Below are 449,098 nucleotides of genomic sequence, written 5' to 3'. Positions count from 1 at the left end.
TCGAGGACGTGGCCTCGGTCTCGGCCGGACCGAAGATGTTCCAGATCTACATGTTCAAGGATCGGGGCCTGACGCGGGAATTCGTCGAACGCTGCAAGCAGGCGGGCTACAACGCGCTGTGCCTGACCGTCGACACCACGCTGGCGGGCAATCGCGAGCGCGAGCTGAGAACCGGGCTCACCATGCCGCCGAAGCTCACCGCGGCGAGCCTGGCGAGCTTCCTCGTGCATCCGCACTGGCTGGGAAACTTCCTGCGCGATCCGGACTTCACGCTCGCCAATGTCGCCCATCGCGTCGACGCGCTCGAAGGCGGGGCGATGTCGCTGGTCGGTTACGTGAATTCGCAGTTCGATCGTTCGTTGACCTGGGATGACGCCGCCGAGCTCGTCGAGCTGTGGGACGGCCCGTTCGTCATCAAGGGGCTGCAGCACGCCGACGACGCCCGGCGCGCCGCCGAGATCGGGGCGAGCGCGGTGATGATCTCCAATCACGGCGGACGCCAGCTGGACTCGGCGCCCGCACCGGTCGAGTGCGTGGCCGACATGCGCGAGGCCGTCGGCGACCGGCTTGAGCTGATCGTCGACGGCGGCGTGCGGCGCGGCACGCATGCGCTCAAGGCGCTCGCGCTCGGCGCCGACGCGGTCTCTTTCGGGCGGCCCTATCTCTATGCGCTGGCCGCCGGCGGCGAGGACGGCGTGACGCGCATGCTGCACCTGTTCCGACAAGAGATCGAACGTTCGATCGCTTTAGCCGGATGCGCATCCGTCGAGCAGGCGAAACGCGACGGCCTGGCGGTCCGGCGCGTCGGCGCGTAGACGGGTATGCCGCACGATCGTTCGTCTAGTTGGCTTCAGCCCCGCGCCGCGTAGCCGGCCAGAACCTCGCACAGCCAGCGCCCGGCGGTGAGCGCGGTGATGTCGGCGACATCGATCCCCGGATCGAACTCGGTGAGATCGACCGCCTTCACGCGCGGATGCGCCGCCAGCCGGCGCGCCGCGGCGAAGAAGTCGTGGGCGGCCATGCCGCCGGGCCGGGCGCCGGGCGCGCCCGGGCACTGGGCGCGGTCGACGACGTCGATGTCGAAATCGACATAGATCACCTCGCAGCGCTCCCACAGCGTCTCGAGCGCCGCGTCGACCAGGCCGAGCACGCCGATCTCGCGGCAATCGCCCATCGTGCGCACGCAGATCCCGTGCGCCTTCGCCGTCTCGTGCATGCGCGCGGTGTTGGCGAAGGGCGCGAGCCCGATCTGGACGATATTGCGGCCGGGCAGGCCGTCCTCGATGAGCGCCTTGACCGGATTGCCGTTCAGGAGCCCGCAGTCGGTGTCGCGCAGGTCGAAATGGGCGTCGAGCGTGATCAGCCCGGTCCGCTCCAGCGGGCCGAGCGCGTGCACGCCGGGCCGGGTCACGGCGTTGTTGCCGCCGAGGATGACGGTGAGGCCGTGCTGACCGGCGAGCTTCGCCGCGGCGTCGCGCACCGGCGCGAACGCATCGGCGGGCGAGACCGCCTTGAGATCCACATCGCCGGCGTCGAACACGGCCAGATCGTCGATCCCGTGCTCGGTCTCGAGGTCATAGACGCTGAAGCGTCTCAGCACATCACGGATCGCCTTCGGCGCTAGATCGCAACGGCCCGGCGTCAGAGAGCGCTCGGAAAGCGGCGCGCCCAGCAGCGCCACCGGCGCGTCCTTCGATCGACCGAGCAGGTCGGCGATCGAGCGCCAGGACCGGCACTCCGACTCGGCGGCTTCGCGCATGGGAAATGCTCCGCAATTGGACGAGCGTGAAAATCTGCTATCAGTCCGGTCCCTTTCGAACAAGCGCGACGGAGTTCCTGGCCCGCATGTGGGACGCCCTCTGGACCGATCTCGACGCCGCCACGATGGCTCCAGACATCGACGCCGCCTATGGCGCGATCCCCGACGCCGCCATCGGGATCGCCGACGGCCGGATCGCCTGGATCGGCCCCCGCGCCGAGCTGCCCGGCGCGCCGGAGAGCCTGGCGCATGAGACCGTCTCGCTCGGCGGCGCCTGGGTCACCCCCGCCCTCGTCGACTGCCACACCCACCTCGTCTTCGGCGGCGACCGGATCGGCGAGTTCGAAAAGCGCCTCGAAGGCGCGAGCTATGAAGAAATCGCCAGGGCCGGCGGCGGCATCAAGTCGACCGTGGCGGCGACGCGCGCGGCGAGCCTGGACGAGCTCGTCGAAGCCGCCATTCCCCGCCTCGAAGCGCTCAAGCGCGGCGGCGTCGCCACCGTCGAGATCAAGTCGGGCTACGGCCTCGACGTCGACACCGAGATCAGGATGCTCGAGGCCGCCGGCCGCGCCGCCGAAGCCGTCGGACTTCGCCTGAGGCGGACCTATCTCGGCCTCCACGCCCTGCCCGAGGAATACGCCGACCGGCGCGAGGCCTATGTCGAGCTGATCTGCGAGAAGGGTCTGCCGCAGGCGCGCGCCGCAGGCCTCGTCGACGCCGTCGACGCCTTCTGTGAGACCATCGGCTTTACGATCGAGGAAGTGCGCCGGGTCTTCGAGACCGCCCGCCAGCTCGCCCTGCCGGTGCGGCTTCACGCCGAGCAGCTCTCCGACCAGGGCGGGGCGGCGATGGCGGCGGCCTTCAACGCGCTGTCGGCCGATCACCTCGAATATCTCGACGCCGCCGGCGTCGAGGCCATGGCCGAGGCGGGAACCGTCGCCGTGCTGCTGCCCGGCGCCTTCTACGCCCTCGGCGAGACGCGGCTTCCGCCGGTCGCGGCGCTGAGGGAGCGCGGCGTGAAGATGGCCGTCGCCACCGATCTCAACCCCGGCACCTCGCCGCTCGTCTCGCCGACGCTGGCGATGAACATGGCCTGCACGCTGTTCGGACTGACGCCGGAGGAGGCGCTGGCGGGCATGACCCGCAACGGCGCCGCCGCGCTGGGCCTGGAGGATGGGATCGGAACGATTGAGACCGGCAAGGCCGCCGACCTCGCCGTGTGGCGGATTTCGCAACCCGCCGAAATCGCCTACTGGATCGGCGCGGCCGGGCCCGAGCGCCTGGCGATCGCCGGCCGGCTTGAAAGGATGCATGCATGAACGAGCGCTTCGCCAACGCCCGCGTGGTCAAGCCGCGCACGGGCCCCGAGAAGAAAGCCAGGACCTGGGTCGCCGAAGCCGCGTGCCGAATGCTGATGAACAATCTGCATCCGGACGTCGCCGAGCGTCCCGAGGAGCTGGTCGTATACGGAGGGATCGGCCGGGCCGCGCGCGACTGGACCAGCTACGACGTCATCCAGGAGACGCTCGAGCGCCTCGAGCCTGACGAGACCCTGCTCGTCCAATCGGGCAAGCCGGTCGGCGTGTTCCGCACGCACGAAGACGCCCCGCGCGTGCTTATCGCCAACTCCAACCTGGTGCCGAAATGGGCGACCTGGGACCATTTCCACGAACTCGATCGCAAAGGACTCATGATGTACGGCCAGATGACGGCCGGCTCGTGGATCTATATCGGCTCGCAGGGCATCGTTCAGGGCACGTACGAAACCTTCGCCGAGGCCGGCCGCCAGCATTATGGCGGCGATCTCTCCGGGCGCTGGATCCTGACCGCAGGCCTGGGCGGGATGGGCGGCGCCCAGCCGCTCGCCGCGGTGATGGCCGGCGCCTGCTGCCTCGCGGTCGAGTGCGATCCCGAGCGCATCGCCTTCCGCGAACGCACCGGCTATGTCGACGAGAGCGTCGAGACGCTCGACGAAGCGCTTGAGCTGATCGAGCGCTGGACAAAGGCCGGCGAGGCGAAGTCCGTCGCGCTGCTGGGCAACGCCGCCGACATCGTTCCCGAGATCCTGAAACGCGGGGTTCGTCCCGACCTCGTCACCGACCAGACCTCGGCCCACGATCCCGTCAACGGCTATCTGCCGCAGGGCTGGAGCATCGCGCAGTGGCGCGAGGCCGCCGAGAAGGACCCCAAGGCCGTCGAGCGCGCCGCGCGCGCCTCGATGCGCGTCCATGTCGAGGCCATGGCCGGCTTCTCGAAGGCCGGCGTGCCGACGGTCGATTACGGCAACAATATCCGCCAGGTCGCCTATGACGAGGGCTTCGCCGACGCGTTCTGCTTCCCCGGCTTCGTGCCCGCCTATATCCGCCCGCTCTTCTGCCGCGGCGTCGGCCCATTCCGCTGGGCCGCCCTGTCCGGCGACCCCGAGGACATCGCGAAGACCGACGCCAAGGTGAAGGAGGTCCTGCCCGACGACGCGCGGCTGCATCGATGGCTCGATATGGCCGCCGAACGGATCTCGTTCCAGGGCCTGCCGGCGCGGATTTGCTGGGTGGGGCTCGGCGAGCGCGACAAGCTCGGCGTCGCCTTCAACGAGATGGTCGCCTCGGGCGAATTGAAGGCGCCGATCGTGATCGGCCGCGATCATCTCGATTCCGGCTCGGTCGCCAGCCCCAATCGCGAGACCGAGGGCATGAAGGACGGATCCGACGCCGTCTCCGACTGGCCGCTTCTGAACGCGCTGCTCAACACCGCCTCCGGCGCGAGCTGGGTCTCCTTCCACCATGGCGGCGGGGTCGGGATGGGCTATTCCCAGCACGCGGGCATGGTGATCGTCGCGGACGGCACGAAGGAGGCCGAGGCGCGCCTGAAGCGCGTGCTCTGGAACGATCCGGGCACGGGCGTGATGCGCCACGCCGACGCGGGCTATGAGGAGGCGGTAGACTGCGCGAAGGAGCGCGGCCTCGACCTGCCGATGATCGGGCGCGCGCCGTGACCGCCGCGATGCTGATCCCCGGCGAGACCGGGCTGGGCGCCATTCGCGCAATCTGGGCCGGCGCGCCGGTCGCGCTGGACGCATCGGCGCGCGACACGCTCGACGACGCCGCGGCGAGCGTCGAACGCATCATCGCGAGCGGGCGCACGGTCTACGGGGTCAACACCGGCTTCGGCCTCCTCGCCAACACGCGCATTCCCGGCGACAAGCTCGCCGAACTCCAGCGCAACCTCCTGCTCTCCCACGCCTGCGGCGTCGGCGAGGCGCTGCCCGCCCATGTCGTCCGGCTGATCATCGCGCTGAAGGCGCTCGGCCTGGCGCGCGGTCATTCCGGCGTGCGCCGGGAAGTCGTCGAGCTGATGCTTGCGCTGGTGGAGCGCGACTGCCTGCCGGTGATCCCGTCGCAGGGCTCGGTCGGCGCGTCGGGCGATCTCGCCCCGCTCGCCCATCTCGCCTGCGCGCTGATCGGCGAGGGCCGCGTGGCGTTCGAGGGCGAGACCCTGCCCGCCGCCGAGGGGCTGGAACGCGCCGGGCTCGCCCCGGTGACGCTGGGTCCCAAGGAAGGCCTGGCGCTGATCAACGGCACGCAGGTCTCGACCGCGATCGCGCTCGACGCGCTGTTCAAGGCCGAGCGGGTCTTCGACGCCGCCTTCGCCGCCGGCGCGCTCTCGGTCGAGGCGCTGATGGGTTCGCACGCCCCGTTCGACGCCCGCCTCCACGCGCTGCGCGGCCAGCCCGGCCAGATCCGGGTCGCCGAGCATCTGCGCGGCCTGCTCTCGGGCAGCGAGATCGCCGAGGCCCATCGCAATTGCGACCGGGTGCAGGACCCCTACTCCTTCCGCTGCCAGCCGCAGGTGATGGGCGCGGCGCTCGACCTGCTGGGCGACGCGGCCGAGCGGCTGCGCGTCGAGGCGAACGCCGTCTCGGACAATCCGATCGTGTTTCCGGATGCGGACGAAGCGATTTCGGGCGGCAATTTCCACGCCCAGCCCGTCGCTTTCGCCGCCGACATGATCACCATGGCGCTGTGCGAGGCCGGCTCGATCAGCGAGCGCCGCTTCGCCGTGCTGGTGGATCCGAAGATGAGCGGGCTGCCGGCCTTCCTCGTCGAGGAGGGCGGGCTCAATTCCGGCTTCATGATCGCCCAGGTCACCGCCGCCGCGCTGGTCGCGGAGAATCGCAGCCTCGCCTTCCCCGGCAGCGTCGATTCCGTGCCGACCTCGGCCAATCAGGAAGACCATGTCTCTATGGCGACCGGGACGGCGCGCAAGGCCGTTCGCGTGGCGGAGAACGCCGCGGCGATCATCGGCGCGGAGCTGCTCGCCGCCGCCCAGGGGATCGACCTGAGACGGCCGCTGAAGACGACGGCCGCGCTCGAGCGGGTCCACGCGCGCGTGAGGAAGATCGCCGCGAAGCTGGACGCCGACCGCTACATGGCCGACGAGCTGACGAGCGCGCAGGACGCCGTCCTCGCCGGCGCGATCGCGGACGCCGCGCCGGTCTGGACGGAGTGAGCGCCTACTCGGCCTGCTCGTCCGCGAGCGCCTTGGTCTTGGTGATGCCGAGCATGTCGAGCACGGCGCGCTCGTAGAAGGGCTCGTTCACCCCGCGGCGCATCTTGCCGAGGAAGTAGTTCTCGAAGCCGAGCTTGGCGAGATGAACCCAACGGCCCTCCGCGGCCCAGTTGACGTTGCGCGGCGGGATCTGCGGGATCGCCACGAAGGCCACGCCGCGATTGCCGAAATCGGCCAGGCACACCGCGTTCCAGGTCGCCTCGCTCTTGGGCTCCTCGCCGTCGATGATCGCGCGGATATTTTTCGCCGTGGCCCGGACCATGGATTCGATCATGAAGCCCGTCTTCGGCACGCCGACAGGCACCGGGTACTGGCCCACCGGCGGGATCGCCACGCACACGCCCACCGAGAAGATGTTGGGATGGGCTTCGTTGCGCTGCATCTTGTCGACGGTGACGAAACCCTTCGGATTGACCAGGCCCTCGACGTCGCGCACCGCCTCGACCCCGCGGAAGGCGGGCAGCATCATCGAGTAGGCGAAGGGCAACTCGTGGGTCTTCTTGACCGAGCCGTCGTCTGCGACCTCCTCGACGTGCATCACGCCGTCCTCGACCTTCTTCACGCGCGCGCTCGTGATCCACTTGATGTCGCGATCGCGCATCTCGCTTTCGAGCATCGACTTCGTGTCGCCGACGCCCTCGAGGCCGAGATGGCCGATATAGGGCTCCGAGGTGACGAAGGTCATCGGCACCTTGTCGCGGATTTTCCGCTTGCGGAGCTCGTGCTCCATGATGAAGGCGAACTCGTAGGCCGGCCCGAAGCAGGACGCGCCCTGCACCGCGCCGACGATGATCGGGCCGGGATTCTCGACGAATGTCTCCCAGTCCGCGCCGGCTTCGGCGGCGTGATCGACATGGCAGACGGACTGCGTGTACCCGCCGTGCGGGCCGAGCCCCTCGATCTCGTCGAAGGCGAGCTCCGGGCCGGTGGCGATGACCAGGAAATCATACTCGATCTTCCGGCCGTCCGTGAGTTCGACGGCGTTCTCCTCCGGATGCACCTTCTTCGCGGCGCAGTGGATGAAATCGATATTGCGCTTGGCGAGCATCGGCTCGAGCTCGACCTTGATCGCGTCGGGCTTGCGCCAGTTCACCGCGACCCACGGGTTGGAGGGGGTGAAGTGGAAGGTCGGGCTGTCGCTGATCACGGTGATCGTGTCTTCGCGACGCAGCTCGCGCCGGGCCTCGAGCGCCATCGGCACGCCTCCAAGTCCGGCTCCCAGTACGACGATATGCGCCATGGCGCTCTCCTTGTTTCAGTGTCGTAACCGTCGCCGCGACGCGGCTGCGGATCAGGCGATTCCTTCGGCCGCCGTGCAGAACTGCGCCCGTAGATGCCGAAGCATCCCGAGACAGCGCTCGTCGGCGAGTCGGTAGAAGACCTGGAGTCCTTCCCGGCGCCCGTCGACGAGCCCCTCCGCGCGCATGCGCGAGAGATGTTGAGACATCGCCGATTGAGAAAGATCGGCGACCTCGCAAAGTTCCGAGACCGTCGCCTCGCCGCTCGCCAGCCGGCACAGGATGAGCAGTCGTTTCTCGTTGGCGATCTGCTTGAGAAAGCGCGCGGCCTCTCCGGCCTGAGCCTGAAGCTCGGCGAGCTGCGGATCCTTGATCTGGCTCATTCGCAATTCCGTCCATTCATTAGTTGACACTAAAGTAGTGATCTCTAATTTAGTGGTCAATCATATTATGTCGTTCCGTGCGAACAGCCCGTCAGGCAAGGGAGAACCGACCATGAGCCGCGAGGACATCGAACCCCAGGACGTCGCCGCGCAGCTGAAATCCGGCGAGGCCATCCTCGTCGACGTGCGAGAGGCGCACGAATTCGGCGCCGAGCGGATCCACGGCGCTTTGCTGCATCCGCTGTCGACCTTCGATCCCGCGGCCCTGCCCGCGGACTCGAAGCGTCGGGTCATCCTCCATTGCGGCTCGGGCAAGCGCTCCGGCGACGCTTTGTCGCGGTGCGCAGAGGCCGGGGTCGAGGTGACCGCGCACATGGCGGGCGGCATCATGGCCTGGAAGCAGGCCGGCCTGCCCACGGTGACCGTCGATCCCTCGACCGGCCGCGTCATCGACCCCCAGCGAAAGTGATCGCCATGCTCGCCGCCGCCCTCGCCCTTCTCGCAGCGTCCGTCGCGCAACCCGCTGCGGCCGACGGCGAAACCTTCGACGTGGCCCGCACCCGCATCGCCGACGAGAAGGCGGTGTTCGCCACCGTCGAGAGCCTCGACGTCGTGCCGGCGCGCGCACGCCTGAGCGGCACGATCGGCGAGCTGCGCATCGACGAGGGCGACCGGGTCGAATCCGGCGAGGTCATCGCGGTGGTCGTCTCCGAGCAGATCTCGCCCCAGATCGCCTCGCTCAACTCTCGCGTCGCCGCGCTCGAGGCCCAGCTCGAGCAGGCCCGCGCCGATCTCGCGCGCGACCAGCGCCTGTTCGATCGCGGCATCGTCTCCGAAGCGCGCATCGAGACCGCGCGCACTCAGGTCCAGGTGCTCGAGAACCAGGTCGCCTCGGCGCGCGAGGAGCGCGCCGTCGTCGTCCAGCGCGCCCGCGAAGGCGACGTTCTGGCCCCGGCCAGCGGCGTCGTGCTGGAGGCGCCGCTGACCTCCGGCTCGGTGGTCCAGCCCGGCGAGGTGGTCGCCCGCGTCGCCTCCGAGCAGTACGTGCTCCGCCTGCGCCTGCCCGAACGCCACGCGCGCTTCATCGCCGAGGGCGACGAGATTCGCGTCGACGCCGCCGCGCTGGCGGGCGATGTCGGCGATCGCGGCGTCATCCGCCAAGTCTATCCCGAAATCCGGGACGGCCGGGTCATCGCCGACGCCCGCGTCGAGGGGCTCGGCGACTATTTCGTCGGCGAGCGCGTCCGCGTCTTCGTCGCCACCGACGAGCGCGACGCCATCCTCGTTCCCGAGCCCTTCCTGTCGACCCGCTACGGGCTCGACTACGCCCTGCTGAGCCAGGACGACGGGACGGTCCGCGAGGTGGTCGTCCAGCGCGGGCCGGCCCGGCGCGAGACCGATGACGGGACCCCGCTCATCGAAATCCTTTCGGGCCTCGAACCCGGCGACAGGCTGGTCGCGCCATGAAGCTCGGTTTCTCCGGCAATCTCGCGCGCGGCTTCATCAACAGCCCGCTGACGCCGCTGCTGCTGCTGGCCGCGCTCGGCCTCGGCCTGATCGCGCTCCTGACCATTCCGCGCGAGGAGGAGCCGCAGATCTCGGTGCCGATGGTCGACGTCATGGTGCGCGCCGACGGCCTGGCCGCGCCCGACGCCGTCGAGCTCGTCACCGAGCCGCTGGAAGCCATCGTCTCGGGCATCGCCGAAGTCGACCACGTCTATTCCCAGACCCAGGACGACCAGGTTCTGGTCTCGGCGCGCTTCGAGGTCGGCGTGCCCGAGGACATCGCCGTGCTGCGCGTCCACGAGGAGATCAGGGGCAATTTCGACCGAATCCCGATCGGCATCCCCGAGCCGCTGGTGGTCGCGCGCGGCATCAACGACGTGCCGATCGTCACGCTCACCCTGTCGCCCCGCGAGGGCGCGGGCGAGCGCTGGACCGACGCCGACCTGTTCACCGTCGCCGAGGAGCTGCGCGGCGCGCTGTCGAGCGTCGAGGCGACCGGGCTGACCTTCATCGTCGGCGGCCGCGACGAACAGGTCCGCATCGAGCCCGATCCCGAGCGGCTGGCCCAGTACGGCATCACGCTCCAGCAGCTCGCCGCCAAGATCGAATCCGCCAACCGCGCCTTCCCGACGGGAACCGTTTTCGAGGAGGGAGGGGTGCGCGTCGCCGAGGCCGGACGCACGCTGCGCGATCCCGCCCGCATCGGCCTGCTGGTGCTGACCGCCCGCGACGGCCGGCCCGTCTATGTCCGCGACGTCGCCGACGTCGTCATCAGCCCCGAACCTGCCGAGCACCGCGTCTGGACGCTGACGCGCCCCGGCGCCGCGCACGGGGAGGACTCTCACGGCGAGGACGCGCACGCCGAAGACGGCGAAACCGGCTGGAGCCGCGCGCCCGCCGTCACGCTGGCCATCGCCAAGCGCCCCGGCGCCAACGCCGTCGTCGTCGCCGAGGACATCGTCGAGACCGTCGAGGGCCTGCGCGGTCGGCTGATCCCCGACGACGTCGAGGTCGCGATCACGCGCAATTACGGCGAGACCGCCAGCGAGAAGGCCAACGAGCTCTTCTTCCACCTCGGCCTGGCGACGGTCTCCATCGTGATCCTGATCGCGCTCGCCGTGGGCTGGCGGGAGTCCATCGTCGTGCTTGTGGTCATCCCGACAACCATCCTGATCACGCTCTTCGCGTCGAACACGCTGGGCTACACGATCAACCGGGTCAGCCTGTTCGCGCTCATCTTCTCCATCGGCATCCTCGTCGATGACGCCATCGTGGTGATCGAGAACATCGCCCGGCACTGGGCGATGAAGGACGGCCGCCCGCGCGCGCAGGCCGCCATCGAGGGCGTTGCCGAGGTCGGCAACCCGACCATCGTGGCGACGCTCACCGTCGTCGCCGCGCTGCTGCCCATGCTGTTCGTGTCGGGCCTGATGGGCCCGTACATGGCGCCGATCCCGGTCAACGCCTCGGCGGCGATGATCTTCTCCTTCTTCGTGGCGATGGTGATCACGCCCTGGCTGATGCTGCGCATCGCGGGGCGTCCCGGCGTCGAACCCCACGCCGAGAGCGCTCACGGCGGCGGAGAGACCCGGCTCGGCGCCGCCTACCGCGCCGTCGCGTCGCGGGTCGTGATGAGCCGGAAGGTCGCCTGGAGCTTCCTGATCGTGGTGGGCGTGCTGACCGTGCTGGCCATGGCGGCGATCCCGCTCGGCCTGGTGACGGTCAAGCTCCTGCCCTTCGACAACAAGTCGGAGTTCCAGGTGATCGCGGATCTGCCCGAGGGCGCCTCGCTCGAGGAGACCGAGCGCGTCCTGTTCGAGGCCGCCGACATCCTGTCCGAGATCCCGGAGACGACCTCGATCCAGGTCCATGCCGGGACCGCCGCGCCGTTCAACTTCAACGGCCTGGTCCGGCGCTACTTCCTGCGCGAGGCGCCGGAGATGGGCGATCTGCAGGTCAATCTCACCCCGCGCCATCACCGCGACCGGCAGAGCCACGCCATCGCGCTGGAGGCCCGCGAGCGGCTGCGCGAGATCGAGCTGCCCGAGGGCGCGACGCTCAAGGTCGCCGAGGTGCCGCCCGGCCCGCCGGTGATCGCCACGCTGCTGGCCGAGATCTACGGCCCCGACGCCGAGACCCGGCGCGCGGTCGCCAGCGAGGTGCGCGCGATCTACGAGGAGATCGACTATGTCGTCGATGTCGACGACAGCTTCGGCCGGCCGCGGCCGCGCCTGCGCCTCGAGATCGACCAGGACAGCCTGGAATTCTTCCGCGTCGAGCAGCGCGACGTGTTCGACACGCTGCGCATCCTCATGGGCGGCATGCCGGTCGGGTACTCGCATCGCGGCGAGGGCCGCGATCCGCTCGCCGTCGTCATCGACCTGCCGCGCGCCGACCGCGCCTGGACGGAGCGGCTGCTGTCGACGCCGGTGCCGACCAACCTGCTGCCCGGCGATCGCGGCGTCGTCGAGCTCGGCGACGTGGTCACCGCCGAGCGCGTCGAGGGTTCGCCGCTCATCTTCCGCCGCGACGGGCGCTACGCCGACATGGTGATGGGCGAGCTCGCCGGCCGCTTCGAGGCGCCGATCTACGGCATGATGGAGGTCGCCCGGCTGATCGAGAGCGATCGCTGGCCCGACGACCTGCCGCGGCCGGAGATCCGCTATGTCGACCAGCCGCTGACCGACGCCGAGACGGCGCTGCTGTGGGACGGCGAGTGGGAGATCACCTACGTCACCTTCCGCGACATGGGCGCAGCATTCATGGTGGCGCTGGCGGGCATCTACGCCCTCGTCGTCGCGCAGTTCGGCAGCTTCCGCGCGCCGCTTGTGATCCTCACGCCGGTGCCGCTCACGCTGATCGGCATCGTCATCGGCCACTGGCTGTTCGGCGCGCCGTTCTCGGCGACCTCGATGATCGGCTTCATCGCGCTGGCGGGCATCATCGTCAGGAACTCGATCCTGCTGGTGGACTTCATCCGCCACGAGGCGCGCTCCGACGAGACGCTGCGCGAGACGGTCCTGCGCGCAGGCGCGATCCGCTTCAAGCCGATCCTTCTGACCGCGCTGGCGGCGATGATCGGCGCCTCGGTGATCCTGTTCGACCCGATCTTCCAGGGCCTGGCCATCTCGCTGCTGTTCGGGCTGGCCTCCTCCACCCTGCTGACCGTGCTCGTGATCCCGGCGATCTACGTGATCTTCAAGGATCCCGACGCGGCCTACGTCCCCTCCGTCGGCGGCGGTTCCGCCGGGGCTGATGAAAGGAGCCCGTCATGACTGTCGGAAAAGCCGTAACCCTGCTCGCCGGAACGATGGTGCTCGTCTCCGTCGTGCTGGCCTGGCTGTACAGCGACTGGTGGCTGCTTCTGGCCGCCTTCGTCGGCGCCAATCTCGTCCAGTCGAGCTTCACCGGCTTCTGTCCCGCCGCCTCGATCTTCAAGGCGCTGGGCGTGAAGGAAGGCGGCGCGTTCGGCTAGGCGTTCAGCCGGACGCCGACCGCTCCAGAGTCTCGCGCAGCTCGGCGAGGATGCGCTCGCGCGCCGCGTCGTCCGGGGCGGCGTCGAGCCGGGCGCGCAGATCCAGCGTGAGCGCGGCCAGCGCGTTGTGCCAGTCGAGCCGGTCGATCCCGTCCTCGGGCATCCGCCGGATCACCGCTTCGCGCGGCCGGAACGCGTTCTCGACGAGGTCGAACTCGTCGTCCAGATGCGGCGTGGCGATAGCGTCGCCGTCGAGACCAGCGGCGGCGAGGTCGCCCTTGAGCGCGTCGATCGCCGCGGCGTCGCCATGGGTGAGGAAGAGCTTGCGGCCGATCGGCGCGCGCGCCCGGATCCAGTCGACGAGTTCGGTTCCGTCGGCGTGGCCGGAATAGAGATCGATCGAGCGGATCCGCGCGCGCACGGCGACGGGTTCGCCGAAGATGCGCACAGATTTCGCGCCCTCCTCGAGCAGCCGTCCCAGCGTGCCCGGCGCCTGGAAACCGGTGAGCATGACCGTGGCGTTCTCCCGCCAGAGGCAACGCTTGAGGTGATGGCGGATGCGGCCTGCGTCGCACATGCCGCTGGCGGCGAGAATGATCGCGCCCGAGGCGAAGCGCGCGATCGCCTTGCTGTCGTCGACGGTCTCGGAGAAACGCAGATTGGGATGATCGAAGGCGGCCTCGGCGCGCGCGCCCGGCTCGAGCTCGTCGGCGTGTTCGGCGAACACCTCGGTGGCGCGGATCGCCAGCGGCGAATCCAGGAAGACCGGCACCGACGGGATTTCGCCGGCGTCCATCAGCGCGAACAGGTCGGCCAGCAGCTCCTGCGTGCGCTCGACCGCGAAAGACGGGATCAGGAGAAGCCCCTCGTCGGCGAGGGCTGCGCCGACCTCCTCGGCGAAGCGCGCCCGCCGGCCGGCCGGGTCGAGCGCCTCGCGCTCGCGCCCGCCATAGGTCGACTCGCACACCACGCAGTCGAGGCCCGCCGGTCCTTCGGGATCGGGATGGAAGAGCTTGTGCTCGGGCCCGACATCGCCGGAGAAGAGCATCGAGACCGGCTTGTCGCCGCCGGCGTCGATCGCGAGCTCGATCGAGGCCGAGCCGAGGATATGGCCGGCGTTCCAGAAGCGCGCGCGTACGCCCGGCGCCGGCTCGATCCACTGTTCGTAGTCGACCGGGCGAAACGACGACAGGGCGGCGACGCCGTCATCGCGGGTGTAGATCGGCTTGACCGTGGGATAACCGCGCCGCCGGTTGCGCTCATTGAGATACCGGACCTCCTGCTCCTGGATGTAGCCGCTGTCGGGCAGCATGTAGGACAGCAGGTCGCGCGTGCCCTCGGTGGCGTAGACCGGCCCGTCGAAGCCTTTCCGGATCAGCTTCGCGACCAGGCCCGAGTGATCAATATGGGCGTGGGTGAGCAGGACGAAGTCGATCTCGCGCGGGATGAAGGGGAAGTCGTCGTAATTCAGCTGCTTGAGCCGCTTCGGCCCGTGGAACATGCCGCAATCGACGAGGAAGGAGACGTCGTTCGCGCGCAGCCAGTAGCACGAGCCCGTCACGGTCCGCGCCGCGCCGCAGAACTTGATGAAGGCGCTCATCGGCGAATCTCCTCCTGAAGCGCGGCGGCCACCACCGGCGCTATCCCTGCGGCGTTGGTGAAATGCGCGATGGCATCCGTCGAGCGCAGGCGCGCGAGCCCGGCCGCGACGAGGGCGTCATGATCGGCGCGCGAGGACAGGCAGTGCGTTGCGGCGGCCTCGACGGTCGCCGCGCCGGCTTCAAGCGCCAGCCGCGCGCATTCGGCCAGCGTCGCGCCGCTGGAGACCAGATCGTCGACGATCACGACCTGGCGGCCCTCCGCGCGCTCGATCCCCGCGATCTCGATCGCCACGTCGCGATCGCCGCGGCGGACCTTGCGGCCGACGAGAAAGGGCGCGTCCAGCACCCCGGCGACGCGCGAGACCCAAGCCTCGGATTCGGCGTCCGGACCGACGAGAAGCAGGTTTCCCGTCCCGGGATCGGCGGCGATCATGTCGGCGAGCACGCCCGTCGCGGTCAGCGCGTCGGCCTCGGCGCCGGGGAAGACCTGGCCGATATCCGGCGTGCGGTGGAGGTGCGGATCGACCGTGACGATCCGCTCGAAACGCGCAGCGAGGAAGTCGCCGATCACGCGCTGGCTCACCGCCTCGCCGGGCGCGAAGGCCGTGTCCTGCCGCATGTAGCAGAGATAGGGCGCGACCAGGACGCGCCTCTTGGCGCCGCGATCGGCGAGCGCCGAGGCCGCCAGCATCAACTCGACGAGCTTGGCGTTCGGGTCGTCGAGCGAGCAGTAGACGAGCGCCGTCTCCCCGATCGCTGGAACGCGCACCCGGCTCTCGCCGTCGGGAAAGCGGTGGACCTCGATCTCGGCGCACGGCGCGCCCAGCGCGTCGGCGAGCCGGCGGGCGGGCGCGGCCTGGCCGGGCATGGCGAGGACGGTCGCCATCATGCCGAGCCCGGCGAGATGGCGTAGCCGGACTCCTCGTCGGCCATGTCGCAGGCGAAGCCGAAGCTCGACCGCACGCAGGAATGGATGCGGTAGAGCGGCTCGCCGGCCTTCACCGGGTCGCCGACCTTCTTGAGCAGGTCGAGCCCGGCGCCCTTGTCCATCGGCGCGCCGGCGAGCCGGGCGATGCGCGCGATCCGCCAGCAGTCGATCGCCGCGACGACGCCGTTCGCGGAAGCGGGCAGCTCGTGCACGAGTTCGCCGAGTGCATGGGTCGTCTCATTGCGGCCCTGCCGGTCGATGATCCGCTCCATCGCGGCGAGCGCCTCGCCGGAAGTGAGCAGCTCGCGGGCGCGGGCGTGTCCGGCGCCGCCGCGCAGGTCGGGATCGAGATCGAGCACGCGACCGGCCAGAAGCAGCGCGCGCTCGCGCAGGTCGGCCGGCGCGTCGGGCTCGTTTCGCAGCACCGCCATCACGTCGCGCGCCTCGAGCACTGGGCCGACGCCGCGCCCGACCGGCTGCGCCCCGTCGGTGATCACCACGTCGATCTCGAGCCCGGACTGTTCGCCGACATATTCGAGCATTTTTCTCAGCCGCACCGCCTCGCGGCGCGTGCGGACCTTCGCCGTCGGACCGACGGGAATGTCGACGACGAGATGGGTCGAGCCGGCCACGATCTTCTTCGACAGGATCGAGGCGACCATCTGCTCGGGCGGATCGACGCCGAGCGGGCGCTCGACCGAGATCAGCACGTCGTCGGCGGGCGACAGGTTCACGTGGCCGCCCCAGACGAGACAGCCCTTCTCGTGCTCGATGATCTCGCGGATCTCGCCGATCGAGAGATCGACGTCCGCCAGCACCTCCATCGTATCGGCCGTGCCCGACGGCGAGGTGATCGCCCGCGAGGACGTCTTGGGAATGTGCAGGCCGTGCGCGGCGACGATCGGCACGATGATCATCGAGGTGCGGTTGCCCGGCACGCCGCCGACGCAGTGCTTGTCGACGACCAGCTCCGAATCCCAGCTCAGCTGGTTGCCGACGCTGACCATGGCGCGCGTGACGTCGACCATCTCCTGGGTCGTCATGAAGCGCGCCGTCGCGACGAGATAGGCCGCCAACTCCATCGGCGAATAACGATAGGCGGCGATGTCGGAAATGATCGCCTTGAGCTCGCCCGCCGACAGGGTGTGGCCGGCGATCTTGCGGCGCACCGCATCGAGGCTTTCGGGCGGCTTGGCGTGCGCGATCGTGACCTCGGCGCCCTCCTCGAGCCCGAGCCGGCGGAAGGCCTGCTCGCCGAGACCCAGCTCGTCGGGCCCCACGAGCGACGAGTCGTCGGCGATGATCAGCTCTGCGAGGAGATGGTTGCCGCCGCCGGAGACCTCGATCTTCCTCAGCGCCTGGAACTCGGCGGCGCGATACTCGGTGCAGTCGCGCGCGAGCAGCGCGGTGTTCTCGGGATAGGTGTCGATCGCGACCCGCCTGAGCCGCAGCGTCGGCTTCGGGCCGCCGTCCTCGCCGGGCGCGAGTTCGGGACGCGGTGCGGACAGCTTCATGCGCCTCGGATCTCCTTCTCGGGCCTGCCTGACCCGACAGTATCGAAGCCGGCGCGTTCGCCAAGGCTCGATGCGCCCGCGCCGACCCGCGGCCGATCGTCCCGCCGGCGATCCTACGGAAGACATTGCGCCGCGCGCCGCGGCGGCCGATGCTCGGACCTTCATCCGCATGCGGACGCCGAAATGGATTTTCTCGAGATTGCGGAAAGACTGGCCGCGGCCGTCGCGATCGGCTTCCTGATCGGCGTCGAGCGCGGCTGGAAGCAGCGCGAACAGGCCGAGTCGACCCGCGTCGCGGGGCTGAGGACCTACACGCTCATCGGGCTGATGGGCGGCGCGGCGGGCCTGCTCGCCCAGGAGGTGGGCGAGTTCGCCTACGCCGCGCTGACGCTGGGCTTCGCCGGCGCCTGGACATACTACAAGGCGCGCGAGATCGACCAGGAGAACGACTACTCGATCACCGGCCTAGTGGCCGGACTGCTGGTCTATCTCCTCGGCACGCTGGCGATGGTCGGCGACATCCAGATCGCGACCGGAGCGGGCGTGCTGCTGGCGCTCGTGCTGGCCTTCAAGCGCGCCACGCATTCCTGGGTGCGCAAACTGAGCTGGGAGGAGCTCCGCTCGGCGCTGCTGATCCTCGCCGCGACGCTGATCGCGCTGCCGCTTCTGCCCGACCGTGCGCTCGATCCGTGGGGCGCGTTCAATCCGCGCCAGCTCTGGCTGCTGACCATCCTGCTCGCCGGCGCCTCCTTCGCCGGCTATGTCGCGCTGCGCCTGTTCGGCCCGCGCCGCGGCCTGTTCATCGGCGGGCTCGCCGCCGCGGCGGTGTCCTCGACGGCGATGACGCTCGACCTCGCCCGGCGCACGCGAGCCCGCGAGGCGCCGACCCGGCTGGCGACGGCGGTCGCCGCGGCCGGCAACGCGGTGATGATCGGCCGCGTCTTCATCTTTCTCGCGATCTTCGGCCAGCCGGCGCTGGTCATGGCCGGCCCGCCCCTGCTCGCCGCCGCTCTCCTGTCGGCGGGCCTGTCGGTGGCGTTCGCCTGGCGCGCCAAGCCCGAGACGCCGGACTCCACCTTCCAGAAGCTCGGCAACCCGCTCGACCTGCGCTTCGTCCTCCAGGTCGGCGCCGTGCTCGCCGCGATCATCGCGCTGGCGCGGCTCGCCCAGCACTTCTTCGGCGGGGCGGGACTGCTGGCGCTGGCGGCCACAGCGGGGCTCGTCGACGTCGACGCCGTCACGCTCGCGGTCGCCTCGATGGTGCGCGACGGCACGTCGGCCGAACTGGGCGCGGCGGCGGTGCTGCTCGCCGTGGGCGTCGACACCGTCTCCAAGGCGGGCCTGGCGCTGATCTTCGGCCGCGCGCGCTTCGCCGTGCCCTATGCGGTCGCCTCGGCCGCCGCGCTCGTCGCCGGGGCGGCCGCGCTCGGCGCGGTGATGCGTTTCGCCGGCTGAACGCCTGCGATTTCCACGCCCGGAACCACGCTGGCTCACACGGTGCGCGCCCAGAAGCGCGGCTCCAATCCACGTGAAGATGGAGCCTCCCCGTGAAAAAGACCGCCCTGCTCGCCTATGGCGGGATCGCCTACCTGCTGGCGATGGCCAACATCGCCTACATCGTCGGCTTCCTCGCCGATTTCGGCGTGCCGAAGACCGTCGCCGCCGGCCCGACGATCGATCTGCTCGGCCCCGACGCCGGCCTCGGCGCGACGATCGCGCTCGACGCCGCGCTGGTGCTGATCTTCGGCCTGCATCACTCGATCACCGCCCGGCGCTGGTTCAAGCGCTGGTGGACGCGCTTCGTCCCGGCCGAGATCGAGCGAGCGACCTATCTCTACATGACCGCCGTGATGACCGCGCTCCTGGTGCTGTTCTGGCGGCCCATCCCCGAGACGATCTGGCGGGTCGACGCCGTCTCCGCCCAGGCCGCGATCTACGCCGTCTACCTCTCGGTGTGGGCGATGATGTTCTCGGCCACCTTCCATTTCGGGCATTTCGGCTTCTTCGGCCTGGCCCAGGTCTGGAACCGCATCACCGACCGCGCGCCGGCCGAGCCGGCCTTCGCCGCGCGCTTCCTCTACGCGCTGGTGCGCCACCCGATCAGCCTGGGATGGATGACCGTTCCCTGGATCACGCCGCACATGACGACCGGTCAGCTCGTCTTTGCGCTGGCGAGCATGGCCTACGTGCTGGCCGCCACGCCGTTCGAGGAGGCCGATCTCATCGCCGAGCTGGGCGACGTCTATCGGCGCTATCGCAAGTCGGTGCCCGCCTTCCTCCCGGGCCGGCGCGCGCGCTGAACCATCGACGACGACTGACCGGAGACCGAAATGCTGAAGACCATCCTCGCCCCGACCGCCGCGGCCCTCGTCGCGGCGGGCGTCGCGGCGATCGCCATCGCCACGCAGATCCCCTCGGCCGACTCCGAGCGACCCGTGCGCACGGCATGCGCGAGCGGGGCGGAGCTGCAGACCGGCCTGTCGGCGCACCGCCTCGAGACCGGCGGGCGCGAACGCGCCTACCGGCTCTACGTGCCCCACGATCATGCCGGCGACGCCCCGATCCCGCTCGTGGTCGACCTGCAGGCCTCGGGCGTCTCGCCGGAGATCGAGTTCGCCATCAGCGGCCTCGAAGACGCCGCGGAGCGGAACGGGTTCGCCGTCCTGCTGCCCGAGGCCGTGACGCCGTTCCCGTCCGGAGGCCACACCTGGAACGTCCCGGCTTCGCCGGACGGGCCTGACGACGTCGCCTTCATCGCCGCGGCGATCGACGACGCCGCCGGGCGGGCGTGCGTCGACGAGACCCGCGTCTACGCCGTCGGCTTCTCCGGCGGCGGCCGGATGGCCTCCGAACTCGCCTGCCGGACGCCGGAGCGCTTCGCCGCCATCGGCGCGGTGGGCGGGCTCCGCCACCCGGGCGGGGCGCGCGCCTGCCGTCGCGCCGACCCGGCGGTGTCGATCATCGCCTTCCACAGCGTCGACGATCCGATCAATCCCTATCGCTATGAGGCCGGCGCGGCGCCGCCCTACTGGACGCACGGCGTCGACGAGGCGCTGTCGCGCTGGGCGGCGACCAACGGCTGCGCCGCGCGACCCGTCGTCGAACGCGCGTCGGCGCGGGCGGAGCGGATCGTCTACGACGACTGCCGCGGCGGCGGCCGCGTCGTGCTCCATCGCCTCTCGGGCAGCGGGCATGTCTGGCCCGGCAGCGGCTTCGCCTTCCCCGAGCGGCTGGGCGCGCCCGAGCCGGAGATCGCGGCCACGCCGATGATCGTCGACTTCCTCTCGCGCTACGAGCGGCGGCCGGAACGCTGAGCTCACGCCAGGCTCGCCGCGGCCAGCGGAAAGGGAATCGAATCGAAGGAAAGCAATGCGTCTGCGCGCGGCCTCGCCGGTGCGGAACAGGGCGCGGATCGCCTTGTTCCGCACCGGGTTAGTGCGAATCGCCCGACTGAGGCATATTGCCATAGTTACAGTCCGGACAGGTTTTGCTCAGAAGGGGCTGAATCGAGGGCGAAACGGGAGGGGCGCATGGCCGAAGCGGTCGCACCCAGGAAATCCGGCTTTGATGCGAGCGCGCTGGCGGTCACGGCAATCTGCCTGATCGGCGCGTTGTGGTCGCTCATCGCCGCAGCCAACGGCGCCGACGCCTCCATGCGCGCGCAGGCCTGGATCATCGGGGCGGGCTTCCTGCTCGGCCTGTTCGCCCTGCTGGGCGTCTACACCGAAGGCGGGGTCGAGACCGAACCCACCCAGTACAACGAGAACATCGTCAAGTACGGCGTGGTCGCCTCGATGTTCTGGGCGGTCGCGGGCCTGCTCGTCGGCGTGATCATCGCCGCCCAGCTGGCCTGGCCGGCGACGCTGTCCTGGGACGCGTTCCCGCAACTGAATTTCGGCCGGCTGCGGCCGGTCCACACCAGCGCGGTGATCTTCGCCTTCGGCGGCAACGTGCTCATCGCGACCAGCTTCTACGTCGTCCAGCGCACCTCGCGGACGCGGCTCGCCGGCGGGATCTGGCCGTGGTTCGTGTTCTGGGGCTACCAGCTCTTCATCGTGATCGCCGCGACCGGCTACCTGATGGGCATCACCCAGTCGCGCGAGTACGCCGAGCCGGAATGGTACGCCGACCTTTGGCTGACCATCGTCTGGGTGGCCTATCTGCTGATCTACCTGGCGACGCTGGCCAAGCGGAAGGAACCCCACATCTACGTGGCGAACTGGTTCTACCTGGCCTTCATCGTCACCATCGCCATGCTCCACGTCGTCAACAACCTGGCGATGCCCGCGAGCCTGATCGGATCGCGCAGCTTCTCCGCCTTCGCCGGGGTCCAGGACGCGCTGACGCAATGGTGGTACGGCCACAACGCGGTGGGCTTTTTCCTCACCGCCGGTTTCCTGGCGATCATGTACTACTTCATACCGAAGCGGGTGGAGCGGCCGGTCTATTCCTACCGGCTGTCGATCATCCACTTCTGGGCGCTGATCTTCATCTATATCTGGGCCGGCCCGCACCACCTGCACTACACCGCCCTGCCCGAATGGGCGCAGACGCTGGGCATGACCTTCTCGGTGATGCTGTGGATGCCGAGCTGGGGCGGCATGATCAACGGCCTGATGACGCTGTCGGGCGCCTGGGACAAGCTCAGGACCGACCCGGTCGTGCGCATGCTCGTGGTCTCGGTCGCCTTCTACGGCATGTCGACCTTCGAGGGTCCGGTGATGAGCGTGCGCGCGGTCAACTCGCTGTCGCACTACACCGACTGGACCATCGGACACGTCCATTCCGGCGCGCTCGGCTGGGTCGGCTTCATCTCCTTCGGCGCGCTCTACTGCCTCGTGCCCTGGCTGTGGAAGCGCAGGGGCATGTACTCGCGCGCGCTGATCGAGTGGCACTTCTGGATCGCGACGCTGGGCATCCTGCTCTACATCACCTCGATGTGGGTGTCGGGCATCATGCAGGGCCTGATGTGGCGCGCCTACAACTCGCTGGGCTTCCTCGAATACTCCTTCGTGGAGACGGTCGAGGCGATGCATCCCTCCTACGTCATCCGCGCGGTCGGCGGGATCATGTACCTCGCCGGCGCGCTGATCATGGCCTGGAACGTCTACAAGACGATCAAGGGAGACGTGCGCGAGACCGAGGACGTCGCCCAGACCCAGCCCCAATCCATCCAGCCGGCCGAGTGACGGGGGACGCGAATGGCTAAGAAACCCAATCCGATCTGGGCCTGGCACAAGAAGGTTCTCGAGAAGAACTCGATGCTGCTCACCGTCGGCATTCTCGGCGTGGTGTCGGTCGGCGGCCTGGTGGAGATCGCGCCGCTCTTCTATCTCGACACCACCATCGAGGAGGTCGAGGGCGTGCGGCCCTACTCGCCGCTCGCCGTGATGGGCCGGGACATCTATATCCGCGAGGGCTGCTATACCTGCCACTCGCAGATGGTCCGCCCGCTGCGCGACGAGGTCGAGCGCTACGGCCACTACTCGCTCGCCGCCGAGAGCATGTACGACCATCCCTTCCAGTGGGGCTCGAAACGCACCGGCCCGGACCTCGCCCGGGTGGGCGGCAAGTATTCCGACGAATGGCACCGCGACCACATGCGCGATCCGCGCTCGGTGGTGCCCGAATCCATCATGCCGCCCTACGCCTTCCTCGAGGAGACGCCGCTGGAGATCGAGACGGTCGAGGCGCGCATGACGGCGCTGCAGCGGCTGGGCGTGCCCTATACCGACGAGATGATCGAGAACGCCGAAAGCGACCTGCACACCCAGCTCGATCCGTTCTCGTCGAACTACGACGCGTTTCTCGAGCGCTATCCCGGCGCGCCGATCCGCGAATTCGACGGCAATCCGGAGATGGTCTCCGAGCTCGACGCGCTGATCGCCTACCTGCAGATCCTCGGCACGATGGTGGACTTCTCCACCTATGAGGCCGAGGCCGACGAGAACCTGAGATAGGCATGTACGAGGCGCTCGCCAGCTTCGCCCAGACCTGGGGGCTTCTGCTCTTCATCGCGCTGTTCGGCGCGGTGCTGGTCTACGCCCTGTGGCCGAAGAACCAGGCGAAGTTCGATCGCGCCGCGCGCATGCCGCTGGACGACGACAAGCCCGCTGCGGCGGAGGACGAGGCGCCCGACGCGCGCCCGGAGGATCGCAAGGATGGCTGACGAGCACGACAAGCCCGAGGTCGACGACGTCACCGGCGTCGGCACCACCGGCCACGAGTGGGACGGCATCAAGGAGCTGGACAACCCGCTGCCGCGCTGGTGGGTCTGGATCTTCTACGCCTCCATCGTCTGGTCGGTGATCTACATGATCTTCATGCCGGCCCTGCCCGCGCCGCCGGGCTTCCAGGGCCACACCGAGGGCCTGCGCAATCACTCCGAGCGCGCCAATGTCGCCGAGGCGATGGACCAGCTGCGGGCCAGCCGCGCGGACAATTTCGACGCGCTCCAGACCGCCGTCGCCGAGGGCGGCGTGGCCGCCGTCGAGTCCGATCCGGATCTGCTCAATTTCGCGCTCGCCGCCGGCCGGTCGGCCTTCGGCGACAATTGCGCGACCTGCCACGGCTCGGGCGCGCAGGGCTTCATCGGCTATCCGAACCTCAACGACGACGCCTGGCTGTGGGGCGGGACCTATGAGGCGATCCGTCACACGCTCGAAGTCGGCATCCGCTCGGAGCATCCCGACACGCGCTTTTCCCAGATGCCCGCCTACGGCCGGGACGGGCTTCTGACCCGCGAGGAGATCGACCAGGTCACCGCCCATGTCTTGACCCTGTCGGGCCGCGAGCCCACTTCCATCGCGGCGGCCGAGCAGGGCGCGGAGATCTTCGACGCGCAGTGCGCCGCCTGCCACATGGCCGACGGGACGGGCGACCGCACGCAGGGCGCGCCGAACCTGACCGACGACATCTGGCTCTATGGCGGCGAACCCGAGCAGATCAGCGACACGATCTGGCGCGGCCCCTACGGCGTGATGCCGTACTGGGAGGACCGGCTCGAGGAGCCGATCATCACCTCCCTGGCCGTCTATGTTTACCTGCTCGGCGGGGGCGAGGAGGACGAGTTCATCGAAGCCGCGCGGCGCGGCGTCGACGGCCCGGGGACGGCCGGCGGCCGCTGACCGCGCGGGGTCCGGCGGACACGCCGGACGCGGAGCGCAGACCATGAACCTGATCAACGCCCGGCCGAAGGCCGCCGAAGGCGTCGAACGATCCGACGCCGTCGCGGTCAACGACGCCGAACAGCGCGAGCTCTACAAGAAGCGCGAGCCGATCTATCCCAAGCTCGTGCACGGTCGATTCCGCGCCGCGAAGTGGGCCTTCATGGCCTTCGCGCTCGGCCTCTACTACCTGCTGCCCTTCGTGCGCTGGGACCGCGGGCCGGGCGCGCCCGACCAGGCCGTGCTCGTCGATTTCGCCGGCCGGCGCTTCTACTTCTTCTGGATCGAGATCTGGCCCCAGGAGGTCTACTACATCACCGGCCTGCTGATCGCCGCGGCGCTGGCGCTGTTCCTGGTGACCGCGCTGTTCGGCCGGGTCTGGTGCGGCTACGCCTGCCCGCAGACGGTCTGGACGGACCTGTTCATCGCGGTGGAGCGCTTCTTCGAGGGCGACCGCAACAAGCGCATCAAGCTCGACCGCGCGCCGTGGAGCTTCAACAAGGCCTGGCGCAAGGTCTCCAAGCACGCCGTCTGGCTCATCATCGCCGGGGCGACCGGCGGGGCGTGGATCCTGTATTTCCACGACGCCTTCGACACGCTTAACAACTTCTTCACCGGCGAGGCGGCGCTCACCTCCTACCTGTTCTTCGGCATCCTGACCTTCACCACCTACACGCTCGCGGGAACCATGCGCGAGCAGGTGTGCACCTATATGTGCCCGTGGCCGCGCATCCAGGCGGCGATGACCGACCGCGAGGCGCTCAACGTCACCTACAAGGTCGATCGCGGCGAGCCGCGCGGGCCCCACAAGAAGGGCGACAGCTGGGAGGGCCGCGGCGACTGCATCGACTGCAAGGCGTGCGTGGCGGCCTGCCCGATGGGCATCGACATCCGCAACGGCCCGCAGCTCGAATGCATCCATTGCGCGCTGTGCATCGACGCGTGCAACGACATCATGGACAAGGTCGGCCGGCCGAAATGGCTGATCGGCTATGACACCGACGACAATATCGACCGCCGCATGAAGGGCGAGCAGCCGCGCTATCGCTTCATCCGGACGCGGACCCTGGTTTACGCGGTCTCGCTCGTCGTGGTGCTCGCCATCATGCTCTACGCGCTGGCCACGCGGTCCGAGCTCGAGCTCAACGTCACCCGCGACCGCAACCCGAACTATGTCGAGCTGTCGGACGGCTCGGTGCGCAACGGCTACACGCTCAAGGTCCTCAACAAGGCCAACGCGCCGCGCAGTCTCGATCTCAGCGTGGAGGGCGATCCCGCCATCGAGATGCGGGTGCTGGGCGTCGAGGACGGCGACCGGCTGACGGTGCGGCGCGATCGGACGCAGGATTTCCGAATCTTCCTGTCCCTGCCGGCCGGCGCGGTCGACTCGCCGAGCGAACCGATCACCTTCATCGTCACCGATCCCGAAACCGGCGAGACCGCCCGGACGCGCTCGACCCTGCAGACCGGAGCGACGCGATGAGGTTCAAGGGGTTCAAGGGGCCGATCACGGGAAAGCACGTGCTCATCGGCATGATCGCCTTCTTCGCCGTCACCATCGCGGTGAACGCGACCTTCATCACGCTGGCGGTGCGCACCTTCAGCGGCGAGGAGGTGGAGCGTTCCTACGTGCAGGGGCTGGCCTTCAACCAGGTGCTCGAGGAACGCCGCGCCCAGGCCGCCCGCGGCTGGGAGGCCGCCGTCGACATCGACGCCGACCGCGTGATCGTCTCCGTCTCCGATCCCGAAGGCGGCCCGGTCGGCGGGCTCGAACTCGCCGGCGCGCTGCGCCATCCCGCCGACACCTCCCGCGACGTGATCCTCGACTTCGTCGAGCGCGAGACCGGCGTCTACATCGCCGAGCCCGGCGCCGTCCCGCCGGGCGCCTGGACGCTCGCCGCCGAGGGCGAAAACGGGCCGGCCTTTTCCTTGCGCCGGCGCATGTTCGTCGAAAACGCGGCGGAGTAGCCGCATGTTAGGCTGAGCCCCATGGCCGACGCCGTCATCGATCCCGTCTCCGACACCGATCCCGCCGCCTTCGTGCGCGAGCGCGACGGGACGAAATCGCTCGATCTCGCCGTCGAGGGCGCGCGCTGCGCGGGCTGCATCGCCAAGATCGAGGGCGGGCTCTCCGAGATGGAGGGCGTGAAGACCGCCCGGCTCAATCTCTCCACTGGCCGGCTGGCGGTGACGTTCGACGGGGCGGCCACGCGCGCAAACGCCATCGTCGCCCGGCTGAGGGCGCTCGGCTATCCCGCCCGGCCCTTCGCGCCCGAGCAGACCGAGGACGCGACCAGCCGCGAGGAGAAGCGGCTGTTGCGCGCGATGGCGGTAGCGGGCTTCGCCATGGCCAACGTCATGCTGCTGTCGATCGCGGTCTGGTCCGGCGAGGGCGAGATGGGCGCGACGACGAAGCAGTTCCTGCACTGGCTGCAGGGCCTGATCGCGCTGCCCGCGGCGGCCTACGCCGGCCGGCCCTTCTTCGAGAGCGCCTGGCGCGCGCTCAGATCCCGCCACGTCAACATGGACGTGCCGATCTCGCTGGCCGTGCTGCTGGCCTGCGGGCTGTCGGTCTACGAGACCGCGATCGGCGCCGGCGACACCTATTTCGACGCCGCGGTCATGCTGCTCTTCTTCCTCCTGATCGGGCGCTATCTGGATTCCCGCCTGCGCGCCCGGGCCGGCGCGTCGGCGCGCCGGCTGGCGGCGATGCAGGCCAGCGTCGCCTACCGCATGGCGCCCGACGGGACGGTGAGCGCGATCCCGGCTCGCGACGTCGAGCCCGGCGACCGGCTGGTCGTCGGCGCGGGGGACCGCATGCCCGTCGACGGCGAGGTGATCGAGGGGCGCGGCTCGGTCGACGCCGCGCTGGTCACCGGCGAGACCACGCCGCTGACGCTGGGGCCCGGCGACGCGGTCTATTCGGGCATGGTCAATCTCGACGCCGCGCTGACGATCCGGGCGACGGCGGCGCGCGAGGATTCCCTGCTCGCCGAGATCGCCCGCCTCGTCGAGGCCGGCGAGCAGAAACGCTCGAGCTATGTCCGGCTGGCCGACCACGCCGCGCGGCTCTACGTGCCGGTCGTTCACACGCTCGCCCTGGCCACGCTCGTAGGCTGGATCGTGCTGACCGGCGATGTGCGCACCGCCATCCTCAACGCCATTGCGGTGCTGATCATCACCTGTCCCTGCGCGCTCGGTCTCGCCGTGCCGGCCGTCCAGGTCGTCGCCTGCGGGCGGCTGTTCAGGGAGAACGTGCTGGTCAAGGCCGGCGACGCGCTCGAGCGACTGGCGACGTCTCGCTACGCGGTTTTCGACAAGACCGGCACGCTCACGCTGGGCAAGCCGCAGCTGGTCAACGCCGACGACCTGCCCGACGGCGCGCTGGAGATCGCGGCCAAGCTCGCGCGCACCTCGCGGCATCCGCTTTCGCGCGCCGTCGCCGACGCCGCCGGCATGGGCGACACCGCCGCCGACATCGCCGAGGTCTCCGGCGGCGGGATCGAGGGCCGCGTCGACGGACAGCGCGTGCGCTTCGGCTCGGCGGGCTGGCTCGATGTCGAGGCCGGAGACGGCGACGCCGCGCTCGAGGCCTGGCTGAAGATCGACGACGCCGCGCCGATCCGCTTCGTCTTCGCCGACCGGCTGCGCGCCGACGCGGCCGAAGCGATCGCCGGCGTGAAGGCGCGCGGGCTGGATTGCGAGCTGCTGTCGGGCGACCGCGAGGCGCCGGTGCGCGCCGCCGCCGAGACGATCGGGATCGATCGATGGACCGCGCATCTCAAGCCCGACGAGAAGATCGCGCGCATCCGCGATCTGGTGGAGGACGGCCTCGATCCGGTGATGATCGGCGACGGGCTCAACGACGCCCCGGCGCTGGCCGAGGCCCATGTCTCGATCTCGATGGGCTCGGCCGCCGAGATCTCGCGCTCGGCCGCCGACCTGGTCATCCAGGGCGACAAGCTTTCGGCCATCCCCGTCGCCATCGATGTGGCCCGCGCCTCGCGGCGGCGCGTGTTCGAGAATTTCGCGCTGGCCGCGGCCTATAACTGCATCGCCGTGCCGCTCGCGGTGTTCGGCTTCGTCACCCCGCTGGTCGCGGCGATCGCGATGTCGGGCTCGTCGCTGCTGGTCACCGGCAATGCGCTCAGGCTGGCGAAGCGATGACCGCGCTGCTCTGGCTCATCCCCGCCGCGCTCTTTCTCGGCGCGCTCGGCCTTGCCGCCTTCTTCTGGAGCGTGCGCTCGGGCCAGTACGAGGATCTCGACGGCGCGGCCGAACGCATCCTGCTCAACGACGAGGGCCCGATCGTCGACGAGGAGGATGAAGCGGGGAAGAAACGCGGCGGCTGAGCGGTCGGACGTGTCGAGTCACCCTCCCTCCCCTTGATGGGGGTGAGGCCGCAAAGATCGATCCGGGGGATCGATCGACCGGCCGAACGCGAGCGCAGCGAGCGGGGTGGGGTGATTGAAATCCCGGGCGCGCCGCAGGCGCGATCCGGGACCTCTTCGCGATTGACCGTCGGGAGGCCCCGGCTCTCCCTCCGGTCGGCCGGGGTTTCAGGAGGCGACGCCCCCCACCCGGCCGGACCTTCGGTCCGTCCACCCTCCCCACGAGGGGGAGGGAGGGAGTTTGCTCGGAACCTACGCCGCGTTGACGCTCGCCGCATGCTCCGGCTCGGGGGCGAAATCGCGATAGGCCCGCCAGCTCGCATGGGCGAGCCAGGGAAACGCCACGGCGATCCCGACCAGGAAGAGCGCGCCGCCGACGGCGACCATGAAGGCGATCAGCCAGGCCCAGGTGATCATCACGAAGGGCTGGGCGAGGACGGCCTTCACGCTGGCCACCACGGCGGTGACCGCGTCGACGTCCTGATCGGCGAGCATCGGGAAGGCCAGCGCCGAGACCATGAAGGCGGCGAAGGCGAGCACCGCGCCGATCGCCGTGCCGACGACGATGAGGGTGAGGCCCGCCGGGTCGGTGAGCGCGAAGCGCGAGAACTCGCCGAGCGGCATGTAGCTCTCGTGGGCGAAATAGGCGAACAGGAACTGGGCCAGCCGCGCCCAGGTCAGGAAGAAGACCAGCAACAGCACGCTCAGCAGCGCCAGCTGGCCGAGCCGGCTGGGCGGGATCGCCCAGAAGTCGAACAGGCGGGGCGCATGGCCGGCCTCGCGGACCTGGTTGATGCGGTAGACGCCGACGGCGAAGGCGGGCGCGACCAGCGCGAACCCGGCGACGAAGACCGGCGCGGCGGCGGCCTGGCCGCCCATCCACAAGGCCAGCGTGATCCCGATGCCGACCAGCGTGAAGACCGCGCCGTATCCGATCGAGATCGCCGGCGTCTTCATCATGTCGGCGAAGCCCGACTTCAGCCAGTCCCAGGGCGCGTCGCGCCGCACCTTCTTCAATCGCACCATGATGATCTCCCCGAGCGTTTTCGCCGTTATGGGAGAAAGGATGCGCGCGGTCGCGCGACCCGTCAAACGGGAGAATTACGGGGTTTCGGGGCTCGCCGCGCCGGCCCAGCGAGAGACCACGCCGGCGTCGATGTCGAACAGGTCGAGCACGCGCCCGGCGGTCTGGGTCACCATGTCGTCCAGGCTCTCCGGACGCTGGTAGAAAGCCGGCATCGGCGGGGCGATGATCGCGCCGAGCTTCGAGGCCTCGTACATCAATCGGCAGTGGCCTTCATGCAGCGGCGTCTCGCGCGGCATCAGCACCAGGCGCCGGCGGTCCTTGAGACAGACATCGGCGGCGCGGACGATCAGGTCGTCGGCGTAGGAGTTCACCACGCCCGACAGCGTCTTCATCGAGCAGGCGGCGACGATCATGCCGTCGGTGCGGAACGAGCCGCTCGAGACCGGCGCGGCGAGATCGCCGGGCTTGTAGGTTTCGTCGGCGAGCGCGCGGACCTGATCCACGCTCCAGTCGGTCTCGACGCGCAGATTGATCTGCGCCGTCCGGCTCATCACCAGATGGGTCTGGACGTCGCGCAGGTCCTTCAGGATCTCGAGCAGGCGCACGCCGTAAATCACGCCGCTGGCGCCGCCGATCGCGATGATGAGCTTTTTCACGCCGCCTCCTGGCCGGCCGGCGCGCCGCTTCGATCCCGCCGCCGTCGCGCGAGAGTATGGCGCGTGCAAGCCGCGGCTCAAGCCCGGTTGGGGCCGGATGACTTCGCCGACGCCCGCGGCTAGGCTCGCGCCGACACCCGCGGGAGACATCCATGACGCACGCCCTCAAGACGGCGGCGGCCGCCGCCGGCCTCGCCCTTCTCATGACCGCCGCGAGCCCGGCCCAGGAAGACGACGCCAGCTTCGCCGAGCGCATCGCGGAGACCGAGCACCGCCCCGGCCTGTTCGATCTCCATATCGACGCCGAGGACGGCGCGGTTCTGGCCGCCTTCGCGCCGGACGAGCAGGGCGTGCTCGGCCGTTACATCCACACCGCGCGGCTCACCGCCGGGCTCGGCTCCAACCCGGTCGGCCTCGACCGCGGCTACGGGATCGCCGCCGAACTCCTGCGCGTCGAGCGCGCCGGCGATCGCGTGCTGTTCATCCTGGAGAACACTGACTACGCCGCGCTCGGGGCCGGGCCCGACGAAGCGCTGGCGACCACGCAGTCCTTCGCCGAGTCCGTGATCTGGTCGGGCGAGATCGCCGCGACCGCCGAGGACGGCCGCGTGCTGGTCGATCTTGCGGGTTTCCTCGCGACCGACCGCATCGGCATGGCCGCGCGCCTGAAAGAGGCCGAGCAGGGCGATTTCTCCGTCGACGCCGAGCGCAGCGCGCCCGTGCTCGACCAGGCGCTGGCCTTTCCCGAGAATGTCGAGCTCGACGCGCGCGTCACGCTCACCAGTTCCGAGCCGGGCGAGGAGGTTCAGGCCACCGCCCCGGACCCCCGCGCGGTGACGCTCGTTCAGCACCATTCCTTCGTCGCGCTTCCCGATGCGGGCTATGCGCGCCGCCGGCTCGATCCGCGCTCGGGCGGCTTCGACATGCGCGTCTACAACACCGCCGCGCCGCTCGACGAGGCGGTGCGCACCGGCTTCGCCGTGCGCCACCGGCTGGAGCGGACCGATCCCGACGCCGAGACCAGCCCCGCGGTCGAACCCATCGTCTATTATGTCGATCGCGGCGCGCCGGAGCGCGTGCGCGCCGCCCTGATCGAGGGCGCGTCTTGGTGGGAGGACGCCTTCGCCGCGGCCGGCTACGAGGACGCCTTCCGCGTCGAGCTCCTGCCCGAGGGCGTCCATCCCCTCGACGTGCGCTACAACACGATCCAGTGGGTGCATCGCCAGACGCGGGGCTGGTCCTACGGCGCCAGCGTCGCCGATCCGCGCACCGGCGAGATCCTCAAGGGCTCGGTCATTCTCGGCAGCCAGCGCGTGCGCCAGGACCGCATGATCTTCGAGGGCCTGCTCGGGGCCGAGGCGACGGGCAGCGGCGCGGCGGACGATCCCGTCGAGCTGGCCCTGGCGCGCATCCGCCAGCTCGCCGCCCACGAGGTCGGCCACACGCTGGGGATCGCGCACAACTTCATCGCCAGCACCAACGACCGCTCATCCGTCATGGACTACCCGGCCCCGCTGGTGACGGTGGGCGAAGACGGCGAACTCGACGTCTCCGAGGCCTATGACGTCGGCATCGGCGAATGGGACGTCGCCGCGATCCGCTGGCTCTATTCCGACTTCGCCGAGGGCGTCGACGAGGCCGACGCGCTCGACGCGATCATCGCCGAAGCGCGCGCCGACGGGCTCGAATACATCTCCGACCGGCACGCCCGCGGGCTCGGCTCGGCCTATCCCGAAGCGAGCCTCTGGGACAACGGCGCCGACCCGGTCGCCCACCTCGCGGAGGTGATGGCCGTGCGCGCCCGCGCGCTGGAGACCTTCGGGGCGGGCAATCTCGCCGAAGGCCGGCCGCTGAGCGAGCTGAGGGCGGTCTTCGTGCCGATCTACCTGTATCACCGCTACCAGGCCGAGGCGGCGGCGAAAGCGATCGGCGGGCGGCGCTTCGCCTACCAGCTCAACACGGGCGATCCCGCGCCGATCACGACCATCCCCGCCGCCGAGCAGCGCCGCGCGCTCGACGCGCTCGTCGACACGATCCGCCCCGAGGCGCTGGACATCCCCGGGCCCGTCCTCGACCTGCTCCAGCCCGACGTGTTCGCCGACTACGAGGCGGCGGTGCGGCGCGAGCTGTTCGCCCAGAGCGGCTATCCCGGCTTCTCGCGCACCGACGCGGCCGGCGCGGCGGCGCGGATCACCCTGGCCGCGAGCCTGTCGGCCGAGCGCCTGGCGCGCGTCGCCGACCAGAGCGCGCGCGATCCCGATCAGCTCGACATCGCGACCGTGCTCGACGCCGTCGAGGAAGCCGCCTTCGACGCGCCGCGGCGCGAACCGGCCCATCTCGGCCTCATCCGCGAAACGGTCCAGACCGAGTACGCCGGCCAGCTGCTCCACCTCGTCGAGCACGCCCCGGCCCGCGTCGCCGCCCCGGCGAGGGCGCGGCTGGAAGCGATCGCCGAGGACGGCGGCGGGCTGTTCGACGGCCGCAGCGCCCACCGCGCCTGGCTGGCGTCGATGGTCGAGGCCGGCCTAGAGCGCCTCGATCGCGGCGAGAGCGTCTCGCCGCCGCGCAGCGCGATCCCGCCGGGCAGCCCGATCGGCTGGGACTTCGAGTAGGCCCAGGAGCGTGATCAGGTGAAGTGGGGACCGGTTCACCGGTTCGATCACGCGACCACTCAAAATCATGCTGAAGCCAGGGCGCTTGCTCGCGAAGCGATCCTGCTTCAGCCGTCAGGCGGCGCGGCGCAATCGGGCGCGGTCAGACGCGCGACCCAGTCGGGGTAGTCCGCGGGCGTCTCCTCGCTTTCGGCGGGATCGAAGACGGGGACGCCGAAGCCCGCGACGTCCTCGCCCGAGACGAAGGCGACGGAATAATCCCCGCACAGCGCGTCGATGCGATCCTTGGGCAGCGCCCGGATATCCATCGCGATCGGCCGGTTCCGGGCGAACGGATCGTTCCGCGGCAGGTCGTGTCCGTAGTAGATGGCGTGAGAGTCGACGACTACCACTTCGGCCTCCCGGCTCGCGACGAAATCGGCCGCCTGCGCCCAGGCCCCGGCGACGCGCTCGATCTGGAACGCGCGCATGGGCACGAGGATAAAGGCCGTGGCCGCCAACGCCGCCAGCACGACCGCTCGATAGCGCGCCGCCGCGCGTCCGGTTTCCTTGCTCAGGACTACCCAGCCCGCCGCGCCCAGCAGCGCGAAATTGCCGATCAGGCCGTGCAGATAGCGATAGCCCCAGCCATGGCCCTGGTCGGGCATGAGCAGCGGATAGGGCATGAGGCTCGTCCCGATCGAGGCGGCCAGCAGCACCATGACCGGCGACCACTCGGCCCGGCGCCGGAGCATGACCAGTAGCGGAACCAGCGCCAGGCTCTGCCAGGCGAAGAAGCGCGCGATATTGGCCGTCACCGTGCCGAGCTCGAACGGTCCGGGAAAGCGGATGAAGCCCGCCAGCCGCGACAGCAGCCGGCCGAGCGGATCGGCCGCGCCGGTCGCGGCGGCCTGGGCGGTTTCGCTGGCCGAGCGCATGGCGAAGTCGTCCCAGCCCAGGATGGCGAGATGGCCGGCGAGATAGACCGCGCCGTACCAGGCGATCAGGCCGGGGCGGAGCGGGCGCAGGAAGGTGAGCAGGAAGGGCAGCGCGAAGAAGGCGTGGAAATGGATCTGGTGCAGCGACGCCGTCGCGACCCCGACGAAGGGCGCCAGCCCGTGGCCGAGCCGCCCCCCGCGCAGGAACAGCCAGATCCAGGCCAGGTTGAAGCAGAGATGGGCGGACATGGCGTAGCTGGTCGTCGCCGCGGCCAGCGCCTGCTGCGAGGTCGCCACCAGCAGGGCGGCGACGATCGCCGCGTCGGGACGCTCCGGCCAGATCCGGCGGGCGACCGCCGCGGCCAGCAGCACGCTTCCCGCCGTCATGAACGCCGAGACGTAGAGCCCGAGCCCGACGAGATCGAACATGGCGAAAAGGCTCGCCATGCCCGGGCGGTAATCGCTCATGACCAGACCGGTTTCGGGATCGTAGCGGACGAAAACGTGGCACATCGCCCTGCCGTACTCGCGCCACTCGGGGGGAACCTCGCCGGCGAGCCGCCCCTCGGCGAAGATCGCGCCCTGGAAGCGCGTCATGTGCTCGTCCATCGAAAACGCGTAGCCGTGCTGGACGAGATGCGTCCCGATGACGGCCAGCACGATGACGGCGACGGCGAGGCGCCACGGCGCGAAGGCGTCGAGGCGGACCCGGTCGACGCGATCGACGAGCGCAGCCGGCGCGGCGCGCGCGAAGGCGGCGAGTCCCATGGCCAGGAGAATCACGACGGCGAAGCCGACGAGGTCGACGCGCGTGTAGACATAGCGCGACATGCCGAACGTCGCGCCAAAGACGACGAAGAGCGCGCCGAGCCCGAGCAGGCCGGCGAGACAATAGACCGCGGTCAGGGTCCGGCGTTCGGCGTTCATCGGGTCCCGTTGTAGACTGGAGGCGATGTCGGGCGCCGACGCTGCCGCGCGTCGCTTAACAATGGGTCAAGCACGACGCGGCAAGGTGCGTCTCGACATCGAGCGGCTCGCCGCTCCCGGATGAGGCCCGCAACGCCGATGAGCATGGCCGCCGAACTTTCCCCCGCCGCCCCCGTCGACGACGCCGACGCCCCCGCGCCGGACGTCTCCATCGTCATGCCCTGCCTCGACGAGGCGGCCACGCTGGGCTGGTGCATCGACCGAGCACGGCAGGCCCTCGACATCCTCGCCGAGCGCCACGGGCTCACAGGCGAGATCGTCATCGCCGACAACGGCAGCACCGACGGCAGCCAGCAGATCGCCGCCGACCGCGGCGCGCGCGTCGAGGCGATACCGACGCGCGGCTACGGCGCGGCGCTGCGCGGGGGCATGACCGCCGCGCGCGGGCGCTATCTCGTCATGGGCGACAGCGACTGCTCGTATGATTTCGTCGAGGCCGTGGAGATGGTCGAACGGCTGATGGACGGCGCCGATATCTGCATGGGCTCGCGCTTCCGCGGCGAGATCAAGCCCGGCGCCATGCCCTTCCTCAACCGCTATCTCGGCAACCCGGTGCTCAGCGGCGTCTTCCGCATCCTCTACCGCCTCCCGGTGAGCGACGCCCATTGCGGCCTGCGCGCGCTCACCAAGGAGACGTTCGAGCAGCTGCGGCTGGACTCCGACGGCATGGAGTTCGCCACCGAGATGGTGCTCAAGGCCTCGCTGCTGAAACGCCGCTACGCCGAGACGCCGATCACGCTGTCGCCCGACAAGCGCGGGCGCGCGCCGCATCTCCGGCCGTGGCGCGACGGATGGCGCCACCTGCGCTACATGCTGATGCTCACCCCGCTCTGGCTGTTCTTCGGTCCGTCGGCCCTGTTCGCCCTGATCGCGGGCGTCATCGGCGGCGCGCTGCTGATGCAGCCCGAGGGCACGATGGCCGAGATCGGCGGTCTCGCCTTCGGCGATCACTGGATGATCCTGGCCTCGGCCTTCCTGATCGTGGCCTTCCAGACGACGCTGTTCGGCTTCGCCTCGACGATCCACGGCGTGCGCGAGGGCTACCGGCGGATCACCGGCGAGACCCGGCTCATCCTGCGGCTGGCGCGGCTCGAGCATTTCCTCCTCGCCGCCGTCGTGCTGACGCTCGCCGGCGGAGCGCTGTTCGCCAACGTGGTGATCAACTGGGCGAGCCAGGGCTTCGGCGGACTGTCGGCGATCCGCGACGTCGCGGTGGCCTCGACGCTCGGCGTGATCGGGCTGCAGAGCTTCTTCGGCGGCTTCCTGCTCTCGATCATCGCCGGCAACAAGGCCCGGCCGATCGACCTGGCGAAAGACGCCGGCTGAACTCAGACGCGCGCGCGCCGCGTGCGAAGGAAGGCCAGCGCCGCGCCGAGGAAGACCAGGAACAACGCCGCCAGAGAGAGCACGCGCACAGCGAGCGCGAAGACGGTGGCGGTCTCGAAATCCCAGCCGCTCGCGGCCAGCACCGCCGTCCAGCCCCATTCGGCGACGCCGAGATTGCCGGGCGTGATGGCGGCGAACTGCGAGGCCTGGACAAGCGGGAAGCCGGCCGCCACGCCCGGCAGGCCCGACGCCGGCGCGATCATCAGCGCGACGGCGAGCGGCCGCAGCCCGATCGCGACATAGCGGATGAGCGACCAGCGATAGAGTCTGGCGACGATATCCTTTTCGAACAGGCCGGCCTCGTCGGCGCCGCGCAGCACCCGGCCGAACGCGCGTAGCGGGCTGAGCCGGCTCGCGGTCAGCCAGCGCTCAAGTCCGCCCCGCCAGAGCGGGTGAACCAGGAAGACGCCAAGCGCGATGCGGCCTGCGAACGCGCCGGCGGCCAGCGCCAGGCCGAGTGCGGCGAGCCCGCCGCCCGCGACCAGCACGATCAGGGCGGGAACCGCCAGCGCTACGATCAGCCCGGCGTCGAACAGCTGCTCGAACCCCGAGCCGGTCGCGCCGCGCCAGAAGTCCGTCTTCTGATGACGGCGCGTCGCGAAACCGCGGACCGCCGCCCCGGCGAGATAGGGCGTCATCGCCTGGCTGAAGACGCCCGTGAGCGCCGTGTAGAAGACGAAGTAGCCCAGCGCCGGCTCCGCGGCGCCCGATGGAACAAGCCGGCGCATCACCGCGCGCCATTTCACTGCGCCCGCCCAGGTCTGGACGGCCGTTCCGGCGACGACCAGCCCGAGCGGCCAGAGCGGCGCGTCGGCGAAGCCGCGCTTGAAATCGGCGATCGAGAGTCCGCTGAACGCGACGAGGCCCGCCAGCAGAGCGGCGGCCAGTCCCGCTGCGGCCAGGATGGGCCATGTGCGGCGAGTTATGCTGGCCCTCCTTCGTGACGACTCCACCATTCCCACAACGCGCAACAAAACCACTATTTAAATATCGACAGCAGTATGTTGGAGGCCCAACCGAAGGTATAATTATAGTCTATTTTGTATTGTCGCACACCTAAATTGCGACACATTAATCGTAAGTCTCGAGCGTATAACAAATTTAGATTTTTTTCCTGTGCAAAGAAATCATATCCCATCAATGTCAATATTTTTCTAAATGTTTTCATCGGAAGCCAATGAATCAAAGGTAACGACGTATGAACTTCTAGAGGGAAACCTCGATTGGGCGTAGTAAGAAAAACCGCTTTTCTCGCTACTCGAAATTGTTCAGATAACAGATCCTGCTGTTGCTGATTAGATCCCGCATGCTCAATAACTGCACTAGAGTGTACAATATCGAATGCATTATCCGTAAAGGGTAGGCTTCGACCATCCGCCTCCAAAAATTTAAGCCCAGGATATAAGTCCATTAAAAATGAAGCGTCCTGTAGGCCAATTGCAGTAATATTTTTCTTTACTGGATACCAAGCCTCAAGATAATTAGATGCAACATTATTTCGATCCGATGTAGCACCAATATCAAGAATAGATTCATTTTTATTAGGCTTACATGTGCTCAAAAATTTTTCATACATCTTCTTCCGTGCACGCTCGATGACCCTCGCCTGAAGGGGCAACTTGTCGACAACACTATATTGATCATTAGGCGAACGAAATGTCATATGACTCTTCCGCACAGCGTTAGAAGGCGCGAATCGCGGCAAGCGCACGCGGAAAGGGTACGGTGAAATTGCGGATGCTGATATGCCTTATGCGATTCGACGCATCAACGTGAGCGCCCGCAGATCGCATATATGAACAGGTTCCTATTTATACTCTCTCCACCGAATTCGGGATCCACTGCACTTATTCGCTTGCTGCAGACATCCGCGAACACGTCAATACTTAAAAGCCGAAAGGGAGAGGGTCAATTTGTACTAGGGGCTGCGCCATTTTTGCTTTATAATTCGTTAAATAGTAAAAAAATAATACCTTGGCGGTTCATCAAAATGTGTTGGATGGGATCATGGGATACTTCAAAAAATGTGCTTGTTGAAAAGACACCTGGCAACTTATTTCGTGTTGAAGAGCTTGAAGAGTGGTTTAGGCCAGCAAACTACATAATTTCTATTCGTGACCCTTATGCGTTCAGCGAAGGGCTAATTAGGCGGCATTATAAGCACAAATCCTATACGTGGGCCGCTCAATTCTGGATCAAATTTGCTAGATACCAGAAAGAAAATATCGAGCTTTTGGGTCGAAAAGCTGTTTCAACGCGATATGAAGATTTTACAGATCAGCCGGCAGAACTCGTTCGGGCGCTTCGCAAACAAATCGACATGCTTGACGATATAGACTACAGACGATCGATGAAGGTCCACTCCCTCGACGGCAGCGTCGAGCGCCCGCTCACCAATCTCAATGACAAGCAGATCGCGCGTCTTTCCCCGGAGCAGATCGCGGAGATCACGCGCGTGCTCTCGCGCGAGCCGGAGCTGCTCGACTATTTCGGGTACGAGCTGATGGATTGAGGCGGTGGTGCTGCGGCCTCGACAAATGGCGCACCCGATAGGATTCGAACCTATGACCTCCGCCTTCGGAGGGCGGCGCTCTATCCAGCTGAGCTACGGGTGCGTCGAGGCCCGTTCATACAGGCGCCCGGCGGCGGGTTCAATGCGCGCGTGCGTCCGCGGCGGCCGCGCCGGATCGCGCCCTAGTCCAGCTCGAGATCGTCGTCGGGATCGTCGCGCCGGCGCCGCCCGCTCACGCCCACGCCCATGGCGATGCCCGCGCCATGGCGCTCGGGCAGACCCTCGCCGTCGCGGCGGGGCGGGCTCAGGGCGCGGTAGACCAGCAGCGCGCCGAGGCCGGCGCCGATCAGAAGGCCGACGCGCAGCGCCCAGCCGCCCGCCGAGACCGGCTGGAGCTGCATGACGAGGAAGATCGCGAATCCGAAGACCGCGACGGCGAACACGGCGGCGAGCCCGCGCTGGAGAAATCCGAACATGGCGCCAGCCTAGCACGAAGACCGGCCCGGCGGGCAGGGCTCAGGCCCCGCCGGCGGCGTCGGCGCCCTCGGCCCCCGCGGGCGCGTTGTAGGTCAGCGCCAGGAAGACGTCCTCGAGATCGGGCTCCTCGGTGCGCAGATCGTCGATGCGGTTTCCGGTCTCGCGGAAGCGCTCGATCATGTCGGCCACCGAGGCCTCGCCGAAGCGATAGGTGATCGCCAGCGCGCCGTCGCGGATCTCGGCGTCGAGCCCGGCGAACTGTTCGGGCACCGCGGCGAGCGGCTCGACGGGCTCGATCACCAGCGTCTTGCGGTCGAGGCGTTTGAGGAGCTGCGGCTTGGGCTCGCAGGCCACGACCCGGCCCTCGTTGACGATGGCGATCTCGTCGCAGAGCTCCTGGGCCTCCTCGAGATAGTGCGTGGTGAGCACGATCGTGGTGCCGGCCTCGTTGAGCCGGACCACATACTCCCAGAGCTGGCGGCGCAGCTCGATATCGACGCCGGCGGTCGGCTCGTCGAGCACCAGCACAGGCGGGTTGTGGACGAGCGCCTTGGCGACCAGCAGGCGGCGCTTCATGCCGCCCGAGAGCTGGCGGACATAGGCGTCGGCCTTGTCGGACAACCCGACGGCCTCGAGGATCTCCGCGGTGCGCCGCTCGGCCTTCGGCACGCCGTAATAGCCCGCCATCAGCTCCAGCGTCTCGGCGGGCGTGAAGAAGACGTCCATGTTGAGCTCCTGGGGCACGACGCCGATGCAGGCCCGCGCCGCGCGCGGATTGCGGTCGATGTCGTGGCCCCAGATCACGGCCCGGCCGGCGGACTTGTTGGTCAGTCCGGCGAAGATGTTGATGAAGGTCGACTTGCCGGCCCCGTTGGGGCCCAGCAGGCCGAAGATCGAGCCGCGCTTGACCTTGAGGTCGACGCCCCTGAGCGCGTGCTTGGCCTCGCTCTTCTTGCCGCCGGGATAGACCTTCTCCAGGCCTTCGGCCTGAAGCGCGAACTCGGGCAGGGCGTGGTCGGGCATGGGCGCGTCCTCGCGGCGGAAAGGCCCCGCGCGGCTTCATTGACGAAGCCCGGCGGGGCGCCTAATGACGAGGGCGAACCTAGTCGCGCCCCGGGGCCGCGTCCATGCGGCCGGCTGCGGCGCGTCGCGCCTTCGATCCGGACCCGCGCCCCATGCCGAAACAGCCGACCGATCCCGCCCGCGAAGCCCGCGCCGCCGAGGCGACGAAGACCGGCTTCCCGCCGCCGGAGACGATCGTGACGAGCGATCACCGCGTGATGTGCGACGGCGGCGGCGGCCCGCTGGGCCATCCCCGCGTCTATTACGAGATCGGCGACGAGGGCTATGTCGAGTGCGGCTATTGCGACCGCCGCTTCGTGCTCAAGGGCGGCCCGGCGGATACGGGGGCGTAGGCGCGCTGAGCCCGCCTGCCTGGGTCGCTCTCCCCTCAGGGAGGGGAGAGGAGTCGCTCGCACCGGCGCCGCGTCCTTCGCTCCGCGGGACCCCGACGGCCTTCGGCCTCGGGGATGACGAAGGTAGGCGGACCGCCTTGCCTCGCCCCGTGAACCCCTCTTAACTCCGCGCCCGGAGCGAGCGGGGCGAAGACTGTGCGGGGCTGGACGTCGAAACGCATCGGGCTGGTCGCAGGACTTGCGCTCGCCGTCGGCCTGCAGCTCATACCGGTTCCCGAGGGGCTGACCCGCGAGGCCTGGCTGCTCGCCTCGCTTGCCCTGATGATGGCGAGCTGGTGGGCGACCGAGGCCATCCCGATCGCGGCGACCGCGCTGGTCCCGCTGGCGCTGTTTCCCTTCTTCGGCATCGCCGGCGCCGGCGCGGCCGCGAGCCCCTACGCCAGCCCCATCGTGATGCTGCTGCTCGGCGGCTTCATCATCGCGCTCGCCATCGAGCGCTGGAACCTGCACGCGCGCATCGCGCTCAACGTCGTGGCCGCCTTCGGCGCGCGGCCCGCCGGCATGATCCTCGGCTTCATGGTCGCCAGCGCGCTCCTGTCGATGTGGATCTCCAACACCGCGACGACGCTGATGATGATGCCGATCGCGCTGAAGGTCGCCCAGGAGGTCGAGAAGGAGGGCGTCAAGGCGGCGATGTTCGCCCCCGCGCTTGCGCTCGGCGTGGCCTATGCGGCCTCGGTCGGCGGGATCATGACGCCGGTGGGCACGCCCACCAACCTCATCGGCATGGGCTATCTGCAGAACGAGTTCGGCCGCACGATCTCGTTTCCCGAGTGGATGACGATCGGCATCCCGGCCGCGGTGATCATCATCCCGGCGATGTGGTTCATCCTCACCCGCCTCGTCTTTCCCGTCGAAGCCAAGGTCGAGAGCCAGGCCGGCCGCGCCGCCATCCTCGAAGAGCTGCGGGGACTGGGGCGGATGACCGCGCCGGAGGCGCGCGTGGCGGCGGCCTTCGCCGTCGTCGCGATCCTCTGGATGGGCCAGCAATATGTCTGGAACCCGCTGCTCGGCGCGGTCTCCGACGGGCTCGGCCTGCCGGTGACGCTGTCGGTCTCCAACATGCAGATCGCCATGGCCGGCGCGCTGGCGATGTTCCTCATTCCCGCCGGCGGGAAACAGGGCCAGGGCCGCGCGCTGATGGACTGGTCCGACACCGCGAACCTGCCCTGGTCGGTGGTGGTGCTGTTCGGCGGCGGGCTGTCGCTGGCCGCCGCGATCGAGGCGACGGGGCTGGCGGCCTGGGTCGGCTCGCATCTCGCCGGCGTCGCCGGCCTGCCGCTGCCGCTGGTGGTGCTGATCCTCGCGCTGATCGTGGTGTTCCTGACCGAGCTGACCTCCAACGTGGCGACCGTCTCGGCCTTCCTGCCGGTGCTGGGCGCGCTCGCCGTCGAGGCCGGCGTGCCGCCCGAGCAGCTGATCGTGCCCGTCGCGCTGTCGGCGAGCTGCGCCTTCATGCTGCCGGTCGCCACCGCGCCCAACGCCATCGTCTACGCCACCGGGGCGGCGAGCATGAGCCAGATGATCAAGGCCGGCTTCCGGCTCAACCTGATGGCCGCGCCGATCATCGCGCTGATCTCGAGCCTTATCGCGCCGATGGTGTTTCCGGGGTAGGGCTTCGTTCCGTCCGTCTCGGCCCTTGGACTTGATCCAAGGGTCCAGGCTGCAGAGCGCGGCCTTTGAATCTGGGTCCTTGGGTCAGGCCCAAGGACCGAGACGGCGAGAGTGCTGACCCACACCCCGCCCGATTGCCCGGGCGCGGCGGCGAGCCTAACTTGGCGGCCGCTTCCGCAAGCCCTTCGAAGGACCCCTCCATGGCCGTTGAGCGCCCCGTCGACGAACACTCCCACGTCTATCTGGTCGACGGCTCGGGCTACATCTTCCGCGCCTATCACGCCCTGCCGCCGCTGACGCGCTCCGACGGCACGCCGGTCGGCGCGGTGCAGGGCTTCTGCAACATGCTGTGGAAGCTCCTGGAGGACCTGAAGGGCGAGGACCAGCCGAGCCATCTCGCCGTCATCTTCGACTATTCGGCCGAGACGTTCAGGAACGAAATCTACGACCAGTACAAGGCCCACCGGCCCGAGCCGCCGGAAGACCTGGTGCCCCAGTTCGCGCTCATTCGCGACGCGGTGAAGGCCTTCCAGCTGCCCTGCATCGAGCTGGAGGGCTACGAGGCCGACGACATCATGGCGACCTACGCCCGCCACGCCGCCGAAAAGGGCGCGCGGGTGACGCTGGCCTCGTCCGACAAGGACCTGATGCAGCTCGTCAACGGCCAGGTCACGATGCTCGACCCGATGAAGAACAAGCGCATCGGACCCGACGAGGTCCGCGAGAAGTTCGGCGTCGGCCCGGAGCGCGTGATCGACGTCCAGGCGCTGGCCGGCGACAGCGTCGACAACGTGCCCGGCGTGCCGGGCATCGGGGTGAAGACCGCCGCCCAGCTGATCGAGGAGTACGGCGATCTGGATTCGCTGCTCGAGCGCGCCGGGGAGATCAAGCAGCCCAAGCGCCGCGAGAAGCTGACCGAGCACGCCGACGACGCCCGGGTTTCGCGCCAGCTCGTCACGCTCAAAACCGACGTCGAGGGCGTCGACGGGATCGAGGCGTTCGGCGCGGCCGATCCCGAACCGGGCCCGCTGCTCGACTTCCTCAAATCCATGGAGTTCCGCACGCTCACCCGCCGCGTCGAGGAGGGCCTCGGCGCCGGGCCGGCCGATACGACGGGCGACGCGACCGCGCCCGTCGACCGCTCGACATACGACACCGTCCAGACGATGGCCGCGCTCGAAGCCTGGATCGAAAAAGCGCGCGAAGCTCATATCGTCGCCGTCGACGTGGAGACCGACGCGCTGTCGGCGACGGCGGCCGGGCTGGTCGGCGTGTCGCTGGCCACAGCGCCGGGCGAGGCCTGCTATATCCCGCTCACCCATGTCGGCGGCGATCTCGCCGACGGCGGCCAGGCGCCCGAGCAGGTGGATTTCGACGCCGCGCTCGGCGCGCTCAAGCCGCTGCTCGAGGACCCCGCGATCCTCAAGGTCGGCCAGAACTTCAAGTACGACCTCGCCGTCTTCTCCCGCTACGGGATCGAGGTCGCGCCCTATGACGACACCATGCTCGTCTCCTACGTCCAGGAGGCGGGCCTGCACGGCCACGGCATGGACGAGTTGTCGGAAATGCATCTCGGCCATACGCCGATGACGTTCAAGGAAGTCTGCGGCTCGGGGAAGTCGCAGCGCTCCTTCGACAAGGTCGATCTGCCAACCGCGACGCAGTACGCCGCTGAGGACGCCGACGTCACGCTGCGCCTGTTCGAGCTTCTGAAGCCCGGCCTCGCCGGCAAGGGCCTGTCGACGGTCTACGAGACGCTGGAGCGCCCGCTGCCCGCCGTGCTGGCGAAGATGGAACGCGAAGGCGTCAAGGTCGACGTCGCCCAGCTTTCGCGGCTGTCCTCGGACTTCGCCCAGAAGATGGCCGAGGCCGAGGAGGCCGCCCACGACCAGGCCGGGCGCAGGTTCAATCTCGGCAGCCCCAAGCAGATCGGCGAGGTGCTGTTCGGCGAGATGGGCCTGCCCGGCGGCAAGAAGACGAAGGGCGGCGCCTGGTCGACCGATGTCTCGGTGCTCGAACAGCTCGCCGCCGAGGGCCATGAACTGCCGCAATCGCTGCTCACCTGGCGGCAGTTCTCGAAGCTCAAATCGACCTATTCCGACGCCCTGCGCGCCGCGATCAATCCCGACACCGGCCGGGTGCACACGAGCTTCTCGCTGGCGGCGACCACGACGGGCCGGCTGTCGAGTTCGGAGCCGAACCTGCAGAACATCCCGATCCGCACCGAGGAGGGCCGCAAGATCCGCGAGGCCTTCGTCGCCGAGGACGGAAACGTGCTGGTCGCGGCCGACTATTCCCAGATCGAGCTGAGGCTGCTCGCCCATATCGCCGGCGTCGATGCGCTGAAAGACGCTTTCAAGCGCGGCGAGGACATCCACGCCCTGACCGCCTCGGAGATGTTCGGCGTGGCGATGGAGGACATGGACCCCGCCACCCGGCGCAGCGCCAAGGCGATCAATTTCGGGATCATCTACGGCATCTCCGCGTTCGGGCTGGCGGCCAATCTCGGCATCCCGCGCGACGAGGCGAAGGCCTATATCGAGAGCTATTTCGAGAAATTTCCCGGCATCGCCGACTACATGGACGCGATGAAGGAGGAGGCGAAGTCAAAGGGCGCCGTCGAGACCCTCTTCGGCCGGCGCTGCCACGTGCCGGGGATTCGCGACAAGAACCCGAACACGCGCCAGTTCGCCGAACGCCAGGCGATCAACGCGCCGATCCAGGGCGCGGCCGCCGACATCATCCGCCGCGCCATGATCCGCATGGACGACGCGCTCGCCAGGGCGGGGCTGAAGGCGCGCATGCTCCTGCAGGTCCATGACGAGCTGGTCTTCGAATGCCCCGAGGACGAGGCCGACAGGCTCGTGCCGCTGGTTCAGGAGGTGATGGCGGGCGCGCCGGCGCCGGCCGCCGCGCTGTCGGTCCCGCTCGAAGTCGAGGCCAAGGCGGCGAAGACGTGGGGCCAGGCGCACTGAATTCGCCGCGTCATCCCGGAAGCCGAAGGCTGTCCGGGACCCACGACGCAGCACGTGCGCGACCACGCGATCTGTCAGGTTCGGCGGCGACCCGCTCACCCCACCCCGGCCCTCCCCTCGAGGGGAGGGAGAGACGACGCCGACTCCACAGGGGCGCGGGCCGCGCCTCCTCGCGCTGAGACAGGGCATCTGCGCCGGTCGCGCTTTCGCGGACATTCCGGATCGGAGGGCCCGACCTGACTCCCTCCCCCTCAGGGGGAGGGTCGGGGTGGGGGAAGCTACCCCTGCTCCTCGGGCATCCTCACGATCAGGCCGTCGAGCTCGTCGGAGACCTTGATCTGGCAGGACAGGCGCGAGGTCTCGCGGACGTCGGAGGCGAAGTCGAGCATCGACTCCTCCATCGCCGAGCGCTCGCCGGTCTTCTCGAACCAGTCGGGATCGACATAGACGTGGCAGGTCGCGCACGCGCAGGCGCCGCCGCAATCGGCGTCGATGCCGGGGATCATGTTGCGCACCGCGCCTTCCATGACGGTCACGCCGGCCTCCACGTCGACCACGTGTTCGGCACCGTCGAATTCGATGTACTTGATCTTCGCCATGAGCGTTCGGACTGTCCGGAAAGTTGCAGGTCGGCGCGCGGCGGCGCTTCGGGGTTCGGCCGCTATTTAGGACAGGAAGTCCTTCATCGCCACATCGAGATTCCGCAGCCGGTCGGGATCGGGCCGGATATCGCCAGCGATCATGCGCTGGGCGGACATGTATTCCGGCGCGGCGTTGACCGCCTCGCAGGCCAGCAGACGCCCGTCCTTCAGGTGAAACAGCGCGAACCGGCCCTCCTCGGGATCGCCGCGGCGGACGACCGTGTCGGCGCCCTCGATCAGGCCGGCGATCTGCAGCTTGATCTCGTATTGGTCCGACCAGAACCAGGGCACGGGATCGTAGGGGGCGTCGGCCCCGCAGATGGCGGCGGCGGCGGCCTTGGCCTGGTCGATCGCATTCTGCACCGATTCCAGTCGCAGCGTCCGGCCGTAGCGCTCAGAGGGAAAGCGCGCGACGTCGCCGACGGCGTAGATGCGCTCATCCTCGGTGCGGGCGTGATCGTCGACGACGATCCCGTCGGCGCACGGCAGGCCCGCCGCCTCCGCCAGCGCCGTGTCCGGCGCGAGCCCCGCGGCGACGAGCACGACGTCGGCCGCGATCGTCTCGCCGTCGGCCAGCGCGACGCCCGTCGCGCGCTTCCCGCCGAGGATCTCGGCCACCGGCGCGCCGACCCTGAGATCGACGCCGTAACCGCGATGGATCGCGCCGAACCAGCCGCCGAGCGTCGGGCTGGCGGTCCGCGCCATCGGTCGATCGGCGGCCTCGATCACGGTGACGTCGTGGCCCCGCTTTCGGCACGAGGCGGCGACCTCGAGGCCGATATAGCCCGCCCCGACGATCACGATCCGCCCCGCCGTCATCAGCGCGGCGGCCAGCGCGTCGGCGTCGGCGAGCGAGCGCAGCACGTGAACGCCGTGCAGGTCCCCGCCGGGAATCGGCAGCCGGCGCGCCGTCCCGCCCGTCGCCAGCACCAGATGGTCGTAGGCGACGCGCTCGCCGTCGGCGGTCACGACCTCGGAGGCGGCGCGATCGATCGCGGAGACGCGCAAGCCAGTGCGGATCGCGACGTCGGCGTTGTCGTACCAGGCCTCGGACTTCAGCCACATGCGCTCGCGCGGCGTCTCGCCGGAGAGGTAGCCCTTCGACAGCGGCGGGCGCTGATACGGCGCGACCGCCTCGCCCGCCAGCAGCGTGACCGGCCCCTCGTACTTGCGCTTGCGCAGCTCGGCGGCCGCCGAGACGCCCGCCTGACCGCCCCCGATGATGACGACTCCCGCCTGGTCGGCCATGCCGGCTCCTCGTGATCGTGTCGCGGAGAGCGGCCATGGCGCCGCCGGTCGGCGGAGAAGTCAAGGCGGCCTGCGCGCCGCCGTCGCCGCGCCTTGCCGGCGGCCGCGCGCGCCCTTAATCAGCGAAGGGATGGACCGGCTCGCCCTGACGCTTCCCGACGCCGCCGCGGCCGACGCCTTCGGACGGCGCCTTGCGACGCTGCTCGCCCCCGGCGACGCGGTGCTGCTCGCCGGCGATCTCGGCGCGGGCAAGACCACGATCGCGCGCGGCGTCATCGCCGGCTTCGCCGGCGTCGACGACGCGCCGAGCCCGACCTACACGCTCGTCCAGGCCTACGAGAACGCCGCCGGGACGAGCCTCGTCCACGCCGATCTCTACCGCGTCGAGGACCCCGGCGAGCTGGAGGAGCTGGGCCTCGACGAAGCGCTGGAGACCGGCGCGCTGCTGGTGGAATGGCCAGACCGGCTTGATGGCTGGCGCCCCGAGACCCGCCTCGAGATCGCGCTCGAAGAGACGCCGGACGGCGGACGGCGCGCCGATATCGCCGCATACGGAGGATGGGAGGACCGGCTTGGCCAGCTCGCCTGATCCCGACCGCGCCGCCGCGCGGTCCGCCTTCATAGCCGAGGCCGGCTGGGGCGAGGCCGAGATCGAGCCCTTCCCCGGCGACGCCTCGACGCGCGGCTATTTCCGCCTGCGCGACGGCGAGAAGACCGCCATCGTGATGGACGCGCCCGGCGGCGCGGAGGCGCCGGCCTGCCCGCCGAAGGCCGACCAGGCCGAGCGGCGCGAGCTCGGCTACAACGCCATGGCGCGGCTCGCCGGACCGAACCCCGCGGCCTTCGCCGGGCTGGCCGCGGCGCTCACCGAGCGCGGCTTCTCCGCCCCGCGCGTGCCCGCCGCCGACCTCGAGCAGGGCTTCCTGCTGCTGGAGGATCTCGGCGACGACCTGTTCGCCCGGCTGATTCCCGACCGCGCGCACGAGGGCGCGCTCTACGCCGCCGCCGTCGATGCGCTGGCGGCGATCCACCGGGCGAGCTTCGAGGCCGAGGTCTCGGCCTTCGGCGAGCCTTGGCGGGTGATGGACTACGACCCGCTGGCGATGACCGCCGAGGCCGAGCTCTTCCTCGACTGGTACGCGGCCAAGCGCGCCGGCGCGGAGGTCACCGACCAGGTGCGCGCCGACTTCGCCGGGCTCTGGGCCGAGGCCGCGCCGCTGCTTGACGCCCACCGGCCCGGCCTCGTGCTGCGCGACTACCACGCCGAGAACCTGATCTGGCTGCCCGACCGCGCCGCCGAGGCCCGCGTCGGCCTGCTCGACTTCCAGGACGCGCTGTTCGGCCATCCCGCCTACGATCTCGTCTCGCTGATCGAGGACGCCAGGCGCGACGTTTCACCGGATCTCGCCGAGCCGCTCAAGGCGCGGTTCTTCGAACGCGCCGGCCTCGCCGACCGGGACGCCTTCGACGCGGCCTACGCCCTGCTCGGCGCGCAGCGCAACGCCAAGATCCTGGGCATCTTCGTGCGCCTGGCCGAACGCGACGGCAAGCCGCGCTATCTCGACCTGCTGCCGCGCGTGGCGCGGCATTTCGCCGGCGACCTCGCCCATCCCGCGCTGGCGGATCTGCGCGCCTGGGTCGATCGCCACGCCGGGTTCGCGTTCGAGGAGGCCGGCCGATGACGGCGATCCGCACGGCCATGGCGATGGCGGCCGGGCTCGGCACGCGGATGCGTCCGCTCACGGACGATCGGCCCAAGGCGCTGGTCGAGCTGGCCGGCCGGCCGCTGATCGACTGGACCCTCGACCGCTTCGCCGCCGCCGGCGTCGAGACCGCCGTGGTCAATGTCCACCACTTCGCCGACCGGATGGAGGCGCACCTGGCCGATCGGCGCGCGCCGGCCGTCAAGATTTCCGACGAGCGCGCGCAGCTGATGGACACCGGCGGCGGGCTGGTCAAAGCCGCGCCGCTGCTGGGCGCCGATCCGGTCTTCGTGTCGAACACCGACGGCCAGTGGATCGACCAAGGCGCGCCCGAACTCGACCGGCTGGCGGCGGCGTTCGATGCCGAACGCATGGACTTCCTGCTCCTGCTGGCCCCGCTCGAACAGACGCTCGGATACCGCGGCGCCGGGGATTTCCGCCTCGCCGAGGACGGCCGCCTCGTCCGGCGGGGCGAACGCGCGAACGCGCCCTACGCCTACGCCGGCACGCAGGTCATGCACCCGCGCGTGCTGGCCGGGCGCGCCGCGGAGCCGTTCTCGACCAACCGGCTCTGGGACGCCGCGCTCGTCGAGGGCCGCGCCTTCGGTCTGGTCATGAACGCCTTCTGGATGCATGTCGGCGATCCGCAGGCGCGAAGCGAAGCCGAGAATCGACTACGCTCGAACCCGGAATGAGCGCCGACCCGATCTTCTCCGCGCCCGCCCCGCGGGTCTTCACCCTGCCCGCCTCCGTCAGCTTTCTCGATTCGCTGGCGGGCGAGCTGCGCGCGCGCTTTCCCGAGCCCGACGCGCTGGCCGACGTCACCATCCTCGCCCCGACGCGGCGCGCCGGCCGGGCGCTGGCGGAAGCCTTCACGCGGGCCGACGGGGGAGCCGGCGCAGCGCTCTTGCCGATGATCCGGCCGATCGGCGATGTCGACGCCGACGACCCGCCCTTCGAGCCCGGCGAGCTGGCCGACGCCGCGCCGCCGGCGATCTCCGCGGCGCGCCGGCGTTTCGAGCTGGCCAGCCTGATCCTCAAGAAGGAGCGCGCCGCCGAGCGCGCCATGGCGCCGGACGGGGCGCTGGCGCTCGCCGACGAGCTGGCCGCGCTGATCGACGACGCCGCGACCGAGGAGGTCGAGGACTTCGCCGCCATCGACGAGGCGATCCGCGCCGCCCTGCCCGCCCACATGCAGGAAGCCGCGATCTTCCTGGAGATCGTCACCGAGGCCTGGCCCGCGCGCCTAGCCGAGCTCGGCGCGGTCGATCCCGCGCGCCGCCGCTCGCTGCTCCTGCGCGCGCTGGCCGAACGCTGGCGCGAGCAGCCGCCCGACGGGCCGGTGATCGCGGCCGGCTCCACGGCCTCCATCCCGGCCGCCGCCGAACTGCTGCGCGTGGTGGCGAACCTGCCCCAGGGCGCGGTGGTGCTGCCGGGCTTCCAGCCGGACATGGACGAACGCGCCTGGGCGGCGATCGACGACACCCATCCCCAGCGCTCGATGAAGGCCTTCGTCGAATCACTCGATATCGACCGAACGGTCGTGCGCGTCTGGCCCGGCGGCGAGGAGGGCCGCGCGCCGCGCGCCCGCGGGCTGGTGCTCGCCGAGGCGCTGAGGCCCGCCGAAGCCACGTCCGACTGGCTCGGCCGGGTCGGCACGCTGAAGGAGGCCTGGGGCGCGGACGTGTTCGAGACCGCCCTCGACGGCCTGTCGGTCATCGAGGCGGGCTCGCCCGAGGAGGAGGGCCGCGCGATCGCGCTGGCGCTGCGCGAGACGCTGGAGACGCCCGATCGCGAGGCGATCCTGGTCACGCCCGACCGTGCGCTCGCCCGCCGCGTCGCGACCGAGATGCGCCGCTTCGGCGTCACGCTCGACGATTCCGCCGGCGAGGCGCTGTCGGACACCGCCGCGGGCGTCTTCCTGTTCCGCGTGCTCGACGCCGCGCTCGACGCCGGTTCGGCGCTGGCGCTCTCGGCGCTCGTCGCGTCGCCGCTGTTCGCGCTGGGCGGCGACCGGGCGAAGCGCCGCGCCGAGTTCGGCGCCATCGAGCGCCGCGCCCTGCGCGGGCGCAAGCCGGGACGCGATTACGACGCCGTCAGGCGGCGCATCGACGAGGCGACCCAGAACTCCCCCAAGCGCCGCGATCGCTGGCGCGGTCTGATCGACGCCGTCGAGGTCGCGCTTGCTCCGCTGCTCGCGCTTGAAGGCCCCCACCCGGCCGAGGATTGGGCGCGCGCGCTGGCCGCGGCCGGCGAGGCGCTGGCCGCCGACTCCGAGCGGTCCGGCGCGGAGCGCCTGTGGGCGGGCGACGCCGGCGAGGCCGCCGCCGGGCTGGTCCGCGAATTCATCGAGGAGGCCGGCGCGCTGCCGCCGATGACCGGCGAGGCCTTCGCCCGCGCCCTGCTGGAGACCGCGCGCGCCCGAAGGGTGCGGCCGCGCTACGGCGGCCATCCCCGCCTGCAGATACTGGGTCCGCTCGAGGCCCGCCTCGTCGGCGCCGACCGGGTGATCCTCGCCGGGCTCAATGAGGGCGTGTGGCCGGCCAAGGCGAAGATCGATCCCTTCATGTCGCGCGGCATGCGCGCCGCCGTCGGGCTGTCGGCGCCGGAGCGCCGCTTCGGCCTCGCCGCCCACGACTTCGCCCAGCTCGCCGCCGGCGGCGACGTCATCCTGTCGCGCTCGGTCAAGCAGGACAGCGCGCCGGCCGTCGCCTCGCGCTGGTTGTGGCGGCTGCAGACGCTGGCGCGCGGCGCACTCGGCGAGGACGCCGCCGAGGCCCGGCTGACGCCGGCGACGGACTATCTCGGCGCGGCGCGCCGGCTCGACGCCCCCGGGGCCCGCCGCCTGATCACGCGCGGTCCGCAGCCCTGTCCGCCCGTCGAGGCGCGTCCACGCCGACTGTCGGTGACGCGCATCGAGACCTGGGTGCGCGATCCCTACGCGATCTACGCCCGCTACGTGCTCGGCCTCGACGTCCTCGACCCGCTCGATCGTCCGCCGGGCCCCGCCGAGCGCGGTCAGGCCTATCACGCCGCCTTCGAGCGCTGGATCAAGGATCTGCCGGATACGGACGATCTTCCCCGGGACGCCCACGAGCGCCTGGCGATCCTCGGCCGCGACGCGTTGCTGGAAGCGGGATTCTCCCCGGACGATCTGGGGATCGAGCTGCCGCGCTTCGCCCGCGCGGCGGCCTTCCTGGCGGAATGGGAGGCGACGCGGCGGCGCATGGGCTGGCGGCCCGTGGCGATCGAGGCGACCGGCGAGCTGACGCTCGACGCGCCGGGCGGCGCGTTCACGCTGCGCGCCCGCGCCGACCGCATCGATATCCGCCCCGACGGCGCGCTCGACATCGTCGACTACAAGACGGGAACCGGCCTGCCGTCGGTGAAGGAAGTCGCCGCCGGCTTCGCCCCGCAGCTGCCGCTGGAAGCGGCGATGGCCGCGCGCGGCGCGTTTCCCGACTGCCCGCCGCACGAAGCCGCCGAGCTCATCTATCTCTCGCTCAGCGGCGGCAAGACGCCGGGCTTCGAGCGGCTCGTCTCGAAGGGCGCCGACGGCATGGCGCGCGCCGAGGCCGCCTTCGAGCGCCTCGCCGAGTGGATCGCGACATTCGACGATCCCGCGCGCAGCTATCCCAGCCAGCCGCGCGCCAAGTACACGAATACGTGGGGCGATTACGACCATCTCGCCCGGCGCAAGGAGTGGGCCTCCGCCCCCGGCGAAACCGGCGAGGGAGGCGGCGGATCATGACCCCCGGCCTGGACTCCGACATCGTCGCCGCGGCGAGCGCCGCCCAGCGCGAGGCCGCCGATCCGCGTTACTCGGTCTTCGTCGAGGCCAACGCCGGCTCGGGCAAGACGCGCGTCCTTGTCGACCGGGTGGCCCGCCTGCTGCTGCAGGGCGCCCGGCCCGACCGCATCCTGTGCGTGACCTTCACCAAGGCCGCCGCCGGCGAGATGCAGACCCGGCTCTTCCGCAAGCTCGGCGACTGGTCGACCCTGCCCGACGCCGCGCTCAAGGAGGAACTCGAACGCCTGAGCGGGGGCGAGCCCGGCGATCTGGGCGCCGCGCGCCGACTGTTCGCCCGCGCGCTGGAGACGCCCGGCGGGCTCAAGATCCAGACGCTGCACGCCTATTGCGAGAGCCTGCTCAGGCGCTTCCCGCTGGAGGCCGGCGTGCCGCCGGGCTTCGCCACCCAGGAGGAGCCCGGGAGCCAGCGCGCCCGGAGCGAAGCGCTTTCCGCGACGCTGGGACAGGCCGCGGGCGAACCCGACGGCCCGCTCGCCGACGCCGTCGCCGACCTGCTCGAGGGGGGCGGCCCGTCGGCCCCGGAGACGCTCGCGGGCTTCGTCGCGAGCAAGCGCCACGCCTTCCGGCGCGCGCTCGAGGCGGCCGGCTCGGTCGAGGCGCTGATGGACGCCGCGAGCGACGCGCTCGGCGTCGATCCCCAGATGGGCGAGGAGGAGGCCAAGGCCCGCGGCTGGGCCGAGGCCGGCGAGGGCAATCTGGAAGCCGCCTTGAGCGCCTTCGATTCGGGAACGTCGAAGCGCGACCAGGAAAGCGCGCTGAGGCTCGGCGCCGCGCTCGACTGCGGCGAGACCGACCCGGTGGCGGCCTTCGACGCCTATTGCGAACTCCTGCTGACGAAGCAGGGAGAGCTGAAGGCGCCGACGTCGATCTACACCCAGACGCTGGGAAAGACCTATTCGATCCTGGTGACGCTGTTCGGTCCCGAGGGCGACGAGCGCCACCGCATGCAGGCCGAGGCCCTGCCGCTGGTCCGCCAGGCGCGGGCCAACACGATGTCGCGCGCGGCGGTCCGTTTCGCCGCGGCTTTCCTCGACGCCTACGAGGCCCGGCTGGCGGCGCGGCGCGCGCTCGATTTCGCCGATCTCGTCGAGCACGCCCGAACCCTGCTCAGCGATTCCGAGGCGCGCGACTGGGCGCTCTACAAGCTCGACCAGGGGCTCGACCACGTCCTCGTCGACGAGGCCCAGGACACCGCGCCCGAGCAGTGGGCGGTGATCGCGGCGATCACCGAGGAGTTCTTCGCCGGCGAAGGCGCCGCTCATGACGGCGTGCTGAGGACCGTGTTCTGCGTCGGCGACGAAAAGCAGTCGATCTACTCCTTCCAGAACGCCGACCCGCGCCGCTTCATCGCCGAGCGCCTGCGCCTCGAGGCCCGCGCCGACGAGGCGGGTCTGGAGTTCCGCCGGCCGCCGCTCGACGTCTCCTTTCGCTCCAGCGCCGAGGTGCTCGAGGCGGTCGATCGCGCCTTCGCCGCCGAGCGCCATGCGATCGCCGCGCCGGAGCGCAAGGACGTCACGGGCGCGCTCGAGACCAAGTTCCTGATGTCGGACCCGGAGACGGCCGAAGCCCGCGACCCGCTCGCCTTCCATCGCTACGAGGGCCACCGCGCAGCGCGGAAGCACACGCCGGGCTGCGTCGAGATCTGGCCCGCCACGCCGAAGCCGGCCGCCGTCGAGGACGAGGATCTCGAACTCGCCCCGGTCGATGCGCCGCAGCCGGAGTCCGCGCGCAACCGGCTGGCCGAGGCCGTCGCCCAGGAGATCCACGATCTGCTGGCGCGCGGCGACCGCGTCTGGGAGGAGGCCAAGCCCGAATGGATCGCGCGGGCGGCGCGCCCCGGCGATATCGTCGTTCTGGTGCGCAAGCGCGGCGGCCTGTTCGAGGAGATCATCCGTCGACTGAAGCTGAAGGGCGTCCCCGTCGCCGGCGCCGACCGGATGACGCTCGCCGACCAGCTCGTCGTCGAGGACCTCGTCTCGCTGGCGAAGTTCGCTCTGCTGCCCGAGGACGACCTGTCGCTCGCCGAAGTCCTCAAGAGCCCCTTTTTCCATCCGGCCGGCGCCGAGCCGGCGATCGACGACGACGCGCTGTTCGATCTGACGCGCCGCCCCGAGACGCGGCTGTGGGACAAGCTCCGCGCCACGGACGATCCGCGCTTCGCGGAGGCCCGCGAGGCGCTCGACCGGGCCCGGGCGCGCGTCGACGCCGATGCGCCCTACGCCTTCTTCGCGAGCTTTCTCGAGGAGGCGTCCGCAACCGGCGAATCGCGGCTGGCCCGCCTCTACGCCCGGCTCGGCGAGGAGGCGCGCGACCCCGCCGAGGAGTTCCTCTCCCGGGCGCTCGCCCACGAGCGTGACGGCGCGCCCTCGCTGGCGCGCTTCATCGCCGCGATCGAGGGCGACGCCGCCCAGATCAAGCGCGAGATGGAGGCCGGCCGCGGCGAGGTGCGCGTCATGACGGTCCACGCCGCCAAGGGCCTCGAGGCGCCGATCGTCTTCCTGCCCGACACCACCCAGACGCCGAACGGGCGTTCGAACGGTCTCTACGCCCACGACGACGCCGGGCTGGTCTGGACGCCGGATCCGAAATCCCCGCCGCCGCTGGTGAAGTCGCTGCAGGAGGTCGAGGAGCTCGCCCAGGACGGCGAGTACCAGCGTCTGCTCTATGTCGCGCTGACGCGGGCGCGCGACCGGCTGGTCGTGTGCGGCCACGTCCATGGCCGGGGCGAGGGCAAGATCGACGCCGGCTGCTGGCTCGACCGCGTCCAGCGCGCCTGGCGCGGCGAGGACTGGCGCGCGGTGCGCACCGCGCTTCACGACGTCGCCGACGCGCAGGCCTGGGACGTCGAGCCGGCGCTGCGCTTCGGCGAGGATCCGCCCGCATTGAAGCCGGCCGAAGCCGCCGCCGAAACCGCTCCGCCGCTGCCCGCCTGGGCGAAAGCCGCCGCGCCGGAGGAGCCCCGCCGGACGCGCGCCGTCGCCCCGTCGCACCTGATCGCCGAGGAGGAGGGCGGTTTCGAGCCGGCGCCGCTCTCCCCGCTGGCGCCGGGCGGCGAGGCGCGTTTCCGCCGCGGCGCGCTCATTCACAAGCTCTTGCAGACCCTGCCCGACCTGCCCGAAGCGCGGCGCGCCGAATCCGCGACGCGCTATCTCGCCGCCCAGCCGGAGCTCAGCGACGCCCAGCGCGAAGAGATCCGCGACGAGACGCTCGCCGTGCTCGATCACCCGGAGTTCGCGCCGATCTTCGGGCCGGGCTCGCGCGCCGAGGTCGCGCTCGCCGGCGCCGCGCCGGACCTGCCCGACGGCGTCACCGTCAACGGCCAGATCGACCGGCTCGTGGTGACCGATCACGCGGTTCTGATCGTCGACTACAAGACCAATCGTCCGCCGCCGGAACGCGTCGAGGACGTGGCGCCGGCCTATCTCGGACAGATGGCCGCCTACCGCGCGCTGATGCGGGTTCTGCACCCCGACAAGCCGGTGCGCTGCGCGCTTCTGTGGACCGACGGGCCGCGGCTGATGGAGCTTCCGGAAGACCGCCTCGACGCCGCGCTGGCGGCAGCCCGCGCTTGACCCGGGCGGGCGCGCTCCCTAGGTGTGCCCCGATCCAACGCGCCGGCCCCCGGAGCCCCGGAGCGGCGAGAGCGCGGGCACACTCTGGGAGGTCTTTCATGGCGACCAAGGCTGTTTCCGACGAATCCTTCGAGACCGACGTCCTCAAGGCCGACGGTCCGGTCCTCGTGGACTTCTGGGCGGAATGGTGCGGTCCCTGCAAGCAGATCGCCCCGGCCCTCGACGAGATCGCCTCGGAAAAGAACGGCGCGCTCACGATCGCCAAGGTCAATATCGACGAGAACCCGATGACGCCGGGCAAGTACGGCGTGCGCGGCATCCCGACCCTGATGCTGTTCAATGGCGGCGAGCCGGTCTCGTTCAAGGTCGGCGCGATGTCGAAGGGCAAGATCCAGGAATGGCTCGACGAGACGCTCGTCAGCTGATCCTGTCTGAGAAATCCGAATTCGAAGCGGCGCGTCCCCCGGGGCGCGCCGTTTTCGTTCAGGCCTCCGCCATCTCCCGGGCGATGGCTTCCGCCGCCGCCTTCGGGTCGGCGGCGCCGGTGATCGGCCGGCCGACGACGAGATGGCTGGCGCCGGCCGCGAGCGCGTCGGCGGGCGTCGCCACGCGCTTCTGATCGCCCTTCTCGGCGCCGGCCGGTCGCACGCCGGGCGTGACGATGAGGAAGTCGTCGCCGACCCGCGCGCGGATCTCGGCGGCCTCGTGCGGCGAGGCGACGACGCCATCGACGCCGGCCGCCATCGCCTGGTCGACGCGGCGCATGACGAGATCGCGCGCGCCCATCGCATAGCCCATCTCGGCGAGCATGGCGTCGTCATAGGCCGTCAGAACGGTGACGCCGAGGATCTTCATGTCCGAGCCCGCCCGGCCCTCGACGGCGGCGCGCATCACCGGCGGCTCGGCGTGGACGGTGAGCAGGTCGGCGCCGGCGGTGGTGATCGAACGCGTCGCCTTTTCGACCGTGGCGGGGATGTCGTGGAGCTTGTAGTCGAGAAAGACCGACAGGCCGCGCGCCTTGAGATCGCGCGCCAGCTCGGTCCCGCCGACGGGCAGCAGCTGCAGGCCGATCTTGTAGAAGCCGCAGGCCTCGCCGAGCGTCTCCACCATCTGCCGGGCGGCGGACGCGTCGGGCAGGTCGAGCGCGGCGATCAGTCGGGGATCCGCCACCGGGTCAGCCCGCCGACGAGGCCCGGGAGGCCTGGTTCGCCATGCGCTTCTCCTGGCGGCGCATCGCCCAGCGCCCGACCGGATCGGGCAGGATGCGCGCCAGCCCGACGAGGAACTTGTACCAGGACCCGGGCACGCGGCAGACGACGCCGCGCTGAACGGCGTCATAGCCGGTCTTAGCAACCTCCTCGGCCGAGAGCATCCAGAAGGACGGCAGATTCGAGACTGTCGCCCGCGCGCCGTTGACGTCGTGGAACTCGGTGAGCGTGTAGCCCGGGCACAGCGCGCAGACATTGACGTTGCGGTCGCCGAGTTCGAGCTGCAGCGCCTCCGACATCTTGATCAGGAAGCTCTTCGCGCCGGGATAGAGCGTGCCGGAGAACCGCGTGTGCGCGTTCGCGCTGGGCAGCAGCGCCGACACCGAGGAGACGTTGATGATCCGCCCGAAACCGCGCTCGGCCATGCCCTGGGCGGCGAGATGCACCAGATGGGCGTAGTTGGTCACCATGAGCTGGATGAAGCGCGCCTGGGTCGCCCAGTCGGTCTCGACATAGGCGCCGGGCTGGCCGGCGCCGGCGTTGTTGACCAGGCCGTCGACCTGGCGGCCGGCGTCGGCGACGGCCTTCATGATCGTTTCCGGGGCGTCGGGCTCGGCGAGATCGGCGGCGATCACGAGGCTGTCAACGCCGAACTGGGCCTTCATCTCCTCGGCGATGTCCTTGAGCCGGTCCTCGCGCCGGGCGACGAGGGCGAGATCCCAGCCATGGGAGGCGAATTCACGCGCCAGCGCGGCGCCGATGCCCGAGGAGGCGCCGGTGACGAGACAGAGACGGCGGGCCATGAGGGGCTCCTTCTTCGCGGTTGCAGCGAAATTGGGCCCCGCCGCGCAGCTTGTCCAGCCGGGCGCGCCTATCCCAGTCCCGGATCGACGACGATCGGGGCGTAGACGTGCCAGGGGAAGGCCTCGACCAGCCGACGCGAGAACTCCACGCCGCGCTGCGGGTTGCCCTTCGGACCGAGGCGCGGGCTGTAGAGGGCGAAGCCCGCCACGCCGGGCACCACGATCATCAGCGCGCCGGACACGCCCGACTTCGCCGGCAGGCCGACGGTGAAGGCGTACTCGCCGGAGAAGTCGTACATGCCGCACGAGAGCATCAGCGAGAGCGTGTTCTTGACCGTCTCGCGCTGGAAGACCTGGCGCTCGGTGACCGGGCAGACCCCGCCATTGGCGAAGGTCGCCGCCACGGCGGCGAGCCGGCGCACGTCGGTCTCGATGGCGCAGCAGCGGAAATACAGATCGAGCGCCTCGTGGAGGTCGGCCTCGTCGGGGAAGCAGCCGTGCTCGCGCATGAAGTAGGCGAGCGCGAAATTTCGATCGGCATGGCCGAGCTCGCTCTCGTAGGTCGCCTGGTCGAAGCCGCAGGCGTCGCCGGCCGAGGCCGAGCGCCAGACGCGGCGGATGAAGTCGAAGCGGGCGTCGACGCTCGCGCCCGGCTTGATCAGGGCGGTGGTGATGATCGCCCCGGCGTTGATCATCGGATTGTGCGGTCGCCGGTGCTCGTCGAGCGTGATCTCGTTGAAGCTCTGCCCCGAGGGTTCGCGGCCGACATGGCGGTGAACCATGGTCGCGCCCAGCAGCTCCTGGGCGACGGCGTAATTGACCGGCTTCATCGCCGACTGCACGCAGAACGCCCGCCCGGCGTCGGCCTCGCGCAGGCCGAGCTCGAAGCGCTGGCCGTCGATCGTGCACGCCCCCATCGCATAGGCCTCGGGGTCGGCCTTGGCGAGCTCGGGGATATAGTCGGCGATGCGGCCCGACGTCTCCTCGGCCGAGTAGTAGAAGAGGTTGGCGATGCGCCGCCTGAACGCGCCGAAGTCCTCGCTGGCGAGCCGGCCGGTGAGCGCCCGGCGCACCAGGCTCGCCTCGTGTGCGGGGAGGATGTCGCAGAAGGCGTCCTCGTCGAGCGCCTCGCCGGCGCGGTCGCCGAAGCCTTCCCAGCTGCCGCTGAGCCGGGGGTCGTCAGGCTCGAGCCCGGCGGCCTCGAGCGCGGCGAGCACGCGCTCGCCGGTGACGGGCCCGTGGGCGGCGAGTTCGCGGAAGCCGGCCTCGGCGTGACCGCGGCACTCTTCGGCCTCGGCCTCCTCGGTCTCGAACTGGGCCGGGCGCGTGGAGAAGGCGCCGGAATGGGCGATGTCGTCTCGTTCGGCGCTCAAGGAGGAACTCCCTGCCGGCGGCTGCGCGGCCGAGCATCACGGCGCCTGAGCGTCCGTGCAAGCCGCTGCGGGCGCCGCGGATGCTTCCAACGCGCGGGGCCGCCGTCTAGATTGCGCGCCGCTTCCGTCCCGACCCGTGAGACCTACGCCCATGACCCGACCGGTGAAGAAGATCGTGCTCGCCTATTCCGGCGGCCTCGACACCTCCGTCATCCTGACCTGGCTGCGCGAGGCCTATGACGCCGAGGTGGTGACCTTCACCGCCGATCTCGGCCAGGGCGAGGAGCTCGAACCGGCCCGCAAGACAGCCGAGGCGGCCGGGGTGAAGGAGATCTATGTCGACGATCTGCGCGACGAATTCGTGCGCGATTACTGCTTCCCGATGGTTCGCGCCAACGCCGTCTACGAGGGCCAGTACCTGCTCGGCACGGCGATCGCGCGGCCGCTGATCGCCAAGCGCCTGGTCGAGATCGCCCACGAGACCGGCGCCGACGCCGTCGCCCACGGCGCCACGGGCAAGGGCAACGACCAGGTCCGCTTCGAGCTCGGCGTCGCCGCGCTCGATCCCGCGCTCGCCGTGATCGCGCCGTGGCGGGAATGGGATCTCAATTCGCGGGGCAAGCTGATCGCCTACGCCGAGGCCCACGGCATCGAGGTTCCCACGGACAAGCGCGGCGAGGCGCCGTTCTCGATCGACGCCAATCTCTGGCACACCTCCTCGGAGGGCAAGGTGCTCGAGGACCCCGCCGAGGAGGGCTTCGACGAGGTGTGCCTGCGCACGACGTCGCCCGAGGACGCGCCCGACGCGCCCGAATATGTCACGATCGGCTTCGAGCGCGGCGACGCGGTCAGCATCGACGGGACCCGCCTCGGTCCCGCCGCGCTCCTCGAGCGGCTCAACGATCTCGGCGCGAAGCACGGCGTCGGCCGGCTCGATCTCGTCGAGAACCGTTTCGTCGGCATGAAGTCGCGCGGCATCTACGAGACGCCCGGCGGGACGATCCTGATGACCGCCCATCGCGGGATCGAGAGCCTGACGCTGGATCGCGGCGCGATGCATCTCAAGGACGAGCTCGCGCCGAAATACGCCAAGCTCGTCTACGAGGGCTTCTGGTTCAGCCCCGAGCGCGAGATGCTCCAGGCCGCCGTCGACGCCTCCCAGCGCCATGTTTCCGGCGAAGTTCGCATGAAGCTCTACAAGGGATCGGCGGTCGTCGTCGGCCGGTCGAGCCCGAACTCGCTGTATTCGCTGGAGCATGTGACATTCGAGGAGGATGCGGTATACGACCAGAAGGACGCCGAGGGCTTCATCCGGCTCAACGCGCTGCGGCTGAAACTGCTGGCCGAGCGCAAGCGACGTCTGGGGGAGAACGACTAGATCGCCGTCGCATGCGCGCGGCGAGAGGGGATCCGATGAAATACGTCTGCCTGTTCCTCGCCGCGCTCAGCCTCGGCGCGACGGCCGCCGCGCAGGAGGCCGAGCCCGAATTCTCCCTGCTTGACCAGTCCCGGGCGCTGCGCGAACAGACCCGCGCCGCCGCCGGGGCCGAGGACTGGGAAGCCGCGCGGCGCACCAACGAGGCCGCGCTCGGCCTGCAGCCGGGCCATCCCGGCCTGCTGCGCAACGCGCTGATCATCGGCGGGCTGGCCGGCGACGCCGAGGCGCAGTTCCGCGCGCTCGAGCGCATGGCGATCGCCGGGCTGGCCTTCGACATCGCCGCGAATGTCGACGACGCCGAGGCGCTGCGCGCCGCCGACCCGACCCGCTACGACGCCGTCGCCGAACGTCTCGAGGCCAACGCCGCGCCCGTCGGCGAAGCGACCGTCTTCGCCGAGCCGGCGCTGCGGGACGCGCTGATCGAGTCGGTCGCGATCGATATCGAGACCGAGCGGCTCTATCTGGGCTCTGTCGCCGACCGCCGCATCTATCTCGTCGAACCGTTCTCGCCTGGCGAGGCCGAGGTGTTCGCCGGACCGGAGGACGGCGTGGCCTCCGTGTTCGGCCTGGCGCTCGACCGAGCCAATCGCCTGCTCTACGCCGCCGTGGGCGTCGTCCCGCAGACGCCGGTCGAGGACGGCGAGGCGCCGGGCACGGCGCTGCTGGCCTTCGACATGGAGACCGGCGAGCTCTATCGCCGCCACGAGATCGACGGCGCGGTGCGCATCGCCGACGTCGCGGTGCGCGACGGCGTGGTTTACGCCGCCGACGCAGAGGGCGGGCGCATCTACCGGCTGACCGGGCCGGCGGGCCGGCTCGATGTCTTCGCCGAGGATTCGCGCTTCGCCTCGCTGCAGGGGCTGGCCGCGGCGCGCGGCGCGGTCTGGGTGGTCGACTACGCGCTGGGCCTGTGGCGCATCGATCCGGTGTCGGGCGAGGCGACGCTGGCGGCGACGCCGTCGACCGCCTCAATGATCGGGCTCGACGGCCTGGCGACCAGCCTCGACGGCCGCATGTTCGTCGTCCGCAACGGCGCATCGCCGCACGGCGTTTTCGAGCTCGTGCTCGACGAGGCCGGCGGCGTGGCGGCGCTCGAGCCCGTGCTCACGGGCGAGCCGCGCTTCGGCGAGCCGACGACGCTGCGCATCGCCGACGACCGGGCTTTCGTCGTCGCCAACGCGCAATGGAACCTGTTCCCCGAGGACGGCTCCGAGCCCGACGGCGAGCGGACCGACCCGGTCATCCTGACGTTTCCGGTCGACGCCGCGGAGGACGCGGCGGAGTAGATCCTTCGCTTCGTCATCCCCGAAGCCGCAGGCTGTCGGGGACCCAGGCATCGTAGAGCGCGACGGGCTTCTCTGGGTTCCCGCCTTCGCGGGAATGACGACTCCACAGCGGAAACCTGAGCGGCGATGGCGGCCTAAGACGGGGCGTCGGGCTCCGCCGATCCCCCACCCCGGCCCTCCCCCGCAAGCGGGGGAGGGAGGCGGCGGCGCCGCGAATAACCGCGTCATCGTGCCGTGGCTCGACCTGGCTCCCTCCCCTCGAGGGGAGGGAAGGGGTGGGGTGTCCCGGCGTCAGCAGATAAGCAGCCGCGCTCGCAGGCTCGATCGAGATGCGCCGAAGCCCGAGCCGCCCGCCGCATTCGGTTAATTCCCGTTTACTTCCTGGGAACGTTCTTGGCCCAGCCTGCGGGGTCATGACCGCGTCCCGCCAGGCCAGCGACGACAGCCCGGACGCGCCGGCGAAGCCCGGCGTGTTCGCGCGCGCGCGCGCTGCCCTCGTCGGAACCGCCGCGACCGCCTTCGGCGCCTTCCTGCTGGTCGCCGCGCTGAGCCACGATCCGCTCGATCCCAGCCTGAATGTCGCCAGCGACGGGCCGGTCTCCAACCTCGCCGGACCGGCCGGCGCCGTCGCGGCCGACCTGATGCTGCAGACGCTGGGCTGGGGCGGGGCGGCGCTAGCGCTCGCGCTCGCCGCCTGGGGACTGATCCTGATCGTCGGCGGGCCGCGCGCCCGCCCCGGCGCGCTCGTCGCCTTCCGCGCGCTGTCGGCCGTCATCGGCGCCTTCGGCTTCGCCGCCGCCGTCTCGGCCCTGCCGATTCCCGCGGGCTGGCCCTTCGCCGCCGGGCTGGGCGGCGTGCTGGGCGATCGTCTGCTGTTCGCGCTCGCCGACCTCTGGGCGCTCGCCGGCCTGCCCGGTCCGACGCTGGCGGCCGGCGTCGTCGGCCTCGCGTTCGCCGTGACCGGCGCCTTCTTCTGCTTCGGCCTGACCATGCGCGATCTGTCGGCGGCCGCCGACGCGGCGGGACTGGCCTGGGCGACGCTGCGCGTCTGGGCGGATCGCATCGCGGGACGCATTCCGCATCCCTGGCGCGACGAGGCCGCCGCGCCGGAGCCGGTCATTCCCGACGGCCGCGCCGAGACCGCCCCGGCCTTCCTCAAGGGCGACAAGCCGCGCAAGGCGCCCGGTCCGCGCGAGAAGATCGCGCCCAAGGTGGCGGTCAAGAAGAAGGGAAAACCCAGGCCCTCCGACCGCGAGGCGCGCGAGGCCCAGGGCGCGCTACCCTTCGCGGAGACCCAGCAGGGCTTCGAGATGCCGCGCCTGGATCTGCTCGGCAAGGCGCCGGCGCGCACCGACGCGATCGACCCCGAGGCGGTCTCGCAGAACGCCGAGCTGCTCGAATCCGTGCTGTCGGACTTCGGCGTGAAGGGCGAGATCGTCCAGGTCCGGCCCGGACCGGTGGTCACGCTCTACGAATTCGAGCCCGCCCCCGGCGTGAAGACCAGCCGGGTGATCAATCTCGCCGACGACATCGCGCGGTCGATGGCGGCCGTGGCCTGCCGCGTCGCCGTCGTGCCCGGCCGCAACGCCATCGGCATCGAGCTGCCCAACCAGGACCGCGAGACGGTGTTCCTGCGCGCGCTGCTGTCCTCGACCGGCTTCGAGAAGGCCAAGGCCGAGCTGCCGCTCGCGCTCGGCGAGACGATCGGCGGCGAGCCCTTCTTCGCCGATCTCGCGCGCATGCCCCACCTGCTGATCGCGGGCACGACCGGCTCGGGCAAGTCGGTTGGCATCAACGCCATGATCCTGTCGCTGCTCTACCGGCTGCCGCCGGAGGAGTGCCGCATGATCATGATCGATCCCAAGATGCTCGAGCTGTCGGTTTATGACGGCATTCCCCACCTGCTGAGCCCGGTGGTGACCGACCCGAAGAAGGCCGTCGCGGCGCTGAAATGGACCGTGCGCGAGATGGAGTCGCGCTATCTCAGGATGTCCAAGGTCGGCGTGCGCAACATGACCGGCTTCAACGAGAAGGCCGCCAAGGCGCGCGCCGCCGGCGAGATGCTCGAGCGCACCGTCCAGACCGGCTTCGACAAGGAGACCGGCGAGCCGATCTACGAGACCGAGACCATCGAGCCCGACCCGATGCCCTACATCGTCGTCGTCATCGACGAGATGGCCGACCTGATGATGGTCGCGGGCAAGGAGATCGAGGGCGCCGTCCAGCGCCTGGCCCAGATGGCGCGCGCGGCCGGCATCCATCTCATCATGGCCACGCAGCGCCCCTCGGTCGACGTCATCACCGGCACGATCAAGGCGAACTTCCCCACCCGGATCTCGTATCAGGTCACGTCGAAGATCGACTCCCGGACCATCCTCGGCGAGCAGGGCGCCGAACAGCTGCTGGGCATGGGCGACCTGCTCTACATGGCCGGCGGCGGCCGCATCCGGCGCCTGCACGGCCCCTTCGTCACCGACCGCGAGGTCGAGGACGTGGCGCGCTATCTCAAGAAGCAGGCCGCGCCGGAATATCTCGACGCCGTCACCGAGGAGGTCGACGACGACGAGGCGAGCCCGTTCGCAATGGAATCGGGCGAGACGGGCGACGACCTGTTCGACCAGGCCGTCGCGGTGGTGGCCCGCGACCGCAAGGCGTCGACGAGCTACATCCAGCGCCGGCTGCAGATCGGCTATAACCGCGCGGCCACGCTCATCGAGCGCATGGAGGACGAGGGCATGATCGGCCCGGCCGACCACGCCGGGAAGCGCGAGATCTTCCTGCCCGAGCGCGAGGGGGCGTAAGGGCTTCCACCGCCCCCACCCCGGCCCTCCCCCGCAAGCGGGGGAGGGAGGCGGCAGGGCGTTTGATCGCATCCCCTTTCCAACGCGCGACGCAACTCCCTCCCCTCGAGGGGAGGGTTGGGGTGGGGTGACGCCCGGCGCGCGAGCACGCCGAGACGGCTGACGACGCCTTCGATCCGATCCCCTCATCCCCGGATCACGTCCGGGGCAGGCTCTGAGGAGGCCAGTTCCCTCGTGCTTCGAGACGCTCCCCCGGATCCCCCGCCTACGCGGGGGCAGGCAAGTCCGGGGTCGCCCTCAGCATGAGGGAACAGAGCGTCTCGAAGGACGGGGACCGGATCGTCGACGCGAACTGACCTCCCAGCCGCTCACGTCGACGCCGGAGGCCCCGGCTCTGCCTCCGGTCGGCCGGGGTTGCAGAGGATCGCGACCCTTCCCCTTCACCGCCGATCGGCGCATCCTGCCGCGGGCTCAATGATCAGGAGGACGTCATGAAGGCAGTCATCGCACTTGCGGGCGCCGCCGCGCTCGGCTTCGCCGCGCCCGCCGCCGCCCAGGACTTCGGCTTCGAGCAGGCCTGGAAGACGGGCGGCTTCGCCAATCCGGAATCCGTGCTCTACGTAGACGCGCTGGACGCGTTCCTGGTCTCCAACATCGCCGGCGGCGTGCCGCTCGAGGAGGACGGCGACGGCTTCATCTCGGTGCTCGGCCTCGACGGCGCGATCGAGACGCTGCGCTTCGCCGAGGGGCTCGACGCGCCCAAGGGCATGGCCGCGGCGAACGGAACGCTGTTCGTCTCCGATATCGACGAGCTCGTCGCGATCGATCTCGAGACGGGCGACGTCGTCGCCCGCCACGCCGTCGAGGGCGCGGAGTTCCTCAACGACGTCACCATCGGCCCCGACGGGACGGTGCTCGTCTCCGACATGGGCACGGGCCGCATCCACGCCCTCGTCGACGGCGAGATGACGCTGTGGTCCGACGACGCCCGGCTGGCGAGCGACGCCGGCTCGGTGAACGGGCTGCTGGCCGAGACCGACCGGCTGCTCGCCTATGTCGGCGACACGCTGTGGGCGATCGACTGGGAGACGCGAGATTTTTCGCAGGTCGCCGACGGGCTCGGCTCCGGCGACGGCATGGTCCCCGACGGCGAGGGCGGCTACGTGCTCACCAACTGGGCGGGCCGGATCTTCCATCTCGACGCCGACGGCGCGGTCCGCACGATCTCGGACACAAGGCTGATGGGCGTGAACTCGGCCGATCCGGGCTACGCGCCGCAGGCCGGCCTGTTCGCGATCCCGACCTTCTTCGACAATGCGGTGATGGCGTTCGGCCGGGCCGAGTAGCGCAACAAAAAACGCCCGCCGTTTCCGGCGGGCGTTTTCATGTCTCGCATCGAAGCGGCGTTCAGCCTTCCGGCGTCGCGCCCTTCTTGCCGCGCGGCTCGATGCCGCGGCCGGTCGTGCGCTCGGCGATGCGGGCCGACTTGCCGCGGCGCTCGCGCAGGTAATAAAGCTTGGCGCGGCGCACCTTGCCCTTGCGCTTGACCACGATCGACTCGATCAGCGGCGAATGCACCGGCCAGACGCGCTCGACGCCCTCGCCGAAGCTGATCTTGCGCACGGTGAAGTTCTCGTTGAGCCCGCCGCCCGAGCGCGCGATGCACACGCCCTCGAAGCGCTGGACGCGCTGGCGCTCGCCCTCGCGGATCCAGACATTCACCGCCAGCGTGTCGCCGGCCGAGAAGTCGGGGATTTCGCGCTCGCCGAGGACGCGGGCGGCTTCTTCCTGCTCGAGCTGCTCGATCATGTTCATCGGTCGTCTCCATGACGCCGCCGATATCTCGTCCAGAGATCAGGCCGGCGCTTCCTCGTCGTGTCTTCCGCCTGTTCGCGCCGCCAGCGCGCGACCCTGCCGTGGTCGCCCGAAAGCAGCACCTCGGGGATCTCCCTTCCCTCCCACGCCCGCGGACGGGTGTAGTGAGGGTATTCGAGGAGATCGCCCTCGAAACTCTCTTCCAGCGTCGACTCCGTCTTGCCGATCACGCCGGGCAGGAGCCGCACGCAGGCCTCGATGAGGTACTGCGCGGGGATCTCGCCCCCGGCGAGGACGGCGTCGCCGACGCTCACTTCCTCCATGCCGCGCGCCTCGACGACCCGCTGATCGAGCCCTTCGAAGCGGCTGCAGAACACAACGACGCCCGGTCCCGCCGCCAGCTCCCGAACCCGGGTCTGGGTCAGCGGCCGGCCGCGCGGCGTCATGTGGATCAACGCGCGTCCCCGGAGGTCCACGCTGTCGATCGCCGCCGCCGCCACGTCCGGGCGCAGCACCATTCCGGGGCCGCCGCCTGCCGGCGTGTCGTCGACGGAGGCGTGCTTATGACGGGAAAAAGACCGGATGTCCACCGTTTCGAGCGACCAGAGTCCGTTCGTCCGCGCCGTCTCGACCAGCGACACGCCGAGCGCGCCGGGGAAGGCGTCGGGGAACAGGGTGAGCACGGTCGCGGCGAAGGTCATGGCCGCGGCTTTAGCGACCGCCCGGTCCGTGCGCAAGCGCGCGCTCAGCAGGGCGGGTCCTGGACCTCTTCCAGACTTTCGCCGCCGCCGAGCTGGAACCTGAAACAGGCCTGCTCGCGCGTCTCATGCTCCGCCGGGCTGTAACGCCATCGCGAGAATGCGACTTCGACCGCGAGCCGGTAAAGCTCCCGGATATACTCACCCGCAGGCTCATCATCATGAGCCGAGGCGCATGAACCTTCGACCTCTGTCATACGGCCATCGGGAATCGCGCTTCCCGTAACTTCGCAGACCGCCGCAAAGCCGTTATCGGCGACCGCCAACGGAATTTGTGGCTCTTCCATATTCGTGGGCCATCGGCGGACTCGCCAGACGCCGTCTTCACGCTCGAGCCGCATCGTCCGCCGCAGGTCATCAGCCATCGCTTCAGGCTGGCGCACGTCCATGCTTTCGAGCGCGGCCTCAGCCGCATCCAATGCGGCCGGGTCGGGATCGGGCGGGCAAGCCAGGGCGGCGGAGTCGGGATCGGGCGGCGAGCCCTCATATTCGATTTCGCACCGAATGCTCTCGGTCTGCAGCGCCAGCGCGGCGATAAGCTCCAGCATGTCTCCTCCCCCGTGTTTCCCGCGACGCTAGCATCGGCGCACGCGACACGCGAGAGGGGCGCTACTCCACCACCTCCGGGGGATCGGCGACGATCTTGCCGGCCGCGAGATCGACGTGCGGAACGGCGGCCTTCGTAAACGGCAGGAACCAGCCCGGCGCGGGCGAGGCGTCGATCTCCAGCAGGTCGCCCGCGCCGTAATTCTGCACCGCCTTGACCCGGCCGAGCGGCCTTCCCTCGAGGTCCTCGACGGCGAGCCCGACGAGATCGGAATGATAGAACTCGTCAGGGTCGGGTTCGGGCAGCAGATCGCGGGGCACGTAGAGCAGCGTCCCCTTCATCGCCATGACGTCCTCGCGGGTGACCGGCTCTTCGAAGGCCGCCACCACGGTCTCGCCGCCCGAATGACGCGCGCGCACGGGCGTGAGGATCACCTTCCCGGTTTCATCGAGGAACGGCCCGTAGCCGCACAGCGCGTCCGGATCGCCGAAGGCGCGCAGCTTCGCCTCGCCCTTCACCCCGTGGGCGCCGGCGATCGCGCCGATGACGATGAGGTCGGGTTGGGTCATGGGAGAAGCCCTCGCCCTTCGAGACGCCCGATCCCCTCATCCTGAGGAGGCCGCGAAGCGGCCGTCTCGAAGGACGGGGATCGGGCCCTCAGGATGAGGGCTTCTTCGGTGCGCTTCGCAGCAGCCATCAATTATGGCCTTATACGGTCATGGAGGCGTGGGTCTATATTCTGCGTTGCGCCGACGGATCCTACTACACCGGCCTGGCCCGCGGCCCCGATCTCGCTCGCCGCATGGCCGAGCACGAGGCCGGCGAGGGCGCCGACTACACGCGCAGGCGGCTGCCGGTCGAGCTGGTCTTCAGCCAGCATTTCGCGCGCATCGAAGACGCCATCGAAGCCGAGCGCCGGATCAAGGGCTGGAGCCGGGCCAAGAAGGAAGCGCTGATCGCGGGGCGTTTCGATCTGCTGCCGGACCTGTCCGCCCGGGGCTTCAGGCCGGCCGCCGACGACGCGGACGGGGACGATTGACGATCCCAAATCCCGTCCTTCGAGACGCCCCGTTCCCCTCATCCTGAGGGCGCGCGAAGCGCGCGTCTCGAAGGGCGAGGGGAACGGGGCTCCTCAGGATGAGGGATTTGGGATTGGCAGGAAGCCTACGACTTCTCTTTCTCGCCCTCGGCCTCGTCGGCCTTGTCCTCGGAGGCGTCTTCAGCCTTGGCTTCCTCGGCCGGAGCTTCCTCAGCCTTCGCCTCTTCGGCGGGGGCCTCTTCAGCCTTGGCTTCCTCGGCCGGAGCCTCTTCCTCAGCCGGGGCGGCCTTGGCCTCTTCGGCGGCTTCCTTCTTGGCGCGCTCCTTCTCGGCGCGCTCCTCGGCGCGTTCCCTGGCCTTCTCGCCCGGCTCGGCCTTCTTCGGATTGTGGCCGTGCTTCCACTCGATCAGGCCGGCCGCGCCCAGGAAGCGGGCGACGCGCTCGGTGGGCCGGGCGCCCTTCTTCAGCCATTCGGCCGCCTTCTCGGCATCCAGCTTGACGCGCTCGTCATGGTCCTTCGGCAGCATCGGGTTGTAGGAGCCGATGCGCTCGATGAAGCGGCCGTCGCGGGGATCGCGGCTGTCGGCCACGACGATGCGGTAGAAGGGGCGCTTCTTGGCGCCGGCGCGGGCGAGGCGGATTTTCACAGACATGGGGGTCTTCCTTTCAGAGGTGATCAATCTATTGGATCGGTTCGTCGTTCGGGCTGTAGCCGGAACAGGGATTCTGCACGGGATAATCGACCGAGAGCCCGTCGCGGCCGTCGCCGGCCGCCAAGCCTTCAGGCTGAAAATCGATTATGGCCTGCACGCCTGATCGAGGCTCGACCGGTTGCGGTTGATCGCCAGTGAGCGCCAGCTGACCGTTATCACTGGTGACGATCTCTCGGATCGGGAATCCGCGGCGGGGCGCATAATTCCACGACTCGATCTCGCGAGCGCTCTCTCGTTCGAACGCCGCAATCGCACGCGCTTCGGCCCGCCGCGCCTCGACGACACTTAAACCTTGAGCCAGCAAATGCTCGGTCGTGCCAGGCAGAAGGCGGCAACGAACACAGATATTCTGCGTCTCGCCCGACTCATGCACGTCGTAAACAACGCTGCACACTCCGGCGATGCCGAGGTTCCCCGCCTCATCGGGATAAGCAATGGTAGACCTTGCATCTAAAGCGATCAGCGCGGCAATCGGGATCAAAAGGGCAAACACGCTCACTTCTTGCCTCCCTTCGGGAAGCCGGGCGGGAGGCCGTCGGGCCCCAGCGGACCGCCGAGACCCGGCGGTCCTCCGGAACCGCCGGCGCCCGGCAGGCCCGGCAGTCCTTTCGCGCCTTTCGGCGCCTGTCCCTGGAGAAGATCGGACGCGGCCTCGTCGAGGCCGGGCTGCGGCGCGCCGCCGCCCATGCCGGGCATGCCCGGCATGCCGGGGAAGCCGCCCTTGCCGCCCTTCTTGCCCATCTTCTTCATCATGTCCGCCATCTGGCGGTGCATCTTCAAAAGCTTGTTGACCTCGGGCACCTCGACGCCGGCGCCCTTGGCGATGCGGCGCTTGCGGCTGGCCTTGAGGATGTCGGGCTTGGCGCGCTCGGTCGGCGTCATCGACAGGATGATCGCCTCCTGGCGCTTGATCATCGTGTCGTCGAAGCCCGCCGAGGCCATCTGCGCCTTGGCCGCCTTGTTCATGCCCGGCAGGAAGCCCATGATTCCGCCGAGCCCGCCCATCTTCTGGATCTGCTTGAGCTGATCGCGAAGGTCGTTCAGGTCGAACTTGCCCTTCGCCATCTTTTTGGCGAGCTTCTCGGCCTTCTCCTGGTCGACGTCCTCGGCGGCCTTCTCCACCAGGGAGACGATGTCGCCGCGCCCGAGAATGCGGCCCGCCAGGCGCTTGGCGTCGAAGACGTCGAGCCCGTCGATCTTCTCGGATGTGCCGATGAACTTGATCGGCAGCCCGGTGACCCAGCGCATCGACAGCGCCGCGCCGCCGCGCCCGTCGCCGTCCATGCGCGTGAGCACCAGGCCGGTCAGCGCCAGGCGCTCGTGGAAGCGCCGCGCCGTCTCGACGGCGTCCTGGCCGGTGAGCGCGTCGGCGACCAGCATGGTCTCGCGCGGATTGGTCGCCCCCGCGATCGCGGCGGCCTCGGCCATCATCTCCTCGTCGATCGAGGTCCGGCCCGCCGTGTCGAGGATGACGACGTCATAGCCCTGCAGCCGGCCGGCGTTCATCGCGCGCTTCGCGATTTCGACGGCGGTCTGGCCCTTCACGATGGGCAGGCAGTCGACGCCGGCCTTTTCGGCCATCTGGGCGAGCTGCTCCATCGCGGCGGGCCGGCGCGTGTCGAGCGAGGCGACGAGCACCTTCTTCTTGTCGCGATCCTGGATCCGCTTGGCGAGCTTGGCCGTCGTGGTCGTCTTGCCCGAGCCCTGCAGGCCGGCCATCAGGATGGCGACCGGCGGCTCGCCCTCGAGATGGAGCCCCTCGGGCTCGCCCTCGCCGCCGAGCAGGCGAACGAGCTCGTCGTGGACGATCTTGACGACCTGCTGGCCGGGCGAGACCGAGCGGATGACCTCCTCGCCGACCGCCTGCTCCTTGACCCGCTTGACGAAATCCTTGACCGCGGGCAGCGCGACGTCGGCCTCGAGCAGGGCGACGCGGATCTCCCGCAGCGCGGCCTCGACGTCCTTTTCGGACAGCGCGCCGCGGCCGGTGATCCGGTCGAAGACTCCCGAAAGGCGTTCGCTCAGCGCGTCGAACATGTCCGTCCGTCCCTGCGGCTCACTCTCGTTTCGCTCCCCTCACCCTCCCGCTTCGCGGGTCCCTCCCTCTCCCCTCATGGAGGGGAGAGGGTCGGGGCGAGGGGTGGTCGACCCAACTCCGTCTTCCGCGCCCTCGTCCTTCGAGACGCCCCGGGGCCTGCGGCCCCTCGGCCCTCAGGATGAGGGCGCGGTTGTCTCGCCCGACCCCCTCATCCTGAGGCGCCCGCCGCCAGGCGGGCCTCGAAGGATGGGAGGCCGAACGCCAATCCCGAAACCCTCATGCTGAGGAGCGGGCGAAGCCCGCGTCTCGAAGCATCAGGGTTTCCCCAGCGCACGCGCGTATCGCCCCGCTGAGCGAGCCTTCGCCGAGCGGGGGACCTCGCCGGCCTCCGGGAGCGTCACCTTCGAGGTGGGCTCCGTGTGCCGGTAAGGCAAGCGGGTGAGCGCTTGCGCTGTAAGCGTGCGGATGTACGCGGGGTGTGGATAAGAGTCAATTCGGAGGCGATCCCCCGCCTTCCCCTCCGCGCCTGCATCGCCTACCTCTAGCGCCGACCCCGCCCGGACGCGAAAGGCCCGCCAGATGAAGATCGCCTTCCAGATGGACCCGATCGAGGCCGTCGACGTGAACGCGGACTCGACCTTCGACATCGCGCTCGAATGCTTTTCGCGCGGCCACGAGATCTGGATCTATCAGCCCGAGGCGCTGGTCTTCGACGACGGCGCGGTGCGCGCCGAGGCGCGCAAGGTCGAGCGGCTGGAGCGCAATCCCGGCGATCACGTGAGCCTGGCCGAGGCCGAAACGCTGAACCTGCGCGCGATGGACGTGATCTTCCTCAGGCAGGACCCGCCCTTCGACATGGCCTACATCACCTCGACGCACATCCTGGAGCATCTCCAGCCCGAGGTGCTGGTGGTCAACGATCCCGCCCATGTCCGCGACGCGCCGGAGAAGCTGTTCGTCACGCGCTTCGAGGGGCTGATGCCGCCGACGCTGATCACGCGCAGCGAGGCCGAGATCCGCGCCTTCTTCGACACCCATCGCCGCGACATCGTCGTCAAGCCGCTGTTCGGAAACGGCGGGGCGGGCGTGTTCCGCATCCGCGACAGCGCGGAGAATCTCGCCTCGCTGGTGGAGCTGTTCCAGCAGACGAGCCGCGAGCCGCTGATGGCGCAGGCCTTCGTCCCCGACGTCAGGAACGGCGACAAGCGGGTGATCCTGGTCGACGGCGAGCCGGTGGGCGCGATCAACCGCATCCCCGCCGAGGGCGAGGTGCGCGCCAACATGCATGTCGGCGGCCGCGCGGTGGAGAGCGATCTCACCAAGCGCGACCGCGAGATCTGCGCCATCATCGGCCCGGAGCTGAAACGCCGCGGGCTGGTCTTCGTCGGCATCGACGTGATCGGCGACTTCCTCACCGAGATCAACGTCACCTCGCCCACGGGCATCCAGGAGCTGAGGCGCTTTTCCGGGGTCGACGTCTCGGCCCTGCTCGCCGACTGGATCGAGGCGCTGCGGGCGTGAAACCCCGGCCGACCCCGGACTTGATCCGGGGGAGAGCCGGGGCCTCCATGCGACTGGCCTCTCGGAGGTCCCGGATCGCGCCTCCGGCGCGTCCGGGAATTCAGACCTACACCCCGACCCTCCCCTCGAGGGGAGGGAGACGCGCGCAGCGCCTCCTGCTTCGTCATCCCCGAGGCCGAAGGCCGTCGGGGAGCCAGAGAGCATGAATCGCCGACGTGAACGACCGGCTCTCCCTGGGTTCCCGCTTTCGCGGGAATGACGATAAGGAAGAGACTCCCGAGCGACCCGAACCGAAGGAGCGAGCCGAGTGATCAGCGAGGAGAATCTCCGCCTGCAATGGGCGCTCGCCTATCCGTTTCCGCGGCCGCGGAGCTCGTTCGTCTTCGTCGACGGCGAGACGGTGCTGCTCGAAGACACGCGCCCGGAGCGCGTCGGCGACTGGACCGCGCGCCATCGCGGGCGGGCGGTCAAGCTGCGCGACATCGTCGGCGCGGAGCGCGCGGGAGTGTTCGATCGCGGCGACTATCACGCGGTCGTCGCCGTCGGGTCGAACGCCGCGCCGGTGCAGCTCAGACGCAAATACGCCGACCATCTCGGCGACGTCGTCGTGCCGGTCGTGCGGATTACGGTTCCCGGCCACGTCATCGCCTGGGGCAAGCATGTCGCGCCCTACGGCTCGATCGGCGCGACCATCGCCGAGCACGCGGGCGCGTCGGTCGAGACCTTCGCCACGCTCCTGGGTCCGCACGAGTTCGAGCTGATGAACGGCACGGAGAATCTCGGCGAGACCTACGACCATCATCCCGTGACGGTCGAGGGCGCACCGGCGGCGGTCCGGCCCGACATGGTCGCCTACCGCTCGCTCGCCGGGCACATGCCGCTGCTCGTCGAGGGCTTTTCCCACGACAACTCGCCGCACCCCTATGGCGGGCAGTGGGAGGCCCAGCAGATGGCCGTCGAGATGCTCGGCCTCGACATCTCCGTCGACCGCTTCCTGCTGGAGAACGCGACCGATCCGGCCAAGGCCGCCGAGCGGGACGCCGCGCTGGCGCGGGCGTAGGAAACAGGGGTTGAAACCCCGGCCGAGCGGAGCGAGCGCCGGGGCCTCACGGCGATCATACGCCACCAGGTCCCGGATCGCGCCTCCGGCGCGTCCGGGATTTCAGTCATTAGATCTCACCCCGCCCGCCGCGCCTCGACCACGCGGCCCAGCCGCCAAGCCATCCAGACCGCCGCCCAGACATTTCCGAGAAACGGCAGGGGCAGGATGAAGGCGAGCGCGATGCGCTTGTCGGGCTCCATGAGCCAGATGATTACGGCGAGGAAGACGAAGCCGAGATAGAGATCGGCGAGCGTCACCGCGCCCCAGGGCTCGGAGACGAGCCATCCGACCGCCTCGGAGAGGCTCTGGCCTGCGGTCATGGCCGCCCAGACGATCATCGCGGCGAGCGCCAGCCCGCCTGCGGCGAAGAGAATGCGGAGAAGGGTCATGCGCGCGCTCCGGTTGGATCATCCGGTAATACGCGCGCGCCCCCCGTCGGGATCAGTCGCGGGGCGACGCCAGCGCCCTCCCTCCCCTTGATGGGGAGGGTCCCGAGGCGAAGCCGAGGGGGGGTGGGGTGACGGCCGAAGGGCGCTCTACGCTCGCCCCCCACCCGGCCCGGCCTGGGGCCGGGCCACCCTCCCCGCGGAGGGGGAGGGAGGGAGGAACGCCGCGTCAGAAAGAGCCTGCGCCGGCCTTGGTCCGGGGATGAGGGCCTTACGGCGGCGCGCGAAAATCCGGCCCGCGATCAGTCGCGGTCGGCCTCGGCCATCTCGGGCGGTTCCTCGGGCTCCTCGTAGGGCACGTCGGCCGGGGCGCGATAGCGCCGCTCGTCGAGCTGGCCTTCCCACTTGGCCACCGTGGTCGCCACGGTGGCGTCGCCGGTGACGTTCAGCGCCGTGCGCGCCATGTCCATGATCCGGTCGACCGGCAGGATGAAGCCCACGACGATGGCGATCTGCTCGGGCGGCACGCCGAAGGTCTCGAGCACGATCGCCAGCAGGAAGAGCGAGGCCGAGGGAATGCCCGCCGCGCCGATCGACACCACCGCGGCGGTGAAGGCGATCAGCACGTAATTGGCGAAGGTCAGGTCGTAGCCGAAGGCCTGGGCGGTGAACAGCGCGAGAATGCCGAGATAGAGCGAGGTGCCGTCCATGTTGATGGTCGAGCCCAGCGGCAGCACCGAACCGGCGACCGAGCGCTTGACGCCCAGGTTCTCGCTGGCGTTGGCGATCGTCACCGGCAGCGTCGCCGAAGACGAGGCCGTCGAATAGGCCACCGCGATGGCGTCGAGCATGCCGCGGACGAAATTCATCACCGGCAGGTTCAAGACGAAGCGGATGATGCCGCCATAGACCACGATCGCGTGGGTGAGCAGGCCGAGATAGACCGCGGCGATCAGGATCGCGATGGACGCCAGCGCCTCCACGCCCTGGCTCGCCACCGTGTAGGAGACCAGCGCGAACACGCCGAAGGGCGCGACCTCCATGACGATGTGGGTGACCTTGAGGATCACCTCGGAGCCGGCGGTGAAGAAGTCGCCGACCAGCTTGCCGCCGCGCCCGGCCATCAGCACGCCGATGCCCAGCAGGATGGAGAAGAAGATCACCGCCAGCACGTCGCCGTCGGCGAGCGCGGCGATGGGATTCTCCGGCACGATGGTGAGCAGGCGCTCGACCAGAGTCGGCGCCTCGCGCGAGACCGGCACGGCCTCGGCGCCGCCGAGATCGACGCCCACCCCCGGTTTGAACACGATGCCGAAGATGATGCCGATCGCGTTTGCGAAGATGGTGGTGATGAAATAGAGCGCGATCGTCTTCAGACCGATCGAGCCGAGCTTCTTGGGATCACCCAGCGCGACGACGCCGGCGGTGAGCGTGGCCAGGATCAGCGGCACGATCAGCATGCGGATGAGCCGGATGAAGAGATCGCCGATCGGGCGGAGATAGGCGTCCAGCCACGCCGTGGCGGCCTCCATGCCCATCGCCTGGGCCAGCACCGCGCCGAAGATGACGCCGAGGACGAGCGCGCCGAAGACGCGCTTCCACAGCGCCGTGCCGAACCACCACTTCATCAAAGAACCCTCCCCGCGGGCGTCTTGCTTCGGGCCGCGCAGCCTAAGCGGCGCCGGGCGCCAGTCAATCGGTCGCGAGCGCGTCCTCTGTCGCCTGCTCGCCGTTGTCGGCTTCGGCCGACAGGTCGTGGGCGGTCAGCGCGGCCAGCGTGAGGATGTCGACGACTCCGCCGCCGAGCCGGACGATCTGCACCGGCTTCTCCAGCCCCAGCAGCATCGGGCCGATGACGGTCGCCCCGCCGGCCGAGCGCATCAGCTTGGTCGAGATCGACGCCGAGTGGATCGCCGGCATGATCAGCACGTTGGCCGGCCCGGACAGCCGCGAGAACGGATAGATGCGGCGATGATCCGGGTCGAGCGCGACGTCGGCGTTCATCTCGCCCTCGTACTCGAAGTCCGCCCCGCGCGCGTCGAGCAGGCGCACCGCCTCCTGTATCCGGTCGGAGCGCTCGCCCTGCGGATTGCCGAAGGTCGAATACGACAGGAAGGCCACGCGCGGCTCGATGCCGAAGCGCCGCGCCCCGGCCGCCGTCTCGCAGGCCATGTCGGCGAGCGCCTCTGCGGGCGGGAACTCGGTGACGTTGGTGTCGGCGATGAACAGGCTGCGGCCGCGCGACAGCACCAGCGACATGCCGATCACGCGCTCCCCGGGCTTGGGATCGAGCGCGAGCTGGATGTCGCCCAGCGCCTGGGCGTAGTTGCGCGTGACGCCGGTGACCATGCCGTGGGCGTCGTTGTTGGCGACCATGCAGGCGGCGAAGACGTTGCGGTCATTGTTGACCAGGCGCTGCACGTCGCGGACGAGATAACCCCGCCGCTGCAGGCGCCGGTAGAGCCAGTCGGCGTACTCGGAATTCTTGTCCGACAGCCGGGCGTTGACGATCTTGATGGCGTCCTCGGGCACGCCGACCAGGCGCATGTTGGCCTTGGTGGTCTCCTCGCGGCCGATCAGGATCGCCTGGCCCAGCTCCTGGTTCTGGAAGGCGAAAGCCGCGCGGATGACGGCGGGCTCCTCGCCCTCGGCGAAGACGATGGTCTTGCGCGGTCCGGAGCGGACCTGGTCGTGGATCGACTGCAGGATCGCCGCGGTCGGATCGAGCCGCCGGGCGAGCGCGGCCTTGTACTCGTCCATGTCCGAGATCGGCTTGCGCGCCACGCCGCTCTCCATCGCCGCCTCGGCGACATAGGGCGGGACGTGGCTGATCAGCCGGGGATCGAACGGGGCGGGGATGATGTAGTCGCGCCCGAAGGTGGGCCGGGCGCCGTGATAGGCCGCGGCGACCTCGTCGGGCACGTCCTCGCGCGCCAGCGCGGCGAGCGCGCGCGCCGCGGCGATCTTCATCTCCTCGTTGATCGTGCGGGCGCGCACGTCGAGCGCGCCGCGGAAGATGTAGGGAAAGCCGAGGACATTGTTGACCTGGTTGGGATAGTCCGACCGCCCGGTCGCCATGATCGCGTCGGAGCGCGCCTCGCTGACTTCTTCCGGCGTGATCTCGGGATCGGGATTGGCCATGGCGAAGATGATCGGGTCGGCGGCCATGGACTTGACCATCGCCTTGGTCACCGCGCCCTTCACCGACAGGCCGATGAAGCAGTCCGCCCCGTCGAGCGCCTCGGCGAGCGAGCGCTTGTCGGTGTCGACGGCGTGGGCCGACTTCCACTGGTTCATGCCGTCTTCGCGGCCGGTGTAGATGACGCCGCGGCTGTCGCAGAGGATCGCGTTGTCGGGCTTCACGCCCATCGACTTGAGCAGCTCGAGCACCGCGATGCCCGCCGCCCCGGCGCCGTTCACCACAACGGTGAGATCCTCGATCTTCCGCTCGGTGAGTTCGCAGGCGTTGATGATGCCGGCAGCCGAGATGATCGCGGTGCCGTGCTGGTCGTCGTGGAAGACGGGGATGTCGAGCGCCTCGCGGAGCTTTTGCTCGATGAGGAAGCAGTCGGGGCCCTTGATATCCTCGAGATTGATCCCGCCGAACGTGTTCCCGAAGCGGCGCACGCACTCGACGAAGGCGTCGGCGTCCTCCTCCTCGACCTCGATGTCGATCCCGTCGACGTCGGCGAAGCGCTTGAACAGGACCGCCTTGCCTTCCATCACCGGCTTCGAGGCCGGCGCGCCGAGATCGCCGAGACCGAGGATGGCCGTGCCGTTGGAGATCACCGCGACCTGGTTGCCCTTGGAGGTGTAGTCGTAGGCGGCGTCGACGTCCTCGGCGATCGCCTTGACCGGCGCGGCCACGCCCGGCGAGTAGGCCAGCGAGAGGTCGCGCTGGGTCGCCATCGGCTTGGTGGCGCGCAGGGCGACCTTCCCCGGCGTGGGATAGCGGTGGAAGTTGAGCGCTTCCTCGTCGTCGATTCGGGACGTGCGGTCGCTCATTCTGGCCTCGCGGGGGACGGTCGGGGACGGAGCCTGCAGCCTAACCGCTTCGGTGCGCGCGGCAAATCGGGATGCTGCGGGTTTCTTGCGTCGGCGCGCGGGCGAGGCCAATGTCCGGCCGTCCCGCCGCAGGCCGCGCCCGATGACCGAAGCCGTCGCCCCCGCCGATATCGCGAACCGCGCCTTCCCGACGCCGGAGGGCGCGACGCCGATGATGGCGCAGTTTCTCGAGCTGCGCGCCGAGGCGCCGCTCGACGCGCTGCTCTTCTACCGGATGGGCGATTTCTACGAGCTGTTCTTCGACGACGCCGTGCGCGCCGCCGAGGCGCTCGACATCGCGCTCACCAAACGCGGCGAGCACCAGGGCGAACCGGTGCCGATGTGCGGCGTGCCCGTCCACAACGCCCAGAGCTATCTCTCCCGGCTGATCAAGGCGGGCTTCAAGGTCGCCGTCGGCGAGCAGATGGAGGACCCCGCCGAGGCCAAGAAGCGCGGCGGCTCGAAAGCCGTCGTGCGGCGCGCGGTCACGCGCATCGTCACGCCCGGCACGCTCACCGAGGACGACCTGCTCGACGCGCGCGCGGCCAATCGCATCGTGGCGCTCGCGCGCACCGCGTCCGGCGAAGCCGCGCTGGCCTGGGCCGACGTGTCGGCGGGCGATTTCGCGTCGATGGCGCTCGGCCCCGGCGCGCTCGAGGCGGAGCTCGCCGCGCTCAACCCCGCCGAGCTGCTGGTCCGCGACGAAGACGCCCGCGAGGCCGCGGAGCTGTGCCCGGCGAGCGCGATCACGCCGCGGGCGAAGGCGAAGTTCGACGCCGCTTCCGGCGAGCGCCGCCTGCTCGAGCGCTTCGAGGCGCATGCGCTCGACGCCTTCGGCGATTTCACCAAGGCCGAGATCGCCGCGCTGGGCTGCCTGCTCGACTATCTCGAGCTGTCCCAGGCCGGCGCGCCGGCCCGGCTGGCCCCGCCGCGCTCGACGCCGGCCGGCGCCTGCATGGTCATCGACCCCGCCGCCCGGGCGAGCCTCGAGATCGAGCGCACGATGAGCGGGGAGCGGAAAGGCTCGCTGCTCGACGCCGTCGACCGCACGCTCACCGCGCCGGGCGCGCGGCTCCTCGCCGACCGGCTGGCCCGGCCCTCGACCGATCTGGCCGAGATCGCCGCGCGCCTCGACGCGGCGGACTATCTGCTCGAGAACCGGGATATTCGCGAGACCGTCCGCGCGCGCCTGAAGGCCGCCGGCGATCCCGCCCGCGCGCTGTCGCGCCTCCTGCTCGATCGCGGCGGGCCGCGGGACCTGGCGGGACTGACGCGCGCACTCGCCGAGGGCGACGCGCTGGCCGAGGCCTTCAAGAGCCCGCCGCTCAATCCGCCGCCGGCCGCGATCGCCGACGCCCTCGACGCGCTGCGCCTGTCGAAGCGGGACGGCCTCGCCGATCTCGTGCGCGATGTCGGCGCGGCGCTGGTCGAGGAGCCGCCGGTCTTCACGCGCGACGGCGGCTTCGTCGCCGAAGGCTGGTCGGGCGATCTCGACGAGGCGCGCCGGCTGCGCGACGAGTCCCGCCGCGTCATCGCCGGCCTGCAAAAGACCTATGCCGAGCAGACCGGAGTCTCCGCCCTCAAGATCAAGCACAACCACGTGCTCGGCTATTACATCGAGGTCAGCGCGAAGAACGCCGACGCGCTGATGGGCGTCGAGCCGTTCATCCACCGCCAGACCATGGCGAACGCGGTGCGCTTCTCCACCGCCGAGCTAGGCGAGCTGGAGGCGAAAATCGCCTCGGCCGGCGAGCGCGCCCTGGCGATGGAGCTCGAAGTCTTCGCCGGGCTGCGCGCCCGCGTCGAAGAAGAGGCCGAGACGATCCGCGCGGCCGGCGAGGCGCTCGCCGCCCTCGACGTCGCCGCGGCTGCGGCGGCCTGGGCCGAGGAGACCGGCGCGAGCCGCCCCGTGGTCGACGACTCGCGCAATTTCGAGATCGAGGCCGGCCGCCACCCGGTCGTCGAGCGCGCGCTCGAACGCGCCGGCGACGGGCGCTTCACTCCGAACGACTGCGCGCTCGACGGCGCCGGCGAGGCCGCGCCGCGGCTCACCCTGGTCACCGGGCCGAACATGGCCGGCAAGTCGACCTTCCTCAGACAGAACGCGCTGATCGCGGTGATGGCCCAGGCCGGGCTGTTCGTCCCGGCGAAAGCCGCCCGCATCGGGCTGGTCGACCGGTTGTTCTCGCGCGTCGGCGCGGCCGACGATCTCGCCCGCGGGCGGTCGACCTTCATGGCCGAGATGATCGAGACCGCCGCCATCCTCAACCAGGCCGGCCCGCGCGCGCTGGTCATCCTCGACGAGATCGGCCGCGGCACGGCGACCTTCGACGGGCTGTCGATCGCCTGGGCCGCCGTCGAGCATCTCCACGAGGTCAATGCCTGCCGCGCCCTGTTCGCGACGCACTATCACGAGCTCACCCGGCTCGCCGACGAGCTCGACGCGGCTGGCAATGTCTCGCTGAGAGCGCGCGAGTGGAAGAGCGAGCTGATCTTTCTCCACGAGGTCGCGGCCGGACCGGCCGACCGCTCCTACGGCGTCGAGGTCGCCAAACGCGCCGGCCTGCCCGCCGCCGCCGTGGCGCGGGCGAGCGAGATCCTCGAGCGCCTCGAGGCCGACGACGCCCCGGCCGCCAAGCTCGCCGAGCTGCCGCTCTTCTCCGCCGCCCCGCCGCCCGCCGCGCCGAAACCCAGCGCCGTCGAGGACCGCCTCAAGACGGTCGACGCCGACGGCCTCAGCCCGCGCGAGGCGCTGGATCTGGTGTATGCGCTGAAGGGGCTGGTTGAAGACGACGGCTGAACATCGCCGCGCAATGGCTTACATAGGGCGTCATGAGACCCTCCTCGCTTCCCGCCGAGCTCGACGGCCTGCGCCTGCGCGCCGAACTGGCCGCCGCGACGCGGTCGGGCTGGGGCACGTCCTCGGGCCGCGAGGCGGGGCTGGCCAAGCTCAAGAAATTCATCGAACGCGGCCGCGCCCATGCGTCGAGCCGGCTCGCCGGCAAGACCGGCGGGCTCGAGGCCGCGCGCACGCTGTCGGCGGTGATGAACGCGGTGCTGCGCGCGCTCTACGATTCCATCGCCAGCGAGGTGTGCGAGGAAGGCGCGCGCACGCCCGGCCTCGCCCTGTGCGCGGTCGGCGGCTACGGCGCCGGCGAGCTGGGCCCGCAATCCGACATCGATCTCCTCTTCCTCGTCGACGCCGACGCGCCCGATTACGCCGCGACCATCGTCGAGCGCACGCTCTACGCGCTGTGGGACGTCGGCCTGGCCGTCGGCGGCGGCGCCATGCGCACCGTCGACGAGGCGATCGCGCTGGCCGAGGACGACCTGTCCGAGCGCACCGCCCTGCTCGATCTGCGCATCCTGTCCGGCGACGACCATCTCGCCGCCGAGCTGCGGGAGCGCTTCGAGGACCAGCTGCGCGAGGGCGACGCGGAGGCCTTCGTTCACGCCAAGCTGGCCGAGCGCGACGCGCGCATCGACCGGCAGGGCGACAGCCGCTACGCGGTCGAACCCAACATCAAGGACGGCAAGGGCGCGCTGCGCGACCTGCAGACGCTGCGCTGGCTCGCCCAGGTGCTCTACGGCGCCGACGCGCTCGAGCGCTGGGTCGCGCTGGGCCTGCTCTCGGTCACCGATGTCGAACGCTATCTGCGCGCGGCCGATTTCTACTGGACGGTCCGCTTCCACCTTCACCAGATCAACAAGCGCAAGGACGACCGGCTGACCTTCGATCTCCAGCCCGAGGTCGCCGAGCGCATGGGCTATGACGACGGCGAGGAGGTGCTCGCCGTGGAAGTCTTCATGCGCGACTATTTCCGCTGCGCCATCGATGTCGGCGCGCTGACCCGGCTGGTCTGCGCCAAGCTGGAGGCCGACGAGCTCAAGGCGCCGCCCGCTGGCATCGGCCGCTTCCTGCCCGCCGACGGCGTCCAGCTGGCCGACGAGGATCTCGCCGAGGCCGGCTTCGTGATCCGCTCGGGCCGGCTCGATTTCGCCGACGCGGCCAAGCTCGAGAACGATCCCGTCCTGATGCTGCGCCTGTTCGAGATCGCCGCGGCGCGCCATCTCGACCTGCATCCCGACGCCTTCGCCGCGGTCGGCCAGTCGCTCAGGCTCGTCGACGACGCCTTCCGCGCCGACGCGCGCGCGGCGCGGGCCTTCTTCGCGGTGCTGCTGGACGCCGACGATCCGCGCATAACCCTGCGGGCGATGACCGAGGCGGGCCTGCTCGGCGCCTATATCCCGGAATTCGGCGACATCGTCGCGCGCACCCAGTTTAACATGTATCACCGCTTCACGGTCGACGAGCACACGCTCAATGCGCTCGGCCTGCTGCGCGAGATCGAGCAGGGCCGGCTCGCCGCCGACCACCCGCTGTGCACGCGGCTCGCGCCGGAGATCGTCAATCGCCGCGCGCTGCATCTCGCCGTGCTGCTCCACGACACCGGCAAGGGTCAGGGCGATCAGTGCGTCGAGGGCGCGATACGCTGCCGCGAGGCGTGCGAGCGCTTGGGCGTGGAGGACGCCGAAACCGAGCTGGCCGCCTGGCTGGTCGAGCACCATCTCGAGATGAGCGACGTCGCCCAGCGCCGGGATCTCTCCGATCCGCGCACCGTGCTGGATTTCGCCGAGACGGTCGGCACGCTGGAACGCCTGCGCCTGCTCACCATCCTCACCGTGGTCGACATCCGCGCCGTCGGCCCGGGCGTGTGGAACGGCTGGAAGGCCCAGCTGCTGCGCGATCTCTACCAGGCCACCGCGGCCGTCCTGAAAGGCGGCAAGCGGCCCGAGGAGGAGGAGGCGCGCGCCCGGCTGAGCCGGCGGGCCGAACGCGCCCGCGACATGTTCCGCGCCCGGCTCGAACGGCTCGATCCGGCCTTCGCCGAGCGCTGGACCGAGGAGCTCGACGAGCCCTACTGGCTCGCCTTCTCCGAGAACGACCGGCTGCGCCACGCCGCCTTCGTGCGCGCCGCGGAACGGCGCGGCGACGCGGTCTCCGCCGGGGTGCGCGTCGACCGGCGGCGCTCGGCGACCGAGGTGCTCATCCTCGCGCCCGACCGCGACGGGCTCTTCGCCGACATCGCCGGGGCGCTCGCGCTCGCCGGCGCCAATGTCGTCGGCGCCCAGGTCACGACCAGCGCCGGGGGCCGGGCCTTCGACGTGTTCTACATCCAGGAGCCGGGCGGCAAGCCGTTCGGCTGGCACGACAGCTACGCCCGCGACCGGCTGAAGGCGCTGGTCGAGCGCGCCGCCGCCGACGGCCTCGGCGCCGACGACGTCATCCCGCAGCGGCCGATCCGCCGGCGCGAGGCCGCCTTCGCGGTGAAGCCCTATGTCACGCTCGACGCCGAGGCCGCCGACAGCGCGCTGGTGATCGAGGCCTCCGGCCGCGATCGCCCGCGCCTGCTCCACGACATGGCCCGCGCGCTCGCCGAGCTCGGCCTGTCGCTCGAAGCCGCGCGCATCGACGGCTATGGCGAGCGCGCCGTCGACGTCTTCTACGTCACCGAGGACGGCCGCAAGGTGACCGACCCGGACCGGCTGGAGGCGATCCGCACCCGGCTCATGCGCGAACTCGCCGAAGCCGAGGACGCCCTTGTGGGCCCCTCTGCAGAGGCCGGGCTCTCGCAAGCCGAAGCGAGCGCGGGGCGTTAGGGCGTGCGGCTTCTACGCTCCACCGCCGTGATCGGCGCATTGACGCTGGTCAGCCGCTTCTTCGGCCTGGCGCGCGACATGCTGCTGGCGAGCCGGCTCGGCGCGGGACCGCTGACCGACGCCTTCCTGGTCGCGCTGCAATTCCCCAACCTGTTCCGGCGCATCTTCGCCGAGGGCGCGTTCAACTCGGCCTTCGTGCCGCTCTACGCGCGCAGGCTCGAGGGCGAGGGACCGGACGCCGCCGGCGTGTTCGCCTCCGAGGTGCTCTCGGTGCTCACGACGATCGTTCTCACCCTGGTCGTCGTCGCGCAGATCGCGATGCCGTGGCTGATGTACGTGCTGGGGCCGGGCTTCATCGCCGATCCCGACCTGTTCGGCTTCGCCGTGCTGATGACGCAGATCACCATGCCCTACCTCTTGTGCATGTCGATCGCGGCGATGCTGTCGGGCGCGCTCAACTCCCACGAACGCTTCGTCGCCGCCGCCGCCGCGCCGGTCCTGCTCAACATCGTGCTGATCACGCTATTGCTGATCGATCCCGGCGACCGGGCCGACCTGGCGCTGGCGCTGAGCATCGGGGTGACGGCCTCCGGCGTGCTGCAGGCGGGCTTCCTGTTCCTCGCCGCCCGCCGCGCCGGGATCAAGCTGGGTTTCCGCCTGCCGCGCCCGACGCCGGGCGTGCGGCGCCTGCTGACGCTCGGCCTGCCCGGCGCGGCGGCGGCGGGCGTGACCCACATCAACCAGCTCGTTTCGGGCTCGATCGCCACGCTGCAGGAGGGCGCGCGGTCCTGGATCTATTTCGCCGAACGGCTCTACCAGCTGCCGCTCGGCGTGATCGGCATCGCCATGGGCGTCGCGCTGCTGCCCGCGCTGTCGAAACGCCTGCGCGCCGGCGACGACGCCGCCGCGGCGATGGGCCAGAACCGCGCGATCGAGATCTCGCTGGCGCTCACGCTTCCCGCGGCCGCGGCCCTGCTCGTCATTCCCGACCTGATCGTCGACGGCCTGTTCCGCTTCGGCGCCTTCGCCGGCGACGACGCACGCAACACCGCCATCGCGGTGGCCATCTACGGCGCGGGCCTTCCCGGCTTCGTGCTGATCAAGGTCTTCTCGCCGGGCTTCTTCGCGCGGGAGGACACGGTCACGCCGATGAAGTTCGCGGGCCTGTCGATGCTCGTGAACGTGGCGCTGGGCGTGGCGCTCTTCTTCGGCCCGATGCGGTTCGCGGGCCTGGCCGCGGCGACCTCGGCGGCGGGCTGGCTCAACGCCGGCCTGCTCGCGATCACGCTGGCGAGCCGGGGGCAGTTCGTCCCCGACGCGCGCCTGCGCCAGCGCCTGCCGCGGATCCTGGTCGCCTGCGCGGCGATGGCCGCCGCGGTCTGGATCGCGGCGCGCAACGCCGCGGCGGGCGAGGCGATCCTCGCCGGCTTCGTCCCGGGCGAGCTGGAGGCGACGCTCTACATGGCGCTGGTCGTGCTGGGCGGCGGGCTCGTCTACGGGCTGGCGGCGATGGCGACCGGCGCGCTGAGGATCGGCGAGCTGCGCGACACCTTGCGGCCGGCCGAGGGCGCAGCGCCGCCGCCGCCGGTGGAATAGGCGCAACGCGCTTGAGCGCGCGCCGCGGCGCGGCTATCACCGCGGCTCCTCTGTCCCGATCGCGATCCCGACCATGACCGACGCCCAACCCGTCTACACCGGCCCCGAGCGCATTCTCTCAGGCATGCAGCCCACCGGCGGGCTGCATCTGGGCAATTATCTCGGCGCGCTCAAATGGTGGGTGGAGCTGCAGAATTCCGGGGCGGAGTGCTTCTACTGCGTCGTCGACATGCACGCGATCACCGTCGCCGTCGATCCCGCGACCCTGCCCGACAACACGCGCCGCGCCGCGGCGGCCTATCTCGCCGCCGGGGTCGACCCGGAGCGCTCGGCGGTGTTCGCGCAATCGGCCGTCACCGCCCACGCCGAGCTCGCCTGGATCTTCCAGTGCGTCGCCCGGCTCGGCTGGCTCGAGCGCATGACCCAGTTCAAGGACAAGGCGGGCAAGGACGCCGAGCGCGCCAGCGTCGGCCTGTTCACCTATCCCGTGCTGCAGGCCGCCGACATCCTGATCTACAAGGCCACCCACGTGCCCGTCGGCGAAGACCAGAAGCAGCATCTCGAGCTCAGCCGCGACGTCGCGGCGCGCTTCAATCGCGACTTCGGACGCGGCGAGGCGGTGTTCCCGCTGCCCGAGCCGGTGATCCAGTCCGCCGGGGCGCGCATCATGTCGCTCAAGGACGGAACGGCGAAGATGTCGAAGTCCGATCCCAGCGACAATGCGCGGATCAATCTCGACGACGACGCCGACGCGATCGCGCGCAAGATCAGGAAGGCCAGGACCGATCCCGAGCCGCTGCCGGGCAGCGTCGAGGAACTGGAGACCCGGCCCGAAGCGAAGAATCTCGTGGCGATCTACGCCGCGCTGACGGGGACCTCCGCCCAGGCGGTGCTCGACGAGTTCGGCGGCGAGGGCTTCGGCGTGTTCAAGCCGAAGCTCGCCGACGCGGCCGTCGAGTTCGTCGCCCCGATCAGCGAGGAATACGCGCGGCTGAAGGCCGACCCGGCCGAGCTGGACCGCATTCTGGAAGCCGGCGCCGATCGCGCCCGCGAGGCCGCCGCGCCGGTGATCGCCGAGGCCCGCCGGCTCGTGGGCTACTGGAACGCGTGACGTTTCGTCCGCTTGCGCGGCCCGCGCGGCCGGGGTTGAAACCCCGCATTCGATCCGTCTGCTGGAGACGCCCATGCGCCTGACCGCCCTTCTTCCCGCCTTCGCGCTGCTCGCCGCCTGCGGCGCGCCCGACGCCGCAGAAGACGAGACCGCCGCCGGGACCGGGTCCGCAGCAGAGGCCGGCGCGGCCGAGGCCCGCATCCTGGAGATGGCCGCAGCGCGCATGATGCTCGCCGAGCACGACGCCAGCCATCTCGCGATCGGCCCGTGGGCGCGCACCCCGCCGGCCGGCCGCGACATGACGGCGGCCTATCTCGTGATCTACGCCGCCGCACCGGACCGGCTCGTCGCGGCGACCTCGCCCGAGGCCGACGCGATCGAGCTTCACGTCACCGGGATGGAAGACGGCGTGATGCGCATGCGCCCGGCCGAAGACGGGCTCGCCGTTCCCGCCGACGGCCCGCTGACGCTGGAGCCCGGCGGCGCGCACCTCATGGTGTTCGGCCTGGCCGACGACGCCGCCGAAGACGGCCGGCTCGCGCTCGAACTCGAGTTCGAGAGCGGCGCCGTGCTCGAGGTCGCCGCCCCCTTCGCGACCGAGCCGCCGGGGGAGTGAGCCCGGGCGCTCGTCGACCCGGGAGACCCGCCGGCCCGCCCCCTAGCGATTTGACCTCGCAAGGGAAATTCGCCGATATCGAGAGTTGATCGATCGATGCGGCGACGGGGCGATGAGCAAGGTCGTACTCTCCCAGAAGGCCGATAGCGGCTACGACGACGTCACCGGGGTCTGGTACCACTTTCCCCGGCAGTATCTCCGCGCGGCGGAAGCCGCCGCCGGCAAGCCGTGCCTATTCTACGAACCGCGCCGCGGGGCGGGCGGCGCATCGACCGGTCGGAGCGCCTACTGGGCCTCGGGACGCATCGCCTCCGTCCGCCAGGACCCGCGCGATCCCGACCTTTTCTACGCGAAGATCGAGGACTTCCTCACCTTCCCGAATCCGGTCCCGTTCCGGCGCGAGGACGGCGGTTTCTGGGAGACCAAGCTCGACCGCGGCGACGGCGCGGTCAGCCGCGGCGCCATGGGCGTCTCGATCCGCCGGATCCCCGACGCGGAGTTCGAACTCATCCTCGCGGCCGGCTACGCGCCGGTGATCGCCCAGGAGCGCGCGGAACTCGCCGCTCGACCCCCGGCCGCCGTCGCGGAAGAACAGCTGGACTTCAACCGCCCGATCGTCGAGCGCCTCACCAGTCGACGCTTCCGCGACCGCGCCTTCGCGATGCAGGTGCGCGAGGCCTACGACTCGCGCTGCGCCGTGACGGGACTGCAGATCATCAACGGCGGCGGGCGCGCCGAGATGGAGGCCGCCCACATCGTGCCGGTCGCCCGGGACGGCCCGGACTCGGTGCGCAACGGTCTGGCGCTGTCGCGCACGGTCCACTGGATGTTCGATCGCGGCCTGATCAGCATCGATGACGACTATCGCCTGCTGCGCGCCGACGGGCTCCTGCCCGAGGGCGTCGACCGCCTGTTCGACCGCAGCGGCTTCCTGTCCGTGCCGGAGGCGGAGACGGCGCGGCCGAACCCCGCCTTCCTGCAATGGCACCGCGAGCACTGCTTCAAGGGGTGAGGGCTTAGTCCGCGTCCATCTTGAGCGCGGCGATGAAGGCTTCCTGCGGGATCTCGACCTTGCCGAACTGGCGCATCTTCTTCTTGCCGGCCTTCTGCTTCTCCAGGAGCTTGCGCTTGCGGGTGACGTCGCCGCCATAGCACTTCGCGGTGACGTCCTTCCTGAGCGCGGCCAGCGTCTCGCGGGCGATGATGCGTCCGCCGATCGCGGCCTGGATCGGGATCTTGAACATGTGCCGCGGGATCAGCTCCTTCAGCCGTTCGCACATCGCCCGGCCGCGCATCTCCGCGCGCGAGCGGTGGACGATCATCGACAGCGCGTCGACGGGCTCGTCATTGACCAGGATGGACATCTTCACCAGGTCGCCCTCGCGGTATTCGAGGAACTGGTAGTCGAAGCTGGCGTAGCCCTTCGTCACCGATTTCAGCCGGTCGTAGAAGTCGAACACGACCTCGTTGAGCGGCAGCTCGTAGACCAGCATGGCGCGGCTGCCCGCATAGGTGAGCTCGCGCTGGACGCCGCGCCGGTCCTCGCACAGCTTCAGCGTTCCGCCGAGAAACTCGTCGGGGACCAGGATCGTCGCCTTGATCCACGGCTCGGCGATCGTCTCGACCTTGACCGGATCGGGCATGTCGGCGGGGTTGTGGAGCTCGATCTCCTCGCCGTCGGTCATCGTCATCCGGTAGACCACCGACGGCGCGGTGGTGATCAGGTCGACGTCGTACTCGCGCTCGAGCCGCTCGCGGATGACCTCCATGTGCAGCAGGCCGAGGAAGCCGCAGCGGAAGCCGAAGCCGAGCGCCGCCGAGGTCTCCATCTCGAAGCTGAAGCTGGCGTCGTTGAGGGCGAGCCGCTCGACGGCGTCGCGCAGGTCCTCGAAATCGGCCGCGTCGACAGGGAACAGCCCGCAGAACACCACCGGCACGGCCGGCTTGAAGCCCGGCAGCATCGCGTCGGTCGGGCGCTTCTCCTCGGTGATCGTGTCGCCGACGCGGGCGTCGCGGACCTGCTTGATCGACGCGTTGAGATAGCCGATCTCGCCGGGGCCGAGCGCGTCGACGGCCTCCTTGCCCGGCCGGAACACGCCGATGCCGTCGACATTGTAGGTCCCGCCCGTGCCCATCAGGCGGACCTTCATGCCCTTCTTCAGCGTGCCGTCGAAGATGCGCACCAGGCAGATGACGCCGAGATAGGTGTCGTACCAGCTGTCGACGAGCAGCGCCTTCAGCGGCGCGTCGGGATCGCCGGCCTTGGGCGAGGGCAGGCGCTCGACGATCGCCTCGAGCACGTCCTCGACGCCCTGTCCGGTCTTTGCCGAGATCTCCAGCGCGTCCGAGGCGTCGAGCCCGATCACGTCCTCGATCTGGGCCTTTACGCGTTCCGGCTCGGCGGCGGGCAGATCGATCTTGTTGAGCACGGGGACGATCTCGAGATCGACGTCGATGGCCTGGTAGACATTGGCCAGCGTCTGGGCCTCGACGCCCTGGGCGGCGTCGACGACCAGCAGCGCGCCGTCGCAGGCGTAGAGCGAGCGCGAGACCTCGTAGGCGAAGTCGACATGGCCGGGCGTGTCGATGAGGTTGAGCACGTAGTCATGGCCGTCCTTCGCGCGATAGTTCAGCCGCACGGTCTGGGCCTTGATCGTGATGCCGCGCTCGCGCTCCAGGTCCATGTTGTCGAGGACCTGCTCCTTCATCTCGCGCTCGGTCAGCCCGCCGGTGACCTGGATCAGCCGGTCGGCGAGCGTCGACTTTCCGTGGTCGATGTGCGCGACGATGGAGAAATTACGGATGCGGGCGGGATCGGTGCTCATGGCGGCGGGAGGTAGCACCGCGCGTGACCTGCGCCAAGCGTGCTATACCGGAAGCCGCAAGCCGACAGGGAGCACGCCATGCGCGCCATTGTCTCCGCCGCCCTCGCCGCCGCGTGCCTGGGCGCGGCCGCCGAGGCCCAGATCCAGATCCGCCAGCCGCAGGTCGTCGAGATCACCCCGGAGCTCATCCGTCCCGAGATCCGCGAACTCGAAGGCGACGCGCCCGCCGTCGTCTCGGCGCGCCGGCGCGCCCAGGCCGCCGATCTGCGCGAGGCCGGCGAAGCCTATCTCGAGGACCGGCCCGAGCTGGCCTGGCGGTATTTCCGCGCCGCCGCCGCGCACGAAGACCAGGCCGAGGCGATCGACCGCGCCGGCTCGCTCGAGGAGGCGCGGAGCATCATCGAGGCGAACACGGAGGCGAGCCTGCACATGGTCGATCTCCAGCAGGCGATGCAGGCCCAGGCGCGCCAGTACCAGATGATGTCCAACGTCATGAAGGCGCGCCACGAGGCGGCGATGGCGGTCATCCGCAATCTGCGGTGAGCCCGGCGGCCGCGTTAGCGATCGGTTAAGCGTTTCGCCGCAAGCCGGTCATAATCGCGGGGGAGAGTGCGCGCCGACCACCCCCTCTGACCGGAGACTCGCCATGACCGTCGATCTCAAGTCTTTCCTCGCCGTCCTCGCCGCGCCGCTGGCGCTGGCCGCCTGCGCGTCGCAGCCGAGCCAGGAGCCCGATTACGGCCAGCCGAGCGCCTACCAGGAAGACATCGACACCTATTCGCGCGACGAGATCGTCGAGGCGACCGCCGACTTCTTCGGCGTCACCGCCGAGGCTGCGGCCTCGGCGCTGGAGCGCGTCTTCGCCGACCAGGGCCGTCCCGTCGGATATATCGCCGGCGAGGAGGTCGCCGGCGCGGCGGGGGTCGGGTTGCGTTACGGCGAGGGCTATCTCTCGATGAAGGGCCGGGCGAACCGGGAGAAGGTCTACTGGACCGGGCCCTCGATCGGCTTCGACGCGGGCGGCAACGCCAGCCGCGTCTTCACGCTGGTCTATAACCTGCGCGACACTGACCGGCTCTATCAGCGCTTTCCGGGCGTCGACGGCTCGGCCTATTTCGTCGCCGGGCTGGGCGTGAACTACCAGCGCGCCGACAACATCACGCTGGCCCCGATCCGTTCGGGCGTGGGCCTGCGCGCCGGCGCCAATGTCGGCTACCTGTCCTACTCGCGCCGGCGCAGCTGGCTGCCCTTCTGAGCCGCGGACGGAAATCCTTGGCCCCAATTCGCTCAAGCCGTTAACCTTTGCGCAGCGTGAGGGTGCGCGCGACGGCGAAGCGAGGGGCGAGCCATGGCGGAAGCGGCGACGATACTGGCGGTGCTGGCGGCGCTCGCCCTGACGGCGGGACTGGTGCTGGCGCGCAAGCTGCCCTTCCAGATCATCGGCGCGATCCTGCGGGCGCTCACCTTCCCGATCCGCATCGTCTTCCGCGTCATCGGCCGCGGCGGCCGCGGGCAGGGCGCGCAGGCCGAGATCGGGCCGACGGCGTGGGCGGCGACGGCGCGCATATTCCGCGGCCGGACCGACACCGAGACCGCGCTGGGCGACGATTTCGAGCACGAACGCGCCCACATCACGCCGCGCGGCCTGCTGTTCCACTGGATGAGCGTGCGCGTCGGCTTCATGCGCATGCCCGAGGAGCTCGACGACGAACTCGCCGCCGAGTACGCGGGCCTGGCCGAGAAATTCCTCAACGCCCCGGTGCCGATGAGCGCCGATCCGCGCAGCCTGTTCGAGGACGTCGAGGGCGCGGTGATCGCGCAGCAATTCTTCGACAGCGACCGCGGCCTCCTCTTCCTGCTCAACGAGTCCCGGAAGATGATCAACGGCAATGTCCGCAAGCTCGCCGTCTGGTTCTCGGCCATCCTGTCGGCGGTGCTGATCGTCAACCTGCTCTACAATGACGGCTCGGTTTTCGATTTCCACGCCATGCTGGGCCTGTCGGCCGACAGCCGCTTCGGCGCGGAGGCGATCAATTCGCTCGGCTTCGGGCTTCTGACCTGCCTGGCCGGCGCGATCGCGATGTGGGCGCTCTACTTCACGGAGTACGCGCCCTTCCAGCGCAACAACACCCGCGAGATGGCGAACTATCTCACCCGCTACATGGCGCGGCTGAACGACCACTACCGCACGGCCGTGGGGCGGGCGAAGTCGGTCACCGTCGGCGAGGAGCGCGATTCCAAGCAGCTCTCGGCGGCCGCCCAGCTCTGGCACGCCAACATGATCTGGCTGGCGCTGAGGGTCTTCTTCGTCGAGACCTACGTGCGCAACGTCGTCTACCAGATCTCGCGGAACTCCAGCTATTACCTGATCTTCGTGCCCGCCTTCTTCATCCTGGCGCTTCTGGCTGCGGGCGCGGCGCTGTCGGCGGCCGGGCTGTGGGCGCCGTTCGCCGCGATCGCCGAGCTGGGCTGGGTGTTCGCCGCGCTGTTCGTGCTCGTCGGCGCGCTCTACGTGCTCTTCCTGTCCAACTCGATGGGCTGTCTCGACGAGATCGACCAGGGCGAGTGGATCTCCTTCCACACGCTCAGGCTCAACGCCATGGTCGGCGACGTCATCGGCAAGTACGCCGAGGATGTCGGCTACTGGAAGAACCGGGTGAGTGCGAGCGGGCTTTAGGCGGGCGTCGCCACACGCCCCGGCGTGTCCACCGCTCTCCCCCTCGAGGGGGCGCCGACGATGCGCGAGCAGGATCGAACTCGCAATCATGCGTCATGGCCGGACTTGTTCCGGCCATCCAGATTCCGAGAGAGCTGGATCGCCGGGACGAGCCCGGCGATGACAGCTCAAGGGGCGAAAAGGAGATAAGTTCAGCCTGCGGCGCGGCCCGGAAATTCAACGACGACCGCCCCCGCCCCGGCCCTCCCCCGCAAGCGGGGGAGAGAGAGCGTCCGCATCCGGACTTTCGAGCGACAGGACCACCAGCCACGGACCGACTCCCTCCCCTCGAGGGGAGGGTTGGGGTGGGGTGACGGCGCTGACTATCCGGCATCAGGGCCGGCGCCACGGTCAGCCGTCATGGCCGGACTTGTTCCGGCCATCCGGATCATCTTGCTGGATCGCCGGGACGAGCCCGGCGATGACGGGCCGAAGTCGGCGAAGAAGACAGCCACAATCGGCTTTAGGGCGGGGGTTTCATCGCGAAGCCCCTATCCCCTGAGCGTCGCGCCGACCTTCTCGGCGGCCTTGACGACCTTCGCGGAGACCGCCTCGATCTCGGCGTCGGTCAGCGTCGCCTCGCGCGGCTGCAGAACGACCTCGACGGCGAGCGAGACCTTGCCCTCGGGCACGCCCTCGCCGGCGTAGCGGTCGAACAGGCGCACCTCGGCGATGAGCGCCTTGTCGGCGCCGCGCACGGCGCGGACGAGATCGCCGGCGGGCAGATCGTCGGGGGCGAGGAAGGCGAAGTCGCGCGTGACCGGATTGAGCTCGGGCAGCTCCAGGGCGGGCCGCGACTTCAGGCCCTTGCGTTTCGCCGCCGGGATCCGCTCCAGAAACACCTCGAAGGCCACCACGCGGCCGTCGATGTCGAGCGTCTTGAGCACGCCGGGATGGATCTCGCCGAACTCGGCGAGCACGTTTTTCGGTCCCAGCCGCAGCACGCCCGAACGGCCCGGATGCCACCAGCCGCGCGCCTCCGGCGCGGCCTGCAGGTTGGCGACCGGCGCGCCGGCGGCCTCCAGGATGGCCAGCGCGTCGGCCTTGGCGTCGAAGGCGTCGGGGGCTTCGCCGCCGCGCCAGTCGCGGGTCGCGACGACCCGGCGCGCGCCGGCGACCACGGTCGCCTGGCCGTCGGGGCTGTCGTCGAAATAGATCGGGCCGGCTTCGAAGAAGCGGGCGTCCTCCATGCCCCTGTCGGCGCTGCGCTGCAGGCTGGTCAGCAGGTGGACGAGCGCGCTCGGGCGCATGACGTCGAGCTCGGAGGTCACGGGGTTGGCCACGTGCAGGCCGGCCTCCACGCCGCTGAAGAGATCCGCGTGATCGCGTCCGCAGAAGGACCAGGTGATCGCCTCGTCATAGCCGCGGATCGCCGCGGCGCGGCGGGCCGCGCGCACGCGGTTCTGCAGCTCGGTCGCCGGCGCCTCGAGCCGACCGGCCGGCCGCTGGAGCGACGCGACCGGCAGCCGGTCATAGCCCTCGATGCGGGCGATCTCCTCGATCAGGTCGGCGGGCTGGTCGCAATCGCGCCGCCAGGTCGGGACCGAGACCGTCCACGGCGTCTTCGCCGCATCGACGGAGAAGCCGAGGCTTTCGAGAATCTCGGTGATGCGCGCATCGGGAAGGTCCAGCCCCGTGATGCGGGCGACCTGGCGGGGATCGAAGGCGATCGGGGCCGGCGCGGCCGGGGCTTCGCCCGCCACGAACACCTCGGAGGCCTCGCCGCCGGCGTGCTCCATGATGATGCGGGTGGCGAGCTCCAGCCCGTCGACGACGAAGCCCGGATCGACGCCGCGCTCGAAGCGGTACTTGGCGTCGGACTCGATGCCCGTCTCGCGGCCGGTGGTCCGCGTGATCATCGGGTCGAACCAGGCGCTCTCGATGAAGACGTCGGTCGTCTCGCCGGTGCAGCCGGAATATTCCCCGCCCATCACGCCGCCGAGGCCGAGGCAGCGTTCGTCGTCGGCGATGACGCAGTGATGCTCGGCCGGGTCGTACGCCTTGCCGTCGAGCGCCTCGAAGCGATCGGCTTCGCCGCGGCCCTTCCGGGCGCGAATGGTCGAGCCGATCTTCGCGAGATCGTAGACGTGGAGGGGCCGCGCGCGGTCGTAGGAGAGAAGGTTGGTGACGTCGACGAGCAGGTTGATCGGCCTGAGCCCGATGGCCAGGAGACGCTTCTGCAGCCAGTCCGGCGACGGCCCGTTCTTCACCCCGCGGATGACGCGGCCGGCGAAGATCGGGCAGGCCTCGTCCCACTCCGTCTCGATCGTGACGGGACACGGATAGGTCCCCTTCACGGGTTCGACCGCGCCGGATTTCAGCGTCCCCGCGCCGGCCGCGGCGAGATCGCGCGCGATGCCGTAAACGCCGAGCCAGTCGGGGCGGTTCGGCGTGACCTCGAAATCGATGACGGGATCGTCGAGCCCCAGCGCCTCAGCCGCCGGCGTTCCGACCGCCCACTCGCCCTCGAGATCGGCGATGCCCTCGTGATCCTCGCCGGCCTCGATCTCCTTGGTCGAGCACAGCATGCCGAAGCTCTCGACGCCGCGGATCTTGCGCGGCTTCTTGTCCAGCGCGAAGTCGAGACCCGGGATGTACGTTCCCAGCGGCGCGTAGATCGCCGTCATGCCCGCGCGCGCGTTCGGCGCGCCGCACACGATCTGCTTGGTCCCGTCCTTCGTCTCGGCCGTGCAGACCCGCAGCCGGTCGGCGTCGGGATGCGGCTCGCAGGCGGTCACGTGCGCGACGGTGAACTCGGCGAGCTTGTCGGCGGGATTGTCGATGTCCTCGATCTCGAGGCCGGCCATCGTCATCGCCTCGGCGAGATCGGCGAGCGGCTTGCGGGTCTCGAGGTGATCGGCGAGCCAGGAAAGCGTGAATTTCATCGGTTCGGTCCCGGGGTCAGAGATCGCTCGCCGGCGCCGCGTCGCAACGCGCGGTCTCGACGGGCGGTTCGGGGCTCAGATCGCTGGTCCAGCACTGGCCGAGGCTGGAGCAGTAGCAGACCTCCGCCTCCCATCGGCCGGACACGGCGGCGAGAATGTCGACGGCGTCGCTCGAGCCCAGCTCGGCGGCCGCGGCGGCCGGGTCGTCATAGCGGAACAGGAAGGGGCGGACCTCGTCGCCGGCGGCGATGATCCGGCCCGTCAGGCTTTCCTGGGAGAAGTCCACATCCTCGCCCATGCGCGCACGCAGATCGGCGATGTCGCGCACGAGCTCGCCCTGCTCGTAGACGGTGAAGCGCTCGATCAGCGCCGGTCCGACGCCGGCGTTCTGCACGCGCAGGCCCATGGAGAGTTCATCGGGGCCGGACTCGACGAAGCCGTCGACCTGCAGCGCCGGCCAGACCGAGGCGCGGATCTCCTGGCGCATCACCCGGCCCTGGTCCCAGCTCACGAACAGCGCGGCGACGCCGACCACGATCGCGGTGATCGAACCGACGGTCTCGAAGCGCAGCCGCCAGCGAGGCGGTGAAGAGCGTTCCGTCATGATTGGCGCCTCCGATCATGACGCGCACCCCACCCCGACCCTCCCCTCGAGGGGAGGGAGAGCGGCCGAAGGCCGCGAAGGGTGGGGTGACCCTGATTGCAGGCGTCGGCGATCGTCATCAGCTCAGCCCCGTGGCGAGATTGGCCTGCAAGAGCGGGCTGAAGCCGTAATGAGCCAGCCAGCGCGGATCGGGCTCGAAGAAAGGCCTGAGATCCGGCATGCCGTATTTGAGCGAGGCCAGCCGGTCGACGCCCATGCCGAAGGCGAAGCCCTGGAATTCGTCGGGATCGAGGCCGCAGGCCCGGATGACGTTGGGATGGACCATCCCGCAGCCGAGAATCTCCATCCAGTCATCGCCCGAGCCGACCTTGATCGCGTCGCCGACGCGCTCGTAGCGCACGTCCATCTCAGCGCTCGGCTCGGTGAAGGGGAAGTGGTGCGGCCGGAAGCGCGCCTCAACCTCGTCGGTCTCGAAGAAGGCGGCGACGAAGTCCATCAGGCAGCCCTTGAGATGGCCCATATGGGTCTCGCGGTCGATGACCAGACCCTCGACCTGGTGGAACATCGGCGTGTGGGTCTGGTCCCAGTCGTTCCGGTAGACCCGGCCCGGCGCGATGATGCGGATCGGCGGCGAGCCGCCCAGCATGGTGCGGATCTGGACCGGCGAGGTGTGCGTGCGCAGCACCTTCGGCGCGCCCTGCTCGTCTCGCGCCTCCATGAAGAAGGTGTCCTGGGTGTCGCGCGCGGGATGGTTGGGCGGGAAGTTGAGCGCGGTGAAATTGTGGAAGTCGTCCTCGACGTCCGGGCCCTCGGCGACGGCGAAGCCCATGTCGGCGAAGATCACCGCGAGCTCCTCCATCACCTGGTTCACAGGATGGAGCCGGCCCTGGCGGCCGGGCGAGACCGGCAGCGAGACGTCGACGCGCTCGGTCGCCAGCGCGGCCTCGAGCGCGGCGGTCTCCAGGGCGGCCTTCTTCTCGGCGACGGCGGCGTTGAGCGCGTCCTTCACGCGGTTGAGCGCGGGGCCCATCACCTGGCGCTCCTCCGGGCTCATCTTGCCCAGCTCGCGCATCTTCAGGCTGAGCTCGCCCTTCTTGCCCAGCGCGGCGACGCGGACATCGTCGAGCGCGCGCAGGTCGGCGGCGGCTTCGATCTCGCCGCGCACGCGCTTTTCCAGCGCCTCGAGTTCGGATGCATCAGTCATGTCGTCTTCCCGCCGCGGTCCCGTCAGGCGGCTTGATAGCCGCGCGCGGCCCCGCGCTCAAACCTCGTTTCGATCGGACATGAAAACGCCCGCCGGCGATACCGCAGGCGGGCGCTTCGGTCGCGGAGGGCGCGCCCGGCGGACCGGGCGGCGTCCTCAAGCCTGCAGGGCGCTCTTGGCCTGGTCGGCCAGAGCCTTGAAGGCGTCGGGCTCGCGAACGGCGAGATCGGCGAGAACCTTGCGGTCCAGCTCGATCCCGGCTTTCGCCAGCCCGTTCATAAATCGCGAATAGGTGAGGTCGTTCAGGCGCGCGGCGGCGTTGATGCGCTGGATCCACAGGCTGCGGAAATTGCGCTTCTTCGCGCGGCGATCGCGATAGGCGTACTGGCCGGCCTTCTCGACGGCCTGGTTGGCGACGCGGAAGGTGTTCTTCCGGCGGCCGTAATAGCCCTTCGCGAGCTTGATGATCTTGCGGTGACGGGCGTGGGACGCGGGTCCCGAGGAAACGCGAGCCATGTCAGCTCTCCTTCAAACGGTCTTAAGCCGGACGCAGCCTCAGCGGCTGTAGGGCAGGTAATGCTGCTTGACGATCTTCGCGTCGGGAGCCGAAAGCGTGTCGGTTCCGCGCTTCTGGCGGATCTGCTTCGGCGTACGCTTGATCATGCCGTGGCGCTTGCCGGACTGGGCGGCGAGCACCTTGCCGGTGCCGGTGACCTTGAAGCGCTTCTTGGCGCCGCTCTTGGTCTTCATCTTCGACATTTCGCTCTCCTTTCGGGACGGCGGGCCGTCCGCATCGCGTTCACGGCCGCCCGGCATGTCGAAAGGGCCGGGTGGGCCGGGGTTTCGGAACGCGCGGTTATACGCGCCGCGCGCGTGAATGCAAGAGCGGCGCGCCGTCTCCGGCGCGCCGCCCTGCTTCGAGACTGCGCCGAAGCGCTACTCGCTCATGCCCAGCTCGGAGATGAGCAGGCTCGCCGAGGCGGTCCCACGGCTGAACTGCCCGACATAGATGTCGTAGATCCCGTCGGGCGCGTTCTCGATCTCGAGCCCGGCGCGCAGGCCCTCCGCGCCGTCGTCGTCGCAGACCCAGCTCCCGTCGGGGAGATTGATCGCGAGCGTCGTGTCGGCGCCGGACTCGGTGTAGACGAAGAGTGGTCCGCCCTCGCCGTCCCAGTCGAGTTCGACATTGGGCGCGGCGTCGCCATAGCCCGGGCAGTAGAGGCCCGCCTGCGAGATGGCGTCGCTGAGATCGACCTGGCCGCCGGCGGTCACCTCGACCTCGTACGGGTCGGGGGTGAACCCCGCCGCCAGCGCATGATCGCCTTCGCGGGCGGGCAGCGAGATGTCGACGACATCCTCGGCCCCGACGCCGTGATCGAGCGCGATCTCGGAGACGTAGAGCGTCGCCGGCGACGCGCCGCCGCCGCTATAGGTCCCGACATAGACGTCGTAGACGCCGCTGGCGTCCGGCGAGAAGGAGAGCCCCGGATTGAGGCCGTCCGCGCCGTCGTCGTCGCACACCCACGTCCCGTCAGGCAGGTTCACCGCAAGCGTCGTGTCGCGCTCGGAGCGAACATAGATGTGCAGCTCGGACGCGCCGTCATAGCGGATCTCCGCGGTCGGCGCCTCGGTGACATGACCGCGGCAGTAGTCCTCGCCGGGCACGGCGTCGTCGGCGTCGAGCGGGCCGCCGGCCTCGACCTCGATCTGGTAGGGGTCGGGCAGGAAGCCGCCCTCGATGTCGTGGTCGCCGAACAGGGCGGGCAGGCCGATATCGACCGGGCCGCCGCCCTCGCCCTCGGCGCCGTAGCCGAGTTCGGAGATGTGCAGCTGGCCGGGGAGCTCCTCCTCGCCGCGAAGATTGCCGAGATAGATGTCATAGACGCCCGACTGCGGATCGTCGAAGCGCAGGCCCGGGTTCAGCCCCTGCTGGTCGTCATTGCACCACCACGCGCCGTCCGGGGCGTTGACCAACAGGGTCCCGTCGCCGTCGGTCGTCGCCGAGATGAACAGCGGCATCTCGCCGGCCTCGAAGGTCAGCTCCGCGGTCGGCGCCCGGCTGACATAGCCGGTGCAGTAGCCTTCCGCGACGACCTGGCCGTCGGTGGCCTGGCCGGCCTGGATGGCTCCGCCGCCGCGCACGTCCATGGTGTGCGGGTCGGGGGTGAAGCCGCTGGCCAGCGCGACATCGCCGGAGACCGAAGCCGCCGTGACGTCGAGCGAATTGTCGACGCCGGCGAAGCCGATCTCGGAGACGTGCAGGGTCGCGGGACGCTCGCCGACATCGGAATAGGTCCCGGCCCAGACGACGTACTCGCCGCTCTCGGGCTCCTGGATGCGCACGCCCGGATTGAAGCCCGACGCGCTGTCATCGTCGCACAGATACTCGCCCGACGGCGTCATGACGACGAGCGTGCCGTCGGTCTCGCTCTCGGTCGAGAAGAAGAGCGGGAAGCCGTCGGCCTCGTAGCTCAGGCGCAGATCCGGCGCTTCGCCGGCCCAGCCGCGGCAGCTTCCGGGCTGGCTGGAGAGACTAACCTCGCCGCCGGAGGTCACCTCGACCGAACGCGGATCGTCGGCGAAGCCTGCCTCGAGGCTCATGGAGTGCGCCGCGACGGCCGCCGGGTCGAGCGAGCGGGCGAAATCGTTGGTGTCGAAGAAGCCCAGCTCGGAGACGTGAATCATCCCCGGCGGATAGCCGACCCCGGCGCTGTAGGTGCCCAGCCAGACGTCGTAGCGGCCGGAGGCGGGATCATCGATCCGCACGCCGGGATTGAACGCGCCCTCGCCGCCGTCGTCGTCGCAATGGACCGATCCGTCCGGCGCGACGACGGCCAGCGTCGTGTCGATGTCCGACGCCGCGGAGATATAGAGGTCGAAATCGCCGGCGTCGGCGTAGTTCACCGCGATCGTCGGGGCGTCGTTGATATAGCCGCGGCAGGACGAATCCAGCCGGTCGGCGCTGATCGCGCCGCCGCCGCGCACGCCTACCGATCGTGGATCGTCGGCGAAGCCCGACGAGACGTCGACGTTTCCGTGGGCCGGCTCCGCACCGGGCGTCTGGGCCTGGGCGCCGGCGACCGCCGCGCAGGCGATCAGGCCAGCACAGGCCAGCTGTGCTGTGATGGTTCGGGTCATGGGGTCTCCTCCCGGTCGCCTCGACCGGCGACTACTGGCTGTTGAGCTCGGAGATGTGAAGCTGTGCGTTCTCGAGGCTGGCGCCGCCATAGGTGCCGACCCAGATGTCGTACTGGCCCGACATGGGCGAATTCCAGCGCAGGGACGGGTTCAGCCCGTTGCCGCCGTCATCGTTGCAATACCAGCTTCCGTCCGGCCCGTTGACGACGAGCGTCGTGTCGGAGGACGAGGCCACCGAAATGATCAGCGGCAGCGAACCCGAGGTGTAGTGGAGGCGGTAGTCCGGCGCGTCGGCGATATAGCCGCGGCAGTTCGAGCCGACATTCGCCGCCGAGATCGAGCCGCCCGACTGCAGATTGACGGTGTGCGGATCCGGCGTGAACCCGGAGGTCAGGCTGACGGTCCCGTAGGACGGGTTGAGCGAATAGTCCTGAGCGGCCGCCGGGATGGCGAGCGCGGCCGTCGCGGCCGCGGCGATGAGCGTGGTGCGAAGCATGTCTGTCCCCTTGTTTCGACGGGGGCGCGTCCTGCCTGCCCCCGCACGCGTGATTACACCCTCCCAAGAAGGGCGAAATTGCGACGCCGCCGGACCGGCTCGTCCGACCGGCGTCGCGGTCCGGTCACTTCGGCGACCGGGTATGGCCCAGCGCGATCTCCGAGATCATCAGCGTGGTCGAGCGCTGGCTCGTCCCGTAGGTCCCCACGTAGATGTCGTAGACGCCCCGGGTCGATCCGGAGAAGGAGAGCCCGGCGTTGAGCCCGTCGCCCCCGTCGTCATTGCACGTCCAGCTGCCGTCGGGCCGGTTCACCGCCAGCACGGTGTCGCCGCCGCCGTGGGTGTAGATGTGCAGCCTGCCGCTTCCGTCATAGTTGAGCTCGAGCGTCGGCGCGCTGGTGACGTAGCCGCGGCATTCGGACGAGATCGCCGAGGAGGCCTGCAGCGGTCCGCCGGCGGTGACGTTGCGCTCGAACGGATCGGGCAGGAAGCCGGCGCGCAGCGTCACGTCGCCGTTAATCGCCGGCGCGCCGATATTGACCCCGCCGGCGTAGCCGCCCGAACCCTGGCCGCCGCGCGTGTTCTCGCCGATCTCTGAAATGAACAGCGTGGCGGGCGCGCCGGCGCCGGAGGAATAGGTCCCGACCCATATGTCGTAGCGGCCGGACGGCGGGTTCGACCAGTAGAGCAGCGGGTTGAGCGGCTCGTCGGCGCCGTCGTCGTCGCAATACCACTGCGCGTTCGGGCCGTTGACGATCAGCGTCGTGTCGCGATCGGAATCGACATTGATGTAGAGCGGCGCCGAGCCGGCGGTGTAGTGCAGGCTGTAATCCGGCGCGTTGGCGATATAGCCGCGGCAGTCCGGCATCCGGTCCTGAACGCGGATCGCGCCGCCGGCCGTCAGGTTGCGCACGTGCGGATCGGGCAGGAAGCCGGCCCTGAGCTCGACGGAGCCGAACGACGGCGACAGACTGTAGTCCTGCGCCGCTGCGTCGGCGGCGATCCCCGCCGCGGCCAGCGAAGCGAGGATGAGCGAAGATCGGATCATGTCGGCCCCCTGTCCCGGTCGCGCCCAGATGGGCCGGGCGCTTCGGGGAAGCCTACCGCGCTTCGGCGAGCCGCCACAATCCGAATAAGTAATCCCGCAAGCCCGGCGGGATCAGCGCGGCGCCATCACCATGATCATCTGGCGGCCTTCAAGCTTGGGCTCGAACTCGACCTTGGCGACGTCGGCGAAGTCCTCCTTCACCCGGTTCATCACCTCCATGCCGCGATCCTGGTGGGCCATCTCGCGGCCGCGGAAGCGCAGCGTGACCTTCACCTTGTCGCCCTCGGCGAAGAAGCGGCTCATCGCCTTCGTCTTCACCTGGTAGTCATGGACATCGATGTTCGGACGCATCTTGATCTCTTTGACGTCCTGGGTCTTCTGCTTCTTCTTCGCCTCGGCCTTGCGCTTCTGCTCCTGGTACTTGAGCTTGCCGTAGTCGAGAATCTTGCAAACGGGCGGATCGGCGTTCGGCGCCACCTCGACCAGGTCGAGCCCCGCCTCCTCGGCGGCCTCGAGCGCGGCCTCGATGGGCACCTCGCCCTGTTTCTCGCCTTCTTCGTCGATAAGCAGCACCCGCGGAACGCGGATGTCTTTGTTGACGCGCGGGCCCTCTTTCTTGGGCGGCGGCGCGGCGTGCGGACGTCGTGCTATGCGTCTTCTCCCTGACGACTGCGGACCGATGGTTCAGTGATGATCGCGTTCATGCATCAACGTCCGCGAAGCGGCGACGATCCAGCCGGACCGACGCGGACGAAGCGCCCAGCGAATATCCCGAGAAACGGCGGTGAATCAAGCCGGCTCACGCGGCCTCCGGAGTGCGCGCGAATCCGCCGGCGAATCGCATGGCCTGAATCGCCTCGCCGGCGCTGATCTGGGCGAGCGTGGGCGCGTGCATGATGACGGTGCTCGAGGGCCCGCGCGGCGCGGTGTAGTGCGGGGCCTCCATGCCGGGGTGGAACATCACGCCCGGCGCGCCGGCGGCGAACAGCAGGTGCAAAAGCCCGACATCCTCGCCGAAGGCGAAATTGGCCTTGCGGCCCAGCCCGGTCAGCTGGACGAGATTGGCGCGGCCCGTGAGATCGCGCGCGCCCGGCGTGACATGGGCGATGTAGCGGCCGAGCTCGCGCGTCGGCGGCCCGCCGACGACCACGGGCTCCATGCCTTCCTGGATCAGCGCGTGCGCCAGCGACGCCCAGCGCTCCTTGGGCCAGCGCAGCGCCGGGGCGACGTCGTCGCCCGCCGGCGCGAACAGCACGTACGGTCCCTGCAGCCCGAAATATTCTGGCTCCAGCGTGCGCGAGTGCTTGGCGACGAAATCGATCCAGTCGGCTTCCGGCACCGGCGCCTCGCCGAGTTCGTAATGCTCCGGTCCGAGGCCGGAATGGCCCAGCATGCCCGCGACCTGGTCCAGCGGGTGGCCGCCCAGCTGCGGATCGTACTCGGCGTCGATCCAGCGCCCGCGCGCGAAGCGCATCGCCGCCTTCACCTTCTCCGCGGCCGGCCCGGCGCCGAGATTGTAGATGAAGTCCACCCGCGAGGCGCGGGCGGCCTTGACGCGCTCGAACAGATTCTTGCCCGCCGTTTCGCGCAGGATCGGTTCGACGGCGTTGAAATAGGGGCAGTGCTTGAGCAGGCCGTGGAAGTCGGGACCGCACAGCAGGGTGATGCGCGCCGTGCGGTGATAGGCGCGGATCATCTTCGCCGCCGACAGCATGCGCACCGTGCTGGTGAGATCGCCGTCGTGCAGGACGAGCACCTGCGGTTTGGATGAGTTACGCCCGAGCATGACCTCAGTCTATGAGTTCGCGATAGACCCGCAAGGTAGACTCTTGCAGCGCGCTTTTCGAGAAGCGTTCCAGAACGCGTCGCCGACCCGCCCCTCCCATCGCCGCGCGCGCCTCCGGCGACAGGCCGAGCGCGGCGTCGATCGCCGCGCCCAGAGCGGCCGCGTCGCCCGGCGCGACGCGCCATCCGGTCTCGCCGGCGTCGACCACCTCGCGCGCGCCGCCGTGATCGGCGGCGATGACGATGCGCCCCATCGCCTGGGCCTCGGCGGCCGTCCGCCCGAAGGCTTCCGGCTCGAGCGAGGGCGTCAGCACGAGATCGGCCGCGGCGAAGGCGGCGGGCATGTCGGCGACATGGCCCGGCAGGCGCAGCGCGACGCCGCGCGCTCCAGCCAGGTTGCGCAATTCCTCGACATAACCGGCTCGACCCTGCGCGTCGCCGGCGCAGACCAGCACCACGCCGTCGCGGCCGGCCAGCGCCTCGATCGCCAGGGTCTGGCCCTTCCAGGCGGTCAGGCGCGCCGGCAGGAGAACGAGGATTTCCTCGTCGCCGACGCCCCAGTCGCGCCTGAGCGCGGCGGCGCGTCCCGGATCCAAGGCGTCGGGGTCGAAGCGCTCGAGATCGACGCCGCGGGGGATCACCGCGACGCGGTCCGCGGGGACGGCGTGCTCGGCGGCGACGTGGCCGGCGATGAACTCGGAATTGGCGATCACCCGGTCGCCGCGCGCCATCACGGAATTGTACCAGCGCTTCAGTCCCGAGCGCGCGTTGTAGGCGCCGTGATACGTCGTCACGAACGGCCGGCCCGCGCGCCGCGCCGCCCACATGGCGCTCCAGGCCGGGGCGCGCGAGCGCGCGTGGACGAGATCGACGCCCTCGCGCTCGATCAGCCGCGCAAGCCGCGCTGCATTGCGCCATATCGTCCAGGGATTCTTGGATTTCACGGGCAGGCGGATCAGCTCGCCGCCGAGCGCGGCGAGCTCGGCCTCCAGCCGCCCGCCTTCGCTGGCGACCAGGGCGCGGCCGCCCTCGGCGCTCACCGCCTCGGCGACCTCCAGCGTCGTGCGTTCGGCGCCGCCGGCCTCGAGCTCGGGAATGATCTGCAGGATGTTCAAGCCGCGGCGGGTCCTCCATGCGGGCTTGCGCGCGCGCCCGTCGCCGTCTGATAACGGCCGCGCCCGCCTGCGGCAAACGCCTTGTCCCGTGGAGCCCCCTCATGACCGACGCGCCCGCCTTCCTCGACCGCGGCGACGGAACCCGCCTCGCCTATCGGCGGCGGGCCGGCGCGGGGCCGGGCGTGGTCTGGCTCGGCGGCTTCCGCTCCGACATGAACGGGACCAAGGCGCGCGCCCTCGACGCCTGGGCGGCGGAGGCCGGGCGCGCCTTGCTGCGTTTCGACTACTTCGCCCACGGCGCCTCGGACGGCGACTGGCGCGACGCCACGATCGGACGCTGGCGGGCCGATGCGCTGGCCGCGATCGACGAACTGACCGAAGGCCCGCAGATCCTCGTCGGCTCGTCGATGGGCGCCTGGATCGCGCTGCTCGCCGCGCTGGCGCGCCCCGAACGGGTGAAGGCGCTCGTGCTGATCGCGCCGGCCGTGGATCTCACCGAGGCGCTGATTCGCGACCAGCTGCCCTTCCACGCCCGCCAGGCGCTCGAGACCGACGGCGAATGGACCGCCCACGGCGATGACGGCGACACCTTCCTCGTCACGCGCCGCCTGATCGACGAGGGGCGCGACTGGCTTCTGCTCGACGGCGCGATCGCCTTTGGCGGACCGGTCCGCATCCTCCAGGGCTGGCGCGATCGCGACGTGCCCTGGTCCCACGCCGTGCGCGTCTTCGAGGCGCTTCAGAGCGAGGACGTCGAGCTGGTGATGACGAAATCGGGCGATCACCGGCTGTCGACGGAAGCGGATTTGGCGCGCCTCACGGCGACGATCGAGGCGGTGAGCCGCTAAAAACCGCCGTTCACCCCTCCGCCTCCAGGCACGCCGCCAGCCCCTCCCGCCAGGTCGGATAGCGCAGACGCCAGCCCAGCGCGGCCTTGGCGCGCGCGTTCGAAACGCGCCGGCTCTCGGCGTAGAAGCTCGCGAGCATCGGGCTCAGCGTCCCGGGATCGAACGGCTCGATCGGCGGCGGCGCGACGTCCAGCAGGCGCGCGGCGCCCTCGACCACCTCGGCCTGCGCACAGGGGCGGTCGTCGGCCAGGTTGAACGGCCCGGCCGCGCCCAGCCGATCGAGCATCGCACGAACGAGCGCGTCGGCGATGTCGTCGACATGGATGCGCGAGAAGACGTGGCCCGGCTTGTCGATCCGCCGCGCCGTCCTGGCGCGGACGCGATCGAGCGCCGACCGGCCCGGCCCGTAGATGCCCGCAAGCCGGAAGATGCGGGCGCCGAGCCGCTCCCAGTCCTGTTCCGCTGCGCGTCGCCGGAGCGAGCGCGGCTGGCCCGGCGCGGGCCTTTCCCATTCGAAGGCCCAGCCGCCGCCGCGATCGCCGTAGACGCCGGTGGTGGAGAGATAGCCGACCCAGGCCCCCGACAGGTCGACGCCCGCAAGCGCCGGCGCGACGGGGTCTCCGGCCTCGCCCGGCGGGACGCTGGAGAGCACATGCGTGGCTTCAGCCGCCGCATTCGCAAGCGCCGCCGCTCCGTCGGAGTCCGATGGACCGGCGACGAGGGCGCGATGGCCGGCCGCCTCGATGGCCGCGGCGGTCTCGCCGGATCGCGTGGACGCCGTGACGGGGACGCCGCGCGCGGCCAGCGCGGCGGCTGTGGCCCGCGCGACATAGCCGTAACCGATGAGCAGGGCTGAGACAGGCTCGGTCATGGACGCGGCGCGTCTCCCACCCTAGGCTTTCCGTCGATTGGCGCGATGAGGGGAAAGTTTCATGGGTTCGCGCATGCGTCCAGCTGCGGCCGCGATCGCCGCGGCGCTGATGGTTTCCGCGCCGGTTTACGCCCAGATCGGCGGGCCGGATCAGTCCCGCCACCAGGCGTGCGTCGAGGCGATCGCCGATGACGCCGAATACGCCTACGAGGAAGCGCTCGCCTGGCGCAGCCAGGGCGGCGGCTGGCCGGCGCGCCACTGCGTCGCGCTCGCCCTGATCGCGCTCGAGGAAGTCGAGGAAGGAGCCGCGCGCCTGCAGGCCAACGCCGAAGGCGCCACCGGGGCGAGCGATCACACCCGCGCCATCATGCTGGGCCAGGCCGGCGAGGCCTGGCTGTCGGCCGGCCAGCCGGGCGAGGCGGCCGCGGCTTTTGAGCGCGGCCTGGATTTCGCGCCCGGGGATTACGGCCTGGCGCTGGGCGTCGCCGAAGCCCGCCTCGCCGGGGAAGACTGGGAGCGCGCCGAGATGGCCGCGGGCCGGGCGATCGCGATCGACTCCGGTCCGGCGGCGGCCTGGCGGGTGCGCGGCGAGGCGCGTCTCGCCATGGGCCGGCTCGACGACGCCGAGGCGGACATGCGGGCCGGCCGCGAGCGCGCGCCTGACGAAATCGACCTGCTGCTCCTGCGCGGCCGGATCAACGAGGCCCGCCGCGAAAGTTGAGGCGCCCGCTGGCAGCACTCGACCGGGGCGGCTGCTAAGATACAGAAATCATTCATAAAACGGGCGGCATCCTTTTGCCTGACCCGAATGGAGCGGTCAAGCTTCGTTCCGGGGGAAACGGAGGGATGCCTCATGGATCAGGATTTTCGCGCGCAATTGTACGGCGGCTCCCGGCTGACGACCGCCGAGGTGCTCTACTACCTGCCCGACCATCCGAGCCTTCTGCAGAGCTTCGTCTGGCAGACCTATGACGTCGCGCCCAAGTTCCCGCGTCTGCACGAGTTTCTCGATCACTGGCGGCGCGAGATCGAGGCGGTGATCCATTCGGTCCGGGTGGCCCATAGCGGCCTGGTGAAGCCTGCGGAATGGCGCAACGCCGACGTCCGGATGACGCTCGACTGACCGGCTTGCGGCGCTGGCGCTCGCACGCCCCCTTCCGCGCGGACCGGGTTAACGCCATAGTCTTCGCCATGAGGGAGCTGCGAAGGAGCCAGTCATGGTCCGCGTATTCACCAGCCTGATCACCGTCGGCGCGCTGGCGCTCGCCGCCTGCGGCGGGCCGACGCCCTATCAGCCGGCCGGCGATTCCAGCCGCTACGGCTATTCGGAACAGCGCATCGAGAGCGACCGCTACCTTGTCACCTTCTCGGGCAACTCGCTGACGGACCGCGAGACGGTCGAGACCTTCCTGCTCTATCGCGCCGCCGAGCTCACGCTGGAGCGGGGCTACGACCATTTCCGCGTCGTGCGCCGGACCACCGACGAGGAGCGGCGCTACACCGGGACCGGGCCCTATTACGGTCCTTACGTGTCGCGCTTCAGCGTCCACTACCGGTACTTCCATCCCCATTACGGGTGGTATGGCTGGCGCGACCCGTTCTGGGACGACGTCAATGTCCGCGAGACGACGCGCTACGAGGCCGTGACCGAGATCGTGATGGGAAGCGGCGAAACGCCCGACGATCCCGACGTCTTCGACGCCCGCGAAGTGGTCGAGAACCTCGGACCGCGCCTCGTGCGGCCCGACGACGGCGCCTGACAGCCCCTCCTAAAAAGCCCGCCGGCGCGCGCCGGCGGGCTTTTCGATTCCGCGCGGACGCCGGGCTAGAAATCCATCGCCAGGCCGACCGTGACCGCGCGCGGCGCACCCGGGCGCAGCCCCGCCGGCCGGCGGGCGACGGCGTAGGTCTCGTCGAACAGGTTGCGCACGTTGAGCCGCGCCTCGACGCGGTCGGTCACCGACGCCCACAGCGCCAGGTCGGCGACCCAGCGGCTGTCGACGCGCTCGTCGGCCGGGATCGCGCCCTGGCCGGACACGGTGCGCACGTCGTCGGTCCAGTTGGCGGAGATCTCGCCGCCGACGCGATCGAATTCTAGGCCCGCCGAGACGGTCAGCTGGTGCTCGGGGATGTAGGGCAGCGCGTCGCCGGCCTCGACCGTCCCCCACGGATCGTAGTCCGAGGCGAAGCCGGTCTGGAACTCCGCGTCGGTATAGGTGTAGGCGACGCGCACCGGCGCGGCGAAGCGCGCCCCGACGGTCGCGCCGAGATCGGCCTCGGCGGTCAGCTCGAGACCGGAGATCTCGACCTCGCCGCCGTCGAACTGGTCGCCGATCACGCAGCCGCCGCCCGTCGAGGCCGTGCAGCTGCCGAGAATGTTCGAATAATCGTTGTAGAAGGCCACCGCTTCGAGGCTCGCCGCCTCGCCGTCAAAGCGCGCGCCGAGTTCGTAATTGGTCGCCTCCTCGGGCTCGGCCGTGGTTGAGCCCGGCCCGGGCGGCGAAAAGCCGCGGTGGACGCCGCCGAACACCGTGACGCGCTCGTTGATCTCGTAGCGCGCGCCGAGGCCGGGAGCGAACCAGTCGACCGTGTTCTCCGTCACCGCCAGGCTCGCGCCGGTGCGGGCGGGGTCGCCGCCGCCGAAGTTCTCGCGCAGAAGATCGACGGTCTCGTAGCGCACGCCCGGGATGAGCGTGAACGCTCCCCAGGTGAGATCGGCCTGGGCGAAAGCGGCGAAAGCCTCCGCCGAATCGATCCGGTTGGACTCGGTGCCGGGCGTGTCCTCGCTGGTGAAGACGATCTCGCCGTCGACGGTCTGGAAGCGCTCGTACCACTGGAAGCGGTCCATCTCGTCTTCGTGCAGCCGGCCGCCGACGCGCCACTGCACCTCGGCGCCGGCGAAGCGCGCCGGGCCGGCGAGTTCGGCCTGAAAGCCCTGGGCGTAGTATTCGCGGTTATTGTGCTTGACCAGCAGCGCGCCGGGCGCGGACGTGAAGCCCGCCGGCGCGGTGAGCACGTCGAATTCGGCGGCGAAGGTCGCGGGATCGTCGAGGATCGCCGAGATGCCGACCGTTCCGCCCGGGCCGGCGCCGTCGAGATCCACCTTGTCGGACTTGAACCAGTCGCGCGCGAAATCCGTGCGGTAAGCCGCCGCGGTGAGCTCGAGCCCGTTGTCGAACGATCCGGCGTAGCGCAGCGAAATCTCGGAGTGATCGGCGTCCATCCGGTCGAACGCCGAGGCGGCGTAGCGCCGGAACGGATCGGCGGCGAAGTCCGCATCGGTGAGGCCGAGATAGGTCTCGTCGGAGATCTCGTCGGAAGCCTGGCCCTTCAGCTCGAAGGCGTGATCGGCGCCGCCCGCGCGGGTCTCGAAGCGAAGCCGGCCGACGAAGTCCGAGATCTCGAAACCCGTGCCGCGATCGGCGTAATTGTCGATCGTCTTGAAGCCGTCGGCGCGATCGTAGAAGCCCTCGATCAACCCGCCGATCCGCGAACCGCCGTCAAGATCGCGCATGCCGCCGGCCCAGGCGTGGATGCGGCCCCGCCCCTCCTCGCCCGCGCGCAGATCGAGCCGGCCGCCCGGCGCTTCAGGAATGCGCGTCGAGAGCAGGTTGATCGAGCCGCCCTGGGTGCGCGGGCCGTAGCGCACACCCGCCGCGCCCTTGATGATCTCGACGCCGGCGATGCGTCCGGCGTGGGGGAAGTAGTAGGCCGACGGCGCGGCGTAGGGCGCCGGCGCGATGAGCACGCCGTCCTCCATCAGCGTGATCTTGGCCGAGCGATCGAGGCCGGTCCCCCGCAGGCCGATATTCGGACGCAGGCCGTACCCGTCCTCCTCCTGGACGTTGACGCCGGGCACGGTGCGCAGGATGCGGTTGATGTCGGAATAGCCGTGGATCTCGAGGTCGGCGTCGGTGATCAGATCGGCCGAGCCGGGCAGGCTGTCGGGATCTCCGGTCAGCCCGATCACGGTGATGATCTCGGGGAAGTCCTCCGGCGCGGCGTCGGCGAAGGCGGGCGCCGACAGCGCGGCGAGCGCCGCGGAAGCGAGCAGGGCGGTCTTCATCAATGCAGTCCCTCTGACGACGGGCGAGGGACGCGCGAAGCAGGGGCGACGCGCACGCGGACGCGTCGACGGCCGGACGCCCCGGCGCAGCTCCCCCCTTTCCGCCGGACCGTCCCGAGCCCGGTGAAAATGAGAATGCTTCGCACTTACATGGCGCGATCGAACCTGTCCAGAGCAAATGAGAATGATTTTCACATTTGCTCGCCGCAGCGGTCTCCGAGGCGATTAAGGTGCGTCGGTCAGCCAGGCGCGCGCGCTGTCGACATCCTCGAACAGCCGCATCTCGTTCCAGTTTCCCGTCGTCACGACCTTGGCGACGACGCCGAGATCGCGCTGTTCGGGGCGGACGAGCAACGCGATCGTCAGGCCCTTCAACGGACGGAACACGCGGATAATGGACTCGGCGCTGTCGTCGAGATCGGGCGGATAATCCCCGGCCCTGAGGTCGAGCAGAACGCGGCGGGTATCGAACCTCTCCAAGAACGCGACGGTTTCGGTGCGCGCGGCGTGACCGCGCTCCACCGTCCGCCGCCCCGTCACGCGCGCGACGACGAAACCGCCCTCGCGGTCGAACTCGAGCCGAATCCCGCTGTCCAGCGAATCATCTGCTTCATCCACCATAATCAAGCCCCCGTGCATGGATTATGAGGATCTCTTACCGGGGCGCGATCAAGGTTCAAGCGCGACCCTCCGTCGCGGCTGCGCGCTATTTCGGAGGCATCCGCGCGCCGGCGTCGAGGCGCACGCACTCGGCGTTGATGTAGTCGTTGGACACCATGAACGCGACGAGATCGGCGTATTCCTCGGGCGTGCCGAAGCGCTGCGGGAACTGCAGGTGGCTGGCGAGGTTCTGCTTCACCTCGGGCGGCATCTGCTCGTAGATCGGCGTTTCGAAGAAGCCCGGCAGGATGGTGTTCACGCGCACGCCTTCGCGGGCGAGATCGCGCGCCATCGGCAGCGTCATCCCGTAGATGCCGCCCTTCGAAGCGGAATAGGCGACCTGGCCGATCTGGCCGTCCTGGGCGGCGACCGAGGCGGTGTTGATGATCACGCCGCGCCCGGCCTCGGTCGGCTCGAGTTCGAGCATGCCCGCCGCTGCGGTCGCCGCGCAGTTGAACGAGCCGATGAGATTGATGTTCACCACCAGCGCGAACTTGTCGAGCTGATGCATCTTGATCTCGCCGGACGACGAGCGCCGCGCGGTCTTTTCCGCCCAGCCGATGCCCGCGCAATTGACGAGAACGCGTTCCTGGCCGTGGGCGGCGCGGGCCTTGTCGAAGCCGGCCTGCACGCTCTCGGGATCGGCCACATTGACCTTGCAGAACACGCCGCCGATGTCGGCGGCGACGGCCTCGCCCTTCTCCTCGTTGAGGTCGAAGATCGCGACCTTGCAGCCTTCCTTCGCGAGGCGCCGGGCCGTGCCCTCGCCAAGTCCCGAAGCGCCCCCGGTGACGATCGCGGCGGTGTTCTCGAATTGCATCTCTGCTCGTCTCCCATCGATGTCGCTGCGCGGCGACGCCGCGCTGTCCCGACATAGCCGCTGACGGCTTGGGAGGAAAGCGGCCCGGTGGTAAGAGCGTCGCGATCACCCGCCGGAGACCCTGCATGTCCGACACTTCCCGCACCGCGCTCGTCCTGCATGGCGGCGCCGGCCTTCTCGCGCCCCGCGGCTACGACGCCGAGATCGCGCATCTGCGCAGCCTCGCCGAGGAGGGCCGCGAGCGTCTCGGCGACGGCGAGTCCGCGCTCGACATCGTCGTCGACCTGGTGCGGGCGATGGAGGCGAGCGGACTCTATGTCGCGGGCAAGGGAACCTCGCCGAACGCGGCGGGCCGCTACGAGCTCGACGCCGCGGTGATGGACGGACCCACCCGCAAGGCCGGCGCGGTGTCGGCGCTGGAGGGCTTCGTCTCTCCGGTCGAGGCGGCCCGCGCGGTGATGGAGCGCACGCCGCACGTCTTGCTGTCAGGCGGCGGCGCGGCGGCCTTCGCCGAGGAGGAGGGCCTCGCCCGCGTCGAGGACCCGGGCGGCTACTACACGCCCGCCGCCGTCGACGACGACCGCGCCATCGCCACCGGCACGGTGGGCTGCGTCGCGCTCGACCGGACGGGCGCGCTGGCGGCGGCGACCTCGACGGGCGGCGTGCTGAAGAAGCGCTGGGGCCGGGTCGGCGACACGCCGATCATCGGGGCGGGCACCTGGGCCGACGAACGCGTCGCGGTGTCATGCACCGGCCAGGGCGAGTTCTTCATGCGCGCGGCGGCCGCCGCCGACATTTCCGCGCGCGTGCGCTACGCCGGGGCGTCGCTCGACGAGGCCGTCCAGGGCGCGCTCGACGACGTCGCGACGCTCGGCGGCGACGGCGGGATCATCGCCGTCGACGCCGCGGGCGAAGTGTCGGCCCGCTACAATTCCATGGGCATGAAGCACGCCATCGTGCGTCCCGACGGGACGATCACCGCGGACGTTCGCTAGGACGCTCAGGCGGCGTCGGTCTTCACCGCGCCGGCGAGAATGGCCTGCAGGGCGTCGGCGTCCGGCGCGGCGCGCAGCGCCCGGCGGACATCGTCGCGGCGGAACAGGCGCGAGGCGCGCGCCAGCGCCTTGAGATGCTCGGCGCCGGCGTCTTCCGGCGCCAGAAGCAGGAAGATCAGGTCCGCCGGCCGGCCGTCGACGGCGTCGAAATCCACCGGCTGGCGCAGGCGGGCGAACACGCCGCAGGTGCGATCGACCAGCGGGGTGCGCGCATGCGGGATGGCGACGCCGTCGCCCACGCCCGTCGAGCCCAGGCGCTCGCGCTCGGTCACCGCCTCGAGGACGGGGCGCGCGGACACGCCGAGCCGGCGCCCGGCCAGCTCGGCGAGCGCGTGGAGCACCTGCTTGCGCCCGGTCGCCGGCATGTCGACGACCGCGCCCCCCTCGGGGATCAGATCTGAAAGGTCCATGACCGCCTTCGATACGGCTTGCTGGTCTATTCCGCCGCTTGACCGGCGCCGTCTTTAACCGCGCGGCCGGGATCAATCCACCCCACATTTCCATCCGGGCGGCGATAGACCAGGTTGAGCCCGCTGTTCGCGGCATTGCGGAACACCAGGAAGGGCGCGTCCGTCAGGTCCATCTCGTGGACGGCCATGCCGACGGTGAGCGTGCGCAGCTCGCCGACCGTCTCGGCGATGATGACCGGCTCCTCGCCGCCGGCCGCCCCGCCGTCATCGTCCTCGGCGTCGAGGTCCTCGCGACGCCCGCCGCGCAGCACCCGGATCGGCGTCTCCTCGGCGGGAAGCGTCGTCTTGTTGTCGGCGTGATGGTCCTTCAGCCGCCGCTTGTAGCGGCGCAGACGCTTTTCCAGATGACCGACCGCGTCCTCGGCGGCGAGATAGGCGTCGTCGCCGGATCCGGACGCCTGGATGAAGGCGCCGGACGGCAGATGCAGCGAACAGTCGACCTTGAACAGATGCGCTTCCCTGGACGCGACCACGAAGGCCTCGCCCGGTCGATTGAAGTACTTCGAAGTGCCTTCCTCGATCCGGTCCTCGATGCGCTCACGCAGCGCCGGCGAAACGTCGATGCCCTTGGAAACGAACTGAATTTGCAAGAGGGTTGCTCCATCTGCGGCGGCCGGTTCCCGCGGAGCGCGCCGGTTGCGGCGTCCGCGGCGCAGCGCGGCCTCACCTCCCTTTTCGGGACGACCCTTGAGGTCGGCTCTTACGGTATCGACCCGGCGCGCGCGGCGTCAATCGCGACCCGCCGTCGGGATGCATGGAGGCTTAACCGGCCCGCTTGAGCATGCGCCGGCGCTGCACCGAGGAAGGGATGTTCATCGCCTCGCGATATTTCGCCACGGTCCGCCGCGCGATATCGACGCCGTCGGCGAGCAGGCGCTCGACGATCTTGTCGTCGGACATGATGTCGTCGGCGGTCTCGGCGTCGATCATCGCCTTGATGCGATAGCGCACCGCCTCGGCGGAGAAGGCCTCGCCGCCGTCGGCGGCCGGGATCGCCGAGGTGAAGAAATATTTCAGCTCGAACAGGCCGCGCGGCGTCGAGACATACTTGTTCGACGTCACCCGGCTGACCGTCGATTCGTGCATCTCGACGGCCTCGGCGACGGTCTTGAGATTGAGCGGCCGCATCCAGGCCACGCCCTTGGCGAAGAAGGCGTCCTGCTGGCGGACGATCTCGGAGGCGACCTTGAGGATGGTGCGCGCGCGCTGGTCGAGGCTCTTCACCAGCCAGGAGGCGTTCTGGGCGCACTCGGTGATGAAGGCCTTCTCCTCGCTGGAGCGCGCCGCGCCGGAAATCTCCGCGGCGTAGCGGTTATTGACCAGCACCCGCGGCAGGGTCTCGGTGTTGAGCTCGATCGCCCAGCCGCCGTCGGGTCGCTGACGGACGAACACGTCGGGCTCGACGGCCCGCGCGCCGGGCTCTCCGAAGCCGAGACCGGGCTTGGGCGTCAGCGCGCGCACTTCGGCGATCATGTCGTCGAGATCCTCGCCGTCGACGCCGCAGGCGGCTTTCAGCCCGTCATAATCGTGCTTGGCCAGCAGCGGCAGATTGTCGACCAGCGCGGCCATCGCCGGATCCAGCCGGTCGCGCTCGGTCAGCTGCAGCGCCAGGCATTCCTGGAGATCGCGCGCCATCACCCCGGCGGGCTCGAATTCCTGCAGGCGCGCGAGCACCGCCTCGAGCTCGCCGCGCGCGCAGCCCAGCTTCTCGGCGGTGTCGTCGAGATCGGCGCGCAGATAGCCGTCGTCCTCGGCGAGGTCGATGAGATGGGCGCCGATGATGCGCTCGGCCGGGCTCAGGCTGAGATCGGCGAGCTGATCGTGGAGATGCTCGTAGAGCGTCTTCTCGCGGGCCGAGTTCGCCGCGGCGTCGTAGCTCTCGCCGTCGAACGATCCGCCGCCGCCCGCCTTCGACCAGTCCACCCCGCCGGACGCCGGGCCGGACGCCCCGCTCATGTCCGACGAGGAGTCGGAGTAGAGGGCCTCCTTGTCGGCGTCGAGCGCCGCCTCGGCGGCGGCCGGCGTGTCGAAGGACAGCTCGTCGGAACCGGTCGCCTCGACGCGGGCTTCGCGCGGCTCGTCGCCGCCGGCCTCCTCGCGCTCGTCGCGCTCGAGCAGCGGATTGCGCTCCAGCTCCGCCTCGACGAAGGCGGTGAGCTCCAGATTGTTGAGCTGCAGCAGCTTGATCGCCTGCTGCAGCTGGGGCGTCATGACGAGCCCCTGGCTCTGGCGCGTCTCGAGTTTCTGACCGAGTCCGGCCATCGCCCCTCCTAGTGGAATCGTTCGCCGAGATAGAAACGCCGCACGTTTTCGTCGGCGCGCACCGCGTCGGGCGCGCCCTCGAACAGAACCTCGCCGTCATGGATGATCGTCGCGCGGTCGGTGATCTCGAGCGTCTCGCGGACATTGTGGTCGGTGATCAGGATGCCGATGCCGCGCTCGCGCAGATAGACGATGAGATCGCGGATGTCGGAGATCGCCAGCGGGTCGATGCCCGCGAACGGCTCGTCGAGCAGCATGAAGCTCGGCTGGGTGGCCAGCGCGCGGGCGATCTCGGCCCGGCGGCGCTCCCCGCCCGACAGCGCCAGCGCCGGACTGTCGCGCAGGTGATCGATGTGCAGCTCGGCGAGGAGTTCGTCGACCAGCGCCTTGCGCGCCTTGCGGTCGGGCTCGACGATCTCGGCGACGGAGGTGACGTTCTGCTCGACCGTCAATCCGCGGAAGATGGACGCTTCCTGCGGCAGATAGCCGATTCCCAGCCGTGCGCGCTGGTACATCGGAAGCCGCGTGATGTCCTCTCCGTCGAGCATTATCCGTCCATAGTCGGCCGCGATCAGGCCCGTGATCATGTAGAAGCACGTGGTCTTGCCCGCCCCGTTCGGCCCGAGCAGTCCCGCGACTTCGCCGCGTTGCAGCGACAGCGAGACATTCTTGACCACCGCGCGCTTGCCGAAGGTCTTGCCGATCCCCTCGACTTCCAGTCCTGCGCCGGCGGGCTCGGGGTCGGCGGCGACCTCCGCGTGCTTCATCACCGTGTCGGTCATGATTAATCCTGCGCGCCTAAAGAATTGGTGAAATCGCGGGCCGGGACGGCTCAGCCCGCCGCGGGGTCGTCGAAGTCCCGGGGTCCGTCTCCGGGAACCTCCGGCAGGGGACAGTCGCGCGGCTCGGACCGCCCGGCGCCGGACTCGTCCTCGCCCGGCGCGCCCTCGTCGGGGAAGAAGACGCTGCGCACGCGCCCTCCCTCGACCTCGCCGCCGGCGCCCGACAGCGAGGAGAAGCCGGTGTTGAGATTGGCCACCAGCGCCTCGCCGGTGGACACGTTGCAGCCCTGGGTGAGGACGACCTCGCCGGTCAGCGTGATGATCTCGTCGGCGACCTCGTAGACGCCCCGGTCGCCGCGCGCGACCTCGGTCGGCGTGACGTAATAGACCTCGCCCTCGGCGACGAGGCGGCGGATGTCGCCGAAGCCGCCGCCCTCGCGGCGCTGGAAGAAGACCTCGATGCGCTCGGCGCGCAGGCGGACATCGCCGCGCGTCGCGTTGACGTCGCCGGAATAGACCGCGCGGCCTTCCCGGTCGAACACCTCGACCTCGTCGGCGCTGACGTCGAGCGGACCCTCGCCGGGCGGCTCGCCGAGGCCCTGGGCGCGCGCCGCGCCGGAAAGCCCGAACGCGAGAAGAAGGATCAGGAAGAAGCGGCCGGTCATGGCTGGGTCTCCTCCGGCGCCGGCCGTCCGGCGCCGTCTACGTAGAATCGCGTGCGCACGTCGTCGCGAAAGATGATCCGGCGGCCGTCGTCGCGCACCTCGAAGCCGCCCGCCTTGACCGCGCCCCACTCGGCGCGGCCGTCGACGGGGGCCTCGCCGACGATGGCGGATTCTTCCAGCAGAATCGTCGCCGTCGCCGTCTCGAAACGATAACCCGATCGCGTCTCCAGACTCACGTCGCCCGACAGCGACAGCTGCTGCGCCGCCTCGTCGTAGACGCCTGCGTCGGCGAGCACGACGGAGGCCTCGTCGGTCGCGCCGAGCAGCTGGTAGTCGAGCGCGGGGCGTTCCAGGTCCGTCAGGGTGGCCGCGCCGGCGGCGCGGCGGACCGCGGCGTCGGCGGTGAGCACGAAGGGCGCGCCGTCGGCGTCGCGGCCGGTGAAGCGGGGATTGACGATGCGCTGGCCCTCGCCGCCGACGGCGACCGGGGCGGGGCGGCTCTCGGCCAGGCCCGAGCGCAGCACCTGGATCCCCGCGTTCGCGGCCACCACGACCAGCCCGAACACCAGCACGCCGCGCAGGGCGCGCACGAAGCGCGTGCGCCGGCGGGCGGCCTCCAGCGAGCGCGCCCGACGGTTCGCCACGACGGCGTCATAGCTGCGCAGGTGATGGACGGTCGCGCTGGTCATCGGGTCGGGCCGGGCGCCTCCGCGTCTCCGGATCGGTCAGGAATGGGCGAAGATGTCGACATCGTCCCAGCCTTCGAGGTCGAGCCGCGCGCGCACGGGCAGGAAGTCGAAGCACGCCCGGGCGAGCTCCATGCGTCCTTCGCGCTCGAGCATGGCGACGAGCCCGTCGCGGATGGCGTGGAGATGCAGCACGTCGGAGGCGGCGTATTCCTGCTGGGCCTGGCTCAACTCCGCCGCGCCCCAGTCCGAGCTCTGCTGCTGCTTGGACAGCTCGACGCCGGCGATCTCGCGGGCGACGTCCTTGAGCCCGTGGCGGTCGGTGTAGGTGCGCGAAAGCTTCGAGGCGATCTTGGTGCAGAAGACCGGCGTCATGACGACGTCGAGATGGCGCATCGCCATGGCGACGTCGAAGCGCGCGAAATGGAGGATCTTCTCCACGCCCGCATCGGCCAGCAGCGCCTTCAGGTTCGGGCAGTCATAGCTGGACCGGTCGAGCTGGACGAGATGGGCGTCGCCGTCGCCGGCCGAGAGCTGGACCACGCACAGCTTGTCGCGCACCAGCGACAGGCCGAGCGTCTCGGTGTCCACGGCGACGGCCTCGCCGAAATTGATCCCGGCGGGCAGGTCGCCCCTGTGAAGATGAATCGTCATGAAGCGCGCCCGACTCCCGGCGGCTGAATAACCCGAACGTTAACGCCGGTATCGGCGCTATCGCGCGCCGCGTCAACGAAACGGCCGCGCGAGGCGGGGGTCGGGGCGGACCGGAAAAGGGTGTTGGCGCGCGGGAGAAGCTCGCTTCAGCGGCTCTCGATCGCCACGCCCGGAAGCAAGGCCGAGGCGAGCAGGGCGAGAGCCAGCAGAACGCCTACCATGCCAGCTAGAATCAGCAGCCAGCGCGACGGACGGATCGCTCCCACTAAGGCGAGCGCCGCCAGTCCCAGTGTCAGTACGACGCCTCCCTCCCAGAGCGCATGACGCGCGCTCCTGCCATGGAAGAGCGCGTCGACATAGGTGAGCGCCACGCCGTTGGCTGCAGCGATCGCCAAGCCTAGACCCACAGCACAGTATACAAGCCGGGCATATAGTGATCGGAGGGGATGGACGCGCGAGGCCATGGCGACACGGTCCCGCAACCACACTCGCGTTGCAAGCGATCCTTCTCGCCCTCAAGGCGATCCGCCGCCGCATCGTTCGCAGAGAAAAGAGAAATGGTGCCCAGGAGAAGACTCGAACTTCCACGGCCTTTCGGCCACTGGCACCTGAAGCCAGCGCGTCTACCAATTCCGCCACCTGGGCAGGCAGGGGACGGCTCAGATATGACGGTCGCGGCTTCGAGTCAACGCGGCGCGCGCGCCTGCGTCGCAGCGCGCATGGACACGCGCGGCGTTTTTTGGTCTATCCCGGCCAGACGCCCTTCCCGGGCGCCGCGCCGCCGCCCCGCCCGGGCGGGACGCGGCGCCGCCGACCAGGACGAAATCCCATGCTGCGCGACGAGATGATCACGGTATTCGGCGGCTCCGGCTTCATCGGCCGCTATGTCGTCCGCGAGCTGGCCAAGGCCGGCTACCGCGTGCGCGTGGCGACCCGGCGGCCGCATCTCGCCTACGAGCTCAAGACCGCCGGCCGGGTCGGCCAGATCCAGCTCGCCCAGGCCAATCTGCGCAACCGCGAATCGGTCGCCCGCGCCGTCGAGGGCGCCTGGGGCGTGGTCAATCTCGTGGGCGTGCTCGCCGAGAGCGGCCGGCAGAGCTTCCGCGCCCTGCAGGCGCGCGGCGCCGCGACCGTCGCCGAGGTCGCTCGGGAGGCCGGCGTCGAGCGCTTCGTGCAGATCTCAGCGATCGGCGCCGAAGAGAACAGCCCCAGCCGCTATGCCCGCACCAAGGCGATGGGCGAGGCCGCCGTGCGCGAGGCGATGCCCGAGGCGGTGATCCTGAGACCCTCGATCGTGTTCGGGACCGAGGACGAGTTCTTCAACAAGTTCGCCGACATGGCGCGCTTCGCCCCGGCGCTGCCGCTGATCGGCGGCGGCAGGACGCGCTTCCAGCCGATCTTCGCCGGCGACGTCGCCGAATGCGTGCTCAAGGCGCTGGAGGACGACGCCGCGCGGGGGCGCGTGTTCGAGCTGGGCGGGCCGACCGTCTACACCTTCAAGGAGCTGATGCGCTTCATCCTGAAGACGATCCGCCGGCGGCGCATGCTGGTTCCCGTGCCCTGGCCGGCCGCCCACGGGCTCGGCCTCGTCGGCGAGATCGCCGGCAAGCTGCCCTTCGTCCAGCCCTTCCTCACCCGCGACCAGGTCGTGCTCTTGAAGCAGGACAATGTCGTCGGCGCCGGCGGCGAGGATGTCGGCCGCATCGAGGATCTCGGCGTCGAGCCCGAGACGGTCGAGGCGATCGTGCCGAGCTATCTCGTCCGCTACCGCAAGGGCGGCCAGTTCGCCGAGACGCTCGAGGAGATGGAGGAACTCGACGAGTTCAAGGATCGCTGATCAGGCGATCAGGATGAAGATCGCCGCCGCCAGCCCGACCCGGTAGATCACGAAGGGCAGGAAGCCCACGCGGTCGACGAACCGCATCAGCGCCGCGATCGCCGCGAGCGCCGCGACGAAGGACAGCCCCGCGACGACGAGCCCGTCGGCAAGATCCGCGCCCGGCGCCGCGCCGCGGGCGAGCTCGAGCCCCGCGAGCAGGCCGAAGGCGGCGATCACCGGGATCGCCATCAGCATCGAGAAGCGCGCCGATTCCGACCGGTCCAGGCCCAGCGCCCGGCCCGCCGTCATGGTCACCCCCGACCGGCTGGCCCCGGGGACGAGGGCGAGCATCTGGGCCAGCCCGATCAGCACGGCGTCGCGCCAGGACAGCCCGTCGGCGGTCCGGGTCCGGGCGCAGAAATGATCCGCCAGCCACAGCGGCGCGGCGAAAACCAGCGTCGCCCAGGCGATCACGGCCGGCGAGCGCAGCGCGTCGACCAGCCCGCTCACATAGAGAACGCCGCCGGCGACCATCACGGGCGGGGTCGCCGCCGCGATCAGCAAGGCCAGCCGGCCGCCGGACGTGATCTCGCCCCTGAGCAGCGGCGCGGCGCCCGCCAGCGCGCCGGCGATGTCGCGGCGGAAATAGACGATCACCGCCATCAGCGAGCCGAGATGGGCCATCACGTCGATCAGCGGACCCTGGTCGGCGAAGCCGGCCACGTCGGGCGCGAGGATGAGATGCGCCGAGGACGAGATCGGCAGGAACTCGGTGATCCCCTGGACGAGGGCGAGCAGGATCAGGGGGAACAGGCCCATCGAGCGGTCTCCGGGTGACGACATCCGGCTGGCGGGCGCGCACCTTGCCCGCATTCGCCCCCGCCGCGCCAGCATCGCGGCGCCGGCGCCTGATTGACCCCCGCGCGACCGGGTCCATATTGCGGGCGATGCCGCACGACGCCCTCGACGCCGGACCGGGCAAGCTCGCCCCGGAGAAGGCCCGCAAGATCACTTCGCGGGTGACCAGCCTGTCGGTGGGCGTCGCGCTGACGCTTGTCGCGGCGAAGACGGTCGCGTGGGCGCTGTCGGGCTCGGTCGCGATGCTGGCCACGCTGGCGGATTCCGCGCTCGATCTGGCCGCGTCGCTGACCACCTTCTTCGCGGTGCGCTACGCGGCGAGTCCCGCCGACGCCGAGCATCGCTACGGGCACGGCAAGGCCGAGGCCTTCGCCAGCCTGCTGCAGGCGCTGCTGGTCGCGCTGTCGGCCGGCCTGCTCATGCGCGAGGCCTATCACCGCTTCGTCGAGCCCCACCCGATCGAGGCCGGGGGAATCGCCCTGTCCGTCATGGGCCTGTCGATCCTGCTCACGGTCGGCCTGGTCTGGGCCCAGACGCGCGCGCTCAAGCAGACCGAGTCGCTGGCCGTCACCGGCGACCGCGCTCACTACGCCGCCGATCTCGCCGCCAACGGCGTCGTCATCGTCGGCCTCGTCATGGTGACGATGTTCGGGATCGAGCGCGCCGACCCGGTGGCGGGCTTCGCCGTGTCGGTCTGGCTGTTCTGGACGGCCTGGGAGGTCGGCTCGAAGGCGTTCGAGAACCTGATGGACCGCGAGCTGCCCGACGCCGACCGCGAGCGCATCCTTCAGATCGCCGGCGACGACCCGCGCGTGCTTGGCGTCCACCAGCTGCGCACGCGCGCCTCGGGGCCCTTCATCCATATCCAGCTGCACATGGATCTCGATCCCCACCAGTCGCTGCGCGACGCCCACAAGACCGTCGTCGCCGCCGAGCGCCGGCTGATGGCGGCCTATCCCGCCGCCGACATTCTCATTCATCCCGACCCCAAGGGCTTCGCCGAGCCGCACGGAAACGTCTATTTCTCCTCCGAGGCCAGCGGCGCCAAGGTCGACGGGGATGTGAAATAGGCGCCGCTGCCGCCGCCGTTCGCGCTTAAACCGGCGGGCGAACGGGTCTAGTTTCGACCCCATGCGCCGTCTTCATCACTGGCCCCTCGATCCCTGGTCGCGCCAGGCGCGCATCGCGCTCGGCGAGAAGCAGCTCGAGTTCGAGCCCGTCCTCGACCGCTTCTGGGATCCCTCCGACGACCTGCTGGCGCTCAACCCCGCCGGCCTGCCGCCCGTCCTCGTCGACGAGACGTCGGGCGGGGCGATCGTCGTCGTCGAGGCGCGCGCCATCCTGGAATATCTCGAAGAGATCAAGCCCGAGCCCGCGCTGATGCCGGGAAGCCCGGCCGACCGCGCCGAGATCCGCCGGCTCGTCGGCTGGTTCGACCGTAAGTTCGACGCCGAGGTGAACGCCTATCTCCTCCACGAGAAGCTGGAGAAGCGCGTCCAGGCGCTCGGCGCGCCCGACATGGAGATGATCCGGGCCGGCCGCGACCACCTGCGCTGGCATCTCGATTATGTCTGCGCCCTGCTGGAGGCGCGCGACGGGCTGGCGGGCCCGCGCTGGACGCTGGCCGATCTCGCCGCGGCGGCGCACCTGTCCTGCATCGATTATCTCGGCGACGTCGCCTGGGAGCAGTATCCCCCCGCCAAGGCCTGGTACGAGCGCATCAAGTGCCGCCCGTCCTTCCGCCCGCTGCTGGAGGATCGGCTTCCGGGCATGGCGCCGGTGACCTGGTACGCGGACCTGGATTTCTGAGCATGCCCGAGGCGGCCGAAAGCTACGACGCGGCGGGAGTGAAGGCCCTCGCCCGCGAGGTCGGCTTCGACGTCGCCCGCATCGCCCGCGCCGACACGGAGTGGGACGCGGGGGAGCGGCTCAGGCAATTCGTCGGCGAGGGCCGGCACGGCGAGATGGCGTGGATGGAGACCACGCTCGAGCGCCGCGTCCATCCCACCGCGATGTGGCCCGACGCGAAATCCGCCGTCGTCGTGGGGCTCAATTACGGCCCCGCTCACGACCCGCTCGCCGTGCTCGAGCGGCCCGACGAAGCCGCGATCTCGGTCTACGCCCACAACGCCGACTATCACGACCTGATGAAGAAGCGGCTCAAGCGCCTCGCCCGCGAATTCCACCAGGCCAGCGGCCATGAGGTGAAAGTCTTCGTCGACACCGCCCCGCTGATGGAAAAGCCGCTCGCCGAGCGCGCCGGCCTCGGCTGGCGGGGCAAGCACACCAATCTGGTCAGCCGCGAGCACGGCAGCTGGCTCTTCCTCGGCGTGATGCTGACCGCCGCCGAGCTCGACCCCGACGCCGCCGAGATCGACCATTGCGGCTCCTGCCGGGCCTGCCTCGACGTCTGCCCGACCGACGCCTTTCCCGCGCCCTACCAGCTCGATGCGCGGCGCTGCATCTCGTATCTGACGATTGAGCACGCGGGCCCGATCCCGCACGAGTTCCGCGAAGCGATGGGCAATCGCATCTATGGCTGCGACGACTGCCTGGCGGTGTGTCCCTGGAACAAGTTCGCCAGCGTCTCGCGCGAGACCAAGCTCCACGCCCGGCCCGAGCTGCTCGACGCGCAGCTCGCCGATCTCGCCGAGCTGGACGACGCGGCCTTCCGCGAGGTGTTCTCCGGCTCGCCGATCAAGCGCATCGGCCGGGACCGCTTCGTGCGCAACGTACTGATCGCGATCGGCAACAGCGCCGACGCCGGTCTCGTCCCGACCATCGTCGCCCGGCTGGACGACGACAGCGCGCTGGTGCGCGGCGCGGCGGTCTGGGCGCTGGCGCGGCTGGACGCCAATCGCTTCGCGATCGAGCGCGGGGCAAGACTGCCTGATGAAGAAGAAACGACCGTTCGTGCTGAGTGGGAGGCGGAAGCCTAGCTCTGCTCGGGCTGCTGCACAACGACGGTTCCTTTCGCCGCGGGGCTGCCGAAGGCCATGATCAGCATCACCAGCAGCGCGGCCGGGATCGCATAGGCAGCCGTGATCAGGAAGAAGGCGGTATAGCCCACCGCGTCGGCGAGCAGGCCGGAGAAGCCCGCGAGGAACTTGTTGACAAAGGGGTAGAGCGAGGACAGCAGCGCGTACTGCGTGGCCGCGTTCGCCGGATCGGTGAGCGAGGACAGGTAGGCGATGAACACCGTGCCGACGAACCCGGCGGCCACGTTGTCGGCGCTGATCACCACCAGCAGCATCGTGTTGTCGGCCGGCGTCGCCGTGGCGGCGAGCCAGGCGAAGGCGCCGTTGGAGAGAAAGGTGATGACCGCGCCGAGCACCATCGCCTTGAGCACGCCGAAGCGGAAGGCGATGAACCCGCCGACGAAGCCGCCCGCGATCGTCGCCACCACGCCGGGCCCGGCCTGGATGCCGCCCACGACGGCGCGCGCGAAACCGATATCCGAATAGAGGGGACTGGCCATGACCCCCATGGTGAAATCGCTGAGCCTGTAGAAGGCGACCAGCAGGAAAACCGGCACGATCCATGCGCGAAGTCGTACGGCGAACTGCTTGAAGGGTTCGATGACCGCCTCGACCATTCTCCCGCCCAGAGTGCGAGCTTGGCTCAGCTGTCGTCGCGCCGCCGAGGACGGCTCCTTCATGAACAGCACCAGCACGCCGCAGATCGCCATCGCCGCGCCCATCGCGGCGAAGGAGAGATGCCATCCGATCCAGTCCGACAGCACCAGCCCCAAGCCGGACACCATGATCGCAAGGCGGTAGCCGAGCACGTAGGCCGCGGCCATGTTGGCCTGCTCCTCGCGCGGCGCGCTCTCGATGCGCCAGGCGTCGATGGAGACGTCGAGGGTCGCGCCGGAATAGGCGAGCAGGAAGGCGCCGGCGAGTGTTAGAACAAGTTGCTGTCCCGGGTCTGAGGCACTGATGACCAGCAGGCCGGCGACGGTGCCCGCGATCGCGGTCATCATCCAGGAGCGCCGCTGGCCGAAGCGCTTCGTCAGCCCCGGAATCGGCGTGCGATCGACCACCGGCGCCCACAGGAACTTGATCGTGTATGCGCCGGTGATCCAGTAAGAGAAGCCGATCGTGGAGCGATCGATCCCGGCGTCGCGCAACCAGAAGGACAGCTTGGAGAACACCATCATCAACGGCAGGCCGGAGGCGAACCCCAGGATCAGCATGGAGATCATGATCGGCCGGCCGTAGACCCTGAGCGCGGCGAGCCAGTCTCGCCGCCTCTGCTCGTCCGCCGATATCTCCGCCATGCGCCGCCTCGCCGCCGATTTCAGCCGACCCTTGCGCGCTTTTCGGGCGCGCACAAGGCGGCGAGCTGGTCCCGGAGCGCGTCGGGGTCGACGGGCTTGGTGAGGAAGCCGTCCATGCCCGCGTCGTGGCAGGCCTGCCGGTCAGCCTCGGTGGCGTTGGCCGTCAGCGCGATCAGCGGCAGCCGCCCGGCCTCGCCCGGAAGCGCGCGGATCGCCTCGGCTGTCTCGCGTCCGTCCATCTCGGGCATGCGCAGATCGAGCAGGGCGGCGTCGAAGCCGTCCTCGCGCGCGGCCTCGAGCGCGGCGCGGCCGGTCTGGACATGGCGCGCCGCCGCGCCGAGGCGTTCGAGCACGGTGCGCGCGATCATGGCGTTGACCGGATCGTCCTCGGCGAGCAGCACAGCCAGCCCGGCGAGCGGCGCGCCCGCCCCGGCGAGCTCCCAGCCCTCCTCGGCCTCGTCCTCCGTCTCGGGCCCGGCGAAGGCCGCCAGCGAGGCCGCGCGCACCGGCGCGACCAGCCAGCCGTCGACGCCCGGCGGGCGCTCGGCGAAGCGGTCCTTCGTGCTCGGCCGGGCCAGCACGAGAATCCGGACATCGCCGGCCGACGCGAGATCGACGGCGTGCTCGGCCCAGGCCTCATCCAGCACGATCGTTCGTATCGGTTCGCTGGCTTTGTCCAGCGCGGCCCGCGCCGCCTCGAGCCTGTCGGCGGCGATCACGCGCGCGCCCAGCGCCTCGCCCTGGCGGAGCAGCGCCTCGCGGCGGATGGAGTCCGGCGAGGCGGCGATCAGCGTCCGGCCGGCCAGGGGCCGGGCCTCGGGCGGACCGGCCTCGATCTCGGCGGGGAAATCGAACCAGAAGGCCGCCCCTTGGCCGGGTTCGGATTCGACGCCGATCTGGCCGTCCATGAGGTCGGCAAGGCGCTTGACCATCGCCAGGCCCAGCCCGGCGCCCGGCGCGGCGCCCGCGCGATCGGCCGCGCCACGCTCGAAGTGCTCGAACAGGCGGGCCTGGTCGGGCTTGGCGATGCCCGGACCGGTATCGCGCACGGTCAGGCGCAGCCGGCCCTCGCGGGCGAGCAGCGTGACCAGCACGCCGCCGGTCTCGGTGAACTTCACCGCATTGCCGGCGAGGTTGAACACGACCTGCTTCAGGCGATGGGGATCGGCCTTTATGCAGGCGGGCACGCCCGCGTCGACGGCATGGGCGAGCGTCAGCCCGCGCTCGGCGGCCCGCGTGGCGAGCAGCTCGCATACATCTTCCACCAGCGCGCGGGGATCGACCGGTTCGGCGCGCAGCTCGAGCCGGCCGGCCTCGAGGCGGGACAGGTCGAGAATGTCGTCGATGAGGGCCAGCGCGTGGGCGGCGCTCGACTTCACTGCGTCGAGATAGGAGGCCTGGTCGGGCTTGAGCGGCGTGTCGGCGAGCAGGCGGGCCGCGCCCAGCGCGCCCGAAAGCGGCGTCCTGAGTTCGTGGGTGACCGAGGCGAAGAACATCGCCTTGCCGCGCGCGGCTTCGCTCTCGGCGGCGCGGGCTTCGCGCTCGGCGGTGACGTCGCGGCCGATCGCGATCGATCCGCCTTCGGGGCCGGGGGATTCCGACCACTCGATCCACACGGCGCCGGCCTGCGTGCGCATGGCCGCGTCATAGCGGCGAGGCCCGGAGCCTGACGCGCCGTCCGGCGCGATGGCGAACCAGCGCCCGAGCCAGTCGTCCCGGTCTCCGCCGAAGGCCGCTACGAAGGCGGCGTTGACGTCGCGGATCCGGCCGGCGGCGTCGCGCACGAGCACGAAGTCCCCCATCGCGTCGAGCACGGCGCGGGGATCGACGGGGTTCGCAGCGTCGGTCGGCCTGGACGGATCGGTCATGACCCGCCCGTTCTACGCCCGTCGGCGTTAACGAAGTCTCCAGCACGGCCGCAGGCTTGACCCGTCGCGCATGCGCCTGATGATCCGGGGCGCCAGAAGATGGTCGGGAGACACGGAAATGCGGACGCTTCACATGCTCGCCGGCGCGCTCGGCGCGGGGATTCTCGCCGGCGCGGGAGCCGCGGCCCAGGGCGGCGACACCGCGCCCCCGCCGCCGTCGGAGGTCATGAAGATCTACGACATCGTCGACGCGGTCTCGGCCGAGCGCATCGAGTCCGACATCCGCACGCTGGCGGGCTTCGGCACGCGCCATACCCTGTCGGAGACGGAGTCCGACACCCGCGGCATCGGCGCGGCGCGGCGCTGGATCCACGCCGAGTTCGAGCGCATCTCGCAGGCCTGCGGCGGCTGCCTGGAGGTGATGTACGTCTCCGGCGTCATCGAGGGCGAGGACCGCATCCCCGAGGCGACCGAGGTCGTCAACGTCATCGCCATTCAGCGCGGGAGCCTCGATCCGGACCGCTACGTGATGATGTCGGGCGATATCGATTCGAGGGTTTCGGACGTCATGGACGCCGCCTCGGATTCGCCCGGCGCCAACGACAACGCTTCCGGCGTGGCCGGCGCGCTAGAAGCCGCCCGCGTGCTCTCGCAATACGAATTCGCCGGCTCGATCGTTTACGCCGCGCTGTCGGGCGAGGAGCAGGGGCTGTTCGGCGGCGAGATCCTGGCCGAGCACGCGCTGGCGAACGACTGGCGCATCAAGGCCGTGCTCAACAACGACATGATCGGCAATATCGAAGGCATCGACGGGGTGATCGACAATTCGACCATCCGCGTCTTCTCCGAGGGCACGCGCGCGAACGAGACGCCCGAGGAGGCGCGCATCCGCCGCTTCACCGGCGGCGAGGTGGATTCGCCCTCGCGCAATCTCGCCCGCTTCATCGACCGCGTCGCCGACCAGTATGTCGACAATCTCGACGTGATGATGATCTACCGCCTCGACCGGTTCGGCCGCGGCGGCCATCACCGTCCCTTCAACGCGGTGGGCATTCCCGGCGTGCGGCTGATGGAGACCCACGAGCACTATGACCGCCAGCATCAGGATCTGCGCGTCGAGGACGGCCGCGCATACGGCGACGTCGTCGACGGCGTGGATTTCGACTACGCCGCCAAGGCGACCGGGCTCAACGCGGCGACGCTTGCGCTGCTGGCCGGCGCGCCGGCCTTCCCCGACGCGGTCGAGATCGAGGGCGCGGTGAGCCCCGACACGACGCTGCGCTGGGAACGCCCCGAGGGCGCGGCCGCGGGCAATCTCGCCGGCTATCGCGTCTACTGGCGGCGCACCGATTCGCCGGTCTGGACGAACAGCCGCTGGGTCGGCGACGTTTCCGAGCACACGCTCGAGAACATCGTCATCGACAACTACTATTTCGGGGTCGCCTCGGTCGCCGAGGACGGATCGCAAAGCCCGGTCGTCTTTCCCGGCCCGGCCGGCGATTTCGGCGAGTAGCGACGCGGTCGGTTCGCCCGCCGGGACAGGCGGAAGCGCCGCTGCGCGCACGACCTCGCGACGCGCCGGGACGGCTCCGCCGGTCTCCGCCGCCGCTCGCCCGACCGGCGGAGTCGCCCCGCCCCCTCATCCCGCGCCGACGCGCGGGCCCGATACGGCGCCCGGCCGCGCGACCGCCTGACCGGCCGGTGTGGCGCGCCGGGCCGACAGCGCCTCGGCGACATGGATGCGTTTCACCCCGCCGGCGCCGTCGAGATCGGCGATGGTGCGCGCCGTCCTCAGGATTCGGTGATAGCCCCGCGCGGTGAGCCCCATCGCCTCGGCCGCCTGGGAGAGCAGCGCCGCGCCGGGCGCGTCCGGCGCGGCCTCGCGGTCCAGCGTCTCGCCCGACAGCCGCGCATTGAGTTCGCCGCGGCCGGCCTGGATATCGCGCGCCGCGGCGATGCGCGCGGCGACCTCGGCGGTGCCCTCCAGCGCAGGCGGCAGGGCGAGATCGGCAGGCGTGACCGGGGGCACGTCGATCTGCAGGTCGATGCGGTCGAGCAGCGGGCCGGAAATCCGCGCCTGGTAGCTCTCGGCGCATTTGGGGCCGCGCGCGCAGGCCTGGCCGTCCTCGCCCGCCCAGCCGCAGCGGCACGGATTCATCGCCGCGATCAGCTGGAAGCGCGCCGGGAAGGTCACCCGGGAGTTCGCCCGCGCCACCGCTATGGAACCGGTTTCCAAAGGTTGGCGGAGGGAATCGAGTACCTGCGGGTGGAACTCGGGCAGCTCGTCGAGAAACAGCACGCCGTGATGGGCGAGCGAGGCCTCGCCCGGCCGGATCCGCACGCCGCCGCCGACCATCGCCGCCATCGAGGCGGAGTGATGCGGCGCGCGGAAGGGCCGGGTGCGGGACAGCGCGCCGCGCTCGAGCAGGCCGGCGACCGACTGGATCATCGAGACCTCGAGCAGCTCGCCGGCGGCGAGCGGCGGCAGCAGGCCCGGCGCGCGCTCGGCGAGCATCGACTTGCCCGCGCCCGGCGGACCGACCATGAGCAGGTTGTGGCCGCCCGCCGCGGCGATCTCGAGGGCCCGCTTGGCCGTCTCCTGGCCGCGCACGTCGCGCAGATCCTTCACCGCGGGCCCGTCGACGAGCTCGCCCGGCGCGGGCCGGGCCAGCACCTGCGAACCCTTGAAGTGATTGACCAGCTGGATGAGCGAGCGCGGCGCCAGGATCGCCAGCTCGCCGCCGGCCCAGGCGGCTTCCGGCCCGCACGCCTCGGGACAGATGAAGCCCTGCTCGCGCTCTGCGGCGAGCATGGCCGCGGGCAGCGCCCCGGGACTGGCCGCGATCGACCCGTCGAGCCCCAGCTCGCCCATGGCGAGGTGCTCGGCCGCCGCGTCAGGGGGGAGGACGCCCATGGCGGCCATCAGGCCGATCGCGATAGGAAGATCGTAGTGCGCCCCTTCCTTGGGCCGGTCGGCCGGGGCGAGATTGACGATGACGCGCTGGCTCGGCAGCGACAGGCCGATCGCGGCGAACGCCGCGCGGACGCGGTCGCGGCTCTCGGCGACCGCCTTGTCGGCGAGCCCGACGATCGTGAAGGCGGGCATGCCGCCGGCGATCTGGACCTGGACCTCGACGGGGCGGGCCTCGGCGCCCTCGAACGCGGCTGACGCGGTGCGGATGCTCATGGCGCGCTCCTGCCCGTCCCGGCCCGGCCCGGTCCGTGATCACGGTCGGGTTGAACTTGGCCCCGCAGTTTTCCACAGGTTGCGGAACGGAGCCGTTCAAAACAGGAACATTATAGGAACTGACGACGCGCCGGAGTCAATACGTGCGGAGAATTCTTTTTATGGGAGAAATCACGCGGCCGGCGCGGGGGCCGACTGGGCGTCGCACATCTCGGCGCGATGCTCGCCGCGGGCGGGGAGCTCGCGCGTCTCGCCCTCGGCGCGCACCAGCACGACGACGCGCTCGACGCCGTCGACGAGGGAGGCGTGCTCGGCGGCGCGCTCGCGCTCGCCGACGGAACGGGCGTAGCCGAGCAGATAGACCACGCGGTCATAGGTCTCGACGTTGAAATTGACGCTGCGCACCGCCGAATCCGTCAGCAGTCGCGCGCGCACCCGCTGGGTCAGCCAGGTGTCGCGAAGCGCGCGGCCCGGGCCGCGCCCGCCGCCGATGGAAATCTCGTTGGTGACCGAACGCACCGCCGGGGACGACCAGGCCAGGCACTCGGCGTGGACCCGATCGGCCGGCCGCGGCGCGGAGCCGGACAGCAGCGCGACGCCCTCGGTGACCTCGAGATCGACCCCCGACAGGGCATAGCCTTCCGCGCGCAGCATCGCCGACTTCACAGAGACCGAGGCGTTGACGTCGTCGATCTCGCGGCCGAGGGAGCGGCCGGGTTCGACGCTGGCGCAGCCGGCCAGGATCAGGCTGATGACGGCGATGGATACGGCGAAACGCATTGGCGGTGTTCCTCGGCGCGGCGCCCCTTCGCCCCGCGGCCCTGCATCGCACGCGATTGCGGCGACTCCACGTCATGACTGAACATGCCTTACGAGAAGTAAACGCGGGCGATCACAACAGGCGCGCGGCGTCCTCTCCTTCGGCGCGGAAGGCGCCGGGCAGGTGCCGCGGCGGCCGCCAGGGCGCGGTCAGCATGACGTCGAAACGCGGCTCCAGCCCCGAGCAGTCGGGCCGCGCGGCGCGCCAGAGCGCCGCGGCGCGCAGGAGACGCGCACGCTGGCGCGGCGAAACGGCCTCCGCCGCGCTCGCCATCGCCGCGCGGCGCTTGACCTCGACGAAGGCGAGCACGCGGCCGCGGCGGGCGACGAGATCGATCTCGCCGGCGGCCGTGCGGGCGCGACGGTCGAGGATGCGCCAGCCCTGCAGCGACAGCCACAGGGCGACGAGACGCTCGGCCCGCCGACCGCGGCGCTCGGCGGCGCGGCGCCGTCGCGTCGGTTCGCGCTCCATCAGACGCCGCCCCGGCCGGACGCGGCCGGTTGCGGCCGGCGCGCGGCGCGGCTAGCTTTCCCACGCCCGCGGAGGGGTCGCCGGCGGGCGCGAGGGGAAGCGAGGAAACACGCCATGATCGCCGTATTTTCGCGCATCGGACGAGCCTCGCCAAGCCGTTCGATCGCGATCGCGCTCGCAGGCCTGGCCGCCGGGCTGCTCGCCGCCTGCGGAATCACGCCCGGGCCGAGCGAACCGCCCGTCTCGGCGCCGCGCCCGCCGGTCGTGGGCGAGCCGCCCGCGCCCGTCACCGTGCCGGTCGAACTGGTCGAGCGCGCCTACACGCCGGCCTATCTCGGGGACGTCGAACCGCTCGCGCGGATCGGCGTGCTGCTTCCCTTCTCGTCGCGCAATTCGGCCGGCCGCGGCGAGGCCGCCCAGCTCATGCGCGCCGCGGAGCTCGCCCTGTTCGAGCGCGCGGACGGAAACGTGCTGCTGATGCCGAAGGACACCGGCGGCACCCGCGAGGGCGCCGCATCCGCCGCCAGGGCGGCGATCGAGGACGGCGCCGACATTCTCATCGGGCCCCTGTTCAGCGACGCCGTCGCCGGGGCGGGCGAAGCCGCCCGCGAGGCCGGCGTGCCGGTGCTGGCCTTCTCCACCGACGAGGCCGTCGCCGGCGACGGGGTCTATCTGCTGAGCTTCCCGCCGGGCGAGGAAGTCCGTCGCATCGTCGATTACGCCTTCGAACAGGGTGCGACGCGCTACGCCTTCATCGGCCCGGCGACCGGTTACGGCCAGGTCGCCGCCCAGGCCTATCGCGAGGCCGTCGAGACGCGCACCGCGCCGCTCGACACCGCACCGGTCTTCATCGAGGAGACCAATGAGGACGGCGAAGTGGTCCGGAGCTACACCGTCGATCACGAGCCCGGCATGGTCTCCGAAGTCTTCTACACCGGGGGCGTGCAGGGCATGACCGAGGCGGCCGGCCGGCTGGCGAGCGTCGGCGTGGAGACGCTGTCCGCCAGCGAAGCGTCGAACCGGACCGGCGCGGACTGGACGCCGTCCCCGTCCTCGCCGTTCCAGGCCGTGCTGCTGCCCGAGGGCGGCGACCGGCTGCGCATTCTGGCCCCCGTTCTGCTCTACCAGGACATCGATCCGCTGGTGGTGAAGTTCCTCGGCACGGGGCTGTGGCGCGACGAGGACGCCGCCCGGGAGCCGGCGCTGCAGTTCGGCTGGTTCGCCGGGCCCGACCCGGAGGCGCGCAGCCGCTTCGAGGGCGCCTATGAATCGATCTACGGCGACCCGCCCTCGCGCATCGCCGGGCTGGCCTATGACGCGGCCTCGCTGGCGGCGCTGATGGCGGCCAACGGGATGGATTTCAGCCGCGACTTCATCGAGAGCCCGGACGGCTTCGTCGGCGTCGACGGGCTGTTCCGCTTCCGCGAGGACGGCACGATCCGGCGCGGGCTGGCCGTCTACACGATCCGCGGCGGCGAGTTCGAGGTGCTCGATCCGGCGCCGGCGCGCTTCGATCTGATGGAGACCGGCGACCAAACCGGCTTCGGCACGGGCTTCGACGCCGAACCCGCCGACGTCGAGCCCGACGAGCCCTCCTGAGGTTCAGCCCGGCGCGACCGCGAACGCGATTCGGTCGGCCCAGAGCCGTCCGGCGGCGGTGAGCGCGAGGCGGTCCTCCGACAACGCGAGCAGGCCCTCGGCGGCGAAGCCCGCCGCGGCGCCGGCGTCGATGTCATGGCCGGTCGCCGCGCGCAGCGCGGCGCGGTCGAGCCCCTCGACGATGCGCAGGCCGGCCAGCGCGCGCTCCTGGGCCTCGGCGAGCGCGTCGAGCGTCTCCACGGCGTGGCCGCCGCCGGCGTCGACGCCCGCGACATAGTCGTCCGGCCGGGCGGCCGCGACGGCGGCGAGCCGGCCGCCCGCCGCATGCGCGCCGAGGCGGGAATGCGCCCCGGGCCCGACGCCGATCCAGTCGCCGCCCGTCCAGTAGAGCCGGTTGTGGGCGGAGCGATGCGCCTCGTCCCGGGCGTGATTGGAGATCTCGTAGGCGGCCAGCCCCGCCGCCTCGCTCATCGTCTGCGCGGTCTCGAACATCGCCGCGGCCAGATCGTCCGCCGGCGGGACGAGCCCGCCGCGTTCGCGCCGCTTCGCGAACGCCGTGCCCGGCTCGATGGTGAGCTGGTAGAGCGAGAGATGATCGAGTCCGAGATCGAGCAGCCGCTTTAGCTCGGCCTCCCAGCCGGCGAGAGTCTGGTTCTCGCGCGCATAGATGAGATCGGCCGAGACCCGCGGCGCGGCGCGGCGCGCCAGCTCCAGCGCCTCCAGCGCCCCGGCCGCGTCGTGATCGCGCCCCAGCGCGGCGAGGCTGGCGTCGTCGAGCGCCTGCACGCCGACCGACAGCCGCTCGATCCCGGCCGCGGCGAGATCGGCGAAGCCGGCGCGCTCGTGGGGGTTGGCCTCGAGCCCGATCTCGGCGTTCGACTCGAAACCCCAGAGCCGGTCGGCCGCCTCGATCATCGCGGCGACATCGCCGGGCGACATCAGCGACGGCGTGCCGCCGCCGAAATGCAGGCTCGCCAGCCGGCGCGGACCCGTGCGCCCGCGCCAGCGCTCGAGATCGGCGAGCATGGCGCGCACGAGCGGCGCGGCGTCGCGATCCCGCGCGCGATAGACGTTGAAGTCGCAATAGGGGCAGATCCGCGCGCAGTACGGCCAGTGGACATACACGCCGAGACCGGGGCTCTCGAAGGCGGTCACGCGCCGAACACGTCCTTCACCAGCTTGCGGAAGGCGTCGGCGCGATGGCTCATGGCGTGCTTGGCCGCCGGCTCCATCTCGCCGAACGTGATCGCCTCGCCGCGAGGCTGGAAGATCGGGTCGTAGCCGAAACCCCTGTCGCCGCGCGGCGGCCAGACGAGCTCGCCCTCGACGGTTCCTTCATAGACGCGTTCCTCGCCATCAGGCGCGGCCAGCGCCAGCGCGCAGACGAACCGAGCCGACCGGTCGTCCGAGCCGCTGGCGGCCAGCTCGGCCTCGACGCGCTCCATGGCGCGGCGGAAATCGCGCGGCTCGCCGGCCCAGCGGGCGGAGTAGACGCCCGGCGCGCCGTCCAGGGCGGCGACCTCGAGGCCCGAGTCGTCGGCGAGCGCGGGGCGGCCGGAGGCCTTCGCGGCGGCGCGGGCCTTCAAGAGCGCGTTGCCGGTGAAGCTCGTTTCGGTCTCCTCGGGCTCCTCCAGGCCGATCGCGGCGGCGCCTTCGGCGGCCAGGCCGTAGGGTGCGATGAGATCGCCTATCTCCTTGATTTTACCTTCGTTATGGCTCGCGATCACCCAGCGGGGCGCTGTCGAAAACGGGTCGGTCAAAGTGGGTCCATCCATTCGCGCATATCGCCTTTCGAAAAATTCATATCGTTTTTCGATATTTTTTTGTTGCAAAGCGATGAGAGGTTCGGTAGACAGATTTTCGACGGCGGACATCCCCGCCGCCGTCCGGCGAAACCCCGGCGGAAAAGACCGGGAAACGCCGCACCGGTTGGTTCGAGACTTGGAATGGAGAGTATGAGATGGTCAGGCCCGAAAACAATGGTCACGCCCTGATGGCGACCGCGATCAACGTCCTGCTGGTCGTCGGCGTCGTCGCCGGCATGGCCGCCGCGATCGGCCCGCTGTTCGCGTGAGCCGCTTAGTCCGCGCCCCGGGCGCCTGACCGGACCGCCTCCCCTTCGGTCCCACGGTCGGGCGCCCGGACGCATTTCCTTCCTCCGGGGGGCGCATGAGAACGCTGGGTCCAGGATCGCTCGCCTCTATCCTCAAGCTGCTTCTCGACATCCTGATCTACGGCTTGTGGGCGCTGCTCGGCCTCACCAGCCTGATCATGATCCTGATGATGTTCGCCGGGCTCTACCGGCTGACGGGCATCGGCCCCGAACTTCCCGGGGCGCTTCTGCAATTCCTCAAGATGGACGTGGCGCTCGCCTTGCCGCTGGCGATCGCGGCGATCATCGCGCTCACCTTCATCGTCGACCGGCTCAGGCGGATCTTCGCCACGCTCATCGCCGGCGACCCCTTCGTCCCTGAAAACGCGGGCCATCTGCGCGCGATCGCCATCGCCATCGCGATCTACCAGCTGATCCGCTACGCCGCGCAGGGCGTCATCGCGCTGGTGTTCACCTTCTTCGGCCGCTCGGTCGAGGGCGGCGCCAGCCTCGAGCCCGGCTTCACGCTCAATCTCGGCGCCTGGTTCGCCGTGCTCACCCTGTTCGTGCTGTCCGAAGTCTTCCGGGAGGGCGCCCGCCTTCGCGAAGAACAGAAGCTCACGATATAGGGGGACGCAGCATGCCGATTCGCGTCACCCTCGACCGTATGCTGCTCGAGCGCCGCATGTCTCTCACCGAGCTGTGCGACCGGGTCGGCATCACCATGGCCAACCTGTCGATCCTCAAGACCGGCAAGGCCAAGGCCGTGCGCTTCTCGACGCTGGAGGCGCTGTGCCGAGAACTCGGCTGCCAGCCCGGCGACCTCCTGCACTTCACCGAGGACGGCGAGGAAGAGGACGACCCGCCCGACGAAAGCGGCGGGGGTTAGCCCCCCAGCGCCTTCTCCTGCATCTCGCACAGCGCGCCGACGCCGCGGCGGGCGAGCGCGAACAGCTGATCGAATTCGGTCTGGGAGATCGGCTCGTCCTCGGCGGTGGCCTGCACCTCGACGACACCGCCCTCGGGGGTGAGCACGAAATTGGCGTCGGCCTCGGCGACCCGGTCCTCCTCGTATTCGAGATCGAGGCGCGCCTCGCCGTCGACGATCCCGGCGCTGATCGCCGCGATCCGGCCGGTGACGGGATCGGCCTTGAGCACCTTCTCCTCGACCAGCCAGCCGCAGGCCTGCTTGAGCGCCAGCCAGGCGCCGGTGATGGCCGCGGTGCGCGTGCCGCCGTCGGCCTGGATGACGTCGCAGTCGACGATGATCTGGCGCTCGCCCAGCGCCCTGAGATCGGTGACCGCCCGCAGCGAGCGGCCGATCAGGCGCTGGATCTCCTGGGTCCGCCCCGACGGCTTGCCCGCGGAGACCTCCCGGCGCGTGCGCTGGTGCGTGGCGCGCGGCAGCATGGCGTACTCGCCGGTCACCCAGCCGCGGCCCTGACCGCGCAGCCAGGGCGGCACGGTCTCTTCCACGGAGGCCGCGCACAGCACGCGGGTATGGCCGAACACGGCGAGGCAGGAGCCTTCCGCGTACGGGTTGGCGCCCATCTCGAAACGGACGGGACGGAGCGCGTCGGCGGCGCGGTCGTCGGGGCGCATGGCGGATCTCCCTCGCGTTGTTGCGGCGCCCACCCTCCTAGCCAAATCCGCGGGCTTTGGTAAGCCGGGATGATTGCGCGCCGGCGGACCGGCGACTAACTGATTGGACCATGACGGACACGACGCCAGCATCGCCGAGCCTCGCCGATCTCGACGCGCGCTCGCGGACCATCTTCCGCGAGCTGGTCGAGGCGTATCTCGACACCGGCGAACCGGTGGGCTCGCGCACGCTGTCGAAGCGGGCGGGCGTGTCGCTGTCGCCGGCGTCGATCCGCAACACCATGGCCGACCTCGCCGCCTCCGGACTGCTGACCGCGCCGCACGCCTCGGCCGGGCGCATGCCCACCCACACCGGCCTGCGCCTGTTCGTCGACGGGCTTCTGCAGATCGGCGAGATCGACGAGGCCGAGCGCAAGGAGATCGAGGGCCGCGTCGGCGGCGCCGGCCGGCGCGCCGAGGACGTGCTCTCGGAGGCCTCGGGGCTGCTGTCCGGGCTCGCCGGCGGCGCGGGTCTCGTCGCCTCGCCGCGCCAGGACGCCGCGCTCAGGCATGTCGAATTCGTCTCGCTGTCGCCAACCGAGGTGCTCGCCGTGCTGGTGGGCGTCGACGGCAGCGTCGAAAACCGCCTGATGACGGCGCCGGAGGGCCTGCCGCCGGCCGCGCTCATCGAGGCGGGCAATTACCTCTCCGCGCGTCTGCGCGGCCGCACGCTGCAGCAGGCCGCCAGGGAGATCGCCGAGGAGATCGCCAGCAAGCGCGCCGAGCTCGACGCCGCCGCCGCCGCGCTGGTCGAGGAAGGCCTCGCCGACTGGAGCGGCTCCGACGACCGCGCATTGATCGTGCGCGGCCAGGCCAAGCTGCTCGAAAGCGTCGAGGCTGCCGAGGATCTCGAGCGGATCCGGCTCCTGTTCGAGGACATCGAGCGCAAGGAGGACCTGCTGGCCCTGCTCGACCAGACCCGCGGCGGGCAGGGGGTGCGGCTGTTCATCGGCTCGGAGAACCCGCTGTTTTCGCTGTCGGGATCGAGCGTGATCGTCGCGCCCTATCGCGACCGCGAACAGAAGATCATCGGCGCGCTCGGCGTGATCGGCCCGACCCGGCTGAACTACGCCCGCGTCATACCGCTTGTGGACTACACCGCCCGCGTGGTGGGACGGCTGCTCGGCGAAGAGCGCTGACCGCCGCAGGCCAGACACGAGAATCGCTAGACCGGAAGGCTTCATGACCCAGGACAACGCCCGACCCGAAGACGAGACCGAAACCGAGAACGCGGAGGCGGCGGACGCCGCCGACGGCGGCGAGGCCGAAACCGATTCCCGGCCCGACGCGGAGAAGTCGGTCGAACAGCTCACCGCCGAACTCGACGATCTGCGCGACCGTCTGCTGCGCGCCGTCGCGGATGCGGAGAACACGCGCAAGCGCGCCCAGCGCGAGGTCCGCGACACGCGCGAATACGCCGTCACCGGCTTCGCCCGCGACATGCTCGACATCGCCGATAATCTCCGGCGCGCCATCGAGTCGGTGGACCAGGAGACCCGCGACAACGCCTCCGAAGCCCTGAAGAATCTGGTCGAGGGGGTGGAGATGACCGAGCGCAAGCTGCTCTCGACGCTCGAGGGCCACGGCGTGAAAAAGGTCGATCCCGAACCGGGCGAGCCCCTCGATCCCAATCGCCACCAGGCCGCCGCCCAGATTCCCGCTGACCAGCCCAAGGGCCGCATCGCCCATGTCATGCAGCCGGGCTATGTCATCGGCGACCGCACGCTGCGCGCCGCCATGGTCGTGGTCTCGGCCGGAGGCGGCGAGGGCGACGAGAGCGGCGAGACGCCCGACGCGCCGGAAGGCGGGGTCGACGTGGAGGCGTAGCGGCCTGCGGAATCCTCGGAAAGAAAAAGGGCGGCTCCGCCGGGAGCCGCCCTTTCTCGTTCAGGAGCGGTTTCGCCTAGCGCGGCTGGTAGCGCGTGCGCGGCTGACCGTTCTGGAAGTAGGTGTCGCCGGTCCTGAGGTCCGTATAGTAGTAGCGCTGCGCCGCGGCGTCCCACTGCAGCTCGGAATGGTTCGGATTGTTGCGGCCCCAGCCGCAGCCGCCGTCGCGTTGGCAGCCCGCATAGGCGCCGCCGGCCGCGCCGATCGCGCCGCCGATGAGCGCGCCGGTCTCGGCGTCGCCCGATCCGACATTGTTGCCGATGATCGCGCCGGCCGCCGCGCCGGCCGCGCCGCCGAGCGCCGCGCCCTGGACGGCGGAGTTGTTCGCGCACGCGGTCAGCGCCAGCGCGCTCGCCGCGGTGAGAATGAAAGCCTTCGTCATGAACCTGACCCCTTGATCGATTCGCCGTCAGCCGGCGTTCGGTCAGGATGATCGATTTGGCTTGCGGCGGAAATGGGGCCGGCGCGCGCAGAGTGAACGCTTTCGCTCCGGCGCGCGGCCTCCCCGGTTCGCGGCGGTCAGCGCGGGCAGGAGCGCAGCTCGCCATTGCGCCAGTAGGTGCAGCCGGTGCGGTAGTTCTCGTAGTACTCGCGGCCATAGCGCTCGTCGTACATCAGGCGCGAGTGCTGGTCGTTATTGCGGCTCCAGGGGCAGCGATTGTCTTCGCGGCAGCCCTGGAACGCGCCGACCGCCGCGCCGACGCCCGCCCCGATCAGCGCGCCTTCGCCCGGCTCGATATCGCCGCTGACCGCGCCGGCCGCGCCGCCCACAGCGGCGCCGACGAGCGCGCCCTCGGCGGCGCGTCTCTGGGTGTTTTCGTAGCCCGCGCAGGCGGACAGCCCGAGCGCGGGGGCGAGGACGGCGAGGGCGAGAAGCGTGCGCATGACGACGGCCTCCGTGTCGCAGGAAATGATCTCACGAAAGACTCAATGCGCGCGCCGGCGGCTGCGTTCCCTCAGTCCACGCGCCGGAGCGTGAGATTGATCCGCCCGGGCCGCCAGTCGGGCGGCAGCAGCGTGGACGTGTCCGGATAGATCCGGTCGATGCCGTGGTGGAAGCGTCGCGACGCGCCGCCAAGGACGACGACGTCGCCGGAAGAGAGATCGAGGGCCCGCGTCTTCCCGCCCCGCTGCGGTCCGCCGAGCCGGAAGCGCGCCCGGTCGCCGAGCGAGACCGAGACGACGGGCGCGTCGCGCGCATCCTCGTCGGCGTCGACATGCAGCCCCAGCCGCGCGCCGGGGGCATACCAGTTCACCAGGCAGGCCTGCGGCGGCTCCGGCCAGCCCGCGACGGCCTCCCAGAGATCGAGCAGGGCCTGCGGCATGTCGGGCCAGGGCGCGCCGGTTCCGGGATGAACGGGCTCGTAGCGATAGCCGGCGCGGTCTGCGATCCAGCCCAGCGGGCCCAAATTGGTCATGCGCACGCTCATCGGCTTGCCCGTGCGCGGCATGCAGGGCGTGTAGAGCGGCGCCCGGCCGACGCGTTCCAGCACGGCCGTGGCGAGCGCGGACTGGGCGGCGCGGTCGAGCCGGCCCGGCAGGAGACGGAAGCCGTCCTCGGTCATGGGCCGAGCAATACGCTCCCGCCGGCGCGGACCGAAGGGCATTTTTCATGCTCCGGAGACTCAAGGGAATCGCCCGCGGCCCTTGCGCCTTTCCTCGCGTCTTCCTAAATCGCCCCATGTCTTGCGCGGCTTTCACGGTCGCGTGAACCGTCAACGGATTTCGGGCCGGCGCGGCGACGCCGCAGATGGCCCCGCCGCGAACGCGAGCGAAGCAAACGAGCGAACGACCCGGGGGGCGGCCCCCGACATTCCGGCCAGGCGCTTCGGGCCTGACCGGTCGTCCCGCCCCGCCGCGAAAAGGAGAGAACAGCTCATGAGCAAGGTTATCGGCATCGACCTCGGCACGACGAATTCCTGCGTGTCGGTCATGGAAGGCGATCAGGCCAAGGTGATCGAGAACGCCGAGGGCATGCGCACGACCCCCTCGATCGTCGCCTTCACCGAGGACGGCGAGCGCCTGATCGGCCAGCCGGCCAAGCGTCAGGCCGTCACCAACCCGGACTACACCTTCTTCGCCATCAAGCGCCTGATCGGGCGGACGATGAAGGACCCGACGACGAAGAAGGACGCCGACATGGTGCCCTACAAGATCGTCGAGGGCTCCAACGGCGACGCTTGGGTGCAGGGCCGCGACAAGAAATACGCGCCGTCCGAGATCTCCGCCTTCATCCTGCAGAAGATGAAGGAGACCGCCGAGTCCTATCTCGGCGAGACCGTCGAGAAGGCGGTCATCACGGTGCCGGCCTACTTCAATGACGCCCAGCGCCAGGCCACCAAGGACGCCGGCAAGATCGCCGGCCTCGAGGTGCTGCGCATCATCAACGAGCCGACCGCGGCCGCGCTCGCCTACGGGCTGGAGAAGAAGGAAGGCAAGACCATCGCCGTCTACGACCTCGGCGGCGGCACGTTCGACATCTCCATCCTGGAGATCGGCGACGGCGTGTTCGAGGTGAAGGCGACCAACGGAGACACCTTCCTCGGCGGCGAGGACTTCGACCTCAAGATCGTCGAGTATCTCGCCGACGAGTTCAAAAAGGAGCACGGCATCGACCTGCGCGAGGACAAGCTCGCGCTGCAGCGTCTGAAGGAAGAAGCCGAGAAGGCCAAGAAGGAGCTGTCCTCGGCGACCTCCTACGAGGTCAACCTGCCCTTCATCACCGCCGACGCCTCCGGGCCGAAGCACATGAACATCAAGGTCTCGCGCGCCAAGTTCGAGAGCCTCGTCGAGGAACTCGTCAAGCGCACGATCGACCCGTGCAAGGCCGCTCTGAAGGACGCCGGCGTCTCGGCGTCCGACATCGACGACGTCGTGCTCGTGGGCGGCATGACCCGCATGCCCAAGGTCCAGGAGGCCGTGAAAGGCTTCTTCGGCAAGGAGCCGCACAAGGGCGTGAACCCGGACGAGGTCGTGGCCATGGGCGCGGCGATCCAGGCCGGCGTGCTGCAGGGCGACGTCAAGGACGTGCTGCTGCTCGACGTGACCCCGCTCTCGCTCGGCATCGAGACGCTGGGCGGCGTGTTCACCCGGCTCATCGACCGCAACACCACGATCCCGACCAAGAAGTCCCAGACCTTCTCCACCGCCGATGACAACCAGACCGCGGTGACGATCCGGGTCTTCCAGGGCGAGCGCGAGATGGCCGCCGACAACAAGCTGCTCGGCCAGTTCGACCTGGTCGGCATCCCGCCGGCGCCGCGCGGCATGCCGCAGATCGAGGTCACCTTCGACATCGACGCCAACGGCATCGTCAACGTGTCGGCGAAGGACCAGGCCACCGGCAAGGAGCAGGCCATCCGCATCCAGGCCTCGGGCGGACTTTCCGACGAGGACATCGAGCAGATGGTCAAGGACGCCGAGTCGCACGCCGAGGACGACAAGAAGCGCCGCGAGGTCGCCGAGGCGCGCAACAACGCCGAAGCGCTGGTCCACCAGACCGAGAAGCAGCTCGAGGAGTTCGGCGACAAGGTCGAGGCCGCCGACAGGGAGGCGATCGACACCGCGCTCGCCGAGCTGAAAGAGGTCAAGGACAAGGAAGACGCCGACCCCGAGGCCCTGCAGCAGAAGACGCAGGCGCTCGCCCAGGCCGCGATGAAGCTCGGCGAGGCGATCTACGCCCAGCAGCAGGCCGAGGGCGGCGACGAAGCCGCCGGCGGCTCCGAACAGGCCGAGGGCGAGGACGTCGTCGACGCCGAGTTCACCGAGGTGAAGGACGACGGCGACGACGACAGCGGCGAAGACAAGAAGACCGCGTAACGCGCGGCGCATGACGACGCCTCCCGCCCGGCGCGGCGCCCCGGCTCGCCGGGCGCGGCGAGGGGCGGGAGGCGTTTTCCTGTCGCGCCGCCGGCGCGACGCGCTGTGACACGGGATTGAACGCTATGCGGGATCAGGCATGAGCAAACGCGATTACTACGAAGTGCTCGGCGTGAGCCGCGATGCGGACGCCAAGGCGATCAAGTCCGCCTACCGCAAGCTCGCCATGGAGTACCACCCCGACCGCAATCCGGGCGACGAGGAGGCGGAGGTCAAGTTCAAGGAGGTCGGCGAGGCCTATTCGGTGCTCTCCGACGCCGACAAGCGGGCGGCCTATGACCGCATGGGCCACGCCGCGTTCCAGAACGGGGGCAATGGCCAGGGCCCGTTCGGCGCGGGCGGCTTCGCCGGCGGAGCGGCGGATTTCGCCGACATCTTCGAACAGGTCTTCGGCGAGGCGTTCGGCGGCGGCCGGCGGCGGCGCAACGGTCCGGCGCGCGGCTCCGATCTCCGTTACGACATGGAGATCACGCTCGAGGAGGCCTTCCACGGCAAGGACGCGACGATCCGCGTGCCCACGACGCTGGGCTGCGAGCGCTGCGGCGGCGACGGCGCCGAGCCGGGCACGGACGTCACGACCTGCGACACGTGCGCGGGCGCGGGGCGCATCCGGCGCACGCAGGGCTTCTTCACCATGGAGCAGACCTGTCCGACCTGCGGCGGGCGCGGCCAGTATGTCGAGACGCCCTGCCAGGAGTGCGACGGGGTCGGCCGCGTGCGCCAGACGCGCGAGCTCAACATCCAGATTCCGCCCGGCGTCGAGGACGGCATGCGCATCCGGCTCGCCGGCGAGGGCGAGGCGGGCGCCCGCGGCGGCCCGCGCGGCGATCTCTACATCTTCGTCTCGGTGAAGCCCCACGACATCTTCGAGCGCGACGGGCCCAATCTCTACTGCCGCGCCGCGGTGCCGATGGTCACCGCCGCGCTCGGCGGCGAGATCGAGGCGCCCACGATCGAGGGCGGCCGCGCCGAGATGCGCATCCCCGACGGCTCGCAGACCGGCAAGCGCATGCGCCTGCGCGGCAAGGGCATGACCAAGCTCAATTCCGGCGGGGCGCGCGGCGACATGTTCGTCGAGCTGTTCGTCGAGACCCCGCGCAAGCTGTGCGACCGGCAGAAGGAGCTCCTGCGCGAGTTCTGCGAGCTGTCCGGCGACGGCTGCAACCCCGAGAGCGAGGGCTTCTTCAAGAAGGTCCGCCGCTTCTGGGACGATGTCCGCGGCGACGACGAGGGCCCGCGCCCGAACGCGTGAGGCCTCGCTTGCCGCTAAGGTCGCACCGCGCCTAGACTTCGCGCCGGACAGGCGGAAGGGCGCGCGGTGGAGACCCTCTGGCTTCTGGCCATTCTGTTTCTCCTGAGCGGGCCGCTCGGCGCGGTGCTCGGGATCATCGCCGTCGTGCGCGCGGGACGCCTGTCGAACCGGCTCGCCGCGCTCGAACGCGGCGCGCGCCCGACCGGGCTGGAGGCGGCCGCCGCGGCCGCGGCGACGCCGAAATCCTCCGAGGTTTTCGAAGAACCGGCCGCCGACCCCGGGGCCGAAGCCGAACCCGCACCGGATGCGCCGGAGACGTCCGCCGCAAGCGCGCCAGCGCCCCCCACGTCCGGAACCGAAAGCGCCGCGCGCGAGCCCTTTTTCGCCGGCTTCGAACGCTGGCTGGCGCGCGGCTGGCTGGTCTGGGTCGGCGCGGCGACGCTGGCGCTGGGCGGCGGCTTCCTGGTCAAGCTCGCCCTCGACGAGGGCTGGTTCGGTCCCGCCGCCCGCGTGCTCGCCGCCATGGCCGCCGGTGCGGCGATGCTCGCCGCCGGCGAATACCTTCGCCGCAAGCCGATGGCGCTCGGCGCGAGCGGCACGGCCGGTCGCGCCGCGCCCGCGGCGCTGTCGGGCGCGGGGATCGTGACGATCTATGCGGCGATCTACGCCGCCCACGGCCTCTATCAGCTGATCCCGGGCGCGCTCGCCTTCGCCGGACTGGCGCTCGCCGCCGCCGACGCGGGGATCCTGTCGATCCGCCACGGCCCGGCGCTGAGCATCTTCGGGCTGATCGGCGCGTTTCTCGCCCCGGCGCTGATCGGCGCTGAAGAGCCCAACGCCGTCGCCCTGCTCGCCTATGTCTTCGCCGTCGCGATCGCGGGCTTCGCCGCCGCGCGTCTGCTCGATCACCGGCCCGCCGCGCTGATCGCGGTCGCCGGCGGCGTGATCTGGCCGCTGGTCTGGATCGCGGGCGCCTGGACCGAGCCCGGGGGCGCAGCGCTCGCGGCCTATCTGCCCGCCCTGCTCGCCGCAGGCCTTCTCGCCGGCCAGGATCAGGCGGTCGCGCCGCCGCCCGTCGACCGCCCGCTCGGACAGTGGGGCCGGCCGCCGATGGGGCTGCTCACCGCCTGGCTCGCCGCGGGCGGCGCGGCGATCGTGCTCCTCGCCCTGCTGCAGGCCGCCGATTACGGCGGCTACGCGCTGGCCGCGCTGTTCGCGCTGTCGGGCCTGGGCCTCGCCGCGGCGTGGCGGCGCGAGAGCTACGGCCCGGTCGCGGTGATCGTCGGCCTCGGGGCGGTGTTCGCGCTGATCGCGTGGCCGGAGGCCGCCCGCGACATCACCGGACCGACCGAGCAGCTTGACGTCTTCCTCGGCCAGGCCCCGCCGCCGCCCCTGCGCTTCGTTCCGACGGCGATGATCCTCGCGGCGCTGTTCGGGCTCGGCGGCTGGCTCGCCCTGCAGGCCCGGACGGTGAAAGCGCCCCTGGCGGCCGTCTCCGCCGGCGCGCCGGTGCTGATCTTCGCGACGGCCCATCTGCGCATCAACGGCTTGGAGACCGCGCCGGCCTGGGCGGCCGGCGCGGCGCTCTTGACGCTGGCCGGCGCCGTGGCCTGCAGGCGCATCGCCGCTTTGGAAGGCGGGTTCGACCGCGCGCCCGGCGCGGCGTCGGCCTATGCGCTGGGCGCGTCGGCGGCCGCCGCGCTCGCCGTCGGGGTCGCGCTCGAGCAGGTCTGGCTCAGCGCGGGCTTCGCGCTGGAGGCGCTGGCGGCGGCGTGGCTGTGGCGGCGCTTCCGCACGCCGGCCCTGCCGCTGGCGACGCTGTTGCTCGGCCTGCTCGCGGTCGCCCGGCTCGTCGTGTTCGGCGAGGCGTTCGAGCGCTCCCTCGGCGACTGGCCGATCGTCAACGGACTGCTGGTCGGATACGGCGTCTCGGCGGCGGCGCTTTGGGGCGCGGCGCGCCTGCTCAAGGACGGCGGCCGGCCCGCCGACGGCCCGCTCGTGCAAAGCCTGCTCGGCGCGTCCATCCTGCTGGGCGTCGGGCTCGTCACGCTCGAGATCCGCCACTGGATAAACGACGGCGCTCTCACCGCGGATTATCGCGGCTTCTTCGAGATCGGCCTGCAGACCAGCGCCTGGCTCGCCGTCGCCGCGGCGCTGCGCTGGCGTCTGGGTCCGAGCTTAACGCTCGCCCCGCGCATCGCCGAGCCGGTGTTGGCCGGACTCGCCGGCTTCCAGGCTGTGTTCTGGCTCGTCTGGCTCGCCAATCCCTGGTGGGGCGCGCCGCCCGTGCAGGCCCACGCCCAAGATCTCGGCGGACCGGTCCTGAACACCCTCCTCGTCGGTTATGCGGCGCCGGCGGGCCTCGCCGGCGCGCACGCGCTGGCGCTTGGAGCGCAGGGACGGCGCTGGCCGGCGCGGCTCATGGGCGGCCTCGGCGTACTGCTGGGCGGCGTGTGGCTGCTGCTCGCCGTCAGACAGGGCTTCCAGGGCTGGGAGACGATGGCGAGCGGGGCGGTCGGCGAGGCCGAAGGCTACGCCTATTCGGCGGTTCTGCTGGTCTACGCGGCGGGCCTGCTGGCGGCCGGCGTCATCCGTCGCCAGGCCAATCTGCGCTATGTCGGGCTCGGCCTGCTCGCGGCGGTGACGGTCAAGGTTTTCCTGCTCGACATGGCCGCGCTGGAAGGCGTCTGGCGCGCGCTGTCCTTCCTCGGCCTGGGCGCGGCGCTGGTCGCGCTGTCGCTGTTCTATCAGCGGGTCGCGCCGCGGCTCGGCGGCGAAACGGCCTCGACCCGCGGCGATTGACGCGACCGCTCTGGCGGGACCGCGATCTGCGGCTGTAGGCTTCCGCCAGGCGATTCGTTTCTGGACAGGGAGACCGCCGGGATGGCGCAATCCGCGCAGACCCTCAACATCGCGGTGATCGGCGCATCGGGCCGGCTCGGCCGGCTCGTGCTGGCCGAGGCGATCCGCCGGCCCGGCCTCCGGCTCGTCGGCGGCATGGTCAGCTCGGATTCGATCAATCTCGACGCCGATCTCGGCGAGCTCGCCGGTCTGAGCTATCTCGGCCTGTCGACGGTGAGCGCGCTGGAGGAGGCAATCGACGGCGCCGACATCGTCATCGACGTCTCCGCGCCGAAGGTCACCGCCGCGATCGCCGGGCGGCTCGCCGCCGGCGGCGGTCCGGCGCTGGTCACCGGCGTGACCGGGCTCGACGCCGGCCAGCGCGACACGCTGCGTGCGGCCTCCGAGCACATGGCGGTCCTGCATGCGCGCAATTTCTCGCTGGGCGTGGCGGTGATGGAGCGCCTGGTCGGCGAGGCGGCCGCCGCGCTCAAGGCCGACCAGTTCGACCTCGAGATCGTCGAGACGCATCACAAGCGCAAGGCCGACGCCCCGTCGGGAACGGCCCTGACGCTGGGCGAGGCGGCGGCGGCCGGCCGCGGTGAACCATTCGATTCAGTGGCCCGGTTCGAGCCGCCGCACGGCGATGGACGCGGCCCGATCGGGACCATCGGGTTCGCCGCGGTGCGCGGCGGCGGCGTGGTGGGCGAGCACGCCGTGCGCTTTCTCGGCGCGATGGAGGAGGTGGCGATCAGCCACCGCGCGTTCGACCGGGCGATCTTCGCCAAGGGCGCGATCGAGGCCGCGCTGTGGCTGCGCGGGAAACCGGCGGGATTCTACACGATGGCCGACGTCGCCGGCGGGTGACGCGGACTGATTACTGGAACAGCTCCAGCTGACCGTCGCGGGCGGCTGTCGGCGGCGCGGCCGGGCTCCGGCGCAGCGTGCGTCGCGGACCCGGTGCGACGCGGACAGGTTCGGCGCTGACGCTGAGCCCCAGCTCGGCGGCCTTGGCCTTCACCGCGGAGTCGGGACGGCCGAGCTTCAAGGAGATCACGCGAACGGGCGCGCCCTTGCGCGCCAGCGCCTTGAGATCGGCGATGTCGTCGCGCCGCCAGCGCTTGCCGGCGTTGCGCCCGTAGCCTTCGGATTTGACCCCGTAAACCATGCGTTCGCTCCCATTCGTCGATGGGAACATATGCGGAACATCTGATTCTGTCAACGATGTTCTATCTCTGTTCCGCGCATGGTTAACGCACGACGCGGCGCGCCGGTTCCGAGCCCGCGCCTACCAGCTCCCGACATTCTCCATCGACTTCCAGGGCTCGGCGGGCTCCTGCGGCTCGCCGGCCTGGAGCAGTTCGATCGAGATGCCGTCGGGGGATTTGACGAACGCCATGCGCCCGTCGCGCGGCGGCCGGTTGATCGCGTAGCCCATGCCCTGCAGGCGCGAGCACAGCGCGTAGATGTCCTCCACGCGGAAGGCGAGATGGCCGAAATTCCGGCCGCCGGAATACTCTTCGGGGTCCCAGTTGTAGGTCATCTCGATCATCGGCAGGCCCGAAGGCAGCGGGCCGTCGAAATCCTCGAGCCCGCTGCGGGCGATGTCGTCGCCGGCGGCGAGGAAGATCAGGGTGAAGCGGCCGGCCTCGTTGTCGACCCGGCGCACCTCGCGCAGGCCGAGCCCGTCGCCGTAGAAGCGCAGGCTCTCCTCGACATCGGAGATGCGCACCATCGCGTGCAGATATTCCATGAGGTCTCCTCTCCGGCTGCGTGCGGTCCGGCGTGAACGGATTCAAGCCTCGTCGGCGGCTTCGTCGGATGAGGTCACGGGCCGCGCGCGTCGGGCCCATTTCGGCCGGCGCCGCCAGCCCGTCTCCTCGGGGATCGGCTCGCCGCGGGCCCGCGCCAGCGCATGGCTCCATGGTTCGGGCGCGCGCCGGTGATGCAGGCGCGCGAACACGGCCGCGGCGGCGGCCCAGACCGCCACGATGCCGAAGAACAGCGCGAACATGAAGGCGTAGCCGCCCCGGCCGGCCCATTCCGGCGCGCCGACGGCCAGCCATATCGCGTCGTACAGCGCGGGCACGAGGAGCATGGCGACGGGGCTGAGCGCGAGCGCCGAGCCCGCCGCGCCGGCGGCGTAGAGCGCCCCGCGCGGCTGGAAGGTGCGCAGATAGAGCGCGGTGAACTCGGTCTCGCCGATCCCTGCGATGGTCGCGGGCTTCTCCGCCTTCCTGAGCGCGTACTCGGCGGCGGCGTCTTCCTTGAGCGCGCGGACGGCGACCGCCCAGCGCGCGAGGCAGGCCAGCGCGAATCCGCCAAACGCGACAGCGAACAGATAGAGGGACAGTTCGAACATGCCCCCCTATCTAATCGCTCGCGGCCTCGTATGCGAGCATGGCGCGCTTTCGCGGCAGTCCCCAGTGATAGCCGGTCAGCCGCCCGTCGCTCGACAGCACGCGATGACACGGGATCAGCCAGCTCACCGGATTGGCGCCGACCGCCGCGCCGACGGCGCGCGCGGCCTTGGCCGTGCAGACCCGCTCGGCGACGTCGCGATAGCTCACCGCCCGGCCCGGCGGGATCGCCAGCAACGCCCGCCACACCTGGCGGCGCCAGGGCGTGCCGTAGAGCGCCAGCGGGATCGGATCGCCGGACGCGCCGTCGAAGGCCCGCGCGGCCCAGTCGGCGGCGACGGCGTCGTCCCGGCGGATCACGGCGTCGGGAAAGCGCGCGGCGAGATCGGCGAGCGCGTGTTCCTCGTCGCCGGCGTCGGCGAAGGCCAGTCCCGACAAACCCTTCGGCGCGACGAGGAAGACGCCCATTCCGAACGGGGTGGGCGCGTAGCCGGCGGCGAACTCGAGACCGGCGCCGGCGCGCTTGGCCTCGCCGGGCGTGACGGCCTCCTCGGCGATGAAGACATCGTGCAGCCGCGAGGGCCCGGAAAGGCCGGTCTCGAACGCCGCGTCCATGACGCTCGCCCCGTCGGCGAGCAGCCGGCGCGCCGCGGCGTGGGTGAGGGCGGACAGCATCCGTTTCGGGCTGGCGCCCGTCCAGCGGGTGAACACGCGCTGGAAATGGTGGGGCGACAGGCCGGCGGCGTCGGCCACGTCGTCGAGCGCGGGCTGATCGCGCCAGTGGGCGTCGAGATAGTCCAGCGCGGCGACGATGCGCGGATAATCGCGCGAGCGCTCGTCGAGCGGGGCGGGGCGGGCGAGGGTCTCGGTCGTCATGACGCCAGAGTGGGCGAGCCGGTCAGGCCGCGCCACCCGATTCTTGCGCCGGCGCGGGACCCCGCGCCCGGCGCGCCTTCGCCAGCGCGTCGCGCATTGCTTCGGCCAGACTTTCGCGCTCGCGCGGCGACAGCATCGCGCCGATGACCAGGCTCTTGCCCATGGCGGTGAGCCGGGCCTGCACGTCGGGTTCGCCCTCGCCGGCGAGCTCCACCCGCGTCCAGGCCGCCGGCAGGCGGTAGCGGGTCACCCGGCCCGCCGGCCAGCTGCGCGCCACGCGGATCTCGTCGGGCGTGACCTGCACGATCTCGCGGCGCCGGCCGTCGCGATAGCTCAGCCGAAAACAGATCCAGATCAGCAGAACATCGAGGCCGAAATAGCCGAGCACCGGCCAGGCGCCCATCGACACGAAGGCGATCCCGGCGGCGAAGCTGATCACGGTGAGGCCGGCCATCAGGAAGTAGAAAGCCGGATGGGGCAGCGAGCGATGCGGGCGTATCTCGGCGTCGAACAGCACGCGGTCATCGTCCTTCGAACCGGACGGGGCGGCCTCGGCGGGCCAGGTTTCGATGACGCGGCGGCGCTCCATGGCGTCGAAGATAGGCTCCGCGCGCCGCGGCTCCCACCCCGAAGCTGCACGCGGGATGAACGCTTCGGCCTTTCTCGAGCCGCAATCAGGGCTTACATCGAAACCCATGACGAATCTCGCGCTCCTCCTTTCGACGCTCGCCAGCCTCGCCCAGGCCGGCGAAGCGCTTCCCGCCGGCGACGCGCCCGCGGAGACGCCGCCGGCCGAATCCGCCGAGTCAGCGCCGGCTGAAACCGACGCCGGCGCCGCCGCGGAAGAGCCCGACGCCGAGCCTTTGACCGACGGGGCAGCGGCCGCTCTCGACGACCCGGCGCCCGAGACGCTCGAAGCCGACGACGGGACCGATCGCGCCGACTCCGAGGAGATCGCGCGCGTGCAGGCCTGGCTCGACGGGCTCGACACGCTGTCGGGCCGCTTCACCCAGGTCGCCGCCGACGGCGAAACCACGCAGGGGACGGTCCATCTCGACCGGCCGGGCCGGGCGCGTTTCGACTATGACGATCCGACGCCGGTGCTGCTGGTCGCCGACGGGACGACCGTGGCCGTGGCCGATCTCGCGCTGGAGACCATCGACCGCGCGCCGATCCGCGCCACGCCGATGCGCTGGCTGCTGGCCGAGGATCTCGATCTCGCCGCCTCCGGCGCCGTCGTCGAGGCGGAGCGCTATGACGACGAGCTTTTCGTCTCGCTGGAGGATCCCGAGGGCGAGACCGAGGGCCGGCTGACGCTGGTCTTCGCCGATCCGGATCCGGACGCGCCCGCCGGGACGATGACGCTGCGCGGCTGGTACGCCGTCGACGCCATGGGCGGGCTCACCCAGATCACGCTCGACGAGGTCGAGCGCGGCGGCGATCTCGACCCCCGCCTGTTCATCCTCGACGACGAAGACGTAATGGGCGACGACCGGCGCCGCGGCCGCCGCCGCTGAGGAGGCGGCGACGGAGCGACGGCTCCGCGCCTCTTGATCCCGGGCTTCGCGTCGGCCACTTGTGTCGCCTGTTCCGAGCCCGCAGGAGATCCTCATGAGCGAGACGCGCGACTTCCCCGGCTGGCGGGGCACGACGATCCTGTGCGTGCGCAAGAACGGCGCGGTCGCGCTGGCCGGCGACGGCCAGGTCTCGATCAACAACACGGTCGTGAAAGCCACCGCCAAGAAGGTCCGCCCGATCGCGGGCGGCAAGGTCGTGGCCGGCTTCGCCGGCGCCACGGCGGACGCCTTCGCCCTGTTCGAGCGGCTCGAGGGCAAGCTCGAGACCTATCCCGACCAGCTCGCCCGCGCCTGCGTGGAGCTCGCCAAGGACTGGCGCACCGACCGGTATCTGAGACGGCTCGAGGCCATGCTCATCGTCGCCGACGCCGACGAGACCTACATGCTCACCGGAGCGGGCGACGTGCTAGAACCCGAAGCCGGGCTCGCCGCGATCGGATCGGGCGGCAATTTCGCGCTGGCCGCCGCCCGCGCGCTGATGGATTACGAGGACGATCCCGAGACCATCGCGCGCAAGGCGATGGGCATCGCCGCGGAGATCTGCGTGTTCTCCAACGACAATCTCACCGTCGAGCGGCTCGGCGGGTCTAGTTGATCGGCCGCGGCGCCTCGGTCTGCACCGTGTAGTCGATCGTGAAGCCGTCCACGAACGGGATCTCGATCGGATAGCTGACATCGGCGCTGATGCGCGTCACGGGCAGTTCGGCGGGGTCGTCTTCGGTGCCGTAGTTCACGTCGACGAAAGTGACGTCGATGGTCATGCCGTTGATGTCGCCGAGCAGGGCGTTGAGCCGCCGTTCGTACTGAGCTTCGCTCAGCGAGCCGTCGAGCATCAGCAGGCGGCTCGTCTCCTCCATCGCCCACTGCACCGAGGACAGCGTGTAGAAGGCGTTGCCGAACACGATGGTCGCGACCAGCAGCGTCACCAGGACGGGCGTGATCATCGCGAACTCGATCGCGGTGGCGCCGCGGTCGTCGGCGCGCAGGGCGGCGAAGGGGGCGAGACGACGGGCCATCATCGGATCCTGATCTGATCGGAATAAGCAGTCGATCGATGGAGGAACACGCCGTCGAGCGTGCCGGAGACCTCCACGGATACGTAGGCGAAGGGCACCGTCATGTCCGGACACGGCTGGTCGCAGGCCGACGCGGCCCCGGCGCACTCGCAGATCCGGCTCACCGAGACGGTCCCGTCCTGGGGCATCTCGGTCCAGGCGTTGAGGATGACGGACTCGGCGCGGCTCATGTCGCTGCCGCCGGCCATCAGGTACTGCGCGCCGGCGCGCGTGGCCGCAAGCATGTCGGAGCGGTCATAGGCGATCTTGCCCAGATCGATGATGCCGATCAGCAGCGCGACCAGGATCGGCGCGATCAGGGCGAACTCCACCGCGGCGTTGCCGCGGCGATCGCGGGCGAGACGGGAGAGCAAGGCGTGTCGGATGCGGTTCATGGCTGACCCCTATTCCACCAGCTGGACGAGGCCGGGAACGTCGACCGTGGGGATGGACGCGTTGGCGCAATTCGAGTCGAAGCTTGTGTTGCCGCTGACATCGACCCAGCGCGAGATGACCCGCGTGCAGCCGGCCGAGCCGTTGAAATCGCCGCGCATCATCACTTCCTGGTTCGGAAAATAGAGCACGCCCTCGAGGCTCGAGTCCGCCGTGCCGTTGAAGATCGCGTCGACCGCCGATCCGTTGTTGCGGTCGCCGAAAAAGAGCACGCCGGCATAGGTTCCGGAACTCGGCGCGGTGAGATCCACCGTCGCCGTGCCGTTCATCCGCACCCGGCCGTTATTGCGCACGTAGATCGTCACGCCGTCGCCGACGATATTCGAGTTTCCATTGGCGGTGACGTCGCCCGAAACGACGTAGACGCCCGGCTCCATCGTGATGTCGCCGCGCAGGTCGAGACCGCCGCAATAATGACCCGGAGTGACCGTCTTGGGCTGATGCGGCGGTCCGCCGGGAACATTCGTGCAGCCCCCCGGGATCGACGGGGCGGGAAGGCTTTCATAGGGATCCGGCGCCGGGGGCGCGTTCTCGCGCGGCTCGGAGCAGTCGGTCAGGGTGAGATTGGCGGTCGCGTCCACGCCGCCGACAGCGGTGGCGCAGGTCGTCGTCACCGTGCCCGACCCCTGAACGCTCAGCGCATCCGACGCGATCGAATTCGACATGAGCTGGCAGTCCGTCAGCGAGGCGTTGGAGTTGCCGGTGAAGATCATGGCGTCGGATTCGAACTGCTCGAGCGCCAGGATGCAGGCCTCGCCGGGCTCCTGGAACAGGGCCACCGCGCGCACGCTGATGGTGACGTCGGAATCGAGGAACAGCGCCGAGAACAGGCGCGGATAGGTCTGGTCGATCCGGACCTCGACGGCGCGGTTGTGCTGGTTCGGACCGCCCGTCGGCGGATTGTTGATCGTCAGCGCGCCGATCGAGGCGTCGAAGCCGTGGCGCGCGGCTTCCTCCTGGACGACGGCGTTGAGGCTGTCGCCGCCCGATCGCGCCGCCACGGCGCCGGAATATGCCGCGATGTCGGCGCTCATCTGCGCCACCCGCTGCTTGTAGAACCAGTAGCCCGCCTCAACGCCGAGTCCCGCCGACCCGACCAGCACCGGCGCGGCGAGCGCGGTGATGATCGCGGCGTGGCCGCGGCGTTCGGCGACGAACCGCCTGAAGATTTCGAATGCGTTCCGCATTGGCGCACCACCCGACTATTCTGACGGGAGTATGCGCACGCTTCGGTTAAGGCGCTGTTAGAACATATAGTTAGGATTTCGTTAGCAACGGCGCGTCGGATTCCGGGCATGATTGCGCCTCCTACTCCGTCAACTGGATGAGGCCCGGCACGTCGATCGTGTCGATGCTGGAGTTCGAGCAGTTGGAGTCGAAGCTGGTGTTGCCGCTGACATCGACCCAGCGCGCGACGATCCGCGTGCAGCCGCCCGAACCCGTGAAGTCGCCGTTCATCTGGACTTCCTGGTTCGGGAAGTAGAGCGCGCCTTCGAGGCTGGAGTCGGCGGTGCCGTTGAAGATCGCGTCGACCGCCGAGCCGTTGTTGCGGTCGCCGAAAAAGACCACGCCGGCGTAGGTCCCGCTCATCGGAGCGGTCAGATCGACATAGCCGGTGCCGTTCATCCGGACATTGGCGTTGTTGCGCAAATAGATGGTCACCCCGTCGCCGACCACGCTGGCGCCGCCGTTGATGACCAGGTCGTCGGACAGGACGTAGACGCCGGGCTCCATGTCGACGCTGTTGTGGATGTTCATGCCGTTGCAATAGTGCCCCGGCTGGATGGTCTGGACCTGGTTCGCCGCGCCGGGCACCGACCTGCAACCCGACGGGATGGCGGGCGCGGGCAGGTCTTCGTAGGGGTCCGGCGCCGGGGGCAGGTTCTCGCGCGGCTCGTCGCACTCGGTCATGGAGAGATTGGCCGTCGCCTCGACCTCGCCCACGGCGTTGGCGCAGGTGGTGGTCACCGTGCCCGAGCCCTCGACGGTCAGCGCGTCGCTCGCGATCGAGTTCGACATCAGCTCGCAGTCGGTGAGCGTTGCCGCCGAGCTGCCCGTGAAGGTCAGGGCGTCGGAATCGAACTGGTCGAGCGCCAGGATGCAGGCCGGTCCGGGCTCCTGGAAGGTCGCCACGGCGCGCACGCTCATCGTGACGTCGTTGTTCAGGAACAGCGAAGACAGAAGTCGGGGGTGGGTCTGGTCGAGGATCACCTCGACCGAGCGCACGTTCTGGTTCCAGCCGGAGGTGGGCGGATGATTGACCGTCAGGGAGCCGAGCGCGGCGTCGTAGCCGTGACGGCCGGCCTCCTCCTGCGCGGCGGCCTGGATCGCGCTCTCGTTTTCTCCCGCCCGCGCGGCGGCCGCGCCGGCGTACGCCGAGACGTCGGCGGCCATCTGGGCGACGCGCTGCTGGTAGAACCAGAGCCCAGCCTCGATCCCGAGGCCGGCCGAGCCGACGAGCACCGGCGCGGCCAGCGCGGTGATGATCGCGGCGTGGCCCTGAACGCTGGCCGGAAATTTGCGAGCAAGCTCGCAGATGGATCGAAACATGACGCGCACCCTTCGAGGGCAGACTGTCCCGAGGGTCGCGCCGTCAGTTTAAGTCTTTGTTAGGAAACGTGGTTTCCGAGAAATTTACCCTGCGCCGCTGGCGGCGGGCGCCTCCGTCGCGAAGATCATCGACTCGTCCCGGAACGCCTTGAATTCCAGCGCATTGCCGCTGGGGTCGCGGACGAACATCGTCGCCTGCTCGCCGGGCTGATTTTCGAAGCGCACATAGGGCTCGACGATAAAATCGCAGCCCGCATCGGTGAGCGTTACGGCGAGGCTCTCCCAGTCCTCCCAGTCGAGGATCAGCCCGAAATGACGCACCGGGACGTCGTGACCGTCGACCGGACTGGTCGCGGCGTGGTCGCATTCGTCGGGCGCGAGATGGGCGACGATCTGGTGGCCGTGAAAGTCGAAATCGACCCAGCGTTCGCTCGAGCGGCCCTCCCGGCAGCCCAGCGTTTCGCCGTAGAAGCGTCGCGCGGCGGCGAGGTCGTGAACGGGAAAGGCGAGATGGAATCGGGGGCGGGCCATGGGCGAATTTCCGTTGCGGGCTTTCTTCGCAGCGCCGCTCAGCCTACATGAGGCGCTCCGTCCGGCAATCATCCGACCGCGATATCCATGACCGACTTCTCTCCCCGCGAGATCGTCCACGAGCTCGACCGTCACATCATCGGCCAGCACGACGCCAAGAAGGCCGTCGCCATCGCGCTGAGAAACCGCTGGCGGCGCAAGCGCCTGCCGGAGGAACTCCGCGAGGAGGTCACGCCGAAGAACATCCTGATGATCGGCCCGACCGGCGTGGGCAAGACCGAGATCTCGCGGCGCCTGGCCAAGCTCGCCGGGGCGCCCTTCCTCAAGGTCGAGGCGACCAAGTTCACCGAAGTCGGCTATGTCGGCCGCGACGTGGATTCGATCGCCCGCGATCTCGTCGAGGTCTCGATCGGCATCGTCCGCGACCGCAAGCGCGAGGAGGTCCGCGCCAAGGCGCAGGGCGCCGCCGAGGAGCGCGTGCTCGACGCCCTGGTCGGACCCGGCGCGGGCTCGGCGACGCGCGAAAGCTTCCGCAAGAAGCTTCTCGCCGGCGAACTCGACGACAAGGAGATCGAGATCGAGCTCGCCGAGGAGACCTCGCCGATGCAGGGCCTCGACATTCCCGGCATGCCCGGCGGGGTGGGCATGATCAATCTGTCGGAACTGCTCGGAAAGGGGTTGGGCCAGAAGCGCAAGACGGTGCGCACCACCGTCCGCGAGGCCTACGACCCGCTCATCGAGGAGGAATCCGACAAGCTCATCGACGACAGCCACATCCAGCAGGAGGCGATCAAGCTCGCCCAGGAGGAGGGCATCGTCTTCCTCGACGAGCTCGACAAGATCGCCGCGCGCGCCGAGGGCCGCGGCGCCGACGTCTCCCGCGAGGGCGTCCAGCGCGACCTGCTGCCGCTGATCGAAGGCGCCACGGTGGCCACCAAGTACGGGCCGGTGAAGACCGACCACGTCCTGTTCATCGCCTCGGGCGCCTTCCACGTCACCAAGCCGAGCGATCTCCTGCCTGAGCTGCAGGGCCGGCTGCCCATCCGCGTCGAGCTCAAGGCGCTCACGCGCGAGGATTTCCGCGCCATCCTGACCGAGCCGGAAGCGAGCCTGGTGACCCAGTATGTCGCGCTTATGAAGACCGAGGACGTCGCGCTCGACTTCCAGGAATCGGCGATCACCGCGATCGCCGACTACGCCGCCGAGGTCAATTCCAGCGTCGAGAATATCGGCGCGCGCCGCCTGCAGACGATCATGGAGCGGCTGGTCGAGGAGATCAGCTACACCGCCTCCGACCGGTCCGGCGAGACGATCACCATCGACGCCGACTACGTGAAGGATCGCGTCGAGGCGCTCGCCAAGGACGCCGACCTGTCGAAATTCATTCTCTAGCGCTTATCGCCTGAGCATGACGTAGAACGCCCCGCTTCCGCCGTGGCGGCGATGGGCGGTGGCGTAGCCCGACGCCAGCTCGGCGAAGTCCGGCTCGGCCATCCAGCGCGTGAACGCGCGCCGCAGCACGCCGGGAAGCGGCGACGCCTCGGGATCCCACGGTTCGTGGCGGCGCCGGTCGAGCGCGCGCGCGCCCGCGCCCTTTCCGGTGATCACCAGCACGGTCCTCATGCCGTTCGAACGGGCGCGGGCGAGAAAGCCGAGCAGGTCGCGCCGGGCGCGCGCCTCGGTGAGCCCGTGCAGATCGAGTCGGGCCTCGACCTCGACGCGGCCGCGCCGGACGCGTTTCTCGCCGCCGCGATCGGCCGGCGCCTTCGGCGCCGAAGCCGCGCGCATCGCCGCCGCCGACGCGTCGCCGCGGGGCGCGGATTCATGCCGGGGCTCGGCCGGCGCTGCATCAGACGGCGACGCCAGGCGCTCGCGGCGGCTCTGGTCGAGCGGCTTCACCGTGCTCGCCACGCGCCGCCAGAGCTCGCGCTCCTCGGGGCGCAGCGGGCGCGACGGGCGGCGGCTCATGAACTGTCGGCGAGCCGGGCGGCGACGGGCCTGGGCAGAAACACCCGCCAGCGGGCGTCGGTCGCGTTCTGCCGGCCGGCCCGGTATCCGGCCTCCTCGCCCCATCCGAAGAAGAGATCGCCGCGCAGCGGTCCCTCGATCGCGCCGCCGGCGTCCTGGGCGATCACCAGGCCCGACCAGTCGGGCTCGCCGGGCAGCGTCGCGGAGAGATAGACCGGCGCGCCCCAGGCGTGATGCCGGGGATCGACGGCGAGGCTCGCCATCGGCGTGAGCGGCGCGCCCTGCCCGCCCAGCGGCCCCAGGTCCGGGTCGGTCAGCGGTTCGAGATTGAAGAAGACATAGCGCGGATTCTCGTTGAACAGCGGCGTCCAGGCCTCCGGCCCGCGCGCGTTCAGCCAGGCTTCGATATCGTCCTTGGACGCGTCGTGCTCGGACAGTTCGCCGCGCTCGATCAGCACCCGCCCGATGGAGACATAGGGCCGGCCGTTATGCGCGGCGAACTGGGCGCGCGCCTGCGAACCGTCGGGATAGACCAGCCGGCCCGAGCCCTGGATCTGCAGGAAGAAGACGTCGACGGGCCGGCCCCAGGCGAGCGGCACGCCGAGGTCCTGCGCCTCGATCTCGGCGCGCGTCCGGTATGGCTCGAACGTTCGTTCTGTCGCATACCCAACGATCCTGCGGCCCTCGAGACCGGCGATGAACTGACCCAGATCGCCAGTCAGAAGATCATCCGGACGCGCCCGGATCGCCATCGAGAATTCGTCCTCGGGGCGGGCCCGCACGGGGATCGTCGGCTCGTAGTATCCCGTCAGCCGACCCGTGCCCGAAATCTCGAATGGTGTGAACGTTCGTTCAAAAAATGCGCGTGCGCCGTCGGCCGTCATGTCGGCGAACTGCAGCATCGAGGCCTGCAGGCAGACCTCGCGCCAGTCGCCGGCGCGGCCCGCCCAGGGCGCGTTCGGATTGAGGAGTTCGGCGTCGGGCCGGGCGTCGATCCGCGCGCAGCTGCGCGCCAGCGCGACGAGCGCCGGGCGCGGATCGTGGCCGTCCCAACCGGGCAGCGCGGCGAAATCGACGCGATCGAGATCGAGCCGGGCCGCGGCCGGTTCCGGCGCGGGCGGCGCGGCCGGCGGCGCCGTCGTGCAGGCCGAAAGCGCGACGAGACAGAGCAGGGCGGCGAGGCTAGACCGGCTTGACCGCGGCGAGGAGCCAGTTCGGATCGGGATCGGCGACATCGCGTTCAAAGCTCCAGATCTCGTCCACGGTGTCGAGGGTGTTGAGGTCGCCGGCGACGACCGCGCCATCCGTGTCGCGCGTTTCCGTCGCCAGCTCCGCAGTGAATCGGATCTTCACCCTGGCCCGGCTTTCGTTAAGGGAAGCTTCAACGATCTCGGCGGCCTTGATCCGCTCGACCTCGGTGGTCTGGGTTTCGCCGGCCGCATCGCGCTTGTCCATCGCCTCGCTCCAGCGCGCGAAGACCCGCTCGGACAGCAGCGGACGCAGCGCGTCGCGATCCCCCTTCGCGTAGTTCTCGACGATCATCTGGTAGGCCTTGCGGGCGCCCTCGACGAAGCCTTCGGGATCGAAGCCCGGATCCGCCGCGGCGATCGCCGACAGGCCGTCGGCGGCCGGGCCGGAGAACACCGGCGCGCGCGCCGTCTCTCCGCCGAGATCCGCAGTCGGCGCCGGCGCGCCCGGGGCCGGGCGCGCCTGGCCCTGCGCGGCGCGGCGTTCGCGCGCATGCTCTTCCGGGGAGCGGCCGGTGGGACGCCCCAGCGTCAGGTAGAGCCGCACGGCGAGAAACACGGCCAGGCCGGCGAAGAAAAGTATCTGGAGAAGTTCCATCGTCGGCGCGGGTCCTTGCTCGCAATGCCGCTTCAGCGACTACATATAGGCAAGACAGGCCGCGGCGTCAGCCCGGGCCTGCACGCCGCCGGCGCGCTTGCCGCCGTGCGCGGGGCGTGTTACCCGCCCGGCCGTTCCGAAATCACTCGCCAGCCGACGCCGGCTCGCATCACCGACGAGACCGCCATGACCGACGCGCCCGAAAGCTCCGACCCGAACGCCGACGTGCAGCCGCCGCAGGTGCGCGTCGTCGGCCAGTACATCAAGGACCTGTCCTTCGAGAACCCCGGCGCGCCGGATACGCTGCGCAGCAGCGGTCAGCCCGAGATCGACATGGCGATCGACGTGCGCGCCCGCGGCCTCGGCGAGGATCACTACGAGGTCGAGCTCCACCTCTCTGCCAAGGCGGGACGTCAGGACACGACGATGTTCATCGCCGAGCTCGTCTATGCGGGCCTGTTCCACATCCGCAATATCGACGAGCGCGCCCGCGACGCCTTCCTGCTGATCGAGTGCCCGCGCATCCTGTTCCCGTTCGCCCGGCGCATCCTGGCCGACGCCACGCGCGACGGCGGCTTCCCGCCGCTGATGCTCGAGCCGGTGGATTTCGCCGCGCTGTACCGTCAGCGGCTGGCGAGGCAGCAGCAGGGCGAGGGCGGAGACGCCCCCGCCGGCGGCGAGGCGTAGGCGGGCCGCGACTCCTATTCGTCGACCCGCGGCGCAACCTCGATCACGCCGAGTTCGACCCAGACACTGGTTTCCATCTCCGCGACGAACTCGGCGTGCGCGGCGCGTTCCTCCGGCGTCGATCTCGGCGCCAGCGGCTCCGGGCGCGGCGGCCGCGCGGGGAACTCCACCTTCGCGCCCGCCGCCGCGCCGCCGGCGAACTCCAGCCGACGCTCCCGGCCCCCGTGCAGCTCAAGATAGACTTCGGCCAGCAGGTAGGCGTCGATCAGCGCGCCGTGCTTGGTCCGGCTGTCGAGCGAGATGTCGAAGCGCTTGCACAACGCGTCGAGGCTCGCCGGCGCGCCCGGAAAACGCTCGCGCGCCATCGCCGCGGTGTCCTTGAAGCGGTCGTCGGCGATGGCCGGCCGGCCGCAGCGCTCCAGCTCCATGTTGATGAAGCCCCGGTCGAAGGGCGCGTTGTGGGCGACCAGCGGCGCGTCGCCGACGAAGGCGAGGAACTCGTCGACGATCTCGGCGAAGACCGGCTCGTTCTCGAGCATCTCGCGGGTGTGACCGGTCACCTCGGTGACCTCGGCGGGGATGTCGCGCTCGGGATTGATCAACTTGCGGAATTCACGCCCGGTCGGGATCAGCCCCTCGACCTCGACGCAGCCGATCTCGGTGATCCGGTCTCCGGACAGCGGATCGAGCCCCGTCGTCTCGGTGTCGAATATGATCTCGCGCGTCATCCCGTCTGCTCCATGTCCTTCAGCGCCGCGCGCACCTGGGCGCGCGCGTCCTCGACGCCCTTCGACGTGTCGATCACATAATCGGCCCGACGCCGTTTCTCCGCATCGGGAAGCTGCCGCGCAAGGATGGCGTCGAGCTTCTCCGGCGTCATCCCCGGCCGGGCCAGCACGCGGTCACGCTGCACCGCTTCGGGCGCGCTGACCACCATCACGACATCAACGGCATCGTGCAGATCCGCCTCGAAAAGCAGGGGCGCGTCCATGACGACGAAGCGCACGCCGTCGGCCCGCGCAGCTTCGAGAAAGCGCGACCGCGCCTCGGCGACCAGCGGATGGACGATGCGCTCCAGCCTCTCGAAGCCGACGGGATCGTCGTGCAGCGCCGCGGTCAGCCGGTCGCGATCCACCGCGCCGTCAACGACGCAGCCGGGGAAGGCGGCCTCGACGGGCTCCACCGCCGCGCCGCCCGAGGCGTAAAGCGAGGCGACCACGGCGTCGGCGTCGAACACGCGCGCGCCCTCGTCGGCGAGCAGCTTGGCCGTCGTCGACTTGCCCATCCCGATCGAGCCGGTCAGTCCGATGACGATCATCGCCGCGCCTCCAGCTCTTCGACCAGCCGGGCGCGGATATCGATATCCGGCGGCGCGGCGCCAAAGAAGGCCTCGAAGCTGGGCCGCGCCTGACCGATCAGCATGGCCAGCCCGTCGACCGCGCGCCGGCCGCTTGCCCGCGCCGCCGCCAGAAGCGGCGTCTCGAGCGGATCATAGACCATGTCGAACACCAGCGCGTCCGGCGCCGCGGCGTCGAGCGCGATGCCGAGCGTCGGCTGACCGGTCATCCCCAGCGAGGTGGCGTTGATGATCAGGGCCGCGTCGGCGAGCGCTTCGGCGCCGGCGGACTCGTAAATCACCGCATCCACTCCGAAAGCGTCGGCCAGCGTCCGGGCGCGGGCCGGCGTGCGGTTGACGATCCGGATCTCGCGATCGGTCCCGGCCAGAACCGCCAGCGCCGCGCGCGCCGCGCCGCCCGCCCCGATCAGAACCGCCGGACCTGCGCCCGCATCTCCGCCCTCGCCGAGCGCGGCGCGCACGCCGGCGACATCGGTGTTGTCGGCGAAGAGTCCGCCTTCGGCCGTCGTGAGAAGAACATTCGCCGCGCCGATCCGCCGGGCGGTTTCGCTGGCCGCATCGGCGAGCGCGAGCGCGGCCTCCTTGTGCGGCAGGGTGATGTTGATCCCCCGCACGCCGAGACCCGGCAGGGCGCGCGCCGTCTGTTCGAACTGGTCCGGGGAGACCTCGAAGGCGGCGTAGCGGGCGGGAATGCCGGCGGCCTCGAGCCAGGCGTTCATCATGGTCGGCGAAAGCGAGTGCGCCACCGGCCAGCCCGCGACGCCCGCCGCGGTGGGACGCCCCGGCGCGCGGCTCATGCCGGCGCCGCGCCGTGATCGCGCAGCATTCCCAGAACCGGCAGGAGCGGCAGGCCGAGCACGGCGAAATAGTCGCCTTCGACCTCGCTGAACAGCTGCGCGCCGAGGCCTTCATAGGCGTACCCGCCGACGCTGCTGGTGAGCATGTCGCCGGCGCGGGCGACATAATCGGCGAGGAAGGCGTCGGAGAAATCGCGCATCACCATCCGGCAGGCGCTCTCGTGGCGCCACACGATCTCGCCGCCGACGGCGGCCGCGACTCCGCCCTTGAGCCAGTGCGTGCGGCCGCGCAGCTCCCGAAGACGCGCCTCGGCCTCCTCGGCGGACCGGGCCTTGTCGAACAGGCGGCCCTCGAACTCGAGCACCTGATCGGCGCCCAGGACCAGTCCCTCGCGACGGCGCGAGACGGCCAGCGCCTTCTCCTCTCCGAGACGCACCGCGAGCGCGCCGATATCGCCGGAATAGCCCGTCTTCAGGGCGTCCTCGTCGACATCGGCGGGATCGATCTCGAAATCGAGGCCGGCGTTCTCGAGGATGGCGCGCCGCGAGGCCGAGCCGGACGCCAGGATGAAGCTCATGCCTCGCCCCTGTGCTCGTTGAGCAGGTTGATCACTTTCGCGGCGGTCTCCTCGATCGAGCGGCGCGTCACGTCGATGGACGGCCAGCCCTGGCGCGCGAACAGGCGCTTGGCGTAGACGACCTCCTCGCGGACCGCGGCCTCGTCGACATAGCCTGTATCGCGGCCTTCCTTGAGGTTGATCAACCGGTTGCGGCGGATCTGGATGATGCGCTCGGGAGACGCGGTCAGCCCGACGATGAGCGGCTCCTCGAGTTCGAACAGGATGTCGGGCAGCGGCGAGCCGGGCACGATCGGGATGTTGGCGGTGCGGATGCCGCGATGGCCGAGATAGATGCTCGTCGGCGTCTTCGAGGTGCGGCTGATGCCCAAGAGGATGACGTCGGCGCCGGGCAGGTCGTCGCCCTGGCCGTCATCGTGGGCCATCGAGTAGTTCATCGCCTCGATGCGGCGGTAATAGTCCGCATCCAGCGCCCGCTGGGCGCCGGCGCGGCCGCGCATCGGCGCGCCGAGATAGCTCGACAGCGTCGCCTGGATCGGATCGAGCACCGCGATGGCGGGGATGCCGCGCTCCGCGCAGCGATCTTCCAGCCGGCGACGCAGATCGGCGTTGACCATCGTGAACATGACGATGCCGGGATAATCCTCGACATGGGCCATGGCGCGTTCGAGCTGACGCTCCGAACGCACCAGCGCGAAGAGATGCTCGATCGGATGAGCCTGTTCGAACTGGGCGGCCGAGGCGCGCATCACCTCCATCAGCGTTTCGCCGGTGGAGTCGGAGATCATGTGGACATGGAAATGCACGTCGAAGTCCTGGCGCGACATGGGCGGGATCCGGATCGGGCGAGCGGGTCTCGAAGGCCTAGCGCAGCGTCGACGCAGTGTGAATAACCCGGCGCGTTTCCGACAGGACATTTGTCGGGCCGGCCGCGCCGCCCGATCGGCGCCCGGCCGGCGCCCTCGTTTGAACATCGCAATCCCCGCCGCGAGCACGCCGGACCCTTCCCTGTTGGCGGTGCGATGCCGCAGTTCGGGCATCCCCGGCGTTTTCCTCATGGATCGCGCCGTTAACTTCCTGTCAATCAATGTAAACGCCAAGGCGGCCACATGATCCCGGCCTGACATGCGCACAGCGCATCGGCGTTTTCCCCAGCTTGCGGATTACGGGGAGTACGGTCGGAGACGGCGGCTTTTCCACGCAGCCCCCGGCCCTACTGACTCCCTCCCCCTTTCCTTTCCAAGGAAAAGGTCGGTAAGACCGGGGTTCGGCCAACGGGGAAATCCCATCCGGAAAGGATGCGCGCGCAGTGACCGGAGCTTCCGACAAACCCTTGCTTCGAGCGCTCGCGGGCGAGCGCGTCGACCCGCCGCCGATCTGGCTGATGCGCCAGGCCGGCCGCTATCTGCCCGAATATCGCGAGGTGCGCGCGACTCAGCCCGACTTCATCAGCTTCTGCCTCAATCCCGAAGCGGCGGCGGAAGTGACCCTGCAGCCGATCCGGCGTTACGGCTTCGATGCGGCGATCGTGTTCGCCGACATCCTGCTCATCCCCCATGCGCTCGGCCAGAAAGTCTGGTTCGTGAAGGGCGAGGGCCCGAAGCTCGAACCGATCGCGCCGGCGGACGCGGGCACGCTTCAGCCGGAAAGCGTCGAATCCCGTCTCGCGCCGGTGGGCGAGACGCTGTCGCGCGTCGCCGCGTCGCTGCCGGAAACCTGCGCGCTGATCGGGTTCGCCGGCGCGCCGTGGACGGTGGCGACCTACATGGTCGAGGGCGGCGGTTCGAAGGATCGCTGGACCGCGCGCTCGTTGGCCTGGGCCCAACCCGAGGCGTTCGACGAGCTGCTCGCAGTGATCGCCGACGCCACGGCGCGCTATCTCGTCATGCAGGCGCAGTCGGGCGCCGAGGCGCTCAAGGTTTTCGATTCCTGGGCCGAAGGCCTGCCGGATCCGCTTTTCGACCGGGTGGTGATCCGCCCGACGCGGCGCGTCGTCGACCAGGTGCGCGCGGCCGGCGTGACCGCGCCGATCATCGGGTTTCCCAAGGGATGCGGGCCGCACTATCCGCGCTACGCCGCCGAGACCGGCGTCGACGCGATCGCGCTCGATCACGGCCTCGACACGGGCTGGGCGCGCAAGGCGCTGCCGGCGAACATCCCGGTTCAGGGCCAGCTCGATCCCGCGGTGCTGAAGGCCGGTGGCGCGGCGCTCGACGGCGAGGCGGACCGATTGCTCGCCGCATGGTCGGACCGGCCCTATGTGTTCAATCTCGGACACGGGATCAGTCCCGACGTGCCGCCGGAGAATGTGGCGCGCCTCGTCACGCGGGTTCGCGGCGGGGGCTGATCGAAGCCAGGCGGAGGCGCTCGATGGCGCGCAAGATCGCGATCGTCCTGTTCAATCTGGGCGGACCGGACGATCAGAAAAGCGTCCGGCCCTTCCTGCGCAATCTGTTCCGCGATCCGGCGATCATCTACGCGCCGGCTCCGGTGCGCGAGATGCTCGCCTGGCTCATCTCGACCACGCGCGCGCCGCGGGTGGTGAAGGATTACGCCAAGATGGGCGGCGGCTCGCCGATCGTGCCCGAGACGGAGAAGCAGGCGCGCGCCCTGGAGTCAGCGATCGGCGAATGCACTGACGACGTCGAGGCGCGGTGTTTCCTGGCGATGCGCTACTGGAAGCCGTTCGTCCGCGACGCCGTGGCCGAGGTAAAGGCCTGGGGTGCCGACGAGGTGGTGCTTCTGCCGCTGTATCCGCAATTCTCCACCACGACGACGGGCTCGTCGCTCAAGGCCTGGCGGGACGCCGGCGGGGGCGAGGCGCGCACGGTGTGCTGCTTTCCGACCCAGCCCGATTTCGTCGCCGCGCACGCCCGGCTGATCCGGGAGGCGTGGCGACAGGCCGGCGCGCCGGAGAATGTGCGCGTTCTGCATTCGGCGCACGGTCTGCCGGAGATCACCATCAAGCGCGGCGATCCCTACCAGTGGCAGGTCGAGCGGACGGTCGCGGCGGTGACGGCCGCGCTCCCGGAGATCAGCGATCACCTGACCTGTTATCAGTCGAAAGTCGGTCCGCTCGAGTGGATCAAGCCGGCGACGGAAGACGCCGTCGCCGAAGCCGCGAAGGACGGCAAGCACATCATCCTGTCGCCGATCGCCTTCGTGTCGGAGCATATCGAGACGCTGATCGAACTCGACGAGGAATACGCCGAACTGGCCGCCGAGCGCGGCGCGGCGGGCTATACCCGCGTGCCGGCGCTCGGCGCGGACGGGCAGTTCATCGACGCCCTGGCGGATTTGACAATCGGCGCGCTCGACGGTCCGTTGGGCCTGAAGCCGCCCGAAGGCGAGATTTTCTGCCCGGCGGAATTCGGACGATGCCCGTGCCGTGAAGCTGCGGCCGGGGAAGCGGGAGACCAGGCCGCCGAATGATCGATTTCCTCGCCGCCCACTATGTCTGGCTGAAAGCGCTTCACATCATCGCGGTGATCTACTGGATGGCGGGGATGCTCTACCTGCCGCGCCTGTTCGTCTATCACCACCAGGCCGAGCCGGGCGGCGAGCTCGAGACGGCGCTGCTCAAGCAGGAGCACAACCTGCTACGCATCATCGTCAATCCGGCGATGATCGCGGTGTGGACGCTCGCGATTCTCATGCTGATCGCCAATCCGACGCTGCTCTCGACGGGCTGGTTCCACGCCAAGCTGTTGCTGGTCGTGATCCTGTCGGGGATTCACGGCGTCTACGCCGGGGCGCGGCGGCGCTTCGCCCGCGGCGAGCGTCCGCGCACCGAGCGCTTCTGGCGCATCATGAACGAGGCGCCCGCCGTGATGGTGATCGTGATCGTCCTACTCGCGGTGTTGAAGCCGTTCGCTTGACGCCGCGCCGTGCTTGTGCCACGGATTATCCGACCTCTGGAACTTTCCAACCCCTCGCCCGCGGCGGCGCCTCGACCGAAGGCCGCGCCCGGGTTCCCAAGCTGAAACATCAGAGCTCTCGGCCCATGACGCGGGAGCCTGAATCGAGCCTTTTCGCGCCGGACCCGGAGGGGACGAGGCACGGCGCGAATCCGACCCTTTCTCTCCACAACCTGTTCAAGCACACCGATGACCGACACGACCGACACGAGCGATACGCCCGACGAAACCGAGACCGACGCCGAGACCGAGGCGCCGCGCAAGCGCAAGGCCGGCGGCCCGGACCGCATGTCGCTCCAGGAGCTCAAGGAGAAGTCGCCCGCCGACCTGCTCCAGCTCGCCGAGAGCCTCGACATCGAGAACGCCTCGTCGCTGCGCAAGCAGGGCATGATGTTCGCCATCCTCAAGGCGCTCGCCGAGGAAGGCGCGGAGATCTACGGCGGCGGCACGCTGGAGGTTCTTCAGGACGGCTTCGGCTTCCTGCGATCGCCGGAGTCGAACTACCTGCCCGGCCCGGACGACATCTATGTCTCGCCGAGCCAGATCCGGAAATTCGGACTGAGGACCGGCGACACGGTCGAGGGCGAGATCCGCAGCCCGCGCGACGGCGAGCGGTACTTCGCCCTGCTCAAGGTCGCCTCGATCAATTTCGAGGAGCCCGACCACGCCAAGCACAAGGTCCACTTCGACAATCTCACGCCGCTCTATCCCGATGACCGGTTCAACATGGAGCTCGACGATCCCACCAAGAAGGATCGCTCGGGCCGGATCATCGACATCGTCGCGCCGCTGGGCAAAGGCCAGCGCGGCCTGATCGTCGCCCCGCCGCGGACGGGCAAGACGGTGCTGCTGCAGAACATCGCCCACGCCATCGAGACCAATCACCCGGAAAGCTTCCTCATGGTGCTGCTCATCGACGAGCGCCCCGAGGAGGTCACCGACATGCAGCGCACGGTGAAGGGCGAGGTCATCGCCTCGACCTTCGACGAGCCCGCCAGCCGCCACGTCCAGGTCGCCGAGATGGTGATCGAGAAGGCCAAGCGCCTGGTCGAGCACAAGCGCGACGTCGTCATCCTGCTGGATTCGATCACGCGCCTGGGCCGCGCCTACAACACCGTCGTGCCGAGCTCGGGCAAGGTGCTCACCGGCGGCGTCGACGCCAACGCGCTGCAGCGGCCGAAGCGCTTCTTCGGCGCGGCGCGCAATATCGAGGAAGGCGGTTCGCTGACCATCATCGCCACGGCGCTGATCGACACCGGCTCGCGCATGGACGAGGTGATCTTCGAGGAATTCAAGGGCACCGGCAATTCGGAGATCGTTCTCGACCGCAAGGTCGCCGACAAGCGGGTCTTCCCCGCGATCGACATCCTCAAGTCGGGCACCCGGAAGGAAGAGCTGCTGGTCGACAAGACCGACCTGCAGAAGACCTATGTTCTGCGCCGGATCCTCAACCCGATGGGTCCCCAGGACGCCATCGAGTTCCTCATCGGCAAGATGAAGGAGACGAAGAACAACGCCGAATTCTTCGACAGCATGAACGCATAGCCTCCGCCTTGCGGGGGACTGGAAGGGCCGGCGCCCGAAGGCGCCGGCCCTTTTTCATGCCCGGAGGGCTTGGCGCGGGTCCCCGCGAGGGTTTTGATGACGTCCGCCGCCGATCCGGAGCCCGCCATGACAGACGCCCGCTTCACGCTGTATCACGCGCCGCGCTCGCGCTCGATCCGCCCGCGCTGGGCGCTCGAGGAGATGGGGCTCGACTATCGGCTGGAGCGCGTCGCCTTCACCCACGGCGATGTCGGCGGGCCGTCCTATCGCGAGGTCAATCCGCTGCAGAAGATCCCCGCCTTCATGGACGGCGACGCGGTCATTCTCGAGTCGGTGGCGATCCTCGAATACCTGGTCAACAAGTACGGTCCGACGCCGCTCGCCGTGCTGCCCGACGAGCCGGAATATCCGCGCTATCTCGAATGGCTGCATTTCGGCGAAGGCACGATGACCACGCCGGTCAACATGCTGCTGGGCCATACCTGGCTGTTGCCGGAGGAGCATCGGATCGAGGCGATGGCGCGTTGGGGCCGCCGCGAGGCCGACCGGCATCTCAACATGATCTCCGAGCGCGGGCTGAAGCATTCGGACTATCTCGCCGGCGATCGCTTCACCGCCGCCGACATCTCGGTCGGCTACATGCTCTTTCTGCTCAAGCTTCTCCGCGTGCTCGACGACGCGCCGGGGCCGGTCCAGGCTTACTGGAAGCGGATTACGGCGCGAGAGGCGTGGATTAAGGCGAGCGCGGACTGATCCGGTCGTGGCTCCGGCCGGGATCACGCGAAGGGCCGTCGCGCTGCTGGCGGACTGGTTGATCATTCTCGCCTTCGGAGCGCTGGCGGGGCTGACCGTGACGGCCGTCGCCCCGCCGGTCGGCGATCTTGACCGCTGGATGCGATACGCGTCGGTCACGGCCGGTTTCACGCTTCCCGTCGTCCTGGCGGCCGCGGTGCTCGAGGCGCGTTGGGGGCGGACGCCGGGCAAGGCGCTGCTTGGATTGACCGTATACGGAGCAACCGGGCCCGGGCTTGGATTTCCGCGCGCCCTCTCGCGCAACCTGGTCAAGTTCGCGCCATGGGAGATCGCCCATATCGGAATATGGATCGTTCCCGGGCGCCCCTTCGTGGATCCGCCGGAGACTCCAAGTCTCGTCCTGTGGATGGCGGCGATGTCGATAATGGCGGCCCAGGGCGTGCTCGTGCTCGTCACTCACAGGGCGGTTCACGATCGGCTGATCGGCGGGCGAGTCGCCCGCCGGAGCCCGGCGCCCTAGCCTGCGGAGGGTTGCGCAGCCGGGCAGGCGGCGAGCACGCGCCGGGCGTTCTCGCGCGCGTCGAGCCGGCCGGCGGCGGCTTCCACGCCGTCGATCGAGAGGATCTCGCCGCCCGCGGCGGAGAGCGCGCGGTAATTGATCGTCCCGTCCCGCTCCGCGCCGAAATCGGCGTAGCTCGTCTCGACGCCGCGTTCGGCCAGCGCGGCGTCGAGCACGGCGTCTCCGCCGTCCGCGCCGAGCCAGGCGACGATGCGGGAAAGATCGACCCCGGCGCGCTGCAGCCGCTCGAGCTCGCGCATCGAATCGAGACCCACTGACAGCATGAGCTCGGGAGCGGCCCGGTGGAGCGCGATCGCATCGTCGAGCGAATAGGCGATGACCAGGACGCGATCGACGGCCTGGGCGTCGATGACCGCGGCGACGATCTCGGCGATGCGATCCGTCTTGGGGTCGAGCTGGGCGATCGCGACGCCGTCGAGCGCCGCCAGCGCGTCGGCGAGCAGGGGCGGGGATTCCTCGAGCGCGGCGCCGGTCTCGTCGGTGAGCAAGAGCGTCCGGATTCGGCTCCAGTCGGTCTCGGCGACCCGCCCCTCGCCGGTCGTCGTCCGCGCCAGCGTGTCGTCATGCATGAGCACGAGCCGGCCGTCGGCGGTGCGCGCGACGTCGATCTCGACGAAGACCGCCCCGTCGCGGGCCGAGGCCAGCATGGTCGAGATCGCGTTCTCCGCGTAGCCGGGCCGGGGCCCGGCGCGATGGGCCGACACGAGGGTCGCGCCCTGTTCCCGGGCGCAATCGAGAAAGGCGGCGAGATCGACGCCGTCGAGCCAGGGCTGGGCGCGGGGCGGGTCCGCCGGCGCGCCGCTCTCGCCGGGAGAACACGCGCCGAGCGCGGCGACGAGTCCGCAGACGATGACGCTGCGCGCGCCCGGAATGCTCATGGCTTCAGCCCAGATTCTGCTGGAAGAAGGCGCGCGTGCGCGTATTGGCGAGTTCGGCGTCCCGGGCGTCGTAGTGCGCGCCGCCGCGTCGAGCGAAGGCGTGGTCGCGCTCGGGATAGCGATGCAGCGTGACGTGGGGATTGTCCTTCAGCCCCTCGACCATCTTCTCCTGGGCGGCCGTGTCGACGAACTCGTCCTGGCCGGCGATATGCAGCATGAGAGGCTTCTCGATGCGGTCGGCCTCGTCGAGATGCTTGTCGATGTTCACGCCGTAATAGCCCACCGTCGCGTCGCAGTCGGTGCGGCAGGCGGTGAGATAGGCCAGCAACCCGCCGAGGCAGTAGCCGACCGCGCCGACCTTGCCGGTCCCGGTCCGGCGGGCGTAGTCGATCACCGCGGCGATGTCCTCGACGCCTTGGTCTGGGTTGAATTTCCCCATTAATTCAAAGGCCTTGTCCCATTCGGCCTGGGTCTTGTCGGTGAGCTGGACGCCCGGTTCGAGCCGCCAGAAGAGATCGGGGCAGACGGCGAGATAACCCTGCTCGGCGAGATCGTCGCAAAGTTCGCGCATGACGTCGTTGACGCCGAAGATCTCCTGGATGACGACGATGGCGGGGCCTTCGCCGGCCTGGTAGGCGGCGAAGTCGCCGTCTTCGGCGGCGATGGTGACTTCCTTGCCGGACATGGGGGTCTCCTGAGTGCTTGGGATGGACGGGCCGGGCCCTTAAGTTCGTCCCTCGACAGGCCGCACGCGGCGAAGCTGAGACGAGGCGAACATGCAGGTCAACATCAATATCGAATGCACGCCGACCGAGGCGCGGGCCTTCTTCGGGCTGCCCGACGTCACCGCGCTCAACGAACAGCTCGTCTCGGAGATGAGCCGGCGCATGCAAGAGAACATGGACGCGCTCGACCCCGAGACGCTCATGCGCACCTGGATGACGATGGGCGGGGAGTGGAGCAAGCACTTCATGGGCCTGATGGGCGAGGCCGCCTCCGGCGGCGGACAATCCAAGAAGTAAGCCCGCGGGTATGACCGACACCATCTTCGCCCTGGCGAGCGCGCCCGGCCGGGCCGGCGTTGCAGTGATGCGCGCGAGCGGCCCGGGCGCCGGCGCGGCGCTCGACGCCGTCGCGGGACCGCCGCGGCCCGAGCCGCGGCGCGCGGCGTTGCGAGAGCTGAAGCGCGCCGACGGGACGAAGATCGATCTCGGTCTGGTGCTCTGGTTCCCGGGCCCGGCGAGCTTCACCGGCGAGGACTGCGTCGAGTTCCACGTCCATGGGGGTCCCGCCGTGGTCGAGGCGCTCGCGGCGGCGCTCACCGCGCAGGATCTGCGCCCGGCCGAGCCCGGCGAGTTCACCCGACGCGCCTTCGAGCATGGCAAGCTCGATCTCACCGAAGCCGAAGGCCTGGCCGATCTCGTCGACGCCGAGACGGAGGGCCAGCGCGCCCAGGCGCTCGCCCAGATGACCGGCGCGCTGAAGGCTCTCTACGAGGGCTGGCGGGAGCGGTTGATCGAAATCCTCGCCGCGATCGAGGGCGAGATCGACTTTCCTGACGAGGAAGACGTGCCCAAGCAGCTGGCGCGCACGGCCGGCCCGCCGCTCGACGCCCTGATCGGCGAGCTGGAGGCGCATCTCGCCGACGATCGGCGCGGCGAGCGGGTGCGCGACGGGTTCGCGATCGCGCTCATCGGCGCGCCCAACGCGGGCAAGTCCTCGCTGCTGAACGTACTGGCGAAGCGGGAGGCCGCGATCGTCACCGAGATCCCGGGCACGACCCGCGACATCGTCGAGGTGCGCCAGGTCCGCGCCGGTTTCCCGGTCATGCTCGCCGACACGGCGGGTCTTCGTGAAGCCGCCGATGTGGTCGAAGCCGAGGGCGTGCGCCGGGCGCTGGCGCGCGCCGAGGAAGCCGATGTCCGGCTCGCGCTGGTGGATGTTTCACGTGAAACACCGGATGCGGACTATCTGGCGCGGCTGCGCCCGGGCGACTCGCTGATCCTCAACAAGACCGATCTCGCCGACGCCCCGCAGATCGCCGCGCCCGACGGCGTGTCAGTCTTTCCGATCTCGGCGGCGACGGGCTCCGGCATCGCCGCGCTCGAGGCCTGGATCGACGCCACGGTGCGCGATCGGTTGTCGATGCGCGAGAGCCCGGCGCTGTCCCGGGCCCGCCATCGCCAGGGCGTCGAGCGCGCCGTCGCCGCGCTCGGCCGCGCCCGCGATCAGCTCACGGAGCATCCCGAGCTCGCCGGCGCCGAGGCGCACGCCGCGCTGCGCGCGCTCGAGGGCCTGACCGGCCGGATCGATGTCGAGGACGTGCTTGACCGCGTCTTCGCCCAGTTCTGCATCGGCAAGTAGGCCGGGGCTCAGAACGGGTTGAGCGTGTAGCCGTCCTGCTGGAGCAGGGCGTGGGCGGTCATCGCCGACAGCGCCATCTCGACGCCGGGCAGGAGGTCGGCGTTGTCGACTCCGTAGACGACGGCGCTCTGGCCGCAGACCTGGATCGTCACGGCTTCCTCGATGAGCGCGGCGACGAGCGCGGCGTTGGCGTGGTCGGCGCCGTCATGGGTCTCCGCATAGAGTTCCGGGCTCGCCACGTCGAACACCGCCCGGCCGTGGACCACGACGGCGAGATCGATGTTCTCGACGGGCACGCCGGCGTTGACATGCATGTCGATGAAGCGCGCCGCGGCGACGAGCGTGCGGTTCATCCCGCCCGGCTCGGCGGGCGTGTTGACGTCGTAGCTGACCTTGAAGGCCGCGTCCTCGGGGAGCGCGACATCGGTCTCGACCGGCGCGATCCGGCTGAACTCGGGAAAGACCGGGCCGGGAGCGAAGGCGGTGAAATCCGGCGTCTGGGCGGACGCCGCGCCGGGGGCGGCGAGGCCGAGCGCGGCGGCGGCGGCGAAACGGACGAGCATGGGCGATCTCCATCTTGACGAGGCGGCAGAGGAGAAGGCCACGGCTCCGGCGGGGCGGCAAGGCGCGTTTCACGTGAAACCGCTTGCGCGCGCGGTCTGGCGAAAGCGGGTCGTTTGGCTTACATCTCGCGCCGTCATGAGCATCGAGCGCGCATACGACGTCATCGTCATCGGCGGCGGCCACGCCGGCTGCGAGGCCGCGAGCGCGGCCGCGCGCCTGGGCGCGGCGACGCTGTTGCTGACCCATCGCGCCGACACGATCGGGGAGATGAGCTGCAATCCCGCGATCGGCGGGCTCGGCAAGGGCCACCTCGTCCGGGAAGTCGACGCGCTGGACGGCGTGATGGGCCGGGTCGCCGACGCGTCGGGCATCCAGTTCCGTCTGCTCAACCGCTCCAAGGGCCCGGCCGTGCGCGGCCCGCGGACCCAGTCCGACCGCAGACTCTACAAGCAGGCCATGCAGGCCGCGCTCGCCGAGACCGCCAACCTCACGATCCGCGAGGCCGCGGTGGAGGATCTCGTCCGGGCGGACGGACGCTGCGTCGGGGTGGTCGACGCCGAGGGGCGGGAATATCGCGCCGGCTCGGTCGTGCTCACGACCGGCACCTTCCTCAAGGGCGTCATCCATCGCGGCGAGGAGCGCATTCCCGCCGGCCGCGACGGCGAGGCGCCGGCCATCGGTCTGTCCGACACGCTCTATGGACTCGGGCTGAGGATGGGCCGGCTCAAGACCGGCACGCCCGCGCGCCTCGACGCGACGACGATCGACTGGGGCGCGCTCGAGCGCCAGGACGCCGACGCCGAGCCGGTTCCCTTCTCCTTCCTGACCGAGCGGATCACGGTTCCGCAGATCGCCTGCGGCATCACCCGGACGACGGAGAAGACGCACGCGGTCATCGAGAAGAATATCGAACGATCGGCCGTCTATGGCGGGGCGATCTCCGGGCGCGGGCCGCGCTACTGCCCCTCGATCGAGGACAAGGTGGTGCGCTTCGCCGACCGGACCAGCCACCAGGTCTTCCTCGAGCCCGAGGGCCTCGACGACGACACGGTCTACCCCAACGGGATCTCGACCTCCCTGCCGGCCGACGTCCAGGACGCGTTTCTGCGGACGATCCCCGGCCTCGAGCGCGCCGCGGTGAAGCGCTACGGCTACGCCATCGAGTACGATTATGTCGATCCGCGCGAGCTGTCGGCGACGCTGGAAGTGCGCGCGCTGCCCGGGCTCTGGCTCGCCGGCCAGATCAACGGCACGACCGGCTACGAGGAGGCCGCCGCCCAGGGGTTGATGGCCGGGTTCAACGCGGCCTTGTCCGCAGGCGGATCGGCGCCCTTCGTGCTCGACCGGTCGGAAGCCTATATCGGCGTCCTGATCGACGATCTCATCACGCGCGGCGTGACCGAGCCCTACCGCATGTTCACGTCGCGGGCCGAATACCGGCTCACCCTGCGCGCCGACAACGCCGATCAGCGCCTGACCGACAAGGCGATCGCGCTCGGCGCGGCGAGCGTTTCACGTGAAACGGCCTGGCGGGAGAAGGCCGCCGCGCTGGAAGCGGCGCGGAGCCGGGTGCGCGCGCTCTCGATGACGCCCACGGAAGCCCGCCGCGCCGGGCTCGACGTCAACCAGGACGGCCGTTGCCGCAATGCGCTGGAGCTGCTGTCGCATCCGAAGATCGGCTGGGACGATGTCGCGCGTGTCTGGCCGGAGCTCGACGATCTGGCCGAACCGATCGCCGAACAGATCCGGATCGACGCGGTCTATCACGGCTATCTCGACCGCCAGGAGGCCGACATTCTCGCCTTCCGCCGCGACGAGGGCGTGCGCATCCCGGCCGGCTTCGACTACGCCGCCGTCGGCGGGCTGTCGAACGAAGTCCGCGAGAAGCTCGAAGCCGCCGCCCCGGCGACGCTGGGTCAGGCCGGGCGCATCGAGGGCGTGACCCCGGGCGCGCTCACCGCGCTTCTGGCCCACCTCAAGCGCGCGCAGAAGCAGGCCGGCTGATCGATGAGCGAGGATTTCGACGCGGAGGCGTTCCGCCGGCGCGCAGGTGTTTCACGTGAAACACTCCAGCGGTTCGAGACCTGGCGCCGCCGCCTCGCGGAACGCAACGCCGTCGTCAACCTCGTCGGCAAATCGACCCTGCCGGATTTCTGGGTCCGCCACGCGCTCGATTCCTGGCAGATCTACGAACTCGCGCCGGACAAGCCGCGCTGGCTCGATATCGGGGCGGGCGCCGGTTTTCCCGGGTTGGCCGTCGCCTTCGGCCTGATGGATCGCGGCGTCGCCGGCGCCGACGTCGCGCTGGTCGAATCGATCCGCAAGAAGGCCGATTTTCTCTCCGATGTGGTCGCCGAGACCGGCGCGCCGGCCCGCGTTCTTCCGGTGCGCGCAGAATCGCTCGATCCGGACATGCGCGTCGACGTCGTCACCGCGCGGGCCGTGGCCAGCCTCACGAAACTGATCGGATACGCCCGCCCGTTTGTGGAAAATGGGGCGATCGCGCTGTTCCCCAAGGGCGCGCGTCACCGGGATGAATTGACCGAAGCGCGGAAAAGCTGGAGTCTCGATCTTGAGGTCCTGGCCAGCGAGACCGCGCCGGACGCCGCCATACTGAAAATCGAAAGGATCGCCCGTGTCCGCTGATCCCCGCTCCAATCCGCCCAAGGTGATCGCCATCGCCAACCAGAAGGGCGGGGTGGGCAAGACCACGACCGCGATCAATCTCGCCACGGCGCTCGCGGCGATCGGCCAGAAGGTGGTCGTGCTCGATCTCGATCCGCAGGGCAACGCCTCGACGGGGCTGGGCGTCGGCCGGGCGTCGCGCCGGGCGACCTCCTACGACGTCCTGGTCTCCGAGCGTCCGATGGAGGACGCGCTCATCGACACCGACGTGCCGGGCCTGGCGATCATCCCGTCCGACGCCGATCTGTCCGGCGCCGAGCTCGAGCTCGCCCAGGCGCCGCGCCGGTCATACCGGCTGCGTCACGCCATCGATCGTTTCCGCCGCGCGCTGGCGGCCAAGGGCGCCCATTGCGACTATGTCCTCATCGACTGCCCGCCCTCGCTCAACCTGCTCACGGTCAACGCCATGACGGCGGCCGACTCGGTGTTGGTGCCGCTTCAGTGCGAGTTCTTCGCGCTGGAGGGCCTCACCCAATTGATGCGAACGATCGATCTGGTCCGCGGCAATCTGAACCGCGATCTCGATATCCAGGGCGTCGTGCTGACCATGTACGACAAGCGCAACAATCTCTCCGAACAGGTCGCCGCCGACGTCCGCGAGTATTTCGGCGACAAGGTCTACGAGACCATGATCCCGCGCAATGTCCGGGTCTCCGAGGCGCCGTCCTTCGGCAAGCCGGTCATCCTCTACGACATGAACTGCGCCGGCGCGCAGGCCTATATCGCGCTCGCCCGCGAGGTCGTGCGCCAGGAGCGCAGCTCGACCGAGAAGGTGCCGGCATGAGCGCCGACGAACCCCAGCGCACGCGCGGTCTCGGCCGCGGCCTCGCCGCGCTGCTGGGCGAAGGCGAGGAGGCCGAGGGCCTGCGCGGCGAGGCCGCGGACGCTGGCGGCGGCCGCGGCGTGCGCGAGATCCCGATCGAGCTGATCGAACGCAATCCCGACCAGCCCCGCCAGGCCTTCGACGAGGACGCGCTGTCCGAACTCGCCGACTCGATCGCCGAGAAGGGCCTGCTCCAGCCGCTGCTCGTCCGGCCCGCGCCGGGCGCCGAGGAGCGCTACCAGATCGTCGCCGGCGAACGCCGCTGGCGCGCCGCCCAGAAGGCGCGCCTGCACGCCGCGCCGTGTCTGGTGCGCGAGCTCACCGATCGCGAGACCCTCGAGATCGCGATCGTGGAGAACGTCCAGAGGACCGATCTCAACGCCGTCGAGGAGGCGCGCGCCTTCCGCCAGCTGATCGAGAATTTTGGTCATACCCAGGAAGAGGTCGCCCGCGCCGTCGGCAAGTCGCGCGTCCACGTGGCCAACACGCTGAGGCTCCTGGCGCTGCCCGACCCGGTCCTCGACCGGCTGGCCCGCCGCGAGATCAGCGCCGGGCACGCCCGCGCCGTCGCCTCGGCGCCGGACCCGGCCGCGCTCGCCGACGAGATCGTCGAGAAGGGGCTCTCGGTCCGCGCCGCCGAGGCGCTGGCGCGCAAGTCGGGCGCGCCGGAGCGCAAGGGCCGGTCGCGCGCGCCGTCCGGCGGCGGGAAGGACGCCGACACCCGCGCGCTCGAGGCCGATCTCTCGGAGCGGCTCGGCCTCGAGGTCGACCTCAGTCATACCGGCGAGGCCGGCGAGCTTCGGATTCGGTATTCGACTCTCGAGCAGCTCGACGATCTGTGCCGGCGCCTCACCCAGGATGGCGCCTCGGGCGCATACTGATCTCAGGTTGCAGCGCTCAGAGCGCGTGAAATTCCGAACGCCGCACCCCTGTAGGGCTCACGCGCCGTCAGCGGCGACTTATGCGTAAGTCTCTATAATAACAATGTTATTTTTACGCACGAACGTGCGGTTTCAGCGCATGTCGCGAGCGGCGCGCGCCAGGCGCAGCAAAAGCTCGCCCACGATCGCCTCGGCCGGCGCCCCGGCGCGCTTGACTTGGCGCTCGGCGTCGAAGGCCAGTCGGCGCGCCCGGTCGAGGCGCCGGCCGCGCCAGAGGCCCGCCGTTCGCCGGAACCGCTCGGCGGGCGGACCGAAGCGCGGCGCGCCGCTGCGCGCGAGCGCCGAGGCGTCGCCCCCGGCGGCGTGGAACGCGTCGATCTGGTCGATCTTGCGCTGGAGCGCGCGCAGCACGCCGACCGGGTTGGCGCCCGAGGCGAGAACCCGGGCGTAGCCGCGGTCGGCCGCGGCGACGTCGCCGGCGAGCGCGGTGTCGATCGCCTGGTCGAGCGCGGCCTCGGCGCCGGCGGCCGACACCGCGGCGATGTCGGCGCGCTCGACGGTCGCGGTCTCGCCGCCGCGCTGGTCCTTCAGCCCCTTGTATAGCATGAGCTTCTCGATCTCGCCGCGCGCCAGGCGCCGGTCGCCCTCGAGCAACGTTCCGAGCATGGATCGCGCATCGGGCGCGATCTCGATCGCCTCGGCGGCGAAGCTTTCCTCGGCGAGCCCAAGCAGATCGCGGGCGTCGTCGGCGTAGCAGGGCAGGGCCAATGTGTGGGCCCCGGCCTCCGCGGCCTTGCGCAGCTTCGAGCCGGGCTTCAGATCGCCGGCCTCGATGACCAGCCGCGCCTCGGCGGCGGCCGAGCCGGCTTCGAGGTCGGCGAGCCAGGCCGCCGTCGGCGCGGAATCCGAGGCCAGCCTCAGACGCACCAGCCGGTCGCCGCCGGTGAGCGAGAGCGCCGCCATCGCATCGGCGAGCGCCGACGGCTCGGCCTTCAGGTCTTCGTCGGTCAGCCGGCTGACGCAGAACGGATCGGCCGGATCGGCGACGAGCGCGGTCGCCAGCCGCTCCGCCCGCTCGCGCACCAGGCCGAGATCGGGTCCGAATACGAGGAAGGCCGCGATGTCGGGTTTCGGCCGGGCGACCGCGGCGTCGACCTCGCGCGCCTTGACCTTCACGGCGCGCCCCGCCCGGCGGTGACGGGCTGGAGCTGGGCGGCGAGCGCGCGGGCGAGCCGCTCCGCGGCCAGGCGGGCGGCCCGCTCCTCCGCGTTCGAGCGCGTCGCGATCAGCGCATAGGGTTCGTTCGGCGCGTCGAAATACGCCGTTTCGGAGATCCGCCCGGAGACGGCCTCGGGGCCGCCGTCGAGGCGATAGTCCACGGTGATCACGAGCGCATACCGGGTGGCCCGGCCGCTGGCCGAAACGCCGAGGCTGCGCTCGTCGGTCTCGGTGTTGAGCGTGATCCGGTAGCGGCTGTCGCCCGCGCCGAGATGATCGCGCAGCGCGTTCTGGACGAGATAGTCGACGCGCTCGGGTCCGGCTTCGACGCGCGCGCCGGCCAGCGCGGCGTACGGCGCGCCCCCGTAGAGCGGGCGAAAACCGCACCCGGCGAGCGCGATCGTCAGGAACGCGACGCCGGCGGCGAGGAGAAGGGGTCTCCGGCGCGGCATCGCGACTCCTCCGGCGGCCCGCCTCAGTCCTCGACCTGCGCGATGCGGTACTGGCGGGCGCGCGTGAGGATGGCGTTCTCGATCTGGATGCGGGTCGCGGGATCGACGGAGGCGTCGGCCCATTCGCCGTCCTCGGCGCCGCGCACCTGCTTGAAAAGCTGGACCGACAGGGCGTCGGCGCGCAGCCGCGTGTCGAGGATGTAGGCCGTCGCCTTGAAGCGCTCGTTGGGCTGCTCGGGATTGGCGTACCAGTCGGTGATGATCACGCCGCCGAACGGGTCCACCTGCTCGAGCGGCATGAAGGACAGCGTGTCCAGCGTCGCGCGCCAAAGGAAGCTGTTCACGCCGATGCCCGCCTCGGGACCGACGCCGCTTTCCCCGGAGCCGAGCCGACCGGTGAGCCCGCTCAGCAGGCCGCCCTCGTCGCCAGAGCTGTTCGCATTCGAACCGCAGGCGGACAGCGCGCCCGCGCAGACGAGAACGGCGGCCGCGGAAAGGAGTCGGTTTCGAGCCATGTATGCAGTCTCCTGGCGAGGCGCGGAATCGGCGATGGAGAACTGCGCCGCCTGTAACGGCGCATAAGAACAACCGCTTCTATACCATGTGTCATGCGGGAGGCCAGACCCGATCCGGCCCCGGGCGGCTCGCGGCGGCGTGACATTTGCGTCACTATTCGCCGGCGCGTTAACCCCGCGCGCGCCATCCTCCTTGACCCGAACGCGCCTTCGCCTGTGTTGTATCGCCCTGTCCGGGGGGACGGGGCGATCGGCGGGGCCGCGAGTATGAGACCTGCGCGCGACGCGATTTTCACCGCCGTCGCCTGCGCCCTGCTCGCGGCCGCGCCGACATTCTCCCAGGACCTTTCCAGCATTACGAATTCGAGCTCGACCGGTTCCGGAGTCGAGCGCATCGGACCGTTCTCGCCGGACGTCTCCCTCGCCGTCGACGCGCTGGCGGCCGCCGGCGATGTCGATGCGGCCGAGACCGGCCCGTATGCCGATCTCGATCTCGACCTGGAGCTGGAGGCCGTCACCCGGGGCGGGCTTCGCTGGGGCGCGGCTTTCGGCGTCCGCGCGCGCCGCGGCGACGGGCGGCGCGGCTTCGCGCGGCCCGTGGGGGATTGTCCCGTGACAGTGGCCGGCTGCCCGGCGATCGGCGGGCGGACGCCGGCGGGCGCGGCGACCGGCCTGCACGCCGCCCCGGTTCTCGACGCCGGGGACCCGCGCATCGCGCTCGACGAGGCGGCGGCTTTCGTGAAGGGCGGCTGGGGCGAGATCCGCATCGGTCGCGGCCCCGGTGCGGCGGCGCTCGAAGCCGCTCCCGGACCGGGCGCCTTCCGGCTCGCGCGCGCCGACGGGCCGCTGATCGACGCGACCGGCCTGGCGCTGGCGGACACGACCGACCGGCTCTCCGGCGCGGCGGCCAAGATCACCGCGCGGACGCGGCGCCTCGCCGGGTTCCGCGCCTCGGCGTCGTGGACCCCGGAGGCGGACTGGTGCGGCGTGGATGTCTGCCGGCTGGACGGACGGGACGCGGTCGCCACGCCCGCCGTCGAGAATGTCCGGGAGGTCGGCGTCTCCTTCGACCGCCGGTTCCGCTCGAGCGGGCGACGCTGGACGCTGTCGGCGGGTTACGCCGCGGGCGAGGTGGCGGGCCCGCTCGCGAGCGCTTTCGCGGATCCCTGGTCGGTCAGCGCGCGGGCCTCGCTGGAGGCCGGCCCGGCGGCCATAGGCGTGTCCTGGCTGAAGACGAATGACGGGTTCGAGGACGGCGACTACGAGGCCTGGGCGGCTTCGGCGAGCATCGAGCGGGGGGCCTGGCTGGCCGCGCTCGAATTCGCCGCCGGCGACAGCGATTTCCTCGACGCCGAGGGGTGGAGCGTCCAGCTCGGCGCCTCGCGCCTGTTCGAGTCCGGCCTGCTGCTCGGCGTCGGTCTCGCCCGGGCCGAACAGACCGCCCCGGTCGCCGGGCCGGGCGGAATCGTCGGCGCGGACGCCGACGCCGTGATCGGCTTCGTCGAGACAGGGTGGCGATTTTGACACGCTCCCGGCTTTTTGAACCGGGCGTCGAAGCAACCCCTTACGTCGCGGCGTTCGAGTCCCTATAGTTGATTGTCCAGTGGGAGGTGACCGACTTGCGCCGAATCGCGCTCAGCCTTGTCGCCGCATCGACGGCCGCGCTCTTGAGCGCGCCCGCTGCGCTTGCGCAGGCGGCGGCGCCGAACGCCGACTCGTTCGCGCTCGGCGGCGTTTCGCTGATCGACGCGTCGGCGGCGCAGGGCCAGGCCGTCGAGGTCGACGCCTCCATGCTGGCGGTTGCGGCCGAGGCCCGGTCCCGTGCGGATGACGATGCGCGGGAGACGGTGGCCGAGCAGTCCGAACCGGAGCTCCAGCCGGTCGCGCCCATGAACGACACCGGCGCGCCCGACGCGGAGGTCTGGTACGAGCGGTTCACGCTCGCCTCGCCCAGCCACATGCCGTCGCCGTGGGGCGACGAGGCCGCCGAGTTTGAGATCCCCGCGGGCGAGCGCTGGGGCTTCACGCTCGGCATCTCCGAGCCGACACAAGGTCCGCAGTTCGAGATCGAGGACATGCGCGCCGGCGCCTTCTTCGAGCTGAACGAGCGCCTGCGTCTGGGCGGTCAGTTCCGCTTCTCCTCGCCCGAGCGCGACTTCTTCGGCGAGCAGGGCGACGAGCAGGCGCCCGAGATCAAGTTCGAATCCGCCTTCCGCTTCTAGGCGGGCGCTTCATCCCCGATCGCTGACACCACCGCCGCGCCGGCGAAGCCCAGCCCGCGCAGGCGCTTGATCGTGCGCGCGTCGACGCCGCCGAGCGCATAGACCGGCCGCCGCGCGCGCCGGGCGAGCGCGCCGGCGCGCAACCGGCCGATCGGCGCGCCCGCGCTGGGGCTCGTCGACGCGAACACGGGCGACAGGAACACCGCATCGACATCGCGCTGCGCCCGGCGGATCGCCGCGGCGTCATGCGCGCTCGCCGTCTGGATCCAGTCCGGCCGCCGCCGGCGCCATCCGCGCGCTTCGCCGGCGCGGGCCTCGGGCCAGTGGACGCCCGCGGCGCCGATGGACTCCGCCAGCTCGGGATCGGCGGCGATGAGCAGAATGAGGCTGCGCTCGCCCGCGACCGCGGCCAGCGGCCCGGCCAGTTCAATCTGGTCGGGGCGACCGAAATGGCGCAGCACGATTCCGCAGCCGCGCGGGAGAGTGCGCGCGACCGAAAGCGGATCGGACAGGCGGTCGGGATCGGTGAACACGAACAGGGCCGGCAGGCGGCCGCGCGGCCCATCGAGCCGCCGGGCCGCCCTTGCCAGCGCCGTCGCGGCGTCATAGGCAGTCCCCGCCATGTCCTCCGCTCCCGATACTCCCGTCGCCGAGGCGCGCGCCGATATCCTCGCGCGCATCGCCGCGGCCGCCAAGGCAGTCGGGCGCGACCCCGCCTCGGTGACGCTGACGGCGGTGTCCAAGAAGCAGCCCGACGATCGCGTCGAAGCGGCGCTCGACGCCGGTCAGCGCGTGTTCGGCGAGAACCGCGTGCAGGAGGCCGAGGCCCGCTGGGGCGAACGGCGCGACCGCGTCCCCGATCTCGAGCTGCGCCTGGTGGGGCCGCTGCAGACGAACAAGGCCGAGGCCGCCGTCGCGCTGTTCGACGTCATCGAGACGCTTGATCGCGACAAGCTGGCCAAGGCGCTGGTGAAGGCCTCGAAGAAGACGGGCCGGACGCCACGGCTCTATGTCCAGGTCAATACAGGCGAGGAGCCTCAGAAGGCCGGCGTGGCGCCCGGCGACGTCGTCGATTTCGTCGATCGCATGCGCGACGAGCACGGCCTGGCGATCGAGGGGCTGATGTGCATCCCGCCGGCGGACGAGCCCGCCGCGCCGCATTTCGCGCTGCTGGCGAAGCGCGCCGCCGAGTGCGGGCTCGACAAGCTGTCGATGGGCATGAGCGGCGATTACGAGACCGCCGTGCGCCTGGGCGCCACGTCGGTGCGGGTCGGTTCCGCGCTGTTCGGCGAGCGGCCGGGCTAGGCGCGGATTTCGACGAGATCGCCCGGCCAGGCCGCGGCCAGGACCTCCAGCAGATCGGCGCGGGCCAGCGCGATGCACCCGCGCGTGGGCGGATAGCCCGGCTTGGCGCAGTGCAGGAAGATCGCCGAGCCGGCGCCGGCGACGGGGGGATCGTCGTTGTGACCGAGGACGACGACGATGTCATAAAGCTCGTCGTCGCGCATCATCTCTTCGCTCGACGCGGGATAGGGCCGTCGGACCGGGCGGTTATAGCCCGGGTCGCCGGGATCGTCGCACCAGCCGTCGTCGGCGGCGATCGGGTCGAGGACCAGCGCGGTCTCCGGACGGTCGAGCCGGTCGGCGCGCCAGACGCCGCGGCGCATCGCCCAGCGCCCGGCCGGGCTGGCCCCGTCACCCTCGCGCTTGGCGTCGGCGGCGACGACTCCGCCCGCGCCGAGCGCGCAGCGAAAGGTCCGGTCGCCGAAGCGGCAGCCTCCGTCGGCATGTGCGGTCAGAATCATGGAAAACGATACTAGGTCGACCGGGCGCGCGCGTCTCGCCGGGCGGGTCGGCGCGGGACGCTTCCGAGCGCGGCGCGCCGCGCAGGCGGAGGCGCCCCGTCGCCTTCCCCACCACGGGATGGCGACTGCGGATAACCGCAGCCTCACGAAGATTTTAAGCAAAGTCCGGGCCGCGACGTCGTATGCCCGTGAGCGTGCTGCGCCTTGCCTTCACGGGCCAAGGCGGGCAAGGCTTTCCCGGCAGGAATCGCCGGTCGGCAAAATTTTCCCACCCGCCTTTCCGGACGAGTCAGGACCCGAATCATGGCGACAAAGAAAACCGTGCTCATCGTCGATGACGACGACGAACTCCGCGAAGCGCTCGCCGAACAGTTCTCCTATGACGACGAGTTCGACGTGCTTTCGGCGGCGACGGCGCGCGAGGGCATGGCCGTCGCCCAGGACCAGCGCGCCGACGTCATCATCCTCGATGTCGGCCTGCCCGACATGGACGGGCGCGAGGCCTGCCGGCTCTTGCGCAAGGCCGACGTCACCACGCCCATCATCCTGCTCACCGCGCAGTCGGGCGACGCCGACCACGTGCTGGGTCTGCGCTCGGGCGCGAACGATTTCCTGGCCAAGCCGATCTCCTTCGTCGTGCTGCTCGAGCGGGTGAACAACCAGCTGCGCCGCCACGAGCAGTCCGAGGACGCCGTCCTCCAGGTCGGGCCCTACCAGTTCAGGCCGGCGATGAAGCTGCTGATCGACTCCGAGGGCAAGAAGGTCCGCCTGACGGAGAAGGAAACCAACATCCTGAAATATCTCTATCGCGCCGGCGGGGAGTCGATCTCGCGCGAGGAGCTGCTCGACAAGGTGTGGGGCTATCACCGCGAGGCCAACACCCACACGCTGGAGACGCATGTCTACCGGCTGCGCCAGAAGATCGAGCCCGATCCCCAGCGCGCGCGCATCCTGATCACCGAGAGCGGCGGCTACCGCCTGCAGGCCTGACCCGGCCGTTCAGCCGGCCAGCGTCAGCGTCACCGGGGCGTGGTCGGACGGCTTCTCCCAGTCGCGCGTCTCGTCCCACACCCGGAACGCGTCGCGTCCGCCCGCCAGCGCGGCCTCGCGCAGCGACGGCGTCGTCCAGATATGGTCGAGCCGGCGGCCGCGATTGGATTTGCGCCAGTCGCGATTGCGGTAGCTCCACCAGGTGAAGACCTTCTCCGGCTCGGGGATGAGCGCCCGGGCGACGTCGATGAAGTCGCCGGCCGAACGGACGCGCTCCAGCCCCTCGGTCTCGACGGGCGTGTGCGAGACCACCTTGAGCAGCTGCTTGTGCGACCAGACGTCGTTCTCGTACGGGGCGATGTTGAAATCGCCCACGGCGACGATGTCGGCGTCGTCCTTCGCCCGCTCGCCGAAATAGGCCGCGAGCCGGTCGAGGAAGTCGAGCTTGTGGGCGAACCGCGGATTGGCCTCCGGGTCGGGCTCGTCGCCGCCGGCGGGGATGTAGTAGTTCTGGATCTCGACCCCGTCGATCTTCAGGCGCTGGTGGCGCGCCTCGGATTTCGCGCACAGGCCCTGGTCGTCGAGCGGCTCGATCGGCAGCCGCGAGACCGTCGCCACGCCGTGCATGCCCTTCTGGCCGGTGACGTGGGCGTGGGGATAGCCCATCGCCTCGAACGCCTTGTAGGGGAACTGGTCTTCCTGGCACTTGATCTCCTGCAGGCAGATCACGTCCGGGTCCGCGGCCTCGGCCCATTTCGCGATCTGCGGGGCGCGCAGGCGCACCGAATTGATGTTCCAGGTGGCGAGGGTCAGTCCGCTCATGCCGGCTCCGTCGTCTCAGAGAATGTTGAATGTGGCCCCGGCAACGCCGATCGGCCAGCGCCCGCGCACGAACAGCCGCCAGCGCGCGAGGAAGGGATGGGGCGGCTCCTCGTCCTCGGCCTCGGCGAGCAGGACGAGCACCGCGCCGTGGGCGGCCCGCACCAGGCCGCCGGCGGCGGCGTTGATGACCGCCTCTTCGTAGACGTCGTCCATCGAGGCCGAGGCCTCGGCCGCCTCGCGCGCGGCGTCGCCGATTTTCGACGCCACCAGCGAGAACGCCGCCTGCAGCGCGGTCTCGTCGAGCCGCTCGAGGGCGGCTTCGACCAGTCCCGCGCGCAGCATCTCCTCGGCTTCCCAGGCCTGCGGATCGCGATCGAGCGTCTCGGCCGCCGCGATCGCGTCCGACCAGTCGCCCAGCGGCGCGGGCTCGGCCTCCGGAAATCCCAGCCCGTCGAGATAGGCGCGCGCCAGCGCCGTCTCGCGGCGGTCCAGCGGTTCGCCGAGACGGGAGAAGAAGGCGGGATCCTTCACGCTCTCGGCGAAGGCGCGCGCCTTGTAGAGCAGCGGGATCTCGTCGAGCAGCCGCGCGATCACGTCGTCCGAACCGGACGGCTCGTCTTCGGAATCGGTCATGGCGGGTGTCTAGCGCGGATGGGCCGCGGGCTACAGCCTCGGCCTCAGAAGAAAAAGCGCCCGGCGGCGAGGGGGTCCGCCGGGCGCCAAGCCGCGCCTCGCGCGCGCCGGGAGGGGATCAACCGGCGCGGGCCGCGTGAGGACAGCGCTGCGGGGGGACGGCGCTGATCCATGACGTGCGGGCGGCCTGCAGGTGCATTTATGCCACAACGCCTGCCGGTCGTACAATGAATTTCGTAAAAGAGCTTGGTCGTTGCCGACAGGGCACAGCTCAGGCGCGTCAGCCGACGCGGCGGGCCTCGTCGCCGCCCCGCGCGGGGTCGACGAAGCGGGCCAGGTCGTCCAGCGCCATGGGCCGCCCGAACAGATAACCCTGCGCCAGGGTTGCGCCGAGCTCTCGCAGCATCGCCAGCTGGTCGGTGGTCTCGACGCCCTCGGCGACGGTCTTGAGCTTCAGCGAGCGCGCCATGGCGAGAATGGTCTCGACGACGATGCGCGCATGGTCGTCGCGGCTCATGTCGCGCACGAAGGTCTGGTCGATCTTGAACACGTCGAACGGCATGCGCGTGAGATAGGACAGGCTCGAGTGGCCGGTGCCGAAATCGTCGATGGCGAAGGTCACGCCGATCTCGCGCAGGGGCTCGATCTGGGCGATCACGCGCTCGGGATCGCGCATCGCGGTGGACTCGGTGAGCTCCAGCTCGAGGAATTCCGGCGGCAGGTCGGCGTCGCGCAGCGCCGACAGCACGGTGTCGGCGAAGCCGTCGCTCTCGAACTGCATCGCCGAGACGTTGACCGCGACGGGCACGTCGAGACCCTGGGCGCGCAGGCCCGCGATCTCCTTGCACGCGCGGCGCAGCACCCAGTCGCCGATCTCGCCGATCAGGCCGCATTCCTCGGCGGCCTGGATGAAGGCGCCGGGCGAGAGCAGGCCCGCCGTGGGATGGCGCCAGCGCACCAGCGCCTCGGCGCCGGCGGCCGCGCCGTCGTCCATGCGCACCTTGGGCTGGTAGAACACGACCAGCTGGTCGTCGCGCACCGCCTCGCGCAGCTCGTTCTCCAGCACCAGGCGCTCGAACGCGCTCTGGTTCATCGAGGACTCGAAGAAGGCGAAGGTGTTGCCGCCTTCGCGCTTGGCCGCGGCCATGGCGAGGTCGGCGTGACGCAGCAGCGTCTCCGGGTCGGAGCCGTCGCGCGGGAAGACCGCGATGCCCGCCGACACGCCGAGGAAAACCTGGTGGCCGGACACTTCGAAGGGTCGGCGCACGGCGTCGACGACGCGCTGGGCCAGCTGCTCGGCGTCGTCGGTCGAGGCGAGGCGCGGCAGCAGGATCGTGAACTCGTCGCCGCCCAGCCGCGCGACCATCGAAGGCTCGCCGCCCTGCTCGGCGGCGGCCAGGTCCCAGCCGCGCGCGACCTCGCGCAGGCGGCGCGCGACGGCTTCGAGCAGGCGGTCGCCCTCGCCCATGCCCAGCGAATCGTTGACGCGCTTGAAGCGGTCGAGATCGAGGAAGACGACCGCGCCGGCGCGCTCCTCGTCGGCGGCGTCGCGCACGACGCGCTCGACCTCCTTGCGGAAGCGCTCGCGATTGGGCAGCTCGGTGACCATGTCGACATAGGCCAGCCGATGGATGCGCTTCACCGAGGCGTCGAGGCGGGCGAACATCCGGTTGAACGCGTTGGCCAGGACCTCCAGCTCGTCGCCGGTGTGGACGTCGATGCGCAGGTCCAGTTTGCGCGAGGACGCCAGCCGCGCGGCTTCGGTCAGCTGCTGGATCGGTCCCAGCGCCTTGCCGACGGCCAGCGCGACGAGCGGCAGGAAGATGAGCAGGGCGGCCACGGCGATGGTGATCTGGCGACGCAACAGCACGCCGGCGGGCTGGGCCACTGCGGCGACCGGCACCGAAACCACGACCGCGCCCACCAGCCGCCCGTCATGGAAGGCCGGCTCGGCGATCCGGATCTGGTCGTCGATCACCTCGATGCGCGTGTCGACAGCGCCGATCGCCGACTGGATCAGGTGGTCGGCCGCCCGGTCTCCCGTCCCGAACGGCGCGGCGCCGGCCGCGCCCAGCACTTCGCGCAGCGGATCGGCGGCGTAGACCGAGGCGACGTCCGGGCGCCCGCCGAAGCGCCGCAGCTGGTCGGAGAGCCGCGCGCCGTCTTCGGCGTCGGCCATGGCCGGAGCCGCGTTGCTCGCGAACAGCTCGGTGATCAGCTCGGCGTGGACGACGCTGGAGCGGAGATTGTCCTGGCGCTTGTTCTGGAACTCGATGAGCATGAGCACCGTCGTCGCCAGGACGAGGATCACCCCGCAGAGCAGGGTGAACTTCATCACCAGCGAACGCATCATGCGCGAGACGGCGTGTCGGATCGGCGCCATCGAGACCCCGGTTGCTCGGTTCGGACGCGCGGATCACACGCCCGGTGGAGCGACACTTTCGCCTTGATGTATTGAATATGGCGTTAAATGCATGGCGACGCTGCGTTAACGCCTTGAAACGTCAACGCAAGCGCCGGTTTCCCACACTTGTCCCCCGGTTTGTCCCCGGGCGTCAGGCAGCCGGGACCGCCGCGCCCTGCTCGGCGATCAGCGACTTGAGCGGCGTCTGCGGCCGCGCGCCGACATGGGAGATCACCTCGGCCGCCGCGATGGCGCCCAGCCGGCCGCACTCGGCCAGGCCCGCCCCGCGGGCGTAGCCGAGCAGGAAGCCCGCGGCGAAAAGGTCGCCGGCGCCGGTGGTGTCGCGCACCTTGTCGACCGGCTCGGCGGCGACGGTCGCGGTTTCCTCGCCGGAGACGATCACCGCGCCCTTTTCCGAGCGCGTCACCGCGGCGACGCGGGTCTCGGCGCGGACCTGCGCCAGGGCGGCGTCGAAATCGTCGGTCTCGTAGAGCGACTTCAGCTCGTCCTCGTTGGCGAACAGAACGTCGACATGGTTCTTCACCAGGTGGCGGAAGCTGTCGCGGTGGCGGTCGACGCAGAAGCTGTCCGACAGGGTCAGCGAGACCTTGCGGCCGGCGGCCTGGGCGATCTCGGCGGCGCGCACGAAGGCGGCCTTGGCCTCCTCGCGGTCGAACAGATAGCCCTCGAGATAGGTGATCGTCGCCGCGCGGATGCGCTCTGCGTCGACATCGTTCTCGGAGAACATGGTCGAGGCGCCCAGGAAGGTGCACATGGAGCGCTGTGCGTCGGGCGTGACGTTGATCAGGCAGCGCGCCGTCGCCGGACCGCCCTTAAGCGGCGCGGTGTCGTAGTCGACGCCGGCGGCGCGCAGGTCGTGGGCGAAGATCTCGCCGAGCTGATCGGCGGCGACCTTGCCGACATAGGCGCCGCGGCCGCCGAGGCTCGCCACGCCGGCGAGCGTATTGGCCGCCGAACCGCCCGAGATCTCCTCGCCCGCGCCCATGACCTCGTAGAGCGCCTTGGCGCGGTCCTCGTCGATCAGGGTCATGCCGCCCTTCTCGATGCCGTGCTCGATCAGGAAGGCGTCGTTGGAGGAGGCGATCACGTCGACGATGGCGTTGCCGACGCCCAGGACGTCGTAGCGGGTCTCGGTCATGGAGTTGGGGCCTGCGGTCTGCTTCTCGGGAAAAGTCGCGCAGGGCTTAACGCGCCCGTCGGCGAACCTCAAGGCGGCCGGCTGGCGAGCCGCGGCGAAACCGGCTAAGGCCGGCGCGGTTCAACGGAGCGTCGGCCATGCGCGACATCGCCTTTCTCGTCTCCTCCGACATCCTTCCCGGTCGGGAGGGCGCGCGCGAGGACGTCCATGAATTCGAGCTCGAATTCGGCGCGATCGAGCCGCCCTGCCGGGCGGCGGGGTTCGCGCTGCATCCCGTGGTCTGGGACGAGGGCGTCGATCCGGCGGCCTGGGACGGCCTCGTCATCGGCCCGACCTGGGACTACACGCGCAAGCGCGACGCCTATCTCGACGCGCTCGACCGGTTCGCGGCGGCCCGCCCGCTGCTCAACCCGCCGCACGTCGTCCGCTGGAACATCGAGAAGACCTATCTGCGCGATCTCGCCGCCGCCGGCGCGCCGACCGTGCCCACGATCTGGGCCGAGCGCGCCGACGCCGCCGAGATCGAGCGGGCTTTCGCGGCGTTCGCGTGCGACGAGGTGGTGGTCAAGCCGGTCGTCGGCGCCTCGGCCTGGCGCCAGGCCCGCGTCAGGCGCGGCGATCCGGCGCCCGCCGCCGACGCAATGCCGCCGGCCGAGGCGATGATCCAGCCCTTCCTGCCGTCGATCGGCGAGGCGGGCGAGCTGACTCTGATGTTCTTCGGCGGCGTGTTCTCCCATGCGCTGATCAAGCGTCCGGCGAAAGGCGACTATCGCGTCCAGTCGATCTATGGGGGCGTCGAGGAGAGGTGCGATGCGTCGGCGGAGGAACTCGAGCTCGGCCGCCGCGCGCTCGACGCGGCGTGCGCCATCTGCGCCGTCGATTCGCTGCTCTACGCCCGCGTCGACATCGTGCGCGGCCTCGATGGCCGGCCGGCGCTGATGGAGCTCGAGCTGATCGAACCCTACTACTATCCCGAGCAGGGGCCGCGCACGGGCGCGCTGTTCGCCGAGGCGCTCACCCGGCTTCTGGGTTAGCCGACCGCTCGGCCTGCGCCCGGAGCGTCTTCGCCATCTCGCCGGGCGCGTAGGCGACGGGCGGCGTCGGGCGGAACAGCCAGGCGACATAGGCGCCGAGCACGGCGAACGGCGCGGCCACGAAGCCGAGCGCGGCGCGCTCCTCGACGAGGAAGAACCAGGCGAAGAAGAACGCGCCGGTGAGCGCCATCGCCGCGCCGAGCGCCGACAGGGCGATCCTGAGGCCGAGCGACGGACCCTGGAGGAACTCGACCTCCGCTGCGCGCGGCGCCAGCGCCTCGTGCAGCGCGATGACGAATGCGCGGAAATTCGCGGCGTTGTTGGCCCATTGGCCCGGCCCGGTCGCTGTGAGGCTGCCCAGCGCGACCTCTCCCGACGGGCCGGTGACGCGGCAGACGACCTGCGCCTCGCGCCCGGCCATCTCGACGGCCAACCGGACGCGGCGGATCGCATCGAGTCGCAGGCGCGCGTCGACGACGCCGTCGCGGACGCGCTCGATCCGGTCGGCGTAGAGATGAAGCGTCTGCGGTTTCGCCATCGCGCCGCGCCGGTCGGCGAGCGTCGCGATCGCCGTGTCCTCGATCTGGTGTTCGTCCGCCACGCGCCCGTCTCCCCGCGCCACTTGCCGCCGCGTTCATATCGCGTCACCGTCGGCCCATGAGCAAGGCCCGCACCTTCCTGGTGATCGCCGACGGCAGCGACGAGAGCCGCACCGCGGCCTTCTTCGCGGCGCGCCGCGCCAAGAAGACGGGCGGCGCGGTCGCCGCGCTAGCGGTGGTCGAGCCGTCGAGCTTCGAGCACTGGATCGGGGTCGGCGAGACCATGCGCCAGGAGGCCGAGGAGGCCGCCGAGACGATGCTCAACTCGCTCGCCGAGGACATCGAATCGGTGACCGAGGCGCGGCCGCGGCTGATCCTGAAGGAAGGCGAGCTGATCGATGTCCTGCGCGCCGTCGTCGACGGCGACGAATCGATCGCCATTCTCGTCATCGGCGCGGCCGTCGGCGGGGAAGGACCGGGACCGCTCGTGACGGCCCTGGCCCGCGCCAAGGGCCTGTTCGGCGAGCGCGCCATCCCGGTGACCGTCGTCCCCGGCGATCTCTCCCGCGACGAGATCAAGGCGCTCGCGTGAGGCGGAAAGCCCCGGCGCACAAAAGGGTTGAACCCTGCGCGCCGGCGCGCCACCTCAGAGTCCGCACCCGAAAGGCTCGAGACGCATGTTCATCCAGACCGAAGAGACCCCGAACCCCGAGACGCTGAAATTCCTGCCCGGCCAGGAGATCTCTCCCGACCAGCCGCGCGATTTCGCGACGCCCGAGGCCGCCGAGTCGTCCTTCCTGGCGCGCGAACTGTTCCGCGTCGACGGCGTCGTCCGCGTCTTCGCCGGTGCGGATTATGTCTCCGTGACCAAGGCCGAGAGCGTGGAGTGGCCGCATCTCAAGCCGGCCGTGCTGGGCGCGATCATGGATGCGCTGCAGGCGGACAAGCCGCTGTTCGGCGACGCCGCCCACGAAGGCCATGCCGAGTATCACGGCGAGGCCGCCGGCGTGGTCAAGGAGATCAAGGAGATCATCGACACGCGCGTGCGCCCGGCCGTGGCCCAGGACGGCGGCGACATCGTCTTCCACGGCTATGACGCCGACAGCGGCGTGGTCAGCCTGCACATGCGCGGCGCCTGCGCGGGCTGTCCGTCCTCGACGATGACGCTCAAGGCCGGCATCGAGAACCTTCTCAGGCACTACGTTCCCGAAGTCACCGCCGTCGAAGCGGTGATGTAAGTCTCCGCGACCGGGAGGTCCGCCCCATGTCCGATGACGCTCCGCTCGCGCTGGAGGACCGCCACGGCGTGGTCGCCGATCACTGCCTCGACCAGCTCTTCCGCGGCGCGCGCACCTTCTCTTACTGGGCCGAGCGCGACGTTCCCGACACGACGCTGTATGCGCTCTACGACCTGCTGAAATACGGGCCGACGAGCGCCAATCAGTGCCCGGCCCGTTTCCTGTTCCTGAAGGGCGAGAGCAAGGAGCGCCTGAAGCCGCATCTCGCGAAGGGCAATGTCGACAAGACGATGAGCGCGCCGGTCACCGCCATCGTCGCCTGGGACACGCAGTTTCACGAGCGGCTGCCCGAGCTGTTCCCCCACAATCCCGGCGCGAAGGACTGGTTCGCCGATCCGGACTCGCGCGGCGAGCACGGCTTCCGAAACGGGACGCTCCAGGGCGCTTATTTCATCCTCGCCGCCCGCGCGCTCGGGCTGGATTGCGGGCCGATGTCGGGTTTCGACAATGACGGCGTCGACGCCGAGTTCTTCGCTTCCGACCCGGAGCGGAAGACTTGGCGATCCAACTTCCTGTGCAATCTCGGCTACGGCGTGACCGAGAAGCTCCATCCCCGCCTGCCGCGTCTGTCCTTCGACGACGCCGCGAAGATCCTGAAGTAGCGGCGCGATGGGCGCGCGGCCGATTCTCGCCATCGACACGACCGGGCCTTGGTGCGCGGCCGCGCTGCGCCGCGCCGACGGCGAGGTCTTCACCCGCGCCGAGGAGATCGGGCGCGGCCACGCCGAGCATCTCGCGCCCATGGTCGCCGACCTGCTCGACGCGGCGGGAGTCGCGCCGAACGCGCTGCAACGGATCGCGGTCGCGGCCGGGCCCGGCAGCTTCGCCGGCACGCGGGTGGGGGTGGCCTTCGCGCGCGGCCTGGCGCTGGCGAGCGGGGCGCGCGCAGTCGGCGTCTCCAGCCTCGCCGCGATCGCCCGGCGCGCGGACCCCGACGGCGATCATACCGTGCTGGCGGTCCATGACGCCAAGCGCGGCGAGCTGGTCTGGACGGTGTTCGCCAACGGCGCGCCGGTCACCGGGCTGGAGCGCGGCGATGTCGATGCGGCCACGGCCGTGCTCGCCGAGTTCGGCGAGATTCGCCTGGCCGGGTCCGGCGCGGCCGCGCTGGGCGCCGATCCTGCGCACTTCGATCCCGCGCCGCCGCTGGACGCCCTGCTCGATCTCGGCGAGGCCGCGCCCGCCGACGCCCCGCCGCCGGCGCCGGTCTATGTCCGTCCGCCCGACGCCAGGCTTCCCGGCGGCGTCGCGCCGTGACCGTCGAATCGGAGATCGCCGTCTTCGGCGTCGAGGGCGCGGCGCTTCTGGCCGCGCTGCACGCCTCGAGCTTCGACCGTCCGTGGTCGGAAACCGAGATGCGCGACCTGCTCGCCTCGCCCGGTGTTAGTGCGGTCACGGTCGGCGCGGCGGGCGATCCTGCGGGCATGGCGCTGGTGCGCGCCGTCGCCGACGAGGCCGAGCTGCTGACGATCTGCATTCGCCCCGGGAAACGCAGCGGCGGGCTGGGCCGGTCCCTGCTCGCCGCCGCCGAGACGCTGGCGCGCGAGGCCGGCGCGGCGCGGCTTTTTCTGGAGGTGTCGGCGGCCAACGCCGCCGCGCTCGGGCTCTACGCGGCGGCCGGGTACGAGACGACGGGACGGCGCCCGGCCTACTACGCCGACGGATCGGACGCCGTGCTCATGGACAAGCCGCTCTAGCCATTGGTTGCGGACCCGGCCCGGTTCATATGGACAGGCAAGGCCCGCCGAGCGTATCACTCGAGCACCCTGCGTCGCAGGCGCGGCGCGCGCGAGAAGGACCGCCCCTCATGCCCGATCGCATCGAGAAGCTCTGCATCGATAAGGGCTTGCGCATGACCGAGCAGCGCAAGGTCATCGCGCGCGTGCTCTCGACGTCGGACGATCATCCCGACGCCGAGGAGCTGCATCGCCGCGCCGCCGAGATCGATCCGAAGATCTCGCTGGCCACCGTCTACCGCACGGTGCGCCTGTTCGAGGAGGCCGGCATCATCGAGCGCCACGATTTCCGCGACGGCCGGTCGCGCTACGAGGAGGCCAGCGAGGAGCATCACGACCACCTCATCGACCTGAAGTCCGGCGAGGTGCTGGAGTTCGTCGACGAGGAGATCGAGCGCCTGCAGGAGCGCATCGCCGAGAAGCTCGGCTACAAGCTCGTCGATCACCGCCTCGAACTCTACGGCGTGCCGCTGAAGAAGGCGGAGGAGTAGGCGGTCCGGCCTGCGCCCGCGGACTTGCCCGAAAAGCCGCGTTCGACCATAACCCGCGCTTGATCGGGACTGTGGAAAAGCCCACGCTTTCGCCCCGGGAAGACGAGCGGAGACGCCGGCGAGGAGGCCGGCCCTGGCCATGAGCGAAACGCAACGCGCCGCCGCGGAGCCGACCGCGCGCAAGCGGCTCTTCATCAAGACCTACGGCTGCCAGATGAACGTGTACGACTCCGAGCGTATGCGCGATCTGCTGACGCCGCTCGGCTACGAGCCGGCGGACGCGCCAGACGGCGCCGACCTGGTCATCCTCAACACCTGCCATATCCGCGAGAAGGCCGCCGAGAAGGTGTATTCCGAGCTGGGCCGGCTGAAGCCGCTCAAGGAGGCCAAGGCCGCGAGCGGCGATCCGATGACGATCGCGGTGGCGGGCTGCGTCGCCCAGGCCGAGGGCGCCGAGATCCAGCGCCGCGCGCCCGTCGTCGATCTCGTCGTCGGCCCGCAGACCTATCACAAGCTGCCCGAGCTGATTGCCAGCGTGCATCGCGGACGCGGCGAGGGGCTGGAGACCGAGTTCGAGGTCGAGGAGAAGTTCGACCGGCTCGCCGCGCCCGTGCGCCAGGTCGAGGGCTATTCGGCGTTCGTCACCGTCCAGGAGGGATGCGACAAGTTCTGCAGCTTCTGCGTCGTGCCCTACACGCGCGGGGCGGAATGGTCGCGCCCGGTCGACCAGGTCGTCGCCGAGGTGCGCGCGCTGGCCGCGCGCGGCGTGCGCGAGGTCACCCTGCTCGGCCAGAACGTCAACGCCTATCACGGCGAGCCGCCCGCGGGCGACGCCGCCGACGGGACGTGGGGGCTCGGCCGGCTCGTGCGCCATCTCGCCCTGATCGACGGGATCGAGCGGATCCGGTTCACGACCTCGCACCCGAAGGACATGGACGACGATCTCATCGCCGCCTTCGCCGACGAGCCCAAGCTGATGCCGTATTTCCACCTGCCGGTGCAGGCGGGCTCGGACAGGATCCTCAAGGCGATGAACCGCAAGCACACGGCGGCGGAGTATCTCGACATCATCGCCCGGCTCCGCGAAGCGCGGCCGGACATCGCCATCTCCGGCGACATGATCGTCGGCTTCCCCGGCGAGACCGAGGCCGATTTCGAGGCGACGATGGCGCTCGTCCGGGAGGTCGAGTACGCCTCGTGCTTCTCCTTCAAGTATTCCCGCCGACCGGGCACGCCCGGCGCGGCGCTGCCCGGCCAGGTCGACGAGGCGGTGAAGTCCGAGCGCCTGGCGCGCCTGCAGGCGCTGCTGGGCGAGCAGCAGGAGGCCTTCAACGCTTCGATGGTCGGGCGAACCCTGCCGGTGCTGTTCGAGAAGCCGGGACGCCACGCCGGTCAGCTGTCCGGCCGCAGCCCGTATCTCCAGGCCGTCCATTGCGAGGCGCCGGAGGCGTTGATCGGAACCATCGCCGACGTCGAGATCGTCTCGGCGAGCCGCAACGCGCTCGCCGGACGGCTGAAGGACGGGGAGAGCCGCGCCGCGTGAGCCGCTCCGCGAAAACCCGGCGGCCCCGCCGCGAACCGGCCGAGACGCTTCATTTCGAGGATCCCGAGCTCGTGCGCGCGCTCGCCGGGCCGGGCCACGAGAACTTCGCCGTCATCGAGCACGAGCTGGGCGTGAGCCTGGAGGCGCCCGGCGGCGGCCAGATCGTCGTCACCGCCCCGGAGACGCGGGCGCGCACCGAGGCGCGCCGCGTCATCAACGCGCTCTACGCCCGCGCCGAGGAGAGCCTGCAGATCGACCCGGCGGCCGTGCGCGCGGCCTGCCTGATGGCCGAGGACGAGGCCGGCGAGGAGATCGATTCCATCATCCGCGTGCCGCGCGGGGCGAGCTTCGCCGCGCGCACCGACCGCCAGCGCGACTATGTCCGCGCGCTGAAGAATGACCGCGCCTACGACATGATCTTCGGCGTCGGCCCGGCGGGCACCGGCAAGACGCTGCTCGCGGTCGCCTACGGCGCCTCGCAGCTGGCGCTGGGACAGATCGAGCGGCTCATCATCACCCGGCCGGCCGTCGAGGCCGGCGAGCGTCTGGGTTTCCTGCCCGGCGCGCTCGAGGAGAAGATCGACCCCTACCTGCTGCCGATCTGGGACAGCCTGCGCGACGCGCTCGGCCAGAAGATGTCGGAAAAGATGCGCGAGGAGGGCCGCGTCGAGGTCGCCCCGCTCGCCTTCATGCGCGGGCGCACGCTCAACCGCGCCTTCGTCATCTGCGACGAGGCGCAGAACGCGACGATCGCCCAGATGCGCATGGTGCTCACGCGCCTGGGCGAGGGGTCGCGCATGGCGGTCACCGGCGATCCCTCCCAGACCGATCTCGGCCCGCGCGAGCCGTCGGGGCTGGCCCACGCGCTGACCATCCTCGACGACATCGACCGCATCGCGGTCAATCGCTTCACCCGCGCCGACGTCGTGCGCCACGATCTCGTCGCGCGCATCGTCGACGCCTACGAGGCTGCGGAGAAGCCGCCGGAATGAGCGACGATCCCGCCGCCGAGATCGTGGTCGACGACGAGCGCTGGGCCGCCGTCGAGGGACTTGAAGCGCGCTGCCTCGCCGCCATCGAGGCCGCCGCGCGGCGGATCGACGCGCCGCGGCCGGGCGCGGCGGCGGTGCTGTTCACCGACGACGAGACGGTCCACGCGCTCAACAAGCGCTATCGCGGCCGCGACAAGCCCACCAACGTGCTGTCCTTTCCCGCGCCGGAGGCCGAGGCCTATCCCGGCGACATCGCGCTGGCCTGGGAGACCTGCGCGGCGGAGGCGGCAACCGCCGGACTTGCGCTTATCGATCACGCCGCCCATCTGGCGGTTCACGGTTTTTTGCATTTGAATGGCTACGACCACGAAGCCGAGGAAGAGGCCGCGGCCATGGAAGCGCTCGAGATCCGGGCGCTGGCCGAGCTGGGGATCGCCGATCCCTATCTTGCGAATTCACGATCATGAGCGACGACGACTCTAAATCCCGAAGTTTCATCGCCCGTCTCGCGCGCGCCCTGTCGGGCCGCGGAGAGGCGGGCGACCAGCCGGCCGACGGCGAGACGCCGTCGGACCAGCACGACCTGCTCCTCAACGCCCAGGCGTTTGATCAGCTGCGCGTGGCCGACGTCATGGTGCCGCGCGCCGACATCGTCGCCGTCGACATCGACACGCCGCTGGGCGAGCTGGCGAGCCGCTTCGCCGAGGCCGCCCATTCCCGTCTGCCGATCTTCCGCGAGACGCTCGACGATCCCGTCGGCGTCGCGCACATCAAGGACGTGATGGCGCACATCGCGGGCAACGGCGCGCCGCAACACTCGGCGGCCTGGACCGAGGCGCGCATCCTGCCCGACGTGCGCAGGCCGCTGCTCTACGCGCCGCCGTCCATGCGCGCCATCGATTTGCTTTTAAAGATGCAGTCGCGGCGCATGCACATGGCGCTGGTCGTCGACGAGTTCGGCGGAACCGACGGGCTGGTGACGCTCGAGGATCTGCTCGAGCCGATCGTCGGCGACATCGAGGACGAGCACGACGAGGACGAACCGCCGGCGATCCGCGCCAAGGGCCCGGCCTGCTGGGACGCCGACGCGCGGGCGCCGATCGAGGACTTCGAGGAGACGGTCGGCCGCGAGATCGCCACTGACGAGGAGGAAGAGGACGTCGACACGCTCGGCGGCCTCGTCTTCATGCTCGCCGGGCGCATCCCCGAACGCGGCGAGGTCATCCGCCACTCCTCCGGGTTCGAGTTCGAGGTGCTGGATTCCGATCCCCGGCGGATCAAGCGGCTGCGCGTGCGTTCCGCCGCGTCGCTGGAGAGCGCCGTCGAAGCCGGCGCCTGAGACATGATGCGCGCCGCGGTCCGGTCCCTGCGCCGAACCCGGGCGCGCCTCCGGCTCCTCAGGGAATGGCGCGCGGGTGCCGCGCTGTTCGTGCTCGGCGCGCTCTCGGTGCTCGCCCACGCCCCGTTCTTCCTCCAGCCGGCCCTGCTCGTCGCGCTGGTCGCGCTCGTCCTGCTGCTCGACGACGCGCGCCGCGGCCCGCGGCCGATCGCGTCGGGCTTCTTCCGCGGCTGGGCGTTCGCCGCGGGCATGTTTCTCGCCGGGACCTGGTGGGTCTCCAACGCCTTCCTGGTCAGCGCAGCCGACCACGCCTGGCTGCTCTGGGCGCCGCTGGTGCTGATGCCGGGCGGCCTGGCGCTGTTTTGGGGGGCGGCCGGGGCGGTGTACGTCCGTTTCTCCCGGCCCGGCCCGGCCCGCATCGCGGTGTTCGCCGCGGCCTTCATGACCGTCGAGCTCCTGCGGTCCTGGGTCCTGTCGGGCTTTCCCTGGAACCTGCCCGGCCATGTCTGGCCGGCCGGCGGCGCGATGAGCCAGGCCGCCGCCCTGATCGGCGCGGCGGGGCTGTCGGCGGTCACGCTCTACGCCTTCGCCGCGCCGGCCGCCCTGTTCGGCGCCGGCGCGCGCGCGGCGCGCTGGACGCCGCCGGTCGCCGGCGCGGTCCTGCTGGCGGCCCTGTTCGGCTATGGCGGCATGCGCCTGGCCACCGCGCCGCCGTCGGCCGAGAGCGGCGAGATCGTGCGCGTCGTCCAGCTCACCGTGCCGCAGCGCGAAAAGATCTACGACAATCGGTCGGAGATCCTCGAGCGCTACCTGGCGCTCAGCGCCGGGCCGGGGCTGGCTGACGTCGATGCGGTCGTCTGGCCCGAAGGCGCGGTGCCCGCCTACATCCTCCGCGAACCCGACATCATCGACCGGCTGGCCGAGGTCTTCCCCGTCGGCGCGCGTCTGATCACCGGCGCGCCGCGCGCGGAGACCGAGGGCGAAACGACGCGGTATTTCAACTCGCTGCTGGTGATCGACTTTACGCAGGCCGGCCCGCGGCTTTCGGCCCATTACGACAAGGCCCGCCTGGTGCCGTTCGGCGAGGGCAACCCGGTGCGCGGCGTCACGGAGCTGTTCGGGTTCCAGTCGCTGTCGACGAATTCGCCGTTCTACACGCCGGGTCCCGGGCCGCGGACGCTCGACGTCGAGGGCCTGCCGCCGTTCGCGCCGCTGATCTGCTACGAGGTGATCTATCCGCGCTACGCCCCGCGCGGCGCCGAGCGACCGGAATGGTTGCTCAACATCTCCAACGACGCCTGGTACGGGAACTCCGCGGGGCCGCGGCAGCATCTCAATCAGGCGCGCTACCGCGCGATCGAGGAGGGGCTGCCGATGATCCGCGCGGCGTCCTCCGGCGTATCGGGGATGATCACGCCCTATGGTCGCGAAGGGCTGCTGATGCCACTTGACGTCGACGAAGCGTTCGATATCCGATTACTTGAAGACCTGAACGAAACATTCTACGCAAAATACGGAGATCTTCCGTGGGCAGGCGGCGCGATTATTTTGCTACTTTTGGTAATTCTGCCGCCTTTTCTCGTCCTCCGCGGGAGGGCCTCGTACCGATCAACCATGAAGCCTAGGGTCTGACCGTGGACTCGGCATCTGCGGCCATGCTGAAATATCGCAAGGAGATTCATAAGGATATGAGCACGAATCCGAGAGGCCCGACCGCGGTGGACCGTCATGTCGGTTCGCGCGTGCGCTTGCGCCGCCAGCTGCTCAATATGAGCCAGGAGAAGCTCGGCGAGGAACTCGGCGTGACATTCCAGCAGGTTCAGAAATACGAACGCGGCGCCAACCGCATCGGCGCGGGGCGGTTGTGGATGCTCGCCCGCGTGCTCGACGTGCCGGTGTCGTTTTTCTATGACGGCGTCGCCGAGACGATCGGCCAGGCCGGATTCTCCGAAGGCGACCAGACGCCGATCGTGGACGACTTCATCCAGTCCGCAGACGGCGTCGCGCTCGCCCAGGCGTTCGCGAAGATACGCGACTCCAAGGTGCGCCGGCGCATCCTCGACCTGGTGCGCACGCTGGCCGCCGAAGAGGCCGAAGCCGCCGCCGGCGACGCCGAGGAAGTCTGACCGTCGCACCCTTTTCAGCAGCGATTCGCATTTCTCCGCGGGGCGCCCCCTTGCTTTCCGCGGCGCAATAGGGTTTATGCGCGGCCATATAAAGGAAGCTTTATATGGGAGCCCCAAATTTGGCGCGTTCGTCCTACATCTTCACCAGTGAGAGTGTCTCCGAAGGCCATCCGGACAAGGTCTGCGACCGCATCTCGGACAGCATCGTGGACCTGTTCGTCTCCAAGGACCCGGTTTCGCGGGTCGCCTGCGAGACGCTGACCACCACGAACCAGATCGTCCTGGCCGGCGAGGTGCGCTGCGCCGCCGACATCGACGACGCCGAGATCGAGAAGGTCGCGCGCGAAGCCGTGCGCGAGATCGGCTACGAGCAGGAGGGCTTTCACTGGAAGACGGCGAACTTCCAGAACTTCCTGCACGAGCAGTCCGCCGACATCGCCCAGGGCGTCGACGAGGGCACCGGCTCCTACAAGGAGGAAGGCGCCGGCGACCAGGGCATCATGTTCGGCTACGCCACCGACGAGACGCCGGAGCTGATGCCGGCCCCGCTGCTCTACTCGCACCAGATCCTCAAGCGCATGGCCGAGCTTCGGAAGTCGGGCGAGCGCCCGGAATTCGAGCCGGACGCCAAGTCGCAGGTCACGCTGCGCTATGAGAACGGCATGCCCGCCGAGGTGCTGTCGGTCGTCGTCTCGACCCAGCACAAGGAAGGCGTCTCGCTCGACGACGTGCGCGAGATGGTGCGCCCGGTCGTCAAGGACGTCCTGCCCGAGGGCTGGTTCCCGCCGGAAGACGAGTTCTACGTCAATCCGACCGGCAAGTTCGTGATCGGCGGGCCCGACGGCGACGCGGGCCTCACCGGCCGCAAGATCATCGTCGACACCTATGGCGGCGCGGCGCCCCACGGCGGCGGCGCGTTCTCCGGCAAGGATCCGACGAAGGTCGACCGCTCGGCGGCCTATGTCGCGCGCTATCTCGCCAAGAACGTCGTCGCGGCGGGCCTGGCCAAGAAGTGCACGATCCAGCTCGCCTACGCGATCGGCGTGGCCAAGCCGCTGTCGGTTTATGTCGATACCCACGGCACCGGCAAGGTCGCCGAGGAGAAGCTCGAGGAGGTTCTCCCGCAGCTGGTGAACCTGTCGCCGCGCGGCATCCGCGAGCATCTCAAGCTCAACCAGCCGATCTTCGCGCGCACCGCGGCCTACGGCCATTTCGGCCGCGAGCCCGACGCGCAGGGCGGCTTCACCTGGGAGAAGACCGATCTCGTCGACGAGCTCAAGAAGCTCGCCTAGACGGATCGCGATCCGCATCGAAAGGGCCGGGGCGTTTCAGGCGCCCCGGCCTTTTTCGTTTCAGCGGGGTGGCGTCGGCTCCATGGGTTGAGGCCGGCCCGATCGCGTTTCCCCAGCGCAAGCTGGGGCCCGGGAGAGGACGAGCGACGGCTCTCGCGATCTTCGATCCCTGGGTCCTGACTTTCGTCAGGAAAACGAAGTGGGCTGCGCCGCGACAGCGACAGCGACCGCCGGCCGAACCGCCTTCCACTCGACCTGCGCGCAAAATCCTGTAGACCCCCGGCCCATGACCGAGACGCGTCCGCCGCATCGCCGCCTCTATGGCCGCGCCCAGGGCCACAGGCTGTCGCCGCGCCAGCAGCGCCTGGTCGACGCGCTCCTGCCCCGGCTCGACTGGCCCGACGCCGGCGGCGTCGATCCCGCCGCCCTGCTGCCGGGCCTCGACGCGCACGCGCTGGAGATCGGGTTCGGCGCGGCCGAACACCTGATCGCGCAGGCGGAGGCGAATCCGCGCACCGGGTTTCTCGGGATCGAGCCCTTCCTCAACGGCGTCGCCAAGGCGCTCGCCGGGATCGAGGAGAAGGCGCTGGAGAATGTCCGGGTGAAGCGCGCCGACGCGCGCGACGAGATCGAGGCCATGCCCGATGCGGCCTTCGACCGCGTCTACCTGCTGTTTCCCGACCCGTGGCCGAAGACGCGCCACGCCAAGCGGCGCTTCGTCCAGCCTGACACGGCGTTCGAGCTGGCGCGCATCCTCAAGCCGGGCGGGCGGCTGAGGCTGGCCACCGACGTGCGCGCCTACGCCGACTGGGCGCTGCCGATCCTCATGGAGACGCCGAGTCTGGCCTGGACGGCGCGGTCGGCCGGCGACTGGCGCGACCCGCCCGCCGACCACGTCACAACGCGCTACGAGTCCAAGCATCTCGGCGACATCGCGCCGGTCTTTTTCGAGTTCGAGAAGCGATGAGCCGTGCGCGCCGGACACCGCCGCCATTGCGCGGGGCGCGCCGAAGGCGTATATAAGCGGCCAACAAGTTCGATACGCCGGATGGCGTCATCGGGCGGCTCCGGAGACGGGGCCGCCTTTTTCGTTGCTCTCGAGGCCCCGCGTGAAGACCAAGACCGCGCTGGATCAGGAGATCCTGGATCTCGCCGAACCCCTGGCCGAGGCGCTGGGGCTCGAGATCGTGCGCGCGCGCGTCATGGGCGGCAAGCGCAAGACGGTCCAGATCATGGCCGAGCGCCATGACGGGACCATGCAGGTCGACGATTGCGAGCGGCTGTCGCGCGCGCTCGACGAGGTGCTCGAGGAGGCCGATCCGATCGCGGGGGAGTTCACTCTCGAGGTGTCGTCGCCGGGCATCGACCGGCCGCTCACCGAGCTGGCGCATTTCGCCCGCTGGGAGGGATTCGAGGCGAAGCTGGAGCTCGGCCGCATGGTCGAGGGCCGCAAGCGTTTTCGCGGCGTGCTCGCCGGGACCGAGGACGACAACGTGCTCATCGATCTCGCGGGCGAGGACGAGACCGCGGTGCTGCCTTTCGCCTGGATCGACGACGCCAAGCTCGTCCTCACCGACGCGCTGATGGAGGCGAGCCTCAAGGGCCGCGCCGACGCGCGGGCTTCCGGGGACGCCGGACAGGACTGATACGGACCAACTGCAAGGATTGAGATCATGGCCATCGGGGTCAGCGCCAACAAGCTGGAGCTTCTGCAGATCGCCAAGGCGGTCGCGCAGGAGAAGCTCATCGACGAAGCCATCGTGCTCGAGGCGATCGAGGAGGCGATCCAGAAGGCGGCGCGCTCGCGCTACGGCGCCGAGCTGGACATCAAGTGCGACATCGATCCCCAGACCGGCGAGATGCGCCTGACCCGGCGCACCACGGTCGTTGAGGAGGTCGAGAACGACTCCCAGGAGATGTCGCTCGACGAGGCGAAGAAGATCGACAAGAACGCCGAGATCGGCACGGTCTTCGAGGAGGAGCTGCCGCCGATCGAGTTCGGCCGGGTCGCCTCCCAGACCGCCAAGCAGGTGATCACGCAGAAGGTCCGCGAGGCCGAGCGCGAGCGCCAGTTCGAGGAGTACAAGGACCGCGTCGGCGAGGTCGTCAACGGCATCGTCAAGCGCGTCGAGTACGGCAACGTCATCGTCGATCTCGGCAAGGCCGAGGCGGTGATCCGGCGCAATGACGGCATCCCGCGCGAGAACTTCCAGAACGGCGACCGCGTGCGCGCCTATATCTACGACGTCCGCCCGGAAGTGCGCGGCCCGCAGATCTTCCTGTCGCGCGCCCATCCCGACTTCATGGCCGCCCTGTTCGCCCAGGAGGTGCCCGAGGTCTACGAGGGCATCATCGAGATCCCGCGCGTCGCGCGGGATCCGGGCAGCCGGGCCAAGATCGCGGTGATCTCCAACGATTCCTCGATCGACCCGGTCGGCGCCTGCGTGGGCATGCGCGGCTCGCGGGTGCAGGCCGTCGTCAACGAGCTCGCCGGCGAGAAGATCGACATCATCCCGTGGAGCCCGGACCCGGCGACCTTCATCGTCAACGCGCTGCAGCCCGCCGAGGTGACCAAGGTCGTCCTCGACGAGGAGGCCGAGCGCATCGAGGTCGTCGTGCCCGACGACCAGCTGTCGCTGGCGATCGGCCGGCGCGGCCAGAACGTGCGCCTGGCCAGCCAGCTCACCGGCTGGTCGATCGACATCCTCACCGAGGAAGAGGAGTCCGAGCGCCGTCAGAAGGAGTTCGCCGAGCGCACCCAGCTCTTCATGGACGCGCTCGACGTCGACGAGGTCATCGCCCAGCTGCTCGCCACCGAGGGCTTCTCCGACATCGAGGAGATCGCCTTCGTCGAGCTCGACGAGATCGCCGTGATCGAGGGCTTCGACGACGACACCGCCCAGGAGATCCAGACCCGCGCCAAGGAATTCCTCGAAAAGCGCGCCGCCGAGCAGGACGCCAAGCGCAAGGAGCTCGGCGTCGAGGACGCCGTCCTCGAGGTCGAGGGCGTGGAGCTGCCCATGGCGGTGAAGTTCGGCGAGAACGACGTCAAGACCGTCGAGGATCTGGCCGGCCTGGTGCCCGACGATCTGCGCGGCTGGTACGAGACGCGCGACGGCGAACGCGTGCGCGAGCCGGGCATTCTCGACGAGTTCAACATGTCGCCGGAAGACGCCGAGGCGCTGATCATGCGCGCGCGCGTCGCGGCGGGCTGGATTTCGGAAGAGGACCTTGAACCGGAGGCCGAGGAGGCCGATCTGGAGGAAGCGTCCGAAGAGGGCGGCGAGGAAGCCGCCGGGGAGGCCGCCGCCGAGGCCGAGCCCGACGTCTCCGATCTCGATATCGAGGACCTGGAGGCGGAGGCCGAGCGTCTCGGCGTCGATCTCGGCGCGCTGCTCGACGACGAGGACGAGGACTCCGCGTCCGCCGAGACCGCATCGGAGGACGCCGGCGAGGAGGACGACGAGGCGCGGTGAGCCGGGGCGCAGGCTCCGGCCGGGCCGGGCGCACGCGCATGCGGCGCTGCCTGGTGAGCGGCGAGGCGCTGGGCGACGAGGCGCTGTTGCGCGTCGGCCTGTCGCCCGAGGGCGTGGTCACGCCCGACCTCGCCGCGAAGCTGCCCGGGCGCGGCGCCTGGGTGAAGGCCGACCGGGCGAGCGTCGAGACGGCGGTGCGCAAGCGGCTCTTCAACCGGGCGTTCTCGCGTCCGGTGGAGGCGCCGGCCGACCTCGCCGACGCTTTCGAGCGCCAGCTCGAGGCGCGCGCGCTGTCCCTGCTGGGACTGGCGCGGCGCGCGGGAAGGCTGGCGACGGGGTATGATGCGGTGCGGCTCGCCCTGAAGGCGGACCCGCCGCCGGCCTGGCGGATCGAGGCGGTCGACGCGGCCGCCGACGGCCGCGGCAAGCTGGATCGCCTCGCGCGGAAGCGGGGCGCGATCCCGACGGCCGGGTGCTTCTCCTCGGAGGCGCTCGGCGCGGCGCTCGGACGGGATGCGCTGATGCATCTCGCCCTCGCGCCGGGCGGAGAGGCGCGCGCCTTCGGCGAGACGATGGCCAAGCTGGCGGGTTTCCGCGCGATCGACCCGCGCGGCGACGGGCCGGAGAGTGAAACAGGCGGGAGCGCGGCGGAGCCGCGCGATTCCGCACAGGACGGTTGAATCGGCAATGAAGGCGGCTAGGTTAGCGGGCCTTCGGGAGCCGGCGGGGTTTCGCGCCTCGCGACCGTCGGACCTGAACAGTACGGCGATCGGCGCGCGGCGGCCGGTCGGGATCCGTCAGACGAAGAGCCGCGACGAAAGAAGTGCATGAGCGACGCTGACGAACGCAACTCCTCGGGCCGCAAGCCCCTCTCCCTCGGCGGACGGAAGTCCGGCACCGTGCAGCAAAGCTTCTCGCGCGGCCGGTCGAAGGCCGTCGTCGTCGAGAAGAAGCGCAAGCGCGCCGCCTCCGGCGCGGGCAAGGACGCGCCCGCTGCCAAGGATGAGAAAGCCGCCGCGCCGGCCTCCGACAAGGAGAAGGCGCGCGCCGCCCTGGCCGCCAAGGCCAAGCAGCTCGGCCTGTCCGAGGAAGAGCTGCTGCGGCGCCAGAAGGCGATCCAGCGCGCCCGCTCCGAGGCCGCCGAGCGCGACGCCGAGCGCAAGGCCGAGGAGGAGGAGCGCCGCCAGCGCGCCGAAGAGGAGAAGCGCAAGCTCGAGGAGCAGAAGGCCCGCGAAGAGGCCGAGCGCCGCGAGCGCGAGGAGGAAGAGGCCCGCCGTCGCGCCGAAGAGGAGGCCGCCGCGGCCGAGGCCGCCGCGCCGCCGCCCGACGAGGACGCCGCCAAGCGCGCCCGCAAGCCCGAGAAGGACAAGGAGCGCGACCAGGCGAAGTCCGCGCTCGAGGAGATGGGCGGGCGCGTCAAGTCGAAGAAGGCCGCGCCCGAAAAGCCCGCGCCGTCGCGCACGAAGGACCAGCGCCGCCGCCAGGGCAAGCTCACCATCCAGAACCTGGTCGAGGACGACGAGGACCGTCAGCGCTCGCTCGCCTCGATGCGCCGCGCCCGCGAACGCGAGCGCCAGCGCCGCGCGCAGGGCGGCGGCGACCGCGAGAAGGTCGCCCGCGAGGTGGTCATTCCCGAGCACATCACCATCCAGGAGCTCGCCAACCGGATGGCCGAGCGCGCCGCCGACGTGGTGAAATTCCTGATGACGCAGGGCCAGATGGTCCGCGTCAACGACGTGCTCGAGGCCGACGACGCCGAGCTGATCGTCGAGGAGTTCGGCCACAAGGTGAAGCGCGTCTCCGAGGCCGATGTCGAGGAGGGCCTGATCTCCGAGGACGACGCCGAGGAGACCAAGAAGCCGCGTCCGCCGGTCGTCACGGTCATGGGCCATGTCGACCACGGCAAGACGTCGCTGCTCGACGCGTTGCGCGCGACCGACGTCGCCGCGGGCGAGGCCGGCGGCATCACCCAGCACATCGGCGCCTATCAGGTGCAGCTGAAGTCCGGCGACCGGATCACCTTCCTGGACACGCCGGGCCACGCGGCCTTCTCGTCGATGCGTTCGCGCGGCGCCCAGGCGACCGACATCGTGATCCTCGTCGTCGCCGCCGACGACGGCGTGATGCCCCAGACCATCGAGGCCATCAATCACGCCAAGGCGGCCGAGGTGCCGATCATCGTGGCGGTCAACAAGATCGACAAGCCGGACTCCAATCCCGACCGCGTGCTCCAGGAACTGCTCCAGCACGAGATCATCGTCGAATCGATGGGCGGCGAGGTGCAGGCGGTCAGCGTCTCGGCCACGGAGAAGACCGGGCTCGACGAGCTCGCCGAGGCGATCACGCTGCAGGCCGAGCTGCTGGAGCTCAAGGCCAACCCGGACCGCTCGGCCGAGGGCGTGATCATCGAATCCCAGGTCGACAAGGGCCGCGGCCCGGTCGCCACGCTTCTGGTCAAGCGCGGCACGCTCAAGCGCGGCGACATCGTCGTCGCCGGCGCCCACTGGGGCAAGGTGCGCGCGCTGATCAACGAGCGCGGCCAGCAGATGAAGGAGGCCGGCCCGGCGCTGCCCGCCGAGATCCTCGGTCTCGACGGCGCGCCCGAACCCGGCGAGCTGTTCGCCGTGGTCGAGAACGAGGGCCGCGCCCGCGAGATCGTCGAGTATCGCGAGCGCAAGCGCCGCGAGTCGGCGGCTCCGACCACCGGCGGCGCCTCGCTCGAGCAGATGATGGCCAAGCTCCAGGAGAGCGAACTCCAGGAGATGCCGCTGGTCGTGAAGGCCGACGTGCAGGGTTCGGCCGAGGCGATCCAGACCGCGCTCGAAAAGCTCGGCAACGAGGAAGTCCGCGCGCGCGTCATCCACGCCGCGCCCGGCGGCGTGTCGGAATCCGACGTGCTGCTGGCGTCGTCGTCCGGCGCGCCGATCTTCGCGTTCAATGTCCGCGCCAACAAGCAGGCCCGCGAGCTGGCCGAGACCGAAGGCGTCGAGATCCGCTACTACTCGGTGATCTACGACGTCATCGACGACGTGAAGGCCACGCTCGAAGGCCTGCTGGCGCCGGAGAAGCGCGAGACCTTCATCGGCTACGCCGAGGTCCTCGAGGTGTTCAGCGTGTCCAAGGTCGGCAAGGTCGCCGGCTGCCGGGTCACCGACGGCGTCGTCAAGCGCGGCTGCGGCGTGCGCCTGCTGCGCGACGACACGGTCATCCACGAAGGCGAGCTGGCCACGCTCAAGCGCTTCAAGGACGAGGTGCCCGAGGTCCGCGCCGGCACCGAGTGCGGCATGGCCTTCGTCAACTACCAGGACATCCAGAAGGGCGACCAGATCGAGTGCTTCGAGGTCGAGGAGGTCGAGCGCAAGCTCTGATCCCGCCTTCCGGACGACGAGTGAAGGGCGGCCCGCGGGCCGCCCTTTTTCGTACGCCCGTTTGGAACGCGCCCCCGCCGGGCTAGGTTGAGCCCTCTCAGCAGACGGACCGGGTCCGATGAACGCCAATCTCCTCCTGCCGATCGCGCTGACCGCCTTCGCCGGCGCCGCCGTGGCGCTGCAGCCGGCCTTCAACGGCCAGCTCGCCGTCATTCTCGGCTCGCCGCTGCGCGCCGCGCTGGTCAATTTCCTCGCCGGCGCGAGCGTGATGGCCGCCGTCGTGCTTGTCGGCGGGTTGAGGAACGGCTTTCCCGCGGGCGAGACGCTGGCGAAAGTTCCGCCCCATCTGTGGATCGCCGGCGGCGCGCTCGGGGCGATGTTCGTCTCGACGGCGACCTGGGCCGCGCCCAAGGTCGGCGCCGGCGCCTTCTTCGCCACCCTGATCGCCGCGCAGCTCGTCGCCGCGCTGGCGCTCGATCATTTCGGCCTGATCGGCCTGGACGAGCGGCCGGCCAATCTCGTCCGCGTCGCCGGCGTGGCCCTGCTGGTCGCCGGCGCCTGGCTGGTCGTCAGGGGCTGAGGCCGCCGGCCTTGAAGCCGGGCGCGCAAGCGCGTATCACCGCCGCCTCCTGACGCGGGACGGTTCGAGCCCGGCCGCGTCGCGATCGATCCGAGGCCGTTCCGATGAAACCGCAATCCCAGAGGCAGCTGCGCGCCGGCGAGCTGGTGCGCCGCGCCGTCTCCGACATTCTCGCCGAGGGCCATATCCACGACCCGGGCCTGGCCGGGCTGTCGGTGACCGTCACCGAGGCCCGCGTCAGTCCGGACCTGCGCCACGCCACCGTGTTCATCGCCGTGCTCGGCCAGGCCGACGTGCGCCAGGCCGCCGGCGCGCTCAACCGGGCGGCGGGCTATATCCAGAAGCAGCTCGGCCGCGAGATCGACATGAAATTCACCCCGAAGCTCAACTTCGTCGCCGACGAGAGCTTCGAGGCCGCCCAGCACGTCGACGAGGTGCTCGCCCGGCCGGGCGTCCAGCGCGATCTCGATCACGGCGACGAGGACGAGTAGGGGCCGCGGGAAGACCTCCATGGGACGCAGACGCAAGAAGGGCCAGCCGATCGACGGCTGGCTCATCCTCGACAAGCCCGCCGACATGACCTCGACCCAGGCGGTCGGGCGCGTGCGCTGGCTGTTCAACGCGCAGAAGGCCGGCCACGCCGGCACGCTGGACCCGCTCGCCACCGGCGTGCTGCCGATCGCGCTGGGCGAGGCGACCAAGACCGTGCCCTTCGCCCAGGAGGGCGCGAAGACCTATCGCTTCACCATCCGCTGGGGCGAGACCACCGACACGCTCGACGCCGAGGGCGAGACGACGGCGACCAGCGACGCGCGGCCCTCCGCCGAGGCGATCCGCGACGCCCTGCCCGCCTTCACCGGCGAAATCCAGCAGATCCCGCCGAAATACTCCGCCATCAAGGTCGACGGCGCGCGCGCCTACGATCTCGCGCGCGCCGGCGAGGAGATCACGCTGGAGGCGCGGCCGGTGCGCATCGACCGGCTCGAGCTGCTCGATGCGCCGGAGCCCGATCTCGCCGTGTTCGAGATGAGCTGCGGCAAGGGCGCCTATGTCCGCGCGGTGGCCCGCGATCTCGCCGCCGCGCTGGGCGCCGAGGGCCATGTCGCCGCGCTCAGGCGCGTGCGCGTGGGCCCCTTCGAGGAGGTTGAGGCCGTCACGCTCGACACGCTTGAGGATTTGGTTCATAAGGGCCGCGCGCTGGAAGCGCTCGCCCCGGTTCAGACCGCGCTGGACGACATCCCGGCCCTGGCCGTGACCGAGGACGAGGCTTTTCAGTTGAGGCAGGGACGGCCGATCGTCCTGCCTCCCCGGCGAGCTTCCGAGCTTCGCGCCCAGGCCCGCCCCCGCATGATCGGGGGCAAGGACTATTCACGGGCCGCGGTGGCGATGATGAAGGACCGGGCCGTTGCGATCGGCGAGGCGCGCGCAGGCAAGCTGTCGCCGGTGCGCGTCTTCCAGTGGAACCAGGAGACCTAGACACGATGTCGATTACAGCCGACCGCAAGGCGGAACTGATCAAGGAACACGCTCGCGAGAAGAACGACACCGGATCCCCCGAGGTCCAGGTCGCCATCCTCACCGAGCGCATCAGCAATCTCACCGAGCACTTCAAGACCCACAAGAAGGACAACCATTCCCGCCGTGGGCTCCTGAAGCTGGTGTCGCAGAGACGCCGCCTGCTCGACTACCTCGCCCGGATGGACGAAGGCCGCTACAAGGCCATCATCCAGAAGCTGGGCCTGCGGCGCTAGCCGCTCCGAAACAGACGCCGGCCGCCAACGGGCGCGCCGGCGTCTTCACATCGGTCCCCAGTGGACCTCACGCACGCACGTACGACGAGACAAAATGTTCGATATCCAAAAAGAAACGATCGACTGGGCGGGACGCCCGCTCACCATTGAAACCGGCCGCGTGGCCCGTCAGGCCGACGGCGCGGTCATGGTCACCTACGGCGAGACCACCGTGCTCGCCACCGCGGTGGCCATGAAGGAAGTCAAGCCCGGCATGGACTTCTTCCCCCTCACCGTGAACTACCAGGAGAAGTACTACGCCGCGGGCAAGGTCCCCGGCGGCTTCTTCAAGCGCGAAGGCCGCCCCACCGAGAAGGAGACGCTGACCTCGCGCCTGATCGACCGGCCGATCCGCCCGCTCTTCCCGAAGGGCTTCAAGAACGACACCCAGGTGATGCTCACCGTTCTCTCCCACGATATGGAGAACGATCCCGACATCGTGGGCATGGTCGGCGCCTCTGCCGCGCTGGTGTTGTCGGGCCTGCCCTTCCTGGGCCCGATCGGCGCGGCGCGCGTTGGCTACAAGGACGGCGACTACGTCATCAACCCGACCGTGGCCGAGCTCGATGAAAGCGAGCTGGACCTGGTCGTCGCCGGCACCGGCGACGCGGTGATGATGGTCGAATCCGAGGCCAACGAGCTGCCCGAGGACGTCATGCTCGGCGCGGTCATGGCCGGCCACGAGGCGTTCCAGCCGGTGATCGACGCGATCATCCGGCTCGCCGAGAAGGCCGCCAAGGACCCGTGGGAGTTCGAGCCCGAGGACCGCTCCGATCTCGAGGCGAATGTCCGCAAGCTGGTCGAGAAGGACCTGGAGAAGGCCTACACGATCAAGAACAAGACCGAGCGCCAGGCCGCCGTGTCCGAAGCCAAGGACAAGGCGATCGCCGAGTTCGGCGCGAGCGAGGACAATCCCGACGGCGTCGAGGCGTCCGTGCTCAAGGACGTGCTCAAGTCGGTCGAGGCCTCGATCGTCCGCGGCGGGATCATCAAGACCGGCGAACGCATCGACGGGCGCAAGCTCGACGAGGTCCGCCCGATCGTCTCCGAGGCCGGCGCGCTGCCGCGCACCCACGGCTCCGCGCTGTTCACGCGCGGCGAGACGCAGGCGCTGGTCGTGGCCACGCTGGGCACCGGCGAGGACGAGCAGTTCGTCGACGCGCTGACGGGAACGTACAAGGAGCGCTTCATGCTCCATTACAACTTCCCGCCCTACTCCGTCGGCGAGACCAGCTTCCGCCTGGCGCCGGGCCGGCGCGAGATCGGCCACGGCAAGCTCGCCTGGCGGGCCATGCGCGCCGTCCTGCCGACGCCTGAGGAGTTCCCCTACACGATCCGCCTGGTCTCGGAGATCACCGAGTCCAACGGCTCGTCCTCGATGGCCACGGTGTGCGGCTCCTCGCTGGCGCTCATGGACGCAGGCGTGCCGATCGCGCGGCCGGTCTCGGGCATCGCCATGGGCCTGATCAAGGACCCGGACGGCGTCGCCGTCCTCTCCGACATCCTCGGCGACGAGGACCATCTCGGCGACATGGACTTCAAGGTCGCCGGCACGGAGAAGGGCGTCACCTCGCTGCAGATGGACATCAAGATCGCCGGCATCACCAAGGAGATCATGCAGACCGCGCTCGATCAGGCGAAGGGCGGCCGCATGCACATCCTCGGCGAGATGAACAAGGCGCTCGACACGTCCCGCGAGGATCTCGGCGAGTACGCCCCGCGCATCGAGACGATCACCATTCCGGTCGACAAGATCCGCGACGTGATCGGCTCGGGCGGCAAGGTGATCCGCGAGATCGTCGACACCACCGGCGCCAAGGTCGACGTCAACGACGACGGCGTCATCAAGGTGTCGTCGGCCGACCAGGCCTCGATCAAGGCCGCGCTGAACTGGATCCACGGCCTCACCGCGGAGCCCGAGGAAGGCGCAGTCTACAAGGGCAAGGTCGTCAAGGTGCTCGACTTCGGCGCCTTCGTGAACTTCTTCGGCAATCGCGACGGCCTCGTCCACGTCTCCCAGCTGAAGCCGGAGCGGGTGAACCACCCCTCCGACGTCGTCAAGGAAGGCGACGAGGTCTACGTCAAGCTTCTCGGCTTCGACGACCGCGGCAAGGTCCGCCTGTCGATGAAGGTCGTCGACCAGGAGACCGGCGAGGAGATCGCCCCGGAGACGGCGGACTAGCGTCTCGCCCTTCCGGCCGGTTTCCGGCCTCACCTGAAGAAACCCCCGCCGGCGAGCGCCGGCGGGGGTTTTTCACGGGATGCGACGGGCCGCCGAAGCGGCCCGCCGGGACCAGTCGGGAGATCAGAACGCCGCCTGGATTCCCAAGGTGAGGATATTGGTCTCCGCATCGCGCTCAGACCAGGTCGCGCCGCCCGGCAGATTGCCGCCGGACAGGAAGTTGAGCGGCGCCCAGCCCTTGGTGTGGATGACCTCGCCGAACAGGTTCACGCTCGGCGTCACGAAGTAGGACGCGCCGAGCACGTACTGGTCCTGCCGCTCCCAGGGCGCGCCGTCGTCGCCGGCGACGAACCGCGAGAACTCGCCCGAGAGCGCGAAGTCGCGATCCTCGTGCAGGCTCATCCAGTAGCGCCCGCCGACGGTGAACGCCTCGGTCTCCACCGCCTCGAACTGGGCGAACTGCGGGGCCGGCGAGGCCGAGCCGGGCCACGCCTCCGTCGTCGACGCGTATTCGCCGATCACCTCGAACTCGCCGAGTTCGAGCCGCGAATAGACGGACCAGGCCGGATTGTTGTCCGTACACGGATTGAAGTGGAAGACGGGGTAAGCCTGGCAATAGGCGCTGGCGTGGGTGTAGCTCGCGCCGACGAGCCAGCGCCCCTCTGCGCCGAGGTCCGCCGTGTAGTTGGCGTCGAGCGCGAAATTGTTCACCCGGCTCGGCACGCCCGTGTCCTCGACCGGCGAATTGTGGGCGCGGAACTGGGCGCCGCCCTGGATCGCCATGGCGCGGAGATGAAGCCCGTTGTCGTAGTAGCCGAGCAAGCCGCCATAGGCGAGGCCGGCGAAGGCGTGCCAGTTCGTGGAGTTCGTGAACGGACTGACCGTGTCGTTGAGGCCGAAGGGCGTATCCATCTTGCCGATGGCGGCGTAGATCGGCCGCTCTTCGAGATCCCCCCACATCACCCAGCCGCGCCGCAGCTGGATCTGGTTGCGGTTGAGATCGGTGATCGTGCCCGCGCCGAAGCTTTGCTCGGGATCGTAGAGCAGCTCGACATAGGCGGTGATATCGTTGGTCAGGCGCGCGGTCGCGGCGATCTGCGCTGAGTGAACGACGAACTCCGACACCGTCTCGCCGATCTGGTTGGCGGAGGTCGGGTGGCGCATCAGCCAGCCGAACTTCGTGTCCGAGTTGGATTCCTGGTAGTTCGCCAGCGCCGTGATCCCGCCGCTGAACGTCACGCGATCGGCGAGTTCCCCGCTCTGCATCGCCTGCAGCTGGGTGAGCTGGCGCGTGTTCACGCCCTCGGCGTGATCGAGGATCCGGAAGCTGTAATCGGCGCTCAATCCGACGAAGCGCTCCGCGGCGGCCTCCGTCGCCGGCGCCTGGCCGTGATGCGCGGCATGGGCGGCTGTGCGCGCGGGGGCGTCGGCGCCGTGATGCTCGGCGTGGTGCTCGGCGCGGCGTCCGGCCGCCGGGGCGGCCTCGGGCTCCGCCAGCGCGCCTTGCGCCTCGAGATAGGCCAGGAGGCGACGGTTGGTCTCCTCCAGCTGCTCGATGCGCGACTCCAGCGCCTCGATTCGGTCGTTCGGCCCGTCGGCGAGGGCGGGCGCAGACGCCAAGGCGAGCGCGAGCGCGCTCGCGCCGCGCGTGAAAGATAGTTTCATTGAATCTGTCCCCAATCGGATCTGGCGAGAACTGCCGAGCCGCGCGATACGTGCGAAGGGGTTAATGAAATCAGAACATTATCGAACGCGAAGGGTTTTCAGCTTCCGGCGGCGTCGCCGGCCGCGCGATAGCGCCGGGAGCCCGGGATAGTCGTCCCGTCGGCGAGCGTGATGACGAGGCCGCCCTGGCCGTCCGGGGCGGTCTCGGCGATCGCGGCGCGATTGACCAGCCAGGAGCGGTGGACGCGGGCGACGTCGATGTCGGCCTCGCGAAGCAGGGCCGCGAGTTCGGACAGCGTCATGCGGGCGAGGTGTTCGCGTGGGCCGAAGCGCGCTTCGACATAATTGCCCGCCGCCTTCGCGGCGACGAAGTCGCCGGCGTCGAGATGGAAGGTCCGTCCGCCGCATTTCAGCGTGACGCGCTGGGCGGCGCGCGCGTCGGCATGCGCCGCGGCGGCGTCCATGCGCAGGCGCTCGATGTGGCGCGCGACCCAGACGACCGCCTGGAATCCGGCGTAGATGCCCGCCTGCTTGCGAAACTCGTAGAGCGCGATGTCGAAGGGCGCGTCGCCGTAGACATAGGCCTCCGCGAACAGCACGGGCCAAAGCGCGGCGCGCAGGCCCAGCATGATCGCGATCTGGATCGCGCCATAGATCAGCGCGCCGGCGAGATGGACCGCCAGCGAGGTTCGCCAACGCCCCGGCTCGAACGCGAAACGATGGCCGAACCAGACGATGACGGGCAGGCCGGCGAGCAGGCCGATGACGGCCGTGCCTTCCAGCACCCACGGATACCACGCCGGGCGCAGCCCGCCGCCTCGCTCGATCACCGTCATGATCGACAGCGAGTTGATGACATAGACGCCCAGCGCGATGACGAGGCAGGCGATGGCGGCGTTCCTCAGCGCACGGCGCTCGGCCGCGCGCTCGGCCGCGCGCGCGGGATCCGACCGGGACGCTGATTCGGCCGGCCTCATCCGGCGTCTCCGCCGTTCGTCCCCGCCCTCCGCCGTTCGTCCCCGCCCCTGCGGCGATCGTCCCGCCGGGCCGCGGTCCGCGTCGCGCGCATGGCGCAGTCGGGGGCGGGCGAGCGAGAAACGGCGATGTTCCTGTCGCTGGAGACGCAAGCCATGAATTCGGTGATCAATCCCCTGCCCGCGCGCCGTCGCCACGATCTCGACTGGCTGCGCATCATCGCCTTCGCCATCCTCATCTTCTACCACGTCGGCATGTTCTTCACGACGTGGGGCTGGCACGTGAAGAGCCCGGACGCCAATGCAGGGCCGGAGCTTGTCATGAGCCTGGTCAATCCCTGGCGGCTGGCCCTGCTCTTCTTCATCTCCGGCGTGGCGCTGCGCTTTCTCTCCGACAAGCTGGGCGCGGGCGGATTCGCCCGCGAACGCGTCGCGCGCATGCTGCCCGTCATCGCCTTCGGCATGCTCGTCATGGTGACGCCGCAGACATATTTCGAGCTCCGCCAGGACGGCGCGATCGGGCCCGGTCCGCTCGCCTTCTACGGCGATTATCTCCGGCCGTCGGTCCTGCACGGCGTCGTCACGCCGACCTGGAACCATCTATGGTACGTCGTCTACCTGCTGGTCTACTCGCTCCTGCTGGCGCCGGTCATTCCGGTCCTCCGGCGCCTGGCCGACGGACCGGCGGGCGCGGCGGTCGGGCGGATCTGGAGCGGTCCGGCCGGAGCCGTGATGTTGCTCGTGCTCCCGGCGGCGCCGTTCATCGTCTACGGCGCGGTGCTCGACCCGCACTTCCCGACCACCCACGCGCTCTGGGGCGACTGGGCCAATCACGCGCACCGTTTCACGACGCTGCTGTTCGGCTATTTCGCGGCGAAGAGCCCGGCGTTCTGGGCGGGCGTGCGCCGGGCCTGGCCCCTCGCGGCCGCATACGCGGCCGGCTTCACGCTTCTCGCCGCGACGCTGGCCGCGCTGGGCTGGCCGGATCTCGGCGAAGCGGCTTCGGCGGCGTTCAGCATGATCACCGTGCTCTACGCGTGGAGCGTGATCGTCACCCTGCTCGGCCTCGGCCAGCGCTTCCTCGACCGGGACGGACCCGCGCGGCGCTATCTCACCGAGGCGATCTTCCCCTTCTATATCCTGCATCAGACGATCACGGTCGCCGCCGGCTATTACATCGCCCAGGCCGGCTGGAGCGTGTGGACGCAGTTCGGCGTCCTCGTCGCGATCACGGTCGGCGGCTGTTTCGCCGGGTTCGAGCTGGTGCGGAGGGTTGCGCCGCTGCGGCCGCTGTTCGGCCTCAAGCCGAGACGCGTCAGGAGCGACTCGACGTCTTCTTCGGACGTTCCTTCGGGGCTTCCCGCGTCATCCGGTCCAGCCGCAAGCCGCGAATGAGGCCGAACGCCGCGGCCACGAGCACCAGCGACATCGGCAGGCCGAGCGTGATCGCGGCGTTGCGGATCGCCGTGAGGCCGCCGACGAGCAGCAGGGTGGCGGCCACCGCGCCTTCGCTCACCGCCCAGAAGACCCGCTGGGCGCGCGGGGGATGGGGATCGCCGCCGGAGGTGACCATGTCGTCGACCAGCGAGCCGGAGTCCGAGCTGGTCACGAAGAAGATCACGATGACCAGCGTGGCGAAGATGAGCGTCGCCGTCGCCAGGGGCAGCGTGTCCAGCAGGGCGTGAAGCGAAACCGCGGCGCGTTCCTGGACCATCTGGGCGAGCCCGGCATTCTCGCGGATCTGGGCGTGAAGCGCCGAGCCGCCGAACACGGCGAGCCAGAGAAAGGTCGCTCCGGTCGGCACGATCAGCGCGGTCAGGATGAACTCGCCGATGGTGCGCCCCTTCGAGATGCGCGCTAGGAAGATCGCCACGAAGGGCGACCACGAGATCCACCAGCCCCAGTAGAAGAAGGTCCAGGTCGCCTGCCAGTCATTGGACCGGGCGAAGTCGATGAACAGCGTCGCGCGGGGCAGTTTCTGGATGTAGAGCCCGGTCGAGGAGACCAGCGTCTCGAGAATGTACTGGGTCGGTCCGGCGATGAAGACGAAGACCATCAGCAGCGCGGCCAGCATGATGTTCAGGAGCGACAGCCGCCGCACGCCGCCCTGCACGCCCATCACCACGGAGACCGTCGCCATCGCGGTGATGATCGCGATCAGCGAGACCTGGACGGCGGTGCTCTGCGGAAAGTCGAAGAAGCGCGACAGGCCGACATTGACCTGCATCGCGCCGAGGCCGAGCGAGGTCGCCACCCCGAGCAGCGCGCCCACCGTGCACAGCGTGTCGACGACGTGGCCGATCGGCCCGTAGATCCGGTCGCCGATGAGGGGGTGGAGCGCCGAACGCGGGGCCAGCGGCAGGTCCTGGTTGAAGTGGAAATACGCCACCGCCAGCCCGAGGATCAGGTAGATGCCCCAGGCGTTCAGGCCCCAGTGGAAGAAGGTGAGCCGCATCGCCTCGCGGGCCGCGACGGCGCTGCCGTCCTCCACGCCCGGCGGGGGTTCCACATAGTGCAGCAGGGGCTCGGCGACCGACCAGAAGACCAGCCCGGTGCCCATGCCGGCGGCGAACAGCATGGCGATCCAGCTCGACCGGTTGAAGTCGGGCTTCGCCTTCGGTCCGCCGAAGCGTATGCGCCGGGCCGGCGTGAGCGCGATGAACGCCCCGAGAACCAGGAAGCCGGTCGCGGCCAGCATGTACCACCAGCCGAAGGTGCGGGAGACCCATTCCTGGCTCGTCTGGAAGACGTCGCTCGCCAGCCCCGTCCACAGTCCCCCGAAGAGGACGAAGACGACCACGAGCCCCGCCGAGCCGAAGAAGACCGGAGGCTCCATATGCTCGGTGAGGCGATTCCAGGTGCGTTTCGGAAGATCGATAGGCTGTCCCTTCCCGGCGCGTTCAGGCTTCGGGGAGGATAACGCCGCGGCCGCGCGCAGGGTTCAAGACGCGATCCCTCAGAAATCGCTGGAGATCGTGAAGCGCAGGATCTGGCCGAACGTGCGGTCGCGGTTCTCCACGAAGGCCACAGGCCCGTCGCGCCGGTCGACGAAGACGGTGCGGTCGAACCGCTCGCTGGCGTCGACGAGATTGCCCACCCAGACTTGGACGGTGGCGCCGAACACGTCCTTGTGCTCGACGAAGGCCGACGTCCAGTAGGGATCGAAGGTGAAGTCGCGGATCTCGTCGAGACGCAGGAACGGCTCCTCGCGCTCGCGCTCGAAGCTCGCGCCCCAGGCCCAGTCGGTGCCCTCGATGTCGTGGCGGAATTCCAGTTCGACCTGCGTCTGCGCCTCGTCGCTGATCGGCCGGTCGAGACCCGTGAGCGGGTCCTCGAGGCGCGACTCGACGAGCTCCACCTCGAAATCAAGCCGCGCGCCCTGCAGCCCGAACGGATCGAGATTGAACGTGCCCTCGATCTCGAGCCCGTAGCGATCGGCCTCGTCGAGATTGCCCAGGCCCTGTCCGCGATCGCCGATCGGGACGACGTCGATGATGTCGGTGATGCGCTCTGCGAAGACGCGGCCGGTGACCGAGCCCCAGGCGCCGGCGTTCTGCGTCGCTTCGAAGGACAGCTCCCAGCTCTGCGGGGGGACGAGTTCGGGGTTGCCCGCGCTCTGGTTGCCGCTGCCGAGATCGACCGAGGCGATGAAGTCGAAGAAGCTGATCTGGCCGACGCTGCGCTCGAGATTGAGCCGGACGTCGAGAGTCTCGGTCGGCTGGTGGGTGAACGCGACGAACCCCTTGGGGCGTACGAACTCGCGGACCTGGCCGAAGGCGCCGTCCTGGCTGAGTTCGGAATATTCCGCGCCGAGCGAGGTCTGGACCGCCCAGCTCCAGGGCAGGGGCCGGGAATGGGTGACGTTCGCCTCGGCGCGGCGCTCCTCGACGCGGCTGTTCGAATTGGGCAGCGGGACGGGCCGGAAATCGCCGGATGCGTCGAGCCGCTCGAGGCCGGACTCGATGTCGAGCACGTTGAACGCGCCTTCGAGGGACACCTGCCAGTCGACGCCGGCGCGGGGAACCCAGGAGTATTCGCTGCGCAGGATGCTCTCGCTCTCCCAGGCGTCCCGGCTGAAACGGCTGCCCGCGTCCGGCGCTCCGTCGGCGAACTGCGTCCGCTGAACCGCGATGCTGGGGCTGTCCTCCATGCGCTGAAGCCCGATCAGCTTGAGCCGGCCCGCGCCGAGCCCGAACTCGATGTCGCCGCCGATCTCGGCGTTCCACTCGTTCTCGCTGTCCTCGAAGACCCGGAAGCGGTCCGGAAGGCCCGGTCCGCTGCGCAGGGAGAACTCGCGGCCGGTGAAATTGCGCTCGCCGTACTGCGCGTTGACATTCATCACCACGCCGCCGTCCGTGATGTAGCCGAGGCCGAGGCTGAGCTGCGGGCGATCGGCGTAGAACTGGCCGTCTTCGTCGCGCAGGTCGATCAGCGCGCCCGCGGCGTCGAACACCTCTTCGGGTCCGCGCGCGCCGTTGCGGAACCCGTTCTCCTCGAAAGACAGCGTGTATTCGACGCCGCGCAGCGTGCCGCTCAACGTGATTTCGCCGGCTTGCAGGCTGGGATCGACGCCCTCGCGAAACTCGGGACGCCAGCGCCAGTTGCCGCCGAAGCGGCTCAGCCGCGCCACCACGTTGACGACCTGGCCCGACAGGCCGGGGATGCCCAGCGTCGCGCCGTCGCGCACTTCGAGACGCTCGACGGCGTCGGCGGGGATGCGCCGGAGCGCGTCGACGGCGTCGTTGGACTTGCCGGATATGCGCCGGCCGTTGATCAGCACGTTGTCGTCGGCCTGGCCGAGCCCGCGCGCCTCCTCGCCCCGGCGGATCCGGAAGCCGGGGATCTGCTCGACCATGTCGAGCGCCGTCCGCGGCGCGAACTGCTCGAAATCGGCGGGCCGGTAGGCGGCGCCGGCGGGCACGGAGTCGTCGTTCGCCCAGGCCGGACCCAGGCTGCTCGCCAGCACTATCGAAACAATCGCCCGCCGCATCGGCACTCGTCCCCGCGCATCCATCGAATTCGGCCGGCACGGTGATCGAGGCATGGCGTAAACGTGACTTAAATATCCGTCATTAAAAGAACTTAATCTCAGCCGGGCGTCGCCGGTACGCGTGGCGACGAGGCTTTGCGCGCAGTCCGAGACGTGCGCGTTCACGAAAACGTGTGATGGGTGACGCGCTGTTAACCCCAGCTCGGCTATCCCGAAGACCGGGCTGAAGCGGAGACCGGCCTTGTCATTGCGTTCGATTGCGCTCGCTGCGGCGGTGATCCTGGCGGCGTGTTCGGGGGAACGCCCCGACGATTCGGCGACGCTTCATCGCGGCAACCGCTCCGAGCCGCTCACGCTGGATCCGCACACGGCGCATCTGCAGGACGCGCGCTTCATCATCGCCGACATGTTCGTCGGGCTCTACGAGCCCGGCCCGGACGGGCGACCGGTGCGCGGCCTCGCCGAGACCGTCGAGGTGTCCGAGGACGGGCTGGTCTGGACGTTCGGACTGCGCCCGGCGCAATGGTCCGACGCAACGCCGATCACGGCCGGCGACGTGGTCGCGGGCCTGCGCCGGGCGCTCGATCCGGACACGATGAACCAGTATCCGACGATGCTGTTCATGATCGAGAACGCGCGCGCGGTGAACCGGGGCGAGCAGCCCGTGGAGGCGCTCGGCGCGACGGCGGTCGATCCGCGCACCGTCGAGCTCCGCCTCGAATATCCCGCGCCCTATCTGCCTTCGGTCCTGATGCTGTGGGGCCAGCCGCTTCCCCGGCACGCCGTCGCCGAGCACGGCCCGGCCTGGATCCACGCCGAGAACATCGTCACCAGCGGACCGTTCCACCTCGTGGAATGGCGCGCCGACAACTTCATCCACCTGCGCGCCAGCGACACCTATTACGACGCCGACGACGTCTGCCTCGACAATGTCTACTACTATCCGACGGTGGACACCGCCGCCGCCGAACGCCGCGTCCGCAATGGCGAGCTGGACCTCAACACGGACGTCTCCGGCGCGAGCCTGGAGATGCTGCGGCGGCGCAATCCCGAGATCGTCGAGACCCATCCCGGCGTCCTCTTGCGCAACCTGATCCTCAACACGTCGCGTCCGCCCTTCGACGACGCGCGCGTCCGGCGCGCGCTGTCGCTGTCGATCGACCGCGAATTCCTGGCCGGCGAGGTGCTGGCCGGCGCCGACCGGCCGGCCTGGCGCATCGTCGGCGAAGGCGTGGCCAACCGCCCGGAAGGCGTCGCGCTCGACTTCGCGGGCGCGGATATCGAGGCCCGCCGCGCCGAGGCCCGCCGCCTGCTCGAAGAGGCGGGATTCGGCCCCGACAATCCCCTGCGCTTCAATTTCTTCTACACGCCTGCGGCGGGATGGCCGCGGGTCGCCCCGGTCATCCAGGCCGACTGGTCGGCGATCGCGCCCTGGGTCGACGCCGCGCTCATGGTGCGCGAGACCCAGCTCCACTATGCGGGGATGCGCGCCGACGCGTTCGCCGTGGGCACGGCCGGCTGGCTGCCCGATTTCGACGATCCCTACGGCTATCTGCTTCAGTGGCGCAGCGACGCCGGCGACATCAACTACTCCGGCTGGAGCGATCCCGACTATGACGCGCTGCTCGACGAGGCGATCCAGGCCGCCGATCCCGAGCGCCGCGCCGCGCTGATGGCCGAGGCCGAGCAGCTCGTGCTCGACGCCGCGCCGATCATTCCCGTCTACTACGAGTCCAGCAAGATGGTGGTCGGCGAACGCGTCCGGGGCTGGGTGAACAATCCCTGGCGCCTGCACCAGAGCCGCTGGCTCTGCGTGGAGTAGGGGCTCACCCCTCCTCGATGTCGGGCACGGCGACGGCGTGGAAGCCGGCGTCGACATGGAGCACCTCGCCGGTGCAGGACCGGCCGAGATCGGACAGCAGGTAGAGCGCGGCGCCGGCGACGCCCTCCATCGTCGTGTCCTCCTTGAGCATCGACCAGTCCTTGCCGGTCTTCATCAGCGTCCGCCCGCCGGAGATGCCCGCCATGGCGAGCGTGCGCATCGGGCCGGCCGAGACGGCGTTGACGCGGATTCCCGCCGGGCCGAGATCGCGCGCGACATAGCGCGTCGAGGCCTCCAGCGCGGCCTTGGCCACGCCCATGACGTTGTAGTTGGGCACGACGCGCTCGGCGCCGAGATAGGTCATGGTCACGATCGACCCGCCGCCTTCCTCCTTCGACGGCATCAGCGCGCTGGCGCGCTTGGCCGCGTCGACGAAGGAGAACGCCGAGATGTCCATCGCGCGCTTGAAACCCTCGCGCGTCGTATTGTGGGTGAAGCTGCCCTGAAGCTCGTCCTTGCCGGCGAAGGCGATGGCGTGGACGAGGAAGTCGAGCCGGCCCCACTTTTTCTCGATCGTCTCGAAGCAGGCGTCCATCGAGGCGTCGTCGCTGACGTCGGCGGTGACCATGAAGGGCTCGTCGCCGAGCGACTCGATGAGCGGGCGGACCCGCTTCTCCAGCGCCTCGTCCTGGTAGGAGAAGGCCAGTTCCGCGCCCTGGGCGTGCAGCTGCTGGGCGATCCCCCAGGCGATCGAGTTCTTGTTCGCGACCCCCATGACGAGGCCGCGCTTGCCCTTCATGAGCTCGCCGGCGGGAAACTCGGTGTCGGCCATGGTCTCGGCTCCGCGATGCTGGGGCGCTGCGGCCGAGTGAAGCGGAGCTGCGCCCCGTCCGCGCGTCCGAGCGCCGAAGAGAGTAGGTTCGCCCGAAATAGCCTGTTCGCGATGCTGCGTCGAGGCGCAGCCGGGGGCGTTAACGCTCGGCTCAAATTCGTGTGGCCGACTGGCGGGACGAAGCGGATCATGCCACCGTTCCGCCCACCGCGACCCGGACGCGAACCGGACCGTTCTCGAGGAGCACCGATGCAGAGACTGCCCACGCCGCGATCCCAATCGATCGAGAAGACTTGGCGTAATCTGGACTGGCCCAGCGTATTCGCCGCCATCATCTATCCCGCGCTTGGGGTCTTGGGCGTCATCGCCGCCCTCGCCCTGGGCCTCGCCCATCCCGGCCTCGCCTTCCACTGGTGGTATGTCCCGCTGGCGCTGGCGGCCGGTTCGGTCACGCTGGTCGTGTGCAATCTCGGCATCGGCGTGCTCCACCGCATCTGGCAGCACCGCGCCGGCGAGCTGCGCTGGCCCGCCCAGCTGATCACGGCGGTGAACTGCGTCGTCGCGATGCAGGGCCAGCTCAAGGACTGGGTGAACTACCACTCCCAGCACCATCGCCTGTCCGACAAGCCCGGCGACCCCCACAACCCGCACGAAAGCAAGTTCTGGGCGTGGATCGGCTGGCTGCTGTGGCGCGACGAGAACGATCTCAAGCGCCCGCTGGCGATGTGGCTCAGGAACGTGCCCGGCGTGCGCTTCGTCGACCGGCACTACAACTGGATGGCGCTCACGGTGCACCTCATCATCCCCGCGGCGATCTACGCCGCGGTGATCGCGCTGGGCGGCTCGGTGCTGCTGACCTTCCTGCTGCACGCCTCGGCGGTGACCGCGCGGGGAATCCAGTTCCACGCCACGACGCTGGGCGTGAACGTCGTCGGCCATCTGAGGGCGCCGGCCTGGCTGCGCTGGCTGCTGGCGGTGCTCACCGGCGGCGAGGCGATCCACGGCCACCATCACGAGTATCCCACCAGCGCGCTGCACCTGCCGCGCAAGGGGCTGATCAACCGGCTCGTCGACTATAACGGCACGATGCTGCTCATCCTCGCCAAGCTCAGGCTGGCGCGGGATCTCAAGATCGCGCCGCAATTCCAGGCGCCGGCGCGCATCGAGGCGGAGTAGGGGGCGGCTACGCTCGCTTTCGGTCTGTTGGCTGTCATCACCGGGCTCGTCCCGGTGATCCATTCGGCGTGCGCCGTCATGTCTGGATCGCCGGAACAAGTCCGGCGATGACGAGGCGGGCCGCGCGCCGCCGACGAACGGCGCCCTGCGCCGTCCGTGACTTCAGCCGGGCGCCTACTCCGGCCGACCCATGATCAGCGTGCCGTTGGTGCCGCCGAAGCCGAAACTGTTGGACAGCACCGTGTTCAGCTCCGCCTCGCGCGTCTCGGTGACGACCGGCAGGAAATCGAGCTCGGGATCGATCGTCTCGACATTGATCGACGGCGCGATGAAGCCGTCGCGCATCATCAGCAGGGAATAGATCGCCTCCTGCGCCCCGGCCGCGCCGAGCGAGTGGCCGGTCATCGACTTCGTCGCAGAGACCGCGGGAATGTTCTCGCCGAACACCGCGCGCAGCGCGGCGGCCTCGCGCACGTCGCCGACCGGCGTCGCGGTGGCGTGCGGATTGACGTAGTCGATCGTGCGGCCCTTCGCCTCGTCGAGCGCCATGCGCATGCAGCGCTCCGCGCCCTCGCCCGAGGGCTGGACCATGTCGTAGCCGTCGCTGGTCGCGCCGTAGCCGAGGATCTCGGCATGGATCGTCGCCCCGCGCGCTTTCGCCCGCTCGTACTCCTCGAGCACGACGACGCCGGCGCCGCCGGCGATGACGAAGCCGTCGCGATCGACGTCGAAGGCCCGGGAAGCCTTCTCCGGCGTGTCGTTAAAGCCCGAGCTCATCGCGCCCATGGCGTCGAACAGGTTGGACAGCGACCAGTGCAGCTCCTCGCCGCCGCCGGCGAACATCACGTCCTGCTTGCCCCACTGGATCTGTTCGGCCGCCGCGCCGATGCAGTGCAGCGAGGTGGTGCACGCCGAGCTGATCGAATAGCTCAGCCCCTTGATCTCGAACGGGGTTGCGAGCGTGGCCGAGCCGGTCGAGCTCATCGCCTTGGGCACGGCGAACGGGCCGATGCGGCGCGGCCCCTTCTCGCGCGTGATGTCGGCGGCCGACACGATGGCCTCGGTGGAGGGGCCGCCGGTGCCCACGATCAGGCCGGTGCGCTCGTTGGAGACGTCGGCCTTCTCGAGGCCGGCGTCTGCGATCGCCTGCTCCATCGACATGTAGGCCCAGCCCGCGCCTTCGCCCATGAAGCGGTAGACGCGCTTGTCGACATGGTCCTTGGGGTCGACCGACGGCCGGGCGTGAACCTGGCACTTGAAGCCGAGATCGGCGTACTCGGGAGCGGCGACGACGCCCGAGCGTCCCGCGCGCAGGGCGGCCGCGACCGCATCGGCGTTCTCGCCGATGGATGAGACCATGCCAATTCCGGTGATGACGACGCGCCTCATTCGATCACCTTCGTCTTTTCGAGTTCCTCGGGCTTGAACAACCCGACGCGCAGATCCTTCGCGGTGTAGATGGTCTGGCCGTCAGCCTCCACGCGGCCGTCGGCGATCCCGAGCACCAGCCTGCGCAGGATAACCCGCTTGAGATCGATGATGTAGCGCACCTTGCTGATCTCGGGCGTGACCTGGCCGGTGAATTTCACCTCGCCGACGCCGAGCGCCCGGCCCTTGCCCGGCGCGCCGGTCCAGCCGAGGAAGAAGCCCACCAGCTGCCACATCGCGTCCAGGCCGAGGCAGCCGGGCATCACCGGGTCGCCTTCGAAATGACAGGCGAAGAACCAGGCGTCCCGCGTCACGTCGAGCTCGGCCTCGACGCAGCCCTTGCCGTAGGCGCCGCCCTCGCGCGTGATCTGCGTGATGCGGTCGAGCATCAGCATCGGCGGCAGCGGCAGCTGCGCGTTGCCGGGGCCGAACACCTCGCCGTGGCCGCAGGCGATCAGCGCATCGTAGTCAAAGCTTGTTTTCTGGTCTTGCATCCGCGGTTCGCCGGTGAGGCGCGCTCCTGTGATGATCTGTCGGCGGACGATAGGCCGGCGTTGTGCACGCCGGAACCCCGCGGCCGCAGGCTGCGCCGTTCATCGCGCCGCGGATTGCGTCAGCGGGACTCGCCGCCCGCCGCGTCCGCGGCGTCGGCGACGTCGCCGGAGCGGTAGCATGGCCGTTCGGAGGGCTCAAGCGCATCGCCGCCGCGCGCCTCCCAGGCGTAGACGCCCCACAACGCGTCGGCCGCGGCCCAGCCCCGCACGCCCCCGGCCTCGAGACGGCACCAGCCCGCGCGGCATCGCTCGAGCCAGAGGATCGCGCCTTCCTCGGCGCGGCCCTCGACCGGCGCCTCCGGGTCGGGCCGGGCTCTCAGGGCGACCGTCTCGAGGGCGCGCGCGGCGCGCCGGCCGGACAGCGTGCGGCGATGCATCCAGGTCGTCTCGCCGCCGGGGTCGCGCACGCGGCGCCAGTCGGCGGTCTCGGCGACGATCTCCACGGGCAGGCCCTCGCGGACATAGAGCCAGCGGACGGGATGGCCGAAGGAGGGGCCGGCGCGGCCGCGCACCTCGTCGAACTTGAGCGAGACGAAGCGCGGCACCGGCAGGCCGGAATGCGTGTCGCAGCCCTGGCCGGCCGCCGGCGAAGCGGCGGCGGCGGTGACGGAGACGGCAAACGCCAGGATCGCCGGGAGACTGCGCATGCGATCAAGCTCGGGCCGGCGGGTAAAGACGTCGTAAAGCAGCTGCGTCGAGGCGGGGTCGGACTTGCCGGCGTCTGAAACGGCGCCATAAGGTTGTGTGCGATATCGCCTCGGGGGGAGCGAATGCGCGGTGCGATCTGGCTTGTTGCGGGCTTCATACTGGCCGCCTGGGCGGGCGTCGCGCCGGGGCCGGTCCGGGCGCAGGAGGAGTGGCGCCGCCCTCCTAGCGCCGCCGACGTGGTCGCCCCGCCGGAGATCGTGCAGCCGCAGCTCTCGCCGGACGGCCAGCGCCTCATCTACCTCAGATACCCGCAGCCCGGCGACCCGCCCGGGGTCGGAAGGCGTCTCGCCGTCGTGGACCTGAGCGACCCCGCGCAGCCGCGGCGACGCCTGCTCAACCTGCCCGGCCTCAACGTCCGCTGGATCGCGTGGGGCAATAACGAGCGCATCCTGCTGGGCATGACCTTCGTCAGCCGCGTGAGCGCCGGCCGCGGGGTGCGCGTCGTCGATCAGAACGGCGATCCGGTGACGCGCGTCCTGCGCAGCCAGGTCGGTTCCATCAATATCCGCGGCGGGGACAGCGTCTTCCTGTTCGACCTGAACGACCCGCGCTTCAACACGCTGTTCAACCAGCGCCTGGACCGGGTGACCGATTTCCTGCCGGAGGACCCCGAACACATCCTGATGCCCGCGCGCACCCGGCGCGGGCGGTCGCCCTTCCGCGCCGACCTCGATCTCTACCGCGTCAATATCTACACCGGGGAGTCGCGCCGCGTGGCGCATGGCCGCCAGACGACACTCGCCTGGTTCACCAATGCGCGCAGCGAGCCGGTGATGCGTTTCGAATCCGCTGGACGCGGCGGACGCGCCGTCAACGTGCTTGCGCGGCCCGACGGGCACCGGCGCTGGCGGCGCGTCGCCCGCTTCGACCAGCACGAGTTCGGGCGGATCGAGAACGAGTTCCAGTGGGCGGCGCGCTCGGAGAGCCATGACGAGGCGATCGTTCTGGCCCGGTCGGAGGAGACCGGAACCATCGGCGTTTTCCGCTACTCGTTCACCGACGATGCGCTCCTGGACCCGATCTTTCTTGATCAAGACCACGACGTCGATTCGGTCGAGATCGACCCTTTCTCGATGCGTCTGATGAACGTGCGCTACGCCGACACCCATCCCCGGATCCATATCCCCGACGACTCGCTGGCCGAGCATGTGAGCGGGCTCGAGGCGCGCTTCGGTCCCGATTTCCCGGTGGAGCCCGTCCAGCAGGCCGGCGGACGGATCCTGGTGCGGGTGAGCGGTCCGACCGAGCCGGGCGCGTACCACCTCTACGACGCCGCGACGGAGCGCACGACGGAGCTCGGCGCGGAACGCCCGGCGCTGTCCTCGCGGGCGCTGGCGCAGGTGCGGGTGCATCGCTACGGCGCCCGCGACGGCGCCGCGCTGTTCGGATATGTCACCGAGCCTGCGCGACCGGCGCTCGATCCGCCGCCGCTCGTCGTTCTGCCGCACGGCGGGCCCGAACGCCGCGATGTCTACGGCTTCGACGACGTCGCCCAGCTGCTGGCCGCGAAGGGCTATCTCGTCTTCCAGCCCCAGTTCCGCGGCTCCTACGGTTTTGGCCGCGCCTTCGCCGAGGCCGGTCACGGCGAATGGGGCGGCCTCATGCAGGACGATGTCACCGACGGGGTCCGGTCGCTGCTCGAGGCCGGCCTCGCCGACCCGGAGCGGGTCTGCATCGTCGGGTTCAGTTATGGCGGCTACGCCGCGCTGATGGGCGCGGTGAAGACGCCGGACCTGTATCGTTGCGCGGTGTCCGGCGCCGGCGTCGCCGATCTGCCCGCCATGCTGACGTGGGAGCGAGAGCGCGAGGAGTCGGCCCACGACTATCTCGTACGCACGATCGGGGACCCGGACGCCGACATGGCCATGCTGGAAAGCCGATCCCCGGCGCGGCGCGCCGAAGAGATTCGGATTCCGGTGCTGCTCCTCCACGGGCGCGAGGACGACGTCGTCCCGATCGAGCAGAGCGAGATGATGGAAGCCGCGCTCCAGGACGCGGGGCGACCGGTCACCTTCATCCCCAATTCAGGCGGGCACGATCTCTCCGATCCCGGCGTCTATGCGACCGTTCTGTTCCATGTGACCGGATTTCTCGACGAGCACCTGCTGGCCGCGGAGGCGTCCGGGACGGATGAGCCGGGCGCGTCTGCGCCCGACTAGGCCGAAGCTGGACGGCCGCCGCCCGGCGTTCCATGTTGAACAGAAGCAGCCACGGGAGACGCGTGATGCTCCGCGCCCTCAGCCTCGCCTCCATCGCAGCCGCCGCGCTCGCCGCATCCGCCGCCGTCGCACAGGAGGATGCGCCGGAGTTCGAATACGAAACGACCGAGCTGAGCGGCGGGATCGTCATGCTGTCGACCGGCCGGGCGGGCAATGTCGCCATCCTGCCGGGTCCGGACGGCGTGTTCGTCGTCGACGATCAGCTCCCCGAAACCGGATCGGCGCTCGAGGCCGCGATCGAGGCCGTCGCCGGAGAGGGCGTTCCGCGCTTCATCCTGAGCACGCACTGGCACGCCGACCATGTCGGCGGAAACAGCCACTTCGCCGCGCAGGGCTCCACCGTGGCCGGCCACCACAATATCCGCGCGCGAATCCTCGCCTCCGAGGAAGACTGGGCGATGGAGCCCGGCGCGGCGCCGATCCTCACCTTCGGCGACGACCTGCACTTCCACGTCAACGGCCAGACGGTGCGCGCCACGCACGTTCCCGCCGCGCATACCGACGGCGACGCGCTGGTCTATTTCGAGGAAGCCGACGTCCTGCACATGGGCGACGTGCTGTTCTCCGGCCTGTTTCCCTACATCGATCTCGACTCGGGCGGCTCGGTCGAGGGCTATATCGAGGCCATGCGCGTCGGCCTCGAGATCGCCGGGCCGGAGACCGAGATCATCGCCGGCCACGGCCCGCTCTCGACCGAGGCCGATCTCGTCGACAGCATCGCCATGCTGACCGAGGCGCGTTCGCGGGTCGAAGCCCTGGTCGCCGAGGGCGCCGATCTCGACGCCGTCATGGAGGCGAATCCGCTCGCGGACTTCCACGACGACTGGAACTGGGGTTTCATAACCACCGAACGCATGACGGAGACGCTGTACCGCGATGTCACGGCGCAAACCGAATAGACGCGACCAGATCCGGGTCGCCGTGCTGGCCATCGGCGCCGCCCTGGTGCTCGGCCTGCTGTTCTGGGCGATGCTGGGAAGCTGGTGGCAGGGGATGCTGCTGGGCGCGGCGTTCGGCGCGGCCTTCTTCTTCGTGGTCGTCGTCCAGGCCCGCCAGGCCGCGAAGACCCTGAAGAAGGGGCGGCGGTAGGGGCGCGTTCAGCCCTGACCTCGTCATCCCGGCCGGCCGCCAGGCCGAGCCGGGACCTACCGGAAACGCCAACCGACTTCGGGAAGCGCTGCCAGTAGGTCCCGGATAGCCCTGCGGGCTTCCGGGATGACACGTTGCGGCTCGGTTTATCGCCCCCCGCAATCCGCGCACGCCGGATCCTTCGGCAGGCGCACGGTCCGGACCTCGCCCGACAGCCCGTCATGGATCTGCAGCCGGCCCACGAGCGGCTCGCCGGCGCGCGCGATCAGCTTGATCGCCTCCAGCGCCATCACCGAGCCCGCGATGCCGGTGAGCGCGCCGACGATGCCGACCTCGGCGCAGCGTTCGGCGTCGGGCGGCGTCTCCGGCACGAGGCAACGATAGCACGGCGCGTCGGCGGCGAGATGCGGGGCGAACACGCCGATCTGGGCGTCCCAGCGCCCGACCGCGCCCGAGACCAGCGGGATGCGCGCGGCGACTGCGGCGCGATTGACCGCGAAGCGGGTCTCGAAATCGTCGCAGCCGTCGAGAACGAGGTCGGCGTCGTCGAGCAGGCCGGGCAGGCTGTCCGCATCGGCCGTCGTCGCACGCGGTTCGACCGTGACGTTGGGGTCAAGATCGGCGATCGCCTCGGCGACGCGCTCGACTTTCGCCCGGCCGACGTCTTCGGTGCGGAACAGGATCTGGCGCTGCAGGTTGTCGAGGCTGACAATGTCGGGGTCGACGATGCGGATCGTGCCCACGCCGGCGGCGGCGAGATAGATCGCGGCGGGGCAGCCGAGCCCGCCCGCGCCGATGATCGTCGCGCGCGCCGCGGCCAGGCGCTGCTGGCCCGGGCCGCCGATCTCCTTCAGGAGGATGTGGCGGGCGTGGCGTTCGATATCGACGGCCATGGCGGGCTCCGGCGGCGGGGACGGGCCCAAGCTAATTCATCGCAGCGTCTTGCCTAGGGGCGCGCTGGCGCGGCCGGGCGAAACCGGGCAGGGTGCGCGACCTCTCAGTTCAGCGAGCCCGCCCGCCGTGACCGCAGACCCTCTTCCCCAGCTGTCGGCCTCGCAGGCCGACCTCGTCGAATACATCGCCGGATCCGGCGCCAATGTCTTCCTCACCGGCAAGGCCGGCTCGGGCAAGACCACCGTGACGCGCGCGCTGATCGCCCGGATGGGACGCGACGCCGCGGTGCTCGCGCCGACGGGCGTGGCGGCGATGAACGCCGGCGGCATGACGCTGCACGCCTTCTTCCGCCTGCCGCCGCGTCTGGTCACGCCCGACGACGTGCGCCGCGTGCGCGGGGGCAAGGCGATGAAGGCGCTCAAGACGCTGATCATCGACGAGATCTCGATGGTGCGCGCCGACGTCATGGCCGCGATCGACCGGAGTTTGAGGATCAATCGCGGCGTCGACGCGCCCTTCGGCGGAGTGCAGATGGTGCTCGCCGGCGATCTCGCCCAGCTGCCGCCCATCGTGCGCGGCGAGGAGGCGGCCTGGCTCGAGGAGAGCTTCGGCGGACCGTTCTTCTTCCACCCGCCGGTCTTCCGCGACGCCGGCTTCACCATGATCGAGCTGGAGGAGATCCACCGCCAGGCCGATCCCGAATTCGTCGAGATCCTCAACGCCGTGCGCGAGGGCCGGATCACGCGCGAGCAGGGCGCGCTCCTGAACACGCGCGTGACGGGGCGCAACGGGCTCGAGGCGAGCGAGACCCATGTCGTGCTGACGGCCACCAACGACGTCGCCAACCGCATCAACGCCGCCCGCCTCGACGCGCTGGTGGGCGAGCCGCGCGCCTTCGCCGGCAAGGTCGAGGGCAGCTTCGAGGAGAAGGTCTTCCCCACCGACGATCCCCTGGTGCTCAAGGCCGGGGCGCGGGTGATGATGATCCGCAACGACCCGGGCGGACGCTGGGTCAACGGCAGCCTGGGCGAGGTCGTGGGCTTCACGGGAGACGGCGTCGAGGTCGCCGTCGGCGGCGAGGTTCACACCGTCGAGCCGGCGAAGTGGGAGCGCTTCCGTTACGGTTTCGACGCCAAGGCCGAGACGCTCAAGAAGGAGACGGTCGGCGCCTTCACCCAGTATCCGCTGCGGCTAGCCTGGGCGATGACGATCCACAAGGCGCAGGGGCTGACGCTCGACCGGGTCTATCTCGACGTGTCGCGCCGGCTGTTCGCCCACGGCCAGGCCTATGTGGCGCTGTCGCGCGCGCGCTCGCTGGAGGGCCTCGAGATCTCGCGGCCGCTCACCCCGCGCGACGTCATCATCGACGAACGCGTGTTCGACGTCCGCAGCTTCTGCGATCACGCTCCGCCGGCACTGCTGGGCTGAGGCCTACTCGACGCCCGTCGAGCCGAACCCGCCTTCGCCGCGCTCGGTCTCGTCGAGGTCGTCGACCGGCTCCCACGCGGCCTGGACGACGGGGGCGACCACCATCTGGGCGATGCGTTCGCCGCGCTTCACCGTGAACGGTTCGCGGCCGTGATTGACGAGATTGACCCGGATCTCGCCGCGATAGTCGGCGTCGATCGTGCCGGGCGTGTTCATGCAGGAAATGCCGTGGCGGGCGGCGAGCCCGGAGCGCGGTCGGATCTGCGCCTCGTAGCCCTCGGGCAGCGCGATGGCGAGCCCGGTCGGGATGAGCCGCCATTCGCCCGGGGCGAGCACGACGGGGTCGTCCTCGGGCACGGCGGCGGGCAGGTCCATGCCCGCCGAGCCGGAGGTCTGGTAACGCGGCAGCGCCAGACCGTCGAAATGATCTAGCGCGCGAACCTTCACCTTGAGCATCGATCCGTCTCCCGCCCGGCCGGTTGAACCGGGCGGGAGATAGACCGTTTCGACGGCGGCGTCAGCCGCCCTGGCCGGATTCTTCGGCTTCCTGCTCCGCCATGTAGGCCTGGAGGGCGGCCTCGCCTTCGTTGAAGCCCTCGAGCGCGGCGACGATGGCGGCGCGCTCGTCCTCGGTGATCTCGCCCTGCGGCAGCTGGACGACATAGTTGCCGTCGGAGAAGCCGAGCGCGAGCACGGTGGTCTCCTCGCCCTGGCCGGCCCGGATATAGAGCGGCATGTGGTAGAGGATCTCGAAATCGTTGGCGTCGGGCACGATCGTGTCGCGCGAGCACAGAATGCCGGCGGCGTCTTCCGGCGCGGGCGGGCGCTCCATCAGGCCCGGTTCGGCGCTGGCGTCGACGACGGTGTAGCCGTCGATCGGCTGCGGTTCGGCGGACTCGTCGTCGAACATGGCGAAGCACTGGGCCTGGGCGGCGCCCGTGAACAGGGCGGCCGCGCCCGCCAGGGCGGCGGCGGCTGCGAGTTTCATTTCGTTTTCCCCTTACTGGCTGCGGGGCGAGCCTAACCGGAGGCGGAGCCCGAAAACAAATCCGCGACTGCATCGGCGAGCCGCGCGGCGATCTCGGCCTTGGGCGCGCGCGGCCAGGCGAAGGTCTCGTCGGCGGTGATCAGCAGGGCGGCGTTGTCGGCCCCGCCCATCGCGTCGCCGGAGACGTCGTTGGCCACGATCCAGTCGCAGCCCTTGCGTTCGCGCTTGGCGCGGGCGAGCGCCTCCAGGTCGTGCGTCTCGGCGGCGAACCCGATCACCAGTTTCGGACGATCGTTCGTCTTATTCGCGATCGTCTTCAGTATGTCCGGGTTTTCAACCAGTTCCAGCGAGCGCAAGGCGCCCTTCTCGGTCTTGAGCTTGCGCTCGTGCGTCTCGGCGGGCCGCCAGTCGGCGACGGCGGCCACGCCGATGAAGACGTCGGCGGGCAGCGCGGCCTCGACGGCGGCGAGCATGTCGGGGGCGGTCTCCACCTGCACGGTGGTCACGCCGGCGGGCTCGGCGAGCGCCGTGGGTCCGGAGACGAGCACCACATCAAAGCCGCGCTGGGCGAGTGCTTCGGCGACGGCGTAGCCCTGCCGGCCGGACGACCGGTTGGACAGGAAGCGCACGGGATCGATCGGCTCCAGCGTCGGGCCGGCGGTGACGATCGCCTTCGGCTGCGTCATGCCGCGAGCATCCGCTCGATCTCGACGAGGATGCGTTCGGGCTCGGGCAGCCGGCCCGGCCCGTACTCGCCGCAGGCCATCTCGCCCTCGTCGGGATCCATCACGACGACGCCGCGCTCGCGCAGCGTGGCGAGATTGGCCCGGGTGGCGGCATGCTCCCACATGCGCACATTCATCGCCGGCGCCATCAGGACCGGCTTGTCGGTGGCGAGCAGCGCCGTGGTCGCCAGATCGTTGCACATCCCCGCGGCGTGCTTGGCCATCAGGTCGGCGGTCGCCGGGCAGACGACGACGAGGTCGGCCGAGCGCGACAGCTCGATATGGCCCATCTCGGCCTCGTCGGTGAGCGAGAACAGGTCGTCATGGACCTTCTCGCCCGACAGCGCGGCCAGACTCATCGGCGTGACGAACTGCTTGCCCGCCTCGGTGAGCAGGCAGCGCGCGCCGATCCCGCGGCGTTTCAGCTCGCGGATCAGCTCGAGCGACTTGTAGGCGGCGATGCCGCCGCCGACGATCAGGAGAATGCGTTTGTCGGCCATGGTTTCGACCCGCCTCGGCGCTTTTCGCGCAGCCTAGCCTAAAGCCCCGCCGCGATCACCGCCCACGCGGCGAGGGCGCCGGAGGCGGCGGCCAGCGCGACGAGACCGGCGAGGCGCATCGCCCCGCCGCGGCTCGGCGCCGGCGCGGCGGACTTCGCGGACCCCCGTTCGGCGGCCTCGGCGAAGCGCTCCATCGTCTCGGGCAGCCGCCGGATCGCGTCGCGCAGGCGCTCGAAATCCTCCAGCGCGTCGCGCGCGAAGCCTTCCGGACCGAGTTCGCGGCGCATGAAGCGCTCGACCGCCGGGGCGGAGGCCTTCCACATGTTGTGGCGGGGCGACAGGGACCGGCACACGCCCTCGACCTGGACCATGGTCTTCTGCAGCAGCACGAGCTGGGGCTGGAGATGCATGTCGAACAGGTCGGTGATCTCGAAGAGCTGCATGAGCACCCGGCTCATCGCGACCTCCTCGGCGGTCTTGCCGAAGATCGGCTCGGCGACGGCGCGCAGCGCCGAAGCGAAGTCGGCGCGCGAATGCCGCTCGGGCACGTAGCCGGCGTCGAAATGGGCCTGCGCGGCGCGGTCGTAATCCTTGGTCAGGAAGCCGTGCAGGATGACGGCGAGATAGCGCCGCTCGGCCGCCTCCAGCCGCCCCATGATGCCGAAATCGACCGCCCAGAGCCGGCCGCCCTCGTCGACGAAGAGATTGCCGGGATGCATGTCGGCGTGGAACACGCCGCGCTCGAGCGCGGTGGTGAGGAAGGCGTCGGTGAGATCGGCGGCGAGCTTCTCCCGGTCGACGCCTGCGGCGGCGACGGCGTCCATGTCGGTCAGCGGGACGGCGTCGATCCATTCGGTGACGAGCACGCGGCGCGTGGTGCGCGACCAGTCGATCTCGGGAATGAAGAGATTGCCGGCCGCCACGGCGGCCTCCGACAGCTCGCTGGCCGAGGCCGCCTCGAGCCGCAGATCCAGCTCGAGCGTGAGCGAGCGCGCGACGGTCTCGACGAAGGCCTTCGGTTCGAGCCGCTTCGAGGGCCCGTAGAGCCCCTCGGCGAGCCGGGCGCCGAGCCTGAGCGCGGAGATGTCGCGCGCGATGCGCTCCTCGATCCCCGGGCGCAGGATCTTCACCGCGACGTCGCGGCCGTCGGCGGTGCGCGCCCGATGGACCTGGGCGATCGAGGCCGCCGCCGTGGCCGGGTCGAGCTCGGCGAAGGACTCCTCAACCGGCCGGCCGAGCTCGGTCTCGAGAATCCGGCGCGCCTCGGCGTCGGAGAACGGCGCCATCTTGTCCTGCAGCCGCGCCAGGCCGCGGGCGAAATCCGCGCCGATGACGTCGGCGCGCGTGGCCAGGACCTGGCCGAACTTGACGTAGGACGGGCCGAGCCGCTCGAGCGCGCGGGCCAGCCGCTCGCCGGGATTGGCCGCGCGGTCGCGGATCGCGATCAGGCGCGCCAGGCGGCCGATGAACCGCGCCGGGCCCGGCAGCGCGGCCTGGTACTCGGCGGGAAAGATCGCGTCGTGGCGCGCCAGCGTCCAGGCGGCGCGGGCCAGGCGGGCGATATCGGAGAGCGTCTTGAACACGGATGGGAGGTTTAGGGCCCGCGCCCCGGCTTGGCGAGGGGCGGCGGTCTACAATCGCCAGCCCGCGTGCAGCGCGGCGATGCCGCCCGACAGATTGGTCACCGACACGTTGGCGAAGCCGGCCGCCTCCATCTCCTGGGCGAAGGCCTGCTGGTGAGGGAAGCGGCGGATGGATTCCACCAGGTACTGATAGCTGTCGCGGTCCCTCGCGATGAGCCGGCCGAGCTCGGGAATCACGTTGAAGCTCCACGCGTCGTAAAACCGCGAGATCCCGCGCGAGACCGGACGCGAAAATTCGAGGCAGAGAAAGCGCCCGCCGGGCTTCAACACGCGATGCATCTCGGACAGCGCCGCGGCGCGGTCGGTGACGTTGCGGATGCCGAAGCCGATCATCACGCAGGCCGCCGACCTGTCGGCGAAGGGCAGGTGTTCGGCGTTCGCGCCGATCCAGTCGAGCCCGCCGCGCCCGCCGCGCTTGCGTCCGGCGTCGAGCATTTCGAGATTGATGTCGGCGACGACGGCGCGCGCCGGGTCGCCGCCCGCGCGCTTGCGGCGCTCGTCGGCGCGGTCGAGAAAGGCGCGGGCGAGATCGCCGGTGCCGCCGGCGACGTCGATCAGCGTCTCGCCCGGCCGCGGATTGGCCTTCGTGATCGTGATGTCCTTCCAGACCCGGTGCACGCCGAGGCTCATGAGGTCGTTCATGAGGTCGTAGCGCCGCGCCGAGCGGTCGAACACGCCGCGCACGAGCGACTGCTTCTCCGCGCGCGGCACTTCGCGGAAGCCGAAGGAGGTCGTCTCGGCGGCGTCGGGGTTTTCGGCGGTCTCGGTCATGGCCGGGACCATAGGTCAGCCCCGCGCCTGCGGAAAGCGCGTCGGGACGCCGCGCCTGTTCAGCGGGGCTCGCCCCGCGGCGCGGCATCGCCTATCGGTTGGCGAACGCGCGGGGAGACGACCATGCCGGAGCTGCCGGAAGTCGAGACGGTGCGCCGGGGCCTGATCCCGGCGATGGAGGGCCGGCGCATCCTGGCGGCCCGCGCCGCCCGCGCCGACCTGCGCTTTCCTTTCCCCGAGCGCTTCGCCGATCGGCTCGCCGGAACCCGCGTCGAGCGCATCGACAGGCGGGCGAAATACCTGCTGGCGCGGCTGGGCTCGGGCGAAACCCTGCTCATGCACCTGGGCATGTCGGGCCGGTTCTCGATCGCCGCCGCCGACCTGGAGCGCCAGCCCGGCGATTTCGTCTACGCCCCGGCCGCCGATCCGAAGCACGACCATGTCGTGTTCGAGATGGAGGGCGGCGCGCGCGTGACCTACAACGATCCGCGACGCTTCGGATTCATGAGCCTGTTCGAGACCGAGGCCGAGGCCGATCAGCGCTTCCTGAAGGATCTGGGACCGGAGCCGGATTCGAACGCGTTTTCCGGCCCGCATCTCGACGCGGCGTTGAAGGGCCGCAAAACCGCCATCAAGGCCGGTTTGCTTGACCAGCATGTCGTCGCCGGCCTCGGCAATATCTATGTCTGCGAGGCGCTCTGGCGGGCGCGGATCAGCCCGCGCCGGTCCTGCGCGTCCATCCCCGGCGTCCGCGCCGAGCGACTGGCCGCGGCGGTGCGCGCCGTCATCGCCGAGGCGATCGAGGCCGGCGGCTCGACGCTGCGCGATTACGCCGGCGTCGACGGCGCCATGGGCTATTTCCAGCACCGCTTCGACGTCTATGGGCGGGAAGGCGAGCCGTGCCGGCGCGACGGCTGCGGCGGAACCGTGCGCCGCCTCGTCCAGTCGGCGCGGTCGAGCTTCTATTGCCCGGCCTGCCAGCGATGAACAATGTAAAGGGTGCTTGACTGGCGCCCGGCGCGGATGTCAACGTCACTTTACACAGGGCGGCGACCGCCCCGTCGACCGATCACCGCCGACCGACAGGAGACAGGCATGAACCGTTTCGCAACCCGCTTCGCCCAGGCCGCCCGCGCCGGGCTTCTGGCGGCCGGGCTGACCGCGGGCCTCGCGTCCGGCGCGCTCGCCCAGGCCGAGCCGGCTGCGGCCGACCGGCCCGACTACGCCGCGATCGAGGGCGATCCGGCGCTCTGGGTGGTCGAGGACGAGGATTCCACCCTCTACCTCTTCGGCAGCTTCCACATCCTGCCGCCCGAGCTCGGCTGGCGCAGCGAGGAGGTCGCCGCGGCGTTCTCCGAAGCCGACACGATCTGGTTCGAGGCCGATGTGTTCAGCGAAGACGCCGCGGCGCAGATGCAGGCCCTGGTGCCGCAGCTCGGCGTCAACGAGCCCGGCGTGACGCTGAGCTCGCTCATCGACGACGAGGCCGAGGCCGACCTCGCCGCCTTCGCCGAGATGCTCGGCGCGCAGCCCGACGTGCTGATGGCGAACATCGATCAGTTCAGGCCCTGGTTCGCCAGCCTCCGGCTCGCCATCGCCGGCATCCAGGCGCTGGGCTACGACCCGAACTCGGGCGTTGAGCGGGTCCTGCACGCCGACGCCGTCGAGGCGGGCAAGGAGTTCGGCTATTTCGAGACGATCGAGCAGCAGCTGCGCTTCTTCGCCGACATGCCGCTCGAGGCCCAGGTCGCCGAATTCGAGCTCTCGATCGCCGACATGGTCGACAATCCCGACCAGATCGAGGATCTCGCCGTCGCCTGGGCGACCGGCGACATGGAGACGATCGACCGGATCATGAACGAGTCGCTGCGCGACACCGGCAGCGGGCTGTACGAGCGCCTGATCGTCGAGCGCAACGAGGACTGGATCCCGCAGATCGAGGCCATCCTCGACGGCGAGGGCGTCGACTTCGTCGCCGTGGGCGTCGGGCACATGCCCGGCGACGCGGGCGTCATCGCCCTCATGCGCGCGGAGGGCCACGAGGTGACGCGACGCTGAGGCGCACCCGATTCGCCCGTCGCATGCGGCCCGCGCCGGAGGTGTCGACCCCGGCGCGGGCTTCATGTATGGAGGCCGCCGTTTCGGATGTCGGACGCGTTCGCGCCGCGAACGCCTGAACAGCGGAGGCCCCGATGGCCTACAAGACGATCCAGACCAAGACCGAGGGCCGCGTCGGCGTGATCACGCTCGACCGGCCGTCCGCGCTCAACGCGCTGTGCGACGAGCTCACCGGCGAACTCGCCGACGCGCTCGCCGGATTCCAGGCCGATGACGAGATCGGCTGCGTCGTGCTCACCGGCTCGGCCAAGGCCTTCGCCGCCGGCGCCGACATCAAGGAGCTCCAGGACCGCGACTTCATCTCGCTGTTCAAGAACGATCCGTTCGAGGCGACCTGGGAGTCGGTGGCCCGCTTCCGCAAGCCGATCATCGCCGCCGTCGGCGGCTATGCGCTCGGCGGCGGCTGCGAGATCGCGATGATGTGCGACTTCATCATCGCCGCCGAGACCGCCAAGTTCGGCCAGCCCGAGATCAATCTCGGCGTCATGCCGGGCTCGGGCGGCACCCAGCGCCTGCCCCGCGCCGTGGGCAAGGCCAAGGCGATGGACATGTGCCTGACCGGCCGGATGATGGACGCCGAGGAGGCCGAGCGCGCCGGGCTGGTGTCCCGCGTGGTGGCCGCCGACGACCTCATGGACGTGGCCATGGAGGCCGCCGAGACGATCGCGGCGAAGTCTCTGCCGATCGCCATGATGACCAAGGAGGCGGTCAACATGGCGTTCGAAACCGGACTGACCGAAGGGGTGCGCTTTGAGCGCCGGGTCTTCCAGTCCCAGTTCGCCACCGAGGACCAGTCGGAGGGCATGGCCGCGTTCGCCAACAAGCGCGCGGCCCATTTCAAGCATCGCTGAGCCGCCGGCGCCGGCCTGTTGACGCCCGCCCCGCGCGGGGCTATACGCCGCGCCTCACGGTTTCGCGCCGCGCCCGTGGAGGCGGCGGCGCATGAAGTTCGGAAACGTCCCGGGAGTTCCCATGGCGAACACCTCGTCGGCCAAGAAGATGGTGCGCAAGCTCGCGCGCCGGACCGCCGTCAACAAGGCGCGGCGCTCGCGCATGCGCACCTTCGTGAAGAAGGTCGAGCTGGCGCTGGCCGCCGGCGACAAGGACGCCGCGCGCGAGGCGATGCGCAAGGCCGAGTCGGAGGTGATGCGCGCGGTCTCCAGCGGGGTGCTTCACAAGAACACCGGCGCGCGCACCGTCTCGCGTCTGAACGCCCGCGTGAAGGCGATGACGGCTCAGTAAAACTCCGTCCCTGTCCGGAGCGGATTCCGATGCGCCCGCGGCTTCCGCCGCGGGCGTTTTTGTGGTTCAATCCGACGTCCTGACTGGAGCAAAATCCGGTTGTCGGCCAGTGTCTTGCTCTGCTCCGGCCGACGCTCTCCGCGCGCGTGTGAACGCCGCCGGATCGAACGCTTTGAGAACACCGGAAAGCGGGAAAAAAAATTCCGAGGCCAAGGTCGCGCCCGGTCAGAGGAATCCGATTGTCAAGAGCACGGCGCGGCGATTTTTGAAGGTTAATGGAGTTGATTCGCGCGGCCTGCTGGATAACCTGTGTTCCTCGACGTTAGTCATCACCATACGGATCATTTCTCCGCAACGGAGAGGCCGAAAAGGGCCGGTCTCCGACCGGGATGACTGCGTCTCAAGTAATGACCTTGGATCGCGGGGAAAACCCGCGGCGAGCGAAAAAGGTTGGGGCCATGGGGTTCGACTCTTCGGCGGCTGCCGTCATCCCGGAAACGCAGGGCGGCGCGATGAACGACGCTTCCTCGGTGTACCGAATCTGGCGCGAGGTTCGCGCCCGGCTGCGCCAGGAATACGGCGATCTCGTCTATGCCGGCGAGATCGCGCGACTGCGGGTCACCGAGGATGACCAGGGCCGCGTCTGCGTGCTCTGTCCGACCGAATTCGGCCGGTCGTGGGCCGAGGACAATCTCGGCGCCCGCCTGCGGGCGCTGTGGGCGGCCTTCGAGGGCGCCGCGCGCGACATCGTGATCTGCGCTGAAGGCGCCGCCGCGCCGGCCCGGACCCCGGCGGCCGCTCCGGCGGCGGCCCCGGTTCCGGCTCCCGCCCCCGCCTCGCCCCAGGCGCGCGCGGCCGGACGGCCGGCCAGCGCGACGCGCCAGAACCGGTTCACGTTCGACACCTTCATGGTCGGCGCGGCCAACGGCACCGCGGCGACCGCCGCCAAGCTGATCGCCGCCTCGCCCGAGCCGCAGTTCAACCCGGGCTTCTTCCACGGCGATTACGGCGTCGGAAAGACCCACCTGCTGGCCGCCATCGCCCACGCCGTCGAGCTGGGCGAGACCCGGCGCAAGGCGCTCTACCTCACCGCCGAGGAGTTCCTGAACGGCTTCCAGTCGGCGCTGCGCGCCCGCGACGTTCAGCCCTTCAAGGACCAGGTCCGCGACTGCGACGTGCTGCTGGTCGACGACGTGCACTTCATCGCCGGCAAGGCGCGCACCGAGGACGAGTTCCTGCAGACGCTCACCGCGCTGATCGGCGAGGGCAAGCAGGTGGTGCTCGCCTCGCACTGCCCGCCCGAGGAGCTGGGCGTGTGCGACGAGCGCCTGCGTTCGGTGCTGCGCGGCGGCTTCGCCTGCCCGATCCAGGGGCCGGATCTCGACCTGCGGCGGAAGATTCTCGACTGCAAGATCGCCCAGGCGCGCGTCCATTGCCCCGAGCTGGAGGTGCCCGAGACCGTTCGCGATTTCCTGGCCGCGCGCGTGACGACCTCGGCGCGCGAGCTCGAGGGCGTGCTCAACAACATCATCGTGCGGACGGCCTACATGAGCCGGCCGGTGACGCTGGACACCGTTTCCGAGGCGCTCTCCGAGCTGCCGATCAAGCCGGAGCGCCGGCTCACCGTGGACGACATACAGCGCGCGGTGGCGGCGTATTTCTCGCTGACGACCGACGATCTGCTGTCGAAGCGGCGCACCCAGTCCGTCGTCCGGCCGCGCCATATCGCGATGTACCTCGCCAAGACGCTGACCACGCGCTCGCTGCCGGACATCGGCAAGCGCTTCGGCGGGCGCGACCACTCGACGGTGATCCACGCGGTCAACAAGATCGCAGAGCGGCTCCCCTCTGACCCGACCCTCGCCGAGGACGTCGAGGCCATCAAACGCCGCCTGCGCGGCTGACCCCCCTCAGTCAGCCGGAACGGCCGCAAGAGACCCCTTCTTGCGGCCGTTCCTTTTGGTCTAAGGTGCGCTCCCACCGCCGGTGATTCACCCGCCGGCCCCGTCCCGGTCCGCAGAGGCGACACGATGAAGCTCACCATCGAGCGCGCGGTGCTCCTGAAGGCTCTCGGCCACGTCCAGGCCGTGGTCGAGCGACGCAACACCATCCCGATCCTCTCCAACGTCCTGATCAACGCCAGCGGCGAGCACGCGCGCTTCACCGCGACCGATCTCGACATGGAAATCGTCGAGGAGACCGAGGCCCGCGTCGAAAGCGAGGGCATGGTCACCGCGCCGGCCCACACGCTCTACGAGATCGCGCGCAAGCTGCCCGAGGGCGCCGAGGTCACGCTCGAGATCGGCGGCGCCGACCCGCGCATGACGCTGTCGGCCGGGCGCTCGCAGTTCAATCTGCCGGTGCTTCCCCCCGGCGATTTCCCGGTGATGCCCTCGGAGGATCTCGCGGTGACCTTCACCGCGCCGGCCGAGGAGCTCGCCCGGCTCATCGACAAGACCCGCTTCGCGATCTCCACCGAGGAGACGCGCTACTATCTCAACGGCATCCACCTCCACGCCGCCGAGCGCGACGGCCGCAAGGTGCTGCGCGCGGTGGCCACCGACGGCCATCGCCTGGCGCTCGCCGAGACCGACCTGCCCGACGGCGCCGAGGCGATGCCCGCCGTGATCGTGCCGCGCAAACCGATCCAGGAGCTGCGCCGCCTGCTCGAGGATCTCGACGACGGCGTCGAGGTGTCCGTGTCCGAGGGCAAGATCCGCTTCCAGCTCGGCGCCGCCGTGCTCACCTCGAAGCTCATCGACGGCTCCTTCCCGGACTATGAACGCGTCATCCCGCGCGAGAACGACAAGATCATGAAGGTCGACCGCGCGCCCTTCGCCCAGGCCGTCGACCGGGTCGCGACCATCTCCCAGGAGAAGTCGCGCTCGGTGAAGCTGACCGTGTCGGATTCGAATCTCGTCCTGGCGGTGAACAATCCCGAGAGCGGGGCGGCCAGCGAGGAGCTCGGCGCGGACTATGGCGACGAGGAGATCTCGATCGGCTTCAACGCGCGCTACCTGCTCGACGTCGCCGGCCAGATCGAGGGCGACGAGGCGATCTTCGAATTCGCCGATTCCGCCTCGCCGACGCGGGTGACGGATTCCGGCGACCCGAACGCCGAATACGTCCTCATGCCGCTGAGGGTGTGAGCGGGGCGGCGATGGCCGACGCCCCCGGGCGCGCCCGCGCCGCGGTGACGCGTCTCAAGCTCACCAATTTCCGCTCCTGGGCGGCGCTGGATCTGTCGCTCGATCCGCGACCCGTGTGCCTGTTCGGCCCGAACGGGGCGGGCAAGACCAATCTCGTCGAGGCGGTCTCCTTTCTCGGCCCCGGCCGAGGTTTGCGCGGGGCCGGCGCGGACGCCGTGAGGCGCCGCGACGAGGACGGTCCGGCGACGATCTGGGCGGTCTACGCCGAGGCCGAGACGGTCGACGGGCCGGTCAGCCTCGCCACCGGGGCGGACCCCGACAATCCCGCCCGCCGGCGCACGCGGCTCGAGGGGGCGGCGGCGACCCAGACCGAGCTCGCCCGCCTCTTCCCCATGCTCTGGCTCACCCCGCGCGAGGATCGCCTCTGGGCGGGCCCGCGCTCGGACCGGCTGCGCTTCTTCGACCGGCTGGTGCTCGCCGGCGAGCCCGGCCACGCCGCCGCGGCGACGGCGTATGAGAAGGCGCAGCGCCAGCGCCAGCGTCTCCTCGACCGGATGGAGGAGGGTGAGCGCGCCGATCCCGACTGGCTCGCCGCGCTGGAGGCCGAGATGGCGGCCAACGGCGTCGCCATGGCCGCCGCCCGCCTCGAGACGCTCGCCCGCCTGCAGGCCGAGATCGATGCGCGCGCCGCCTCGCGTTTCCCCAAGGCCGATCTCGCGCTCGAGGGCGCGGTCGAGGCGATGCTCGCCGAGGGCATGAAGGCGGGCGAGGCCGAGGATGCTTTCGGCCGCGATCTCGAAGCCGCCCGGCGTCGCGACGGCGCGGCCGGGCGCGCGCTCACCGGTCCGCACCGAACCGAGCTGACGGCCGTCCATCGCGAGAAGGCGCGCGCCGCATCCGATTGCTCGACGGGCGAGCAGAAGGCGTTGCTCACCGGCCTGGCGCTCGCCCAGGCCGCCGCGCTGGCCACGGCGCGCGGGGCGGCGCCGGTGATCATTCTCGACGAGGCCTGCGCCCATCTCGACGAGACCCGCCGCGAGGGGCTGGCCGAGGCGATCGCCGATCTCGGCGGCCAGGCCTGGCTTACCGGCGTCGAGCGCGCCCTGTTCGCGCCGTTCGGGACTGGCGCGCAATACGTCGCGATCGGCGACGGCAAGGCGGAGATCGTCGGTTAGGGCGCGCCATTGCGAAACGTCCCTCGCTGCTTCCGTCATTCGCCCGCTCCTCTTGCCCGACGAAAATCGGGGCCCGGAGAGCGTGGAGCGCCGCCGCCGCCCGACCTCTCCTGGGTCCCGGATCAAGTCCGGGAAAGAGAAGCTGCGTCGCCCTTGCGCGTGATCCCGGGCGCGGCCGCGCTGCCCCGGCGCGTTTCCCCAGCGCAAGCTGGGGCCCGGCGAGGACGCGCCGCGCCCGTCGACCTCTGGATCCTGACTTTCGTCAGGAAAACGAGCGGTGAGAAAGTTGAGCGCCTGCCGCTCCGGTCGGCGTTGACTTGATGACAAGGAAGCCGGACCGGCTTCGTGCGAAGCTCCGGCGCGAAGGCCGACCGCCCCTCGCCCCCGCAAGTCCTCCGAATCCCGCCTTGCGTTTCCCGTCTTGCTTATATACTTTAATAGATAAAGTACTTCATGGAGCGCACGATGACCCGCGACGAGCTGAAATCCGACATCGACTATCTCCGCGAGCTCGCCGAGGCCGGCGAGGCCGCGCCGCTGCTCGGCGGGCGCTTCGCGCTGTGGTGGGGCGGGCTGGCCACCCTCGTCCTGCTCGCCCACTGGACGATCGTTTCCGGCCGCGCGCCGCTGGGCGTGGAGGCGCTGTGGCCGCTCTGGCTGGGCTTCATCGTCATCGGCTCGATCGGCAGCGCTTTCCTCGGGCTCAGCCTGCGCGGCAAGCCCGGCGCGGGCTCCGTCGGCAATCGCGTGGAGGGTGCGGTCTGGCCGAGCGCCGGGCTGGCCATCTTCGCCTATTTCCTCGGCGTGACGGCCGGCGTGCTCACCGGCCAGCTGTCGCCGGTCTTCTACAACACGATCCTGCCCGCCGCGCTTCTGGGCTATTCGGTGTCCTGGATGACGATGGCGCGGATCGTCCGGCGACCGGTTCTGTTCATCCCGGCCGGGGTCGCGCTCGCCGGCGTCGCCGCCGCCGCCGCCCTCGCCGCCACGCACTGGGTCTACCTGGTCACGGCGGCGGCCATCTTCGGATCGACCGTCGCGCCCGGCCTCGTGCTGATGACGCGCGAGCCGCGCACGGTGGTGTGAGCCGATGGCCGATTTCGACGCCGCCCGCCTCGACGAGGTCATCCACGGCAAGCTTCGGCTCGGCGTGATGGCCTATCTCTCCGCGGTCGACGACGCGACCTTCGCCGAGCTCAAGGACCGCACCGGCGCCACGGACGGCAATCTCTCGGTCCATCTGAGGAAGCTCGAGGAGGCCGGCTATGTCGCCGTCGAGAAGCGCTTCGTCGGGCGCAAGCCGCAGACCCGCGCGCGCCTGACGCCGCAGGGGCGCAAGGCCTGGATCGCCTATATCGACCAGATGCGCGCCCTGCTCGACGGCGGCGACGGGCCTCAGTCCGCCGGCCGGACGCGTTCGTAGCGGATCGCTTCGCCCTCGCCGGCCGCCGCGGAGCCGATCTCGGCGAAGCCCGCCTTCTCCAGCACGCGCCGCGAGGCGAGCAGATAGTCGGGCGTCTCGGCGCGCACGCGCTTGACGGAGGGATCGCGGAAGGCCCGGGCCAGCAGGCCGTCGACGGCCTCGGTGGCCAGGCCCTGCTCGCGAAAACTCGGCAGCATGGAGCACGCGACCTCGACCGTTCCCTCGGCGTCCGGCGGGCCGTGGAAGCCGCCGACCCCGACGATGCGGTCGCGGGTCTCCGGCGACCAGGCCATGAGGAAGACCCAGGCGCCCCAGCCGGTTTCGCCGGGAGCGGCCTCGATACGGGAGAGCGCGTCGCGCATCTTGGCGTCGTCGTCGAACTCCGGCGGCCAGGCCGGTTCGGGCTGGGCGCCCAGCCGCTCGAAGAAGGCGGCGCGATCGGCCTGCTGCAAACGCAGAAGCTCGGAATCGAGCGCGACCAGCCTCAGGCGCGCGGTGCGCACCTCGCCGGGCTCAACCCGGATGGCTTCGCGGACGTCGGGCATGATGCTCTCCGGAGTCGACATCGGGAGCCCTATCAGCGCATTCGCCCGGCCTGTCGCTCCAAAGTTTTGTGACGGAGCCCGTCGCGGCTCACATCTGCATCGTCCAGCCTTCCACGCCCATGGCCGCCTGTCGAATCGCTTCGCTCAGCGTCGGGTGGGCGTGGGAGGTCCGCGCGATGTCCTCCGAGGCGGCGCGGAACTCGATCGCCAGCGCCAGCTCGGCGATCAGCTCGCCCGCATGCGGGCCGATGATGTGGCCGCCCAGCACCTCGTCGGTCTTCGCGTCGGCGAGGATCTTCACGAAGCCGTCGGTCTGGCGGTTCGTCCGGCCGCGCGAATTGGCCATGAAGGGGAACTTGCCGACCTTGTAGTCCCGGCCGGCCTCCTTGAGCTCTTCCTCCGTGGCGCCCACCGCGGCGATCTCGGGATCGGTGTAAACCACCGAGGGGATGGCGTCGTAATTCACATGGCCGGCCTTGCCCGCGATGCGCTCGGCGCAGGCCGCGCCCTCGTCCTCGGCCTTGTGGGCGAGCATGGCGCCGCTGGTGCAGTCGCCGACCACCCAGATCCCGTCGACATTGGTGCGGAAGCCGTCATTGGCGATCACGCCGCGCTTGTCGGGCTCGATCCCGACATTCTCCAGCCCCAGACCCTCGGTGTAGGGCCGCCGGCCGATGCACACGAGCACGACGTCGGCGTCGAGGGTCTCCTCGTCGCCGCCGTCGGCGGCCTCGGTCGTCACCTTGAGCCCGGATTTCTTCTTCTCCACGCCGGTGACCTTGCGCTTGAACTGGAAGGTCATGCCTTGCTTTTCGAACAGCTTGCGGGCGGTCTTCGAGACCTCGCCGTCCATGGTCGGCATGGCGCGATCGAGGAATTCGACCACCGTCACTTCCGAGCCGAGCCGGCGCCAGACCGAGCCGAGCTCGAGGCCGATCACGCCGGCGCCGACGAGGACGAGCTTCTTCGGGACTTCCTTGAGCGCGATCGCGCCCGTCGAGGAGACGATGCGCTCCTCGTCGATCTCGACGCCCGGCAGCGGGGTGACCTCCGAACCGGTGGCGATGACGATGTTCTTCGTCTTGAGGACGGTCTCCTTCCCGTCGGCGTCGGTGACGGCGACCTCGCCCTTGGCCTTGATCGTCCCGGTCCCGGAGACATGGTCGACCTTGTTCTTCTTCAGCAGGAAGGCGACGCCCTTGGTCAGCCCGTCGACCGCCTCGTCCTTCTGCTTCATCATCTGGTCGAGATCGAGCGACAGGTCGCCGACCTTGACCCCGTAGCCGGCGAGGTCCTTCTCCGCCTGCTCGTAGAGCTCGGAGGCGTGCAGCAGCGCCTTCGACGGGATGCAGCCGACATTGAGGCAGGTGCCGCCCAGCGTCTCGCGCTTCTCCACGCACGCGACCTTGAGACCCAGCTGTCCGGCGCGAATGGCGCAGTTATAGCCGCCGGGGCCGCCGCCGATCACCACGATGTCGTACTGGTCAGCCATGTCGATATCCGTTCCTGCGAGGGGCGGCCGGACGTCCGCCCGGCCGGGGTCGCGGGCAAATTACTCCCGCGCGCGGCCGCGTCAATGCGCGCTCCGACAGGGCCGCCATGCGCACGCGCAAGGCGGAACCGGCGGCCGATCGCGGGCGTTCGCTCGGCGGCAATCGCGGAGTCGATGATGGCCGAAGATCCGACCAAGGCCCCGCCTCGCCGATCTCTGGCCGCGGGCGTCGTGATCGGCGCGGCCATCGGCGCGGCGATCGGGTTCGCCGGCGCGCTGGTGCTCGTGTTGGCGCTCGGCGCGGTGGGCGTCACCGAGCGCCTGGGCGTGCAGGCGCTCATCTATCTCGGCGGCGAGGCGGCCTTCGCCGGCGCGATCCTCGGCGGGATCGTCGCCGGCCTCATGCGTCTCAGGAACACGCGCTAGCTATTTCAGGATCCCGCGTTCCGCGCACCAGCGCGAGAACCACCACAGCGCCGCCAGGCTGGCGAAAATGACGGCGCTGAAGGCGAGCCCGCCCGCGCCCATCATCTCCATCGCCGGCGTGAAGCCGAAGGCATAGACCGACGAGACCAGAAACAGCGCGGTCGACACCGCGAATCCGGCCGCTGCGATCTTCATCCTGAGCAGCAGCAGCACGCTCGAGATGAAGGCGGCGAACACCGCGCTCGCCCAGATCGCGACATACCAGGCCGGGAAGCTCGTGAAATAGGCCAGCTGCTCGTCGGTGAAACTCGTCAGATAGGCGTCGTTGCGCGTCTGCGTCATGACGTAGTCGAACACGCCCATGAAGTTCCAGAGCACGGCGAGCCCCGCCACGATCCAGAACCAGACGGGAACCCGTACGCGGACGGCGCCGTGTGCATCGCTCATGTCCGATCCTCCCCAAGCCGCGCACAGTCTAGCACGCCGACCGGCCGGGCGCTCGCCGTCGGCGCGGACCGGGAGGCGTGCCGCCGGCGGGTTCCATAACCACATGAAATTCAGGGATGAAAATCCGCGCGCCGGTCTTGCCGAACGCCGGCGCCCGCCCCATTTCGCAGTGCAGCATCAAGGTTCGAACAAGGAGACGATGATGAACCGCGCCCGCACCACGACGATCGACGCCGCGCTCGGCCGCGCCGTGCTCACCGGAGTCGCCCGAGGCGGCGCCGTGATGGCCGCCGCCGGCGTCGCGATCGGCATGGGACTCCAGGCGGCCGGCGTGCTGCCGCAGCTGAGCGCGGCCCAGATGGCGCTTTTCACCGTCGAGGTCGCCGCGGTCGGCGCGCTTTTCGAGGCGGCGCGCCTGGGTCGCCGCGCGCGCAAGGGGCTCGACGGCTAGCTTTCCGAACCCCGTCGGAACAAAAAGAAGCCCCGCCCGGGACCCGGGCGGGGCTTTTTCTTCGCCGTCGGGTCGAGACGCCTAGATCTCCAGCATCAGCCGTTCCGGCTTCTCCAGGCTTTCCTTGACGCGCACGAGGAAGGTCACCGCCTCCTTGCCGTCGACGATGCGGTGATCGTAGCTCAGCGCGAGATACATCATCGGGCGGATCTTCACCTCGCCGCCGATGGCGACGGGGCGCTCCTGGATCTTGTGCATGCCGAGAATGCCCGATTGCGGCGCGTTCAGGATCGGCGAGCTCATCAGCGAGCCGTAGACCCCGCCGTTGGACAGCGTGAAGGTCGCGCCCTGCATCTCGTCCAGCGTGAGCTCGCCGTCGCGGGCCCGCTTGCCGACATCCATGATGTCCTTCTCGATCTGGGCGAGAGACTTCTCGTCGCAATCGCGCACGACCGGCACGACCAGGCCGCGATCGGTGCCGACCGCGACGCCCATGTCGTAATAGTTCTTGTAGACGATGTCGGTCCCGTCGATCTCGGCGTTGACCGAGGGAATCTCCTTGAGCGCGTTGACGCACGCCTTCACGAAGAAGCTCATGAAGCCGAGCTTGACGCCGTGCTTGGCGACGAAGTCCTCCTGGACGGCCTTTCGAAGCGCCATGATCTCGCTCATGTCCGCCTCGTTGTAGGTCGTCAGCATCGCCGCGGTGTTCTGGGCTTCCTTCAGACGCTTGGCGATGGTCTGGCGCAGGCGGGTCATCTTCACCCGCTCCTCGCGCGGACCGGTCTCGCGCGGCGCCCTGGACTCGGCGGGCTGCGCGGGCGGACGGCCGCCGGCCTCGATCGCGGCCAGCGCGTCGCCCTTGGTCACGCGGCCGCCCTTGCCGGTGCCCTCGACCGTCTCGAGATCGACGCCCTTCTCCTCGGCGATGCGCTTCGCGCTCGGCATCGCCTTCTTTTCGCCGTCGCCGGCGTCGGGCTTCTCCGCCTCTTTCGAGGCCTCGGTCTCCTTCGCCGCGGGCTTTTCGCCGCCCGCCGCGCCTTCGCGGATCTTCGCCACGACCTGGTCGGGTTCGACGCTGTCGCCCTCGGAAACGAGCTGCTCCTCGAGTACGCCGGCGACCGGCGAGGGGACCTCGACGGCGACCTTGTCGGTCTCGATCTCCATCAGCGCCTGGTCGCGCTCGACGGAATCGCCGGGCTGGACGAGCCACGAGCCGACCGTGCCCTCCGAGACGCTTTCGCCCATCACCGGGACTTTCGCCTCGATGACGTCGCCTTCGCCGCCGCCCGCGGATTCGGTGGGCGCTTCGGCGCTCTCGGCCTTCTCGGCCTCGGCCGCGTCCCCGTCGTCGCCCTTCTTCTCCCCGGAGTCCGCCTTCTTCTCGTTGGACGCCTTCGCGCCGCCCTCGGCGCCGGCGTCGAGTTCGCCGAGCTTGGCGCCGATCTCGACGGTGTCGCCTTCCTGGGCGGTGATCGAACTCACCACGCCGTCTTCCTCGGCGCGCACCTCGACGGAGACCTTGTCGGTCTCGAGCTCGACCAGGATGTCGTCCTTGCTCACCTGGTCGCCTTCGGAGACCTGCCAGGTCCCGACGGTGGCCTCGGACACGGATTCGCCAAGCTGGGGGACGGTGATGTCGGTCATGGGGCGGGCTCGTCCTTCGTTCGGGAGGGGGCGGGGCGGCGCGGTCTAGCCGCCGAGCGCGTCGTCGATGAGGGCTTGCTGCTGGGCCTGGTGCTTGGACAGGGTTCCGGTGGCCGTCGAGGCCGAGGCCGGCCGGCCGGCGTAGATCACGCGCGGCATGCGCGTCTCGGCCTTGGCCAGGCAGAACTCGAGATAGGGTTCGACGAAGCTCCACCCGCCCATGTTGCGCGGCTCTTCCTGGCACCAGACCATGTCGGCGTCGGTGAAGCGCTTGAGTTCGTCGATCACCGATTTCGCCGGGAAGGGATAGAACTGCTCGACGCGCAGGAGATAGACGTCGTTCATGCCCTTCTCCTCGCGCGCTTCGAGCAGGTCGTAATAGACCTTGCCCGAGCACAGCACGACGCGGCGGATCTTCTCGTCGGCGACGAGTTCGGTCTCCGTGCGCCCGGTCGCGACGTCGTCGCGATCCTGACGCACCTTGGCGTCGGCGTCGTCCCAGAGCACGCGATGGAAGGACGAGCCCGGCCCGAACTCGAACAGCGGCGAAACGCAGCGCTTGTGACGCAGCAGCGATTTCGGCGTCATGATCACGAGCGGCTTGCGGAAATTGCGGTGAATCTGCCGGCGCAGGATGTGGAAGTAGTTCGCCGGGGTCGAGCAGTTCGCCACCTGCATGTTGTCCTCGGCGCACTGCTGGAGATAGCGCTCGAGCCGCGCCGAGGAGTGCTCCGGGCCCTGGCCCTCATAGCCGTGCGGCAAGAGCATCACGAGGCCCGACATCCTGAGCCACTTGCGCTCGGCCGAGGAGATGAATTGGTCGATGATGACCTGCGCGCCGTTTGTGAAGTCGCCGAACTGGGCTTCCCACATCACCAGCGTGTTGGGCGCCGACAGCGAGTAGCCGTACTCGAAGCCGAGCACGGCCTCCTCCGACAGCATCGAGTCGATGACCTCGTATCGGGCCTGGCCCTCGGCGAGATTGTTGAGCGGCGTGTAGCGCTCCTCGGTCTGCTGGTCGATGACGTGGGAGTGGCGCTGGGAGAAGGTGCCCCGGGCGGAATCCTGGCCTGACAGGCGCACCGGGAAGCCCTCGGTCAGAAGCGTGCCGAAGGCGAGATGTTCGGCCGTCGCCCAGTCGATGTTCTCGCCGGACTCCACCGCCTTGCGGCGATTGTCGAGCACGCGCTTGAGCGTCTTGTGCACGTTGAGCCCGTCCGGCGTGGCGGTCATCGCCTCTCCGACCGCCTTGAGCTGGTCGGTTTCGACGGCCGTCTGGCCGCGGCGATCGTCCTCGGCGGGCAGGCCGAGGCCCGACCACACGCCGTCGAGCCAGTCGGCGTTCTGGGTCTCGTAGCCCTTGCCGGCGTCGAATTCGGCGTCGAGGAAGTCCTCGAACTCCTTCACCCAGGAATCGACCTCGTCCTGGCCGACGACCCCGTCCTCGACCAGGCGTTCGGCGTACAGGTCCCGGGTCGTGGGATGATCCGAGATCGCCTTGTACATGATCGGCTGGGTGAAGGAGGGATCGTCGCCTTCGTTGTGGCCGAAGCGGCGATAGCAGAACATGTCGATGACGACGTCCTTGCCGAACTTCTGCCGGTACTCCGTCGCGACCTTGGCCGCGAAGGTCACCGCCTCGGGGTCGTCGCCGTTCACGTGGAAGATCGGCGCCTGGACCATGAGCGCGACGTCCGAGGGATAGGGCGAGGACCGCGAATCCTTCGGGTCGGTGGTGAAGCCGATCTGGTTGTTGACGATGAAATGGATCGCGCCGCCCGTGCGGTGCCCCTTCAGGCCGGACAGGCCGAAGCACTCGGCGACCACGCCCTGACCGGCGAAGGCGGCGTCGCCGTGCAGCAGCAGCGGCAGGACCTGGGAGGCGGTGTTGGCGTTCTCGCCCTGCTCGCGGCGGTATTTCGCCTGCTTGGCGCGCGCCTTGCCCAGCACCACCGGGTCGACCGCCTCGAGGTGCGAGGGGTTGGCCGTCAGCGACAGATGGACCTCGTTGTCGTCGAAAGTCCGGTCGGACGACGAGCCCAGGTGGTACTTCACGTCGCCGGACGAATACTCGTCGGCGCCGAGGGTCGCGCCGCCCTGGAACTCGTGGAAGATGACCCGGTAGGGCTTGGCCATCACCGCGCCGAGCACGTTGAGCCGGCCGCGGTGGGGCATGCCGATGATGATGTCGCTGACGCCCAGCGCGCCGCCGCGCTTGATGATCTGCTCGAGGGCGGGAACCATCGACTCGCCGCCGTCGATGCCGAAGCGCTTGGTGCCGGGATAGCGCTTGTGCAGGAAGCGCTCGAAGGTCTCGGCCTCGATGATCTTCTTGAGGATCGCGATCCGGCCGTTCTTCGAGAACGCGATCTCCTTGTCCGGCCCCTCGATGCGCTCCTGGAGCCACGCCTTCTCCTCGGGATTGGAGATGTGCATGAACTCGACGGCGAAGGTGCCGCAATAGGTGCGCTTGAGGATTTCGAGGATCTGGCGGACCGTTGCGGTCTCGAGGCCGAGATAGCCGCAGATATAGATCTCGCGATCGAGATCGGCGCCGCTGAATCCGTAATTCTCCGGATCGAGCTCCGGCTGCGCGCCGAAGTTCGACAGCTTGAGCGGGTCGAGATCGGCGGCGAGATGCCCGCGCATGCGATAGGCGCGGATGAGCATGATCGCCGAGATCGACTCCCGGACCGCGCGCTGGACCTCTTCGGCGGTCGCCTCGGGGCCGAGGCGCTCGGCGACGGCGTCGGGCAGGGCGGCGGTTTCGGTCTCGATATCGCCGAGCGCGGCGACCGTCTCGCCGTTGGCGCGGCGCGGCCAGTCGGCGCGCTTCCAGGCCGGACCGCCGGCGGCGTGCCGGGAGTCGGCGCCTTCGTCGCCGACCTCCTCGAAGAAGGCGCGCCAGGACGCCGGAACCGACGCCGGGTCCGCGGCGTAGCGCGCGGCCATCTGCTCGAGATAGGCGGCGTTGCCGCCATAGAGGAAGGACGTCTCCAGGAAGGCCTGGTTCTGCGGGGAGCGTTGGTCAGCCATGTCAGCCCGGGCGGGATGCGTTGCGGCCGCGCGCCGTCTCGGACGCGCGGTCGGTTCCCACAACATCTATGCCTGTTGGAGGGCGATGAGAAGGCCGAAGCGCAACGAAAACCGCGGATTTCCCGAACGATCGTTCGAAACTCGCCGCCGCCTCAGCCCTTCAGCACGTCCACCAGGGTCGAGCCCATGCGCGCCGGGCTGTCGGCGACCGTGATCCCGGCGGCCTTCATCGCCTCGATCTTGTCGTCGGCGCCGCCCTTGCCGCCGGCGACGATGGCGCCGGCGTGGCCCATCGTGCGGCCCGGCGGGGCGGTGCGTCCGGCGATGAAGCCGACGGCGGGCTTCTTGCGGCCCTTCTTCGCCTCGTCGGCGAGGAATTGCGCGGCGTCCTCCTCAGCGGTGCCGCCGATCTCGCCGATCATGATGATCGACTCGGTCTCGTCGTCGGCGAGGAACATCTCCAGCACGTCGATGAACTCGGTGCCCTTGACCGGATCGCCGCCGATGCCGACGGCGGTCGACTGGCCGAGCCCGGCGTTGGTGGTCTGGAACACGGCTTCATAGGTCAGCGTGCCCGAGCGCGAAACGACGCCGACCGAGCCCTTCTTGAAGATCTGGCCCGGCATGATGCCGATCTTGCACTCTTCGGGGGTGAGCACGCCGGGGCAGTTCGGGCCGAGCAGGCGCGAATTCGAGCCCTCGAGCTTGCGCTTGACCTCGACCATGTCGAGGACGGGGATGCCCTCGGTGATCGCCACGATCAGCTCGATGCCGGCGTCGATCGCCTCGATGATGGCCGCCGCCGCACCGGCGGGCGGCACGTAGACGACCGAGGCCGTCGCGCCGGTCTTTTCCTTGCCTTCGGCGACGGAGGCGAAGATCGGCAGCTCGGCGTAGCTCTCGATGCCGCCCGTCCAGGTTTCGCCGCCCTTCTTGGGATGGACGCCGCCGACCATCTGCGTGCCGTAATAGGCGAGCGCCTGCTCGGTGTGGAAGGTGCCGGTCTTGCCGGTCAGGCCCTGGACGAGGACTTTGGTGTCTTTGTCGACGAGGATGGACATCGGTCTGATCAGCCCTTCTTCACGGCGGCGGTGATTTTCTTGGCGGCGTCGTCGAGATCGTCGGCCGAGGTGATGTCGAGCCCGCTCTCGTTCAGGATCTTCTTGCCCTTGTCGACGTTCGTGCCCTCCAGGCGGACGACCAGCGGCACGCGGAGGCCGACCTCCTTGACCGCGGCGACGACGCCCTCGGCGATGACGTCGCAGCGCATGATGCCGCCGAAGATGTTGACCAGGATCCCCTGCACGCTCGGATCGGCGGTGATGATCTTGAACGCCGCGGTGACCTTCTCCTTCGACGCGCCGCCGCCGACATCGAGGAAGTTCGCCGGCTCGCCGCCATACAGCTTGATGATGTCCATCGTCGCCATGGCCAGACCGGCGCCGTTGACCATGCAGCCGATATTCCCGTCGAGCGCGATATAGGCGAGATCGTGCTCGGAGGCCTCGATCTCCTTTTCGTCCTCCTCGGACTTGTCGCGCAGCGCCTGGATGTCGGGATGGCGGAACAGCGCGTTGCCGTCGAAGCTGACCTTGGAATCGAGGACGCGCAGATGGCCGTCGTCCATGACGATGAGCGGGTTGATTTCCAAGAGGCTCATGTCCTTGGCGGTGAAGGCCTCGTAGAGGATGCGCGCCAGCCGGATCATGTCGGTGCGAGCCGGCTCTTTCAGCTCAAGCGCGTCGGCGAGCCGTTCGGCGTCGTCGTCGGTCACGCCGGTGAGCGGATCGATCGGCAGGGTGTGGATCTTGTCGGGCGTCTCTTCGGCGACGGCCTCGATGTCCATGCCGCCCTCGGTCGAGGCGACGAAGGCCACGCGGCCCACGGAGCGGTCGATCAGCAGCGAGAGATAAAGCTCGCGCGAGATGTCCGCGCCGTCCTCGATATAGACGCGGTTGACCTGCTTGCCCTCGGGCCCGGTCTGGGCGGTCACCAGCGTGTGGCCCAGCATCGCCTCGGCCTGCTCGGCGGCGTCCTCGGCGCTCTTGGCCAGCCGGACGCCGCCCTTCTCGCCGGCCTCGGCTTCCTTGAACTCGCCCTTGCCGCGGCCGCCGGCGTGGATCTGGGCCTTCACCACCCAGAGCGGACCGGGCAGCGACTTGGCGGCCTTGAGCGCGTCCTCGGCGCGCTCGACGGCGACGCCCGCGGCGACGGGCGCTTCGAACTCCCGCAGGACGGCTTTGGCTTGATATTCGTGAATGTTCATGACGGCTCAGCTCTCGCAGGAACGAAAATGAGGGATCGGGCGGGCCGGACGGCGGAAGGCCGCGGCGGGTTATAACACCGGTCGAGGCGCGCGCAACGCGGCCGGCCTCACGGATTATTGCTCATTGCGGCCGCCGCCGAGCCGCGCGGTGATGGCGCCGGCGATCCAGCCCAGCGCGCCGGACAGCCCGCCGACCAGCGGAAAGATCAGCAGCACGGCGGGGTCGCCGCAATCGGCGCCGCCGGCGGTTTCGCAACGGGCGATCTCGGCCTCGACCGCGCCCGAGAACGACAGGCTCAGCAGCTGTCCGGCGAGGACGGGGAGCCCGGCGCCGACGAGAAGCCAGCCCAGCCAAGTCATCAGACTCAGTCCGGCGAGCCGGCGCCGCAGGACGACGGCGAGGGTCGCCATCGCGACCGCCGGGACGAGGATGACGAGGATCAGCATGTCTCAGCGGCTCTCTGCGGCGGCTTCGGCCTGCAGCTCGGGTTCCTCGATCTCGGCCAGCTCGGCGGAGGTGGCGAGCAGGTTGACGAAGGGATGGCGCTCCTCCTCCGACGTGGCCTCGTGCTTCCGGGCGCGCCACAGCATCGCCGCGGCGACGAAGAAGCCGCCCGCCGCAACCAGCAGGAAGAGTCCGCGACCGGCCAGCGGTCCGCCGAAGGCGAGACCGGCCAGGATCGGTCCGACGACCGCGCCGGCCGCCCAGACGACGAGCATGCCCGACGCGATCGCCGGCAGCTCCTCGACGCGGGAGCGATCCGTCGCATGGGCGACGGCGACGGCGTAGTAGGACAGGCTCGCCGCGCCCCACAGCCCGGCCAGCGCCGCGCCGACGGCGAGGCTGGGGGCGGCGAAAACCGCGAGCGCCAGCGCGAACACGCCGGACAGGGTGGCCGCGCCGGCGATGACGTATCGCCGGTCGACATGATCGGACAGTCTCCCGACCGGCCACTGGACGAGCATGGAGACGCCGTAGACCGCCGCCAGGACCGTCGCCGCCCCGCCGATATTGATGCTGGAGTGGAGGCCCTGCGCCCAGATCGGCAGGAAGGCGATCGTTCCCGTGTTGATGGCGCCGGCGGCGAAGGAGGCCGTCGCCGCCGACGGCGCGATCGCGAACAGCCGCAACGGCGAGACGCGCTCGGTCTCGGGCAGCGCAGGCTGGGCCCGCCGCGTCGCGGTGATCGGGATCAGCGTAACGGCGAGAAAGGCGCCCGCGACGACGAAGCTCTCGATCAGGTCCAGCGCCGGCAGCGTGATGAGGAACGGGCCGAGAATGAGGCCCGCCCGGCCGAGCACCTGATAGGCCGAGATGACCGCGCCGCGCCGCTCGGCCGGCGTGGCGTCGGCGATCCAGCTCTCGGCGACGGCGAACAGGGCGGCAGCGCAGACGCCGAAGCCGATCCGCGCGAGCAGCCACCACCAGAAGCCGAAGCTCAGCGCCAGCAGCAGGGTGAGGGCTGCGGCCGCGCCGGAAAACGCCGCGTAGGCGCGGATATGGCCGACGGACCGGATCACGGACGGCGCGAACCACGCCCCGATCATGAAACCCGCGGCGTAGGCGGCGAACACGCCGCCGATGGCCGCGCCGGTCCATTCGGCCGCGGCCATCGCCAGCGGCATGGCCACGCCGAGCACGCCGGCGGCCGTCTGGAACAGCGCGCTGCTGCCCATGACCATCGCGACATTGCGGTAGACGACCATCGGCCTCTCCGGGCGAGGGGTTGCGGCTGGCGGCGGGCGTCGGCGCGAGTCGACGCATGCGCTCCGCAAATCACCACGCCCGGGAGACGGGTTCAAGCGCGCCGAAAGACGGGATTCGCTCGCAGACTGCGCGTCTTCGAACGCTTCAAGGCAGCGTCATCCGGAAGCGCGCCGTGCTCGGACCGAAGGTGGCCGTGCGCACGCCTGCGCGGGAGCCGCGCGCGCAGCCCTGCTCGGGCATGGGCGCGAGCGAGGGGTTTCCGCCTTCGTCCGTCACGATGCACGAATCCAGCATTTCTCCGACGTCTCCCGTGGCCATGGGCGTGACGAGGCGAACCTCCGCGGCCGAGAATGTGCGCGCGATCACCGTGCATGCACCGCCCGGCGCCCGCGTCCAGCGCTCGACTTCGAACCCGGGCGGGTTCGAGACGGGTCCGCCGGTCCCGACGAAGATGTCGGCCTCGCCGCTGCGGCAAATTTCGACGCGTTGCAGGATTTCGGCGGAACCGTCCGCGGCGCGCGGCGCCCGATCGCAGAGCGCCGCCTCCTGACCGAGCGCCTCGCAGGAAATCGTATAGGACAGTCGGTAGGCGCCCTCGCCGTCGCGCGTCATCGTCACGCGGTCATGGACGGCCTCCTGTGCGTCCGCCGTGCATGGAGGCGAGGCGGCCGGGCCATTGTGCGCGCCTTCGGACACGCATCGCGTCTCGGCGTCTTCCCGGCGCGCCCGTGCGGGCCAGACCCACGAGCCGGATCGCGCATGGACCAGAGCCGCGCTTCCAACCGTCTCTCCGACGCCGCCGCGGAGGCAGGAGTCGGGCTCGACCGCGAGCCAGCCTCGCTGACGCTCGCCGGCGCGAGTCGGATAGGTCAGGCTGACCGCCGCGGTGAACGGCGCCCGGTTGCAGAGTTCGACGACCAGATCGCCGGGCGGCTCGGGCGCGGCCTGCAGCGCCAGCGTCGCTATCAGAGCTGAAATCATCGCTGAGAAAGCCCCCGTCGCCCGTGATGCCGGACGACTCTAGCGTGTCCTGCGCGCTGGTCCATGGGCGATCTCGGCCATGCTTACCCGCCGAAGAGCGTCTCCCACATCAGACGGCCGGGAAGGAAGGACAGCGCGCCGGGAACGAGGAGCGCGCCCAGGAACATGCCGAGCGCCGAATTCCGGTGCCGGCCCGTCAGCCCGCGGCGCGCCCGGATGGACAACTCGACGACGCCGAACAGGGTGAGCGGCACGAAGATGTGGATCCAGCTGAAGGCCCCGTCATTGAGCTGGCGGATGAAGATCGCGGTGACGGCGGTCGCGACCATCAGGCCGACCCAGACATAGCCGAGCGTGCGGTGGGGGATCGTGCCCTTGGGCGCGCCGAACTGGACCGCGCCGACGCCGAGCGCGGCGAGCGCCGACAGCGCGTGGAGCTGGATGTGCCAGGGCGCGGCGAGGAAGGCCTCGATATTCATGACCGGCCTCCCTCGATCGACATGACGACGGCCGTATCGGGTCCGATCGCGGCGGCGACGGCCGCGCCGACTAGGCGGGTCTCGGCGGGCGCGAAGGCGCAAAGCACGGCTGCGCCCAGCGCCAGACCGGCGACGGTCTTCAACAGGCGTTTCATGGGGCATCCCTTCTGCGTGCGTCGTGATCGACGATGCAGCCGGGATTGCCGGGCGCGACGACGGCGGGAAAGCGCGATTGCGCGAGCGGGCTGGACGGCTTCGCGAGCGGAGGTAACCCTGCGATTCGCGCTTCGCGAACGGAGGGCCGCGTGCCGACGCATCCGCTGTTGAAGAGCTGTCTCGAGATCGCCGCTCTCGCGGTGGGGCTCGGCACCTTCCTGGCCATCCTCGCCCCGTTCGGCTCCGAGGGGCTCGGTTGGCCGTGGGTCTGGATCTACTGGGTCGGGCTGATCGCCGTCGGCGGCGCCTTCGGTTTCGGGTCCGGGGCCGTGCTGGGGCGTGTTGCAGCGGGGTGGCCGGCCTGGACGCCCTACGCCGTCACGGCGGTCGTCGTCTCGATCCCGATCACGCTCATCGTCACCGTGGTCAACGGCCTCCTCGCCGGCCGGATCCGCTGGGGCGAGGCGCCGATCCTGTTCTTCTTCGTGCTGGTCATCTCGGGTTTCGTCACGCTGGTGAGCTGGGCCGCCGACCGCCTGCGGGAGCGCCGCGACATCACGGCGGAGTCGCGCCCGTCGCGCGCCCTGCTCGACCGGCTGCCGCCGCGCCTGCGCCGGGCGCGCCTCCTCGCGCTCGAGTCCGAGGATCATTACCTGCGCGTGCGCACCGAGGCGGGCGACGCGCTCATCCTCATGCGGCTCAGGGACGCGATCGCCGCCGTCGAGGCGCTCGACGGCGCGCGCACGCACCGCTCCTGGTGGGTGGCCCGGGACGCCGTCGTCGATGCGAGGAAGGGCGACGGCCGGGGAACACTCGTGCTCGCCGACGGCGCCGAGGCGCCGGTGAGCCGCACCTATTATCCCGCGCTCCGCGAGGCGGGCTGGTTCTAGGCCGGATCAGTGGGTGACGAGCAGGGCGCAGGCCGCGTGGCGCATCGCGCGCCGGGTCGCCCCGCCGCCGACCTGCTCGCGCCAGGCGCTCGTTCCGAACCCGCCCATGACGAGCAGGTCGGCCTTCGACTCGTTCGCGATCTCGGCGAGCGCGACGCCCATCGGTCGGCCTTCGCGGTCCTCCTCGCGCAGGTCCGCCTTGACGCCGTGGAGATCGAGGTAACGCTCCGCCGCGCCGCCGAGCTCGGAGGCCGCGCCCTCGTCGGTGACCGTGACCACGTCGACGTCTTCGGCGTCGGCGAGGAAGTCGAGCGCGCCGATGAGCGCGCGGGCGGCTTCCTGCGAGCCGTCCCAGGCCGCCGTCACACGGGCGAAGCGCCCCGAGGCCGGCTCGGCGCCGGCGTCGGGCAGCAGCAGGACCGGCCGGCCGGTCTCCAGCAGCGCGGCGCGGGCGGCGTCCTCGCGGGCGCGGTCGCCCTCGGCGCCGGGCTTGGCCATGACCACGACGTCGCAGAGCCGTCCGTGCGCCGAGAGCGCGTCGGCCGGCAGACCGATGAAATCGGTGAAGCCGCCCACGGCTTTCTCTTTCGCCGCGCCGGCGGCGGTCTCGAACGCTGACTTGGCCGCCATCGCGGCCTGGCTTCCGGCGGTCTCGAGATCCTCGAGCAGCGACTCCATGCCGTAGACGGAAAACGCGTCGCCGAGGAAGTCCGCGCCCGAGCGCGCGCTGCGCCTGACGAAGAGCGCGTCCAGCCGGGCACCGTGACGGGACGCGACGGCGAAGGCGTCGCGCAAGAGCGGCGCGTCCGCCTCGGTTCCGGTGAGCAGGGCGAGCATGCGGCGCACGGCCATGACGGGGCCTCCTCGGCGATTCGGCCTCACTCTAGAACCGCGGCGCGGATCGCGCGACCGGCGCGATCGTCGCGGGGTCACAGCCCGAGGCGGCGCCGGTTTTCCTTCCACTCGGCGGCGGTCTGGCCCCACACGTCGACGATCATGTCGAAGCCGGCGACCTCGGCGTCGCGGCCGGTGTCGCGCGAGCCCAGCTTGCGCGCCACGCCTTGCGAGCCCGCATTCTCCGCGGCGATGAGATGGATCGCCTCGTCCCAGCCCAGCGAGTCGAAGGCGAAGTCCATCGAGGCCGCCGCGGCCTCGGTCGCGTAGCCCTTGCCCCAGTGCTCGCGCAGGATCGACCAGCCGACCTCCGGCTGCGGCCAGCCATGGGGGAACCACGGGCCGACCCGGCCGACCCAGGCGCCGGTGGCTCGCTCCTCGACGGCGAAGAAGCCGTAGCCGCGCACCGCCCAGTGGCCGATCAGCATGCACAGCGAACGCCAGATCTGAGGCGGGGTCTGGACGCCGCCGATATGCTCGGCGGCGACGGGGTCGCTCATCAGCGCGGTCATGCCCTCGAAATCGCGTTCCTCGGGCGCGCGGAGGCGCAGGCGCTCGGTTTCGATGACAGGCGCGTCGGTCACGAAATCTCTCCAGGTCGACATGCTCGGTCGGTCGGCCATACGCCCGCGACGCGGCGGCGTCCAGCGCCGCCCAATGTCCGACACATTCGCGCGCAAGCTTGCCTTCACCCGCCGGCACGGAGCATTGAGTGGCCACCAACATCTTCCGCAGACCGCGCGCCGGAGCGGCGCGCCTGCTGATCTACATCCTGATCTTCACCGGCATTGCGGTCGCGCTGAACGGCTGGATCTTCTCCGGCGGCGCGATCGCCTGGTCGCGCGGGCTCGCCCAGCCGGGCTGGGCGCCGGGCGGCGTCGTGATCGGTTCGGTCTGGGTCGGGCTGTTCGGACTGATGGCCGCCGCGCTCTGGTTCGTCGACCGCAGCGACGACCCGGCGCGCAAGGGGCCTGCGCGGGCGCTCATCCTGCTTCAGTACCTGGTCAGCGTGAGCTGGACGGGACTCTATTTCGGCCTGCAGAGCGTCGCCGCCGGCTTCTGGACGACGATCGTCGCGACGCTGCTCTGCGTCGTCGCGACCTGGGCGGCCTTCCGGGCATCGACGGCGGCGGGCGTCCTGCTGGTCCCGCTGCTCGCCTGGCTCGGCTTCGCCGTCGCGCTCGCCTGGTCGGTCTGGCGGCTGAACGCCTGAGCCCTCAGCGCAGGCGGACGAGCACCGCGACGAGCATGACGACGGCGGCGCCGACGCCGGCGATCTCGAGCCAGGACACGCCGAACACCGCCGGCTCGGCGAGGAATCCGAAGCGGCCGAGGGCGGCGGCGATGCGCACCGCGAAGGCCTCGCCGCGCATCCCGGCGGCCACGCCGAGAAAGATCAGGAGCGCCGCGCCGAGGCCCGCCCACTTGATCGCGCCGACCGGCTCGAAGCCCTGACGCGCCCGGCGGCGCGCCTCGCGGGCGCGCTCGGTGCGGCGGAAACGGGATCGGCGGACCATGGGGTTGCGGCCTCCTGTGGCGGGTTTTGCTTGTGAGGCGCCCGGCTTTCAGCATATCATCGCATTTACGGGCGGCCTGCAGAGAGGCCCGGCGGAATACTGGACTACCGACACGCGATGACGCGTTCGCACCGACTTTCCCCGAACAACATGTCCGTTCGCCGCTTCAGGGACGCCGAGCGCGACTAAACGCATGCGCCGGACGCGGCGCGGTTTTGGGAAAGATCCCTCTCATGACGACTGGAACTGTCAAGTTTTTCAACGCCTCCAAGGGCTTTGGCTTCATCACGCCGGACGAGGGCGGCAAGGACGTCTTCGTCCACGTGACCGCGCTCAAGGACGCCGGCCTGGACAGCCTTGCCGACGGCCAGCGGGTCACCTTCGAGACCGAGCCCGACGCGCGCGGCAAGGGCCCGAAGGCGGTCAATCTCCGTCTCGCCGACTAGGCCGGGCCGGATAACGGAACGGGAACGGGCGCGCCGCCGGCGCGCCCGTTTTCTTTTGACTCACAGTCCGGCGTAGGCGGCCTCGATGAGCGCGACGGCGCGCGCGTCGCCGACGAGCACGTCCATCTGCCGGTTCATGACATAGGCCCCCGAGACCCCGCGCGCCGGATCGGCGAAGGCGCACGAGCCGCCGAAGCCGTAATGGCCGACCGTTTTCGGCTCCGGGCCGAGCGCGCCGCTGTCGCGGTTGATCATCACGCCCGCGCCGAAGGCGAGATCGAAGGGCAGCACCCGGTCCGGCCCCGACACGCGCTCGCGCAGCGCGTCCTTCACGACGGCCTCGGACAGGAAGGCCTCGCCCTGCAGGCGTCCGCTGCAGGCGAAGGCGCTCATTAGGTCGGCGAGCGCGCGGGCGGTTCCGTGGCCGTTGGCGGCGGGCAGCTCGGCCGAGCGCCAGGTCGCCGTCCCGCGCCGTCCCGGCGATGACCAGGGCTTGAGGAAGGCCAGCGTCTTGGCGTCGTTCATGTCGCCGAGGAAGGGCGGTTTCGGCGGCAGGACGTGCTCGGCGGCGCGGTCGTGCTGGTCCTCCGGCACGCCGATCATGAAGTCGAGGCTGCGCGGCCCGGCGATCACGTCCTTGAGGATGTCGCCCACGGTCCGGCCTTTTTCGTCGGCGCGGCGCACCACGGCGTCGGCGATGACGCCGAACGTGATCGGGTGATAGCCCGAGCCCCTCCCCGGCTCCCACAGCGGCTTCTGCGCGGCGAGTCGGGCCTCCATGGTCTCGCGCTCGAACCAGTCGCCGGGATCCATCTCGTCAGCGATCCCCGGTACGCCGGCCTGGTGGGACAGCGCCTCGGCGAGCGTGACCCGGTCCTTGCCCTCGGCGCCGAACTCCGGCCAGACGTCGGCCACGGGTGCGTCGTAATCGAGCCGGTTCTGGTCGACGAGCCAGGCGACGACCAGCGCGGTGATCGCCTTGCCGGTGGAGAAGACCGGGACGATCGTCCGCTCGGTCCAGGCCTGCGTCTTCTTGCGGTCCGCCCAGCCGGCGCGGATGTCGACCAGAGCCTCGCCGTCGTGCACGAGCGCGAATCCGGCGCCCAACTCGTCGCGGGTCTCGAAGTTTTTGGCGAAGGCGTCGCGGACGGCCTCGAAGCCGGGCGCGACCGTTCCGTGGATCTCGATGCTCATGGGGCGAGGCGTTAGCCGGGCGGGCGTCCGGAATCAACGCCTCACGCGAAGATCGCCATCCTGAGCCCGCGGGCGTCGCGCGGCGGATCGGCCGGCAGGCACAGCGCCCCGCCCTCCGCGATCCGCCGCGCCGAGACCGCGCAGGCCGCCGCGTCGAGCAGGTCGTCGGGCGCGGCCTCGCGGCGCTTGAAGGGATGGGGATCGAGCAGATCGCGCGGCAGGCCGTGATCGATGAGGACCGCCAGGCGCTCGGCGCGGCCCTCGGCGGTCTTCTTGGCGTGGATCATCGGCGCGCCCGCCAGCGTGGCGAACGTGACCTCGGGATGAACTTCGTGGACGCAGCCCTCGCGCATCGGTGTCATCGCGCGGTCGATCTCGCGCATGCGCGCCATGATATTCCAGGTCTGCCTCGACAGGCCCGGCCCGCCCGCGGCGCGGTTGGCCGCCAGCGCCGCGTCATAGCTCTCCGCCTCGAGCGCGGGTCGAAGCGGCGAGGCGAACACCGAGGATCGCCGCGGGCCGAGGATGGCGCGGGCCTCGCGCTCGCAGGCCCGTCCGCCCGATCCGCTCGGCGCGTCCTCGAAGCCGATCGGCATGTCGACGGCGACGACATGGGGCCGCTCCTCGGCCTCCAGTGCGGATGCGAAGTCGGGAAACAGCCGCGCGCGCGGCGGTTCGATCCCGTTGAGATCGATCAGCACGCCGAGCCAGCCCCCGGGACAGCCGTCGAGCCCAATCACCCAGGCCGGCCCCTTCGCGCCGGGCCGTCGGGCGGCGATCGGGTCGACGTCGAGGGCGAACAGGCCGGCGTCGAGCACGAGATCGGACGCGTCGAGTTCGGCCGTGCGCCGGATCACAGCCGCCGAACGCGCCGCAGCGCGTTGGGCCGTTTCGCTCAGGGTCGCGCCGCCGAGCCGCTCGAACAGCGCCAGCGCGGCGAGCAGGTCGCCCGTGCCGCGCGGAACCGTCTCGAAGCGCGTGGTTTCAGCGAGCCAGGCCTCGTCGGCGGTGACGGCGAGCACGCCGATCCGGCCCTCGCCGGCGGGCGCCGACGTGACCAGGGCGGGCCGGCCCAGCGACCGGGCGGCGTCGATCGCGTCTTCGCTCGAGGCGAGCGGCGTTCCGCTCAGCCAGGACAGCTCGAACAGGTTCGGCGTGATCAGGTTGGCGCGCGGGACGAGCGCATCGCGGATCGCCGCCGCGATCGCGGGATCGACATAGAGATGCGCCGCGTCGGCGTCGGCCGGGCCGTCGCCGCAGATCGGGTCGACGACGACCAGAACGTCCGGATTCTCGGCGCGCGCCGCGTCGATGAAGGCCGCGGCGGCCGCGACCTGGACGGGGGTCGCGAAATAGCCCGCCAGGATCGCCGCCGCCCGCGCCCGGTTGCCGTTGGCGCCGAGGCTGTCGAGCGCGCCGGCGAAGACCGCGTCGGGCGTCGGTCCGCCGCCGGGGACGCCGAGGCCCGGATGCCGGCCGATCACGACCGTGGGGACGAATTCCGGCGTCAGCCCGCCCATGGTCAGGACATGCGCGCTGACCCCGCCGCCGACGCGGCTGCCCGCGACCTGCGAGGTCAGGAGGGTGACGGTCTGCGGGACCGCGGGTCTGGTGGTCATCTCCATGATTTCGTTGTAAGCGCTCCGGCCATGTCTGGCGACACGTCACCCGTCCCGCATCCGCGCCGCGCCGTTCTGTTCGTCCCCGGAGACAAGCCGCGCGCGATCGAGAAGGCCGCCGGCCTCGGCGCCGACGTCCTCATCCTCGATCTTGAGGACGCCGTCGCGCCCGAAGCCAAGGATTCTGCGCGCGCCGCCGCGGCCGACGCGATGGCGGCGTGGCGCGAGGCCGGCGCCGAACGGGTGATCCGCATGAACGGGACCGAGGCGGGCGAGTTCGCCGCCGATGCGGCCGCCGTCGCCGAGGCGCGGCCGGACGCCGTGGTGCTGCCGAAGGTCGAAAGCCCGGCCGGCCTCAAGCGCGCCCACGCCCGGCTGGCGGCGTCGGGCTATTACGGCCCGCTCTGGGCGATGATCGAGACGCCGCTGGCGCTGATCGACCTGCGCCGGATCGGCGAGACCGCCCGGGATGTCCGCCTCGAGGCGCTGGTGGCGGGAACCAACGATCTGTGCGCCATGCTGCGCTGCCGCTGCGACGGCGAGCGGTCGGCGCTGCTCCCCCATCTCGCCGGGATCGTCGCGGCGGCGCGCGCCTTCGCGCTCGTTGCGCTCGACGGCGTGTTCAACGATTTCTCGGACCCGGACGGGCTGCGCCGCGAGGCCGAGGAGGGCCGCCGGCTCGGCTTCGACGGCAAGACGCTCATCCACCCCGCCCAGGTCGAGATCGCGCGGACGGCGTTTTCGCCGAGCGCCGACGAACTCGCCGAGGCGCGCAAGGTGGTCGCCGCGTTCGACGATCCCGCCAACGCCGGCAGGGGCGCTGTGTCCGTCGACGGACGCATGGTCGAACGCCTGCATCTCGACGCCGCGCGCGCCGCGCTCGCCGCGGCCGACCAAGGAGAGGACGATTGACAATGGAATACTGGCACAATCCCCGCTGCACGAAGTCCCGCGAGGCGCTGGCGCTGTTGCGCGAGAAGGGCGTCGAACCCGAGGTGCGCGAGTATCTCAAGACGCCGCCGAGCGAGGCCGAGCTGAAGGCGCTGATCGGCAAGCTGGGGCTCGCCTCGGCGCGCGATCTCATGCGCACCAAGGAGGCCCTCTACAAGGAGCTGGGCCTGAAGGACGAGACCGACGAGGACCGGCTCGTGGCGGCGATGGCGGAGAACCCGAAGCTGATCGAGCGCCCGGTCCTGATCAACGGGGCGAAGGCCGCCATCGGCCGTCCGCCCGCGGAGATCCTGGACGCGTTGTAGGGGGGCGGGCGGCCCTCGTCCTTCGAGACGCCCCGATCCCCTCATCCTGAGGAGCGAGCAAAGCGAGCGTCTCGAAGGACCGGGATCGGGGCCCTCAGGATGAGGGCCTTCGGAAGTAGAAGAGCGCCCCCCTCAATACGGCTTGAAATCCGCGCCCTGCGCGCGGACGGCCGGCGCCGGGGCGTCGGCGTGAAGCCGCTCGCGATGGTCCTCGAGCGCCCAGCGCACGCTGGGAAAGGCGAGATCGTCCATCGGGATGTCGTCCCAGGCGAAGAAGCCGACCTCCGTGCTCTCGGGTCCCGCCGCGATCCCCGGCTCGGCCATCCGGGCCCGGAAGAAGATCTGGACCTGCGAGATCCGCGGGATCGAATAGACCGCCAGCAGGTCGCGCGTATCGATCTTCGCGCGCGCCTCCTCCCAGGCCTCGCGGCGGGCGGCGGCGTCGACCGTCTCGCCTTCCTCCATGTACCCCGCGGGAAGGGTCCAGAAGCCGGCGCGGGGCTGGATCGCGCGACGGCACATCAGGATGCGGCCTTCGGTGTCGGCGACGACCGAGCCGGCGACGATCCGCGGATTGACGTAGTCGATGAAGCCGCAGGTGCGGCAGATCCGCCGCGGCCGATCGTCGTCAGGCGGCGTCTCCAGGGTGAAGTCGGGTTCCGAGTCAGTCACTTGTAATCGTCCTCGCCGTCCGCGCCGATCCTTTTTCTCCGTATCAGGAGGATCGTGTCATTGAACAGTCGCGTTTCCGCGATAGTGTGAAAATGTTCCGTCGCCTGACAATGAGGGAGCTATGGCGGACCAACCCGATTTCGACCTCTCGGCCTCGCCGGGGCACCTGCTTCACCGCGCCCAGCAATTCGCCGCCGACCGGTTCGCCGAGGCGACCGGCGACATGCGCATCACCCAGCGCCAGTTCGCCGTGCTCAGCGCGGTGGCCAGGGACGAGGGGCTGAGCCAGACGAAGCTGGTCCAGGTCACCGGCATCGACCGCTCCACGCTCGCCGAGCTCGTCTCGCGCATGGCGCAGAAGAACCTGCTGGTCCGCGAGAAGGCCCCCGGCGACGGGCGCGCCAACTCGATCCGTCTGTCCGACGAGGGGCGCTCGCTCTATCAGACGGCGCTCGCCGGCGCCGCGGCCGCCGACGAGGCGATCATCGCCGCCCTGCCCAAGAACAAGCGGACGAGCTTCGTCGAGGCGCTCGCGCGCATCTCCCGGCGTATCGACATGGACGCCGAGACGCTGAAGGCCGAGGCGCTCAAGGAGAAGGAGAAGGCGAAGAAGGCCGCCGCGAAGGCCAAGGAAAAAGACAAGAAGAAGAAAAAGAAGAAAAAAAAGAAATAGTTATTCATTCGGTTTCGCCGTCCGCCCCAGCGCGCGCCCGCGCCGCCTCGAATTCGGGCGCCAGGCTGCGCCGCCAGGTCGTCTCGTCGATCGCGCCCCGCCAGCGGGCGCGCACGATCCCCGCCTCGTCGATCACGAACGTCTCCGGCGCGCCGGTCAGGCCCAGCTCGATCGCCGCCCGGCCCTCGGCGTCGGCGGCGAGCCCGGCGAACGGATCGCCGAGCTGCTCGAGAAAGGCGTTCGCGTCGGCGGGATCGTCGCGATAGACGACGCCGTAGATCGGCACGCCGTCTTCGCGCAGCGCCATCAGCAGCGGATGCTCGATCCGGCATGGCGCGCACCAGGACGCCCACACATTGAGGAGATAAGGCCCGTCGACCGCGTCGGGATCGAAGTCGCCGCGGCCGCCCGGGAAATCGGTGAGCGGAAGCGCGGGCAGCGGCGCGCCGATCAGCGGGTCGCCGCCGTCGGAGTCCGACGGGCGCAATAGCGCGATCGCGAACACCACGAGCAGGATGGCGATCGAGCCGACCGGGGCCCAGAGCAGGACGCGGTTCACGACTCGCCTCCCGCGTCGGCGACGCTGTCTTCGGCCTCCAGCGCGCGGATGCGGTCGAGCCGGGCGCGGGCCTTCGCGCGCTCGACCAGCACGGCGGCGACAAGCGCGCCGACGCCGGCCGCGGCCAGCGCGTAGCTCGCCCAGACATAGCCGGCGTAACCGCCCATGGCGAAATACTCGCTCATGCCGCCGCCTCCGCCTCGAGCCGGCGCTCGCGGGCGCGCTCGAGCTGCTCGGCGCGTCGGGCCAGCATCATGGCGCGCATGCGGGTCAGAACGAGCGCGGCGAGCAGCGCGGTGAAGGCCAGCGCCATCACCGCGAGCGGCCAGAGATTGGACGCGTGGATGGTCGGGCCGTCGAACCGGAACACGCTGGCGGGCTGGTGCAGCGTGTTCCACCAGTCCACGGAGAACTTGATGATCGGCAGGTTGATCAGTCCCGCCATGCCGAGGACCGCCCCGGCGCGGGCGGCCAGGCGGGCGTCCTCGAGCGCGGCGCGCAGCGCCATGTAGCCGAGATAGAGCAGCAGCAGAACGAGCATCGAGGTCAGCCGCGCGTCCCAGACCCACCAGGCGCCCCACATCGGCCGGCCCCACAGCGCGCCGGTCGCCAGCGTGAGCGCGGCGAACACCGCGCCGGCCGGCGCGATCGCCCGGGCGGCGAGATCGGCGAGGTTATGGCGCCAGACGAAATAGACGAAGCTCGACGCGCCCAGACCCGCATAGCCCGCCATCGCCAGCCAGGCCGACGGCACGTGGACATACATGATCCGCACCGTGTCGCCCTGCTGGTAGTCCTCCGGCGAGAAGGCGAGCGCCCAGGGAATTCCGACCGCGAACAGGACCGCCGCGAGGCCCCAGGTCCACGGAATGACCGCGCGCGCGAGGCGGTCGAAGCGCTCGGGATTGGCGAAGCGGCTGATCATGATCCGTCCACCTAGGCTCCTCTGCGATGCAGGGCAAGCGACGCGGCGCCGCGCCTATTCCAGCCGCGCGCGCAGCGCCGCGGCGATCCCCGCCGGCACCAGGACGAGCGCGATCAGCGAGCCCGCCGCGGCGAGCATGAGATTGGCGTCGGCCCGGCCGGTCGCCTCGAATGCGGCCCGTCCCGCCCCCGAGGCGAAGACGAGGAAGGGCACCTCGAGCGGCGCGGCGATGAGCGCGATGACGAGCCCGGCGCGCTTGACGCCCGCGGCCAGCGCTCCGGCGAAGGCGGCCACGAGGCTCATCCCCGGCGCGGCGAGCGCGACGCCGGCGGCGAGCGCGCCAGCCGCGCCCGGCGTCAGGCCGTAGGCGAGCCCGGCGATGAAGGCGATGATCGGGGCGGGCCAGAAGGCCGCCAGCGCGAAGGCCAGCGTCTTGGCGAGGCACAGACCTGTCAGCCCCGCCCCGGACAGCGCGTAGAGTTCGAGCGTGCCGTCGACGGCGTCCTCGCCGAACAGGCGCTCGGCGGGCTGGAGCACGGCGAGCAGGGCGGCGAAGACGATGACGCCCGGCGCGGCGGCGGCCAGCAGTTCGCCCGAGGGGCCGATCGCCAGCGGCGCCAGGGCGAGCGCGGCGAGATTGAACGCGGCCGGTCCGGCCGGTCCGCCGCCGCCCGCCCAGGCCAGGCGCAGCTCGCGCCCGAACACCGCGAGGAACCCGCTCATGCCGCGGCCTCGTGGACGAGTTCGACGATACGCGCGTCGGGCCAGCCGAGATCGGCGTGGGTGGTCGCCACGATGACGCCGCCGGCGGCGCGATGATCGGCCGCGGCGCGGGCGAGCAGGTCGCAGCCGCGCGCGTCCAGCGGCGCGGCGGGCTCGTCGAGCAGCCAGACCGGGCGGTTCGAGATCAGGATCCGCGCCAGCGCGACCCGCCGGCGCTGGCCCGCCGACAGCGTCCCGCACGCCCGCGTGCCCAGATTGCCGACGGCGAAGGCGCGCATCGCCGCCTCGACCGCGCCGGGCTCCGCGCCGTGAAGACGGGCCCAGAAGGCGAGCGCGGCGTCGACGGTTTCGCCGGGCTTCAGCGCATCGGCGTGGCCGAGCAGCGCGATCGCGCCGTCTTCGGGCGTGGTCCGGACCGATCCGGCCTCGGGCCGGATCAGGCCCGCCAGCGCGCGCAGCAGCGTCGTCTTGCCCGCCCCGTTCGGTCCGGTGAGGACGACCGCCTCGCCCGGTCCCGCCGAAAGCGACAGGTCGCGCGCGATCCGCCGGCCGCCGCGCTCGAGCGTGAGGGCGGAGGCGTCGACAGCGGCGGCGGGGAACGAAGCGGGCGCGTCGGACATTGCCCCCACATAAGCCGATCTCGCCGCGATCGCCAAAGCCCGTCGCGGCCCGCGTCGGGCGATCGCATTGCAGGGAAGGCGGCGCGCGGCTAAAACCGCGCCCGAACACGGAGGCGGCTCGCCGCCTCTCCTTCCCGAATGCTCCCCGCCGGATCCGCGCCCCCGCGGATCCGCGCCGACGAAGAGGAAACGTCATGGCGTCTCTGGACAGCTTCAATTGCCGCCGCGAGATGAAGATCGACGGCGAGACCTACGCCTATTTCGATCTGCCGGAGGCGGAGAAGAACGGGCTTAAGGGCGTCTCGAAGCTGCCCTACACGCTCAAGGTCCTGCTGGAGAACCTGCTGCGCCACGAGGACGGCAAGACCGTCACGAAGGAAGACATCGAGGCGATCGCCAAATGGGTCGAGACCGGCAAGTCCGACCACGAGATCGCCTATCGCCCGGCCCGCGTGCTGATGCAGGACTTCACCGGCGTGCCGGCCGTGGTCGATCTCGCGGCCATGCGCGACGCCACGACCAAGCTCGGCGGCGATCCGAAATCGGTCAATCCGCTGGTGCCCGTCGATCTCGTCATCGATCACTCGGTGATGGTCGACTTCTTCGGCCACGCCGACAGCTTCACGCGCAATGTCGACCGCGAGTACGAGCGCAACGGCGAGCGCTACAAGTTCCTCAAGTGGGGCGCGAGCGCGTTCGACAATTTCCGCGTCGTCCCGCCGGGCACGGGCATCTGCCACCAGGTCAACCTGGAATATCTCGGCCAGACGGTCTGGACGAAGGACGAGGACGGGACGACCTACGCCTTCCCCGACACGCTGGTGGGCACCGACTCGCACACCACCATGATCAACGGCCTGGCCGTGCTCGGCTGGGGCGTGGGCGGCATCGAGGCCGAGGCGGCCATGCTCGGCCAGCCGGTCTCCATGCTCATTCCCGAAGTGGTCGGCTTCAAGCTGACCGGCCAGCTGCCCGAGGGCGCGACGGCGACCGACCTCGTGCTCACCGTCACCCAGATGCTCCGCGAGAAGGGCGTGGTGGGCAAGTTCGTCGAGTTCTACGGCGAGGGGCTGGATCATCTCTCGCTCGAGGACGAGGCGACCATCGCCAACATGTCGCCGGAATACGGCGCGACGTGCGGCTTCTTCCCGGTCGACAACGAGACGCTCCACTATCTGCGCGCGACCGGCCGCGACGAATCCCGCGTCAAGCTGGTCGAGGCCTACGCCAAGGCCCAGAAGATGTTCCGCCCCGAGCGGATGGAGGAGCCGGTCTACACCGACACGCTCCATCTCGATCTCGCCGACGTCGAGCCGTCGCTCGCCGGGCCGAAGCGGCCGCAGGACCGCGTCGCGGTGAAGGACGCCGCCGACGCCTTCGCCGACGTGCTCGACAGCGAATTCAAGAAGATGGACGAGGCCAATCAGCGCGTGAAGGTCGAGGGCGAGGACTACTCGATCGGCCATGGCGACGTCGTCATCGCCGCCATCACCTCGTGCACCAACACCTCCAATCCGAGCGTCATGCTCGGCGCGGGTCTGCTGGCGCGCAACGCGCTCGAGCGCGGGCTCAAGGTGAAGCCCTGGGTGAAGACCTCGCTGGCCCCGGGCTCGCAGGTGGTCACCGACTATCTCGAGAAGGCCGGGCTGCAGGACGATCTCGACGCGCTCGGCTTCAATCTCGTGGGCTATGGCTGCACGACCTGCATCGGCAATTCGGGCCCGCTGCCCGAGAAGATCTCGGCCGCCGTGAACGAGGGCGACCTGGTCGCCTGCTCGGTGCTGTCGGGCAATCGCAATTTCGAGGGCCGGGTCAATCCGGACGTGCGCGCCAACTATCTCGCCAGCCCGCCGCTGGTCGTGGCCTACGCGATCGCGGGCACGATGAATCTCGATCTCATCAACGATCCCATCGGCTATGACGACGACAACCAGCCGGTCTTCATGAAGGATATCTGGCCGTCCTCGAAGGAGATCGCCGAGGTCGTCCGCGAGGCCGTCACCCCGGAGATGTTCGCCGGGCGCTACGCCGACGTCTTCAAGGGCGACGAGCACTGGCGGACGATCGAGACCGCCGGCGGGCTCACCTATGACTGGCCGGACTCGACCTATGTGGCCAACCCGCCCTTCTTCGAGGGCATGTCCACCGAGATCGATCCGCCCAAGGACGTGCAGGACGCGCGCATTCTCGGCCTGTTCGCGGACTCGATCACGACCGACCACATTTCGCCGGCCGGCGCGATCAAGGCCGACAGCCCGGCGGGCGAGTATCTCCAGGCCAAGGGCGTCAAGCCGCTCGACTTCAACTCCTACGGCTCGCGCCGGGGCAATCACGAGGTGATGATGCGGGGCACCTTCGCCAATATCCGCATCAAGAACCAGATGGTCCCGGGCGTCGAAGGCGGGGTGACGAAGCATCAGCCCGACGGCGAGGAGATGCCGATCTACGACGCCGCGATGAAGTATATCGACGAGGGCCGGCCGCTCGTCGTGTTCGGCGGCAAGGAGTACGGCACGGGCTCGTCGCGCGACTGGGCGGCCAAGGGCACGCGCCTGCTCGGCGTGAAGGCGGTGATCGCCGAGAGCTTCGAGCGCATCCACCGATCCAACCTGATCGGCATGGGCGTCGCCCCGCTGGTCTTCACCGGCTCCGACAGCTGGGAGAGCCTGGGCGTCACCGGCGCCGAGGAGATCGATCTCAAGGGGCTCGAGGGGCTGAAGCCGCGCGGCGAGGTCGAGATGACGGTGAAGTTCGCCGACGGCTCGACCAAGACCGCCAAGCTCATGGCCCGGATCGATACCGAGAACGAGCTCGACTACTACGTCAACGGCGGCATCCTGCACTACGTGCTGCGCCAGAGGGCGGCGGCGTAGGCGTAACAGCCCGCCACGCCTCGGTTCGGCCCTTGGACTTGATCCAAGGGCCCAATCCGGCGTCCGCGGCGCCTGATGGTCTGGATCCTTGGGTCAAGCCCAAGGACCGACCCCGGAGAGGCGGCGAGTCCCGCGGCCGCCTACTCCTCCGGCCGCCGCTCCTCGATCCACGCGCGCATCTTCGCCTCCAGCGCGTCGAGCGGCAGCGCGCCGTCCGACAGGATGGCGTCGTGGAACTGCGCCAGATCGAAATCCTCGCCCAGCGCCGCCTCGGCGTCGGCGCGCAGCTCGCGGATCAAGAGCTCGCCGGTCTTGTAGGCGAGCGCCTGGCCCGGCCATGAGATGTAGCGGCTGACCTCGTTTCGGATATTGAGCGGGCTGAGCGCGGAGTTATCCAGGAAGCAGGCCTCGGCTTCGGCCCGGCTCCAGCCGTACCAGTGGATGCCGGTGTCGGCGACGAGCCGGCAGGCCCGCCACATCTCGTAGGTCAGCCGGCCGAAATGCTCGTAGGGCGTGGTGTAGAGGCCCATGTCGAGGCCGATGCGCTCGGCGTACAGCCCCCAGCCCTCGCCGAAGGCCGTGATGTAGTTGTCGCGCCGGAAGTCGGGAACGTCCTCCAGCTCCTGGGCGACGGCGACCTGGTGGTGATGGCCGGGCACCGCCTCGTGGAGCGTCAGCGCGGGCATCTCGTAGAGCGGGCGCTGGTCGAGCTCATAGGTGTTGACCATGTAGCCGCCGGCCCGGTCCTGTTCGAGATCGCCGGGCCAGTAGCGCGCCGTGGTGTAATTCGGCGCGATCTCGGGCGGCACGGGCCGCACGCCGTAGGGCAGGCGCGGCAGGTGGTCGAAGAATTCCGGCATCTTGTCGTCGGCCTGCTTGGCTAGCCACGCCGCGTAGCGCAGAAGCTCCTCCTCCGTCTCCGGATAGAACTGCTCGTCGGTGCGCAGGAACGCGATGAACTCGTCGAACGAGCCCTCGAAGCCCGACTCGTCGATGACGTCCTCCATCTCGGCGCGGATGCGCGCGACCTCGTCGAGCCCGGTCTGGTGGACCTCCTCCGGGGTCAGGTCGAGCGTCGTGTGATGGCGCACGAGGCGGGCGTAATAGTCGCGCCCGCCGGGCAGGTCGTAGGCGCCGAGCGTGTCGCGCGCGCCGGGAAGGTACTCCTCGCTGAAGAAGTCGGAGAGCTGCCGCAGCGCGGGCAGGGCGTGGTCCTCGACGGCGGCGAGCGCCTCGGCGCGCAGGCGTTCCCGCTCGGCCTCCGGGATGGACTCGGGCAGGCGCTCGATGGGGCGCATCAGCGTGGATTCGGCCGGGTCGTCGACGATCTGGGCGTCGATCGAGTCGATGACGCCGGGCACGATCGCGGCGGGCTGGGTCATGCCTTGCTCGAGGCCTTCGGCGAGCCATGCCCGATGGATCTCGAGATAGGCGGGCAGCGCCTCGATGCGGTCGATCCAGGCCTCGGCGTGTTCGACCGTGCGCGGCCGCTCCGCCAGCGCCGTGAACGAGGCGGTGGTGTGGAAGCCGCTGTCATTGGTGAACGGGAAATACGCGCCTTCGCTCGCTGGCAGCGCGACGGCGCTGTCGAGCAGATAGTCCAGCACCGCGTAGGAGGCGCGGTCCTGGCCCTCCAGCGCCTCGGCGTTGATCGCCTCGAGCCGGGCGTCGAATTCGGCCATCGCCGCGTCGAGCTCGGCCAGCGCCTCGGGCGAATTGTCCGGCCACGAAGCCGCTGCGTCCATGTCGCCCTCGCGGCCGCGGGTGATGACGTCGCGCTCCTCTGTGAGCGCCTCGAAATCGGCGACGAGCGCGGCGAAGTCCTGCGCCGGGTCGGCGAGGGCCGCGCCGGATGCGAGGCATGCGGCGGCGGCGGCGAAGATCAGACGGCGCATGGCGGTCTCCTCTGGATGGTCAGCGTTCGGCCGGGACGAGGCCGAGGCGTTTGGCGATCATGCGATCGACCATGCGGCGGGGCAGGACGCCCTGCAGCCATTGCTGGAAGGGTTCGGGCGTGACGATGGTGTTGAGCCTGGGCCGGGCGTCGGTCAACGCGCGGTGGACGGCCTTCGCCACCCTCGCCGGCGGCAGGCCGGACTTCCCGCGTTCGAGCATGTAGCCGACGATGCGCTCGATCACCGGCCCGTAATCGGTCTCGGCGTAGGCGGCGATGTCGCCTTCCTCGGCCTTGTCCCAGATCGGCGTGGCGATCGGGCCCGGATTGATGGCGACGACGTCGATCCCGTAGAGCATGAACTCGCGGCGCAGCGCTTCGGTGAACGCCTCGAGCGCATGCTTGGAGCAGGCGTAGGGCGACAGCATGGGCGCGGCCGAAAGCCCGGCGACCGAGGACATGTTGACGACCCGGCCGGGCGATCCCTTCAGGGAACGGTCGGCGCCGAGCAGCGGGCCGAACGCCTGGGTCGCGCGCAGCTGGCCGGTGACGTTGATGTCGAGCTGGCGGCTCATCTCCTCGGGCGGGATGTGCAGCACGGGTCCGGCCACGGCGACGCCGGCGTTGTTCACGAGACCCGACAGCGTGCGCCCGTCGAGGGCCGCGCGAACATCGTCGGCCGCGGCGTTCAGCGTCGCCGCGTCGGTCACGTCCATGATCAGCGGGGTGACGCGCTCGCCGAGTTCGGATTGCAGGCGGGTCGCGTCGTCGGCCTTGCGCACGCCGGCGAAGACGCGCCAGCCCTTCTTGCTCAGGAACTCGGCCGTGGCGTAGCCGATGCCCGTCGAGGCGCCGGTGACGACCGCGCTTCTCGCTTCCTGCATCCCGTCTCTCCCGTTCGGCCGGCCACTCTAGCGTTTCGCGCGGCCGCCGCCAGCCGGCTTTGACCGCGCCTGCGCGCCGCGCCTATCGTTCGACAACACCAGAAGTTCGGGGAGACCGGAAGCATGATGATGCGATTGATCGCGGCGGGGGCCGTCGCGCTGGGGCTGTGCGCGGCGGCCGAGGCGCAGGAGCGCCGGGCGCTGGTGGGCGGAACGCTCATCGACGGAAACGGCGGCGAGCCGATCGCCGACAGCGTCATTCTCGTCGAGGACGACCGCATCACCGCGGTCGGCACGGTCGACACCCTGCCGGTGCCCGAGGGCTACGAGGTCATCTCGACCGAGGCGATGACCGTGATGCCGGGCCTGTGGGAGATGCACGCCCATCTCATGCTCAACGGCCACGCCGACTACGCCCACTGGGACGTCGCCTACGCCGACCGGCTGGAGGACGAGATCATGCCCGCCTCGGCGGTGCAGCTCCTGCTGGCGGGCGTGACCACGGCGCGCGATCTCGGCGCGCCGCTGGAGCCCAGCCTGTCCGTTCGCGATCGCATCGACGCAGGCGAGCTGCCCGGTCCGCGACTGTTCGTCTCCGGCCCCTTCATCCAGGAGGAGCCGTATCCCGGCACCGAGGCCTTCCGCTGGGGCGTCGACGGGGTGCGCGAGGCGCGCCGCCACGTGCGCACGCTCGCCGAGGCCGGCGTCGACGTCATCAAGATGGTCGACCAGGACCAGATGACGCTCGAGGAATCCCGCGCCGTCGTCGAGGAGGCGCACGCCCACGGCCTGCGCGTCGTCGGCCATTCCCACCGCCCCGCCGAGATCATCCGCGGCCTCGAGATCGGCGTGGACAATTTCGAGCACACCGGGCTCACCACCGCGCCGGAATATCCCGACCACGTGATGGACGCGCTCGTCGCGCGCACTGCCCGCGGCCGGGTCAGCGGCGGGCCGCTGTACTGGACGCCGACGATCGAGGGGCTGTGGAACTACGAGCGCACCCGCGACAACCCGGAACGTCTCGACACCGACTGCTGGCATCGCGGTCTCGAGCTCGACACGATCGCCGACATCGCGCAGTCGATCGAGCATCCCGACCGGCTGACCTACATGCAGCTCACCCCGCTGCGCCGGCGGACGCTGGAGCGAAAGTTCCAGCAGCTGCGCGAGGCCGGCGTGCTCATGCTGATCGGCACGGACTCGGGCATCCCGATGAAGTTCCACTGCCAGTCGACCTGGAACGAGATCGACGTGTGGACGCGCGAGCTGGGCGTGCCGGTCATGGACACGATCCGCGCGGCGACCTACTGGCCGTCGGTCTTCATGGGCGTTGAGGACGAGTGGGGCCGGATCCAGCCGGGCCAGTACGCCGACATCATCGCCGTCGACGGCGACGTGCTGACCTATCCGAACCTGCTGCAGGACGTCGATTTCGTGATGAAGGGCGGGACCGTCTATGTCGAGGACGGCGATGTCGTCGAGTCCGCGCTGCCGGCCTCGCTCAGGATGGAGTGAGCGTTGCGTCGGCGCCGCTCGCCGAGGCGTGATCGCCCCCGCGTTTGACCCGACGCCTTCGCGGAGTATTGTCACGCCCGACGAGGAGCCGCCCCCGCGCCCAGCCGCGTTCCGGGTCGGCGGCCGACGCGTCCGCGTTCGATCCACGTCTTCAAAAAGGCGCTGCGCTCATGGCGACCAAATCCAGTGATTCCAGCCGGGCCGATCCGCGCCCGCTGTCCCCGCACCTTCAGGTCTGGCGCTGGCATCCCACGATGCTCAGCTCGATCCTGCACCGCGCGACCGGCGCGGCGAACTATCTCGGCGCGATCCTGATCGGGATCTGGCTCATTCTGCTGGCGAGCGGCCCGGACGCCTACGCCGTGGTCGAATCGCTGATGAGCGGGCCGGCCGGGATTGTGGTCACGGTCATCCTGATCGGCTTCACGCTGTCGATCGTCTACCACCTGCTCAACGGCGTGCGGCATCTGGTGTGGGACGCCGGCTTCGGCTTCGACCCGGCCGGCGCGAACCGGCGCTCGAGCCTGATCATCCTCGCCGCCGTCGTGGTCACCGCGGCGATCTGGATCCTCGGCGGAGGGCTGATCTGATGACGGATTATCGCACCCCGCTGTCGAAGGTGCGCGGACTGGGCTCGGCCAGGTCCGGCGTCGGCCATTTCATCGCCCAGCGCGTGACCGCGATCGCGCTCGTCGTGCTGGTCCCGGTCTTCCTGTTCCAGCTGGCCAGGCACGGCGGCGGGGACTACGAAGCCGCGCGCGCCTGGGTCGGATCGGTTCCCGGCGCGATCGTCACCCTGCTGACGATGACCGCGGCGTTTTATCACATGCGCCTCGGTCTCCAGGTCGTCATCGAGGACTACATCCACAAATCCGGAACCAAGGCGGCGCTGCTGATCGTCAACACGCTGATCGCGGCGGGGCTGTGGATCGCCGTCGTCTACTCGGTTCTCAGGATCGCGTCTTAGGAGACTGACCGGCCATGGCCGCATACGAATGGATCGATCACACCTTCGACGTCGTCGTCGTCGGCGCCGGCGGCTCGGGGCTCAGGGCCGCGCTCGGCGCGTCGCAGGCGGGCCTGCGCACGGCGTGCATCTCGAAGGTGTTCCCGACGCGCTCGCACACCGTCGCCGCCCAGGGCGGCATCTCCGCCTCGCTGGGAAACATGGGCGAGGACGACTGGCGCTGGCACATGTACGACACCGTGAAGGGCTCGGACTGGCTCGGCGACCAGGACGCCATCGAGTATCTGTGTAAGCACGCGCCGGAAGCCGTCTACGAGCTCGAGCACTGGGGCGTGCCGTTTTCGCGCACCGAGGACGGCAAGATCTATCAGCGCGCCTTCGGCGGCATGACGAAGAATTTCGGCGAGGGGCCCGTCCAGCGCACCTGCGCGGCGGCCGACCGCACCGGCCACGCCATCCTGCACACGCTCTACGGCCAGTCGCTCCGCAATCAGACGCAGTTCTTCATCGAGTATTTCGTCCTCGATCTGATCATGGACGATGACGGCGTCTGCCGCGGGGTGACCGCCTGGAAGCTCGACGACGGCACGCTGCACCGCTTCCGCGCCCAGAAGACGATCCTGGCGACCGGCGGCTATGGCCGCGCCTATTTCTCCGCGACCAGCGCGCACACCTGCACCGGCGACGGCAACGCCATGGTGCTGCGCGCCGGCCTGCCGCTGCAGGACATGGAGTTCGTGCAGTTCCACCCGACCGGCATCTACGGCGCGGGCTGCCTGATCACCGAGGGCGCGCGCGGCGAGGGCGGCTATCTGACCAACTCGAAGGGCGAGCGCTTCATGGAGCGCTATGCGCCCAGCGCCAAGGATCTGGCTTCGCGCGACGTCGTCTCCCGCTCGATGACCGTCGAGATCCGCGAGGGTCGCGGCGTCGGCGAGAACGGCGACCACATCCACCTTCACCTGGACCATCTCGATCCGAAGGTGCTCGCCGAGCGCCTGCCGGGCATCTCGGAGAGCGCGAAGATCTTCTCCGGCGTCGACGTCACCCGCGAGCCGATCCCGGTCCTGCCGACGGTCCACTACAATATGGGCGGCATCCCGACGAATTATCACGGCGAGGTGCTCACCAAGGCCGACGGCGATCCCGACAAGGTCGTGCCCGGCCTGATGGCCGTGGGCGAGGCGGCCTGCGTGTCGGTGCACGGCGCCAATCGTCTGGGCTCGAATTCGCTCATCGACCTGGTGGTGTTCGGCCGCGCCGCCGGCCTGCGCTGCGGCGAGACCGTCGAGGCGAACGCCTCCCAGTCCCCGCTCGACAAGGACGCCGGCGAGGCGACGCTGTCGCGTTTCGACCGCCTGCGCCACGCCGACGGCGAGACGCCGACGGCCAGGCTGCGCCTCGACATGCAGAAGGCCATGCAGGAGAACTGCGCGGTGTTCCGCACCCAGGACGTGCTCGACGAGGGCGTCAAGCGCATCGCCGAGGTCCATGACCGCCGCGGCGACGTCCGGGTCAATGACCGCTCGATGATCTGGAACACCGATCTCGTCGAGACGCTGGAGTTCGAGAATCTCGTCGCCCAGGCCGCGGTCACCGTGAACGGCGCGGCGAACCGGACGGAGTCCCGCGGCGCCCACGCCCGCGAGGACCATCCCGATCGCGACGACAAGAACTGGATGAAGCACACCCTGGCCTTCCTCGACGCCGAGACCGGGAAGGTCACGCTCGACGACCGGCCGATCCACGATTTCACGATGACCAACGAGATCAGCTACATCGAGCCGAAGGCGCGGGTTTACTAGAAGAAGAGAACGGACGGGATCATGGTCCAGCTGACGCTGCCGAAGAACTCCCAGGTCAAGAAGGGCAAGACCTGGCCGAAGCCCGAGGGCGCGGAGGAGACGCGCGAAGTCCGCATCTATCGCTACGATCCCGATTCCGGCGAGAACCCGCGCTGGGACACCTACCATGTCGATGTCCGCAAGGGCGGGCCGATGGTCCTCGACGCGCTGATCTACATCAAGAACGAGATCGACTCGACGCTGGCCTTCCGGCGCTCGTGCCGCGAGGGGATCTGCGGGTCGTGCTCGATGAATATCGGCGGGCGCAACACCATCGCGTGCACCTCGGGCCTCGACGAGTATTCCGGCGCGATCACGATCTCGCCGCTGCCCCACCAGCCGGTGGTCAAGGACCTGATCCCGGATCTCACGAACTTCTACGCCCAGCTTTCGAGCGTGCAGCCCTATCTCCAGACCAAGTCGCCGACGCCGGAGAAGGAGTGGCTGCAGTCCGAGGCGGACCGCGAGGAGCTCGACGGGCTCTACGAGTGCATCCTGTGCGCGTGCTGCTCGACGGCGTGCCCGAGCTATTGGTGGAACTCCGACAAGTTCCTGGGCCCGGCCGCGCTGCTGCAGGCCTATCGCTGGATCGCCGACAGCCGCGACGAGGCGACCGGCGAGCGCCTCGACGATCTCGAGGACCCGTTCAAGCTCTATCGCTGCCACACCATCATGAACTGCGCCAATGTGTGTCCGAAGGGGCTCAACCCCGCCAAGGCGATCGGGCGCATCAAGGAGCTGATGGTCGAGCGCCAGACCTAGGCGCCGGACGGCTTCGCCAGCTTGTTATCAACGCCCTCATCCTGAGGCACCCGCCGCGAGGCGGGCCTTGAAGGATGGGAGGGACGCGCCCCCGCCCCTTGAGGGGAGGGCCGGGATGGGGTGAAGCTTCATCCGCCTCGGCCCTTGGACTTGATCCAAGGGCCCAGGCCGCTTGTTGAAACTGGGTCCCCGGGTCACCTGTCCCCGCGGAGGCGGGGAAGCCCGAGGACCGAGAGATTGAGGGGCATCACCGCCCCCAGGCCAAGCGCTCGCTCGCCACGCGCAGGGCGTCGGTCGCCGCGGCGTCGTCGGGGGCGAGATCGGCCGCGGCGAGCGCCTCGCCGAAGCTCAGCCGGTAATGCGCGCCGCGCTTGGCCAGGAGCTCGTGGAACACGGTCATGTGCTTGAGCTCCTCGTGGAGCTGGCCGAGGCCGTAGAACATCGCCGACATGCGCTGGGTGATCCCGAGCGGGACGACCGGCGCGTCGAACTTGCGCGCGAGGCTGACCGCGGTGGGCAGCCAGGCCTGCTCGACGAGCCCGCGCCGAGCCCAGTTCCATTGCGCCATGCGGCCGGCGGGGAAGATCACCACGCAACGTTCCTCCCGAAAGGCGGCGACCGACTGCTTGAGCGTCTCGCGCGTCTTTTCCCGCGACTTGCCGGGATCGCGCCATTCCACGGGGATGACGAAGTCGGCCAGCCCCTCGCACACCCGGATGGCGTCGCGATTGGCGAAGAAGACCGCGTCGGGCCGGCGCGCCTTGAGCGCCTCCCACACAGCGATCCCGTCGGCGATGCCCCCGGGATGGTTCGCGGTGACGACGCAGGCGCCGCGCTCGGGAACCGCCGACAGCCCGCGCGTCTCGACGCTCATGTCGAGAAAGCCTTCCGCGAAGTCCATCGCCTCGCGGCCGTCCATCCCCGCCATCCGGTCGGCCAGTGCGACGGCCTTGCGATAGCCCAGCAGCGGGTAGAAGACCGCGCGCACGATCGGCCACAGCACGGGGTTCTCGCGCAGGCGCTCGGCGCGCTCCTCGATCAGCCGGTCGACGATGTGCCGGTCGTCGCCGGGGGCGAGATCGGCCTCGAAGGCGGCCGGCAGTCCGTGCTTGTCGTCCATCCCCGCCATGGTGGCGCGGTTCGCGGCGGGTGCAAGCGGTTAGCGTAGGCGACTCTTGCAGGACGGCGACTCGCGGTAGCGTAGTGCGCGCCTGAAAATGGAGTAGCTGAAATGCCAGAAGAAGAGTCAGAGGACTTTATCGACATCAGTTTTGAGTGCGGTAACTGCGGAGGAACTGTCCTCACAACGCCCGATGATGAGATCACTGCTGACAGTGTTATGTCGTGTAAGGACTGCGGGGCTCAGATCGGAACCTTTGGCGAGATCGAAGCGAAGGCCCGGAAGGCCGCTGCAGACCACATGCAGGGGGAGCTGCGTGATGCCTTCAAGGGCCTGAAGGGATGGAAGCTCAAGTGAGATCGCGAACCCGGTTCGAGCCCCACGAAGAAGCCGGCTCACTGACCAAGCTTCTGTTCCTCGCTATCGGCTCCTTGTTCGGCGGCGGCCTCTGCGTGGCAATTAGCTTCAGCGCCTGTTTGAAACGGTCTCGCCCCGGTTTGCATTCAAGTTCGCGCGCGAGGCATATACACCTCTCCTCTGTTCTTTCTTAGGTTGCTCCGCTATCTAGATGCACCTCGCGTATATTGATGACTCGAAGGGCGACAGACTCGCTTGTTTTGCGGCGATCCTAATCCCCAGCACGCAATGGCAAAACGCGCTCGACCATCTCATCGGCGCACGCCGGCACATGAAGGCGTCTGACGGCGTTTTCATTCGCAAGGAGATCCATGCTACCGACTGGCTGACTCAGCGTGGTCGTGTGGCGGATCGGTTCTTGCCGCTCGCCGCTAGGGTTCGGCTGTTCAATTATTTCCTGTCATCGATCACGCTGTTGCCCGAAGTCCAAATCTTTTACGCTTGCGGCCAGAAATCCAAAGAAGAGCGGCTATTTGAGCGGCTGTTGAATCGAATTCAGAGGAATATGAGAGCGCTGGATAGTGCCGCACTGCTTTTTTCAGACGAAGGAAAGTCTTACGACGCCATGCTGCGCGAGCGGCGCCGCGTGAACCACATTCCTTCGATGTACGGAACCCCGCCACTGAACCGGCCCCTGGATCGCATAATTGAAGACATCAATTATCGTGACAGCGCTCGCTCGTTGTTCGTTCAAGCAGCCGATTGTTGCGCGTTCACGCTGCTCAGGCATGATAGCCCGACCCCACGGCTTGCGCCCTACGATTTCCCACAATCGCTATTCATCACCGAACCGGTTATGGTGAAAGCGGCGAACCGGGGTGATCCGCTAGGTATCATACGAGCATAGAAATGAGGCCCCAGCCTTCCGGCCGGGGCCTAGGCGGTGCCGCATACACCCCTTCAGGTGCGCTAGCCCCGCAACAATCACGTTACCAATCTCGCCGAATGAACGCACGTTCGTTCTGGTGAGGCATTTTGACTCACCCTTGAGTGCTTGGCTCTGGGGTCGTTCAGGCGGCAGCGCTAGGCACCACACCTCGCGATCTCGCCTTAGTCTGACTTACTTGCGCATTTCGTCATTTCGTGAAATACGGAATTCATGAACGAGGAAACCGCGCTTAACGCCTTCGCCGCCCTGTCCCACCCGGTCCGGCTCGCCGTGTTCCGGCGCCTCGCCAGGGAGGCCCCGGACGGCGTGACCGCCGGCCGGCTGGCCGCGCTCGCCGGCGCCGCGCCGTCGAGCATGACCGCCCATCTGGGCAAGCTCGTCGCCGCCGGGCTGGTCACCCGCGAGCGGCGCTCGCGCGAGATCTGGTACGCGCTCGACATGACCGCCGCCCGTGATCTGGTCGGCTTCCTCACCGAGGATTGCTGCGGCGGCCGGCCCGAGCTGTGCGGCGCGCGGGCGCCGGCCTGCGCGGAGACGGCGTCGTGAACATCCTCGTGCTGTGCACCGGCAACTCGGCGCGCTCGATCATGGCCGAGGCGCTGATCAACGCGCTGTCGGGCGGCCGGCATCGCGGCTACTCGGCGGGCTCGCAGCCCAAGGCCGAGCCCCATCCGCTGGCGCTTCAGACGCTCGCGCGCCATCGCCACGCCGTCGACGGGCTGGCCTCGAAGTCCTGGGACGTTTTCGCCGAACCGGGCGCGCCGGCGATCGACGCGGTGATCACGGTCTGCGATTCGGCCGCCGCCGAGGCCTGCCCGGTCTGGCCCGCCGCGCCGGCGACCGCCCACTGGGGCCTGCCCGATCCCGCCGCGATCGAGGACCCCGACGCTGCGCGCGCGGCGTTCGAGGAGACCTACCGGGCGCTGCGGACCCGCATCGAGGCCGTCCTCGCCGCCGATCCCGATCCCGCCGACCGGGCCGCGCTCAAGGCCGCGCTCGAGGCGGCGCATCGCTGACCCGTCAACCCGCATGAGGCAACCGACAATGGAATCCGCCACCTCCACCGCGCCGGCGCCGGGCGGCATCGGCGTCTTCGAGAAATGGCTCTCGGTCTGGGTCGGGCTGGCGATGCTCGGCGGGGTGACGCTGGGCGCGCTGGCGCCGGGCCTGTTCGAGGCCCTGTCGCGGCTGGAATACGCCTCGGTGAACCTGGTCGTCGCCGTGCTGATCTGGGCGATGGTCTACCCGATGATGGTCAATGTCGACTTCGCCAGCCTCCGGCGGATCGGCGACCGGCCGAAGGGGCTGGCGATCACGCTGGCGGTCAACTGGCTGATCAAGCCCTTCACCATGGCCGCGCTGGCGGTCGTCTTCTTCGAGGTCGTCTTCGCGCCCTTCATCTCGCCGGCCGACGCCCAGCAATACATCGCCGGGCTGATCCTGCTCGGCGCGGCGCCGTGCACGGCGATGGTGTTCGTGTGGTCCCAGCTCACCCGGGGCGACGCGACCTACACGCTGGTGCAGGTCAGCGCCAACGACGTGGTGATGATCTTCGCCTTCGCCCCGATCGTCGCCCTGCTGCTCGGCGTGACCGACATCTCCGTGCCGTGGGAGACGCTGCTGCTGTCGGTCGGGCTTTATGTCGCCGCCCCGCTCGCCGCCGGGATCGCGACCCGGCAGTCGCTCATCCGCGGCCGCGACGGCGACGCCGAGAGCCGCATCGCCCGCTTCGAGGCGCGCGTGAAGCCGGTCTCCATGGCGGGTCTCGTCGCGACGGTGGTGCTGCTGTTCGGCTTCCAGGGCCAGGTCATCCTCGACCGGCCCGGCGTCATCGCGATGATCGCGGTCCCGCTTCTCATCCAGTCCTACGGCGTGTTCGCGCTGGCCTATGTCGTCGCCTTCTTCTGGCGGGTGCCGTTCAACGTCGCCGCGCCGTGCGCGCTGATCGGCACGTCCAACTTCTTCGAGCTGGCCGTCGCCGTCGCGATCAGCCTGTTCGGGCTCGGCTCGGGCGCGGCGCTGGCGACCGTCGTGGGCGTGCTCGTCGAGGTCCCCGTGATGCTCTCGCTGGTGGCGCTGGCCAACCGGACGCGCTCGCTGTTCCCGGCGGGATGAGCGCGCCGCGCTTGCCAGCATCGCGCCCGCCTGAAAGGGTGCGGCCATGATCATTTCCGCGCTCGCCTTCGCCGCTCTCGCCCTGTCCACGCTCGACGACCTGCCCGGCGCCTACGCCGCCGAGGGCGACGGCGGAACCTGTCGCGTGATCCTCGCCGATCCCGCCACGCGGCCCGCCGATTCCCGGCTCGAACCCGACGCGGTCACGGGGCTGGCGCTGACCGCGCCGGGCTGCCCGCTCGCGATCGAAGGCGCCGCGATCTGGCGGCTGGAGGAGGACGAGCGCGGCGCGGCGCTGGCGCTTTTCGACCAGGCCGGGACCCTGCTCTGGGCGGGGCTGCGCGAGGACGATGTCTGGCGCGGCCCCGACGCCGAGGAGCGCGAGATCGTGCTGCGCCGCGTCGGGTAGACGCCCCGCCTCGACACGCCCCCTCCGCGGCGCTATCCCTCCGGCGACTTCACAAAGACAAGGCCGCCGCGTCCGCGCGCGCCCGCCCGAGGAGGAGACCCCATGACCCGCGAGATCCATCACTTCGTGAACGGCGAAACCTTCAAGGGAAGCTCCGGGCGTTTCGGCGACGTGTTCGACCCCAACGCCGGCGAGGTGCAGGCGCGCGTCCAGCTCGCCACGAGCGACGAACTCTCCAGGGCCGTCGAGATCGCCAAGGCCGCCCAGCCGGAGTGGGCGGCGGTCAATCCGCAGCGCCGCGCCCGCGTGATGTACAAATTCAAGGCGCTGCTGGAAGAGCACATGGACGAGCTCGCCTGGCTGCTCTCGTCCGAGCACGGCAAGGTGATCGCCGACGCCAGGGGCGACGTCCAGCGCGGCCTCGAGGTGATCGAGTTCGCCTGCGGGATCCCGCATCTCCTGAAGGGCGACTACACCGAGGGCGCCGGGCCGGGCATCGACGTCTACTCGATGCGTCAGCCGCTCGGCGTCGTCGCCGGCATCACGCCGTTCAACTTCCCCGCCATGATCCCGATGTGGATGTTCGGCGTGGCGATCGCCTGCGGCAATTCCTTCATCCTCAAGCCCTCGGAGAAGGACCCGAGCGTGCCGGTCCGCCTGGCCGAGCTGATGAAGGAGGCCGGCCTGCCCGACGGCGTGCTCAATGTCGTTCACGGCGACAAGGAGGCCGTCGACGCCATCCTCACCCATCCCGACATCAAGGCGGTTAGCTTCGTGGGCTCGTCCGACGTCGCCCAGCACGTCTACTCGACCGGGACCGCGCACGGAAAGCGCGTCCAGGCCATGGGCGGGGCGAAGAACCACGGCATCATCCTGCCCGACGCCGACATGGACCAGGTCGTCAACGATCTCGTCGGCTCGGCCTACGGCTCGGCGGGCGAGCGCTGCATGGCGCTGCCGGTCGCGGTGCCGGTGGGCGACGACACCGCCGACCGCCTGATCGACAAGCTCCTGCCCGAGATCGAGAAGCTCCAGCCCGGCGCCTCGACCGATCCCGACGCCGCCTACGGCCCGGTGGTTTCGGCCGCCCACAGGGAGCGCGTCGAGAACTACATCCAGATGGGCGTCGACGAGGGCGCCGAGCTCGTCGTCGACGGGCGCGGCTTCACCCTGCAGGGCCACGAGAACGGCTTCTTCATCGGGCCGAGCCTGTTCGACAAGGTCACGCCCGACATGAAGACCTATAACGAGGAGATCTTCGGCCCGGTCCTGCAGATCGTCCGGGCGAAGGATCTCGAGGAGGCCGCCCGCCTGCCCAGCGAGCACCAGTACGGCAACGGCGTGGCGATCTTCACCCGCAACGGTCTCGCCGCGCGCGAGTTCGCCTCGAAGGTCAATGTCGGCATGGTCGGGATCAACGTGCCGATCCCGGTGCCGGTGGCCTATCACACCTTCGGCGGCTGGAAGCGTTCGGCCTTCGGCGACACCAATCAGCACGGGCCCGAAGGGGTGAAGTTCTTCACCAAGATCAAGACGGTCACCCAGCGCTGGCCATCCGGCAAGGTCGACGACCAGGCCTTCGTCATCCCGACAATGCAGTAGGGGGCGGCGGCCGCAGCGCCAATCGCGCGCCGGTGACGACATACCATTGGAGATAGGACAGGGTCAGCGCGCGCTCGAGCGCGCCGACCCAGCGCGTCTCGGCCATCGCCACCGTGACGACGGCGAGCGCGACGCCGACGGCGAAGCTCGCCGCGGTGTAGGCGGCGTGAGCGCGCCATCCCGGCGCGGTCCTCAGCCGGATACCGATGGCGAGCAGGCCGAACAGCACGGCGAAGCCCATCGGGATCGCGATCAGGATATGGGCGAGCCCGCGCCAGGTGACCGGCGGCGCGCACCCCGGATCGCAGGGGAAGAAAAGCGTCAGCACGACGCCCGTCGCGCCCGCCGCCGCCAGCAGCGCCGGCCCGGTCGGGCCGCCCGGCCCACGCGGCAGGCCGCGCTGCAGCGCCCAGGCGAACGGGACGACCAGGCCGTGGAAGCCGAGAATGAGGCCGTCGAGCAGGGCCTTGTTCGGCGCGCCGCGCTCGAGCAGCTCGCTGATCGCCTGGCTCACGGGCGAGTAATCCGGCCGCAGGGCGATTCCGAGCGCGTCGGCGGCGATGAAGCACGCCGCCGACAGGACGCCGCAGAGCGCGAGTATCCGCATCGCTTCCCCCCCGGCGGGAGCATCTCCGGATCGGGGCGCCGGTAGCAAGCGTCTCCGCTCCGCCTTGCGCCTGCACGCCCGCCGCGGCACGTTGCAGGCGGGCGCGGCCGCGGTTGGCGGCCCGCGCGACGGGGAGGGGAACCATGTTCAGGATGATGATGGCGGCGGGTCTCGCCGCGTGCGCCGGTCTCGGCGCGGCGATGGCGCAGGACGCCGGGGAAGCCGAGGCGCCGGCCGAGGCGGTGGAGCCCGCAGCCGACGCGCCGGAGGCGGGCGCCGACTCCGCGCCGACCGCGCTCGACTGGCCGGTTCCCGAGCCGGTCGATTTCGTCTGCCCCTTCAAGAGCGAGATCGATTACGAGCCCGGCGACATCGCCTGCGGATTCATCTCGGTCCCCGAGAACCGCGAAGACCCCGACAGCCGCATGATCCGGCTGCACTACGTCAAGATCGCCGCGACCGGCGAGGACGAGGATTACCGCGAGGATCCGGTCATCTATCTCACCGGCGGACCCGGCGTCGGCGTGGGCGGCTATGTCGACCGGCTGCGCGAGCACGCCGTGCTGGAGCAGCGCGATCTCTACATTCTCGAGCAGCGCGGCATCGGCGCGAGCGGCGATTTCTGCCCGCACTACGGCCAGACCGAGCGAGCGCTGGCGACCGCTGCGGGCATCGAGGAGGCCCAGCGCAACGCCGCCGAGATCACCCGCAATTGCTTCGAGGCCGCCGCGGCGGCCGGCGTCGATCTCACCGGATACAACACGGTCGAGAACGCGCGCGACGTGCGCGCGCTGCGCCGGGCGCTGGGCTTCGAGTCCTGGAACGTCTGGGGCATCTCCTACGGCTCCCATCTCGGCCAGATGCTCGTGCGCGAGGACCCCGAGGGCATCAGCGCGCTCGTGATCGACGCCATCGTGCCCAACGACCTGGTCGATCTCATGCGCATCGGCCGCTGGGCCAATCGCGTCGCCGACAACATCTTCTCGACCTGCGAGGACGCCGAGGTCTGCCGCGATCTCGAGGCGCGCTTCGACGCCGCGCTGGTCGAGGCGAAGGAAAACCCGGTCGTCGTCGAGGTCGAGGACACCGAGCTCTTCCCCGACGGCGAGGTGCGCGTCGGCGCGGAGATTCTCGCCTTCGCGCCCTTCGGCATGATGTACGAGCAGGACGAGCATCCCGCGATCCCGGCGGTCATGGATGCATTGATCCGGTCGGCGGGCGATCCCGACGCGCCGATCTACGATCTCGTCGCCAATGGCGGCGGCGGCGCGCCCGCGGGCATGAGCCTGAGCATGGGCATGGCCAGCGCCATCCGCTGCAATGACGGCTATGTCGCAGCCGCCGGCGAGATCGTCGAGAGCGATCTTGCGGAGAATCCCCGCTTCCGGGACATCTTCTTCACGCCTGAGGGCCAGCGCTATGTCGCCGAGATGTGCGTCGAGGCCGGGCTCGCCCCGCGCGACCGGGCCGACTACCAGCTCGTCGAGACGGACATCCCGACGCTGATCGTGAACGGCGCTTGGGATCCGGTCACGCCGCCCCCGCTGGCGCGCCGCGTCGCGCCGGGCTTTTCGAACGGCCGCTATATCGAGGTTCCCTACGCCGGCCACGGGCCGACGCGCTCGATGAGCGATTGCGCGGGACCGGTGCTCAACGCCTTCTTCGACGACCCCGATCCGGCCGCGCTCGACGCGACCTGCCTGGAGGAGGGGGTGGACCGGCCGGTCTATCTCGACCTGTTCGCCACCGAGGCGCCGGCCCGTCTGGCGGCCGCCGCTGCGATCGATCCGAAGCGGCTCGCCGCGCCCGGAATCTGGGCGGGGGCGTCGATCCTGGTGCTGCTCGTCAGCTTTCTCCTGATCGTCTTCGGCGCCGGCGCACGCCTGGTCGACCGCCAGTCGGCGAGCGAGCTCAAGGCCGATATCGGCGGCGCACGCCTTTTCGCGTTTCTCGCTGCGGCGAGCGGGCTCGGCTTCGCGGGTCTCGCCGGCTACGCCGGCTGGGCGGCGCAGGAGATCTCGATGTTCGCGCTGATCGCCGGGCTCGCGCCTGTCGGCGGGATCGCGTCCTGGCTCGCCGTCGCCGCGGGCGCGTTCGGCCTGCTGGCGCTGATCGCGCTCATCCGTCGGCGGATGAGCGACGGCCCGGTGCGCTTCGGCTCGCTGATCGGGCTCGTCATGACCTCGGCGGCGGCGATGGCGCTGTTCGCGTTCGCGGCGCGCTACGACCTGCTGCCGATGTGAGCGACGAATGAGACCGTGGAGCCGGCGCGCCTCTGGCGCGCCGCGCTCCGGTCGGATTAGGCTCCGGCGTCCGTTCCCGCCGGAGGATCGTCCATGACCGCCGCCTTCGAGTTCCGCACCGTTCCCCATATCGTCTTCGAGACGGGCGCGGCGTCCCGTCTCGCCGACAGCGCCGCGCCGGCGCTGGGCGGCGCGAGGCGCGTCCTGCTCGTCACCGACGCGGGCGTGCGCAAGGCCGGGCTGCTCGACGCCGCGCTCGCCGGGCTGGAGGAGGCCGGTCTCGCCGTCGAGATCTACGAACATGTCGTCGCCGATCCGCCCGAGGCGATGGTGCTCGAGGCCGCCGAGACGGGCCGCGCCTTCGGCGCCGAGGCGGTGATCGGTTTCGGCGGCGGCAGCCCGATGGACACCGCCAAGGTGGTCGCGCTGCTGCTCGGCGGCGACCAGCCGCTCTCGGAGATGTACGGCATGAACCGGGCGACGGGGCCGCGTCTGCCGCTGGTCCTGATCCCGACGACGGCGGGCACCGGATCGGAGGTGACCTCGGTCGCCGTGCTCACGACCGGCGAGACCTCGAAGCGCGGCATCGCCTCGCCGGCGCTCTACGCCGACATGGCGCTGCTCGACCCGGAGCTGACCTACGGCCTGCCGAAGGCGACGACCGCGGCCACGGGGATCGACGCCATGGTCCACGCCATCGAGGCCTTCACCGGCAAGCGCTTCAAGAATCCGATCTCGGACGCGCTGGCGCTGGCGGCGATGAAGAAGCTGCACCCCGCCATCCGGCGGGCCTGCGCCGACGGGAATGATCACGAGGCGCGCGGCGACATGCTGCTCGGCGCGATGCTCGCCGGACAGGCCTTCTCCAATTCGCCGGTCGGGGGTGTGCACGCCATGGCCTATCCGCTCGGCGGCATCTTCCACGTGCCCCACGGCCTGTCGAACTCGGTCGTTCTGCCGCCCGTGCTGCGCTTCAACGCGCCGGCGGCGGAGGATTTGTATGCGGAGATCGCCGGCCATGTCGGGCTGAAGCCGAACTCGACGGCGCTCATCGACGAGATGGAGGCGATCGCCGACGATGTCGGGATCGAGCGGCGGCTCTCCCAGCTGGGGATCAGCCACAACGACGTGCCGCGCATGGCCGAGGACGTCGCCGCCAACGACCGGCTCCTGCCCAACAATCCCCGCGAGATGGGATACGACGACATCGTGGCGATGTACGAGGAGATCCTGTGAGTTCACGCGAGGCGCCGGCGCGGCGGGCGGATTTCCGCGCCTTCGAACCCATCGAGACGCGCTGGGCCGACAACGACGTCTACGGCCACGTCAACAATGTCAGCTTCTACGCCTTCTTCGACACCGCGGTGAACCGCTGGCTGGTCGACCGGGGTTTGCTCGACATCGAGAACGGCGACCCGATCGGCCTCGTCGTCGAGACCGGCTGCCGCTATCACGCCTCCGCCGCGTTCCCAGAGCGGCTCGAGGCGGGTCTGCGCGTGGCCCGGCTGGGAACCAGCTCGGTGCGCTACGAGATCGCGATCTTCCGCGAGGGCGAGGAGGCCGCGATCGCCGAGGGCTTTTTCGTTCACGTCTATGTCGATCGCGAGACGCGCCGCCCAAAGCCGCTGCCGGACAAGTGGCGGACGGTGCTGGGGGCGTTGGCTTAGAGCGCCTCGCCCCGCCCGATCCCCTCATCCTGAGGAGCCCAGTTCCCTCGTGCTTCGAGACGCTCCCCCGGATCAAGTCCGGGGTCGCCCTCAGCATGAGGGAACAGGGCGTCTCGAAGGACGGGATCGGGCGAGCCCCGCGGTGGTTCGTCATTCCCGCCCCCGCCTTCGCGGGGGTGAACTCCGGCGGGAACCCAGGGAAGACGCGCCGTCCTCCTCCCAGCGTCATCGCCGGGCTTGTCCCGGCGATCCAGCTTCGATGCGTTGAGCGGGCGGGTCCTGGATGGCCGGAACGAGTCCGGCCATGACAGGGGTGATCGTCACCCCGCCCTTGGCGTCGGCGCCCGGCGCCCGCTATCAAGCCGCCATGCGACGCGTCGAACGCCCCGCCCTGCTCGTCCTCGCCGCGGCGATCGCGTTCGCGCTGATCGGCGCGGCGACGCTCGTCTGGTGGCTCAAGGACGCCGGCGCGTGACGCCGTCCGAAGCCCTTTCCCGCGCCGTCGCCGAAGGCCGGCTCAGGCCCGACCCGGTCCAGGCCGAGGCCGCCGAGCGGTTGACCGTGCTCTGCCGCGAGATCGCGGACTGGAAGGGCGGCGAGGGCGGCCTGTTCCGGCGGTCGCGGCCGGCGCCAAAGGGGCTCTATCTCTGGGGCGGGGTGGGCACCGGCAAGTCGCTGATGATGGACCTGTTCTTCAAGGCCGCCCCGATCCGGAAGAAGCGCCGGGTCCACTTCCACCAGTTCATGCTGGAGATGCACGAACGCATCGCCGCCCAGCGCGAGACGCGCGACCGCGATCCGCTGCCGGTCGTCGCCGGCGACGTGGCGAAGCAGACGCGCCTGCTCTGCTTCGACGAGCTGCACGTCACCGACGTCGCCGACGCGATGATCCTGGGACGGCTGTTCGAGCATCTCTTCGAGGCGGGCGTGGTCGTGGTGGCGACCTCGAACCGCCATCCCGACGATCTCTACAGGAACGGCCTCAACCGCCAGCTCTTCGAGCCCTTCATCGAGCTCATCAAGGACAGGCTCGCGGTGATGGAGCTCGATTGCGGGCGCGACTACCGGCTGGAGAACCTGGAATCCGCGCCGGTCTATTACGCCCCGCTCGGCGCCGAGACGGAGCAGGCGATGGACGCGGCCTTCGCGCGCCTGACGCTGGGCGCGCAGCCGCGCGCCTGCACGCTCGCCGTCCAGGGCCGGGAGGTCGAGGTCCCGCGCGAGGCCGCCGGCGTGGCGCGATTTGCGTTCGAGGAATTGTGCGCCCGCCCGCTCGGCGCGGCGGACTATCTCGCGATCGCGAAGGAGTTCCACACCGTCATGATCGACGGCGTCCCGGTGATGGGCCCGGCGAAGCGCAACGAGGCCGCGCGCTTCGTCACGCTGATCGACGCGCTCTACGAGGTGAAGACCAAGCTCGTCATGAGCGCCGACGCCGAACCCGACGACCTCTATCGCGAGGGCGACGGCGCGTTCGAGTTCCAGCGCACCGCCTCGCGGCTGATGGAGATGCGCACGCACGACTATCTCGCCGCGGAGCGCCGGACGGAGAGCGAAGAGGACGACGAGACGGCGTGACGCGCCGCGGCCGCATTGCGCGCGCGCGTGTGCGGGATTAGACCTGCGCCGACCAGATGTTCGCGCGCGCAGCACGCGCGCTCAAGCCCATCTCCGAGGAGACCCCCATGGCCCGCAAGAAGATCGCCCTCATCGGCGCCGGCATGATCGGCGGCACGCTCGCTCACATCTGCGCCCGCGAGGAGCTCGGCGACGTGGTGCTGATGGACCTCGCCGACGGCGTGGCCAAGGGCAAGGCGCTCGATCTGTGCGAGGCGAGCCCGGTCTTCGGCAAGGACTCCAACCTCACCGGCGGCGGCGTCGACGACTACGCCCCGATCGCCGGCGCCGACGTGTGCATCGTCACCGCCGGCGTGCCGCGCAAGCCCGGCATGAGCCGCGACGATCTCGTCGAGACCAATCTCAAGGTCATGAAATCCGTCGGCGAAGGCATCAAGACGCACGCCCCGGACGCCTTCGTGATCTGCATCACCAACCCGCTCGACGCCATGGTCTGGGCGCTGCGCGAGTTTTCCGGCCTGCCGCGCGAGAAGGTCGTGGGCATGGCCGGCGTTCTGGATTCAGCGCGCTTCCGCTGGTTCCTCGCCGAGGAGTTCGGCGTCTCGGTCGAGGACGTCACCGCCTTCGTGATGGGCGGCCACGGCGACACCATGGTTCCGCTGACGCGCTATTCGACGGTGGCGGGCATCCCGATCCCCGACATGATCGAGATGGGCTGGACCACCCAGGACAAGATCGACGCCATCGTCCAGCGCACGCGCATGGGCGGCGGCGAGATCGTCAAGCTGCTGGGCACCGGCTCGGCCTTCTACGCGCCCGCCGAGAGCGCGGTCTCGATGGCCAAGTCCTATCTCAACGACAAGAAGCGCGTGCTGCCGGCGGCGGCCCATCTCGACGGCCAGTTCGGCGTCGACGGCTACTATGTCGGCGTGCCGATTGTGATCGGCGCGAAGGGCTGCGAGAAGGTCGTCGAGGTCAGCCTGAACGCCGACGAGCAGGAGATGTTCAATCACTCCGTCGACGCGGTGAAGGAGCTGGTCGCGGCCTGCAAGAAGCTCGATCCGAGCCTGGGCTAGGACCGACTTTGACTGTCATGGCCGGGCTCGTCCCGGCCATCCATAATCCGCCCTGAAGCTGGATCGCCGGAACAAGTCCGGCGATGACAGCCGCTCGGCGCGCTGCTCCCGGAGGCCCCGAATGTCCCTCAAAATCGCCGTCCTCGGCGCCACCGGCCTGGTCGGTCGCGAGATCCTGACCATCCTGGCCGAGCGCCTGTTTCCCGCCGACGAGGTGATCGCGCTGGCCACCCGGCGCTCGGTCGGCCGCGAGCTGAGCTACGGCGACAAGACGCTCAAGGTGAAGGACGTCGACACGTTCGACTTTTCGGGCGTCGACCTGGTGCTGATGAGCGCGGGCTCGGACGCGGCCAGGCAGTACGCGCCCAAGGCGGCGAAGGCCGGCGCGCTGGTGATCGACAACTCCTCGGCCTTCCGCATGGAGTCCGACGTCCCGCTGGTCGTGCCCGAGGTCAACGCCGACGCGCTGACGGCCCGCCCGAAGCGCGGGATCGTCGCCAATCCCAACTGCTCGACCATCCAGACCGTCGTCGCGCTCAAGCCGATCCACGACCGCGTCGGGATCGCGCGCGCCAGCTGCGCGACCTACCAGTCGGTCTCCGGCGCCGGCCAGGAGGCGATGGAGGAGCTCTGGAACCAGACCAAGGGAATCTACGTCAACGAGGAGATCGAGCCCGAGCACCTGTCCAAGCAGATCGCCTTCAACGTCATCCCCAAGATCGACGCCTTCATGGAGGACGGCGCCACGAAGGAAGAGTGGAAGATGACGGTCGAGACCAAGAAGATCCTCGACCCGAAGATCAAGCTCTTCGCCACCTGCGTGCGCGTGCCCGTCTTCGCCGGCCATTGCGTGGCCGCCCATCTCGAGCTGAACGGCGAGATGTCGGCCGAGGACGCCCGCGACCTCCTGCGCGAGTCGCCGGGCCTGATGGTCGTCGATCGGGCCGAGGAGGACGACCCGGCCTATGTCACGCCGGTCGAGTCGGTGGGCGAGTTCGCCACCTTCGTCTCGCGCATCCGCAACGATCCCACGGTCGAGCACGGCCTGGCGATGTGGATCGTCTCGGACAATCTCCGCAAGGGCGCGGCGCTCAACGCCGTCCAGATCGCCGAGACCTGCGTCAATAACGGGTGGCTGAAGGCGTAGCGGTTCGGGGGTTGTTTTCCCTCTTCGTCATTCCCGCGAATGCGGGGACCCAGAGAGGCCGCGCCGCGCCCTTCGGTCTCTGGGTTCCCGACAGCCTTCGGCTTCGGGAATGACGAAAGGATGGGCGAGCACACGCCGCCTCCCCCCGCAAGAAACGGAGTGACGTCGTCCGCGGGAGCCCGGGTCTAGCCGTCGCCTTCCCCGGCCCCGTCGTCCGCGCTGTCGTCCACCTCGCCGGCAGCCGTGGGCGGCGCCGGCGGCGTGCGGCGCGCGAACGCGGCCCCGTCGAGCGCTTCGGCGCGATTGGCGCAGGCGTCGTCGACCACGGTCAGTTCGAGCACCTCGTCCTCGATGGACCAGCCATAGACCCCGTCCGTCTCGCACGGAGCCGCCCCCGGCGGAGGCACGAGACCGGAGATGACGAGATGGTCGCCCTCCATCGCGACTTCGAGGATGTGCATCGCCACGTTGCCGTAAACGCCCACGGCGTAGCCCTCCGGCAGGATCGTGAGCGTCCGGCCGTCTCCGACGTCCCAGGCTCCCGCCAGCGGATGGTCATGATGCTCCGCCTGGGCCGCGGCGGTGACGCCGGCGGCCAGCGCGGCCGTAAGAAGCGTGCGTCTCATCGTGCGTCCTCCCCGGTTCGCGCTCGGAATCTAACGCAAAATCGCATCGATCTTAATGGCGCTCGGGGGTCCGCCCGCGGGGCCCTGCAAAAAACGGAATGACGCCGCCGGCGCCGCGCGCTAGGTCCGCGGCCATGGCGTCACGCGAATCTGCTCCCGCCGCCGATCCCGCGGCCTCCGGCCGGCTCGACCCCGGCCGCGCCGGCGCGGCGGCGCTGGCGGGCTACGCGATCTGGGGCGTCTCGCCGATCTTCTACAAATTCCTCGGCTTCGCCAGCGCCGCCGAGATCGTGCTCCAGCGCGGAGTCTGGTCGGCGCTCACCCTGCTCGGCCTGCTTCTCATCGCGGCGAAGACCCGCGAGGCGGCGCGGCTTGTCCGCGATCCGCGCACGATGGGCCTGCTCGTTCTGTCGACGGCGCTGATCTCGGCCAACTGGTGGCTGTTCATCTACTCGGTGAATTCCGGCCAGGTGCTGTCGGTCTCGCTGGGCTACTACATCAACCCGCTGATGAACGTGGCCGTGGGCGTGTTCGTCGCCCGCGAGCGCTTCGGGCCCCTGCGCGTCGCCGCGGTCGGGCTGGCCGCGCTCGGCGTGATCAACCAGATCGTCGTCGTCGGCGAGCTGCCCTGGATCTCGCTGGTGCTGGCCGCGTCCTTCACCCTCTACGGTTATGTCAGGAAGACGATCGCCGTCGACGGCCGCATCGGCCTGTTCTGGGAGACGACGATCATCGCGATCCCGTCGCTGATCGCGATCGGTTTCCTCGAGACCGGCGGGCTGTTCGGCGCCGAGGGCCATTTCACGGACGGGCCGGGCCGGGCGGCGCTGCTCGTCCTGACCGGGCCGATGACGGTCGCGCCGCTGCTTCTGTTCATCATCGGCGCGCGCGGCCTGCATTTCGCCACGCTGGGCGTGCTGCAGTTCGTCGCGCCCAGCCTGCAGTTCGGCGTCGGGCTTCTCTACGGCGAGCCGTTCAGCCCGGCCCATCTCGTGACCTTCGCGCTGATCTGGACGGGGCTGGCGGTGTTCGTCGCCGATCTTCTAAGGTTCCGGGCCAAGTCCCGCCGTCCCGCCTGAGGGAGCCTCCATGACCCATCCGCCCATGCCGCCCGCCCGCCGCATCGATGTCGGCGAGGTGACGCTGTCCGTCCACGAGGCCGGCCCCGAAGACGGCCCGCCTGTCCTGCTCCTGCACGGCTGGCCGGAGCTGGCGCTCTCCTGGGCGTCGCAGATCGAGGCGCTGGCCAACGCCGGCTATCGCGTCATCGCGCCGGACAATCGCGGCTTCGGCGCGTCCGACGCCCCGCAGGCGGTCGCCGATTACGGCATCGATCATCTCGTGGGCGACGTTTCCGGCCTGCTCGACGCGCTCGGCATCGAGAAAGCCGTCATCGTCGGCCATGACTGGGGCGGGATCCTGATGTGGCACGCCGCCATGCTGATCCCGGAGCGCTTCCTGGGCGTGGTCGGGGTCAACACGCCCCACCTGCCGCGCGGCGCCCAGCCGCCCACCGAGGTGCTGCACGGCATGGGCGGCGACGAGCACTACATCATCCGCATCCAGGACGAGGCGCTCGACGATTTCTGGGTCGGGCGCGAGCGGGAATTCTTCGACTTCATCTTCGCCGCGCCGCCCCCGGCGCTCGAGTTCGAGAAGCTGCCGCCCTCGGCGACGCACCTGCCCAAGCGCTTCGAGGACTTCATGGCGCGCGGCGGGACGCGGCCCGAGGATCAGCTCGTCGTTCCGCCGGAACAGCGCCGCCAGTACGCCGAGGCCTATGCCAAGAGCGGGTTTCGCGGCGGCTTCAACTGGTACCGCAATCTCGACGCCAACTGGGAGCGCATGGGCGGGGTCGACCACCGCCTGTCCATGCCGTGCCTGATGATCTCGGCGGAGTGCGATTTCATGCTGCCGCCGCGGCTGGCGACGTGGATGCCCGCGCTGTGTTCCGATCTCGAGATGCACCAGCTCGACGATATCGGCCACTGGACGCAGTACGAGGCGCCCGACGAGCTCAATGCGCTGCTGATCGACTGGATCGGCCGGCGCTTCGGGTAGAGCGCTCTCACCTCTCGGTCCTTGGGCTCGACCCAAGGACCCATCTCGCCGCGCTCCAGCGTGGGCCCTTGGATCAAGTCCAAGGGCCAAGCCGGGGAGGCGGGCCCTACTCCCCCGCCATGTCCTCGCGCACCGCGAGCGCGGTCTCGGGGAAGTCGGCGAAGACCGCGTCGACGCCCTCGTCGTAGAGCGCGCGCAGTTCGTCCTCGACCGTGTCGCCGACCCACGGCGCCCGGTCGTCGCGGACCGTCCAGGCGTGGACGTCCAGCCCGGCAGCGTGGGCGCGGGCGACATAACCCGTCGACTCGCCGTCGCGGTCGAACAGCACCGCCTTGTTCGGAGCGACGATGTCGGCGAACTGCGCGATGCCCGGCAGCGACAGCCCGCCGGCGTTGGCGCCGTCCTCGCCGGGACCGGCGTAGAGCATGGCGAGCCTCAGATCGGTCTCCGAATCCAGGCGTCTCAGGAAGTCCGGGTCGAAGCTCTGGACCACGACCGGCGCGTCGGGGCCGAGCGTGTAGTGTTCCGACAGGGCCGCCAGCAGCGCCGGCAGCGGATCGAGCCCCATCGCGGCGTACTCGGCGGGGTGCTTCACCTCCGGCGCGATCCCGATCGTGCAGCCGCACTCGGCCTCGGCCTCGGCGATCAGGTCGAGGAAGGCGTCGAACGTCATCACGCCGTACTGGCCGTCATAGGCCGCGCTGCGCCCGTTCTCGGTCTGGCGGGCGCGCAGCGTTCCCAGCTCGCGGGCGGTGAAGTCGTGGATCCACCAGTCCTCGCGGCCCTTGAGCTCGCGGCGCCGCTCGGCGAAGCGCGCGCGCCGGGCGATGTCGGTCGAGCGCGACAGGAAGCCGTCATGGCGCACGATCAGCCGGCCGTCGCCCGACATGTGGAGATCGGGCTCGATCACGTCGGCGCCCTGGTTGATGGCGAGTATGTAGGCGCCGACGGTGTGCTCGGGGCGTTCGCCGCTGGCGCCGCGATGGGCGATCACCTGCGGCGGTCCGCCGTCGCGCGTGTTCCAGGCGGGCGTCTCGGGCGCTTCGGGTTCCGACCCCCCGCAGGCGGCCAGCGCGACGGCGACGACGGCGACAAGGGCGGATCGCATGGCTATCCTTCCGGAACGGCGCGACGGGCTCGGGCCTTTAACCCACACTGAAGGGAGCCGGCGGTGAACGACAAGTCCCCGGAGACGCGAAAGGACGAGACCCCCGCCGATGCGCTCGCCCGTGCGGCGGCGCGCTACGGCGACGCCGCGCTCGAGAACTATTCACGCGTGCGCTCGCTCGGCGAAGCGATCGCGAGCGGTTTCTGCCGCTGGCTGTCGGGCTGCGGCGAGCAGCGCTGCGCCTATCTCGTGCCGCCGAAGGGGCCGTGGTCGCCGACCGATTACCGCTCGGGCGCGTTCTCCGTGTCGGGGCGGCGCTTCCTGCCGCTCCAGCCGATCAGCTTCGGCGTGGCGGTGCGGGTTTCCGAGACCGGCGACTGGATGCGCGTGGTGCTCACTGCGGCGAAGAACGGGCCGGCCTTCGACGTCTATCCCGGCGGCGGGGAGCGTTTCACCTTCACCCTGCCCGTGGATGACGCGCAGCTGGAGGCGTTCTTCGTCCACCTGCACGAACATCTCGTCGACTGGTTCGAGGTCCAGTCGCGCGAGTACGAGCACGGCGCCTATGGCGGCGGGAGCGAGATGGGCTTCGATTTCCTCGAGGCCGTCGAGGGCGAGGCCGAAACCGTTCACGAACACGCGCCGGCTCCCATCGACGGAGACGCCGACGCGGCGACGGACGAGGCGGACTAGAAGATCAGCCCGCCGACCAGCTCGCGGATCGACTCCAGCGACCACAGCCCGGCGCCGGCGCCGACCAGCGCGATGACGAGCACCGTGAATCGATGCCGGCGCGCGAAGCCGAAGGCGAGACGCAAGCCCCCGATCGTCGCGGCCAGGCCGAACAGGCGGACCGGAATCCCGACGATCAGGCTCGCGGCCAGCGCCACGGCGACGATCTGCACCTCGACGGGGAGCGCGGCGAATTCGGATTCAGGCATGGCGGCGTCCTCCTCAGCCCGGAAGCGAGCCCATCATACCACGCCCGAACGCGAGCCGAACGGTCCGCTCATCGCCCGTTCAGATTCGCCCTATCCCGGATCGGTCCCCGACGGGACCGGCCGCGGTCCGCTGGTCGGCTGGGGTCCGCCGGGTTCGGCCGGGCCGCAATAGGGCCAGCTCGGCGAGTTCGGCCCCTGGTCGGGGCAGACCGTGTCGCCCTCGGGGAAGACGAGCGCGCAGCCCGACAGCGTCGCGGCGAGGCCGGCGAGCGCGGCGGCGCGGATGACGAGGTCGATCGGATTGCGTGCGCGATGCGCCGGCATGGGCCCCTCCTGATGAACGCTGCGGCGTTGATCGACGTCATGACGGCCCGTAGCAAGCCGCGCCTGCGTTCGCCGCAGGGTTCACGCCGCCTTAACCGCGCCACAGTGTGATCCGAGGGTCACGCTCTCCCGTCTCCGGAGCGGCCATGGCCCGACGCCCGACATCGCGAAAGCGCCCGACCCGGCGCGGCGTCCCGCGCCGCGCGCGGCCGCGTCGGCGCGCGCCTGCGCGCGGGCGCATCATGCGGCGCGTGCGGCGGCATGCACCGACCGCGGCGAAGGCGCTCGGCCTGGCCGTTGTGTTCGGCGGGCTGTTCGTCGCCGCGGCCCTGTTCGGCCTGGCGCTCGGGCTGCCCGACATCGATTCCTTGGAGACCCGGCCGCGCACCGCGGCGGTGACCTTCCTCGACCGCCATGACCGCATGATCACCACGCGCGGCGACGGCGCCGGCGAGGCGATCACCGCCGACGACCTGCCCGAGACGCTGGTCGAGGCCGTGCTCGCCGTCGAGGACCGGCGCTTCTACGACCATCACGGCGTCGATCTGCGCGGCACGGCGCGCGCGCTGATCGCCAATATCCGCGCCGGCCGGGTCGTCCAGGGCGGCTCGACCATCACCCAGCAGCTGGCCAAGAACCTGTTCCTCACCCCGGAGCGCTCCTACCGGCGCAAGGCGCGCGAGATGCTGCTCGCGCTCGAGCTCGAGCGCCGCTACTCGAAGGACGAGATCCTCGCGCTCTATCTCAACCGGGTCTATTTCGGCGCCGGCGCCTGGGGCGCGGACGCCGCCGCCCGGCGCTATTTCGGCAAGCCCGCCGACAATCTGACGCTGGGCGAGGCGGCGCTGCTGGCGGGCCTGCTCAAGGCGCCCTCGCGCTATTCGCCGACCAATGACGCCCGCCGCGCCGCGGTGCGCGCGACCGTCGTGCTCGACCTCATGCACGCCAGCGGCCGGATCACCGAGGACGAGCGCATCGCCGCGGCGCAGACGCCGATCCGCGTGTCGCGCGGCGCGTCGAGCCCGGGCGCGGGCTGGTTCGCCGACTGGGCGGCCGCCGAGGTCCGCGAGCGCGTGACCGACTATGACGGCGATCTCGTCGTGCGCACCACGCTCGACGTCGACGCCCAGCGCGCCGCCGAGGACGCGCTCGCCGCAGGCCTCGCCGATCCCGAGCTCGCCCGCGGCGCGGAGACCGGCGCGCTGGTCGCGCTCGACCTGAGCGGCGGCGTGGTGGCGATGGTCGGCGGCCGCGACTATGCGAGTTCTCCCTATAACCGCGCCGTCAGCGCGCGCCGCCAGCCGGGCTCGGCCTTCAAGCCCTTCGTCTATGCGGCGGCCTTCGAGTCCGGCTACGAGCCGAACGACCGCTTCTTCGACGGACCGATCGCCTATGGCGACTGGTCGCCGCAGAATTACGGCGACACCTACGAGGGCGAGATGAGCCTCGAACGCGCCTTCGCGCGGTCGTCGAACGTGATCGCCGTCCAGCTCGCCGAGGCGACCGGCCGGCATTACGTCCAGCGCGCCGCCCGCCGGCTCGGGATCGAGAGCCCGCTGCAGCCGACGCGCTCGCTGGCGCTGGGCGCCTACGAGGTCACCCCGCTCGAGCTGGCATCGGCCTACGCGCCGTTCGCCAATGGCGGCCGCAGCGTCGCCGTCCACGCCATCGAGTCCATCGAGACGACCGACGGGCGCGTGCTCTGGCGCCGCGAACCGGCTCCCGGCCGGACCATCATTGCCTCGCGCGTGATCGCCGACATGAACCGGCTGTTCGACGCCGCCGGCCGCTACGGCACCGCCCGCGGCGCGCAGGTGCCCGGCCGCCAGGTCCGCGGCAAGACGGGCACCACCAACGATTTCCGCGACGCCTGGTTCGCCGGCTGGTCGGAGGGGCTGGTCGCGGCGGTGTGGACGGGCAATGACGACGGCTCGCCCACCGACCACGCCGTCGGCGGCGCCGGACCGGCGCGCATCTTCGCGGATTTCATGGGTTCGGCGCCGATCTATCCCGGCCAGGTCGAGCCCGCGCCTTATGTCGCCGAACGCGGCGACGAAGCCCCGGCGGCTGAGCGCCCGGCCCGCGAGGGCGATCCCATCGGCGCGCTGCTCGAGCGGCTGGGGGGCTGAACGATCATAGGAACATGAACGTCGCGTTTGTCATCGCGCGTTCTCGTCTGATGCCAAACCGAACCCGCCGCGCTATTGTCCGCGGCGAATCCGGCCGGCCGCCGCCGGCCACGCCAATGAAGGGGACAGACGACATGAAACTCGCCGCCTACGCCGTCACCGGCGCGCTCGCCATCGCCCTCGCCGCCTGCGGCGAGGACTCCGCCGACGAGGATCGCGGCGACCGCGCCGCGGCCACCCAGGTCTCCGCCGCCGAGGCCGAGGCCGGCCTGGCCGCGATGGGGCTGGCCGAGCCCGGCCGCGCGAGCTGGGACGAGCGCAGCTTCGCCGACGGGACCTACACCTTCTCCGGCTTCACCTTCGAGACCGAGGAGGCCGATGCGCCATTGACCGTGGAGACGCTGGTGCTGTCCGCGCCGCGCGTCGAGGACGAAATGGTGATGTTCGACCGGCTGGAGCTCGAGAACGCCGGCATGACCGATTCCGACGGCGAGGTCTCGCTGGAGCATTTCGTCATCGACCGGCCCGGCGAGTTCCTCGCTCGCCAGGTCGCCGACTTCTTCACCGGCGCGGAGAACGAGACCGACGCGGAGGGCCTGACCGACGAGCAGCTCGCCGGCTACCGCTTCGCCGAGGTCTCGATGACCGGGCTGACGGTCGTCGCGCCCGAGGGCGAGAACGCCCGGATGGAGCTCGCCGGGCTCGCCTTCGACGGGTTCGACGGCGAGACGCTGGCGCGCTTCGATATGGGCGGTTTCCGCTTCGAGGCCGACGACGAGGAAACCGGACCGGTCACGGTCACGCTCGACGAGGTCGTGCTCGAGGGGCTGTCCTCGGCCTATGTGCGCACCATCGCCGAAAGCGCGCGCGGCCAGATCGCCGACGGCGCCAAGGCCGACGCGCCGAACGTGAACCTCGCCAATCCGTTCAACCCCGCCGACGTCTACGACATGTTCGCCGTGCGCGGCCTCGACGTCGACGCCGGCGGCGTGATCATCGCCATGCCGGAGTTCTCAGGCGAGGTGAACGAGCGCCGCGGCGCGGTGCGTTCGACGGCCGCCATGCCCTCGATGACGCTCAGCGCCAACCCGGACCTGCCGATGGGCGCGCGACTCGCCGACGGCCTGCAGCGGCTCGGCTATGAGAGCCTCGACTTCTCGATGGCCGCCGAGAGCGTCTACGACCCGTCCGACGACCGCGTGCGCACCGAGGGTGACAACTATTTCGAGATGCGCGACGGCTTCCGGCTCAGCTTCGAGCAGGATTTCGGCGGCGTGACGGAATACACCGAGCGCTATCTCGCCGCGATGGCCGAGGGCGATCTCGACGCGGGCGAGCTTCCGCCCGAGGTGTTCGAGCCGCTGCTGGTCCACAGCTTCTCCATGCGCCTTGAGGACCGCTCGCTGCTCGACCGCGCGCTCGAGGCCGGCGCCGAGGCCCAGGGCGTGACGCCGGAGGAGCTGCGCATGCAGGCTGCCGCCATGGTCGGCATGGGCCTGATGGCCGCGTCCGCCGAGGCGCCGCAGGCGCTGGTGGCCTCGCTCGGCCAGGCGCTCACCGGCTTCATCAACCAGGGCGGCGCGCTGCTGGTCTCGGTGGCCCCCGACGAGCCGGTCTCGGTCGGCGAGATCATGGCCGACCCGAACGCGATGGACGCCGAGCGGCTCGGCCTGACGGTGACGAACGAACCGGCCGAATAGGCCTTCGCGACTTCCGTGACGGAGACGGCGCGGCGCTCAGCCGCGCCGTTTTCGCGCGCGGGGGTGCGTGGCGGCGTGGATCGTCATCAGCCGGCTCGCCTCGACATCGGCGTAGAGCTGCGTCGTCGACAGCGAGGCGTGGCCGAGCAGCTCCTGGATGGTCCTGAGATCGCCGCCATGGGCGAGCAGGTGCGTCGCGAAGGCGTGGCGCAGGGCGTGCGGCGTCGCGCTCGGGGCGAGGCCAAGCCGCGAACGCAGGTGCTCCATCGTCTTCTGCACCGCGCGCGGTCCGAGCGCCCCGCCGCGCGCGCCGCGGAAGAGCGGTTCGTCGCGGGCCAGGTCGAACGGGCAGGCGGCCGCATAGCGCTCCACGGCGTCGCGGACGGCGGGCAGCACCGGGGCGATGCGCGTCTTGCCGCCCTTACCGGCGATCCTCAGCGTCTCGGGCAGGGGATGGTCCGCGCCGGTGAGCGCCAGCGCCTCGGAGATCCTGAGCCCGCAGCCATAGAGCAGGGACAGCACCGCGGCGTCGCGGGCGCGCGTCCATTCCGGTCCGTCGGCTTCGAGCACGTCGGCGAGCAGCGCCTTCGCGGCGGGTTCGCTCACCGGGCGCGGCGCGCGGCGCGGGGCTTTTGGCGCCTCGACCAGGCCGAGCGCGGCGTTCTCCACGCCCCAGCGCCGGCGGGCGTAGGCGAAGAAGCTGCGCACCGCCGACAGGCCGCGCTGCAGGGTGCGGGCGCCGACGCCGTCGCGGCGCCGGTCGGCGAGCCAGGCGCGCCAGTCGGCGCTTTCCAGCCCGGCGAGATCGGCCAGCCGCGGGCGCGCGCCGAGATGGCCGGTCAGGAACTCGGCGAGCCCGGAGAGATCGCGGCCATAGGCCTCGACCGTGCGCGGGCTCAGCCGGCGTTCCCCGGACAGATGGGCGAGAAAGCTTGCGATCGCCGCGTCGGCGGCGATGTCCGTTGTCGGATCGGGCGCGTTCAGCTCCGCAGCCATGGCGTGATCCGGCGCTCGACGGCGCGGGCCAGGAAGTGCAGCAGGTCCGCGCCCTGGTCGGCCTGGAAGGCGCTGCGCTCGCGCGCGCCGAGGCAGAGCACGCCCTCGTGTCCGGCGATCTCGAGCCGGGCGAGCGCCTCGGATTCGATGCGGGCGGCCTGCGGGCCGTAGAGCGCGTCGGCGAAGCGGCGGTCGACCGGGCCCAGCCGCTCGGCGTGATCGCCGAGCAGGGCGCCGACGAGCTCCGGCGCCGCGCCGAGCACGGCCTCGGCCGATTTCAGCGGCGCATGGCCCTCGATGAAGACGCGCACCGTCTCGACGCCGAGCGTCTCGGCGATGCGGCCGGCGAGCTTGCGGTCCAGCGCGGCCAGCGTTTCGGCCTCGAACAGCGCCAGCACGGCGGCGTGGGTCTGGGCCTGGGCGGCGAGATTGGACTTGGCCAGCGAGACCAGCGCCTCGTTGGTCGCCTTCAGCCGGCCGATCTCGGCTTCCAGCCGGCCGCGCGCGGCGGCGTGCAGATCGATGACGGCGTCGGCTCCGGCGTCCTCTTCGGGAATCGCGAGCGAGGGGTCGCCCTCGTCGGCGACGGCGGCGGGATCGACGAGGCGCAGCGGCGCGGGTTCGGAAGCGGAGGTGTCGGTCATGCGCGGAAGGCTCCGGTGGAAAAGACGCGTCCTTCATCGCAGAACAGATTTGTTAATGCGTTAACCACCGGCGATTGACCGATTCGCCTGCTAGGCTCGCGTCCCTCGCCAGGAGCCGATCCCGCCCCGTGACCGCCGCCGACCGACCCCGTCCGACCGCCTCGGTCCTGTTCCCGCTGCCGCTGCCGGAGCCGTTCGACTACGCGATCCCCGAGGGGATGCGGCTGGCGCCGGGCGATCACGTGATCGCGCCGCTGGGCGGACGCTCGGTCCCCGGCGTCGTCTGGCGCCTCGGCGAAGACGACGGGTCACGCCAACTAAAGGAGATCGAGGCGGCGACCGGGGGTCCGCGCCTGGCCGACGGCGTGCGGACCTTCGTCGACTGGGCGGCGCGCTATCTCGTCGAGCCGCCCGGCGTGGTGCTGCGATCGGTGCTGAGAAGCCCCGCCGCGCTGCGTCCCTCGCCCGTGGAGACCGTCTATCGCCCGACCGGCGCGACGCCCGGCCGGATGACGCCCGCCCGCGAGGCCGTGCTCGCCGCCGCGGCGGAGGCGCCGATGACGGCGGCCGCGCTGGCGCGCGCCGCCGGCGTGTCGGCCTCGGTGGTCAAGGGGCTGGCCGAGCTCGGCGCGCTCGCCGCAGAGGACGTCCCCCTCGATCCGCCCTTCGACGCCCCCGACCCCAACCGCGAGGGCGTGGCGCTCAGCGACACCCAGGAGGCCGCCGCGGTGACGCTCAGGCGGCTCGTCTCGGCGGGCGGCTTCCAGGCCGCGCTGCTCGACGGCGTGACCGGCTCGGGCAAGACCGAGGTCTATTTCGAGGCGATCGCCGAGCTGCTGCGCCGCGAACCCGAGGCGCAGATCCTCGTCCTGCTGCCCGAGATCGCGCTCACCCAGGCGGTGATGGACCGCTTCGAGGAGCGCTTCGGCGCGCGGCCCGCGCAATGGCACTCCGGCATCGGCGACAAGGCGCGGCGGCGGACCTGGCGCGAGGTCGCGACCGGCCGGGCGCGCATCGTCGCCGGGGCGCGCTCGGCGCTGTTCCTGCCGTTTTCGAACCTGCGCTGCATCGTCGTCGACGAGGAGCACGATCCGACCTACAAGCAGGACGAGGGACTGGCCTATCACGCCCGCGATCTCGCCGTGGCGCGGGCCAAGCTCGAGGGCGCGCTCGCCATCCTGGCCAGCGCCACGCCCTCGCTGGAGAGCCTCGTCAACGCCGAGGCCGGCCGCTACGTCCATATCCGCCTGCCCGCGCGCGCCGGCGTCGCCGTTCTGCCCGAGATCGACACCATCGACCTGCGCGAATTCCCGCCGGAAAAGGGCGACTGGCTGTCCGAACCGCTGGTCGCGGCGATGGGCGACACGCTCGAACGCGGCGAGCAGGTCCTGCTCTATCTCAATCGCCGCGGTTTCGCGCCGCTGGTGCTGTGCAAGGCCTGCGGCCACAAGCTCAAGAGCCCGGAGGCCGATCGCTGGCTGGTCGAGCATCGCTATTCCGGCCGGCTCGTCTGCCACGTCACGGGCTTCTCCATGCCCAAGCCGAAGACCTGTCCCGAGTGCGGCGCCGAGGACAGCCTCACCGGGGTGGGGCCCGGCGTGGAGCGCGTCGCCGAGGAGGCCCGCCGGCGCTTTCCCGACGCGGTCGTCGAGGTGTTCTCGTCGGACACCGCCCAGGGACCCGACGCGGTGCGCGCGCTGGTCGAACGCATGGAGGCCGGCGAGATCGACATCCTCGTGGGCACCCAGGTCGCGGCCAAGGGCCACAACTTTCCGGGCCTGACGCTGGTCGGCGTCGTCGACGCCGATCTCGGCCTGGCCGGGGGCGATCTGCGCGCCGGCGAGCGGACCTTCCAGACGCTCGTCCAGGCGTCGGGCCGGGCGGGCCGCGCCGACCGGCCGGGCCGCGCGCTCTTGCAGACCCACCAGCCCGAGCACGAGGCGATCGCCGCCCTCGTCGCCGGCGACCGCGAGGCCTTCCTCGACGCCGAGCGCTTCATGCGCGAGCAGCTCAATCTGCCGCCCTTCGGCCGGCTCGCAGCCCTGATCCTGTCGGGGCCGGATCCCGCCACGCTCGACCGCGCAGCGAAGGAGATCGCCGCCGCCGCCCCGCTGGCCGAGGGCGTGGAGGTGTTCGGCCCGGCCGAGCCGCCGCTGGGCGTGGTGCGCGGACGCTGGCGGCGGCGCTTCCTCGTCCAGGCCGACCGCCAGGTCGACGTCTCGGCCTATATGCGCGCCTGGGCGGAGCGCTTCAAAACCCCGTCCAGCATCCGCGCCAGCATCGACATCGAGCCGCATTCATTCCTGTGAGGCGGCGCCCTCATCCACCGCCTCGCTCTGAACGCGATTTACGAGTGTTGGAAGGAGGGCTGCTCGGAGTATGAACCAATTTGCGTATGTGAATTGGTTTGAATAAGCGGCACCATCTGACACGCGGCCGTGCGCCCAATCGTGTCGAAGCCGCTGCCCCAATGGATTAGCGAATAGCGCTTCCGCTTCGAAGACCCAGTCAACACCAAAAGTTCTTTCTAGGGCATCTCGATAATGGTCAATAACCTTCGACAATGTGGCGAGTTTCTGAGTGCCATCAGAATGACGCTTTGAAGTTTCGATCCCCTGTGATCGAAGGATATGACGCAAACAATCTTCGAAACATGGCAAAATAAGGCCTCCTGATATTAAATCTTCGCCAGACATAAAATACTTTAACGCTAGTACAAACTTATACCTATGAATTGATGGTATAAACGGTGAGCTTTTAATAAGTGAATCAATATCTGTTCTATAAACAATTTCAGACGCGGCTGCAATTTGTCTTGCTATATTTATTTGCCCAGCAGCAACAACATTATAGTTGAGGGCCATGTATCTGAATACAGAGTGTAATAGTTCAGTGGGTATTCCGGATGGATGATCTTTCGAGGGTTGTTTGGCGATTACACGACCTGAGTCATCTACAATTTCAGGTGTGAAAATTGTGGCAAGAGGAAATTGAGCTGCTTGTTTTTTTGCTTCTTCATGAAGATGCTCTATAGATATCGGTTTTGTTATAGAAAATAATGCTAATAGAAATTCATCTCCGGAGAGGCCGCTAAGTCCGTCCCGGGTTGTCTCAACAAGTTCAGTTATATCGGTTTTTCCGCCAATAGAAGCAAATTCTTCCATTGAATCTTCTTGAGCAATTATCAGCTTTTTATATAGCTCAGTTTTTCTATTCTTCTGGTCACGAATCCCTTGTAAATCATCTAGCGCCGTTTGAAGCCACATGCTCGCGAACATCGCTGAGGTCGATGTACGAGCAATTTGCTCGGAAATGCTGCTAGCTTTGAGGGCTGCTTGTGTTTCCTTTTCATTATCTTCTGAGCGCGCAAATGCCTGTCGTGCTGCGACGCAATAGTCCCTAGCAGTAAATAAGTCGTCGGCTCCCTCAGTGGCCTCGAGCGTTGCCTCGGCTCGTTCAGTGAGATTTGTCAGAAGGCCTAGGTTTGTTCCTAGGGCAAGGGCGTGCGTGATTGCTGATCCCTTTGAGAGTGCCGCTTCGAAGGTCTTATCAGCGCGGGATCTGACCTCGGCGAGAACCTCATCGTCCCCGATTTGCCTACTGATCGTCGCCGCTCGTCGGACGAAGCCGCAGGTTTGAAAGGTTATCCCTCTGTCGGAATGCGCGTGCGCTAGTCGGCCATCTAGGACAGCGTCGATGATTTCTAGATAGCCAGCAACTGCCTGCTCAGCGGCTTCGCGAATGGACTTGTCTGCTTCCCAAGCTAGGTCTGAAAGCCTCGTTCTTGGAGCCGCGGCATCAATTCGCCCCGCGAGCTGCACGAGCGTTGGGCACTGATCTTTGGGAATGTCGCACACGTCAGGTGTGCGTTTCCCCTCCATAACCATCATTGGGCCAAATGGTGGGTTCTCGTTAGGCCGGAAATGAATCAGTAGCAGCGCCTTGAGCCCATCTCCGAATAGACCAGCCTCATCCGGAATGGCGGATGCATAGGGATAAGTGTCTGCAGAACTTATCCCCTCAAACCACTCCTCCCACGGCTTCTCGTCAGCGCTGGGGGTAGCGGAAAACCATTCTTCAAACATTCAAATTCGCCGAACCTGCTGCAACTGAAACGAGTAAACAGCGTTCCGTCGCGACCGCAACCGCGGGTTACCTCCATCGGCATCCTAAGCACCTTGCTGAGCCGCATTCATTCCTGTGAGGCGGCGGCCGCGAGCCTGAGCGCGATCGCGGCGTAGAGCCGGTCGCCGGGGCGGTCGCGGGACGGATGCTGATCCTCCAGTCCCCGCCAGGCGCGGATAGCGCTTTCCTCATCGCCGGCGTTCTCCGCATCGAGCAGGTCCTCGGCGAGATCGAGCGCCGCGCAGGGCTCGGAAAGCGCGGCCAAAAGCGCGTCGTCGTCGAGGTCGGGACGCAGCGCGCGGGCCTTGGAGACGCGGATCTGCGCCGGGCCGAGAGTGAGATCGGGGGCGTCGCCGGTCGTTCTCATGACCGCGCGCGCCCAGCCGAGCTCCAGGCCGCGGACCCAACCGGGTCGGGCGTCGCTCTCGACGGCGACGAGGGCGCGCGCGAGCGGATCGGGCGCGCCGGGGCAGGCGGCGAGGCTTTCCCATATCGGGCCGGCCAGGATCGCCTCGGCGCGGCGTTCGGCGATGCGGTCGATCCCTTGCGCGGGATCGGCCGCTTCGGCTTGCGCCAGGGCGAGGAGGCTAGCCGCCGCCGTTGGCCACATTGAGGATTCCGCTCGCCACGCCGCTCGCCGTCAGGTTCGCCGCCACCCCGGCGATCAGCACGCGCGGGTGCAGGAAGGACAGGAAGGAGCCGGCCGCGCGGACCCCGCCCGCCTCCTCCTCTGCGGAGGACGGGAAGAGCCGCCATACGCCGCTCGAGATCGCCGCGGCCCACCAGGCGATCAGCCCGTAGCTCGCCGTGTAGGCGAGGTACATGGCCAGGAAGAGCCATCGCATCTCGACATAGGGCGCCGACTGGAAGAAATCCCAGAAGAAGAAGACCGGCCACCACAGCACGGCCGTTCCCATCGCCGCGGCCAGCCCGGCGGTCATCGCGCCGTTGCGGCCCGAGATCAGTCCGACGGCGAAGCCCGCGATCGCCGGCACGGCGAGGCGCACCCCGATGGCGACGGCGAGATCGACCGGGCTGCCGGCGAGGTTTCCGCTGAAGACGTCCCAGAGAAAGACGAACTGGAAATAGTATTGCGGCGGCAGGTAGGCCGTCGCCTTGAGCAGCGCGACGGTGAGCGCGACGCCGGCCAGGAATTGCGGCCAGCGGACCGAGACCGTGAAGACGCCATTCATGTCGTATCCCCCCTCGACATGGCGAAGGCGTTAACCCTATCAGCCGCGTCGGCGCGCGCAAACGCGCCGCGGGTCTTGCGCCGTCCGCGCCATCGTCCATGATCCCGCGCCGACGCGGCAGCCGGAGACCCCCGTGATCGAGCTTCTCACCGACCCGGCCGTGTGGGCCTCCTTCGCCACGCTGGCCTTCCTCGAGATCGTCCTGGGCATCGACAACATCGTCTTCGTCGCGGTGATGGCCGACCGCCTGCCGGAAGAGCGCCGCGCGACGGCGCGCCGGCTCGGCCTGCTGCTGGCGCTGGTCTTCCGGGTGGTGATGCTGATCGGGCTGGTCTGGATCGCCCATCTCGAGCGGCCCGCCTTCTCCCTGTTCGACATGGACTTCAGCTGGCGCGATCTCGTCATGCTCGCCGGCGGCGGCTTCCTGCTCGCCAAGGCCACGATCGAGATCCACCACGCCGTCGAGGGTCACGCCGAGGAGAACGCGCACGGGGCGGTGGCGGCCGGATTCGCCGCGACCGTCTTCCAGATCGGGCTGATCGACATCGTGTTCTCGCTCGACAGCGTGATCACCGCGGTGGGCATGACCGACGAGATCGCGGTGATGATCGCCGCCGTCGGGCTCGCCATCGGCGTGATGATGCTCGCCGCCGACGTAGTCTCGGACTTCATCGAGCGCCATCCCACGACCAAGATGCTGGCGCTGTCCTTCCTGCTGCTGGTGGGCGTGGCGCTGGTCGCCGACGGACTGAGCTTCCACATCCCGCGCGGCTATCTCTACTTCGCCATCGCCTTCTCGCTGATGGTCGAGACGCTGAACATCCTGGCGCGCAACCACCGCCGCGCGTCCCGGGCGTCGCGCTGACGCCCCGCGGCATGCAACGTCGGAGCGGGGCGGGTTGCCGCCCCGATACCCCTGTGCTAGGTGAGCGCCGGACTGTGCGGGGCGACCGGTAAGGTCTGTGCGCCTGCGTGCAGAAAGTCACGGAATTTCAAGCGCTTGCTCCGCGGCTCACAGCGGACCCGCAGCGCACATCACGAGAAGAAAGCGGCCTGGAACGGTGACTGCCGGCGAAGACGTGATCACGGGCGAGGCGGGCGAGCGCTATGCGCGCGCCCTGTTCGAGCTGGCCCAGGAGGCCGAGAGCCTCGATTCGACGGAGCGCGACGTCGACGCGCTGGGCGAAGCGTTCGCGGAATCGGTCGATCTCCGCCGCGCGGTGAAGAGTCCGATCTTCGCGCGCGACGACAAGGCCGCCGCGCTCGATGCGGTCGCCAAGAAGCTCGGCCTGTCGGATGTCGTGCGCAATTTCGTCGCCGTCGCGGCGGCGAACGGCCGCGGCGCCGACCTGCCCGACATGGTCCGCGCCTTCAAGCGCATGACCGCGGCGGAACGCGGCGCGACCTCGGCCGACGTGGCCAGCGCCGACAAGCTGACCGCCGCCCAGCTCAAGGAGCTGCAGGCGGCGCTGAAGACCGCGCTGGGGCGCGATGTCGAGATCCGCACGGAAGTGCGGCCGGAATTAATCGGCGGGCTGGTCGTGAAGGTCGGCTCGCGCATGTTCGACTCATCCCTTCGAACCAAGCTCGAAGGCATGCGCAACGCGATGAAAGAGGCTTGAGGCCATGGACATCCGGGCGGCGGAAATCTCCGCGATCCTGAAAGAGCAGATCAAGAATTTCGGCGCCGAGGCCGAGGTCTCCGACGTCGGCCAGGTGCTGTCGGTCGGCGACGGCATCGCCCGCATCTACGGCCTGGACGAGGTCCGCGCCGGCGAGCTGGTCGAATTCCCCGGCGGCATCAAGGGCATGGCGCTCAACCTCGAGCGCGACAATGTCGGCGTCGTGATCTTCGGCGACGACCGGGGCATCAAGGAAGGCGATACCGTCAAGCGCCTCGGCTCCATCGTCGACGCCCCCGTCGGCAAGGGCCTGCTGGGCCGCGTCGTCAACGCGCTGGGCGAGCCGATCGACGGCAAGGGCCCGATCGAGGACGTCGCCGAGCGCCGCCGCGTCGACGTCAAGGCGCCGGGCATCCTGCCGCGGAAGTCCGTGCACGAGCCGATGGCCACGGGCATCAAGGCGATCGACGCGATGATCCCGGTCGGGCGCGGCCAGCGCGAGCTGGTCATCGGCGACCGCCAGACCGGCAAGACCGCGATCTGCATCGACACCATCCTGAACCAGAAGCAGGTCAACGAGACCGACGACGAGAGCCAGAAGCTCTACTGCGTCTATGTCGCCATCGGCCAGAAGCGGTCGACGGTGGCCCAGATCGTCAAGACGCTCGAGGAGAACGGCGCGATGGAATACTCCATCGTCGTCGCCGCGACCGCGTCCGATCCCGCGCCGATGCAGTTCCTGGCGCCGTTCACCGGCTGCGCCATGGGCGAGTATTTCCGCGACAACGGCATGCACGCCCTGATCGTCTATGACGACCTGTCCAAGCAGGCCGTCGCCTATCGCCAGATGTCGCTGCTGCTGCGCCGCCCGCCGGGCCGCGAAGCCTATCCCGGCGACGTCTTCTACCTGCACTCGCGCCTGCTCGAGCGCGCCGCCAAGCTCAATGACGAGCACGGCGCAGGCTCGCTGACGGCGCTGCCGATCATCGAGACCCAGGCCAACGACGTGTCGGCCTACATCCCGACCAACGTGATCTCGATCACCGACGGCCAGATCTTCCTCGAGACCGACCTGTTCTACCAGGGCATCCGCCCGGCGGTGAACGTCGGCATCTCGGTGTCGCGCGTGGGCTCCTCGGCGCAGACCAAGGCGATGAAGCAGGTCGCGGGCAAGATGAAGGGCGAACTCGCCCAGTACCGCGAGATGGCCGCCTTCGCCCAGTTCGGCTCCGATCTCGACGCCGCCACCCAGCGCCTGCTGTCGCGCGGCGAGCGCCTGACCGAGCTGCTCAAGCAGCCGCAGTTCTCGCCGCTGTCGATGGAGGAGCAGGTCTGCGTGATCTACGCGGGCACGCGGGGCTATCTCGACAATCTGCCGACGAAGGATGTCGGCCGGTTCGAGGCCGACTTCCTGCGCCATCTCCATGCCGAGAAGGGCGACCTGCTGGGCAAGATCCGCGACGAGAAGAAGCTTAGCGACGAGCTGGAGGCCGAACTGAAGTCGACCGTGGAAGCCTTCGCCAAGACGTTCGCGTAGGCGATCGGAAGGAATGTCGATGACGCGCGAGTTCACGAACTGGATGGACGGCCTCGATCGCCGCGAGCGCGCCGGGCTGGCGACGCTCGTCGCGATCGGCGCGGGCGTCCTCCTCTTCGTGACGGGCGTTCAGGTCGGCGAAGCCGCCGCCCGCATCCTCGGCTAGCGCGCAGACGGGATCAGTCATGGCCAGCCTCAAAGAGCTGAAAAACCGGATCAACTCGGTCAAGTCGACCCAGAAGATCACGAAGGCGATGCAGATGGTCGCCGCGGCCAAGCTGCGCAAGGCGCAGGACGCCGCCGAGGCCGCGCGTCCCTACGCCGAGAAGATGGCCGCTGTGATGGCCAATCTCTCCAACGCGATCACGGGTCCCGAGGCGCCGCGCCTGCTGGTCGGGACCGGATCGGACGACGTCCACCTGCTGGTCGTCGCCACCGCCGATCGCGGCCTGTGCGGCGGCTTCAACACGAATATCGTCCGGCGCGCCCGCGAGCGCATCTCCGCGCTCATCACTGAAGGCAAGACCGTCAAGATCCTGTGCATCGGCAAGAAGGGCTACGACCAGCTCAAGCGCCTGCACAGCGACAAGATCATCGAGACGATCGAGCTCAAGGAGGTGAAGTCCCTCGACAGCTCGGTCGCCGGGCGCATCGGCGAGAAGATCCGCACCCTGTTCGACGCCGGCGAGTTCGACGTCTGCCAGGTGATCAGCTCCGAGTTCGTCTCGGTGATCTCGCAGAAGCCGCGCACGCAGACGCTGATCCCGGCGAAGGAGGCGATCGACGAGAGCGTCGAGCGCCCCGATCTCAAGGGCGCGGTCTATGATTACGAGCCCGACGAGGAAAGCATCCTCTCGGTGCTTCTGCCGCGCTATGTCGACACCGTGATCCTGTCTGCGCTGCTGGAGAACTCCGCCGGCGAGATGGGCGCGCGCATGGCCGCGATGGACAACGCCACGCGCAATGCGGGCGAACTGATCGACGACCTGAATCTGGAATACAACCGCAGCCGCCAGGCCAAGATCACGAAGGAGCTGATCGAGATCATCTCCGGCGCCGAGGCGGTTTAGGCGGACTGAAGCAACGACCACAGGCGGCGCGGGCCGCCGCTGAGTTGGAAAGAGGCTGAGACGATGAGCAGCAATCTCAAGGGCCGCATCGTGCAGGTGACGGGCGCCGTGGTGGACGTGGAGTTCGAGGACGGCCTGCCGTCGATCCAGAACGCGATCGAAACCATGAACGGCGATCAGAAGCTGGTGCTCGAAGTCGCCCAGCATCTCGGCGAGAACGTCGTGCGCACGATCGCCATGGACGCCACCGAGGGCCTGCAGCGCGGCGCGGAAGTCACCGACACCGGCTCGCCGATCACGGTGCCGGTCGGCCCGGGCACGCTGGGGCGCATCCTCAACGTCACCGGCGAGGCGATCGACGAGGCCGGCGACGTGCCGCACGAGACCCGCGCGCCGATCCACCGCCCGGCGCCGGAATTCGACGAGCAGTCGACGGAAGCCGAGATCCTCGAGACCGGCATCAAGGTCATCGACCTGCTCTGCCCCTACGCCAAGGGCGGCAAGATCGGCCTGTTCGGCGGCGCGGGCGTCGGCAAGACGGTGCTCATCCAGGAGCTGATCAACAACATCGCCAAGCTGTTCGGCGGCTACTCGGTGTTCGCCGGCGTCGGCGAGCGCACGCGCGAGGGCAACGATCTCTACTGGGAGATGATCGAGTCCGGCGTGAACGTCGACCCCAAGGAGAATAACGGCTCGGCGGAGGGCTCGCGCTGCTCGCTGGTCTTCGGCCAGATGAACGAGCCGCCGGGCGCCCGCGCCCGCGTCGCGCTGTCGGGCCTCGCCCAGGCGGAGTATTTCCGCGACGAGGAAGGCAAGGACGTCCTGTTTTTCGTCGACAACATCTTCCGCTTCACCCAGGCCGGCGCCGAGGTCTCGGCGCTTCTCGGCCGCATTCCCTCCGCGGTGGGCTATCAGCCGACGCTGGCCACCGACATGGGCACGCTGCAGGAGCGGATCACCTCGACCAAGAAGGGCTCGATCACCTCGGTGCAGGCCGTCTACGTGCCCGCCGACGACCTGACCGACCCGGCCCCGGCGACGACCTTCTCCCACCTCGACGCGACAACGGTGCTCAACCGCGCGATCTCGGAGAAGGGCATCTATCCGGCCGTGGACCCGCTCGACTCCACCTCGCGGATCCTCGAGCCGCGCATCGTCGGCGACGAGCACTACCAGACCGCCCGCCGCGTCCAGGAGATCCTGCAGCGCTACAAGGCGCTCCAGGACATCATCGCGATCCTGGGCATGGACGAGCTGTCGGAAGAGGACAAGCTGACGGTGGCGCGCGCCCGCAAGATCGAGCGCTTCCTGTCGCAGCCCTTCGACGTCGCCGAGGTGTTCACCGGCTTCCCGGGCATCCAGGTGCCGGTCGCCGACACGGTGAAGGGCTTCAAGGCGATCTGCGATGGCGAGTACGACCACCTGCCCGAGCCGGCCTTCTACATGGTCGGCACGATCGAGGATGCGGTGAAGAAGGCCGAGCAGCTGGCCGCCGAAGCCGCGTAGGAATTGGAGAGGCCCTCATCCTGAGGGCCCGATCCCCGTCCTTCGAGACGGCCGCTTCGCGGCCTCCTCAGGATGAGGGGATCGGGCGTCTCGAAGGGCGAGGGCCTCGGCGCCCCGGCGTGAACGGGGCCAGGAGCACGAAGGCATGGCCGAGAAGCTTCAGTTCGATCTCGTCTCGCCCGAGGAGCGCGTCTTCTCCGGCGCCGTCGACATGGTCGTGGTGCCCGGCGGCGACGGCGATTTCGGCGTGCTGCCCGATCACGCCCCGCTGATGAGCACGATCCGGTCGGGCGCGATCGCGGTGCATGACGGCGGCGAGGTGACGAAGACCTTCATCCACGGCGGATTCGCCGAGGTCACCCCGGCCGGTCTGACGATCCTCGCCGAGGAGGCGATGAAGCTGGCCGACGTCGATCGCGACCAGGTCGCCCAGGATCTCAAGAACGCCCGCGAGGACGTCGCCGACGCCGAGGACGAGCACGAGCGTCGCCTCGCCGAGGAGCGCGTCGGGAAGTTCGAGGCGCTCACCGCCGCGCTGGCGGACGGCTGAAGCAATTCCTGATTGATCAGGGGGTCGCCCCGCGCGAGTATTCGCGCGGGGTTTTTCTTTGATCGGGGGCGCTCATGTTTCGAACCGCATTTATCGCTGCGATGGGTCTTGCTGTCGCAGCCTGCTCCATATCTGGTGGGCGGTACGGCCTGCCGGCGAGCACGCATGACAGTTTCGCAGCCGCGCCAGCGCACGCCGAGCGAGTTCTCCGCGATGTCTGCCTTCCGGCCGTGGTGGAAGGGGCGCAGTTCAAGTCCGCAGTGGACGCGGTCGGCGCGGTTGCTCAGGAGAACCCATTCAATCAGCGGATCATCTACTTTCCCGCGACCAGCTACGCGACACCCGCGATCCCCAGAGTGCACGTATGGATTACTGAGAGCCAGGGGCAGCGCATTTGCACCATCGCCGCCATGGACGGTTCGTTGAATGACGTTCTGAGCGGATGGGAAGATGCTCTTCGCGCAGCTGGGCCAGCCCACCCGGTTCTGGACAACGCGGAGTCAACGACGTTGCCGCCGCTTGAAGCGTTGGAAGACGCCCAAGCGCGCCGCTACGATCTTGGCGGCGGTTATACCGCGATCGTCTCCAGCGACGCCGAACGGGCGCGCGTGGTTTCGGACACGCCCGGCGGTGTTCTGCTGTCGCCGGCGACCGGCGTTCTGCTGACGATTACAGGCCCAATCTGACCATCAGTTTCCAGGCCGCAGACGGCGTTTTCCCGCTGCCCGGGCCGCCGAGTGACCGCCTACGCCGCCCCGATCCGCGGCGCGCCGCCCTTGTCGGCCTCGGACGGACCGAAGGCGCGGTCGAGCAGGTTGGTGGAATCCTGGGCCAGCTCGATGGCGGCGGTCATGTGCTCGAGGATCTTCATGTTGTTGGCCATGACATGAAGCGCCTCGGGCCGATGATCGCCGGCGATCTTGGTGCAGCGCTTGAGGACATCCTCGCGCAGCTCGAGCAGGATGTCCTCGAGCTTGCGGCCCTCGGGATTGGTCTCCGACTTCAGAAAGCGGGTCATCGCCGCCTCCTTTCTTCACTTGATCGCGCATCATGCCCGCCCGGGGTCATTTTTCCGTAAACGCGCCCCGGCGGGCTTGAACATGCGCGCGCGGGCTCCAGACTCGCGGGCGAGCGACAGACAGGAGACGCGCACATGGCCGAGAAGATCGGCGCCGAGGCGGTGATCGGCGAACTCGACGGATGGACCAAGGTCCCCGGCGACCGCGACGCCATCGCCAAGACGTTCAAGTTCAAGGATTTCAATGAGGCGTGGGGCTTCATGAGCCGGGTCGCGGTGAAGGCCGACAAAATGGACCACCACCCCGAGTGGTCGAACGTCTACAACACCGTCGAGGTCGTGCTGACGACCCACGACGCCGGCGGCGTCACCGGGCGCGACCGCGACATGGCCGCCTTCATGGACTCGATCGCCTGAGGCCTGTCCGGGCCTATTCGTTGTCGTAGATGATGATCATGCCGAGCAGCACCGTCGCGCCGGTCTCGCCGAGCGTCGAATCCGTGGCGCGCTGGAGCATCGCCGAGATCTGCTCGGCGTCCGGCACGTCGCCGTACTGGTAGGCCAGCCCGGTATAGCTGAGGATCGCGGCGGTGTAGGCGTCGCGCAGGCGGGGCATGCGCGCCTCGATGCGCCGCCGCAGGGCCGGGCTGTCCGCGTTGAGGCCCACCTCGATGTGCAGCAGGCCCTTGAGCGCGAAGTCCGCCTGGACCGCCGCGACGATCGGGTCGAGGGGAACATAGTCCTCCGAGCCGGTGATCACCCGGCCGCGGCCGGGTTCGCTTTCGGCGGGCGACGCCGCCGGCGCCGCGGCCGCGCTCGGGGCGGCGGCCAGCGCGATCGCGCAGGCGGCGAGCGTCACGGCGAGGAGCATGCGCGGGCGCAAGATCATGCCCGCAGGCTAGCGCCCCGCGGTTAAGGGAGGGTTCGCCTCAGTCGCGGCGCCAGGGCGGCCGCGGCGGATAGTCGCCGCGTTCCACGCAGGCGCTGGTGGTGAACACGTCGCCGAGCACGCCGTCGCATTCGGTGTAGCGCCCGTCGCCGCCGTGATGACCGCCCGGCTGGTGGTGCGGGGGGCGACCGGGTCGGCCATGATGACCGGGGCGACGCGGCGCGACGTCGGCGAGCCGGCATTCGGGGCAGCTCTCGGCCATCGCCAGCCGGATGTCGGCGAGGCGCTCCGAGAGATCGTAGAAATCCGCGCGCGCCTCGGTCCACTGCAGGCGCGATTCCGAGCAGCGCTGCTCCTCGTAGCCGCGCTGGTGCATGCACACCGCGTAGGCCTGGCACGAGGAGTGCGCAAAGCGGTAGGCGGCGTCGAGATCGGTCTCGAAAGCCCGCACCAGCTCGACGGTCTCGGTCTGGCGTCCGTAGGGGCGCGGCGCGACGAAATCGTGCTCCTGCACGTTGGTCTCGCCGGTCTCGCTCTGGTCGGGACCGATGAGGGGGTCGATCGCCCAGTCCGTGTCGCGGATCTCCGAGCGCCACTCATTGCGCGCCTGGGTGAGCGAGTCGATCGAGCAGATCCGCTCGGCGGCCTCCACCGAGAACGAGTCCGAGGAGGGCACGATCCCCGGTCTGAGATTGTGCTCGTGGATGTCGCCGCCGCCCGTCGAGCAGCCGGCGAGCATGATGGAGACGACAAGCGCGGCGCGTTTCATGATCGAACCTCCGGCGAGGCGTTGAAGGTCAGTCCTGCGGGGGATAGGGCGGGGCATCGACGCCTCCTCCTTCGGGATCGAGACAGGACGGCGATGCGGCGTCTATCCGCGAGAAATCGAACCAGGTGCGCCATTCGAGATAGTAGTCGCCGCCGCGTTCGTGGGCGGCTTCCTCCAGGCGGTTCTCGATGGCGACCCACCGGCTGTCTGCGTTGCGATGGTTCTGGAATTCCGGATGCCGCCGCCAGCGTTGCGCGACGGGATGGCCGAGCCGGGCGGCGTCGCGCAGATAGGCGTCGGCGCGCTCGGGGTTCTCGATGATCCCGCACATGCGGTAGCTGCCCAGGACGGCGCCCGTGCCGTAGATGAGCGCGAGATTGAAATAGGCGTCGGCGTCGTCGCGCCGGGCCGCGGTCTCGAACCACTCCAGCGACAGGTCGGTGTTCTGCGCCACGCCCAGGCCGGTGGCGTACATGATGCCGAGCGCGTTCTGCATGTGCGGATCGCGGGCGGTCTGGGCGGCGTGGCAGATCAGAAGCGTGACCTGGCGCGGCGACAGCGAGCCGGTCTCGTCATAGCCGAGTTCGCGCTGGAAGCCGCGCGCGGCGGACCGCGTCGCCGGGCCGTAGGCGCCGTCGACATTGTCGGCGTAGTAGCCGAGGGCGGCGAGCGCCTGCTGGCGCAGCTCGAGGCTGATGACGTCCCCGACCGCGCCCGGAGCGCGCCGGGAGATCCGCGACAGGCTCGTCTGCGACGACTCGCACTGAACCATGTGCGCCTGCAGGCGACGCTGCGCCATCAGGGCGGACTGCGCGCCGAACGGGCGGCCCCACTGGATCGAGTGGTTCCAGAAGGCCATCGCGTCGCGAAGCGCATAGGCCCGATCGGGATAGTATTCGGCGGTGAGCCCCGAAGCGCCGCGCTCCTGCGTCGCCTCGAGCTGGTAGGGCGGGAAGACGCGGTCGAGATCGACCGTCGACAGCATCGCATCGCCGCGCAGCAACCAGTAGCGCGCGCCGTCATTGTAGAGCCGCGCGGCGGCCTCGCGGGTCATGCACTGCGTGCGGTAGAGCCGACGCTCGATGCAGATCTCCTCCGGCTCGATCTGGCGGACCCGGAACGGCCAGGGCTGCGCCGGGAACGGGTTGGCGTCGGGCTGCGGGAGGGTATGGGAGGGGTCGTCGGACGTACAGTCTCCGTTCGTGTCCTGGCTCGAGCCGGGAGGACACAGCCCGCAGCGTTCGGCGATGTTTTCGATATCGGTCAGGGTCTGCTCGCCGAAGCGCGAGCGCAGGCGCTCCGCATCGCGATAGAAACCGCGATCGGCCATGTCGGCGTAGGCGTACATGTCCGTCGGGGCGAGCTGCCGGCTCACGCGATCGGCGAAGCACCGGCAATCCTCGGATTCGTAGAGATCTTCCTCGTCGTACAGGCAGGCCTCGTAGACCCGGTCGACGACCCCGCCGTCGCCGAAATCGCACCCGGCCAGGCCGATCGCGGCCAGAAGCGCGACGAGCACCGCGGCCGTCCGCGGCGCGCGGACGCCCCTCGAAGCAGGCTCTGGTTCTCCGGCTTGTCGTCCCACCGCTTCGAGCGGAACCATAGCTTCCCCCCTCTCCTGGAAGAATGGTTAACGCAAATTACCCGTCTCGGGTTCATCGTAAAAGCGAATTCCGGACAAGAAATATGCGAAATCGGTGAGCAACCCGATTCCGGCTTAGAGTTCAATCATCTTTGCGGGGGAGGTCGGCGCGCTGAATGCGCCGGAATCCGCGGGAATGGTGGAGCCGAGGGGAATCGAACCCCTGACCTCGTCATTGCGAACGACGCGCTCTCCCAACTGAGCTACGGCCCCGCTCCCGAGGAAGGCGTGAGGTACGGCCGCGCCGGGCCGCTGTCAAGCGGGCGCCGGCGCCGCGCCTTGCGCGGGCGTGCGGAACGCGGCTAGAGACGTCGGACCGCTCGCGATCCCGGGGAGAGCCCATGTCCTTCGGTCAGGCGCTCATCGTCTATTTCATCGACCCCCTGCTCGGCCTCCTGATCCTGCTGATCTTCGTCGGCGTGATCATGAGCTGGCTGGTGGCGTTCAACGTGCTCAATCCGCACAATCAGCTGGTGCGCGCGATCTGGCGCTTCACCAACGCCGTCACCGAGCCGCTGCTCAGACCGATCCGCCAGGTGATCCCGCCGCTGGGCGGAATGGATTTCTCGCCGCTCATCCTTCTCCTGGTGGTGTTCTTCGTGCGCGACTGGCTCGTGCGCGACCAGCTGTTCCGCCTGCTGGGGTGAGCGCGCCGGTCCTCGAGGAGACGAAGTCGGGCTTTCGCCTGCGGGTGAAGGCCCAGCCGCGCGCGGCGGCCGACCGGATCGAGGGCGTCGTCGCCGGCGCCGACGGCGGGGCCAGGCTCAAGGTCCGCGTGCGCGCCGCCCCCGAGAAGGGCGCGGCCAACGCCGCGATCGCGAAGCTTCTGGCCAAGGCGCTCGGCGTGCCGAAGACCGCCGTCACGCTGCATGCCGGGGGCGCGTCGCGCGACAAGGTCTTCGCCGTCGCCGCGCCGGCCGGCCATCCCGCCCTTGACGCCGCGCGAGGGCTGGTTCAGGGGAGCGCGCCATGACCGACTTCATCAAACCTGTCGAGGGCCGGGCCGCCGTCATCGACGGCAAGGCCGCCGCCGCCACGATCGACGCCGCCGCGAAGGCGGGCGCCGGCGAGCTCGCCGCCGCGCTCGGCCGCCCGCCCTGTCTCGCTGTCGTGCTGGTCGGCGAGGATCCCGCCAGCCAGGTCTATGTCCGCAACAAGATAAAGCGCACCGAGGCGGCCGGCATGCGCTCGATCGAGCATCTCGAGCCCGCCGACATCTCCGAGGCCGACCTCGTCGCTCTGGTGAATGCGCTCAACGCCGATGACGGCGTGGACGGGATTCTCGTCCAGATGCCGCTGCCCGATCACATCGATTCGCGGCGCGTCATCGACGCCATCGATCCGGCCAAGGACGTCGACGGGCTCACCGCCGAAAGCGCCGGCCGGCTCATGCTCGGCGCGCCCGGGCTGAGGCCGTGCACGCCGTCGGGCTGCGTGTGGCTGGCGCGCAAGGCGCTGGGCGATCTCTCCGGCCGCTCCGTCGTGGTGATCGGACGCTCGATCCTGGTCGGCAAGCCCGCCGCGATGCTGTTCCTGGAGCAGAACTGCACGGTGACGATGGCGCACTCGCGCACCCGGGACCTTCCGGCGCTGTGCGCGGGAGCCGACATCGTGCTCGCCGCCGTCGGCCGGCCGGAAATGGTCCGCGGAGACTGGATCAAGCCGGGCGCGCTGGTGCTAGATGTCGGGATCAACCGGATCGACGCCCCCGAGAAGGGGGAGGGCAAGACCCGCCTCATCGGCGACGTCGCCTACGACGAGGCCGCCGAACGCGCCGCCTTCATCACGCCGGTGCCCGGCGGCGTGGGGCCCATGACGATCGCCATGCTGCTGGCCAACGCGGTGCGCGCGGCGGCGCTGCGCGCGGGTCTCGACGAACCCGCCGCGCTCGCCGCGCTCTGAGCCGTCTTAACGCTTCCATAACGCGTCGCGCCTACCCGTTGAGTGCGTTCAAGAGGGAGGCCGCGATGGGCGATTCGATCCGGGTCCTGCACATCGAGGATGATTTCGCCGACGCCATGCTGCTCCAGCACGCGCTGTTCGACGCCGGAGGCCTCGACGTGAAGCTCGAGGTGGCGCGCACGCTGGTGGATGCGCGCTACATGCTGGCGCGTCGCAAGTACGACCTCGTCGTGGCCGATCTTCGCCTTCCCGACTCCACCGATCCGGTCGAGACCATCGCGATGATCGAGCGCCACGCCAGCGCCACCCCGATCCTCGTGCTGACCGGCTCCGCGCTGGTCGACGCGGACCGCATCGCTCCGCACGTCACGCTACTGGACAAGAACGACTTCTTCCACGGCCGCGACGAGGAGAAGAGCCGCGCCCTGCTCGACCATGTCCGCGACGCCGCCGAGGACACGCTCCATCTCTGACCGGGACGAGGTTTGCCTGCGCCGGCGAGACGCATGATAGTCCCGCGGCATGACCCTCGCCGTCGATCTCTTCTGGTCCTTCCGCAGCCCGTACAGCTATCTCGCCACGCCGCGCATCCGCGCGCTGGAGCGCGCGTGGGACCTCTCGGTCAATGTCAGGCCGGTTCGTCCGCTCGCCCTGCGCGAGGATGACTTCTTCGAGAGCCGGGGCCGGCGCTGGGTCGAATACCTCCTGATCGACGTCGCCCGGCTGGGCGAGTTTCTCGGCGTTCCGATCGCGCCGCCCGATCCCGATCCGGTCGCCATCGATCCCGACACCGGCGCGCCGGCGGCCGACCAGTCGCGGGTCATGCGCTTGACGCGCCTGGGCGTCGCGGCGGCGGAGGCGGGGCGCGGGCTGGCCTTTCTCGACGCCGCCTCGCGGCTGATCTGGTCGGGCGAGCGCTGGACCGAGCCGGGACGGCTGGCCGCCGCCCTTAAGCCGGAAGGAATCGATCTCGCCGCGCTCGAGGCCGTCGTCGATTCCGAAGCCGAGCGCGTCGAGGCGGTGATCGCCGACAACGAGGCCGCGCTCGCCGCGGCCGGCCACTGGGGCGTGCCGACGCTCGTCTTCGACGGCGAGCCCTTCTTCGGTCAGGATCGCATCGAGCTGTGCCTGTGGCGGATGAAGCAGGCCGGCCTGAAGCCGCGCAACGAGGAGCCCCGCGCATGAGCCATATCGATCCCGATCGCGCCGCCTTCGAGGCGTTCAAGGCGCTGCCGCGCGACGAGCCCGTCGAGATGCTGAACCTGATCCGCCTGCGCGAGCGGGCGGCCTACCCCGACGGACGCGAGGCCACGGGACTCGAGGCGTACAAGGCCTATGGCGAGCAGTCCGGCCCCATCTTCCGGCGCGTCGGCGGACGGATCGTCTGGCGCGGCCGGCCGAGGCTGGTGCTCATCGGGCCTTCGGACGAGGCGTGGGACCTCGCCTTCGTGGCGGCCTATCCCAGCGCCGCGGCCTTTCTCGAGATGGTCGCCGACCCGACCTACCAGTCCGACGCCGTCCCCCATCGACAGGCCGCGGTGGCCGACAGCCGGCTCATTCGCCACGCGCCGCTGGAGGCGAGCGACCGCTTCGCCTAAACGGCGCTCCGGCGGGCCTTGTCGGACGGCTGGGCTTCGCGGCCGAGCAGGCGGGCGCATTCCTCGGCCAGCGCTTCACGATCGACGGGCTTGGAGACGTAACCGTCCATGCCGAGATCGAGATAATGCGCCCGGTCGGTCTCCGAGGCGTCCGCGGTCAGGGCGATGACCGGCGTATCCGCCCACGGCTGCGCGATGTCGCGCAGATCGTGCAGCGTCTCGACCCCGTTCATGCCGGGCATGTGGACATCGAGCAGCACCAGGTCGAACGCATCCGCCTCGAACAGCACCAGCGCTTCGCGACCGCCCTCGGCCTCGGTGATGCGCGCGCCCATGGGCTCGAGGAAGCAGCGCGCGACGGCGCGATTCATCTCGTTGTCGTCGACCAGCAGGATCCGGGCGCCGTCGATCTCCGAAGGCGACGGCCCGGCCTCCTCCGCCGACACGACCGGCGCGGGCGGGTCGGTCTCCGCAAGCGGGGCGGGCGTCTCGGCGGCGACCTCCGCCTGCAGGGTGATGGTGAAGCGGGAGCCCTCGCCGGGCCGGCTGTCGAGAGAGATGTCGCCGCCCATGCGCTGCATGATCTCCCGCGAGATCGCCAGGCCGAGGCCGGCGCCGGATTGACGCCGGCGTTCGGAGGAGTCGACCTGGCCGAAAGCCTGGAACAGGCGGGCCTGGTCGGCTTCCGGGATGCCGACTCCGGTGTCGGCGACCTCGATCGTGATGATGTCGCGCCTGGCGCCGCATGACGTCGCCCGGACCGAGACCGACACCGCGCCCTCGTCGGTGAACTTGACCGCGTTGGACAGGAGGTTCGACAGGCATTGTCGCAGGCGCAGCGGATCGGTGCGCACCGGCCGCAGGCCTTCGCCTGCCTCCAGCGCGAGCGTGAGGCCCTTCGCCTCGGCGACCGGCCGGAACAGCGCACACGCCGTCGCCGCCAGCTCGGCGACGTCGGTGGGCTCCGGCGTGATCTCGAGACGGCCCGCCTCGATCTTCGACATGTCGAGCACGTCGTTGAGCAGCGCGAGAAGCTGCCGGCCGGACTCGAGAATGGTGTCCACCTTCGCGCGCTGTTCCGGCGCGAGCGTCTCCGCCTGGAGCGCCTGGGCCATGCCGATGACGCCGTTGAGCGGCGTGCGGATCTCGTGGCTGGTGTTGGCGAGAAAGGTGGATTTGGCGGCGCTGGCGTTTTCGGCGCTTTCAAGCGCCTCGCGCACCTGGGCGGTCAGCCGGCCGGCGTCGTCGGCGAGGAAGGCGACGCCGATGAGCTGGGCGACGGAGGTGACCAGCGAGACCTCGTCAGGAGTCCACTCGCGCAACGCGCCCACCGCCTCGCAGCACACCACGCCGCGCACGCCGGGCCCGGACCGGATCGGCGCGTCGAGCAGGGAGTGGATGTCGTTGGGCGCGAAATAGGTTTCGGTGAATCGCCGGGTCACTGGATCGCGGCGCGCGTCGGAGGCGACGACGGTGCTGGCCGAAAGGATCGCGTCGAAATATTCCGGCACGTCCCCCCGCAGAAGCCGCGTCCCGGCGCTGCGCTTGTTGGTGCGCGCTTCATAGAGATCCACGCACTCCAGGACCTCCTTGTCGGAGCTGAACAGCCAGACGCTGACCCGCCCGGCGTCGAGCGCCCGGCTCAGGCGCTTCGCGGCGTTGGCGATCAGCGTCTCGCAGTCCCATTCCTCGGCGAAATAGGCCTTGCCCAGTTCGTCGAGCGCGGCGTTGAAGGCGCGGTTACGCGCCAGCGCGGCCTGCAGGCGGCGCTCCGCGGCGGCGCGACGGTCGATTTCCCGGTCGAGCCCGCGCAGCAGCGGAATCCAGCGCAGCACCCCGGCCAGCACGACCAGCATGCTCAGAGCGTATCCCCCGAAGGAGATCGACTCGACGAGCTGGGCGCTGAGCCCGACGGCCTCGGTTGTTCGGGGGAAGAGCGCCTCGGTGGAGTCGAAGCCGGCGAACAACGCGACGCTGAAGACGCCGATCGCTATCAGTCGGCCGCCGGCCCGGGTGCGCGGCGAGGAGGCGGCCAGAAACCAGATCGCCGCTGCCGTGGCGAAACAGGTGACGGAGACGACGATGTCGCCGAACGCGTGCATGAGAGGCTCTCCTGCTCGTGTTCAGGATCGGACGGCTGGGTAAATTATCTGTTCATGATGGGGTCGCGCCCCGCGCGAACGCTCGGGACATTTTGCCTCGAATGCGCGATACTGGGGGCTTGTAACGCGACTGCGAGGCGCGGCCATGAAGGCTTGGAGCGCGTTTCTCCAGCAGGCGGCGGATACGGCGTCGGCGCCGTTTCACACCCTGCTCGCGACGGTCGGAGTCGAGCGGACCGACGTCCAGCTCGCCGCCCTGGTCCTCGCCCTGGCTTTCGGCGGCGCGCTCGCAGTCGGGGAAGCCCGCGCCAGCGGGTTCGCCCGGCGCCGCGCGACCGCTGACGGCGAGGTCGCGGTCATCTTTCACAACGCCGACGGTTCGGCGACGCCGCGAATCCGGTTTCGCGACGCCGCCGGCGTCGAGCGCGCGTTCGATTCCGATCTGCCCATGGACGCGGAGACGGTGCATGTCGGCGCGCACGTGCCGGTGAGCTATGATCCGGCGAACCTCGACGATGCGCGGGAGGCTGCGACGGGACCCGGCCTGGTCCGGCCGGTCGCGCGCTATCTCGGCGTGGCGCTGGTCTGCGGGCTGCTCTGGTACGCGCTCACGCCCGCGCCGGGATTCTGAGCGCGGCGAGCGCGTCGCCTTCAATCCTGAGGGTCCTCTTCGGGCTGAACCGGACGCAGGTCCGGAGCGGGCAGATCCCTCGCCACCGGCGCCTCGATCTGCATGAGCGGGTCGCGCGTTTCCAGATCCGCTTGCGCCTCGTCCGGCCGCACGGAGACATGAATCTCCACACAGCCGATATTGCGTGACTCATCGGCCTCGGCGATCACCGCCTCGGGGTCGACCGCGGCGCAGATGCGGTAGGTTCCCGGCGGTTCGGCGGGGACGCGATAGCTCACGCGCAGCCGCAGCGACCGGCCGGGCTCGAGCACGCCGAGCATCGTCTCGGTCGCGATGATTCCCTCCTCGGCGGCCGCGCCTTCGCGCAGAAGCCCGGCGGCGAGGCGCTCGCCGATGTCCGGCCGGTCCAGGCCCTCGCCGATGATCGAGCCGAAATCGGTGCGCGGCGTCTGTCGCTGGGCCGGCTCGGCGTCGTCCGGGTCCGTATCCAGGAAATTTCCCACGCCTTCGCCCGGCCGCGCGACGAACAGGTCGTTGAGGTCCTGGCCCGGCTTCAGGACCGCCCACTGCACCATCGGGACCGGATCGCCGCTTTCGTCGCGCTGGTCGAGATCGGCCGGGGCGTCGCCGAGATTGCGCAGCTCCGCCTCGAAGCGGAGCGTCTCTCCGGGGGCCGCCGTTTCAGGCCCGCGCACGCCGATCGCCAGGTCGGGCCGTGTCTCGAGGGCGAGCCGACCCTGGAGCACCTGCGGGCCGGGAAGCGTCCGTTGCAGCTCGCCCGCCTCGGGAGCCTGCGCGTCCGCCGCCGCGGTGAACGCGGCTGTGAGGACTGCGGCCGTGATTGCGCAGGGTCGCGAGGCTCCGGTCATCGCCGTCTCCCTTCATGCGCGGCGCCGCGCGCCGAGCCCCTGCATATCATATCCGGGCGTCCGGCGCCCGGTTGAGGCCGCGGCGATGATCCGACACCGTGCGCCCCGGGGGGCGCGGGATTCGCTGCAGCGCCCAGCCGAGTCTCGCAGACCACGGAGCGATCCATGATCCATTCAGCCTCTCCTTTTCTCGCCGCGGCCCTCGCCGTCGGGGCGTTCGCCGCCGCGCCGGCTCCGGCGCTCGCCCAGGACGAGTCCGAACCGGCGGGCGGCCCGCAGTCCATGCTGATCCTCGACGGGTCGGGCAGCATGTGGGGACAGATCGACGGAACGGCGAAGATCGAAATCGCCCGCGACGCGATCGATCAGATGCTCGCCGACTGGCCGGCGGACCGGCATCTCGGCCTGATGGCCTACGGCCATCGCACCGAGGGGGACTGCACCGATATCGAGGTCATCGCCGAGCCCGGTCCGCTCGACCGCGCGGCGTTCAACGCGATGACTGCGGAGATCACGCCGCAGGGCAAGACGCCGATCGGCGCGGCCGTCGAGCGCGCCGCCGAGGTTCTCGGCTCCGAGGACCGTCCCGCCACGATCATTCTCGTGACCGACGGTCGCGAGACCTGCCAGGCCGATCTCTGCGAACTCGGCGCGACGCTCGAGGAGAGCGGCACGGGCTTCACCGCTCACGTCATCGGCTTCGACGTCGAGGACGAAACCGGCCAGCTCGCCTGCCTCGCCGAGGAGACCGGCGGACGATTCATGCCGGCTTCCGACGCCGAGAGCCTCGGCAGCGCGCTCGAGACCGCCCGCGAGGAGGCGCCCGCCCCGCTCGAGCCTGCGGCCGTCGACGAATTCGAACGCGACGAACTCGGGGCCGACTGGGAGATCCTCAATCCCGAGCCGACCGGCTATCTGCTGGACGGCGGCGAATTGCTGGCCATGACGGTGAGGCCCGGCGATATCGGCGCGGAGGACGCCGCCAACGTTTTGCGTTGGACCGGCGCGGAGATTCCCGACGGCGACCATGCGATCACGGCGACGTTCACCGCCGAGATGGGCGTGGTCAAAACGCTCGGCGGTCGCGAGGCCGTCATCCAGGTCGGCCGCTATCAGGACAGCGAGAACTACCTCGTCGCCGAGATCACCCGTCAGGGCAATTCCAATGACGACATGTGGTTCGGCCTGCGCGGAATGGTCGGCGGCAACCCGACGGAGGAATGGATCGAGATCGCCGGCGACACCCGCGGCTACGATCTGGCGCAGATCCTCACCGATTTCGAGGAGCAGGGCGCGCGGCTGAGCCTGGTCAAGCGCGGGCGGGAATACCACGCGCGGCTGGAGACGCTCGGCTGGACCATCCAGGAGGGCGGCCCGGCGGAGTTCGAGACCGAGCCGGTCACCGTGCTGCGGGCCGGGGGCGCGCCGGCGCTGTTCGTCGGCACCCGCGGGTCGGAGCAGACGCTCGCCCTGTTCGACCGCATCGAGATCTCCGAGGCGGACGAATAGCCCGCTACGGGTCGGCGTGCGTCGGCTCTTCGAAGAGCGGCAGGTCGGGCGGAAAGAAGCTCAGCGTCGAGAAGGCGAGCGTGAGGCCCGCCAGCAGCGCGAGCGCGGCGGCGGGTGCGCCGCGCGGCGGCCGCCGCCCCAGCCGGATCGCGACGAACGCCGCCTGGCCCAGCGCGATCGCGAGCACGAAGAGGAGGAGATCGAGCACGAGCCGGTGCTCGCCGAGCATCGCCGTGTAGGCGTAATAGCCGACCGCGATCGCGGCCGGCGCGACCACGAGCTGGGCGGTCCGGCCGAGCCAGACGGCCCGCCACGCCGCGCGATCGGGCGCGGCGAGCGCGAGCGCCCAGGCGAGGCCGGGCCAGAAGGCCAGCTTGAGATGCTCCCAGACGCTTTCACTGGTCGCCGAGAACACGGCGACCCAGGCCTGCTCGCCCGAAAGCGCGTAGGTGAAGTGCAGCAGGCTGCCCGCCGCGATGATGAAGATCGCGCCGAGCGTTTCGCGCAGGATCAGGGATCGAACCATGGACGCCTCGCCTTCGACCGCGGGCGGCCGCGCGCGCCAGGCGCCGAGCGGACGGGCCTAGAAGCGGCGGATGTATTTCACGCCCACCGAGTAGGCGGCGATGTCGTCGCCGTCGTAATAGGTGATGTCGAAGCGCGCGCCGTTCCATTGATGGAACAGGAATTCTCCGCCGACGCCCACGGTGAGGCCGGAGTCGCTCGCATCGTCGGACAGCGACGTGACCCCGTTATCGAACGTGAATTCCGCCTCGGCGGTGTAGGCGCCGACGCGCGCGAACAGGGCGTTCGCCGGGTTCCAGTGCACCGGCAGGCGCCCCACGACATAGCCGGCGACCAGGTAGTTGAGGTCCGCCGTCCCGGTTGTTCCCGACACGGTCTGCTGGTCGCCGTCGAGGCCGGCGGCGAACTCGGCCTCGAACCCCAGATAGGGCGGCAGGGTGTAGCCCGCGACGCCGCTGATCGTGTCGAAGGAGTAGTCGACGTCCAGGCCGAGCGAATCGAAGCTGTCGTCGTCGACATTCGCCCAGCTGTAGCCGAGCCCGACATAGGCCCGGCCGTTCGGCCGGGCGTCCTGCGCCGCGGCGGCCGCGCCCAGCAGCGTCACCATGCTCGCCGTCGAGATGACGAGCGCCTTGGAAGCGAGACCCATCTGAACCCTCCAGCCATTGGCGAGTCGCCGTGAACCGCCGATGCTCGCCAAAATCCCGGAGGGTGACAAGGACAATCGGCGCGCGATGCGACGGCGGCTCCGGGCGTCGCCGCGCCGGGCGCTCCCGGTCCCGGAGGCGCGTGCGAGAGACTCCGTCGAAACAGCGCCCCGTCAGCGCCACCCGTCCGGCAGGTCGCCGACGCGCTCCATGCGGTCGTAATTCATGTAGCGCGAGCTGATGCTCATCGCCTCGGCGTTCCCATCCGCGTCCGTCATGAACGTCACGCGCACGGGCTGAAGGCCGTTGGTCCATTGCTGCTCGAACTCGGTGTCCGAGAGCGATTTCATGAACCAGTTGGCCGCGTCGCCCCACATGGCGCCCACCATCAGGTAGCCGTCGGGGATGGGACGATCCGGATTGCCGTTGTCGGCCGGCGCGACGAACAGGCGCCGGTTCGGATCGTCGGGCAGCTGGTAGAGACCGTAGAAGCGGTCCAGGTCCGCGCGCGGTTCGCCGAGGGCGTAGTCCTCCGGCGGCGCTTCCTCGGCCGGTTCCGACGCCTCGGCGGTTTCCGGCGCGGTGTCCGGCTCGGCGGCCTCCGCGCCCGCCTCCTCCAGAAGGCCGTCCAGCAGCGGAGCCGCCATGGCGCCCTGGCCCTGGGCGCACATCTGGGCGGCCTTATCCCGCATGTTCTCGACGACAGCGGCTTCGGCCTCATTAATGTCGAGTCCGTCGGCGATGAGGGCGTCCAGGCGGTCGAGCTTCGCCTGGCAGTCCTCGCCGTCGGACTGTGCGTTCAGCGCGGAGGCGGCCATCGAGGCGGCGGCCGCGGCTTCCATCGCCCGGGATTCGGTCGTCCCGGCCTCTGATTCCGGATCGGTCCCGGCGCTGGCGTCGGCCTCCTCGCCGCTGCAGGCGATGACCGAAAAGGACAGGGCGAGGGCTGCGAGCATTCGCCGCGATCGCTGCGCGGTTCCGCCGGCGCGTGTGGTCTTGAAAGTCATACGGACACCTCCTCGACTTGGCGGCGGCTGAGCGCGCGGCCGCTGCAGGAGGCGTCGCGGACGCGGGATTCGCGAGGCTTGTGAAACATGATCGCGCGCCTCCCCGCGCGTATCGTGCAGGGGATGGCGCGGCGCGTCCAGAATTCGCTGGCCGGGCGACCGCGATGTCGGCTCACTGGTCTCGGGCGGACGGATCCGCGTCGGCGTCCTCATCGGTCTCCGCCTCGGCTTGCTCGGCCGCCCAGGCGCCGGCCGCCTCCACCGCGACCGTCGAGCTGGACGGCAGGACCCCGATATAGCTTTCGGTCTCCTCCGCCGGGAGCCGGGGGCGCTGGGTCATCCGGTAGAACGCGTAGCCGGCCATGCCCGCGAAGATCCCGCCGAGCGCCAGCCAGAATGCGAACGGACCCAGCCCCTGCATCGCCCAGCCGGTGACGAGCGGACCGGCGATGGCGCCGAGGCCGAAGGTGAAGACGAGGCCGCCCGATGCGGCGGGCATGTCCTCGACCGGCAGGAAGTCGTTCGTGTAGGCGAGGAACAGGGCGTAGAGGGGCGTCGTCACGCCGCCGACGAAGAAGGCCGCGGCCATCATCGGCTGCAGATCGTCGCCGGCGATCCAGCCCACCATGCAGAACGTCGCGCCGAACACGGCCGCCCCGAGGATCAGCTTGCGCCGGTCGAACCGGTCCGAGATCCACCCGATCGGGTATTGCAGCGCCAGCGCCCCGGCGAACATCACCGCGACGAACAGGGCGATCTGTGTCGCCGACAATCCGATCTGGGCGCCGAACACCGCGCCCATGCCCGCCTGCGTCGCGTAGGCGCCGCCGAGCAGGAAGATGCCCACGACCCCGAGCGGCGAACTTGAAAAAAGCTGGCTGAGCGGCATCGGCCGCGTGACTTCGACGGTCGGCGCCGCGCCGACGGTGAGCAGGATGGGCGCGAACGAGACCGACACCAGGATCGAGGCCACGATGAACAGCGAGGCGGTCGCCGCGTCGCCCAGCGTCAGCAGGCCCTGCGCGCCGATGATCCCCAGCGTCTGGGCGATCATGTAGGCCGACAACACCGTGCCGCGCGTCTCGTTGGTGGACGTGTCGTTGAGCCAGCTCTCCGCGGCGACGTAGATGCCGGACATGCAGAAGCCCAGGAGCAGGCGCAGCCCCGTCCAGGCCCAGGGCTCGGCCAGAAGCGTGAAGGCGATCAGCCCGGCGGACATGAAGCTGCCGAGCGCGGCGAACACCCGGATGTGCCCGACGCGCCGGATCAGCGACGGGGTCAGGCGCGCGCCCGACAGGAAGCCGACGAAATAGCCGGATGTGACGACGGCCAGCTCGGCGGCCGAGAATCCCTCGATGCCGCCGCGCAGCCCCATGAGCGTGAAGTGCATGCCGTTGCCCAGCATGATCAGCAACACGCCGAGCAGCAGCGGCCAGACCCCGAGCAGGACTTTCATCATCGGCGGCTCCCGACGTCGGATTTGGCTGAAGCGGACGGTCTCGGCGGCGCGCCGGCGCCAGTCGCACGGGCGCGGTTGGACGGGGTGACGACGCGCCGCCCCGCGGTGAGGGTGGCGCGCCTCGACCGCCGGCGCAATCGGCGAACGGGCGCGACGCTCTGACGGGCGGTCGACCCGAAGCCGGCGCGGGCGGATCCGCGAGCTGTCGTGAATTCTGAAAAATGGTGCCGCCTGCGTGACTCGAACACGCGACCTACGCATTACGAATGCGTTGCTCTACCAGCTGAGCTAAGGCGGCTCCGGCGGTCGGGACGGACCGTTTGAAGCGGCGCGGAAGCTACCCGCAAACGCTCGCGCCGACAAGGCGCGAGATGCGCCCCGTCAGCCGGCCCGGCGCACGCCGCGTTCGGCGCGCCGGACCGCGTCCAGCACGGGTCCGGCGAGCGTGTCGAAGAAGGCCTCGAGATGGCCGGCCGGCCGCGCCGCGGCCGCGTCGTTTCGGATGACGAGGTCGGCGTGCTCGCGCCCGGGCGCGGTCCATTCGCGATGCATCGGCCGCACCGTGGAGAGGTACTGGCCGACGACGGCCGTCGCATCGCGGCCGCGCTCGGCGACGTCGCGCAGCACGCGGCGGGCCAGGCGGACGTCGTCCGGGGCCTCGACATAGACCCTGAGATCGAACACCGCGCGGAGATCCTCGGTGCAGAACAGGTGGATGCCCTCGACCAGCACGATGTCGGCCGGCGCGATCGGCCGCGTCTCGGCGCGGCGGCGATGGGTCGTGAAATCGTAGACCGGCGCGGCGATCGTCCGGCCGGCCCTGAGCGCGGAGAGCTGCTCGGCGAGCAGGCCGTGATCGCGCGCGTCGGGATGATCGAAATTGAACCGCGCCGCATCGAAGTCCGGCGCGCCGCCGTGATCGCCGTAATAGTCGTCCTCGGCCATGACCAGCGCCGACAGCGGCGCCGCGCCGCGGGCCACCGCGCGCGCGATCTCGGTCTTGCCCGACGCCGAGCCTCCGCTGACGCCGATGACGAGGCGCGGCGGCCGGCTCATCGTCCCTTCTCTCCGTCGTCCCCTTCGTCCTCGACGCCGGGATCGTCGGGCGCGCGGCTGGGTTCGTAATAGCGCGGCGGACCGTGCGTCTCGCCCGCCTCAGTCTTTTTCGCCGGCCGTTTCGGCGCTTCCAGCAGGGCGGTCTCCGGCACCGCCTCGGCGGCGATCTCGAAGCGCTCGTAGCGGGGATGGATGAGGCGGGCCTCGTCGCCCCAGGCGTAGACCATCCGCTTCCAGTCCTCGTCGGAATAGGGAAACGCCGCTCCCGCCGCGTCGATGTCCGACCAGTCGGCCTCGCCCGGCGCGTGGCTGGCGCGCGCCATGTAGCGCCGCGCCTCGTCCTCGTCGCCTTCCAGCCGGGCCAGCCGGGCGGCCAGCGCGCACACCCGCGCCGAGAGCGGCGGATGGGCGAGGATGGGCGCGAGCGCTGAGCGCGCGGCCTCGATGTTCGACTGCTCGAGCGCGACCTCGGCGGTGAGGATGCGGCTCTCGCGATGCTCGGGATTGAGCCTGGCGAGATCGCGCAGGCGCTCGGCGCGCTTGGCCTTGGTATCGGATTTCCTGAGCTCGCCGTAGACGCGCGCGATCGCGGGATGCGGCGCGGCCTGCCAGGCCGACTCCAGCAGGTCGGAGGCGCGGCGGTGGCGGCGCTTCTTCGCCAGCAGCCGCCCGGCGAGCGCCGCGGCCGGGGCGAAGCCCGGAGAGGCCACGGCGGCGCGCTCGGCGAGGTCCGCGGCGCGGTCGGGATCGCTCTCCGCGCAGGCGCGCGCCTCTGCGGTCATCAGGACGGCGCGCCGGCGCGCGGCGATGTCGGCGCCGACCTGCTTGCGGCGCTCGGCCTCGGCGAGCGTGCGGCGCGCCGGTTCCCAGCGCGCGTCGGCGACCTGGGCGTTGAACAGCGTCTCGAAGGCCCAGCGGGCGGTCCGGGACTTCTCGAAGGCGGCGCTCGCATGCGTGATCGCCGCCGGCGCGTCGCCGCGCGCTTCGGCCAGGCCGGCCAGACCGCGCTGGGCGACCAGCTTCGTGCGCGGATCCTCCAGCAGCGCCTCGTAATGGGTCTCGGCGGTCGGCAGATCGCTGGCGGCCTCGGCGGCGCGCGCGGCCAGCAGGCGCGAGATGGCCGGCCTGTCGAGCAGGGCGTCGGCCCGGGCGGCCTGGCGCACGGCGAGTTCGCCCTCGCCCGCGGCCGAGGCGATCAGCGCGCGCTCAAGCGCGTCGAATCCCTGCTCGCGGCGACGCCGGGCGCGGAAGCGGCGGAACATGTCGGGCGCGGTCCAGACCTTGGTGAACAGCCACCAAGCGACGACCAGGACGAAGGTCGCCACGATCAGCGCCGCCGCGCCGAGCGCGAACGGCGCCTCGGCGCGCCAGCCCAGGAACTCGATGGTGACGACGCCCGGGTTGAGCGTGAGGAACACGGCGGCCGCCGCGGTGAGCACGCAAAGCGCGATCGTTATGATCAGCCGGATCATCTCGGGTCGAACTCCTCGGTCGCGCTGGTCTCGGCGAGATCGCGGCGCAACGCAGCCAGGCGGGCCTCGATCTCGAGCCGCGCCCGCGCGCCCGCAAGCCAGTTGCGCGCCGCCTCGGCGGGCGCATCCTCCAGACGCTCGGCGGCCTCGACGGCGCCGGCGAGATCGTCGCGGGCCAGCCGCGCCTCGATCCTCGACGCGATCGCGGCGGGACCGTCGCCGCCCTCGTCCTCGGCGGGCCTGAGGCTGATCACGCCGAGGAATGTCCGCGCCTCGCCGGCGGCGTCGCGCACCGCGTCGCCCGGGAAGGTCTCGGCGAGCGCCGCGCGCGTCGGCGCGCCCGAACGCGCCAGCGTCTCCAGCGCGTCGAGATCGGGCTGGTCGGACCAGACGCGGGCGAGCGCGGCGCGCTCGGCCTCGAACGGGCCGGACCCGGCCGCGGCGTCGCGCAGCGCGGTGAGCCCCAGCGCCCGGCTGGCGACGGCGCGCAGCTCGGCCGTCGCCGCGCCGGTGGTCGCCTGCACGGCGGCCTCGGCGGACTGCGCGGTTTCAAGCGCGTTCCGGGCGGTCTCGCGCGTCGCGCCGACGGATTGCTCGAGCGTGTCGATGCGCCCGGCGAGGGCCGCGAAGCGATCGTCGTTCGATTGCGAAGCCTCGGCGATCCGGGCCTCCAGCGCCTCGCGGGTCTCGACCAGCGCGGCGTCGAGCGCGTCGAGCCGGTCGGCGGTTTGGGACAGACGCGCCACGAGGGCGGGATCGGGGCCTTCGTCCGCAGGCGCGCCCGCCTCGGCGGTCTCGGCCGCCGACGCCGACGCCGATTGCGCGGCGCGGGCGGCGTCCTGGGCGGCCTCGGCCGACGCGCTGGCGCTTTCCGCGGCGGTTTCGGCGCGGGCGATCAGATCCTCGATCGCGGCGACATCGACCGATGAGCCGCCCTCTACGTCGTCGCCCTGGCCGATCAGCTCGCGCAGGCTGCGCAGCCCGGTCGTCACCGCGGCGATCTCGTCGGCCTGCTCGGCGGTCCGGGATTCGAGGGCTTCGACGCGGTCGGCGATCGCGGCGAGCTCGGCCGGCGTCGCCGCGTCGGGCCGGTTCTCCAGCGCGGCGAGACGCGACTCGACCGCGTCGGGAACGCCGGCCTCGGGCGCCGGGGCGAGATAGCGCTCGGCGATCCAGGCCGAACCGCCGCCGACCAATGCCGCCAGCATGACCGCGCCGATGAAGGCGGGCCAGCCGGGGCCGCCGCCGGACGGCCTATCGCCCGCGCCGTCCTCCGGTCCGTCATCGGCGGGTTCGAACTCCGCGTCGACGGGTTCGGGCTCGCCGGTCTCGCTGTCCTCGTTGGCGCTCATGGGCCCTCGCCGAATGGTGCGCAAGCGAGTCTAGGCCGCGTCGCGCGCCTGCGCCACAGCTGCGCGCGGGCTCATGGTCGCAACCGACCGAGCGCGTCGATCAGCGCGGCCTCGTCCGGCCGGGCGGCGACGATGATGCGCGCCAGCCCGGCCGCGCGCAGCGGCTCGGCGGCGGCCTCCGAGATCGCCGCGAAGCCGCATGGCGCGAGGGCGTCGCCGTCCGCCAGGTCGAGCAGGCGCTCCGCGCCCTTGCGCGAGTGGATCAGCACATCGCAGCCCGATCGCAGCGCCTCGATCGCGCCGGGCGGCAGGGCGTCGACCGGCTCGGCGCGATAGGCGATCGTTTCGTCGGCCGCGATCCCGGCCTCGGCGAGCGCGCCGGCGAGATCGAAAGCGAGGTCGCGGCCGCGGACATGAAGCACGCGGCCGGGCCGCGCCTTGGCGATCAGGCGCGCGAGATCGGCGCCGTCGCCTTGCGCGCTCCGCACGGAGGCGAAGCCGGCTTCGCGCGCGGCCTCGGCGGTCGCGTCGCCCACGGCGAAGACAGGCGGATCGCGCCGTTCGCTCAATCGAGCGAAGGCGCGCACGCCGTTGGGGCTGGTGAAGGCCAGCGCCGCGATCCCGGCGAGATCGGGCGGGTCGTCCTCGAACACGATGTCGGCGACGGGCGCGAGCACGGCGTCGAATCCCGCGCGCTCCAGCTTTGCGGCGGTCGCCCGCGCCCCCGGCGCGGCGCGGGTGACCAGGACCGGCCGGGTCACGTCCCGCCCGACTCCGCGATCGCCCGGCGCAGCGTTTCGCCGCCCGCGGCGGCGACCTGCTCGCCGAGCCGCTTGCCGATGCGCGCCGCCGCCCCGGTCTCGATCTCGGGCAGGGCGATGCGCGCGGCGTCGGCCCATTTGTGCGAGCCGTCGGGCGTGAGCGCCTCGCCGCGCAGGAAGAGCGTCGCGCCGTCGAGCGTGGCGTAGGCCGCGATCGGCGTGCGGCAGGAGCCGTCCAGGGCGGCGAGGAAGGCCCGTTCGGCGGCGACGCACGCCGCGCTCGGCAGGTCGTTGAGCGGGGCGAGCGCCTGGCGGGCGGCTTCGTCGTCGGCGCGGATCTCGATCCCGATCGCGCCCTGCGCCGGGGCGGGCAGCATCTCCTCGGGCGCCAGCGCGGGGCGTTCGGCCTCGTCCCGGCCGAGGCGTCTGAGTCCGGCGCGGGCGAGGAAGGTCGCGTCGACCTCCCCGGCGGCGAGCTTGGAAAGCCGCGTGTCGACATTGCCGCGCAAGAGCACCGGTTCGAGATCGGGGCGCAGATGCATCGCCTGGGCCTGTCGCCGGATCGAGGCGGTGCCCAGCCGCGCGCCCTCGGGCAGATCGGCGACGCGGGCGGCGTCGCCGGCCGCCAGCAGCACGTCGCGGGGATCCTCGCGCTCGAGCACGCAGGCGATCTCGAGCCCGTCCGGTAGGCGAGCGGGCACGTCCTTCATCGAGTGCACCGCGAAGCTCGCCTCGCCGTCCATGAGCGCGCGCTCGAGCTCCTTGGTGAACAGCCCCTTGCCGCCGGCCTCCAGCAGGGCGCGGTCGGTGATGCGGTCGCCCGTCGTGGTCAGGCCGAGGATCGGGAAGGCCGCCTCGGCGTCGGCGACGTCCCAGACCGCGGCGAGGCGCTGCTGGACGAGCCGGGCCTGGGCCAGGGCGAGCGGCGAGGTGCGGGTGGCGATGGGCTGGGGCGCTGGGCTCACGGCGGCTCTCTGTTGTCTCGCCGTCGATGCGGCGCTAACCGATGGTGATGGCGTTATCGCACCCTGAAAGCCCCGCGCAAGCGCGCGCTCGGTCGCGGCCGGTCCTCGTGCTCGGCCTGGAGTCGAGCTGCGACGACAGCGCCGCGGCGATCGTGCGCCGCGATCCGGACGGCGCGATCGAGGTCGTCGCCGAGATCGTCGTCGGCCAGAACGACGCCCACGCGCCCTATGGCGGCGTCGTGCCCGAGATCGCCGCGCGCGCCCACGCCGAGGTGATGGACGGGCTCGCCGCCCGCGTGCTCGACGAGGCGGGCCTGACGATGGCCGATATCGACGCCGTCGCCGCGACCGCGGGGCCGGGGCTCATCGGCGGGGTGATGGCCGCGCTGATGACCGCCAAGGGGCTGGCGCTGGGATCGGGCAAGCCGCTGATCGCGGTCAATCATCTCGAGGGCCACGCGCTGTCGCCGCGCCTCGTGCGCCGGCTGGAGTTTCCCTGGCTGCTGCTGCTCGTCTCCGGCGGCCACACCCAGCTGCTGTCCGTCGAGGATGTCGGCCGGGTGACGCGGCTCGGCTCGACCATCGACGATGCGGCCGGCGAGGCCTTCGACAAGACCGCCAAGATCATGGGGCTCGGCTTTCCCGGCGGCCCGGCGGTGGAGCGCCTGGCGAGCGAGGCGCGCGATCCCGGCCGCTTCGCGCTGCCGCGCATGCTGGCGCGAGACAAGAGCTGCGACTTCTCCTTCGCGGGGCTGAAGACCGCCGCGCGGCGCGCCTGGGAATCGCTTGAAGACCCGACCGACGCCGACCGCGCCGATCTCGCCGCGGCTGTGCAGGCCGCGATCGCGGCGCATCTCGCCGAGCGCGCCGGCCGCGCGATGGAACGCTTCGTCGCGGATCATCCCGACGCCGAGCGCGTTTTCGTCGCCGCCGGCGGCGTGGCGGCCAACGCCGCGGTGCGCGCCGGGCTGGAAGCTGAGGCGGCCGATCACGGCTTCGCGTTCGTCGCCCCGCCCTTGAAATATTGCACGGACAATGCGGCGATGATCGCCTTGGCGGGCGCGGAGCGCTTCGTCCGCGGAGAGGTCGACGATCTCGACGCGCCGGCGCGGGCGCGCTGGCCGCTGGACGGGCGGGCCGCATCTTCCGCCCCGGCGAGCGGGGCGGGCCGCAAGGGGCCGAAAGCATGAACAGAGGGGGCGCGGCGCGATGAACGGGTTCGATCATATCGGCGTCGTCGGGGCCGGCGCCTGGGGCACGGCGCTCGCCCAGGCCGCGGCGAAGACCGGCCGACGGGTCACGCTGTGGGCGCGCGAGTCCGAGGTCGCCGAGGCGATCAATACCGCGCGCGAGAACACCGCCTTCCTTCCGGGCGCGCGGCTCGACGCCGCGATCCAGGCGACGCCGCATCTCGTCGAGCTCGCCGAGTGCGACGTCGCGCTCGTCGTCACGCCGGCCCAGCACACGCGCGCCGTGCTCGGCGATCTCGCGCCCCACCTGCGCGAGGGCGCGCCGGTGGTGCTGTGCTCGAAGGGGATCGAGCAGGCGACGCTCAAGCTGATGACCGAGGTGCTCGCCGAGGTCTGTCCCCGCACGCGGGCCGCCGTGCTCTCGGGCCCGTCCTTCGCCATCGACGTCGCCAAGGGGCTGCCCACGGCGGTGACGCTGGCCTGCGCCGACGAACGCGCCGGCCGGGCGCTGATGCATGCTCTCGGTTCGGCGAGCTTCCGTCCGTACTACGCCGACGACCTGATCGGCGCGGAGATCGGCGGGGCTGTGAAGAACGTGCTCGCCATCGCCGCCGGCGTCGTCGAGGGCCGCGGCCTCGGCCGTTCGGCCCACGCCGCGCTAATCGCGCGCGGCTTCGCCGAGCTCACCCGGCTGGGCGTGGCGATGGGCGCGAAGCGCGAGACGCTGGCCGGCCTGTGCGGGCTCGGCGATCTCGTGCTCACCTGCTCGTCGCCGCAATCGCGCAACATGTCCTGCGGCATCGCGCTGGGACGCGGCGAGGCGCTCGCCGACATCCTCGCCGCGCGCAATTCGGTGACCGAGGGCGTGGCCACCGCGCCGGCCGTCGTCGCGCTGGCCGAACGTCATGGCGTCGAGATGCCGATCTGCGAATCCGTGAGCCGGGTCGTCTCCGGCGACGCCCATGTCGATGCGGCGATCGAGGAATTGCTCGCGCGGCCCTTCCGCGACGAGCACGCCTGAGCCGGAGCGACCCCATGAGCGACATGCCCGCGTCCGGCGAAAAGCTGAAAACGCTCGCCGACATCCCCGATCCGGGCGGCGCGCCGGCCGACTTCGAGGCGACGCCGATCCTGATCCTGCGCAGCGGCGAGATCGTGCGCGCCTACGTCAATGTCTGCCCGCACGCCGGCCGGCCGCTCTGCCTGCCCTCGGGCAGGACGCTGGTTCAGAACGGCGAGACGCTGGTCTGTCCCTTCCACGGGGCGAGCTTCGACATCGCGAGCGGCGCCTGCACGGGCGGGCCGGCGGGCAAGGCGTCGCTCAAGCCGGTGGCCGTGCGTGTCGAGGACGGCGTGGTGGTCGCGGCCTGATCAGCCGCCGGTGCGGGATTTCGGCGCGCCCCAGACATGCGGCTCGCCGATCTCGGGTCCGCCGGGCATGACCGGACGCTCGGGATAGCCGCCCAGGCACACGGCGCGATCGTACATGGTGATCGCCGCGGCGACGGCGAGATTGACGCAGAACTTGGTGGGGATCTTCACCACGTGCTCGCAGCGGTCGAGCATCGCCTCGCTGAGATCGCCGCGCTCGCGGCCGAGCACGTAGGCCGCCGCGCGGGGATGGCGGAAGCTCGGCAGCTCGATCGCCTCGTCGACCAGCTCGATCCCGACCAGCGCGCAGCCCTTGGGCAGCACCATCTCGTCGACGCTCTCCCAGCTGTACCAGGGCAGGTTTCGCGCCGTGCGCGCGGTGTCGGAGCGAAAGATGTCGCGCGTGCGGTGATGGGCGGCGACGGTGAACACGAAGCTCGCGCCGAAGGCGTTCGCGGTGCGCATCACCGCGCCGAGATTCATCGCCTTGGAGATCCCTTCCACGCCGATCGCGAAATAACCCTTCATGGGCAGGAGCGTTTAGCGGGCGTCGCGCCGGACGGCAAATCCGCCCGCCGACAAAAAAAGCGCCCTCCGGCCGAAGCCGGAGGGCGCCCGGGTTCGCGCCGCCGGGGGGAGGGGGAATGCGGCGCGATCGGGGATCTGAGGCTAGTGGACGCTCACCGGTTCCGCGCCGTGATAACGCGCCGCGGCGAAGGCGGCGTCGCGATCAGTGAACACGGCCATGCGCTGGCCGTCCTCGGTGTGGATCGCGTAGAGCGTCGACTCCTCGTCGAGTTCGAGGGCGCTCACGTCGATCTCGCTGCGGCTCATCTCGGAGAGAACGTCCGCGGCGGCGACGGTGCGCACATAGACGGTCGGCGTCTCTTCGAGTTCGATCGTCTCTTCGGTTTCACGGGCCATGATCGGCGGCCTCCTCACCAACTAGCTGAACACTCAGATGGTGAGCTGGCCGGACCCGTTCAAGAGCTGTGCATTCAGGGGCTTAGGTCGATCCGGGAAAGAAAAGCCCCGCGCCGGCGTTCGGCGCGGGGCTTGTGGCCTCAAGGCATGCCTAGCCGAAGCTGCGGGATGCAACCCGCCCGCCTACGCCTGTCGGCTTCGGCGGGGCAGCCTTGCGCTGCTTCGCAGCGAAGGCTGGTGGAGCCAGGCGGAATCGAACCGCCGACCTCTTGAATGCCATTCAAGCGCTCTCCCAACTGAGCTATGGCCCCGAAATCGTTCGGGCGGCTTGGGGTCCGCCCCGTCGAGGAGCGCGGAACTTAGTCAGCTCGCGCCCCCCGATCAAGCCTGCAGCGCGGCGGCGCGGCGGGCTTCAGCTGCGATCGTCGTCATCGTCATTATTGTTGATGTCGATGTCGGAGAGATCGTCCTCCTCGTCGTCGATCAGGACGTCGGATTCGCTGTCCTCCTCCTCGTCGAGATCGGCCTCCTCGGTGAAGTTCTCCTCGATCTCGCTCTCGGGCGTGGGCGCGGCGGAGTCGTCGTCCTCGTCGTCGCCCATGTCGACGGGCTCCTCGACGATCTCGGGTTCGCCCTCGTCCTCCTCCTCGTCGGCGCTGTCCTCGGCGTCCTCATCGGCCTCGGCGGCCTTGGCCTTCTTCGCCGCAGCCTTCTTGTCCTCGGTCGGCGGCGCCGGCTTCGTCTTCTTCTTCGACGCCGGCTCGACCGGCGCGGCGAAGTCTTCGGGCTTATGGGTCGCGCCGCATTTCGGGCAGACGATCGGGTCCTTGTTGAGATCGTAGAACTTCGCTTCGCATTCGCTGCAGACGCGTTTCTCACCGAGATCCGGCTTGGCCACGGGTCATCCCCTCTCCGAGCGGTAAACGGCGCGCCAGTTGCCACGTTAGCGGCGCGCTGTCAAAACCCCTTTTGCGCCCCGCGCGCAGCCTCCGCGAGCCCGCATGCAGAAGACGCCGATGAAACCGCCCGCCGGGGCTTGCGCCGCCGCGGCTTCCGGTCCGTTGACCGGGACCGTCGAAGCCTCGCCCGACAAGTCGATCTCGCACCGCGCGCTGATCCTCGCCGGGCTCGCCGCCGGCGAGAGCCGGATCGCGAACCTGCTCGAAAGCGCCGACGTCATGGCGACGGCCAGGGCGGTAGGGGCGCTCGGCGCGCAGGTCGAGAGATCGAACGCGGACTGGCGCGTGATCGGCCCCGGGCGCTGGATGAGCCCGGACGCGCGGCTCGATCTCGGCAATTCGGGCACCGGCGTCCGCCTGCTGATGGGCGCGGCGGCGCGTTTCGACATGACGGCGACCTTCACCGGCGACGCCAGCCTGTCGCGGCGGCCGATGGGTCGCGTGATCGAGCCGCTGACGCGCATGGGCGCGCGCTTCGAGGCCGTAGACGGCGACCGCCTGCCGGCGACGCTGCACGGCTCGGCGGCGCTGCGCGGGATCGACTACACGCCGCCCGTCGCCTCGGCCCAGGTCAAGAGCGCCGTCCTGCTTGCAGGCCTGGGCGCGCAGGGCGAGACGATCGTGCGCGAGCCGCGGGCGACGCGCGACCACACCGAAACGATGGCCCGCCTGTTCGGCGCCGATCTGGACGTGGAGCGCGCCGGCGAAAGCCTCGTCGCGCGCGTGCGCGGCGACCGGCCGCTGACGCCGGTCGACATCGCGGTCCCGGGCGATCCCTCCTCGGCGGCGTTTCCCGTCGCCGCGGCGCTGATCTCGCCAGGCTCGGACATCGCCGTGCGCGGCGTGATGACCAATCCCGCACGCGTCGGCCTGTTCGAGACGCTGCGCGAGATGGGCGCCGATATCGCGCTGACGCCGGCGGAGGCGCGGTCGGGCGAGGCGACGGCCGATCTCGCCGTGCGCTTCGGCGCGCTGCGCGGCGTCGACGTCCCGCCCGGGCGCGCGCCGGCGATGATCGACGAATACCCGATCCTGGCTGTGCTGGCGGCCTTCGCCGAGGGAACGACGCGCATGACCGGGCTGGCCGAGCTGCGCGCCAAGGAGAGCGACCGGCTCGCCGGAACGGCGGCGCTCCTGCGCGCGAACGGCGTCGCCGTCGAGCTGCTCGACGACGGGCTGATCGTCCACGGCCGCGGCCCGGAGGGCGTGCCCGGCGGCGGCCGGGTGGAGACGCATCAGGACCATCGCCTGGCCATGGCCGGCCTGGTCATGGGGCTGGGCGCGCAGGAGCCCGTCATCGCGGACGACGTGGCGATGATCGCGACCAGCTATCCCGGCTTCTTCGACGACATGGGCGCGCTGGGCGCGCGGATCGCCCCGGTCGATTGAGGCCGATTTCTGCGGCTGCGCTTGCTCTGCAGGCCCGTTTGCAGTATGGACGCGCGCGCCTTCGGACTCGCGTTAACGCTTGTTAACGAAGTCCGGCGGCGCTGAGCCGGGCGAACGCCGCGCTCGTTCGCGTACGGCCGGTTTCCTGCCTTCCCCAGCGGATGATTGGACGACCGGCGGCGCGATGGCGCGGCGCGAAGCCCATTGACTGGAGCAGTTCCGGCCGCGAGCGGCCCTACAAGCGTTGATGTCCGCGCCGCGCGCGGCAAGACCGCCGGAGACAACCGGCCGGCCGGAATTCGATCGAACCCTCTGGAGCAACCTCTTAATGACTGACACTTCCACCGCCGCCCCGAGCCGCGACGATTTCGCGGAAATGCTTGAGGCGAGCCTCGCCGGCCGCGATCTCGCCGAAGGCTCCGTCGTCAACGGCAAAGTCACCGCCATCGAGAACGACGTCGTCGTCATCGATGTCGGCCTGAAGACCGAAGGCCGCGTTCCGATGCGCGAGTTCACCGGCCCGGGCGCCGAGCCGCCCAAGCCCGGCGACGAGGTGGAAGTCTATCTGGAGCGTATCGAGAACGCGCTCGGCGAAGCCGTCCTCTCGCGCGACAAGGCGCGCCGCGAGGAGGCGTGGGATCGCCTCGAGCAGCAGTTCGAGAAGAAGGAGCCGGTCACCGGCGCCATCGTCGGCCGGGTCAAGGGCGGCTTCACCGTCGATCTCGGCGGCGCCTCGGCCTTCCTGCCGGGCTCGCAGGTCGATATCCGCCCGGTCCGCGACGTCGGCCCGCTGATGAACAAGGAGCAGCCCTTCGCGATCCTCAAGATGGATCGGCCGCGCGGCAATATCGTCGTCTCGCGCCGCGCCGTCCTCGAGGAGAGCCGCGCCGAGCAGCGCGCCGAGCTGGTCAGCCAGCTCGCCGAAGGCGAGGTCCGCGAGGGCGTGGTCAAGAACATCACCGACTACGGCGCGTTCGTGGATCTCGGCGGCATCGACGGCCTGCTGCACGTCACCGACATGAGCTGGAGCCGCGTCGGCCACCCGAGCGAAGTCGTCGAGGTCGGCCAGACGGTCCAGGTCCAGATCATCAAGATCAACAAGGAGACCCAGCGGATCTCGCTGGGCATGAAGCAGCTCCAGGCCGACCCCTGGGAAGGCGTCGAGGCGAAATACCCGGTGGGCGCGACCTTCAAGGGCCGCGTCACCAACATCGCCGAATACGGCGCGTTCGTGGAGCTCGAGCCGGGCGTCGAGGGCCTCGTCCACGTCTCCGAGATGAGCTGGACGAAGAAGAACATCCACCCGGGCAAGCTGGTCTCCACCTCCCAGGAGGTCGAGGTCATGATCCTCGACGTCGATCCGGAGAAGCGCCGCATCTCGCTCGGCATCAAGCAGACCCAGCGCAATCCGTGGGAGATCTTCGCCGAGACCCACCCGGCCGGGACCGAGGTCGAGGGCGAGGTCAAGAACATCACCGAGTTCGGCCTGTTCATCGGCGTCGACGAAGAGATCGACGGCATGGTCCACCTCTCCGACCTCGACTGGGACCGGTCGGGCGAAGAGGCGATCCAGGACTACAACAAGGGCGATGTCGTGCGCGCGAAGGTGCTCGACGTCGACGTCGAGAAGGAGCGCGTTTCGCTGGGCATCAAGCAGCTGGCCGGCGATCCGATGGAGGAAGGCGGCTTCAAGCGCGGCGACACCGTGACCTGCACCGTCACCGAGGTGACCACCGGCGGCATCGAGGTCGCGCTGGGCGCCGAGGGCCAGATGAAGAGCTTCATCCGCAAGTCGGACCTGTCGCGCGACCGGTCCGAGCAGCGCCCCGAGCGCTACTCGGTCGGCGACAAGGTCGACGCCCGGGTCACCAATGTCGACAAGGCCAGCCGCCGCGTCTCGGTGTCGATCAAGGCGCTCGAGATCGCCGAGGAGAAGGAGGCCGTCGAGCAGTACGGCTCGACCGACTCCGGCGCCTCGCTGGGCGACATCCTCGGCGCCGCGCTCAAGGAGCAGGACGACGACGACAAGGAGTAGCATCGCACGCAGTGCGATGGACGGAACGGCCGGAGCAAGCGCTCCGGCCGTTTTTTCTTGGCGGCGGAAGGGTTTGAGATTGACGCCGCGCGCGCCGATTACTTAAGCTTGCGTCGGCTCGCTGGGGTCCCCGCCATGATCAAGTCCGAACTTATCGACAAGCTCGCCCAGGCCCATCCGCACCTGTATCAGCGCGACGTCGAGCGGATCGTCAATGTCGTGCTCGAAGAGATCGCCGAGGCGCTCGAGCGCGGCGACCGGGTCGAGCTTCGCGGCTTCGGCGCATTCTCCGTGCGCAACCGGCCGCCGCGCCAGGGCCGCAATCCGCGGACCGGCGAGGCCGTCGCGGTCAAGGAGAAGCACGTGCCCTTCTTCAAGACCGGCAAGGAGCTGCGCGCCCGGGTCGACGGGGCGGGCAAGAAATCCTCCTGATCCGGGCCGGCGCCGCCGGGCCTCACGCCTTGCGATGATGATCGGCGTGGCCGCCGTCGCGCGCGGCGCGGCGCGCCAGCCAGCCGAACAGGAAGTCGAGCACGCTGTCGCGGCGCGTCTCGACGGCGAAACGGTTTTCATCAAAATCTTTCATGACGTCCTCCTTTTGCTGGACGCCCGATTCATCATGCTTGTGCGGGGTTCAATCCAACGCAATCTCGATATAGCTTGATAAACTCAGCTTATCAGGGGCCGCCATGCGCCTGCCGCCGATCAACGCCATCCGGGTCTTCGAGGCCGCCGCCCGTCTCGGCGGTTTCACGCGCGCCGGCGAGGAGCTGGGCATGACCCAGGCCGCGGTGAGCTACCAGATCAAGCAGCTCGAGGAGCGTCTCGGCTTCCCGCTCTTCGTGCGCGAGGGACGGCGCGTGAGCCTGACGCGCCAGGGCGAGGCGTTGTCGGAGCGCACGAGCGAGGCCTTCCGCATGCTCGAGCGGGCCTTCGACGCGGCGCGGCGCGGCGGCGACGACATCCTCACCATCTCCGCCCTGCCGACCTTCTGCGAGAACTGGCTCGTGCCGCGGCTGAGCGCGTTTCAGAAAGCCCATCCCCGCCTCGGCGTGCGCATAGACGCCGAGCGGCGGCTCGTCGACGTGCGCGGCGGCGAGGCCGATATCGCCGTGCGCGTCGGTTCCGGGGACTGGCCGGGCCTGGAGACGCGCTTCCTGTTCCCGGGCAGCGTCGCGCCGCTGGTTCCCGCCGCCGCGGTCGCCGCGCACGGACCGTTCGAGCGGCCGGAGGACCTGCTGAAGCTGCGCCTGATCGGTCCGATCGAGTGGTGGCGGGGCTGGTTCGCCGCCGTCGGCGCGGGCGACGCGCCGCTTCCCGAGCGGCCCGCTCTCGAGCTCGAGACGCAGACGATGGAGGTCGCCGCGGCGATGGGCGCGGGCGACGCCGCGGTCATGGTCACGCCGTTCTACTTCGCCTCCGAGATCGCCGCCGGCGCGCTGGTGAAGCCCTTCGAGACCGAACTCGACGAGGGCGCCGGCCACTGGCTGGTCTACGACCCCGATCGCGCGCGAACGCCGAAGATCCGCGCCTTTGTCGAATGGGTGCTGTTCGACCCGCAGGCCTTCTGTCTCAACCGTGCGACCGCCGCGCCCCCGCCCGCCGGGGACGCCGGCTGAAAGCGCTGGCCCGCCCGCGCGCGCGCCTGCTATAGGCGCGCCGATGACGGACGCGATGAAGGTCAAGATCTGCGGGCTCAACACGCCCGACGCCGTCGACGCCGCGGTCGCCGCCGGCGCGGACTGGCTCGGCTTCATCGTCTTCCCGAGAAGCCCGCGCGCGGTGAGCCCTTCCGAGGCCGGCGCGCTGGCGCGGCGAAAGGGCGCGGCGAAGTCCGTGGCCGTGCTGGTCGATCCCGACGACAGGCTGCTCGGCGCGGTGCTGGCCGAGATGGCGCCCGACATCATCCAGCTCCACGGCGCCGAGAGCCCCGCGCGCTGCCTCGATGCGCGCGCCTATGCGGCTGAAGGCGTGTGGAAGGCGATCGGGGTGAACGGAGCGGCGGACATCGCCCGGGCCGCGAACTATATGGGTCGCGTGGACGGGTTCGTGTTCGACGCCAAGCCGCCCGCGGGCGCGGACCGACCCGGCGGTTGGGGCGCAGGCTACGATTACGGGCTGCTACGCGATTACGACGGCCGCGCGCCGTTCCTGCTCTCGGGCGGGCTCGACGCGGCCAATGTCGCCGACGCGATCGCGGCGTCCGGAGCCCGCGCCGTCGACGTCGCCTCGGGCGTGGAGTCCGCGCCCGGGGTCAAGGACGCCGGGAAGATCGATGCTTTCGTGACAGCCGCGAGGGCGGTCGGAGAAGACAAGAGGTGAAGGCTCACCCCACCCCGACCCTCCGTTCAAGGGGAGGGAGAACCCGCCGCGCCGGAAGCCGTTGACAGCGGCGGGACGCGCGAGCGGGCACCCTCCCCCTCGGGGGAGGGCTGGGGTGGAGGAGAAACCGAGAGATGACCGTGAACGACAAGCCCAACGCCTATTCGCAACTCCCCGACGCGCGCGGCCATTTCGGCGATTACGGCGGGCGCTATGTCGCCGAGACGCTGATGCCGAACATCCTGGCGCTGGAGAAGGCCTACGCCGCCTATCGCGACGATCCGCGCTTCACCGGGGAGTTCGAGACACTGTTGCGCGACTTCGTCGGCCGGCCGAGCCCGCTCTATTTCGCCGAGCGGCTGACGGAGGAATTCGGCGGCGCCCAAGTCTGGTTCAAGCGCGACGAGCTCAATCACACCGGCGCGCACAAGATCAACAACTGCCTGGGCCAGGTCCTGCTCGCCCGGCTGATGGGCAAGACGCGCATCATCGCCGAGACCGGCGCCGGCCAGCACGGCGTGGCGACGGCCACCGTGGCGGCGCGCTTCGGCCTGCCCTGCGAGATCTTCATGGGCGCCACCGACGTCGAACGCCAGAAGCCCAACGTGTTCCGCATGAAGCTGCTGGGCGCGACCGTCCACGCCGTCGAGAGCGGGCGCGCCACGCTGAAGGACGCTATGAACGAGGCGCTGCGCGACTGGGTGACCAACCCTGACGACACTTTCTACGTCATCGGCACGGTCGCCGGCCCGCACCCCTATCCGATGATGGTGCGCGACTTTCAGTCCGTGATCGGCCGCGAGGCGCGCGCCCAGATGCTCGACCGCCTGGACCGCCTGCCCGACGCGGCGGTGGCCTGCATCGGCGGCGGCTCGAACGCGATGGGCCTGTTCCATCCCTTCCTCGAGGACGAGACGGTCCGTCTGATCGGCGTCGAGGCCGCCGGCAAGGGCGTCGACACGCCCGACCACGCCGCGAGCCTCAATGGCGGGCGGCCGGGCATCCTGCACGGCAACAAGACCTATCTCCTGCAGGACGATGACGGCCAGATCGTCGAGGGCCACTCGATCTCGGCCGGGCTCGACTATCCCGGCATCGGACCCGAGCACGCCTTCCTGCACGATGTCGGCCGGGCCGAATACCGCCACGCCACCGACGAAGAGGCGCTCGAGATGTTCCAGCTGTGCTCGCGGCTCGAAGGCATCATCCCCGCGCTCGAGCCCGCCCATGCGCTCGCCCGCGTACGCGACCTGGCGAAAGAGCTCGGCCCCGGCGGCGTCATCCTGATGAATATGTGCGGACGCGGCGACAAGGACGTGTTCTCCGTCGCCGACGCGCTGGGGGTGGAGCTTTGACGATGCGCTCGCTTCCGCTCCCCTCCCTCCCCTCGATGGGGAGGGTGGACGGACCGACAGGTCCGGCCGGGTGGGGTGCGTCTCGGCCTCACCCCCTCCCGCCGCTTCGCGGCGACCTCCCCCGTCAAGGGGGAGGAGGGCGTTGTTCGTTTGAACGCCTGCGCACTCGTCGGGGAGAAATACAGCACCCATGACCCGCTTCGGGCGCGTGAGCTAGCTGCGCTTGCTCTGCATAAGGGGCGCCCGCCATAATTGCATCGATAATAACCGCTCGCCTATAGCGTGCTTGTTTGTAATGACAATTGTAGTTACAATTGATGGAATTCGAGTGGGACGAAGCGAAGGACCGCGCCAACCGGGCCAAACACGGAATCGGGTTCGAGGAGGCGGCGCGGGTCTTCCTGGCCGCCCATGTGACAGTGGCGGCGCGGCCGGGTCCGGACGGCGAGGCGCGCTGGAAGGTTCTCGGCCCGTTGAAGCGTGGAATGATCGCCGCGGTCATTCACACCGACCGGCAAGGCCGGATCCGGATCATTTCGGCTCGGCCCGCCAAGCGCAGGGAAAGGAGAATCTATTATGGGACGGACAGTCCGGGTCAGACTTGAAGACCTACCCCCCATCTCCGAAGAACGCCTGCGCGAGATCGAGGCGATCCCCGACGAGGAAATCGACGCGTCGGACATTCCCGAATGGACCGAAGAGGAACTCGCGAACGCGACCTGGCATCCCGGTCATGGAAAGAAGCAGGTCACGATCCGGATCGATCACGACATTCTCGACTTCTTCAGGCAGGGCGGGCGCGGCTATCAGACCCGCATGAACGCCGTGCTGCGCGCCTATGTCGACGCGATGAAGAAGAAGCATGAAAAGGATGTCGGCTGACGCCCGCCCGCCGCGATGCGGAAACTTCTCGCCCTCCCCTTGAGGAGATGGCCGGGGCGGGGTGATATCCGCGGGCGGTCCAGACCTCCCCGACCCTCCTCGCGAGGGAGGGAGAGGTCGCCCCCGCCCGACGCTCGCCCGCCGTTTGGTCACAAACAGGCCGCCGCCCATGACCCGCCTTTCCTCGACCTTCGACCGGCTGAAATCCGACGGCCGGGCCGGCTTCGTCGCCTATGTCATGGCCGGCGATCCCGACGCCGAGACGACGCTCGCCATGATGCGCGGGCTGGCCGAGGCCGGCGCCGACGTCATCGAGCTGGGCGCGCCCTTCACCGATCCCATGGCCGACGGCCCGACGATCCAGCGCGCCGCCTTGAGGGGTCTGAAATCGGGCATGACGCTTTCCGGCGTGCTCGAACTCGTTCGTCGTTTCCGCGAGACGAATTCCGACACGCCCGTCGTCGTGATGGGCTACGCCAACCCGTTCTTCTCCTACGGCTACGAGGCCTTCTCCGCCGACGCGGCCGCCGCCGGCGCCGACGGGGTGATCTGCGTCGATCTGCCCCCGGAGGAGGACCGGGAGCTGCGCGAGGCGCTGACGCAGACGGGGCTGTCGCTCGTCCGCCTGGCGACGCCGACGACCGACGACGCCCGGCTTCCCCGGGTGGTGGAGGACACGTCGGGCTTCGTTTATTACGTCTCCACGACGGGCGTCACCGGCGCCGGCGTCGGCGAGACGGCGGTCGTGGGAAGCGCGGTCGACCGGGTTCGGGGAGCCGCGAACCTGCCCGTCGCGGTGGGCTTCGGCGTGAAGACGCCGGAACGCGCCGCGGAGATCGCGCAGGTCGCCGACGCGGTCGTCGTCGGCTCGGCGATCGTCGAGGCGCTCGCCGAGGGCGGCGTGGACCGGGCCTTGCATCTCGCCCGGACGCTGGCCGAAGCCGCCCATGATGCGCGATAATGCCCGCGGCAGATGAGGGAAACCGCATGAACTGGCTGTCGAGAATCACCCCGCCGGGCGTCTCGAAGATGTTCTCGAAGCGCGACACGCCGGAGAATCTCTGGGTGAAATGCCCGATCTCCGGCGAGATGGTGTTCCACAAGGATCTCGAGGCCGGGCTCTACGTCACGCCCGCCGGCCATCACATGCGCATCGGTCCCGCGCTGAGGTTCGCCTACACGTTCGATGCCAAGTGGGAGGAGATCCCCTCCCCGGAGGTCGCCAGGGACCCGCTCAAGTTCAAGGACGACAAGCCCTATTCGAACCGCATCGCGTCGGCGCGCAAGAAGACCGGCCGCGAGGACGCCATGGCGATCGCGGTGGGCCGCGTCCAGGGCGTCGAGACCACGGTCGTGGTCCAGGACTTCGCCTTCATGGGCGGCTCGCTGGGCATGGCCGCGGGCGAAGCCTTCCTCAAGGCCTGCGAGACCGCTGTCGAGCGCCGCACGCCGCTGGTCATGTTCGCCGCCGCCGGCGGGGCGCGCATGCAGGAGGGCGCGCTGTCGCTGATGCAGATGCCGCGCACCACGCTCGGCGTGGAGATGCTCAAGGACGCGAAGCTGCCCTATATCGTCGTGCTGACCGACCCCACGACGGGCGGCGTCACGGCGAGCTACGCCATGCTCGGCGACGTCCACATCGCCGAGCCGGGCGCGCTGATCGGCTTCGCCGGCCCGCGCGTCATCGAGCAGACCATCCGCGAGAAGCTGCCCGAGGGCTTCCAGCGTTCGGAGTACCTGCTGGAGAAGGGCATGGTCGACAAGGTCGTCCATCGCCGCGATCTCCCGAAGACGCTCGGCAATATCCTGCGCACGCTGCTGAAGCGCCCGGTCGCGGCGACGACGACCGCGCCTGTCGCCGTCGAGCCCGAGATCGAAACCGACAAGGCCGCCGAGTAGGCTTCGTCGCTGAATTCCCGGCCGACCGCAGGGAGAGCCGGGACCCTGATTCTCCGAGACCCCGGCGCGCTGACGCGGCCGGGGTTTCATCGAGCCGGACCTGACATGAGCCACGCTCCCGAAACCATCGCCGAGGCGCTGGCCCGGCTCGGCCGGCTGCACCCGAAGAAGATCGACCTGTCGCTCGGCCGCATCGAGCGCTTGCTCGACGCGCTGGGCCGACCGCAGGACACGCTGCCGCCGGCGATCCATATCGCGGGCACCAACGGCAAGGGCTCGACGGCGGCCTTCCTGAAGGCGATTTCCGAGGCCGCTGGCGAGCGCGTCCACGTCTACACCTCGCCGCATCTCGTGCGCTTCAACGAGCGCATCATGCTCGCCGGCGAGATCGTCGACGACGCCCGCCTGGCCGACGCGTTCGCGCGCTGCGAAGCCGCCAACGGCGAAGCCGAGATCACCTTCTTCGAGATCACAACCGCGGCGGCCTTCCTCATGTTCTCCGAGACGCCGGCCGACCGGCTCATCCTCGAGACCGGGCTCGGCGGGCGCTATGACGCGACCAACGTGCTCGCCGCGCCGGACGCAACGGTGATCACGCCGGTCAGCCTCGATCACAAGGAGTTCCTCGGCGAGACCATCGCCGAGATCGCCGCGGAGAAGGCCGGGATCATCAAGACCGGCCGGCCGCTCGTCGTCGGCCCGCAGACCGACGCCGCCCGCGAGGTGATCCGGCGCGAGGCCGAACGCCTCGACGCGCCGGCGCGCTTCTGGGGCGAGGATTTCCGCGCCTTCATGGAACACGGCCGGCTGGTCTACGAGGAGGAGGACCTCCTGTGGGACCTGCCCGCGCCGGGCCTGATCGGGCCGCACCAGGTGTCCAACGCGGCGACCGCGATCGCCGCGGCGCGCGCCGTCGGGCTCGGCGAGAAGGCCGCGCGCGGGGGCGTGCCGGCGGCGCGCTGGCCCGCCCGTCTGCAGCGCCTCACCGAAGGCCCGCTCCACGCCGCCGCGGAGGCGGGCCGCGGCGAGCTCTGGCTCGACGGCGGCCACAACGCCGCGGCCGGAGAGGCGCTGGCGGCCAGCCTCGGCGAGATGGAGGCGAAGGCCGAACGCCCGCTCGCGCTCATCGCGGCGTTCTCGACCAACAAGGACGCCGAGGCCTTCCTGGCCTATTTCCAGGGGCTCGCGGGCCTGGTCGTGGCGGTGACCTTCTCCGGCGGCCGCGAGGGCGCCAAGCCCGCCCAGGAGACCGCCGAGGCGGCCCGCCGCGCGGGCCTGCCCGCCCAGACCGCGGCCGGGCTTCTCGAGGCCGTCCACGACGCCTGCGACGCGCTCGACGGCCCGCGCATACTCATCTGCGGCTCGCTCTATCTCGCCGGCGAGGCGCTGGCGTTCGGGGGCGAGGACCCGCAGGCGACGGCGGGGTAGGGGCTCAGCCAGAACGCTCGGTCATTGGGCTTGCCTGCACCCGCGAAAGCGGGTGACCCAAGGACCGATGAAGACACGCAGCGGGCTGGGCCCTTGGATCCCTCGCCTTCGCGAACGCAGGCAAGTCCGAGGACCGAGACGGACAGGGGCCCTCCCTCCCCCTCCGTGGGGAGGGTGGACCGGCCCTCGTCCTTCGAGACGCCCCGATCCCCTCATCCTGAGGAGGCCGCGAAGCGGCCGTCTCGAAGGACGGGGATCGGGGCCCTCAGGATGAGGGCCTTTGATGCAATGTCGCCGGGTTCACGCGCTGGCCTCACCCCACCCCGCTCGCTTCGCGGCCAGGGTGGGGTGATCCCGTCGCCGCCGCAGGCCCCCACCCCAGCCCTCCGCCGCAAGCGGGGAGGGAGAGGCGCGGACGCCGCCGCTTCGGGTTCAGCCTTTCTACCGGCTCCGCTCGACCGCGGCGCCGCACCAGTGGCCGTCCTCGCCGTAGGCGACGGCGTGGCCGGCCGCGAGAAGCGCCTCGGAGAGATCGCGGCCCTCTGCGTCGGACAGACGCGCCACGACGCGCCCGGCGAAGCTGCCCTGCTCGACCGCGGCCAGCGTGACGGGCGAACCCGGCGCGAGGCGCTCGCGGACGAATCCGGTCGCGGCTTCCCCGGCCGCGCGCTCGGCGTCGCAGCCCGGCCGCGAGATCTCCGGGGCGTCGACGCCGGCCAGCCGCACGCGCGTCGCGACGGTGTGGCCCGGCCAGATCCGCGCGGTCACGGCGATGGTGTCGGCGTCGATCACGCGCACGACCTCGGCCGGGATCGGCCCCGGCAGGGGCTCGGACGCCGCCGCCGGGGCGGCGATGACGAGCGCGAGGAGGAGCGCGGTGCGGACCATGCGCCCACGATAGGATTATGATCCGATCCCCGCAACGTGCCGGAGGTTGTGGGATGCGCTGGACTCGCGTGTGCACGCACCCCCTCTTCCCCGACGCAAGTCGGGGCCCAGGAGAGGTCGGACCGCCGAGTCCGATGATCTCTGGGTCCCGGCTTTCGCCGGGAAAGAGCGGCGTGCATGGGCGCGATCAGCCCGCAGCGCTAGAAATCATACGCCACGCCGGACTTCTCCCAGTCGCCGTAGCGGGTGGGTTCGGGGCCGTCGGGGCCGCCGCGCTCTTTCGGGCGGTTTTCGCCCTTCGCCTTCTTCCGGCGCGCCTCGGCCTCGGCCAGGGCGCGTTGCGCCTCCGGCGTGAGCGGCTTTCGCGGCCCGGAGTCGTCGGCGTTTTCCGGCGTCTGTTCGTCGTCGCGCATCGCTTGCGGTCCCGTGGTTTCTCACCCACTTAACTAGGCGCTCGACGCCGCCCGGCCAAGCCGGCGCTCGCCAGGGAAGACGGAACCCCATGCTCGCCAACACGCTTCGCACCTTCGCCCTGATCGCCGCGCTGACGGCGATCTTCATCGCCGTGGGCTGGCTCATCGGCGGGGCGACGGGCGCGACCATCGCCTTCGTCGTCGCCGCGGCGATGAACGTCTACGCCTGGTGGAACGCCGACAAGATCGTGCTGCGCATGCACCACGCCCGCGAGATCACGCCCGACGAGCGCGATCCGCGGCTGCTGCAGTTCGCCCGGGACGTCGTCGCGCTCGCCGACAATGCGCACATGCCGCGCCCGCGCATCTACGTGATCGACACCGATCAGCCCAACGCCTTCGCCACCGGGCGCGATCCGCACAACGCCGCGGTGGCGGCCACGCGCGGCCTGCTGGAAAGGCTGGACCGGCGCGAGGTGATCGGCGTGATGGCCCACGAGCTGGCGCACGTGAAGAACCGCGACACGCTGACCATGACGGTCACCGCGACGCTGGCCGGCGCGATCGGCTTCCTGGCCAATTTCGCGCTCTTCTTCGGCGGCGGGCGCGAGCGCGGCGGGCTGCTCGCGGGCATCCTGATCGCGATCCTCGCCCCGATCGCGGCGGCGCTGGTGCAGATGGCGATCTCGCGGGCGCGCGAGTACGAGGCCGACCGCGTCGGCGCGGAGATCGCCGGCCAGCCCATGTGGCTCGCCTCGGCGCTGGAGAAGATCGAACGCGCCGCGCGCGGCACGATCAACGCCGACGCCGAACGGAACCCCGCGACGGCTCACATGTTCATCATCAACCCGCTTAACGGGCAGGGCGCGGACAATCTGTTCTCGACCCACCCGGCGACGGCGAACCGCATCGCGCGGCTGCGCGAGATGGCCGGCGCCGGGGCGCGTCCGCCGGCGGGGCCCTGGGGCCATATGGGCCCGTGGGGCGGCGATATCGACGGCGACGGTCCCGACCGGCCGCGCGATTTCGGCGGGCCGTGGGGTTAGAGCGTGATCAGGTGAAGTGGGAACCGGTTCACCGGTTCGATCACGCGACCACTGAGAAAGGGAGCGTGATCAGGTGAAGCAGGGACCGGTTCACCGGTTCGATCACGCGACCACGAAGAATATGCCCGAGCAGGGTCGATGCGATCCTGCTCCAGGCTGAGTCCCGCGCGGACGAGGAGACGAGAATGGGCGAAGGATTCATGGCCGACCTGCCCGGCGTGCTGGCGCTGCTGTTCATCGGCGCCGGGATAGGGGTGATGATCTTCTTCGGCGCGCTGGTCGCGCCGACGGCGTTCCGCACGCTCGGCGAGGAGACCGCCGGGCCCTTCATCCGGACGATCTTCCCGATCTATCACGTGATCTTCATCGCGCTCGGCGCGCTGGCCACGATCAGCGCCTGGCTCGCCGGCGCGCGCATCGGCGCGGTGCTGCTGGCGCTGGTCACCGCGGGCTTCGTCTATGGGCGCTTCGCGCTCTCGCCGGCGATGGACAAGGCGCGTGCGTCGAAGGACAAGCAGCGCTTCGCCGCGCTGCACCAGCGCTCCATGCTGATCAATCTCGCCCAGCTGGCGGGATTCATCGTCGCGCTGGCGCTGATCGCAACGCGCTTCTGACGCACATGAAACGGGCGGCCCGCAGGCCGCCCGCTCAAGTTTGTCGATCCGGCCCCGGGCCTACTCGGCTTCCGGGCCGCTGACGCCGAGATGGGATTTCTTCGGCTCGGCCGCCTTGGCGGCGAGGATCGCCTTGACGCGCTGCTCGATCTCGTCGGTGGTCTCCTTGACCACGTCCTTGGCCTCCTCGTGCTCGAGGCGCACCTTCATCCGATGGCCGTACTCGTCCCGCGCCGCGCCGAGCGCGCGCTCCGGGGCCATGAGGATGAGACGGTCGTACTTGCGCGCCTCGGCGTCGGCGTTGAGCCGGTCCATCAACCGCTCGATGAAGCGGGTCTTCTCCAGCTCGTGGCGATCGGTCTGCTGGACCGAGGAGCGGCCGTGGGCGACCTGGGCGTCGACGCCGGCGCGCCCGCCCCCGGCGTCCTGGTAGCGGCCCGGCGCGTCGGTCGTCTGTTCGCGGTCGGGCGGATTGTCGTTGTCGAAGCGCTCGATCAGCTCGAGATCGGGCGCGTCGTCGAAGCCGTCATTCCTGTAGATCAGGGCCTTGCCGCCGTCGAAGACCGCCACCCAGAGCACCTTGTCCGGATCAGGACGCATGAACTTTCCTCCCGTCTGGTCGTGGACATTCTAGCAAAGAACGCCGCGACCCGACGGGCCGTTTCCTCGCGCCGCGTCGAAAGACCGCGGAATTCAGCTCGCCGGCTGGCGCGTCGTGAAGGTCGTCAGGCAGGCGTCGGTCAGGCGCCACCGCTCGTCGACGAACTCGAAGCGGCAGGCGGCGTGGTCGTAGCCGCCGCGGCCGAATTCCGGCCCGGGCAGGTCCGGGTTCTGCAGCCCCTGCAGCCGGCCCTCGGGGAAGGCGTAGCTGATGCGCTGGTTCTCGCCGGCCTCGCGCCGGTGCACGCAGATCGGCGGCTGCATGAGCACGCTGCGCACCGAGCGGTCGCCCATGCGCCGGCCGAAGATCTGGTCGCGAACTTCCGGGTCGAGCTCGCGCACCTGCTCGGCGAGATCGGCGGAGGACGGGCTCATCAGGTCGGCGAGCCGGGCCTCGTCGTGAGCGACGATCGCGGTGAAGACGGCCTGTTCGCCCGGATCGGGCTGCACGCATGCGAGATCGGAGTCGGTGGTCACGCAGGCGGCGAGGGAGACGCCGGCGATCCCGGCGGCGAGCACATGGCGAGGAGACATCAAAGCTGACCTTCTGGCGGAGCGGATGGGCTCACAATGCCCAAGCCCCGGCCTCAGGCCAAGGCCGAGGCGCCGTCGTGCTTAACCGCAGCCTCCTCCGGCCATGGCGTCGATCCACGCCGCCACGAGCGCGACGCCCTCGCGGTCGGCGACCGAGCGGCCGAGTTCGGGCATCATGATGTCGGCCCGATCGCTCGCCATGCGGTGGACGAGGATGGAGGCGTCGGCGTCGCCGGGCACGATGCCGTAGACGCGCCCGCCGGTGCCCCGGCCCGCCGCGATCGGCGGTTTGCAGAAGCCGAGATTGGGGCCCGCCGGCTCCCATGATTCCAGGTAAAGGCCCGAGGTGTCCGCCGGTCCGGTGCGCGAATGGCAATGGGCGCAATTGATGTCGAGATAGCTGCGCGCGGCGTCCGTCAGCGCGCCTTCGGTTTCGGCGAGCAGCGCCGGGGCCTCGCCGTTCCAGGCCGCCGCGCGCGGGGCGGCGGCGTCCGGCGCGGGTCCGCCCGCGAGCAGGCCGTGCTCGCGCCAGAAGGCGAGCTGGTTCGCCGTACCGTCGGCGTAGGCGAAGTCCCGGTTGAGATGGCGCGCCTTCGGTCCGATCGGGCGGATTCCGCCGGCGGTCGTGTCGGTCTCGTGGCAGTTGGCGCACTGGTTGACGTTGGGCACGAGATAGTCGAGCGCCCGCGCCTCGCCGGAGGCCATGTCGACGAGCGAGAGCTCGAGGAAGTCGCCGGTGCGCGAGAGTTCGGCCGCCCGCTGCGCCTCGTCCCAGACATACGGCAGCGCGTCCCAGCCGTCGGCGCGGCGGACCAGCACCCGCGTCTCGATCAGGCGCACCTCGGAGAGGTCGAGCGACCGGCCGTCGAAATGGGCCATCGCCTCGCGGCTGAGCGCGACCTCGTCGAAATCGCCGTCGGCGCGGGGATAGTAGAAGGTCTTGGTGATCACCGTGCCGACGGGAAAGTCGAAGCTTTCCCGGTCCTCCCAGCCCGCCGGCGCCGCGCCGTCGGGGATCCACACCGTGCGCAGCTTGAGCGCGTAGTCGGAGAACAGCGCGGTGTTGAGATCGTAGGGCGTCACGCCCTCGGCCAGCTCAAGCCGCCCGTCGCGCACGACGAGCTGGCCCCAGTCGGCGAGCGCGGCCGGGTTGGTCTCGGCGTGGAAGGTCGGGTCCGGCGCGGCTTGCTCCCCGCACGCCGCCGCGGCCAGCCCAAGAAGACCGGCGGCGATCGCGGCGGCGAAGCGGCGGGTCATCTAGAGATCCAGCTCGACCGGGGCGAGGGGCTCGAGGATGCAGTCATTGGCGTCGCCGACCATGCTCGGGTTGGCGTAGTCGTTGGGCGCGTCGACATTGACCATGGCGGCGTCCGGCGCGCAGATGCGCAGCGGCGGCGGCAGGCGGCCGTCGACCAGCTTGGCCTCGTCGACATAGCCGTCCCAGAGCACCGGCGGGATCCGGCCCGTCGGGCCGAACATCGCCACGCGCAGGGCGTGCAGCTCGACGCTGTCGGGGTTCATGCCGCCGGCCTCGTACTGGTTGTCGTGGATGTAGATCCCCTCGGGATAGGGATCGAAATCCTCGGTCACGCCGAGCTCGGAAAAGCCCGCCGAGTGTAGCGAGGAGATGATGACGTGGGCGGTCCGGTTGTTGGCCAGCCGGTTGTTGAAGATCTCCACGTCGTCGTTGGAATTGACGATGATGCCCGTGCCCGCCGGCACGCTGGCGACCGGCGTGCCCTCATGGCCGAAATTGTCGGTGTTGTTCTCGAAGACGTCGTTGTCGTAGACGCGGGTGCCCGCGCCCGGCCGGGGCAGGTTGGGCATGTTGAACACCAGGACGCCGCCGGTGTTGTTCGTGGCGACGTTTCCGTAGACGTCGGCGCGGTTGGAGTTCTCGATCTCGATGCCCGCGACATTGTATTCGGCGCGGTTGTTGCGCACGACGATATTGTCCGACTGGCCGACATAGATGCCCGCGTCGGACGCCCCGATCGCCACGGAATCCTCGATCAGCACGTTGGTCGTCTGGACGGGGTAGAGCCCGTAGGCGCCGTTCTCGGTGTCGGGCCCGTTGGTCCATTCCACGCGCACGCCGCGGATCACGATATTGGTTCCGTCGGTGATCTTCACCGCGTCGCCGATCGTGTCCTCGATGGCGAGGTTCTCCAGCGTGAAATCGTCGGCGCCGGAGACCAGCAGCCCCTCCGCGCCCTGGCGCTGATCGGCGAAGCTGAGCACGGTCTCGTCCATGCCCTGGCCGCGGATGGTGACGTCGTCGACGGTGAGCGAGAGGCTGCGCTCGATCACGAACACGCCGGCGGGGATCTCGATCACGTCGCCCGGCTCGGCGTCGATCAGCGCGGCGCGGAGTTCCTCCTGATACTCGCTGTCGGCATCGGAGACATCTCGCGTTCCGCGTTCGCCGCAGGCGGCGAGCGTCGTCGCCCCGGCGAGAATCCCGACCAACAGAAATGCATGCATGCGGCTCATCGCGGCCTCTCCCCGGCGCCTGCGGAGCGGACGAACCGCTCCCGTCGACGCAAGGGTAAGCGCGCCGGCGCGGGCCTGTCGAGCCGGGAGTTAACGGCGTTCACGCCCGGCTGGGGCGGCCTCAGTCGGTCAGCGCGAACAGGGCGTAGAAGATGAACGGCGTGGCCAGCATCGCCGGGATCACCAGCACCTCGAAGCCGAACAGCCAGACGCCCACGGCCAGCAGCAGCATGACGTTGAGCGCCAGCAGCGGCGCGCCGCGATGCGGGTCGCGGCCGGCCTCGCGCAGCATGCCGCCCAGCACAGGCGTGGCGAGCACGGCGCGGCCGAGCAGCCCCATCGCCGCGTGGACGACGGCGGCCGGCCGCAGGTGGAGCGCGGAGGAGCGCTGCGCCGGGCGCGCCGCGATCGCCATGATCCAGGCCATCAGTGCGCCCGCCGCCAGCGGCGAGGCCGCGGTGAGCGCGCCTTCGCCCGTCGCCGCCAGGATCGCCGTCGAGCCCGCGCCCATCGCGAGCGCTGCGGCGGGCATGGCGCGCAGGGCCCAGCGCGCCGGTCCCCAGACCGGCGCCTCCTCGCCGGCGCGGCCGGCCATGGAGTTGGCGACATAGGCCAGCCCGGCGATCAGGTGCCAGAGCACCAGCGGCAGCGAGACCGCGATCAGCGCGGTGACGATCGGCACGTCGAGGCCCGGCTTGGGGCCGGGGAAGACGAAGGCCCACAGTCCCGCCCAGAGCAGGAAGGGCAGCAGCATGAAGCCGCCGACGAGATAGGGCAGAAATCGCATGATCGGGTCCTCGCATCGATTGCGAGCCCGATATCGCGATCGCGGCCGCCGGCCGCAACGATCACCGGCGCCGCCAAATAGCGCGCAGGAATTGCGGGGTTATTCGGCCGGCGAGCGCCGCCGCCTCACGCCTCGACCTTGCGGTTCTCGACCAGCGCGTCGACGACCTCCGGATCGGCCAGCGTCGAGGTGTCGCCGATCTTGTCGATCTCGCCCTCGGCGATCTTTCTGAGGATCCGGCGCATGATCTTGCCCGAGCGCGTTTTCGGCAGGGCCGGCGTGAAGTGGATCAGCTCGGGCGTGGCGATGGCGCCGATATCCTCGCGGACCATCTGGCGGAGCTCCTTTTCGATCGCCTCGCTCGGCTCGGCGCCCTCGATCAGGGTGACATAGCAATAGATGCCCTGGCCCTTGATGTCGTGGGGATAGCCCACGACCGCGGCCTCGGCGACGAGATCGTGCTCGACCAGCGCGCTTTCGACTTCGGCGGTGCCGAGCCGGTGGCCGGAGACGTTGAGCACGTCGTCGACGCGGCCGGTGATCCACCAGTAGCCGTCGGCGTCGCGTCGCGCCCCGTCGCCGGTGAAATACATGCCCGGCACGGTGCGGAAATAGGTGTCGGCGAAGCGCTCGTGATGGCCATAGACGGTGCGCATCTGGCCCGGCCAGGACGTTCGCAGGACCAAATTGCCCTCGGCGGCGCCCTCGTCGGGCAGGAGGTTACCCTTCTCGTCGACGAGGCCGGGCAGGATCCCGAACAGCGGGAAGCTCGCCGAGCCGGGTTTCAGCTTGTGCGCGCCGGGCAGCGGCGTGATGACGTGGCCGCCGGTCTCGGTCTGCCACCAGGTGTCGACGATCGGGCAGCGGCCGTCGCCGACGACCTGGTGATACCAGCGCCAGGCTTCGGGATTGATCGGTTCGCCGACCGTGCCGAGCAGGCGCAGCGAGGACCGGTCGTGCTTCTTCACCGGCGCTTCGCCCATGCGCTCGAGCGCGCGGATGGCGGTCGGCGCGGTGTAGAAGGTCGTGACCTTGTGCTTGTCGACGGCGGCCCAGAAGCGGTCGGGTCCGGGGAAGGTCGGCACGCCCTCGAACATCATCGTCGTCGCGCCGTTCGCGAGGGGCCCATAGACGATGTAGGTGTGGCCGGTGACCCAGCCGACATCGGCGGTGCACCAGAAGATGTCGTCCTCGCGATGGTCGAAGACATAGTCGTGCGTCATCGACGCCCAGACCATGTAGCCGCCGGTCGTGTGCAGCACGCCCTTGGGCTTCCCGGTCGATCCCGAGGTGTAGAGGATGAAGAGCGGGTCCTCCGCGTTCATCGGCTCGGGATCGCATTTCGCGTCGACGGTTTCGGCCAGCTCGTGATGCCAGTGGTCGCGATCGGCGTTCCAGGGCACGTCGGCGCCGGTGCGCTTGACGCACAGCACCGCCTTGACGCCGGGCGCGTCGGCGAGCGCCTTCTCGACATTCTCCTTGAGGGGAACGACGCGGCCGCCGCGCACGCCCTGGTCGGCGGTGACGACGAACTCGCTCTCGCAATTGTTGATGCGCCCGGCCAGCGCCTCGGGCGAGAAGCCGCCGAAGACGACCGAATGGATCGCGCCGATGCGCGCGCAGGCCAGCATGGCGTAGGCGGCTTCGGGGATCATCGGCATGTAGAGCGTGACGCGGTCGCCCTTCTTCACCCCGATCGCCTTGAGCTCGTTGGCGAAGCGGCAGACCTCCTCGAACAGCTGCCGATAGGTGATCGCGGCGTCGTCGGCCGGATCGTCGCCCTCCCATAGGATGGCGGTCTTGTCGGCGCGCTCGGGCAGGTGGCGGTCGATGCAGTTGGCGCAGGCGTTGAGCGTCCCGTCCTCGAACCAGCGCACGTACAGATCGTCGGGGTCGAAGGAGACGTCGGAGATCTTCGTCGGCGTCTCGATCCAGTCGATCCGCTTGAGCTCCTCGGCCCAGAACCCGTCCGGGTCCTCGATCGAGCGGCGGTACATTTCCTTGTAGCGCTCCGGCGTGATCCGCGCGTCCTTGAAGCTCTCCGGGATGGGGATGATCTCGTCGTGCATCGCGCGGTCTCCGCCTGCGGGGGATGTCGACATGGACAATGACTGATCGGCGGCGCGCCGCGCAAGCCGCGCCGGGCGCGCGTCATGTCGCACGCGGCTTGCGCCGCGCGCGGCGATCGGCTCCTCTCGCCCCGCGCAGTGAAGGGAGTCGCCGCGATGCAGCTTCACCAGGCCAGCTGGCCGGAGATCGAGGCCTATCTGGAACGCTCCAAGGGGATCGTCATCCCCATCGGCTCGACCGAGCAGCACGGGCCGAACGGGCTTCTGGGCACCGACGCGATCTGTCCCGAGGTGATCGCGAAGCACGCCGGCGACGAGGCGGGCTTTCTCGTCGGGCCGACCTTCAATGTCGGCTGCGCCCAGCACCATCTGGGCTTTCCCGGCACGATCACGCTGCGGCCCACGACCATGATCGCCGCGCTCAACGACTGGATCGAGTCGCTCGTGCGCTGCGGCTTCCAGCGCATCTATTTCCTCAACGGCCATGGCGGGAACATCGCCACCATCGACGCGGCCTTCGCGGAGAGCTACGCTAACTGGTCGCTCGACGGCGAGGCCTGCCCCTACCGGCTGAAGCAGGCCAACTGGTTCACGCTTCCGGGCATGATGGAGCTGTGCCGGTCGATCTTCCCGGAGGGCGAGGGCAGCCACGCCACGGCGTCGGAGGTCTCGGTGACCTATTACGCCTATCCCGATGCGGCCAAGGACGTGGCGATGGAGCCGAAGATCGCGCCGAGCGGCGGCTTCGCCGACGCCGCGGATTATCGCGCGCGCTTCCCCGACGGGCGCATCGGCTCGGATCCCTCCCAGGCGACGGCGGAGAAGGGCGAGCGCATCGTCAAGGCCGCCGCGGCGAAGCTGATCGAGGACGTCGAGGTCTTCTTCGCGCGTTGAACTTGCGGAGGCGTCGCGCCGCGCGCCACACTCCCCGGGCGGTTCAGCCGCACGGGGAGGATGTGTTGATGAAGACGTTCCGGATGATCGCGCTGGGCGCGGCCCTGCTGGGCGCGGCGGCCTGCTCGGAGGAGACCGAACCCGACATCTCGCCCTATGCGGGCGGCGAGGGCGAACGCACGGACCAGGAGGCGCCCGTCGCCCCCGAGGCGTCCGGAGCCGCCGCGAGCGAGCTCGACCGCGCCGCCGAGGCCGCCTGCCGGGCCGGCGCGTCCGGCTTCGCCGAGGCGCTCCCGATGGGATCGAGCGTCGCGTCGAGAGCAGCCGACGAGCACGTTTATATCGGTTGCGCCGTCGACGGCGCGCGCCGCGAATGGACCATCCCCGCCGCCGATCTGCCGACGGCGTCGCGCACGGCGTTCGACTCGGTCGTCACCGGTCATTTCCAGCGCGGGGTCATGCCGGGCTCGGATTCCTCCGGCACGGGCGTTTACGAGATGGACGACGGGCGCATCTGCGTGGTGCAGACCGATCCCATGCTGGTGCGCGCGCTCTGCTCGGCCGGCGAGGGTGCGGCGTCGGTTCTCGCCGACGGCTAGAGCCTGAGCGCCTCGCCGCGCAGCAGGGCGGGCAGGTCGCCGGTCTCGCCGCCGGCGGTGCGCATGAAGAAGCGCCGGGCGGCCGGGACCTTGTCGACGAGCGACAGCCCGAGGCCGCGGACCGCCCTGAGCGGTCCGATATCGTTCGAAAACAGCGTGTTGAAGAAATCCGTGCCCAGCGCCAGCGCCGCCGAGTCGGTCTTGCGCCAGCGCTCGTAGCGCGCGAGCACCGCCTCCGAGCCGGGATCGAGCCCGGCGCGTTTCGCCTCGACGAGCACCTCGGCGAGGGCGGCGGCGTCGCGGACGCCGAGATTGAAGCCCTGCCCGGCGATGGGATGGATCGCGCGGGCGGCGTCGCCGACCAGCGCCAGGCGATCGTCGATGAAGCGTTCGGCGACCTTGAGCCCCAGAGGATAGGCCCAGCGCGGACCCTCCGGCGTCAGCTTTCCCAGGAAGTCGCCGAAGCGCGCTTCGAGGGCCTCCTGGAAGCCGTCGTCGTCCATGTCCTTGAGCGCGTCGGCGGCCTTCGACCGCTCCGTCCAGACCAGGCTCGAGCGATTGTTCGGCAGCGGCAGGATGGCGAACGGGCCGGCGGGCATGAAGAACTCGTAGGCCACGCCCTCGTGGGGAAGCTCGTGGGCGACGGTGGCGACCAGTCCCTTCTGGCCGTAGAGCCGTCCCACGGTGCGGATGCCCGCCTGCTCGCGCAGGGTGGAGAACTTGCCGTCGCAGGCGATCACCAGCGAGGCGTCGAGCCGGCCGCCGCCTTCAAGGTGCAGCTCGGCGCCGCCCGGCCGCTGATCCATGCCGAGCGCGCGCTCGGGCGCGAAGACGGGCAGGCCCGCCTCCTCGGCGGCCTTGGCCAGGGCGACGCGCGTGAACCGGTTCTCGACCATCCAGCCGAGCGGCTCGCCGTCGTCGTCGGGGGATATCTCGCGGCGGTCGAAATGCAGCTGGTCGCGTCCCGGTCCGCCGGGCTTCAGCCCGTCGGAGGGCCGTCCGTCGACGACGAGGATGTCCTCGATGCGCTGAACGTTTTCGCCGAGATGCGTCGCCGCGCCGACGGCCTCAAGCATGCGGAACGAGGTGTAGGCCAGCGCCGAGGCGCGTCCGTCGAAAGCCGGCGCGAGCCGGGTCTCGAGCGGCAGGGCGTCGACGACGGCGACCTTCACGCCGGCCTTGTGCAGGGCGAGCGCGAGGGTGAGCCCGGCCAGGCCGCCGCCGGATATGGCGACATCGCCGGAGAAGAGGGGCTTGCGTGTCATGGCGCCGAGACTAGCGCGGCGGGCGCGCGATGACACCGGCGAAACGTCGCGTCAGCTCATCCCGCCGAGCGCGCGCTGCACCCAGCCGAGCGGGCCGGTGAAGGCGAGCGGGCCGTCGGTGACGGCCAGCGCGATGCACACCTCGCCGGGTTCGGCGACGGGCTTGTGCTCGAGCTCGGGATCGGCGGCGCACACTTCGCCCTTGCCGTAACGGTCGTAGCCGTCGTGGAAGGCGCCGGTGAGCACCAAGGTGAATTCCTTGCAGTCGTGGCCGTGACGGGGCACGCCGCGGCCGGGCTCGAGGCGGATCAGTTCCGCCTTGGCGCCGTCCTCGGACATCAGCTCCATCTTGCGCACGCCGGGCCCGGCGAAGCTCCAGCCCGCGCCGCGCGCAAGCGCCAGGTCGCGGATCGGCTCGGGCAGGTCGAGGATCTCCTCGAGCGCCGCGCCGGCGGCCTTCGCCGCCTTGCGCCCGGCGGCGTCGCCGCGCGCGGCCGCATCGATGGAGCCGGCTTCGCCGACGCCGGCTTCCTCGGCGTCGATGATCGCCATGACCTCTTTGAGCGCGCCGTTCTTGAGCGGCTCGGGCGCCGCCGACTCCAGGAGCGCGCCCGCGACGCGGTCGGCGTCGGCGCGCTGGCGGCGGACGCCTTCGTCCAGGAAAGCCTGCGAATCGACGAGCAGCCGCATCGGTCCGGATAGCGCTCCGGACGCATAGGCGGCGTAGATCTCGTCTCCAAGCGGATGATTGGTCATGGCAGCTTGCATGGTCTTGCGGCGTCGCCTCGCTTCGCCCGGGGAGCGGATATTGACCGATCCGATGGCGAATCAAGGCTGGGTCCAGGATTCTTCATGCGGGGGTACACGGCGCCTAAAGGTCCTCCGGGTTCAGCGTCTTGCGCAATTTGTCGAAGGCCAGCCGCAATCGCGACTTCACCGTGCCCAGCGGCGCGCCGACGCGTTCGGCGATGTCGGAATGCGACAACCCGTCGAAGAAGGCCATGCGCAGCAGGGTGAGCTGGTCCTCGGGCAGCCCGGCCATGGCCTCGCGCACCCGGTCCTCGCGCTCGGAGGCGTGGACCGCGTCGTCGGGGGCGATGTCGTCGGGCGGCTGCAGCATCGGCTCGTGGGCGTCGAGCTCGGGCTTGTCGGCGCGGCGGGCCGCATCGATCCGGCGATTGCGCGCGATGCGGAAGATCCAGGTCGACGCCGAGGCCTGCGTGCGGTCGAACTGGCCGGCCTTGCGCCAGACGGCGAGCATCACCTCCTGGGCGATCTCCTCGGCCAGCGAATCCGAGGCGTTGAGCCGCCGCAGATAGGCCTTAACGCGGGGGGCGTAGAACGCGAAAAGCTGCGCGAACGCCTCGCGGTCGCGCTGCGCCACGGCCTCGACGAGCGCGTCGAGGCGCGCGCGATCCGGCGCGGCTTCGGTTCCAACACTGGTGTCGGCCAAACGCGCCACCCGTTACAAGCGATCTTCGATTGATCAGACCGCCGGCGCGTCGTGAAATCAACCGCGCTTGCCTTGAAACCGCCGAGGTGCGTCGGTTTATAGCGATCCCAAGGCGTCGAGCAGCCGCAACGGAGCCGGACATGATTCGCACGATTCTCGCCCTGATCGCCGTGTCCGCCGCGGGCGCCGCAACGGCGGCCGCCCAGGAGCCGGAATTCCAGGGCGCGCATCGCGACTGGCGGGTGTTCACGCGCGCCGCCGGCGACGATCTCATCTGCTACGCGCTCAGCCGGCCGCAGGACTCCCGGCCCGGAAACGTCGATCACGGCGACGTCTATTTCATCGTCGCGACCTGGGCCTCCGGCGCCGCCGAGGAGCAGCCGAGCTTCCTCGCCGGCTACACGCTGCGACCCGACAGCCCGCCGCGCGTGCGCGTCGGCTCGGACAGCTTCCGCATGTACGTCTCCGAGCAGGAGGGCTTCATCGAATCCGGCCGCGACGAGGAGCGGCTGGTCTCGGCGATGCGCCGCGGCGCCGACATGCGCGTCGAGGCGACCTCGGCGCGCGGCACCGCGACGGCCTACGAGTTCTCGCTGATGGGCATCACCGCGGCGCTGCAGGACGTCGAGGATCTGTGCGGGTAGCGGCGTTCCCGGGTTCGCCATCCCGATCACCTCATCCTGAGGCGCCCGCCGACAGGCGGGCCTCGAAGGATGTGAAGGTGAGCGTCATCCCATCCTTCGAGGCTCAGCTGCGCTGAGCACCTCAGGATGAGGGCGCCGCTTGATCGCGCCTGGCGAACAAGCCCCTACCGCTTCTTCTTTCCCTTCGCCTCGCCGGGTTTGAACGCCGGCACGCGGATCTTGATCTTGTGGTCGGCCGGGCCCTTCTTCCCGTCGGGCATCAGGCCCCGGTAATAGCCCTTCTGCCACTTCTCCTCGGCGGCTTCTTCGTCGCCGGATTTCAGCCGGCCGGAGAAGTCCGACCGGCTTTCGCGCCAGATCTGCATCTGCTCGTAGGTCTTCGGATCGGCGTGCAGCGGGCGGATCTCCGGCGTCACCCGGTCGAACAGGTCGCGGCGCACGGGGAAGAAATGGGCGACCGCCTCGCCCGGCTCGAAGCGCACTTCGCCGGGCCGGGTGAAGCGCCAGTTCATGGTGAAGGAGTACGGGCTCCAGTCGGTCTCGATCACGCCCGACAGCCCGAAGATCCCGTCCTTGGGCTGGTTCGTCGGGCCGGTCACCCAGATGTTCCAGCCTGGCGGGGTCCTGAGCAGGAAGCCCATCTCGAAGGTGAGGATGCCGGCGCCGAAATTGGTCATCGCCGCGCCGGGCTTGTTCATGGCCATGGGGTCGTCGAGTTCGACCTCGACATCCTCGACCCGGTCGCCGCCGTTCCAGCGCGCGGTCACGCCCGTGGGCGCGAACACCTCCCAGCCGTGCTGGCAGGCCGCGGCCAGCGGCAGGCAGCGATAGGCGAAGCTTTCCGGGGTTTCGTCCATCCAGTCGCGGCGGGTTTCCGCGGGCCGGACGGGCGGGTCCTCGGCGGTGAGCGGGTGGAGAAGAAGTTTCATACCGACCTTGTCGCGCATACCGGCGCGGGGGTTCAAGCGTCCCGCCCTCGCATCGCCGCGCGGTTTCGACTATATCCGCGCTCCATGACCACCACGCTGAATCTCGCCGCGGCCGATCGGCCGGCCGACCCCGCGACCCCCTCGCTGGCGGGGCTGACGCGCGCGCAATTGCGCGACGCGCTCGTCGAGTCCGGCCTGGTCGAGGCGAAGAAGGCGAAGATGCGCGCCGAGCAGCTCTGGCGCTGGATCTATCATTACGGCGTGACGGATTTCGACGCGATGACCAACGTGTCGAAGGATCTGCGCGCCGGTCTCAAGACCCGCTTCACGCTGGACCGGCCCGAGCTCGTCGAGCGCCAGGTCAGCGGCGACGGCACGCGCAAATACCTCATCCGCTTCGCCCCGGGCGTCGAGGCCGAGACCGTCTTCATCCCGGGCGTGGGCCGGGCCGGCGCGCTGTGCGTTTCGAGCCAGGTCGGCTGCACGCTCAACTGCACCTTCTGCCACACCGGCACGCAGAAGCTGGTGCGCAATCTCACCGCCGCCGAGATCGCCGCCCAGGTGATGATCGCCCGCGACGATCTGGGCGAATGGCCGACCTCGAACGAGGACCGCCAGATCACCAATATCGTCTTCATGGGCATGGGCGAGCCGCTCTACAATCTCGACCATGTCGCCGACGCCATCGACGTGATCAGCGACGGCGACGGGATCGCCATCGGCCGGCGGCGCATCACCGTGTCGACCTCGGGCGTGGTTCCCAAGATCGTCGAGCTGGGCGAACGCACCCGCTCCATGCTGGCCATCAGCCTGCACGCGACGAACGACGAGCTCCGGAACGAGCTCGTCCCGATCAACAAGCGCTACCCGATCGCCGCGCTGATGGACGCGATCCGCGCCTATCCGGACCTGTCCAACTCCAAGCGGGTCACCTTCGAGTACGTCATGCTCAAGGGCGTCAACGACAGCCCCGCCGAGGCGAAGGCGCTCGTGAAGCTGCTTGAGGGCGTGCCCGCCAAGATCAATCTCATCCCGTTCAATCCCTGGCCGGGCAGCGCGTACGAATGCTCGGACTGGGAGACGATCGAGACCTTCGCCGAGATCGTGAACCGGGCCGGCTACGCCAGCCCGATCCGCACCCCGCGCGGCCGCGACATCCTGGCCGCCTGCGGGCAACTCAAGTCGACCTCGGAGAAGATGCGCGCGTCCGAGCGGAAGAAGCTCGAGCGCGCCGCCGCGGAAGCCAGCCCGGCGGCGACGGCGAACGCGCATCTCTACGGCGAGGGAACGAACCTGGCGTGAGGATCCGCCGCGCGGTTCGTGGACGGTTCATTACAAAGCGTCAATGAACTTCGTTTAACTTGAGCAACTTAGACCATCACCACAGCTTGGCTGCATCACGTTTCTGGCGATGCGGGTCCGGCGGTGAACGATCCCTCTTCAACGATCGAGCGCGTTCGGTTGGCGGCCGGCCGCGGCCAGGTCGCCGACGCCGCGCGGCGCTTCGCGCGCGACCGGCGCGTGCTGATCGAGAATGTTCTCCGGGAGGAAGACGCCGCGCGGCTGCACGCAGCCGCGGCGTCCTGGACGCGCTGGAACCTGGTCACCCGGATCGACAGCGCGCACCGCGATTTCAATCCGGCGGGGCTGGCCGCGCTGCCGCAGGACAAGGCCGCCGTCGTCCAGGGCCTGATCGACCGCGAGGCGCGACAGGGATTCCAGTACCTGTTCGAGACCTATGCGCTCTATGACGCCGCGCGCGCCGGGCGCCTTGACGATCCGGACCTGGGCGCGGCCTTCGCGTTCGTGCGCTCGCCGGAATTCCTCGAGCTGGCGCGCACGATCACGGGCCGGTCAGAGATCGCCTACGCCGACGCGCAGCTCACGCGTTTCCGCGCCGGCCATTATCTCGCGCGCCATGACGACGCCGTCGACGGCAAGAACCGGGTCGCGGCGTATGTGATCAATCTCACGCGGGGCTGGCGCGCCGATTGCGGCGGCCAGTTGCAGTTTGTCGACGGCGACGGCCATGTCGAGCGCGCCTACACGCCGACCTTCAACGCGCTGGCGATGTTCGAGGTCCCGACGCCCCACGCCGTCAGCCCGGTCGCGCCTTGGGTGGACGGGCATCGGCTGTCGATTACGGGCTGGCTGCGCAGCGGGCGCGAAGCGGGGGTCTGAACGGATCGGCCGCGCCCGGCGCGGCGCGATCGCGCGGCTCCGCGATCCGGCGCCTTGCAGGAACATGAACAAAATTTCACACTCCGCTCATCTGGTATGCAGCGCCCGGGGGGAGCAGACGATGAGCGACGTGCAGTACGAGGTGAAGCCGCTGTTCGTGGAGCCGGTCTTCACCGCGGACATTTCCCACGCGATCTCCGACGATCAGGCCGAGTACATCAAGAACCTGAAGATGGTTCAGAACAAGACGAACCTGATCTCGGAGGACCTGTACATCTTCGAGGATCCGAAGCTCAAAAGCATCAAGTCGGCGATCCAGAAGGTGATGGGGATCTACGCCAAGGAAGTCGTCGGCATCAGCCAGAAGCTCTATGTCACCCAGTCCTGGGCGCTGACCAACCCGCCCGGCGTGGGCATGCACGGCCACTCCCACTCGAACTCGATCGTGTCGGGCTCGCTCTACTACGCCGACCTGCCCAAGCCGGTCGCCAACATGATCTTCAACCGCCACCGCCTCTACCAGCAGATCGAGCTGCCGCCGGAGCCCGACAAGCGCACGATCTACAACACCGAGGTCAATGTCGTGCAGCCGAAGAAGGGCATGGTCGTGCTCTTCTCCTCGAGCCTTCAGCACCTCGTCGAACCGAACAACACGCCCGAGCCGCGCCACTCGATCGCCTTCAACAGCTTCGTGAAGGGAACCATCGGCAGCCATCGCGACGTGTCCGAGCTGAGGCTGTAGCGCGGCCGCCGGTCGCGGACGCTGACGCGCCCGCCTGCGCGTGGTAGGCGATCGCCCATGACCGACTCGCCGTCCCCGGAGGCCCCGACCGGCGCCGCCGATCCGAAAAATCTGACGCCCCGGCGCATCGCGCTGGAGGCCGCGCTCGCCGTCGAGATCAAGTCCGCCGCGCTCGACGCGGCGCTGGCGTCGCACCCCGAGCACAAGCGGCTGGAGACGCGCGACCGCGCCTTCGCCCGCGCGATCGCGGCGGCCGGCGTGCGCCGGGTGGGCGCGCTCGACGCTGCGCTGGCCGCGTTCATGGAGCGGCCCCTGCCGGATCGGGCGATGCGCGCGCGCTGGGTATTGCGGCTTGCGGCGGCCGAGATCCTCGAGCTGGAGAACGCCGCCCACGCCGTCGTCGACGCCTGGGTGGAGCTGATGGCGTCCGACGAGACCACGGCGCGCTACAAGGGGCTCGCCAACGCCGTGCTGCGCCGCGTCGCCGAGGCCGGCGGGGAGCCGTTCGCCGCCGCCGATCCGCTGGCCGACCTGCCCGCCTGGCTCGCCGAGCGCTGGGTCCATTTCTACGGCGACGACGTCGCCCGCGCGATGGCTGCCGCGCGCGCGGGCCATCCGCCGCTCGACGTCACCGTGCGCCCGGATCTCGACCCGGCCGAGATCGCGAAGGCCCTGGAAGGCCAGGTGCTGCCCACCGGCGTCGTGCGCCGGACCGATATCGGCGATGTCGCCGCGCTGCCCGGCTTCACCGCCGGCGAATGGTGGGCCCAGGACGCCGCTGCGGCGCTGCCCGTGGCGTTGCTGGCGCCGCAGCCGGGCGAGCGCATCGCCGATCTGTGCGCCGCCCCGGGCGGCAAGACCCTGCAGATCGCCGCGGCCGGCGCGGAGACCATCGCCGTCGACCGCTCGGCCAAGCGCCTGAAGCGCGTCGAGGAGAATCTGGCGCGGGTGAGGCTCGCCGCCGAGATCGTCGCCGCCGACGCCGCGCTGTGGCGCCCGCCCGCGCCGCTCGACGCCGTCCTGCTCGACGCGCCGTGCACGGCGACGGGCACGCTGCGCCGCCGGCCCGACGTCGCCTGGACCAAGCGTCCCGCCGATATCGAGCATCTCGCCGGGCTGCAGGCGCGCCTGCTGGACGCGGCCTGGGCCATGCTCGCGCCGGGCGGCCGGCTGGTCTACTGCACCTGCTCGCTGGAGCCCGAGGAGGGCGAGGACCAGCTCGCCCGCTTCGTAGCGCGCACCTCCGACGCCCGCGTCGACCGTGTCCGGCCCGAGGAGCTGCCCGGGCTCGAGGACGCGATCGACTCCTACGGCGCGGTGCGCACCCGGCCCGACATGTGGCCCGAGCTCGGCGGGCTCGACGGCTTCTTCATCGCCCGGCTCACGAAGGCGCGAACCTGAGCGAGGCCGGCCGCGGGGCCAGCTTGCGAAGGGGGGAGGGCGCTGATATGCGGTTGCCATGGCCCGCCCCCTCCGCATCGCGCCGTCGATTCTGTCCGCCGATTTCGCTCGCCTGGGCGAAGAGGTGAAGGCGGTCGACGACGCCGGGGCCGACTGGATCCATGTCGACGTGATGGACGGGCATTTCGTGCCCAACCTGACGATCGGGCCGGGCGTGGTGAAGGCGATCCGTCCGTGGTCGGACAAGCCCTTCGACGTTCACCTGATGATCTCTCCGGTCGACGCCTATGTCGCGCAATTCGCCGAAGCCGGCGCGAACGTCATCTCCGCCCATCCCGAGGCGGGCCCGCACTTTCATCGCACCGTCCAGGCCATCAAGGCGGCCGGCGTCAAGGCCGGCGCGGCGCTCAATCCCGCGACCCCCGCCTCGAGCATCGACTACGTGCTCGAGGAGCTCGACCTGGTGCTGGTGATGAGCGTCAATCCCGGCTTCGGCGGGCAGAGTTTCATCGACGGCCAGCTCAGGAAGATCGAGGCGCTCCGGGGCATGATCGACGCGCGCGGCCTGGACACGCTGATCGAGGTCGACGGCGGGGTGAACCCCGAGACGGCGCGGCGCTGCGCCAACGCCGGCGCGGACGTGCTGGTGGCGGGCTCGGCGGTGTTCCGCGGCGGCGCCGACGCCTACGCGGCGAACATCCAGGCGCTGCGCGCGGCGGACTGACGAGGCGATGGGCGAACAGGTGAAGATCGCTGACCTGGCCGCCGCCCTGCAGAGGCGGACGCGCCGGGAGCTGTCCGACGTCGCCAACGCGCTGTCGCCCTACCGGCTCGCCGTCCTGTCCGGGCGGACGCCGTCGGGCCTGGCCGTGGCGCCGCGCGATCTGCGCGCCGGCGACAAGGCGAAGGGCGCGGCCATCCTGTCGGGCCGGTTCGCGCTCGGCGGCGAGACGATGACGCTGGAAGCCGGCGAGAGCGTGTGGACGCGGCCCGCGCCGTCGCGCCGCTTCGCCGCGGCGCTTCACGGTTTCGACTGGCTGCGCGACCTGCTCAGCGTCGAGGAGCCGGAAGCCGCCGCGTTCGCCGAGACGCTCGTCGACGACTGGATCGCCGAGTTCGGCGCGTGGAACTGGTTCGCCTGGGACCCCGCCATTCTCGGCCGCCGCATCGGCGCCTGGATCGCCGCCGGCGAGGCGCTGTTCGGCGACGCCGAGCCCGACGCGGCGCGGCGGCGCCTGGCGAGCCTCGCCCGCCAGACCCGGCGCCTGCGCCGCACCCTGCCGCTGATGGCGCCCGACCGGGACCGGCTGACGGCCTCGATCAACCACGCGATGGCCGCAGTCTGTCTTGACGCGGGCGGGCGCGCGCTGGGCGATGCGAACGCGCTGCTCGCCTCCGACCTGACCGCGCAGATCCTGCCCGACGGCGGCCATGTCAGCCGCAATCCGGAGACGGCCGCCGATGCGCTGATCGGCCTGGTGACGCTCGAGGAGGCCGCCGTGCGCCGCGGCGTCGAGCTGCACGGCGAGGCGCGCCGGGCGATCGACCGACTGGCGCCGATGGTGCGCTTCTTCCGCATGCCCGACGGCGGACTGGCGGCGTTTCACGGCGGCGGCCAGGGCGACGCCCGCGCGATCACGACCGCGCTCGAGATGGCCGACGGCGCGGAGAAGACCTTCGAGTTCGCCCCGCACAGCGGCTATCACCGCGCCGAGGCCGCCGGCGCGGTCGTCGTGCTCGACGCCGGCGGACCCGCCCGCGGACCCCACGCCGCCGAAGCCCACGCCAGCGCGCTGGCGTTCGCGCTGAGCGCGCCTGGCGGGCGCATCGTCGTCAATTGCGGCTGGTCGGCCGACCAGCCCGCGCCGTGGCGGGAGGCCGTCCGCGCCACGGCGGCGCATTCGGTGCTCACCCTCGAGGAGACATCCTCGGCGCGGCTGCTGCAGCCGGGCATGCGGCGCAGCCTGCTGGGCCCGCGCGTCGCCGAGGGGCCCGAGCCGGTGAAGGCCCGGCGCAACGAGGAGGACATGGGCGTCTGGCTGGAGGCCAGCCATGACGGCTATCGCGCCCGCTACGGGCTGTCGCTGAGGCGCCGGCTCTTCCTCGCCGCCGACGGCGGCGACCTGCGCGGCGAGGACGGCCTGTTCCGGCCCGTCGAGGACGGCCCGCCCGACGACCCCGAGGCGCGGCTGCGCTTCGCCATCCGCTTCCATCTGCATCCCGACGTCCGCGCCTCGCTGTCGCGGGATTCGATGAGCGCGCTGCTGGTGCTGCCGAACGGCGACGGCTGGCGCTTCCGGACCGACGGCGGGCCGGTGCGGCTGGAGCGCTCGGTCTATCTCGCCGCCGGCGCGCCGCCGCGGCGCTCCATCCAGCTGGTGGTCTCCGGCGACGCGGAGCCGTATGGTGGGGGCGACAGGCCGCCCAACCGGGTGCGTTGGGCGTTCCAGCGGCTGGGGCGCGTCGGCGCGGCCGGCTGAGCCGACGACGCGAGACGAGGGGACGAAGCCGCCGATGAACAAGGATGCGAACGGCCAGCGATATGCGGCGAGCAGCGCGTTCCTGCGCTGGCTGACCCGCCGCGCCGGGCCGGCCGCGATCCTGACCTACGACGCGGTCGCCGGCGCGGCCGCGATGTTCTTCTCGGTGGTGGCGCGCTACCTGTTCGAGCCGGGCGGCGTGGCGCCGGGCGCGGTCGAGTGGACGGCGGCCGGGCTGTTCCTGCCGGTCTGCATCGTCACCTTCTTCATCGCCGGCCTGCATCGCGGGCTGTGGCGGCACACCTCGATCAATGATGTCGGCCGCATCGTGCAGGCCGTGGTCGCGGCGCACCTCGTCTTCCTGCCGATCTTCTTCCTGGCGACGCGTCTCGCCGACTTCCCGCGCTCGAGCTTCCTGATCTCCGCGCCGGTGCTGCTGGTGCTGATGCTGGCGCCGCGCCTGGCCGTGTCGGCCTGGCGCTCCGGCGATCTGCGCGCGCTGCTGCGCCTGGAGAACCAGTCCGCCCCGCTGGCCGTCCTCGTCGGCTCCGAAGCCCGCCTCGCCGAGGTGCTGCGCGAGCAGTTCCGCCGTTCCGGCGGCCCGGTCTTCCGCGCCCGAGCGCTCATCGAGCTCAATAGCGACTACGCCGGCCGCGCGCTGCTCGGCGTGCCGGTCGCCGGCGGGCTGGAGGCGCTCGAGGACGCCGTGCGCCGCCTGTCGCGCGGCGCCGCGCAGCCGGTGCGCATCGTCATCACCGATCCCGACCCGACCGCCGAACTCATTGATCTGTGCGCTCGCGTCGCCGGCCGCACCGGCGCGGCGCTGACCCGCGCCAAGAGCGCCGACGGCGCGCGCGCCTTCACCCAGGTCGAGGCCGCCGACCTGCTCGCCCGGCCGCCGCGCGCGCTGTCGCGCGACGGGGCGCGGGCGCTGGTCACGGGCAAGCGCGTGCTCGTCACGGGCGCAGGCGGGGCGATCGGCTCGGAGCTGACCCGCCAGGTCGCCCATCTCAGCCCCGAGCGCCTGATCCTGCTCGATTCCGCCGAGAGCCATCTCTACGAGATCGACATGGAGCTCGCCTCGTGGGCGGGCTCGCCCTTCCGGCGGCCGGTGCTCGGCGACGTGCGCGATCCGGAATGCCTGGCCGCGGTGTTCGAGCGCGAAAAGCCCGACGTCATCCTTCACGCCGCCGCGCTCAAGCACGTCCCGCTGATGGAGGCCAACGCCTCCGAGGCCGCGCTGACCAACGTGTTCGGGCTGGAGAACGTCGTCGAGGCCGCCGCCGCCGCGGGCTCGGAGGTCGTCGTGTTCATCTCCACCGACAAGGCCGTCGACCCCGCCGGCGTGATGGGCGCGACCAAGCGCGCCGCCGAGCTCTACCTGTCCGCGGCCCGCGACATTCATCCCGAGCTGCGCCTGTCGGCGGTGCGCTTCGGAAACGTGCTCGCCTCCACCGGATCGGTCGTGCCGTTGTTCGAGCGCCAGATCGCCGGCGGCGGTCCCGTCACCGTCACGCATCGCGAGGCGACGCGGTATTTCATGACCGTCCAGGAGGCCGCCGGCCTGGTGCTCGAAGCCGGCGCGCGGACGGCCGGCGATCCCTCCGGCGGCCTGTTCCTGCTCGACATGGGCGAGCCGGTGCCGATCGCGCGCCTGGCGCGCCAGCTCATCCGCCTGCGCGGCATGGAGCCGGGCCGCGACATCCGCATCGAGGAAACCGGGCTCAGGCCGGGCGAGAAGCTGCACGAGACTCTGGTCCACGCCTTCGAGACGACGACGCCGAGCGACACCGCCGGCGTGTTGCAGGTGGCCGGTCCGGCCTGCCCGATGGCCGCCCTCGGCCCGGCGCTGGACCGGCTGCGCGCCGCCGCCGAGGCGCGCGACGAGGAGGCCGTGCGCGAGGCGCTGCTGGAAGTCGTCAAGCTGGGATGGCCGGAGGGGGTCCGGCCCATCGCGTCGCGGCTTTCCGCCGCCGGCGAGGCGTGATAAGTCGCCCGCGCCGACCCGTCGGAACCCCTGCGGAGACCCCCTCATGGCCGAAAACGATCTGGTATCCGTGCGCCGCGCGCTCATCTCGGTGTCCGACAAGGCCGGGCTCAGCGACCGCGTTCGCCGTCTCGCCGCCGCCGGCGTCGAGATCATCTCCACCGGGGGCACGCTGAGCGCGCTGCGCGACGCCGGCGTCGAGGCGCGCGACGTCGCCGACGTCACCGAGTATCCCGAGATGATGGACGGCCGGGTGAAGACGCTGCACCCGCGCATTCACGGCGGCCTGCTCGCCCGCCGCGACAATGACGAGGACGTCGCCGCCATGGAGGCGCACGGCATCCCCGCCATCGATCTGCTCTACGTCAATCTCTATCCCTTCGAGGCCGCCGTCGAGGCGGGCGCCGATCTCGACGGCTGCATCGCCAAGATCGATGTCGGCGGTCCGGCGATGATCCGCGCGGCGGCGAAGAACCACGCCCATGTCGCGGTGTGCGTCGACGCCCGCGATCTCGACAAGGCGCTCGAGGAGATGGAGGCCAATGACGGCAAGGTCCCGCTGCGCCTGCGCCGCCATCTCGCCGCCAAGGCGTTCGCGCGCACCGCGGCCTACGACACCGCCATCGCCGCCCGCCTGGTCGAGGAGGACGACAAGCCCGCGCGCAGCTGGTTCACCACCGGCGGGCCGCGCCTGCAGAAGCTGCGCTACGGCGAGAACCCGCACCAGGACGCGGCGCTCTACGCCGCGCCCGAACAGCGCCCCGGCGCGGCGCACGCCCGGCAGGTCCAGGGCAAGGAGCTGTCCTTCAACAATCTCGCCGACGCCGACGCCGCCTTCGAACTGGCCGCGGAGTTCGACGCCGGCGAGACCGCCGCGGCGGTGATCGTCAAGCACGCCAACCCCTGCGGCGTCGCCTCCGACGGGTCTCTGGCCAAAGCCTACGAGAAGGCCTTCGCCGGCGACCCGATCTCGGCCTTCGGCGGGATCGTCGCGCTCAACCGCGCCATCGACGCCCACACTGCCGACGCCATCACCAAGATCTTCACCGAGGTCGTGATCGCGCCCGACGCCGAGGACGCCGCGCTGGAGATCTTGTCGGGCAAGAAGAATCTCCGCGTCCTGCTCACCGGCGCCATGCCCGATCCCATGCAGGCGGGCTGGACGGTCAAGTCGATCGCCGGCGCGGTGCTGGCCCAGGAACGCGACGCCGGGCGCATCGCCGCTTCCGACCTCAAGGTCGTCACCGAGCGCGCGCCCGACGAGCGCGAGATGGCCGATCTCCTGTTCGCCTGGCGCGTGGCCAAGCACGCCAAGTCGAACGCCATCGTCTATGCGAAGGACGGCGCGACGGCGGGCCTGGGCATGGGCCAGCCGAGCCGGCTCGAGGCCGCGCGCCTGGCCGTGCGCAAGGCCGAGGAGGCCGCCCGCGAGAATGGCTGGGACGCACCGCGCACAGAGGGTTCGGTGTGCGCCTCCGACGCCTTCTTCCCGTTCGCCGACGGCCTCAAGGCCGCCGCCGAGGCCGGCGCGACGGCCGTCATCCAGCCCGGCGGCTCGGTGCGCGACGAGGAGGTGATCGCCGCGGCGAACGAGGCCGGCATGGCGATGGTGTTCACGGGAATGCGCCATTTCCGCCATTGAGCCGCCGCAAGCCCGCGGGATGACGCGCAGGCTTCGCTTGGCGCGCGCCGTCGTTCGCGCCTAGGCTTTCGAGGATTCGCCGGGTGAGTCGTTCATGAGGCTTGTTCACGCCGCCGCATCGCTGCTGGTCCTGCTCGCCGTCGCCGCCTGCGGCGGAGACGACGCGCGCTCGCTCTCGGCCGACGGTCCCGTCGTCCTCGTCGTGAGCGAAGCGGGAAGCCCGGGCGGTCCGGTGCCGCGCGAGGAAGGCCTCTACGCCAATTACGGCGTCGAGCTCGACAACGCCCGCGCCTTCACCCGGGTCGACCTGGTCGGCCTGCCATGGCGGCAGATCACGACGGATTTCCCCGCCGGCGGCGAAACCCGGACCTTCGACGGGCCGCGCCTGGCCGACGTCCTCGACGCGGCCGACCTTGAGGTCGAGGCGGTGCGCATCGTCAGTCTCGACGGCTACGAGGCCCAGATACCGGTCGATTTCATCGAGACGCACGGCGCGATCCTGGCCATCCGCGTCGACGGCGCGCCGCTGGCCACCGGCGCGCTCGGCCCGCTGATGGTGGTCTGGCCGCGCCGGGACAACGGCCCGCTATCGGACATGGGCGACGAGCTGTGGCCCTGGGGCGTTTTCGCCATCGCGCCGGCGGAGTAATCCGCAGCCTCCGGTTTTTGCATTTGAAGCCGAGCCCGCTAATCTCCCGCGCGATCACGTCGAGGGGCGGCCGCGCGAGGGGAAGCGCCGCCGGGGAAATCGCTTGCGCCGCCGCGCGCCGGCCGCCTAGTTTTTCCGATCAATTTTCGTGGAGGGGCCTGTTTCGATGGAACAGCTGCAAGAGATTCTGAACCAGATCGACGGCTGGGTCTGGAGCCCGGTGCTCGTCGCGCTGCTGTTCGGCACGGGTCTCTATCTCACGCTCGGCCTGCGCTTCATGCCGCTCTACCGGCTGCCCGCGGCGATCGGGCTGATGTTCGCCCGCACCAAGGACGAAGACAAAAGCGAGGGCGAGATCTCGCCTGTCGCGGCCCTGTTCACCGCGCTGTCGGCGACCATAGGCACCGGCAATATCGCCGGCGTCGCGACCGCCATCACGATCGGCGGGCCCGGCGCGGTGTTCTGGATGTGGATGACCGCCGTGTTCGGCATGGCCACGAAATACGCCGAGGCGGCGCTGGCGGTGACCTATCGCGAGGTCGACAAGCGCGGCGTCCATGTCGGCGGGCCGATGTACTACATCAAGAACGGGCTGGGTAAGCGCTGGATCTGGCTGGCCTTCGCCTTCGCCATCTTCACCGCGATCGCCGCGCCGGGCACCGGCAATCTCGTGCAGGCGAACTCGGTGGCCGCGCTGGTGGATTCGAACCTGAACCTCTCGGCGATCGGACTGCCCGAGACCTTCACGCTCTTCGACAGCGCCGAGCCGCTGCGGACGACGAAATACGTCGTCGGCGTCGTGCTCGCCCTGCTCGTCATGATGGTCATTCTCGGCGGCGTCCGGTCGATCGCGCGCGTCGCCTCGGTTCTGGTGCCCTTCATGGCGCTGGCCTATGTCGCCGGCGCGGTCTGGGTTCTGTCGGCCAATGCGAGCGATGTCCCGACCGCCTTCGCCTCGATCTTCACACAGGCCTTTTCCGGAACGGCGGCCGTCGGCGGTTTCTTCGGCGCGGCCTTCGCCGCGGCGATCCGCGAAGGCGCCAATCGCGGCTCGTTCTCCAACGAGGCCGGGCTCGGCTCGGCGGCGATCGCCCACGCCTCGGCGCAAACGCGCAATCCGCACCGGCAGGGCTCGATCGCCATGCTCGGCACCTTCATCGACACGCTGGTGGTGTGCACGCTCACCGCGCTGGTGATCCTCACTGCGGCGGGCAGCTTCACCTACAACCCCGCGCGCGCCGCGCTCGGCCAGTGCTGGGAGCAGGGCCGGCTCGCCGAAAGCGAAATTCCGGGCGGCCTCAGCTACGAGGCGCTGCAGATCGGCGCGCCGCAGACCGATCTGACGCCGGCCGATCGCGCGGCTGACGTCGCCGAACGCGGCAACGCCGTCCGCGGCGCACTCGAGATCTGCCAGGCCAACGGCTTCGCCGTGCCCGACATCGCCTTCGCTGCGGCGACCGACCACACCGTCGTCGCCGAGACCGAGCGCGTCTGGGCGTCCGGCATCGCCTCGGCCGCCGACGTCACCGCGCAGGCCTTCGGCGCGTCGATCCCGGGCGGCCAGTGGATCGTGACCTTCGGCATGATGGTGTTCGCCTTCACCACCATCCTGGGCTGGGCGCTCTACGGCGAACGCGCCATGGAGTTCATCTTCGGCGTCTGGGTGATCACGCCCTACCGGATCTTCTGGGGCATCGTCGTCTTCACCGGCGCGGTGTGGACGAACGATCTCGCCTGGACGGCCGCCTCGATCGGCAACGGCATGATGGCCGCGCCGAACCTGATCGCGCTGCTGGCGCTGTCGGGCACGGTGTTCGCCATCGCCAAGCGTCACGGCGCGCGGCCGGGCGACGAGGGAGACCACAAGATCCACGAACACGCCACGCCCATGCCCGCCCCGTCGGCGAGCGGCGAGGCGGACGGCGGCGAGGACGGCGGAGAGGCGCCCGAGGGCGAACCGGACCGCTAGGGCCGTCCCGGATCGATGACGGCGAAACCCCGTCCGGCGCACGCCGGGCGGGGTTTTCTCTAGACGCCCCAGGCGGCGAACTGCGCCTGCGCCAAGTGGTCGAGCGCGTCCCAGCCCTTGTAGGCGCGTCCGTCCTCGCTGATCCCGCGCCAGGCTTTGGCGAGGACGGCGCGGTCTTCTTCCGCGATCGCCGTGACGGGGTCCAGGCAGACGCGGATCGTGAACAGCACGGCGTCGGTGTCCGGAAGGCGGCGGATCGTCTGGCGCTCGACGCGGACATGGAGGAGGTCGGCGGCCATTTCCGACGGCGCCGCCCGGGCGCGATCGCGCAGCGGCGCCGCATCGGGCGTGAAGCGCTCGCCGCCGGCCTGGAGCGTCCAGTTGAAGCGTTCGAGGACGGCGTCGTCGGGCAGGTTGTCGAACACCCGGCCGATCCGGCGCGCCAGCCGCTCGCCGTCCGGGACCGGGCCGTGGAGGGCCTCGAGCCCGGCGTCGAACGCCCGGTCGATGGTGAAGAAGGTCGGCGCGGTGAGCACGATCGACGTCGCCCGCCAATCGCCGTTCTCATCCGCCTCCATCACGACGAGATCGTCCGAGACGAGGGCCGCGGCGGCGAGCAGGGGAGGTCCTTCGCCGAGCGGCTCGCCCACGGCGGAGGCGACCAGGCGCGCGGCTTCATGCTGCGCAGCATTCGCCTTGTGTGACTGGCGAAAGCAGAGTTCCGGCCGAGCCAGAATGCTGCGCTTTTGCTGCAGCACATGCGCCTCGGTGTCCGGCGTCAGCCAGGCCGCCGGATCGATCGGTTTCAGCCCGACGGCGAAGCGCGGCGGTCCGGCGCGCCAGGGCGCGTGCGGCGGCCGGCTCACCGGCCCGGCCCTCGCGGAAACCGGCCGCCGGCCCACGCGAGCAGGAGACCGGCCGCGATGCCGAGCCCGTTCGCGGCGAGGTCGGCGATCGAGGCGGTGCGTCCGACCAGCGGAATGCTCTGAACGAGCTCGATCCCCATGCCGTAGACGAAGAGCAGGCCGCCTGTGAGCAGTCGCGTGCGCCGCGGCCAGCCCGCCCTGGCGAGCACGGCGAGCGCGGCGAAGGCGGCGAGGTGATCGAACTTGTCGCGTCCGAACAGGCTGTCCGGCGCCGACGGGCCCGGGGTGAGCGCGATGAAACTGGCGATCGCGAGCACGACCAGGAAGGCCAGCCGGATCTCGCGACGCTGCGACGACTGTCGGTTTCGGTTTCGGCGGGATTGGCGCATGCCCGGTCTTCTAGCCGAGATCGGCCGCCGGCGTGAGCCCGCGGACTACTCGCCCGCCGCTGCGCGGCGCTCGCCGCCCAGCTCGAGCTCGGGCGCGGCGTTGTCGGCGGCGGCCGTTACGGGCAGGTGACAGGTCACGCGCGCGCCCTCGCCCGGCGCGCTCTCCAGCGCCACCCAGCCTCCGTGCAGGCGGACGATGTCGTTGACCAGCGCCAGACCCAGCCCGGCGCCGCCGCCCTCGCCGCGTTCGAAGCGCTCGAAGATCTTCGCCTGGCGGTCGGGCGCGATCCCCGCCCCGTCGTCGGCGACCCACAGGCGCGCCTCGCCGTCCTCGATCTCGGCGCCGATCTCGATATGTCCGCCCGGCTCGGCGTGATCGAGCGCGTTGGTGAGCAGATTGTAGAGCACCTGCTTCAAACGCTTGGCGTCGCCGCGGATCGGCGCGGACTCGGCGTCGGCCTCCTGGCTGAGCTTGACCCCGGCGTGCTCGGCGCGGCTCGCGATCAGGTCGGCGGCGTCGGCGGCCAGCGCGTCGAGCTTGACGTCGCCGAGCTCGAGCTCGAGCTGGCCGGCGTCGATGGCGGCGATGTCGAGAATGTCGTCGATAAGCTTCTCCAGCTGGGTCGAGGCGGTCTGCACCGCGCCCAGATGCTCGAGCTGGCGTTCGTTGAGCTCGCCGGCCAGCCCGCTGGCTAGCAGGTCGGCGTAGCCGTTTATCGTGGTGAGCGGGGTGCGCAGCTGATAGCTCACATGCTCGACGAATTCGGTCTTGATGCGCTCCGAGGCCTCCAGCGCCTCGGCGCGGTCGCGCAGCGCCTCCTCGATGCGCCGGGAGTCGGTGATGTCGTCCCAGGCGACCAGCGTCGCGCCGTCGGGCAGCGGGCGGGTGAGCCAGGTCAGGATCCGCCCGTCGGCGCGTCGAATCTCGCCGGTCACCGCCTTGCGCGATTCCGGGCTGGGATCGGCGACGCGCGCCTTGAGATCGCGCCAGGCTTCCGCGTCGGGATACAGCGCGTGGCAGGCGTCGGCGATGGTCTCGAACGGGGCGTCGTCGAGCGCGGCCTCGCCGAGATTCCACAGCTCCTCGAACGCCGTGTTGTGCAGCTTGAGCTTGCCGTCGGTGTCGAACACCGCGACCGCCTCGTGCAACCGGTCGAGCGTGGCGCGCTGGACCTTGAGCTGGGTGTTGTAGCGCGCCTGCAGCGAGAGCTGATCGGTCATGTCCTCGAAGATCAGCAAGAGGCCGCCGAGCGGATGGCGCTGGCGGGCGACGCGCAGGGTGCGCCCGTCGGGCAGGCCCCACAGCTCGTCGGGCGTCTCGCTGGCCGGCGGGTTCTCGTAGTGGGCCAGCTCGGCCTCGCGCCACGCCGAATAGTCGGCCTGCTCGGGCAGCATGCGCTTCTCGCGCAGCCGGTCGAGCAGCGCGCCGTGGGTCGGGCGCTCGTTGAGCGAAGCCTCGTCGAGATCGAACATCCGGGCGAAGGCGCGGTTGAAGAAGACGAGCTGGCGCGAGCGATCGAAGATCGCGGTGGCCTCGGCCATGTGGTTGAGCGTCTGGTCGTGGGCTTCGCGGAAGCGCTTGAGCGAGGCGCGCGCCTCCTCGCCCTCGGTGACGTCGGCGACGAGGCCGGCCGTGCCGCCGGAGACGGGGTAGACGGCGATCTCGAAGATGCGGCGCTCGCCGGCGACCGCCACGCCGCGGCGGGCGGTTTGCGCCTCGCCGGCCTTGAGCGCGGCTGAAGCCTGCTCGCCGATCGCGGCGTCGAGCAGGATCTGCTGATCGAGAACGGCGTCCTCGCTCTCGGCCTCGACGGCGGCGACATAGGCGGGATTGACCCATTCCAGCCGGCCCGCCCCGTTCATCCGCCAGGCCGGAACCGGCGCCCGGCGCAGCATGTCGAGGAAGGCGACCGGGTCCTCGGACACCACGCGGCGGGCCTCCTCCAGGCGCGAGCGCGCGCCGGATTCCTCGAAGCCGCGGATGGTCGCGTCGGTCAGCCAGAGCACGATCTGGGTTCCCGCCGCGCGGCCGTCGGCCTCGATGAAGCGGCCCGACGGTCCCGCGATGGTCAGCGAGAAGGGCCGGCCGTCGATCATCAGCTCGCGCATGCGCTGACGCAGCGTGGTCTCGTCGCCCGACGCCGAGCGCGCCTCGTAGTCGGCCAGCCCGTCGAGGAGCTCCGCAGCCGGGTCGGCGTCGACGACGTCGGGACGGATGTCGGCGAACTCGACCATGGCGGCCAGCGCCGGCGCGGAGCCGAACACCTTCGGCGCCGACCAGCCCTCGGCGTCGGGATCGGGCGGCGCCTCCCAGACCAGCACCAGGCCGGGATGGGCGCTGAACACGCTCTCGGTGCGCGCCAGCCGGTCCTCCAGCGACGACAGCCGCCGGCGCCACGCCGCGCGGGCCTTGCGCGCCCCCGTGGTCAGGCGGAACGCCCACGCCGAGGTGGCCAGCGCGAACGCCACCGCGCCGCCTGTGACGATCAGTGTCGCCAGCTGTACCGGCTCGCCTGCTGCCATCATCGAGGACGCCCCTTCCCGCGCGGGGCCGCGCGTCGAAACGAGGCGCGAATCCCGCGAATCACAAGTTTAACGGAAGGTGAATCGCGTGGCGACGGGGGTAGGCGGGTGATGCGTCAGCCGCAGGGCGGGGCGCGCCGGAACGCGTCAAGATTGCGCCGGATGCTCACGATGCGGTATGTCCGGGTGTCTTTGGAAGGGGGGACTCCATGAAGCATGTTCTGGCCGCGCTGGCCGTGCTCGCGCCGCTCGCCGGGTGCGCGTCCGACAGGGTCGATTTCGGCGGGGTGATGAACCCGGTCGAGCCGCCGCCGGACGCGGCGGCGTGTGCGGCGGCCGACTGGGAGCGCGTCGAGGGCGACACGCCGGATTACCCCGAAGACCTCGGCATGTTCCTGTTCATGGCGCAGTCGGACGGCGATCTCCGCAGCCTCGAGTTCGGCTACGACATCCGCACCGACGGCCGCACGGCGAACATCCGCTTCCTGGAGCCCGCCGCCTATCTCCAGCACGGCGCGACGCAAAGCGCGATCCTGGCCGCGGCCGAAGCCATCGCGACCTGGCGCTTCGAGCCTGTCGGCGACGCCGCGCCGCGATTCGCCCAGGGCTGCGAGATCCGGTTCGATTTCGCCTGGATGGACGCCGCCAGTTGAGGCCGAGTCCCCGCCTCACCGGCTGGCGACGTCGTCCAACTTGAACTCGAACATCACCGCGCAGGCGCCGGCGCGTCCGGGATGCGGGGCCCCGCGCCGCCGTCCGTGGCGCTAGTCTCCAATGTAGAAGGGGAACTCGATCCTGCAGCCCGTCGCCGCCTGCTCGCCGGCTGCGAACGCCCATTGCTCAACCGCGCGGGCGGCCGCGTCCCCGAAACGTGGGTCCGGCGCGGCGGCGATGATCTTGACGTTGCGAACCTGTCCCGACGCGGCGATGTCATAGCCGATATAGGCCCAGCCTTCCTGCCCGCGCAGCTCGTGCCAAAGCGGATAATCCGGTATCTCCAGGCGGGTTCGCTCCGGCCGGTCCTCCTCGGGGCACCAGGCCTCCGGGGCGCCGGACCAGCCAAGCTCGGCCATCCGCTCCTCCAGCACCCGGTCCTCGGGTTTCTCGGGAACCGGTTCGGGAGGAAACACCGCGCCAAGAAACGATGCGAGCGCCCACCAGAGAAACCCGGCGAAACCCGCTGTCGTGGAAACAAAGGCCGCATGCATGCCGAACGCCCCCCTCGTTGGCCGACGGAGACAATCTGTAATGTCCGATGCGCCGGCGCCAAGCCCGCCGGCTTCCGGGCTCGCCTCAGCGAATGGTGACGTTTCCCATCTTGAACTCGAACATCACCACGCAGCCGGTGAGATGCGCGCCTTCGTCGAGCGGCTGGAAGCGCCAGTCGCGCACTGCGCGGAGGGCCTCGCGATCGAAGCTGCCGCCGGGCACGCCCTCGGCGATGCGGACATTCTCCACCGCGCCGGAGGCCAGCACGTCGAACTCGACGATCGACCAGCCCTGCAGCCCGCGCGCCCAGCCGCGGGCGGGATAGTCGGGCAGGCTCGCCGAGGCCGCGCGCAGCTCGCCGCCCCGGCAGCCCTCGCCTGATGCCGTCCGCTCGACATTGGGCGGCAGCGGCATGTCGGAGGTCACCCGGAAAGGGCCGCGCTCGCGCGGATCGGGCAGCGGGTTCAACGCCGCGTCCCCCGCGCAGGCGGCGAGGACGAGCGTAAGGGCGGTGACGGCGAGGCGGCGCATGGGGCGGACCGTGGCGCGCGGCGCGACGAAGGGCAAGCGGAGGATGCGGCGCCTCATAGGCTCGTCATTCCCGCGAAGGCGGGAACCCAGGGAGGACGCGAGGCGCGCTTCGATTCACGGGTCCTGACTTCACCCGCCTTCGCGGGCGCAGGTCGTCAGGAAGGCGAAGGTGAGGGCGCACACGGGCGCGGGCGGGTGTCCTCCCCCGTTTACGGGGGAGGTGTCAGCGAAGCTGACGGAGGGGGGCGAACGGCGCCCTTCGTCTCGGCCCTTGGATTGGATCCAAGGGCCCAGTTCGGAGCGGACGCACGACGCACTGGGTCCTTGGGTTCCCCGCCTCCGCGGGGACAGGCAAGCCCAGGGACCGAGAGGTTTGGGCATGCAGCGGGCGCGAGCGACACGAAAAACCCCGCCGGCGCGAACCGGCGGGGTTTGGTGTTTTCGGCGTTGTTCGCCGCCCGATCCTTCGAGGCCCGATCCCCTCACCCTGAGGCGCTCGCCGCAGGCGAGCCTCGAAGGGCGGGGATCGGGCGCCTCAGGATGAGGCGGCGAAAAGGCGCAGCCGCCCCCTAGTAGCGGTAGTGCTCGGCCTTGTACGGGCCGGTCTTCTCGACGCCGATATAGTCGGCCTGCTCGGGCGAAAGCTCGGTGAGCCGGGCGCCCAGCTTGGGCAGGTGCAGCGCGGCGACCTTCTCGTCGAGATGCTTGGGCAGGATGTAGACTTGATTGTCGTACTGGTCGCCCTTGGTCCAGAGCTCGATCTGGGCCAGCACCTGGTTGGTGAAGGACGAGCTCATCACGAAGCTCGGGTGGCCGTTGGCGTTGCCGAGATTCACGAGACGACCCTCGGAGAGCAGGATGATCTTGTTGCCCTCGGGGAACTCGACGAGATCGACCTGCGGCTTGACGTTGGTCCAGTTGAAGTTCTTCAGCGACTCCACCTGAATCTCGTTGTCGAAGTGGCCGATATTGCAGACGATCGCCATGTTCTTCATGCGGCGCATGTGGTCGACGGTGACGACGTCCTTGTTGCCCGTGGCCGTGACGACGATGTCGATGTCCTCGATCACGTCCTCGAGCGTGACGACCTCGAAGCCGTCCATGCAGGCCTGCAGCGCGCAGATCGGGTCGATCTCGGTGACCGAGACGCGGCAGCCGGCCTGGGCGAGCGATTCCGCCGAACCCTTGCCGACATCGCCATAGCCGCAGACGACGGCGGTCTTGCCGGCCATCATCAGGTCGGTGCCGCGGCGGATGGCGTCGACCAGGCTCTCGCGGCAGCCGTAGCGGTTGTCGAACTTCGACTTGGTCACGGAGTCATTGACGTTGATCGCCGGGAAGGCGAGCTCGCCGCGCTTGGCCATCTGGTAGAGGCGCATGACGCCGGTGGTCGTCTCCTCGGAGACGCCCTTGATCGCGCCCTTGGCCTTCTTGAACCAGCCGGGGCTGGCCTTCAGCCGCTTCTGGATGGTGGCGAAGAGGTGCTTCTCCTCCTCCGAGGTCGGCTCGCCGAGGACGGACGGATCCTCTTCGGCCTTCGCGCCCAGCTGCAGATACAGCGTCGCGTCGCCGCCGTCGTCGAGGATCATGTTGGCCGTCTCGCCGTCAGGCCAGTGGAAGATCGCGTCGCAGAACTCCCAGTATTCCTGGAGCGTCTCGCCCTTGTAGGCGAAGACGGGCACGCCCTTCTCGGCGATCGCCGCGGCGGCGTGGTCCTGGGTGGAGAAGATGTTGCACGACGCCCAGCGCACCTCGGCGCCGAGCTCGACCAGCGTCTCGATCAGGACGGCGGTCTGGATCGTCATGTGCAGCGAGCCGGCGATGCGCGCGCCCTTCAGGGGCTTGCTGTCGCGATACTCCTCGCGCAGCGCCATGAGACCGGGCATCTCGATCTCGGCCATCTCGATCTCGATGCGGCCCCACTTGGCCAGCGAGATGTCCTTGATGAAATTGTCTGCGCCGGCTGCTGCGGCGTTGATGAGCGTCATTGAGTTTTGCCTTTTTAGCTGTCGGTCATGGGGCCTGCGTCAGGGGCGGCCCCGGTGTCGGACGCGCGGTGTATAGCTCGCGCGCCGTTGCGGGGCAAATGACCCTCTGAAGACTCCCGCAGCCCCGCGTCGCGCGGTTCAGCGGCAGGAATCCCTTAAACCGGTCCTAAAATTGTATAAACTGTTTGGTAACGAAGCCCGGCGTGCCGACGGGGGACGGTGCAGCGAGGGCCGGACGCCGGCGCGGAAGCGCCGGAGGGGCGGATGAGGGGAGCCAGACAGATGGCGACATTGCCGAGCGCGCAAGCCAATCAGTCATTCGGACGCAAGGCCGTGGACTATTACGCGGTCCCGGGCCGCGTCGTGGGGTCCGACCCGCGCGCGCGGGCGGACGAGCGGCGGATCGAGGACACCGACGGAATCCGGCACTCGGTCCGCCTGGCCGCGCCCGAGTTCCAGCTCGACGCGGGCGACTCCACGTCGGTGCTGCGTTTCCAGCCCGGCCCGACGCGGCGCTCGCTGCCCGTGGCGGTGATCAACCATTCCGAGGGCGCGTGGACGCGCACCCACGCCGACGCCTCGACGCTGCTGTCGCGGGCCGGCGTCGCGCGCGGGCTGAACTGGATGCTGACCGTGGCGGCCTTCCTGGTCGCCGCGCTGGTCGCGCTGTGGCCGGGCGTGCGTCGGCTCGTCGGCCAGATCTGGCCGGCCGCCTTCGATCAGCTGCCCGCCTTCAACGTCTTCGCGCTCGCCGTCGACGCGGTTCCCGATCTCGCCTCCTGGCGGATCGCCGAGGCCGCGCCCGGCGTGACGGCCGCGATCCGCGAGGCCGCGCCCTTCCTGGCGGGCTACGAGGCGCTGGCGGTCTTCGGCGCGGCGAGCCTGGCCGGCGCGGTCGTGTGCTTCGCCGCGCGGTCCTGGCGGCTGCTCTGGACGCCGCTGCTGATCGCCGCGGTCGGGTTCGGCGCGATCGGCGTCGCCGGCCCCTACGGCGCGGCCGCCCCGGCCGTCGCCGCGCTCGGCGCGAGCGTGTTCGTCTTTCTCGCCGGGGGCATGATCAACCGGGCCCGCGATTCCTGGCGGCTGGAGCACCGCGTCTCCGCGCTGGCCGAGCACCTGCTGAAGAATCCGCCCGACGAGATGGTCCGCGCCCCGGCGCACGCCGAGGCCGCCGCGGCCGCCGTCGATCCGGAAGAGTTCTCCGCGCCGGATTCCTTCGTCGACTCGGAGCCGGAAGGCGACCAGGCCGCCGAGGCCGAACCGGCCGCCTACGCGGCGGCCGATCCGGCGGACGAAGCGTCGATTGCGGATGTCCCGGAACGGGACGGCGCCGAAGCCGACGTCGCCCCGTCGGAGGAAGCGCCCGCGCATGCGTCCGCCGAGCCCGAAGCCGCTCCGGAACCCGCGCCCGAACCCGAGCCCGCTGCGGCCGAGATCGATCCGCGCGCCGAGGAGGCCCGCGACATGGAGCTGCCCCCGCCGCCGCCCATGCCCGCGCCGGCCGAAGCCGCCGCCCGGACGGCTGAAGACGGTGAAACCGGCGAGGCGGGCGGCGATCCCGCCGGCGCCCAGCCGCTGCGGCCCTCGCGACCGTTGTCGGAAGCCGGCGTGCCGGCCTTCGCCGCGCCCGCCGCCCCGCCCGTGCCGGACGCGAGCCCGGGCGAGACCGGCGAAGTCGCGAACGATCGCGTCGAAGAGGACGAGCCGGTCGGCTGACCGGCTCGGTCCGGAGCCGGGCTCAGTCCGGCTCCTCGAACCCGCACTCGATGAGGTCGGCGAGCGCGTTGAGCGCGGCGTCGGCCTGCGGACCCTCGGCGGTGATGGTCACCTCCGCGCCGGGCCCGGCGGCGAGCATCAAGAGCTCCATGATGGAATCGGCGTCGACCGTCTCGCCGTCCTTGGTGAGCCGGATCCGCGCATCGTAACGGCCGGCTTCGGAGACGAACTTGGCGGCGGCCCGGGCGTGAAGGCCCCGGCGATTGCACACGCGCGCGGTGCGCGAGGCGCTCAAGCCGCCCCGTCCAGGATCTTGGAGGCCACCGCGATATAGCGCTTGCCCGCCTCGCAGGCGCTCTCGGCGAGCTCGTGGATCGGAACCCGGGCGCGCGCCTCGGCGAGCTTGATCATCATCGGCAGATTGGCGCCGGCGATCACCTCGACCTTCTGCTTCTCCAGCAGCGAGATGGCGAGATTGGACGGCGTGCCGCCGAACATGTCGGTGAGGATGACCACGCCCTCGCCCTGGTCGACCTCGGCGACGGCCTCGCGGATGTCGTCGCGGCGCTTCTCCATGTCGTCGTCGGGGCCGATGGAGATCGCGACGCAGGATTCCAGCGGACCGACCACGTGCTCGGTGGCCGCGACAAGCTCGTCGGCGAGCCGGCCGTGGGTGACGACGACGATCCCGATCATGGCGCGCGGCGGTCCCTGACAGTCAACGAACCGTCATCTAATCGCGCTTTCGCGTCTGCGAAAAGCCCCGGAAGGCGGGTTTCGCGCAGGGATTTCAGCCGAGATGGGCGGGCAGCTGCACCACGAAGCGCGCGCCGGCGACCGCGCCGGCCTCGTCGCGCCGGTTCTCCGCGTAGATGCGCCCGCCGTGGGCGGTGACGATCTGACGGGCGATCGCCAGCCCCAGCCCGGAATGGGCGCCGAAGTCGCCGCCCTCCGGGCGCTGGGTGTGGAAGCGGTCGAAGATGGTCTCGAGGCTCTCCTCCGGCACTCCCGGGCCGTCGTCGTCGACGGTGACGATGAGAACCGGCCGGCCGCGGCCGTGGCCGCGGCGCAGGCGCACGCGCACCTCGCCGCCGGCGGGCGAGAAGGTCACGGCGTTGTCGACCAGGTTGGTGAAGACGCGGCTCAGCGGGCCCTCGCGGGCGCGCACGACGGGATCGCGCGCCTCGACCTCGAGCGAGACCCGCACCGCCTGGTCGCCGGATTCGCCCGAATACGCCGCCGCGATCTCCTCAAGCAGGCGCGTCATGTCGACGACGGCGAGATCCTCGCGGGCGAGTTCGGCGTCGAGACGCGAGGCGTTCGAAATGTCGGTGATCAGCCGGTCGAGCCGGCGCACGTCGTGCTGGATCACCGCGATGAGCTTGTCGCGGCGCTCGGGGTCGGTCGCGGTGGGCAGGACCTCGGCGGCCGAGCGGATCGAGGTGAGCGGGTTCTTGATCTCGTGGGCGACGTCGGCGGCGAAGGCCTCGATGGCGTCGAGCCGGTCATAGAGCGTCTCGGTCATGTCGGCGAAGGCGCGACCGAGATCGCCGATCTCGTCGCCCCGCTTGCCCATGTCGGGCAGCGGCACGCGGCGTCCGCCCGCCAGCCGCACTGCGCGCGCCGTGCCGGCCAGGCGGCGCACCGGTCGCGCGATGTAGAAGGTCAGGCCGACGGCGGCGAAGAACAGAGCGATGACATCGATCAGGATATACGGCGCCATCGCTTGGCGCTCTGCGGCCACGAGCGCGTCGAGATCGTAGGATTCGAAGGTGACCGCGCCGATGACGGCCTGGATCGGCTGAATGGGCAGGGTCACCGAGACGATGCGCTGGCCCTCGGCGCTGCGGCGCACCCCGGCCACGACCTCGCCCTCGCGCATGGCCAGCCGGACCTCGTCGAGCAGGCTGCGTTCGAGGGATGCGCGCTCCTCCTCGGAGAGGAATAGCCGGCGGAGGCGATTCCAGCCGCGTTCGAAGAAATCGCCGGCGCGACTGATCGGTCCCGGGCTGCCCGCCGGCGGGAGCGTCTCGACCGCCACGCGCCCGGCGATGAGATGGCTGTCGGAAACGAGGCGGCCGCCCTTGTCGAAGATGAGCGCGCGCGTCTCCTCCGGCGCGTAGAGCCGCGACAGGCGCAGCAGCACGGAGCGGGCGTCCTCGGTGTCGAGGACCGGCTCGGGCTGCTGCTGAACGGCGGTCTCGACCAGCAGGTTGGCGATGAGGTCGGCCTGGGCGGTCAGCGATTCGACCTTGGCGTCGACGAGCGCGCGCTTGTTCTCGGTGATGACGAGCACCGAGATCACCAGGAAGGCGAGCACCGCCAGATTGACCGCGAGAATGACAAAGCTCAGCTGCGACAGCACGAAGGGCCGCAGCCGGCGGGGCAGTCGCTCCGCGAAGCGGCGCGCTGCGTCAAGCCTCCTTGTAACGGTATCCGACGCCATAAAGGGTTTCGATCCCGTCGAAATTCTCGTCGACCTGCCGGAACTTCTTGCGGATCCGCTTGATGTGGCTGTCGATCGTCCGGTCGTCGACATAGACCTGATCGTCGTAGGCGGCGTCCATCAGGTTGTCGCGGCTCTTCACATAGCCCGGCCGCTGGGCGAGCGAATGCAGGATCAGGAACTCCGTCACCGTCAGGCGCACCGGCTTGCCGTCCCACGAGCAGGCGTGGCGATTCGGATCCAGCACCAGCTTGCCCCGGATGATGGGTTTCTTGTCGCCGGCCTCCGCGCCGGCGCCGGCGCTCGCGCCCTGGCTGCGCCGGAGCACGGCCTTGATGCGCTTGGACAGGAGCTGGTGGGAGAACGGCTTGGTGATGTAGTCGTCGGCGCCGAGATCGAGGCCCAGCGCCTCGTCGAACTCCTCGTCCTTCGAGGTCAGGAAGATCACCGGCACGTTGGAGGTCTGGCGAATGCGCCGCAGCAGCTCCAGCCCGTCCATGCGCGGCATCTTGATGTCGAGAATGGCGATGTCCGGCGGGGTCTCCGTCACCGCGCTGAGCGCCGCCGCGCCGTCGGTGAAGGTGCGCACGTGATAGCCCTCGCCCTCCAGGAACATGGAGACCGAGGTGAGGATGTTCTCGTCATCGTCGACCAGAGCGATCGTGGTCATGCCGGCTCCCTGTCACGCCGCCGCAAGTTTGCGTGCGAGCTTATCGTTCCGCGAGCGCTGCGCAATCCGGCGGTTACGCCGGATTAAGCAAGACTGCGCGAGCATGCGCCCTCGAAGGCGGCGGGGCGGGCGCGGATGACGGACGGCGTGGTTCATTTCGAGGTGTTCGTTCAGAAGAACGCGAAGGCGTCCTGGCGGCTGTTCGAGGCCTGCGACGCGCGCGCCGACGCGATGGAGATCGCGAAGACCTTCCTCAAGGCCAATCCCGCCGCATCCGTCCGCGTCACGCGGGAGCAGTACGATCCCGAGGAGCGTGTCTTCAACGCCTTCACGATATTCGAATCGGGCGCGGAGAAGCTGCGCGATCCCGTCGAGAAGACGGGCGAGGCGACCATCCCCTGCCTGACGACCGAGGACCTCGCCGGGCCGGCGGCGCGCGAGACGGTTCGCCGCGTGCTGTCGACCTGGCTGGAGCGCCGGCAGGTCTGCCCGCTCGAGCTGTTCCATCGCGCCGATCTCGTCGACGAGCTCGACGCCGACGACAACGACCTGCAGCACGCCATCCAGAAGGTGGCGGTGGCGCGGGCCCAGAACTCGGACGCCTCGGTGCACGCCTATGTCCGGGTGATCACCCAGCTGGTCCAGCGCGCGATCGACCAGAAGCGCCGCGAGAACCGGGCCCACCCCACGCCGTCGGCGAAGGGCGGTTTCGCCGAGATGGCCGAGCGCATCCTGTCCGAGGGCGGCCCCGAGAAGCGGCTGCGCGCGGCCGTCGCGGCGCATCTCGCCGAGGCGCCGGAGATGGGGCGCAAGGCGGAAATGCTGCTCGACCTCCACGACGACCTCCCCGCCGATCCGGAGGCGCGCGCGCTCGCCGAACAGGCCGCAGACGCCTTCCTGGCGGAAGTGCTGTCCTTCGATCGCGCGCTCGATCGCGTGCTTGGAACCACGCGCGATCTCGGCGAGCAGGTGGAACGCCTGACCGCGGTCTATGAAGGCGCGCCGGGCCAGCCCGCGCTGGACCAGGCGGCCGAATGCGCCCGCCGTCTCGCGGCGAAATTCAAGGCGAAAGCTCTGCCCGACAGCCATGGCGAGATCGCCCGGCGCATCCTCGACGCCTTGCAGCGGCCGGGGCGGTTCAAGCCCGACGACTTCGCCGCTGAGATCAGGCTGATGCGCACGCTCGCCCAGCGCCTGATCGCGGCGTCGGGAGCCAATCTGCATCCCGAGGCGCTCGTCGAGGCCTTCACGCATCGCTCGGCGCGACTGCTGTCGCCGGACACGGTCGAGGAGGCGCTCGCCGGCGCCGCAGGGCCCGTCGAGCAGATCGCCCGGCTGATGGCGATGGAGGACAATCTCGTCGGCGCGACCAACAAGAAGAAGCTCGCCGCGCATATCCGCGCGCGGCTGAAGAGCGCGCCGGCCGAGGCGTATTTCGTGCGCGGGCCGGGCGCGCCCTTCGAGCGGCTCGCGCGGCTGGCCGCGTTCCAGCGCCGCGCCCGGGAGGGGTCGTTTCCCGACGAGGACAAGGCCGAGCTGTGCGAGGCGTTCGACGCCACGGGCCTGGAAGTTCTCGATTCCACGAAGGTGCTCGACCGCGTCGTCGCCTCGCAGAAACCGGCGCTCGAGCGGGCTCTGGCGCTGCTCAGGCTGGTCGATCAGAACATCCTGCCCGACGGCGCCTGCGCGCGCGACGGCTATCATCGCGCGCGTCGCCTGCTCGCCTCCGAAGAAGGCCGCGCGCAAGCCGCCGACGTGGCGGCGGCGGCTGCGCTCGAGGAGATTCGCCGCCTGATGGAGGCTGTCGAGGCGCGCTGGTCGACGGACGAGGAGGACGCTGCGCCGGAGGCCGCCGCCGATCCCGACGCGGCCTGAGCGATCAGCTCCGCGCCATCCCCGCCTCGGCCAGCCGGGCGGCGTAGTCGGCCATGAGGCCGTCGGCGTTCTCGCCGAGTTCGCGCAGATAGTCCCAGGAATAGATGCCCGAGGCGTGGCCGTCGTCGAAGGTGAGCCGCACGGCGTAGCGGCCGACCGGCTCGGCCTCGGTGACGCGGACGTCGCGCTTGCCGGTCACCAGCCGCTTCTGGTCGGGCGCGTGGCCCTGGACCTCGGCGGACGGGCTCTCGACCCGCAGCAGTTCGAAAGGGATATCGAAGCGCGCGCCGTCGTCGAATTCGATCGTGAGCGCGCGTGCGCCGTCGCGGAAGGCGAGCCGGACGGGCCAGGGGCGGCCGGCCATGATCAGTCCTCCAGCCGGCGGGCTTCCTCCGGCAGCATGATCGGGACGCCCTCGCGGATGGGATAGGCCAGCCCCGCCGAGCGGGAGACGAGCTCCTGGGCTTCGCGATCATACTCGAGCGGGCCGCGCGTCACCGGGCAGACGAGAATCTCCAGCAGCTTGGGGTCGACCTCGCTGCTGCGCCGCGCGCCGTTTTCGGCGGTGTCTTTCTTCTGATCCGACATGGCGCCTTATTAGGCGTCGCGGCGGGTCGGGTCTAGTGCCGGTCCGCCGATCCGGGACCGTCGGATTCAGCGTCGAGAGCGGCGCTCATGAGCGCCGACAAAGCCTCCGCGCGCTCGGCGCCGCCGGCGGCCTCCAGCAAGGCCTGCTTGGCGGCGGGTTCGAACGGAACCGCCATCGCCACCTTGTTGACGACGGCGTTCAGCGGCGCCTGATCGATGGACGGCCAGTCGGCCTCCATCCCTTCCTGCTCGAAAAAGCGGCGCAGGAGCGCGAGGAAGGCCGTGCGGTCGGCCGGGTCGGCGAGCGGTCGCGGCCGCAGGTCGTCCTCGAACTCGGCGTAGTCGACGCGCGCGACGCGATAGGGCGTCGCGGTGTCCAGCTCCTCGATCACGCGGAAGCGGGCGAGGCCGGCGAGCACGATGAGATAGCGCCCGTCATCGGTCTCTTCATAGCTCGCGATCCGTCCGACGCAGCCGACCGGCTCGAGCGCGGGGCGCGCCTTCGGGCCCTCGTCGCGCGGCTGGATGACGCCGATCACGCCGACGCCGGCGCGCGCGTCGTCGACCATGTTGAGATAGCGCGGCTCGAAGACATTGAGCGGCAGATGTTCGCCCGGCGGCAGGATGCAGCCGCGGATCGGAAACAGCGGTATCTCGCGCGGGGGCGCGGCGTCGCTCATGGCGTTCGGTCACTCGGTCGCGTCAGGGTCGGAGATAGGCCGGCCGTCCGGCGCGGCCACCGCTCCATCTAGGAGAACAGCAGCGAGGACAGGCGCCGGCGGCCTTCCTTTGCGACCTCCGAGCCGGGCCCGGCGGCGTCGAACACCCGCAGCAGCAGCTTGCGCGCGGCCTCGTCGTTCCATTCCCGGTCGGCGCCGATCGAATCCAGGAGCGCGTCGGCGCCGCCGGCGAGATCGCCCGCCGCGATGCGGGCCCGCGCCAGCTCGTAATGCGCCTCGGGGTCGCCCGGAGACTGTTCGGCGCGCCGGGCGAGTTCGGCGGCGTCGCCCGCGCCTTCGGTTTCGCCCGACAGCTCCATCGCCGCGCGCACGCCGGCGATGGCGGGGTCGGATTTCTTGTTCTCGGGAACCGAGTCGAGGAGGGCCCGGGCCTGGTCGGCGTCGCCGCCGGCGAGGTGGACCCGCGCCAGGCCGGCGATGGCGGCGACCGATTCCTTGTCCATCTGCAGCGCCGCGGCGTAGTCCTGCGCCGCGCCGCCGGGATCGCCGGCGGCCAGCGCGGCGTCGGCGCGCGCGATCAGCTCCTCGATCGCGGCCTCATCCTTGTCGCCGGACAGCCGCTTGATGAAGTCCTTGATCTGGCTTTCCGGCAGCGCGCCCATGAAGCCGTCGACCGGCTGGCCGTCCTGGAACGCGATCACGGCGGGGATGGACTGGATGCGCAGCTGGCCGGCCACGCCGGGGTTCTCGTCGATATTGACCTTGACCAGGCGCACGGCGCCGCCCGCCTCGCGCACCGTCTTCTCGATCACCGGGCCGAGCTGGCGGCAGGGGCCGCACCACGGCGCCCAGAAATCGACCAGCACGGGAACCTGGCGCGACGGCTCGACCACGTCCTGCATGAAGGACTGGTCGGTCCCGTCCTTGACGATGTCGCCGCCGGCGCTGTCCGGACCCGGGCTTTCGGTCGCGTCGGACTGGGTGACTTGGCCGTCGGCCCCGAGAATCTGCATGTCAGGCCTCCATGGGATGAACGTTCAGCGTCTAGTTGGATCGTCGCGCGGCGCGGCGCAAGTCCGCGCCCGGCTCAGGCCGTGAGATCGACGATCTCGGGCTCGCGGCCCAGCGCGCGCAGGAAGCGCAGGAAATCGTCCCGCGAGACGGCCGTGGTCGCGTCATTGCTCATGGGATGGAAATTGAGCGGGTCGGCCTCCATCAGGGCTGCGTCGAGCACGAAGCGCACGCGGCGGTCGGGATCGTTGACCAGCGCGAAGGCGGTCACCGAGCCCGGCTCCACGCCCAGCGTCTCGCGCAGAAGCTCGGGCTTGCCGAAGGACAGCCGTCCGCAGCCCAGCCGCCTGTGGAGCTGCTTGAGCGCGACCTCGGTGTCGTGGGCGGCCGAGATCAGCAGCACGTTTCCCTTCTTGTCCTTGAGGAAGAGATTCTTGGTGTGGCCGCCGGGCAGATCGGCCTTGATGCGTTCGCTTTCGGCCACCGTGAAGACGGGCGGATGCTCGGCCGTGCGATGGGCGATGCCCAGCTCGTCGAGCCAGGCGAACAGCGCGTCGCGGTCGGCGGGCGCGGCGGGAGGCGGGGGCGCGTCGGTCATGGCGAATGTCTAGGCGGGAGAGGCTTGCAGGGGCAAGCGCGGCGGGGCGCGGAGCCGGTCTGCGCGAAGCCGCGCCGGCGGGCTTGCCAAAGCGATCGCGATGCGCGATACACCACGCCTCCCGGCGCTGAGCCGGGCCCGGCTGACGCTGGATTGAGCGGGCGTAGCTCAGGGGTAGAGCATCACCTTGCCAAGGTGAGGGTCGTGAGTTCGAATCTCATCGCCCGCTCCATTTTCCTTCCTTCCCGACCGCGCTGACGCGGCGTTTCCAGCCCGGAAACGGAGTTCTCACGCGCTCGTGACAGCGCGTGCATGGCGCCGCCGGCGGCGGGGCGCCATATGGGGGTCGACGACGGCCCGGCGCCCGGCGCCCGGGTGCGAGACGGAAGGAAGATCGAGATGGCGCGCTACCTGTCCCTGAGCCTCGCGGCTGCATTTTTCATCGCGACGACGGCGATCGCCGCTTGCGTCGGCGCGGGCGGCGTCTACATCTCGACTGTGAGCTGATGTCAGTTCGAGAGATTGAAACCAGGCCTCAGTGTGCGTCCCCCCAGCCTGCCCAGTGAGGCCTGCAGGCGTCGCCGGACCTGCCTGTCCCCGTCCGGCGGCGCCGCTTCTTCGAAACGCCCCGCGAGCGATGCGCTCGCGGGGCGTTTTCATGTCCGCCGTCTCACCAGGGCAGGTCCTGGCCGTTGACGTGGAAGAAGCGGCCGCTCATCGCCGGGTTGGCGCGCGCGATCAGGTCGAGCTCGCCGTCAACGGATTCCTGGATCGTCAGCAGCCCGTTCGGTCCGCCCATGTCGGTGCGCACCCAGCCCGGGTGCAGGATCAGCACGATGACGCCGCGATCCTTGAGGTCGATGCTGAGCGACTTGCCGATCGCGTTCAGCGCCGCCTTCGAGGCGCGGTAGACGTACCGCCCGCCGGAATCATTGTCGGCGATCGAGCCCATGCGGCTCGACTGCAGCGCGATCACCTTCATCTGCGAGGCCGCGACCTGGTCGGCGAAGGCCTCGGCCAGCGCCAGCGGCGCCAGCGCGTTGACCGCCATGGTGTCGAGGAAGGCCTGCGAGGCGGCGTGTCCGAAGCTCTGGTCCTTCGGCCCCATGGCGCCGGCGTTGGCGAACAGGATGTCGATCGGTCCGCTCACCTCCTTCGCCAGCGTCTCGGCGGCGTCGAGCTTCGCCGCGTCGTAGCGCACGATCCTCAGCCGGCCGTCGCCGGGGTCGAGGGCCTTGAGGTCGTCGGCCTTCTCGGGCTCGCGGCAGGTCGCGGTGATGGTCCACTCGCGCTCCAGCAGCGTGCGCGTATGGCCCAGACCCAGTCCGCGATTGGCGCCGGTGATCAGGGCGTGGGGCATAGGGGGAACTCCATGATGATGAAGGGCTTGCGTTTCGGCGCGCAGCGAACCACACCCCCCGTGTCCGGTCCAGCCGCCGTGCGCTTGAACCCGGCGCGCGTGCGGCTAGGCTGCGGCCCCGTCCAAGCATCGCCGGCCTGAGGGCGGGCGCGAGGCATGTCCAGGAGACGCTCTCCCATGAACGCCGTCGTCAGCGTCGCGCACGCCTACGAGAAGGACAGCTTTCTCGACGAAGCGAAGAAGCGCTGGAGCGGCGAATTCGGCGACGAGGCGCGCGATTTCCTCGCCCAGATGTGGAACGACGCGCTCGCCGAGGACCTGCAGAGCGTCCGCATCGAGGACGCGGTCGCGCTCGCCGAGGGCTTCTGGGCCTGGGGCGAAGAACGCGCCGACGACGCCATCAAGATCCGCGTGCGCGCAGCCGAGGGCGCCGACGGGGCGCCGCTCAATCGCGACGTGCTCGAGGTGATCGGCCTCGACCGGCCCTTCCTGGTCGATTCGGTGATGGGCGAGATCGCCTCGCAGGGCCTCGACGTGCTGGCGATGTTCCACCCGATCGTCGAAGTCGCGCGCGACGACGCCGGCCGCCGCGAGGAGGCCGACGGGAAGGTCCGCGCCGAATCGATGATCCAGGTCCATCTCGATCCGCTCGACGCAGCCGGGCGCGCCGCGCTCGAGCAGGGCGTCCGGCTGACGCTGGAGGACGTTCGCCAGGCCGTCGACGACTGGAATTCGATGCGCGCGCGGATGGACGAGGCGATCGAGCATCTTTCCCAAGCCAATTCGCCCGCCCCGCAGGAGGAGGTCGACGAGGCGCTCGATTTCCTGCGCTGGCTGCGCGACAACCATTTCGCCTTCCTCGGCTGCCGGACCTATCTGTTCGACGTCGACGAGACCGGCTCGATGCGCAAGCGCGAGCCCGACGTCGAATCGGGATCGAGCTTCGGCGTGCTGCGCGATCCCGATCGCCACGTCCTGAGGAAGAGCGCCGAGCCGGTGCTGCTGACGCCCGCGATCGAGGCGTTCCTGCGCGCGCCCTCGCCGGTGATCGTCGCCAAGGCGAACATGAAGAGCCGCGTCCACCGGCGCGTCTACATGGATTACGTCGGGGTCAAGCGCTATCGCGAAGACGGCGCGGTGATCGGCGAGATCCGCTTCGTCGGCCTGTTCACCGCCGAGGCCTACGACCAGATGGCGCGCGACGTGCCGCTGATCCGGCGCAAGGTGCGGCGCGTCATCGAGCGCGCGGGCAAGGCGCCGGGCAGCCACTCGGCGAAGAAGCTGCAGAACATCGTCGAGAACTATCCCCGCGACGAGCTGTTCCAGACCGACGAGGCCGATCTGCTGCAGATCAGCCTGGGCATCCTGCATCTCTACGACCGGCCGCGGACCAAGCTGTTCATCCGCCGCGACCAGTTCGACCGCTTCGTCTCCTGCCTGCTCTTCGTGCCGCGCGACCGCTACAATTCGCGGGTTCGCGAGCAGGCCGGCGAGGTCATTCGCGCCGCCTTCGACGGCCGGCTGTCCGCCTTTTACCCGCATTTCGGCGACGGCCCGCTGGCGCGCGTCCACTTCATCATCGGGCTCAATCCGTTCGAGCATCCCGAGCCCGACACCGACGAGCTCGAGCAACGCATCGTCGATCTCGCCCGGACCTGGGAGGACGATCTCGAGGCGGCCGCGCGCGCCCACGCCGACACCGGCCTCCGTCACGCCGTCGGCCGCTATCTCGAGGGTTACACGGCGGGGTATCGCGAGCGCTATTCGCCGGGCGAGGCGCTCGCCGATCTCGAACGCATGGAGGCGCTCTCCGCGCCGCGCGACACCGGCGCGCGGGCCTATCGCGCCCGCGGCGACGGCGCCGACTGCCTGCGGGTCAAGCTCTATCGGGTCCGCGACCCGCTCACCCTGTCGGTGGTGCTGCCCGTCCTCGAGAATCTCGGTCTGCACGTCATCGGCGAGGCGGGCTATCCGATCCGTCGGCGCGACGCCGCCGGCGCGCCCGAGACGGTGTGGGTGCACGAGTTCGAGATGCGCATCGAGACGGGACCGATCGAGGATGTGGCGGGCCCGGCGCGCGCCTTCGAGGAGGCGCTGCTCGCCGTGCTCGAGGACCGCGCCGAGGACGACGGCTTCAACCGGCTGATCCTCGCCATCGGCGTGGGCTGGCGCGAGGCGGCCTTCCTCAGGACCTGCGCGCGCTTCCGTCAGCAGACCGGGCTCGACCCCTCCCAGGCGATCCAGGAGGAGGCCTTCGCGTCGCATCCCGCGATCGCGACGAACCTGCTCGAACTCGCCCGCCTGCGCCTCGATCCCGGCCTCGAGATGGACCGCGCGACGCGCGAGGAGCGCGCCGCCGAGGTCTCCGCCCAGATCCGCTCCCAGCTGGAGGAGGTGGCCAGCCTCGATCACGACCGCGCGCTCAGGCGCATCCTGCGTCTCATCGAGGCCGTGCTGCGGACCAATTTCTACCAGACCGGCGAGGACGGCCGGCACAAGCCGTGGATCTCGCTCAAGATCGACAGCGGCAAGGTGCGCGAGCTGCCCGCGCCGAAGCCCTATCGCGAAATCTTCGTGTGGAGTCCGCGCGTCGAGGGCGTGCATATCCGCTTCGGCCCGGTCGCGCGCGGGGGCTTGCGCTGGTCGGACCGCCGCGAGGATTTCCGCACCGAGGTGCTCGGGCTGGTGAAGGCCCAGCAGGTCAAGAACGCCGTCATCGTGCCGGTGGGCTCGAAGGGCGGCTTCTATCCCAAGCAATTGCCCCGCGACGGAAGCCGCGAAGCCTGGATCGCCGAGGGCCAGGAGGCCTACAAGACCTTCCTGCGCGGCATGCTCGACGTCACCGACAACATCGTCGACGACGCCGTGACGCGCCCCGCCGACGTGGTGTGCTGGGACGACGACGACCCGTATCTCGTCGTCGCCGCCGACAAGGGCACCGCGGCGTTCTCCGACATCGCCAACGCCGTCGCCGTCGACGAGTACGATTTCTGGCTGGGCGACGCCTTCGCCTCGGGCGGCTCGGCGGGCTACGACCACAAGAAGATGGGCATCACCGCCCGCGGCGCGTGGGAGTCGGTGAAGCGCCATTTCCGCGAACTCGGCAAGGACATCCAGAACGAGCCCTTCACCGCGGCCGGCGTCGGCGACATGTCCGGCGACGTGTTCGGCAACGGCATGCTGCTGTCGAAGCATGTCCGCCTCGTCGCCGCGTTCGACCATCGAGACATCTTCATCGATCCCGATCCGCAGGACGTCGAGGCGACGTGGATCGAGCGCAAGCGCCTGTTCGATGCGGGCCGCACCAGCTGGCAGGACTATGACCGCTCCCTGATCTCGAAGGGCGGGGGCGTGTTCTCGCGCTCGGCGAAATCGATCCCGCTCAGCCCCGAGATCCGCACGCTGACCGGCCTGACCGGCGACGCCGCGACGCCGAACGAGCTCATCTCCGCCATCCTCAGGGCCGAGGTCGAGCTGATGTGGTTCGGCGGCATCGGGACCTACATCAAGGCGTCGACCGAGCAGAACTACGAGGTCGGCGACAAGACCAATGATGCGATCCGCATCGATGCGCGGGATCTGCGCGCCCAGGTCATCGGCGAGGGCGCCAATCTGGGCCTCACCCAGGCCGCGCGCATCGAGTTCGCCCGCGCCGGCGGCCGGGTCAACGCGGACTTCGTGGACAACTCGGCCGGCGTCGATTCCTCCGACCACGAGGTCAACATCAAGATCCTGCTCAATCCGATGGTGCGCGAGGGTCGGATGACGCGGGAGGCGCGCAACGCGCTGCTGGAGTCGATGACCGAGGACGTCGCCGAGCACGTGCTCCAGCACAATTACGACCAGACCCTGGCGCTGACGATCGCGCGCGAGAACGCCGCGGCGGATCTCGACGCCCATGAGCGCATGATGGAGCGCCTGGAGAAGGCCGGCCGCCTCGACCGCGGCGTCGAGGGGCTGCCGTCGATGGAGGCGGTGCGCTCGCTGAAGGAGCAGGGCGCGGGCCTGACCCAGCCCGAGATCGCCGTGCTGCTGAGCTATTCGAAAATCTCGCTGTTCGACAGGCTCGTCGCCTCGACGGTGCCGGACGACCCGCATTTCGAGGCCACGCTGGTCGACTATTTCCCCCGACAGCTGGCGGAATATCGCGAGGCGATGGACGGCCATCGCCTGAAGCGCGAGATCATCGCGAGCCGACTCGCCAACAACATGGTCAATCTCGGCGGGCCGACCTTCGTCCACCGCGCCGTGGAGAGCACCGCGGCGGGTGTCGACATGATCGCGCGCTCGTTCGAGGCGGGCCGCTGCATCTTCCGCTTCAAGGACCTCACCGACCGCATCAACGCGCTCGACAACAAGGCGCCCGCCGAGGTGCAGAGCAAGCTCCACGACGAGATCATCCGCCTGCTGCGCCGTCAGACCTACTGGCTGGCCCGCCGCGGCCGCGGGCTCGAGACGGCGACGCCGCTGGGCATCGACTCCGTGATCTCGGCCTACCAGCCCGGGGTCGACCAGCTGAAGGAGTGGGTCGCCGACATCATCTCCGACCACGAGACGATGGGCGTCGATGCGCGCTATGACAGCTATGTCGTCGCCGGCGCGCCGAAGGAGCTCGCCGCCGACGTCGCCCGGCTCCGGCCGCTGACCTCGTCATCCGACGTGATCGATCTCGCCGAGCGGCGCAACTGGCCGCTGGAGGCGGTCGCGCGGCTCTATCACCGCATCGGCGGACGCTTCACCTTCGACGAGCTGCGCGGCTCCGGCGGGCAGATCTCGTCGGACCTGCACTGGGACCGGCTCGCCGTCCGGCGCCTCATCGAGGATCTCTACGCCAGCCATCAGAGCATCTGCGAGGCGATGATGGTCTACGCCGAGGAGGCGGGCGGCCGGCTGCAGTCCGGCGTCGAGTCGCCGGACGCCGACTGGGCGGACTCGCTCGTGGAGTCCTGGCAGACGGTCAACGCCTCGGAAGTCGACCGCGCCGACGCCGCGATCGAGGAGCTCACCAGCTCCGGGCCCTGGACGCTGTCGAAGGTCGCGATCGCCTCGACGCAGCTGCGCGAGCTGGCCCAGTACGCGCGTCAGGGCTGATCGGCCGCGCCCGGCGAACCTCCTTGTCATCCCGGCCGACCGGAGGGAGAGCCGGGATCGACCGGACTCGCGAACCGACTTCGGGACGCGTTGTCGGTAGGTCCCGGATAGCCCTGCGGGCTTCCGGGATGACGCGCGAATCGCGAAAGTACAGCGCTCGGCCCAGCCTCACCTGCGGACGCGGCCAGGTGGTGACGGCGTCGCGGCCCCAGGCGTCGGTGCTGATGCGCGTGCGCCAGTAATTCGCCGCATCGGGCTCGCCGGTCTCGTTGACCGCACAGTCGGCGTCATGGTCCTGGCGCGACTGCCAGTAGAAAACCGGCCGGCCCAGCGCCCCGATCGCCATGCGGCGCATCGTGCGCTTCCTGTGAATCACAAACTTAGCGTGCGCACATTCTTCCATAGCCCGTTCGGCCAGCCCAATCAACGAGGCCGTACTGTATTGAGAAACAGCTTTCGCTGAGTGCGTTATTTAGTAGCGAGTGAATAAATCTGCTGCAAAAACGTTTCCAATACACCGATCGACACCTGTTTTGGATTCGCAATCTTCAATGCATAACAATTCGGTTAGCTCAAACACCCCACATGACGCATTCGAACTAGCAACAATGGTGACGATAAAGACTAACTCGACGTATCATAATTATATAGACTAGATAGCAGAATAATAGTACACTTTATTTTCACTTTTCTTATCGCGATGTCACCAGCTATGGCAACCGGACAGGAGAGAAGGACCAGACTATTTGCACCACTCTGTCCTCATCAGTGACCAAAAATACGCTTCCATCTTTGCCAAAACGCCTTAGGCGAAGCGGAACAACTTCTTGCGAATCTGACGAGCAGTTAAAAATAACTCCATTATTTTCAGAGCATGAAAATATGCTGCCCGCACGAAATCCACCTCCTTCCAAAATCGCTATAGCTGAACTGTAATTATCGCCAATTTGAATGCTGAATTTCTCACCTGAAATAATGTTTCCATACCAATACTTATTGGCGCCCTGAGGGATTGGGCTAGGCCGAGGCGCGCATCCCATTACCACTAACCCAAATATGATTCCGACCAAAACTTGATAGTGATGCCTGTTGAAACTGAGAAAGGATCGCTCTCTGATCACACCCATATTTGAACCCTCCTTAATCCAACACGTTCAGAATTCAGTCGATTTTCTGCCTGTATGGCGCTAAAAAATCGTCACTCTTCTCGCTCGTCAATTTCAATAGGGTCGCGCCAGCCCGGCGTTCTGACCGGCGGGTTGATGTCTCTGCTTGCGCCTTCTTGCGCACCCTCTACCACACCTGCCCCGGCGCAGTTGCTGTTGCAGCCTTCACCAGGCATTATCCGTGGAAATACCTGATAAGGCGTGTCGCCTGGCTGATCACGGGTCCCAAGTTGCTCGTTCATCGCTTCACCTGCGGCGATAACCTCTTCGTCAGCGATGCCCATATCCGTCAGATTTTCTACCGTCACATCGCGGCGTTCGTCTCGATCTTGCCACGCTGCGGCATCGTCTCGACCAGTATCACTCCCTGGGTCGTCACCAACACCTACCAACTGCCAGGGTTTCTCAACTCCCCCTCATTCTGAGGTCCGTACGAGTATTACTGAGCAACATTTCCATTTTCGTCAGTGACCACAATGAAAGCATGACGCCCGTCACCAGGTGTTCGGCGAAACACCACAAATGAGTCCTCCCCACTCGGATCCGTCGCGTTGAGTGGGTCATTCCCAACATACACGTACAGGTTCATCTGATCGGCGTAGCCGATGGGGCCGACCTCGAGGGTTGGCCGGGCGCGGGGGTTCCGGGTCCCCCGCTTCTGCGGGGGCGGGCAAGTCCGGGGCGAGGACGGGCGGCGTTTCCAGCTATTCGGGCCCGTCTCAAGCCAAGCCATTGTTTCGTGTTTCCCCAGCGAAAGCTGGGGCCCAGAGATGACGGACCGCGCCTCTGGAGTTCTGCGTCCTGACTGGAGTTCACCCCGGACGCCGATCCGGGGTCAGGAAAACGCGCCAGCGGTGAAAGGGCGGCGTGAACAAGGTTTCATCGCTCGGTCCTTGGGCTTGACCCAAGGACCCAGTGAGCATTCGTCGCGCGCTCCAGCCTGGGCCCTTGGATCAAGTCCAAGGGCCGAACCGAATGAGCGAAGGCGCGCGCCTCCCCTCGCCCCCAGGCGCGAGAGCGGCGAGGACGCGCGGAATTCCTTGTCATCCCGGCCGACCGGAGGGAGAGCCGGGACCTGCCGGACTCGCGAGCCTATATCGGGACGCGTTGTCGGTAGGTCCCGGATAGCCCTGCGGGCTTCCGGGATGACACGGGAATCGCGAAAGTACAGCGTCCGGCCCGGGCTCAGTACGCCCTGGCGATGAGGATGTTCTCGACGGCCTCGCGGCCGGTCACCAGGCACTTTCCGGCGACCTCGCCCTGCTCGAACGGCGCGTTGCGCACGGTGAGCTTGGAGGCCTTGAGCCGCTCGACGAAGGCGTCGAGCTCGGCGCCCGTCGGGCGCGCCCAGGGGATGCGCGCCCATTTCGCTCCGTCCTCGGCGAACAGCGCCTCGACCTCTTCCAGCGAGGCGAAGTCGTCGACGATGTTCGAGCGCAGGAAGGTCTCGGCCTGGTCGTAGAGCGCCTGCTGGATGTTCTCGCAGATGTCGCCGGCGTTGTCGGCGAACATGTCGATCGGCTCGGAGCGGACGTTCGGCTTGCCGCCGTCGAGGCGCAGCTGGTCGCGCCTGAGGAAGCTCACCGCGCCGTGCTCCATGTCGCGCGCGCCGATCTCGCAGATCACCGGCGCGCCCTTCCTGACCCAGTCCCAGCGCTTGATCTGGGCGCGTTCCGGCCGATCGTCGAGGCGCACGCGCAGCGGCTCGCCGAAGGCCTGGCCGGCGCTCAGGCGCCGCGCGAGGTCGCGGCAATACTCCAATAGCGCCTCGTCCTGGTCGCCGCCCTTGAGCATCGGGATGATGACGATCTGGCTCGGCGCGGCGCGCGGCGGCAGCCTGAGCCCGTCATTGTCGCCGTGGGTCATCACCAGCGCGCCCACGAGCCGGGTCGAGCTGCCCCAGCTGGTGGTGTGGGCGTAGCGCCACTCGCCGTCGCTGTCCTGGAACTGGATGTTCTGGGCCTTGGCGAAATTGGTCCCGAGATAGTGCGAGGTGCCCGCCTGCAGCGCCTTGCCGTCGCGCATCATCGCCTCGATCGACAGCGTGTCGACCGCGCCGGGGAAGCGCTCGTGCTCGGGCTTCACGCCGTCGATGACGGGCAGGGCGAGGGTCTCCTCGACGACCTTCTTGTACATCGCCAGCATCGCGGCGGTCTCGGCCTCGGCCTCTTCGCGCGTGGCGTGGGCGGTGTGGCCTTCCTGCCAGAGAAACTCGGACGTGCGCAGGAACAGGCGCGGGCGCATCTCCCAGCGCATCACGTTGGCCCACTGGTTGAGCTTCAGCGGCAGGTCGCGATAGCTGCGGATCCAGCGGCTCATCGCCGAGCCGATGATGGTCTCCGATGTCGGCCGGATGATCAGCGGCTCTTCGAGCTTGGCGTCGGGATCGGGCTGCAGCTTGCCGTCGATCATCGACAGGCGGTGATGGGTGACCACCGCCATCTCCTTGGCGAAGCCCTCGACGTGCTGGGCCTCCTGCTCGAAATGCTTCAGCGGGATGAGCAGGGGGAAGTAGCAGTTCTCCACGCCGTGGGCGACGATCTCGGCGTCCATCGCGGACTTGAGCCGCTCCCAGATCCCGAAGCCCCACGGCTTGATGATCATGCAGCCGCGCACGCCGGATTCCTCGGCGAGCTCGCCGCCCCGGACCGCGGCCTGGTACCAGTCGGCGAAATTGTCTTCCTGGCGGACGTCGAGCGCGTTCTTCGACACGGGGCGTTTCCCTTGTGCGATGCGGAAATCCTGTCGGCCCAGCTATAGGCGCAAACGCCCGGTCCGCGAAAGCCCGGCCAAGGCCCTAAATCTTCGGCGGGCACTCGATGTGGCAGATCTTGAGCGCATTGGTCAGCGCGACCTGGACGGCCTGGGTGATGATCAGCCGCGACGGGTTCGCCTCGCCGCCCGAGATCACCGGCGCGCGCATGTAGTAGGAATTGTAGATCCCCGCCGTCTCGAGGAGATGGCGCACCAGCACGACCGGGTTGGCCTGGCCGGCGGCGGCGGCGAGCTTCTCCGGGATGGTCTGGAGCTTGAGGATGAGCGCGGCTTCCTGGGCGTCGATCTCGAAATCCGCGACCTCGGAGGCCGGAACCGGCGCCTTTCCCCACTTCCTCAGGATCGAGCGCGCCCGGCAGGCCGAGTAGACCATGTAGGCGCCGCCGGACTTCTCGAAGCTCTCGATGGTGGCCTGGAGATCGCTCGTCGCGATCTCGACGGAACCCTTCACGTCCTGCTTGAGATCGTTGAACACCAGCGAGCCCACGGCGAGCTGCTGGGCGGCGTGGTCGACCTCCTCGGGCGTCTGGTCATCGCGTTCGTCGTACTTGGCGCGGAAATACGCCACCGACTCGGCGAGCAGGTGATTGACGTTGGCCACCGTGTCGCGGCTCGACAGCTTCTTGCCCGTCTCGGCGTCGACATAGAAGCCGAACCAGAGATGGGTGAAGTCGATCTCGCCGGGCTCGACCAGGCCGAGCGCCTCGGCGGCCTTGAACAGGCGCTCGAAATGCACCCGCTGCTCCTGGCCGACGACATAGGTCATGCGGCTCGGCGCGAAGAGTTCCTTTCGAAGCGCGATCGCGCCGATATCGCGGGTGGCGTAGATCGACCGGCCGTCGGCGCGGCGCACGACCATGCGCTCGCCGTCGGGCAGCAGCGCGACGACCGCGCCGATATCCTTCTCGATCGCCGCGGCGCGCTTGTCGCGCTCTTCCGGCTTCATCTTTTCGGCCTCGACGCGGGCGTCGAGTTTCGCGATCTCGGCGTCGGCGCGCGCGCGATCGAACAGGACGGCGGTTCCCGCCTCCAGGCAGGCGTCGACCACGCGCTCGCCGGCCTGGAAATAGAAGCTCTCGCCGAGCACCAGGTCGATATGGATGTCGAGGGCGTCGTAGAAGGCCTCGAAATCGGCGAGCGACCACTCGACCATCTTCGCCCAGAGCGCGACCTCTTCGGCGTCGCCGGCCTCGAGCTTCTCGAAGCGGGCGTCGGCGGCGCGCACGAAGTTGTGCCAGGCGCTGATCAGCTCGCCGGTGGAGTCCGCTTCGGGGAAGTAGCGCTCGAGGACCGCCTTGTCCGCGGCGGGGATGGCGTCGAAGTCGGCGTCCTCGACGGCGTATTTCTCCGCCGTGCGCCGGATCCGGTAGATCTCGAGCAGGCGTTCATTGTCGCCCATGTCGGCGGGGAAGCGGTCTTCGAAGCGCCGCCAGCCCTCGAGCGAGAAGCCGAACCCGCCGAAATCGTTGATATGATTGACCCGATAGACGTCCGCCCCGCAGGCCTCGTGCATGTTGCACAGCACGTGGCCGATGATGGTCGAGCGGATATGCCCGGCGTGGAGCACCTTGGCGACGTTGGGCGAGGAATAGTCGACGAGCACCGTCTCGTCGCCCTCGGCGTCGTTCGTCGCGAAATCCTCGCCCAGCTCGCAGATGCGCCAGGCCGCTTCGAGCAGCCAGCGATCCGTGAGCCGGAGATTGATGTACATCCCCTTGGTCTCGACCGCGGCGATCGCGTCGGCGAAGTCGGGGCCTTCGAGCACCTCGGTGATCCAGGGCAGGTGCTTGTCGATGAAGCCCTTCGGCCCGCCGTCGCGCAGCAGCTGCGGGAACTTCACCGCGATGTCGCCGCCGAACTGTTCGCGATCGATCAGGTCGAATTGCGGGCTGAGCTCGCCCCCGCCCCGGCGCTCCGACAGCGCCCGCGTGATCCGCGCCTTGAGCGCGGGCAGGGGATAGTCGGCGAAGGCCGGCGGCTCGGCTTTCGCGCGGCAGGCGAGGTATGCGTCGCGATACCGCTCGACCTCGGCCTTGAGGGCCGCATTGCGCTTGGCGAGTTCGTTCACCGGTCTCTCCGGGCTCTGGCGGGACGCGCCGGCGCCGGCGCGGGCGCCTAGGTCGGCGATGCGGCGCGTCGCGTCAAGTCCCGCCCGCGCCCACGCGAATGGTGTTCACCCGCGGCCGGGGCGCGGCTAGGCTTCGCCCCCTGAGATGGAGGACGCGCGATGACCCGAACCGGCATTCTCATTGGCGCGGCCGTATTGCTTGCGGGCGCGCTCGCCGCGGCCTTCGGGCTCGGCCTGCGCCTGACGCCGCTGGTCACGCGCGATTTCGATCCCGCCGCGGCGATCGAGGCCGCCGCGGTCTACGATGTCGAGATCGCGCGCGACGACTGGGGCGTGCCCCGCGTCATCGGCGAGACCGACGCCGACGCGGCCTTCGGCCTGGCCTGGGCGCACGCCGAGGACGATTTCCCGACGATCCAGGAGTCGCTGCGCGCGGCGCTGGGCGCGGAGATGCTCGCCGCCGACGAGGAGGAGGCGCGCACCGCCTATCTCGTCCAGCTCCTGAAGATCCGCCAAGACGTCGCCGCCCGCTACGAAACCGATCTGAGCGAAGATACGCGCGCCTACGCCGAGGGCTACGCCGCCGGGCTCAACTTCTACGCCGCGCGCAACCCGGACGAGATCGCCCGTCCCGACCTGTTCCCCGTGACCGGCGAGGACGTGATCGCGCTGTCGGCCTTCTTCAGCCCGCTCTTCTACGGCTTCGGCGAGACCGTCGGCGAGATCATGAGCCCGGAGCGCGAGCGCGACCCGGCCGAAGGTCAGGCCCTGCAGGTCCATCTGCGCGAGGGGTCCGACGTCGCGCTGGGCTCGAACGCCTTCGCCGTCGCGCCCGAACGCTCCGACGACGGCGCGACGCGGCTCGTGGTCAATTCGCACCAGCCCGTCGAGGGCCCGCTGTCCTGGTACGAGGCCCATGTCATCTCGCGCGAGGGGCTCGAGTTCGCCGGCGGGCTGTTTCCCGGCGCGCCGGCGCTGCATCTCGGGACCAATCCCGATCTCGGCTACGCCGCGACGGTGAACTATCCCGATCTCATCGACGTCTACGCGCTCGACCTGACCGAGGACGGCGCGCGTTACCGGCTCGACGGCGAAGCGCGGGAGTTCGACCGCGCGACCGCGTCGATGACCGTACAGCTCTGGGGCCCGTTCGCCTGGCGCGTCACGCGGCCCGTCGAGTGGTCGGAGCACGGCCCGGTCCTGCGCGCGCCCGACGGCGCCTACGCGATCCGCTACGCGACCATGCGCGACATCCGCTTCGGCGAGCAGGCCTACCGCATGATGAAGGCCGACAGCCTCAACGCGTTCGTCGCCGCCCTCGAGATCGGCGCGATGGGCAACACCAACCGCATCGTCGCCGACCGGACCGGGTCGATCGGGCGCTATTACGTCGCGCGCATGCCCGACCGGCCGGACGTCGACGGGGTCGACTGGTCGGGGACGCTGCCGGGCGACCGGTCCGATCTCATCTGGGACGGCTTCGCCCCGCTCGACGCGCTGCCCCACACGATCGCGCCCGATGCGGGCTATGTGCTCGACTCCAATCACAGCCCGTTCCGGGTGACGCTCGGGCCCGACGACCCCGATCCGGCGGCCTATCCCGACGCCTTCGGGATCGAGACGCGCATGACCAATCGCGGCCTGCGTTCGACGCGGCTCTTCGCCGACGACGCCGACGGCCTGACCAGCCGGGCGGAGCTGATCGCGGCGAAGTACGACGACGCCTACGCGCCCGACAGCCTCGCCGCGCGCCTGCAGGCCGCCATCGCCGGACATGAGTGGACCGATCCCGATCTGGCGGCGGCCGCCGAGGTCGCGGCCGGCTGGGACCGCCGCGCCGATGCGGACAATCGCGGCGCGGCCTCCGTGCTGATGACCTACTATCAGAACGGCGACGGCGACCTGATCGACTCCGTCCCCGAAGCGTTCCCCGCCGCCGTCGACTGGCTCGTCGAGCATCACGGCCGCGCCGATCCGCGCTGGGGCGAGGTGAACCGGCTCGAGCGCGGCGATCGCAGCCTCGGGCTCGAGGGCGGGCCCGACACGCTGCGGGCGGTTTATGGCCGGCCGAACGGCGACGGCGCGCTGCGCATGATCCAGGGCGACGGCTTCACCATGCTCGTCGAATGGACCGCGGACGGCGAGCAGGTCGTGAGCGCGGTCCACCAGTTCGGCGCCAGCAACCGGCCCGACTCGCCGCACTATGCCGACCAAATGGAGCTTTTCGCCGACGAGGATTTCCGCCGCGTGCCGATGGGCGAGGCGGCGGTCCGCGCCGCGGCTGCGGAAATCTACCGACCCGGCGCGCGCTGATCGCGGCGGGAATCGGCGTTATGATGCCCGCGGGCAGGGAGGCCTGATCGCTCCATGGGGACGCCGCGGCCGGATTTCGACCTCGTCATCATCGGCGCCGGAGTCGCCGGGCTGTCGTTGGCTGCGCGCATCGCGAGGAGCGTGCAGCGCTTCCGCGTCTGCGTCCTCGACCCGAAGCCGCGCACCGTCAATCCGCGCAGCTGGTGCTTCTGGGCTCCGGAGCGCCACGGGCTCGCGCACCTGGTGAGCGCGCGCTGGCGGCGCTGGCTGATATCCGGCGCTGACGGCGACGCCGCGGCGGGCGAGGTGGGAGCCCTGATCTACCAGCATGTCCGCGCGGCCGATTTCCAGGACGCCGCCTTCGACGCCATCGCCGGACGATCCGGTTTCTCGATCGAGCACGGCGTCCGCATCGGCGCGCTCGAGGCGCGCGACGATCACGCCTGCGCGGAGACCGGTCTCGGCCGCATCCGCGCCCGGCGGATCGTCGACACGCGACCCGGCGATCCCGTCGCCATGGCGCGCGCGCCCATGCTCCAGCTCGTCTCCGGTGCGGAAGTCGAGGCCGACGCCGACGTCTTCGACCCGGACACGGCCGGCCTGATGACGGACATGGCGGGTCATTTCGACGGGCTGCGCTTCGTTCACCTCCTGCCCTTCTCGCCGCGCCGGGCGCTCGTGGAGGCGGTGCGATTCTCGACGGGCTCGCCCGACCGCGCCGCGCGCGACGCCGATCTCGACGCGGCCCTGCAGCGCCTGGGCTTCCGCGACAGCTGGCGGGTCATTCGACGCGAACGCGCGAGCCTGCCGCTCGGGCCCGCGATCGGAGGCGGCTCGACCGGATCGATCGTGCGCGCGCCGGCGGGCGCCGGGGCGATGCGCGCGGCGACGGGCTCGGCGCTGATGCGCCTGCAGGGCTGGGCGGAGCAGAGCGCGGCGCAGCTGCAGCACGGCCGGCCGATCACGCCGCCGCGCGGAACGCCGCCGCTGCCCGCCCGGCTCGAGCGGGGCTTCCTCGCCCGGATCGCGCGTCATCCCGACGCCGCGCCGACGCTCTTTCTCCATCTCGCCCGCTCGCTGCCGGCCGACGTGCTCGCCCGCTTTCTCGGCGGCGAGGGAACGCTGCCCGATCACCTCCGCATCATGGCCGCGACGACGCGCCGGCCGGCCCGGGCGCCGCGGCGGCTGGTCGGCGCGGCGTGACCGCCGGCGGCCTCGATCCCGAACTCGACGCCTTCCTCGGCGACCCGGCGACGCATCCCGGAGCCGAAACCGTCGAGCGCATCGAGACCCACGGCGCGGTCGTCTTCCTCGCCGGCGACGCGGCCTGGAAGGTCAAGAAGCCGGTCGATCTCGGCTATCTCGACTTCTCCACCCTGGAGAAGCGCCGCGCCGCCTGCGAGCGCGAGATCGAGCTGAACCGGCCGGCCGCGCCGCAGATCTATCTCGGCGTGAGCGCGATCACCCGCCAGCCCGACGGGCGCTTGGCCATCGACGACGGCGGCGAAGTCGTCGAGTGCGCCGTGCGCATGCGTCGGTTTCCACAGGACCGCCTGCTCGACCGCCTCGCCGAGGCGGGAGAGCTCGACGTCGATCTCATGGCCCGTCTCGCAGCGGTGATCCGCGCCGCCCACGAGCGCGCCGAGCCGGCGACGGACCGGGACGGCTACGCCGATCTCGTCGCCGTGCTCGACGACAATGAACGCGCGCTGAGCGCGGCGGGCGACCGGCTCGATCCGGACGAGGTGAAGACAAGCTGTGAGGACGCGCGCGCGGCGCTGGACGCGCACGCCGATCTGATGCGACGCCGGTCGCGGGAGGGGTATGTCCGGCGCTGCCACGGCGATCTCCATCTCGCCAATATCGTGCTGCTGGACCACGAACCCGCCCTGTTCGACGCGCTGGAGTTCGACGAGGCGCTGGCGACGACCGACGTGCTCTACGATCTCGCCTTCCTGCTCATGGACCTCGCCCATCGCGGACTGACACCGCACGCCGCGCGCCTGCTCGCCCATTATCTCGCGCCGGATCCGCCAGCGGCGCTCGACGGGCTGGCGCTGCTGCCGGCGATGACGGCGCTGCGCGCCCAGGTCCGCGCCAAGGTCGCGCTCGACCGCGGCGGGGACGGGGCGACCCGCGAAGCGCGCGCCTATCTCGATCTCTCGCTCGACCTGCTCGATCCGCCCGCCCCGCGCCTCGTCGCCGTCGGCGGGCTGTCGGGGACGGGCAAGTCGACGCTGGCCGCGGCGCTGGCGCCGGAACTCGGCGGATCGCTGGGCGCGCTCGTCATCCGCGCCGATCTCGAGCGCAAGGCGCTGGCCGGCGTCGCCGAAACGGACTCGCTCGGGCCGGAATACTACACCGCCGAGATGAGCCGGGCGGTCTACGCGCGCATGCGCGACAAGGCCGGCCGCGCGCTGGCGGCCGGCCATAGCGTCGTCCTCGACGCCGTTCATGCCCGCCCCGACGAGCGCGATGCGGCCGCAGCGCTGGCGCGCGAACACGGGGTCGGCTTCGACGGTCTGTGGCTGGAGGCCTCGCCCGACACGCTCGTCGCCCGCGTCGGCGCCCGTTCCGGCGACGCCTCCGACGCCGACGCGGCGGTCGTGCGCCGCCAGCTCGGCTACGATGTCGGCGCGGTGGACTGGACGGTGCTCGACGCCGGCGTCGGGATCGACGAGACGCGCCGGCGCGCGCTGGAGACGCTTGAACGCGCCTGATCGGCCGATCGGCGCCGCGCCGCCGGATCGCGGACGCGCCTTCGCCCGATTTGCGTGCGCTCATGAGCCGCGCGGAATGCGCGACGAGTCGGTGGCGCGCCGGCGCGGACGCGTGGCATGATCATGAAAAGGCCAGCACGGGGACGAGATTATGGGCAGGCTCACGGGATTTCTGACGGCGGCGCTCGCAGCGCTGCTGGTCGCCTCATGCGGCGATCGCGGCGAGGAGCCGCGCGAACGCGAAGCGGCCGAGCGCGAGGCCGAAACGTCGCGCGAGACCGAGCCCGAACAGTTCGAGTATCTCCGTTACGCCACCGATCTCGACCAGGCCGCGCCCGAACTCTGCCTAGTCTTCTCAGGCGCGCTCGATCCAGAGATCGACTACTCGGCCTATCTCGATATCGGCGAGCCTGTCGCGCTCGCCGTCGACGGCTCGCGGCTGTGCATCGGCGGGCTGACCTTCGGCCAGACGCGCACCGTGACGCTGCGCCGCGGCCTGCCCGCCGCCGACGGCCAGGCCCTTTCCGCCGAGGAGAGCGTCACGCTGTCCTTCGCCGAGCGGCCCGCCTATGTCGGGTTCGCCGGCGACGGCGTGATCCTGCCGCGCATCGACGCCGACGGCGTGGCGATCGAAACGGTCAATGTCGAGGCCGTCGAGGTCGTCGTCGAGCGCGTCACCGACCGGGCGCTGGCCTTCCGCGAGATCGTCTCGGGCTATTCCGCCGCCGAGGACGAGTACAACTACACGCCCCAGAACGAGCGGCCCGACGAGCTCGGCGTCGAGGTCTGGCGCGGCCGGATGGACACCGAGGGCCCGGAGAACGCCGCGACGACGACCGTCTTCCCGATCGCCGAGGCGGTCGGCGAACTTGAGCCCGGCGCGTATTACGTCTCGATCGAGGACGTCGACGGCGTCGAGGATGATGACGGCCGGCCCGGCGCGCGCGCGGCGCGCTGGCTGGTGGTCACCGATCTGGCCTTCACCGCCTATCGCGGCCGCGACGGGCTCGACGTCGTGGTGCGCTCGCTGCAGACGGCCGAGCCCGAGCGCGGCGTCGAGGTCCAGCTCGTCGCGCGCTCGAACGAGATCCTCGCCGAGGCTGACACCGGCCGCGAGGGCCGCGTGCGTTTCGACGGGCCGCTCATTCGCGGCGAGGACGGGAACCGTCCGCGCCTCCTGGCGGCCTACGGGCCCGACGGCGATTTCGCCGTGCTCGATCTCACGCGCGCGCCGGTCGACCTGTCGGAGCATCCCGTTTCCGGGCGCGGCCGGACCGGCGCCGCCGACGCCTATCTCTATTTCGATCGCGGCATCTATCGTCCCGGCGAGACGGTGCGCGCCTCGGGCCTGCTGCGCGATCCGGAAGGCTTCGCGCTGACCGATCGCCCGGGCACGCTGGTGCTCACCGCGCCCAACGGGCTCGAGCACGCCAGCCAGCGCTTCGAGGCCGCCCCCGAGGCCGGCGCGGTCATCCACGCCTTCGAGCTGCCCGACGCCGCCGCGCGCGGGCGCTGGACGATCGCCGTCGAGCTCGACGGGATCGGAACGGTCGCGCGCGAGAGCTTCGCCGTCGAGGACTTCGTGCCCCAGCGCGTCGAACTCACGCTCGCCGCCGACGACGAAACGCCGATGCGGGCGGGCCAGACGCGCATGATCGAGGCCCGCGCGCGCTTCCTCTACGGCGCGCCGGGCGCCGGCCTGCCGATCTCCGGCACCGCCCGCGTCCAGGTCGATCCGAGCCCGTTCGAGAACCTTCGCGACTATCGCTTCGGCCTGCACGACGAGCAATTCTCCGAGCAGGCCTTCGCGCTGCCCGAGATCGCCGCCGACGGCGCCGGCGAGGCCTCCCTGCCCGTCGAGCCCGGCCGGCGCGGCGTCGACAGCACGCAGCCCCTGCGCGTGCGCGCCGTCGTCGAGGTCCAGGAGCCCGGCGGCCGCGCGGTCCGCGACGACGTGCGCATCCCGTATCGCCCGCGCGAGACCTATTACGGCCTGCGCTCGGAGTTCGGCGACGACCGGCCGCGGCGGCGCGAGGCGACGGCCTTCTCGCTGATCGCCGTCGACCGCACCGGCGCGATGGAGGCGGGCCGCGCCGACTGGCGCCTGGTGCGCCACGACTGGGACTATGACTGGTATCGCACCGATGGCGGCGAATGGCGCTGGCGGCGCACCCACCATGTCGTGGAGATCGAGGAGGGCCGCGTCGCCCTCGACGGCGAAAGCCCGGCGCGCATCGAGACGCCCGAACTCGATTGGGGCGATTACGAGCTGATCGTCAGCGTCGACGGCGAGGACGTCGCCAGCGACGGCTTCTGGGTCGGCTGGGGATCGCGCGCCGAGGACGGCGTCGAGGCGCCCGACCGCGTCCGCGTCGCCGGACCGGACGCGCCCGTCGGCGTCGGCGAGCGCGCGGAAGTCTCCATTCTCGCGCCCTATGCCGGTCTGGCGGAGGTCGTGGTCGCCACCGACCGGGTGCTTGAGACGCGCCATGTCCGCGTGCCCGAGGGCGGAACCAGCGTCGAGTTCACCGCCACCGAGGACTGGGGCGCCGGCGCCTATGTGATGGTCTCGGTCTATACGCCGCGTGATGCGGTCACGCAGCCGCGGCCGCGCCGCGCCGTCGGGGTGACGCACCTGCCCGTCGACGTCTCGGAACGCACCTTCGAGGTCGCCGTCGAGGCCCCCGAGGTGATCGAACCCAACCAGACCTACGATTTCACCATCGAGGCGACGGACGGCCCGCGCCGCGAGGCGACGTGGGTCACGCTCGCCGCCGTCGACGAGGGCATCCTGCTGCTGACCGGTTTCGACTCGCCGAACCCGGTGGAGCGCTTCTTCGGCAAGGCCCGCCTCGGCGTCGACCTGCTGGACGATTACGGCCGCCTGCTCGATCCGAACCAGGGCGCGGCCGCGCCGATCCGCTCCGGCGGCGACCAGATCGGCGGGGCGGGGCTGACCGTCGTGCCGACGCAGACCGTGGCGCTGTTCTCCGGCCCCGTGCGTCTGGACGGGAACGGCCGCGCCGAAGTCAGCCTCGACATTCCCGACTTTAACGGCGAGCTGCGGCTGATGGCCGTGGCCTGGTCGGAGAGCGGAGTCGGGGCGGGCGCGCGGCCCGTCACGGTGCGCGATCCGGTGCCCGCCGAACTCGTCCTGCCGCGATTCCTGGCGCCGGGCGACGAGGCCCAGGCGACCGCCACGCTCGACAATGTCGCCGGCCCGGGCGGCGACTACGCCGCATCGATGTCGGCGACGGGCCCGGTCGAGATCCTTGACGACGCCTTCAGCATCGACCTGCCGCAGGGCGAGCGCCGGGACGTGCCGGTCGACCTGCGCGCCCGCGACGAGGGGATCGCCGAGATCGTGATCGATGTCGACGGGCCGGGCGATTTCGCGGTCGGCAGTTCCTATCCGATCCAGGTGCGTTCGCCCTACCTGCCGACGAGTTCGATCGAGCGCGTCGTTCTGGACGCCGGCGAGAGCTACACGCCGGCCGGCGACATGCTCGACGCCTATGTGCCCGGCTCGGCGAGCCTGCAGGTGAGCGCGTCGGTCACGCCGATCGACGTCTCGGCGCTTTACGAGTCGCTGTCGCGCTACCCCTACGCCTGCACCGAGCAGCTCGTCAGCCGCGCCCTGCCGCTGGTCTACGCCGGCCGGCTCGCCGCGCTGACCGACGCCGACGGTCCCGCCGACGCCGGGCTGGAGATCCAGGAGGCGATCGAGACGCTGCTCTCGCGCCAGAGCAATGACGGCGCCTTCGGGCTGTGGCGGATCGGCGATCGCAACGCCTCGCCCTGGCTCGGCGCCTATGCGGCCGACTTCCTCAGCCGCGCCGCCGAGGCCGGCCATCCCGTCCCGCCCGCCGCGCTCGATCGCGCGCTGTCGGCGCTCAGGCCCGTGGCTCGCGGCGAGCTTTATCGCGTCACCGGCTACGAGACGGACTCGTTCCGCTATCGCTGGAGCAAGGACACGCGCGACCGGCTGGTCCATCGCAGCTCGGCCTACGCCAACTACGTGCTGGCCCGGAACGGCCGGGCCGACCGGTCGCGGCTGCGCTACATGCATGACGAGATGCTGCGCGACATCGAGAGTCCGCTGGCGCGCGCCCAGATCGGCGCCGGGCTGGCGGCGATCGGCGATCGCTCGCGGGCCGTCAGCGCGTTCGAGGCCGCCGTCGATGCGCTCGGCTACGAGAACGAGGGCGATTACTACCAGTCGCCGCGGCGCGATCTCGCCGGCGTTCTGGCGCTCGCCGCCGAGGCGGGTCTGAGCGACCGCGTCGCCGGGCTCGTCGCCCGCGTCCAGCAGGAGCTGCCCGAGCCGCGCCGCCTGACCACGCAGGAGAAGGCCTTCCTGATCGTCGCCGCCGGCGCGGTCGCCGGCGACCGGGACGAGGTCTCGATCCGCTATGACGGCGACGCGCCCGATCCGACCGCGGTGACGTTCGACCGGGCTTCGCTGGCCGAGGCGGGAACGTTCACCAACAGCGGCGAGCAGCCGGTCTGGGTCACCGCGCTCGCGCGCGGCGCGCCGGCCAGCGCCCCGCCGCCGGCCTCGTCGGGCCTCACCGTAACGAAGACGATCCGCGACACGGCGGGCCGGCCGGCGAACCTGTCGGCGCTGTCCCGCGGCGACCGGCTGATCGTGTCGATCTCGGTGCGCGCCGACGAGCAACGCGTCACGCCGCTGGTCGTGGCCGACCTGCTGCCGGCGGGCTTCGAGATCGAGGCGGTGGTCCAGCGCGCCGAGACGACGCAGACCGGGGTCTATTCCTGGCACAACGATCTCTCGACGCCGAGCATCGCCGAGGCGCGCGACGACCGGTTCGTCGCCGCCATCGACATCCGCGACGACGACGCGGTCGAGCTCGCCTATCTCGTGCGCGCCGTGACGCCGGGCCGCTTCGCCATGCCCGGCGTCGTCGCCGAGGACATGTATCGCCCCGAGGTGTTCGGCCGGTCCGCCCCCGGGGAGGTCGTGATCTCGCCGTGAGCCGGCTTCGCGCCCTGCCCTGGCGGGAGGCCGCGATCGTGATCGCGGCCGGGGCGGTCAATCTCGCGCTGACGGGGCTTCTCCTCGACCGGGTCTTCCCGCCGCCGGTCGAGCGCGCCGGCGCGATCTCGACCGTCGTCGCCGACCGCGGCGGGCGGCCCTTGCGCGCCTTCCCCGTCGAGGAGGGGCGCTGGCGGCTCGCCGCCGATCTCGACCGGCTCGACCCGGCCTTCGTCGAGGCGTTGATCGCCGTCGAGGACAAGCGCTTTCACGACCATGCCGGGGTCGATCCGCTGGCGGTCCTGCGCGCGGCCGGCTCGGCGATCGCCAACGGGCGGATCACGTCTGGCGCCTCGACGATCACCATGCAGACCGCCCGGCTGCTGGAGCCGCGGCCGCGCACGCTCGCGTCGAAGGCGATCGAGGCGTTCCGGGCCGTTCAACTCGAGGCCCGGCTCACCAAGCGCGAAATCCTCGAACTCTATCTCACGCTCACGCCCTATGGCGGCAATCTGCAGGGCGTGCGCGCGGCGAGCTGGGCCTGGTTCGACCGCGAGCCCGACCGGCTCACGCCCGACCAGATCGCGCTCCTGATCGCGCTGCCCCAGGCGCCGGAGGCCCGTCGTCCGGATCTCCGGCCCCGGGCCGCCGTCGCCGCGCGGGCGCGCATTCTCGGCCGCATGGCGGACCTCGACCTGATCAGCCCGGACCGCGCCGCCGACGCCGCCGAGGCGCCCGCCCCGGATCGCCACGCCTTCCCCGGCGAGGCCTGGCACGCCGCCGAGACCGTGCGCCGCCGCGCCGGCGCCGCCGAGGCGCGCTCGACGCTCGACATTGCGCTTCAGCGCGAGGCCGACCGGCTGGTGCGCGCGCTCGCCGAGGAGGCGGGCGAAGGCGTCCAGGCCGCCGCCGTCATTGTCGAGATCGACGGCCGCGCCGTGCGCGCCGCGGTGGGTTCGGCGGGCCGCGACCGCGCCGGCGGCTGGCTTGATCTCACCGACCGCGCGCGCTCGCCGGGCTCGACGCTCAAGCCGCTCATCTACGCGCTGGCCTTCGACGACGGCGTGGCCGCGCCCGACACGCTGATCGAGGACCTCCCGCGGCGGTTCTCGGGCTATCAGCCGGAGAATTTCGACCGCGCCTTCCGCGGCGAGGTGACCGTCGGCCAGGCGTTGCAGCATTCGCTCAACGTGCCCGCCGTCCACGTTCTCGACGCCGTCGGGGCCAACCGCTTCGCCGCCGCGCTCGATTTCGCCGGCGGCGAGCCGGTCCTGCCCCGCTCGGCGGAGTCCGACGCCGGGCTCGCCGTGGCGCTGGGCGGGCTCGGCCTGAGCGCGCGCCAGCTCGCCGCGCTCTACGCGGCGCTGGGCGACGAGGGCCGGGCGCTGCCGCTGGCCTGGACGCCCGAGGCCGCGGCGGCGAACCGGGCGCGCGAAACTCATCGCTTCGTCAGCCCCGAGACCGCCGGCGAAGTGCTCGATATCCTGCGCCGCGCGCCCGCCCCGCCGGGCCGGATGCCGTCGGGCCTCGCCGCCGGCGCGCCGGACATCGCCTTCAAGACGGGCACCTCCTACGGCTTCCGCGACGCCTGGGCGGCGGGCGTGGCCGGCGGATACGCCGCGGTGGTCTGGGTCGGCCGGCCCGACGGCGCGCCGCGTCCGGGCGAAACCGGCCGGGACGCCGCCCTGCCCGCGCTGTTCGACCTGTTCGACGCCGTCGCGCGCACCGATCCCGGCTTCCGGACGCCGCGCCGGGAGGTCGCGGGCGCCGACCCGACGCCGGCGGCGCTGGCCCGCTTCGCTCCCGCGACCGCGCCGCCGCAGATCCTGTTTCCGCCGGACGACGCCGAGGTCTGGTCGGAGCGCCCCGGCCGGGAATTCGTCCTGGCCGCGCGCGGCGCTGGCGATCTCGACTGGTATGTCGAGGGCGAGGCGGCGCCCGCCGACGCCGCTGGCCGGCCGGTCTGGGCGCCGCAGCGGCCGGGTTTCTATCGCCTGACCGTGGTCGATCGCGCCGGCCGGGAGAGCACGACGCGGGTGCGCGTGCGCATGCCGTAAACCCCGAATTTTGAACGCATCGACTGGAGCCGCGTTGTCTCCGGCGTGCTAGACGTTTCGATCCGCCACCGTGAAAGGAGCCCGATGGCCGCGCCCGGACTGTTCGACGACTACGATCCCGGCGACGCCTTCTGCGAGATCACGGGGCGAAAGTCCGACCGCGAGATCCAGCGGCTCTTCCTCAAGCGGCTGGGGCGCAAGAACCTGAAGACGCTCGGCCGCCGGAAGAAGCAGGCCGAGGACGAGCTCTACAATCTGGGCATCACCTTCACGGTCTATTCCGGCGAAGAGACGATCGACCGCATCCTGCCCTTCGACGTCATTCCCCGTCCGATCACGGCCGAGGACTGGGCGGAGCTCGAGGCCGGCGTGGTCCAGCGCATCGAGGCGCTGAACCTGTTCCTCCACGACATCTATCACGACCGGAAGATCCTGAACGACGGCGTGGTGCCCGCCGATCTCGTGCTCAAGAACAAATACTATCTCGAGGAGATGGAGGGCGTGGATCCGCCGGCGGGCGTCTACACCCATATCTGCGGAACCGATCTCATCCGCGACGTCGACGGGTCCTTCCTGGTGCTCGAGGACAATTGCCGCGCCCCGTCGGGCGTGAGCTACGTCATCGAGAACCGGCACCTGATGATGCGCTCCTTCCCCGATCTCATGGAGAATGCGCGCATCCGCCCGGTCTCGGACTACGGCGTGCGCCTGCGCGAGAAGCTCGCCGAGAGCGCGCCGGCCGGCGTCGACGATCCGCGCATCGTCCTGATGACGCCGGGCATCTTCAACTCGGCCTATTTCGAGCATGTCTTCCTCGCCCGCGAGATGGGCGTGCCGCTCGTCGAGGGCCGCGACCTGTTCGTCGACGAAGACGACCGGGTCTTCATGAAGACGGTCGGCGGACCGGAGCCCGTCCACGTCATCTACCGGCGCATCGACGACGATTTCCTCGATCCCGAGGTGTTCCGCGAGGACTCGATGCTGGGCACGCCGGGCCTGATGCGCGCGATGAAGGCCGGCGAGGTCGCCATCGCCAACGCGCCCGGCGCCGGGGTCGCCGACGACAAGGCGATCTACGCCTACCTGCCGGAGATCATTCGCTACTATCTGGACGCCGAGCCGATCCTGAAGAATGTGCGCACCTGGATCTGCCGCGATCGGGAGGACCGGGCCTATGTGCTCGACCATCTCGACGAACTCGTCGTGAAGCCGGTCGGCGAATCCGGCGGCTACGGCATCGTCGTCGGGCCGAAGTCCACGAAGAAGGAGCGCGACGAGGTCGCCAGGGCGATCCGGCGCGATCCGAAGAACTATATCGCCCAGCCCATGATCGCGCTGTCGGTCTGTCCCACCCTCACCAGCGAGGGCGTCGCGCCGCGCCACGTCGATCTCCGCCCGTTCGCGGTGACGGGGAAGTCGACGTGGGTGCTGCCGGGCGGGCTGACGCGCGTGGCCATGCGCAAGGGCTCCATCATCGTCAATTCCAGCCAAGGCGGAGGGTCGAAGGATACCTGGGTCCTCTCATAACCTGCTCTCGCGCTTCGCGGAGCATGCTTTCTGGCTCGGCCGCTATGTCGAGCGCGCGGAGAATCTCGCCCGCCTGCTGGCGGTGACCGAAAGCTTCGCGGCCGGCGACGACGACGAGGCGGCCTGGGCGTCCCTGCTGCATACCTTCGTCGACGCCGAGGCCTTCGCCGCCACCGGCAAGCGCCGGACGGGGCTCAACGTGGCGCGCTGGTATCTGATCGACCGGACCAATCCGGGCTCGGCCGTCAGCGCGCTCGGCGCCGCCCGCGAGAATGCGCGCGCGCTCAGGCACCTCATCCCGGTGGAGATCTGGAAGCAGATCAACATGCTCTACGGCGAGATGGCCGGCATCAGGTCGCGGCAGGTCTCCCTGCCCAAGCTCAACGGGATCTGCGAGCGCATCCGGCTCGGCTGCCAGACCCACCAGGGCATCGTCGACGGCGCCTGGTATCGCGACGAGGCGTGGCTGTTCCATCGCATCGGCTGCGAGCTCGAGCGCGCCGACCAGACGACCCGGCTCGTCGACGTGAAGTACTACCAGCTGCACGGCGATGCGGAGATCGCCGACGACGAGGACGCGCCGCGTCCCGACATCGTCTGGTGGAATTCGCTGCTGCGCTCGGCGTCGGGCTATCACGCCTTCCGGCGGCGTTATCCGCTGACCGCCGGGCCGGCCGACGCCGCGGGCTTCCTGCTGTTCGACAGCGATTTTCCGCGCTCGGTGCGGCTGTCGGCGCTGTCGGCCTTCGACCGGCTGCGCGAGCTCGAGGAGGATTACGGCGCGCCGCCCGGCGAGGCGCTCGCCGCGGCGCGCGCGCAGCTGCTCGATCGGTTCGCCGACCGGCCGAAGCGTCTGATCGGCCGACCGCTCCACACCTATCTGGACCGGCTGCAACAGGACCTCATCGATGTGGCCGCCGCGCTCCGCGCGCGGTATTTCGACCCCGGCGGGTGAGCGCGCGACGAAGGCGGAAGCGCCGAACGAGGAATCACGGCAGACATGACCTCCGAGCAATGGACATCGAGCGAGGCCGCCGTGGACAATCCCGTCGGAGTGCGCACCGATCTCTTCCAGGTGCGCCACGTCACCCGGTACCGCTACGACAGGCCGGTGAGCTTCCGCATGCACCGCGGCATGTTCCGGCCGCACGACTCCCCGGATCTGCGGCTGCTCTCCATTCGTTTCGACACGCAGCCCGAGTCCGGGATCCGGTGGGTCCACGACGTGTTTTCGAACGCCGTGACGGTGTTCGAGTTCGCCGCGCCGGCCGACACGCTCGAAATCGCGTGCACGTTCGAAGTGATACGTTCGTCCTCGCACCAGCCGAACTTCCCGATCGCGGAGACGGCGCGGCGCTATCCCTTCTCCTACGAGGCCGAGCAGTATCCCGACCTCAATTCCTGCATCGCGCCGCAATACGATGATCCCGACGGCCGGGTGCGCGCCTTCGCCGAGCGCTTCGCCCACGAATCCGGCGGCGACACCTGGTCGATCCTCGAGCGGATGAACGCCGCCATCCACGCCGATCTGCGTTACGACCGGCGCGAGGAGCCCGGCGTCCTGCCGCCCAACGAAACGCTGAGGGGCGCATGCGGCTCGTGCCGCGACTTCGCCGAGCTGATGTGCGAAGCGGTCCGCCGGCTCGGCTTCGCGGCGCGTTTCGTGACCGGGTATCTCTACGATCCCGCCCGGGACGAGCGCGCCGCCGTCGATCGGACTCAGGTCCGCGGCGCCGGCGCCACCCACGCCTGGGTGCAGGTCTTCCTGCCCGGCGCAGGCTGGGTCGAGTTCGATCCGACCAACGGCGAGATCGCCTCGGGCAAGCTCATCCGCACCGGCGTCGCCCGCCTGCCGAGCCAGGCCGTGCCGCTCGTGGGGTCGTTCGAGGGCGCCTCGGCGGATTTCGTGGGCATGGACGTCGAGGTCGAGGTGACGACCCTCGCCCCGCCGCTGACCGGATGACGGCCGAACCGCGCGGCGACCTCTCCGAGGCCGAGGCCGCCGAAGCCGGCCCGCGGCTGTGGCTGGTCGCCACTCCGATCGGCAATCTCGAGGACATGAGCTTCCGGGCGATCCGTGTTCTGAAGGAGGTCGACGCGATCGCCTGCGAGGACACGCGCGTCACCCGGTCCCTGCTCGAGCATTTCGACATTCCGGCGAAACAGGTCTTCGCCTGTCACGAGCACAACGAGGCCGCCAGCGCGGCCGGGATCGTCAAGTTGATCGAGGACGGAAAATCCGTCGCGCTGGTCAGCGATGCGGGCGCGCCGGCGGTGTCCGATCCGGGCTATCGCGTCGTGCGCGCCGTGCTCGACGCGGGCCTCGAGGTGAGCGCGGTTCCCGGACCGTCGGCGGTGCTCGCCGCGCTCACCGTGTCGGGCCTGCCGACGGACCGTTTCACTTTCATCGGCTTCGGGCCGCGCAAGCCGGGCAAGCGCAAGCGCTGGCTCGAGGCCTTCGCCGACGATCCGTCGACCATCGTGCTCATGGAGAGCCCGCAGCGCCTCGCCGAGACGCTGGCCGACGCGCTCGCCGTCCTCGGCGATCGTCGCGCCGCCGTCGCGCTGGAGCTCACCAAGAAGTTCGAGCGCGTCCATCGCGGCCGCCTGAGCGAGCTGATCGAACGCTACGCCGAGCCCCCGCGCGGCGAGGCGACCGTGGTGGTCGAGGGCGCGAAGACCCGCCGCGAGAAGGTCAACAAGTACGCGCCCGACGGCGGCAAGAAGGCGCGTTAGTCCGCGGCCTTGCGGATGCGCGCGGTGAAGAAGCCCTCGAGGAATTCGCTCGGCCGGATGCGCATCGCATGCGTCAGCGCCGGCTCGTAGTTCGCGCCTTCCCAATTCGTCCGTCCCGGCGTCTCGCCGGGGACGTCCAGCGGAATCGGCTCGAGATCGGCGTCGTCGCGATGCTTCACGAGATGGCTGACCGGCGCCTCGTTCTCCTCCGGCGCGAAGGTGCAGGTCGAGTAGACGAGCAGCCCGCCGGGTTTGAGCAGCTTCCAGGCCGACATGAGCATCCTTTGCTGCAGGCGTGAGTATTTCCGGATGCGCTCGAGCGACCAGTAGCGCAGCGCGCCGGCGCGCGAGAGATCGACCATGCCCTCGCCGGTGCACTGGGCGTCGATGAGGATGCGGTCGAACGCCGCCTCGATGAACTTGTCGGCGTACTGGGCGGGATGGGTGGTGATCGTTTCGGCGTTCACGCCCAGCAGTCCGATCACCTCTTCGAGCTTGGCGATCCGCGCGGGGATGCCGTCATTGAGCCAGAGGCGGGCGGTGTTGTTCGTGATCGCGGCGATGTGGGCCGACTTGCCGCCGGGCGCGGCGCACAGGTCGAGGATGCGCTGGCCCGGCCGCGCGTCGAGCGCGAGCGGGGGGATGAAGCTCGCCGCGTTCTGGATATAGACGTCCCCGTTCGCGAACAGCGCGCTCTCGGAAACGAGCGCCTTCGGCGAATGCAGGTGGAAGCAGTCGGGCGCCCAGGCGATCGGCGCGCGCTCGACGCCGAGCGCGGCGAGATCGGCCTCGATGTCGGCGCGCGGGCGCGTCGACAGCGTGTTGACGCGGATCGACTGTTTCAGCGGCGTCGAGGCGAGCGCCTCGGCCTCGGCCGGCGGGACGTCGAAGATGTTCGCCACGCGGTCGATGAAAACCGCGCGCGGATCGCGGCCGCCGCCCGGCCTGCCGCCGGTCCGTTTCGAGCGTTTCTTCGCCATGCCGCGCACCATGCGCGCGGCGGCCGCCGGCGCAAGCCCTGCGACACGGCGGCCGCTCGACGCGCCGGGGTCGGTCTGGTTAACGTTCGTCCGACATCACCATGAGGGAGCCTGGAATGCAGTATCTCGCGAAAGGGGCCGTCCTGGCGGCCTGCGCCTCGCTCGTCGGTGTTCCGGCGTTCGCGCAGGAGCGCGACATGACGATCGAGGACGTCTTCGAGATTCGCCATGTCGGTTCGGCGGCGCTTTCGCCGGACGGCGGCCATATCGCCTACACGCTGACCGACCCCCGCAACGTCGTCGCCGGCGAGGAGAACGGCGCATCGGACGCGCATCTCTGGATCGCCCCGGTCAACGGCGAAGGCCGTCCCTATGTCGCCGGCGACATTCGCGTCGGCGACGTCGCCTGGCGTCCCGGGGCGGGCACCGTCACCTTCACCGCGCAGCGCGAGGGTGACGAGGTTTCCACGCTCTACGAGATCGATCCCGACGGCGGCGAGGCTCAGAAGCTGTTCGCCCACGACACGGCGATCTCCAGCTATGCCTGGGGGCCGCGCGGCGAGCAGCTCTATTTCGTCGCCGGGGAAGAGATCGACGCGATCAACGAGGGCTTCGAGGAGCGCGGCTTCCGCGTCAATGTCTACGAGGAGAATCTGGCCTTCTCGCGGGTCTGGCGCGTCGACGTCACGGCGGACGAGGCCGAGGCCGCCGCGCTGGAGCTCGAGGGTCACGCCTCGGCGGTGGAGATTTCGGATGACGGCCGTCGCCTCGCGGTCGCGCTCCAGCCCACCCCGCTCATCGACGACTACTACATGAACCGCCGCTGGCATGTCGTCGACGCCCGCGACGGCGACGTCGTCAGCGTGATCGAGACCCCCGGCAAGACCGGCGACGCGGAATTCTCGCCGGACGGCCGCAGCCTGGCCCTGCTCGCCGGCGTCGATCGCAACGACACGATCGCCGGAACGCTTCATGTCGCCGACGCGCGCACGGGCGAGTTCTCCGCCATCGCCGCGGACGCCGAGCAGCACGTGATGGATTTCGAATGGGCGGGCGAGGACGAGATCGTCGCGCTGGTCCACGCCGGCCTGACGAGCGCGCTCGCCACCTATTCGACCGACGGCGAGGAGCTCTCCCGCGTCGCCCAGGATGACACGGTGATTCACGGGATCGATCTGCACCGCGCCAGCGGTCGTCTCGCCGCCGTCGCCGATGCGCCCGGTCATCCGCGCGAGCTGTTCAACGGCGCGGTCGACGGCGATCTCGCGCGCAACGGCGATCACAATCCCTGGCTCGACGATGTGCGGCTCGGCGAGCAGCGTGGGTTCGAGTACGAGTCCCGCGACGGGCTCAGGGTCGAGGGCGTGCTGATCACGCCGCGCGGCGAACGTCCGGAGGGCGGATGGCCGCTCATCCTGACCGTTCACGGCGGACCCGAGGCGCACTACTCCAACGGCTGGCTGACGGGCTACTCGACGGCGGGCCATGTCGGCGCCGGGCGCGGCTTCGCGGTGTTCTACCCGAACTATCGCGGCTCGACCGGCCGCGGCGAGGACTTCACCAAGCTGCACCAGGACGACTACGCCGGCGGCGAGTTCAACGATCTCGTCGACGGCGTGAACGCGCTCGCCGAGGCCGGGATCGTCGACCGCGACCGCGTCGGCATCACCGGCGGCTCGTACGGCGGCTACGCCTCGATGTGGGGCGCGACGGCGCTGTCCGAGCACTTCGCCGCCTCGGTGGCCTTCGTCGGCATCTCCAACCAGATCTCGAAGGTCGGCACGACCGACATCCCCACCGAGATGTACCACGTCCACGCGCGTCGCTGGCCGTGGGAGGACAACTGGATGAACCTGCTGGAGCGCAGCCCGGTCTATCACGCGGGGAATTCCGAGACTCCGACCCTGATCCTGCACGGCGAGGAGGACACGCGCGTTCACCCGAGCCAGTCGATGGAGCTCTACCGGAACCTCAAGCTGCGCTCCGCGGCGCCGGTGCGGCTGATCACCTATCCCGGCGAGGGTCATGGCAATGATCGCGCCGCCGCGCAGCTGGACTATGCGCATCGTCTGTTCCGCTGGATGGAGCACTACCTCACGGGCGAAGGCGGCGAACCGCCCGCCCCGGGGCTCGACTACGCCGACATCCTCGGCGAGGAGGCCGACGGCGAGGAGTGATCCCCGCCTGACGACCACGCAGACGCGCCGGGTCCCGGGGCCCGGCGCGTTCGCGTTCGGGGGCTCGCCTCGCCGGGCCGCCCGGTCTAGCTTCGCCGAAAATCACAGCATCAATGCGGGAGGGCCCGAATGGCCGAACAGGATCTGTCGCTCGAAGGCAAGGTGGCGCTGGTGGCCGGCGCGAGCCGGGGCATCGGCGAGGCGACGGCGAAACGGCTGGCGCGCAACGGCGCGACCGTGATCGCCGCCAGCCGCAAGATCGCCGATTGCGAGACCGTCGCCGAGGCGATCCGCGCCGACGGCGGAAAGGCGCGCGCCATGGCGCTGCATCTCGGCGAGGCCGAGCATCGCGCCGCGGCGCTGGATTCGATCCGCAGCGAGGAAGGCCGGCTCGACATCCTGGTCAATTGCGGCGCGACCAGCCCCTATTTCGGCGCCGCGATCGACACGCCCGAAAGCGCCTGGGACAAGACGTTCGACGTCAATCTCAAGGGCCCGTTCTTCCTGTCCTCGGACGCGATCCGGATGATGAAGGAGACCGGCGGGGGAGCCATCGTCAACGTCGCCTCGATCAACGGGATGCGCCCGGGCTTTTTCCAGGGCGCCTACTCGATCACCAAGGCGGCGATGATCTCGATGACCCAGGTGCTCGCCCAGGAGCACGGCGCCGACGGAATCCGGGTCAATTCGCTGTGCCCGGGGCTGACCGAGACCAAGCTCGCCTCGGCGCTGACCTCGAGCCCGGAGCTCGACGACATGATGAAGCGCAATTTCTCGATCCAGCGCGTCGGCCAGCCCGAGGACATGGCCGCGGCAATCCATTATCTCGCCAGCGACGCGTCGAGTTACATGACCGGCCAGACGCTCGTCGTCGACGGCGGCATTCTCTCGCGCGGCCCGCTCTGAGGGTCATGGGCGAACTCATCGACATATCGCCCGCCGTCGCGCCCGGCCTGCCCGTCTGGCCCGGCGACACGCCGGTGGCCTTCGAGCGGACGTGGGGCATGGAGGCCGGGTCGCCGGTCAATGTCTCGAAGACGGTGATGAGCACGCACACCGGCGCCCACGCCGACGCGCCGCTGCACTACGCCGCCGACGGCGCCGACATCGCCTCGGTCGACCCGGCGGCCTATGTCGGCCCGTGCAGCGTCGTTCACGCCATCGATCCGGGGCCGGCCGTGAGCGTCGATCAGGTCGAGGCGGGGCTGGCGCGTATCGGGCCGGACGCGCCGGTCGAGCGCGTGCTGATCCGGACCTACCGGGCCGCGCCGGTGACCGCGTGGGATCCGGCCTTCGCGGCTGTCGCGCCCGAGACGATCGACTGGCTCGCCGATCGGGGCGCGCGGCTCATCGGCGTCGACACGGCCTCGCTGGACCCCCAGGAGTCGAAGACCATGGACGCCCACAAGCGGGTCGCCGCCTGCGACATGCGCATTCTCGAGGGGCTCGTGCTGGACGCGGTGGAGGAGGGCGTCTACGAGCTGATCGCCCCGCCGCTCAAGCTCGCCGGTCTGGACGCCGCGCCGGTGCGCGCGCTCCTCAGGAGGCTGCCGTGACGACCGCGCCGACCCGAGACGACGCCGAGCGCCTCGACCGCGCCGATCCGCTCGCCGACCGGCGCGCGCTTTTCGACCTGCCCGAGGGCGTGATCTATCTCGACGGCAATTCGCTCGGCCCGCCGCCGAAGGCCGCGCTGTCCGCGCTGGACCGGGCCGCCCGCGAGGAATGGGGCCGCGACCTCATCAAGTCATGGAACACCGCCGACTGGATCGGCCTGTCGCATCGCACCGGCGACCGGATCGCGCGCCTGATCGGCGTCCCGGAAGGCTCCGTCCTGTGTGCGGACTCCGTGTCGGTGAACCTCTTCAAGCTCGCCGCCGCGCTGGTGAACGCGGGCGCGAAGGGCGTCGCCGTGGAGACCGGCGACTTCCCGACGGACGGCTATATCCTCGAGGGTCTGGCGCGGCTGTCGACGGCGGGCTTTTCCCGCATCGAGCCCGGCGCCGGCGTCGCCGGCCTGCCCGAGGGGACGGGCGTGTTGGTCAAGAGCGCGGTCCATTACCGCACCGCCGAGATCGCCGACATCGCCGCCGAGGAGGCCGCCGCGAAGGCCGCCGGCGCGTCGATCATCTGGGATCTCTCCCACGCCGCGGGGCTGGTCGACTTGAAGCTCGCCGCCGACGGGGCGCGCTACGCCGTGGGCTGCGGCTACAAGTTCCTCAATGGCGGGCCGGGCGCACCGGCCTTCGTCTACTGCCATCCCGACGAAGCCGACCGCCTGCAGCAGCCGCTCTCGGGCTGGATGGGCCACGCAAGACCCTTCGACTTCGCCGAGGGCTACGAGGCGGCGTCCGGGATCGCGCGCTTCGGGGCGGGCACGCCGCCGGTGCTGTCGATGACGGCGCTCCACGCCGCGCTCGACGCCTACGCCGACATCGACATGGCCGAAGTCGAGGCGAAGGCGCGCGCGCTCGGCGATCTTTTCCTCGACCGTCTTGCGCCGCTGGGGCTGGAGAGCGTCTCGCCGGGCGCCGGCGCGCGCCGCGGCGGGCATGTCAGCCTGCGCCATCCCGAGGGCTACGCCATCGTCCAGGCGCTGATCGCGCGCGGCGTGATCGGCGACTTCCGCAGCCCCGACATCATGCGTTTCGGCTTCAGCCCGCTCTATCTCTCCCACGCCGACGTCTTCGACGCCGCCGAGCAGATGGTCGACGTCATCGAGACCCGCGCCTTCGAAGATCCCGCCTTCCGGACCCGCGCCGCCGTCACCTGACGCGGTCTTGCGCCCATGGCGCCGCGGGATCAGGGTGTTCCGCAGTCAGGATCGGGGGCGCGGCATGAAGTGGATCATCCGGATCGCGGGCGGGGTCGTCGTTCTCGGGGCGATCCTCGCGCTGCTCGCCTACGGGCCCGGCTCGCTCGACGCGCGGTACTTCGATCCGACGCCGCCCGATCCCGAGCTCGAAGCCCTGTTCGCCGAGCCGGCCAGCCCGGCGCGGACCGAGCCGGGCCTGTTCGGCGCGGAGGATCTCGAGCCCGGGCCCGACGGCCGGCTCTACGCCAGCCTGGCGGACGGGCGCATCATGGCTCGCGGCCTCGAGGGCGGCTGGCGGGAAGTCGCCGACACGGGCGGCCGGCCGCTCGGTCTCGCCTTCGGACCCGACGGCGCGCTCCATGTCGCCGACGCGCTGCAGGGCCTCCTGCGCCGCGAGGACGACGGCTGGCGCGTGCTCGCCGAGCCGGGGGATTTCCCGGACCTCACCTTCACCGACGACCTCACCGTGACCGCCGACGGGACGGTCTATGTCAGCGACGCCTCGGCGCGCTACGGCTACGGCGAGTACATGACCTCCCTGTGGGAGGGCGAGCAGACCGGCCGACTGATCGCGATCGGGCCGGACGGCGAGCGGGCAACGCTCGTCGACGGCATGGCCTTCGCCAACGGCGTCGACCACGATCCCGCCTCCGGCGACGTCTTCCTCGCCGAAACCTGGGCGGCGCGGGTCCATGTTCTCGATCCCGGGACCGGCGAGACGCGCGTGCTGATCGACGGCCTGCCGGGCTATCCCGACAACATCCACTGGGACGCCGAGCGCGAGGTGCTGTGGATCGCGCTGCCCTCGCGGCGTTCGGCCGAGCTGGAATCGCTGCATCCGCGGCCGTTCGTGAAGCGCCTGTCGCGCCGGGTCATGGACGTCGTCGGCGAGCCGCCCTTGCCGACGCGGCCGGTGATGGCGCTCGCGGTGGATCGCGAAGGCCGCCCCGTCCACGCGCTCTACGGCCCGGACGACCAGGATTTCGGGATCACCACGGCCGCGCCCTGGGAGGGCCGCATCTGGGTCGCCGGGCTTGAGCGCGAGACCATCGACGCCTACGCCCCACCCCCGCCGATCGAGCGGGACGCGCAATGAAAGCCGCCCTGGTCACGGGCGGTTCGAGCGGGATCGGGCTGGCGCTGTCGCGCCGCCTCGCCCTGCAGGGCCGGCCGCTGCTCTGGGCGTCGCTGTCGGAAGACGAGATCGAGGGCGCGAAGTCCGCCATCCGTCACAGCATCCCCGACGCTCGCATCCACGGTCTCGCGATCGATCTCGCCGAGCCCGGCGCCGCGCAGGCCGTGTTCGACTGGGCGACGGCGCGCGCCGATATCGACCTGCTGGTCAACAACGCGGGCTTCGGCGCCTATGGCGAGTCGCGGTCGCTCGATCTCGATCGCGAGCAGGGGATGATCGCGGTGAACGCCGGCGCGCTGCACGCGCTGACCCGGCTCTTCCTGCGCCGAATGGAGGACACCGGCGGCGGGACCATCGTCAATCTCGCCTCGAACTCGGCCTTCACGCCGACGCCCAATCTCGCCGTCTACGCCGCGACCAAGGCCTTCGTGAAGCACTATTCCGAGGCGCTGGCCCAGGAGCTGAAAGCCGCAGGCAGCCCGGTGCGCGTGATGACGGTGTGTCCGTCGGCGGTCGCCGACACGCCCTTCCTGCATGCGGCCGACATGGATGGCGTGCGGACGTTCACGAGCTTCACCGCGACCACCGCCGAGGAGGTCGCCGGCGACGTCATGGCCGGGCTCGAGCAAGGCGCGGAGTTCGTGCTGACCGGCGCGGCGATGCGCCGGGCCTACTGGCTGATGAAGATCCTGCCCGCCCCGCTGGTGAGGATGATGGTCCGCCGCGAGGTGACGCGGGTCTAGCCGCGGCGCTTCGCCAGGCGCGCCTTCGCGCCGTCGTGGATGACGCGCAGCTCGGACAGCGTCGTCTCGATCTGGGCCTTCTTGGCTTCGAGCTCGTCGATCTTGGCCGCCGTCTTGTCGATGACGTATTCGAGCTGGCGCTCGCGGCCCTCGCCCTCGCGGCCGTAGAGGTCGAGGAAGGTCTTGATCTCGGACAGCTTCGAGCCGATCGCCTTGGCCCGCAGGATGAGCCCCAGCCGGGTCCGGTCGGCCTCGGTGTAGACGCGCTGGCCGTTGACCCGGCGCGGGCTCAGCAGCCCCTTGGATTCGTAGAAGCGGATGGCCCGGCGGGTGACGCCGAACGCCTCGGCCAGCTCGGCGATGCCGTAGAGCGCGTCCTCGCGCGGCGCGTCGGCGGTGGAGCTCATGCGGTCTTCCTCTCCCCCAGGAATCCTTATCGGAGCCGGGTGACCCTTACAAGAGCACCTTGACGTATACGTCAGGGTGATCGAACGTGCTTGAAGGCAGTTCGGGATCGCCTCGGGCATGAGCGAGCAGGCGCGCTACGACACGGTTTTCCGCGACGGGCTGTTCGCCGGGCGCACGGTGCTCGTCACCGGCGCGGGCTCGGGCATCGGGCGCTGCACCGCTCACGAGCTGGCCCGGCTCGGCGCCCGGGTCGTGGTCACCGGGCGCAAGGCCGACAAGCTCGACGCCGTCGCCGCCGAGATCGCCGAAGACGGCGGATCGAGCGAAACGGCCGCCTTCGACATTCGCGACGAGGAGGCGGTGAAGCCCGCGATCGCCGACATCGTCGATCGGCTGGGACCGATCCACGCCCTGGTGAACAACGCCGGCGGCCAGTTCCCCGCCCCGCTCGAGGAGATCTCGAAGAAGGGCTGGGACGCGGTGGTCTCGACCAATCTCACCGGCGGCTTCCTGGTCATGCGCGAGGTCTTCGCCGCCTCGATGCGCGAGCACGGCGGCGCGGTCGTCAACATGACCGCCGACATGTGGAACGGCATGCCGGGCATGGCCCATTCCGGCGCGGCGCGCGCGGGCATGAGCAATCTCACCAAGACCGCGGCCTATGAATGGGCGCAGTACGGCGTGCGCGTGAACGCCGTCGCGCCGGGCTGGATCGCCTCGTCGGGCATGGACACGTACGGCGGGGCGGTGAAGGCGATGATCCCGCACCTGAAGCAGCACCTGCCGGCCAAGCGCCTCGGCTCGGAAGCGGAAGTTTCCGCGGCGATTGTCTTCCTGTTGAGCGAGGCGGCGAGTTTCATCACCGGCGTGACGCTGGCGATCGACGGCGGCGCGCCGCTGGGCTCGGGCGCGTTTCCGACGCCGGACCACGACCGCTTCCCGGTGTATAACGGCTTCCACCGCGCGGTCCCCCCTGAAGTCCTGCGCGGGGAGGAGGCCTGATGCCCGCGCTGGCGAGCCGTCTCAATCCGGAAGCGCCCGAATTCCGCGCCGCCGCCGAGGCGATGGCCGAGAAGCTCGCCGAGGTCCGCGCGCTCGAGGAGAAGGTCCGCGCCAACTCGGCGGCCAAGAAATCCCGCTTCGAGGAACGCGGCCAGCTCTTGCCGCGCGAGCGCGTCGCCCGGCTGGTCGACCGCGACGCGCCCTTCCTCGAGCTCTCGCCGCTCGCCGGCCTCAACATGCATGACGACGACGGCGACAAGTCCGCCATGGGCGGCGGCTCGATCGTCGGCATCGGGGTGGTGTGCGGCAAGCGCTGCGTCGTCGGGTGTTCCGACAGCGCCATCAAGGGCGGCACGGTCGCGCCCATGGGGCTGAAGAAGTCCCTGCGCGCCCAGGAGATCGCGCTTCAGAACAAGCTGCCGATGATCCATCTCGTGGAGTCCGGCGGCGCCAACCTGCTCTACCAGGCCGAGATCTTCGTCGACGGCGGGCGCAGCTTCGCCAACCAGGCGCGCATGAGCGCAGCCGGCGTGCCGCAGATCGCCGTCGTTCACGGCTCCTCGACGGCCGGCGGGGCCTATCTGCCGGGCCTGTCCGACTATGTCGTCCTTGTACGGAAGAAGTCGAAGATCTTCCTCGCCGGACCGCCGCTGGTGAAGGCCGCCATCGGGGAGGACGCAGACGACGAGAGCCTCGGCGGCGCCGATCTCCACGGCGAGGTGACGGGGCTTGGCGAGTACGTCGCCGAGGACGACGCCCAGGCGCTCGCCTACGCCCGCGAGATCATGGACAAGCTCGACTGGGACGAAGCCTCGGCGCCGGGCGGCGGCGCGCCGCCGGCCTTCGACGCCGAGGAGCTGATGGGCGTCGTGCCCGCCGACGACAAGACGCCCTACGACGTCAAGGAGGTGATCGCGCGCGTCGTCGACGCCTCCGACTTCCTGGAGTTCAAGGCCGCCTACGGCTCGGAGACGGTGTGCGGCCACGCCCGCATCGGCGGCCGGCTCGTCGGGATCCTCGGAAACAACGGCCCGATCCAGCCCGAGGGCTCGACCAAGGCCGGCCAGTTCATCCAGCTCTGCGACCAGTCGGGAACGCCGCTCGTCTTCCTGCAGAACACGACCGGCTACATGGTCGGCACGCGCGCCGAGCGCGAGGGCGCGATCAAGCACGGCTCGAAGATGATCCAGGCCGTCGCCAACGCCCGCGTGCCCAAGCTCACCATCGTGCTCGGCGGGTCCTACGGCGCCGGCAATTACGGCATGTGCGGGCGCGGCTTCGATCCGCGCTTCATCTTCGCCTGGCCGAGCGCGCGCACCGCGGTGATGGGCGGCGAGCAGGCCGCCAAGGTGATGGAGATCGTCACCCGGTCGAAGAACGAACGCGCCGGCGTCGAGACCGACGAGGACAGTCTCGCGCAGATGAGCGAGATGATCCGCTCATCGCTGGAGGAGCAGTCGCACGCCCTGTTCGGCACGGCGCGGCTCTGGGACGACGGGATCATCGATCCGCGCGACACCCGCGCGGTGCTGATCGAGTGCCTCAATATCTGCGCCGAGGCCGAGGCGCGGACGCTGAGGCCCAACACGTTCGGCGCGGCGAGGCTGTGATGGGACGGATTCACCGGCAGGACGCTGTGTACGCTCCCTCCCTCCCCCGCGGGGGAGGGCCGGGGTGGGGGGCGATTTCTGGCGCGGCGGAGACGCTCGCCAAACCCGGGTCTGGAGATAGAAAGATTCCGAGCGTGTCATCCCGGCCGGAGCGCGAAGCGCGGAGAGCCGGGACCTACCGGAGTCGCAAACCAAATTCGGGAAGCGCTGTCGGTAGCTCCCGGATGCCGCTTCGCGGCTCCGGGATGACAAAGGCCGGAGGTCGAAGGACGCTGTCGGTCAGCGCGTCCGGGAATTCAATTCACCCCGCCCCGTTCGCGCTGCGCTCGCGTTCGCCGCTTCGAAAGCGCCACCGGCGCTTTCTCGGGCGGCTCACCCCCTCAAGGGGAGGGAATATGAGTGGCGCGACTGTCTTCATGAAGCGTCCAGACGTCATCACCGGGCCTGTCCCGGTGATCCATGGATTGCCGGAACAAGTCCGGCAATGACGCCGGAATGACGGCGAGGAGAGTGAGAATGCAATTCACCGAGCAGCACGAACAGCTCCGCGACACGGTCGCGAAATTCGTCGCCAACGAGATCAATCCCTATGTGGAGGAATGGGAGGCCGCCGAGCAGTTTCCCGCCCACGAGCTGTTCAAGAAGATGGGCGACCTCGGCCTGCTCGGCCTGCGCTGGCCGGAGGAATACGGCGGCGCCGGGCTCGACTTCTCCTACGCGCTGGTGTTCGCCGAGGAGATCGGCTTGGTCAATTGCGGCGCCGTGCCGATGGCGATCGGCGTGCAGACCGACATGTGCACGCCGGCGCTGGCGCGCTTCGGCTCCGACGAGCTCCGGAAGGAGTTCCTCGCCCCCTCGATCGCCGGCGATTACGTGGGCTGCCTCGGCGTGTCCGAGCCGGGCGGCGGATCCGACGTCGCCGCGGTGAAGACGACGGCGCGCTCCGACGGCGACGACTACGTCATCTCGGGCTCCAAGATGTGGATCACCAACGGGCTTCAGGCCGATTGGTGCTGCCTGCTGGCCAACACCTCCGACGGCAAGGCCCACGAGAACAAGTCGCTGATCGTCGTGCCGATGGACTCGCCGGGCATCGAGAAGCAGAAGATCGACAAGATCGGCATGCACGCCTCCGACACCGCGCAGCTCTTCTTCGACGAGGTGCGCGTGCCCAAGCGCAATCGCATCGGCGACGAGGGCGCGGGCTTCCTCTACCAGATGCTGCAATTCCAGGAGGAGCGCCTGTTCGGCGCGGCGTCCTCGCTGAAATCGCTAGACAACACGATCGATCTCACCATCGAGTACACGCGCGAGCGCAAGGCGTTCGGCCAGTCCCTGCTCGACAACCAGCTCATCCATTTCCGCCTCGCCGAACTCAGGACCGAGGTCGAGGCGCTGCGCGCGCTCACCTACCGGGCGGTCGAGAAGTTCATGGAAGGCGAGGACGTCACCAAGCTCGCCTCCATGGCCAAGCTCAAGTGCGGCCGGCTCGCCCGCGAGGTCGCCGACTCCTGCCTGCAGTTCTGGGGCGGCATGGGCTACACGGCCGACAATCCCGTAGCGCGGGCCTATCGCGACGGCCGGCTGATCTCGATCGGCGGCGGCGCCGACGAGATCATGCTCGGCATCATCGCCAAGCTCGAGGGCACCCTGCCCAAGCGCCGAAAGGACGAGCCCAAGGGCAATGCCTGAGACTTTCGAGACCATCCGGCTCGAGTTCGACGCCGGCGTCGCACACGTGACGCTGAACCGTCCCGACGCGCGCAACGCCATGTCGATGACGATGGTCGACGAGCTGATGGCCGCGCTCGAACGCGCCGGGGAGGCCGGGGCGCGCGCCGTCGTGCTGCGCGGGGCGGGGGGACATTTCTGCTCGGGCGGCGACCTCAAGGACATGGGCGCGGCCCAGGCCGCCGAGGCCGATCATGTCGACGATCCGGTCGCGCGCGTGAACGCGCGCTTCGGCCATCTCTGCGCGGCCTACGCCGGGACCGGCCTGCCGGTCATCGCCGTGCTCGAGGGCGTGGTGATGGGCGGCGGATTCGGGCTGGCCTGCGTCGCCGACGTGGCGCTCGCGCGCGAGACGGCCGTGTTCCGCCTGCCCGAGACGAGCCTCGGCCTCGTGCCCGCCCAGATCGCGCCCTTTCTCGTCGAGCGGCTCGGCTACTCGGAGGCGAAGCGGCTGGCCGTCACGGGCGGAAAGATCGACGCCGCGACGGCCCACCGGCTGGGTCTGGTTCACGCCTGTTGCGACGGCGAGGAGGCGATGGAGGCCGCGCTCGCCCAGACGCTCGCCGACATCCGCAGGGGCGCGCCCGGCGCGATCGCCGCGACCAAGGCGCTCATCCGCCGGGCCCGCTTCGAGCCGGCCGGCGACCTCGTCGACGACGCCGCGTCGGTGTTCGCGCAATCGGCCCGCGGCGCGGAAGGCGCGGAGGGCCTGACGGCGTTCCTGGAAAAGCGCCCGCCGGCCTGGGCCGCGGAGGAGTGATGGTGGCGACGATGCTGCAGTTCCTCGGCGCCGGGCGACGCCGTGCCTCCCTCCCCCTCGGGGGAGGGAAGGGGTGGGGGGCGTCTTCTTGTGCGGCTGACGCCCTTGCCGACTGCCGGAGCGAGAGTCGAACGAAACTGACAGTGTCATCCCGGCCGGAGCGCGAAGCGCGGAGAGCCGGGACCTACCGGACTCGCAAACCGAGTTCGGAAAGCGCTCTCGGTAGGTCCCGGATAGCCCTGCGGGCTTCCGGGATGACACCGGTCGGAGACCGAACCGGTCCGATCCTCCCCCTCGGGGAAGGGCAACAGCGCAGGGGTCCGCGACTCGCCCTCCCTCCCCTTGATGGGGAGGGGTGCGAGCGGGTTGGGGTGATTGAATTCCCGGACGCGCCGAAGGCGCGATCCGGGATCTCTTCGCAAGCAATCGCCGGGAGGCCCCGGCTCTCCCCCGGATCAAGTCCGGGGTCGGCCGGGGTTTCATGCGGGAAAGCCCCCCACCCGGCCAAGCCTTCGGCTTGTCCACCCTCCCCACGCGGGGGAGGGAGGGGGATTGAACGCAAAGGTGCGGAGCCATGACGACCCGCCCCTTCGACACCCTGCTCGTCGCCAATAGGGGCGAGATCGCCGTGCGGATCATGCGCACGGCGAAGGCGATGGGGCTGAGGACCGTCGCGGTGCATTCCGACGCCGACGCGGGCGCGATGCATGTCCGCGCCGCCGATCAGACCGTGCGCATCGGTCCCGCGCCCGCCGCAGAGAGCTATCTCGATATCGACGCCATCCTCGCCGCCGCAATGAAGACCGGCGCCGGCGCGGTCCATCCCGGCTACGGCTTCCTGTCGGAGAACGCCGCCTTCGCCCGGGCCGTCGCCGAGGCGGGCCTCGTCTGGATCGGACCGCCCGCCGAGGCCATCGAG

At 70.1% G+C, this 449,098-nt stretch carries 427 protein-coding genes, 6 tRNA genes and 2 pseudogenes (2 of these 435 only partly in view); 233 read left to right on the top strand and 202 right to left on the bottom strand.

Annotation, left to right across the window (positions count from 1 at the left end; genetic code table 11):
- Positions 1-815 carry the 3' portion of an alpha-hydroxy acid oxidase gene (locus tag DDZ18_RS02550; RefSeq protein WP_109251779.1) on the top strand. 346 nt of this gene lie to the left of the window's left edge, so only the last 815 of its 1,161 coding nucleotides appear in the window; its start codon lies off the left edge, out of view; its stop codon occupies positions 813-815.
- 35 nt (positions 816-850) lie between these two features.
- On the opposite strand, the gene DDZ18_RS02545 is transcribed toward DDZ18_RS02550, so the two are convergent.
- Positions 851-1,759: an agmatinase family protein gene (locus DDZ18_RS02545; RefSeq protein WP_109251778.1), complete on the bottom strand. Its 909-nt coding sequence runs from the start codon at positions 1,757-1,759 to the stop codon at positions 851-853.
- 86 nt (positions 1,760-1,845) lie between these two features.
- Between DDZ18_RS02545 and hutI the strand changes: the two genes are divergently transcribed.
- Genes hutI through hutH form a run of 3 tightly spaced genes read left to right on the top strand, consistent with a single transcriptional unit; the run spans position 1,846 to position 6,265 of the window.
- Positions 1,846-3,078, top strand: a complete 1,233-nt coding sequence (hutI, locus tag DDZ18_RS02540) for an imidazolonepropionase (protein ID WP_109251777.1) — start codon at positions 1,846-1,848, stop codon at positions 3,076-3,078.
- Entirely contained in the window at positions 3,075-4,751 is a 1,677-nt protein-coding gene (gene hutU / locus DDZ18_RS02535) for a urocanate hydratase (protein WP_109251776.1), read from the top strand. Before hutI ends, hutU begins: the two co-directional genes overlap by 4 nt.
- An 8-nt stretch (positions 4,752-4,759) precedes the next feature.
- Positions 4,760-6,265 (top strand): histidine ammonia-lyase, encoded by a 1,506-nt coding sequence (gene hutH, locus DDZ18_RS02530; RefSeq protein ID WP_109252206.1) that lies wholly within the window; start codon positions 4,760-4,762, stop codon positions 6,263-6,265.
- A 4-nt stretch (positions 6,266-6,269) separates the two neighbouring features.
- Here hutH and DDZ18_RS02525 read toward each other — a convergent pair whose 3' ends face one another.
- Together DDZ18_RS02525 and DDZ18_RS02520 are read right to left on the bottom strand one after the other, a co-directional pair.
- Positions 6,270-7,565: an NAD(P)/FAD-dependent oxidoreductase gene (locus DDZ18_RS02525; protein WP_109251775.1), complete on the bottom strand. Its 1,296-nt coding sequence runs from the start codon at positions 7,563-7,565 to the stop codon at positions 6,270-6,272.
- Positions 7,566-7,616: 51 nt separating this feature from the next.
- Positions 7,617-7,946 (bottom strand): ArsR/SmtB family transcription factor, encoded by a 330-nt coding sequence (locus DDZ18_RS02520; protein ID WP_109251774.1) that lies wholly within the window; start codon positions 7,944-7,946, stop codon positions 7,617-7,619.
- Positions 7,947-8,058: 112 nt separating this feature from the next.
- Between DDZ18_RS02520 and DDZ18_RS02515 the strand changes: the two genes are divergently transcribed.
- From DDZ18_RS02515 to DDZ18_RS02500, 4 genes are read left to right on the top strand one after another with little or no spacing between them, the layout of a single operon-like run.
- On the top strand, positions 8,059-8,415 hold the full coding sequence (locus tag DDZ18_RS02515; protein ID WP_109251773.1) for a rhodanese-like domain-containing protein: 357 nt from the start codon (positions 8,059-8,061) through the stop codon (positions 8,413-8,415).
- A gap of 5 nt (positions 8,416-8,420) precedes the next feature.
- The gene (locus DDZ18_RS02510; RefSeq protein WP_109251772.1) at positions 8,421-9,413 is read left to right on the top strand and encodes an efflux RND transporter periplasmic adaptor subunit; all 993 of its coding nucleotides are present in this window, start codon (positions 8,421-8,423) and stop codon (positions 9,411-9,413) included.
- The gene (locus DDZ18_RS02505) at positions 9,410-12,727 is read left to right on the top strand and encodes an efflux RND transporter permease subunit (protein ID WP_109251771.1); all 3,318 of its coding nucleotides are present in this window, start codon (positions 9,410-9,412) and stop codon (positions 12,725-12,727) included. Before DDZ18_RS02510 ends, DDZ18_RS02505 begins: the two co-directional genes overlap by 4 nt.
- Positions 12,724-12,927 carry a YgaP family membrane protein gene (locus DDZ18_RS02500; RefSeq protein ID WP_109251770.1) on the top strand — a complete coding sequence of 68 codons (204 nt, stop codon included), beginning with the start codon at positions 12,724-12,726 and terminating at the stop codon, positions 12,925-12,927. The genes DDZ18_RS02505 and DDZ18_RS02500 overlap by 4 nt, the downstream gene beginning before the upstream one ends.
- 4 nt (positions 12,928-12,931) lie before the next feature.
- Here DDZ18_RS02500 and DDZ18_RS02495 read toward each other — a convergent pair whose 3' ends face one another.
- From DDZ18_RS02495 to DDZ18_RS02485, 3 genes are read right to left on the bottom strand one after another with little or no spacing between them, the layout of a single operon-like run.
- A complete protein-coding gene (locus DDZ18_RS02495) occupies positions 12,932-14,527 on the bottom strand; it encodes an MBL fold metallo-hydrolase (RefSeq protein ID WP_109251769.1) in 1,596 nt (531 codons plus the stop codon).
- Positions 14,524-15,417 carry a ribose-phosphate diphosphokinase gene (locus DDZ18_RS02490; protein ID WP_109251768.1) on the bottom strand — a complete coding sequence of 298 codons (894 nt, stop codon included), beginning with the start codon at positions 15,415-15,417 and terminating at the stop codon, positions 14,524-14,526. Before DDZ18_RS02490 ends, DDZ18_RS02495 begins: the two co-directional genes overlap by 4 nt.
- Positions 15,414-16,970 (bottom strand): thymidine phosphorylase family protein, encoded by a 1,557-nt coding sequence (locus DDZ18_RS02485; protein ID WP_109251767.1) that lies wholly within the window; start codon positions 16,968-16,970, stop codon positions 15,414-15,416. The genes DDZ18_RS02490 and DDZ18_RS02485 overlap by 4 nt, the downstream gene beginning before the upstream one ends.
- A 183-nt stretch (positions 16,971-17,153) precedes the next feature.
- Between DDZ18_RS02485 and DDZ18_RS02480 the strand changes: the two genes are divergently transcribed.
- The 11 genes from DDZ18_RS02480 (at position 17,154) to ccoS (ending at position 28,488) form a co-directional block, all read left to right on the top strand.
- Positions 17,154-18,425, top strand: a complete 1,272-nt coding sequence (locus tag DDZ18_RS02480; RefSeq protein ID WP_109251766.1) for an MgtC/SapB family protein — start codon at positions 17,154-17,156, stop codon at positions 18,423-18,425.
- A gap of 92 nt (positions 18,426-18,517) precedes the next feature.
- Positions 18,518-19,270 carry a methyltransferase family protein gene (locus DDZ18_RS02475; RefSeq protein ID WP_109251765.1) on the top strand — a complete coding sequence of 251 codons (753 nt, stop codon included), beginning with the start codon at positions 18,518-18,520 and terminating at the stop codon, positions 19,268-19,270.
- Positions 19,271-19,300: 30 nt separating this feature from the next.
- A complete protein-coding gene (locus DDZ18_RS02470) occupies positions 19,301-20,284 on the top strand; it encodes an alpha/beta hydrolase family esterase (protein WP_109251764.1) in 984 nt (327 codons plus the stop codon).
- A gap of 216 nt (positions 20,285-20,500) precedes the next feature.
- Entirely contained in the window at positions 20,501-22,159 is a 1,659-nt protein-coding gene (gene ccoN / locus DDZ18_RS02465) for a cytochrome-c oxidase, cbb3-type subunit I (protein ID WP_109251763.1), read from the top strand.
- Positions 22,160-22,171: 12 nt separating this feature from the next.
- On the top strand, positions 22,172-22,930 hold the full coding sequence (ccoO, locus tag DDZ18_RS02460; protein WP_109251762.1) for a cytochrome-c oxidase, cbb3-type subunit II: 759 nt from the start codon (positions 22,172-22,174) through the stop codon (positions 22,928-22,930).
- A gap of 2 nt (positions 22,931-22,932) precedes the next feature.
- Entirely contained in the window at positions 22,933-23,139 is a 207-nt protein-coding gene (locus DDZ18_RS02455) for a cbb3-type cytochrome c oxidase subunit 3 (RefSeq protein ID WP_109251761.1), read from the top strand.
- On the top strand, positions 23,132-24,097 hold the full coding sequence (ccoP, locus tag DDZ18_RS02450) for a cytochrome-c oxidase, cbb3-type subunit III (RefSeq protein ID WP_109251760.1): 966 nt from the start codon (positions 23,132-23,134) through the stop codon (positions 24,095-24,097). The genes DDZ18_RS02455 and ccoP overlap by 8 nt, the downstream gene beginning before the upstream one ends.
- Before the next feature lie 43 nt (positions 24,098-24,140).
- On the top strand, positions 24,141-25,619 hold the full coding sequence (ccoG, locus tag DDZ18_RS02445) for a cytochrome c oxidase accessory protein CcoG (protein ID WP_109251759.1): 1,479 nt from the start codon (positions 24,141-24,143) through the stop codon (positions 25,617-25,619).
- A complete protein-coding gene (locus DDZ18_RS02440; protein ID WP_109251758.1) occupies positions 25,616-26,104 on the top strand; it encodes a FixH family protein in 489 nt (162 codons plus the stop codon). The genes ccoG and DDZ18_RS02440 overlap by 4 nt, the downstream gene beginning before the upstream one ends.
- A gap of 21 nt (positions 26,105-26,125) precedes the next feature.
- A complete protein-coding gene (locus DDZ18_RS02435; protein ID WP_109251757.1) occupies positions 26,126-28,303 on the top strand; it encodes a heavy metal translocating P-type ATPase in 2,178 nt (725 codons plus the stop codon).
- Positions 28,300-28,488 (top strand): cbb3-type cytochrome oxidase assembly protein CcoS, encoded by a 189-nt coding sequence (gene ccoS, locus DDZ18_RS02430; protein WP_109251756.1) that lies wholly within the window; start codon positions 28,300-28,302, stop codon positions 28,486-28,488. Before DDZ18_RS02435 ends, ccoS begins: the two co-directional genes overlap by 4 nt.
- A 291-nt stretch (positions 28,489-28,779) precedes the next feature.
- Here the strand turns inward: ccoS and DDZ18_RS02425 are convergent, their stop codons facing one another.
- Together DDZ18_RS02425 and DDZ18_RS02420 are read right to left on the bottom strand one after the other, a co-directional pair.
- Positions 28,780-29,553 (bottom strand): DUF2189 domain-containing protein, encoded by a 774-nt coding sequence (locus tag DDZ18_RS02425; RefSeq protein WP_109251755.1) that lies wholly within the window; start codon positions 29,551-29,553, stop codon positions 28,780-28,782.
- Between the two features lie 75 nt (positions 29,554-29,628).
- Positions 29,629-30,210 carry a UbiX family flavin prenyltransferase gene (locus tag DDZ18_RS02420; protein WP_109251754.1) on the bottom strand — a complete coding sequence of 194 codons (582 nt, stop codon included), beginning with the start codon at positions 30,208-30,210 and terminating at the stop codon, positions 29,629-29,631.
- A 152-nt stretch (positions 30,211-30,362) separates the two neighbouring features.
- Here DDZ18_RS02420 and DDZ18_RS02415 point away from each other — a divergent pair, with 152 nt between their 5' ends.
- Positions 30,363-32,822 (top strand): zinc-dependent metalloprotease, encoded by a 2,460-nt coding sequence (locus DDZ18_RS02415; protein ID WP_109251753.1) that lies wholly within the window; start codon positions 30,363-30,365, stop codon positions 32,820-32,822.
- Between the two features lie 107 nt (positions 32,823-32,929).
- On the opposite strand, the gene DDZ18_RS02410 is transcribed toward DDZ18_RS02415, so the two are convergent.
- Positions 32,930-34,666, bottom strand: coding sequence for a hypothetical protein (locus DDZ18_RS02410; RefSeq protein WP_109251752.1), 1,737 nt, complete (start codon positions 34,664-34,666; stop codon positions 32,930-32,932).
- A 144-nt stretch (positions 34,667-34,810) separates the two neighbouring features.
- Between DDZ18_RS02410 and DDZ18_RS02405 the strand changes: the two genes are divergently transcribed.
- Positions 34,811-36,052: a glycosyltransferase family 2 protein gene (locus DDZ18_RS02405; RefSeq protein ID WP_109252205.1), complete on the top strand. Its 1,242-nt coding sequence runs from the start codon at positions 34,811-34,813 to the stop codon at positions 36,050-36,052.
- Positions 36,053-36,054: 2 nt separating this feature from the next.
- Here the strand turns inward: DDZ18_RS02405 and DDZ18_RS02400 are convergent, their stop codons facing one another.
- Both DDZ18_RS02400 and DDZ18_RS02395 read right to left on the bottom strand, forming a co-directional pair.
- Positions 36,055-37,068: a lysylphosphatidylglycerol synthase domain-containing protein gene (locus DDZ18_RS02400; RefSeq protein WP_109251751.1), complete on the bottom strand. Its 1,014-nt coding sequence runs from the start codon at positions 37,066-37,068 to the stop codon at positions 36,055-36,057.
- Positions 37,069-37,091: 23 nt separating this feature from the next.
- A complete protein-coding gene (locus tag DDZ18_RS02395) occupies positions 37,092-37,775 on the bottom strand; it encodes a methyltransferase domain-containing protein (RefSeq protein WP_109251750.1) in 684 nt (227 codons plus the stop codon).
- 132 nt (positions 37,776-37,907) lie between these two features.
- Between DDZ18_RS02395 and DDZ18_RS14275 the strand changes: the two are divergent.
- Positions 37,908-38,420, top strand: a pseudogene (locus DDZ18_RS14275) (sulfotransferase); the annotation flags it as partial.
- Positions 38,421-38,432: 12 nt separating this feature from the next.
- On the top strand, positions 38,433-38,624 hold the full coding sequence (locus DDZ18_RS14065; protein ID WP_233245677.1) for a hypothetical protein: 192 nt from the start codon (positions 38,433-38,435) through the stop codon (positions 38,622-38,624).
- Between the two features lie 26 nt (positions 38,625-38,650).
- On the opposite strand, the gene DDZ18_RS02385 is transcribed toward DDZ18_RS14065, so the two are convergent.
- The 3 genes from DDZ18_RS02385 to DDZ18_RS02375 form a co-directional block, all read right to left on the bottom strand.
- Positions 38,651-38,727 (bottom strand) — tRNA-Arg (locus tag DDZ18_RS02385).
- A gap of 79 nt (positions 38,728-38,806) precedes the next feature.
- Complete coding sequence (locus tag DDZ18_RS02380; RefSeq protein WP_109251748.1) at positions 38,807-39,100, bottom strand: hypothetical protein; 294 nt, start codon at positions 39,098-39,100, stop codon at positions 38,807-38,809.
- A 40-nt stretch (positions 39,101-39,140) separates the two neighbouring features.
- Complete coding sequence (locus DDZ18_RS02375) at positions 39,141-40,124, bottom strand: ABC transporter ATP-binding protein (protein WP_109251747.1); 984 nt, start codon at positions 40,122-40,124, stop codon at positions 39,141-39,143.
- Positions 40,125-40,276: 152 nt separating this feature from the next.
- Between DDZ18_RS02375 and DDZ18_RS02370 the strand changes: the two genes are divergently transcribed.
- The 3 genes from DDZ18_RS02370 to polA all read left to right on the top strand — a co-directional run bounded on the left by DDZ18_RS02370 (position 40,277) and on the right by polA (position 45,165).
- The gene (locus DDZ18_RS02370) at positions 40,277-40,516 is read left to right on the top strand and encodes a zinc-finger domain-containing protein (protein ID WP_109252204.1); all 240 of its coding nucleotides are present in this window, start codon (positions 40,277-40,279) and stop codon (positions 40,514-40,516) included.
- Positions 40,517-40,711: 195 nt separating this feature from the next.
- Complete coding sequence (locus DDZ18_RS02365; RefSeq protein WP_109251746.1) at positions 40,712-42,190, top strand: SLC13 family permease; 1,479 nt, start codon at positions 40,712-40,714, stop codon at positions 42,188-42,190.
- Between the two features lie 200 nt (positions 42,191-42,390).
- Complete coding sequence (gene polA / locus DDZ18_RS02360) at positions 42,391-45,165, top strand: DNA polymerase I (RefSeq protein WP_109251745.1); 2,775 nt, start codon at positions 42,391-42,393, stop codon at positions 45,163-45,165.
- Between the two features lie 278 nt (positions 45,166-45,443).
- On the opposite strand, the gene DDZ18_RS02355 is transcribed toward polA, so the two are convergent.
- Complete coding sequence (locus DDZ18_RS02355; RefSeq protein WP_109251744.1) at positions 45,444-45,764, bottom strand: 2Fe-2S iron-sulfur cluster-binding protein; 321 nt, start codon at positions 45,762-45,764, stop codon at positions 45,444-45,446.
- Positions 45,765-45,830: 66 nt separating this feature from the next.
- A complete protein-coding gene (locus DDZ18_RS02350) occupies positions 45,831-47,054 on the bottom strand; it encodes an NAD(P)/FAD-dependent oxidoreductase (protein ID WP_109251743.1) in 1,224 nt (407 codons plus the stop codon).
- Positions 47,055-47,184: 130 nt separating this feature from the next.
- On the opposite strand from DDZ18_RS02350, the gene tsaE reads away from it, so the two are divergent.
- The 6 genes from tsaE (at position 47,185) to trxA (DDZ18_RS02320) (ending at position 56,565) form a co-directional block, all read left to right on the top strand.
- Positions 47,185-47,643: a tRNA (adenosine(37)-N6)-threonylcarbamoyltransferase complex ATPase subunit type 1 TsaE gene (gene tsaE / locus DDZ18_RS02345; protein WP_109251742.1), complete on the top strand. Its 459-nt coding sequence runs from the start codon at positions 47,185-47,187 to the stop codon at positions 47,641-47,643.
- Entirely contained in the window at positions 47,627-48,736 is a 1,110-nt protein-coding gene (locus DDZ18_RS02340) for an aminoglycoside phosphotransferase family protein (RefSeq protein ID WP_109251741.1), read from the top strand. Before tsaE ends, DDZ18_RS02340 begins: the two co-directional genes overlap by 17 nt.
- On the top strand, positions 48,733-49,452 hold the full coding sequence (locus DDZ18_RS02335) for a nucleotidyltransferase family protein (RefSeq protein ID WP_109251740.1): 720 nt from the start codon (positions 48,733-48,735) through the stop codon (positions 49,450-49,452). Before DDZ18_RS02340 ends, DDZ18_RS02335 begins: the two co-directional genes overlap by 4 nt.
- Positions 49,449-52,508, top strand: a complete 3,060-nt coding sequence (addB, locus tag DDZ18_RS02330; protein ID WP_109251739.1) for a double-strand break repair protein AddB — start codon at positions 49,449-49,451, stop codon at positions 52,506-52,508. The genes DDZ18_RS02335 and addB overlap by 4 nt, the downstream gene beginning before the upstream one ends.
- A complete protein-coding gene (locus tag DDZ18_RS02325; RefSeq protein WP_233245676.1) occupies positions 52,505-56,140 on the top strand; it encodes a UvrD-helicase domain-containing protein in 3,636 nt (1,211 codons plus the stop codon). The genes addB and DDZ18_RS02325 overlap by 4 nt, the downstream gene beginning before the upstream one ends.
- Positions 56,141-56,238: 98 nt before the next feature.
- Positions 56,239-56,565 (top strand): thioredoxin TrxA, encoded by a 327-nt coding sequence (trxA, locus tag DDZ18_RS02320; RefSeq protein WP_109251738.1) that lies wholly within the window; start codon positions 56,239-56,241, stop codon positions 56,563-56,565.
- Positions 56,566-56,623: 58 nt separating this feature from the next.
- On the opposite strand, the gene pyrF is transcribed toward trxA (DDZ18_RS02320), so the two are convergent.
- The 3 genes from pyrF to glsA all read right to left on the bottom strand — a co-directional run bounded on the left by pyrF (position 56,624) and on the right by glsA (position 59,524).
- Positions 56,624-57,310, bottom strand: a complete 687-nt coding sequence (gene pyrF / locus DDZ18_RS02315; protein WP_109251737.1) for an orotidine-5'-phosphate decarboxylase — start codon at positions 57,308-57,310, stop codon at positions 56,624-56,626.
- A gap of 4 nt (positions 57,311-57,314) precedes the next feature.
- A complete protein-coding gene (locus tag DDZ18_RS02310) occupies positions 57,315-58,151 on the bottom strand; it encodes an SDR family NAD(P)-dependent oxidoreductase (protein ID WP_109251736.1) in 837 nt (278 codons plus the stop codon).
- A 68-nt stretch (positions 58,152-58,219) separates the two neighbouring features.
- The gene (glsA, locus tag DDZ18_RS02305; protein WP_109251735.1) at positions 58,220-59,524 is read right to left on the bottom strand and encodes a glutaminase A; all 1,305 of its coding nucleotides are present in this window, start codon (positions 59,522-59,524) and stop codon (positions 58,220-58,222) included.
- A gap of 151 nt (positions 59,525-59,675) precedes the next feature.
- On the opposite strand from glsA, the gene DDZ18_RS02300 reads away from it, so the two are divergent.
- The 4 genes from DDZ18_RS02300 to DDZ18_RS02285 all read left to right on the top strand — a co-directional run bounded on the left by DDZ18_RS02300 (position 59,676) and on the right by DDZ18_RS02285 (position 66,395).
- Complete coding sequence (locus DDZ18_RS02300; RefSeq protein WP_109251734.1) at positions 59,676-60,902, top strand: argininosuccinate synthase; 1,227 nt, start codon at positions 59,676-59,678, stop codon at positions 60,900-60,902.
- Between the two features lie 35 nt (positions 60,903-60,937).
- The gene (locus DDZ18_RS02295) at positions 60,938-62,248 is read left to right on the top strand and encodes an NHL repeat-containing protein (RefSeq protein WP_109251733.1); all 1,311 of its coding nucleotides are present in this window, start codon (positions 60,938-60,940) and stop codon (positions 62,246-62,248) included.
- Positions 62,249-62,661: 413 nt separating this feature from the next.
- A complete protein-coding gene (locus DDZ18_RS02290; protein ID WP_109251732.1) occupies positions 62,662-65,049 on the top strand; it encodes an FtsK/SpoIIIE family DNA translocase in 2,388 nt (795 codons plus the stop codon).
- A 491-nt stretch (positions 65,050-65,540) separates the two neighbouring features.
- Complete coding sequence (locus tag DDZ18_RS02285; RefSeq protein WP_109251731.1) at positions 65,541-66,395, top strand: SMP-30/gluconolactonase/LRE family protein; 855 nt, start codon at positions 65,541-65,543, stop codon at positions 66,393-66,395.
- A 61-nt stretch (positions 66,396-66,456) separates the two neighbouring features.
- Here the strand turns inward: DDZ18_RS02285 and rplS are convergent, their stop codons facing one another.
- The 4 genes from rplS to rimM all read right to left on the bottom strand — a co-directional run bounded on the left by rplS (position 66,457) and on the right by rimM (position 68,738).
- The gene (gene rplS / locus DDZ18_RS02280; protein WP_109251730.1) at positions 66,457-66,864 is read right to left on the bottom strand and encodes a 50S ribosomal protein L19; all 408 of its coding nucleotides are present in this window, start codon (positions 66,862-66,864) and stop codon (positions 66,457-66,459) included.
- Entirely contained in the window at positions 66,861-67,565 is a 705-nt protein-coding gene (trmD, locus tag DDZ18_RS02275) for a tRNA (guanosine(37)-N1)-methyltransferase TrmD (RefSeq protein ID WP_109251729.1), read from the bottom strand. The genes rplS and trmD overlap by 4 nt, the downstream gene beginning before the upstream one ends.
- Positions 67,566-67,609: 44 nt before the next feature.
- Positions 67,610-68,170, bottom strand: coding sequence for a hypothetical protein (locus DDZ18_RS02270; RefSeq protein WP_109251728.1), 561 nt, complete (start codon positions 68,168-68,170; stop codon positions 67,610-67,612).
- 61 nt (positions 68,171-68,231) lie between these two features.
- Positions 68,232-68,738, bottom strand: coding sequence for a ribosome maturation factor RimM (rimM, locus tag DDZ18_RS02265; RefSeq protein ID WP_109251727.1), 507 nt, complete (start codon positions 68,736-68,738; stop codon positions 68,232-68,234).
- 149 nt (positions 68,739-68,887) lie between these two features.
- Here rimM and DDZ18_RS02260 point away from each other — a divergent pair, with 149 nt between their 5' ends.
- The gene (locus tag DDZ18_RS02260; RefSeq protein WP_109251726.1) at positions 68,888-69,208 is read left to right on the top strand and encodes a GIY-YIG nuclease family protein; all 321 of its coding nucleotides are present in this window, start codon (positions 68,888-68,890) and stop codon (positions 69,206-69,208) included.
- A 125-nt stretch (positions 69,209-69,333) separates the two neighbouring features.
- On the opposite strand, the gene rpsP is transcribed toward DDZ18_RS02260, so the two are convergent.
- From rpsP to ffh, 3 genes are read right to left on the bottom strand one after another with little or no spacing between them, the layout of a single operon-like run.
- On the bottom strand, positions 69,334-69,861 hold the full coding sequence (gene rpsP, locus DDZ18_RS14190; RefSeq protein ID WP_109251725.1) for a 30S ribosomal protein S16: 528 nt from the start codon (positions 69,859-69,861) through the stop codon (positions 69,334-69,336).
- Between the two features lie 28 nt (positions 69,862-69,889).
- The gene (locus tag DDZ18_RS13650) at positions 69,890-70,420 is read right to left on the bottom strand and encodes a hypothetical protein (protein WP_146190587.1); all 531 of its coding nucleotides are present in this window, start codon (positions 70,418-70,420) and stop codon (positions 69,890-69,892) included.
- Positions 70,417-71,958, bottom strand: coding sequence for a signal recognition particle protein (gene ffh, locus DDZ18_RS02250; RefSeq protein WP_109251724.1), 1,542 nt, complete (start codon positions 71,956-71,958; stop codon positions 70,417-70,419). The genes DDZ18_RS13650 and ffh overlap by 4 nt, the downstream gene beginning before the upstream one ends.
- Before the next feature lie 580 nt (positions 71,959-72,538).
- Between ffh and gshB the strand changes: the two genes are divergently transcribed.
- Together gshB and DDZ18_RS02240 are read left to right on the top strand one after the other, a co-directional pair.
- On the top strand, positions 72,539-73,480 hold the full coding sequence (gshB, locus tag DDZ18_RS02245; protein WP_109251723.1) for a glutathione synthase: 942 nt from the start codon (positions 72,539-72,541) through the stop codon (positions 73,478-73,480).
- 307 nt (positions 73,481-73,787) lie between these two features.
- Positions 73,788-74,540, top strand: a complete 753-nt coding sequence (locus DDZ18_RS02240) for a hypothetical protein (protein WP_109251722.1) — start codon at positions 73,788-73,790, stop codon at positions 74,538-74,540.
- Positions 74,541-74,656: 116 nt separating this feature from the next.
- Here the strand turns inward: DDZ18_RS02240 and DDZ18_RS02235 are convergent, their stop codons facing one another.
- The 3 genes from DDZ18_RS02235 to DDZ18_RS02225 all read right to left on the bottom strand — a co-directional run bounded on the left by DDZ18_RS02235 (position 74,657) and on the right by DDZ18_RS02225 (position 78,973).
- Complete coding sequence (locus tag DDZ18_RS02235; protein ID WP_109251721.1) at positions 74,657-74,971, bottom strand: hypothetical protein; 315 nt, start codon at positions 74,969-74,971, stop codon at positions 74,657-74,659.
- A gap of 299 nt (positions 74,972-75,270) precedes the next feature.
- Complete coding sequence (locus tag DDZ18_RS02230) at positions 75,271-76,596, bottom strand: dicarboxylate/amino acid:cation symporter (RefSeq protein WP_109251720.1); 1,326 nt, start codon at positions 76,594-76,596, stop codon at positions 75,271-75,273.
- Between the two features lie 64 nt (positions 76,597-76,660).
- Complete coding sequence (locus DDZ18_RS02225) at positions 76,661-78,973, bottom strand: NADP-dependent malic enzyme (RefSeq protein ID WP_109251719.1); 2,313 nt, start codon at positions 78,971-78,973, stop codon at positions 76,661-76,663.
- A gap of 142 nt (positions 78,974-79,115) precedes the next feature.
- Here DDZ18_RS02225 and mutS point away from each other — a divergent pair, with 142 nt between their 5' ends.
- The 6 genes from mutS to DDZ18_RS13955 all read left to right on the top strand — a co-directional run bounded on the left by mutS (position 79,116) and on the right by DDZ18_RS13955 (position 89,008).
- Positions 79,116-81,812, top strand: a complete 2,697-nt coding sequence (mutS, locus tag DDZ18_RS02220) for a DNA mismatch repair protein MutS (RefSeq protein ID WP_109251718.1) — start codon at positions 79,116-79,118, stop codon at positions 81,810-81,812.
- Positions 81,813-81,844: 32 nt separating this feature from the next.
- Positions 81,845-84,673, top strand: a complete 2,829-nt coding sequence (locus tag DDZ18_RS02215) for a [protein-PII] uridylyltransferase (protein ID WP_109251717.1) — start codon at positions 81,845-81,847, stop codon at positions 84,671-84,673.
- A 3-nt stretch (positions 84,674-84,676) separates the two neighbouring features.
- Complete coding sequence (murJ, locus tag DDZ18_RS02210; protein ID WP_109251716.1) at positions 84,677-86,269, top strand: murein biosynthesis integral membrane protein MurJ; 1,593 nt, start codon at positions 84,677-84,679, stop codon at positions 86,267-86,269.
- A 73-nt stretch (positions 86,270-86,342) separates the two neighbouring features.
- The gene (gene trpS, locus DDZ18_RS02205) at positions 86,343-87,380 is read left to right on the top strand and encodes a tryptophan--tRNA ligase (RefSeq protein WP_109251715.1); all 1,038 of its coding nucleotides are present in this window, start codon (positions 86,343-86,345) and stop codon (positions 87,378-87,380) included.
- A 73-nt stretch (positions 87,381-87,453) separates the two neighbouring features.
- Positions 87,454-87,996, top strand: a complete 543-nt coding sequence (locus tag DDZ18_RS02200) for a copper chaperone PCu(A)C (protein ID WP_109251714.1) — start codon at positions 87,454-87,456, stop codon at positions 87,994-87,996.
- A gap of 112 nt (positions 87,997-88,108) precedes the next feature.
- Entirely contained in the window at positions 88,109-89,008 is a 900-nt protein-coding gene (locus DDZ18_RS13955) for an HNH endonuclease (protein WP_199241115.1), read from the top strand.
- A gap of 4 nt (positions 89,009-89,012) precedes the next feature.
- On the opposite strand, the gene lepA is transcribed toward DDZ18_RS13955, so the two are convergent.
- The gene (gene lepA, locus DDZ18_RS02190; protein ID WP_109251713.1) at positions 89,013-90,821 is read right to left on the bottom strand and encodes a translation elongation factor 4; all 1,809 of its coding nucleotides are present in this window, start codon (positions 90,819-90,821) and stop codon (positions 89,013-89,015) included.
- Between the two features lie 78 nt (positions 90,822-90,899).
- Here lepA and DDZ18_RS02185 point away from each other — a divergent pair, with 78 nt between their 5' ends.
- The 3 genes from DDZ18_RS02185 (at position 90,900) to DDZ18_RS02175 (ending at position 93,498) form a co-directional block, all read left to right on the top strand.
- Positions 90,900-91,364 (top strand): valine--tRNA ligase, encoded by a 465-nt coding sequence (locus DDZ18_RS02185; RefSeq protein WP_109251712.1) that lies wholly within the window; start codon positions 90,900-90,902, stop codon positions 91,362-91,364.
- A 103-nt stretch (positions 91,365-91,467) separates the two neighbouring features.
- A complete protein-coding gene (locus tag DDZ18_RS02180) occupies positions 91,468-92,076 on the top strand; it encodes a DUF1134 domain-containing protein (protein ID WP_109251711.1) in 609 nt (202 codons plus the stop codon).
- Between the two features lie 93 nt (positions 92,077-92,169).
- Positions 92,170-93,498 carry a hypothetical protein gene (locus DDZ18_RS02175; protein ID WP_109251710.1) on the top strand — a complete coding sequence of 443 codons (1,329 nt, stop codon included), beginning with the start codon at positions 92,170-92,172 and terminating at the stop codon, positions 93,496-93,498.
- 530 nt (positions 93,499-94,028) lie between these two features.
- On the opposite strand, the gene pheT is transcribed toward DDZ18_RS02175, so the two are convergent.
- From pheT to DDZ18_RS02120, 11 genes are all read right to left on the bottom strand, one after another.
- Positions 94,029-96,422 carry a phenylalanine--tRNA ligase subunit beta gene (gene pheT, locus DDZ18_RS02170; protein WP_109251709.1) on the bottom strand — a complete coding sequence of 798 codons (2,394 nt, stop codon included), beginning with the start codon at positions 96,420-96,422 and terminating at the stop codon, positions 94,029-94,031.
- Between the two features lie 16 nt (positions 96,423-96,438).
- Positions 96,439-97,026, bottom strand: coding sequence for a hypothetical protein (locus DDZ18_RS02165; protein WP_109251708.1), 588 nt, complete (start codon positions 97,024-97,026; stop codon positions 96,439-96,441).
- A gap of 118 nt (positions 97,027-97,144) precedes the next feature.
- Positions 97,145-98,230, bottom strand: a complete 1,086-nt coding sequence (gene pheS / locus DDZ18_RS02160) for a phenylalanine--tRNA ligase subunit alpha (protein ID WP_109251707.1) — start codon at positions 98,228-98,230, stop codon at positions 97,145-97,147.
- 156 nt (positions 98,231-98,386) lie between these two features.
- Positions 98,387-98,746 carry a 50S ribosomal protein L20 gene (rplT, locus tag DDZ18_RS02155; protein ID WP_109251706.1) on the bottom strand — a complete coding sequence of 120 codons (360 nt, stop codon included), beginning with the start codon at positions 98,744-98,746 and terminating at the stop codon, positions 98,387-98,389.
- A 39-nt stretch (positions 98,747-98,785) separates the two neighbouring features.
- On the bottom strand, positions 98,786-98,989 hold the full coding sequence (gene rpmI, locus DDZ18_RS02150; protein ID WP_109251705.1) for a 50S ribosomal protein L35: 204 nt from the start codon (positions 98,987-98,989) through the stop codon (positions 98,786-98,788).
- Between the two features lie 177 nt (positions 98,990-99,166).
- Positions 99,167-101,368: a hypothetical protein gene (locus DDZ18_RS02145; protein WP_109251704.1), complete on the bottom strand. Its 2,202-nt coding sequence runs from the start codon at positions 101,366-101,368 to the stop codon at positions 99,167-99,169.
- Positions 101,369-101,399: 31 nt separating this feature from the next.
- Positions 101,400-101,864 carry a peptidase S1 gene (locus tag DDZ18_RS02140; protein WP_109251703.1) on the bottom strand — a complete coding sequence of 155 codons (465 nt, stop codon included), beginning with the start codon at positions 101,862-101,864 and terminating at the stop codon, positions 101,400-101,402.
- Positions 101,865-101,988: 124 nt separating this feature from the next.
- Positions 101,989-102,912 carry a peptidase gene (locus tag DDZ18_RS13950; protein WP_199241114.1) on the bottom strand — a complete coding sequence of 308 codons (924 nt, stop codon included), beginning with the start codon at positions 102,910-102,912 and terminating at the stop codon, positions 101,989-101,991.
- Positions 102,913-103,023: 111 nt separating this feature from the next.
- On the bottom strand, positions 103,024-103,563 hold the full coding sequence (infC, locus tag DDZ18_RS02130) for a translation initiation factor IF-3 (protein WP_109251702.1): 540 nt from the start codon (positions 103,561-103,563) through the stop codon (positions 103,024-103,026).
- 148 nt (positions 103,564-103,711) lie between these two features.
- Positions 103,712-104,698, bottom strand: coding sequence for a glycosyltransferase family 9 protein (locus tag DDZ18_RS02125; protein WP_109251701.1), 987 nt, complete (start codon positions 104,696-104,698; stop codon positions 103,712-103,714).
- Between the two features lie 4 nt (positions 104,699-104,702).
- On the bottom strand, positions 104,703-105,812 hold the full coding sequence (locus DDZ18_RS02120; RefSeq protein WP_109251700.1) for a glycosyltransferase family 4 protein: 1,110 nt from the start codon (positions 105,810-105,812) through the stop codon (positions 104,703-104,705).
- A 101-nt stretch (positions 105,813-105,913) separates the two neighbouring features.
- On the opposite strand from DDZ18_RS02120, the gene DDZ18_RS02115 reads away from it, so the two are divergent.
- A complete protein-coding gene (locus DDZ18_RS02115; protein WP_109251699.1) occupies positions 105,914-106,660 on the top strand; it encodes an alpha/beta hydrolase in 747 nt (248 codons plus the stop codon).
- A gap of 10 nt (positions 106,661-106,670) precedes the next feature.
- Here the strand turns inward: DDZ18_RS02115 and DDZ18_RS02110 are convergent, their stop codons facing one another.
- Positions 106,671-107,531, bottom strand: coding sequence for a Rossmann-fold NAD(P)-binding domain-containing protein (locus tag DDZ18_RS02110; protein ID WP_109251698.1), 861 nt, complete (start codon positions 107,529-107,531; stop codon positions 106,671-106,673).
- A 61-nt stretch (positions 107,532-107,592) separates the two neighbouring features.
- Here DDZ18_RS02110 and DDZ18_RS02105 point away from each other — a divergent pair, with 61 nt between their 5' ends.
- The 3 genes from DDZ18_RS02105 (at position 107,593) to DDZ18_RS02095 (ending at position 109,291) form a co-directional block, all read left to right on the top strand.
- Positions 107,593-108,252, top strand: a complete 660-nt coding sequence (locus tag DDZ18_RS02105; protein WP_109251697.1) for a tetratricopeptide repeat protein — start codon at positions 107,593-107,595, stop codon at positions 108,250-108,252.
- A gap of 132 nt (positions 108,253-108,384) precedes the next feature.
- Entirely contained in the window at positions 108,385-108,654 is a 270-nt protein-coding gene (locus DDZ18_RS02100; RefSeq protein WP_109251696.1) for an usg protein, read from the top strand.
- Positions 108,655-108,748: 94 nt separating this feature from the next.
- Positions 108,749-109,291: a CC0125/CC1285 family lipoprotein gene (locus DDZ18_RS02095; RefSeq protein WP_109251695.1), complete on the top strand. Its 543-nt coding sequence runs from the start codon at positions 108,749-108,751 to the stop codon at positions 109,289-109,291.
- Between the two features lie 65 nt (positions 109,292-109,356).
- Here DDZ18_RS02095 and DDZ18_RS02090 read toward each other — a convergent pair whose 3' ends face one another.
- From DDZ18_RS02090 to DDZ18_RS02080, 3 genes are all read right to left on the bottom strand, one after another.
- Positions 109,357-111,597: a TonB-dependent receptor family protein gene (locus DDZ18_RS02090; protein WP_109251694.1), complete on the bottom strand. Its 2,241-nt coding sequence runs from the start codon at positions 111,595-111,597 to the stop codon at positions 109,357-109,359.
- Positions 111,598-111,822: 225 nt separating this feature from the next.
- Positions 111,823-112,236 (bottom strand): hypothetical protein, encoded by a 414-nt coding sequence (locus tag DDZ18_RS02085; protein WP_146190586.1) that lies wholly within the window; start codon positions 112,234-112,236, stop codon positions 111,823-111,825.
- 67 nt (positions 112,237-112,303) lie between these two features.
- On the bottom strand, positions 112,304-113,077 hold the full coding sequence (locus tag DDZ18_RS02080; RefSeq protein WP_109251692.1) for an SDR family NAD(P)-dependent oxidoreductase: 774 nt from the start codon (positions 113,075-113,077) through the stop codon (positions 112,304-112,306).
- Between the two features lie 125 nt (positions 113,078-113,202).
- On the opposite strand from DDZ18_RS02080, the gene DDZ18_RS02075 reads away from it, so the two are divergent.
- Positions 113,203-114,072: an isoaspartyl peptidase/L-asparaginase family protein gene (locus DDZ18_RS02075; protein ID WP_109251691.1), complete on the top strand. Its 870-nt coding sequence runs from the start codon at positions 113,203-113,205 to the stop codon at positions 114,070-114,072.
- Positions 114,073-114,077: 5 nt separating this feature from the next.
- Here DDZ18_RS02075 and DDZ18_RS02070 read toward each other — a convergent pair whose 3' ends face one another.
- The 9 genes from DDZ18_RS02070 to DDZ18_RS02030 all read right to left on the bottom strand — a co-directional run bounded on the left by DDZ18_RS02070 (position 114,078) and on the right by DDZ18_RS02030 (position 120,296).
- On the bottom strand, positions 114,078-114,542 hold the full coding sequence (locus tag DDZ18_RS02070) for a PTS sugar transporter subunit IIA (protein ID WP_109251690.1): 465 nt from the start codon (positions 114,540-114,542) through the stop codon (positions 114,078-114,080).
- Positions 114,543-114,568: 26 nt separating this feature from the next.
- On the bottom strand, positions 114,569-115,192 hold the full coding sequence (gene hpf, locus DDZ18_RS02065) for a ribosome hibernation-promoting factor, HPF/YfiA family (RefSeq protein WP_109251689.1): 624 nt from the start codon (positions 115,190-115,192) through the stop codon (positions 114,569-114,571).
- A gap of 172 nt (positions 115,193-115,364) precedes the next feature.
- Complete coding sequence (gene rpoN / locus DDZ18_RS02060; RefSeq protein WP_109251688.1) at positions 115,365-116,864, bottom strand: RNA polymerase factor sigma-54; 1,500 nt, start codon at positions 116,862-116,864, stop codon at positions 115,365-115,367.
- A gap of 8 nt (positions 116,865-116,872) precedes the next feature.
- The gene (gene lptB, locus DDZ18_RS02055) at positions 116,873-117,646 is read right to left on the bottom strand and encodes an LPS export ABC transporter ATP-binding protein (protein WP_109251687.1); all 774 of its coding nucleotides are present in this window, start codon (positions 117,644-117,646) and stop codon (positions 116,873-116,875) included.
- A 50-nt stretch (positions 117,647-117,696) separates the two neighbouring features.
- A complete protein-coding gene (locus DDZ18_RS02050; protein ID WP_109251686.1) occupies positions 117,697-118,311 on the bottom strand; it encodes an LptA/OstA family protein in 615 nt (204 codons plus the stop codon).
- Entirely contained in the window at positions 118,308-119,000 is a 693-nt protein-coding gene (gene lptC / locus DDZ18_RS02045; protein ID WP_109251685.1) for an LPS export ABC transporter periplasmic protein LptC, read from the bottom strand. The genes DDZ18_RS02050 and lptC overlap by 4 nt, the downstream gene beginning before the upstream one ends.
- Before the next feature lie 36 nt (positions 119,001-119,036).
- Positions 119,037-119,651, bottom strand: coding sequence for a ribonuclease D (locus DDZ18_RS02040; protein ID WP_109251684.1), 615 nt, complete (start codon positions 119,649-119,651; stop codon positions 119,037-119,039).
- Between the two features lie 146 nt (positions 119,652-119,797).
- On the bottom strand, positions 119,798-120,046 hold the full coding sequence (locus tag DDZ18_RS02035) for a hypothetical protein (RefSeq protein ID WP_146190585.1): 249 nt from the start codon (positions 120,044-120,046) through the stop codon (positions 119,798-119,800).
- Positions 120,047-120,209: 163 nt separating this feature from the next.
- Positions 120,210-120,296 (bottom strand) — tRNA-Leu (locus DDZ18_RS02030).
- Between the two features lie 184 nt (positions 120,297-120,480).
- On the opposite strand from DDZ18_RS02030, the gene DDZ18_RS02025 reads away from it, so the two are divergent.
- Positions 120,481-121,488 carry a complex I NDUFA9 subunit family protein gene (locus DDZ18_RS02025; RefSeq protein ID WP_109251682.1) on the top strand — a complete coding sequence of 336 codons (1,008 nt, stop codon included), beginning with the start codon at positions 120,481-120,483 and terminating at the stop codon, positions 121,486-121,488.
- On the opposite strand, the gene DDZ18_RS02020 is transcribed toward DDZ18_RS02025, so the two are convergent.
- Entirely contained in the window at positions 121,489-122,289 is an 801-nt protein-coding gene (locus DDZ18_RS02020; protein ID WP_109251681.1) for an undecaprenyl-diphosphate phosphatase, read from the bottom strand.
- Between the two features lie 128 nt (positions 122,290-122,417).
- On the opposite strand from DDZ18_RS02020, the gene DDZ18_RS02015 reads away from it, so the two are divergent.
- The 3 genes from DDZ18_RS02015 to queG all read left to right on the top strand — a co-directional run bounded on the left by DDZ18_RS02015 (position 122,418) and on the right by queG (position 125,267).
- The gene (locus DDZ18_RS02015) at positions 122,418-123,398 is read left to right on the top strand and encodes a cation diffusion facilitator family transporter (protein ID WP_109251680.1); all 981 of its coding nucleotides are present in this window, start codon (positions 122,418-122,420) and stop codon (positions 123,396-123,398) included.
- A 61-nt stretch (positions 123,399-123,459) separates the two neighbouring features.
- Complete coding sequence (gene fzlA, locus DDZ18_RS02010; protein WP_109251679.1) at positions 123,460-124,137, top strand: FtsZ-binding protein FzlA; 678 nt, start codon at positions 123,460-123,462, stop codon at positions 124,135-124,137.
- 2 nt (positions 124,138-124,139) lie between these two features.
- The gene (gene queG, locus DDZ18_RS02005) at positions 124,140-125,267 is read left to right on the top strand and encodes a tRNA epoxyqueuosine(34) reductase QueG (protein WP_109251678.1); all 1,128 of its coding nucleotides are present in this window, start codon (positions 124,140-124,142) and stop codon (positions 125,265-125,267) included.
- On the opposite strand, the gene DDZ18_RS02000 is transcribed toward queG, so the two are convergent.
- A complete protein-coding gene (locus tag DDZ18_RS02000) occupies positions 125,264-126,607 on the bottom strand; it encodes an AmpG family muropeptide MFS transporter (RefSeq protein ID WP_109251677.1) in 1,344 nt (447 codons plus the stop codon). The two genes, queG and DDZ18_RS02000, sit on opposite strands and share 4 nt — an antisense overlap.
- A 20-nt stretch (positions 126,608-126,627) precedes the next feature.
- Complete coding sequence (locus DDZ18_RS01995; RefSeq protein WP_109251676.1) at positions 126,628-128,475, bottom strand: ATP-binding protein; 1,848 nt, start codon at positions 128,473-128,475, stop codon at positions 126,628-126,630.
- A 118-nt stretch (positions 128,476-128,593) separates the two neighbouring features.
- Here DDZ18_RS01995 and DDZ18_RS01990 point away from each other — a divergent pair, with 118 nt between their 5' ends.
- A complete protein-coding gene (locus DDZ18_RS01990; protein WP_199241113.1) occupies positions 128,594-129,988 on the top strand; it encodes a M28 family metallopeptidase in 1,395 nt (464 codons plus the stop codon).
- 126 nt (positions 129,989-130,114) lie between these two features.
- Here the strand turns inward: DDZ18_RS01990 and DDZ18_RS01985 are convergent, their stop codons facing one another.
- The 3 genes from DDZ18_RS01985 to DDZ18_RS01975 form a co-directional block, all read right to left on the bottom strand.
- Positions 130,115-131,662, bottom strand: a complete 1,548-nt coding sequence (locus DDZ18_RS01985; protein WP_109251675.1) for a YifB family Mg chelatase-like AAA ATPase — start codon at positions 131,660-131,662, stop codon at positions 130,115-130,117.
- 171 nt (positions 131,663-131,833) lie between these two features.
- On the bottom strand, positions 131,834-132,442 hold the full coding sequence (locus DDZ18_RS01980) for a BON domain-containing protein (protein ID WP_109251674.1): 609 nt from the start codon (positions 132,440-132,442) through the stop codon (positions 131,834-131,836).
- A gap of 112 nt (positions 132,443-132,554) precedes the next feature.
- Positions 132,555-132,956, bottom strand: coding sequence for a YraN family protein (locus DDZ18_RS01975; protein WP_408631529.1), 402 nt, complete (start codon positions 132,954-132,956; stop codon positions 132,555-132,557).
- A gap of 111 nt (positions 132,957-133,067) precedes the next feature.
- Here DDZ18_RS01975 and DDZ18_RS01970 point away from each other — a divergent pair, with 111 nt between their 5' ends.
- Positions 133,068-134,552, top strand: coding sequence for a penicillin-binding protein activator (locus DDZ18_RS01970; RefSeq protein ID WP_109251672.1), 1,485 nt, complete (start codon positions 133,068-133,070; stop codon positions 134,550-134,552).
- A gap of 3 nt (positions 134,553-134,555) precedes the next feature.
- Here the strand turns inward: DDZ18_RS01970 and hemW are convergent, their stop codons facing one another.
- A complete protein-coding gene (hemW, locus tag DDZ18_RS01965) occupies positions 134,556-135,707 on the bottom strand; it encodes a radical SAM family heme chaperone HemW (protein ID WP_109251671.1) in 1,152 nt (383 codons plus the stop codon).
- Entirely contained in the window at positions 135,704-136,327 is a 624-nt protein-coding gene (gene rdgB / locus DDZ18_RS01960; protein ID WP_109251670.1) for an RdgB/HAM1 family non-canonical purine NTP pyrophosphatase, read from the bottom strand. The genes hemW and rdgB overlap by 4 nt, the downstream gene beginning before the upstream one ends.
- A 394-nt stretch (positions 136,328-136,721) precedes the next feature.
- Here rdgB and DDZ18_RS01955 point away from each other — a divergent pair, with 394 nt between their 5' ends.
- Together DDZ18_RS01955 and DDZ18_RS01950 are read left to right on the top strand one after the other, a co-directional pair.
- Positions 136,722-137,273 carry a DUF2975 domain-containing protein gene (locus DDZ18_RS01955; protein ID WP_109251669.1) on the top strand — a complete coding sequence of 184 codons (552 nt, stop codon included), beginning with the start codon at positions 136,722-136,724 and terminating at the stop codon, positions 137,271-137,273.
- A gap of 11 nt (positions 137,274-137,284) precedes the next feature.
- The gene (locus tag DDZ18_RS01950; RefSeq protein ID WP_109251668.1) at positions 137,285-137,533 is read left to right on the top strand and encodes a helix-turn-helix domain-containing protein; all 249 of its coding nucleotides are present in this window, start codon (positions 137,285-137,287) and stop codon (positions 137,531-137,533) included.
- Here the strand turns inward: DDZ18_RS01950 and rph are convergent.
- The gene (rph, locus tag DDZ18_RS01945; protein WP_109251667.1) at positions 137,530-138,246 is read right to left on the bottom strand and encodes a ribonuclease PH; all 717 of its coding nucleotides are present in this window, start codon (positions 138,244-138,246) and stop codon (positions 137,530-137,532) included. The genes DDZ18_RS01950 and rph overlap by 4 nt on opposite strands.
- A 110-nt stretch (positions 138,247-138,356) precedes the next feature.
- On the opposite strand from rph, the gene hrcA reads away from it, so the two are divergent.
- Both hrcA and grpE read left to right on the top strand, forming a co-directional pair.
- The gene (gene hrcA / locus DDZ18_RS01940) at positions 138,357-139,424 is read left to right on the top strand and encodes a heat-inducible transcriptional repressor HrcA (protein ID WP_109251666.1); all 1,068 of its coding nucleotides are present in this window, start codon (positions 138,357-138,359) and stop codon (positions 139,422-139,424) included.
- A gap of 43 nt (positions 139,425-139,467) precedes the next feature.
- Complete coding sequence (gene grpE / locus DDZ18_RS01935; protein ID WP_109251665.1) at positions 139,468-140,112, top strand: nucleotide exchange factor GrpE; 645 nt, start codon at positions 139,468-139,470, stop codon at positions 140,110-140,112.
- 76 nt (positions 140,113-140,188) lie between these two features.
- Here grpE and DDZ18_RS01930 read toward each other — a convergent pair whose 3' ends face one another.
- From DDZ18_RS01930 to DDZ18_RS01920, 3 genes are all read right to left on the bottom strand, one after another.
- A complete protein-coding gene (locus DDZ18_RS01930) occupies positions 140,189-140,554 on the bottom strand; it encodes a YMGG-like glycine zipper-containing protein (RefSeq protein WP_109251664.1) in 366 nt (121 codons plus the stop codon).
- 137 nt (positions 140,555-140,691) lie between these two features.
- Positions 140,692-141,057: a YMGG-like glycine zipper-containing protein gene (locus tag DDZ18_RS01925; RefSeq protein WP_109251663.1), complete on the bottom strand. Its 366-nt coding sequence runs from the start codon at positions 141,055-141,057 to the stop codon at positions 140,692-140,694.
- A 71-nt stretch (positions 141,058-141,128) separates the two neighbouring features.
- The gene (locus DDZ18_RS01920) at positions 141,129-141,737 is read right to left on the bottom strand and encodes an alpha-ketoglutarate-dependent dioxygenase AlkB (protein ID WP_109251662.1); all 609 of its coding nucleotides are present in this window, start codon (positions 141,735-141,737) and stop codon (positions 141,129-141,131) included.
- A gap of 313 nt (positions 141,738-142,050) precedes the next feature.
- Between DDZ18_RS01920 and dnaK the strand changes: the two genes are divergently transcribed.
- The 4 genes from dnaK (at position 142,051) to dapB (ending at position 149,011) form a co-directional block, all read left to right on the top strand.
- Positions 142,051-143,991, top strand: a complete 1,941-nt coding sequence (dnaK, locus tag DDZ18_RS01915; protein ID WP_109251661.1) for a molecular chaperone DnaK — start codon at positions 142,051-142,053, stop codon at positions 143,989-143,991.
- Positions 143,992-144,130: 139 nt separating this feature from the next.
- Positions 144,131-145,303, top strand: a complete 1,173-nt coding sequence (dnaJ, locus tag DDZ18_RS01910) for a molecular chaperone DnaJ (RefSeq protein WP_109251660.1) — start codon at positions 144,131-144,133, stop codon at positions 145,301-145,303.
- Between the two features lie 66 nt (positions 145,304-145,369).
- Positions 145,370-148,105: a DUF2339 domain-containing protein gene (locus tag DDZ18_RS01905; RefSeq protein ID WP_109251659.1), complete on the top strand. Its 2,736-nt coding sequence runs from the start codon at positions 145,370-145,372 to the stop codon at positions 148,103-148,105.
- A gap of 81 nt (positions 148,106-148,186) precedes the next feature.
- Positions 148,187-149,011 (top strand): 4-hydroxy-tetrahydrodipicolinate reductase, encoded by an 825-nt coding sequence (gene dapB / locus DDZ18_RS01900; protein ID WP_109251658.1) that lies wholly within the window; start codon positions 148,187-148,189, stop codon positions 149,009-149,011.
- Positions 149,012-149,021: 10 nt separating this feature from the next.
- Here the strand turns inward: dapB and DDZ18_RS01895 are convergent, their stop codons facing one another.
- The 5 genes from DDZ18_RS01895 to DDZ18_RS01875 all read right to left on the bottom strand — a co-directional run bounded on the left by DDZ18_RS01895 (position 149,022) and on the right by DDZ18_RS01875 (position 151,969).
- A complete protein-coding gene (locus tag DDZ18_RS01895; protein ID WP_109251657.1) occupies positions 149,022-149,312 on the bottom strand; it encodes a hypothetical protein in 291 nt (96 codons plus the stop codon).
- 120 nt (positions 149,313-149,432) lie between these two features.
- Positions 149,433-149,897, bottom strand: coding sequence for a VOC family protein (locus DDZ18_RS01890; protein WP_109251656.1), 465 nt, complete (start codon positions 149,895-149,897; stop codon positions 149,433-149,435).
- A gap of 42 nt (positions 149,898-149,939) precedes the next feature.
- Positions 149,940-150,506, bottom strand: coding sequence for a hypothetical protein (locus tag DDZ18_RS01885; RefSeq protein WP_109251655.1), 567 nt, complete (start codon positions 150,504-150,506; stop codon positions 149,940-149,942).
- 10 nt (positions 150,507-150,516) lie between these two features.
- Positions 150,517-151,380: a bifunctional helix-turn-helix domain-containing protein/methylated-DNA--[protein]-cysteine S-methyltransferase gene (locus DDZ18_RS01880; RefSeq protein WP_109251654.1), complete on the bottom strand. Its 864-nt coding sequence runs from the start codon at positions 151,378-151,380 to the stop codon at positions 150,517-150,519.
- Between the two features lie 22 nt (positions 151,381-151,402).
- The gene (locus DDZ18_RS01875; protein ID WP_109251653.1) at positions 151,403-151,969 is read right to left on the bottom strand and encodes a DUF2244 domain-containing protein; all 567 of its coding nucleotides are present in this window, start codon (positions 151,967-151,969) and stop codon (positions 151,403-151,405) included.
- Between the two features lie 106 nt (positions 151,970-152,075).
- Here DDZ18_RS01875 and DDZ18_RS01870 point away from each other — a divergent pair, with 106 nt between their 5' ends.
- Both DDZ18_RS01870 and hslV read left to right on the top strand, forming a co-directional pair.
- Complete coding sequence (locus DDZ18_RS01870; RefSeq protein ID WP_109251652.1) at positions 152,076-152,897, top strand: LolA family protein; 822 nt, start codon at positions 152,076-152,078, stop codon at positions 152,895-152,897.
- Between the two features lie 94 nt (positions 152,898-152,991).
- Positions 152,992-153,552, top strand: coding sequence for an ATP-dependent protease subunit HslV (gene hslV / locus DDZ18_RS01865; protein WP_109251651.1), 561 nt, complete (start codon positions 152,992-152,994; stop codon positions 153,550-153,552).
- On the opposite strand, the gene DDZ18_RS01860 is transcribed toward hslV, so the two are convergent.
- From DDZ18_RS01860 to DDZ18_RS01840, 5 genes are all read right to left on the bottom strand, one after another.
- Positions 153,545-153,973 (bottom strand): TadE/TadG family type IV pilus assembly protein, encoded by a 429-nt coding sequence (locus DDZ18_RS01860; protein WP_158272036.1) that lies wholly within the window; start codon positions 153,971-153,973, stop codon positions 153,545-153,547. The two genes, hslV and DDZ18_RS01860, sit on opposite strands and share 8 nt — an antisense overlap.
- Complete coding sequence (locus tag DDZ18_RS01855; RefSeq protein ID WP_109251649.1) at positions 153,973-154,407, bottom strand: TadE/TadG family type IV pilus assembly protein; 435 nt, start codon at positions 154,405-154,407, stop codon at positions 153,973-153,975. The genes DDZ18_RS01860 and DDZ18_RS01855 overlap by 1 nt, the downstream gene beginning before the upstream one ends.
- Positions 154,408-154,416: 9 nt before the next feature.
- Entirely contained in the window at positions 154,417-155,652 is a 1,236-nt protein-coding gene (locus DDZ18_RS01850; RefSeq protein WP_109251648.1) for a TadE/TadG family type IV pilus assembly protein, read from the bottom strand.
- 121 nt (positions 155,653-155,773) lie between these two features.
- The gene (locus DDZ18_RS01845) at positions 155,774-157,015 is read right to left on the bottom strand and encodes a hypothetical protein (RefSeq protein ID WP_109251647.1); all 1,242 of its coding nucleotides are present in this window, start codon (positions 157,013-157,015) and stop codon (positions 155,774-155,776) included.
- Positions 157,016-157,099: 84 nt separating this feature from the next.
- On the bottom strand, positions 157,100-157,546 hold the full coding sequence (locus DDZ18_RS01840; protein WP_109251646.1) for a VOC family protein: 447 nt from the start codon (positions 157,544-157,546) through the stop codon (positions 157,100-157,102).
- Between the two features lie 87 nt (positions 157,547-157,633).
- Here DDZ18_RS01840 and hslU point away from each other — a divergent pair, with 87 nt between their 5' ends.
- A complete protein-coding gene (gene hslU / locus DDZ18_RS01835) occupies positions 157,634-158,938 on the top strand; it encodes an ATP-dependent protease ATPase subunit HslU (RefSeq protein ID WP_109251645.1) in 1,305 nt (434 codons plus the stop codon).
- A gap of 3 nt (positions 158,939-158,941) precedes the next feature.
- On the opposite strand, the gene DDZ18_RS01830 is transcribed toward hslU, so the two are convergent.
- The 3 genes from DDZ18_RS01830 to DDZ18_RS01820 are packed head-to-tail and all read right to left on the bottom strand — an operon-like array spanning position 158,942 to position 161,359.
- Positions 158,942-159,514 carry a Smr/MutS family protein gene (locus DDZ18_RS01830; protein ID WP_158272035.1) on the bottom strand — a complete coding sequence of 191 codons (573 nt, stop codon included), beginning with the start codon at positions 159,512-159,514 and terminating at the stop codon, positions 158,942-158,944.
- Positions 159,511-160,749, bottom strand: coding sequence for a murein transglycosylase A (gene mltA, locus DDZ18_RS01825; RefSeq protein ID WP_109251643.1), 1,239 nt, complete (start codon positions 160,747-160,749; stop codon positions 159,511-159,513). Before mltA ends, DDZ18_RS01830 begins: the two co-directional genes overlap by 4 nt.
- The gene (locus tag DDZ18_RS01820; RefSeq protein WP_109251642.1) at positions 160,697-161,359 is read right to left on the bottom strand and encodes a Tim44/TimA family putative adaptor protein; all 663 of its coding nucleotides are present in this window, start codon (positions 161,357-161,359) and stop codon (positions 160,697-160,699) included. Before DDZ18_RS01820 ends, mltA begins: the two co-directional genes overlap by 53 nt.
- Before the next feature lie 186 nt (positions 161,360-161,545).
- Here DDZ18_RS01820 and secB point away from each other — a divergent pair, with 186 nt between their 5' ends.
- Positions 161,546-162,046 (top strand): protein-export chaperone SecB, encoded by a 501-nt coding sequence (gene secB, locus DDZ18_RS01815; protein ID WP_109251641.1) that lies wholly within the window; start codon positions 161,546-161,548, stop codon positions 162,044-162,046.
- Positions 162,047-162,060: 14 nt separating this feature from the next.
- Here the strand turns inward: secB and dnaQ are convergent, their stop codons facing one another.
- Genes dnaQ through DDZ18_RS01790 form a run of 5 tightly spaced genes read right to left on the bottom strand, consistent with a single transcriptional unit; the run spans position 162,061 to position 165,605 of the window.
- Positions 162,061-162,774, bottom strand: a complete 714-nt coding sequence (dnaQ, locus tag DDZ18_RS01810) for a DNA polymerase III subunit epsilon (protein WP_109251640.1) — start codon at positions 162,772-162,774, stop codon at positions 162,061-162,063.
- Complete coding sequence (gene coaE / locus DDZ18_RS01805) at positions 162,771-163,364, bottom strand: dephospho-CoA kinase (protein WP_109251639.1); 594 nt, start codon at positions 163,362-163,364, stop codon at positions 162,771-162,773. The genes dnaQ and coaE overlap by 4 nt, the downstream gene beginning before the upstream one ends.
- On the bottom strand, positions 163,361-164,200 hold the full coding sequence (aroE, locus tag DDZ18_RS01800) for a shikimate dehydrogenase (protein ID WP_109251638.1): 840 nt from the start codon (positions 164,198-164,200) through the stop codon (positions 163,361-163,363). The genes coaE and aroE overlap by 4 nt, the downstream gene beginning before the upstream one ends.
- Entirely contained in the window at positions 164,197-164,778 is a 582-nt protein-coding gene (locus DDZ18_RS01795; RefSeq protein WP_109251637.1) for a Maf family protein, read from the bottom strand. The genes aroE and DDZ18_RS01795 overlap by 4 nt, the downstream gene beginning before the upstream one ends.
- The gene (locus DDZ18_RS01790) at positions 164,775-165,605 is read right to left on the bottom strand and encodes a pyruvate, water dikinase regulatory protein (protein WP_109251636.1); all 831 of its coding nucleotides are present in this window, start codon (positions 165,603-165,605) and stop codon (positions 164,775-164,777) included. The genes DDZ18_RS01795 and DDZ18_RS01790 overlap by 4 nt, the downstream gene beginning before the upstream one ends.
- Before the next feature lie 506 nt (positions 165,606-166,111).
- Between DDZ18_RS01790 and hemE the strand changes: the two genes are divergently transcribed.
- The 6 genes from hemE (at position 166,112) to DDZ18_RS01760 (ending at position 171,513) form a co-directional block, all read left to right on the top strand.
- On the top strand, positions 166,112-167,125 hold the full coding sequence (hemE, locus tag DDZ18_RS01785; RefSeq protein ID WP_233245673.1) for a uroporphyrinogen decarboxylase: 1,014 nt from the start codon (positions 166,112-166,114) through the stop codon (positions 167,123-167,125).
- 23 nt (positions 167,126-167,148) lie between these two features.
- Positions 167,149-168,210: a ferrochelatase gene (gene hemH / locus DDZ18_RS01780; protein ID WP_109251634.1), complete on the top strand. Its 1,062-nt coding sequence runs from the start codon at positions 167,149-167,151 to the stop codon at positions 168,208-168,210.
- Positions 168,207-168,656, top strand: coding sequence for a protoporphyrinogen oxidase HemJ (gene hemJ / locus DDZ18_RS01775; RefSeq protein WP_109251633.1), 450 nt, complete (start codon positions 168,207-168,209; stop codon positions 168,654-168,656). The genes hemH and hemJ overlap by 4 nt, the downstream gene beginning before the upstream one ends.
- A 228-nt stretch (positions 168,657-168,884) precedes the next feature.
- The gene (gene rho / locus DDZ18_RS01770; protein ID WP_408631527.1) at positions 168,885-170,240 is read left to right on the top strand and encodes a transcription termination factor Rho; all 1,356 of its coding nucleotides are present in this window, start codon (positions 168,885-168,887) and stop codon (positions 170,238-170,240) included.
- 126 nt (positions 170,241-170,366) lie between these two features.
- The gene (locus DDZ18_RS01765) at positions 170,367-170,993 is read left to right on the top strand and encodes a glutathione S-transferase family protein (RefSeq protein ID WP_109252199.1); all 627 of its coding nucleotides are present in this window, start codon (positions 170,367-170,369) and stop codon (positions 170,991-170,993) included.
- A 7-nt stretch (positions 170,994-171,000) separates the two neighbouring features.
- Positions 171,001-171,513: an RDD family protein gene (locus DDZ18_RS01760; protein WP_109251632.1), complete on the top strand. Its 513-nt coding sequence runs from the start codon at positions 171,001-171,003 to the stop codon at positions 171,511-171,513.
- Here DDZ18_RS01760 and DDZ18_RS01755 read toward each other — a convergent pair.
- A complete protein-coding gene (locus tag DDZ18_RS01755) occupies positions 171,510-172,451 on the bottom strand; it encodes a glycerophosphodiester phosphodiesterase family protein (RefSeq protein WP_109251631.1) in 942 nt (313 codons plus the stop codon). The genes DDZ18_RS01760 and DDZ18_RS01755 overlap by 4 nt on opposite strands.
- A 4-nt stretch (positions 172,452-172,455) precedes the next feature.
- On the bottom strand, positions 172,456-173,136 hold the full coding sequence (locus DDZ18_RS01750; RefSeq protein WP_109251630.1) for a dienelactone hydrolase family protein: 681 nt from the start codon (positions 173,134-173,136) through the stop codon (positions 172,456-172,458).
- Between the two features lie 91 nt (positions 173,137-173,227).
- Between DDZ18_RS01750 and DDZ18_RS01745 the strand changes: the two genes are divergently transcribed.
- Both DDZ18_RS01745 and mnmE read left to right on the top strand, forming a co-directional pair.
- A complete protein-coding gene (locus tag DDZ18_RS01745) occupies positions 173,228-173,473 on the top strand; it encodes a DUF6489 family protein (RefSeq protein ID WP_109251629.1) in 246 nt (81 codons plus the stop codon).
- Between the two features lie 10 nt (positions 173,474-173,483).
- On the top strand, positions 173,484-174,815 hold the full coding sequence (mnmE, locus tag DDZ18_RS01740; RefSeq protein WP_109251628.1) for a tRNA uridine-5-carboxymethylaminomethyl(34) synthesis GTPase MnmE: 1,332 nt from the start codon (positions 173,484-173,486) through the stop codon (positions 174,813-174,815).
- An 8-nt stretch (positions 174,816-174,823) separates the two neighbouring features.
- Here mnmE and DDZ18_RS01735 read toward each other — a convergent pair whose 3' ends face one another.
- Complete coding sequence (locus DDZ18_RS01735; protein ID WP_109251627.1) at positions 174,824-175,378, bottom strand: DsrE family protein; 555 nt, start codon at positions 175,376-175,378, stop codon at positions 174,824-174,826.
- A 136-nt stretch (positions 175,379-175,514) separates the two neighbouring features.
- On the opposite strand from DDZ18_RS01735, the gene mnmG reads away from it, so the two are divergent.
- The 4 genes from mnmG to DDZ18_RS01715 are packed head-to-tail and all read left to right on the top strand — an operon-like array spanning position 175,515 to position 179,768.
- Positions 175,515-177,383 carry a tRNA uridine-5-carboxymethylaminomethyl(34) synthesis enzyme MnmG gene (gene mnmG, locus DDZ18_RS01730; RefSeq protein WP_109251626.1) on the top strand — a complete coding sequence of 623 codons (1,869 nt, stop codon included), beginning with the start codon at positions 175,515-175,517 and terminating at the stop codon, positions 177,381-177,383.
- 3 nt (positions 177,384-177,386) lie between these two features.
- Entirely contained in the window at positions 177,387-178,025 is a 639-nt protein-coding gene (rsmG, locus tag DDZ18_RS01725) for a 16S rRNA (guanine(527)-N(7))-methyltransferase RsmG (RefSeq protein ID WP_109251625.1), read from the top strand.
- Complete coding sequence (locus DDZ18_RS01720; RefSeq protein ID WP_109251624.1) at positions 178,015-178,848, top strand: ParA family protein; 834 nt, start codon at positions 178,015-178,017, stop codon at positions 178,846-178,848. The genes rsmG and DDZ18_RS01720 overlap by 11 nt, the downstream gene beginning before the upstream one ends.
- Positions 178,845-179,768 carry a ParB/RepB/Spo0J family partition protein gene (locus DDZ18_RS01715; RefSeq protein ID WP_109251623.1) on the top strand — a complete coding sequence of 308 codons (924 nt, stop codon included), beginning with the start codon at positions 178,845-178,847 and terminating at the stop codon, positions 179,766-179,768. The genes DDZ18_RS01720 and DDZ18_RS01715 overlap by 4 nt, the downstream gene beginning before the upstream one ends.
- Before the next feature lie 132 nt (positions 179,769-179,900).
- Here DDZ18_RS01715 and holA read toward each other — a convergent pair whose 3' ends face one another.
- Genes holA through DDZ18_RS01700 form a run of 3 tightly spaced genes read right to left on the bottom strand, consistent with a single transcriptional unit; the run spans position 179,901 to position 181,953 of the window.
- The gene (gene holA, locus DDZ18_RS01710; protein ID WP_109251622.1) at positions 179,901-180,944 is read right to left on the bottom strand and encodes a DNA polymerase III subunit delta; all 1,044 of its coding nucleotides are present in this window, start codon (positions 180,942-180,944) and stop codon (positions 179,901-179,903) included.
- Entirely contained in the window at positions 180,941-181,438 is a 498-nt protein-coding gene (lptE, locus tag DDZ18_RS01705; protein WP_158272034.1) for an LPS assembly lipoprotein LptE, read from the bottom strand. The genes holA and lptE overlap by 4 nt, the downstream gene beginning before the upstream one ends.
- 23 nt (positions 181,439-181,461) lie before the next feature.
- Positions 181,462-181,953: a DUF3576 domain-containing protein gene (locus tag DDZ18_RS01700; RefSeq protein ID WP_109251620.1), complete on the bottom strand. Its 492-nt coding sequence runs from the start codon at positions 181,951-181,953 to the stop codon at positions 181,462-181,464.
- A gap of 267 nt (positions 181,954-182,220) precedes the next feature.
- Between DDZ18_RS01700 and DDZ18_RS01695 the strand changes: the two genes are divergently transcribed.
- Together DDZ18_RS01695 and DDZ18_RS01690 are read left to right on the top strand one after the other, a co-directional pair.
- A complete protein-coding gene (locus DDZ18_RS01695) occupies positions 182,221-183,477 on the top strand; it encodes a porin (protein WP_158272033.1) in 1,257 nt (418 codons plus the stop codon).
- 95 nt (positions 183,478-183,572) lie between these two features.
- Complete coding sequence (locus DDZ18_RS01690) at positions 183,573-184,175, top strand: NtrZ family periplasmic regulatory protein (protein ID WP_109251618.1); 603 nt, start codon at positions 183,573-183,575, stop codon at positions 184,173-184,175.
- On the opposite strand, the gene DDZ18_RS01685 is transcribed toward DDZ18_RS01690, so the two are convergent.
- Positions 184,172-184,798 (bottom strand): thiamine phosphate synthase, encoded by a 627-nt coding sequence (locus DDZ18_RS01685; protein ID WP_158272032.1) that lies wholly within the window; start codon positions 184,796-184,798, stop codon positions 184,172-184,174. The genes DDZ18_RS01690 and DDZ18_RS01685 overlap by 4 nt on opposite strands.
- Between DDZ18_RS01685 and DDZ18_RS01680 the strand changes: the two genes are divergently transcribed.
- Positions 184,797-185,480, top strand: coding sequence for a YggS family pyridoxal phosphate-dependent enzyme (locus DDZ18_RS01680; RefSeq protein WP_109251617.1), 684 nt, complete (start codon positions 184,797-184,799; stop codon positions 185,478-185,480). The genes DDZ18_RS01685 and DDZ18_RS01680 overlap by 2 nt on opposite strands.
- Here DDZ18_RS01680 and DDZ18_RS01675 read toward each other — a convergent pair.
- Positions 185,477-185,980, bottom strand: a complete 504-nt coding sequence (locus DDZ18_RS01675) for a L,D-transpeptidase family protein (protein ID WP_109251616.1) — start codon at positions 185,978-185,980, stop codon at positions 185,477-185,479. The two genes, DDZ18_RS01680 and DDZ18_RS01675, sit on opposite strands and share 4 nt — an antisense overlap.
- Positions 185,981-186,283: 303 nt before the next feature.
- On the opposite strand from DDZ18_RS01675, the gene DDZ18_RS01670 reads away from it, so the two are divergent.
- Positions 186,284-186,970 (top strand): response regulator transcription factor, encoded by a 687-nt coding sequence (locus DDZ18_RS01670; protein WP_109251615.1) that lies wholly within the window; start codon positions 186,284-186,286, stop codon positions 186,968-186,970.
- Between the two features lie 9 nt (positions 186,971-186,979).
- Here DDZ18_RS01670 and xth read toward each other — a convergent pair whose 3' ends face one another.
- From xth to DDZ18_RS01650, 4 genes are all read right to left on the bottom strand, one after another.
- A complete protein-coding gene (gene xth, locus DDZ18_RS01665) occupies positions 186,980-187,792 on the bottom strand; it encodes an exodeoxyribonuclease III (RefSeq protein ID WP_109251614.1) in 813 nt (270 codons plus the stop codon).
- Between the two features lie 15 nt (positions 187,793-187,807).
- Positions 187,808-188,425, bottom strand: a complete 618-nt coding sequence (locus tag DDZ18_RS01660) for a hypothetical protein (RefSeq protein ID WP_109251613.1) — start codon at positions 188,423-188,425, stop codon at positions 187,808-187,810.
- Between the two features lie 280 nt (positions 188,426-188,705).
- Complete coding sequence (locus DDZ18_RS01655) at positions 188,706-190,808, bottom strand: putative bifunctional diguanylate cyclase/phosphodiesterase (protein WP_199241112.1); 2,103 nt, start codon at positions 190,806-190,808, stop codon at positions 188,706-188,708.
- 172 nt (positions 190,809-190,980) lie between these two features.
- Positions 190,981-191,988, bottom strand: coding sequence for an adenosine kinase (locus tag DDZ18_RS01650; RefSeq protein ID WP_109251612.1), 1,008 nt, complete (start codon positions 191,986-191,988; stop codon positions 190,981-190,983).
- Between the two features lie 137 nt (positions 191,989-192,125).
- On the opposite strand from DDZ18_RS01650, the gene DDZ18_RS01645 reads away from it, so the two are divergent.
- Positions 192,126-193,022, top strand: coding sequence for an ATP-grasp domain-containing protein (locus DDZ18_RS01645; RefSeq protein WP_109251611.1), 897 nt, complete (start codon positions 192,126-192,128; stop codon positions 193,020-193,022).
- On the opposite strand, the gene DDZ18_RS01640 is transcribed toward DDZ18_RS01645, so the two are convergent.
- A complete protein-coding gene (locus DDZ18_RS01640) occupies positions 193,003-193,623 on the bottom strand; it encodes a hypothetical protein (protein ID WP_109251610.1) in 621 nt (206 codons plus the stop codon). The genes DDZ18_RS01645 and DDZ18_RS01640 overlap by 20 nt on opposite strands.
- Positions 193,624-193,679: 56 nt before the next feature.
- Between DDZ18_RS01640 and DDZ18_RS01635 the strand changes: the two genes are divergently transcribed.
- From DDZ18_RS01635 to pnp, 23 genes are all read left to right on the top strand, one after another.
- The gene (locus tag DDZ18_RS01635; protein ID WP_109251609.1) at positions 193,680-194,153 is read left to right on the top strand and encodes a universal stress protein; all 474 of its coding nucleotides are present in this window, start codon (positions 193,680-193,682) and stop codon (positions 194,151-194,153) included.
- Between the two features lie 85 nt (positions 194,154-194,238).
- Positions 194,239-194,799 carry a NifU family protein gene (locus DDZ18_RS14260; protein WP_109251608.1) on the top strand — a complete coding sequence of 187 codons (561 nt, stop codon included), beginning with the start codon at positions 194,239-194,241 and terminating at the stop codon, positions 194,797-194,799.
- A gap of 26 nt (positions 194,800-194,825) precedes the next feature.
- Positions 194,826-195,461, top strand: a complete 636-nt coding sequence (locus DDZ18_RS01625; protein ID WP_109251607.1) for a malonic semialdehyde reductase — start codon at positions 194,826-194,828, stop codon at positions 195,459-195,461.
- A gap of 7 nt (positions 195,462-195,468) precedes the next feature.
- Positions 195,469-196,116 carry a tRNA (adenosine(37)-N6)-threonylcarbamoyltransferase complex dimerization subunit type 1 TsaB gene (gene tsaB / locus DDZ18_RS01620; protein WP_109251606.1) on the top strand — a complete coding sequence of 216 codons (648 nt, stop codon included), beginning with the start codon at positions 195,469-195,471 and terminating at the stop codon, positions 196,114-196,116.
- Entirely contained in the window at positions 196,113-196,556 is a 444-nt protein-coding gene (locus DDZ18_RS01615) for a GNAT family N-acetyltransferase (protein ID WP_109251605.1), read from the top strand. The genes tsaB and DDZ18_RS01615 overlap by 4 nt, the downstream gene beginning before the upstream one ends.
- Before the next feature lie 110 nt (positions 196,557-196,666).
- Complete coding sequence (locus DDZ18_RS01610; RefSeq protein WP_109251604.1) at positions 196,667-197,086, top strand: Fur family transcriptional regulator; 420 nt, start codon at positions 196,667-196,669, stop codon at positions 197,084-197,086.
- Positions 197,087-197,225: 139 nt separating this feature from the next.
- On the top strand, positions 197,226-198,629 hold the full coding sequence (gene miaB / locus DDZ18_RS01605; RefSeq protein WP_109251603.1) for a tRNA (N6-isopentenyl adenosine(37)-C2)-methylthiotransferase MiaB: 1,404 nt from the start codon (positions 197,226-197,228) through the stop codon (positions 198,627-198,629).
- On the top strand, positions 198,626-199,621 hold the full coding sequence (locus tag DDZ18_RS01600; protein WP_109251602.1) for a PhoH family protein: 996 nt from the start codon (positions 198,626-198,628) through the stop codon (positions 199,619-199,621). Before miaB ends, DDZ18_RS01600 begins: the two co-directional genes overlap by 4 nt.
- Positions 199,618-200,088: an rRNA maturation RNase YbeY gene (ybeY, locus tag DDZ18_RS01595; protein WP_109251601.1), complete on the top strand. Its 471-nt coding sequence runs from the start codon at positions 199,618-199,620 to the stop codon at positions 200,086-200,088. The genes DDZ18_RS01600 and ybeY overlap by 4 nt, the downstream gene beginning before the upstream one ends.
- Complete coding sequence (locus tag DDZ18_RS01590) at positions 200,085-200,960, top strand: hemolysin family protein (RefSeq protein WP_109251600.1); 876 nt, start codon at positions 200,085-200,087, stop codon at positions 200,958-200,960. The genes ybeY and DDZ18_RS01590 overlap by 4 nt, the downstream gene beginning before the upstream one ends.
- Positions 200,961-200,963: 3 nt before the next feature.
- Positions 200,964-202,592: an apolipoprotein N-acyltransferase gene (lnt, locus tag DDZ18_RS01585; RefSeq protein WP_109251599.1), complete on the top strand. Its 1,629-nt coding sequence runs from the start codon at positions 200,964-200,966 to the stop codon at positions 202,590-202,592.
- 56 nt (positions 202,593-202,648) lie between these two features.
- Complete coding sequence (locus DDZ18_RS01580) at positions 202,649-203,086, top strand: helix-turn-helix domain-containing protein (RefSeq protein WP_109252196.1); 438 nt, start codon at positions 202,649-202,651, stop codon at positions 203,084-203,086.
- Between the two features lie 119 nt (positions 203,087-203,205).
- The gene (gene metK / locus DDZ18_RS01575) at positions 203,206-204,378 is read left to right on the top strand and encodes a methionine adenosyltransferase (RefSeq protein ID WP_109251598.1); all 1,173 of its coding nucleotides are present in this window, start codon (positions 203,206-203,208) and stop codon (positions 204,376-204,378) included.
- 286 nt (positions 204,379-204,664) lie between these two features.
- Positions 204,665-205,345 carry a tRNA (guanosine(46)-N7)-methyltransferase TrmB gene (gene trmB, locus DDZ18_RS01570; protein ID WP_109251597.1) on the top strand — a complete coding sequence of 227 codons (681 nt, stop codon included), beginning with the start codon at positions 204,665-204,667 and terminating at the stop codon, positions 205,343-205,345.
- Between the two features lie 142 nt (positions 205,346-205,487).
- A complete protein-coding gene (gene rimP, locus DDZ18_RS01565; RefSeq protein ID WP_109251596.1) occupies positions 205,488-206,024 on the top strand; it encodes a ribosome maturation factor RimP in 537 nt (178 codons plus the stop codon).
- Between the two features lie 27 nt (positions 206,025-206,051).
- A complete protein-coding gene (nusA, locus tag DDZ18_RS01560; RefSeq protein ID WP_109251595.1) occupies positions 206,052-207,854 on the top strand; it encodes a transcription termination factor NusA in 1,803 nt (600 codons plus the stop codon).
- Positions 207,851-208,534, top strand: a complete 684-nt coding sequence (locus tag DDZ18_RS01555) for an RNA-binding protein (protein ID WP_109251594.1) — start codon at positions 207,851-207,853, stop codon at positions 208,532-208,534. The genes nusA and DDZ18_RS01555 overlap by 4 nt, the downstream gene beginning before the upstream one ends.
- 147 nt (positions 208,535-208,681) lie before the next feature.
- Positions 208,682-211,222, top strand: a complete 2,541-nt coding sequence (gene infB, locus DDZ18_RS01550) for a translation initiation factor IF-2 (protein ID WP_109251593.1) — start codon at positions 208,682-208,684, stop codon at positions 211,220-211,222.
- A 118-nt stretch (positions 211,223-211,340) separates the two neighbouring features.
- Complete coding sequence (locus tag DDZ18_RS01545) at positions 211,341-211,802, top strand: DMT family transporter (RefSeq protein WP_109251592.1); 462 nt, start codon at positions 211,341-211,343, stop codon at positions 211,800-211,802.
- A 104-nt stretch (positions 211,803-211,906) separates the two neighbouring features.
- Positions 211,907-212,293 (top strand): 30S ribosome-binding factor RbfA, encoded by a 387-nt coding sequence (rbfA, locus tag DDZ18_RS01540; protein ID WP_109251591.1) that lies wholly within the window; start codon positions 211,907-211,909, stop codon positions 212,291-212,293.
- A 19-nt stretch (positions 212,294-212,312) separates the two neighbouring features.
- Entirely contained in the window at positions 212,313-213,278 is a 966-nt protein-coding gene (gene truB, locus DDZ18_RS01535) for a tRNA pseudouridine(55) synthase TruB (protein ID WP_109251590.1), read from the top strand.
- A gap of 5 nt (positions 213,279-213,283) precedes the next feature.
- Positions 213,284-213,553, top strand: a complete 270-nt coding sequence (gene rpsO / locus DDZ18_RS01530; protein ID WP_109251589.1) for a 30S ribosomal protein S15 — start codon at positions 213,284-213,286, stop codon at positions 213,551-213,553.
- Positions 213,554-213,647: 94 nt separating this feature from the next.
- Positions 213,648-215,774, top strand: coding sequence for a polyribonucleotide nucleotidyltransferase (gene pnp / locus DDZ18_RS01525; RefSeq protein ID WP_109251588.1), 2,127 nt, complete (start codon positions 213,648-213,650; stop codon positions 215,772-215,774).
- A 123-nt stretch (positions 215,775-215,897) separates the two neighbouring features.
- Here pnp and DDZ18_RS01520 read toward each other — a convergent pair whose 3' ends face one another.
- Positions 215,898-217,439, bottom strand: a complete 1,542-nt coding sequence (locus DDZ18_RS01520) for a hypothetical protein (protein WP_109251587.1) — start codon at positions 217,437-217,439, stop codon at positions 215,898-215,900.
- A 98-nt stretch (positions 217,440-217,537) separates the two neighbouring features.
- Positions 217,538-218,416, bottom strand: a complete 879-nt coding sequence (locus DDZ18_RS01515; protein WP_109251586.1) for a LytTR family DNA-binding domain-containing protein — start codon at positions 218,414-218,416, stop codon at positions 217,538-217,540.
- 126 nt (positions 218,417-218,542) lie between these two features.
- Here DDZ18_RS01515 and DDZ18_RS01510 point away from each other — a divergent pair, with 126 nt between their 5' ends.
- Positions 218,543-219,808 (top strand): acyltransferase family protein, encoded by a 1,266-nt coding sequence (locus DDZ18_RS01510; protein WP_233245672.1) that lies wholly within the window; start codon positions 218,543-218,545, stop codon positions 219,806-219,808.
- On the opposite strand, the gene DDZ18_RS01505 is transcribed toward DDZ18_RS01510, so the two are convergent.
- Together DDZ18_RS01505 and DDZ18_RS01500 are read right to left on the bottom strand one after the other, a co-directional pair.
- The gene (locus DDZ18_RS01505; protein WP_109251585.1) at positions 219,729-221,249 is read right to left on the bottom strand and encodes a BCCT family transporter; all 1,521 of its coding nucleotides are present in this window, start codon (positions 221,247-221,249) and stop codon (positions 219,729-219,731) included. The genes DDZ18_RS01510 and DDZ18_RS01505 overlap by 80 nt on opposite strands.
- A 120-nt stretch (positions 221,250-221,369) precedes the next feature.
- Entirely contained in the window at positions 221,370-223,379 is a 2,010-nt protein-coding gene (locus DDZ18_RS01500; RefSeq protein ID WP_158272031.1) for a TonB-dependent receptor plug domain-containing protein, read from the bottom strand.
- Positions 223,380-223,644: 265 nt separating this feature from the next.
- On the opposite strand from DDZ18_RS01500, the gene DDZ18_RS01495 reads away from it, so the two are divergent.
- The gene (locus DDZ18_RS01495; protein ID WP_146190584.1) at positions 223,645-225,225 is read left to right on the top strand and encodes a peptide ABC transporter substrate-binding protein; all 1,581 of its coding nucleotides are present in this window, start codon (positions 223,645-223,647) and stop codon (positions 225,223-225,225) included.
- Positions 225,226-225,229: 4 nt separating this feature from the next.
- Here the strand turns inward: DDZ18_RS01495 and DDZ18_RS01490 are convergent, their stop codons facing one another.
- Positions 225,230-226,057, bottom strand: coding sequence for an enoyl-ACP reductase FabI (locus DDZ18_RS01490; protein WP_109251582.1), 828 nt, complete (start codon positions 226,055-226,057; stop codon positions 225,230-225,232).
- A gap of 249 nt (positions 226,058-226,306) precedes the next feature.
- On the opposite strand from DDZ18_RS01490, the gene DDZ18_RS01485 reads away from it, so the two are divergent.
- The gene (locus DDZ18_RS01485) at positions 226,307-227,233 is read left to right on the top strand and encodes an acyl-CoA desaturase (RefSeq protein ID WP_109251581.1); all 927 of its coding nucleotides are present in this window, start codon (positions 226,307-226,309) and stop codon (positions 227,231-227,233) included.
- Between the two features lie 174 nt (positions 227,234-227,407).
- Here DDZ18_RS01485 and fabB read toward each other — a convergent pair whose 3' ends face one another.
- The 3 genes from fabB to DDZ18_RS01470 form a co-directional block, all read right to left on the bottom strand.
- The gene (gene fabB / locus DDZ18_RS01480; RefSeq protein ID WP_109251580.1) at positions 227,408-228,622 is read right to left on the bottom strand and encodes a beta-ketoacyl-ACP synthase I; all 1,215 of its coding nucleotides are present in this window, start codon (positions 228,620-228,622) and stop codon (positions 227,408-227,410) included.
- Positions 228,619-229,155: a 3-hydroxyacyl-[acyl-carrier-protein] dehydratase FabA gene (gene fabA / locus DDZ18_RS01475; protein ID WP_109251579.1), complete on the bottom strand. Its 537-nt coding sequence runs from the start codon at positions 229,153-229,155 to the stop codon at positions 228,619-228,621. The genes fabB and fabA overlap by 4 nt, the downstream gene beginning before the upstream one ends.
- Positions 229,156-229,274: 119 nt before the next feature.
- Entirely contained in the window at positions 229,275-229,862 is a 588-nt protein-coding gene (locus tag DDZ18_RS01470) for an SH3 domain-containing protein (protein WP_109251578.1), read from the bottom strand.
- A 123-nt stretch (positions 229,863-229,985) separates the two neighbouring features.
- Here DDZ18_RS01470 and DDZ18_RS01465 point away from each other — a divergent pair, with 123 nt between their 5' ends.
- The 3 genes from DDZ18_RS01465 (at position 229,986) to DDZ18_RS01455 (ending at position 233,231) form a co-directional block, all read left to right on the top strand.
- Entirely contained in the window at positions 229,986-232,082 is a 2,097-nt protein-coding gene (locus DDZ18_RS01465) for an alpha/beta hydrolase family protein (RefSeq protein ID WP_146190583.1), read from the top strand.
- 65 nt (positions 232,083-232,147) lie between these two features.
- Positions 232,148-233,041, top strand: a complete 894-nt coding sequence (locus tag DDZ18_RS01460; RefSeq protein WP_109251576.1) for an MBL fold metallo-hydrolase — start codon at positions 232,148-232,150, stop codon at positions 233,039-233,041.
- Positions 233,019-233,231: a hypothetical protein gene (locus DDZ18_RS01455; protein WP_109251575.1), complete on the top strand. Its 213-nt coding sequence runs from the start codon at positions 233,019-233,021 to the stop codon at positions 233,229-233,231. Before DDZ18_RS01460 ends, DDZ18_RS01455 begins: the two co-directional genes overlap by 23 nt.
- A 146-nt stretch (positions 233,232-233,377) precedes the next feature.
- Here DDZ18_RS01455 and DDZ18_RS01450 read toward each other — a convergent pair whose 3' ends face one another.
- Entirely contained in the window at positions 233,378-234,124 is a 747-nt protein-coding gene (locus DDZ18_RS01450; RefSeq protein WP_109251574.1) for a HesA/MoeB/ThiF family protein, read from the bottom strand.
- A 127-nt stretch (positions 234,125-234,251) separates the two neighbouring features.
- On the opposite strand from DDZ18_RS01450, the gene DDZ18_RS14185 reads away from it, so the two are divergent.
- The gene (locus DDZ18_RS14185; protein WP_269845052.1) at positions 234,252-235,553 is read left to right on the top strand and encodes an ATP-dependent DNA helicase; all 1,302 of its coding nucleotides are present in this window, start codon (positions 234,252-234,254) and stop codon (positions 235,551-235,553) included.
- A 3-nt stretch (positions 235,554-235,556) separates the two neighbouring features.
- On the opposite strand, the gene dut is transcribed toward DDZ18_RS14185, so the two are convergent.
- The 5 genes and pseudogenes from dut to DDZ18_RS01420 form a co-directional block, all read right to left on the bottom strand.
- Positions 235,557-236,009, bottom strand: a complete 453-nt coding sequence (gene dut / locus DDZ18_RS01440; RefSeq protein ID WP_109251572.1) for a dUTP diphosphatase — start codon at positions 236,007-236,009, stop codon at positions 235,557-235,559.
- Between the two features lie 61 nt (positions 236,010-236,070).
- Positions 236,071-236,541 (bottom strand): hypothetical protein, encoded by a 471-nt coding sequence (locus tag DDZ18_RS01435; RefSeq protein WP_109251571.1) that lies wholly within the window; start codon positions 236,539-236,541, stop codon positions 236,071-236,073.
- 32 nt (positions 236,542-236,573) lie between these two features.
- Positions 236,574-237,766: pseudogene (gene coaBC / locus DDZ18_RS14270) on the bottom strand (bifunctional phosphopantothenoylcysteine decarboxylase/phosphopantothenate--cysteine ligase CoaBC).
- A gap of 38 nt (positions 237,767-237,804) precedes the next feature.
- Positions 237,805-239,349 carry a 2-polyprenylphenol 6-hydroxylase gene (ubiB, locus tag DDZ18_RS01425; protein ID WP_109251570.1) on the bottom strand — a complete coding sequence of 515 codons (1,545 nt, stop codon included), beginning with the start codon at positions 239,347-239,349 and terminating at the stop codon, positions 237,805-237,807.
- Between the two features lie 48 nt (positions 239,350-239,397).
- The gene (locus tag DDZ18_RS01420) at positions 239,398-240,180 is read right to left on the bottom strand and encodes a class I SAM-dependent methyltransferase (protein ID WP_109252194.1); all 783 of its coding nucleotides are present in this window, start codon (positions 240,178-240,180) and stop codon (positions 239,398-239,400) included.
- 123 nt (positions 240,181-240,303) lie between these two features.
- On the opposite strand from DDZ18_RS01420, the gene mutM reads away from it, so the two are divergent.
- The 9 genes from mutM to DDZ18_RS01375 all read left to right on the top strand — a co-directional run bounded on the left by mutM (position 240,304) and on the right by DDZ18_RS01375 (position 249,287).
- Positions 240,304-241,167 carry a bifunctional DNA-formamidopyrimidine glycosylase/DNA-(apurinic or apyrimidinic site) lyase gene (mutM, locus tag DDZ18_RS01415; RefSeq protein WP_109251569.1) on the top strand — a complete coding sequence of 288 codons (864 nt, stop codon included), beginning with the start codon at positions 240,304-240,306 and terminating at the stop codon, positions 241,165-241,167.
- A 108-nt stretch (positions 241,168-241,275) separates the two neighbouring features.
- Positions 241,276-242,238 (top strand): TraB/GumN family protein, encoded by a 963-nt coding sequence (locus DDZ18_RS01410; protein WP_158272030.1) that lies wholly within the window; start codon positions 241,276-241,278, stop codon positions 242,236-242,238.
- A gap of 134 nt (positions 242,239-242,372) precedes the next feature.
- Entirely contained in the window at positions 242,373-243,149 is a 777-nt protein-coding gene (locus tag DDZ18_RS01405; protein WP_109251567.1) for an enoyl-CoA hydratase, read from the top strand.
- 121 nt (positions 243,150-243,270) lie between these two features.
- On the top strand, positions 243,271-243,540 hold the full coding sequence (gene rpsT, locus DDZ18_RS01400; protein ID WP_109251566.1) for a 30S ribosomal protein S20: 270 nt from the start codon (positions 243,271-243,273) through the stop codon (positions 243,538-243,540).
- Positions 243,541-244,052: 512 nt separating this feature from the next.
- Complete coding sequence (dnaA, locus tag DDZ18_RS01395) at positions 244,053-245,444, top strand: chromosomal replication initiator protein DnaA (protein WP_233245668.1); 1,392 nt, start codon at positions 244,053-244,055, stop codon at positions 245,442-245,444.
- A gap of 126 nt (positions 245,445-245,570) precedes the next feature.
- On the top strand, positions 245,571-246,689 hold the full coding sequence (gene dnaN, locus DDZ18_RS01390) for a DNA polymerase III subunit beta (protein ID WP_109251564.1): 1,119 nt from the start codon (positions 245,571-245,573) through the stop codon (positions 246,687-246,689).
- An 11-nt stretch (positions 246,690-246,700) separates the two neighbouring features.
- Complete coding sequence (recF, locus tag DDZ18_RS01385; protein ID WP_109251563.1) at positions 246,701-247,864, top strand: DNA replication/repair protein RecF; 1,164 nt, start codon at positions 246,701-246,703, stop codon at positions 247,862-247,864.
- 465 nt (positions 247,865-248,329) lie between these two features.
- Complete coding sequence (locus DDZ18_RS01380; RefSeq protein ID WP_109251562.1) at positions 248,330-248,950, top strand: hypothetical protein; 621 nt, start codon at positions 248,330-248,332, stop codon at positions 248,948-248,950.
- Positions 248,951-248,954: 4 nt separating this feature from the next.
- Complete coding sequence (locus DDZ18_RS01375) at positions 248,955-249,287, top strand: winged helix-turn-helix domain-containing protein (RefSeq protein ID WP_109251561.1); 333 nt, start codon at positions 248,955-248,957, stop codon at positions 249,285-249,287.
- On the opposite strand, the gene DDZ18_RS01370 is transcribed toward DDZ18_RS01375, so the two are convergent.
- On the bottom strand, positions 249,260-249,832 hold the full coding sequence (locus tag DDZ18_RS01370) for a GNAT family N-acetyltransferase (protein WP_109251560.1): 573 nt from the start codon (positions 249,830-249,832) through the stop codon (positions 249,260-249,262). The two genes, DDZ18_RS01375 and DDZ18_RS01370, sit on opposite strands and share 28 nt — an antisense overlap.
- An 88-nt stretch (positions 249,833-249,920) precedes the next feature.
- On the bottom strand, positions 249,921-251,324 hold the full coding sequence (lpdA, locus tag DDZ18_RS01365; protein ID WP_109251559.1) for a dihydrolipoyl dehydrogenase: 1,404 nt from the start codon (positions 251,322-251,324) through the stop codon (positions 249,921-249,923).
- Between the two features lie 177 nt (positions 251,325-251,501).
- Between lpdA and DDZ18_RS01360 the strand changes: the two genes are divergently transcribed.
- Complete coding sequence (locus DDZ18_RS01360; protein WP_109251558.1) at positions 251,502-251,750, top strand: hypothetical protein; 249 nt, start codon at positions 251,502-251,504, stop codon at positions 251,748-251,750.
- On the opposite strand, the gene DDZ18_RS01355 is transcribed toward DDZ18_RS01360, so the two are convergent.
- The gene (locus tag DDZ18_RS01355) at positions 251,751-252,197 is read right to left on the bottom strand and encodes a hypothetical protein (protein WP_109251557.1); all 447 of its coding nucleotides are present in this window, start codon (positions 252,195-252,197) and stop codon (positions 251,751-251,753) included.
- Between the two features lie 202 nt (positions 252,198-252,399).
- Here DDZ18_RS01355 and DDZ18_RS01350 point away from each other — a divergent pair, with 202 nt between their 5' ends.
- Positions 252,400-252,648 carry a hypothetical protein gene (locus DDZ18_RS01350; RefSeq protein ID WP_146190582.1) on the top strand — a complete coding sequence of 83 codons (249 nt, stop codon included), beginning with the start codon at positions 252,400-252,402 and terminating at the stop codon, positions 252,646-252,648.
- A gap of 81 nt (positions 252,649-252,729) precedes the next feature.
- On the opposite strand, the gene odhB is transcribed toward DDZ18_RS01350, so the two are convergent.
- The 9 genes from odhB to DDZ18_RS13850 all read right to left on the bottom strand — a co-directional run bounded on the left by odhB (position 252,730) and on the right by DDZ18_RS13850 (position 262,920).
- Positions 252,730-254,295, bottom strand: a complete 1,566-nt coding sequence (gene odhB, locus DDZ18_RS01345) for a 2-oxoglutarate dehydrogenase complex dihydrolipoyllysine-residue succinyltransferase (RefSeq protein ID WP_109251555.1) — start codon at positions 254,293-254,295, stop codon at positions 252,730-252,732.
- A 45-nt stretch (positions 254,296-254,340) separates the two neighbouring features.
- The gene (locus DDZ18_RS01340; protein WP_109251554.1) at positions 254,341-257,331 is read right to left on the bottom strand and encodes a 2-oxoglutarate dehydrogenase E1 component; all 2,991 of its coding nucleotides are present in this window, start codon (positions 257,329-257,331) and stop codon (positions 254,341-254,343) included.
- 152 nt (positions 257,332-257,483) lie between these two features.
- Positions 257,484-258,392, bottom strand: a complete 909-nt coding sequence (gene sucD, locus DDZ18_RS01335) for a succinate--CoA ligase subunit alpha (protein WP_109251553.1) — start codon at positions 258,390-258,392, stop codon at positions 257,484-257,486.
- Positions 258,393-258,400: 8 nt separating this feature from the next.
- Positions 258,401-259,597 carry an ADP-forming succinate--CoA ligase subunit beta gene (gene sucC / locus DDZ18_RS01330; RefSeq protein ID WP_109251552.1) on the bottom strand — a complete coding sequence of 399 codons (1,197 nt, stop codon included), beginning with the start codon at positions 259,595-259,597 and terminating at the stop codon, positions 258,401-258,403.
- Positions 259,598-259,711: 114 nt separating this feature from the next.
- The gene (locus DDZ18_RS01325; protein WP_109251551.1) at positions 259,712-260,044 is read right to left on the bottom strand and encodes a hypothetical protein; all 333 of its coding nucleotides are present in this window, start codon (positions 260,042-260,044) and stop codon (positions 259,712-259,714) included.
- Positions 260,045-260,047: 3 nt separating this feature from the next.
- The gene (locus DDZ18_RS01320) at positions 260,048-261,304 is read right to left on the bottom strand and encodes an MFS transporter (protein WP_109251550.1); all 1,257 of its coding nucleotides are present in this window, start codon (positions 261,302-261,304) and stop codon (positions 260,048-260,050) included.
- Between the two features lie 145 nt (positions 261,305-261,449).
- A complete protein-coding gene (locus DDZ18_RS01315) occupies positions 261,450-262,286 on the bottom strand; it encodes a DUF1036 domain-containing protein (protein WP_109251549.1) in 837 nt (278 codons plus the stop codon).
- A gap of 83 nt (positions 262,287-262,369) precedes the next feature.
- On the bottom strand, positions 262,370-262,765 hold the full coding sequence (locus DDZ18_RS01310) for a DUF2306 domain-containing protein (RefSeq protein WP_158272029.1): 396 nt from the start codon (positions 262,763-262,765) through the stop codon (positions 262,370-262,372).
- Positions 262,762-262,920, bottom strand: a complete 159-nt coding sequence (locus DDZ18_RS13850; protein ID WP_158272028.1) for a hypothetical protein — start codon at positions 262,918-262,920, stop codon at positions 262,762-262,764. The genes DDZ18_RS01310 and DDZ18_RS13850 overlap by 4 nt, the downstream gene beginning before the upstream one ends.
- 150 nt (positions 262,921-263,070) lie before the next feature.
- Here DDZ18_RS13850 and DDZ18_RS01305 point away from each other — a divergent pair, with 150 nt between their 5' ends.
- Complete coding sequence (locus DDZ18_RS01305) at positions 263,071-263,811, top strand: LytTR family DNA-binding domain-containing protein (RefSeq protein ID WP_233245667.1); 741 nt, start codon at positions 263,071-263,073, stop codon at positions 263,809-263,811.
- Between the two features lie 6 nt (positions 263,812-263,817).
- Here the strand turns inward: DDZ18_RS01305 and DDZ18_RS01300 are convergent, their stop codons facing one another.
- Together DDZ18_RS01300 and DDZ18_RS01295 are read right to left on the bottom strand one after the other, a co-directional pair.
- Complete coding sequence (locus DDZ18_RS01300; protein WP_109251546.1) at positions 263,818-264,663, bottom strand: universal stress protein; 846 nt, start codon at positions 264,661-264,663, stop codon at positions 263,818-263,820.
- Between the two features lie 77 nt (positions 264,664-264,740).
- Complete coding sequence (locus DDZ18_RS01295; protein ID WP_233245666.1) at positions 264,741-265,289, bottom strand: GNAT family N-acetyltransferase; 549 nt, start codon at positions 265,287-265,289, stop codon at positions 264,741-264,743.
- 128 nt (positions 265,290-265,417) lie between these two features.
- Here DDZ18_RS01295 and DDZ18_RS01290 point away from each other — a divergent pair, with 128 nt between their 5' ends.
- Positions 265,418-265,918 (top strand): TspO/MBR family protein, encoded by a 501-nt coding sequence (locus tag DDZ18_RS01290; RefSeq protein WP_109251545.1) that lies wholly within the window; start codon positions 265,418-265,420, stop codon positions 265,916-265,918.
- A 4-nt stretch (positions 265,919-265,922) separates the two neighbouring features.
- On the opposite strand, the gene DDZ18_RS01285 is transcribed toward DDZ18_RS01290, so the two are convergent.
- Positions 265,923-266,222, bottom strand: coding sequence for a hypothetical protein (locus DDZ18_RS01285; RefSeq protein ID WP_109251544.1), 300 nt, complete (start codon positions 266,220-266,222; stop codon positions 265,923-265,925).
- 233 nt (positions 266,223-266,455) lie between these two features.
- On the opposite strand from DDZ18_RS01285, the gene DDZ18_RS01280 reads away from it, so the two are divergent.
- A complete protein-coding gene (locus DDZ18_RS01280) occupies positions 266,456-266,668 on the top strand; it encodes a cold-shock protein (RefSeq protein WP_109251543.1) in 213 nt (70 codons plus the stop codon).
- A gap of 60 nt (positions 266,669-266,728) precedes the next feature.
- On the opposite strand, the gene DDZ18_RS01275 is transcribed toward DDZ18_RS01280, so the two are convergent.
- Both DDZ18_RS01275 and DDZ18_RS01270 read right to left on the bottom strand, forming a co-directional pair.
- Entirely contained in the window at positions 266,729-267,862 is a 1,134-nt protein-coding gene (locus DDZ18_RS01275) for a serine hydrolase domain-containing protein (protein ID WP_109251542.1), read from the bottom strand.
- A 41-nt stretch (positions 267,863-267,903) separates the two neighbouring features.
- Complete coding sequence (locus DDZ18_RS01270; protein WP_158272027.1) at positions 267,904-269,481, bottom strand: PfkB family carbohydrate kinase; 1,578 nt, start codon at positions 269,479-269,481, stop codon at positions 267,904-267,906.
- Positions 269,482-269,511: 30 nt separating this feature from the next.
- Here DDZ18_RS01270 and DDZ18_RS01265 point away from each other — a divergent pair, with 30 nt between their 5' ends.
- Both DDZ18_RS01265 and arsC read left to right on the top strand, forming a co-directional pair.
- On the top strand, positions 269,512-270,393 hold the full coding sequence (locus DDZ18_RS01265) for an HpcH/HpaI aldolase/citrate lyase family protein (protein WP_109251540.1): 882 nt from the start codon (positions 269,512-269,514) through the stop codon (positions 270,391-270,393).
- A gap of 2 nt (positions 270,394-270,395) precedes the next feature.
- The gene (gene arsC, locus DDZ18_RS01260; protein ID WP_109251539.1) at positions 270,396-270,737 is read left to right on the top strand and encodes an arsenate reductase (glutaredoxin); all 342 of its coding nucleotides are present in this window, start codon (positions 270,396-270,398) and stop codon (positions 270,735-270,737) included.
- Positions 270,738-270,869: 132 nt separating this feature from the next.
- On the opposite strand, the gene DDZ18_RS01255 is transcribed toward arsC, so the two are convergent.
- Entirely contained in the window at positions 270,870-271,409 is a 540-nt protein-coding gene (locus DDZ18_RS01255; protein ID WP_109251538.1) for an NUDIX hydrolase, read from the bottom strand.
- Positions 271,410-271,530: 121 nt separating this feature from the next.
- On the opposite strand from DDZ18_RS01255, the gene DDZ18_RS01250 reads away from it, so the two are divergent.
- Positions 271,531-272,082, top strand: a complete 552-nt coding sequence (locus DDZ18_RS01250) for a MarR family winged helix-turn-helix transcriptional regulator (protein WP_109251537.1) — start codon at positions 271,531-271,533, stop codon at positions 272,080-272,082.
- A gap of 4 nt (positions 272,083-272,086) precedes the next feature.
- On the opposite strand, the gene DDZ18_RS01245 is transcribed toward DDZ18_RS01250, so the two are convergent.
- The 5 genes from DDZ18_RS01245 to ccmA are packed head-to-tail and all read right to left on the bottom strand — an operon-like array spanning position 272,087 to position 274,909.
- The gene (locus DDZ18_RS01245) at positions 272,087-272,641 is read right to left on the bottom strand and encodes a DsbE family thiol:disulfide interchange protein (RefSeq protein ID WP_109251536.1); all 555 of its coding nucleotides are present in this window, start codon (positions 272,639-272,641) and stop codon (positions 272,087-272,089) included.
- Positions 272,638-272,826, bottom strand: a complete 189-nt coding sequence (gene ccmD / locus DDZ18_RS01240) for a heme exporter protein CcmD (protein WP_109251535.1) — start codon at positions 272,824-272,826, stop codon at positions 272,638-272,640. The genes DDZ18_RS01245 and ccmD overlap by 4 nt, the downstream gene beginning before the upstream one ends.
- Entirely contained in the window at positions 272,823-273,566 is a 744-nt protein-coding gene (gene ccmC / locus DDZ18_RS01235; protein ID WP_109251534.1) for a heme ABC transporter permease CcmC, read from the bottom strand. Before ccmC ends, ccmD begins: the two co-directional genes overlap by 4 nt.
- A gap of 54 nt (positions 273,567-273,620) precedes the next feature.
- Complete coding sequence (locus DDZ18_RS01230) at positions 273,621-274,289, bottom strand: heme exporter protein CcmB (RefSeq protein ID WP_109251533.1); 669 nt, start codon at positions 274,287-274,289, stop codon at positions 273,621-273,623.
- The gene (ccmA, locus tag DDZ18_RS01225) at positions 274,286-274,909 is read right to left on the bottom strand and encodes a heme ABC exporter ATP-binding protein CcmA (protein ID WP_109251532.1); all 624 of its coding nucleotides are present in this window, start codon (positions 274,907-274,909) and stop codon (positions 274,286-274,288) included. Before ccmA ends, DDZ18_RS01230 begins: the two co-directional genes overlap by 4 nt.
- 194 nt (positions 274,910-275,103) lie before the next feature.
- Here ccmA and acnA point away from each other — a divergent pair, with 194 nt between their 5' ends.
- A complete protein-coding gene (gene acnA / locus DDZ18_RS01220; RefSeq protein ID WP_109251531.1) occupies positions 275,104-277,782 on the top strand; it encodes an aconitate hydratase AcnA in 2,679 nt (892 codons plus the stop codon).
- A gap of 140 nt (positions 277,783-277,922) precedes the next feature.
- Here the strand turns inward: acnA and DDZ18_RS01215 are convergent, their stop codons facing one another.
- Both DDZ18_RS01215 and DDZ18_RS01210 read right to left on the bottom strand, forming a co-directional pair.
- The gene (locus DDZ18_RS01215; RefSeq protein ID WP_109251530.1) at positions 277,923-279,677 is read right to left on the bottom strand and encodes a DUF885 domain-containing protein; all 1,755 of its coding nucleotides are present in this window, start codon (positions 279,675-279,677) and stop codon (positions 277,923-277,925) included.
- Positions 279,678-279,696: 19 nt separating this feature from the next.
- Entirely contained in the window at positions 279,697-280,560 is an 864-nt protein-coding gene (locus tag DDZ18_RS01210) for an SDR family NAD(P)-dependent oxidoreductase (RefSeq protein WP_109251529.1), read from the bottom strand.
- 129 nt (positions 280,561-280,689) lie between these two features.
- Between DDZ18_RS01210 and DDZ18_RS01205 the strand changes: the two genes are divergently transcribed.
- The 5 genes from DDZ18_RS01205 (at position 280,690) to DDZ18_RS01185 (ending at position 285,651) form a co-directional block, all read left to right on the top strand.
- Positions 280,690-282,078 carry an amidohydrolase family protein gene (locus DDZ18_RS01205; RefSeq protein ID WP_408631528.1) on the top strand — a complete coding sequence of 463 codons (1,389 nt, stop codon included), beginning with the start codon at positions 280,690-280,692 and terminating at the stop codon, positions 282,076-282,078.
- A 170-nt stretch (positions 282,079-282,248) separates the two neighbouring features.
- Positions 282,249-282,668: a succinate dehydrogenase, cytochrome b556 subunit gene (gene sdhC, locus DDZ18_RS01200; RefSeq protein ID WP_109251528.1), complete on the top strand. Its 420-nt coding sequence runs from the start codon at positions 282,249-282,251 to the stop codon at positions 282,666-282,668.
- The gene (gene sdhD / locus DDZ18_RS01195; RefSeq protein ID WP_109251527.1) at positions 282,668-283,045 is read left to right on the top strand and encodes a succinate dehydrogenase, hydrophobic membrane anchor protein; all 378 of its coding nucleotides are present in this window, start codon (positions 282,668-282,670) and stop codon (positions 283,043-283,045) included. The genes sdhC and sdhD overlap by 1 nt, the downstream gene beginning before the upstream one ends.
- A gap of 14 nt (positions 283,046-283,059) precedes the next feature.
- Complete coding sequence (gene sdhA, locus DDZ18_RS01190) at positions 283,060-284,850, top strand: succinate dehydrogenase flavoprotein subunit (RefSeq protein ID WP_109251526.1); 1,791 nt, start codon at positions 283,060-283,062, stop codon at positions 284,848-284,850.
- 21 nt (positions 284,851-284,871) lie between these two features.
- Positions 284,872-285,651, top strand: a complete 780-nt coding sequence (locus DDZ18_RS01185; RefSeq protein WP_109251525.1) for a succinate dehydrogenase iron-sulfur subunit — start codon at positions 284,872-284,874, stop codon at positions 285,649-285,651.
- Positions 285,652-285,898: 247 nt separating this feature from the next.
- Here the strand turns inward: DDZ18_RS01185 and DDZ18_RS01180 are convergent, their stop codons facing one another.
- Entirely contained in the window at positions 285,899-286,780 is an 882-nt protein-coding gene (locus tag DDZ18_RS01180) for a 1-acyl-sn-glycerol-3-phosphate acyltransferase (RefSeq protein ID WP_233245664.1), read from the bottom strand.
- Positions 286,781-286,882: 102 nt separating this feature from the next.
- Here DDZ18_RS01180 and DDZ18_RS01175 point away from each other — a divergent pair, with 102 nt between their 5' ends.
- The 7 genes from DDZ18_RS01175 (at position 286,883) to DDZ18_RS01150 (ending at position 292,203) form a co-directional block, all read left to right on the top strand.
- The gene (locus DDZ18_RS01175; protein WP_109251523.1) at positions 286,883-287,128 is read left to right on the top strand and encodes an ECs_2282 family putative zinc-binding protein; all 246 of its coding nucleotides are present in this window, start codon (positions 286,883-286,885) and stop codon (positions 287,126-287,128) included.
- A gap of 211 nt (positions 287,129-287,339) precedes the next feature.
- Positions 287,340-288,035 (top strand): DUF3800 domain-containing protein, encoded by a 696-nt coding sequence (locus DDZ18_RS13645; protein WP_146190581.1) that lies wholly within the window; start codon positions 287,340-287,342, stop codon positions 288,033-288,035.
- Between the two features lie 252 nt (positions 288,036-288,287).
- Positions 288,288-288,623, top strand: coding sequence for an ArsR/SmtB family transcription factor (locus tag DDZ18_RS01170; RefSeq protein WP_109251522.1), 336 nt, complete (start codon positions 288,288-288,290; stop codon positions 288,621-288,623).
- The gene (locus tag DDZ18_RS01165) at positions 288,620-289,093 is read left to right on the top strand and encodes an arsenate reductase ArsC (protein ID WP_233245663.1); all 474 of its coding nucleotides are present in this window, start codon (positions 288,620-288,622) and stop codon (positions 289,091-289,093) included. The genes DDZ18_RS01170 and DDZ18_RS01165 overlap by 4 nt, the downstream gene beginning before the upstream one ends.
- 28 nt (positions 289,094-289,121) lie before the next feature.
- A complete protein-coding gene (arsB, locus tag DDZ18_RS01160) occupies positions 289,122-290,192 on the top strand; it encodes an ACR3 family arsenite efflux transporter (RefSeq protein WP_233245662.1) in 1,071 nt (356 codons plus the stop codon).
- A 46-nt stretch (positions 290,193-290,238) separates the two neighbouring features.
- On the top strand, positions 290,239-290,601 hold the full coding sequence (locus DDZ18_RS01155; RefSeq protein WP_109251520.1) for a hypothetical protein: 363 nt from the start codon (positions 290,239-290,241) through the stop codon (positions 290,599-290,601).
- Between the two features lie 102 nt (positions 290,602-290,703).
- Positions 290,704-292,203, top strand: coding sequence for a CoA-acylating methylmalonate-semialdehyde dehydrogenase (locus tag DDZ18_RS01150; RefSeq protein ID WP_109251519.1), 1,500 nt, complete (start codon positions 290,704-290,706; stop codon positions 292,201-292,203).
- Here the strand turns inward: DDZ18_RS01150 and DDZ18_RS01145 are convergent.
- Complete coding sequence (locus DDZ18_RS01145) at positions 292,184-292,810, bottom strand: DUF998 domain-containing protein (protein ID WP_109251518.1); 627 nt, start codon at positions 292,808-292,810, stop codon at positions 292,184-292,186. The genes DDZ18_RS01150 and DDZ18_RS01145 overlap by 20 nt on opposite strands.
- Positions 292,811-292,953: 143 nt before the next feature.
- On the opposite strand from DDZ18_RS01145, the gene DDZ18_RS01140 reads away from it, so the two are divergent.
- The 7 genes from DDZ18_RS01140 (at position 292,954) to DDZ18_RS01115 (ending at position 300,521) form a co-directional block, all read left to right on the top strand.
- Positions 292,954-295,053 (top strand): alpha/beta fold hydrolase, encoded by a 2,100-nt coding sequence (locus tag DDZ18_RS01140; RefSeq protein ID WP_109251517.1) that lies wholly within the window; start codon positions 292,954-292,956, stop codon positions 295,051-295,053.
- Between the two features lie 93 nt (positions 295,054-295,146).
- Positions 295,147-296,289: an iron-containing alcohol dehydrogenase gene (locus DDZ18_RS01135; RefSeq protein WP_109251516.1), complete on the top strand. Its 1,143-nt coding sequence runs from the start codon at positions 295,147-295,149 to the stop codon at positions 296,287-296,289.
- Positions 296,286-296,720, top strand: a complete 435-nt coding sequence (locus DDZ18_RS01130) for an acyl-CoA thioesterase (RefSeq protein WP_109251515.1) — start codon at positions 296,286-296,288, stop codon at positions 296,718-296,720. Before DDZ18_RS01135 ends, DDZ18_RS01130 begins: the two co-directional genes overlap by 4 nt.
- Positions 296,721-297,024: 304 nt before the next feature.
- The gene (locus tag DDZ18_RS13845; RefSeq protein WP_158272026.1) at positions 297,025-297,195 is read left to right on the top strand and encodes a hypothetical protein; all 171 of its coding nucleotides are present in this window, start codon (positions 297,025-297,027) and stop codon (positions 297,193-297,195) included.
- A complete protein-coding gene (zapE, locus tag DDZ18_RS01125) occupies positions 297,192-298,298 on the top strand; it encodes a cell division protein ZapE (RefSeq protein WP_109251514.1) in 1,107 nt (368 codons plus the stop codon). Before DDZ18_RS13845 ends, zapE begins: the two co-directional genes overlap by 4 nt.
- A gap of 107 nt (positions 298,299-298,405) precedes the next feature.
- The gene (gene mdh, locus DDZ18_RS01120; RefSeq protein WP_109251513.1) at positions 298,406-299,374 is read left to right on the top strand and encodes a malate dehydrogenase; all 969 of its coding nucleotides are present in this window, start codon (positions 298,406-298,408) and stop codon (positions 299,372-299,374) included.
- Between the two features lie 121 nt (positions 299,375-299,495).
- Entirely contained in the window at positions 299,496-300,521 is a 1,026-nt protein-coding gene (locus DDZ18_RS01115) for an aspartate-semialdehyde dehydrogenase (RefSeq protein ID WP_109251512.1), read from the top strand.
- A 185-nt stretch (positions 300,522-300,706) separates the two neighbouring features.
- Here the strand turns inward: DDZ18_RS01115 and DDZ18_RS01110 are convergent, their stop codons facing one another.
- On the bottom strand, positions 300,707-301,147 hold the full coding sequence (locus DDZ18_RS01110; RefSeq protein WP_109251511.1) for a hypothetical protein: 441 nt from the start codon (positions 301,145-301,147) through the stop codon (positions 300,707-300,709).
- 134 nt (positions 301,148-301,281) lie between these two features.
- Between DDZ18_RS01110 and rarD the strand changes: the two genes are divergently transcribed.
- Positions 301,282-302,226 carry an EamA family transporter RarD gene (gene rarD / locus DDZ18_RS01105; protein ID WP_109251510.1) on the top strand — a complete coding sequence of 315 codons (945 nt, stop codon included), beginning with the start codon at positions 301,282-301,284 and terminating at the stop codon, positions 302,224-302,226.
- 10 nt (positions 302,227-302,236) lie between these two features.
- A complete protein-coding gene (locus DDZ18_RS01100; protein WP_233245661.1) occupies positions 302,237-303,208 on the top strand; it encodes an alpha/beta fold hydrolase in 972 nt (323 codons plus the stop codon).
- 106 nt (positions 303,209-303,314) lie between these two features.
- Here the strand turns inward: DDZ18_RS01100 and DDZ18_RS01095 are convergent, their stop codons facing one another.
- The gene (locus DDZ18_RS01095; protein ID WP_233245660.1) at positions 303,315-304,316 is read right to left on the bottom strand and encodes a glycerophosphodiester phosphodiesterase family protein; all 1,002 of its coding nucleotides are present in this window, start codon (positions 304,314-304,316) and stop codon (positions 303,315-303,317) included.
- Positions 304,317-304,379: 63 nt separating this feature from the next.
- Between DDZ18_RS01095 and DDZ18_RS01090 the strand changes: the two genes are divergently transcribed.
- On the top strand, positions 304,380-305,009 hold the full coding sequence (locus DDZ18_RS01090) for a hypothetical protein (RefSeq protein WP_109251509.1): 630 nt from the start codon (positions 304,380-304,382) through the stop codon (positions 305,007-305,009).
- Here DDZ18_RS01090 and DDZ18_RS01085 read toward each other — a convergent pair.
- Complete coding sequence (locus tag DDZ18_RS01085; RefSeq protein ID WP_109251508.1) at positions 305,006-305,257, bottom strand: hypothetical protein; 252 nt, start codon at positions 305,255-305,257, stop codon at positions 305,006-305,008. The genes DDZ18_RS01090 and DDZ18_RS01085 overlap by 4 nt on opposite strands.
- 90 nt (positions 305,258-305,347) lie before the next feature.
- Positions 305,348-305,581 (bottom strand): hypothetical protein, encoded by a 234-nt coding sequence (locus DDZ18_RS01080; RefSeq protein ID WP_109251507.1) that lies wholly within the window; start codon positions 305,579-305,581, stop codon positions 305,348-305,350.
- Between the two features lie 242 nt (positions 305,582-305,823).
- Between DDZ18_RS01080 and DDZ18_RS01075 the strand changes: the two genes are divergently transcribed.
- Together DDZ18_RS01075 and DDZ18_RS01070 are read left to right on the top strand one after the other, a co-directional pair.
- Complete coding sequence (locus DDZ18_RS01075) at positions 305,824-307,710, top strand: transglycosylase domain-containing protein (protein ID WP_233245659.1); 1,887 nt, start codon at positions 305,824-305,826, stop codon at positions 307,708-307,710.
- A 134-nt stretch (positions 307,711-307,844) separates the two neighbouring features.
- A complete protein-coding gene (locus tag DDZ18_RS01070) occupies positions 307,845-309,410 on the top strand; it encodes a hypothetical protein (protein ID WP_109251505.1) in 1,566 nt (521 codons plus the stop codon).
- 36 nt (positions 309,411-309,446) lie between these two features.
- Here the strand turns inward: DDZ18_RS01070 and DDZ18_RS01065 are convergent, their stop codons facing one another.
- Complete coding sequence (locus tag DDZ18_RS01065; protein ID WP_109251504.1) at positions 309,447-310,406, bottom strand: tyrosine recombinase XerC; 960 nt, start codon at positions 310,404-310,406, stop codon at positions 309,447-309,449.
- Entirely contained in the window at positions 310,391-311,050 is a 660-nt protein-coding gene (locus tag DDZ18_RS01060; protein WP_109251503.1) for a DUF484 family protein, read from the bottom strand. Before DDZ18_RS01060 ends, DDZ18_RS01065 begins: the two co-directional genes overlap by 16 nt.
- 128 nt (positions 311,051-311,178) lie before the next feature.
- On the opposite strand from DDZ18_RS01060, the gene DDZ18_RS01055 reads away from it, so the two are divergent.
- Positions 311,179-313,359: a primosomal protein N' gene (locus tag DDZ18_RS01055; RefSeq protein WP_109251502.1), complete on the top strand. Its 2,181-nt coding sequence runs from the start codon at positions 311,179-311,181 to the stop codon at positions 313,357-313,359.
- Here DDZ18_RS01055 and DDZ18_RS13640 read toward each other — a convergent pair.
- The 3 genes from DDZ18_RS13640 to DDZ18_RS01045 all read right to left on the bottom strand — a co-directional run bounded on the left by DDZ18_RS13640 (position 313,348) and on the right by DDZ18_RS01045 (position 316,368).
- Positions 313,348-315,135, bottom strand: coding sequence for a DUF7380 domain-containing protein (locus DDZ18_RS13640; RefSeq protein ID WP_146190580.1), 1,788 nt, complete (start codon positions 315,133-315,135; stop codon positions 313,348-313,350). The two genes, DDZ18_RS01055 and DDZ18_RS13640, sit on opposite strands and share 12 nt — an antisense overlap.
- A 107-nt stretch (positions 315,136-315,242) precedes the next feature.
- Positions 315,243-315,785 (bottom strand): hypothetical protein, encoded by a 543-nt coding sequence (locus DDZ18_RS01050; protein WP_109251501.1) that lies wholly within the window; start codon positions 315,783-315,785, stop codon positions 315,243-315,245.
- Complete coding sequence (locus DDZ18_RS01045; protein ID WP_109251500.1) at positions 315,763-316,368, bottom strand: hypothetical protein; 606 nt, start codon at positions 316,366-316,368, stop codon at positions 315,763-315,765. The genes DDZ18_RS01050 and DDZ18_RS01045 overlap by 23 nt, the downstream gene beginning before the upstream one ends.
- Before the next feature lie 133 nt (positions 316,369-316,501).
- Here DDZ18_RS01045 and DDZ18_RS01040 point away from each other — a divergent pair, with 133 nt between their 5' ends.
- The 8 genes from DDZ18_RS01040 (at position 316,502) to DDZ18_RS01010 (ending at position 323,339) form a co-directional block, all read left to right on the top strand.
- Positions 316,502-317,233, top strand: coding sequence for a TerC family protein (locus tag DDZ18_RS01040; RefSeq protein ID WP_109251499.1), 732 nt, complete (start codon positions 316,502-316,504; stop codon positions 317,231-317,233).
- Positions 317,234-317,429: 196 nt separating this feature from the next.
- The gene (locus DDZ18_RS01035; RefSeq protein WP_109251498.1) at positions 317,430-317,990 is read left to right on the top strand and encodes a F0F1 ATP synthase subunit delta; all 561 of its coding nucleotides are present in this window, start codon (positions 317,430-317,432) and stop codon (positions 317,988-317,990) included.
- A 4-nt stretch (positions 317,991-317,994) separates the two neighbouring features.
- Positions 317,995-319,527, top strand: coding sequence for a F0F1 ATP synthase subunit alpha (gene atpA / locus DDZ18_RS01030; protein ID WP_109251497.1), 1,533 nt, complete (start codon positions 317,995-317,997; stop codon positions 319,525-319,527).
- A gap of 19 nt (positions 319,528-319,546) precedes the next feature.
- Positions 319,547-319,693 (top strand): hypothetical protein, encoded by a 147-nt coding sequence (locus DDZ18_RS13840; RefSeq protein WP_158272025.1) that lies wholly within the window; start codon positions 319,547-319,549, stop codon positions 319,691-319,693.
- 19 nt (positions 319,694-319,712) lie between these two features.
- Positions 319,713-320,597 carry a F0F1 ATP synthase subunit gamma gene (locus tag DDZ18_RS01025; protein ID WP_109251496.1) on the top strand — a complete coding sequence of 295 codons (885 nt, stop codon included), beginning with the start codon at positions 319,713-319,715 and terminating at the stop codon, positions 320,595-320,597.
- A 63-nt stretch (positions 320,598-320,660) separates the two neighbouring features.
- The gene (atpD, locus tag DDZ18_RS01020; protein WP_109251495.1) at positions 320,661-322,103 is read left to right on the top strand and encodes a F0F1 ATP synthase subunit beta; all 1,443 of its coding nucleotides are present in this window, start codon (positions 320,661-320,663) and stop codon (positions 322,101-322,103) included.
- Positions 322,104-322,248: 145 nt separating this feature from the next.
- Positions 322,249-322,653, top strand: a complete 405-nt coding sequence (locus tag DDZ18_RS01015) for a F0F1 ATP synthase subunit epsilon (protein WP_109251494.1) — start codon at positions 322,249-322,251, stop codon at positions 322,651-322,653.
- 74 nt (positions 322,654-322,727) lie between these two features.
- On the top strand, positions 322,728-323,339 hold the full coding sequence (locus DDZ18_RS01010) for a hypothetical protein (RefSeq protein ID WP_146190579.1): 612 nt from the start codon (positions 322,728-322,730) through the stop codon (positions 323,337-323,339).
- A gap of 59 nt (positions 323,340-323,398) precedes the next feature.
- Here the strand turns inward: DDZ18_RS01010 and DDZ18_RS01005 are convergent, their stop codons facing one another.
- On the bottom strand, positions 323,399-323,671 hold the full coding sequence (locus DDZ18_RS01005; protein ID WP_109251492.1) for a histidine kinase: 273 nt from the start codon (positions 323,669-323,671) through the stop codon (positions 323,399-323,401).
- A 135-nt stretch (positions 323,672-323,806) separates the two neighbouring features.
- On the opposite strand from DDZ18_RS01005, the gene DDZ18_RS01000 reads away from it, so the two are divergent.
- A complete protein-coding gene (locus tag DDZ18_RS01000) occupies positions 323,807-324,088 on the top strand; it encodes a 4a-hydroxytetrahydrobiopterin dehydratase (RefSeq protein ID WP_109251491.1) in 282 nt (93 codons plus the stop codon).
- Between the two features lie 13 nt (positions 324,089-324,101).
- On the opposite strand, the gene DDZ18_RS00995 is transcribed toward DDZ18_RS01000, so the two are convergent.
- The 4 genes from DDZ18_RS00995 to DDZ18_RS00980 form a co-directional block, all read right to left on the bottom strand.
- Positions 324,102-324,542, bottom strand: coding sequence for a hypothetical protein (locus DDZ18_RS00995; RefSeq protein WP_146190578.1), 441 nt, complete (start codon positions 324,540-324,542; stop codon positions 324,102-324,104).
- A 58-nt stretch (positions 324,543-324,600) separates the two neighbouring features.
- Entirely contained in the window at positions 324,601-325,329 is a 729-nt protein-coding gene (locus tag DDZ18_RS00990) for a hypothetical protein (protein WP_109251489.1), read from the bottom strand.
- 28 nt (positions 325,330-325,357) lie between these two features.
- A complete protein-coding gene (locus DDZ18_RS00985) occupies positions 325,358-326,848 on the bottom strand; it encodes a tetratricopeptide repeat protein (protein WP_233245658.1) in 1,491 nt (496 codons plus the stop codon).
- Positions 326,849-327,108: 260 nt separating this feature from the next.
- Positions 327,109-327,184, bottom strand: a tRNA-Ala gene (locus tag DDZ18_RS00980).
- Between the two features lie 128 nt (positions 327,185-327,312).
- Here DDZ18_RS00980 and DDZ18_RS00975 point away from each other — a divergent pair.
- The 6 genes from DDZ18_RS00975 (at position 327,313) to DDZ18_RS00950 (ending at position 330,471) form a co-directional block, all read left to right on the top strand.
- Entirely contained in the window at positions 327,313-327,618 is a 306-nt protein-coding gene (locus tag DDZ18_RS00975; RefSeq protein WP_109251488.1) for a YggT family protein, read from the top strand.
- Positions 327,615-327,944, top strand: coding sequence for a DUF167 domain-containing protein (locus DDZ18_RS00970; RefSeq protein ID WP_109251487.1), 330 nt, complete (start codon positions 327,615-327,617; stop codon positions 327,942-327,944). The genes DDZ18_RS00975 and DDZ18_RS00970 overlap by 4 nt, the downstream gene beginning before the upstream one ends.
- Positions 327,941-328,873, top strand: a complete 933-nt coding sequence (gene folD, locus DDZ18_RS00965; RefSeq protein WP_109251486.1) for a bifunctional methylenetetrahydrofolate dehydrogenase/methenyltetrahydrofolate cyclohydrolase FolD — start codon at positions 327,941-327,943, stop codon at positions 328,871-328,873. The genes DDZ18_RS00970 and folD overlap by 4 nt, the downstream gene beginning before the upstream one ends.
- A gap of 65 nt (positions 328,874-328,938) precedes the next feature.
- Positions 328,939-329,346 carry a response regulator gene (locus DDZ18_RS00960; RefSeq protein WP_109251485.1) on the top strand — a complete coding sequence of 136 codons (408 nt, stop codon included), beginning with the start codon at positions 328,939-328,941 and terminating at the stop codon, positions 329,344-329,346.
- 49 nt (positions 329,347-329,395) lie between these two features.
- Positions 329,396-330,058, top strand: a complete 663-nt coding sequence (locus tag DDZ18_RS00955) for a 2-hydroxychromene-2-carboxylate isomerase (protein ID WP_109251484.1) — start codon at positions 329,396-329,398, stop codon at positions 330,056-330,058.
- Positions 330,055-330,471, top strand: coding sequence for a DUF1330 domain-containing protein (locus tag DDZ18_RS00950; RefSeq protein ID WP_109251483.1), 417 nt, complete (start codon positions 330,055-330,057; stop codon positions 330,469-330,471). The genes DDZ18_RS00955 and DDZ18_RS00950 overlap by 4 nt, the downstream gene beginning before the upstream one ends.
- Here DDZ18_RS00950 and DDZ18_RS00945 read toward each other — a convergent pair.
- Entirely contained in the window at positions 330,468-332,573 is a 2,106-nt protein-coding gene (locus DDZ18_RS00945) for a hybrid sensor histidine kinase/response regulator (protein WP_109251482.1), read from the bottom strand. The genes DDZ18_RS00950 and DDZ18_RS00945 overlap by 4 nt on opposite strands.
- Positions 332,574-332,718: 145 nt before the next feature.
- Between DDZ18_RS00945 and DDZ18_RS00940 the strand changes: the two genes are divergently transcribed.
- On the top strand, positions 332,719-333,204 hold the full coding sequence (locus tag DDZ18_RS00940; protein ID WP_109251481.1) for a DUF3592 domain-containing protein: 486 nt from the start codon (positions 332,719-332,721) through the stop codon (positions 333,202-333,204).
- Between the two features lie 20 nt (positions 333,205-333,224).
- On the opposite strand, the gene DDZ18_RS00935 is transcribed toward DDZ18_RS00940, so the two are convergent.
- Positions 333,225-334,073, bottom strand: coding sequence for a hypothetical protein (locus tag DDZ18_RS00935; protein ID WP_109251480.1), 849 nt, complete (start codon positions 334,071-334,073; stop codon positions 333,225-333,227).
- A gap of 165 nt (positions 334,074-334,238) precedes the next feature.
- On the opposite strand from DDZ18_RS00935, the gene DDZ18_RS00930 reads away from it, so the two are divergent.
- Positions 334,239-335,582, top strand: coding sequence for a vWA domain-containing protein (locus tag DDZ18_RS00930; RefSeq protein WP_109251479.1), 1,344 nt, complete (start codon positions 334,239-334,241; stop codon positions 335,580-335,582).
- A 4-nt stretch (positions 335,583-335,586) separates the two neighbouring features.
- Here the strand turns inward: DDZ18_RS00930 and DDZ18_RS00925 are convergent, their stop codons facing one another.
- The 10 genes from DDZ18_RS00925 to hemC all read right to left on the bottom strand — a co-directional run bounded on the left by DDZ18_RS00925 (position 335,587) and on the right by hemC (position 344,826).
- On the bottom strand, positions 335,587-336,108 hold the full coding sequence (locus tag DDZ18_RS00925; protein WP_109251478.1) for a DUF6512 family protein: 522 nt from the start codon (positions 336,106-336,108) through the stop codon (positions 335,587-335,589).
- Between the two features lie 57 nt (positions 336,109-336,165).
- On the bottom strand, positions 336,166-336,756 hold the full coding sequence (locus DDZ18_RS00920; protein WP_109251477.1) for an outer membrane beta-barrel protein: 591 nt from the start codon (positions 336,754-336,756) through the stop codon (positions 336,166-336,168).
- A gap of 171 nt (positions 336,757-336,927) precedes the next feature.
- The gene (locus DDZ18_RS00915) at positions 336,928-337,710 is read right to left on the bottom strand and encodes a hypothetical protein (protein ID WP_146190577.1); all 783 of its coding nucleotides are present in this window, start codon (positions 337,708-337,710) and stop codon (positions 336,928-336,930) included.
- A 223-nt stretch (positions 337,711-337,933) separates the two neighbouring features.
- Positions 337,934-339,220 (bottom strand): MFS transporter, encoded by a 1,287-nt coding sequence (locus DDZ18_RS00910; RefSeq protein WP_109251475.1) that lies wholly within the window; start codon positions 339,218-339,220, stop codon positions 337,934-337,936.
- Between the two features lie 222 nt (positions 339,221-339,442).
- A tRNA-Thr gene (locus DDZ18_RS00905) sits at positions 339,443-339,518 on the bottom strand.
- Between the two features lie 83 nt (positions 339,519-339,601).
- Complete coding sequence (gene udk, locus DDZ18_RS00900; protein ID WP_109251474.1) at positions 339,602-340,276, bottom strand: uridine kinase; 675 nt, start codon at positions 340,274-340,276, stop codon at positions 339,602-339,604.
- Positions 340,273-341,748: a heme biosynthesis protein HemY gene (locus DDZ18_RS00895; RefSeq protein WP_109251473.1), complete on the bottom strand. Its 1,476-nt coding sequence runs from the start codon at positions 341,746-341,748 to the stop codon at positions 340,273-340,275. Before DDZ18_RS00895 ends, udk begins: the two co-directional genes overlap by 4 nt.
- Positions 341,745-343,100: a COG4223 family protein gene (locus DDZ18_RS00890; RefSeq protein ID WP_109251472.1), complete on the bottom strand. Its 1,356-nt coding sequence runs from the start codon at positions 343,098-343,100 to the stop codon at positions 341,745-341,747. The genes DDZ18_RS00895 and DDZ18_RS00890 overlap by 4 nt, the downstream gene beginning before the upstream one ends.
- Positions 343,101-343,171: 71 nt before the next feature.
- Entirely contained in the window at positions 343,172-343,861 is a 690-nt protein-coding gene (locus DDZ18_RS00885; protein ID WP_109251471.1) for a uroporphyrinogen-III synthase, read from the bottom strand.
- The gene (gene hemC / locus DDZ18_RS00880) at positions 343,858-344,826 is read right to left on the bottom strand and encodes a hydroxymethylbilane synthase (protein WP_109251470.1); all 969 of its coding nucleotides are present in this window, start codon (positions 344,824-344,826) and stop codon (positions 343,858-343,860) included. Before hemC ends, DDZ18_RS00885 begins: the two co-directional genes overlap by 4 nt.
- A gap of 47 nt (positions 344,827-344,873) precedes the next feature.
- Between hemC and tsaD the strand changes: the two genes are divergently transcribed.
- From tsaD to DDZ18_RS00865, 3 genes are read left to right on the top strand one after another with little or no spacing between them, the layout of a single operon-like run.
- Positions 344,874-346,016 carry a tRNA (adenosine(37)-N6)-threonylcarbamoyltransferase complex transferase subunit TsaD gene (tsaD, locus tag DDZ18_RS00875; RefSeq protein ID WP_109252187.1) on the top strand — a complete coding sequence of 381 codons (1,143 nt, stop codon included), beginning with the start codon at positions 344,874-344,876 and terminating at the stop codon, positions 346,014-346,016.
- Between the two features lie 19 nt (positions 346,017-346,035).
- Positions 346,036-347,037, top strand: coding sequence for an NAD(P)H-dependent glycerol-3-phosphate dehydrogenase (locus DDZ18_RS00870; RefSeq protein ID WP_109251469.1), 1,002 nt, complete (start codon positions 346,036-346,038; stop codon positions 347,035-347,037).
- Between the two features lie 14 nt (positions 347,038-347,051).
- Entirely contained in the window at positions 347,052-347,387 is a 336-nt protein-coding gene (locus DDZ18_RS00865) for a Rieske (2Fe-2S) protein (RefSeq protein ID WP_109251468.1), read from the top strand.
- Here DDZ18_RS00865 and DDZ18_RS00860 read toward each other — a convergent pair whose 3' ends face one another.
- The 4 genes from DDZ18_RS00860 to DDZ18_RS00845 form a co-directional block, all read right to left on the bottom strand.
- Complete coding sequence (locus DDZ18_RS00860; protein ID WP_109251467.1) at positions 347,388-347,915, bottom strand: RNA methyltransferase; 528 nt, start codon at positions 347,913-347,915, stop codon at positions 347,388-347,390. It abuts the gene before it with no gap.
- A gap of 141 nt (positions 347,916-348,056) precedes the next feature.
- Complete coding sequence (locus tag DDZ18_RS00855) at positions 348,057-348,311, bottom strand: DUF1150 family protein (RefSeq protein WP_109251466.1); 255 nt, start codon at positions 348,309-348,311, stop codon at positions 348,057-348,059.
- A 235-nt stretch (positions 348,312-348,546) separates the two neighbouring features.
- Positions 348,547-348,622, bottom strand: a tRNA-Ala gene (locus tag DDZ18_RS00850).
- 101 nt (positions 348,623-348,723) lie between these two features.
- Positions 348,724-349,209, bottom strand: coding sequence for a TIGR02300 family protein (locus tag DDZ18_RS00845; RefSeq protein ID WP_109251465.1), 486 nt, complete (start codon positions 349,207-349,209; stop codon positions 348,724-348,726).
- 118 nt (positions 349,210-349,327) lie between these two features.
- On the opposite strand from DDZ18_RS00845, the gene aroA reads away from it, so the two are divergent.
- The 3 genes from aroA (at position 349,328) to DDZ18_RS00830 (ending at position 353,126) form a co-directional block, all read left to right on the top strand.
- Positions 349,328-350,659: a 3-phosphoshikimate 1-carboxyvinyltransferase gene (gene aroA, locus DDZ18_RS00840; protein ID WP_109252186.1), complete on the top strand. Its 1,332-nt coding sequence runs from the start codon at positions 349,328-349,330 to the stop codon at positions 350,657-350,659.
- Between the two features lie 328 nt (positions 350,660-350,987).
- Entirely contained in the window at positions 350,988-352,694 is a 1,707-nt protein-coding gene (gene rpsA, locus DDZ18_RS00835) for a 30S ribosomal protein S1 (protein WP_109251464.1), read from the top strand.
- 135 nt (positions 352,695-352,829) lie between these two features.
- On the top strand, positions 352,830-353,126 hold the full coding sequence (locus DDZ18_RS00830; RefSeq protein ID WP_109251463.1) for an integration host factor subunit beta: 297 nt from the start codon (positions 352,830-352,832) through the stop codon (positions 353,124-353,126).
- Positions 353,127-353,148: 22 nt separating this feature from the next.
- On the opposite strand, the gene DDZ18_RS14180 is transcribed toward DDZ18_RS00830, so the two are convergent.
- On the bottom strand, positions 353,149-353,280 hold the full coding sequence (locus DDZ18_RS14180; protein ID WP_269845051.1) for a hypothetical protein: 132 nt from the start codon (positions 353,278-353,280) through the stop codon (positions 353,149-353,151).
- Positions 353,281-353,383: 103 nt separating this feature from the next.
- On the opposite strand from DDZ18_RS14180, the gene DDZ18_RS00825 reads away from it, so the two are divergent.
- The 8 genes from DDZ18_RS00825 (at position 353,384) to DDZ18_RS00790 (ending at position 360,580) form a co-directional block, all read left to right on the top strand.
- A complete protein-coding gene (locus DDZ18_RS00825) occupies positions 353,384-354,313 on the top strand; it encodes a LysR substrate-binding domain-containing protein (protein WP_109251462.1) in 930 nt (309 codons plus the stop codon).
- A 43-nt stretch (positions 354,314-354,356) separates the two neighbouring features.
- On the top strand, positions 354,357-355,016 hold the full coding sequence (locus DDZ18_RS00820) for a phosphoribosylanthranilate isomerase (protein ID WP_233245656.1): 660 nt from the start codon (positions 354,357-354,359) through the stop codon (positions 355,014-355,016).
- Positions 355,017-355,150: 134 nt separating this feature from the next.
- Positions 355,151-356,371, top strand: a complete 1,221-nt coding sequence (trpB, locus tag DDZ18_RS00815; protein ID WP_109251461.1) for a tryptophan synthase subunit beta — start codon at positions 355,151-355,153, stop codon at positions 356,369-356,371.
- Between the two features lie 317 nt (positions 356,372-356,688).
- On the top strand, positions 356,689-356,976 hold the full coding sequence (locus DDZ18_RS00810; protein ID WP_109251460.1) for a BrnT family toxin: 288 nt from the start codon (positions 356,689-356,691) through the stop codon (positions 356,974-356,976).
- Positions 356,948-357,253 (top strand): BrnA antitoxin family protein, encoded by a 306-nt coding sequence (locus DDZ18_RS00805; protein ID WP_109251459.1) that lies wholly within the window; start codon positions 356,948-356,950, stop codon positions 357,251-357,253. The genes DDZ18_RS00810 and DDZ18_RS00805 overlap by 29 nt, the downstream gene beginning before the upstream one ends.
- A gap of 169 nt (positions 357,254-357,422) precedes the next feature.
- Entirely contained in the window at positions 357,423-358,214 is a 792-nt protein-coding gene (gene trpA / locus DDZ18_RS00800; RefSeq protein WP_109251458.1) for a tryptophan synthase subunit alpha, read from the top strand.
- A gap of 26 nt (positions 358,215-358,240) precedes the next feature.
- Positions 358,241-359,152, top strand: a complete 912-nt coding sequence (gene accD, locus DDZ18_RS00795) for an acetyl-CoA carboxylase, carboxyltransferase subunit beta (RefSeq protein WP_109251457.1) — start codon at positions 358,241-358,243, stop codon at positions 359,150-359,152.
- Positions 359,153-359,257: 105 nt separating this feature from the next.
- Positions 359,258-360,580, top strand: a complete 1,323-nt coding sequence (locus DDZ18_RS00790; protein ID WP_109251456.1) for a bifunctional folylpolyglutamate synthase/dihydrofolate synthase — start codon at positions 359,258-359,260, stop codon at positions 360,578-360,580.
- A 441-nt stretch (positions 360,581-361,021) separates the two neighbouring features.
- Here the strand turns inward: DDZ18_RS00790 and DDZ18_RS00785 are convergent, their stop codons facing one another.
- Both DDZ18_RS00785 and DDZ18_RS00780 read right to left on the bottom strand, forming a co-directional pair.
- Positions 361,022-361,468 (bottom strand): thermonuclease family protein, encoded by a 447-nt coding sequence (locus DDZ18_RS00785; RefSeq protein ID WP_109251455.1) that lies wholly within the window; start codon positions 361,466-361,468, stop codon positions 361,022-361,024.
- Between the two features lie 200 nt (positions 361,469-361,668).
- The gene (locus tag DDZ18_RS00780) at positions 361,669-361,881 is read right to left on the bottom strand and encodes a DUF1674 domain-containing protein (protein WP_109251454.1); all 213 of its coding nucleotides are present in this window, start codon (positions 361,879-361,881) and stop codon (positions 361,669-361,671) included.
- An 89-nt stretch (positions 361,882-361,970) separates the two neighbouring features.
- Between DDZ18_RS00780 and htpX the strand changes: the two genes are divergently transcribed.
- Positions 361,971-362,927, top strand: coding sequence for a zinc metalloprotease HtpX (gene htpX, locus DDZ18_RS00775; RefSeq protein ID WP_109251453.1), 957 nt, complete (start codon positions 361,971-361,973; stop codon positions 362,925-362,927).
- A 185-nt stretch (positions 362,928-363,112) separates the two neighbouring features.
- Entirely contained in the window at positions 363,113-363,541 is a 429-nt protein-coding gene (locus tag DDZ18_RS00770) for a DUF4149 domain-containing protein (protein ID WP_109251452.1), read from the top strand.
- 60 nt (positions 363,542-363,601) lie between these two features.
- Here the strand turns inward: DDZ18_RS00770 and DDZ18_RS00765 are convergent, their stop codons facing one another.
- From DDZ18_RS00765 to acs, 6 genes are all read right to left on the bottom strand, one after another.
- Entirely contained in the window at positions 363,602-364,141 is a 540-nt protein-coding gene (locus DDZ18_RS00765; protein WP_109251451.1) for a baeRF12 domain-containing protein, read from the bottom strand.
- Positions 364,142-364,234: 93 nt separating this feature from the next.
- Positions 364,235-364,735: a hypothetical protein gene (locus DDZ18_RS00760; protein WP_146190576.1), complete on the bottom strand. Its 501-nt coding sequence runs from the start codon at positions 364,733-364,735 to the stop codon at positions 364,235-364,237.
- Positions 364,736-364,816: 81 nt separating this feature from the next.
- Positions 364,817-365,992: an SO2930 family diheme c-type cytochrome gene (locus DDZ18_RS00755; RefSeq protein ID WP_109251449.1), complete on the bottom strand. Its 1,176-nt coding sequence runs from the start codon at positions 365,990-365,992 to the stop codon at positions 364,817-364,819.
- Positions 365,993-367,219 carry a parallel beta-helix domain-containing protein gene (locus DDZ18_RS00750; protein WP_109252184.1) on the bottom strand — a complete coding sequence of 409 codons (1,227 nt, stop codon included), beginning with the start codon at positions 367,217-367,219 and terminating at the stop codon, positions 365,993-365,995.
- Positions 367,220-367,349: 130 nt separating this feature from the next.
- The gene (locus DDZ18_RS00745; protein ID WP_109251448.1) at positions 367,350-368,015 is read right to left on the bottom strand and encodes a hypothetical protein; all 666 of its coding nucleotides are present in this window, start codon (positions 368,013-368,015) and stop codon (positions 367,350-367,352) included.
- 125 nt (positions 368,016-368,140) lie between these two features.
- Complete coding sequence (gene acs, locus DDZ18_RS00740; protein WP_109251447.1) at positions 368,141-370,084, bottom strand: acetate--CoA ligase; 1,944 nt, start codon at positions 370,082-370,084, stop codon at positions 368,141-368,143.
- A gap of 156 nt (positions 370,085-370,240) precedes the next feature.
- Here acs and DDZ18_RS00735 point away from each other — a divergent pair, with 156 nt between their 5' ends.
- Together DDZ18_RS00735 and DDZ18_RS00730 are read left to right on the top strand one after the other, a co-directional pair.
- Positions 370,241-370,978: a creatininase family protein gene (locus DDZ18_RS00735; RefSeq protein ID WP_109251446.1), complete on the top strand. Its 738-nt coding sequence runs from the start codon at positions 370,241-370,243 to the stop codon at positions 370,976-370,978.
- 68 nt (positions 370,979-371,046) lie between these two features.
- Entirely contained in the window at positions 371,047-371,577 is a 531-nt protein-coding gene (locus DDZ18_RS00730) for a hypothetical protein (protein WP_109251445.1), read from the top strand.
- Here the strand turns inward: DDZ18_RS00730 and DDZ18_RS00725 are convergent.
- The 3 genes from DDZ18_RS00725 to DDZ18_RS00715 all read right to left on the bottom strand — a co-directional run bounded on the left by DDZ18_RS00725 (position 371,574) and on the right by DDZ18_RS00715 (position 374,304).
- Complete coding sequence (locus DDZ18_RS00725; protein WP_109251444.1) at positions 371,574-372,842, bottom strand: FAD-dependent monooxygenase; 1,269 nt, start codon at positions 372,840-372,842, stop codon at positions 371,574-371,576. The genes DDZ18_RS00730 and DDZ18_RS00725 overlap by 4 nt on opposite strands.
- A gap of 51 nt (positions 372,843-372,893) precedes the next feature.
- Entirely contained in the window at positions 372,894-373,610 is a 717-nt protein-coding gene (locus DDZ18_RS00720) for a ChrR family anti-sigma-E factor (protein WP_109251443.1), read from the bottom strand.
- Between the two features lie 103 nt (positions 373,611-373,713).
- Positions 373,714-374,304 carry a sigma-70 family RNA polymerase sigma factor gene (locus DDZ18_RS00715; RefSeq protein ID WP_233245655.1) on the bottom strand — a complete coding sequence of 197 codons (591 nt, stop codon included), beginning with the start codon at positions 374,302-374,304 and terminating at the stop codon, positions 373,714-373,716.
- A 131-nt stretch (positions 374,305-374,435) separates the two neighbouring features.
- On the opposite strand from DDZ18_RS00715, the gene DDZ18_RS00710 reads away from it, so the two are divergent.
- Entirely contained in the window at positions 374,436-374,939 is a 504-nt protein-coding gene (locus tag DDZ18_RS00710) for an invasion associated locus B family protein (protein ID WP_109251441.1), read from the top strand.
- 164 nt (positions 374,940-375,103) lie between these two features.
- On the opposite strand, the gene DDZ18_RS00705 is transcribed toward DDZ18_RS00710, so the two are convergent.
- Positions 375,104-375,868 (bottom strand): DUF6065 family protein, encoded by a 765-nt coding sequence (locus DDZ18_RS00705; protein ID WP_109252183.1) that lies wholly within the window; start codon positions 375,866-375,868, stop codon positions 375,104-375,106.
- 84 nt (positions 375,869-375,952) lie between these two features.
- Here DDZ18_RS00705 and rlmN point away from each other — a divergent pair, with 84 nt between their 5' ends.
- The 10 genes from rlmN (at position 375,953) to DDZ18_RS00655 (ending at position 388,919) form a co-directional block, all read left to right on the top strand.
- Complete coding sequence (gene rlmN / locus DDZ18_RS00700) at positions 375,953-377,170, top strand: 23S rRNA (adenine(2503)-C(2))-methyltransferase RlmN (protein WP_109251440.1); 1,218 nt, start codon at positions 375,953-375,955, stop codon at positions 377,168-377,170.
- A 159-nt stretch (positions 377,171-377,329) separates the two neighbouring features.
- A complete protein-coding gene (locus tag DDZ18_RS00695; protein ID WP_158272024.1) occupies positions 377,330-378,049 on the top strand; it encodes a 2OG-Fe(II) oxygenase in 720 nt (239 codons plus the stop codon).
- A 121-nt stretch (positions 378,050-378,170) separates the two neighbouring features.
- Entirely contained in the window at positions 378,171-378,791 is a 621-nt protein-coding gene (locus DDZ18_RS00690) for a TIGR02466 family protein (RefSeq protein WP_109251438.1), read from the top strand.
- A 57-nt stretch (positions 378,792-378,848) separates the two neighbouring features.
- Complete coding sequence (locus DDZ18_RS00685) at positions 378,849-380,192, top strand: RsmB/NOP family class I SAM-dependent RNA methyltransferase (RefSeq protein ID WP_109251437.1); 1,344 nt, start codon at positions 378,849-378,851, stop codon at positions 380,190-380,192.
- Positions 380,193-380,250: 58 nt separating this feature from the next.
- The gene (rpe, locus tag DDZ18_RS00680; RefSeq protein WP_109251436.1) at positions 380,251-380,916 is read left to right on the top strand and encodes a ribulose-phosphate 3-epimerase; all 666 of its coding nucleotides are present in this window, start codon (positions 380,251-380,253) and stop codon (positions 380,914-380,916) included.
- Positions 380,917-380,935: 19 nt separating this feature from the next.
- On the top strand, positions 380,936-382,672 hold the full coding sequence (locus tag DDZ18_RS00675) for a heparinase II/III family protein (protein ID WP_233245654.1): 1,737 nt from the start codon (positions 380,936-380,938) through the stop codon (positions 382,670-382,672).
- Between the two features lie 34 nt (positions 382,673-382,706).
- Positions 382,707-384,659, top strand: a complete 1,953-nt coding sequence (locus DDZ18_RS00670; RefSeq protein ID WP_109251434.1) for a polysaccharide biosynthesis protein — start codon at positions 382,707-382,709, stop codon at positions 384,657-384,659.
- Positions 384,660-384,705: 46 nt separating this feature from the next.
- Positions 384,706-386,301 carry a bifunctional phosphoribosylaminoimidazolecarboxamide formyltransferase/IMP cyclohydrolase gene (gene purH / locus DDZ18_RS00665; RefSeq protein ID WP_109251433.1) on the top strand — a complete coding sequence of 532 codons (1,596 nt, stop codon included), beginning with the start codon at positions 384,706-384,708 and terminating at the stop codon, positions 386,299-386,301.
- 94 nt (positions 386,302-386,395) lie between these two features.
- Complete coding sequence (locus tag DDZ18_RS00660) at positions 386,396-386,950, top strand: molybdopterin-dependent oxidoreductase (protein ID WP_109251432.1); 555 nt, start codon at positions 386,396-386,398, stop codon at positions 386,948-386,950.
- A gap of 166 nt (positions 386,951-387,116) precedes the next feature.
- Complete coding sequence (locus tag DDZ18_RS00655) at positions 387,117-388,919, top strand: alanine/glycine:cation symporter family protein (RefSeq protein ID WP_109251431.1); 1,803 nt, start codon at positions 387,117-387,119, stop codon at positions 388,917-388,919.
- Positions 388,920-388,978: 59 nt separating this feature from the next.
- Here the strand turns inward: DDZ18_RS00655 and DDZ18_RS00650 are convergent, their stop codons facing one another.
- From DDZ18_RS00650 to DDZ18_RS00640, 3 genes are read right to left on the bottom strand one after another with little or no spacing between them, the layout of a single operon-like run.
- Positions 388,979-389,785 carry a heme-dependent oxidative N-demethylase subunit alpha family protein gene (locus DDZ18_RS00650; protein WP_109251430.1) on the bottom strand — a complete coding sequence of 269 codons (807 nt, stop codon included), beginning with the start codon at positions 389,783-389,785 and terminating at the stop codon, positions 388,979-388,981.
- Complete coding sequence (locus DDZ18_RS00645) at positions 389,782-390,174, bottom strand: VanZ family protein (protein WP_109251429.1); 393 nt, start codon at positions 390,172-390,174, stop codon at positions 389,782-389,784. The genes DDZ18_RS00650 and DDZ18_RS00645 overlap by 4 nt, the downstream gene beginning before the upstream one ends.
- Positions 390,175-390,219: 45 nt before the next feature.
- On the bottom strand, positions 390,220-392,700 hold the full coding sequence (locus tag DDZ18_RS00640; protein ID WP_233245653.1) for a sensor histidine kinase: 2,481 nt from the start codon (positions 392,698-392,700) through the stop codon (positions 390,220-390,222).
- A 206-nt stretch (positions 392,701-392,906) separates the two neighbouring features.
- Between DDZ18_RS00640 and DDZ18_RS00635 the strand changes: the two genes are divergently transcribed.
- A complete protein-coding gene (locus DDZ18_RS00635; RefSeq protein WP_109251428.1) occupies positions 392,907-393,350 on the top strand; it encodes a hypothetical protein in 444 nt (147 codons plus the stop codon).
- 111 nt (positions 393,351-393,461) lie between these two features.
- On the opposite strand, the gene DDZ18_RS00630 is transcribed toward DDZ18_RS00635, so the two are convergent.
- The 3 genes from DDZ18_RS00630 to ahcY all read right to left on the bottom strand — a co-directional run bounded on the left by DDZ18_RS00630 (position 393,462) and on the right by ahcY (position 396,425).
- On the bottom strand, positions 393,462-393,905 hold the full coding sequence (locus DDZ18_RS00630) for an energy transducer TonB (protein WP_109251427.1): 444 nt from the start codon (positions 393,903-393,905) through the stop codon (positions 393,462-393,464).
- Positions 393,906-393,990: 85 nt separating this feature from the next.
- Entirely contained in the window at positions 393,991-394,437 is a 447-nt protein-coding gene (locus DDZ18_RS00625; protein WP_233245652.1) for an energy transducer TonB, read from the bottom strand.
- Between the two features lie 569 nt (positions 394,438-395,006).
- On the bottom strand, positions 395,007-396,425 hold the full coding sequence (ahcY, locus tag DDZ18_RS00620) for an adenosylhomocysteinase (protein ID WP_109251426.1): 1,419 nt from the start codon (positions 396,423-396,425) through the stop codon (positions 395,007-395,009).
- Between the two features lie 282 nt (positions 396,426-396,707).
- On the opposite strand from ahcY, the gene DDZ18_RS00615 reads away from it, so the two are divergent.
- A complete protein-coding gene (locus tag DDZ18_RS00615; RefSeq protein ID WP_109251425.1) occupies positions 396,708-398,141 on the top strand; it encodes a hypothetical protein in 1,434 nt (477 codons plus the stop codon).
- 22 nt (positions 398,142-398,163) lie between these two features.
- Here DDZ18_RS00615 and DDZ18_RS00610 read toward each other — a convergent pair whose 3' ends face one another.
- From DDZ18_RS00610 to DDZ18_RS00595, 4 genes are all read right to left on the bottom strand, one after another.
- Positions 398,164-398,436: an HPr family phosphocarrier protein gene (locus tag DDZ18_RS00610; protein ID WP_109251424.1), complete on the bottom strand. Its 273-nt coding sequence runs from the start codon at positions 398,434-398,436 to the stop codon at positions 398,164-398,166.
- Entirely contained in the window at positions 398,433-398,837 is a 405-nt protein-coding gene (locus DDZ18_RS00605; RefSeq protein ID WP_109251423.1) for a PTS sugar transporter subunit IIA, read from the bottom strand. Before DDZ18_RS00605 ends, DDZ18_RS00610 begins: the two co-directional genes overlap by 4 nt.
- Positions 398,838-398,931: 94 nt before the next feature.
- The gene (locus DDZ18_RS00600) at positions 398,932-400,506 is read right to left on the bottom strand and encodes a stimulus-sensing domain-containing protein (RefSeq protein ID WP_233245651.1); all 1,575 of its coding nucleotides are present in this window, start codon (positions 400,504-400,506) and stop codon (positions 398,932-398,934) included.
- 49 nt (positions 400,507-400,555) lie between these two features.
- Positions 400,556-401,257 (bottom strand): response regulator transcription factor, encoded by a 702-nt coding sequence (locus DDZ18_RS00595; protein ID WP_109251421.1) that lies wholly within the window; start codon positions 401,255-401,257, stop codon positions 400,556-400,558.
- A 135-nt stretch (positions 401,258-401,392) separates the two neighbouring features.
- On the opposite strand from DDZ18_RS00595, the gene DDZ18_RS00590 reads away from it, so the two are divergent.
- Positions 401,393-403,132: a hypothetical protein gene (locus DDZ18_RS00590; protein ID WP_109251420.1), complete on the top strand. Its 1,740-nt coding sequence runs from the start codon at positions 401,393-401,395 to the stop codon at positions 403,130-403,132.
- Positions 403,133-403,136: 4 nt separating this feature from the next.
- Here the strand turns inward: DDZ18_RS00590 and DDZ18_RS00585 are convergent, their stop codons facing one another.
- The 5 genes from DDZ18_RS00585 to DDZ18_RS00565 form a co-directional block, all read right to left on the bottom strand.
- Positions 403,137-403,496, bottom strand: coding sequence for a gamma-butyrobetaine hydroxylase-like domain-containing protein (locus tag DDZ18_RS00585; RefSeq protein WP_109251419.1), 360 nt, complete (start codon positions 403,494-403,496; stop codon positions 403,137-403,139).
- Between the two features lie 2 nt (positions 403,497-403,498).
- Entirely contained in the window at positions 403,499-403,720 is a 222-nt protein-coding gene (locus tag DDZ18_RS00580; protein ID WP_109251418.1) for a Trm112 family protein, read from the bottom strand.
- 32 nt (positions 403,721-403,752) lie between these two features.
- Positions 403,753-404,400, bottom strand: coding sequence for an LON peptidase substrate-binding domain-containing protein (locus DDZ18_RS00575; RefSeq protein ID WP_109251417.1), 648 nt, complete (start codon positions 404,398-404,400; stop codon positions 403,753-403,755).
- A gap of 68 nt (positions 404,401-404,468) precedes the next feature.
- Positions 404,469-405,413 (bottom strand): thioredoxin, encoded by a 945-nt coding sequence (trxA, locus tag DDZ18_RS00570; protein WP_109251416.1) that lies wholly within the window; start codon positions 405,411-405,413, stop codon positions 404,469-404,471.
- 74 nt (positions 405,414-405,487) lie between these two features.
- Positions 405,488-406,009, bottom strand: a complete 522-nt coding sequence (locus DDZ18_RS00565; protein ID WP_109251415.1) for a prolyl-tRNA synthetase associated domain-containing protein — start codon at positions 406,007-406,009, stop codon at positions 405,488-405,490.
- Between the two features lie 157 nt (positions 406,010-406,166).
- Here DDZ18_RS00565 and DDZ18_RS00560 point away from each other — a divergent pair.
- Positions 406,167-406,241: transfer RNA gene (locus DDZ18_RS00560), tRNA-Gly, on the top strand.
- Between the two features lie 438 nt (positions 406,242-406,679).
- Here DDZ18_RS00560 and DDZ18_RS00550 read toward each other — a convergent pair.
- Complete coding sequence (locus DDZ18_RS00550) at positions 406,680-407,369, bottom strand: SDR family oxidoreductase (protein ID WP_109251413.1); 690 nt, start codon at positions 407,367-407,369, stop codon at positions 406,680-406,682.
- A gap of 177 nt (positions 407,370-407,546) precedes the next feature.
- Between DDZ18_RS00550 and DDZ18_RS00545 the strand changes: the two genes are divergently transcribed.
- The gene (locus DDZ18_RS00545; RefSeq protein ID WP_109251412.1) at positions 407,547-412,460 is read left to right on the top strand and encodes an NAD-glutamate dehydrogenase; all 4,914 of its coding nucleotides are present in this window, start codon (positions 407,547-407,549) and stop codon (positions 412,458-412,460) included.
- A 710-nt stretch (positions 412,461-413,170) separates the two neighbouring features.
- On the opposite strand, the gene DDZ18_RS13635 is transcribed toward DDZ18_RS00545, so the two are convergent.
- Positions 413,171-413,587 (bottom strand): hypothetical protein, encoded by a 417-nt coding sequence (locus tag DDZ18_RS13635; RefSeq protein WP_146190575.1) that lies wholly within the window; start codon positions 413,585-413,587, stop codon positions 413,171-413,173.
- Between the two features lie 155 nt (positions 413,588-413,742).
- Here DDZ18_RS13635 and DDZ18_RS13630 point away from each other — a divergent pair, with 155 nt between their 5' ends.
- Positions 413,743-414,051, top strand: a complete 309-nt coding sequence (locus DDZ18_RS13630) for a hypothetical protein (RefSeq protein WP_146190574.1) — start codon at positions 413,743-413,745, stop codon at positions 414,049-414,051.
- A gap of 760 nt (positions 414,052-414,811) precedes the next feature.
- On the opposite strand, the gene DDZ18_RS00535 is transcribed toward DDZ18_RS13630, so the two are convergent.
- A complete protein-coding gene (locus DDZ18_RS00535) occupies positions 414,812-416,338 on the bottom strand; it encodes an aminoacyl--tRNA ligase-related protein (RefSeq protein WP_109251411.1) in 1,527 nt (508 codons plus the stop codon).
- Positions 416,339-416,423: 85 nt separating this feature from the next.
- Positions 416,424-418,469: an arginine--tRNA ligase domain-containing protein gene (gene argS / locus DDZ18_RS00530; RefSeq protein WP_109251410.1), complete on the bottom strand. Its 2,046-nt coding sequence runs from the start codon at positions 418,467-418,469 to the stop codon at positions 416,424-416,426.
- Positions 418,470-418,628: 159 nt separating this feature from the next.
- Here argS and DDZ18_RS00525 point away from each other — a divergent pair, with 159 nt between their 5' ends.
- From DDZ18_RS00525 to rsmI, 9 genes are all read left to right on the top strand, one after another.
- A complete protein-coding gene (locus tag DDZ18_RS00525) occupies positions 418,629-420,782 on the top strand; it encodes a penicillin acylase family protein (RefSeq protein ID WP_109251409.1) in 2,154 nt (717 codons plus the stop codon).
- A 54-nt stretch (positions 420,783-420,836) separates the two neighbouring features.
- Positions 420,837-421,985, top strand: a complete 1,149-nt coding sequence (locus DDZ18_RS00520) for a lycopene cyclase family protein (protein WP_109251408.1) — start codon at positions 420,837-420,839, stop codon at positions 421,983-421,985.
- Complete coding sequence (locus DDZ18_RS00515) at positions 421,982-423,502, top strand: bifunctional aminoglycoside phosphotransferase/ATP-binding protein (protein ID WP_109251407.1); 1,521 nt, start codon at positions 421,982-421,984, stop codon at positions 423,500-423,502. The genes DDZ18_RS00520 and DDZ18_RS00515 overlap by 4 nt, the downstream gene beginning before the upstream one ends.
- 151 nt (positions 423,503-423,653) lie before the next feature.
- Entirely contained in the window at positions 423,654-428,498 is a 4,845-nt protein-coding gene (locus tag DDZ18_RS00510) for an alpha-2-macroglobulin family protein (RefSeq protein ID WP_109251406.1), read from the top strand.
- Positions 428,495-430,555 (top strand): penicillin-binding protein 1C, encoded by a 2,061-nt coding sequence (pbpC, locus tag DDZ18_RS00505; RefSeq protein ID WP_233245650.1) that lies wholly within the window; start codon positions 428,495-428,497, stop codon positions 430,553-430,555. The genes DDZ18_RS00510 and pbpC overlap by 4 nt, the downstream gene beginning before the upstream one ends.
- A gap of 84 nt (positions 430,556-430,639) precedes the next feature.
- Positions 430,640-432,082, top strand: a complete 1,443-nt coding sequence (locus DDZ18_RS00500; RefSeq protein WP_109251405.1) for a circularly permuted type 2 ATP-grasp protein — start codon at positions 430,640-430,642, stop codon at positions 432,080-432,082.
- A complete protein-coding gene (locus DDZ18_RS00495; protein ID WP_109251404.1) occupies positions 432,036-433,037 on the top strand; it encodes an alpha-E domain-containing protein in 1,002 nt (333 codons plus the stop codon). The genes DDZ18_RS00500 and DDZ18_RS00495 overlap by 47 nt, the downstream gene beginning before the upstream one ends.
- A 45-nt stretch (positions 433,038-433,082) precedes the next feature.
- Positions 433,083-434,045: a transglutaminase family protein gene (locus tag DDZ18_RS00490; RefSeq protein WP_109251403.1), complete on the top strand. Its 963-nt coding sequence runs from the start codon at positions 433,083-433,085 to the stop codon at positions 434,043-434,045.
- Positions 434,042-434,818, top strand: coding sequence for a 16S rRNA (cytidine(1402)-2'-O)-methyltransferase (rsmI, locus tag DDZ18_RS00485; protein ID WP_109251402.1), 777 nt, complete (start codon positions 434,042-434,044; stop codon positions 434,816-434,818). The genes DDZ18_RS00490 and rsmI overlap by 4 nt, the downstream gene beginning before the upstream one ends.
- Here the strand turns inward: rsmI and DDZ18_RS00480 are convergent.
- Entirely contained in the window at positions 434,815-435,798 is a 984-nt protein-coding gene (locus tag DDZ18_RS00480) for an RsmB/NOP family class I SAM-dependent RNA methyltransferase (protein WP_158272023.1), read from the bottom strand. The genes rsmI and DDZ18_RS00480 overlap by 4 nt on opposite strands.
- A gap of 116 nt (positions 435,799-435,914) precedes the next feature.
- Between DDZ18_RS00480 and DDZ18_RS00475 the strand changes: the two genes are divergently transcribed.
- The 6 genes from DDZ18_RS00475 (at position 435,915) to DDZ18_RS00450 (ending at position 442,668) form a co-directional block, all read left to right on the top strand.
- On the top strand, positions 435,915-437,975 hold the full coding sequence (locus tag DDZ18_RS00475) for a S9 family peptidase (RefSeq protein WP_158272022.1): 2,061 nt from the start codon (positions 435,915-435,917) through the stop codon (positions 437,973-437,975).
- Positions 437,976-438,104: 129 nt separating this feature from the next.
- The gene (locus tag DDZ18_RS00470) at positions 438,105-438,881 is read left to right on the top strand and encodes a glucose 1-dehydrogenase (RefSeq protein ID WP_109251399.1); all 777 of its coding nucleotides are present in this window, start codon (positions 438,105-438,107) and stop codon (positions 438,879-438,881) included.
- 5 nt (positions 438,882-438,886) lie between these two features.
- Entirely contained in the window at positions 438,887-439,531 is a 645-nt protein-coding gene (gene kynB, locus DDZ18_RS00465; protein ID WP_109251398.1) for an arylformamidase, read from the top strand.
- Positions 439,528-440,748 carry a kynureninase gene (locus tag DDZ18_RS00460; protein ID WP_109251397.1) on the top strand — a complete coding sequence of 407 codons (1,221 nt, stop codon included), beginning with the start codon at positions 439,528-439,530 and terminating at the stop codon, positions 440,746-440,748. The genes kynB and DDZ18_RS00460 overlap by 4 nt, the downstream gene beginning before the upstream one ends.
- A 64-nt stretch (positions 440,749-440,812) precedes the next feature.
- A complete protein-coding gene (locus DDZ18_RS00455) occupies positions 440,813-441,886 on the top strand; it encodes an SMP-30/gluconolactonase/LRE family protein (RefSeq protein WP_109251396.1) in 1,074 nt (357 codons plus the stop codon).
- Positions 441,883-442,668, top strand: coding sequence for an SDR family NAD(P)-dependent oxidoreductase (locus tag DDZ18_RS00450; protein WP_109251395.1), 786 nt, complete (start codon positions 441,883-441,885; stop codon positions 442,666-442,668). The genes DDZ18_RS00455 and DDZ18_RS00450 overlap by 4 nt, the downstream gene beginning before the upstream one ends.
- On the opposite strand, the gene DDZ18_RS00445 is transcribed toward DDZ18_RS00450, so the two are convergent.
- A complete protein-coding gene (locus tag DDZ18_RS00445) occupies positions 442,665-443,075 on the bottom strand; it encodes a MerR family transcriptional regulator (RefSeq protein WP_109251394.1) in 411 nt (136 codons plus the stop codon). The genes DDZ18_RS00450 and DDZ18_RS00445 overlap by 4 nt on opposite strands.
- A 118-nt stretch (positions 443,076-443,193) precedes the next feature.
- On the opposite strand from DDZ18_RS00445, the gene DDZ18_RS00440 reads away from it, so the two are divergent.
- From DDZ18_RS00440 to DDZ18_RS00420, 5 genes are all read left to right on the top strand, one after another.
- The gene (locus DDZ18_RS00440) at positions 443,194-444,078 is read left to right on the top strand and encodes an SDR family oxidoreductase (protein ID WP_109251393.1); all 885 of its coding nucleotides are present in this window, start codon (positions 443,194-443,196) and stop codon (positions 444,076-444,078) included.
- The gene (locus DDZ18_RS00435) at positions 444,078-445,688 is read left to right on the top strand and encodes an acyl-CoA carboxylase subunit beta (protein ID WP_109251392.1); all 1,611 of its coding nucleotides are present in this window, start codon (positions 444,078-444,080) and stop codon (positions 445,686-445,688) included. The genes DDZ18_RS00440 and DDZ18_RS00435 overlap by 1 nt, the downstream gene beginning before the upstream one ends.
- A 516-nt stretch (positions 445,689-446,204) precedes the next feature.
- Positions 446,205-447,380 carry an acyl-CoA dehydrogenase family protein gene (locus DDZ18_RS00430; protein WP_109251391.1) on the top strand — a complete coding sequence of 392 codons (1,176 nt, stop codon included), beginning with the start codon at positions 446,205-446,207 and terminating at the stop codon, positions 447,378-447,380.
- On the top strand, positions 447,373-448,179 hold the full coding sequence (locus DDZ18_RS00425) for an enoyl-CoA hydratase/isomerase family protein (RefSeq protein WP_109251390.1): 807 nt from the start codon (positions 447,373-447,375) through the stop codon (positions 448,177-448,179). The genes DDZ18_RS00430 and DDZ18_RS00425 overlap by 8 nt, the downstream gene beginning before the upstream one ends.
- A 574-nt stretch (positions 448,180-448,753) precedes the next feature.
- A protein-coding gene (locus tag DDZ18_RS00420) for an acetyl-CoA carboxylase biotin carboxylase subunit (RefSeq protein WP_109251389.1) crosses the window boundary here: on the top strand, positions 448,754-449,098 show its 5' portion. It continues 1,617 nt past the right edge of the window; only the first 345 of its 1,962 coding nucleotides appear in the window; it begins with the start codon at positions 448,754-448,756; its stop codon lies off the right edge, out of view.

Origin of the sequence: Marinicauda salina, assembly GCF_003122085.1 — a bacterium.
Lineage (GTDB): Bacteria > Pseudomonadota > Alphaproteobacteria > Caulobacterales > Maricaulaceae > Maricicauda_A > Maricicauda_A salina.
Note: the sequence above shows the minus strand (reverse complement) of the source record. Positions and strands in the feature narration are given on the sequence as shown.

Coding starts and splice junctions, on each gene's coding strand:
- DDZ18_RS02545 (WP_109251778.1), bottom strand. CDS start 1,759: ATGCGCGAAGCCGCCGAGTCGGAGTGCCGGTCCTGGCGCTCGATCGCC.
- hutI (WP_109251777.1), top strand. CDS start 1,846: ATGTGGGACGCCCTCTGGACCGATCTCGACGCCGCCACGATGGCTCCA.
- hutU (WP_109251776.1), top strand. CDS start 3,075: ATGAACGAGCGCTTCGCCAACGCCCGCGTGGTCAAGCCGCGCACGGGC.
- hutH (WP_109252206.1), top strand. CDS start 4,760: ATGCTGATCCCCGGCGAGACCGGGCTGGGCGCCATTCGCGCAATCTGG.
- DDZ18_RS02525 (WP_109251775.1), bottom strand. CDS start 7,565: ATGGCGCATATCGTCGTACTGGGAGCCGGACTTGGAGGCGTGCCGATG.
- DDZ18_RS02520 (WP_109251774.1), bottom strand. CDS start 7,946: ATGAGCCAGATCAAGGATCCGCAGCTCGCCGAGCTTCAGGCTCAGGCC.
- DDZ18_RS02515 (WP_109251773.1), top strand. CDS start 8,059: ATGAGCCGCGAGGACATCGAACCCCAGGACGTCGCCGCGCAGCTGAAA.
- DDZ18_RS02510 (WP_109251772.1), top strand. CDS start 8,421: ATGCTCGCCGCCGCCCTCGCCCTTCTCGCAGCGTCCGTCGCGCAACCC.
- DDZ18_RS02505 (WP_109251771.1), top strand. CDS start 9,410: ATGAAGCTCGGTTTCTCCGGCAATCTCGCGCGCGGCTTCATCAACAGC.
- DDZ18_RS02500 (WP_109251770.1), top strand. CDS start 12,724: ATGACTGTCGGAAAAGCCGTAACCCTGCTCGCCGGAACGATGGTGCTC.
- DDZ18_RS02495 (WP_109251769.1), bottom strand. CDS start 14,527: ATGAGCGCCTTCATCAAGTTCTGCGGCGCGGCGCGGACCGTGACGGGC.
- DDZ18_RS02490 (WP_109251768.1), bottom strand. CDS start 15,417: ATGATGGCGACCGTCCTCGCCATGCCCGGCCAGGCCGCGCCCGCCCGC.
- DDZ18_RS02485 (WP_109251767.1), bottom strand. CDS start 16,970: ATGAAGCTGTCCGCACCGCGTCCCGAACTCGCGCCCGGCGAGGACGGC.
- DDZ18_RS02480 (WP_109251766.1), top strand. CDS start 17,154: ATGGATTTTCTCGAGATTGCGGAAAGACTGGCCGCGGCCGTCGCGATC.
- DDZ18_RS02470 (WP_109251764.1), top strand. CDS start 19,301: ATGCTGAAGACCATCCTCGCCCCGACCGCCGCGGCCCTCGTCGCGGCG.
- ccoN (WP_109251763.1), top strand. CDS start 20,501: ATGGCCGAAGCGGTCGCACCCAGGAAATCCGGCTTTGATGCGAGCGCG.
- ccoO (WP_109251762.1), top strand. CDS start 22,172: ATGGCTAAGAAACCCAATCCGATCTGGGCCTGGCACAAGAAGGTTCTC.
- DDZ18_RS02455 (WP_109251761.1), top strand. CDS start 22,933: ATGTACGAGGCGCTCGCCAGCTTCGCCCAGACCTGGGGGCTTCTGCTC.
- ccoP (WP_109251760.1), top strand. CDS start 23,132: ATGGCTGACGAGCACGACAAGCCCGAGGTCGACGACGTCACCGGCGTC.
- ccoG (WP_109251759.1), top strand. CDS start 24,141: ATGAACCTGATCAACGCCCGGCCGAAGGCCGCCGAAGGCGTCGAACGA.
- DDZ18_RS02440 (WP_109251758.1), top strand. CDS start 25,616: ATGAGGTTCAAGGGGTTCAAGGGGCCGATCACGGGAAAGCACGTGCTC.
- DDZ18_RS02435 (WP_109251757.1), top strand. CDS start 26,126: ATGGCCGACGCCGTCATCGATCCCGTCTCCGACACCGATCCCGCCGCC.
- ccoS (WP_109251756.1), top strand. CDS start 28,300: ATGACCGCGCTGCTCTGGCTCATCCCCGCCGCGCTCTTTCTCGGCGCG.
- DDZ18_RS02425 (WP_109251755.1), bottom strand. CDS start 29,553: ATGGTGCGATTGAAGAAGGTGCGGCGCGACGCGCCCTGGGACTGGCTG.
- DDZ18_RS02415 (WP_109251753.1), top strand. CDS start 30,363: ATGACGCACGCCCTCAAGACGGCGGCGGCCGCCGCCGGCCTCGCCCTT.
- DDZ18_RS02410 (WP_109251752.1), bottom strand. CDS start 34,666: ATGAACGCCGAACGCCGGACCCTGACCGCGGTCTATTGTCTCGCCGGC.
- DDZ18_RS02405 (WP_109252205.1), top strand. CDS start 34,811: ATGGCCGCCGAACTTTCCCCCGCCGCCCCCGTCGACGACGCCGACGCC.
- DDZ18_RS02400 (WP_109251751.1), bottom strand. CDS start 37,068: ATGGTGGAGTCGTCACGAAGGAGGGCCAGCATAACTCGCCGCACATGG.
- DDZ18_RS02395 (WP_109251750.1), bottom strand. CDS start 37,775: ATGACATTTCGTTCGCCTAATGATCAATATAGTGTTGTCGACAAGTTG.
- DDZ18_RS14065 (WP_233245677.1), top strand. CDS start 38,433: ATGCTTGACGATATAGACTACAGACGATCGATGAAGGTCCACTCCCTC.
- DDZ18_RS02380 (WP_109251748.1), bottom strand. CDS start 39,100: ATGTTCGGATTTCTCCAGCGCGGGCTCGCCGCCGTGTTCGCCGTCGCG.
- DDZ18_RS02375 (WP_109251747.1), bottom strand. CDS start 40,124: ATGCCCGACCACGCCCTGCCCGAGTTCGCGCTTCAGGCCGAAGGCCTG.
- DDZ18_RS02370 (WP_109252204.1), top strand. CDS start 40,277: ATGCCGAAACAGCCGACCGATCCCGCCCGCGAAGCCCGCGCCGCCGAG.
- polA (WP_109251745.1), top strand. CDS start 42,391: ATGGCCGTTGAGCGCCCCGTCGACGAACACTCCCACGTCTATCTGGTC.
- DDZ18_RS02355 (WP_109251744.1), bottom strand. CDS start 45,764: ATGGCGAAGATCAAGTACATCGAATTCGACGGTGCCGAACACGTGGTC.
- DDZ18_RS02350 (WP_109251743.1), bottom strand. CDS start 47,054: ATGGCCGACCAGGCGGGAGTCGTCATCATCGGGGGCGGTCAGGCGGGC.
- tsaE (WP_109251742.1), top strand. CDS start 47,185: ATGGACCGGCTCGCCCTGACGCTTCCCGACGCCGCCGCGGCCGACGCC.
- DDZ18_RS02335 (WP_109251740.1), top strand. CDS start 48,733: ATGACGGCGATCCGCACGGCCATGGCGATGGCGGCCGGGCTCGGCACG.
- addB (WP_109251739.1), top strand. CDS start 49,449: ATGAGCGCCGACCCGATCTTCTCCGCGCCCGCCCCGCGGGTCTTCACC.
- DDZ18_RS02325 (WP_233245676.1), top strand. CDS start 52,505: ATGACCCCCGGCCTGGACTCCGACATCGTCGCCGCGGCGAGCGCCGCC.
- trxA (WP_109251738.1), top strand. CDS start 56,239: ATGGCGACCAAGGCTGTTTCCGACGAATCCTTCGAGACCGACGTCCTC.
- DDZ18_RS02310 (WP_109251736.1), bottom strand. CDS start 58,151: ATGGCCCGCCGTCTCTGTCTCGTCACCGGCGCCTCCTCGGGCATCGGC.
- DDZ18_RS02300 (WP_109251734.1), top strand. CDS start 59,676: ATGACCCGACCGGTGAAGAAGATCGTGCTCGCCTATTCCGGCGGCCTC.
- DDZ18_RS02295 (WP_109251733.1), top strand. CDS start 60,938: ATGAAATACGTCTGCCTGTTCCTCGCCGCGCTCAGCCTCGGCGCGACG.
- DDZ18_RS02290 (WP_109251732.1), top strand. CDS start 62,662: ATGACCGCGTCCCGCCAGGCCAGCGACGACAGCCCGGACGCGCCGGCG.
- DDZ18_RS02285 (WP_109251731.1), top strand. CDS start 65,541: ATGAAGGCAGTCATCGCACTTGCGGGCGCCGCCGCGCTCGGCTTCGCC.
- rplS (WP_109251730.1), bottom strand. CDS start 66,864: ATGAACATGATCGAGCAGCTCGAGCAGGAAGAAGCCGCCCGCGTCCTC.
- trmD (WP_109251729.1), bottom strand. CDS start 67,565: ATGACCTTCGCCGCGACCGTGCTCACCCTGTTCCCCGACGCCTTCCCC.
- DDZ18_RS02270 (WP_109251728.1), bottom strand. CDS start 68,170: ATGCTGGAGCTTATCGCCGCGCTGGCGCTGCAGACCGAGAGCATTCGG.
- rimM (WP_109251727.1), bottom strand. CDS start 68,738: ATGACCCAACCCGACCTCATCGTCATCGGCGCGATCGCCGGCGCCCAC.
- DDZ18_RS02260 (WP_109251726.1), top strand. CDS start 68,888: ATGGAGGCGTGGGTCTATATTCTGCGTTGCGCCGACGGATCCTACTAC.
- rpsP (WP_109251725.1), bottom strand. CDS start 69,861: ATGTCTGTGAAAATCCGCCTCGCCCGCGCCGGCGCCAAGAAGCGCCCC.
- ffh (WP_109251724.1), bottom strand. CDS start 71,958: ATGTTCGACGCGCTGAGCGAACGCCTTTCGGGAGTCTTCGACCGGATC.
- gshB (WP_109251723.1), top strand. CDS start 72,539: ATGAAGATCGCCTTCCAGATGGACCCGATCGAGGCCGTCGACGTGAAC.
- DDZ18_RS02235 (WP_109251721.1), bottom strand. CDS start 74,971: ATGACCCTTCTCCGCATTCTCTTCGCCGCAGGCGGGCTGGCGCTCGCC.
- DDZ18_RS02230 (WP_109251720.1), bottom strand. CDS start 76,596: ATGAAGTGGTGGTTCGGCACGGCGCTGTGGAAGCGCGTCTTCGGCGCG.
- DDZ18_RS02225 (WP_109251719.1), bottom strand. CDS start 78,973: ATGAGCGACCGCACGTCCCGAATCGACGACGAGGAAGCGCTCAACTTC.
- mutS (WP_109251718.1), top strand. CDS start 79,116: ATGACCGAAGCCGTCGCCCCCGCCGATATCGCGAACCGCGCCTTCCCG.
- DDZ18_RS02215 (WP_109251717.1), top strand. CDS start 81,845: ATGAGACCCTCCTCGCTTCCCGCCGAGCTCGACGGCCTGCGCCTGCGC.
- trpS (WP_109251715.1), top strand. CDS start 86,343: ATGACCGACGCCCAACCCGTCTACACCGGCCCCGAGCGCATTCTCTCA.
- DDZ18_RS02200 (WP_109251714.1), top strand. CDS start 87,454: ATGCGCCTGACCGCCCTTCTTCCCGCCTTCGCGCTGCTCGCCGCCTGC.
- DDZ18_RS13955 (WP_199241115.1), top strand. CDS start 88,109: ATGAGCAAGGTCGTACTCTCCCAGAAGGCCGATAGCGGCTACGACGAC.
- lepA (WP_109251713.1), bottom strand. CDS start 90,821: ATGAGCACCGATCCCGCCCGCATCCGTAATTTCTCCATCGTCGCGCAC.
- DDZ18_RS02185 (WP_109251712.1), top strand. CDS start 90,900: ATGCGCGCCATTGTCTCCGCCGCCCTCGCCGCCGCGTGCCTGGGCGCG.
- DDZ18_RS02180 (WP_109251711.1), top strand. CDS start 91,468: ATGACCGTCGATCTCAAGTCTTTCCTCGCCGTCCTCGCCGCGCCGCTG.
- DDZ18_RS02175 (WP_109251710.1), top strand. CDS start 92,170: ATGGCGGAAGCGGCGACGATACTGGCGGTGCTGGCGGCGCTCGCCCTG.
- pheT (WP_109251709.1), bottom strand. CDS start 96,422: ATGAAATTCACGCTTTCCTGGCTCGCCGATCACCTCGAGACCCGCAAG.
- DDZ18_RS02165 (WP_109251708.1), bottom strand. CDS start 97,026: ATGACGGAACGCTCTTCACCGCCTCGCTGGCGGCTGCGCTTCGAGACC.
- pheS (WP_109251707.1), bottom strand. CDS start 98,230: ATGACTGATGCATCCGAACTCGAGGCGCTGGAAAAGCGCGTGCGCGGC.
- rplT (WP_109251706.1), bottom strand. CDS start 98,746: ATGGCTCGCGTTTCCTCGGGACCCGCGTCCCACGCCCGTCACCGCAAG.
- rpmI (WP_109251705.1), bottom strand. CDS start 98,989: ATGTCGAAGATGAAGACCAAGAGCGGCGCCAAGAAGCGCTTCAAGGTC.
- DDZ18_RS02145 (WP_109251704.1), bottom strand. CDS start 101,368: ATGACCCGAACCATCACAGCACAGCTGGCCTGTGCTGGCCTGATCGCC.
- DDZ18_RS02140 (WP_109251703.1), bottom strand. CDS start 101,864: ATGCTTCGCACCACGCTCATCGCCGCGGCCGCGACGGCCGCGCTCGCC.
- DDZ18_RS13950 (WP_199241114.1), bottom strand. CDS start 102,912: ATGATCCGATCTTCGCTCATCCTCGCTTCGCTGGCCGCGGCGGGGATC.
- DDZ18_RS02125 (WP_109251701.1), bottom strand. CDS start 104,698: ATGCTCGGGCGTAACTCATCCAAACCGCAGGTGCTCGTCCTGCACGAC.
- DDZ18_RS02115 (WP_109251699.1), top strand. CDS start 105,914: ATGACCGACGCGCCCGCCTTCCTCGACCGCGGCGACGGAACCCGCCTC.
- DDZ18_RS02110 (WP_109251698.1), bottom strand. CDS start 107,531: ATGACCGAGCCTGTCTCAGCCCTGCTCATCGGTTACGGCTATGTCGCG.
- DDZ18_RS02105 (WP_109251697.1), top strand. CDS start 107,593: ATGGGTTCGCGCATGCGTCCAGCTGCGGCCGCGATCGCCGCGGCGCTG.
- DDZ18_RS02100 (WP_109251696.1), top strand. CDS start 108,385: ATGGATCAGGATTTTCGCGCGCAATTGTACGGCGGCTCCCGGCTGACG.
- DDZ18_RS02095 (WP_109251695.1), top strand. CDS start 108,749: ATGGTCCGCGTATTCACCAGCCTGATCACCGTCGGCGCGCTGGCGCTC.
- DDZ18_RS02090 (WP_109251694.1), bottom strand. CDS start 111,597: ATGAAGACCGCCCTGCTCGCTTCCGCGGCGCTCGCCGCGCTGTCGGCG.
- DDZ18_RS02085 (WP_146190586.1), bottom strand. CDS start 112,236: ATGCACGGGGGCTTGATTATGGTGGATGAAGCAGATGATTCGCTGGAC.
- DDZ18_RS02080 (WP_109251692.1), bottom strand. CDS start 113,077: ATGCAATTCGAGAACACCGCCGCGATCGTCACCGGGGGCGCTTCGGGA.
- DDZ18_RS02075 (WP_109251691.1), top strand. CDS start 113,203: ATGTCCGACACTTCCCGCACCGCGCTCGTCCTGCATGGCGGCGCCGGC.
- DDZ18_RS02070 (WP_109251690.1), bottom strand. CDS start 114,542: ATGGACCTTTCAGATCTGATCCCCGAGGGGGGCGCGGTCGTCGACATG.
- rpoN (WP_109251688.1), bottom strand. CDS start 116,864: ATGGCCGGACTCGGTCAGAAACTCGAGACGCGCCAGAGCCAGGGGCTC.
- lptB (WP_109251687.1), bottom strand. CDS start 117,646: ATGACCGACACGGTGATGAAGCACGCGGAGGTCGCCGCCGACCCCGAG.
- DDZ18_RS02050 (WP_109251686.1), bottom strand. CDS start 118,311: ATGACCGGCCGCTTCTTCCTGATCCTTCTTCTCGCGTTCGGGCTTTCC.
- lptC (WP_109251685.1), bottom strand. CDS start 119,000: ATGACCAGCGCGACCGTCCATCACCTGCGCAGCTATGACGCCGTCGTG.
- DDZ18_RS02040 (WP_109251684.1), bottom strand. CDS start 119,651: ATGACGATTCATCTTCACAGGGGCGACCTGCCCGCCGGGATCAATTTC.
- DDZ18_RS02025 (WP_109251682.1), top strand. CDS start 120,481: ATGCTGCGCGACGAGATGATCACGGTATTCGGCGGCTCCGGCTTCATC.
- DDZ18_RS02020 (WP_109251681.1), bottom strand. CDS start 122,289: ATGGGCCTGTTCCCCCTGATCCTGCTCGCCCTCGTCCAGGGGATCACC.
- DDZ18_RS02015 (WP_109251680.1), top strand. CDS start 122,418: ATGCCGCACGACGCCCTCGACGCCGGACCGGGCAAGCTCGCCCCGGAG.
- fzlA (WP_109251679.1), top strand. CDS start 123,460: ATGCGCCGTCTTCATCACTGGCCCCTCGATCCCTGGTCGCGCCAGGCG.
- queG (WP_109251678.1), top strand. CDS start 124,140: ATGCCCGAGGCGGCCGAAAGCTACGACGCGGCGGGAGTGAAGGCCCTC.
- DDZ18_RS02000 (WP_109251677.1), bottom strand. CDS start 126,607: ATGGCGGAGATATCGGCGGACGAGCAGAGGCGGCGAGACTGGCTCGCC.
- DDZ18_RS01995 (WP_109251676.1), bottom strand. CDS start 128,475: ATGACCGATCCGTCCAGGCCGACCGACGCTGCGAACCCCGTCGATCCC.
- DDZ18_RS01990 (WP_199241113.1), top strand. CDS start 128,594: ATGCGGACGCTTCACATGCTCGCCGGCGCGCTCGGCGCGGGGATTCTC.
- DDZ18_RS01985 (WP_109251675.1), bottom strand. CDS start 131,662: ATGAGCATCCGCACCGCGTCAGCCGCGTTCGAGGGCGCCGAGGCCCGC.
- DDZ18_RS01980 (WP_109251674.1), bottom strand. CDS start 132,442: ATGCGTTTCGCCGTATCCATCGCCGTCATCAGCCTGATCCTGGCCGGC.
- DDZ18_RS01970 (WP_109251672.1), top strand. CDS start 133,068: ATGATCGCCGTATTTTCGCGCATCGGACGAGCCTCGCCAAGCCGTTCG.
- rdgB (WP_109251670.1), bottom strand. CDS start 136,327: ATGGATGGACCCACTTTGACCGACCCGTTTTCGACAGCGCCCCGCTGG.
- DDZ18_RS01955 (WP_109251669.1), top strand. CDS start 136,722: ATGAGAACGCTGGGTCCAGGATCGCTCGCCTCTATCCTCAAGCTGCTT.
- DDZ18_RS01950 (WP_109251668.1), top strand. CDS start 137,285: ATGCCGATTCGCGTCACCCTCGACCGTATGCTGCTCGAGCGCCGCATG.
- rph (WP_109251667.1), bottom strand. CDS start 138,246: ATGCGCCCCGACGACCGCGCCGCCGACGCGCTCCGTCCCGTCCGTTTC.
- hrcA (WP_109251666.1), top strand. CDS start 138,357: ATGACGGACACGACGCCAGCATCGCCGAGCCTCGCCGATCTCGACGCG.
- grpE (WP_109251665.1), top strand. CDS start 139,468: ATGACCCAGGACAACGCCCGACCCGAAGACGAGACCGAAACCGAGAAC.
- DDZ18_RS01930 (WP_109251664.1), bottom strand. CDS start 140,554: ATGACGAAGGCTTTCATTCTCACCGCGGCGAGCGCGCTGGCGCTGACC.
- DDZ18_RS01925 (WP_109251663.1), bottom strand. CDS start 141,057: ATGCGCACGCTTCTCGCCCTCGCCGTCCTCGCCCCCGCGCTCGGGCTG.
- DDZ18_RS01920 (WP_109251662.1), bottom strand. CDS start 141,737: ATGACCGAGGACGGCTTCCGTCTCCTGCCGGGCCGGCTCGACCGCGCC.
- dnaK (WP_109251661.1), top strand. CDS start 142,051: ATGAGCAAGGTTATCGGCATCGACCTCGGCACGACGAATTCCTGCGTG.
- dnaJ (WP_109251660.1), top strand. CDS start 144,131: ATGAGCAAACGCGATTACTACGAAGTGCTCGGCGTGAGCCGCGATGCG.
- dapB (WP_109251658.1), top strand. CDS start 148,187: ATGGCGCAATCCGCGCAGACCCTCAACATCGCGGTGATCGGCGCATCG.
- DDZ18_RS01895 (WP_109251657.1), bottom strand. CDS start 149,312: ATGGTTTACGGGGTCAAATCCGAAGGCTACGGGCGCAACGCCGGCAAG.
- DDZ18_RS01890 (WP_109251656.1), bottom strand. CDS start 149,897: ATGGAATATCTGCACGCGATGGTGCGCATCTCCGATGTCGAGGAGAGC.
- DDZ18_RS01885 (WP_109251655.1), bottom strand. CDS start 150,506: ATGTTCGAACTGTCCCTCTATCTGTTCGCTGTCGCGTTTGGCGGATTC.
- DDZ18_RS01880 (WP_109251654.1), bottom strand. CDS start 151,380: ATGACGACCGAGACCCTCGCCCGCCCCGCCCCGCTCGACGAGCGCTCG.
- DDZ18_RS01875 (WP_109251653.1), bottom strand. CDS start 151,969: ATGGAGCGCCGCCGCGTCATCGAAACCTGGCCCGCCGAGGCCGCCCCG.
- DDZ18_RS01870 (WP_109251652.1), top strand. CDS start 152,076: ATGACGAATCTCGCGCTCCTCCTTTCGACGCTCGCCAGCCTCGCCCAG.
- hslV (WP_109251651.1), top strand. CDS start 152,992: ATGAGCGAGACGCGCGACTTCCCCGGCTGGCGGGGCACGACGATCCTG.
- DDZ18_RS01860 (WP_158272036.1), bottom strand. CDS start 153,973: ATGGCCCGTCGTCTCGCCCCCTTCGCCGCCCTGCGCGCCGACGACCGC.
- DDZ18_RS01855 (WP_109251649.1), bottom strand. CDS start 154,407: ATGAACCGCATCCGACACGCCTTGCTCTCCCGTCTCGCCCGCGATCGC.
- DDZ18_RS01850 (WP_109251648.1), bottom strand. CDS start 155,652: ATGCGGAACGCATTCGAAATCTTCAGGCGGTTCGTCGCCGAACGCCGC.
- DDZ18_RS01845 (WP_109251647.1), bottom strand. CDS start 157,015: ATGTTTCGATCCATCTGCGAGCTTGCTCGCAAATTTCCGGCCAGCGTT.
- DDZ18_RS01840 (WP_109251646.1), bottom strand. CDS start 157,546: ATGGCCCGCCCCCGATTCCATCTCGCCTTTCCCGTTCACGACCTCGCC.
- hslU (WP_109251645.1), top strand. CDS start 157,634: ATGACCGACTTCTCTCCCCGCGAGATCGTCCACGAGCTCGACCGTCAC.
- DDZ18_RS01830 (WP_158272035.1), bottom strand. CDS start 159,514: ATGAGCCGCCGCCCGTCGCGCCCGCTGCGCCCCGAGGAGCGCGAGCTC.
- mltA (WP_109251643.1), bottom strand. CDS start 160,749: ATGTCGCCGATCCCGATCCGAACTGGCTCCTCGCCGCGGTCAAGCCGG.
- DDZ18_RS01820 (WP_109251642.1), bottom strand. CDS start 161,359: ATGGAACTTCTCCAGATACTTTTCTTCGCCGGCCTGGCCGTGTTTCTC.
- secB (WP_109251641.1), top strand. CDS start 161,546: ATGACCGACGCGCCCGAAAGCTCCGACCCGAACGCCGACGTGCAGCCG.
- dnaQ (WP_109251640.1), bottom strand. CDS start 162,774: ATGACGCGCGAGATCATATTCGACACCGAGACGACGGGGCTCGATCCG.
- coaE (WP_109251639.1), bottom strand. CDS start 163,364: ATGATCGTCATCGGACTGACCGGCTCGATCGGGATGGGCAAGTCGACG.
- aroE (WP_109251638.1), bottom strand. CDS start 164,200: ATGAGCCGCGCGCCGGGGCGTCCCACCGCGGCGGGCGTCGCGGGCTGG.
- DDZ18_RS01795 (WP_109251637.1), bottom strand. CDS start 164,778: ATGAGCTTCATCCTGGCGTCCGGCTCGGCCTCGCGGCGCGCCATCCTC.
- DDZ18_RS01790 (WP_109251636.1), bottom strand. CDS start 165,605: ATGTCGCGCCAGGACTTCGACGTGCATTTCCATGTCCACATGATCTCC.
- hemH (WP_109251634.1), top strand. CDS start 167,149: ATGGCGCGCAAGATCGCGATCGTCCTGTTCAATCTGGGCGGACCGGAC.
- hemJ (WP_109251633.1), top strand. CDS start 168,207: ATGATCGATTTCCTCGCCGCCCACTATGTCTGGCTGAAAGCGCTTCAC.
- rho (WP_408631527.1), top strand. CDS start 168,885: ATGACCGACACGACCGACACGAGCGATACGCCCGACGAAACCGAGACC.
- DDZ18_RS01765 (WP_109252199.1), top strand. CDS start 170,367: ATGACAGACGCCCGCTTCACGCTGTATCACGCGCCGCGCTCGCGCTCG.
- DDZ18_RS01755 (WP_109251631.1), bottom strand. CDS start 172,451: ATGAGCATTCCGGGCGCGCGCAGCGTCATCGTCTGCGGACTCGTCGCC.
- DDZ18_RS01750 (WP_109251630.1), bottom strand. CDS start 173,136: ATGTCCGGCAAGGAAGTCACCATCGCCGCCGAAGACGGCGACTTCGCC.
- DDZ18_RS01745 (WP_109251629.1), top strand. CDS start 173,228: ATGCAGGTCAACATCAATATCGAATGCACGCCGACCGAGGCGCGGGCC.
- mnmE (WP_109251628.1), top strand. CDS start 173,484: ATGACCGACACCATCTTCGCCCTGGCGAGCGCGCCCGGCCGGGCCGGC.
- DDZ18_RS01735 (WP_109251627.1), bottom strand. CDS start 175,378: ATGCTCGTCCGTTTCGCCGCCGCCGCCGCGCTCGGCCTCGCCGCCCCC.
- mnmG (WP_109251626.1), top strand. CDS start 175,515: ATGAGCATCGAGCGCGCATACGACGTCATCGTCATCGGCGGCGGCCAC.
- rsmG (WP_109251625.1), top strand. CDS start 177,387: ATGAGCGAGGATTTCGACGCGGAGGCGTTCCGCCGGCGCGCAGGTGTT.
- DDZ18_RS01715 (WP_109251623.1), top strand. CDS start 178,845: ATGAGCGCCGACGAACCCCAGCGCACGCGCGGTCTCGGCCGCGGCCTC.
- lptE (WP_158272034.1), bottom strand. CDS start 181,438: ATGCCGCGCCGGAGACCCCTTCTCCTCGCCGCCGGCGTCGCGTTCCTG.
- DDZ18_RS01700 (WP_109251620.1), bottom strand. CDS start 181,953: ATGGCTCGAAACCGACTCCTTTCCGCGGCCGCCGTTCTCGTCTGCGCG.
- DDZ18_RS01695 (WP_158272033.1), top strand. CDS start 182,221: ATGAGACCTGCGCGCGACGCGATTTTCACCGCCGTCGCCTGCGCCCTG.
- DDZ18_RS01680 (WP_109251617.1), top strand. CDS start 184,797: ATGTCCTCCGCTCCCGATACTCCCGTCGCCGAGGCGCGCGCCGATATC.
- DDZ18_RS01685 (WP_158272032.1), bottom strand. CDS start 184,798: ATGGCGGGGACTGCCTATGACGCCGCGACGGCGCTGGCAAGGGCGGCC.
- DDZ18_RS01675 (WP_109251616.1), bottom strand. CDS start 185,980: ATGATTCTGACCGCACATGCCGACGGAGGCTGCCGCTTCGGCGACCGG.
- DDZ18_RS01670 (WP_109251615.1), top strand. CDS start 186,284: ATGGCGACAAAGAAAACCGTGCTCATCGTCGATGACGACGACGAACTC.
- xth (WP_109251614.1), bottom strand. CDS start 187,792: ATGAGCGGACTGACCCTCGCCACCTGGAACATCAATTCGGTGCGCCTG.
- DDZ18_RS01660 (WP_109251613.1), bottom strand. CDS start 188,425: ATGACCGATTCCGAAGACGAGCCGTCCGGTTCGGACGACGTGATCGCG.
- DDZ18_RS01655 (WP_199241112.1), bottom strand. CDS start 190,808: ATGGCGCCGATCCGACACGCCGTCTCGCGCATGATGCGTTCGCTGGTG.
- DDZ18_RS01650 (WP_109251612.1), bottom strand. CDS start 191,988: ATGACCGAGACCCGCTACGACGTCCTGGGCGTCGGCAACGCCATCGTC.
- DDZ18_RS01645 (WP_109251611.1), top strand. CDS start 192,126: ATGCGCGACATCGCCTTTCTCGTCTCCTCCGACATCCTTCCCGGTCGG.
- DDZ18_RS01635 (WP_109251609.1), top strand. CDS start 193,680: ATGAGCAAGGCCCGCACCTTCCTGGTGATCGCCGACGGCAGCGACGAG.
- DDZ18_RS14260 (WP_109251608.1), top strand. CDS start 194,239: ATGTTCATCCAGACCGAAGAGACCCCGAACCCCGAGACGCTGAAATTC.
- DDZ18_RS01625 (WP_109251607.1), top strand. CDS start 194,826: ATGTCCGATGACGCTCCGCTCGCGCTGGAGGACCGCCACGGCGTGGTC.
- tsaB (WP_109251606.1), top strand. CDS start 195,469: ATGGGCGCGCGGCCGATTCTCGCCATCGACACGACCGGGCCTTGGTGC.
- DDZ18_RS01610 (WP_109251604.1), top strand. CDS start 196,667: ATGCCCGATCGCATCGAGAAGCTCTGCATCGATAAGGGCTTGCGCATG.
- miaB (WP_109251603.1), top strand. CDS start 197,226: ATGAGCGAAACGCAACGCGCCGCCGCGGAGCCGACCGCGCGCAAGCGG.
- ybeY (WP_109251601.1), top strand. CDS start 199,618: ATGAGCGACGATCCCGCCGCCGAGATCGTGGTCGACGACGAGCGCTGG.
- DDZ18_RS01590 (WP_109251600.1), top strand. CDS start 200,085: ATGAGCGACGACGACTCTAAATCCCGAAGTTTCATCGCCCGTCTCGCG.
- lnt (WP_109251599.1), top strand. CDS start 200,964: ATGATGCGCGCCGCGGTCCGGTCCCTGCGCCGAACCCGGGCGCGCCTC.
- DDZ18_RS01580 (WP_109252196.1), top strand. CDS start 202,649: ATGAGCACGAATCCGAGAGGCCCGACCGCGGTGGACCGTCATGTCGGT.
- trmB (WP_109251597.1), top strand. CDS start 204,665: ATGACCGAGACGCGTCCGCCGCATCGCCGCCTCTATGGCCGCGCCCAG.
- nusA (WP_109251595.1), top strand. CDS start 206,052: ATGGCCATCGGGGTCAGCGCCAACAAGCTGGAGCTTCTGCAGATCGCC.
- infB (WP_109251593.1), top strand. CDS start 208,682: ATGAGCGACGCTGACGAACGCAACTCCTCGGGCCGCAAGCCCCTCTCC.
- DDZ18_RS01545 (WP_109251592.1), top strand. CDS start 211,341: ATGAACGCCAATCTCCTCCTGCCGATCGCGCTGACCGCCTTCGCCGGC.
- rbfA (WP_109251591.1), top strand. CDS start 211,907: ATGAAACCGCAATCCCAGAGGCAGCTGCGCGCCGGCGAGCTGGTGCGC.
- truB (WP_109251590.1), top strand. CDS start 212,313: ATGGGACGCAGACGCAAGAAGGGCCAGCCGATCGACGGCTGGCTCATC.
- rpsO (WP_109251589.1), top strand. CDS start 213,284: ATGTCGATTACAGCCGACCGCAAGGCGGAACTGATCAAGGAACACGCT.
- pnp (WP_109251588.1), top strand. CDS start 213,648: ATGTTCGATATCCAAAAAGAAACGATCGACTGGGCGGGACGCCCGCTC.
- DDZ18_RS01520 (WP_109251587.1), bottom strand. CDS start 217,439: ATGAAACTATCTTTCACGCGCGGCGCGAGCGCGCTCGCGCTCGCCTTG.
- DDZ18_RS01515 (WP_109251586.1), bottom strand. CDS start 218,416: ATGAGGCCGGCCGAATCAGCGTCCCGGTCGGATCCCGCGCGCGCGGCC.
- DDZ18_RS01510 (WP_233245672.1), top strand. CDS start 218,543: ATGTTCCTGTCGCTGGAGACGCAAGCCATGAATTCGGTGATCAATCCC.
- DDZ18_RS01505 (WP_109251585.1), bottom strand. CDS start 221,249: ATGGAGCCTCCGGTCTTCTTCGGCTCGGCGGGGCTCGTGGTCGTCTTC.
- DDZ18_RS01490 (WP_109251582.1), bottom strand. CDS start 226,057: ATGGCCGACACCGAGTTTCCCGCCGGCGAGCTCATGAAGGGCAAGCGC.
- DDZ18_RS01485 (WP_109251581.1), top strand. CDS start 226,307: ATGCAGAGACTGCCCACGCCGCGATCCCAATCGATCGAGAAGACTTGG.
- fabB (WP_109251580.1), bottom strand. CDS start 228,622: ATGAGGCGCGTCGTCATCACCGGAATTGGCATGGTCTCATCCATCGGC.
- fabA (WP_109251579.1), bottom strand. CDS start 229,155: ATGCAAGACCAGAAAACAAGCTTTGACTACGATGCGCTGATCGCCTGC.
- DDZ18_RS01470 (WP_109251578.1), bottom strand. CDS start 229,862: ATGCGCAGTCTCCCGGCGATCCTGGCGTTTGCCGTCTCCGTCACCGCC.
- DDZ18_RS01465 (WP_146190583.1), top strand. CDS start 229,986: ATGCGCGGTGCGATCTGGCTTGTTGCGGGCTTCATACTGGCCGCCTGG.
- DDZ18_RS01460 (WP_109251576.1), top strand. CDS start 232,148: ATGCTCCGCGCCCTCAGCCTCGCCTCCATCGCAGCCGCCGCGCTCGCC.
- DDZ18_RS01455 (WP_109251575.1), top strand. CDS start 233,019: ATGTCACGGCGCAAACCGAATAGACGCGACCAGATCCGGGTCGCCGTG.
- DDZ18_RS01450 (WP_109251574.1), bottom strand. CDS start 234,124: ATGGCCGTCGATATCGAACGCCACGCCCGCCACATCCTCCTGAAGGAG.
- dut (WP_109251572.1), bottom strand. CDS start 236,009: ATGCTCAAGGTGAAGGTTCGCGCGCTAGATCATTTCGACGGTCTGGCG.
- DDZ18_RS01435 (WP_109251571.1), bottom strand. CDS start 236,541: ATGAAACTCGCAGCCGCCGCCGCCCTGGCGGGCGCGGCCGCCCTGTTC.
- DDZ18_RS01420 (WP_109252194.1), bottom strand. CDS start 240,180: ATGACCGAGACCGCCGAAAACCCCGACGCCGCCGAGACGACCTCCTTC.
- mutM (WP_109251569.1), top strand. CDS start 240,304: ATGCCGGAGCTGCCGGAAGTCGAGACGGTGCGCCGGGGCCTGATCCCG.
- DDZ18_RS01410 (WP_158272030.1), top strand. CDS start 241,276: ATGAACCGTTTCGCAACCCGCTTCGCCCAGGCCGCCCGCGCCGGGCTT.
- DDZ18_RS01405 (WP_109251567.1), top strand. CDS start 242,373: ATGGCCTACAAGACGATCCAGACCAAGACCGAGGGCCGCGTCGGCGTG.
- rpsT (WP_109251566.1), top strand. CDS start 243,271: ATGGCGAACACCTCGTCGGCCAAGAAGATGGTGCGCAAGCTCGCGCGC.
- dnaA (WP_233245668.1), top strand. CDS start 244,053: ATGAACGACGCTTCCTCGGTGTACCGAATCTGGCGCGAGGTTCGCGCC.
- dnaN (WP_109251564.1), top strand. CDS start 245,571: ATGAAGCTCACCATCGAGCGCGCGGTGCTCCTGAAGGCTCTCGGCCAC.
- recF (WP_109251563.1), top strand. CDS start 246,701: ATGGCCGACGCCCCCGGGCGCGCCCGCGCCGCGGTGACGCGTCTCAAG.
- DDZ18_RS01380 (WP_109251562.1), top strand. CDS start 248,330: ATGACCCGCGACGAGCTGAAATCCGACATCGACTATCTCCGCGAGCTC.
- DDZ18_RS01375 (WP_109251561.1), top strand. CDS start 248,955: ATGGCCGATTTCGACGCCGCCCGCCTCGACGAGGTCATCCACGGCAAG.
- DDZ18_RS01370 (WP_109251560.1), bottom strand. CDS start 249,832: ATGCCCGACGTCCGCGAAGCCATCCGGGTTGAGCCCGGCGAGGTGCGC.
- lpdA (WP_109251559.1), bottom strand. CDS start 251,324: ATGGCTGACCAGTACGACATCGTGGTGATCGGCGGCGGCCCCGGCGGC.
- DDZ18_RS01360 (WP_109251558.1), top strand. CDS start 251,502: ATGGCCGAAGATCCGACCAAGGCCCCGCCTCGCCGATCTCTGGCCGCG.
- DDZ18_RS01355 (WP_109251557.1), bottom strand. CDS start 252,197: ATGAGCGATGCACACGGCGCCGTCCGCGTACGGGTTCCCGTCTGGTTC.
- DDZ18_RS01350 (WP_146190582.1), top strand. CDS start 252,400: ATGAACCGCGCCCGCACCACGACGATCGACGCCGCGCTCGGCCGCGCC.
- odhB (WP_109251555.1), bottom strand. CDS start 254,295: ATGACCGACATCACCGTCCCCCAGCTTGGCGAATCCGTGTCCGAGGCC.
- DDZ18_RS01340 (WP_109251554.1), bottom strand. CDS start 257,331: ATGGCTGACCAACGCTCCCCGCAGAACCAGGCCTTCCTGGAGACGTCC.
- sucD (WP_109251553.1), bottom strand. CDS start 258,392: ATGTCCATCCTCGTCGACAAAGACACCAAAGTCCTCGTCCAGGGCCTG.
- sucC (WP_109251552.1), bottom strand. CDS start 259,597: ATGAACATTCACGAATATCAAGCCAAAGCCGTCCTGCGGGAGTTCGAA.
- DDZ18_RS01325 (WP_109251551.1), bottom strand. CDS start 260,044: ATGCTGATCCTCGTCATCCTCGTCCCGGCGGTCGCGATGGCGACCCTC.
- DDZ18_RS01320 (WP_109251550.1), bottom strand. CDS start 261,304: ATGGTCGTCTACCGCAATGTCGCGATGGTCATGGGCAGCAGCGCGCTG.
- DDZ18_RS01315 (WP_109251549.1), bottom strand. CDS start 262,286: ATGATTTCAGCTCTGATAGCGACGCTGGCGCTGCAGGCCGCGCCCGAG.
- DDZ18_RS01310 (WP_158272029.1), bottom strand. CDS start 262,765: ATGAATATCGAGGCCTTCCTCGCCGCGCCCTGGCACATCCAGCTCCAC.
- DDZ18_RS13850 (WP_158272028.1), bottom strand. CDS start 262,920: ATGAAACGCCTGTTGAAGACCGTCGCCGGTCTGGCGCTGGGCGCAGCC.
- DDZ18_RS01300 (WP_109251546.1), bottom strand. CDS start 264,663: ATGGCCGTGCGCCGCATGCTCGCCCTGCTCACCGGAACCGAGGCGGAC.
- DDZ18_RS01285 (WP_109251544.1), bottom strand. CDS start 266,222: ATGGTCCGCCGATCCCGTTTCCGCCGCACCGAGCGCGCCCGCGAGGCG.
- DDZ18_RS01280 (WP_109251543.1), top strand. CDS start 266,456: ATGACGACTGGAACTGTCAAGTTTTTCAACGCCTCCAAGGGCTTTGGC.
- DDZ18_RS01275 (WP_109251542.1), bottom strand. CDS start 267,862: ATGAGCATCGAGATCCACGGAACGGTCGCGCCCGGCTTCGAGGCCGTC.
- DDZ18_RS01270 (WP_158272027.1), bottom strand. CDS start 269,481: ATGACCACCAGACCCGCGGTCCCGCAGACCGTCACCCTCCTGACCTCG.
- DDZ18_RS01265 (WP_109251540.1), top strand. CDS start 269,512: ATGTCTGGCGACACGTCACCCGTCCCGCATCCGCGCCGCGCCGTTCTG.
- arsC (WP_109251539.1), top strand. CDS start 270,396: ATGGAATACTGGCACAATCCCCGCTGCACGAAGTCCCGCGAGGCGCTG.
- DDZ18_RS01250 (WP_109251537.1), top strand. CDS start 271,531: ATGGCGGACCAACCCGATTTCGACCTCTCGGCCTCGCCGGGGCACCTG.
- ccmD (WP_109251535.1), bottom strand. CDS start 272,826: ATGAGCGAGTATTTCGCCATGGGCGGTTACGCCGGCTATGTCTGGGCG.
- ccmC (WP_109251534.1), bottom strand. CDS start 273,566: ATGATCAGCCGCTTCGCCAATCCCGAGCGCTTCGACCGCCTCGCGCGC.
- DDZ18_RS01230 (WP_109251533.1), bottom strand. CDS start 274,289: ATGAGCGGGTTCCTCGCGGTGTTCGGGCGCGAGCTGCGCCTGGCCTGG.
- ccmA (WP_109251532.1), bottom strand. CDS start 274,909: ATGTCCGACGCGCCCGCTTCGTTCCCCGCCGCCGCTGTCGACGCCTCC.
- acnA (WP_109251531.1), top strand. CDS start 275,104: ATGGCGTCTCTGGACAGCTTCAATTGCCGCCGCGAGATGAAGATCGAC.
- DDZ18_RS01215 (WP_109251530.1), bottom strand. CDS start 279,677: ATGCGCCGTCTGATCTTCGCCGCCGCCGCCGCATGCCTCGCATCCGGC.
- DDZ18_RS01210 (WP_109251529.1), bottom strand. CDS start 280,560: ATGCAGGAAGCGAGAAGCGCGGTCGTCACCGGCGCCTCGACGGGCATC.
- DDZ18_RS01205 (WP_408631528.1), top strand. CDS start 280,690: ATGCGATTGATCGCGGCGGGGGCCGTCGCGCTGGGGCTGTGCGCGGCG.
- sdhC (WP_109251528.1), top strand. CDS start 282,249: ATGGCGACCAAATCCAGTGATTCCAGCCGGGCCGATCCGCGCCCGCTG.
- sdhD (WP_109251527.1), top strand. CDS start 282,668: ATGACGGATTATCGCACCCCGCTGTCGAAGGTGCGCGGACTGGGCTCG.
- sdhA (WP_109251526.1), top strand. CDS start 283,060: ATGGCCGCATACGAATGGATCGATCACACCTTCGACGTCGTCGTCGTC.
- DDZ18_RS01185 (WP_109251525.1), top strand. CDS start 284,872: ATGGTCCAGCTGACGCTGCCGAAGAACTCCCAGGTCAAGAAGGGCAAG.
- DDZ18_RS01180 (WP_233245664.1), bottom strand. CDS start 286,780: ATGGCGGGGATGGACGACAAGCACGGACTGCCGGCCGCCTTCGAGGCC.
- DDZ18_RS01175 (WP_109251523.1), top strand. CDS start 286,883: ATGCCAGAAGAAGAGTCAGAGGACTTTATCGACATCAGTTTTGAGTGC.
- DDZ18_RS13645 (WP_146190581.1), top strand. CDS start 287,340: ATGCACCTCGCGTATATTGATGACTCGAAGGGCGACAGACTCGCTTGT.
- DDZ18_RS01170 (WP_109251522.1), top strand. CDS start 288,288: ATGAACGAGGAAACCGCGCTTAACGCCTTCGCCGCCCTGTCCCACCCG.
- arsB (WP_233245662.1), top strand. CDS start 289,122: ATGGAATCCGCCACCTCCACCGCGCCGGCGCCGGGCGGCATCGGCGTC.
- DDZ18_RS01155 (WP_109251520.1), top strand. CDS start 290,239: ATGATCATTTCCGCGCTCGCCTTCGCCGCTCTCGCCCTGTCCACGCTC.
- DDZ18_RS01150 (WP_109251519.1), top strand. CDS start 290,704: ATGACCCGCGAGATCCATCACTTCGTGAACGGCGAAACCTTCAAGGGA.
- DDZ18_RS01145 (WP_109251518.1), bottom strand. CDS start 292,810: ATGCGGATACTCGCGCTCTGCGGCGTCCTGTCGGCGGCGTGCTTCATC.
- DDZ18_RS01140 (WP_109251517.1), top strand. CDS start 292,954: ATGTTCAGGATGATGATGGCGGCGGGTCTCGCCGCGTGCGCCGGTCTC.
- DDZ18_RS01135 (WP_109251516.1), top strand. CDS start 295,147: ATGACCGCCGCCTTCGAGTTCCGCACCGTTCCCCATATCGTCTTCGAG.
- DDZ18_RS13845 (WP_158272026.1), top strand. CDS start 297,025: ATGACAGGGGTGATCGTCACCCCGCCCTTGGCGTCGGCGCCCGGCGCC.
- mdh (WP_109251513.1), top strand. CDS start 298,406: ATGGCCCGCAAGAAGATCGCCCTCATCGGCGCCGGCATGATCGGCGGC.
- DDZ18_RS01115 (WP_109251512.1), top strand. CDS start 299,496: ATGTCCCTCAAAATCGCCGTCCTCGGCGCCACCGGCCTGGTCGGTCGC.
- DDZ18_RS01110 (WP_109251511.1), bottom strand. CDS start 301,147: ATGAGACGCACGCTTCTTACGGCCGCGCTGGCCGCCGGCGTCACCGCC.
- rarD (WP_109251510.1), top strand. CDS start 301,282: ATGGCGTCACGCGAATCTGCTCCCGCCGCCGATCCCGCGGCCTCCGGC.
- DDZ18_RS01100 (WP_233245661.1), top strand. CDS start 302,237: ATGACCCATCCGCCCATGCCGCCCGCCCGCCGCATCGATGTCGGCGAG.
- DDZ18_RS01095 (WP_233245660.1), bottom strand. CDS start 304,316: ATGCGATCCGCCCTTGTCGCCGTCGTCGCCGTCGCGCTGGCCGCCTGC.
- DDZ18_RS01085 (WP_109251508.1), bottom strand. CDS start 305,257: ATGCCTGAATCCGAATTCGCCGCGCTCCCCGTCGAGGTGCAGATCGTC.
- DDZ18_RS01080 (WP_109251507.1), bottom strand. CDS start 305,581: ATGCCGGCGCATCGCGCACGCAATCCGATCGACCTCGTCATCCGCGCC.
- DDZ18_RS01075 (WP_233245659.1), top strand. CDS start 305,824: ATGCGGCGCGTGCGGCGGCATGCACCGACCGCGGCGAAGGCGCTCGGC.
- DDZ18_RS01070 (WP_109251505.1), top strand. CDS start 307,845: ATGAAACTCGCCGCCTACGCCGTCACCGGCGCGCTCGCCATCGCCCTC.
- DDZ18_RS01065 (WP_109251504.1), bottom strand. CDS start 310,406: ATGGCTGCGGAGCTGAACGCGCCCGATCCGACAACGGACATCGCCGCC.
- DDZ18_RS01060 (WP_109251503.1), bottom strand. CDS start 311,050: ATGACCGACACCTCCGCTTCCGAACCCGCGCCGCTGCGCCTCGTCGAT.
- DDZ18_RS13640 (WP_146190580.1), bottom strand. CDS start 315,135: ATGTTTGAAGAATGGTTTTCCGCTACCCCCAGCGCTGACGAGAAGCCG.
- DDZ18_RS01050 (WP_109251501.1), bottom strand. CDS start 315,785: ATGTGGCCAACGGCGGCGGCTAGCCTCCTCGCCCTGGCGCAAGCCGAA.
- DDZ18_RS01045 (WP_109251500.1), bottom strand. CDS start 316,368: ATGAATGGCGTCTTCACGGTCTCGGTCCGCTGGCCGCAATTCCTGGCC.
- atpA (WP_109251497.1), top strand. CDS start 317,995: ATGGACATCCGGGCGGCGGAAATCTCCGCGATCCTGAAAGAGCAGATC.
- DDZ18_RS13840 (WP_158272025.1), top strand. CDS start 319,547: ATGACGCGCGAGTTCACGAACTGGATGGACGGCCTCGATCGCCGCGAG.
- DDZ18_RS01025 (WP_109251496.1), top strand. CDS start 319,713: ATGGCCAGCCTCAAAGAGCTGAAAAACCGGATCAACTCGGTCAAGTCG.
- atpD (WP_109251495.1), top strand. CDS start 320,661: ATGAGCAGCAATCTCAAGGGCCGCATCGTGCAGGTGACGGGCGCCGTG.
- DDZ18_RS01015 (WP_109251494.1), top strand. CDS start 322,249: ATGGCCGAGAAGCTTCAGTTCGATCTCGTCTCGCCCGAGGAGCGCGTC.
- DDZ18_RS01010 (WP_146190579.1), top strand. CDS start 322,728: ATGTTTCGAACCGCATTTATCGCTGCGATGGGTCTTGCTGTCGCAGCC.
- DDZ18_RS01005 (WP_109251492.1), bottom strand. CDS start 323,671: ATGACCCGCTTTCTGAAGTCGGAGACCAATCCCGAGGGCCGCAAGCTC.
- DDZ18_RS01000 (WP_109251491.1), top strand. CDS start 323,807: ATGGCCGAGAAGATCGGCGCCGAGGCGGTGATCGGCGAACTCGACGGA.
- DDZ18_RS00995 (WP_146190578.1), bottom strand. CDS start 324,542: ATGCTCCTCGCCGTGACGCTCGCCGCCTGCGCGATCGCGCTGGCCGCC.
- DDZ18_RS00990 (WP_109251489.1), bottom strand. CDS start 325,329: ATGAAACGCGCCGCGCTTGTCGTCTCCATCATGCTCGCCGGCTGCTCG.
- DDZ18_RS00975 (WP_109251488.1), top strand. CDS start 327,313: ATGTCCTTCGGTCAGGCGCTCATCGTCTATTTCATCGACCCCCTGCTC.
- folD (WP_109251486.1), top strand. CDS start 327,941: ATGACCGACTTCATCAAACCTGTCGAGGGCCGGGCCGCCGTCATCGAC.
- DDZ18_RS00960 (WP_109251485.1), top strand. CDS start 328,939: ATGGGCGATTCGATCCGGGTCCTGCACATCGAGGATGATTTCGCCGAC.
- DDZ18_RS00955 (WP_109251484.1), top strand. CDS start 329,396: ATGACCCTCGCCGTCGATCTCTTCTGGTCCTTCCGCAGCCCGTACAGC.
- DDZ18_RS00950 (WP_109251483.1), top strand. CDS start 330,055: ATGAGCCATATCGATCCCGATCGCGCCGCCTTCGAGGCGTTCAAGGCG.
- DDZ18_RS00945 (WP_109251482.1), bottom strand. CDS start 332,573: ATGCACGCGTTCGGCGACATCGTCGTCTCCGTCACCTGTTTCGCCACG.
- DDZ18_RS00940 (WP_109251481.1), top strand. CDS start 332,719: ATGAAGGCTTGGAGCGCGTTTCTCCAGCAGGCGGCGGATACGGCGTCG.
- DDZ18_RS00935 (WP_109251480.1), bottom strand. CDS start 334,073: ATGACCGGAGCCTCGCGACCCTGCGCAATCACGGCCGCAGTCCTCACA.
- DDZ18_RS00930 (WP_109251479.1), top strand. CDS start 334,239: ATGATCCATTCAGCCTCTCCTTTTCTCGCCGCGGCCCTCGCCGTCGGG.
- DDZ18_RS00925 (WP_109251478.1), bottom strand. CDS start 336,108: ATGGTTCGATCCCTGATCCTGCGCGAAACGCTCGGCGCGATCTTCATC.
- DDZ18_RS00920 (WP_109251477.1), bottom strand. CDS start 336,756: ATGGGTCTCGCTTCCAAGGCGCTCGTCATCTCGACGGCGAGCATGGTG.
- DDZ18_RS00915 (WP_146190577.1), bottom strand. CDS start 337,710: ATGCTCGCAGCCCTCGCCCTGTCCTTTTCGGTCATCGCCTGCAGCGGC.
- DDZ18_RS00910 (WP_109251475.1), bottom strand. CDS start 339,220: ATGATGAAAGTCCTGCTCGGGGTCTGGCCGCTGCTGCTCGGCGTGTTG.
- udk (WP_109251474.1), bottom strand. CDS start 340,276: ATGAGCCGGCCGCCGCGCCTCGTCATCGGCGTCAGCGGAGGCTCGGCG.
- DDZ18_RS00895 (WP_109251473.1), bottom strand. CDS start 341,748: ATGATCCGGCTGATCATAACGATCGCGCTTTGCGTGCTCACCGCGGCG.
- DDZ18_RS00890 (WP_109251472.1), bottom strand. CDS start 343,100: ATGAGCGCCAACGAGGACAGCGAGACCGGCGAGCCCGAACCCGTCGAC.
- tsaD (WP_109252187.1), top strand. CDS start 344,874: ATGGCGTTATCGCACCCTGAAAGCCCCGCGCAAGCGCGCGCTCGGTCG.
- DDZ18_RS00870 (WP_109251469.1), top strand. CDS start 346,036: ATGAACGGGTTCGATCATATCGGCGTCGTCGGGGCCGGCGCCTGGGGC.
- DDZ18_RS00865 (WP_109251468.1), top strand. CDS start 347,052: ATGAGCGACATGCCCGCGTCCGGCGAAAAGCTGAAAACGCTCGCCGAC.
- DDZ18_RS00860 (WP_109251467.1), bottom strand. CDS start 347,915: ATGAAGGGTTATTTCGCGATCGGCGTGGAAGGGATCTCCAAGGCGATG.
- DDZ18_RS00855 (WP_109251466.1), bottom strand. CDS start 348,311: ATGGCCCGTGAAACCGAAGAGACGATCGAACTCGAAGAGACGCCGACC.
- aroA (WP_109252186.1), top strand. CDS start 349,328: ATGAAACCGCCCGCCGGGGCTTGCGCCGCCGCGGCTTCCGGTCCGTTG.
- rpsA (WP_109251464.1), top strand. CDS start 350,988: ATGACTGACACTTCCACCGCCGCCCCGAGCCGCGACGATTTCGCGGAA.
- DDZ18_RS00830 (WP_109251463.1), top strand. CDS start 352,830: ATGATCAAGTCCGAACTTATCGACAAGCTCGCCCAGGCCCATCCGCAC.
- DDZ18_RS14180 (WP_269845051.1), bottom strand. CDS start 353,280: ATGAAAGATTTTGATGAAAACCGTTTCGCCGTCGAGACGCGCCGCGAC.
- DDZ18_RS00825 (WP_109251462.1), top strand. CDS start 353,384: ATGCGCCTGCCGCCGATCAACGCCATCCGGGTCTTCGAGGCCGCCGCC.
- DDZ18_RS00820 (WP_233245656.1), top strand. CDS start 354,357: ATGACGGACGCGATGAAGGTCAAGATCTGCGGGCTCAACACGCCCGAC.
- trpB (WP_109251461.1), top strand. CDS start 355,151: ATGACCGTGAACGACAAGCCCAACGCCTATTCGCAACTCCCCGACGCG.
- DDZ18_RS00810 (WP_109251460.1), top strand. CDS start 356,689: ATGGAATTCGAGTGGGACGAAGCGAAGGACCGCGCCAACCGGGCCAAA.
- DDZ18_RS00805 (WP_109251459.1), top strand. CDS start 356,948: ATGGGACGGACAGTCCGGGTCAGACTTGAAGACCTACCCCCCATCTCC.
- trpA (WP_109251458.1), top strand. CDS start 357,423: ATGACCCGCCTTTCCTCGACCTTCGACCGGCTGAAATCCGACGGCCGG.
- accD (WP_109251457.1), top strand. CDS start 358,241: ATGAACTGGCTGTCGAGAATCACCCCGCCGGGCGTCTCGAAGATGTTC.
- DDZ18_RS00790 (WP_109251456.1), top strand. CDS start 359,258: ATGAGCCACGCTCCCGAAACCATCGCCGAGGCGCTGGCCCGGCTCGGC.
- DDZ18_RS00785 (WP_109251455.1), bottom strand. CDS start 361,468: ATGGTCCGCACCGCGCTCCTCCTCGCGCTCGTCATCGCCGCCCCGGCG.
- DDZ18_RS00780 (WP_109251454.1), bottom strand. CDS start 361,881: ATGCGCGACGACGAACAGACGCCGGAAAACGCCGACGACTCCGGGCCG.
- htpX (WP_109251453.1), top strand. CDS start 361,971: ATGCTCGCCAACACGCTTCGCACCTTCGCCCTGATCGCCGCGCTGACG.
- DDZ18_RS00770 (WP_109251452.1), top strand. CDS start 363,113: ATGGGCGAAGGATTCATGGCCGACCTGCCCGGCGTGCTGGCGCTGCTG.
- DDZ18_RS00765 (WP_109251451.1), bottom strand. CDS start 364,141: ATGCGTCCTGATCCGGACAAGGTGCTCTGGGTGGCGGTCTTCGACGGC.
- DDZ18_RS00760 (WP_146190576.1), bottom strand. CDS start 364,735: ATGTCTCCTCGCCATGTGCTCGCCGCCGGGATCGCCGGCGTCTCCCTC.
- DDZ18_RS00755 (WP_109251449.1), bottom strand. CDS start 365,992: ATGACCCGCCGCTTCGCCGCCGCGATCGCCGCCGGTCTTCTTGGGCTG.
- DDZ18_RS00750 (WP_109252184.1), bottom strand. CDS start 367,219: ATGCATGCATTTCTGTTGGTCGGGATTCTCGCCGGGGCGACGACGCTC.
- DDZ18_RS00745 (WP_109251448.1), bottom strand. CDS start 368,015: ATGCGATTTCTGCCCTATCTCGTCGGCGGCTTCATGCTGCTGCCCTTC.
- acs (WP_109251447.1), bottom strand. CDS start 370,084: ATGCACGACGAGATCATCCCCATCCCGGAGAGCTTCAAGGACGCGCGG.
- DDZ18_RS00735 (WP_109251446.1), top strand. CDS start 370,241: ATGCAGCTTCACCAGGCCAGCTGGCCGGAGATCGAGGCCTATCTGGAA.
- DDZ18_RS00730 (WP_109251445.1), top strand. CDS start 371,047: ATGAAGACGTTCCGGATGATCGCGCTGGGCGCGGCCCTGCTGGGCGCG.
- DDZ18_RS00725 (WP_109251444.1), bottom strand. CDS start 372,842: ATGACACGCAAGCCCCTCTTCTCCGGCGATGTCGCCATATCCGGCGGC.
- DDZ18_RS00720 (WP_109251443.1), bottom strand. CDS start 373,610: ATGCAAGCTGCCATGACCAATCATCCGCTTGGAGACGAGATCTACGCC.
- DDZ18_RS00710 (WP_109251441.1), top strand. CDS start 374,436: ATGATTCGCACGATTCTCGCCCTGATCGCCGTGTCCGCCGCGGGCGCC.
- DDZ18_RS00705 (WP_109252183.1), bottom strand. CDS start 375,868: ATGAAACTTCTTCTCCACCCGCTCACCGCCGAGGACCCGCCCGTCCGG.
- rlmN (WP_109251440.1), top strand. CDS start 375,953: ATGACCACCACGCTGAATCTCGCCGCGGCCGATCGGCCGGCCGACCCC.
- DDZ18_RS00690 (WP_109251438.1), top strand. CDS start 378,171: ATGAGCGACGTGCAGTACGAGGTGAAGCCGCTGTTCGTGGAGCCGGTC.
- DDZ18_RS00685 (WP_109251437.1), top strand. CDS start 378,849: ATGACCGACTCGCCGTCCCCGGAGGCCCCGACCGGCGCCGCCGATCCG.
- rpe (WP_109251436.1), top strand. CDS start 380,251: ATGGCCCGCCCCCTCCGCATCGCGCCGTCGATTCTGTCCGCCGATTTC.
- DDZ18_RS00670 (WP_109251434.1), top strand. CDS start 382,707: ATGAACAAGGATGCGAACGGCCAGCGATATGCGGCGAGCAGCGCGTTC.
- purH (WP_109251433.1), top strand. CDS start 384,706: ATGGCCGAAAACGATCTGGTATCCGTGCGCCGCGCGCTCATCTCGGTG.
- DDZ18_RS00660 (WP_109251432.1), top strand. CDS start 386,396: ATGAGGCTTGTTCACGCCGCCGCATCGCTGCTGGTCCTGCTCGCCGTC.
- DDZ18_RS00655 (WP_109251431.1), top strand. CDS start 387,117: ATGGAACAGCTGCAAGAGATTCTGAACCAGATCGACGGCTGGGTCTGG.
- DDZ18_RS00645 (WP_109251429.1), bottom strand. CDS start 390,174: ATGCGCCAATCCCGCCGAAACCGAAACCGACAGTCGTCGCAGCGTCGC.
- DDZ18_RS00640 (WP_233245653.1), bottom strand. CDS start 392,700: ATGATGGCAGCAGGCGAGCCGGTACAGCTGGCGACACTGATCGTCACA.
- DDZ18_RS00635 (WP_109251428.1), top strand. CDS start 392,907: ATGAAGCATGTTCTGGCCGCGCTGGCCGTGCTCGCGCCGCTCGCCGGG.
- DDZ18_RS00630 (WP_109251427.1), bottom strand. CDS start 393,905: ATGCATGCGGCCTTTGTTTCCACGACAGCGGGTTTCGCCGGGTTTCTC.
- DDZ18_RS00625 (WP_233245652.1), bottom strand. CDS start 394,437: ATGCGCCGCCTCGCCGTCACCGCCCTTACGCTCGTCCTCGCCGCCTGC.
- ahcY (WP_109251426.1), bottom strand. CDS start 396,425: ATGACGCTCATCAACGCCGCAGCAGCCGGCGCAGACAATTTCATCAAG.
- DDZ18_RS00615 (WP_109251425.1), top strand. CDS start 396,708: ATGGCGACATTGCCGAGCGCGCAAGCCAATCAGTCATTCGGACGCAAG.
- DDZ18_RS00605 (WP_109251423.1), bottom strand. CDS start 398,837: ATGATCGGGATCGTCGTCGTCACCCACGGCCGGCTCGCCGACGAGCTT.
- DDZ18_RS00595 (WP_109251421.1), bottom strand. CDS start 401,257: ATGACCACGATCGCTCTGGTCGACGATGACGAGAACATCCTCACCTCG.
- DDZ18_RS00590 (WP_109251420.1), top strand. CDS start 401,393: ATGACGGACGGCGTGGTTCATTTCGAGGTGTTCGTTCAGAAGAACGCG.
- DDZ18_RS00585 (WP_109251419.1), bottom strand. CDS start 403,496: ATGGCCGGCCGCCCCTGGCCCGTCCGGCTCGCCTTCCGCGACGGCGCA.
- DDZ18_RS00580 (WP_109251418.1), bottom strand. CDS start 403,720: ATGTCGGATCAGAAGAAAGACACCGCCGAAAACGGCGCGCGGCGCAGC.
- DDZ18_RS00575 (WP_109251417.1), bottom strand. CDS start 404,400: ATGAGCGACGCCGCGCCCCCGCGCGAGATACCGCTGTTTCCGATCCGC.
- trxA (WP_109251416.1), bottom strand. CDS start 405,413: ATGCAGATTCTCGGGGCCGACGGCCAAGTCACCCAGTCCGACGCGACC.
- DDZ18_RS00565 (WP_109251415.1), bottom strand. CDS start 406,009: ATGACCGACGCGCCCCCGCCTCCCGCCGCGCCCGCCGACCGCGACGCG.
- DDZ18_RS00550 (WP_109251413.1), bottom strand. CDS start 407,369: ATGCCCCACGCCCTGATCACCGGCGCCAATCGCGGACTGGGTCTGGGC.
- DDZ18_RS00545 (WP_109251412.1), top strand. CDS start 407,547: ATGAACGCCGTCGTCAGCGTCGCGCACGCCTACGAGAAGGACAGCTTT.
- DDZ18_RS13635 (WP_146190575.1), bottom strand. CDS start 413,587: ATGGGTGTGATCAGAGAGCGATCCTTTCTCAGTTTCAACAGGCATCAC.
- DDZ18_RS00525 (WP_109251409.1), top strand. CDS start 418,629: ATGACCCGAACCGGCATTCTCATTGGCGCGGCCGTATTGCTTGCGGGC.
- DDZ18_RS00520 (WP_109251408.1), top strand. CDS start 420,837: ATGGGGACGCCGCGGCCGGATTTCGACCTCGTCATCATCGGCGCCGGA.
- DDZ18_RS00510 (WP_109251406.1), top strand. CDS start 423,654: ATGGGCAGGCTCACGGGATTTCTGACGGCGGCGCTCGCAGCGCTGCTG.
- DDZ18_RS00500 (WP_109251405.1), top strand. CDS start 430,640: ATGGCCGCGCCCGGACTGTTCGACGACTACGATCCCGGCGACGCCTTC.
- DDZ18_RS00490 (WP_109251403.1), top strand. CDS start 433,083: ATGACCTCCGAGCAATGGACATCGAGCGAGGCCGCCGTGGACAATCCC.
- rsmI (WP_109251402.1), top strand. CDS start 434,042: ATGACGGCCGAACCGCGCGGCGACCTCTCCGAGGCCGAGGCCGCCGAA.
- DDZ18_RS00480 (WP_158272023.1), bottom strand. CDS start 435,798: ATGGCGAAGAAACGCTCGAAACGGACCGGCGGCAGGCCGGGCGGCGGC.
- DDZ18_RS00475 (WP_158272022.1), top strand. CDS start 435,915: ATGCAGTATCTCGCGAAAGGGGCCGTCCTGGCGGCCTGCGCCTCGCTC.
- DDZ18_RS00470 (WP_109251399.1), top strand. CDS start 438,105: ATGGCCGAACAGGATCTGTCGCTCGAAGGCAAGGTGGCGCTGGTGGCC.
- kynB (WP_109251398.1), top strand. CDS start 438,887: ATGGGCGAACTCATCGACATATCGCCCGCCGTCGCGCCCGGCCTGCCC.
- DDZ18_RS00455 (WP_109251396.1), top strand. CDS start 440,813: ATGAAGTGGATCATCCGGATCGCGGGCGGGGTCGTCGTTCTCGGGGCG.
- DDZ18_RS00450 (WP_109251395.1), top strand. CDS start 441,883: ATGAAAGCCGCCCTGGTCACGGGCGGTTCGAGCGGGATCGGGCTGGCG.
- DDZ18_RS00445 (WP_109251394.1), bottom strand. CDS start 443,075: ATGAGCTCCACCGCCGACGCGCCGCGCGAGGACGCGCTCTACGGCATC.
- DDZ18_RS00440 (WP_109251393.1), top strand. CDS start 443,194: ATGAGCGAGCAGGCGCGCTACGACACGGTTTTCCGCGACGGGCTGTTC.
- DDZ18_RS00435 (WP_109251392.1), top strand. CDS start 444,078: ATGCCCGCGCTGGCGAGCCGTCTCAATCCGGAAGCGCCCGAATTCCGC.
- DDZ18_RS00430 (WP_109251391.1), top strand. CDS start 446,205: ATGCAATTCACCGAGCAGCACGAACAGCTCCGCGACACGGTCGCGAAA.
- DDZ18_RS00425 (WP_109251390.1), top strand. CDS start 447,373: ATGCCTGAGACTTTCGAGACCATCCGGCTCGAGTTCGACGCCGGCGTC.